Source organism: Gramella sp. MT6 (genome assembly GCF_019357415.1).
Lineage (GTDB): Bacteria > Bacteroidota > Bacteroidia > Flavobacteriales > Flavobacteriaceae > Christiangramia.
This window is the reverse complement of sequence record NZ_CP048410.1, coordinates 2,048,701-2,510,073: the sequence shown is the minus strand read 5'-3', so window position 1 is coordinate 2,510,073 and position 461,373 is coordinate 2,048,701. Positions and strand designations below refer to the sequence as shown.

Sequence of the window (461,373 nt, the reverse complement as noted above, 5' to 3'; positions counted from 1 at the left end):
CCCCCTTTTTATTAATGTTCTGTATGTGCATGTCTCTATTTTCACAAGAAAGTTCATCGCCTTATGAAACTGAATTTTGGAAGGATGGCTCATGGATTGCAGGATCCACAGCGTTAAATGTGCTTGGTGTAATCACCATTCAGAATAAAGATAATTTGACTGATAACGATTTGGAAAACCTTAATGGAAAAGACATTTGGGGAATTAATCGTGGAGCTGTCGGGAATTACTCTTTGGAGGCAGATGAGCTAAGCTACGTGCCTTTTTATGCTTCTTTTGCGAGCCCGTTATTATTCCTTTTAGGAGAAGATGAGCGAAAGAATTTCGGTCAGATTTCAGTGATGTTTGTGGAAACAATGGCTACAACCGGCGCAATTTTCACTATCACTGCCGGAACTGTACAAAAAAGCAGACCGCTAGTTTATAATGAAGATCTTTCGGCCGAAGAAAGAAAAGATTCTGATGCCCAAAGATCCTTTTTTGCAGGTCATACTGCGGCAACAGCTGCCGCTACTTTTTTCAGCGCAAAGGTATTTCAGGATTTCAATCCCAATTCCCCTGCTGTTCCGTATGTGTGGGCCGGTGCGGTTGCTGTACCCGCATATGTTGGATATTTGAGAACTAAAGCGGGTAAACACTTCTTAACAGATAACTTAATTGGTTTTGGTATTGGTGCTGCTTGTGGTATATTAGTTCCTGAAATTCACAAGATCGGGAATGAAAAACTGGATATATATCCAACCTCGCAAACCAATGTTATGGGAACCGGAATTGATACCAAGGGTATTGCTTTGAATTATACATTTTAAAGATTCTATTTACTTATGAGCCTAGGAGAAATTCTAATCCTGTTTTTTACCATTTTAATGTGTATCCCCACCATCGCATCCCTTACAAGGTTTGATATCTGGTGGGTTCGAGGTTTTGATTTTCCCCGAATACAAATTAGTTTTCTAATCATTTGCGTAATCGTATTCTCATTTTTTGTTTACGATTTCTCTGAAGCCTGGCATTATATAGCTATTGGAGTTCTTATATTTAGTCTTTTATATCAATTCAAGAAGATCTTTCCTTATACCTATCTTTCTAAGAAACAAGTACTGAAATTTAAAGGAAGTGATCCCAATGCAACTATTTCAATACTAGTGAGCAATGTTTTAACTCCTAACAAAAGGAGCGATAAACTTATTGCGCTAATTAATGACCGGAAACCAGATTTGGTGCTTACTTTGGAATCTGACAAACGATGGGAAGAAGAACTATCTGTAATAGAAGAAGACTATAAATACAACATCAAGATCCCAAAAGATAATTTATACGGAATGCACCTATATTCCAAACTGGAATTAGACGACATAAAAGTTAGAAATCTGGTACAGGAAGATATACCTTCCATCCACGGAAACGTGATTTTAAGGAACGGTAAAAAGATAAGGTTACATTGTCTTCACCCAATGCCACCGAGTCCTACAGAAAGTGAGACTTCAACAAACAGGGATGCAGAATTATTAATGGTAGGAAGAGATATTGATGCCGAGAAAGATTCAATTCTTGTTATAGGAGACCTTAATGATGTTGCCTGGTCCAGAACCACAAGGCTTTTTCAAAAATTAAGTGGTCTAATGGATCCAAGAAAAGGAAGAGGTTTTTTCAATACTTTTCATTCCAAGTATTTTCTCCTTAGATGGCCCCTGGACCACGTTTTCCATACAAAAGACTTTACTCTGATAGAAATTGCAAGAGAAAGAAATATTGGTTCAGATCACTTTCCCATGTACATCAATTTAAATTATGAACCAACAGCTGAAGCTATCAACGAGGATACAGATGCACCGGCTCAGGAAGAAGAAAATTGGGCAGAAGAAAAGATCCAGAATGCAGATCCTTTAATGAAAAAGATCGAATTTAGCTCTCCTCGAAGTATTTTTCGAGTTTAGAAATTCCCTTCAATTTTGCGCAATGCTTTGCCGACACGGGCTTTTCAATAAAGTCTACCACGTGTGGATCATTTGCCGCGTCCCGCTTATCTTTTCTATCGATTGAAGATGTGACCATAACAACATGAAAACGTTCATTTTTGGGCACGTTCTTTATTTCCTCCAAAAATTGCCAGCCATTCATTTTAGGCATATTAATGTCCAGCATGATAAGATAATCTTCTTCTGGATCTGATTCCTCTCCTAAAAAATCAAGTGCTTCTTCTGCATCCTTAAAAGATAATGGATTGGCATCCAATTCGCATTTGGAAACTATTTTCTTTTGCAGGAAGGTCACTATTTCATCATCATCTACTATTATTGTTCTTAACATCTTATAGGCTAATTTTGGGGTTCAATTACTAATCCTATTCGGTTTGGGTCGCTATTCGCCTGATAATACTATCAAGCTCATTTGCTGAAATTAAAATATTTTCCAGTATTTCATCAATGTTTTCTAAATCATTTTTATAATTAAGAAGTAAATCTACCAGTCCCATAACTTTTGCGAGGGGAGCTCTAACAGTATGGGATTGCGTCCAGGCAATTTCTTTCAAACGTTTATTATGATTCTCAATAGCAATTAAATGATGTTTTCTTTCAGTTATATCCTGCATTGAACCTATTATTCTTATAGGCTCGCCATTTTCATCCATCATGAGATAACTACGGTCCAGAATGTATTTATAGGATCCATCTGCACATTGGAACCTGTATTCTATCGTAAGATTCTTTAGTCCCTCCTCTTTCATCTTTTTGGCTGCCGCTTTCACCTCTGCCTGATCATCAGGATGGATCTTTTCATTCCACCATTCCCCTGAATAAATTCCATTTAATTTTTTATAACCAAAAAACTTGAAGGTGGCCTCACTTACCCTAATTTCATACCTTTCAATATCGTAATCTGTAATAATATCACTTGTAGCCTTAGCAACGATATTATATCGAGTTAAACTTTCCAGCAGCTCCTTCTCCTGTTCTACAAATTCGGTAATATCCCTGGAATTCATCACAATACCTCCAATTGCCGGCTCATCGGTAAGATCTGTCATAATAGTTTCCATCCAGCGCCAATTATTATCGGCGCCTTTCACTCTATAAGAAGGCAATTGAACCCTTTTTGTAGTTTGGAGTTTTGCCAAATGATCCTCTAATAATTCGATATCTTCTTTGTGGATATAATCTCTAAAATTGTTGCTCTTCAGCTGGTCAGTTTCACGTCCAAATACCGAAATAGCTGCAGGACTATTATATAAATAATTGAAGTTAGCATCCACTATAGAAATAAGATCAGAACCATCCTGAACAAGTGCCTTAAATCGCTGTTCACTCTGCAATAATTTTTCCTCTGCTTTGATCCTGTCTGTAACATTTTTTACTAATGAAACCCTAGCTTCAATACCATCGAACATTACCGGGTTACTATTTACATTTACATAAATCAGGTCACCATTCTTTTTATGGTGGCTCAGTTTAACCTGGAAAAATTCATTCTTATTTTCAGAAATTATGGGATTTATAATATTATCCTGGCCGGGCACCCAAAGGTCTTTAACGGTCATTTCTGAAAATTCTTCAGCGGTATAACCATAAAGATCTATTGCGGCATTATTTACCTTTAAAAATTTCAAGTTAACTCTATCTAAAACCCACATTGGTAATGGACTGGCATCAAAAAGACTTCTATACTTTCTTTCCGATTCCTCCAATTTCGCCTGAATAAGATCCCTTTCAGCAATATTTTCTGATAATTCCCGGTGAACCTTTTTTAAGGGAGTAATATCTGTTCCGTATATAAAAACTATATTCTCCTTTTCAAAAAATTGCGAAAACCGCCATGAGATCCAAAGGTATTCTCCGTCTTTCCTTCGGCACCTAATCACAAACTCTGGACTTTCAATAGAAACCTTTTCAATGGCTTCAAATGTTTTAGAAAGATCCTCCGGATGAATAAAATCTGTGAATGGTTTTGATAATATTTCACATTCCGGATATCCGAATTTTTCCTCAAAAGAAGGATTGATCTTTTTTACAAATCCATCCATACCTATCACCGCGATCAGGTTAGGAGAAAAACTAAAAAAGTCATTAAGCTGCTCCTGGGTTCGCTTTCTTTCTATCGCAGAGGCGATTTGTAAGGTTATATCCTCAAGGAAATCGGTTTCAATTTTTTTCTTATCCTCAATAGAACCTAGACAAAATATTGAAATTAATTTTTCCTGAAAGATTATTGGAAAGCCAACCGCAGACTTAATAACATCTCCATTCCTCAAAAGCATATCTTTTAAAAGTCCGCTTTTATCATCCTGTCTTAAAATTTTTACCCTGCCGGATTCCCAGACTTTCCCAGGTAATCTTTCGCCTTTTACATAGGTTGTAATGCTCTCTGAAAGATCTTTTTCTAATGGCCAGTAAGCTGTTCTAACCAATTTCTCATTGTTAATACTTACTTTAAAGGCTTCAGCGTAATCGTATCCCAAATCCTTACAAAAGATCTCTAACACTTTCACCATCGCTTCCTGAAGCGTAGGTTTATCACCAAAAGCTTTGATAACTTTAAAAATAAGTTCCTGCTTTTTATTATGAAGATAGGTTTCTGTTATATCCCGGGCTATTCCTACCAGCCCAATAATTTCTTCTTTTTGATTCTTTAAAGGCACTTTTGTTAGGAGTACCTTTTCCTCTTTCCCATTTATATTGAATACCGTATCTGGCCGGTTAATCACAGCCTGACCCGAGTTCATTACCCATTCATTATCAGCAATTATATATTCTCCTTTTTTTTCATCAAAATAGTCCATAGGCGTGTATCCAAGACTACTTTCGTCACTGGTTTTACCTAGAATTTGTTCGTAAAATTTTCTATTGGCAAGAAGGCTCTTATGCTCACGGTCTTTTACGAATATATAATCGGGAATATTATCAATGATCGCACGCAACATTCGTCGATCTTCCAGAACTCTCTTCTCTTCAAGCTTTTGAGAAGTTATATCCTTAGCAATACCATAAACACCAATAATTTGGTTTTTATCATGGATTGGAAAAAGGTTAATTTCTAGATATTTAAAGGTGCCATTTAAACTTTTGAATGTTGTTTGATAATTCTGATTGAAGCCTTCCCGGGCTTTCTCAAAATGATATAGAGCTTTTGAATGGTCATCCTCTGGAATAAAAGGAAGAAAATGCATTTTTAAGATCTGCTCTATGTTGGTTTCTGCCAGTTTTACCGAACTATTATTGGCATTTACAAAATTACCTTCCAAGTCAAAGGAGAAAACTGCGTCAGGGTTATTAAAAAACAAGTTAGAATAAACCTGTTCATGATAATCATCTTCAGACAATATGCTCTTATCTTTTTTGTCTTCACAGATAGATTTAATATAATTTTCCTTTTTAGAAATTACTATCGAAACCCTTTCTATAATACCCTTCTCCTCAAGAATGGGAGAAAAATAAAGGTTTAGCTTTTTAGATTTAATTTCAAGGGTTAGAGACTGAAAACTACCTTTTTTGCATGATTCGAGACAATTTTCAATTTCAAGATGATGATTATATTCAAAAAGATTTGAGAACTGTTTTCCTGTTTCTAATTCTTCATTAAGAAACTTAGATAAAAAATTAACCTTAGGTTTACTGAAAGAAAGTATCCCATTGGTATAACTATAAGTTATAATGGCTTCCGAAAGATTTAGGGAAGAATCAGGTTTCAAGTTAGTCTAAAAGATTTAAGGCGCTTGGAAAGTACAAAAAATTAATTAGACAAAATCTAAAAAATTGTTTTCGAGAAATTTATTCCTACTCCAAAATTAGCATCCTCGTAGGAACTGATATCGGCTCCAAATTGTGCTTTGAGATTATAACTATCATTCACCAGGTCCAATTCGACCAGCGTTGATAGAACCTCTCTCTTTTCAGAGAAAAAAGAATCTTTTACTCCATAGTTCTTTCTGTAACTTAAAAGAAAACGATAAGGGTACTTCTCAAAAGCTTTACCCTTTAGACCAAAATGATGAACTGTAGTAATATTGGTGCCAATTCTAAACCGATTATCATTTAACAAAATAAAGGGCATTCCCAGAACTTGATTATTATAGGTCCATCCAGATCGATATAAATTATTATTGAAGTAATTATCTGCTCCATCTTCCTCCGAACTTTTCCTGGTTCTACTCTGGTTTTTAGTATAATAAAATTCATACATAAAAGCCTTTAGCCATGAAGTCCCCCAAAAGGTATCACGGTTGTCATCAAAATATACAGCATATCGCCCATCAGGGAAATTCCCACCTTTCATTCCTGAAGCATCTTCATAAATATGATTATATATGAATTGAAAATCTACATCCCGGATTTTGGTTTTTATTTTAATTTCATAACTCCCTATCTGATTTCCAAGGGCGTTTACTTCCTGACCATTTCCAACATCATTTTCACTCGCCATACCGGTAAAAATTCTAAAATAATCCTCCCAGGAATTGGGAAGTTGACCAAACTCTTCTGAATAACCTGCCCATTGCACAAAATGCTGCACCCCCATATCGATCTGAAAATTATTTTCACTTCTATAAACCAAATGCAGACTCTTATGATGAACACGCGTATCTTCAATGTAGCGGTCATCATCCATTAAGTACTCCTCCAGGCTTGCCATAACCCCTAATCCATGGTTTTCTTTAAAGATGAAAAGTGGATCTCTGGTGAAAAACCTGATTCCAGGCATTGGAGCGGCATTAAGTGACCATAGAATATTTTCATTAGTTGCACTAAGGCCTTGAAATAGATCATCTCTTTGTTTCTTACCTATTACCACACCAAATTTTGGAGAAACATAATTGAAATACAGCTCGTCAAGTTTAACGCCATCGTTATATCCATCTTTATAGAATGCGCCGATACCAAATTCGGCATAACTATCAGTAGTAAGGTCCATGGTTAAATTCGAAGAAAACAAACCGAATAAATGGGATTTTTCATCAAGTCTACCTCTATAATTGGTATGCATCCAGAATGGAGATTCTTCACCTGTGAATAATTGTCCCTGACCGTCAAATTTAACCTGGTAATGAATTTGGCTATAAGAAGTGAAGCCGAAAGAAAGTAAAAAAGTAATTAAAATAGTTAATCTCATAGTTTAGATCCAGGAACTCTGCAAATATTAATAATAAGAATTTAAATTATGTAATTTTGAAGTATAAAATAGACCTCATGTTTTCAATATTTAAAAAGAAAATCTATTTAATAGATCAAATTGGAGGAATAACAGATTTTCATAATCATATATTACCTGGAATTGATGATGGTGCAAAAACTATTGAAGAATCTCATGAATTAATCGAAGCATTCAAAAATTTTGGAATCAAAAATTTTGTCGCTACCCCCCATGTGATTGGAGAATATTATCCTAATACTCCGGAAACGATTTCCCAAGCTTACAATAAAGTAAAAGGCAATTTAGATGCGAAAGTGGAATTGAACTATGCCGCAGAGTATATGATGGATCAAAATTTTATAGATATAATTGAGACAAAAGATATCCTAAGCATAGTTGAAAATAAAGTTTTGATAGAAATGTCCTATTTTCAACCTCCTTTAAATTTGAACGAAATTTTATTTAAGCTACAAAACAATTCATACTCTCCAATTTTGGCTCATCCTGAGAGGTATGCTTTCTACCATTCGAAAGACCTGAAAAAATATAAAGAACTCAAATCACGTGGATGTGATTTTCAACTCAATATGCTTTCGCTTTCGGGACATTACGGATTAGGTATTCAAAAAACGGCATTTCAACTTATAGAAAACAATTTGATCGATTTCATTTGCAGTGATGCACATAAAATTGAGCATATTGAAAAGATTAAGGAAATTAAAATTTCAAAGAAGCATTTGCCGTATATTGAAAAAATAATTGATAGAAATAAGAAGTTATTTACTTAGTCTCAAAACTTAAGTAGATAATCTTCTTTTTAGTCGTTTCCATCTACTTTCTTTATCCACACCGTAACCATATCCATATCCGTAGGAGTATCCATACTGAGCACCATAGGAAAACTTAGAGTAATCCACATCATTAAGAATAACCGCAAGTCCTTTAAGCTTTCCTTGCTTTTTAAGATCCTTCGGAAATTCTAGAAGATTCTTCTCAGTGAAATCTGCTCTGGTTACATATAGAGTATAATCGGCAAGCTGACTAATAAGAAGGGTGTCGGTAACAATCATTGCGGGAGCTGTATCTACAATTATATAATCATATTTAGTCCTTGCCTCCTGAATTAGGTCCTCCATCCTGTCATTCATTAATAATTCAGCAGGGTTAGGAGGTATTGGTCCTGAAAGTATAATATCTACTGAAATATTATCGTCATTTGTTTTAGATATAATATCATCAGGATTCACATCAAAATCATAAAGAAAATCTGATAAGCCTTTCTCTTTTGATCCGGCAGTGGATTCAGTATAACGGTGAAGTTTTGGATTTCTTATGTCCGCACCTACAAGTAAAACAGATTTTCCGGTACTAGCTAAAGTCCTTGAGAGGTTATAGGAGATAAAAGTTTTTCCCTCTCCTTTAACAGTAGAGGTTACAAAAATTACATCACCACGATCTTTATCCTTATTTTGAATTAGATAGGCAAGATTAGTCCGCAATATTCTGAATGATTCTGCAAGTGGGGATCTATCATTTAAATGTATCACATCGTTTTGATCTGCTCCTATTCTAGGTACTTCCCCAATAAATGGTACTGATTTAATTAAAGGTTGTAAATCACCTTTGTGGTGAACCTTTGTATCTAATAAATTTTTAATGAATATAATTGCTATTGGTACGATTAGACCAATAAGGAAACCTCCGACTAAGATCAACCAGGGAGCTGGATCTACAGGATTATCCAAAGTAAAGGCAGAGTCCACAACTCTTGCAACGGAGGCCGTTGCAGCATAGGAAATAGCTGCTTCCTCTCTTCTTTGTAATAAGAATAAATAAAGCTGCTCCTTAATTTGTTGTTGCCTTTCAATATTTCGCATACCCTTTTCCAATCCAGGAAAGGTGCTAAATCGTCCTTGAGCATTATTTTCTCTGGAACTCAATTCATTCAATCGAACTTTAATGGACTGCCTAGTACTTTCGATATTCTCATATAAATTTGACCTTAACCCATCTAATTGATCTGATAAGGCTACTACGACGGGATTACTAACTGTTGATCCTTTTAAATACATATTACGCTCCATAACCAATGCATTATAAGTGTTAATTAATCCAGAAATACCACCTTCGCTAATTCCGACTTCGGGAAGAAAATCATACTGCCCTTGTTTTTTTAAAAGATTTTCTATTGATTGTAATAATTCTAACTGAGTTTCTAGGTCAAAAATCTGTTGTTCGGCAGCTGAAAATTTGGATTGAAATTCTGCCGCTCCAGATTCTACGCTCATTATCCTATTTTCACGTTTGAATTCTGCAATACCAATTTCCACAGAGTCCAATTCATTTGTTATCATTTCTAGCCTTTCCTGAATAAAAGCTGTAGTATTCTCTGCCACCTCCTGCTTATTCGCTACTCCCTCCTCATTAAATCTCTCCATCAAGTTATTAAGAAAATCCTCTGATTTAGAGCTTGATTCATTTACAATAGAAAGTTCCAGAATATCTTTTGCCTGACCTTTAGGTGTAATCCACAAATTTTGAATATACCTGTTGGCAGTCTCCCTTACTGGTTCTAAAATAAAATTTACAGTTTTTGAATTTTTAAAAGAATCTTGAGAATTCCCAGATTTAGGAAGAACAGTAAAATCCAAATTGCTCAAATTAATGATGTCTCCAATTTTATGGATTCTACTATAGTCAGAATTACTTGATTGCAAGGTAAATTCTGTTTCAGAAGTTGGAGTAATGAAAATATTCAAATTTGAATTATTCACAATAGAATCGGGAGAAATGAATTCCAACTCTAATGGGCTCGATTTATAGGCTTCTACAGCAATAACGTTCCCTTCTATGTAATAGGATTTGTTCAGATCCAATTCATCAATAACCCTTGAGACTAATTGCTTGGATTTAAGTTTTTCTACTTGGCTCTGTAAACCATCATCCTGAAGTGATAAAATTGTACCTCCTCCAGAAGGCAAGGCATTCATTGCGTTCTTTTCCTGATCATCAACCATTATCATTGTAGCCCAGGTTCTATATTTAGGAATCGTGTATCTATTGTATAAATAAGCCAGCAACCCCCCCAATAAAAACCCAAAAAGAATCCACTTCCAATAAATCAAATATTTATAGATCTCTGCCTTTAGATCAAAATTTGATTCATTATTATCCTCTGAAAATTCAGTAAGTTCTTCCATTCTTAATTGAAGCTATTTATTAGCACGTAAATTCCAATAATTGTTGTTCCTAATGAAATGATTCCTTGATAACTTGTAAAAAACCCAGCTGATTTTACAGCACGATAACTAGGTTCTACATATACAATATCATTCTGTTTTAAATAAAAATAAGGACTAGAAAAAAGATCAGTCTGGGTCATATCAATCGTCCCTATCTTTTTGACGCCATCTATTTCTCGTATAATGGTAATATTTTCTCGTCTTCCATCGTATGTAATATCCCCTGCCATAGCTATTAATTCTGGCATAGAAACTCTACCATCCTGAATCTCAACTCTACCCGGATTACTTACCTCACCTAAAACAGTTACGCTAAAATTTACTATACGTACGTCAACAATTGGATCTTTAACATACACTTCGATTTTCTCTTCTAATTTTTTTTGGATTTCTGTTCTGGTTAATCCTTCTACTTGAATTTGTCCTAAAACTGGAAAATTAATCATTCCATCTGGGCTAACCAGATAGCCGGTCAATGCCAGACTTTGGTTACCCCCACCACCCGATTGCTGCCCACCTGTCTTCATTTGAAAAGGTTGTACGATTTCCTCATTTATTGAAGAGGAGGACACATTAATCCTAAGAACATCATTCTTCTCAATTTTAGGTTCATAATTTAAAAGGTTTTGCTGCCCTTCCAAAGTATCTTTTCCTTCATAGAAATAGACAACTTCCTTTTTTGTTGCACAGCTATTTAGAAGTAAGGTCAAAATTATTAACCTGAATATATTATTCATAAATTCTCTTAATCTTTTTTAAGTTCTGCAATATTATCGAGTCTTTCATAGGATGAATTATTACTCTTAAATTCCGGAATTAGATCTTTTAATTTTGCAACAACCTTATCATTTTTTAACTTATTGGCAGATTTAATGATCTTAATAATCTTCTGATTGATCATCTCGTAATTTCGTACCACTTCCTGCCCAATCATTATTTTTTTATGATGCGTCGGTAAAGTCTTGCATTCATCGTTTAGCAACTCTTCATACAGCTTTTCACCTGGTCTTAAACCGGTTATTCTAACTTTTATATTCTTATTGGGTTGATATCCGGCAAGTTTAATCATTTTTATCGCCAAATCCATAATCTTCACAGGCTCTCCCATATCGAAAACGAAAATTTCTCCACCTTTCCCCATAGCACCTGCTTCTAAAACTAGCTGACATGCCTCAGGAATTGTCATGAAATATCTAATAATATCAGGATGTGTAATGGTCACCGGTCCACCCTGCTCTATCTGTTTCTTGAACAAAGGCACTACAGAACCATTGGACCCTAATACATTCCCAAATCTTGTGGTAATAAATTTTGTTCTATGACCGGAATGGTTTAGTTGCTCGTGATATAAGGATTGAACATACATTTCTGCAGCTCGCTTCGAGGCCCCCATTACATTACTCGGATTCACAGCCTTATCCGTAGAAACCATAACAAAATGGCCTACTTTATATTTAACTGCTAGATCGGCCAAATTTTTAGTTCCGTGAATATTAACAAAAACAGCTTCATGAGGATTACTTTCCATCAAAGGAACATGTTTATAAGCTGCTGCGTGATATACTACGTCAATTTCTTGATTCTGGAACATCAATTCTAGCCTCTTCTGATTCCCAACATCGCAAATAATAACCTGAAAATTAAGATCTGGAAACATTGATTCAATTTCCAATTGCAAATTATGAAGCGGCGTTTCAGCTTGGTCCAGAATAATCAATTTTTTTGGATTATACTCTGAAACCTGCCTTACGATCTCACTCCCAATGGAACCAGCTGCACCGGTCACTAAAATAGTTTTGCCGGTTAATTGATCGATCTTATTTTGTACCTCAAGTTGAATAGGTTCACGTTCCAAAAGATCTTCAATTTGTAAGGTTTTGATGTTCTTAGCAATAGGCTGATTATCATCCCAGGAAGAAACTAAAGGCGCATTATAGACTGCTATGTCATGTTCTAGACATTCTTCTACTAACTGAAATTTTTCTTCCGCTGTAAAGGAGTTTTCGGAAAAAATTATTGCATCAGCGCCTAAAAAATGAACCTCTTCATGTATTTTTTGTGAATGGTGAAGTACTGGTTTATCCAAAATCCGAAGGCTTTTCCTTCCCGTGCCATTTCTTTCAGATAGAAAACCGACTATTTTAAATCTTTTTGGATGTTCTATGTCTAATGCACCTGCAATAGATATCGCGTTTTCATCCACACCTAGAATTACGGCTTTAATTAAAGCTTCATTCTTTTGAACAACTTTGAAATACTCGTAAGCTTGTTTAACACTTAATCTAAAAAGAAAAAGTAAGGAAAAAGAAATCCATAAGTTTATAAGTAGGCCACCGACTAGGAAAATCTTCTCCCCAATTAAAAAATAAGTAGCATAATTTATTAATAAAAGACTCAAAAATACACCAACTGTGGCCAATAAAAGCTTTAAGGCATCGACGTTGGAAGAATATCGTATAATCCCCGCGTAAGTTTTGAAAATATAGAAAAAGAAAATATTTACACCGACAACAAGCAAAGTTTTTTCGAAAAAACTAAGTAATGTGTATTGGAATGGTGATAGATCAATTAAAATAAAAATCGTTAAAACGGTTGAAATTGTAACCAGACCTATATCAATCATCAAAACAGCCCAACGAGGAAGATATTTCAGATTTCTAATATCTAAAGCATTATCGGGACCAGAAAGAATGTTTTTGAGGGCTTTATCGAATCTACCCATAATTTAACTCTATTTTTTCAAACAATTTAAAATTGCCATTTTCAATCTATCTCTATCATTATCAGTTAGATTAGATCCACTCGGCAAACATAAACCATTTTTAAATAAATTTTCGGCAACTCCTGTTCCATAAAATGGATATTGTTGGAAAACTGGTTGCATATGCATTGGTTTCCATAGTGGCCGACTTTCAATATTTTCCTCTTCCAGGCATTTTCTCAGGTCTTCTCTACTAATCCCATTTGTTTCGTCCTCGTCAACTTCAATCACGGTTAGCCAATGATTACTAAAAAAATCATCAGAAGGTTCTTTGTGTACCTTCACCCCTGTTTCAGAAAGGAATAAATTTACGTAAAATTGAAACATATCCCGCCTGGCTTCCACCCTTTTATCCAAAACCTCCATTTGCCCTCGTCCTATACCGGCTGAAATATTGCTTAATCTATAATTATATCCTATTTCACTATGCTGGTAATGTGGAGCATCATCTCTGGCCTGAGTTGCCAGAAAAACTGTCCTTTGTTTTTCTTCGATCGACCTAGTGACTAAGGCTCCACCTCCAGAAGTAGTTATGATTTTATTTCCATTGAAGGAAAGAATAGAAAAATCACCTAAGGTTCCACAATTTCTATTCTTATATTTCGAACCTAAAGCTTCAGCGCTATCTTCAATAATAGGAATCTCATACTTTTCAGAAATACTTTGAATTTCATCTACCTTATATGGCATTCCATATAAATGAACTGCAATAATAGCCTTAGGCTTTTTCCCTTTTGAAATTCTATCTTTAATAGCAATTTCCAGTTGCTCCGAACAGATATTTAATGTATCTCTTTCACTATCTACAAAAATCGGTTTGGCTCCCAGGTACATTATGGGGTTCGCAGAAGCTGCAAAAGTCATACTTTGACAAATTACTTCATCTTCGGGCCCAACGCCTAATTGGATTAGAGATAAATGAAGGGCAGCAGTTCCTGAACTCAAAGCAGCCACTTCAAGTCCTTCTGAATCAGCAGGGTCGAGATAACTTTTGATATCATTTTCAAAACCATTTACATTGGGTCCAAGAGGGGCTATCCAATTCTGATCAAATGCATTATGAATGTATTTTAGCTCATTGCCCCCCATATGCGGCGAAGAAAGCCAGATCTTTTCTTTACTCATTGTCTAATTTATTGAATTTTATTATCCTCCCTGGGTTTCCAACTACTACCGCAAAATCTGGGATATCATTAATTATTACAGCACCCGCACCAATTGTTACCCAGCGCCCAACGCTAACACCTGGAATAATGGTCGCTCCAGCGCCCACTTGAGTTCCTTCACCTATCTTCACGTTACCAGTAATTGTAGAACCTGGAGAAATATGAACGAAATCTTCAATTTGGGTATCATGTTCTATTATAGCACCTGAATTTATTATACAATGCTTACCAATTACGACAGATGAATTAATGGTCGCATTAGCCATAACTACTGAACCTTCATTAATCACAACATTTTCAGAAACCACGGCTGATTTATGCTTCAAAGCTTCAGAAAACGGGTTGGAGATTTTACAAGCTATTTTCTTTCTTGTCATGTTATTACCTACAGCAATAACCAGATCTTGTGATACCATTGATTCATCAAAATCATGTTTTACCTCAAAACCCTGAATTTTATTTATGGACCTGTCATCATCTAAAACGAAATCAATAGACTTTTTGCCTATAGATTTTACTATATCAATAATCACTTTAGCATGTCCGCTGGCACCAAATATTATCATTAATTGTTTCCGTTAAATGGTTCTGTTGTAGCCATATTTTCAGTATTAATACCTTCAGAAACTAATACTTTTTTTATAGTCTTAAATAAAATTTTGAAATCTAAACTAAAAGATAAATTCTCTACATACCAAACATCATATTCGAACTTTTGTGTCCAGCTAATAGCATTTCTACCGTTAACCTGAGCCCAGCCAGTAATACCCGGTTTTACATCATGCCTCTTTTTCTGCCTTTCAGAATAAAGTTTTAAATATTCCGGTAATAACGGTCTTGGCCCTACAATACTCATGTCTCCTTTCACCACATTTATCAACTGAGGAATTTCATCCATGGAAGTCTTTCGTACCAATTGACCTACAGATGTCAATCTAGACGCATCTGGCAATAAATTTCCAGAAGCGTCTTTTTCATCTGTCATTGTACGAAATTTGACAATCTGAAAATTCTTTCCATGTTTTCCAGGCCGTTTTTGAAAAAAAAATGGTTTTCCATTATTTACTATAAAAAGCAATACGGCAAAGGTTATAAACAAAGGGCTTAATAGAATAAGACCAATCAACGCAACAATGAAATCTAGAAAAGGTTTTATAAATTGCTTATACATTGCTTATAACAGATATTTATTGTGATCTTAACGCAGCGGCGAATTTAATCATGTTTATAGAGGACCTCTAATTCTTTGTATTCTTTTAACAGAATTTGCCAGAATTTCTCCCTTTCATACTTTGTCTGAATAGTACCCCTTGCCTTTTCTGAAAGATTTTTCATCAGTGTTGTGTCCTTTAAAAGTCTTTCCATTGCAGCTTCGAGTTTTTCCTGGTTTTTCACCTCTACAATGAGACCATTTTCTTCATTCGTAACAATTTCATTGCATCCATTAATATCACTCACAATTACAGGCAATTCCATCGCATTAGCTTGCATAACCACATTTGGAAAACCTTCCCTGTAACTTGGAAAAGCTAAAGCATCAGAAATAGCAAAATACGGCCTGACATCAACTTGATATCCTGTTGTGAAAATTTTTGGGTGTGAATGAATTAAATCAAAAACATCATGGTCCAAAGGATCAAGATCTTGTTCAAACGGCCCTACCAGTAAAAGAGAAATATTTTTTACCTTTTTATGAAGATTAACAAAAGATCTGACCAATTCGTTTATTCCCTTCTCCTTGACTAACCTTCCAACGAAAATATAAATGAAATCATTTTCTGAAATTCCTAGGTTATTCTTTAATTCCTGATTAAGTATAGAGTTATATCTAGAAGGATCAAAATAGGAAGTGTCTATACCATTCGAACTACCCTGACCCAATACTTTTAACTTGGATTCTTTGGCGTATCTCAGATCCAAAATAATTTCTTTTAGTTTGAAAGAATTCGGATAAACTTTAGTAGCCAAATGGTAAGTCAGTTTTTCAACGGTATCAAGCACTTTTCTTTTATTTCCGGTTGTTTCAAGCAGAGGTAAACCCGCTACAGTGTGTAACCTTATAGGTACTCCGGCCATTTTCGCTGCTAACATACCGATAATTCCCGCTTTGGGAGTATGGGTATGAACAATAAGTGGTTTCTCCTTTTTTAAAAATCTATATAATTGAAACAAACTCTTTAAATCCTGAATTGGCGTAATCGCCCTAGTCATTTCAACAGGAAATATTTGCACTCCATTATCCTTTCCATATTGTTCTAGTCTATTTCTTTCGGCAGATACAGCTGTTACTTCATAAAATCTACTCATAAAGCTAAGCTGGCCTTCTAATAGTTTTTCTAGGGATAGTGGGATGGTGGTAATTCTGATTAATTTGTGCACGAAAAAGATTTCTGATTATTTTTCAAATTTATATCTTTTTGATCGACATCAACAATACAAATTCATATTGGCATTTTTAAAATTTTAATAGCGGTGTGTTCCGCGATGAAGCGATTAAATTGAACTTCTCTAATCTTAATTTAACCTCATTAGACTTCTCATACGCCAAAAAATAATAGATAACGAAAAACATAAAATACATTATCATAGTTTTTTGCCTGATCATGATTCCAAGATTAGACATTACGAAAGTCATTGCAAATGAAGTTAAAATAAAAACCATCAAACTTGATTTTACATGCGAGGGAGCATTTTTCCAAAATTTGAAAAAATTAAGTCTGAAAATCTTGGCAAATAGTAATAAATAAACAAAATTCTCAATAGAAACTAGAATACCTAAGAAACCGGGTGCATCTAAAAATAATGGTCTAAACCAAAAAGTAAAAATCTTTTCAGGAAGGCTATATCCAGCCATATTAACTCCTGACGTGGCCGTGCTAAGATCTTCAGATCTTTGACTTGTAAATGCGATAAAATCTGCTATTAGGTTATTTGAATTATTCAGATTAACTACCCCTAAAATTTTATCTTGTAATAATATTAAACTAGCCAAAATAGCTATACCTCCAAATACTTTATATCTCTTAGATATCATATTTTTACCAAAATAGAGGCCATATAAACTTCCTATGCATAATAATAAAAACATATGGGGTCTTACCGCAAAAATCAGAATAGAAGAAACAATTAAACCAATTATTCTCTGAGTGGGCTTAGTAATTGAAAAAGCAAATAACATTAAACCAAAAAATATTAATGCTCCTTTTCCAAGACTAGCCGACCAAAAATGCATATTAGGAAAAAATAATATCAAGGTTAGGAGATCTACTTTTTTAAAAACTTTTACTTTTTCTTTAATGTTCTCTTTAAAAAACAAAAATCCGAAAACAAAGCCCCAGTATCCTATCCAGGTAAAAAGTAACATCATCATTTCGTAACTAAAGCCCATGAAATGAATAAAGGGATAAGAAATAAAATCAATAAAAGTTGTTTCCGTTCCAAATAATTGCCCCCAGTTACCTTCAAAATTATCTGAACGTCTGAAGTATGCTTTACTGTCTGAAGGATTTGAAAAAGCGTACAAATAGTAAATAAGCCCAAATAACAGATGATAATAGAAGAGAATATTCAATTTAAATTTTGAATTTATAGTATGTCTCTTTTTTAATTTTAACAGCAATATCTGATTAAGTTCATATAAAAACGGAATCAAAAAAATTACCTCTATAATATTGAAAAAGTTCTCGATGTTAAGCTCCATAATGTCTTCTATTCAAAACAATATTAAGCAAAGGGCCTGCCATCATTATTTTCGAATTGATATATGGACTTACAGGGGGAATAAACCCCAATATTAGGTTCTTATGAATAGAATTTTGTATAATTTTTCCTCATAATTGTAGAACTAAATAAGGCTTCAAATAAAAAAGACCGCTAAAATTAACGGCCTTTTTAAATTTATGCATTGAAATCCTAATCAGGAACTACTCTTATTGTTAAAACTACAGAATCACTACATTCTCCCTCGGTAATAGTGTATGTTGTAGTGTAATCACCAATAATACCATCACCCCCTTTATAGGATCCAAAAGCTTTGATAATATCCCAGATCCCAGGATCAAAAGTACCATCCCAAGGAACACCTGGTTCAAGCAAACTTAGATAAATTGCTTTGACCTTATCAGCATTCGGAACGGCCTTAGCTTCAGTTAAGGTCATTACCTTAATAGCATCTTCTCCAGCATTCAATTCACAACCAATTGGATCAGTAAAATCAGGTATAATCCTTAAAGTTAAAATAACTGAATCTGTACAATCACCATCTGAAACCGTATAAGTGGTAGAGTAATCTCCGGGTATACCACCTGAACCTTCAGAATCAAAAGCCCTTATAATATTCCAAATAGAAGGATCAAAAGTACCATCCAATGGAACCCCAGGTTCCAATAAACTTAAATACAACCTGGTCACTTTATCTTTATTAGGAATGGCTTTAGCCTCTGAAACAGTCATTATTTTAAAATTGTCTTCTCCCGCATCCAGATCACAACTCGGAATGTCCGTTTGATCTGGAACTACTCGGATAGTTAACTCAACTGAATCTGAGCATTCATCATTTAAGACCGTATAAATGGTAGTATAATCTCCGATATTTCCACCGCCAGATGAATTAAAAGCTCTAATGATATTCCAAACAGAAGGATCAAAAGTACCATTGGTTGCAACTCCTGGTTCCAATAAGCTCAAATATAAATTTTTAACCCGATTTATATTTGGTATAGCTATAGCCTCACTTAAGGTTAAGGTTATATTATTATCAGGTCCGGCACAAGAATATTCCTCATCGGAGGTATGGGAATTGGCTGTATTGATTTTTTGTTCAATAATCTCATCCTCAATTGGATCTACTGAGCATCCAAGAAGAAGCAAACCTAATAAATAGGTTAATAGTAATTTTGCTTTCATCGCAGTTAATATTTAGAATGGTGTACTTAAATTTACACCATCTATCGCTGCTAATTCAATAATTTCGATTATTGGATGAAATACTAGTTGGACGCTAATATTAATCGGATTTTAATTTTTAATTTGAAAGGTTTAACTTAACTTTTGTAAGTTTAATTAACTAAATATCAAATACCTATAAAGTATGAACGTATAATTAAAATCAAAAAAATAAAATAGATTCGGACTATTTCAAAAGAGTTTAGCATTTCAAATCTAACGGTAAGTTTAAAAATAGAATTCATTTTTAGAAAGACAGAGTATTTTTGCTAGGCTGATTATTCATCATCTGGAATAACATAAAGAGTTAAAAATACACTATCCATGCACTCCCCCTCTTCTATTGTATATTTAGTTTTAAATTCCCCAATAGGATTGTTAGCAAAATTTGAAATAATTTCATCTATAGTTGGTTCAAATATACCGTTGGTAGGAACTCCGTCATCTAATAAATCTAGATAAAATAGTTTAACTCTATCCTTATTAGGTATAGCTCTTGCTTCAGACTCATTTAAGGTCGTAGAGTTATCATTACCCGCGCTTATTAAAGCACACGGATAACAGTTTTTCAATTCATAATTAAAATATTTCCAATTTCCGAAATTTACCCTCATATCTCCAACCCACTTTCTTAATTTATGAGGACCGTCAAAAAACACCAATGAAGATAAAGTCAATTCATTATAGTTCTCACTTATTGGAATTTGATAGTCAAACTGAGTAGAATTAGGATCAAGGTTTATCTTAACTTTCATGTTGCCTGGTGGCAAGTTACCCTTTCCAACGAGAGGAAAACTTTTCAGATCATTATCATAATGGAGGTAAAACTTGTCAAGTAAATATGGGTTAAATGAACTAATCGTTATATAAATAAAGGATTCATCACTTTCTATCTTAAACTCTCCGAAATCATCTAAATTATAAATAGTGGGTTGGCAGTTTAATTTACCCAAGGAGTAATTAACTTCGTTAATTTCAAATTCATTTACCTCTATAGGTTCTTTGCTGCAAGCAATTATTACAACAAAAACAAAGATACTTAGACCTATTTTTCTCATAAACAAGTAATTAATGTTTTTGGAAAATAGGTAAACTATGATCTTATTAATAAGAATTATTTAATTTTTCGACCAATTGTCTTATAAATCAGATAAAATAAATTTTATTTAATTAAAAGTTTATTGGTTATCCCAACTTTAGAAGATTTAGAAGATTATATTTTAATTGAACTATTATTTATATTATAAATATAAATTTGATCTATCATAAAAATTAAATGAAAAATAAAAAATTAATAATTTACGGAATAGGGTCATTTGCTGAATATGTTCAATATTTATTTGATAAGGATAGTCAGTACGAAGTAGTTGGATTTTGCGTTGAAAGAACAATTTTTGACCAAACATCAATAAGTCTTTATAATAAACCACTTATTCCATTCGAAGACATTATGAAGGTTTTCCCTCCGGAATCTTATTATCTCTTTATAGCTGTTGGCAATAATATTATAAGGAAGAGAATTTTTAATCTGGCTAAAGAATTAGGTTATAAATTAGCTAAATTTATTTCTACGAAAACTATTTGTTGGGAAGATTTAAGCTACGGTGAAAATACATTTATTGATGAAGGGTGTAAGATACATCCATATGTTGAAATTGGTGACAATTCTATAATAATGTTTTCTAGTATAGGTCATCATACAAAAATAGGAAGCCACAATTTAATTAGCGTCAGCACTTTAGGCGGAAGAGTTACAGTGAAAAATGAATCTTTCATAGGCATGAATTCAGTTATTAAGCAAAACGTAACCATTGCTAGTAAAAATATAATAGGTATGGGCTGCGTAATTGAAGGAGATACCCAGGAAAATTCTGTTTACAGTAATAAAGGCACAACAAAAAGAAATACTACTTATGATAAAGTAGCCAATAGATTTTTGAAATAATCTCAAAATGGATTTTAATACTTTCAGAAAATTATTTGAAGTTGAGCCGGTTATAGAGAAGAAAAATAGTACCCCAAAAAAACCTATGGTATCAGTATGCATTCAGACTTACAATCAAGAAAACTATATATCACAGTGTATTGAAAGTATTTTATCCCAGGAAACCACATTCCAGTTCGAAATCCTATTGGCAGACGACGGTTCTGACGACGAAACTCCAAAAATATGCCTGTACTATGCTAATAAATACCCAAATAAAATAAGATATATAATCCATTCTAGAATTAATAATATAAAGGTCTTAGGTCAGAGCTCTGCTAATTTTATTTCAATTTTTAATTTTTTCTCTGCAAGGGGAAAATATATTGCAATTTGCGAGGGAGATGATTTCTGGGGAGATTCTCAAAAGCTGCAAAAACAGTATGAATTCATGGAGGAAAATCCAGGCTACTCATTGTGTTATCATTCTTTTATACCGGTAAACGATAAAGGCATTTACATAGACACCCAATTAGTCTCTCCTATAAAAAAAAGTATAAAAAGTAAAGATTTAATATTCCCCTGGGTACATCCCTCAACCTTAACTATTTTTTTTAGAAACATTCTCGATAAAATACCTATTGAAGCAACAAAAGTTTTAACCCTTGATGTTTTTTTATATTCTATATTGGGGAATTTTGGGCCAGGCAAATACTTAAAAGAAATATCCCCATCCTACTATAGATTGCAGGATAATGGACTTTGGGGGAAACGTGATTTAAGTTATAAGTTGTTAAATAAAATAAACACTTATAAAAATATTGGAGATTATTATAAGCGCATTGATAGTCTTGAATTCTCCAAAGTTTTTAGAAGTAGAATTTTAAAATTAAGATTATATCTTTTTTACTACAATCTTAAAAAATTTAGGTTCAAAAAAGCTTTTCAAAATTTGTTATAACTGCAAGTTTCATTTTTCAACTCCTTCATCGTCATAGAAGAAAAATTATATTTTGATCTAAGTTTTTTGTATACCTGAAGAAGATATGTTAGATCTCTAAGATTGCTATCTGGGTTATTTCCAAAGTTATGCGGATGCCACCATAAATGATATATTTGACCATTTATAGCGGCGTATTCCATCTCATTCGCAATTCGCTTCAATCTCAGATAATTGAAAGCTCGGTTATGAGAAAAAGGTCTTAGTAGCCGACTAGCCGATTGAATACTAATATTTTGAATACGACTTATTTCAGATAAAAGATAGGATTTATTGTTTTTACCGATGTAGGCATCACCTGTTCGGAAAATTTTTTGAGCAAGAGTATCTTTCTGGGTATCCTCCCAATACCATTTATTTGGATTGGAGCGTACACTTGTAATTCCCAAATCACTACAAGTCTCAAGATATCCTTTATTTAATTGATTACGTGGGAAAACTAAAGAATGTAAATCCTGACCTACTTTCTCTGCTAATGAAACTGACATTTTCAAATCTTCTCGGAAGCTTTTTAAATCTTGTCCCTTTTCCCTACAATAAAAATGAGAATAGGTATGTGTAGCTAATTCCTGATTTTTGGTGCTAATTATTTTCTTAATCAAATCTGGAGCAAAACATGCAAACTCTGTGCTTTTAGACTGTATAGATTTACCAAAATTATACGCAGATAAATTTCTATTTTGATAATTTGGTATGTTTGAAGGAATATTAGAATTCCATTCTTCCCAATTATGATTAAATAGCATTCCTACTGTAGCCCAAGTAGCATGAATCTCAAATTTTTCAAAAATTTGTAAAATCTGGGGAATGGCATTTCTTGTTTTGATAAAATATAATTGATTCTCTTCAAAACTCAATTTGTCAAAAACTCCCCATAGTAATTCAAAATCTAATGAAATCACTAAAGAACCTGACCGATCTAACATATTAATTGTATATAAATAATTATTAAAAAATATCAAGATAATCTTTAACTAGATCAAATAGTGGATGGAATTTTCATCTGTTTTCTCTGCCTCCGAATTGCAATTATTTTATCATATTTTTCTTGAGCAAGGAAATAATAAATAGTAAAAAAAAGGAAATACATCACCATTGATTTTTGTCTCATAATAATTCCAAGATTGGACATAACGAAGGTCATAGCAAAGGAGGTTAAAAAAAAGACAGTAAGACTCATTTTAACCGAAACAGGAGCTTTTTTTAAAAATTTAAAAAATCTCTTATTCAAAATTTTAAAAAATAAAAGCAAATAAACTAAGTTTTCAGCAGAAACTATCAAGCCTAATACTCCAGGTGCATCAAAAAATAGAGGTCTAAACCAAAAAGTAAATAATTTTATTGGCAAAGGATAGGAAGACATACTTACAGCAGAATCTGCAAATTCACTTAAATCAGCAGACCGTTTATTTGAAAAGTCTTGAAAATCTCCGATAACATCTGTGGAATTATCTAAACCAGCCACTCCAAGAATATCATCCTGAACTAAATATAATCCACCTATCATTCCTGTATAAATTAAAACTTTCTTCCAAAAGCTAATTTTCTCCTTACCACTCATGAAACCTAAAACAGTACCTGCAGCTACAAATAAAAACACATGTGGCCTTATGAAGTAAATAAAAATGATTCCTATAATAAGTGTTAAAATTCTTGATTGCGGCTGCTTAATTGAATAAGCAAACATCATTAATCCCATAAAAATTGGAGCACCTTTTCCCAAGGAAGAGGTCCAAAAATGCATGTTTGGTAAGAATAAAGTTAATATTAACAAGTCAATTTGTTTAAACACTTTTACCTTGACTGGAATATTCTCTCTAAAAAACAAATAGGAAAAAAGAAATCCTAAGTATCCCATCCAAGAGTATAGGACCATCATCATTTCATAATTGAAATTTAGATATTTGACAAAAGGAAAAGATAAGAAATCAATGAAAGTTGTTCCTGGCATAAAAAAATCAAACCATAAATTATTACTTTCTAAAGGACTATTATAATAACTCCAAGAATCAGAAGGGTTATTTAATGCGTAGACATAGTAAACAACAAAAAAAACTAGATGATAGAAATACAAAGAGTTCATTAGCTTTTTGGAAAACCAATTGTGCCTTTTTGAATACAAACCAAAAAGAGTCTGATTTATTAGAAAAAGACATATGATTAATAATAAAGCTCCTATCATTCTATACTTTTAAAATAATTCAAGATCCCCTAAACTATAACGCCAATTGTCTAAATTTTTAAGTTGTATGAAGTCGAACGTTATTTTTTTGCTTTCCTGGATACATCTCAGAGTAAATGATGGTCCATAATTACCAGTTAGTTTTGTCAGTAATTTAATATCGGTAGGGTATGAGAAACTTATAAAATGAACATTATGTTCTCTTGCCCAATTTAGAATAATACTTTTAATTAACTTTTTATTAACTTTCCCAATTATTAATTCCGATATTCTTAATTCTTTAAAGTTTGAGTGGTGCTTTACATAACCAGCTATAAAATATTCATCACAAGCATCAATTCTGTATTTTTGCAAAGGACATTTTAGATATCTCCATTCTAAATATGTTTTAGATTTTGGAGTGAATAATTTATTACTAATCCCTAAATCTGAATTGTATTTATGGAATAACTTTGCGCTTCCCGCTTCAGTCCAGCTTATTTTCTGAGTATACTTATGTGAATTTGATTTAAAAATAGAGGAAAAAACAGGTAATAAGCTTACCTTGAGTCTACCTACTTCTACCCAACCCATTCTTAGATATCCTGGTTTACTTTGAGAGTTAGGTGTATTAAAAATAAAATCCCCCCCTTCATTTTCTGCATATTTTAAAGCTGTTAAAGTTAATCGCTTAAATACTCCTTTGCCTTGAAATTCTGGATGAGTCGCAGTATCTACCGCTCTATAAGCCTTAAATGTTTCATTATTCTTTTTCCATTCCCATCTCATAAATGCTCTTACACCTACTATTTTTCCTTCAAATTCTGCAATAAGAACTAACGACTTTCCAAAAGGATTTTCTAAATGTTTATAGCTCCAAACCTCTATAGTTTTATTTGATGATTGTTCACCTAAACTAGCCTTTAGAACATTTAAAATTCCAGAAATATCATTTTTATTCGCTTCTCTAATTGTCATTCAAACTATTATTATACTGAAAAAGTTTCATAATTCCTTTCTAATTCCTCTACCATCTTGACCATACTAAATTCCTTTTTTACCCGTTCCCTAGCATTAATGCTTAAATTTTTAAGTAATTCTGGATCATTGATCAATTTATTACTCAAATGTTCTAAATCCTTCCATTGATCTACATCACAAAGCAATCCATCCTTACCATTTCGAATAACTTCTTTAATTCCACCAGCATTTGTAGAAACAATTGCACATTCCATACTCATTGCTTCTAATAGAGCTATGGGCAAACCTTCAAATGAAGAGCTCATCATAAAAACATCCATTGCTTCAAGATATGGTTTAACATTAGTTTGTAAACCAGGAAAATATACAGAATTACCTAGATTAAGTTTTTCTACCTCAGCTTGTATTTCAGATTCTAAAGGTCCTGCACCTACTATAATCCCATATACTTTATGGCTATTTGATTCTTTTATATTTTTAAATATGCGCAACCATTGAACTAGTCGCTTCTGAAAACGAAAAACCGCTACATTCCCAAAAACTAATGCGTCTCGTGGAATATCAAATTGTTTTCTTATTGAGTCATTTTCACTCCGGATAAAACTCTCTGTATTTACGCCATTTAATATTGTTTTAACGGGAATTTTAGGATTAATATTGGATTTTATAGAATTTGAGACATCTTCCGAAACTCCTATTGCAAGTGACTGACTATTAAAAGAAAATTTATTAATTGCTTTCGTAATGAAGTGATACCTCTCCTGCATATTATGTTCTGAATATAAAACTGGAATACCTGTTTTTCTATAAATAAGCCTACCTAAAAATCCAGCCCACGGCAAATGGCAATGGATTAAATCAATCTTCTCATTTTTACAGTATTCAATTACTTCAGGATATTTACCTATTAACTCTATATTATTCTTTGCAGAAATGCAGCTTACTTTACCACCAATCTTTTGAATATACTCTACCATCTGATCTTTCCAGGGTAAAAAGTAGATATAGTGAAAATCAAACTTATTATGGTCGTGTAATTTCAGGGTTTCGGGGAGTAACATTTCAGCACCTCCTCTACCTAAAGATTTAATTATGTGTAAAACTTTTATTTTTGGCATTTCATTTATCTTATGGAGTAAATTAGTTTGTAAAGAAGTTAAGTTCAGGCGATACGATTTAATATTTAATACAAATCATGAACCAACAATGCGACTTAAAAAAATTAGTCGGCTACTTTTTTATAAGCCTCCATGAATCGCCTAGCTATAATGGAATTCAAAAATCTTTGCATTACCATTTCTTTAGCTGCTTCTACCCTCTCATCAACATAAGGAGATTTCTTAATAATATCAGCAACTGCATTTACGAATTTATCTTCATCACCTACTGAAATTGGCCAACCTGTTTGTCCTTCTATAAGAACTTCACCAATGCCTCCTACATTATTTGCTACGACAGGGGTTTTACAATACATGGCTTCTAAAATTACTGCTGGTAAGCCCTCAATAAAACTAGGCATCAAATATGCAGTTGAATGAGCTAAAATATCGAAGACATCATTTCTATAGTTTAAGAAATGAATATTTGATTCTATGTTCAGATCATAAACTAAAGATTTTGATTCCTCTTGTAATTTTCCCTTGCCTATTAAAAGTAATTGAGAATCAGGGAAATTATTTACAATTCGTTTAAAAATCTTAACTAATCCTTTATGATTCTTTTCTGGAACAAAACTACCTATATGACAAAAAACGGGACCTTTCTTAAAAATTTTTTCTAAATCCGTGGGAATACCCGAAGGCAATACTTCCTCAACTCCAATTTCTATAGTTTGAATTTCATCATGTGGAAAAAAAAAGGTTTCCCTGAAATTATTTTCACATTCTTTGCTTACCGATATTACTGAATTAATTTTTTGGAGGTAAAAATTGTTTAATTTAAGTTTTAAAGAAGAATTAATAAAATCACCCATCTTATTAGCATTCCTAAAAATAATAGGAACAGACCATTTAAAAATTCGTTTAGAGCTAGATGCAAACTTTAGAGTGTCCGCAGCATTAGCCTGAATAATATCCGGCTTAAACTCCTTAATAATTTTATGAAACTCCTTCCATCCCTTAAAATCAAAAAATCTATATCCCTGTTTGAGGTTTAATTCTATAATTTTTCCAGAAAAAGGTAGTTTGCTATCTCCACGAAAAATGGTTACAACAATAACCTCATTTCCCAATTCTTCTAAATGAGAAGAAAGCTGGCACGCAAAGATTTCAGCTCCCCTTAATTGAGGTCTTTGTATTAACTGGATTATTTTCAATTTTTTATATTTAAATTTTTATAGAAATTTTCGTACTTAGAGCTAACATTCTGAATATCGAATTTTACTTTTGCATATTTATAAGCAATCTCTTGATTTAGATCATCATCAGGTTTTTCAAGAACTGACTTCATTAAATAAGCTAGTTTCTGAATATCACCAGGATTAAATTTTAATCCGGCCTCATTGGGCATGCATTCCCTATTTTCTGGAATATCCGAATAAATTATAGGCTTTTTAGCAAATATCGCTTCAATTAGTGCCCCTGGTAAACCTTCATAATAAGAAGGAAAAACAAAATAATCAGAAACTTTCAGTATCTTATTAATGTCATCTCTATAACCAAGAAGGAAAACCCTTCCTTTTAACCCTAATTTCTTAATTTCGGTTTCAAGAATAGATCTCTGAAGTCCCTCTCCAGCAATAAGTAATTTAGCGTAATCTACTTTAAGATTACTAAAGGCTTTAATTAAATCAAGGTGTCCTTTACCTTGCTGAAGTCTGCTAACATTGATAAAGACCTTATCCTTATTATTAATACCTAAACTATGCCTAATATTTTTAATATTCAATTCAGAATTAAATTCTATCATTGGAGACCGTCCTCTATAAATTACTTTAATTTTACTATCTGATATCCTGAGTGCCTTAGAATTAGTTTCTTTAATTGCATAGGAATTACAAATGAATTTATCCACATGATGTGAGGTAATAAAATCATAAAACTGAATAGATATTAATTTAGCCTTTGCAACAATACTAAGATTATTGAATCTTTGTTTACTATATGAATTACTTACAAAGCTGCCGATTAAAATAATTTCAGGTAATTTTTTTTTTAGTTTTCTAGCAATTATCTCTGATCTAAACAGAGTAGCATGAATAATGTCAGGTTTTTCTGCTTGATATATTTCTTCAATTTTTGGGAGAACTTTCGAAAAGGAATATTTACTCGAAAAATTTAGTGAGTAAACTTTAATGCCATTTGATTCCAAGTATGGTTTTAATGTGGCTCCTTTATAAATGTGAACAAATATTGGTGTAATATTTTTAAAATTACACGTTATATGAGCTAAACTCTTTTCAGCTCCATAACCTTCTAATGTATCAATTAAATAAAGGACTTTCATTATAAATTATTGCTGTGAAAATTTAATTTCTATTTTCAATTTTATCTAACATTACATTTATAATCCTTTGTGCATTATGTTTCCATCTATAATTAGCTTTAACCTTATTTTTGCAATTCTTCCCGATTTCTTCCCTCAACATCGGGTTATCCAAGAGATATAACATTTTGTTCGCTAAATCATTCTTTTCACCATTTGTAAAAACTAAGTCATTACCATCAAAAATCTCGCGAACGGCAGGAGTGTCAGGACCAATAACTGGCAACCCTGATGCCATATATTCAAATAATTTCAGAGGACTCATATATGGTTGAGCACTATGATGAATAGCAATATCAAATTTTTGAAGAAAAAACACAATTTCATCATGTTTCACCCAACCTTGAAATATTACATTATTTACTAGTTGTGTTTTGTTAACATAGGCTTTAAGGTCCATCATCATTGGCCCATCTCCTATAATCAACAATTTGGTATTTGTCTTTTCTGATTGAACTTGTTTAAAAGCATCAATTAAAACCTTCAAGTTTTTATGAAAGTCAAGAGTACCTATATAACCAAAAATTACCTCCTTATTCTTCTTTGGAGTCTTTTCTATATTAAAAAATTTATCATCGACTCCATTTGGTACGACATAATCTCTATTAAAATTAGGTTTACTGAGAATCTGTTTTCTTAAATAATTTGAGACAAAAAAATTTGCATCTGAAAAATTTAAACTACTCCTTTCTAATTTTTTGAAATATGATTTAAAAAGAATATTCTTAAAGTTTTCTTCGAAGGGTGATGCGTTCACTTCTGTAGTTATTAAAATATCAGGATATTTCTCTTTTATTTTCTCAATTATTAGGAAGTTAGAATCAAGCCTAATATGAATAATATTAATTTTATGTTTTTCAATTTCCTTCTCAATTTCCAAGTAACTTAATTTATTTCTTCTATAAAAAAAGAAAATTTGTAAGGCAGGTATTAGTTTTAAGGCTTTTCGAATTTTCGAATTTGAGCCTATATTTTTTTGGTTATTAGATTTTGGAAACCTAATCAATTTCTGAATCCGGTCATCCTTTTCAATTTCTTCACAGAAAGCCTCAGAATGTAATCGTCCACCATGAGAAGCTACCAATGCATTTGAATAATATAAAAGTTGAATATTATTTTCCATGTTATTAAGAATTTAAAATTTCATTCAACTTATTATCTATATTTAAAATTTTACAATTGTGATTTTGAATAGTGGATTTGAAAATTTGATACTCCAGATCAGCATCATGGATACCTTGACTTTTGAAGTGCATTTTATTTTTATCTAAATCTAATAAGTGATCTCTATATCCCTTAGCATACGGTGTTTTGAAAAAGGTGTAGCCTGTTATATATAATTCTTCACATTCTGATTTTAAGGCTGAATATAAAGCTACAAAACCTACAGTAGGTCTAAGTTTTTTTGGAAATTTATATAATAAATCTTTGTAAACTTTAGACTCCAAGTGATAAACTGAAATATTTTCCTGGTATTTTCTATAGAAATTAAAAGTTCTTCTATATGCTTTAAAAGATGAACGCGGATTGACCAAATATTCTATATTCATATTTTTTATAATATAAGGATCTAAAGGGCCCCCACCACTATCTCTATTTTCAAAAAAAGAGTGAAACCATATGTCAGTTTTACGACCAATATATTTTTCATTTTCCGGATTCCAACTTGAAGGTGTCTTGTTGATTCTAATTACATAATCAAAATCATCTATATAACTTCCGTATGCATTATCAAAAGCAGAATCTGCAGGACCAACTATGGCTACCCTCCTATTTTTAAATATTTTGTTGGGTTCAAATTTTTTAGAATTCCTTAGGGTGTAAACTAATCCTTTAATAGATTCATTAATCTTTTCCATCTGAAAAACTTTCTATATAACCGGCCTCGAGCCTCTTAAGATTTTTATTATTATAACCACGAAATTCAATTCCATTATATTCTGCTGCCTCATAATCATTTATTGAATCACCAATCAAAACAGTCTTGTCCTTTTGATAGTCATGCTTTCCCATCAGAATTGACACTAATTCCTTTTTTGGTGTTGGTGATCCGTTAATAGATAGAAAATAAGACTTTAGGTTTAATTTTTTACAAATAAAGCGAAGCTCTTTTTGGTCTGAACCCGAAACTATATGCATATTGAATTTTTCATGAAATCTCTTTACGAATTCAACAGTATCTGAAATTAATAGCTTTTCATTCAATAATTCATTTCTCATCACTTCAGAAAATTTCCCAGCGAAAAATTTAATTTGATTTTCAGATATATCTTCATTGCGGATATTTTCAAAAAAATATCTGAATTTAACAAATCTAGAAAGGCCTCCATTATTTAAATGAAAACGCATTAATTGTTCAACTTCTTTATTTGGGTAATTTTTTAATACAATTTCAAAACCTCTATTTCTTACAGGCATACTATCCATTAGTACGCCGTCAAAATCCCATAGTATGTTTTGATAATTACTTAAATCTTTCATATACGGCTTCAGCTATTTTGAAATCATCTTCCCAGTCAATATCCATTGAATTCAATTTATTCATTTCGTACAAAAATGGTTTTTTCCCTACTCTATCAAAATTATTTTCATAAATATATCTAGGTGTTATAAAAATTGCACTATTAATCTCGTAGAGCTTAGTAAGATCCTGAGTTCTGGGCCATCTCAAATCTCCTTCTCTATTGACCAAATCATTCTCCTTAGGGCTCCATAAAAAATTTTGAAAAGGAATTACAGACATTAAGGAATCATAGCCATTTTCCAAAGCCTGTTTGTATTCTTCAATACTTTCGGCATAAATTTCCTTCTCGACCATTGGAGAAGTTACATGTGTCCATAATATATGTTCGCAATTTGTAATTTTAGGTACATATTTAATTAGATCTATTAATTTAGTAGAACTTCCTGCTAAATGATCAGGCCTGGGCTTAATTACCAGATTTTTAAATTCAGATTCAAAAGATTTGGCTATAGTAATTGATTCCTCATCGTTTGTAGACAAAATAACTTCGTCAACATCCAAACCATTTAATTGTTTCAATTTTAACTCCAGTAAACCGCCTTTAAATTCAGCAAATTTTCTGGTATTTTTATTTTTAACACGCTCACTTCCTTTTCGTGTTGGTAGAAATACCGCTATAGACATATAGTTATATTAAGGAGAAGACTGATTTCGATTCTAAACTTTCGTATAAAGTTGGTGTTATTGAGCTTACAGAAAGGTTGGAGTTCTTTTTTAAACTTTCAATAATATATTCATTCTCATTGAACAATTCTAATTCCTGAGGCTTAATATCTTCATTATAACCATCATAACCTGCAAAATAGAAATTCTCTACTCCCAAATGTAATGCTGTTTCAATAGCTAATGATGTTACTGACTCGTAATATTTATCAGTAAAACTTATATCTTTTAATTGAAATGCAACAGGTTCCAAACTTTTAGGAATATAAGTACCCATAGTTCTGGGGTAGGGAGGTAATATAACCAATTTGTCTTTGATGTTTATATTTTCATAGCTTTCCTCTAATCTATGACCCTCATTTCCTGCCAGACAATGAATTTGCAGATTCTTTACATCCTTATACTCCTGGGCATTTTTTGAACTTACATGGATTACGCATAATTCTTCGTGATTCTTTATAAACTCTTTAATAGCCTTCGAATGCATTTTACCGGTAGGACCTCCCCCAATGATTAATGCTGATTTATATTTCTTGTTCTCATTAAGATTTTTTAAATCAATATTATCTTTTAATCCTTTGGATTGATTAGATAAAGCACGAATAATACTATTTAAGGAATAAAATCTTTTTGTAACCCATGACATCACTTCCTTCTGTGGCAGCGAATTTGCTCCAGATACCATATATGGTAAATTAGTACCCCATTCATAATCTTTTTGCATTTCGGCGAATGGACCAACAACTCTGCTCAAGGAATTAAAGTCTAGTTCTAAACCCTCTTTAGCATTTAATGCTGTTAATAAAAGTTCAGTTTGAAGATTTCCTGCCCCTCTGCCCATTCCAGTTACTGTTGCGTCCACAATATTAGCACCGCAATTAATTGCTGTCAGAGTATTTATCAAAGCTAATTGAAGGTTGTTATGACCATGAAAACCAATTTCAGTGTTAGTTTGATTTCTTACAATATCAAAAGTTCTCCTTACATCATCTGGGTAAACTCCTCCAAAAGAATCAACCATATAGAAATAATCTGCAATACCATCTACTTCTTTTATCTGACTCAAGAAATCTTTTTCTGATTCCCAAGCAGACATATACATAACATTAAATCCAACTTCAAATCCTAATTTTTTTACGGCTTCTGCTAGAGATAATGCTCTTTTAAAATTTTTTGGATCTATTGCAATTCTTACCAAGGTGATAAACCCAATGCAGGGACCTAATAAATCAGGAACATGTTCTGCTCTTACATCCTTTTCATTCAGTATTATTACTAACTTTTTATCACTTAAAGCTTTGGATTCTTCCAGTACATATTGAGGACAATAAAAATATTCACCTAAATAATTTTTCATAGGATTAGATCTGTAACCCAATTCTAAATAATCAACCGGAAGGTTGTTAAAAGCGCTAAAATAGGTTTTTACTAAATTCTTATCAAAATCCCAATTTGTATAATATCCTCCATCTCTTAATGTGCAATCTAATATTTTAAAAGTCTTATCCATTTGTATAATCTAAAAATTCATTATAAGCTTGTGCTAATGATTTATTGCTTTCGTAAAAGGTTCCATTGATCAAACTACGTTGCGATTGAGTCATATTAATTATCTTATACTTTTGAAACCAAAAACCATTGTTTAATATATATTCTTCAACTGTACTTTCTCTAGTCAAACCTGACTTAATAAATAACCTTACAGTAAATAAATTTAATTTTTTTAGTACTCTTGGCAGTTTATAGCCCAAGTTCGCTATCTTTTTATTAAAGCCAATTTCGCGTTTATTTTCCGCTTTAAAGTTTATTTCCGATGACAGTTCGCTAACTGTACTATCTGATGGTAAAAATCCCAATAGCCTTTCGTAAAACTGCAAAGGATCTTTTTTCATTTGTTCATATTTTAAGACTAACAATCTATCATTTTCGAAAAAAAACTTAATCTTATCTATTAATCGATCATATTGTAAATTTGACATTCCATAATCATAAAATTTTGAGTTCAGAATTGCTGAAAGATATTTTGAAAAAGTATTAATATCTGCAATATTCCTATAAACATTATATCGCTCACTATACACAGAATGAATTAAATCGGCCTGGTTTCTGAGAGTCAAAATTAATTTCAAATCAAAATCGCAAAATTCGACGAAAATTTTTAGCCTCCTAAACAATCTATCGATGGAGGCACTATATTTTCCATGCCATCGGACATTAAAAGGATCAATTGTTCTAAAAATAAGAGCCTCATCTGATAAAAGAATAGGTAGTTTCTCTGATTTAGAATAATTAAAATGTGCTTTATTAATATTTAACAAAACACCCTTCATTGACGATAATCTATCCAAAAATGCATCTTCGGGAATAAATAATAAAAAAGTCACAAAATCTTTTAATCCTTTAGCTTCTTGAGAATAGAAATTATCCCGCCTACCAATAAAATTAATGCCGGCCATTTTAGGAAATATATTTTTCTGCAGGTAGCTTGTACCTGTTTTAGGAAATCCCAAATGAATTATTAATTTTCTTCCCATAAAAATTAAACTTACAATGAAATTCAGAGTACTAACTTAAATTTCCAATACTAATTTCAAAATTATCTGATAATTAAACCATTTACTATCAATTTGCATTCCTCGACAACGGAAGAGTTATCGAATATCCTAAGCTATCTATTTATACAAATTATAATATTTCACCAATAAGATTTTCCCATTCATTTCCTATTGAGGAGATTTTAAATTTATTAACGCTTTCCTTAGCTATTAAAGACTTTTTTTGAATCGTTTTTTTATTTTTAGACAAAAAATCCAGTTTATTAACTAAAGAAGAAATATTGTCTACCTCCGTTAAATAACCATTTAAACCATCTTGTATTAACTCCCCAGGACCTGAGGGACAGTCAGTGGCCACTACCATTTTTCCTAAAGCTAATGCTTCAAGAATTACTACACAGAAACTTTCATAATTAGATGTATTTATAAAAAACTCAGACTGCTTGATATATGGATAAGGATTGCTTTTAAAACCAAGTAAAAATATTTTGTCTTCAAGACCCAATTTTTTTATGAGTTCCAATAACTCTGATTTTTGAGGTCCATCCCCAATAATGGCTAAATTGAAGTGCTCTTTAAGGTCACTTGTAGCGTAGCTCCTAATTAACAATGTGAAATTTTTTTGATTGCTTAATCTACCCATCGCAGAAATAAAAGGCTTTTTATACAAGTAAGATTCCTTTATTTCCGATTTAGAGAGTTCCTCTACTCTATTAAAATCAATTGAATTATAAATTGTAATAAATTTATTGTCAAACTGGGGACGGGCCTTCTTCAACTCATTAACGGTACCTATAGAGGGCCCTACTACTCTCTTAACATTAGACCAATTACAAACAAAGTCTGCAATTCGGTGTCTCTTTTTACCTAAAGAATAGGGATTAACATCAAAGGTCCCTATAATATTTTTACAAAAAGTAAAACAAGAAAGAAAACTACTAAAATACGTTAAACCAATTACAACATCGGGATCATAGCTTTTTGCTAATTTCTTAATTTGAATGATATTATTTAAATGATGATAATACTTGCTAGATTCCTTTTTCTTATTTAGAACGTGAATGCGTTTGTTTTCAATATTGTGTGGAATTTGAAAAATTGGCTTTTGAATAGCATAATGAACAAAGAATCCCCTTTTTGATAATTCTTCCCCTATTACAATTGCCATTTTTTCCGCTCCTCCAATTTTAAAAGAACCTACGACTACTAAAATTTTTATGTTTTTATTTTTATCCATACTGGCTTACCAAAATCGAACGTAAACTAAAACTTATCCCTTTTTTGAACATACTGAACTAACACATTATAAAGTTCTTCCTTATCATATTTGAGATCTTTCAAACTACTTTTATTTTTTATTTCCTGAAAATCCATATTGTCAACCTTGTTTATCTGAATAGTTTCATGTTTATTTATTCCCACACCACTATAATAATCTTCAAACTTAAAATTTCCACCTACAAGTTTATTCGAATAATTGAATCTCAAAGATGGTTTTCCATATGCATCTGCTAAAATTAAACCATGTAATGAACTAGATATAACTATTTCGCATTCCTTTAATTGATCGATAATATTATATACCTTGTCACCAGGGACCATTGGACTTATTACTTTTATATCTTTATTTTCTTTTAGCTTTGAATTCTTCTCAAAATCTTTTAATTCCGAATAATGTGGAATTATTCCAACTTTGTATTTTAATTCGCGATCAGGATTGTAAAAAGAAGGAAATAATAAGGCTGGATCTCCAAAAACATTATTGTGAGTCACTCCAAAATTCTCGAAAATTTTAGCAGAATTTTTTCCTCTTAGCGCTAGAATTTTTGAAGGTATTCCATGTATTTTTTTTGGAGGATAAATGAATCCCGAGCCCCAAATTATTGAATCTTGAAGACCTGGATGATGTAAAATACTCCCAACTCCATAAAGTTTTCTTCGGTTCTTTACATTATAAATACGTTTATAAGATACTGCCTGTTTACCAGTAATTTTCTCCACTAAAAAAGGATTAATATAATCCCCCCAGTTTTTACTAAAATCTGAATAATACAATAAAATGGGATCATTAAACAAATAATTCGTAAAATCTGAAGTAAACAAATTTTTTGTTTTGGTGATATGCTTATATAGCTCTGTTTTTATTTTGGATGTTTTCATCATGATCTTTTTCAAAGGTAATTATATACTAAAACTCTTGTAGATTAATCATATTCTGAAAATCAGGAGATTTTTCAAGAAGCTCTTGAAAAGTTCCAGATGCAGTAATATGACCATCTTTTAACAAAATTATTTGATCAGCATTTTTAATGGTACTTAACCTGTGAGCGATCATAACAATAGTGTATTTGCCATGCAAATCTTCGATGTTCTTTTGTATAACAGCTTCTGTTTCACCATCTAAAGCAGAAGTTGCTTCATCCATAAAGAGTAAATCAACTTCCTTATAGAGTTCACGTGCAATGGCTATCCTCTGCCTTTGCCCACCACTTAAATTTATTCCGTTGTTACCGATATATTCATTTTCTCTATTAGGTAATTCCATTATATAATCATATATAGATGCCTTCTTTACAGCAGATAGAAATTTTTCCATATTTTGAGGTGTAGGTTCATCCCAAAAGGTGATGTTATTAAAAATCGTGTCACTAAATGTTGGAGCTTCCTGGGAAATAAAACCAATTTTATCTCTTAACCCGTATAAATCTAAATCTTTATAATCTACACCATCAATACTTATTTCACCCTTTTGAGGTATTACTAAACCTGTAAGTATATTCATCAAAGTAGTTTTCCCTGAACCACTTTGACCTACTAAAGCAACAGTTTGATATTTAAAAATATCAGTATTTATGGAGTCGAGAATTTGTTTATCTCCATAAGTAAATGAAATATTTTTTAGAGAAATTTTATTCTTAAAACTATCAATCTTAATTTCTCCATTTTTCTCTTTACCACTTTTCAATTCTCTGACGAAATCATTCATATTCTCTAGCGAACCTGAAACAGATAAAAATCTGTTCCAATCTGCCTGCATTGCCATCAAAAAGGTTAGTGCTCTATATAATAGCAATAAACTTAAAATAACAGTACCAATATTAGCTCCCAAAAATTTAATTTGAATGATCATCGCTAGAACAACTACAAAAATAGTAAGAGGCTCTCTTGCTCCAAGAAGAATAGAACTTATATATCCAATTTTACGCTGAATTTTTTCTATCTTTTTTATACTATCTACTAATTTTTCTGAATATTTAATATTTAAGCCACTAGATTTTAAATATTTAAAGAAAGCGACATGTTGAATAAGTAAACCTTGAAAAACATGATTCTCAGTGGTGATTTCTCTAGAAAAAAGTTTTGATTTTTTATATAAATAGTTAAAAATAAAATTAGTAGTCCCCCCACCAATACTCACCATCAATGCAAAACTAAAATTGGATCCAAAAGCTAAAATCAAATATACAGACACCAAAATTACTTGTTGAAAAGACTTCATATAAGAAGAAAAGGCAATATTTAGTTTCTCTACCTCTCCGCTAAATGTATTTTGAATCCTTCCACTGTCTGAGGTTACGAAACTAGCGAAGGAATAAGTATTCAATAAATTAATATTTGCTACTCTCACTGTTCTCATGAAAAACTGCATGTAGATTACAGTAACATATGTTTGAAAATATTTAGCAACACCTTTAAAAGCAAAGAATATAAGAATTAAAATTAGTATGGTTATAATACTAAAGGATACCCCCCAATCTTGAAGAAGATCTGGTAAAAATTGTAACTTACCTAAGTCTTTTTCGGCCATACCCTTTTCATCAAACATTTGAAGTAAAGGGATAAACATAGCTAAGCCAAAACCATCCAACATCCCAACAGCAAGACTAAGAAAAAATACTATGAACATACGGTATCTTAGATATCCGAAGAAGTAAAAGAATGAGTTGAAGTTATTTCTAAAAATTTCCTTTACCTTCATCAATTCCATGTATTAAACTCAAATTTTTGAGTTTTCTATTGTTTTTACCTTCTCTCATTTTGAATTATCTCTTAATCAGTCTATATATTTTCTCAGCAAACCTTTCTATATTTTCATTTTTAAAAATCAAATAAAATTTTATAAAGTCTACATAAGTTATAGACCTATTATAAGTTAATTCCTTGAATAAATCATCTCTATATTCTTTAGAAGTTTTAAAAGATCTAAATGCCTTCATTTTTTCTTTTAAAATCAAAGAATTGATGAGGTTAGAATATTTAGGCCCCGTTATACTTTTAAAGTCTTCTAATTTCTTAATGTGATTATCTATCCAAGATTCATAATTTGCAGAGTTATTTTTAACATTTTTAATGACAGAAGTAGAAGAGTTTACCCTATAAACTGCCATATTTTGTTTTAGAAATATGGCTCCATTTAAAGACCCAATCACTTGCAATAAGTAATGACCCCCAGAATAATTACCTACATACTTTAAATAATGTTCCATTATAGTGGTCCTGAAAAATATACTTGCCATAGGAATTAAACCTCCACCACCGCTTATAACATCATGCAAACCAACTACCTCCATATTTTCGTATTTAGGGAACTGTTTTGTTTTTATTATTGGAGGCGTTTTTCCAGAATCCAGCAAATCACATTGATGAAATGAAAGATCGATACTAGGATTTTTTTCCATTACATCAAACTGTCTCTGAAGTTTATAATTATCCGTCCAGTAATCATCTCCTTCACAAACAGCTATGTAATTACCCTTGCAAGACATTAATGTTGAAATAAAATTTTTCATCACTCCTAAATTTTCGGCCCTTTTTAGAAGTCGAACGCGATTAGGATACTTTAAACTAAATTCTTTACAAATTTGTCCGGTTTTATCTGTTGAATTATCTTCGCCTATAACAATTTCAAACTTTCCATTAAAATTTTGGTTTATTGCTCCTTTTAAACATTCTTCTATATAATTTTCTTGATTGTAAGTAATTATACATATACTTACTAGCGGCTTAGAATCCATAATTAAGTTATTTTTTTAGCCGGTATACCAACATATGTTCCTTCATGTAAGATAGATTTTGTGACTACGGCTCCTGCCCCAATAGTTACATTATCACAAATTTCTATTTTTGGAAGAACTACCGAGTTTGCACCTAAGGAACAGAAAGCTCCTATTTTGCTCCTCCCTAAAACCCTACTCCCTGGTGAAACCTCTGTAAAATTGCCCACAATGCAATCATGATGAATGCTAGCAAAAGAATTAATTAGTGCTCCCTTACCAATTTTTGTACAATTATAAACAGCTGAAAAGGGCATCAGATTAACTCCTGAATCAATAACACTGGATTGTGCAACTAAAGCACGTTGAGAAATCACAGATTCCATGATTCCTCCTTGTTTAATTAACTTTTCAGCTAATAATGACCTTAATTGAGGTTTTCCAATTCCTAAACAAAAACTTTTATTTTCGGAAAAGATATTTTTTACCTCCAACAAATTCTTTAATATTCTACAATTAAATAAGGTTTTAGTATCATCTTTGTTTATATCATCGAAAAAATAAAGAGCTTCTGATAATTCACTTTCCTTAAATATTTCAAATATTTCTTTAGCGTGTCCCTTTGCTCCAATTATTATCATTATTAATAATTTTTTTTATTATCTCAAGTGATTCAACTTTTAAACCTGAATATAATGGTAGGCAAATTATGCGAGAGGCTATAGATTCAGAAATTTCTAAAGGATTATAATTAATATAAGATAAATTATTTAGTGAAGGATAGAAATAACGCCTTGGAAAAACATTTACTTCATTCATTGAAGTAATTAGACGTAATAAATTAGCCTCTGAATCAACTATTATCGGATAATAACTATAATTCCAATTCAACCCTGATCTTAATTTTATCTTTCTTATTTTACCAAAGTTCAAATTTTCATCATAAAAATCTACGATTGCTTTCCGCTCTTGGATTATATCATTCATGTATGGCAAAACGGTTAGTCCCATAGCTGCTTGCAACTCACTCATTTTAGCATTAATACCTAAACCGAAAAAATCTGTTGGTCCATTATGCCCGAAATTATGACTATAAAAAAGCTTGTGATTTAATTTACTATCATTTGTAAACATAGCTCCCCCTTCAGCTGTATGAAAAATTTTTGTTGCATGGAAACTACAGGTACTAACATCTCCGTATTGAAAAATACTTTTTCCATTATAATTTACACCAAAACAATGAGCTGCATCATAGATTACCTTTAAGTCATATTTATTTGCAATTCTTTCAATTTCTTCAATATTACAAGCGTTGCCAAAAACATGAGTTGCTAGAATGGCGGTTGTTTTTTCCGTAATTGCTTCTTCGATTTTTTCTTCATCTATCGTTAAATATTCAGGATCTATATCTACAAATATAGGTTTGCAGTTCTCCCAGACAATTGAAGATGTAGTGGCAACATAACTAAAAGGCGTAGTTATAACCTCACCCTTAAGGCCAAGAGCCTTTAGACTTATTTGTAGAGGTAATGTCCCATTGGTGGTTAAAATAATATTTTCAACACATAAATATTTAGTCAGCTTACTCTCAAGTTCACGTACTAACTCACCTCGGTTTGTCAACCATTCATTTTCCCATATTCTTGATAATTGATTTACATATTCATCCTGTGGAGGAAAAAATGTTTTTGTTACAGGGATTGTCTTATTCATCCGTTTTATTTTTCCAAGGAAAATTCACCTTGTCAGTTTGAACATTGAGAAATTTAGCTAATTTCTGGTATGAGTTTTTCTCCGATACATTTATAATTAAAAGCTTATCAGGCCGGTCGCTGAAATAGGAAATCACTTCTGCGTTATATGATATATACTGTTTTACCATCAATTCTTTATTGTAAATATCATTTTCTGAAGTATCGTAAGTTTCTCTATTTTCTTCCCACATCCAGCCTTTATAAACATACTCTGCATTCTGTAAATCAGTCTTAGTTGGAATATTTCCGCTACCAAATTTTTTAGTGTAGAACCTTATTGCAGAAGAGTACCACTGATCAGGATTATCCCTAATTGTTAAAATAAATTTAGCATCAGGAAATTCACTATCTAAAACTTTATATGTTTTTGGCAAACTAAAAGGAATATCTTGGAATGCCTGCGCAGTTTTACAATACTTTATGATTTCGTTAAAATCGTTATTTATATAAGACTTTAATAATTTTTCAGCATCTCTTTGGTATCCAACAACCAATCCAAACTCTAAGAAAGCCTGACGCAAAGAAGTAGTACCGGTTTTATTCTTGCCTATACAAAAAATTTTCTGTCGATTTTTTAGTAGATATTTATTTAAATATCTATGCCTGAAAATTTTAAAAAAAAAAGAAAGTTCATTCATATCAATTATTAAAAAATTTTGTTTTTAAATATTGTAAAGCTTCAAATTTGAAATAGGATGCGAAGAATGTATAAATGAATACATAAATTATTGGATACAAAGCTAGCAACAAATAATCATTAAGGTTATTTAACTTGTAATGATAGAAGGCAAAAAAGATAATTAATAATACCGTATTCAAAAATACTATTGGCTTTACATCTATAAATTGCTCATATAATGTATAACCTATGAATTTACCTGAATAATATGAATTAATGAATAAACTAAGAAATGCTATGACAATTTGGCTAACCAATAACCCATAAATCCCAAAATTAATACCAATAAAAATAAGCCCCAATTCAATTACTTTTTTAACCATAGACAACTTGAAATATATATCGGTTCTTCCCTTTACTTTTAAAATATTAAGATTATAGCCATTAATTGGATATAGTAAACCTACCAAAGTTAAAATTTGAAAATAAGGAACAGCAGGCAACCATTTTTCACCTAAAACGATTAAAAATAAAGGTTTTGCTAAGATTGCAGCTATTCCCAATATTGGCATTAGAATAAATATGATTTCCTGAATAATAAGTTTATAATAACCTTTAAGCTTGGAATTTTCATCTTGTATCTTTGCAAAGACAGGATATGTGACCTTTGTAAGAGCTGATGTAACATTATTTACTGGTAATTGTTTTAAAGAGTTTGCTCTGTCATAGAAGCCTAATATTGATGCTGAAAAAAATTTACCTATTATAATTGAATATATATTCTTGTAAACCACGTTCAATAAATTTGAAAAAGTCAAATTTACTCCAAAATTAAAGTGATGTTTCAAAATTCTCCAGTCCCAATCGAATGTCGGCATCCATCTTCTGTAAAACCAAAGTTGGAGAGAATTAATAGAGGTTTGTAAAATATTCATCCAAACTAAACTCCAGACTCCAAAATCATTTAAGGCAAGAATAATAGCCACAACCCCTCCAATAATTAACGATGGAACAGTAATTCTCAATTTAGTTTTGAATTTCATTTCCTTAGTAAGCAGAGTACTTTGTATACTACCGATAGTCCCGATAGGAATTACTAAGGCAAATAATCTTAAAACGGATATTAAAATATCTTTTTCATAAAATCGAGCAACTAGGGGTGCGGAAAAATAAATGATAATGTAGATAAAAATAGAGAGAGCTAAATTGGAAAAGTAAACTACATTTAAATCAATTTGATTATGATCCTTCGACCTAATTAAGGATGAGGTCATTCCAGAGTCTTTTAACTCCCTTCCTACAGCTATAAAAACTGCAATCATAGCAATAACTCCGAAATCTTCTGGAGAAAGAACCCTCGCTAAAACAATTGTAATAATGAAACTTAAGAGCTGTATACTAAAGGTGTTGGTAAACGCCCAAAATAAAGATGTTAAATTTTGGGAGCTTTGTAAATTTCGAATGAAATTTTTCAACATACATTTATTTACTTAATCCCATTGAAGCAATTTCCTTTAAGTACTGCCCGTATTTAGATTTCCCATATCTTTCCGAAGACTTTTTCAGATCTTCTAGTTCTATCATATTTCTTTGAAATGCTACCTCTTCAATATTCCCTATCATCGTACTCTGCCTATTCTGTAAAACCCTAATAAATTCACTTGCATCATCTAAAGATTCTACCGTGCCAGTATCAAACCAAGTCATTCCCCTCGTCATAACACCAACTTCTAATTCTCCCTTTTCCAGATAGATTTTATTTAATGAAGAAATTTCTTTTTCACCTCTGGCAGATGGCCTTACTTTCTTAGCATATTCGATTACCTTGTTATCATAGAAATATAATCCCGGAACCGCATATTGAGATTTAGGTCTATCAGGTTTTTCTTCAATACTTATGGCTTTCTTATTCTTATCAAATTCAACTACTCCATAGCGTTGAGGATCCTTCACTGGATATGCAAAAATCGAAGCGCCCTTGACATCTGTTTTACTTCTCAGAAGTTTTCCAAATTCATTTCCATAAAATATATTATCTCCCAAAACCAACGCTACCTTATCTTTACCGATAAATTTCTCCCCGATTATAAATGCTTCAGCTAATCCATTTGGTTCATCCTGAATCTCATACTCAAAATTACATCCAATATGAGATCCGTCACCTAAAAGTTTTTTAAATGATTCCTGGTCATGGGGGGTAGTAATAAAAAGTATATCCTTAATCCCTGCTAGCATTAAAACGGATAAAGGATAATAAATCATAGGCTTGTCATAAACCGGTAATAATTGCTTACTTACGGCTATTGTTATTGGAAATAAACGAGATCCAGTACCTCCTGCTAAAATAATTCCTTTCATTCTAAATATTGTTTTTTATAATATTCCTTATAATCACCCGATACTACGTGATCAAGCCATTTTTTATTATGTAGATACCAATCGATAGTTTTAGACAACCCCTCTTCAAACGTAACCGAAGGTTTCCAACCTAAAGTTCTGCTTAGTTTAGAAGCATCAATAGCATATCGCTTATCGTGTCCAGGCCGGTCTTTTACATAATTAATTAACTTAGCAGAACTCCCGATCTCCCTGTTCAACTTTTCATCCATTAATTTACAAAGTAATTCTATGAGGTCAATATTCTGCCATTCATTAAAGCCTCCTATGTTGTAAGTTTCCTTTTTAGAACCTTCATGAAGTATTAAATCAATAGAACGGGCATGGTCAATTACATAAAGCCAGTCCCTTGTATACTTTCCATCTCCATACACAGGAAGATCCTTTTTCTCAACAATATTGTGGATAAACAATGGGATTAGTTTTTCAGGAAACTGATTTGGACCATAATTATTTGAGCAATTAGAAATAATATAAGGTAATCCATAAGTTTCTCCATAGGCTCTTACAAAATGGTCACTACTAGCTTTGGAGGCTGAGTATGGAGAATTTGGATCATAAGCAGTATTTTCAGTAAACAAGCCTTTTTCACCTAATGTTCCATAAACCTCATCCGTGCTAATATGATAGAATAATTTATCTGAATAGTCGTCCTGCCAAATTCTTTTAGCCGAATTCAATAAGTTCATAGTTCCGATAACATTTGTCTTTACAAAAGATAAAGGATCCGATATTGAACGATCTACATGAGATTCAGCAGCCAAATGAATTATTGCATCAAATTGATAATCATCGAAAAGGCCATCAATTAATTCGGCATTTGTTATATCCGCCTTTAAAAAATTATAATTGATCTCATTCTCTATATCTTTCAGATTTTCCAGATTCCCGGCGTAAGTAAGGTTATCCAAATTATAAATGTTATAATCTGGATAATTTTTCACTAATAATCTCACAACATGTGAACCTATAAATCCAGCCCCCCCTGTAACTAAAATCCTTTTGAAATTTCTCGTCATACTTTTAAATTATCATTCCCGCAGCGACGGTTTCATTGGTATTCTCATCTATTAATATAATGCTACCTGTATTGCGGTTGTCTCTATATGAGTCTAGCATCAATCTATGTGTAGTTCTAATCCTAACCCGAGCAATATCGTTCATAGAAAGAGCTTTATCTTCTGTATTCCTGTTATAAGTATTTATATCTATCTTATAAATTATGTCTTTGATCATGGCTCTTTGTTCATTAGAAGCATGCATCACCGTATATTTAGCTCTTGGCTTTGCAGCATCGTTATTTAACCAACATAACATAACATCAAACTCCTGTTCCCCTTCTGGCTGATTGTTCCTTTTGACAATCATATCACCTCTACTAACATCAATATCGTCTTCAAGGGTTATTGCAATAGACATAGGAGCAAAAGCCTCATCAATTTCATTTTCACCTGCGTTGATAGATTTTATTCTAGAGGTGAATCCTGAAGGTAAAACAGCAATTTCATCTCCCTTTCTATATATCCCACTAGCAACTCTTCCCGCATATCCTCTATAATCTCTATGATCATTACTCTGTGGTCGTAGGACCGTTTGTACAGGAAATCTAGCATCAATTTTATTAATATCACTACTAATATGTAAAGTTTCCAAGATACTAAGAAGCGTTCCACCGCCGTACCAGCCCATGTTCTGTGAGCGGTTTACAACATTATCACCAAGGAGCGCACTCATTGGTACGAAACGGACATCCTTAACCAACAGTTTAGAAGAAAATTCCTCAAATTGTCCGATAATTTCATTATACCTTTCTTCTGAGAAGTCTACCAAATCCATCTTATTAATACATACTATTAGATGAGGAATATTTAATAAAGAAGCTATGAATGAATGTCGCTTAGTCTGCTCAATAACTCCATGTCGTGCATCGATCAATATTAGGGCCGCGTTGGCTGTCGATGCTCCAGTCACCATATTACGAGTATATTGAATATGTCCAGGAGTATCAGCAATAATAAATTTTCTCTTTGGAGTTGTGAAATACCTGTATGCTACATCTATAGTGATTCCCTGTTCTCTTTCATCTTTTAAACCATCAGTGAAAAGCGCTAAATCTACTCCGTCATGACCTTTTTTTGCACTGGTATTGGTCACCGATTCCAACTGATCTTCAAAAATTGATTTAGAATCAAACAGTAAACGACCAATTAGTGTACTTTTTCCATCGTCAACACTTCCTGCCGTTGTAAATCTTAGTAATTGATTATTATTAATCTCCATTATCTTTGCTAAAGTTTTTATTCTTAAATCAAGTTTATTTCTCCTAAAAATATCCCTGTTTTTTACGGTCTTCCATCGCTGTTTCTGAACGTTTATCATCACTACGATCTCCTCGCTCTGTCTTTCTCATAGTGGAAACTTCATCAGCAATTTTATCAAGCGTGTCGGCATCAGATTCAATTCCTCCGGTAATAGTTATATCTCCAAGAGTCCTAAATCTAATTTTCTTCTTTTCAATTTTTTCACCTTTTTCGAGTTTTAAATATTCAGAAACAGGTATCCATGAATTGTTCCTAAAAACTACCTCTCTTTCATGAGCAAAGTAAAGAGATGGAATACTGATATTTTCTCTTTTAATATAATTCCAAACATCCATTTCAGTCCAATTACTAATTGGAAAAGCCCTAAAGTGCTCACCTTCATAATGTTTACCATTCAACAGGTTCCATAATTCTGGACGCTGATTTTTAGGATCCCACTCTCCAAAATCGTTTCGGTGAGAAAAAAATCTTTCTTTAGCCCGTGCTTTTTCTTCATCTCTTCTTCCACCACCAATTGCACAGTCTACCTTATTAGCTTCAATAGCATCAAGGAGTGTGGTAATTTGAAGGGCATTTCTTGTAGCATTTTTTCCTTTTTCTTCAGCAACTCTACCATTATCGATAGACTCTTGAACAGAACCTACGATTAATTTTGCTCCAAGACTCTCAATCAAGTCATCCCGGAATTCGATAGTTTCAGGAAAATTATGTCCCGTATCTACATGCATTAAAGGAAATGGAATTTTACTTGGGTAAAAAGCTTTTTTTGCTAGATGAGTTACTAAAATAGAATCCTTCCCTCCTGAAAACAGGATGACTGGGTTCTCAAACTGAGCCCAAACTTCACGTAAAATAAAAATCGCTTCCGACTCCAGCTCATCAAGATAATTCAGATAATATTTACTCATTACTTTTTATTTCTAATTTATTCTTTAAATAATCGAATATCCTTTTTACGGAAGCATCAGCTTCCTCAAGGTTCGTTTTTACTTCTATATCTGGAAATTCAGGTTCTTCATAAGGAGCATCAATACCGGTAAAATTTTTAATCTCCCCTGCTCTAGCCTTCTTATACAGCCCCTTAACATCCCTGGATTCGCATATTTCAATTGGCGTATTCACATAAATTTCAACAAAATCATTTTCGCCAATTATCTTTTTTACAGAATCCCGATCAGACTTTAGAGGTGATATAAAAGATCCTATAACAAGACTTCCTGAATCAATAAATAATTTAGCTACTTCGGCTATCCTGCGAAGGTTCTCACTACGATCTTCACGGCTAAACCCAAGATTATTATTTAGACCACCGCGAACATTGTCACCGTCAAGAGTAAATGTATGGACCCCATTATCATACAATCGTTTCTCAACCATATTAGCAAGTGTTGATTTACCTGATCCTGATAAACCTGTAAACCAAACGACAAACGATTTATGACCTTTAAGTTTATTGCGGTCTTTTCGCTCTACCTGAAAGGTATGTGGAACAATATTATTCATCGGTATAACTTAATTCATTCTCTTTCTTTAATTCTCTGCTTCTCCTTTGTTGAAGGCCGTAATCGTATTTATACCATGCCCTTTCATGCAAGTAGTAAAGTATCATTTTAGTCACCAATTCAATTCCTCCAATTTTCAATCCGGTAAGTGGATCACCAGATATCCACCAGGCAAGCAACATCGTATCTATAGTTCCAATGCAACGCCAAGTTATTGTTTTGGCAATATGCCGCTTTCGGCTATCGCCATTTCTAGTAACTCCGGCCTTGATATTAAACCAAATCCTTTCATGAAGGTAATACAAGAACATCTTAGTAATCACTTCCGAAAAACCAATCTTTAAACCTGTATAGGGGTTACCTGTAACAATCCAGGAAAGGACTATAGTATCTATAGTACCAACAACCCTCCAGGTTATGGTTTTGGCGATATGTCTTTTATACGTCTTACTCAATTGCGGATACAGAAAAATGGTTATTTAACAGGTTTTCCCGGTTATATTTCATTTCCTGCCCAGTCTCTTTATCAATAACCTTAAGTCCTACTGCTTTACAAATTGCCTGTCCAGCGGCTGTATCCCACTCCATTGTTGGTGCAAAGCGAGGATAAACATCAGCGTTTCCCTCGGCGACCAAACAAAATTTTAAAGAACTTCCCTTTGAAACCACTTTAATTTTGTCGGTCGATTTTTCCTGTAAGTTAGCAATAAAGTCTTTAGTATCCTGATTCATATGAGATCTGCTTCCCACAACCCGAATTTCCCCTTCACTTTTTTCAGGAGAAATCATTATGGACTCTACCTGGTTAAATTTAGCCGGATCTGTATCATTTAAAATCTGTTTCCAGGAGGAACTACCTGCTGAAAAATAAACTGTTTTTTTAGCAGGCACGTAAATTACCCCGAATACAGGTAAATTATCCCTTATGTAAGCAATATTGACAGTGAATTCTCCATTACGTTTAATAAATTCCTTGGTTCCATCAAGTGGGTCTACAATCCAACAGTCTTTCCAGTCTTTACGTTCCTCGTACTCAAGTTGCTTGTTTTCCTCACTAATGATTGGAATTTTAGTTGGCTTTAAAAAGGAGTTAATTACGGCATTAGCTTTAAGATCGGCTTTTGTAAGTGGAGAATCGTCCTCTTTATTCCGGATTTGAAAATCCTCGCTATTATAAATCTCCATGATTACATTTCCAGCTTCAATTGCTGCCCTGATTGCTATATCTAAATTCTTATCCATTTCTAAGATCCGATTGCATAAAATTCAAAACCTATTTCTTCTTTCTTCTTTCTTTCTAATAGTCTTCTTCCGTCAAACAAAAAGGCTGGTTTCAACATATTATTATAAATAGCCTTCCAATCTAAATCTTCAAATTCATCCCACTCGGTTAAAATGGCGACAGCATGGGAATCCTTACAAACATCGTAGGGGTTATTGAGAACAGTAACCCGTTTTCTGTTTTCTTCTTCAGGTCGGGAACTTAAATAATCCAAATCAGCAAACACCTGCTCTTCGGTAACTTTTGGATCATAGATTACAATTTCTGCCTGTTCGTTTAACAAATAGTCAGCGACATAGATAGCAGCCGATTCCCTGGTATCATTTGTGTCCTTTTTAAAGGCCCAACCAAGGAAAGCGATTTTTTTTCCTGAAACCGTATTGAATAATGTTTTTACAATATTAACGGCAAAACGCTTCTTCTGATGATCGTTCATTATGATCACTTGCTCCCAGTAATCAGCAACCTCCTCTAATCCAAAAGATTTAGCGATATAAACAAGATTCAAGATATCTTTCTGAAAACACGAACCACCAAATCCAACAGATGATTTAAGGAATTTTGATCCTATTCTGCTATCCATTCCAACGGCTTTCGCTACTTCATTAACATCTGCTCCGGTTTTTTCGCAAAGCTCACTCATCGCGTTTATACTGGAAACTCTCTGAGCTAAAAAGGCATTAGCCGTTAACTTAGAAAGTTCGGAGGACCAAACATTCGTAGTTAAAATTCTTTCTGCTGGCACCCAATGAGAGTATATATCAACTAAAGCTTGCATAGCCTCTTTTCCTTCTTCGGTATCTATATCCCCTCCAATTAGAACCCGATCTGGATCCATTAAATCTTCAACCGCAGTTCCTTCAGCTAGAAATTCAGGATTTGAAAGAATTTGATAATTAACTCCATTCCCTGTGTTATCTAATATATTTTTCAAAGCCTGAGCTGTTCTAACAGGCAGGGTGGATTTTTCCACCACAATTTTATCATCTTTGGCTACCCTCGCTATTTGTCTGGCACAAAGTTCAATATACTTCAAATCTGCAGCCATACCTTTTCCAATACCGTAGGTTTTGGTAGGTGTATTTACAGAAATGAAAATCATATCTGCTTTATCTATAGCTGAGTCTATATCTGTGGAAAAGTACAAATTGCGATCTCTTGCCTCACCTACAATTTGAGAGAGACCAGGTTCATAAATTGGTATGTTTTTGACATTCTGATCATTCCAAGCCGCAATTCTTTTCTCATTAATATCTACAACTGTAACATTGATTTCAGGACATTTCTGAGCAATAACAGCCATAGTGGGACCACCCACATAGCCAGCGCCGATACAGCAAATATTTTTAATCCTCATTCTAAACTATAATTTTCGATCACATTTATTCCCTAAAACTCCTTTAACGTCATAAACTACTGCTCCGTTATTTTTAAAGGCATTTAAATCAAGATCCATAAATTGTTTATGGGCAACGGTTAAAACAATTGAATCGAATCTATTTTCAGGTGTCGTATTCACTGTCTCCAAACCATATTCGTGCATGACTTCAGCTGGATTGGCAAGCGGATCATAAACAGTGACTTCCACTCCATATTCTTTAAGGTTCTTTATAACATCTACTACTTTAGTGTTACGTACATCCGGACAATTTTCTTTAAAAGTAATTCCCAGAACCAATATTTTTGAACCTTTAACTTTAATGTCATTCTGCAACATCAATTTAACAACTTCTGAAGCGACATATTGCCCCATCGAATCATTCATTCTTCTTCCCGCTAAAATAATTTCAGGATGGTAACCAATTTCCTGAGCTTTTTGTGCTAGGTAGTAAGGATCTACACCAATGCAGTGCCCCCCAACCAATCCTGGTTTGAAGGGGAGGAAATTCCATTTTGTTCCTGCTGCCTCAAGAACATCCTGGGTATCGATTCCCATCATATTAAAAATCTTCGCTAGCTCGTTTACAAAAGCAATATTAATATCTCTTTGAGAATTCTCTATAACCTTTGCTGCTTCTGCTACCTTAATCGTTGGGGCTAAATGTGTACCAGCAGTTATTACTTCAGCATACAAATCATTTACTCTTTCACCAACCTCAGGGGTTGATCCTGCGGTTACTTTTAGAATCTTTTCCACAGTATGCTCCTTATCCCCGGGATTAATCCTTTCAGGAGAATATCCCACATAGAAATCTTCATTAAATTTCAAGCCACTTATCTTCTCTAGTACCGGAACACATTCATCTTCAGTAACACCTGGATAAACAGTAGATTCGTATATAACTATATCTCCTTTTTTAAGGACTTTACCTACAGTTTCGCTAGACTTGTATAGCGGAGTGAGATCTGGCCGATTATTTTTATCCACAGGTGTTGGAACCGTAATAACAAAATAATTACAACCTCGAATCTCCTCTAAACTAGTTGTACAGAATAAACCTAAATCGTCTGAATTATTTTCTTTTAAAACCGAACGTAAAAGATCATCTTCAACTTCTAAAGTGGAATCTTTACCGCTCATTAACTCATTTACTCTTGGTTGATTTATGTCAAATCCTACAACAGGAAACTTCGTAGCAAATAACCTAGCAAGTGGTAAACCCACATATCCAAGACCAATAACCCCTATTTTTTTATCAGACATTAATTGTTGTATATTTATTTAAGATTCTTCCAATACCAATCGACGGCTTCTTTCAAACCTTCTTTAATTTTATGACTTGGCTTATAACCCAGTAATTTTTCTGCTTTCTCAATCGAGGCAAGCGAGTGTGGGATATCCCCAGGGCGATTTGGTCCATGTTTAATTTCGATATTTGATATTTCAGCATCAAAATCAGAAAGATACTCCTTAAGCAATTGAGTCAACTCCAGCAAATTAGTCCTATCCCCTACTGCAGTATTATAAACCTCGTTAACCGCATTCGGATCATCACTGGTTAAAGCCAGTAAATTCATTTGCAAAACATTATCAATGTAGGTAAAATCCCTTGAATAAGTTCCATCACCATTTATAACGGGACTTTCATGAGCCATAAACTGCATCACAAATTTTGGAATTACCGCCGCGTAAGCTCCATTTGGATCCTGCTTCCTGCCGAAAACATTAAAATATCGAAGACCTATTGTATTTAGACCATATGATTTATTAAATATATCTGCATAAAGCTCATTGACATATTTAGTGATAGCATATGGAGATAAAGGCTTCCCAATTTTGTCTTCTTCTTTTGGTAATGATTCAGAATCGCCATAGGTAGAAGAACTGGCCGCATAAACGAATCGTTTAACTTTGTTTTCTTTTGAAGCAACAAGCATATTCAAAAACCCTGAAACATTTACTTCATTACTCGTTATAGGATCTTTTAAGGATCGAGGGACCGAACCAAGTGCCGCCTCATGTAGCACAAAGTCCATGTCATCACAAGCCTTTTGACAGGTTTCAAGGTTGCGTATATCTCCCTTTACAAATTGAAATCTCGGATTATCAATTATATTTTCTAGATTTTCTTCATGTCCGGTAGAAAGGTTATCCAAGCATTTCACTCTTGCTCCACATTCCAAAAGAGTTTCACATAAGTTTGAACCTATAAATCCAGCTCCTCCTGTAACCAGGATATTCGATTTTGAAATAATTTCCTTCTGATTCTCAGTAATCAAGATAATATTTTTAGTTTTTTAGAATTGGCAAATATAAAATTTCCCTCAGGAGTATTAATAATCATCTTCTTAAAGAATTCCCAAAAATAATATCCATCATATATTAAAACATACGTTGAGCAAGAACACAAAACCTGATAATTTGAAATGATTCATACCCTAATACTACCTCTAATATAAATTTTATCTTAAATAAGAGAATTTGCACAAATTAAGGTTGAAAATTATTAATCATTAAAATGTCTTTTATAAAAAAAATCATTGTAAAGATTAACACCATTTTGATTTAAATGAGAGGGATCATAAAAATGAAGCGAATCTGATAAAAAACCCATATTTTTATAATTGTAAAAAGATAAATTTAAAGAATCCAAATATGTTAGTAATCTTTCAGGTTTGGAATATCTAAAATGACTATTTCTAGGCGAATGCACTATTATCAGTTGGGCATCTGTTTGCTTAATTTTCTGTATAGTCCTCACAAAAGCCTCCCACTGTAATTCATTATATTTCCATTTCTGATGATTAATATCTGAATAATTTTGATTAGTCCTAATCTTGCGTTGAACAAAACCTCCATTAACATAAGTGTCCTCCTTTTGGGCTTTATTTTCGATATCATCTAGCGAATTACATATATATTCTTTATAAACTGCAAATATCCAAGTGTTCATAACTTTGATATTTCTCAATTGAAGTGCTAACTTAAAAGTTTCCAGATCATTATAATCATTTGAAATCAAATCGAAGGAAGATTCCACTCCGTCTGACGAAAACATTCCTGGATAAATATCTAAAACGACATAATCTGGATTTAAACGCTCAATATATCTATTAACCAATATTTCTGTTTGTAAGAAAGTTTGTGCACTTGAACCAAGATTAAAACTATTATAACCGTATTCCCCAAAGATCCTTGGATCATAGTGCCTGTAAGATCTCGATGAACCTAGAAACACTATATCAACTTCTGAGGTGTTTTTAACTTCCTTAAATCTGGTGTTGGAAAACCCATATGCAAATTTCTCAAAGAAAATATTTTGTTGAAAATAATCTGGAACTATTTCGCCATACCCAATTAAACCAATTAGATAAACTGCAATTGAAAAAATTGAAAATAAAATAAATCTTTTGATAAATTTTTTAATTGATTCCATATCAAAACTGGAAATAAATAAAGTTAGTTTCTGAAGAAAACATATAAAGACCAATTAGCAGTATCAAAAAACTATGGATAAGCCAATTAACTTTGTTATTATTAATATAAACTAAGTTTTCTATAGCAAATTTTTCCCTTCTACCTAACCATTCAATAATAAAAAAAAGAATAATTATTGGGGCCAATTTAACCGAAAAACCAATTCCTACATAGTAAGGAAATGTAAATAAAGACGGGTCAAAAACACCTTTCAAATAACTTACAGCATGACCTATATTTTCTGCTCTAAAAAACACCCAAGCAATTAATGTAAGGAAAAAAGTTAAACTCATTTGACCAAACTCCTTAAAATTAGGAAATAATGAGTTTTGAGCCACCACTTCCATATTTTGGCGATTTTTTTTGGCCAAAAGAAGAGGTAAAAAATATAAGGCATTTAAAGCTCCCCAAACAATAAATGTCCAGTTGGCTCCGTGCCAAAACCCACTAACAATAAAAATGATAAATGTATTTCTAACTTTCATCCATGTCCCTCCACGACTACCTCCCAGTGGTATATATAAATAGTCCCTAAACCAGGTAGACAAAGAAATATGCCAGCGACGCCAGAATTCTGCAATATCTCTGGAAAAGTATGGAAAAGCAAAATTTTGCATTAAGTTAAAGCCGAATAGGCGAGCAGTTCCAATAGCTATATCAGAATACCCCGAAAAATCCCCATAGATTTGAAAAGTGAAAAATATAGCTCCTAAGAGCAACGTACTTCCTGACATATCACCTGAATTCTCAAAAATATGATTGGCGAAAACAGCACAATTATCTGCAATAACTACTTTTTTAAATAATCCCCATAAAATCTGCCGCATCCCATCAACAGCTTTGGAGTACTCAAATTTTCGGCTTTTATAAAATTGAGGTAATAAATTAGTTGCTCTTTCAATAGGACCAGCTACAAGCTGAGGAAAAAAACTAACGAAAGCCGTAAAAGAAATGAAATCCTTAGCCGGTTCAAGACGCTTCTTATATACATCTATTGTATAACTTAGAGTTTGAAATGTATAGAAACTAATTCCTACCGGTAAGATAATATCTAATGAGTTTGCATTTAAATCGTAACCTGCAACGCTAAAGGCCGATATAAAATTATCAAGAAAAAAATTGTAGTATTTAAAGAATCCTAGAAATCCAAGATTTACAATAATGCTAATCCATAATAAAATTTGGCGGTGTAATTTATTTGTGACAATACCTAGGTTTTTACCTACGAAGTAGTCAACAAGAGTACTGAAAAATATAAGTGATAAAAAACGCCAATCCCACCAGCCATAAAAGAGGTAACTTGCAGCAGCAACCAGAAGATTCTGCCATTTAAGATTCCGGTTAAAGACAAACCAGTATAAAACAAAAACAATCGGCAGGAAAATTGCGAAATCTAATGAATTAAATAACATTTATTTTATTCGTATTGATAATTTCGGCAAATATAATATTTAATTTCAGGTGAGATGGAATTCAAAATTAAAACCCCGTAGACTCCAAATGAACCATAGTGGTTGCAATTATCTTTTCTTCGAACTTTCCAGACAAGTATTTCCCATTAAGCCTGTTATTTAAAATTTCCACCGCCTTGGATCCTAATTCCTGTGGATGTTGTTCGATATAGCTTAATGAAGGCGTTAGATACTCCGCCACCTCTTTACTCATATAACCTATCAATTTAAGATCATCGGGCACTTTAATGTTTTCCTCGTAAGCGACTCGTGTCGCCATAATCGCACTCTCAAAATCGGTACATAATAAAGCCTCAATTTTTTCAGTAGTTATAAGTTCCCTGATCTTTCTTTTCAGCTCAGTTGGCTTTGTACTGGTAGCCATGTACAAATTGTCCAATTCCTTCATCGCCTTTTCGTAGCCTTTTATTCTCAACTGTCCTATTCCAACATGATGAATTGCTGAAGCAAGACCTATTTTTTCCAATCCCTTTGCCTTAAAGAACTTTGTTGCATCATAGAAGCTCTTCTCATCGTCTACCCCAATTTTGTCTGAAGGAAGTCCTAGATTAATTCTGTCATAAATCACTACTGGTATATCATAATCCAACAGGGCGTATAAATGATCGTATTCCTGTTTTTTCTGAGTTTCCTCTGAAACTGCTATCAATACACCATCAACCATTCCCGAAGTGAGCATATCACAGATCTGCATTTCCCGATCCAGTGATTCATTAGAAATATAAGTGATCACCTGCTGTTCATGTTTCTGAGCTTCGGCTTCCATTCCGGAAAGAACCCTGGCAAAAAAACTATTTGAAATATTTGGAATTACCACTCCAATTGTACCTGTCTTACTTTTTTTAAGATTAACTGCAACAGGATTGGGCCTGTAATTATGAAGTTTCGCTAGTTCCTTTACTCTTTCAGCAGTTTTAGGACTTATCTCGGGACTGTCATGTAAAGCTTTTGAAACTGTTGAAATACTGACATTCAAGAGTTTGGCTAATTCTTTGAGAGTAATTTTACTTTTCATAGTTCACAGGAAAATAAGTTATAAAGGTTAAAAAAATTACTGAATTTGCACAATATTAGATTTAGTTTTGATTTAGAACTATTTTTTTAGTCCTTTACTATGAAAAGAGAACTCTAGTGTTTGGAAGAATAGATCATACAAATTATCCCCCTAAGCAGAATGTATTGATCTGGGATGGAAAATGTGGATTTTGCAAATTCTGGAAAACGAGATGGGAAGAAAAGACCAAAGGAAAGATAAGATTTAAAACCTATCAGGAATTCGCTCAGAACTTTCCCGATATCCCTCTGAAGGAATTCAAAAAGGCCAGTCGTTTAATTGAACCAGACGGAAAAGTCTACAGTGGCCCAGACTCTGCTTACAGAAGTCTCTGGCACTCTGGCACTACTTTCCATCATGAACTTTACCAGAGCAATAATTTTTTCCGTAAGTTCAGTGATCACGCCTATAATCATATAGCTAAAAACAGACATTTTTACTTCAGACTGACAAAATTCCTTTTCGGGAATAACCCTTTGAATTTAAAGCATTACTGGATCTTCTATCTGGTTTTGATCATTTTAATTTTATTCCTGCTATGAAAATTCCCAATTCATACTGGTTTTATATTATCGCGGCAATTATAACTATTATCGGCCTGGTCACTGGCTGGTATTTCTTTCTGGTGATTCTACTACCCTTAAGTTTTTTTCGTTCAAAGAATCGGGATGAATAGCGGGAAAACACCGCTATTATTGGAGTTAAACTTATCCTAAACCCCTCTAAGTTTTTGCTCAAATGCGGCTTTCAGTGTAATTTGAATTAGAAATAAAATTCAAATAAAATGAAAGATTACGGTACATTATCTCAAGCGATAAATAAATTAAAATTAGAGGAAGGTTATGAAGAAGATTTTAACCTTTTGGATGAAGAGATCGAATTAAAATCCAAAAAACAAACTTTCGGGGTTGAAGAGTTTGAAGTTGATAAGGTATTACGATTTGAAGGAATGAGTAATCCTGATGATAATGCGATTCTTTATGCAATTACCACCTCAAATAATCATAAGGGAGTTCTAGTTGATGGATATGGAGTATCCAGTGGACAGGTTTCTAAAAAAATGATGGAAAAATTAGATTTAAAAGACCATAGATCCCTTGGATAACCTAAGTTAAACTTCTATTAAAGTGAGGATGGAAATTTGCAAAACAAAGCTTCCATTGTAAATTTGTATTGAATTTTAAAAAACGATAAATAAAAACTATGAATTACTTAGGTTTAGATTCAGATAAGACAAAGAAAACAGTTGAGGAACTAAATATCCTATTAGCTGATTATCACATATATTACCAAAAGCTTCGTAACTTTCACTGGAATGTAATTGGCAAAAACTTTTTCGATCTCCATGAAAAGTTCGAGGAATTGTATGATGATGCAAAATTGAAGGTTGATGAAATTGCTGAGCGTATTCTTACTCTAAGATACCAGCCAACCAGTAACCTTAGTGAATATCTTAAAGATTCAAATTTGAAGGAATCTCCATCAGATATCACAGATAAGAAAATGATCGAAATTCTCCTTGATGACCATGGGGCGATTTTAAAACAAATGAGAAAGGTCATAGATACCGCTGATGCCGCAGATGATGAAGGAACTATAGATCTCATTGGCGCTTATATCCGTGAGCTTGAAAAAACAAGTTGGATGTTGGATGCCTGGAAAATGAAAACTAGTGATCAACATAAACCGGTAAAAAAATAACCAAAACTAAAATATGGAGGATTTCAACATTCAGGATTCTTTAAGCGGCATAACTGAAAAATTAAGTGGATGGCTAGACTCATTGATTCTAGGCCTTCCAAATTTTCTTCTGGCCGTAATCGTTTTCATTGTCTTTACTTTTATTGCGAAATATATAGGACAATTATTTGAACGCGTCACCAGAAATCAAATCAAACAGGATTCTATAAGGTTAATGACGGTCAAGGTTATTAAGGCCATTGTAATACTTATAGGATTTTTTATTGCCCTCGGGCTCCTGAATCTTGATAAAGTCCTTACTTCAGTACTAGCTGGTGCTGGTGTGGTTGGTTTAGCTATTGGTTTAGCACTCCAGGGAACTCTTAATAACACCTTTTCTGGTTTGATCTTAAGTTTTCTTCCAGAGCTCCAAATTGGAGATTGGGTAGAAACTAATGGCTATGCGGGGACGGTTACAGAAATTAACCTGAGAAATATTGTGATCAAACAATCTGATAACAATTATGTAGTGATCCCGAATTCCAAGATAATTGAAGAACCATTTAAGAATTTTACCAGAACTGCAAGATCAAGAGTTTTTGTTAATTGTGGGGTTGGATATGAATCAGATCTGGAAATGGTCAGAGATCTTACGTTGCAAGTTATAAAAGATCTATTTCCACAAAGAGGTAATGAGGAAGTTGAATTCATGTATAACGAATTTGGTGATAGTTCAATAAATTTTACGGTTCGATTCTGGACAGATGTAACTAAGAACAGAGATATTCTGGTAGCTCAGAACGAAGCTATTATTGCGATTAAGAAAGCCTATGACGGTAAAGGAGTCAACATTCCATTCCCTATTCGCACAATTAATTTCAGCAATAAACTGGCATTAAATAAATCTGAAGAGTAAAGTTGCTTTTTAGAACTAAAAAAAGCCCCCGCAAGTAGCGGGGGCTTTTTATTTTATATCAACTAAGTTATATCATTAAAACTTGAACCCGATCCCAAATTGAAACCTGGCTCCTTCTTCACCAGCAAAGATACTGAAATTCCCCTGTATAGCATCAGCACTATTAATCCAGATACCTCCTCCGTAACTGTCATGCCATTTATCACTATCCTGAGTATCCATCCATACTCTTCCCAAATCATAACCTGCATAAATACCTGGTTGGAAAGGTAAAAAGCTCGTCTTTATGGTATTGAATGAATATCTAAGATCTGCTCCCGTACCAAAAGAGCTTTTTCCGGAATATCTTTCTAATCTGTATCCCCTAAGGCCACTATCGGCGCCCAATTGTGCAGATTGGTAGAATTCATATTCCTTACCAATATTTATATGAGCTTCAGCTCTGGTCTTTATTACTAATTTACGGTTTCTGGTAAGGGCATTATAGAATCCCATATATGGTTTGAAATAACCATACTGCCTGCCTGGATCTGCTGTATTAATTTTCGCTCCAAGGTTCAGTTCAAAAAGCATTCCCCTGGTTGGATTCAGCACATCATCATAACTTTCATATCTATACATAGCATCCAGACCAGCAAAGTATTTTCTATCGAAAAAATCTGGATCTTCACTTACGAAGTCTTCAGTAATAAATCTTCCATCTTCCTGCTGAACTTCTATACCTTCAAAACTGGCGGTAAAACCAAAATAGCTACCAAAAGGAGTTTTATTCACAAGTGCGGCTCTTACACCATATTCACTTAATCCTACCCTATTGTAACTTAGACCGAGCTCATCTTCGAAATTTTCAGTTTCATTACCAAAACCGAAAAAGTTCTCTGAAAAATTCGGACTAGCGAAATTGGCTCCAACCTGCAAATTATAACTACCCACAATTGTTGCAAATTCAGCTTCATAATCTAGTGCGAATCCATTCGTTGCTGAATGTACCTCACCGGAAAAAGTATGTTGAGAAGTAAATGGATTTCTTTTGAACTTATTGATCGACTTTACAAATTCCAAACCAAATGAAAATCCAGAGTCTGGATTATAGCCAATTCCAGGGGTTATAGACCCAGAAGAAAAAGTCTTTTTATCCTTATCATAGGTATTGATCTCGTAATTATCTGTAAGCCTTAATTTAGCTCCATCAATTTTTTCAATGGTATTAGGTAGTGATTTGTGATCATAAACTTTTAAATTTTTACCATAATCAACTGTGTAGATATCGTTATTCTGACCACCAATTACCCTTAAGAATATCTTGGCAGGGCCATCTCCCTTAACGTTGATCTTATCATCATCATCTAATCCATAGACCCAGATCTCTTTTGTCTCTTCATATTTATAGATCTTGTCGCTTAGTTTTTCAGCTCTTTCACCATCCTTATTTCGGGTAATAGTCACCCTGGTTTCATTATCTGAAAGCCTTACAATATCTATGAAATCATCTTTATCTGTTCCGGTTACTATCGCGAGGTTAGCAAAATGGTCATAATATCGTTCAGCAATATCAACGATATTATCTCTTCTACCTTTTACATTTTCAATTAATTCCTGGGTAGCTTTTCCTTTGGTTTCTTCAGGTAATTTTGAAAAGGCCTCCTCTATAGTTTCATCTGTCACATTCTCTTGGATGAATTTTGCCTGTTCCAGCCAGGTAGACTTCCCTACGTTCTGGATTAGCGATCTATCCAGACCTAAAGCAGCTATGTTGAACCACTCTACATCCTTAATATTATCTCCATATACCGCAAATTGATTGGCAAACCCCGTAATAGCTCTTAGTGTTCCGAAAAATGCGCCATCAAAATTAGAAAATACCTGGTCCCTATCCCTGGGCACAGGTTTAAAATGATGTTCTCCCTCATTGTTTTCGATCTCAGACCAGCGCCACTGGTCCTGGTGCCTGTCCCAATCTCCAATTAGCATGTCGAAGATCCTGGCTCGCACATAAGAAGCTTCATCAAGGATATACTTTTCATCCCTTCTTAATCTCTCGATCATATCTGCAGTACTCACAATATCATGATCTGGGCTTCCAAAAGATTCATATCCCGTCCAACCTTCTTCAGGTCTTTCCACGATCATATAAATATCATCTCCATGTACTGAATTATATTTTCCAAGAGCTTTCTGCTTCGGAAGATAAAAAACCTCTGGATTTGTATGATATACTCCAGCCGCTTCACTTAAAGTTGGAATGGTAAGAAAACCATATGGATGTGCAGCAGTATAAAAATCTGTCAGAAGATTATCTGCCACTGTATTTTCAAGCTTATCTTCAACTGGTTGATTTTTAAAAGCTACATTCTGCAAAAATCTTAGAGCATCCTTTCTAACTCTCCTAATATTGTATTCACGTCCCAGGCTATCTTTAACACGCAGGGAAACGGTCTGATGTCCTCCGCCTTCACGAACCACCTCTAATCCGCCATAGAGAGTGTCCAGATCTGCAACCTTCAGGGTCACATCTGTACCATATAATTCGCGATATCGCTCACCCCAAACAGTCTTGTGAACTGTACCTTTTTCAGTTTCAGACTCCTTGTAAATGGATGTAGTTATTGTTTGAGGGAAACTTTCTGGATATTCCTTGAATTCAAATGGAATAGGAGTCTCCATCACCTGCTTCTGAAAAAGCAATTTTGGTTTATTGTCTTCATTTCCGTAGAAACTAGCCCACACTGAACCATCTTTAAAAATATCAAGTACAGCGAAACCCTGTCCATTATAAGCAAACAGTCCATCGTTACTTAGTGTCGCATAGGAAGCTTTTGAACCCGATCCCGAAACTATCTGTTTCACACTATCGTGTTCAATGTACTGAAGGGAATGTTCATGACCGGAAACAAAGATCAATCTTTCATTTCCCCTGGCAATGGTAGAGAGCCTTGTAGCCAGAGATTTATACCTGTTATTTTGAGCATCCTGAATGGAAACTCCACCGGTAGTTCTAATAAGAGTGGCCAGAGATCCTAATATTGGAAGGGGAATTTTCTTTTGAGACGGATAAATATGCCTATCAATAGTATATTGACCTCCATGCACCCCATTGGTGTAAATAGGATGGTGAAGCGCTATTAGAATAGTTTTGTTTTGGTTCTTTTTGATCTCAGATTCAACCTCAAGGAACATTGCTTCCCTGGTCTTTATTTGCTCGCAGTCGTCATTGATCTTAGGATTCTTATCCCAATCCTCCAGATACCACTGAGAGTCGATCACGATCAATTGAATATTTTCTGAAATTTCGATAGACTCTAGTCCGCAGCCAATTTCAGGGCTCCAAACCAGGATTTCCTCAAATTTACTTTTCAGATAATCTTTCTGCCTTTCAAGACCTTCAAGTTTTTCATTATACCAGTCGTGGTTTCCGGGAATAAAAACAACCTTCCCCTTATAGTTTTCTATAGCATCTAATTGCGCGTCCAGTCGATATTCTGCCTCTTCCCTTTCTGGGGAATCTTTTGGGGGCATCCCATCAGGATAAATATTATCTCCAAGGAAAATAGTATAGTTCTCTGTTTTATTAACCGAATCCAGGTATCTTTTAAAAGCAATAAGGCCTAAAGAAGTGCCACCGGGTGGAGAGTAACCGGCATCGCCAATTAGATAAAATGACTTTTCAATTTCCTTATTTTTCGGGTAACCAAAATCGGACTCTTTTTGCTCCTCAGCATATTTTGGTGCCACGGTAACACAAGAAAAAACAAGGAACAGAATAAAAAATGGGGCTAAAAGTTTAACTTTTTTCATAGAAAATATTGGTCAATTTTTTTTGTAATTTGGGCGTTACAATTAAGAACTTCATGTATGAATAATCTCATAGAGAAAGCTGATAAATTTGTTGAAGAATTATTTAAAGAAAAACTGCCGAACACCTTTATATATCATAACTACCAGCATACACAGCGTGTGGTTAAAAGTACTAAAGAATTAATCGATAATTCTGAAATTAATGTTAAAGAGGAAGAGGCGCTAATGCTAGCGGCATGGCTGCATGACACAGGATACATTCATACCTATAAAGGCCACGAACAGAAAAGTGCCGAAATAGCTGAAGCTTTCTTAAAAGACAATAATGCCACCCAAGAACTAATAGACAAGGTCAAGAAATACATTCTTGCCACCAATTTTTCAAAGATTCCCGAATGTTTAGGCGAAAAGATCATTCGTGATGCAGACTCCTCTCATTTTGGCAAAAAATATTTCGAGGAAACCAGTGAACTTCTTAGGCAGGAGTTGGAACTCCATAACGTGAAGCATTTCACAAATGCAGAATGGCTGGAAGAGAATATTCTTGTATTTACTGAAAAGCACCAGTACTATACAGATTATGCTATAAAAGAATGGGAACCAAAGAAGGAGGAAAATCTCCTTGAACTTATTGAAAGCAAGAACAAACAGCAGAAAAAGCTTAAAAAAGAGGAGCATAAAGCTCGCATGAAGGCTAAATATAAAAATGAAAATCCTGAAAGAAGTATTCAAACTCTTTACAGAACTACTTTAAGGAATCATATAAAACTTAGCGATATTGCAGATACCAAAGCGAATATCCTTCTTTCAGTTAATGCTATTATCATTTCCCTTGCAATTGCAGATATGATCCCAAAGTTGGAAGCAGCATCTAACAAACATCTTCTGGTTCCTACTCTAATCCTTATACTATTTAGTGTAGCATCGATCATTCTTTCAATTATGTCTACGCGCCCAAATATTACCAGCGGTGAATTTACAAGGGAACAGGTAAAGAAAAGAGAAGTAAACCTTCTGTTCTTCGGGAATTACCATAAAATGCCTTTCGACCAGTTTAAATGGGCAATGGGAGAACTAATCAAAGACAAGGATTATGTCTACGAAATGCTGACCCTGGATTTACACCTCCTGGGTAAAGTTCTACATAGAAAATATTATTTGCTAAGGCTTACTTATACAGTTTTTATGTCGGGAATTATAATTTCTGTCCTGGCTTACATCTTATCATTTTATCTAATGTAATTCTTCCATTAGATCTTCATAATTTATAACTTTTTCAGGATGATTGCTATCTGGGGTATATAGTATATTTACCCGGATAGCTTTCAATCCAACCACACCCTGAACATCTTCAAGCTCTAATAATTCCACTTCATCACCAAAATAACTTTTTGCCTGAAGATACTTTATGTATTGTAAATACTCTCTCTCGTCACTACCCTGGGAATAAACAATGGTCATTTTCCCTTTTTGAGTGACCCGCTCCTCAGTTCCTTTTACAAAAGCTTTATCGATACGTTTTTTAATGATCTCGTACCTGGCATTATAGGTGCCATCAACATCAAATTTCTTTTCATCCATTCTATATCGAATAGACATCGTACTGTTATAAACAAGGATTAAAGAAGCTGCTTCGAGTTTTATAGGGGTATTTTCCTGTAACTGGTAGAAACGATTTTCCATTTCACACATGGTGCTTAATTGCCACAGCCTTAGATTGAATAAATAAACCTTATTAAATGGCCTCTTATTGGCCATGGAAGCGCCTATATACATATTATGGTCTACGCCATCTGTTTTATATCTTTCAAAATAATGTGGATATATTTCCTGAGCCTGAATCTGCTTTTTATCAATATATCTCGACATGGTACGATTTATCTGTTGCACAGTATCATCATACTTTTTTCGGTGATTATATACCAACCCGGTTTCAGGATTAAGCATTTTAGAATAATCGTCAACAAGATTTTTGATCTCATCAGATTGCTTTTTCAAGTGGCTCATAAGAGGATTCACCTCTTTCTGCAGCAAATTGAAAACCTTTTGTTCGCTACTGGCATTCAAGGTATCTAATAGCTCTTCCCTAAAATCTGAAATCCTGTATTTTACCTGATCATAAATGGGTAATTCTTCGATCTTATAGGCTTTTTCAATAATATCAAGAATGATATCTAATTGATCCAGAAGATCCCTTTTAATGGCTTCATTTCGCGCTTCAGAAGAGGCCACGATATCTATCTGACCATATAATGGAAATACATCCTTAAAGGTAATATCTTTAAATGATGCCAGACCATCTTTATCAAGATCCCGTATAAATTTTTTGGCTTCCTTTTCAAAGACCCAAAGCACGCTGGGGTGAATAGAAGTACATTCACTTTGAATAACAGCTTTAACCCGGTTCTCGAAATCATTACGATTTCTTTCAACCGTCGTAACTATATAAGGCAAAATATCATCCAACTTGATCGCATTAATACTATTTAGCTCATTCTTTCTCTGAGAAACCAGTTCTAGTACACCTAATAGCTTTCCATTTTTAGCAATTGGAGCTAGAAGGCAACTTTTTACATTATTCTTTTTAAGGTTTTTAGCCAGAAGATTATCATTATCCTTAATATAATCATCCACATTAGAGATAGTAAAATAGGCGTTTTCGTCAATCAGCTTCTGAAATCCACGTTCACATATTCCAGTATCACAATCATTAACAAGTTTTTGATCCAGAATAAAACTGGTAGCTTCCTCATTATCCATCCTTTCAAAAACCATATCTCTACGGTTAAAAACGGTAAATCCTACCCTGAGATCTGAGATCTTGTAGATAGACCTGAATATTTCCTGAAGTTTCTGCAGCTCTTCGGTCTCATTTACCTCCTCAAATAATAAGGTGGTTTTTAATTCAGAGATCGCATCATCAATAGTAACATCGGTTAGATTAACAATAGTAAATCCTTTAAAAATATAGCTATTAGGTGGTATCTTCTCTTTCCATAATTTGAGATCATCCACATTTTGAAGCAACTTGTCTACATCTTCCTGAGTGATCTCTGGCGCACTATCTTTTTTGATGATTTCCACGAAATCTGCATTCATCGCCACTCTGTAATGCCTTCGTATACCCTGTTCATCTGGAATATCATAATATAATGGCCTGGAAATATCCATAGTATAACCATAGCAATGCTTTAATATCTGAATACAGGCATAGATATAAATAAGTTCATCATCGGTATTTCGAAAAGTCAGTTGAAAATCATCTCCTGCTTTCTTCAAAATCTGCTTCAGCCTTTTAGATTTATTGAAAAGGATATCATGAAAAGGTACCGAAGCGGCCTTAATTTCATTGTTAGTAAGAATATTTGGGAAAAGGTCATCCAGCAGGATCTTAATAGGTTCCCTGTATTTTTTCAAAAGATCAAGATCCTGAAAACCTTCTGAAAGCTCGGGATAATCTGAAATATAATTAAGCATATCCTCCATGTAGTTTTTGGATATACTGCTTTCTATCTCTTTAACTTCCTTCTGATATTGCTCGATCACTTTATGAAAACTGATCTTTATCTCTAAAGGAAACTCTTTTAATTGCTGCGTCATAACCCGATAATTTAAGGTAAAATTAAAAGTTATGGAAGCCCAAGAAGTCCAACGACAAGAGAATTAACAATAATTTATAAAATATGAAGTACTAAGAGAAGGTAGTTCTTTATTTTTGTGAAAAATTTTATAACAAATGAGAAAAATAGCATTATTGATTTTTGGTTTCGCTTTAATTTTAACAGGATGCCAGGAAGATAAGGGCTACTACCTTAGCGGAACTATAGATGGAATTGAGGACGGTAAAAAGGTCTACATTTCAGAAAGAGATGAAACAACCAGCAGTCTTAAACCAGTTGACACCGCGGTCATTAAAGATGGAAAATTCGAAATTGATTTGGAAGATCCGGATCAACCAGGCTTGAGCTTCTTAAGATTTGAAGGAGTTAATGGGAATGTGGTATTTATTACTGAAAACCAGAAGATCAGTTTCGATATAGATAAAGACAGTATCAGAAACACGAAGATTAGTGGTGGTAAAGAAAATAAGGCCTTAGCTGAATATCTTGATCATTTAAAGGAGCTTAATCAAAGAATGGTAGATATGCAAAAAGAAATGCGCCAGGCTGCTATGGAAAAAGACACTGCTAAACTTAATAGTCTCAGAGAAGCACAGGCTGAAATAAGAGATAACGATAAGAATTACAAGGAAGAACTATTCAATCGTAATAAAGATTCCTATGTTTCTGTGATGTTGTTGATGGATATGCTAAATATGAGATCTCATTCTTCCCCTGAAGTTAGAGAGATGTATTCTGAAATTTCAGAAAGGTTGAAAGAAACTCCATTAGCTAAAACTTTAAAGGAAACACTGGATAATAATCTTGCTGCTGAAGTAGGAAGTAAAGCTCCTGCATTTACTGCTCCTACTCCAGATGGTGAACAGTTATCACTTGAAGATAATCTTGGTAAAGTGACTGTAGTAGATTTTTGGGCAGCGTGGTGCAAGCCTTGTAGAGTAGAAAATCCAAATCTTGTTAGAACTTACAACAAGTATAAGGATCAGGGATTGAATATAATTAGTGTTTCGCTAGACAGACCTGGTCAGAAAGATAAATGGCTGAAGGCAATTGAAGAAGACAACCTTGAGCAATGGAAGCACGTTTCAAATCTTAAGTTCTGGAATGAGCCTGTCGCGAAGCAATATAGAGTAAATGCTATACCCGCAACTTTTGTGCTTGACGAGAACGGGATCATTGTTGCAAAAAATCTTCGAGGTGATGCCCTTTCAAATAAAATTGGAGAATTACTTCAGTAATTTTCTTGAATATTTAATAAAAAAAGCGCCTAAGTGGCGCTTTTTTTTATTTCAACTCAAAACCAACACTTACTTTGATCTTGATCTCTAATTCCCCCGGAGCTATAGTTTGCTGGCTGCCTTTAGCAGCACTCATTTCTACAGCTTCATCCATCCGATACACTGGCTGAAAATTATTATAATCCATTTCACTAATAGTTATCGCTTTCCCTATTTCCTGACCTAGAGGTTCAGCAAGTTCTTTAGCCCGTGATTGAGCATCCAAAACCGCTAATTTCCTGGCTTCCTTTTCATATTTCTCCATTTCGGAAGATTTAAATTGAATTCCATCTATTCGATTCAATCCATTTTCCAAAAGCCCTTTCATTATTTTCTCATAATCTTTAATATCATGAAGAGTGATTGAAATTGCTTGATTTGCGACGAAACTATATGTTTTGTCATTATAATCGTAGCGTTTATTGAGGTTCACATAATCTGTTTGAATATCTTTTTCCTCCACGCCCTGAGATTTCAAGTAACTTATAACCTTGTCGACAACCGCGTCATTCTGTTTTTTCACCTCAGCAGCAGAGGAACCTTCATGTTCTATTCTTGATTTTATAAGAACTTCGTCTGGTTCAACTTTTACAACACCCTCTCCGGTTACGTTTACTACGGGCACTTCCTTGCTTTGCTGAGCTAAAACCGGTAAAACGGCGGTTAGAGCAATAAAGAATATCATTTTTTTCATATAAATAGTTTTTAGTTACGGTTGATTCTAACCAAGAAGAATACCAAACTAGATTCGGCCGGTTCTTTGTAGAAAAAATAATATCACAATAGGTATGGCAAGAAGAACCACCATTAAAAGATGTGTTTCAAAAACCCAGGGTGCAAAAAGCATAGTTATTAGATACCCACCGGTAGCACCACCAAAATGCGCATCGTGACCAATGTTGTCTGTTCTTCGCTTCATCCCGTAAATGGTATACAATAAATAACCAATACCAAATACATAGGCCGGCACGGGAATCACAAAAAATAGACCTAGGGTCATATCAGGTTGTAATAAGATCGCTGAGTATAGCACTCCCATTACAGCTCCACTAGCTCCAACGGCCGTATAATTATAGTCATCTTTGTGAAAAAAATAAGAAAGCAGATTCCCTAGTAATAAGCTACCAAGATAAATTACGATAAAGGCGATTGCACCTAAATTATAGATAAGGACATTGGCGAAAAAGTAAAGGGTTAACATATTTACGAATAGATGGCCAGTATCTACATGTAAAAATCCAGAAGTAAAGATCTGAAATTTAGACCCTTGCTTTATATCTGAAATATTGAATTTGTATTTATTGAAAAAAGATTGATCACTAAAACCTTTAAATGAAACCAGAACGTTCACGGCAATCACAACGAGCGTTGCAAGGCTTAATTCTCCCATATTTGCTTAAGTTTAGTTTCAAATATACCATATATTTGCCGAAAGTTTTTTTATGCAAGGATTAGTTTTCTGGTTGATCTACCCTATCCTATGGCTGGTTTCCATTCTGCCTTTCCGGTTATTTTATTTGTTCTCTGATGCGGTCTTTTTTCTTGTATATCACATTATTGGATATCGAAAAAAAACAGTTCGTGAAAACCTTGAGCTGGTTTTTCCTGAAAAATCTGAGAAGGAAATAAAAAGAATTCAAAAGGCATTCTATAGCCATATGTGTGATATGTTCCTCGAGATGATCAAAAGTATCTCGATCTCTGAAAAGGAAATCGAAAAGCGCTTCACCTTTACTAATGTGGAATACCTGCGAAAATTAGAAAGCCTGGATAAGAGTCTTGTAATAATGCTAGGCCATTATGCCAGTTATGAATGGATAAATGCCTTACAGCTATATGGTCTGAAATACAAGACCTATGGAATATATAAACCAATCAAGAATAAACGGTTTGATACTCTTGTGAAAAAAATCAGGGGAAGATTTGGGGGCACCTTAATATCAACTCGCCAAACAACAGATGTTATAAGGTATAACCAGGAAAACGGGATACTCGGCAATTATGCCATGATCGCCGACCAGTCACCTAAACTAAGCCGGGCAAAACATTGGCTTCACTTTATGGGAATAAGAGTTCCTGTATTCGAAGGTTCAGACAGACTTGCCCGAAAACTGGATATGGCCGTAGTTTATCTGCATGTTGAGAAAGTTGGGCGTGGATATTATGAAGCAACCCTTAAGCCTATCACAGAAAAAGCTCCGGCTGAACCTGAGAATGCGATCACAAAAAAATTCTTTGAATACCTTGAAGAGCAGATCTATAAAAAACCGGAATATTATCTATGGACCCATAAACGATGGAAACATCGCAATGAGCCCATTCCTAAAAATGCTGAAGTTATAGATTAAGAAATTATATCCTGGATCTCCTTGATCATTTTCTGAGCAAGATCATCTGCCTCCTGCTGCGATTTCGCTTCGGTATATATCCTGATAATAGGCTCGGTATTTGATTTTCTAAGATGAACCCAATTTTCCGGAAAATCGATCTTTACTCCGTCTACCGTAGTAATCTCCTCCTGGGCATGTCTTTCTTCAACCGATTTCAAAATACCATCTACGTCAAGACCTGGAGTTAATTCGATCTTATTTTTGCTCATGAAATAAGATGGGTATTCTTTTCTAATTTCAGAGACTTTTTTACCGTTTTCAGCCAAATAGGTAAGAAAAAGAGCTGAACCTACCAGGCTATCCCTACCATAATGAGCTTCAGGATAAATAATTCCTCCATTACCTTCTCCTCCTATAATGGCTTCATTATCTTTCATAAGCTGAACCACATTCACTTCTCCCACGGCACTGGCTTCATAACTTCCATTATGTTTTTGGGTAATATCGCGAAGCGCTCTGGAAGAAGATAAATTACTTACCGTATTTCCGGGCGTTTTAGACAGCACATAATCTGCGCACGCCACAAGAGTATACTCTTCACCAAACATTTCACCATTCTCATCTATAAAAGCCAGCCTGTCTACATCTGGATCTACTACAATTCCGAAATCTGCTTTTTCTTTTTTCACCAATTCACAGATATCTTTCAGATGCTCCTTCAAAGGTTCGGGATTGTGAGGAAAATGACCATTTGGTTCGCAATATAGTTCGATAACCTCTACTCCCATACGCTTTAACAAGGCAGGAATAGCGATTCCTCCTGTTGAATTCACTGCGTCTACGGCCACCTTTAAATTCGCTTTGGCTACTTTATCTGCATCTACAAGTTTAAGCTTTAAAACTTCATCAATATGCCTATCAATATAGTCATCAATTACAGAAATTTCACCAAGTTCATCAACTTCAGAAAAATTAAAACCTTCCTTCTCTGCAATCTCAAGAATATTAGCTCCTGCTTCACCATCCAAAAATTCACCCTTACTATTCAAAAGTTTCAGGGCATTCCATTGTTTAGGATTATGACTTGCGGTTAGAATTATTCCACCATCTGCTTTTTCCAGAGGAACTGCCACTTCCACCGTTGGTGTAGTAGACAATCCCAGATCGATAACATCTATCCCCAGCCCAGTTAAAGTATTCATGGTAAGCTCCTGTATCATTTTACCGGAAATCCTGGCATCCCTACCAACAACCACCTTAAGTTTTTTCTTATCTGAATGTTCTTTCAGCCAGGTGCCATATGCTGCAGCAAATTTTACAGTATCTACAGGAGTTAAATTCTCTCCTGTTCTTCCTCCAATTGTTCCTCTAATTCCGGAAATAGATTTTATTAATGTCATTCGTCTGTTTAATATTTATTCAATGATTTATCTAAAAAACGTAGGGATTTCAATATTTCACAAATATACATGGCTACCCTCCTACTCTCCAAAACTTAACAAAAATTAACCCTCCCAAAGTTTAATTTGTATCTTCCCGAAATGAATTTTCTGGCACATATTTATCTATCGGGTGATAATGATCAAATAAGGATCGGAAATTTTATGGCAGACTCTATAAAGGGAAAGAAATATTTAAAGTACCCTAAAGAGTTGCAAAAAGGAATTGTACTTCACAGAGCGATCGATTATTATACAGATACGCATCCGGTTTTCAGGCAAAGCACGCAGCGCCTGTTTTCCAGTTATAGTCATTATAGTGGCATTATAGTAGATATTTTTTATGATCACTTTTTAGCCGCAAACTGGAGAAATTATTCTGAAGTGCCGTTAGAAAAATACACCCTGGATTTTTATAAACTATTAAATGAAAATTTTGAAGTACTTCCTGGGCGAGTCAAAAATTTTCTCCCTTACATGATAAAGGACAATTGGCTCTTAAGTTATGCTAGTATTGAGGGCATTGAAAAAGTTCTTTCAGGAATGAATCGCAGGACTGGAAGAAAATCTAATATGAATGAAGCTACCAGAGAGCTCAAAGAATATTACCCAGAATTTAAAGCTGAATTTGAGAAATTCTTTGAAGACATAATTCAATTTTCAGATGAAAAACTTGATGAACTGAATAAGAAATAAAAAGACCGGCACTTGCCGGTCTTTCTCTTTGAAAAATTAAATATTTTATTTCACCAGTCTCCATCTACCATCAATCAACTCTACTTCTTTGAGGTTTTTTCCTTTTTCTACCCACCAGGTATCATCTTTTCTTAGCACCATCACGCCTTCAATCACATAATACTCTCCATTAATATATTCTGGTTCTGGATTAGTCGGCTCTGGCTCTGTTGGCTCTGGCTCTGTTGGCTCCGGCTCAGTTACAGCTTCCGGATACAACACACTAATTCCTTCAATATCACCAGAAGATAGACCTGCTCTTTGCGCAGAATAAAGAGAACCATCTTTTTTAGTAATCGTAGGTTGACCGTTTGCTGAAAAGGAATAAGGACTATACATCATTATAGATCCAAGATCCAGTCCCGCAGTATATTCTGCTCCATCCCATCCTGCTTCTTCATAAGTATAGAAATTATGCTCACGTCCAGAAATAATATTATCGAAGTGAACTGAAATAGTTTGGTCACGATCTGCTCTACTCTGCTCATGCCATAAGCCTACTGCATGCCCAATCTCATGTATTGTATTTCCAGTTGAACAACCATCTGCCAAAGTTATAGGCTGCCTTCCCCCAATCATTCCAACATAAGAAGAGCATCCACCACCAGGAGTAAAATAGACATAGTTAGATTCTGAAGTTCGTTTCACGAATTTAACAGCAGTATTCGATTCCCAATGATTAATAGCATCTGCAACACGTTGCTGATTAGGTAAAGCTGGGTCTATCTCATAAAAAACGGTATTCTCTGGCCAGAAGAACTTTGTGCGACCTACACTTTTATTAATTGCATTAATATCTTCATCAGCATCCAAAACCAATTTCACCGGACTTTTGGATATATTATTTTCCGGAAGAAAAATATCGCCTTGATAAATATATTTACCATTGATCTCTTCTACTGCAAGTTTTTTACCGGCGAAGAAAATATCTGAAACCACTCCTTCCTTACCTGGAAATGCGATTTCAGTTAGATCGTCGATGAAATACGATTGAATTTCATTCTCTGAATTGATAGATTCAGAAACTTCATCTTCGCTGCAGGCAATTAAAATAAGAAATGGAATTACTAAAAGGTACTTTAGATTTTTCATAAGTAAGTTGTTAAGTTAAAAAATGGCAGATTTAAATAGATTGGGGCTATTCTGAACTGCTGGAAAAATTACGGTTATTAATCGATTAATTTTGTCTTTCGTCGGAAATCCTAAAATTCGGTATTTAAGACTGTTAAAAATTTAACTGTGTAAATAATCCCCATTGAGTGTGGCATTAACATTTTATTTACACAAAAAAGACTCGGTATAAATACCGAGTCTTTTTAATAAATATTATTCAAAAACATAATACCAAGTTCCATCTCTCAATTCGACTTCTCGCCAACCTCTAGAGGAATAATAGTACCATCTATCCCAGTTTCTTAGAACTCTAAGACCCTCGATTGTGTAATATTCACCGTTAACATATTCACCACCAGATCCACCACCATCAGCAGAATACATGGAATTTGCTCCCTTGATATCTCCACTAGATAAAGAACTTCTTTGAGCACTGTATAATGAACCATCTTTTTTAGTTATGGTAGGTTCTCCATTACTTGAAAAAGAATAAGGACTGTACATCATTATAGATCCAAAGTCAAGGCTTGTAGTGAATTCTTTACCATCATAACCTGCTTCCACGTAAGTTTCAAAATTGTAATCTCTTCCACTCTGAATATTATTCCAGTGAATTGTTACGTGGTTATCTCTGTCTGCACGACTTTGTTCGTGCCATAAACCAACAGCATGTCCAATTTCATGTATTGTATTACCAGTTGAACAAGCTGAAGCAAGGGTGATATTTTGCTTACCACCTATCATTCCCACGTAAGAGGAACAACCAGAACCTGGAGTGAAATAAATATAATTTGACTGCCCAGAACGTTTTACAAATTCCAGGTTTGTATTCGCTTCCCAGTGACTAATTGCGTCATAAACACGGTCTTTGTCTGGTAAACTTCCGTCAATTTCGTAGTATACAGTGTTGTCTGTCCAATATGCAGAAGTACGTCCTACACTTTTGTTTTCAGGTGCTTTTTCACCCTTCTCATATACCAGCTTTACGGGACTTTTAGAGGCTTTCCCTCTTGGAATAATGATATCACCCTGGTAAATATACTTCCCGTCAATATTTTCTACAGGCATTTTCACACCAGTATAATAAATATCAGTAACAGCACCTTTTGAATCTGGGTATGCTATCTCTACTAGAGGATCTTTTGAATTTGAGGTTTCGATTTGGTTTTCATTTTCTACTTGAACTTCTTCTGATACGGGGTCATCGCTACATGCCATTATAGATAGAACAGGTAGCCAGAAGAATAATTTCAATTTTCTCATAAGTAGGTCTTTTGTTTTGCGTTTAAAAATTGTTTTAGTTTTTCTAATTCGGTCAGTGAATTACAAAGTCTATTCCAAAAAAATTAACTAAATATTCTGCTAAAATTTTAACAATCAAATTCTTACACAATTCTAAAAATTAAGTTCAACTCAAGATTTGGGTAATTGAGAATCGACTTATTTTAAAATTAAAAGAACGACTGAAACCATTAGATTTCACAATACTTAGATTAAAAAAACATGGTTTAAAATGAACTTAAATTATTCACTGACAGATTTAAACATATAACTTTTTAGAAATAATCAATCTTTTTATTGAAATAAAAAAGCTGTCCGGAAAGATCCGGACAGCTCCACACATTCCACAAAGGAATGAGTATTTAACCCGCAAAATTAGTCACCCCCCGGTCAAATAATTCAGTCGGGTTAATTTCTTTAATTTAATTAGGCTCACAAATGTTAGCCGCAACTCTTACGTAGATAGGATAAGTGAATGATCCTTCCACAATATTATTGTCATCATCCTGGTCAGAGCATGCTATAGCGCCACCAGATGAATCTGTTACCTGAATATTATATTGAGGAACAGTAGCCGTACCAGTATCAAAATTATACTCTAGACCACTACCGGTCAAAGTAATTCCAAATGTTCCGGCAGCAACAATTTCACCTTCTTCAAATAGTGGAACACCGGTATCGAGAGTAATTTCAACAAATGAATCTCCTTCACCATTTAAAGTAGCTCTAAAGCAATTTGTTCCAGGATCTGTTATGGTCCACTCACAATCACTCCCAGCCTCATCCTCGCAACCATCTCCGTCTTCATCAACAACAGGAACTTCAAAATCACAATCATCCTCAGCATTAGGAACTCCATCGTTATCTATATCAGGATCACATGCGTCACCCATACCGTCTTCATCAAAGTCGGCCTGATCGCTATTTGAAATAGCCGGACAATTGTCTTCTCCATTAGGAATACCATCATTATCACAATCTGCTGCAGCATCTTCAGGATCACATCCAGGATCTATATCTTCACATCCATCTCCATCTTCATCTACATCTGGAACTTGCATGTCACAATCATCTTCATCATTTGGAACACCGTCATTATCAATATCCGGATCACATACATCTCCTAAACCGTCTTCATCAAAATCAGCCTGATCTTCGTTCGAAGTTTGTGGACAGTTGTCCTCTCCATTCGGAATTCCGTCATTATCACAATCTGCCTCAGGATCATTTATATCGCATACAGGACCATCATCTGACGCACAGTTAAAGAAAATGTGCCAGTATTCTGTAGTTTCATCGCTTCCATCCTCGTCAAACAACATCTGGATCATATCCCATGAAAGTGTTTCTGTAATTACGGACTCATCATCTTCCTCTGCGGTATAATATCCATCCCAATCTGATAAGGTTGCTTCAAATACCAGGTAAGGTTGATCTGAAGCTACATCGCCTGGTCCAGGAATTACCACACAAAGTGGATCTGCCCAATAAGTACCATCGTCATTTCCGGTTTCTGGAGATAATCCTTCGTAGATCATTTCACCTTTACCATCCTCTGCCTCGGCATCGTACTCGTAAATTGCGAAGGTATAATCTGCAGTGTAATGTCTACCAGCATCTGTACAATAGTTGGCAAATACGCAGAATTCATAAAGCGGAACAGGATTGATATCGAAGAATTGATATCCATATAGGTTCACATCACGGTCATCAAAACAAATCACATCTACATTGACATAATTCTTTGACCCAGCTCTTAAATTAAATGTATTAGAAAGTGGATCTGATACAAATTGAGCGTATTCACTACCCTCTTTTGGAGCTACCCAGATTGGCATACCTGGTGCACCATCAACATCATTCCACACTACAAAATCTGTTAAGGTTACAGAAACTGTAGTTTCTCCAGAAGGGATTGGAATTTCAAGTGCATCGTCATATGCAGTAAAAAGTCCCTGATCATCCTGTAATATTTCTACAACCACTTCTACGGGAGTATCGTCTTCCCCATAAGTTAATTTAATTTGGGCATAAGCCGGATCGTCGGTTGAACATTCCGGAATGTCTTGTTCCTGTTGTCTTGAAAATTGATTTCCAAGATCTGCTAGAACTGGCCCAAAATAAATACTTGCTGCATTATCTGCCACATCTCCATCAACGTTTACTGTTTCATCTTTAGAACAAGAAGAAAACAATAAAGCAATGAGGGCAAAAAATGCCATATAATTTTTTAATAATCTCATAATATTAGTTTTGGATTAATTGTGCAATACATTATTAAAGAATCTAACCCGGAGATATCACCGGGTTAGATTTAATAAATTTCTATAGTGGAACAGCTGCTGCATCACCACTAGGACCATCTTCTTCATCACAATTGAAGAAAATATGCCAGTAGTTAGTAGTTTCATCATCTCCATCTCTATTCAATAGAGATTCTACGGTATCCCAGGTAAGTTCCTGTGTAATCACCATTTCATCATCATCGTCTGCAGTATAATTCCAGTCTACAAGAGTAGCTTCAAATACTAAATAAGGTTCATCACTTGCTGCATCACCTGGTCCAGGAATAGCAACACATAATGGATCTGCCCAGAATGTACCATCAGACATTCCTGTATTAGGAGATAAGTCTGAATAGATCATCTCACCTTTTCCATCTTCTGCTTCTGCATCATATTCATATAAAGAGAAGGTATAATCTGCAGTATAGTGTCTACCTTCGTCTGTACAGTAGTTCGCGAAAATACAGAACTCATAAAGTGGGATTGGAGTTATATCAAAGAATTGGTATCCATATAGATTTACTTCACGATCATCGAAACAAATCACATCTACATTTACATAATTTTTAGATCCCGCTCTAAGTGAAAAAGTATTTTCAAGAGGGTCATCAACGAACATATCGAATTCACTATCATCTTTTGGTGCTACCCAGATCACTTCTCCAGGTGCTCCGCCATTATCACTCCAAACAACAAAATCTGTTAAAGTAACTGATACTGATGTTTCTCCGCTTGGAATTGGTATTTCCAGATCATCACTATATTCGGTAAATAGTCCCTGATCATCAGATAGAATGCTTACTATGGTAATTACCTCAGTGTCATCATCCCCATACACCAACCTAATTTGAGCAAAGGCAGGTGGAAGATCTGAACATTCAGGGGTATCATCTGGTGTAATCTGTTGTCTATTTAAATCCATGGATTGTAATACAGGTCCTAGACTCAGACTTGCTACATTTTCTGATATTGAGTCTTCAGGCCCAACCTCATCTTTACTACAAGAAGTAAGGAGCAAAGAGAACACGGCGACTATCGCCAAATAAAATTTAAATGTTTTCATTTTTTCAAGTTTTAGTTAATATTTAGAATGGTTATTATATATCTCTGTTTTTAAGATATAAGAGTTAAAACCGGCTGGAAAACTAGCCGGTTATTATTTATAATTAATCTTCTTCTATACCACAGGTAACAGCATGTACTATGATCCAGAAATCTCCATCTGTATTATTGAAATCAAATGTGTATTCTGTTACATCAGCACTTACTTCTCCATTTCTATTGTATTGTCCTGGAGCCTTAGCTGTATTTCCTGAAGGTTGATCCTCAGATAGATTAACATGTAGCTCATCAAATGAGTAGCCACTGAAAATATCTATATCCAGTTCTACGTCTCCATCACCATTTAAGGTTACCGTTGCATCTCCAACGTGAGTTCCTTTAGAAGTATCATTTTGTCCTGCACCTGCCCAAATCTTAAAGGTTTGAGAAGTACCATCGGCATCATCAAATAATTCTGCCCATCCCCATCTGTTTACATTATTAAAGGTGTTGATAGGAGTGTCTCCAAACATAAAGGCGGTTTCACATGCCCCTTCTCCGTCAGGATTTTCACAGTCATCAGGAATTCCGTCTCCATCTGTATCTACCGTGTCGTCTCCGTCTTCACAAACATCACAACCATCTGGCACTCCATCGGCATCTACGTCGGCATTATCATCAAAACCTGGACATACATCACAGCCATCAGGCACTCCATCTCCATCTTCATCTGCAGTATCATCGTAGTCTGGACACGTGTCACATGCATCTCCAACGCCATCTTCATCAGAATCAGCCTGGTCTGCATTAGCAACATCTGGACAGTTATCGCAAATACCTCTCACTCCATCTCCGTCAGGATCTGGTTGATCAATACATGGATCATTTGGACATCCAAAGAAGTCTGGCTCTCCAAATTCATCAACACATTCATCACAGGCATCACCTACTCCATCACCATCGCTATCTGCCTGGTCCTGGTTTGAAGCCTGAGGACAATTGTCACACGCATCTGCATAACCATCTTCGTCTGTATCTATATTATCATCTCCTTCTGCACATTCATCACAGCCGTCTGGCACACCATCTTCATCAGTATCTATGGTATCATCAAATCCCGGACAGATATCATCGCAATCTGGAACACCATCCTGGTCTGTGTCTATTTCACAGGTTGGATCTCCTCCACCTGGACAATTCAGGAAGAAATGCATATAATCTACAGTACTGTCATCTCCATCTTCATCTAATAAAGCTTGAACTTGATTCCATGATAAATAACCCGACTGAGTTACATCTGGTGCTTCTCCATAGTATCCATCCCAGTCTTCCAGAGTAATCTCATAATATAAATATGGAGCATCTGGATTCTCAGAATCACCTGCCGGAATAGGTAGACATAATGGATCTGCATAATATGTTTCTCCGTCTAAACCTGTTACAGGCATTTTATCCATGTAAATAGAAGTGTAAAGCGACTCATCGGTTACCGGATTATCTTCTGCTTCTTCTCCTGAATACGCATAAAGGTCGAAACTATAATTAGCTACATAATCTCTACCACCTTCAGATATACAGAAGTTTGCAAAAACACAGAATTCATAAAGAGGAATTGGATTAATATCAAAGAATAAATATCCATAAAGATTTACATCCCTATCATCATAACAAATCACATCAACATTTACATAATTCTTAGAACCTGCTCTTAAAGTAAATGTATTGGAAAGTGGATCTGATACAAATTGCGCATACTCACTTCCTTCTTTTGGTGCTACCCAAATTGGTACTCCGGGAGCTCCATCTACATCATTCCATACTACGAAATCTGTTAAGGTTACAGAAACAGTAGTTTCACCTGAAGGAATCGGAATTTCCAATGCATCATCGTATGCAGTAAAAAGTCCCTGATCATCCTGTAAAATATCTACTACAACCTCAACTGGAGTGTTAGATTCTCCATAAGTTAATCTGATCTGTGCATAAGCTGGATCATCGGTTGAGCATTCAGGAACATCTTGCTCCTGTTGGCGGCTTTGATTTGCCAAATTTTCTAAAACTGGCCCAAGATATAAGCTAGCTACATCATCGGAAACCTCTCCGTTTCCCGGAACTGTTTCATCCTTGGTACAGGAAGAAAACAGTAGAAGAAAAATGGCGAGGTATGCCATGTAATTTTTGATTGTTCTCATATTAAAATATTTACGAATGGTTAATTAATATTTAAAATCCCGAACCCTTGAAAAGGGCCGGGATTTGTGTTTTTTTCTTAGTATTCCTCGAATTCACCACAGGCTACTGGTTCGCCCGGTGCGTATTCTCCATTTACATCCTTACCATGAACTACAACGGTCCTATCTTCCAGATCCTGTAAGAAGAAACCAGGAATGGTTTCGGCATAATTAAGGAAAGATACTCCATTGAATAGCTGAGCTACAGGGAATCCTCCTTCGTTATAATCCAGAGCCACGGCTACCGGACCATAATCTCCACAAGAAGCGTTCTCATGAATGTGTTGCGGATGCATTTCACCTACTTTAAGCCCGAATAAAGAAGTTACGGCTTGCAATACAGTTCCATCTAATGACAGATATGCAAATCCTGCTACTTCATCTTCATCATCAAGATATTTGATACAAGCTTTATATCTCTTAGCATCTGGCTGACCAAATGGTGGTGGCACTCCATCATCACAACCATATTGGAAATGGTAGTAATCTAAAGTTCCATCTTCACCAAAGAACATTTTGATCTCAGTTACAGAAATTGGTCCTTCGGCAAATACTATATCATCTCCATCATATCCAGGAGTATCAGATAATAATGTGATCTCTACATAGTATTCTTCCTCATTATCATCTACATCAGGTCTGTCTGGTAAAAAGAAACATAACGGATCTGAATAAGCTTCGCTGCCTTCTCCTTCTACTATGTTCTGTAAACCGGTATAAATAGGATCTCCTTTTTCACCATCATTGCTTTCCCATACGTTCACGCTGTAAGAGGCTACAAAATGTCTTCCTTCTGGAGTACAGTAGTTTCCGAAAATACAGAACTTGATAAGTGGAATTGGTGTAATGGTAAAGAATTGATAACCATATAGATTCACATCACGGTCATCATAACATATAACGTCTACGTTTATATAATTTTTAGATCCAGCTCTTAGATCGAAAGTGAAATTTTCACCAACAGGCTGGTCTACAAAATCTGCAAATTCGCTACCTTCTATTGGGGCGACCCAAATAACCTCGCCTGGGCTTCCACCATCATTGGTCCACACCACAAATTCTGTGAGAGTAACCGAAACGGTAGTTTCACCTGAAGGGACTGGAAGTTCCAGATCTTCTGAGTAAGCTGTGAATAAGCCCTGATCATCCTCTAAAATAGGTACTATGATATTCTCTTTTGGAGTATCATCTGGTCCGTAAATAATGGATAACTGGGCAAAACCAGGAGCTTCATCAGAACATTCAGGAATGTCCTGTTCTTCTTGTTTAATCGCCGCCCTGGTTGCGGGGTTATTCAATAGAGGCCCTAATTGAAGTACAGCGGTTTCTGACGACGCCGGACCATCATTTGTTCCGGGTTCATCCTTACTACATCCAGCGAGTATCAGCACGAAGACCGCACAGAATGCCAGATAACTTTTAATGTTTTTCATAATGATAAAGTTTTGGTTAATAAAATTTAGAATGGTTAATAAACTATTTTCAACACCCGGTATCTGGCAGATCTGCCAAATAGGGTCTAGGGATCAACAATATCGATTCGGGGAAATTTTTAGATTTGGTTTTAAGTAATTTACGCTTTCATATTATTCAGTATTGGTTAATAATATTTAGAATGGTTAATAAATATATACATACAGACCTTCCCCATGGGAAGTAGTGTAACAGATCAGTAAATTGTAGTGATTTGGGGGGTAAGGATAACTTCAGACAAAAAGCTTTAAGGTTATTACCTTTTATCAGAATCACAGTAAATGTATGAAACTAACTTCGTGATAAGCATGGGGGAAAACCCGTATAATAATCAAATAACCCCCTATTTAACAGATAATTATACCTTGTCTAGGATTTCGGGAGATCCACTAAATTATGGTTAATTGCGTAGATTATACTCTCCAAAATAGTTTCTGAATTAGTTCTCTTAATAATATTAGATCTATGCTTTTCTATAGTTTTAGGTGAAATGAATAAAGCATCTGAAATCTCTTTCGTTTTATAACCTTTACATAATAAGGAGATGATCTCCTTCTCTCGTTTAGTAAAACTGAATTCTGCCAACTCACTATTCTCCTTAAAACATTTTTCCACCTGATCTGCGTGACTTCCTATACTCTCATCCATTGCGTGCTCATCTCCAGAAAAATCGATCATCATTATAAATTGGTCTGTGATATTGCGGCTAAGTTTGGAGAAACTGATCTTGGCATTTCTTAGCTTGTCATTATTAATAAGGAGAGATGTGGTAGTCACCGCCTTCATATGCTTGCCTCTGGCAAAATTTCTAAGGCTGGTTTTAACTTTTGCTTTATTTTCAACGTTCACGAAATCAGTGAGTCTTAGACCATCAGTATTTTCTAAACGAAAGGTTTTTTTAAAGGAATCGTTCATCGCGATAATATTATTCTGTTGTAATAGAACGATAGGCTGAGTCATAAGATTGAAAAGTCCCATAAAGCAATCATGCCAGTAATTAAAACTTTTCGACTTATTGTTCTTGAGAATGTTAGAAGCGATTAGCTCTACGCTCATCTTTTCGGGTATGTATTCATCTATGATAGATTTATACCTTTTAGTTAAGGCACCCTTCTCTTTATCTTTGAGACGAACCATCAGGAAACTTTTTGTCAGGAAATGGGTGGATTTAAAATTCTTTAGATTCCGAAAATCTGAAGCTTTATTGTAAGACACTTTATCAAAGAAAATAATATCGGGTAAAAGAGAAAGCGCGATATTATAGGCTACATGTATAGATTTCTCTGAAGTGACCTCATAGCTTACGCTTAGATGCTCAATTAACTTATTTACAAAATCCTGATTCCTGCTAACAATGAGTAGTTGTTTTTTTTCCATCATCAAACGGCATTAAAAACTAATTAATAATTTTTTCAATACAGGGCATGCATTACAGACATGAATTAATGTCCTAGGCATTCATAGGAAAAAGATCTGGGAAAGTGTTTGTGGGAGATTCAAATATAGGTGATTTCCCCCATTACAGTGAAAAAAAACAAGTAATATTATCCTGACATTCAATAAGTTAAATTAAAGTTTAATGGCTGATTTTAAGACTTAAAATCCTTGGCCAACTTTTGATTTCTTCAACTAATTTCCGCCGTTCTTTTAATAATATTAAAGCTTACGGCAAAAAATTACATCAACCTTAACATCAGTAGATTGACAATAGCTTTTTATATATAATTACAATAAGTAACTTTGCCACCTTGAAAAAATTTATGGCAAAAACTGAAGATAGAATTGAAGTATTAGGCGCCCGAGTCCATAACCTAAAAAATATTGATGTTAATATTCCACGGGAGAAGCTTGTGGTAATTACAGGCCTTTCCGGATCTGGAAAATCATCATTGGCATTTGACACTATTTATGCAGAAGGACAACGGCGTTATATAGAAACATTTTCGGCTTATGCGAGACAATTTCTGGGAAGCCTCGAACGGCCAGATGTGGATAAAATTGATGGCCTCTCCCCTGTGATTGCTATAGAACAAAAAACAACCAGTAAAAATCCCAGGAGTACGGTTGGTACAATTACAGAGATCTATGATTTTCTCCGTTTACTTTTTGCCAGGGCTGGTGAAGCATATAGCTATAATACAGGCGAAAAGATGGTTAGTTATACAGATTCCCAGATAAAGGAATTAATCCTTGAAGATTTTAAGGATAAAAAAGTAAGTATTCTTGCGCCCGTGGTAAGAAGCCGAAAGGGTCACTACAGGGAATTATTCGAGCAGATCGCAAAACAAGGCTTTATCAAGGTTCGAACAGATGAAGAGGTCGTGGATATCGAGAAGGGAATGAAACTGGACAGGTATAAAACCCACGATATCGAAATTGTTATTGACCGGCTAAAAATAGAAGAAAAACCAGATTCAGATAAGCGTTTAAACGAAAGCATTAAAACCGCCATGTATCATGGGGATGATACGCTTATGATCCTTGAACAGGATACCGGAAACATCAGGTATTTCAGTAGAAACCTAATGTGTCCTACCACAGGAATAAGTTATCCTAATCCTGAACCAAACAGTTTCTCTTTCAATTCACCCAAAGGGGCGTGCCCCAATTGTAATGGTATAGGAAGTCTTTACCAAGTGAATATCGATAAGATCATACCGGACAAATCTTTATCTATTAAGAATGGTGGACTTGCGCCTCACGGGCCTCAAAAAAAGAACTGGGTATTTTCTCAGTTGGAATTGATAGCTGAAAGATTTGAGTTTAAATTAACCGACCCAATCAAGAAAATTCCACAGGAAGCACTCGATATGATCTTGCATGGCGGGAAGGAAAAATTTTCGCGTGAATCTAAAGCTTTAGGTATAACACGCGATTATAAAATAGATTTTGAAGGAGTCGCGAACTTTATTGAAGCTACTTACCGTAATAATGATTCCTCTTCTTTAAGACGCTGGTCTAAAGAATATATGGACAAGGTAACCTGTCCAGAATGTGAAGGTTCAAGGCTTAAAAAAGAAGCTTTATACTTCAGGATCTACAACAAGAATATTTCAGAACTTTCTCATCTTGATATTACCGACCTATTTGAATGGTTTGAAGGCATTGAAAAGAACCTTTCTGAAAAACAATTACAAATCGCGGAAGAGGTAATAAAGGAGATCAGGACAAGACTACAGTTCCTATTGGATGTTGGTTTAACATACCTTAACCTTAACCGTAGTTCTAAATCACTTTCTGGTGGAGAAGCTCAAAGGATTAGACTTGCTACCCAGATTGGCTCCCAACTGGTTGGTGTCCTGTATATACTTGATGAGCCTAGTATTGGTTTGCACCAACGGGATAATGAGAAGCTCATTAATTCACTCGAATCCCTTCGAGATATAGGAAATACCGTAATCGTGGTAGAACACGATAAAGATATGATAGAGCGGGCAGATCATGTGATAGATATAGGTCCTAGAGCAGGAAAACATGGAGGTGAGATCATTAGTGAAGGAACTCCTGCTGAACTTATGGAGCATGATACTTTAACTGCTGATTATCTTAGTGGTAAGAAGGAGATCCCGGTTCCAAAAGAGCGCAGAAAAGGGAACGGTAAGAAAATAGAATTAAAAGGAGCAACGGGTAACAACCTTAAAAAGGTTAATATAAGTATTCCTCTGGGCAAGATGATCGCGGTTACAGGAGTTTCTGGTAGTGGAAAGTCCACTTTGATCAATGAAACCCTCTATCCTATCATGAACGCGCATTATTTTAATGGCGTTAAGAAACCTAAACCATATAAGAGCATTAAAGGTCTGGACCATATAGACAAGGTAATAGACATCAACCAGAGCCCTATTGGTAGAACGCCAAGGTCGAACCCGGCAACATACACCGGTGTTTTTTCAGAAATAAGGAACCTTTTCGCAAAAACTCCGGAAGCCCTTATTAGAGGATATAAACCGGGAAGATTTAGCTTCAATGTCAAAGGCGGAAGATGCGAGACCTGTAAAGGAGGTGGATTAAGAGTCATAGAGATGAATTTCCTACCCGATGTTTATGTAGAATGCGAAACCTGTCAGGGAAAAAGATTCAATCGGGAAACCCTTGAAATACGTTATAAAGGAAAGTCTATTGCAGATATTCTGGAAATGACCATCGATGAAGCGACTCCTTTTTTCGAGAATATCCCGAAAATTTTCAGGAAATTAAAAACAATTCAGGATGTAGGATTGGGCTATATCAGTCTGGGTCAGCAATCTACAACCCTATCTGGTGGTGAAGCCCAGAGGATAAAGCTGGCAACTGAACTTTCCAAGCGTGATACTGGAAATACTTTCTATATATTAGACGAGCCAACCACGGGACTTCATTTTGAAGATATCCGTGTATTGATGGAAGTTCTAAACACCCTGACCAATAAAGGGAATACCGTTCTAATTATTGAACATAATATGGATGTGATCAAAATGGCAGACTATATTATTGATATTGGTTATGAAGGCGGAAAAGGTGGCGGTGAAGTTGTGGCCACCGGAACTCCAGAAGAGATCATTAAAAACACAAAAAGTTATACTGCAAAATTCCTTAAAAAGGAATTACACTAATTAAAAAGAATGAAGACACAAAATAGGAACAAAGCCTGGAATGAGATAAAAACAAATGATTCCTGGGCGATCTTTAAGATCATGGGCGAATTCGTAAATGGATACGAAAAATTAAGTCAGATTGGCCCCTGCGTTTCAATTTTTGGTTCAGCCAGAACCAAGCCAGATATGAAATATTATAAACTGGCAGAAAAAGTAGCTAAGAAAATTGTTGACCATGGTTATGGCGTAATTACCGGTGGTGGTCCCGGAATCATGGAAGCAGGAAATAAAGGAGCTCACCTAGCCGGAGGAACTTCGGTTGGACTAAATATTGAACTTCCGTTTGAACAGCATGACAATCCCTATATAGACAATGATAAGAGTCTGGATTTCGATTACTTCTTCGTAAGAAAGGTAATGTTCGTAAAATACTCTCAGGGTTTTGTAGTGATGCCTGGAGGATTTGGAACTTTAGATGAGTTATTTGAAGCTATTACACTTATACAGACACATAAGATCGATAAATTCCCTATTATCCTCGTAGGTAGTGAGTTCTGGGGTGGACTCGTAGACTGGATCAAAAGCACTCTACTGGATAGCTTTCAGAATATTAGCGAAGCAGATATAGATCTGGTCCAGGTAGTGGATACAGAAGATGAAGTAATTGAAATACTTGATCAATTCTATGGCGAATATAATCTTAGTCCTAATTTCTAGTTAATTGGGCTATTGAAGGAATCAAAGTTTGATTATATTTAGCCCTGATTGCTTATCAGTTCTAAATCTATTACTAATTGAAACACCTTCAGTCTTTCCTGATATTTTTACTTTTTTCAGGATGTCTTTCTGCTCAGAATGCCATCGATGTGAGCGCACGCCTTATCGATAGCATTCATACGATTAGTATAGACCAAAATATCAAGTTTGTAAATACCGAAAACAGGGAATTGGTAACGATTTACCTGAATGACTGGAACAATGCTTTCAGTACCAAAACTTCAGCATTAGCAAAACGTTTCGCAGAGGATTATGCGAGACGTTTTCATTTTGCGAAAGATCATGAAAGAGGTCACACCACTATTAATTCGATCAGGGATTCCGAAGATCTGGACCTGGATTGGGATAGGCCGGGAAATGTCGTGGACCTACTTAGAATTAAACTTAAGCAACCCCTGAAACCGGGTGACTCCATAAGCTTAAATTTAAAGTATGACCTGAAAATTCCCGATGATAAATTCACCAGGTATGGCCGTGATGATGAAGGTAATTATAAGTTAAGATACTGGTACATGGTGCCTGCACCTTTAGATAATGGCTGGAAACTTTACAGCCATAAGGATCTGGGAATGCAATATGTAAAACCATATAGCATCAACGTAAAGATTGATGTTCCTACGGAATACTATGCAGCGTCTGGCCTTAACCTTACCCGTACCCAGACCAGGCAGGGCTTTAAAACCATTAATTTTGAAGGAAAAGACCGAGTAGACAGCGAATTTTACTTAACCAAATCTTTTATTTTCGAATCTATTAGCGCAAACGGAAATCAGGTGATCACTAACATTCGTGATGAAGATATCCAGTTTGATATTAAGAATACACTATTAGAACGAACTGTTGGCTTCCTTGAGCAAAGACTCGGTTCGTATCCCCATAAGAACATTTTTATTACCCAGGAGGATTATTTGAACAGTCCTATTTATGGCCTTAACCAATTACCAAGCTTTATTAGGCCATTCCCAGATGGTTTTCAATATGACATCAAACTGTTCAAAACCATTACATCCAATTTTTTGAAGAACACCATTTTTATTAACCCCAGACAGGAAAAGTGGGTTACAGATGCCATAATGGTTTCACTTATGATGGATTATGTAGACACTTATTATCCTAATATGAAACTCATTGGTAGCCTTAGCAAGATCATAGGGATTCGCTGGTTCCATTTAGCAGATCTGGAATTCAACGACCAATACCAGTTTCTTTATATGAATATGGCCAGGCTCAACCTGGATCAACCTCTAACTACGAGCCAGGATTCTTTGGTTAAATTCAATAAGAACATAGCAAATGCCTACAAGGCTGGCGTTGGATTAAAATACCTCGAAGAGTTCCTTGGCGACGAATCTGTAAATCAATCTATTTCTGAATTCTACAAAAAATATAAACTTAAAAGGGTTACCGATGAAGACTTTGCGGAAATTCTTCAGAAAAACGCCAAGAAGGATATTTCATGGTTTTTTGATGACTATGTAAATACAAACAAAAAGATCGACTTCAAGATCCAGAATGTCGAAAAACTTGAGGACTCCCTGAAAGTTACCATAGAAAACAGACGGAATAATTCTATGCCTGTTAGTTTGTACGGGCTTAAAAACGGCAAGGAAGTTTATAAGACCTGGGTAGAAAATGTGAGGGACACCATGAGTGTTACCATCCCGAAAAAAGACATAGAGCGACTGGCACTAAACTATAACCAGGAGATTCCTGAATTTAATCAGCGAAACAATTATGCCGGTGTTACCAAACTATTGAACAAACCTATCCAGTTTAGACTATTACAGGATGTGGAAGATCCAAGGTATCACCAGATATTCTTTATGCCAGAGTTCGATTATAACCTTTATGACGGTGTGTCGATTGGTCCCAAATTATATAATAAAACCATCCTTAACCGAACTTTTAATTTCGCGATTTCACCGAAATACGGCTTTAATAGTGAGACCCTTGTGGGATCAGCTTCCATATATAATGCCCATCAATTTGAGAATAAAGAGCTATATGGGATTTACTACGGAATTGGAGGAACACGTTTCTCCTACGGCTATGGCTTGTTTTATGAGAAGTTTACCCCATTCCTGAGCTTTGCATTTAGAAATTCATACTTGAGAAGTAACGAACGCCAAAGGTTGCTTCTTAGAAATGTAAATGTGCGCAGGGATCAAAATTCTGAAGCACCATTACTTCAACCAGACTACAATGTCTTTAATGTAAATTACAGCTATAGCAATCCTAATTTCCTGAAACATTTGACCGCTTCTTTTGATTATCAGCTTTCAGATAAATTCAGTAAAGTGGCTATTACGGCGGAATACAGGAAGCTATTTACCAATAATCGCCAGATAAATCTAAGGTTTTTCTCAGGAGCATTTCTTTACAATGACGCCAGGTCCAACGATTATTTCAGTTTTGCTCTGGACCGACCCACAGATTATATGTTCGATTATAATTATTATGGCCGTAGCCAGGGTAGCGGTTTATTCAGCCAGCAGATCATTGTTGCAGAAGGTGGATTTAAATCCCAATTGCAGCCAGAATTTGCCAATGAATGGCTAACAACTGTTAATGCCAGTACAAATATCTGGAATTGGATCTATGCATATGCAGATATGGGAGTTGTTAAAAATCGTGGAGAAAAAGGCGAATTTTTATACGATTCAGGAATCAGGGTGAGCCTGGTGCAGGACTATTTTGAACTGTTCTTTCCTGTTTATTCGAGTTTAGGCTGGGAAATAGGACAACCGGATTATGATCAAAGGGTTAGATTTATCGTAGCACTGGACCTGAATACCTTAATAAGGTTATTTACCAGGCGTTGGTATTAAGCCAGAAATCTAATTATTAAATTATCCCTATCTCAATTTCGGTATTATCAACAAATTCGGAATACTGAACTCTTTAATTCTAAAATAAATAACAAATAAAGGTTAAAATTACATTATTATCAATTTTAGCTCAAAAATTTGAATTGTATTTAATCATACTTTTCGTTACATTTGTTACCATCCAAAAATATGTTCATGCAAAGCGAAACACAAACTGAAAATTCAATTTCATTTGATGAATTCAAGTCTCAGGTGCTTAAAGATTACAGAACAGCTGTTACCAGCCGGGAATGTAGCCTTTTAGGCCGAAGAGAGGTGCTTACCGGGAAGGCGAAGTTCGGAATATTTGGTGACGGAAAGGAAGTACCGCAATTAGCCATGGCAAAAGCTTTTAAAAATGGAGATTTTAGATCTGGATATTACCGTGATCAAACCTTCATGATGGCAATCAATGAACTTACACCAGAACAATTTTTTGCCGGCCTTTACGCCGATACCAATATAGAAAATGAACCAATGTCTGCAGGACGCCAGATGGGCGGTCATTTTATGACCCATAGTCTGGACGAAAATGGAGAATGGAAAAATTTGATGGAACAGAAAAATTCCAGTTCAGATATTTCTCCTACTGCCGGCCAAATGCCTCGCCTGCTTGGTTTAGCCCAGGCTTCCAAGATCTACCGAAATGTGGATGGAATAGAGGCAGCTAAATTTTCTGAGAATGGAAATGAAGTGGCCTGGGGTACCATTGGTAATGCAAGCACCAGTGAAGGTCATTTCTGGGAAACCATTAACGCGGCGGGTGTATTACAGGTGCCAATGGTTATGAATGTCTGGGATGACGAATATGGAATCTCTGTACACGCAAGACATCAAACCACCAAGGAAAATATTTCCGAAATTCTGAAAGGATTTCAGAGAGATGAAGAAAATAAAGGATATGAGATCCTGGTTGTAGAAGGTTGGGATTACCCCAAACTTGTAGACACTTATGAAAAAGCTTCAGCATTTGCCAGAAAAGAGCATTGCCCTGTTCTTATTCATGTGATCGAATTAACTCAACCACAAGGACACTCCACCTCAGGATCCCACGAAAGATATAAATCTGAAGAAAGACTTAAGTGGGAGAAAGAACACGATTGCAATCTTAAGTTCAGAGAATGGATCATAGAAAATGATTTTGCTACCGCAGATAAACTGGACGAGCTTGAAAAAGAAATAAAAAAAGAAATAAGAACGGCCAAGCATAATGCCTGGACCGCATATTTAAACCCTACTCTTTCCAAACGAAAGGAATTGGTGAAACTTCTGGAAGATGTTGCTAAGGCAAGTGCTAATGGAAATTTTATCAAGTCTATCAAAAAAGAGGTTGCTGGAAATAAGGAACCTTTGAAAAAGGATCTGGTTTCGGCAGGAAGAAGATGTCTTAGATATTTGATCGGTGAAGAGTCTTCTGAAAAAGCTGCACTAATTAACTGGCTAAATGATTTTTCTGAACAGGCACATGATGATTATGCGACCTATTTATATAAAGAAGAAGATACCCAGGTAGAAATCCTGCCAGATTATGATGAGGAAGCTGAAGAAGTTGACGCGAGAATTATTTTAAGAGATAACTTCGATGCTATTTTTAGTAACAGACCAGAGACGTTGATCTTCGGAGAAGATTCAGGAGAGATCGGAGATGTTAACCAGGGACTGGAAGGACTTCAGAAAAAATTTGGAGAATTTAGAGTTTCTGATACAGGAATTAGAGAAGCCACTATTCTAGGACAGGGAATTGGAATGTCCATGCGTGGCCTTAGACCTATCGCTGAGATCCAGTATTTAGATTATGTAATGTATTGCCTGCAGGGAATGAGTGACGATCTGGCTACTGTACATTATAGAACAAAAGGAAAGCAAAAGGCACCGCTTATTGTTAGAACCCGTGGCCACAGGCTGGAAGGTATCTGGCACAGTGGTTCGCAAATGGGAGGACTTCTAAATCTTCTACGAGGAATGTTTGTACTTGTTCCCCGTAATATGACAAAAGCTGCAGGGTTTTATAATACACTTTTAGATCTCGATACTCCTGCCCTTGTTATTGAATGTCTTAACGGTTACCGCTTAAAAGAGAAATTACCAACTAATCTAGGTAAATTCAAAACGCCGATAGGTGTGACTGAAACTGTTAAGGAAGGAACTGATATCACTTTGGTTTCGTATGGATCTACCTTGAGAATTGTAGAGGATGTTGCCAGGGAACTACAGGAAGTAGATATCAATGCCGAACTTATCGACGTACAATCACTTCTACCATTCGATATTAATCATGATATTGTGAAGAGTGTAGAGAAAACCAATAGATTACTGGTTATAGATGAAGATGTGCCAGGAGGAGCTTCTGCATTTATATTGCAAAAAGTCCTTGATGAGCAGAATGCCTACAGGTTTTTAGATAGCAAACCACAAACTCTTACTGCTAAAGAACACAGACCGGCATACGGCACAGATGGGGATTATTTCTCAAAGCCCTCACCGGAGGATATCTTCGAAAAGATTTATTCAATTATGCATGAATCTGATCCAAATAAATATCCCAAGCTGAGATAATTTTTAAGTTAACCGAAAATAAAAAAGCCATGATGTAAAATTCATGGCTTTTTTTTAATAATGTATAATTCACTATTCAGTTACCTGCGTATAAAATAAACCAGGACCATCGCAAGTATCCCAGTCATTTTTTAGAACCCCCTCGTCCTGCTCGGTTATGAATAAATATTCTTTTCGGCTATAGCAACCCGATATAATATCTATATCTTCTGGTGTAGCTTCCCCCTCGTAATCTATATTGAAAGCGTAGGTTTCAAATTCAGTTCCAGTAACATTAAAAACACCTTCGATCTTTAGAGTATCATTATCCTTTATTCTAACCTTTAAGACGGTCATATCTTCACTAAAAATATAGGTGTCCTGGTAAAACATATCTTCTCCTGTTGTTTCACAGGTTTCAGAAGTTTGACAGGTCATTTTAAACAGCTTCCAGGTCTGAGGTAGATCAATCTCTACCTCTACATCTTCTGGGCTTTCATCTTCTACATTTGTATCCTCTACATCTTCTTGGCTTTCATCCTCTACATTTGTATCCTCGGTGAGTTCAAGTTCTTCAGAAGGTGCATTATCTATACTTAATTCTTCGTGGCTTTCCGTACAGGAAATACAAGCTATGACGGTAATCAGGCAAAATAGTTTTTTCATAAAAATTGATTTGACTAGTTGGTTACAATTATCTTTTATTATTCCCAGTTGAACTCTGTAATTTGAAATCCACGGAAACAATCATCAGCACAACTATTATCCCTATAACCGCAAATACTAATTACTCCTGAATTGAAAGTATCAAAATATATGGTATTCTCAGTTTCGTCAACTACAAGATATTCGGACAAACAAGTATCATAAAGTTCATTGATCGTCAAGGTTTCGGCACCATTCTCATGAGAGTTGAGGTCAGAAGAACTTTCCGAGTAACTTTCAATGATTTCAATATTCTGTTCACCATTCACATAGGTTACCCTTCTGGATTCATATTCCCGACTTACCACTTCGCCTTCTTCTACCTGAATAATGGTTTTATCTTCAAATCCATTCCAGAATTTAGTTTCAGTAGTATAATTGTATGAGTCACCCATTTTATTTTTCAACTCTTCCCAGGTATCTTTACTTGTATTATAGGTAATACCACTCTCTCCAGATATTTCTGTTTCCAGGTTAGCTGAAGATTCCTTTTCACATGAAAAATAGAAAAATCCCAGTAATAAGATGCTTAGCACTTTAACTTTAGAGGTAAGTTTGAACATTTGAAAATATTTTTTTAATTCTAACCGTTTCTTATTGATTAGATGTAAAAAATCACCAAAAGTTGCGTTCTTACCTTAAAAAGTTATGGTATCCATTTTTTCTCAAAGTTTGGCTTACGCTTTTCAAGGAATGCATCTCTACCCTCTTTGGCCTCGTCGGTCATGTAGGCCAGCCTGGTAACTTCACCGGCAAATACCTGTTGCCCTACCATTCCATCATCAGTAAGATTCATGGCGAATTTCAGCATTTTAATAGAGGTAGGTGATTTTGCCAGGATCTCCTGTGCCCATTCATAAGCGGTATCCTCTAGCTCATCATGAGGGATCACAGCATTTACCATTCCCATTTCGTAGGCTTCCTGTGCAGAGTAATTTCTACCAAGGAAGAAAATCTCACGGGCTTTCTTCTGTCCTACCATTTTAGCGAGGTAGGCAGATCCATAACCAGCATCAAAACTGGTAACGTCTGCATCTGTCTGTTTAAAGATAGCGTGTTCCTTACTTGCCAGAGTTAGATCGCAGACCACATGTAGACTATGACCTCCACCTACAGCCCAACCGGGAACCACACAAATTATAGCCTTAGGCATAAACCTAATTAATCTTTGAACTTCCAGAATGTTCAACCTGTGATAACCATCTTCTCCCACGTATCCCTGGTGTCCCCGGGCTTTTTGATCTCCCCCACTGCAGAAGGCCCATTTTCCGTCTTTTGAAGAAGGTCCTTCAGCAGATAAAAGTACAGCTCCAATAGATGTATCTTCATGTGCATCATGAAATGCATCCAGTAATTCTGAAGTTGTTTTAGGCCTGAAGGCATTGCGAACATCAGGACGATTGAAAGCGATTCTGGCTACGCCATTATATTTTTTATAGGTGATATCCTCGTATTCCTTTACTATTTTCCAGTCAATTTTGGACATGATTCTAATTTTGTAGTAAAAATAGAGTTTTCATTCCATTTCGGAAAAGCATCATTAAAAAAGCCTGCCGTAATTAAACAGGCAGGCTATAATTTTTATGGGTGATGATCTATTTTGTGTATTTGGCTATTAAAGGTTGTAATTCCATTCCCCAAGCCTGGCCTATTTCCATTCCTTTTTTAGTGAGTTCAGGAGTAACGGCAACCATTTTCTTGCCTACCGGAGTGTCGTAAAAAGCTAATATCTTATCCAGCTCTTCTTCCGTGAAACTTTCGGTATAAACCGTAGCCATTTTTTTGTACAGTTCTTCTGTGCTTTGCGCCAGGTCCTTTTTAAATGCTTCCCTGTTCTCTTCGGGTACCATTTTCACTAAAGGTTCTGTCATAATATCAAATTGCTGCCCGGAGGTTAATTCAATTAATTTAATTGCCTTGGTCTCAATAGAACTTGATTGCTGTGCAAAAGCAGTAAAACCAATACTTACTAGTGCAATCGTAAAAAGTAGTTTTTTCATTATTGTCTTTTAGGTAAAATCTTAAAAAGCTAAAGTAACCGTTTCCTCTAAAAAACCCTGAAGCAAAATTTTTTTTCCTTAATTTTATATTTCTATAATTATCTATTCAGGTTTGCACTGTTTTTGATAAATATTGAAAAAATCATAAAATGAAATTAAGCTTATCTATATTATTTCTACTTCTAAGTTTCGGCTTACAAGCCCAGGAATACTGGGATAAGAAAGATTTTGAAATAAGTAACCGAAGTATTGATAATACCTGGAGGGAGTTTAGTTTTACCTGGCAACAGCAATCCAGTTTCAATTTACCAGATGGATCTTTTCTTCATTTAAAAGATCAATTTCAGAGCGAAGAAATAGATATGCTGGCAGTTATTGATAAAACAAATAGAAATAGGGTTCAGAGAGAAATAGATCTGGGCTCTCCATTACCTCAAAGAAAGGAAAAGGAGAAAAAATTATTTGAGATCTCTGGAGATTTTCAAAGAAGGGATCCAAATGATAATTTTATGAATCCCTATTATTCAAACCCTTTCATGAACAATTACAATCAAAGAGGTTTTAATACCAGGATATATTCTCCTTATCGCTATGGTTATTGATCTTTAAGATGTATCCCGTCTTCCTTGATCTCGATTAACCGTTGTTTATAAAGATTTCCAGCAGCTTTTTTAAAGCTCTTTTTACTCATCTGAAGCCTATTCTTAATTTCTTCTGGAGCAGACTTATCTGAAATATCCATAAATCCACCAGCAGCTTTTAACCTGTCGAGGATCTTTTGCGCGTTTGGTTCGATACTGCGATAGCCAGGCCTTTGCAAAGTAATATCTATCTTATTGTCTTCTCTTATCTTTTTAATGTAGCCAGTAACAGAATCACCTATCTTAAGTGGTTTGAAAACTTCATCGTGGTAGATCAATCCTAAATGCAATTGATTCACAATTACATTATGCCCTAGATCTGTCTCGTTACTTACCAGTAACTCTACCTGTTCAAAGGGTTTTACAGTTAGTTCTGAATTATCAAGAAACGCATGAACTTTAGAGGAAGCCGCGAGTCTACCGGTTTCCAGATCCAGATAGCAAAACACTAGATATTCGCTACCCGTCTGCATCGGGATGACCTGCTCTTTAAATGGAACGAAGAGGTGTTTCTCTAATCCCCAATCCAGAAAGGCTCCAAATTTATTTACTTCCACACAGGTCAGTTTTCCAAACTGATCAAGCTTGATTTTTGGTTTCAGGGTAGTTGCTACCGGCCTTTCTTCATGGTCCAGATAAACAAAAACCTCGATCTTATCATAGACCATCCAGGTTTCAGGCACATACTTATTGGGTAGTAGAACCTCATCCCCTTCTTCATTCTCAAGGTAAATACCGTGATCAGATTCTCTGATTATTATCAAATTATGGAACTCTCCTAATTGGATCATATAATAAAAACTTTAGCTTACAAAGATAGTCTTAATCATAAATAAAAAAATCCGTTTAAGGGATTATCCCAAAAACGGATTAAATTGTAGAATTCAATATTATTTATAAAGGCTTTCCTTCCCGAAATGCTTGGTTAGCAAATAGTAAACTACTACTCTGTATTTATTTCTGTTTGATTTACCATATTTTTCCAGAACCTGATTTACAGCCTCGTTTACTTTAGACTCATCGTCTACCCCCAGCTTTTTCATCACAAAATTCTTTTTCACCGTTTCAACTTCAGATTCACTGGAAGACGAAACAGTCTCCGCGTCTGCATTATAAATGCTTGGCCCCATTGATTCTGCGATCTTTCGCACAAGGTCTACATCAGGATTAGATTCTCCAACCTTAGATCTAAGATCATCTAAATATTGTCCTACTTTTTCATCAAGTTTACTCATAATTCTTTTTTTTGATTAAACGATCAAAGATAAGGATTATGAATCTTAAGAAATGTTAGACGATGCTTAAGATTTCATAAAATTGAAATACTCGAGTAAAACCTCATCATTCAGTTTTCTAGGTGTAAAAATTTCCAGAAGTTTTGGCCGGTCTGATTTTTCAAAGAATCCTGTTAAGTTATTTTGTAAAGTTTCTTCTGAATCTGCTTCGGAATATTCAATATTGTACAATTCGCAAAGCGGCTTTGCTTTCATATCATGAACCGTCTCAAAATATCTGTCAAAATTTTCTGAATTCTTATTCCCGGGTAAGATCCTGAAAATACCACCCCCTTGATTGTTAAGTACTACAATTCGGAAATTGGAAGGTATATGGTTATTCCATAAAGCATTACTGTCATAGAAAAAACTCAGGTCTCCGGTGATCATTAGTACAGGATCCATGCTAATGGCCGCTGCTCCTACCGCCGTAGAAACACTACCATCTATACCACTAGTACCACGATTACAGAAGGTTTTAAGACTCGGGTGCCATTGGAAAAGTTGGGCGTACCTGATAGTTGAACTATTCCCAAAATGAACGATGGAATTTTGAGGAACCTCCGGAACTATTTGCTGCATGGCTTTAAGATCTGAATAAGGGATCTCTGCCATATACTCCTCATGTCTTTTCTGTCTTTTACTTTTAATCTCTTTCCAGAACTTACCATATTCACTTTCTCCAGTGGTGGTAAGTGGCAGGAATTCTGAAAGAAATGAGTTCACATCGGTTTCAAAATGCTTATTCAGGCAAAAGAAAGTATTGTAAGCTTTCTTTTGATCAACATGCCAATGGTGCTGCGGATTGTGATTCCTTAAAAAGGCTTTGATCTTCTTGGAGATGATCATGCCCCCAAAAGTCAGAAGAATATCAGGTTGCAGTTGTTTGAAGAGCTCTTTCCGGTTCTCATCTTTTTCTATCGGACCAATTAGCGTGTCTATCCTTGTGAAGAATTCCGATTGATGAAGATTGGAAGTCGTTTCAGTAAGCACAATTACGCTAGGATCTTTAGCCAGTTTATCCAGAAATTTCTGTTCTACTGCATTAGGTTGAGCTACCCCTACAATTACCATTTTCCTTTTTGCCCTATTCCATTCTTTAACGTAACTGCTTAATTGATTTTCAGAATAATGCCTTTCCTTTATTTCAGGGAAAATCTGCAATGGGCTTACTTCTATATTTTCAACGGTATCATATAATGGCTCATAGAAAGGTACATTTATATGAACTGGTCCTTTTTCTTCTATAGCCTTATTCAGGGCTAGATTTACCTCCCTTTCATTATGTTTCTGAGCTTCAAATTGCTTTTGTTGAAGCTTAGGATCTAAAGCTTCATTCTCTAAAACCAATTCAGAATATAGGTTGGCCGAATATAAAATGTGGTTCTCGAAGACATTCTTTTGCCTGATGGTTTGCCCATCCCCAATATCTATACGTTCTATTGGACGATCTGCTGAAATAACAACCAAAGGTATATCACTATAAAAAGCTTCAGCTATAGCAGGATAGTAATTAAGCAATGCCGAACCTGAAGTACAAACAAGTGCAACCGGCTTCTTCAACTGCTGGGCCATTCCCAATGCAAAGAAAGCCGCACAACGCTCATCTACAATGCTGTAAGCCTTAATATCATCATGATGGGTAAAACCTATTGTTAAGGGTGCATTCCTGGAACCTGGAGAGATTACCACGTGTTTTATATCTTTTGCTACGCAAAGAGCAACAACCGAGCGTGCAACGGGAATTTTAGAGTACTTCATAGAACTCCAAAATTACAATTTACAGGTAATTTCAGGGCTGGTTTTTGACCTTATTTAACAAGTACAGATTTCATGGTCTGTGATTTGTTCACGGTTTCCATCCATTCATCGGCAGCGTTGGAGTCTTTTGTAATACCTCCACCTACATAAATACGGGCATCACCATCCTTTAATTTCATACACCTAAGATTTACGAAAAGTTCAGTTTGCTTAGAAATAGATACAAATTGCTGGTTCTCCTGATTTCGTTGATTGGAATTTCTTTTATGTTCTGTCTTTAGGTTTAATTCTCCCAGGTAACCTGAATAGAACTCCCGGGAATGATCTTCATTTTTAAGAATAAAATCCAAAGCTTCCTGTCTTGGTAACCCGCAAACAGCTGGAGTTGGATGAATTGTCTCAATAAGATCTTTTAGATTTTCCGGATCCTTGAGATATCCAAAAATATCGGTGCATATATGGAGCAGGTTACCTGCCCTTGCTGAATAAGGCCTGGAAGTTTTAATATTTTCTACACCTGGAAGATCTTCTAATGATTCCAGAATATAATCGGTCACAAAAAGTTGTTCTTCAACCTCCTTGCTATCCCATTCTACATCTGTCTCTCCCTGGAAAAGCTGTGTCCCAGCAAGAGCCATTGTATTGAACCTATTCCTTTCTACATGCAGTAAGGTTTCAGGTGTAGCTCCAAGCCAGAATCCGGTCTCGGGATGAAACCAGAGATATACCATGGCACCTGGATATTTCTCCAGAAGATTTTTAAATATCCTTAATGGATCTGGATCAAGTACCTGAACTTTTTCAGACCTGGATAAAACCACTTTTTTAAAATGTCTCTGCCTGATCTCATCTATACCTTTTTGTACCAGATTCTCATGTCTCTTCTGGTCCTCCTCCATGTATTCAAAATCTACAGAATCAAGATTATCCTGATCAAAAGGCATACCCTCTACTTCTTCCACTAGAAAATCGTAATCTATTGTTTTAGATTTTCCAGCAGGAATTATATAGGAAACGTCTTCAGGATTAAATGGAGCAAAAACAAATCCGCTTTCAGAAAGATCACTCACCTGGTAATTTTCAGCATCAACCTGAAGCATAGCTTTTACATTATCTTCTCCCGGTTTCCTGTAAGCGACTATTGGCTTATGCTCTATATAATGAGCTTTAAGCTGGTTATAAAAATCTACAGAATCCATTTATTTCTTTTCTTTTGGCAGTGAGATAGTCGTAAGTTTTACGATTGAAATAAGGTTTGCAGCCTCATCGGTAATTCTTATTTCAAACAACTGGGTAGTTCTACCTTTATGAATAAAGGTCGCTTTGGCGAAAACCCAGCCTTCTTTAATACTTTTTAAATGATTGGCATTAATTTCAATCCCGCGAACAAAAAAATTCTCCCTATCCAGAAAAACATAGCTGGCCATGCTGCCCACACTTTCGGCAAGGGCCACACTGGCTCCCCCATGCAAAACTCCATCTGGCTGATGCACCCTGGAATTCACCGGCATTTTTGCTATTAAATAATCATCACCTATTTCTGTAAATTCGATTTCAAGAGTTTCCATCAGGGTGTTCTTGCATACCTTTTTGGATAACTCCAAAAGTTCTTCCTTCGTCATTATTTTTGGTTTGGTTATAGCGTAAAAGTACGAAACAGTTGTAACCTCTGGAAACAGCTAAAATTACAAACATGTTAAAATTTAATTTTATGAATTACCTTCTGGAAAATAAAAAAAGCCTCCTAGTGGAGACTTTTTTTATCTATATAATTAATATTAGTTACCTGTCAAGGTCGCTTTAATTCGACTATTTTCAATAATATCATATTGCGCAGATTTCTCTACTGGAACTGAACTTCTGATAGGCTCGGTATCTATTTTGGCAACACCTCCCAGTACATTAGTATTGGTAGTATCATAAAATAAAGCGAAGTCACCTTCACCCGGTTCTATAATAGATGCACAGGCAATAGATAAACCATCAATACCTTCCATGATCGGGTGATTCCTTATAGATTCAGACGGGATCACTTTTGGAGGTGCTCCATTAAAATCCAGACAGTCTACATATCCTCCGGTATTTCGCAGTACAGCACCCATATTGATTAGAAACTGATTTTCGATAGCAATACCTGCTCCGTAATAGAGTTCATGTTCTCCCATAAAAATTATCCTACCACCTTCTGCCGCGAAGGATTTTAATGTATTGATCTCCTCAATTGTATATTGATAAGTTGGCATCACCAGCATAATGATCTTAACATCTGTCGGAATATTTGTCAAAGACCCATTAGTAGAGGAAATATCTGAAATAGTAAAACCTTCATTAGTGATCACACTTCGCATAGTTGCCCATATATCCGGACATTGTGGACAAGAGGTATTTTTTCCGGTATCGAACATAAATGTTCTACCATCATTTCTACTACCTGTGGTTGTAAAATTGACCAGGTTTTGTACAAATCTCACATTATTTGGGTCCTGCATAGAATTCTGATCGAATATGTTAGCATCATTTAGCACGACTATATCCCTTCCAGGCACCTGAATACTCTCACATCCTACTTCGTCTACTTCTACACCTGGATCTGTATCTGGACATTCATCAATATCATTTGGCACACCATCGCCATCATCATCATTCCCTGGTTCACAAGCGTCGCCAACTCCGTTCATATCTGCATCAGCCTGATCTGGATTAGGAACATTTGGACAGTTATCTTCGATATCTGGAATTCCATCTTGATCTGAGTCTACCGGGCCGTTACCCTCATCACCACAATTAATGAAAGCGTGGAAATATTCAGAGGTTTCTCCATCTTCATTTAACAGCCCTTCGATATCATTCCAGCTCCAGGTTCCACTAATGGTTTGACCGTTTGCACTACCATAATTATCTTCCCAATCTAATAATGTAGCCTCATAATATAGGTAAGGAACATCATCTGCTTCATCATTTTGAGGTCCGGGGATCGCCAAACACAGAGGATCGGCATAAAATTCACCATCTTCTCCGATCATAGGAACTTCACCAGAATATAGCGGTGTTCCATTAGCCGAAATACCATAATAAATATCAAGACTATAATTAGCAGTATAATGTCTTCCAGCATCTGAACAATAATTCGCAAAGAAACATAGCTCATAAATAACTTCAGGAGTTATATCGAAGAATTGATATCCATATAAATTCACTACCCTATCGTCAAAGCAAAGAACATCTACATTGGTATAGGTTTTAGATCCTGCTCTCAAATCCCAGCTAAATGGGAGGGGATTATCTACAAAAGCTGCATAATCACTACCAGTTTTTGGTGCCGCCCAAATAACCTCTCCAGGAGCATCATCTACATTGGTCCAAACAAGAAAATCATTCAAGGTTACTGAAACTGTATTGGAACCACCTGGAATTGGTATTTCCAGTGCATCATCATAAGCTGTAAAAAGGCCATTCTCGTCTTCCAGAATTTCGACCACTACCTCAACCGGAGTATCATCATCTCCATAAGTAAGCGAGATCTGTGCAAAACCTGGAGCCTCTTCGCTACAATCAGGAATTCCGTCTAATGACTGCCTTGTCTGCTGATTGTTAAATTGATTAAGAATAGGTCCTAAATGAACTACGGCCACATCTTCACTGATCAAATCATCTGGAGATACCTTATCATCCTTGCTACAGGAAAATACCAGTACTGCCAGAAATGCAATTAGGAATTGTTGAAATTTGAAATTTTTCATAATTATAAATATTGAATGGTTAATAACAAAACACTAGATAATCATTCAATACCAATGGTATCGATTGATTTCGCAGGGGGAATTAGTAGGGTTTTGGAAAAGTATAGCTCCTCGTGAGGTATAGTAAATGGATTCAGGAGGGCATCTTGTACAAAAATATATGAAGATAGAAGACTATCTAATAGGTGATTTCCCTAGTTTTGATATTATTACCACACAATTTAATGGTCTATGATAAAAGAAAATTCAGTTTCCTATACTTCAACTAACACCTATCAAACTCTTAATGAATTAACTGAAAACACTAAAACTGTCTGGCTTGTATTTCATGGGATTGGATACCTGAGCAAATACTTTCTCAAGTATTTTAAACATTTGGACAAGCAGGAGAATTATATAATTATCCCGCAGGCACCTTCAAAATATTATTTAAATGGAGAATACAGGCATATTGGCGCTTCATGGCTTACCAGAGAAAATACCGAATTGGAGATCGAAAATGTATTGAATTACCTGGATGCAGTTTATAAAGCTGAAGGCATATCTAAAATTGAAAATCTTAATATTATGGGGTATTCGCAGGGAGTTTCAGTAGCTACAAGGTTTATCGCCAGAAGAAATATTAGATGTAAGAACCTTATCATGCATTCCGGAAAAGTTCCACAGGAATTAACAGCAGATGATTTTAAGTTTCTTGATAGGACAAACTTCAGTTTTATTTATGGAACCCAAGATGAATATCTTAAATCTGGAATAGTCAAGGTAGAAGAAGCCCGGCTCAAAGATCTATTTCCTAAAAACCTTGAGATACTTACCTTCGAAGGCGGACATGAAGTAAACACTCAATTGATCTCGAAATTTGCTTAATTTGACTCTCTAGTGATCCTGTCCCGATGTTTCGGGAGTTTCAGGAACTTTCTGGAAGCTGAATCAGGTTCAACTAGACTTATATATTCATTTTTTCAATGCAATTAAAAAGTAATACTAAAACCTCAATTTTTAAAACTCTAGGTCCCGGATTTCTACTGGCGGGCGCTGCCATTGGGGTATCACACCTGGTGCAGGCTACCCGTGCCGGAGCAGATTATGGCTTTTTGTTACTTTGGGTCCTCATCCTGGCTTGTATCACCAAATATCCGTTCCTGGAATTTGGTCCTCGTTACGCCGCAGGTACCGGTAACCATCTTATTTCCGGCTATAGGAAACTGGGAAAATTCCCTTATTGGACCTTTATAATAATTACTGTGGGCAGCATGTTTATCATTCAGGCTGCAGTGACCATTGTTACTGCCGGCCTTGCTGAAAGACTGTTTGGAATGGGTTGGTCCTCGTTCACCTGGAGCTTCATAATAATTGGAATTTGTATAGGTTTGTTACTTATTGGTAAATATCCGGCACTGGACAAAACCATGAAAGTTATAGTAAGTCTTTTGGGTTTAGCCACTTTAACGGCCGTGATTCTGGCATTTGGTGAAGGAAGACTTGATAACGCATTAAGTATCGAAGCTCCAGAAGTATGGAACAAAGCAGGCATTGCCTTTATAATTTCGTTTATGGGATGGATGCCTATCCCCCTGGATGCATCCGTCTGGCATTCCATCTGGACCAGAGAAAAAGCATTAGGGAATAAAAAGCGCACTAGTCTCAAAGAAGCATTTTTCGATTTTAATGTTGGGTACCTCGCTGCAGCGATCATCGGACTTCTTTTCTTCCTGATGGGTGTCCTGATCATGTTTGGAAGCGGAACCACCTTTTCCGGAAACGGAGTGGAATTTTCAGGTCAGCTTATAGATCTCTACGGAAAAACTTTAGGCGACTGGAGTAAGCCAATTGTAGCTGTTGCAGCATTTATCGCTATGTTCTCCACTACCCTGGCAGTAACCGATGCTTTTCCCCGCGTGCTTTCAGAGATTTTTGCTGAGCATCCTAAAAAGGGGAAGTCAGAAACAGAAAGGAAATGGAAAAATTATCGGATCAACGTTTTTTTGATCCCTGGTTTATCCCTGATTATACTATTCTTCTTTACCGCCTCATTTACAATCTTGATAGATTTCGCTACAGCCCTTTCTTTTCTCTCAGCTCCTTTTATTGCATGGTTCAATTATAAACTAGTAACCGGAGACCAAATGGCGCAAGAAGACCGACCTTCAAAAACATATAGAATTTTCAGTCTACTGAGCCTTTTGATACTTATACTTTTTAACCTTGTTTATATTTACACCTTGATTTCCTGAAATATTAAATAAAGGCAAAACTCTAATTTTCAGCCCTCAATATAGTTTTCATTTAGTAAATTCAATTATTCTGAATATAACTAGATGGCCTATAAATTCACTCTTCGCGGTAAAAGCTATGTTTTTAAAGACCTGAAGACGGTGATGGCGAAAGCTACACCTGAAAGGTCTGGCGATGCAATCGCTGGAATTGCTGCGGAAGATAACAAAGAGCGTATTGCAGCGCAGTATTGTCTTAGTGAAATTCCACTGAAAACATTCCTCGATGACCTGGTGATCCCCTATGAAAAGGATGAAGTTACCCGGTTGATAATCGATGATCATAACGCAGAAGCCTTTAAACCAATATCGAGTTTTACGATTGCTGAATTCAGAGATTACCTTCTTTCCTATGAAGTAGATGGTGCGACTTTAAAAGATCTCTCTTCTGGATTGACTCCTGAAATGGCCGCGGCTGTATCCAAGATCATGAGAAATCAAGATCTGATATCCGTAGCTCAAAAGATCGAAGTGGTCACCAAATTCAGAAATACAGTTGGTAAAAAAGGGCATTTTTCGGTGCGATTACAGCCGAATAATCCATCTGACGATCCCAAAGGAATTGCGGCGAGTATTATCGACGGACTCATGTATGGATGTGGTGATGCGGTGATAGGCATTAATCCTGCTTCAGATAACCCAAAGGAAGTCTCAAAATTATTAAAACAACTGGACGATTTCAGGCTACAATATGAGATCCCAACTCAGAATTGCATTCTCAGCCATTTGACCACCACACTGGAAATAATTGAAAAAGCCCCGGTAGATCTCATTTTTCAATCTATCGGCGGGACCGAAAAAACGAACTCCTCTTTTGGAATTGATCTGAAATTACTTCAAGAAGCTTATGAGGCCGGTAAGGAATTAGATCGTGGCACCATCGGAAACCAGATGATGTATTTTGAGACTGGACAGGGTTCCTCTCTTTCTGCCAATGCTCATCATGGAGTAGATCAGCAAACTCTTGAAGCTCGGGCTTACGCAGTGGCTCGAAAATTTGATCCTTTCCTGGTAAATACAGTAGTCGGTTTTATAGGTCCTGAATATTTATATGATGGGAAACAAATCATACGGGCTGCATTGGAAGATCATTTCTGCGGAAAATTACTCGGCTTACCTATGGGCTGCGATGTTTGTTATACCAATCACGCTGAAGCCGACCAGGATGATATGGATTCTCTGCTGACTCTCTTAGGTGTAGCCGGCTGCAATTATATCATGGGCGTACCCGGAGCAGATGACATCATGCTGAATTATCAGTCAACTTCCTTTCACGATGCCATGTATCTTCGAAAAGTTCTGAATAAACGTCCTGCCCCGGAGTTTAAGGAATGGCTGCTCAAAATGGGGATTTTTGACGAGCAGGGAAATCGAAAAGAGCTCAAGGAGCAAATGCTAAAACTGAATTCATGAGTAAGGAAATCTCAAATAAAAGCTATTTGCAAAAAGATCCCTGGGAAAACCTGAGATCACTTTCAAAAGCCCGGATCGCTTTGGGAAATTCCGGTGGCAGTTTGCCAACCAAAGAAGTTCTAAGTTTTCAGGAAGATCATGCCTTTACGAAAGACGCTATTTATTCAGATCTAAAAGAAAAAGAATTATTAGAACAGCTTCAGGAATTTGACCTTCCGGTTTATCAATTTCAAACCAAAGTTTCTGATAGAAAAGAATATTTAAAACGCCCGGACTTTGGAAAAAAGCTGGTAGAAGATACCAAGACTGAAAAGAGTAATTTTGATATCCTTTTTATTCTCACCGACGGACTTGCTGCAGATGCAATTAATGAAAGAGCGATTCCGCTTCTCAAAGAAATTATTCCCCAACTGAATAATTATAAAATAGGTTTATGTCTTGTAAAATATGGCCGTGTAGCCATTGGTGATGAGATCGCTGAAAAAGTCGGCGCGAAATTCACGGCAGTTTTAATTGGCGAAAGGCCCGGACTTTCTTCTCCTAAAAGTATGGGGATCTATACTACCTTCGATCCAAAATCGGGAATCACAGATGAACGCCGAAACTGCATTTCCAATATTCATGAAAATGGATTGAGTATTGAAAGAGCTTCAAAATTACTTCAATACTTTATCAAAGAATCTTTTCGAAGAAAGTTAAGCGGAGTAAAGTTAAAAGCTGATTTATCAGATCAGATAGACAGGAAGTAAAAATCCTCTATTCTGAACAGGTATAAATTTTTTCATCCTTATCGGCCTGGTCATTCAGGTATTCATTACTTTCTTCAGCAGTGAGATTTGCTACTACTTCACCATCGCAATTATAAAATTCAAGCATAGCCTGGAAATTCACCCGGGGATCTGTAATTAGTTGATAATAGACGGTTTCTCCATTATAATTCCCCTTAAAAATTGATACCTCGATCGAACAATCTTCATCAATTTCTGCTTTAAACTCATTGAACCAGGTTTTACTTTCAGCATTTGTACAACCTTGAAAATCGTCATCTGAACAGGAAAAAAATGAAAGACAGGTAATAAGGCACAAGATCTTTTTCATTATTGGATTTTTTATTTAGATACAATTAATCAAATAAGGTTGCGTATAAAAAATAAAAAAGCCCCGCATTTCTGCGAGGCTTTCTCAAATTTATTGTGATTCAAAGATTACTTCACTTCTTCGAAGTCTACATCCTCTACATCATCTCCACTCTTGGCGTCTCCACCTTCAGCTCCGGTTGCACCTTGTTGTGGTCCACCTGGCTGTCCGTTTGCTCCACCCTGAGCTTCTGCCTGTGCTTTATACATTTCTTCTGAAGCAGTTTTCCATGCCTCATTGATCTTGTCTAAAGCAGGCTGAATAGTTTCAACTTCTTTAGTTTCATAAGCTTTCTTAAGCTCTTCCAATGCTTCCTCGATTGGCTTCTTCTTCTCATCAGAAAGTTTATCACCAAATTCTTTCAGCTGCTTTTCAGTCTGGAAGATCATTGCATCAGCTTCGTTCAGCTTATCAACTTTCTCTTTTGCTTTCTTATCAGCATCAGCATTCGCTTCAGCCTCTTTCTTCATTTTTTCGATCTCTTCTTCTGTCAATCCTGAAGAAGCTTCGATACGAATATCCTGAGACTTACCTGTCGCTTTATCTGTCGCGCTTACTTTAATGATACCGTTAGCATCAATATCGAAAGTCACTTCAATTTGAGGAGTTCCTCTTGGCGCTGGTGGAATTCCGTCTAAGTGGAATCTACCAATTGTCTTATTATCTGCCGCCATTGGACGCTCTCCCTGAAGTACGTGGATCTCAACAGAAGGCTGATTATCTGCCGCTGTAGAGAAGGTCTGTGACTTCTTGGTTGGGATCGTAGTGTTCGCTTCGATAAGTTTAGTGTTTACTCCTCCCATAGTTTCAATACCTAGAGAAAGTGGAGTAACATCTAGAAGCAATACATCTTTTACATCTCCTGTAAGTACACCACCCTGGATAGCTGCACCAATTGCTACAACCTCATCGGGGTTTACACCTTTAGAAGGCTTCTTACCAAAGAATGCTTCTACTTCTTCCTGGATCTTAGGAATACGGGTTGATCCACCAACAAGAATTACCTCGTCGATATCACTTTTAGAAAGACCTGCATCGCTAAGAGCTTTTTTCACAGGCTCCATAGATCTTGTTACCAATTCTGAAGCTAATTGCTCAAACTTAGAACGAGTGATAGTCTCTACAAGGTGCTTTGGTCCGCTGGCAGTAGCAGTAACATATGGAAGGTTGATCTCTGTTTGAGAAGATGAAGATAATTCGATCTTCGCTTTCTCTGCAGCTTCTTTCAAACGTTGAAGCGCCATAGGATCTTTTCTAAGATCTATGTCTTCAGCTTTCTGGAAATTATCTGCAAGGTAATCGATCAATACTTCATCAAAGTCATCCCCACCAAGGTGAGTATCACCATTAGTAGAAAGTACTTCAAATACACCGTCACCTAGCTCAAGAATAGAAATATCGAAAGTACCACCACCAAGGTCATACACAGCGATCTTCTGATCCTGAGATTTTTTATCCAATCCGTAAGCAAGTGCTGCTGCGGTTGGCTCGTTAATAATTCTTCTTACTTTAAGACCTGCGATCTCACCAGCTTCTTTTGTTGCGTGACGCTGAGAGTCATTAAAATATGCAGGAACGGTAATAACCGCTTCGGTCACATCCTGTCCAAGATAATCCTCAGCAGTTTTCTTCATTTTTTGAAGTACCATTGCTGAAAGTTCCTGTGGAGTATAAAGACGACCGTCGATTTCTACACGTGGAGTATCATTATCACCTTTCTTTACGGTATAAGGTACTCTTCCCGCTTCTTTTGAAGATTCAGAATACTTATTCCCCATAAATCTCTTTATAGAAGAAATAGTTTTCTGTGGGTTGGTTACTGCCTGACGTTTTGCAGGATCACCAACTTTTATCTCGCCACCTTCTACAAATGCGATAACAGAAGGTGTAGTTCTTTTTCCTTCGGCATTAGGTATCACCGTTGGCTCGCTACCTTCCATTACGGCAACGCAGGAGTTGGTGGTACCCAAGTCAATTCCAATTACTTTACTCATAACTATATAACTTGTTTTTTACGTTAGTTTATCAATTTTACAGTCACTAGAAGTCAATCATTATGCCAGCGCAATTCTTCTGACAGACTGTCACTTTTTTGAAACACCTTGTCATCACACACATTTCACAAAAAAGGAGGCCCATATAATTTCCTCGATTTTTGATGGGCAGCATTAACAAATCCTTATTTTTGTCTTCAAATTTTTACTCTGAATGCGAAAAATTGAATGTATTAGCGTTTTTGACATGCTGAAGGTTGGCGTAGGCCCTTCCAGCTCACATACTCTTGGCCCTTGGAGAGCTGCCCAAAGATGGATTGGCGAACTTAAGAAAAAAGATAAATTTGATGATGTCGAGAAGATACATGTAGATCTTTATGGATCGCTGAGCCTTACTGGTAAAGGGCATGCTACAGATATCGCTACTCTATTAGGTCTTTTAGGGCACGATCCTGTGACCATGGATATTACCATTCTTGAGTCAGAAATTGAACGGATAAGAGAAACGGGGAAACTTTTACTGAACGGTGAAAGAGATATTGAATTTAGTATTGCTGAAGATATCAAATTCAACCGTAAGTTCTTAGAATTCCACCCTAACGGAATGACCTTTAGAGCATGCCTCTATAATGGTAAAAAATCTTCTTCTTCCTTTTACTCTATTGGTGGCGGTTTCGTGGTTAAAAAAGAACGAAAGAATGCCAGCAAGAAAATGAAGAATTTTCAGGCCTTCCCCTTCCCTGTTGAAAAAGCGACAGAGCTTCTGGAATATTGTAAAGCCGAGAACAAACCAATTTCAGAGATCGTTCTCGAAAATGAGCGTTCCCTTAGAACAGATGAAGAGATCGATGCCGGATTCAAAGAGATCTGGAAAGTTATGCTGGAGTCTATGTATATAGGTTGCCATACTGAAGGAACCTTACCCGGAGGCCTTAACGTGAAAAGAAGGGCCTTTGAAATGCATCAGCGTTTGATAGGGGAAACAAATTATAGCAGTGTAGATGACTGGATTCCTGCCATCAGGCAAACCGAGGTGAAATTCCGTCAGATATTAAAGTGGGTAAGCTGCTTCGCCTTAAGTGTAAATGAGGTAAATGCTTCCCTGGGTCGTGTGGTTACAGCTCCTACTAATGGTAGTGCAGGAACTGTACCGGCTGTGTTAATGTATTATATGGTTATTGAAAACCATGATGCAAGCTATGAGGATATTAAGAAATTTATGCTGGTAGCTGGCGAAATTGGAAGTCTTTTCAAAAAAGGAGCTACCATTTCAGCAGCCATGGGTGGTTGCCAGGCAGAGATAGGTGTATCGTCAGCAATGGCAGCAGGAGGACTTACAGAACTTATGGGAGGAACTCCAGAGCAGGTTCTTATGGCCAGTGAGATTGCCATGGAACATCATCTAGGACTTACCTGTGATCCTATTGGCGGCCTAGTACAGGTTCCATGTATAGAAAGAAATGCCATGGGCGCTATCAAAGCAATCAATGCTGCTGAAATCGCGATGGAAAGCGACGCCAGCAGGGCTAAAGTTCCACTTGATAAGGTTATTGAAACCATGTGGGAAACAGCTAAGGATATGAATAAGAAATATAAAGAAACTTCTGAAGGTGGACTCGCAGTTAAGGTTAGCCTGAGCGATTGCTAAACGGAATACAAATTTGAATTTATTAAGGCAGAATAATCTTGAATTAAAAGTAAAAAACCTTATCAGGAATTTTGCTTTAATGATCCTGTGTTATTTTCTCTTCTTTATAGGCCTTCAAGTTTTAGATGTTTTGATATTTGACCTGAATTTTCAGAAATATGAGCAAATAGAGATCTTGAAAATTCTGGAAGAAAGTCCATTACAATTCATTTTCCTGGCTGCTGTTGCCGCTCCAATTCTAGAGGAAAGTATATTCAGAAGTGTCTTAAAACCATCTGCCTCAAGCTTAAAACTTTTTATCTGTGCCATCCTGTATATCATTAGCACATTGTTCATTCCTGAAGACGCTCACTGGCTCCTTAAATATGCTCTTGTATTTGGTAGTTTGTTCTTGTGCTATTATGCGTTGGGAGAATTAATCCCGCCAAGGTTCTACAAATATGCCTGTTATTGGCTCCACAAGTATTATCTAATCATCTGGATCGCAGGTTCCATTATTTTCGGTTTTGTCCACATTTATAACTATGTAGACAGCTTTCAATTGGACCTTGTCCTTATTATGATGATCTTTCCCAGGATAATCGCAGGATTCTTCTTCGGCAAGATCAAACTGGAAAATAAAGAAATGATCTGGCCTATTTTAATGCATAGCATGAATAATTCTATGGTACTTATCATCCTACTCCCCTTTACATTATCTTAATTAACAAAGCCTTATAGCTTTTTACGCTCTTCATTTCGTAACTTCTGCTTCCAATAAAATAAATATGAAATGAGCCTTTTGAAAATTTATTTCTATCCAGAAACTTTTCAGGCGAATCGCATATGACCTTTAAAAAATCAAATATTAAAAACATATGAAAGCAGCAGTAATAGAAAAAGCAGGAGGAGATTTCATCATTAAAGATGTTGATAAACCAAGCCCTTCTGAAAATGAAGTTTTGATCAAAGTAGAAGCATGCGGAATTTGTCATAGTGATAATTTTGTAAAAGCCGGTGGATTTCCTGGACTTGAATATCCAAGGATTCCGGGACATGAGGTTGTTGGGATAGTGGAAGAAGTAGGTGAAAATGTTTCTAATTGGGAAAAAGGTCAGCGTGTGGGTGTAGGCTGGCATGGAGGACATTGTTTTGAATGTGAGCCCTGTAGACGCGGAGATTTTATTAACTGCCAGAATGGTAAAATAAACGGAATATCTTATGATGGTGGTTATGCTGAATATATGACCGCTCCCAAAGAAGCCGTTGCTGCAATTCCCGATGAATTATCATCTGCAGATGCCGCGCCATTACTATGCGCAGGTATTACCGTATATAACGCACTAAGAAATTCAGGAATAAGAGCCGGTGATGTGGTCGCAGTTCAGGGAATTGGAGGATTAGGACATCTTGCTATCCAATATGCCTCAAAAATGGGAATGAAAACTGTAGCCATTTCCCATAGCGATGATAAAAAAAGCCTTGCGGAAGATCTTGGAGCTCACCACTTCATTAATACCGGGGAAAAAGATGGTGCCGAAGAATTACAGAAACTAGGAGGTGCTAAATTGATTCTAGCCACCGCACCACATAGCGACGCTATTTCGGCAGTTGTAGACGGGCTGGGCATTGATGGTAAACTATTAATGGTTGCCGCAACCGGTGAACCCATCGAAGTTTCACCTATGCAGCTCTTAATGGGCAGAAAATCTGCTGCGGGTTGGCCAAGCGGAACCGCGATAGATTCTGAAGACACCTTAAATTTTAGTGCCATGACAGGCACTAAACCAATGATAGAAGAATATCCACTCGATAAGGCAAATGAAGCCTTTGAAAAGATGATGAATAATAAGGCAAGGTTCAGAGTGGTTTTAAAACCATAAATTTCGAATGCTAGCCTATTAAACCGGAAAGTCAGATTATTGATTTTCCGGTTTTTTTATCATTATATTTGAGGCTTAATTTTCAAATTACAAGCCTTGAAACTTAAGCTGATCACGCTAGTTTTTTCCAGTATTTTAATACTCGCTTCATGTGGTGACGACAAAAAATCGAAACCTATTCAGGTGATTGATCAAGTCCCCGAAAAGGATTTTGGTGACTACCATAAAAATTATCTTAGGGAGATCTCATTTATAGACACCAGGGCAGATTCCTCTTCCACATCTAATATGGTTAAGCTTTCTGGAGGTAGCTTTATGATGGGAGGAAATAGCAATCAGGCCCGCCAGGATGAATTTCCGCGACATAAAGAAAATATTAATCCTATCTGGGTAGATAAGACCGAAGTGACCAACGCTCAATTTCAGGAATTTGTAGACGAAACTGGTTATGTAACCACCGCTGAACGCTCTTTCAAAATTAAGGGGAAGAAATATGAAGCCGGTGCCTTGGTTTTTGATCCTTATAATCCTGAATGGTGGTGGAAATTCGTAAAAGGCGCGAATTGGCAACACCCAACAGGACCTGATAGTGATATTGAAGGAAAAGAAAATTACCCGGTAGTCCAGGTATCATGGTATGATGCAATGGCTTATGCTAAATGGGCCGGCAAAAGACTTCCTACCGAAGCTGAATATGAATATTTTAACCGGGCAGGTAACGACACGCTTATTTATCATTGGGGAAATGAATTTGAAAAAGCTCCTGAAATGGCCAATTTCTTCCAGGGGAATTTTCCCAGACAGAATTCGGTTGAAGATCATTTTGAAAAAGAAGCCCCGGTAATGTCTTATCCGGCCAATGACTTCGGATTATATGAAACCTCAGGGAATGTATGGGAATGGTGCTTTGATACTTATTACCCCGATGCTTATTCGAGGCTCGATAAAAGAACCGATGGATATTTTAAGGAATTCGTGAATATGGAACAGCAAAAGGTAATTCGAGGCGGATCTTTTCTCTGCAGCGAAACTTATTGCACAGGTTATAGAAATGCAGCCAGGATGAGTTCAGCGCCAGACACCGGATTGGAACATACCGGTTTCAGATGTGTAAAGGATATCTAATCACAGTTTTCCTTAGTCCTGGTATCTATCAAATAAGTGATCTTCCATACATCATTAAACTTTACCAGCTCAAAACTGTTCACTCCGCAGTGGCTTAAATTTCCATTATAATAAAAGGAATAAGGCGTGGTAACTGTAGCCAGAAGACCGTTCTCTTCAATTCTAAACTCATGCAATTTCTCTTGAAAGCTAGCTTCCGCAGGAATTGACGCGATGCTTTTTATAAATTTTGAATAATCATCTGTACTCAGTTTTGTATTCCCTTCGGCATCCATTGAAACTGATTGAAGTATGGTCCCTTCCACCGCAAAATTTTTAAGTTTCACAGTGTCCTGAGCATGAAATGCTTCAAAGAAATCAAGCACTAATTGTTTAGGGCTGTCTGAAGATTTTTCAGCCTGTGCAAAAACGGTCATATTGATAAGAAAAAAGGCAACTGATAAGATTCTTTTCATCATGAAAGTAGTTTTGAATGTGGCTCACGAATTTACTACTTTTACTCAAATTTAAAATCAACCCAATGTCAGTTGCCAAAAAGGAATACAAACGTATCACCACAAAGTCTCTTGTAGACATGAAATCTAACGGAGAAAAGATCAGTATGCTTACGGCATACGATTTTACCATGGCTCAAATTGTTGATGGTGCGGGGATAGATGTGATCCTTGTTGGTGACTCTGCCAGTAATGTTATGGCTGGCCATGAAACTACGCTTCCTATTACCCTGGACCAGATGATCTATCATGCTACCAGTGTAGTTAGAGCTATTAATCGTGCCCTGGTTGTTGTAGACCTGCCTTTCGGAAGTTATCAGAGTGACCCTAAAGAAGCTTTAAGGTCGGCCATCAGGATCATGAAAGAAAGTGGAGGTCATGCGGTTAAACTTGAAGGCGGAAAAGAAGTAAAGGAAAGCGTAAAGCGTATTCTCCATGCTGGGATCCCGGTTATGGGACATTTAGGGCTCACCCCGCAATCAATCTATAAGTTCGGAACCTATACGGTTAGAGCTAAGGAAGATCAGGAAGCAGAGAAATTGAAATCTGACGCTAAGATGCTCGAAAAAATGGGTTGTTTTGCATTGGTTCTTGAGAAAGTCCCAGCTAAACTGGCCCAAGAAGTTGCGGAAAGCCTTACTATTCCTGTTATTGGTATTGGTGCCGGTAATGGCGTTGATGGACAGGTTCTGGTTATTCATGATATGTTAGGAATGACCCACGAGTTCAATCCAAGGTTTTTAAGACGGTACGCCGATTTGCATGCTGAAATGACCAAAGCATTTGAAAATTACAGAGATGATGTGAAAAGCAAAGCTTTTCCATCAGATGACGAACAATACTAAGTTAGAAGTTAGCAAGCTGAAAGTTAATAATTACTAAGATTAGGTTTCAGTATAATTCGTCTATAAACTTATCATAATTGGATTCAGAAAAAACATTCTCCAACAAGAATAATTTAAAAGTACTCCACGAGGATAATCATATTATCATCGTGAATAAGCGCGCAGGAGATATTGTACAGGGAGATAAGACCGGTGATAAGCCTTTGAGTGAAGTTGTTAAGTCTTATTTAAAGGAGAAATATAACAAGCCAGGTAATGTTTACTTGGGCGTTGTTCACAGATTGGACCGTCCTACCAGCGGAATCGTAGTTTTCTCAAAGACCTCTAAAGCCTTACCTAGACTGAATAAATTATTTCAAGATAAGAAAGCAAAAAAGACCTATTGGGCTGTTGTAAAAAATCCGCCTCCAAATGAAAGCGGTGAACTGGTTCATTACATGAAGAGGAATTCTAAACAGAATAAATCTTACGCCCATAAAAATGAAGTTCCCGATAGTAAAAAAGCGATCCTGGATTACCGGTTACTTAAAAAACTGGACAATTACTATTTGCTGGAAATCGATCTTCATACCGGCAGACACCACCAGATAAGAAGTCAGTTATCGGCGATTGGCTGCCCAATAAAAGGTGATCTTAAATATGGATTTGACCGTAGTAACAAAGACGCCAGCATTCATTTACATTCACGGGAATTAAAATTCACACACCCGGTAAAAAAGGAGCTTATTCACATTGTTGCTCCTCCCCCATCAGATCCTATTTGGGATGCAATTATGAAATAATTAAAAGTTACCAAACTCTTAATTCATTATTTTTAAATAAAAGTTTAAAAAATGAAATGGCGCGGTAATAGACAGAGCGATAATATGGAAGATCGCAGGGGAAGTTCAGGAAAGGGTAAACTTATAGCTGGCGGTGGAATTATAGGATTGATATTTGTTATTGCCCAGTTCGTGCTTAGCGACGGAGATATTTCTGTCCTGGACCAATTAGATGAACCTTCCGGAAATTCTACTGAAGTTAGAGAACTTACCCCTGAAGAAAAAGAACTTGGAGATTTCACAGCTACGGTTCTTGCGTATACCGAAGACACCTGGAATTCCATATTTTCTGAAAACGGGATGCAATATAGAGAACCGGGAATGGTTCTTTTCACCGATGCGGTTCAAACCGCCTGTGGCGGCGCCTCTGCTGCCAGCGGTCCTTTTTACTGTCCAGGTGATCAAAAAGTTTATATGGACCTGAGTTTCTTTAATGAACTTCGTGATAGGTTTGGTGCCCAAGGAGGTGATTTTGCGATTGCTTACGTAATGGCACACGAAGTTGGCCACCATGTTCAGAATTTGTTGGGAACTGCCACGAAAGTAAGACAATTACAACAACAAACTAGCCGGGAAGAGGCGAATGAACTATCGGTCGCTTTAGAGCTTCAGGCCGATTTTTATGCCGGTGTGTGGGCTTATTACAACAAACAATATCTTCAGGAAGGTGATATTGAGGAAGCTTTAAGTGCCGCCAATGCCGTTGGAGATGATGCGATCCAGAGAAAAACCTCGGGCAGGGTAAATCCAGACTCCTTTACTCATGGAACTTCTGAACAGCGCATGAAATGGTTTATGAGAGGTTATAATTCCGGAGACATCAGGCAGGGCGATACTTTCAGCGAGATCCTTAATTGATATCAAAAAAATAATCTAAACTTACTTATTATTCTTAACAGAGATAATACTTTCAATAATGACAGCGCTTATTATTAAAGTTCCACCTATTAAAGTTTTTAGGGAAGGGATCTCACTTAAGAAAATCGCTCCCAGAATTATTCCATATACCGGCTGAATACTACTCATAATACTTGCAGTGGTAATAGTAAAATTCTTAAAGCTTTGCAGGAATAAAGTATGACCGATGCATGTTGTAAGAATTGCTAGCACCAGCAAGGGTTTCCATTGACTGGTTACTTCTGAAAATTCACTGAAGAAAATGGAAGGTATCAGCACTATCGAAACTACCAGGATCTGGTAGAACATCAACGCCGACCCATTATATCTTTCAACTTCCCGCTTCATCAAAAGATTCCGGAAGGCATAGAATATTGCAGAAGCGATCCCGAAAATTATGGCAATAAAGTAATTGTTTTCGAGATCGAATTTCGGACTAAGAAAATAAATACCTGTCAGAACTAATATTCCAAGAGCAATATGAACTTTATTGAATTTTGTTTTAAATAGGATTGGTTCCAGGAATGCCGTGATTACCGGGTAGGTAAATAACGACAATAAAGCAATGGCTACACTGGAAAATTTGAGAGAATAGAAATAGGTGATCCAATGCCCTCCCATTAGGAGTCCTCCAAGAATCAGCTTTAAGAGATCATTTTTGTTTTCAATTTTTAGATCGATCTTTTTCCAGCGACAATAGAGATAAAAAACAAAAACAGCGAGGATACACCTGTAGAATATTGTGGTAACCGGATCTAAAGTAATATATCGACCAAGAACTCCGGAAGTGCTGATGAGCAAAACCGCTAGATTCAACTGGAATATATTTATCAAATGTTTCCTATCTGCCAAATCCCTATAATTATCTTGAAAGCTCCTTGAATTTCTCAGTAATGATCTCTTTTACCGGCCTGTTCTCGATATTACTCTCAAGCCAGGAGAGAATGTCCAAATAAAGAAAAGCTCTGCGTTCATAAGGGTGGTCTTCAAATTTCTTTAGAGTATTATGTAATTTTCTAAATTCATCTTTGATATCCAATGGAGAAACATCAGGAAGATTTCTAAGGAATTTGATCATTTCCTTTTGTACCTCATGCATATCATCCATTTTGATCAGGAATTTATAGGTCGATTTCACCAGGCTATCAAGATGATAATCCAGACCTGCTTCATAATGCGCCACCAGATTTAGAATTCTGGAGAAGCACATCAAATCTTCCCTCATTTCGAGGGATTTGTTATTGATGATCTTTTTCAGGAATTCAATACATTTTTTATTATTCCCATCGCCAAAATATAAACAGGCGATCTTATAATAGAAAACCATAATATGATGTTCGTCGATACGACCCTTGAATTTCGCGATCTTCTGGGTGATCTTTTCTACCAGCTCATCTGAGTCTCCAAATTCACCCTTCATAAAACGAAGGTTAAGTTTATTGGAATAGACATATAGGAATGATAATGCCGAAATATTGTCGTTATGAGGGATCTTGGGATCGCGCAAGGAATCTTCAAGCTCTTTTAAAGTAACCTCAAAAAGATCTGTATGATTCAAATAGAACAGTGATTCCAGTAAATAATGGTTGCCTTTTAAGTAAGAAACCGGATGAATAGGGATTAAATGTTCATATTCAACAAAAAGATCCTTCCATTTCATAGAATAACGGTAACAACCTAGGAAATCCTGGATTAGGAAACTGTACCATAAATGTGCTTTGTACAGCCATAATCTCTCCTTAAATCCAAGTTCCTTAAAATCATATCTTGGTAATTTTTTTCTGAAGTAATCCTTGATATCCTGAGCTTCCTCCTCTGTTCTGCAATAACCCATTTTCAGAAAAATAGAATACAGTTCCAGAGACAGATTTGAAAGTTTACTGGAGATGAGATTAAGCCGGTTCAATTCTTCGGTTTGCTTGATCAAAGTTTCGGCACGGTTGTTCATACTCCGGGTGATATACTGCGATTCTATGATTTTTTCCAACTCGAGAATCTCATAAGCGACATTCTTTTCCTCGTAATTCAGGGCAAGACTTTTCACTTTATCAAGTAATTTCAAACTTTGTTGATAAAGCCCTTTATGATAAAGAATATAGGCAAAGTCAAGTTGCTCCCTTATCTGTACCGGGATGCTTTGATGGGCAGGATTCAGCCGGAGAGAAATTAAAAGTTGCTTATAAAGATGTGTTTTTACGTTAGAAAGCTGAAGCTTACTTATACTGGTACTTTTCAGAATTTCTGCTTCATCGTATTTTTTTTGACGGGACATCACCTTATATAAATTCAGAAATTTAGAATCTGAATTCACTCCAACCCTACCCACATATAGAGAAAACTGTCTCTTTTCAGAAGCAGAAAGGGATTTTATTAAAGAAAACAGGTTTTCGGTTAAGTCATTGGTCATTGTAAATCAATATTTTGCAAAACCCTACAAAACAAGGGTTTACGAGGCTAATTATCCTTCTTTAGTATCGTAACGCTTTTCATTGCCGGGTGGGCGAAGCATTCTTATTCCGATACTTTAGATAAAGATAAAGTAAAATAAATCTCATATGCGTACTGAAAAGGTAGAAATTTTTGACACTACATTGAGGGACGGAGAACAAGTCCCCGGCTGCAAACTGAATACTGAACAAAAATTAAAAATTGCTGCGCGACTGGATGAACTGGGCGTGGATGTGATAGAAGCCGGTTTTCCTGTTTCAAGTCCTGGTGATTTTCAATCGGTAAACGAGATTTCGAAACTCGTTAAGAATGCAACTGTATGTGGACTGACCCGTGCTGTTAAGAATGACATTAGAGTTGCTGCCGAAGCGCTTAAATTTGCCCGTAAACCAAGAATACATACAGGAATTGGAACTTCCGATTCTCATATTAAATATAAATTCAAATCTACCAGACCGGAGATCATTGAAAGAGCTGGTGAGGCCGTTGCCTTTGCCAAAACTTTCGTTGATGATGTTGAGTTTTATGCCGAAGATGCCGGAAGAACCGAGAACGAATTCCTTGCAAAAGTGTGTTCAGAAGCGGTGAGAAATGGCGCTACCGTATTGAATATTCCGGATACAACCGGATATTGTCTTCCTGAAGAATATGGGAAAAAGATCAAATATTTAAAGGAAAATGTGATCGGCATCGAAAATGTGATCATTTCCTGCCATTGCCATAATGACCTTGGATTGGCTACCGCTAATGCCATTGCGGGAATCACAAATGGCGCGAGACAGATCGAATGTACCATCAATGGTATTGGAGAACGTGCCGGGAATACAGCCTTAGAAGAGGTCGTCATGATCTTGAGACAACATCCATATTTACAATTGAATACGGATATCAATCCGCAATTGTTGTATGATACCAGTAAAATGGTCTCCAGAGAAATGGGAATGTACGTCCAGCCGAACAAGGCAATCGTCGGTGCGAATGCCTTTGCACATAGCTCAGGTATTCACCAGGATGGCGTCATCAAGAACAGAGAAACATACGAAATTATAAATCCAGCCGATGTCGGGGTCACCGAGTCGGCTATTGTTTTAACTGCCCGCAGCGGAAGAGCTGCTTTAGCCTACAAAGCGAAGAAAATGGGATACGATCTTACCAAACTTGAATTAGATCATGTGTATCATGAATTCCTGAATTTCGCCGATGCTAAGAAAGAAGTGGCAGATCATGATATTCATACTATCATGGACATTTTCAAAAAAAGTTCAAGAGCAATTGCTTAATTGATTATGAAGAAAACTTTATTTGACAAAATATGGGACTCCCATATTGTGGAAAGCATACCTAATGGGCCGGACATTTTATATATCGATAAACATCTGATACATGAAGTGACCAGCCCACAGGCTTTTAATGAATTAAAGGAAAGAGATATTCCGGTTTTTCGTCCGGACCAGATCGTTGCTACAGCCGATCATAATACACCTACAAAAGACCAGCACCTTCCGGTGAAGGATCTTTTGTCCAGAAAACAGTTGAAGGAACTTAGCCAGAATTGCGAGGAGAACAATATTACTCTTTACGGTTTAGGGCATCCTTATAATGGCATTGTTCACGTGATGGCTCCCGAGCTTGGTATTACTCAACCGGGTATGACCATAGTTTGCGGGGATAGCCACACTTCTACTCATGGAGCCTTTGGAACAATTGCATTCGGAATTGGAACCAGCCAGGTGACCCAGGTGTTTGCCAGCCAGTGTTTACTCGTGGAAAAGCCTAAGAAGCTTCGGGTGAACGTCAATGGAAAACTGAAAAACGGAGTTCTTCCAAAAGATGTCATCCTTTATATCATCAGCAAGCTTGGAACAAATTCAGGTACAGGATATTTCTGCGAGTATGCAGGAAATGTATTCGAGGAGATGTCTATGGAAGGGCGAATGACCGTTTGCAACATGAGCATTGAAATGGGTGCTCGCGGCGGATTGATTGCTCCAGACCAGACTACTATAGATTATGTGGAAGGACGGGAATTCGCTCCAAAAGGAGCTGAGTTTGAAAAAATGAAAGCTCATTGGGAAACATTGAAAACCGATGCTGATGCAGAATTCGATCAGGAGTATTCCTTTGAAGCCGAAGATATTGAACCTATGATCACCTACGGAACAAATCCGGGAATGGGGATCAAGCTTACAGGATCTATTCCGGTGGAAGGAAATAAAAGTGATGCAAAGGCTCTTGCTTATATGAATTTTAAGCCGGGCGAAACCTTATTGGAGAAGCCGATAAATTATATTTTCATTGGTAGTTGTACTAACTCCAGAATTGAGGATTTCAGGGTTGCTGCCTCTTATATCAAAGGAAAGAAGAAAGCTGAAAATGTGAACGCTTTGATCGTGCCGGGTAGCCGTCAGGTTGCAGAACAGATCAAAAAAGAAGGCCTCGATAAAGTTTTTGAAGATGCCGGTTTTACCTTGAGACAGCCGGGATGTTCAGCATGTTTAGCTATGAATGATGATAAAATACCTGAGGGAGAATATTGTGTCTCTACAAGTAATAGAAATTTTGAAGGCAGACAGGGGCCCGGTTCCAGAACAATTCTGGCCAGCCCGCTAACTGCTGCTGCAACCGCAATTTCAGGTAAAATTTCAGATTATACTCAAACATTGAACTAAATGGAAAAGTTTATAAAATTAACAGATACGGTCGTGCCGTTGGATGCTGAGAATGTAGATACTGACCAGATCATTCCGGCCCGTTTTCTAAAAGCAACAGATAAGGAAGGTTTCGGAGAGAATCTTTTCCGCGACTGGCGCTTTGATAAAACAGGAGAGCCAAATGAAGATTTTGTGCTGAATCAGGATAAATATTCTGGCTCCATTCTACTTGCTGGGAATAATTTTGGTTGTGGCTCCAGCCGTGAACATGCTGCCTGGGCTATAAAAGCATACGGTTTCAAAGCGGTGGTATCCAGCTATTTTGCAGATATATTTAAAGGAAATGCCTTAAATAATGGATTATTACCGGTACAGGTAAGCCCTGACTTTCTTCATAAATTATTCACCGCTGTAGAAAAAGAAGCCGAGGAAAAGGTGGTCATTGATTTAGAAGAACAAAAGATAAGTATTCAAAGCTCAGGAGAATCTGAACATTTTGATATAGACCCTTATAAAAAAACCTGTCTGATCAATGGTTATGACGATATCGACTTTTTAACGAGTAAACTGGAAGCCATTAAAAAATTTGAAAATAAACGAAGCGGACAGACAGAACCGCAACAAACCCTACAAACTGAAAAAATATGAAATTCAATATAGCTGTACTTCCCGGAGACGGGGTTGGTCCTGAAATAACACAGCAGTCAGTGAAAGTGCTGAAGGCTGTTGCAGATAGATTTGATCATGAGTTCATTTTTGAAGAAGCTGAAGTGGGTGCTGTTGCAATAGATTTATTGGGGGATCCGTTGCCAGAAACCACACTCGAACTATGTAAAAAATCTGACGCTGTGCTATTTGGGGCAATTGGTGATCCTAAGTATGATAATGATCCCTCGGCAAAAATAAGACCGGAACAGGGATTGCTTAAACTTAGAAAGGAACTTGGACTTTTCGCTAACATCAGGCCGGTTAGAGCCTATAAGAGCCTTATCCATAAATCTCCCTTAAAACCTGAAAATATTGAAGGTGCAGATATGGTCATCTTCCGGGAACTCACCGGTGGAATATATTTTGGAGAAAAGAGTACGTCTGAAGATGGCAGATGTGCTTCAGATCTTTGTACCTATTCCGTAGAAGAAATAGAACGAATTGCTCACCTGGCTTTTAAGGCTGCTGAAGATAGGCGGAAAAAATTAACACTAATCGATAAAGCAAATGTTCTTGAAACTTCTCGTTTATGGAGAAAAACGGTGACCGAGATCGCTAAAGATTATCCTGGAGTAAAGGTCGATTATTTATTCGTGGACAATGCCGCAATGCAAATGATCCTGAATCCAAAACAGTTTGATGTGATCCTTACCGAAAATATGTTCGGAGACATTATTTCAGATGAGGCGAGTGTTATTGGTGGAAGTATTGGATTGCTTGAATCTGCTTCTGTTGGTACTGAAAATGCTCTTTTTGAGCCAATTCACGGCTCGTATCCTCAGGCTGCAGGTAAGGGAATCGCCAATCCGGTTGCTTCGGTACTTTCCGCAGCGATGATGCTGGATCATTTAGGTCTTAAGAAAGAAGCTGAAACGGTAAGAATGGCCGTAGAATTAAGTATAAAGTTGAATGTTTGTACTATAGATATCAATAAAGACAATCATTATTCAACTGAAAGGGTTGGAGATTTTCTGGAAAGTGTGATCAGCGATACCGAAGGTCATATAGTTAACAATGAAAACCTCAACCTTGGTCAAATGACTATAATATAAAGATTAGTTCATGTTTGTTTAGAAAACTGCCTCCTGTTAGATTTTATCTTCAGGAGGCAATTCTATTTAAAGCTGCTGTAATTTGTTTTTGATCATATTCAGTGAAAGATTGTCTTTGCTTCCTGAATGTGTATGTTTCATTCCTTCTGAAGCCTCATAGGATCCGTTTTGAACCTGCTCCCCTATTATCTTATATGCGTCCCTGAATGATGTTCCATTGATCACCAGTTCGTTAATACTGTCTACTGTAAACAGGTATTTATATTTCTCATCCTTAAGATCTACTTTTTTCACCTTGATCTGGGCGATAGAATGCGTAAAAACATCTAGTATCTCCTTCATATTTTCAACTGCATAAATGCTATTCTCTTTAATAAGTTGAAAATCCCTGTGGTAACCACTTGGCAGATTGTTGGTGATAAGGATCATTTCATTGGCAATAGCCTGAAGTTTATTGCATTTCCCCCTCACAAGTTCAAAAACATCCGGATTCTTCTTATGCGGCATAATACTGGAACCTGTGGTAAGCTCATCCGGAAAGGTGATGAAATCAAAATTCTGACTCATATACAAACAGATATCCATAGCAAACCTGGAAAGTGTATTGGCCAGAGACGCGATATTAGAAGTTACCGTTCTCTCACATTTTCCCCTGCTCATCTGTGCCGCGACCACATTAAACTTCTGGGTTGAAAAGCCAAGTTCTTTTGTCGTGAATTCCCTGTCAATAGGAAATGATGAACCATAACCGGCTGCGGAACCTAAAGGATTCTGATCCACGATTTTCAAACCAGCTTCCAGTAAATAGAGATCATCAATAAGCAATTCAGCATAAGCTGAAAACCACAACCCGAAAGAAGATGGCATTGCTACTTGCAGATGGGTGTATCCGGGAAGAACCTCTTCCTTATGTTCATCGGCCAGGCACAAAAGTACATCAATAAGTTTTTTAGTTTTTAAAGTGATCTGCTGTAGATTATCTTTAAAATATAACTGCTGTGCTACCAGAACCTGATCATTCCTCGAACGGGCGGTGTGGATCTTTTTACCGGTATCTCCGAGTTTTTTGGTGAGTTCGAATTCTATCTTTGAATGAACATCTTCAAAATCCTCTTCGATCTCAAATTGTCCTTTTTCCAGCTGATCCTTCAGGATATCAAGTTCAGCAAGAAGTAATTCTACCTCCTGTTCAGTCAAAATATCAACCTTTCCCAGCATCTTAGCATGTGCCTTGGAAGCCTGAATATCATATTCGGCCAGATGCATATCCAGTTCACGGTCATTTCCAATAGTGAATTTTTCAATCTGTTTGTCTATTGAAATACCTTTATCCCAGAGTTTCATATTATCATATTTAATATTTCGTCATCCTGAACTCGTTTCAGGATCTCATGAGAAGCTGAAACAAGTTCAGCTTGACGCATTGTTCCTTTTAACGCTGTTGCACTGAGCCTGTCGCACTTCGACAGGCTCAGTGCATCAGGTTTAATTCAACTTTTACTTCAACGCCTTTTCAAGCAGCTTTATATACTTTTCAATTCCTTCTTCGATCTCCTTTACATAAATAAATTCATCTGCCGAATGAGATCTGGTGGAATCACCAGGTCCTAATTTCAAGGAAGCACAACTCAACATCGCCTGATCACTCAAGGTTGGCGAACCATAAGTTTCCATTCCCAGGTCTATCCCAGCTTTAACCAGTTCGTGATCCAACGAAATTGAAGATGAATTTAATCGTAAACTCCGGGCATTGATCTCGTCAACCGGAGCTTTATTTTTTAAGATCTGCTCGATCTCTTTATTGCTGTATTTATCATTTACCCTAACATCGATGACCAGATGCGTTTTTGCAGGAACTACATTATGCTGACTCCCGGCATTGATCTGGGTTACGGTCACCTTTACTTCTCCAAGGTTTTTAGAAACCTTTTCCAATTTAAAGTTTTCAAACCACTCCAGAACTTTGGCTGTTTTATAGATCGAATTATCATTATTGGGATGCGCAGCATGCGAAGGAGTTCCTTTCACTACGGCATCAAATACCACCAGGCCTTTTTCTGCAACCGCGAGGTTCATCAGTGTTGGTTCACCAACTATAGCCACATCGATTTTCGGGATTTCCGGAAGCAACGCGGCGATCCCATTTTTACCGTTGATCTCTTCTTCCGCCGTTCCCGCAAACAGAATGTTATGACTTAGATTTTCTTCTGAATACAAATAAGTGAATGTTGCTAAAAGCGAAACAAGGCATCCGCCTGCATCGTTACTACCTAATCCATATAATTTGCCATTTTCGATCTCTGCTTTGAAAGGATCTCTGGTATAGGCCGAATTCGGTTTTACCGTGTCGTGGTGAGAGTTTAGCAAAAGTGTAGGCTTGTCCTTGTTAAAATGTTCATTAACGGCCCAAACGTTATTTAAAAACCTCTTATGCGGAATTTCATGCTGTTTGAACCAATTCTCAAGAAGATCGGCTGTTTTATCCTCCTCGCCGGAAAATGACTGCGTCTGGATCAGGTTTTTGAGTAATTCTATTGCTTCTTGCTGAAGTTGATCTAACTGCATTATTTTACAATTTTGGTATGGATAGAATTCTTCTTCAATAATCCCGCATCTCCCAGAATTACTGCAGAAACTCCTTCATTAATAGCTTCAAAACAATTATGAAGTTTAGGCAACATTCCGTCTGTAATCACTTTTGAAGCAACCAGTTCCTTATAATTATCAGAATTCAGCTCCGGGATTACCGAGTCTTCATCTTCAATATCGGTCAAAACACCTTTTTTCTCGGAACAGTAATAAAGCTTTACTTCATAAGAATTACTCATCCCGACAGCAATTTCTGAAGCTACTGAATCACCGTTAGTATTTAAAAGAACTCCTTCTGCCGTACATGAAATTGCCGAAAATACCGGTACCATATCCAGAGCAAGAATTGAATTAATAAAATCTGAATTCACTTTTTCTACATCCCCAACAAAACCATAATCGATCTCCTTTACCTCTCTCCTTTTTGAGATCAGAACCTTTCCATCTGCTCCACATAGGCCGATCGCATTTTGTTTCCTGGCCTGGAGGTGAGCAACGATACTTTTATTTAATAGTCCGCCATAAACCATGGTTATTACTTCCATCGAATCCTTATCTGTGATCCTTCTACCATCAACCATTTTGGTCTCAAAACCAAGTTTTCCCGCAACCTCGGTGGCTTTATTACCACCACCATGAACCAGGATCTTTGGACCTTCCAGTTGCACAAAGTCCTCCAGAAAGGAATTCAGGAAAGCTTCATTTTCAATTAGCTTTCCTCCTATTTTTATGACTTTCAGGGTTTGTTTCATATTGACTTTATAGCTTTACATCATCCTGAACTTGTTTCAGGATCTATTGAGAAGCTGAAACAAGTTCAGCTTGACGATCTTATTTTGAACATTCTAAAATCCTCTTCAATACCGTCTGCGCAGCGAAGGTCCTGTTATTAGCCTGGTGTATCACTATAGAGTTTTCGCTATCCAGAACATCATCAGCAATGACTACATTTCTTCTCACCGGGAGGCAGTGCATTACCTTCGCATTATTGGTGGTTTTCAATTTAGACTGATCAACTGTCCAGTTCTTTTCCACTTTCAGTACCTCACCATAATTCTCATAACTGCTCCAGTTCTTCACATAGACAAAATCGGCATCCTGAAACGCCTTTTCCTGGTCATGCTCTACTTTCACATTATTCCTAACATGCGGAGCAAGATCATATCCTTCAGGATTGGTGATCACAAACTCAACATCCAGGCGCTGCATAATTTCGGCGAACGAATTTGGAACTGACTGAGGCAGAGCTTTTGGATGCGGCGCCCAGCTTAAAACAACTTTTGGCCTTTCCGCTTTATTAAATTCCTGAATGGTGATTGCGTCCGTCAAAGCTTGTAATGGGTGACCCGTTGCACTCTCCAGATTTACAATTGGAACAGAAGCATATTTTTTAAAACTATTCAGCACATGTTCAGATTCATCTTTTTCCTTATCCTTTAGTCCGGGAAAAGCTCTTACCGCTATAATATCGCAATATTGAGAAAGTACGGCAGCGGCTTCTTTAATATGCTCTGCTTTATCTGAATTCATGACCGCACCATCCTCAAATTCCAGCGCCCAGCCATCTTTATCAGCATTCATTACCATCACTTCCATTCCCAACAGTTTCGCAGCTTTTTCCGTACTTAAACGAGTACGCAGACTGTTATTGAAAAAAAGCATTCCCAGGGTTTTTCCAGTTCCAACTTTGGAATCGGGATTATGAGCTTTCAGGCTTCTGGCTTCTCTGATCATGGATTCGAGATCCTCTATGTCTGATAGTTTGATGTAGTTTTTCATTTATTGGTAATTCTAATATTCGTCAGGCTGAAATTGCTTCAGGATGACTTCATTGTTTTATGTTCCTGGTTTTTCAAGGCTAATTTTAGGGCACTGAAAAAACCTTTAAAATGTTCTTTTTTAATATTCAATGGCGGCAGAATACGCAACAACTTCTTGTTGGATGATGCACCGGTAAAGATCTCATGTTCAAATAAAAGTTCTTTCCTGAGAGCAGCTATCTCAAAATCGAATTCCAATCCAATCATCAAACCTCTTCCTTTTATTTTTTTGATTTCAGGAATTTTAGCCGCTTCTGACTTTACGAATTCAGAAACCCCAGCCGCATTTTGCATCAAATTCTCCTCCTTAATGATATCTAATACAGAAATTCCCGCGGCACAGGCAAGATGATTTCCGCCAAATGTGGTTCCCAGCATTCCATATTTCGGCTGAATATTATTATCGGTCAGGATACCACCAATCGGAAATCCGTTCCCCATTCCTTTTGCCATAGTGATAATATCCGGTCTGATACCATGTTTCTGAAATGCGAAAAAATCACCCGTTCTACCATAACCAGATTGCACCTCATCTGCAATGAGCATGACCTGATTTTCTTTACATAATTCAGCCGCCGATCTATAGAAATCAGATTCAGCTTCGTCCAATCCTCCAACTCCCTGAATCACTTCAAAAATAACCGCGGCCACATCACCTTTTTCGATCTCCCTTTTTAAAGAGTCAGTATCATTAAAAGCCAGCTTTGTCGCTTTATGGCCAAGATTGAAAGGCGCTTTAATAGATTCATTATCGGTAATGGCAACTACCCCTGAGGTCCTTCCGTGAAAAGCATTTTCAAAATAGATGATCCTGTCCTTCCCGGTTTGAAAAGAGGCAACTTTTAGTGCGTTCTCATTAGCTTCAGCTCCTGAACTGCACAAAAAGAGACTGTAATCCTTAACTCCTGAAACTTTTTCCAGTTTAACAGCAAGTTCCTGTTGTAATGGATTTTTGATCGAATTCGAATAGAAACCCAATTTTGCAGCCTGTTGCTGAATAGATTTCACATATTCTGGATGTGCATGCCCAACAGAGATCACTGCATGCCCTCCATACAGATCCAGGTATTTTTTCCCGGATTCGTCAAAAACGTAGCAGCCTTCACCTTTTACCGGCGTGATATCATAAAGTGGGTAAACATCAAATAATTGCATAATTACTGATCTGAAATATTATTAATTTTTTTGAATGAGGCCTGGATTCCTTTGATCAACGAGGAACTAAGTCCGTTGTGTTCCATTTCATTAAGACCTTCAATAGTGCAGCCTCTAGGCGTAGTCACTTTATCGATCTCCTCTTCAGGATGCTTCCCGGATTCGATCAACAGACTCGCAGCACCCAAACAGGTTTGCATAGAAAGCTCCTGAGCGTCTTTCGCATCGAAACCGAGTTGTACTGCTCCCTGAGTGGTTGCGCGTATCAAACGCATCCAGAAGGCGACTCCACTGGCACAGATCACCGTGGCAGCCTGCATTTTATTTTCAGGAATAATGATACTGCTACCAAGCCTGTTGAAAATAGCTTCGGCAATGGCGATCCTTTTCTGTCCTTTTTCATTACTGCAAAGACAGGTCATCGACTTACCAACAGCGATCGCGGTATTAGGCATCGATCTAATGATAAAATGCTCTTCCCCAATAATGCTTTCCATTCGCGGAATTTTAAACCCGGTGACGGTAGAGATCAAAACATGTTTATCGGTTAGTTCGTCTTTGATCTCGTATAGGATCTTTTCCAATTGAGTAGGCTGAACGGCGAAGATCAGGATATCTGAATTCCGCACTAATTCAAGATTGTCTGAAGTAACCGTAACTTTTGAATATTCAGAAAACTCCTGAATGTCATCAATTTTACGTTTGCTCAGATAAAGCGTGGTAAAGGCATTACTGAAAATGAGTCCTTTTGCAATGGACACTCCCAGATTTCCTGCACCAATAATTCCTATTTTCATATCAATATTCTTTTTAAATCGTCAAGCTGAACACATTTCAGCTTCTCTAAGATCCTGAAACGAGTTCAGGATGACGCCTATTAAAAATAACTCGCTTTTAAATTCAAGCCCATTTTTTCATCCAGGCCGAACATCAAATTCATATTCTGCACCGCCTGACCGGAAGCTCCTTTCAACAAATTATCGATTATACTGGTCACTAGCAATTTATCACCAAACTTCTGTAATCTTAACAGGCATTTATTTGTATTGACAATCTGTTTCAAATGCAGATCCTCATCGGTTACAAAAGTGAAGGCTGCGCCGGCATAAAAATCTTCATAAATCTTTTTTGCTTCTGCCAGGCTTCCTGAAAACTTGGTATATGCAGTTGCGTGAATTCCTCTGGAAAAATTTCCCCTGTTAGGAATAAAGTTCACTTCTGCTTTATGATCTGACTGCAGCTGCTTTAAGCTCTGACCGATCTCATTCAGATGTTGGTGCTCAAATGATTTATAAGCTGAAAAATTATTATCCCTCCAGGTAAAGTGAGTAGTTTCTGAAAGCGAAGTTCCCGCTCCGGTTGCTCCAGTAACTGCATTCACATGAATATCATCCTTTAAATGTCCATTTTTTGCCAGAGGAAGAATTGCCAGAGTGATCGCTGTTGCAAAACATCCAGGATTTGCTATAAATTCAGCCGACTTAATCTCATCTTTGTTCAATTCCGGAAGGCCATAAACAAATGAGTGATCATCAGATTTCTGTCTGAAATCGGTGCTCAGATCAACGATCTTTGTCTTTTCTGAAAATTGATTTTCAGCAAGAAACTTTTTAGAATTCCCATGGCCAAGACAAAGAAAAACTACATCTACTTCAGTATTTATCTTATTGGTAAATTGAATTTCAGTTTCGCCAATAAGATCCTGGTGGATGCTATGAATTGGTTTCCCAGGTTGGGAAGTACTGAAAATAAAGTTCAGGTTTACCTGAGGATGATTAAGTAAGATCCTGATCAATTCTCCTGCGGTATATCCTGCGCCACCTATAATTCCTGCCTCGATCATGAATCCTGATTTACATGTTGATAGATCTTCCCGGAGTTAGAAAGGATCTTAATGAATCCTTTGGCATCATCTGCGGTCCAGGCTTTATTCTCTTCACCATAGTTCCCGAAACTGCTGTTCATAAGGTCATTCGAAGATTTGATTCCATCCAAAGTAAATCTGTAAGGATGAAGAGTGACGAACACATCTCCGGTCACTTTAGCCTGAGAACTTTCAAGCTGTGCTTCAAAATCCCTCATTACCGGGTCCAGATATAATCCTTCATGCAGATGCATGCCATACCAGTTTGAGGTGTAATCCTTATGTTGAAGCTGCCATTTGCTCAAGGTATGTTTTTCTAACAAATGATGAGCTTTGATCGTGATCAAAGCAGCAGCAGCCTCAAAACCAACTCTTCCCTTAATCCCAATGATCGTATCTCCCACGTGTATATCCCTACCAATAGCATATTTCGCGGCAATTTCTTCAAGAATTTCTATGTTCTTTTCAGGTGAGTTTTCATTTCCATTAATGGCAGTTAGTTCTCCTTTAGTAAAACTAAGTTTTACCTGTTTTGGTTCTTTATCATTTAACTGAGATGGATAAGCTTCTTCCGGTAAGGCTTTTTCTGAAGTCAGTGTTTCTGCTCCTCCAACACTGGTTCCCCAGAGTCCTTTATTCACAGAATATTTGGCTTTCTCCCAGTTCATCTCCACGCCTTTACTCTTAAGATACTCGATCTCTTCCTGTCTGCTAAGCTGTTTGTCCCTGATTGGAGTGATGATCTGAATATCTGGCGCGATTATCTGGAAGATCATATCGAATCTCACCTGATCATTTCCTGCTCCGGTGCTTCCATGAGCGATATATTTTGCTCCTACTTTCTTGGCATAGTTCACGATCTCGATCGCCTGGATGATCCTTTCTGCACTTACCGATAATGGATAAGTATCATTTTTCAAAACATTTCCAAAAATGAGATACTTCACTACTTTTTGATAGAAGGAAGAAATGGCATCGATATTCTTATAACTGCTGGCACCGATCTTCTTTGCATTTTCGCCTATCTTCTTGATTTCTTCTTCTGAAAAACCACCGGTATTCACACTCACCGCATGTACTTCAAATCCTTCTTCTTCAGATAAATATTTCGCGCAATATGAGGTATCCAATCCTCCGCTGTATGCTATTACTACTTTTTTCATTTGATGATTTAAATTCTATCGTCATCCTGAACTTGTTTCAGGATCTAATGAGAAGCTGAAATAAATTCAGCTTGACGGATATTTTAATAATTACTCTTTCTCTGCCTTTTCCTTTTTATAGAAAAGAGTTTGTTTGATATGTTTTAATCTCTGAAAAGCTTTATCGTTGAATTTGCTAATGCTCTCCGGGGTTTTCTTTTTCTCCTTTTTCTTTTCCGGATCGTATAACATCCCTGTACAAAGACACATTTTTCTTTCGGTCCTTGTTAGAATATCATAATTCTTACAACCCTGGCAACCTTTCCAGAAGGTTTCATCATCGGTTAATTCAGAAAAAGTAACCGGTTGGTATCCCAGTTCGTAATTGATCTTCATTACCGCCAAACCTGTGGTGATTCCAAAGATCTTCGCCTGGGGATATTTGGTTCTGGAGTGTTTGAAGATCACTTTTTTGATCTCTTTGGCCAGCCCATGATTTCTGAAATCTGGATGTACAATAAGACCGGAATTTGCGACGTACTTATCGTGACTCCAGGTTTCTATATAGCAGAAACCGGCAAATTGGTCACCTTCAAGAGCTATAACGGCATTTCCTTTTTCCATCTTATTAATGATGTACTCAGGAGTCCTACGGGCAATACCGGTTCCACGGACCTTGGCCGACTCTTCGATAGTGTTACAAATGATCTCAGCGTAAGAAGCATGAGATTTATTAGCAATGATAATTTTCATCTGCTAAAGTTTTATGTTGAAAAAATTGTTTTGATCTGGGGGTTTCGAGAGCGGAACCGGACTCACCTAAGTTCCATAGATATATAGACGCACTTACGTGCGACGGGGAAAACGTCGGCGCATAGGAGATATATCAGTAAAAGTGCTGATATAAAGTTTGTATTCTATGCTGTTTAGGTAATTCAAGATGGAAAAAATCAAATAATATTAATGGAAAAGGGTTTCATGGGTCACTGCCTAGAAGCGGCGGGGCCTGAAATGAAAACGGGGTAATATTATTTGTTTGATCGAAATCATAGTGCAAATGTATACAAAAAATTAATTCACAAGCTGTTACTAGATTAAAAATTGAAATAAATTTGGGTTATCATTGAGATATTCCCCATAAAAATTCTTCTTTTTCATCCTCTCTACTAATGGATTAAAGTCATTAGGATCCTTTAATTCTATACCAACAACCGCTGGACCGTTAGACCTATTGTGTTTTTTGGAATATTCAAAATGGGTAATATCATCGTTAGGTCCAAGCACCTTGGCAACAAATTCTTTTAGGGCACCCGCTCTCTGAGGGAAGACAACAACGAAATAATGCTTCAATCCTGAATAAAGCAAGGCTCTTTCCTTAATTTCAGCCATCCTGATAATATCGTTATTACTTCCGCTAACGATACAAACCACATTCTTCCCTTTAATTTTTTCGGAATAAAGGTCTAATGCCGAAATAGCCATTGCACCCGCCGGCTCTACTACCATCGCATCCTGGTTATAAAGGTCAAGGATAGTCTGACAGATCTTCCCTTCCGGAACCGTGATCATCTCGTCCAGGTTTTCTTTACAAATGGCAAAATTCCTGGCACCTACCTTCTGAACAGAAGCTCCATCCACAAAACGCTCAATATTCTTTAATTCCACTACTTTACCTTCTCGTAATGAGGTTTTCATTGAGGGCGCACCTTGTGGCTCTATACCAATGATCTTGGTGTTAGGCGATAGTTCCTTGAACATAGAAGAGACTCCGGCTAGTAATCCGCCACCTCCAAGAGGGGCGAAAATATAATCTATAGGCTCATCAGCCTGTTCAAGAATTTCCAAAGCTATGGTCGCCTGGCCTTCTATTACTTTTTCATCATCGAATGGATGAATGAATACAAGGCCCTGCTCTTCCATATGTTTCATGGCACTTTTAAAAGAATCATCATAAGTATCTCCCTTAAGAACCACATCAACCCATTCTCCTCCAAACATCTGGGTTTGCTCAACCTTTTGTTTCGGAGTAGTTCCGGGCATATAAATTACTCCCTTAACCTTTAATTTGTTGCAGGCAAAAGCAACTCCCTGGGCGTGATTTCCAGCACTTGCACAGATCACTCCCTTTTCTAATTGCTCCTGCGGTAAGCTGGAAATCTTGTTATAAGCACCCCGAATTTTATAAGATCTAACCTGTTGCAGGTCTTCTCTTTTCAGCATGACATTGGCCTCAAAGCGTTTGCTATAAGTAAAGGATTCGGCTAAAGGAGTTTTTAAAACAACTTTGGAAATTCTTTCAGCAGCCTGTTTAACAGCCTCGAGGCTTGGTATATATGTTTTATCTTTTTCCAGCAAAGTATTCATTACGCGTATATTTTCTTCATTGCGGTCATCGCAGATCTTAATTTAGCTCCGACCTCCTCAACAGGATGATTTTTTATTTCCTTATTAACTTTTTCCAGTTTCTGCTCATCAACATTTCCACCTTCGAATTTCTTGCCGGCAACTTCAGGCTCAAGAGAATTCACATAATCCTTGATCAAAGGTTTTGCGGCATGGTCAAACAGGTAACAACCATATTCAGCTGTATCTGAAATGACTCTGTTCATTTCATATAATTTCTTCCTGGCGATAGTATTAGCAATTAGCGGAGTTTCATGAAGAGACTCATAATAAGCAGATTCTTCGATAATTCCTGCATCTACCATGGTTTCAAAAGCCAGCTCCACTCCAGACTTTACAAAAGCGACGAGCAATACTCCTTTATCGAAATATTCCTGTTCGCTAATCTCTTTAGAAGTCGCTTCGGTCTTTTCAAAGGCAGTATTTTCGGTTTCAGCTCTCCAAGTATGCAATTCCTTATCATCATTAGCCCAGTCTTTCATCATTCGGCTACTGAATTCCCCGGAAATGATATCATCCATATGTTTCTGAAAAAGCGGACGCATGGTTTTCTTAAGATCTTCGGAAATTTCATTAGCTCTCAATTTTGCGGGATCTGAAAGACGATCCATCATTTGAGTGATCCCGCCATGCTTTAAAGCTTCGGTAATGGTTTCCCATCCATACTGAATTAATTTCGCCGCGTAGTTTGGATCTACTCCTTCAGCAACCATCTTATCGAAGGTAAGGATCGAACCTGTTTGAAGAACGCCACAAAGAATGGTTTGTTCACCCATAAGATCTGACTTCACTTCAGCAACAAAAGAAGATTCAAGCACGCCTGCACGATGACCACCTGTAGCATAAGCATAAGCCTTTGCCCATTCCAGGCCAATGCCTTTAGGATCATTTTCAGGATGTACAGCGATAAGCGTAGGCACCCCAAAACCTCTTTTATATTCTTCACGAACCTCAGATCCCGGACATTTAGGCGCAACCATGATCACGGTCACATCCTCACGGATCTTCATTCCCTCTTCCACGATATTAAAACCATGGGAATAGGAAAGTACCGCTCCTTTTTTCAAATGAGGCTGAATACCTTTGATCACCGACGTATGTTGCTTGTCTGGTGTTAAATTTATCACCAGGTCTGCCTCGGGAACCAGTTCTTCATAAGTACCCACATTAAAATCATTTTCAGTAGCATTCTTCCACGATTGGCGCTTTTCTTTGATCGCTCCTTCTCTTAGAGCGTATGAAATATCGAGTCCGCTGTCGCGCATATTGAGTCCCTGGTTAAGACCTTGCGCGCCGCAGCCCACGATGACTATTTTCTTACCATACAGGGCTTCTGCTCCATTACTGAATTCGTCCAGTTCCATGAAACGACAGGTTCCTAATTGATCTTGTTTTTCAGCTGTAGAAAGGCTGTTAAAATAGTTGGTCATGATAATGAGTTTGTTGTATTAAATTTTTCTAGTATTCCTGAAATCGGCATTTCATTTTTAGTTACCGCGATAGTACCGGATCTTACGAATTGCATTAATCCGTATGGTTTTAAGGTTTCATAAAGAGCATCTACCTCTGTTCGTTTTCCGGTCTTTTCGATCACGAAAAATTCTTTGGTAACCGTCACAATGCGGGCATTGGTTTCCTTAATGAAGTCCTGAATATTATGATCGTCTAAAAAGTCCTGAGACCTGATCTTATAAAGAGCGGTTTCCTGATAGATGGTTTCAGCATCGGTATGATAAAATGCCTTGATCACTTCTATTTGTTTCTCGATCTGGCCCACGATCTTTTTGATCTGTTCCTCGGTCACATTCACAATAATGATAAAACGCATCACTTCAGTCACCTCACTAGGTGAAGCGGTAATACTCTCTATATTGATGTGCCTTTTTAAGAAAATGGCCGCTATCCTGCTCAATAAACCAAGGTTATTCTCGGTATATATTGATACTGTATAATTCTTTTTTTCCATTATTCTAATAATATGTCTGAAACTGCTGCTCCCGTTGGAATCATTGGGAACACATTTTCTTCCTGTTCAACTTTCACTTCAAGGAAATAAGCCTCCTCAGATTCCATCATTTCCTTTACAGCTTCCTCCAACTGAATCCTATCGGTCACCTGTTTTGCCTTGATATGATATCCCTTCGCGATAGTTATAAAATCTGGATTTACCATTGTGGTAGAAGCATAGCGTTTATCGAAAAACAATTGCTGCCACTGCCTCACCATTCCCAGGAATCCATTGTTCAAAAGCACAATTTTTACAGGAACTTTGGTTTGAAAAATAGTTCCCAATTCCTGAATGGTCATCTGGTAACCGCCATCACCAATCACGGCCACCACATCCCTCTCTGGCTTGGCCATTTTTGCTCCTATAGCTGCCGGAAGCGCAAAGCCCATAGTCCCGAGTCCGCCGGAAGTCACATTGCTTCGAGTGCCATTGAATCTGGCATATCTACAAGCGGCCATCTGGTGCTGACCAACGTCTGAAACGATGATAGCATCTCCTTTAGACTGCGTATTTATTTCCTGAATAACTTCAGCCATTCCAAGATCTTTTTTATTTACATCAAGGTTACCTTTTATTACCTTTTCATATTCGGTCTTGTACATTTCCTTGAACTCCTGATGCCACTCTACATGAGAATTCGGCTCTAAAAGTTCCAGTAAAGCTTTGAGACTTTCCTTCACGTCTCCAAGAACAGGATAATCTGCTTTTACGTTCTTATTTATTTCAGCCGGATCGATCTCAAAATGGATCACCTTTGCCTGTTTAGCATATTTTTCGAGATTCCCAGTTACCCGGTCATCGAACCTCATCCCAATAGCAATTAATACATCACATTCATTGGTAAGCATATTAGGCGCATAATTTCCATGCATACCAACCATTCCCACATTCAACGGGTGATCTGTTGGCAGTGCGGAAAGCCCTAGAATGGTCCATGCAGCCGGGATTCCAGCTTTTTCAACTACTTGTTTGAAAAGATCTTCTGCGCCACCAAGAATTACACCCTGACCCCAAACGATCATGGGTTTTTTAGCATTATTGATCACCTCGGCAGCTCTTTCAACTTCCAGTAGATTCAGCTCCGGGTAAGGTTTATAACTTCTGATTCCGGAGCATTTTTTATAACTGAATTCCAAAGAAGCAAACTGGGCATCTTTCGTAATATCTATAAGTACAGGTCCCGGCCTTCCTGATTTCGCGATATAAAAGGCTTTCGCCATCACTTCCGGAATTTCTTCCGCCTTAGTGATCTGGTAGTTCCATTTAGTAATTGGCGTGGAAATACCTACAATATCGGTTTCCTGGAACGCGTCACTTCCCAGTAAATGTGATCCCACCTGGCCAGTAATACATACCATTGGAGTGGAATCTATTTGAGCATCAGCAATTCCGGTGACCAGGTTAGTTGCTCCCGGTCCTGATGTAGCCACAGCAACACCTACTTTTCCCGAAACCCTGGCATAACCCTGGGCAGCGTGTGTCGCGCCCTGTTCATGCCTGGTGAGGACGTGGTGAATTTCCTTCTGATATTTGTACAGCTCATCATAGACGGGCATGATCGCCCCTCCGGGATAACCGTAAATAGTATCCACACCTTCTTCAAGTAAACATTTAATAACCGCTTCGGCTCCCGAAACAGTCAAGGTGTCTTTTGTGTTTACCTTTTCGAAACTTGCTGTTTTAACCTGCATAATTCACCGTATTAAAATTCATCTGTAACACAGCCCTGTGAAGCTGATGCTACCGTTTTTGCGTATTTATAGAGTACACCTCCACTAACCTTGAAAGCAGGCGCTTTCCAGGCTTTCTTTCTTTCACTAATTTCTTCATCGCTCAAATGAGCCTCGATCCTATTGGTTTCAGCATTGATGCTGATCTCGTCACCATCTTTAAGCAGACCTATGAGTCCACCTTCCTGAGCTTCAGGAGTAATATGCCCCACTACGAAACCATGAGTTCCCCCTGAAAATCTTCCGTCTGTAATAAGAGCGACTTCTTTTCCAAGTCCGGCACCCATTATCGCTGAAGTTGGTTTCAGCATTTCAGGCATTCCCGGTCCTCCTTTGGGGCCCTCATAGCGAATGACGACAACGTCTCCTTTTTGAACCTTACCGGAGGATATCCCCTCGTTAGCTTCAAATTCACCATTAAAAACTCTGGCCTTTCCTGTAAATTTTAAACCTTCCTTACCCGTTATTTTAGCAACGGAACCCTCAGAAGCCAGATTACCGTATAGTATTCTGATGTGTCCGGTGGCTTTGATGGGTTTTTCCACAGGATGAATTACATCCTGATCGAAAGGTAGAGGCTCAACATTTTCAAGGTTTTCGGCAATTGTTTTACCGGTAACGGTCATACATTCGCCATGAAGTAATCCTTTTTCCAACATATATTTCATCACAGCCGGGATTCCTCCAATCCTATGAATGTCTTCCATAAGATATTTCCCGCTGGGCTTGAGATCTGCCAGAAATGGCGTCTCCTCACATATTCTTTCAAAATCCTTTAATCCAAAACTGATATCAGCTGCTTTTGCGATCGCTAAAAAGTGCAGTACTGCGTTAGTAGAACCTCCTAGAACCGTTAGTAATCGAACAGCATTTTCAAATGATTTTGCCGTTACGATATCTTTTGGTTTCAGATCATTTTCCAGCAAATATTCCATTGCCTCTCCTGCTTTAATGCTTTCCTGAACTTTTTCAGGACCAGTAGCCGGATTGGAACTATTAAAAGGAAGGCTCATCCCCAATGCTTCAATTGCTGAAGCCATGGTATTTGCCGTATACATTCCTCCACAAGCTCCTGCACCGGGACAGGCTTTTTCTATAACCGCCTGATATTCTTCTTCCTGCATTTCGCCGGAAACCTTAGATCCCCATGCTTCAAAAGCCGAAACCACATCCAGTTTTTTACCATTATGGCATCCAGACGCGATGGTTCCTCCATAGACCAGAACCGAAGGGCGGTTTAATCTTAACATAGCCATTAATGCTCCGGGCATATTCTTATCACAACCAACTACAGTCACCAGCCCGTCATAAGACATTCCTGCTACCACAGTTTCCATAGAATCTGCTATAATATCCCTGGAAGGAAGGGAATAGCGCATTCCCGGCGTACCCATAGAAATACCATCACTTACTCCAATGGTGTTAAAAATAAGTCCGTTTAATCCTGCATTTTGAGTTCCTTTTTTTACTTCTTTCGCAAGATCATTCAGGTGCATATTACAGGGATTACCTTCATAACCAGTACTTCCTATACCTACGAAAGGTTTTTTAAGATCTTCTCTGTCTAGTCCTATGGCGTGAAGCATCGCCTGTGAAGCAGGCTGAGAATCACTTTGTGTTATTTTGCTACTGTATTTGGTATTCATTTAATTCGTTTCGGTTTCAATAAGATTTAAAAATACTTGGTTAACTATACTGTTTAAGACTCTTTACAAGTGCTGAATTAATTTCAATCATAATCTAAAAATCATAACTAACTGTTTTTCAATTGTTTATAACATTTAATATTACGATAGCTAATTGATTTGATTTAAGTAAAACTTGTGTTCTGGGAATAAAAAAAGCCATCTAAAAAGATGGCTTTAATTTATACTGGATAGAACGCACATCTTTCTAGGGTCGGTTTTCGATAATGAAAATGACCTCCAGGATAGATGAAATAATGTTCTGAATTACTGTAATCATGCTTCTAAAGTAAAAAATATATTATAGAAGTCTATTTTTCAGACTGTTAATTTTATTCTTAGTCTCCTCTTGATTTTTCTATAGAGAAGTAAAATGATCAGCAAAAAGCTATTTTTTCTTTTTCAGAGAATACAGATCCTTTCTTCTGTCTTTCATATTTCGCACACTTCCGAAGTTATGCAGCTCCTTTAAAAGATCTAGATCTACATCTACCAGTAAAGTACTTTCAGTATTTGGGGTAGCTTCAGCTTTGATCCCGTTTACCGGGAAAGCGAAATCTGATGGAGTTAGTACCGCACTTTGCGCATACTGAATATCCATATTATCAACCTTGGGAAGATTACCTACAGAACCGGCCATGGCCACATAACATTCATTTTCTACCGCACGTGCCTGTGCACAGATCTTCACCCTGGAATATCCATTCTGGGTATCGGTCATAAATGGAACAAAAAGTATATTCATCCCTTCTTCAGCCAGAATTCTGGAAACTTCAGGAAATTCCACATCATAACAGATCAATACTCCAACCTTTCCACAATCGGTGTCGAAAGTCTCCAGCTTGTTCCCGCCTTTCATTCCCCAGGCAGTCTCTTCGGCAGGAGTTATATGCAATTTTTCATAGCGCTCATAACTACCATCTCTCCTACATAGAAAACCTACATTATACATATGTTCACCAATGGCCTGGGGCATACTGCCGGTAATTATATTTATGTTGTAGTTTATCGCAAACTCCCTAAAAGTCTCTAATAAACGCTCTGTGTAGTCTGAAAGTCCGCGGATAGCTTCCGGTTCAGAAAGATGATTGAACTGCGCCATTAGAGGAGCGTTGAACAATTCCGGGAAAAGGATAAAATCACTCTGGTAATTACTCACCGCATCTACAAAGAATTCTATCTGAGAAACCAGGGCATCATAATCCTTGAACAGCCGCATTTGCCATTGTACCAAACCTAGTCTCACCACTGTCTTAGTAGTATTAACCAACTTCTGAGGTTTGGTATAGTAGATATTATTCCACTCCATTAGAGTGGCATATTCTTTACTTTCGTGATCACCGGGAAGATAGCCCTTGATCACTTTCTTTACGTGAAAATCATTGTTCAGCTGAAAAGAAAGCACAGGATCGTGAATCTCCTGAAGTTTTACTTTCTCAATATATTTCTTCGGGGTTAATTCTTCCGCGAATTTTGAATAATTAGGAATTCTACCACCAAAAATGATCGACTTGAGATTTAGATGCTCACAAAGTTCTTTTCTAGCCTCATAAAGTCGGCGTCCAAGTCGCATTCCACGGAATTCAGGATGAATAAATACATCTATTCCGTAGAGTACATTTCCATTTTTGGAATGGGTCGAAAAATTCTCCCCACCTATGATCTCTTCATAATTATGATTATCGTCGAACTTATCATAATCTACAATTATCGATAGCGCGCATCCTGCGATCCGATTATCAATAACAATGCATAGCTGACCTTCGGGAAATTTATTAACCAGTGTCTTTATCTCTCCTTTGCTCCAGTATTCATCAGGCATGGCCTGATAACTCTTGACCATGGAGATCTTTAATTCCTCATAATCCTTTACCTGTAAATTTCTAAGTTCAATTTTTGCTGAATCTATCACGGCAATTTAATTTTTTGAATAAACGAAGATACTGCAGAAAGAGCAGTTAACGAATTTGAAATAAAAAATTTGAATTAAAGTATTCTTAAACTTCACAAATTCCCTCTTTGATCGCGAAGATCACGAGGCCTACCCTACTTTTCACATGCAACTTATTAAATAGGCTCTCACGATAGTTCTCCACTGTCTTGGGACTAAGGTTCATCTCCCCGGCGATCGCCTTATAAGTAAGTTCACTACAGGCATGGTTTAAGAATTCGAGTTCTCTTGAAGTAAGTTCCTCGTATTTCTGCTTTCTTTCTTCCCGGCTCAGGGCTTCAGAGATCGTTTTATTAGAATAATATCCGCTATTGTAAATGGCGTTTAAAGCATGTTCAAATTCTTCGGGATCAATATCCTTAAGCAAATATCCACGGCATCCCAACCTAAGCATTTTGATAATGGTTTCATCTTCCTGGTCTACGGTAAGGGTTAAAACCTTTTGTTCTGGATGGTTTTCTTTAAGCCACTTCATAGTACTCATTCCATCCATCACAGGCATACGCATGTCCAGAAGAATTATATCTGGCAGTTCATTCCCGTCTTCGCTATATTTAACCAGTTCTTCACCGTTCTTAAATACTTCAAGTACTTCAAAACCCTCAAAAGAATTAACGAGGATCTGAAGCGATTGGGCAAAAAGTTTATGATCGTCAACGATTATTATCGTTTTATTCATTTTTAGTGTTCTTGGTTGGATATCGTAAAGATAGCGAAGTTCCTTTACCAATTGAAGAATTCAGATCAAATTCAGTATTAATGATCTCGGCACGGCTACGCATATTTATGAGCCCGGAGCCTGAACTTTCTGCTTCAGCATCAAAACCTCTTCCATCCTCTACTGCTCTAATTTCTAGAAATTCCTGCCCGTAAGTGAATTTAACCTCCAATCTTGAGGCCGAAGCATATTTAATGACATTTGTAAAATATTCCTGTAATATTCTGAAAAGAATGATACTGTCCTCCTGGTTTACCTGAAAAGGTGTTCCTTCAATTTCAAGTTCTGCATCAATAACTTCCAACCGATTAAAACGATCTATTTCATTTTTTACAGATGCTTCCAAACCTACGTAATCTATCACTTCGTTATTCAATGACCTGGACAACGCCCTGATCTCTGCCAAAGAACTTGCTACAAGACCCTTAACCTCCTGGAAACCCTTCTTGTTTTCTTCTGCGACTTTCTTATTAAGTAAATTTAATTGCATGCTCGCAACAGATAATAACTGGCCAATATTATCATGAAGTTCCCAGCTTACGTTTTTGAGTGTAGCTTCTTGTATCTCAAGCCTAACATTGGAAAGTTCAGCCTTGAAGTTCTGTTCGGCTTCATATTTCTCTTTTAATATCTTATTCTTTCTTCTCTGGTAGGTAATAAAGAATATCACCGTAAAGCCTGCCAGAAAAAGAATGACCAGGATAAAATAAATAATTAGTAAGATCTCTTCCTTACGAAGCATATTTTAAGCTTGGGTTATAGGCAATTATACATAAAATTAATAGAATTTTGGAAACACCTAAACTACTGCTTTTTTCGGTTTATGCGGATTATAACGGTAGTCTACATAAAAGCCGATCGCAAACACAGAATACAGAAACACGTTTGCATATAGGTGTACTATTCTATCCAGTTTTATATACAAAGGGTTTTCCAGGCTAAAAAAGCTACTATAAAGACCAAGGGGCACCATCCCTAACTGCCAGATCACTATACCAATAGATATATAAAACCGAATATCTTTAAAGAAATCAAGGATCTCATCTGATTTCAGAATTTGAAGGTAATATAAGCCTATACAAATGAGCAGGATAAACGTCTTAGAAATATCCACATACGGGTCATAAGCATGAAAAAACTCCCCAATGGTGAGAAAACTTAGAATACTAAAGACGGGAAAAATATATAGTATGGTGATTAGCCATTTTTTTGTTTGTTCATTTTGAATTTGTTTAATAAAAATCCAGGATATACAAAGCGTGGTTACAATTTTAAGACTATTAGCCCACCAAAGATTCCTACGAAAAACTGTATTTTCATAAAAAGAAAAGATCTCATAATCCTCTAGCCAGGCCCAGATTGGTAAATAACCATAGACTTCAAGAAAAACAATCAGAATTAGATAATACACAAAATATCTTATCTCAGGCTCGGTATAATCTGACTTTCTCAAATACCAGATCCCGAACAGAGCCGCTATAATTTCAAAGATTGTGCCTACAAAGAGTTTAGTTTCAAATAGAAACTCGATCAATTTCATTATTCAAAAAGATTAGCTTCCGAATAAAGATATCAGGTTTTTTGTAACTCCAAGGTACTATGATTTTGCTGATGTTTATAATTCATGTAAAATCCTAATGTGAACATCGTATATATAAATACGTTGGAATACCTAATAACCGTAAAAAAAACCTTATTAAATTCCACATTTTCAACCGTTATGAATTCATTGTAAATACTTATAGGAACCCGCACCAGAAAAGAAATCGAAATACCCACAGCGATATAAAACGTCAATCTCTTATAAAATGATAGGACCTCATCACTCATCATCATATCGAAAAAGTATAGGAAAACCGTGGATAATATTAAAAAGGCACCCACTATATAGTTTATGACCACATCATTTCCGAAAAAGTCATCAGCTAGATACATATTTATTATAGCAAATATGATATAAAGAATAATTGTGCGTTTTAAGATCTTCCTGAAAGGAGCCGATGATATTTTTCTCATGAGAAAAAAAGAATAAAAGCTTATGAAGTAAACCTCAGCGATATTAAAGTACCAATTATTTCGCACAAAGGGTGTTCCTTTTAAAAATTGAAAGTGCTCGTAATTATCGAAATAAGCCAGACCGGCATAGCCGCCAACGATGTCAATTAATAAAACAGACCATAAAAATCTAACAAATATGCGATGATCATTTTTTTTATCCTTAGATAAGTAAATGTAGATACTACCTGCCAAAGCGGCTAGTAATTCCATTAGATGAGTCACATAGATCTTTGATTCAAAGGTATAGAGAAGCCATTCCTTCATCCCAAATTTAAATTTTTAAGAATTTGGATCGTAGTCTAACGGAGGAACTCTACCCGTTCCAGAATTATATGGCTCTGTATCATAATCGTTTTCTACTTCAGTCATATCAATTCCTGTGCTATCTCCTCCTTTTGTTGGTGCAAGAAAAACGGTACAGGAATCATCTTTAAGCCCCACATCTTTACCGTAATTTCCAAAATAGATACGTATCCCTGGATTGTCTGATATGTTAGATTTGACATAATCTAAATATTTTTCCAGCTCTTCTACGCTAAACCAGGTTTCGAAAGTATCTTTAAATCCGGCACTTCTAATTGCCTTACCCGGACTTTTACCATTCCCAGGTTGATTTTTACCAGTCCAGTTATCACATAATTTTTTAGCATCGTCTTTAGGAATTCTTTGCCCCATGATTCTCAGATTAATATTAATAAATTGATTAGTTAAATGTTAAAAATATAATTTTTCTCAAGGTTTGTTCCTGAATTTCTAAGCGCAATTGGTAAATATCCCACTCCAAGCATTGCTTAGCCTCAAATTGCTCTTGCAGCATTTTGTCCTTTCGCCGTTGGCAAATCACAAAAAATACGATCACAAAAGCCGATAGTAGCAGGATAACTACCACAAAATAGATTGTGAGTAAAATTCCCTCCTTAGAAAGCATTATTTAAGTTCTTAGTAGTTGGTATTTTCTTATTGGCTAACCATAAAAAGGCAATACTGTAAGAACTATACATAAGAATATTCATTACAATCATAATAAAACTGCTGAGCTCCACAAATTCGGGACTTTTATCATTAAAAAATTCAAAATAAATGAAAATAGGAGAGGTAGTTAGAAAATATAGAAGCGCCGCAAAGGAAATATAAAAACTGATTTCCCTTTTTATATTCAAAATTTTATAACTTAATAAGATTTCAAAATAATAATAGAAAATTACCCCTAAAAGAAAAAAACTTCCCAATAAATAAGTAACAATTGAATTACTCTTAAAAAATACATCTGAAAATATCAAATTGGCAATACAGATTATAACATATAAGAGCAAAACTTTATCAATAAGTTGCGTTGTTTTATTATTAGAAATATTCCATTTAAAAAAAAGTATATAAACAACAAAACTGATAATCAAATAGGGATTATATAACCAATAAGTTCTGTACAAAAATGTTTTTTTTAGAAAATGTAATTCCTCATTCCAGTAGATTGCAGCTGGAAATAACCCTATACTTTCAACAAAGAAAGTAAGCAATAGAAAATACGAAAAAAACCCAACCGTTTTATCGTTTGGGTTTTTTTTGTAATAATATAAGCCGGCTATGGCCGCAATACCCTCAAGTAAAAAAACTAGGAATCTAAAATCTTGCATTAGTATTCCATTGGAGGCCAGCCAGAACCAATTGTATTAAACGGCTCAATTTCATAATTATTAGGATCAGAGTCTTCCTGTGCAGTTTCCGTTTCACCCTTAGCTTCTTTGGTGGGCGCCAGAAACATGGTAGTATAGCTTTTTTTATCCTTAGTTTTAGGATGGGCCCCTAAATAAAACCGAATTCCCGGTTTTTCTACCCCTTGCTCCTTAGATTTCTCCTTTACGTAATCCAGGTATTCCTGTAATTCGTCCAGGCTATACCAGAATTCGCGGGTATCTTCATAACCTTCGGCTTCCATAATATACTTTCCCCGGGTTCTCACCCATTCATCCTGTTCCTTGCGCGCTTCTTCAACGCTGATACATTTTTCAGGTTTTGCCATAGTATAAGATTTAATAGGTTAATATTGAGGAAGCTAATTTGAAATAAATATATAATCTTTTCAAGTAATCTTCGAAATAAGGGGAATTTTCCCCTTTCAGTGAATAGCCTTCTGCTCTATATTTGTATTAGTCATTTTAGTAAAACTAAAGTGTTTTGGGGCAAAAAAGTGCTCACCAAGGTTGTTATAGTTCTGAGTAGGGTCTTTTCTATAAAAATATACCGAGGTGGCACTTTTTTATTTGTATCAACCTCAACTAAATAACCCAATCTGCAAGAAGGACTATAATTTTGGATATTCTTTTTTCTGAAACCTGATATTTTCTCCTGGTCGTTTTTGCGCGATCGTCTCGATACCTTTTTCTGAAAATTGTAAAACCCTGGGATAACCCCCGGTAGTTTGACAATCTCTCATAAGAGCTATAAGTTTTCCTGAAGGTGTTAATTGCACGGTCCCAGGTACAACAGGCCCGGTAATGATGGATTCCAGTTCATTAGAAAATTCCTGTTCAAATTGAACCGCCATGCGATTACTGCTTTGATCTAAACTAAAATCTGTAGTAAATAATTCTTCTTGTTGGGCTGTAGTTAATTTTTCAAATTCAGGCCCGGGATATACTTCTATTATCTTTGAATCTAAATATTCCAGTTCGGTCTTGAGTGAAGAATGGGTATCGGGATCATTAAAATTTCGGTGATCATATTTTAGTAACATTCCTTTTTTCAACCGGAAATCATCTGTTATACCTTCATACCAACTTTTGCTGCCTAAAACTTCTTGAGTATCAAATCCACCGCGAACTCCAAGATAAGCCCGAAATCCCTTCTTAAGACCACCAAACTTTAAAACTTCTCCAGCCTTTATCTCAATAATTTCATCTTGTGGGATTTCTTTGGAATTTACTTTAGGAGAAATATCTGCACCGCAGATACAGATATGGGCCGAAGCTGAAAATTTTAATTCCGGTCCCTGCATGGTTATTTCCATAACTCCGGTTTCCTGAGAATTACCCAGGGTCATATTACAAATACGCATGGCGTATCTGTCCATAACCCCGCTATGAGGCACCCCGAATTTTTGAAATCCGAATCTTCCCAGATCCTGGATACTTGAAAACAATCCCGGTTGTAAAACTTCAATCTCAGCCATAATGATCTTCAAATTTGAGTTGGTAATTTCCTTCATTTACTTCCTGCTCGATGCGATCATAATCCTCTCTAGAAACCGCTTCAAATTTTATTTTATCACCGGCAGTAAAAGGACATGGTGGATCTTCATTTTTATCGAATAATTTAATCGGAGATCTGCCTAAAATTTGCCATCCTCCAGGGCTGTTTTTTGGATAGATCCCGGTTTGATTTCCACCTATACCAACAGATCCTTTTTCGACCATTCTTCTAGGGGTTTCTTTCCTCGGAATCTCAAGTCTTGAATCGAGTCCACCGAGGTATAAAAATCCAGGTAAAAATCCGATGAAATAAACCTGATAAATTGGAGTCGTATGCAACTCTAAAATTCTTTCTATTGAAAGTTTTTTAACCTCTGAAATGTGCTCCAGGTCAAGACCAAATTCCTTATCATAACACACAGGAATCTGGAAAATTTTGTAGTTCGGTTTTTTTGGTATATTAGCCTCGTTCAGAAGACCTTTTAGCCTTGAAAACTCACTATAGACATCTTCTATAGTGAACATGTAACTAATTAATAACGAGTTATATGTATTGACTACCTCAACCTTTTGTTTAAACTTTTCATTTTCAAGTTTTTGCTTGAAAAAAAGAACTTTTTCCAAGGTATCGGTACTAATATTTTCACCAAAATCGATCAAAATAGAGCGGTCTCCTAGAGGTGTTATTTTTGGATAATCTATCATTAGGTATTCTTTACTCCTATTCCTTTTTCAGCAAATTTCTTATGCAAAAAATTAATGATTTCAAGGGAAGAAGGGGTGTCACTATGTACACAAAAAGTATCAGCTTTACAGCTAATTTCTTCACCCGAAAATGTCTTTATTTTTTTGTCGTTATACATAGAAAAAACGTGTTCAAATACCTGCTGATTTTCGGTGATCAAAGCATGATTTTTTGAACGTGAAACGAGACTATAATCCGGCTCATAATTCCGGTCTGCAAAGGCCTCAAAAAACAGTTCGAATTTACCCATTGCCAATTCAGAAATCTTAGAATTAAGCGGTACAAAAAGTCGGAAATCTTCCTCCAGATCTTCAAGGCATTCTACGATAAGTCTGGCTATATTTTCATCTTTGGCAGCGTCGTTATAAAGTGCCCCGTGAAGTTTAACGTGGGTCATTTTTCCACCTTCAGATTCCGCGATCTGTTTTAAACTTAAAACCTGACCTTCGATAGAAAGTTTAAGATCCTTAGCAGACATCTCCAGATGATTTCTGCCAAAATTCTCCCGGTCTGGATAAGAAGGATGTGCTCCTATTTCAACATCATGCTCCATCGCCATTCTTACGGTTCTATGCATGCTTTCGAGATTCCCGGCATGACCGCCACAAGCAATATTGCATGCAGAGATCAATGGCATGATCTCCTCGTCATACTTTCCGCCTTCACCAAGATCACAGTTTATATGTATAGTCCTTTCCATCTAAAAATTTTGAATTACGTTTAAAATAGATTTTACTCCCAGGAAAACAGATAGTGCAATTACTACAAAGCCAATTATGTTTTGCCATATGTTGTTCCTATGCCTTCCAAGAACAGAACTTTGGTTCACTATCCAAAATAAGAAAATTGCAATGACTGGCAGTACTAAACCATTGGCGATTTGTGCAAACTGTATTATTTCTACTGGTTTAATCCCAAGAGATGAGAATATAACGCCAAGGATGATAACGATCATCCAGACCATTTTAAATCTTTTAGACTGCATTCCTCCCTTCCATCCGAGACAGCCTTGAACGACATATGCAGCTGCCAGGGGAGCTGTTATCGAAGATGTGATACCTGCAGCCAGTAGACCAATTGCTATGAAGATCGTAGCCGAATTTCCAAATAAAGGCTCCAGGCCCAAAGCAAGATCTGCAGCAGATTCGACCTTATCTATATTCGCGGCAGCTGCACAAATTACAATGGCCATGGACACCATGCCCCCGAGTATTAATGAGAATACCAGTTCTTTTCTAACTGCCCCCAGGTATTGTGGACCATTCCATTTTTCACTGACTAAGGAAGCGTGCAGGAAAAGATTGTAAGGAACAACGGTTGTTCCTACCAGGGCAATTATGGTTAACAAGCCGGCATCGAAGGACCCAGGAATAAATCCTTTCAGAATTCCTGAAATATCAGGTCGGGTGATAATGGCAGTGAGAATAAAAGCTATGCTCATTAGCAAAACCAGGCCAATGAAAACCTTTTCCAGTTTTTTATAGCTCCCAAGGTAAAGTAGAAAAAATGCTATCCCACCAATTAAGAGACTCCATAAATTAAAGTCAAAAGCGCCTATTTCAAAACTTTTAGATTGAAAAACAGCTTCAACGCCCAGAACCGCTCCGGTAATATTCCCGGCTTCATAGGCTGCATTACCAATAACTATCGCTAAAAAAATCAGAAAAAGAATCAAGAGCCTGATCACAGGATTCTTTAACTCATCTCGAATACAATCGCTTAGACCTTTTCCAGAGATAAGTCCTAACCTGGCAGACATCTCCTGGAGAATGATACAGGCAACAATTGAGATCAATAATGCCCACAGTAGTGAGTATCCAAAATTTACTCCGGCCACACTGCAAATGGTGACAGTTCCCGGTCCGATAAAAGCAGCAGAAACGAGTATTCCCGGCCCTAAGTTTTTGAAAAAACTTTTCACTCTTTCACTTTACCCTGAGATTTCTGTAAAGCATAAATCGCAAATGATCCTAACCAGTGTCCGCCTTCATATTCGTCTCCCACAACATTTGGAAAAGAATAGGCCACATGTTCATTGGCAAGACTCTTAAGATGACCAAATTGTTCAGGATATTCATTAGCAAGACCATAAAGCACCCAAGCTCTGCTGAAGTTCAGCCCATCTAGGTGAACCAATTTTCCATCGGTTCTGTCTGAAACTTCGCCGACTTCCATTTGAAAATCTTCCTTTTTTAATTGTGGCATAAAATCATCTATCCATAAGCTAAAAGCATTTTTTGGAAGCACACGTCTCATAATATCAATTTCAGAAAGACATGGCGAAAGAAAATCGTAACCACTGGGCTCCCACGTCACCGGGCAGTTATCATCTTTTAAATAAAAATCCTGAGCACGTTTTTTAATAAGGTCTAAGAACTTTTGATTATCGGTAGCTTTTGCATAATCATAAGCAAAGGAAAGTCCAAATGCAGTATTGGTATGCTCTCCAACCCTGATAGGATAATTAAGCTTTGGAAGAAAATCCAGGTAATTCTGAACGATAAGATCTGCCAGAGGCTGCAGGTTATTTGCAAGTTCCTGCCCGAGTGGATCTTCCCATGTTTTTAATTCTTCTGAAAGTTTTAGTAACCACGCCCAACCATAGGTTCTTTCAAAAGAAGCACTTTCATTTCTGTTAAAATATTCCAATTCTCCTTGAATATTTTCAGTGGATAACGATTTTTTCAGGATCTCCCTGATCTCCTCTTTTCTTTCGATCTTAGGATATTGTTTTAGCAAACTAACCAGTGACCAGTGGGCGTGCACAGAAGAATGCCAATCGAAACAGCCATAAAATGCCGGATGCAGGACATGCGGTTCTGCCAGGGCCTCTTTATTTTCAAGGGTTTGCCCTAATTTATTAGGATATTCGGTCTCAATGCAGGCCAAAGGCAACTCAACAAGTTTGTTTGCCTCTTCTATATCCAGGATTACCGGCTCAGAGGCCATAAGTCCGTCAGGTAAAAGACCTTCAACATCAATACTATCATTACTGGTTGTGTTTTTTTCAGCTTCTTTAGATTTATCTCCCTTACATGAGAAAATCCCAAGACAGAGAAAAATTAGAAAAATTCTTTTCATTAGTTTAGGTTGTTGTTTTCCGAAGAAATCAATTCGGAAATTGCAGATTGGTTTTAATGGTCTTTCCAAAAATATAAAAAAGCCAGTTAGGTTTAGTTAATTAAAACTCAAGATATTCAGGCTAGCCAACCTTCACGATCCAAACTTCTATATTGAATGGCTTCACTTATATGATCTCCTTTTATAGATTCACTGCCTTCCAGATCTGCAATACTTCTTGAAACCTTGAGGATCCTATCGTAAGCTCTAGCAGAAAGATTTAATCGCTCCATAGCCGTTTTAAGGAGCAGCTTCGAGGAATCTTCCAGTTTGCAGAATTCCCTGATCTGCTTTGGCCCCATCTGTGCATTGTAATGTATATGATCAACATCTGCAAAGCGTGTGTTCTGGATCTCACGGGCCTTAGTCACCCGTTCACGTATATTAACGCTGCTTTCTCCACGCCTTTCTTCACTTAATTTATCAAAGGGAACAGGAGTGACTTCTATATGGATATCTATTCTATCCAGTAGCGGTCCGCTTATCTTGCTCAGATATCTCTGCATTTCAAAAGGAGAAGAAGATACAGGTGCCCCGGGATCATTAAAATATCCACCGGGACTTGGGTTCATACTGGCTACGAGCATAAAACTGGAAGGATAGGTAACTGTAAATTTAGCCCTGGAAATGGTGACTTCCCGGTCTTCCAAAGGTTGACGCATAACCTCCAGTACTCCCCGCTTGAATTCGGGTAGCTCGTCAAGAAATAAAACTCCATTATGAGAAAGTGATATTTCACCGGGTTGCGGATAAGCCCCGCCTCCAACAAGCGCCACATCAGAAATCGTATGATGCGGACTCCTGAACGGTCTTTGAGACATTAAACCAATACTATCCTTTATTCTTCCAGCAACGCTGTGAATCTTGGTAGTTTCCAGAGCTTCCTGCAGGGTCATAGGCGGAAGAATAGTAGGTAGACGTTTTGCAAGCATGGTCTTTCCAGCTCCCGGAGGACCAATTAGAATAATATTATGTCCACCGGCAGCAGCTATCTCCATACAGCGTTTTATGGATTCCTGGCCTTTCACATCGGCAAAATCATATTCTAAATTATTCAGATCATTGTAGAAAGTTTCGCGGGTATTAATCACGGTTCTTTCCAGATCCAGGCCTTTATCAAAAAAATCGATAACCTGGGTAATATTCTTCACCCCATACACCTCCAACCCTGAAACGATAGCTGCTTCACGGGCATTCTGTTCTGGAAGAATAAAGCCTTTAAAACCTTCTTTTTTTGCCTGTATTGCTATAGGTAAGGCACCACGAATGGGTTGCAAACTGCCATCCAGGGAAAGCTCTCCCATTATTAGATAATCTGAAATATTATCAGCTTTGATCTGTTGCGATGCCGCCAAAATTCCAAGGGCAAAAGTAAGATCATAGGCTGAGCCCTCTTTCCGAAGATCTGCCGGGGCCATATTGATAATGATCTTCTTACCGGGTAATTTCAATTTATTATTCTGCAGAGCGGCCGCAATACGATAACTCGATTCCTTTACGGCATTATCGGGAAGCCCTACAAGGTGATACCCAATACCCGATGCCACATTTACCTCTACTGTGATAGTGGTGGCTTCAACTCCAAAAACAGCACTGCCATATACCTTTACGAGCATATCTTAAAGATTTTTTTATGCAGGGTCTTTGGAATTTAAATGAACGTGTTCACATTCAAATTTGAGTATTATTAATTGAGTTTAATTGGGTGAATAATTGAGTTCTGTTCGAACCTTTCCAGGTTGATTAAAATTTTTCTTCAGTATAATTGAAAATGTAGTTCCCTGTTCTTTGTTGCTTTCTAAAGTAACCTTACCTCCATGAGCCAAAGCTACACTTTTAACTAAAGTGAGGCCCATACCCCAGCCTGCCAGTTCAGAATTTTGTGATTTTGATCCCCTATTCAGGAATTCAAAAATCTCAGACTGGCTGCTTTTATTAATTGGCTTACCAATGTTATGAACCTTGATAACAACCTCGTCAACAGCATTTTCTATCATCATTGCTATCTTCGAATTTCTTGAACCATATTTGACAGCATTAGCAACTAGATTTTCTACCACCCGTCGTAATGCCGTGCCATCAAAAATTCCGATGATCTCTTTCTCCTTACATTCAAAATTGATTTCATTATTATAGATCTCTGACGCTTCCTTATAAACCCACCTTATTTCTCTTACCAGATCGATTTCAGAAAAGTTCAGGGTTATTCCCTCACCGGCCTTAACACTGATAGCATCCAGAAGACCTTCAACGAGATCCAGAGATTTTTTAAGACTTCGCAACCCCATGGTTTTAAGACTTTCTATCCTTTCCTTATCATCACTGGAATTGATCACATCTAAAGCGAAATAAGCAGCTGAGATAGGATTTCTAATATCGTGGGCAAGGGTACCAATAAGTTTTTCCCGCATTTCCTGCAAAGAATCACTAAATGAGGTAGCAGAGGTGAGCATAGCGGTCTCCAATGTATACTTCAGTGTATTGCCTACTTTCTTAGTATATACCTTGTTCTTTACAAGTGTTTCGGTAAGAACCTTATGAAAAATAACATATTCCTTGAGGATTTGCTGCAAGGTGTAATGCGAAGTTGTAGCCCTGTGCCGGCCATGATCATAGCTATTCTTTAGAATAGCCTCATACTTTTTATTCTTTTCTAATTCCGAAAATTCATCATAGAGATCAATAATATCGGCAATATCTTCCAGAACATTTGGTAATTGATTCCTTAATGCAAGATCGCTTGAAATATTAGACGCAGGGATTTCTTTTTTCACCAAAGACTCCCAATTCTCCATGATCTGAGAACTATTTCGTTTTAATATTTCTGAAGCGACTGTCATTTCATAAGCGTAGAGCCAATTAAATTAACTTATTTTTTCGATTTAAAAGCTTATAACCTATTAAATCTTAAATGATTACTAAATTTTCTTAAAACAATACCAAAAAAAAGGCCTGTTAAAAACAGGCCTCTAATACTAATATTTTATAGTGATTAGGAAACTTTAATCACATTTTGTCTATAATATTCAATGAGTGCATCTATTGGCCTTCTTACAATATTACCAAGTTTAATACCATAAGGTTGTAGAACAGCTCTTATAATATCTTCACTAAAGAAAGCTATAGTCCCTATAAAATGAACCGGTACAGATGTAACCTGTGGATAAGATAAAACTCTTGAATGCACAAAATCTGTTAAACCTTCATGTAAAAGTTTATAGAAATACCCATTGCGCTCATTGGTAAAAATGAATTCAGCAAAATGCGCGAGATATGTATTAGGATTTTCCTTTCTATAAAGGTTCATCTTAATAGTATCAGAATTAAGATCGAATTTATCCTCGAACTTTTCAGCTATTTCAGGAGGCATTCGCTTATAATAATAATCACGAATAAGTCGTTTCCCAAAGTAGTTTCCGCTAGCTTCATCCATTAGAATATAACCCAGGGAATCTACCGCCTGATGAATTTTTTCTCCATCATAATAGCAACTATTAGATCCTGTACCTAGAATACAAACGATTCCTGGTTCAGTAGTAGCAGCATATACTGCTGCCACCATATCTTCCATCACCAATACTTCATCTGCATTGGTAAAATAGTTAGCGATAATACTTTTCAATAATTCTCGAGGAGTTGGGGTACCGCAACCGGCACCATAGAAATGGACCTTTTCCACCTTATCTTTCACTTCTGCAAGCTCCGGATTTTCGGAAAGTCTTTCTTCCAGAACCGGTTCCTTAAAAACCGCAGGATTCAAACCTTTTGTTCTGGTTTTGAAAATCTGTTCTCCTTCATTATTTAGAAGTATCCAGTCGCATTTAGTGGAACCTCCATCAGCAATTAAGATCATTTGTTCTTATGATTTATTAAAATCAGAAATAAACACAATTCAGGGATTAAATTTACGATTTAATCTGTTGAAAACTGTGCTTATTTCAGATTTAAAATATTATAGAGTAGCTACGTGTGCAGCAAGATCAACAAGTTTAGCCGAGTATCCATACTCGTTATCGTACCATGCGATTAGCTTGAAGAAATTATCATTTAAAGCGATTCCCGCTCCGGCATCAAAATTACATGTATGAGCATCTGATACGAAATCCTGGCTTACCACCTCTTCTTCAGTATAAGAGATCACCCCTTTAAAGGCTCCTTCTGAAGCTTTTTTGAAGGCAGCTTTAATTTCATCGTAAGATGTGCTCTTTTCTGTACGAACAGTAAGATCTACCACAGAAACATCTGTAGTTGGAACTCTAAATGCCATACCTGTTAGTTTTCCTTTTAGCGAAGGAATTACCTTAGTTACCGCAACTGCCGCTCCGGTTGAACTTGGGATAATATTAGCCATAGCGCTTCTTCCCAGTCTAAAGTTCTTTTTAGAAGGAGAATCTACGGTGAACTGAGTAGAGGTAGAAGCATGAACAGTAGTCATAAGTCCTTCAACTAATCCAAACTCATCGTCGATCACTTTTGCAAGTGGTGCAAGACAGTTGGTAGTACACGATGCGTTAGATACAATATGATCATCTTTAGTCACGTCCTGGTGGTTTACTCCCATCACGAACATCGGTGCAGTTTTAGAAGGGGCAGAAATAACTACTTTTCTTGCTCCTGCATCTAAATGTGCTTTAGCATTATCTTTATCTGTAAAAATTCCTGTACAATCAAGAACCACTTCAGCATTAATATCTCCCCATTTAAGGTCTGCAGGATTTTTTTCAGAAGTTACTCTGATCTTTTTCCCGTCAACAAATAGGTTTCCATCTTTTACCTCAACAGTACCATTATATTTTCCGTGTACAGAATCATATTTTAGTAAATAAGCCAGGTGATCTACGTCCAGAAGATCATTAATAGCTACTACCTCAACATTGTCATTTTGAGCGGCAATACGAAAAGCAATTCTTCCTATTCGCCCAAATCCGTTTATTCCAATTTTTGTACTCATTTTTTTGGTTTTTAATTATACAGAAGTGATGTCTGCCACCCTTCTTAATTCTTTATCTATTTTCGCGTCACCTTTAATTGCGGTAACCAGGTCTACATGCACCACTTTTTGGTGATGTATCCCTATCATTATTTCAGTTTTATTTTCCATAAGAGCTTCTACAGCGCCTACACCCAGTTTACTGGCCAGGACACGGTCAAAACAACTTGGTGATCCACCACGCTGGATATGACCAAGAACTGAAACTCTAATTTCATATTCGTCCAGATTCTCCTCAATATAGCTGGCAAGCTCAAATATGTTCTTACCACTTTTTTCACCTTCGGCGACAACAATTATACTGGAAGTCTTTCCTGATTTTTTACTCTTTCGTAGAGACTCAATAAGTCTTTCTGCTCCCAGGTTTTCTTCCGGGATCAGAATCTCCTCTGCTCCTGCTCCAATACCGCTATTCAAGGCGATATCACCAGCATCTCTTCCCATAACTTCGATAAGGAAAAGCCTGTTATGTGAACTGGCAGTGTCGCGAATCTTATCGATCGCTTCTACCACCGTATTCAAAGCAGTATCATATCCTAGCGTATAATCGGTACCATTAATGTCGTTATCTATGGTTGCGGGAATTCCCACGATAGGGAAATTGAATTCCTGGCTAAAAATCTGCCCTCCGGTAAATGTACCATCACCCCCAATAACTACAAGCCCATCAACGCTGTTCGCCTTGAGGTTCTCATAAGCCTTTTTTCTTCCTTCTTTGGTTTTAAACTCCTCGGAACGTGTAGATTTTAAAAAAGTTCCTCCTTTATTGATGATATTTCTCACAGAGCGAGCATCAAGTGTTTCGAAATCAGCTTCAATAAGCCCCTGATAACCTCTGTAAACTCCGGTGCACTCAAGTTTATAGAACGAACATGCACGAACTACTGCTCTAATTGCAGCATTCATTCCAGGAGCATCTCCTCCTGATGTTAAAACCGCAATGTTTTTAATTTTTTCACCCATTAAGCTCAAAGCTAACTCCTTTCAAACCATTTACCTAATTTCGGAAAAAACTAAAACGTTTTCGGTTAATAACTAATAAAAAAAGCCACTATTAAGTGGCTTTTTGCAAATATTTATGAGTTTATTTAATTATTTATCAAAATTTTAAACTCCCAGGGTTTAAATTGCATTTCCTCTCCTTCAGAAATTGAGAACTCAGAGTTGCTCATATAATCATGAAAATCCCCTGAAATTTCCGCAGTAAACGAAACAGGTTTCGCCGTCATATTAGCTACATAATATAATACAGATCCATTTTTCTCTCTTTTGAAAGCTAATACCTTCTCTTCGGCCGAAGTTTCAACATTAGAATATGCCGCGGCTTCCTTTGCTCCATGTAGAGCTGCAGTACTATTTTTCAATTCTCCAAGTTTTTCTAAAATCGGATAAACTTTCCCTTTTGTTTTCGGGATCGTATCTTTTTCAAAAAACAATAATCTTTTATCCATGTCATATTCCTGTCCGCTATAGATCAAAGGCATACCCGGAAGTGTATAAGTTAAAGCAAGCATGGCCTCTGAAGCTTCTCCCATTCTTTCGTTAGCCGTTCCGGCCCAGGAGTTCTCGTCGTGGTTGGTGACAAAATTCATTAGATAATCATCATCCTGAAAAGTCGTGTCTATCTTCTTCATATAATCGTCCCAGTCTTTCGCAGTTTTTTCGCCTTTGGCAATACTATTCATCAAATGATGACCTTCCCAGTTATAACCCATATCAAAGGCATTATGAAAAAGATCTTTAGGATTATCAGCTTCAGCCAGCATAAATACAGGCTTCTCCTCTTTTATCTTCTTTGCCGCTGTTTCCCAGAAATCTGTAGGAACCGAATGTGCCGCATCTGCTCTAAATCCGTCGATGTCATGCTCTTTTACCCAAAATAACATGTCTTCTATCATCGCTTCACGCAATTCAGGGTTGTCAAAATTGAGGTCGGCAACATCTGTCCAACCCCAGGATTCTCCGGTCTCATCATTAATTGGATCCACAACTTCACCTTTTTCGTTTTGGGTATACCAATCCTTATGATCTGTAAGCCACTGGTGATCCCAACCGGTATGGTTCGCAACCCAGTCCAGGATAACATACATTCCGTTCTCGTGTGCAGTTTCTACCAATTCGTCAAAATCTTCCATGGTCCCATGTTCAGGATTCACAGCCGTATAATCTGAGATCGCATAATAACTTCCCAAATATTTTTTACGCTCTTCAGGATCTTCAATATCTTCTACATCCCGGCCACCGGTGGCTTTCCTGTTCTTCATTGAAATAGGATACATCGGCATTAACCAGATCACCTTCACTCCTAATTCTTTAAGTTGTGGAATATCCTTGCTAAATGCATCGAAAGTACCTTCAGGTGAATATTGACGGATATTTGCTTCGTAGATAACGGCAGATTCCAGAATCTCATTATCTATAGGTGCCAGTTTTAAAGTATCCTCACCTGTGGCCTCCACTGAATCTTTTTTAGGTTCATCCTTACAGGAAATAAGCAATGAGACCGTTAAAAAGGCTAATAAAAGTCTTCTCATAACGTGTGTTTTTTAATTTTAAATGTGGTTATATTAATTTAATGATCATAGAGGTTTGGCCTTCTACGGAAAGTTTGTCCTTTAATTCGATAGTTTTTTCTGAAATAACATCGGTCCCACTAACGTGTGCTTTTAAACCTTCAGCATACCTGGATAGATCAAGTTCCCGGCTTTCTAAGCTATTATTGATAACTACCATCACCCTATCGTTCTCATTATATCTGAAATAAACGTAGACATTGTTATCTGGAAGGAATTGCAGCATTTTACCAAAGTGCAATACTTCATTGTTCTTTCTAAAATTCAATACTTTTTTGGTAAAGGAATGAAATGCATCCTGAGTTTCGGTTCTACCTTCAGAGGTAAAGGCGTTATTTTTATCATTTTCCCAACCGCCAGGAAAATCCCTTCTTATGTCCCCATCACCTTTTCCTTTATCACCACGCATTCCTATCTCGCTACCATAATATAACTGCGGAATTCCCCGGGTAGTTAAGATAAGGCTCATAGCCATTTTATATTTGGCCAGATCACCATCATAGATCTCATTGAATCTATTGGTATCATGATTTTCAGCAAAAACAAGAAGATTATTAATATCAGGATATAAAAAATCATTCACGAAATTATCGTACGCTTTGATCATTCCGCGATCCCAGGAGGATTCGTTTTCATTGAACATAGAACTAATCGCATCATGCAATGTAAAATCCATCACCGATGGTAAATGAGAATTATAGCTCTGTATAGCTCCAATCTCGCTATCCTTTTGCCAGTAGGAGATCTGTGCCTGATCATGCATCCAAACCTCTCCAACAATGTTGAAATCAGGATATTCATCCATGATCGCCTTGGTCCATTTGGCGATACCTTCTTTATCATTGTAAGAGTAAGTATCTACCCTAAAACCATCCAGACCAGCATACTCTATCCACCAGATCGCATTTTGTATGAGGTAATTCTGAACCAGAGGATTTCCCTGATTAAGATCTGGCATCGTACTCGTAAACCATCCATCAACACAATATTTAAAATCACGCCCAGACCTATGCGGATCGTATTGCGTGGTCATACGATAATTGGAATTTTCATATCCAGGGAATTGATGTATCCAGTCATAGGTTGGCAGGTCTTTGATCATCCAGTGCTCTGCTCCCCAGTGATTGGTTACATAATCCATAATTAGTTTCATGTCCCGATTATGCATTTCATCTGCAAGCCTACGGTAATCCTCATTTGTACCATATCTGGGATCTATCTTATATACATCACTTTGAGCGTAGGTATGGTAGGAATAACCCGCATCGTCATCTGCAAGTAATGGTGTACTCCATAAGGCCGTGATGCCCAGGTCTTCAAGGTAATCAAGCTGATCTATCACTCCCTGAAGGTCACCCCCATGGCGGCCGCCCTGTTCTCCACGGTTTGCTTTTTCCTGCATTTCGGGATGAGAATCGTTATTGAGATCACCGTTGGCAAATCTATCGGGCATGATCAGGTACATGGCGTCTGAGGCATCAAATCCATTTCTTTCCGCCGAACCCATTTCTCTATTCTTTAATTCATATTCTTGTTCAAATGAACTTTCCCCCTTTTTATTAAAACTGAAGGTATAATCCCCGGCTTTAAGATCGGCCGAATTAATAGTGACAAAAAGGTAATTTGGATTTTCGGTTCTGCGCACATTATTAATGATAACCGGTTCATCGGCACTTACATTGAATTCAGCAATATCCTTTCCATAGAACATGATCTGTAGTTCCGGCAAATTCATATCGCTCCACCAGAAGGGTGGTTCGATTTTTTCGATTTGACCATTAGAACTAAAACTCATAATAAAAGCAAGTAGGTATAAAAGTCTTTTCATTTTAGATTTTTAAAAGAAAAGCCCGTTCCGGGAAGGAACAGGCTTTGATTCATTTTAGATACTAACTGGAGAGCTGGGTGAAACTTCCACCTTTTTCCCATTTACAAGAATTTCCAGTGACTCTTCTCCTTCCAGAGAAAATTTGGTTTCCTTAGCAGAAACGTGAACTTTCAGTATCCTGTCTCTGAAATTGATCTTAAAGGAATAAGCATCCCACTGCTCAGGAATTTGAGGCTTGAACGAAAGCTGGTCATTTTCAACTCGCATTCCGCCAAATCCTTCTACAATACTCATCCAGGTACCAGCCATGCTCGTAATATGGCAACCTTCCTCTACTTCTTTATTGTAATCGTCAAGATCAAGTCTCGAAGTTCTCACATAGAATTCATAAGCCTGCTCCATTCTTCCTAATAACGCTGCCTGAATACTATGTACACATGGAGAAAGTGAGGATTCATGAACGGTTAATGGTTCATAAAAGTCGAAATGTTTTTCAAGCTCTTCCTTGCTGAAATGATCAGCAAAGAAATAGAATCCCTGCAGCACATCTGCCTGTTTGATATAGCAAGATCTTAATATCCTGTCCCAACTCCACTTTTGGTTAATAGGACGTTGTTTTTTATCCAGCTTTGAGACCGGGATTATTTCTTTATCAAGGAATCCGTCCTGTTGCAAGAATACTCCATGTTCTTCAGAATATGGGAAATACATTCCTTCTGCAACCTCTCTCCAGTTGGCCATCTCACCTTCATTCAGGGAGGTAAGTCCCATTACCCTGGTGTAATCTTCCTGGTGCCCATCCTTTACCTTGTCTATCATCTCCAGACAATATTCTATACACCACTTGGCGATATAGTTGGTATACCAGTTATTATTTACGTTATTCTCATATTCGTTAGGCCCAGTTACTCCAAGTATCACGTATTTGTTTTTGGCTTTGCTGAAATTTGCACGCTGATGCCAGAACCTGGCGATCGCGATCATTACTTCCAGTCCTTTTTCAGGAATATAACTAAAATCTCCGGTGAATCTAACATAGTTATAAATAGCAAAGACCATGGCTCCATTACGGTGTATCTCTTCGAAAGTGATCTCCCACTCGTTGTGGCTTTCTTCCCCGTTCATGGTCACCATTGGGTAAAGCGCACCACCATTCGAGAATCCTAATTTCTGAGCATTCTCTTTTGCCTTTTCTAGGTGGTTATGCCTGTAAGCAAGCAGTTTTCTGGCAACTTTCTGATCTTTAGTAGCCATATAAAAAGGAATACAGTATGCTTCAGTATCCCAATAGGTACTACCACCGTATTTCTCACCGGTAAATCCTTTTGGACCAATATTAAGTCTTTCATCCTTCCCCAGATAGGTCTGGTTCAGTTGAAAAATATTGAAACGAATTCCCTGTTGCGCCTTAACATCACCTGAAATTGTGATATCTGCCATTTCCCAGATTGAAGCCCAGGCCTCTTTTTGCTCATTCTTAAGCTTATCGAATCCTTTTTCAACGGCTTTATCCAGCACAAGAGAAGCGCCCTGAATAAGATCTGCTCTCTTATGATTCATATCGGTCACATAACCGGCATATTTTACGATTCCGGCAGTTTCCCCTTTGGCAACGTCTACTGAATATGAAAAAGTCACGCTATCTTCAGAAGTGTTAACTTCAGGAGACAACTCAACTTTTTTTCCTGATTTCAGAATTTCAGACTGCATATAAGTGCCTACATGAAACTCGGTTTTCAGAGTTTTTGAAACTATATATCCACGATCTGAATTTGTTTTAACTTCCAGTGTTTTCCAGAAACGTTCTTCCCAGTTAGCATCGGTATTGGTGATACTTCCGTCAAGGTAAGGTTCAAAACGAACGCTTGTATCCGCATTTAAAGGAGTCACTTCATATTTTATGGCACCTAATTCATCATTTACTATAGATAGAAAACGAACCGCCTTCACTTCGATCTGTGCACCACCTGATAAAGTAGCTTCAAAAGATCTCGCCAGGAAACCTTCTTTCATATTCAGTTCCCTTCGGAAGTTCTTCACCTCTTTACAGGTATAAAGATCTAAAGTCTCATCATTGATAAAAACATTGATCCCTATCCAGTTTGGCGCGTTCAGTACTTTCGCGAAATATTCCGGATAACCGTTCTTCCACCAGCCTACTTTCGTTTTATCTGGATAGAAAACACCTCCAATATAACTTCCCTGGAAACTTGGTCCCGAATAATGCTCTTCGAAATTGGCACGCTGCCCCATGGCACCATTACCTATACTGAATAAACTTTCTGAAGATTTTACTCGGCCCGTATCAAACTCTTCTTCTATGATCGACCATGCATCAGGTTTAATATAATCTTGATTCATTAGTTCTATTTTCTCAATAAGTTTTCTATAAATTCTATTTTAATCTCGATAAAATCTTGGAATACATGATCTGCTTCGTTTAGCACTCCTTTATCACCAATTCCAACACTTGTCATTTTTCCAATATTGGCAGCCTGAACTCCGGCTACCGAATCCTCGAAGACCACACAATCCTGTGGATCTGTCTTTAATTTATCTGCCGCGATCAAGAACACCTCTGGATCGGGCTTTGCCTTCTTCACATCTGTACCATCAACTATAGCGTCGAATTTATCATACAGATCTATTTTCTTTAATATTGGCCTTGCATTTTTACTGGCTGAACCCAGGGCGAAGGGCACATTATTTTCGGTTAGGTAATCCAACACCTTACGAACTCCGGGAAGGATTTCGTTAGCGTCCATTTTATCTACATAAGATAAGTAATTTTCATTTTTCATGGCCATTTGCCTTTCAAACTCATCTTCAGCAAGCTCCATATTACCCCATTTCAGAATCCTTTTTAAAGATTCTACCCGGCTTACTCCTTTTAATTGCTCATTTTGCTCTTCAGTAAAATCGAATCCAAGATCATTCGCCAGTTTTCTCCAGGCCAGAAAATGAAATTTGGCCGTATCTACTATTACTCCATCCAGATCGAATATGAATGCTTTATGATTGCTCATCTATATTTATTCTTTTGTTTGTTTGAACTCTTAAGGTTAAAAGTCCTGATAAGATCATGGAACAACCACCTACGATCAGCGCGTAGATTGGTTCTCCATTAAAAAGTTCTTTCACTAAAAATCCTAATATGGTCGCCGCCACTATCTGTGGGATCACAATAAAGAAATTAAAAACTCCCATGTAATAACCCATTTTTGCAGAGGGCAACGCGCCAGAAAGCATGGCATATGGAATAGATAAAATACTAGCCCAGGCTACCCCTACTCCTACCATCGCCAGTAACAGGCCAACTTTATCTCCAAGGAAATAAACTGAAATTAACCCTAAACCACCCACGGTCAAAGCAAGTAAGTGAGTCACCTTGTTGCTTGTTCTCCTGGCCAGCACCGGCAATAAAAATGCTACTGCTGCCGCAACTCCATTATAAACAGTAAACATCACGGTAACCCAGTCTGCCGCATCGTTATATAATTCTGAAGTAGTATCGTTGGTTCCGAAAACATGACCGGTAACTGCCGGTGTAGTATAGATCCACATAGAAAACAAGGCGAACCAAGAAAAGAATTGCACCCAGGCCAGTTGTTTCATAGCCGGTGGCATATTTAGCATATCGGTGATAATAATGGTAAAACCATTACGAACCTGTTTTTTACGCAGGGTAGAAACTACTATGAAAAGAATACCTGCAATGATAAGACCTACAAAAAGTATATATAATTCTTTGGTAAGCCCATTTTTGTAAATTAAAAATGAAATTATTGCTCCAATCAAGGTCATTACCACCCCGGCAATGAATTGGTTCCTTATGTTTTTAGACTTATCTACTACCTCAACCCGGGCCGGTTTATCCTTCATTTTTTCCTTTTCGAAGGCTGCCAGTTCTTCCGGGGAATATTCTTTAGATTTTATAACCGTCCATAGAACGGCTAAAAGGAAAACAATCCCTCCAACATAAAAGGACCATTTTACCGAATCTGGAATAATCCCTTCTGGTGCAGTATTGCTTATCCCGAACCAATTAGTGAACATATATGGTAATAACGATCCTACTACTGCTCCCACTCCAATAAAGAAGCTTTGCATAGCGAAACCAAGCGTCCTTTGCCTGTCGGGCAAATTATCTCCCACAAATGCCCGGAAGGGTTCCATAGAGATATTTATAGAAGCATCCATGATCCATAATGTACCCGCGGCCACCCATAAGGTTGGCGAGTTAGGCATAATGAATAATGCAATGGAAGATAAAATTGCTCCTATAAGAAAATAAGGCCGCCGTCGTCCCAATTTGGTCCAGGTACGGTCACTAAAATATCCTATAATTGGTTGAACCACTAAACCGGTTACCGGCGCGGCAATCCATAAGATCGGGATCTCTTCAACACTAGCTCCAAGGGTTTCAAATATTCTTGAAGTATTGGCATTCTGTAAGGCGAATCCAAACTGAATTCCAAGAAACCCGAAACTCATGTTCCAGATCTCCCAGAAGCTTAAGGTACGTTTACGCATATCGTAAATTTTAATGATCACGATAAGCACTATGACTTATCAAAACTTAAACAAGGTAGGAAGTAAAAATATAAGTTCTGATAAATTTCAACTGAGGCAAATATATATAATTTTTAAAATGCCCCGCCTATTTCTTTGATTTTGTTGAATTTCTAACCACCAAACCTGTTTCTACTATGATCGTTTTATAATAATCCTCCTCTGAAGGGGTACGCTCAAGCTTCTCTATTAATAACCTTGCCGACTCTTCCCCGATTCTCATTCCATGCTGGCTTACGGTAGTTAGGCTTGGTATAAACCTTTTGGAAAGCTCCCCGTCTGTAAATCCAATTACCGAAACATCTTCAGGTACTTTTTTCCCCTGTTCCTGTATCGCTTTGATCGCTGAAATCGCAAAATGTTCATTCACCGCGAATACTCCATCCACATCTTTTTCCTTTAAAAATTCGGCTATTTCGGCTTCAGAATCCTCCATCTCTTCGATCTTTAGAACCAGATCTTCTTTATATGGAAGTCCGTTCTCTTCCAGCGACTCTTTATATCCCTTGGTACGTAATTTACCAACACTAACATAGTCTACAGTAGAGATCAATGCGATATTGCGGCATCCTATATCAACTAAATGCTGAACCGCCTTTTTACCACCGGTAACATCATCTATGATCACCTTGTCACAGGCAATATCCTCAACCACTCGATCAAATAATACCAAAGGCATCCCCTGGTTGATGGCTTCAACTAAATGGTGGTAGTCTCCTTTTTGCATGGTCTCCTTAGCGAGTGAAAGGATGAAACCATCTGTGCTTCCATTCGCCAGCATTTCCATGTTTAGTACTTCTTTATCGAAGGAGTTATCTGAAAGGCATACAAATACATTATATCCCATTTCATTAGCTACTTTCTCTACTCCACTTATTACGGTGGTAAAAAAGTGATGAACGATCTCGGGAATAATAATACCTATGGTCTTGGTCTTTCTATTCTTAAGACTAAGAGCGATATTATTAGGTTTATAATTATAATGTTTAGCAAAAGCTTTGATCTTTTCGCGCGTTTCTTCCCCTATTTCAGGACTATCTCTCAAAGCTTTTGAAACTGTAGATATAGAAACATCTAATTCTTTCGCAATTTTCTTTAGGGTAAGTTTTGGCTTCATTTAGTTCCGATATTCTTTATTTAGGGTAGGTCTGATTTTGAATCCTTCAAATTTACCATATTTATATTATTAATGCCTTAACATCAAAAAGTTTTCAACACGAAAACGTTTTCGTCGCAGTGCTGGCGCTAAATTCCCGATTATTGGTAATCATTTTACATACATTTAACCTCAGGAAGTAAAAATATAAGGTTAATTTTTAGTAAAAACCAATAGAAAATTTATGAGAACTTTATTTAAAAGCACATTGTTTTTGCTGTTGATGCTACCAATGAGCTTTTTTGCCCAAAACACCGTTAGCGGGACTGTGACCGAAAGTGGCACAGGAATGCCCATTCCTGGTGTAAACGTAATTGTTCAGGGTACCAGCAACGGTACTACAACAGATTTCGATGGTAACTATTCCATCGATAATATTTCTGAAGGTGATGTACTATCATTTTCTTTTTTAGGATTTTCTACTCAACAGATCCCTTATAACGGCCAGTCTAATATTAATGTACAGCTTGATGAAAATCAGGCTGCATTAGATGAAGTGGTTGTTATAGGTTATGGTTCTGTAAGTAAAAAAGACGCAACCGGAGCAGTAGCCCAGGTTGGAACCGAAGACTTTAACCCGGGACCCGTACAAACCGCAGGACAGCTTATCACAGGTAAAGTAGCCGGTGTTAATGTAACTTCCGGTGGTGGAGCGCCTGGGGAAGGTCAAACCATTAACATTAGAGGACAGGGATCACTTTCCCTTACCAGTTCACCACTTATTGTGGTAGATGGAATTCCTTTAGCAGATGAAGGCGTTAGCGGTTCAAGAAACGCTTTAGATTTCATTAACCCTAATGATATTGAAAGCATGACCATCCTTAAAGATGCGTCTTCTACCGCTATCTATGGGTCTCGTGCCGCAAACGGGGTTATTTTGATAACCACCAAAAAAGGAAAAGGTAACGACTTCAGATTTAATTTTTCTACCTCCTCTATCCTTTATACTCCTACAGATTATGTAGATGTATTAGATGGAGATCAATTCAGAGCTTTAGTAAATGAAGTAGGTAGTGATGCAGCTATCGCAAGATTAGGAACAGAGAATACAGACTGGCAGAAGCAGATCTATAACGAAGCTTTCGGGTCTGAACACAACTTTAGTACAACTGGAAGAATTGCAGATTTTATGCCGGTTCGTGCTTCTTTAGGTTATACAGACCAGGATGGTATTTTGAGAGGTGATAATTTCACTAGAACTACTGCTTCTGTGAACCTTAAACCTACTTTCCTTGATAGTCATCTTACGGTTGAATTGAACGCTAGAGGTATGTATACCGAAAATACTTTCGCTAACAGAGATGCTATTGGAAGTGCCGTAGGCTTTGATCCAACACACCCAATCTATGATGAAAACTCACCTTTTGGGGGATACTACACCTGGTTGAATGCAGATAATGTTCAGATCAACCTGGCTCCAACAAACCCGGTTGCTCAGATCAATTTAAAAGATGATACTTCAGAAGTAAGAAGATTCATTGGTAATGCTAAGGTAGATTATGACCTGCATTTCTTCCCTGACCTTACGGCTACCGTGAACGTTGGTTTAGATAAATCTAACAGTAACGGTAGGGTGATCACTTCAGATCAAATGCCATCGGCATCTTTAGACTGGAATGGTTCTTACACTACTTACAGCAATGAGTCTACCAACGAATTGTTCGATGCTTATTTAACTTATGATACCGATTTCGACCTTCATTCTGTAAATGCAGTGGCTGGTTACTCATATCAGAGTTTTGAAGACTACAGGTATAACTATGATAGTGAAGCTCAGGAAGATGGTCTTGATTTTGAATTCGTAGATAAATGGAGAAGCGTACTTCTTTCGTATTTTGGAAGACTAAACTATAACTATGATAACAGATACCTATTTACGGCTACTTTAAGAGCAGATTCTTCTTCAAAATTGAACCCTGATGACAGATGGGGTTATTTTCCATCTTTCGCACTTGCCTGGAATTTAAACAATGAAAATTTCCTTGCCGGATCAAATGCTATTAATCAACTTAAATTAAGACTTGGTTATGGAGAGATAGGTAACGTTAACGGGCTTGGAGATTATAATTTCCTTACAAAATATACCGGTAGCCGCTCTGATGCTAATTACCAGTTTGGAAACCAGTATTACCAGACCTACCGTCCGGAAGAATATAATGAAAACCTAAGATGGGAAGTTGGAAAGACCTATAACATTGGTCTTGACTACGGCTTATTCAACAACCGAATTTCCGGTTCTGTAAATGCCTATTTAAAGAAAACTGAAGATCTTATCAGTTTTGTAACTGTAGACCCATTTACCAATTTCTCTAATGGTATAGACAATAACATCGGAGATATGGAAAACCGAGGAGTTGAATTTGAAATTAATGTAGTTCCAGTACAAACGGAAGATTTCACATGGAGTATTGGTTACAACATTAGTTATAATGAAAATGAGATCACCAGACTTCCAGATGAAGTACAAACAGGTGATATTGATGGAGGTACCGGTAACACTATTCAGTTGCACAAAGAAGGACATTCTCCTTTTAGCTACTGGGTTTTCAAACAGGTATATGATGAGGCCGGAAGACCAATCGAAGGTGCTTATGTAGACAGGAACGGAGATAACCAGATAAATGATGACGATAAATATCTATATAAGGATCCTTATGCAGATATCATCATGGGTCTGAATACTAACCTTAATTATAAGAGCTGGGATCTTGCCATAGTATCCAGAGCGAATATTGGCAACTATGCATACAACAACATGGCATCCAGTAGATCTTATGAATTGCGTGCTACAGAGAACAGCGTACTAAGAAACCTGCATTCAGATTATTACAATACCGGTTTTGTTTCTTCGACTGAAACTAACCTGTTAAGCGATTACTATATTCAGGATGCATCATTTTTCAGGTTAGATAACATTACGCTGGGTTATACTTTACCAGAGATCTTTAGCGAATCTTCTTTAAGGATCTACGGTTCTGTTCAGAATGTATTGACTATTACCGATTATGAAGGTTTAGATCCTGAAATCAACCAGGGAATAGATAACAATTTCTATCCAAGACCAAGATCTTTCGCTATTGGTGCAAATCTTAATTTTTAAAAAAATAGTATGAAAATGAATTTTATAAAGAAATTAATCCTGATCGTACCGGCTTGTCTCCTTGTAGCCTGCCATGACGATTTAGATCAATATCCTATAGATCCTGATAGTTTTACTGAAACAAATGTATTTGTTGATGCTCAGGAAGCTAAAGGTGCATTGGCTAAGCTATACGCTAGTTTAGCGTTAACTGGACAACAAGGTCCGGCTGGTGACGCAGATATCACAGGTATCGATGAAGGTACCTCGCAATATTCGAGATTATTGTACAGTCTTAATGAACTTACTACAGATAATGCTGTAGTTGGATGGGGAGACCCTGGTCTTCCTAACCTTCATGCGATGGACTGGGGTGCTTCGAATGACTTTACCACCGGTATGTATTACAGGCTGGCACAGGAAGTATCATTCTGTAATTCGTTCATCTCTAATGCTGAAGCTTTAAATGAAGATCCAGAAGTGGCGGCTTATATTGCTGAAGCAAGATTCCTTAGAGCCTTTGCTTATTACAACCTAATGGATTTCTATGCAGATGTTCCTTTGGTACAGGAAGTTTCTACAGAGCTACCTGAGCAGAGCACAAGAAGAGAGATCTTTGACTTCGTAGAGGCTGAATTGCTTGCTATCCAGGATAATCTTAAAGATAGTGGAGCTAATGAATACGGTCGTGTAGATAAAGTAGCCTCTTGGGCACTTTTATCTAAGTTGTACCTGAATGCTGAATCCTGGATTGGTGAACCAATGTATACCGAAGCTGTTACCTTTTCTAAGCAGGCGATAAATTCAACATATTCTATCAACACCACAGATGCCAATGGTAATGGATCTGCTTATGACGAATTGTTCCTTGCAGACAACAACAGCAATGGTGCACAGAATGAGTTTATTTTCGCGTTGAATTTCGACGGAAATCAGTCTAAGACCTATGGTGGTACCACATTCCTTGTTCACGCTTCTATTGGAGGAAGTATGGATGCCAGTTTATTCGGTGTGAATGGTGGTTGGGCAGGAATAAGAACTACCAAAGCACTGGTTAATCAATTTGATTACGCGGTTACTGCAACAGATGATGATGGTAATCCAATTGAATGGGCAGATGAAAGAGCTATGTTCTATACAGATGGACAGAGCTTCGAGATCAATACCATTGCAAATACCTTTACAGATGGTTACGCCGTGACCAAATTCAAAAATGTAGATTCAGAAGGGAATGCCGGTAGCGATGAAGGAGGAGATTTCGTGGATACAGATCTACCTATTATTCGTCTTGCCGAAGTTTACTTGAATTATACTGAAGCTGTATTAAGAGGTGGCACTGGTGGAGACCTAGCAACCGCAACTGTTTATATCAATGAACTAAGACAAAGAGCTTTTGGTGATAATTCCGGAAATATTAGCAGTTCAGACCTATCCCTGGATTTTATTCTTAGCGAACGCGCTAGAGAATTATACTGGGAAGGACAAAGAAGAACAGATCTAATCCGTTTCAATTTATTCACATCAGGAAGTTACCTGTGGCCATTTAAGGGTGGTACACGAGGTGGAATGGCCGTTGCAGAATTCAGAAGGTTATTCCCGCTTCCAAGCAATCTTATTTCAGTAAATCCAAATCTAACTCAAAACCCAGGTTATTAAAATATTATTCAAAATGAAAAAAGTAAGTTTTTTATTATTCGCATTAATTGGGCTAATCAGTCTTAATTCGTGTACCGAAGATGATTCATTCACTTTTGTGGCAAAACCAGACCCGGTAGGTTTGGCATTTACAAATACTGCTGCAGATAACTATGATCTAAAAGCCGCTAATGGTGATAATTTAGCCGAAAGATTTGTTTGGAATCCGGTAGATTTTGATGTTCAGACACCAGTAACTTATCAATTGGCAGGGTCTGCAGATATGACCTTTGATTATACAGATCCAATTTCTGAAGGAGAATTGACTAATGCAGCCGTTACGGTAAGCCAGATGTTAAGCCTTGCTGCAGATGCTGGTCTGGATAACGATCCTGAAACTGAAGCTCCGAATACCGGAACCCTGAATTTCCAGGTTCGTGCATTCGTTGGAGACGGCGGCGCAAACGCGGTTGAGCAATTTTCAGATGTGATCACTGTGAATGTAACTCTTCCTGAAGCTGAAGAAGAGGCAGAAGCTGAACTTCCTAAAATATATGTTACCGGGAACTTTGGTGCAGCCAGTGGTTATACTTCAGACTGGAGTCCGGAAGCAGGTGTACCACTTGCTGCTTCAGCAGAAGGTGAGACAGATTACGAAGGTTTCGTTTATATGAACGTAGATGCTCCTGAATATAAATTCCTTCCGCAAAACACAGGATGGGACGGAGATTATGGTGATGCAGGTGCCGAAAATGGTGCTTATACAGAGACTTTACTACAGGATGGTGAAGTGAACGCAGGAACTCCCGACGGTACAGGTGGATATTTCTGGGTGAAAGCAGATACAGAGGCCCTTACTTATTCTTTAACCGAAACTAACTGGGGAATAATTGGTAATGCAACTCCAACCGGATGGGATTCTGATACAGATATGACCTACGATGCCGAAAATAAGGTTTGGACATTAACCCTGGACCTTACCGCTCAGGTTGCTCCAGATAATGGAATTAAATTCCGTGCTAACGATGCCTGGGATATCAACATTGGTGATACAGGTGCAGATGGTACTATGGAATTTGGCGGTGATAACATAGGGGTTCCAGAAGATGGAAACTATACCATCACTCTGGATCTAAGCAATCCTAGAATGTATACATATACATTGACCAAAAATTAAGATTAGTATTTATAAAGGGGCTATCTAATAATAGCCCCTTTTTTATTAAAAGAAATCAATATGAAAAATAAACTACTGGTTTTTTGGGTTTTCACACTCAGCCTTATTCAAATGGCAAATGCCCAGGTTCAGGAGGCAACTGTGGAAGTAAACCCCGATCCTTTCGGTGAAAATGACACCGTAACATTAACCTTTTCAGACATTGATCTTAGCCAATGGGGTGTAACCGATGCCTATTTATGGGCCTGGAGTTACAATAATGCAGATGTGCTACAAGATGCTCCAAATAATGGCAGTTGGGATAATTCTAATGAAGCGCATAAGCTAATTGAAGATAATGGAGACCTAAGTATCACTTTTAAAGTCTCTGATTTTTTTGGTCGTACCGGCATCACCAGAATTGGTTTTTTGGTAAAGGCCAAAGATGGTACCGGCGATAAAAAAACTCAGGATTTTACTAAAGATGTAGGTACTTTTGAGTTGAACATTAATTCTCCAACATCCAATTTTACTTTATTAGAAAACAGTAATTCCTTAGCTATTTCAGCTACATCAAGCATAGATGCACTTTTCGAACTTTCTGTTAATGGGAACCTGGTAAATTCCACCACTACCCTATCTAAGAATTATGACTATTCTCTTACGGTCACAGATTACAGCGAAATAACCCTGAAAGCTATTAATGGTGAAGATGTTCAGTCCTTAATATTTTACGCTGCACCAGCGGCCAATGTTCCTGAAGTGACTTTACCTACGGGTCTGAAAGACGGGATAAATTTTGATCCTTCAAATCCTACTAAAGCAACTTTTGTTCTGCATGCACCAAATAAGGAAGTGGTGCATTGGATAGGTTCTCTTAACGACTGGGAGATCTCTAATGATTACCTTATGAATTATGATCCTGCTAAAGAAAGATTCTGGATCGAAATCGACGGACTTACCGCAAACAGCGATGTCCTTTACCAGTACCTGGTAGATTATTCTATCGCCATAGCAGATCCTTATTCGCATTTGATCCTTGACCCATGGAACGATCAGGATATAGAACCTGAAACTTTTTCAGGGATACCTTCCTACCCTACCGGAAAAACCACTAATGCCGTTACCTGGTTTCAGACTGATACCGATACTTATAACTGGGGAGATTCCTCATTTGAAAAGCCGGCAAAAGAAGACCTTGTGATCTATGAGCTATTATTAAGAGATTTTGATGAAGATCACTCTTACCAGGCTCTGATCGATCGATTAGATTACCTGGAAAATCTTGGCGTGAACGCTATAGAATTAATGCCGGTGAACGAATTTGACGGCAACGAAAGCTGGGGATACAACCCTTCTTTTCATATGGCAACCGATAAGTATTATGGTTCCCCTGAAATGTTGAAGAAACTGATAGATGAAGCCCACCAGCGTGGAATCGCGGTGATCGCAGATATCGTTTTTAATCATGCCACTGGCCAAAATCCTTATTTCAGATTATACAATAGTACGAATGGAGATACAAGCGGAACACCTTCCAGCGACAATCCATTTTTCAACCAGTCACCGAGACATTCATATAATGTTTTCAACGATTTTAATCATCAATACGAAGGAACCCAGCAATATGTAAAACGTATCGTACAATATTGGATAGAGGAATTTAAGTTCGATGGATTCAGATGGGATCTTACTAAGGGTTTTACTCAGAATTGCACTGCAAACGATGAAGGATGTACCGGTTCTTACCAGGCAGATCGTGTCGCCCTTTTAAAGCAATACGCAGATTACCAGTGGGCAGTTGATGATAATTCATATGTGATCTTCGAACATCTTGGCGGAAATAACGAAGAAACTGAATGGGCCAATTACCGCCTTGACGAAGGTAAGGGAATAATGCTTTGGAGTAACCTTTCGGGATCTTATGGAGAAGCGATCATGGGTTACCATGATGGTGGAAAATCTGATTTTTCCTGGGCCTCTTATAAGAATCGCGGTTGGGAAGAACCTCGAAATATAGCCTATATGGAAAGTCATGATGAAGAAAGACTAATGTTTAAGGCCCTGGAATACGGGAATACTTCTGAAAATTATTCAGTAAAATCCCTTCCAACAGCTCTTGACCGCATGAGTATGAATGCTGCATTTTTCTTCACCATTCCAGGTCCAAAAATGATCTGGCAGTTTGGTGAACTCGGTTATGATTTTTCTATAGATTACAACGGAAGAATTGGGAATAAACCAATACGCTGGGACTATTTCCAGGATCCGGATCGTAAAGACCTGTATGAAGATTATTCCAAGCTAATCGCTTTAAGAAATGCTGAACCTATCTTCAATACCGAAGATTTTACAATAGACGCTAATAATAGTAATGGTATCAAGACCATACATTTAAATACCACGGCTGCCGGCAGCAATGAGATCTCAAAAATGCTAATCGTTGGTAATTTTGGAGTTAGCAACACTTCTGTTGAAGTTGAATTTCAGGAAACCGGTGTCTGGTATGATCTTTTTAATAACAACAAAAAGAAAACGATCAATTCCACCGTTACGACCCTGAACCTTGCACCTGGAGAATGGCATATCTATGCCGATCAGGTTTCGGAGCTTTTTCCAGACGATAATTTCCCTGATGCCGATGAAGACGGAGTTTCAGATGCTAACGATAAATGTCCTGACACTCCCACCGGTGACACCGTAAATTTTGAAGGTTGTACCGTGTTTAACCTGCCATCTAATGCTTTTAGCGTGGAAGCAGTTGGTGTGAGTTGCAATGGTGAGGAAAATGGAGCTATTAATGTAAGTTCCAGCATTCCAGATAATACCTATTCAGTTTCTATTGATGGGCAGGAATCTTTAACCCTGAACGGTGATAATGATTTTGCCGGGGTATTTGAAGGCCTGGCTACAGGAACTTATGATATTTGCTTTACTGTAAACGGTGAAAATGATTTTGAACAATGTTTTTCTGCAAGTATTACGGAACCGGAAAACCTTTCCACCAGTTCGGTAGTGAATCAGACTCGAAATCAGGTAACTCTACATCTAGATGGAGCAGGTAAATATTACATAAGTCTGAATGAAAAACTTATAGTAACAGATCAGGCTGAGATCACTCTGGACCTTCTAAGCGGTTCAAACCGTATCCACGTGAATACAGACCTGGACTGCCAGGGAACTTATTTTGAAGAAATCTTTGTGAGTGAAGAAGTTGCCTATTACCCAAATCCAACAAATGGTCCTCTTCAGGTATTTGTGGCAGGAGAAGATTCAGAAATAAGTGTGGAATTATTTGGCGGAATCGGTAACCTTTTAAGTAAGAGAGCGGTTAGCGTGCCGGCTAACAGGGTAATTGAACTGGATGTAAGCTCAAGAAGTTCAGGCCTTTACATTGTTCACCTAAAAGGAAAAACGGTAGATAAAACAATTAAAGTAATTAAAGAATAAGAGATGAAAAAGTTATTAGCTTTTTACGTTCTGGGAATTTTGCTCATCACTTCCTGTGATAGCGATCCCGCACCCAATCCAAATCCAGATCCCAATGTGGATGCACCAGGCAAAGCCGTTTTGAGTTTACCTGAAAATAATAAGGAATGTGAACAGGGAGAAGTATCAGGAAATTCAGCAATAGTGGATTTTAGCTGGGAAGCTTCAGCAGATACAGATCTTTATGATCTTAAAATTACCAACCTGGATAGCCAGTCGATTACCACTAAAACCGGACTTACTTCAACAGAAACTGAAGTAAGTCTGCAAAGAGGCCATCCTTATGCATGGGAAGTAACTTCCAGAAATAATGGTTCGGCAATTACAAAATCCAACCAGTGGAAGTTTTACCTTGCGGGTGACGGAGAATCAAATTTTGCACCCTTCCCTGCAGAGGCCATTTATCCTTCACCTGGCGCAACGGTTACTCCAGATAATGGTAAGATCACTATAGAATGGGAGAACACTCAGGATCCCGATGGAGACACGGTGAGCTACACATTGTATGCAGATAGCACAGATGGTATGCAGACTCCACCTGATTCCTGGAAGAATCTATCTGGAACCAGTATGGAAATTTCGGTTGAACCTGATACAGTATATTACTGGAGAGTAATTACCAGTGATGGTAACAACACTGCCACCAGTAACACCTTTACTTTTAAAACGAATAATTAAATTATTTTCAACCTGCTGGAACCTCACTATAGTTTAAAAAATTGTTTGTCTGCATTCGAAGTTCATGCAGGAAGCTATTGGAATGTTCACTTAATTTGAAACATGCAATTTATTTATGAAAAGTTTGGCAATTTGCAGGAAGCAACAAATAATTATCTATATTAGCTCCTTCTTCAGAGTAAAATAATTCTGGAGTTGAAATTTGAAAAAACGTTACCATAAGTAACTGAAAATATAACCCTACCTCCTCTTGAAAATGGAGCGGTTCTTTTAAAATATCCCTGTAGGATATCCCCTTAGAACCATCAAGGATAAAGATTTATTTTTGAATTTTCATAGGTGTTAATTCAAAGAAGGCTCCGCCCACAGCGGGGCCTCTTTTTTTCTACCATTTAAAAATTTTCTTCGGAAATTTTCGCGCTTTCTGTTTGCCAGGGCATAAATATTTCTGCATTGGAACTATCCAACACAATTTCAAATATGAAAATTATAATTTTCATTATTTGTCAACTTTCCATTGTTAGTAATTTTTTAGTTTGTTGATAATCAGTCTATTAACAGTTTTTTCTTGATAACTTTTTCTAAACGATTTGTTAATAGTCTCATTTCTTTGATTAGTTTTATACCGCAGTAAAACGAAATTCTAACCTAAAAATCTCATTTATATGCCTGTAGAAGAAAAACCAGTCGTTCCACAAACCTATACCCAGGAACAGGCTTATGAAGCATCTCTAAAATATTTCAAGGGCGATGACCTAGCCGCCAGAGTTTGGGTAAATAAATATGCCCTCAAAGACTCTCAGGGAAATATCTACGAACTTACTCCAAATGATATGCACAGACGTATCGCCAAGGAGATCGCAAGAGTTGAAAAGAAATATCCGAATCCTATGAGCGAGGATGAAGTTTTTGATCTTATCAAAGATTTCAAATACATCGTACCTCAGGGAAGCCCAATGGCTGGGATAGGAAATCCATACCAGGTGGGTTCTCTTTCTAATTGTTTCGTAATAGGCAATGATGGTAATTCAGATTCTTATGGTGGTATCATGAAGATAGACCAGGAGCAGGTACAATTAATGAAGCGTCGAGGTGGGGTTGGTCATGACCTTTCTCACATTCGCCCAAAAAGTTCTGCGGTAAAGAATTCGGCTTTAACTTCTACGGGAATTGTTCCTTTTATGGAGCGTTATTCAAATTCTACCAGGGAAGTTGCCCAGGATGGAAGACGTGGAGCTTTGATGCTTTCAGTTTCTATTAACCACCCAGATGCTGAAGATTTTATCGATGCAAAAATGGAACAGGGGAAAGTTACAGGCGCCAATGTTTCGGTTAGAATTGATGATGAATTCATGAAGGCTGTTAAAAATAACAGCAATTACACTCAAAAATACCCGGTATTTAGCGAGAAGCCTAAATTCCAGAAAGATATAGAAGCGAATAAGCTTTGGAAGAAAATCGTTCATAACGCATGGAAATCTGCTGAGCCAGGAATCCTTTTCTGGGATACGGTTATTAACGAGTCTGTACCAGATTGTTATGCAGATCTTGGGTATAAAACGGTTTCAACAAACCCTTGTGGTGAGATCCCGCTTTGTCCTTATGACTCCTGTCGTTTACTTGCCATCAACTTATTTTCTTATGTAGAGGAGGCATTTACAGATAAAGCGCATTTCAACTTTGATCTATTTAAGAAGCACGTTGCTGCGGCACAGAGAATAATGGATGATATCATTGATCTTGAACTTGAGAAGATCGATAACATCCTCGCCAAGATCGATTCAGACCCAGAGAGTGATGAGATCAAAGCAGTAGAAAAGAACTTATGGTTGAATATCCGTCAAAAGGCTTATGAAGGTCGTAGAACCGGAATAGGTATCACTGCTGAAGGTGATATGCTGGCAGGTCTTGGTATTAAATACGGTAGCAAGGAAGGAATAGACTTTTCTGTAGATATCCACAAGAATATTGCTTTAGCTGCTTACAGGGCTTCTGTAGATACTGCTAAAGAAAGAGGTGCATTTTCTATTTTCGATTCAGAAAGAGAAAAAGACAACCCATTTATCCTGAGACTTAAAGAAGCTGATGAAAAGCTTTATTATGATATGCTGGAATATGGTAGAAGAAATATTGCTCTTCTAACCATCGCTCCTACCGGAACTACAAGTTTAATGACCCAGACAACTTCTGGTATCGAGCCGGTTTTCCTTCCAGTTTATAAGAGAAGAAGAAAAGTGAATCCTAACGATAAAGATGCAAGAGTAGATTTTGTAGATGAAGTTGGAGATTCATGGGAAGAATATGTGGTTTTCCACCACCGTTTCAAGGAGTGGATGAAAGCAAATGGTCATGAGATCGATAAGAATTATACTCAGGAAGATCTTGATAGACTGGTTAAATTATCTCCTTACTACCAGGCGACTTCTAACGATGTGGATTGGTTGAGCAAGGTGAAAATGCAGGGAGCTGTTCAAAAATGGATAGATCACTCTATTAGTGTAACCATCAACCTTCCTAATGATGTTGATGAAGAGCTGGTAGGAAAATTATACCTGGAAGCATGGGAAGCTGGATGTAAAGGAGTAACCGTATATCGTGACGGTTCACGTTCTGGAGTTCTTATTTCTAACGAAGAGAAAAAAGAAGAAGAAACTGAAACTACAGCTGGTAATTTCCCATTAAAAAGACCAGAGGTCCTAACTGCAGATGTAGTACGTTTCCAGAACAATAAAGACAAATGGATCGCCTTTATTGGTCTTGTAGACGGAAGACCTTACGAGATCTTCACCGGTTTTGCCGATGATGAGGAAGGTATACTTATCCCAAGATGGGTAACCGAAGGTTATATCATCAAAGCTAGAAATGAAGACGGATCTTCCCGTTACGATTTCCAGTATGAGAACAAACGGGGATATAAAACGACTATTGAAGGTCTTTCCCATAAGTTCAATCCGGAATTCTGGAACTACGCGAAACTGATCTCCAGTACACTTCGTCACGGAATGTCTATAGACAATGTGGTTGACCTAATTAATAGCCTTCAACTTGATAGCGAATCTATCAATACCTGGAAGAATGGTGTGGTAAGAGCTCTTAAGCGTTATATCGCTGACGGTACTGTTGCCAAAAAGGAAAAGTGCAGCAATTGTAATTCCTCAAATCTGATATACCAGGAAGGATGCTTAACCTGCAAGGACTGCGGTTCTTCTAAGTGTGGTTAATTTTCTGTTATAACTGCAAAAAAAGGTCCCGTCATTTAGCGGGACCTTTTTTGTTTTGATAAACTCCTATTATTTTATTCAGCTCTAAATCAATCTTTGGACGATAAAGAGATTCCTCCTATCAACGGAATGACAAACTGATATCAATAAGAACGAAATGAAAAGAAGCGAAGAATCTTTTGCAAATTGATAATTGATAACTGTTTATTGATCATTGTATTATTGAATCCTCACACTCCTAATTCCAACTCCATGTGATTGCTGAAGTTGCTCCTGCTCTATCCCCGGACCAATGGAAAACTGCAAACTTTCTACCTCTTCCAACTTGAGATCTCCGGAATATGAATGATCAAAATAATAAGGTAGAAATCCTGGATATGGCCTTGGGAGAGTTACCGCCTTAACTGGTTCCAGATCTTTAAGATCGATCTCTATTTCCTGAATTTCATCAGTAAGCTCAATGGTCTTACCAAACGCTGCTCCGTTTTGCATGACCAAAGCTACCTGGATCTTCTCCCGAGCATCTACCAGGCTCCTCGCTTCAATGATCAGTTTATTCTTATCTGAAATTGATCTTGTTCCAAGTTTATCTGAAAAGTTATACCTGAATGAATAATCATAGATAGGTTCAGCATTCAGGTTTTCAATATCTTTTTCAAATAATTTATCAAGTTTCACCTGAAACTCAACTTCATTATCACCTACCGGCACTACATTATTGGCTTTATTCCATTGTCGTACTACTTTTTCTGAATCTGTTGCCGCATCAAAAAGATAGACCGGCGCGCCTTTTTCTAGAATAGCAGTTTCAAATTTCTGTTTGGAATGAAAGTCCCAATCGGCAGGACTGCCTTCCACCCCGCCGGGAAATGTATAATTCCCACCTGCAGTAGAAACGATGATTCTGTAATTAAGAAATCCGTGCTTCAGCAATTCTTCCGGCACTTCAGCAGAATATTCATAATTATTTTCAGCGTTTAATTCTATAGACTCATAATTATTCGCGTTTTCTAACCAGGCTTCCACCTTGTTGATCGAATCCTTAGCAACTATGGTAGCTTTTATTTTTACAGGTTCATTTGTAGTGCTATAAGCTAATGGTTCATGAACCAGATAGGTATTATCCACTGTACTTTTCTGCGCCTCAAAGGCTACCACTTCATAATTCTTATCATTTTCGAAACTGGAAATATCAAATTCTTTCCCCTCTGCTTTCAGCAAATAAGTACCTGGTGAGATTTCAAATGCTTTTCCTTCAGCTTGGAAGAATACATTATTTCCTTCATTTAAGCCTGAAACCTCGAAATTTTCAGCCAGATCTTCAAGATATAATTCCATCTTATTTTCTTTCCAGCTAATCACAGAAACGGTTTTATCCAGGCTATTACTGCCAAATGGATCTTTTATGAGAATTGGATCTGGCATAACTTCCAATCTCCAAACTCCCTTTTCAAGCTTATCCAGGAAATAAGCGCCTTTCCCATCATACTTTACAATTTGAGAATTCCCATGTCCAGCGATTTCCTTTAATTCAGAAATCTGCTTTGGTTTAATTTCGGTTGAATTGGTATAAATGAATTTTTCTCCGGAATTATAGGTGGCCACATCTCCTTTATAACTGATCTTAAAATCACCGAATTCAAGATTTTCAGGATAGGTTCCAAGATCCTCGTTCAAGGAAACCTCATGAAATATTTCTGAAGCGATCATCAACGCCAAGGCTTTGTGCGGGGTATAATTAAGGTTCATATAATGGGTATTATACTCGGTATTTGCATAAGCCAGGAAGGTTGGATCATAGGCGAAATGCGTAGCCAGCTGAACCCCTGCTTCCCTGAAACTCCTGGCCATCGCCGGGTACATATAAGATTTATTCACATCTGCCGCATCGAACTCATACACCAATTTGGCCTTATTATTTTCTTTTATAATGTTATCAAATGGAATATTATAATCATTCACATTAGGCAATAGATTACCTTCCAGTTCCTTTTGAAAACCCAGGCCGGTTGGGTACCACTGGAAGGTGCCCCCATCTATTTCTGAGGTAAAATAGGTTTCAGCCAGTTGAGTGCTATGGGTCACATTATAGAAAACAGGCTTTTTAGTGCCGGTACTTTTCATCGCTTTGACCATTTTATTGATGAACGATTTCACCTCTTCGGGAGTTCCGCGGTGATGCGGTTCGTTACTGACCTCAAAAGCTATTAGATTTGGTTCATTTTTATAGGCTACACCAGTATATGGGTTTACATGATTCAAAAACTGGGATAAATAGTTCTGCTGAGCTTTGATCGCTTCAGGATCTGTAAGACTATTTTCCTTACCATATTTGTTCGAAAAGCCCGGCGTGTCCTCATCGGGCTCTGGCCAGCCATTTCCCCAATACGCAATTGGTGTAATCACAAAATTGATGTCGCGTTTCTTTAATTCGTTCAGCAAATAATCGAAAGCATCTAAATGTTCATTTTCAATTAGGTTTCCGTTTTTATCACTTATCTCGGTATCCCAGACATGAAGCCGATACAGGTCAAAGTTCATTCGGGTGAAATGATAGATATCCTTATCCATTTCCGCTTTGATGTCTAAACCTTTTTTTTCAGCTGATCTAAAGGCATGTGCAAATGGCGCAGAGTAATTTACTCCGAATCCATGCACCTCTTCATCATTATGCCCCCATCTCATGATCCCGGAATCATCAACATATACATCTGTCTTTTTTTGATTTTGGGCAATTAATCCTGAAAAAGCCAGGAATAGGGCAAAAGCAGTTGTGCTAAAATTCAATTTTAGTTTCTTCATTTAAGGCAAGTTATCTATTAAATATCACAGATCTGTATACCCTCGCGTAGAGCTGCCAGCTTATCTTTATAAGTAGGGATAAATTCCTGGGCTACAAATCCATCAAAGCCGGTTGCATGGATGGCTTCCATAATAGCGGGATAATTCAATTCCTGAGAATCATTTATTTCATGTCTGCCGGGCACTCCCGCTGTATGATAATGATTTATGTACTGGTGATTTTCTCTAATTGTTCTAATTACATCACCTTCCATGATCTGCATATGATAAATATCGTAGAGCAGTTTAAAGTTAGGTTTGTTCAGCCTTTTAGCGAGTCTTACTCCCCAATCTGTATGATCACACATATAATCCTCATGGTCTACTTTACTGTTAAGCAATTCCATGACCAGATTCACGTTAAGTTCCTGAGCATAATCCAAAAGAGGAGTTAGGCCTTTAACGCAGTTTATGATTCCAGTTTCCTCATCCATCCCATTGCGGTTCCCTGAAAAACAGATCACATTCTTTATATTATGTTCCGAAGCTTTTTTAATAAGTCCGCTGTATTTTTCCTGAAGGTCGCCATGATTCTTTAGATCATTGAACCCCTCTATAATATTCGCGAAATCATCTGTAGCCATTGAACAAACAAGTCCTTCTTTTTCAACAATATCCCATTCAGAAGGTCTTAAAAGATCGATACCCGAAATACCCATTTTCACACAGGCTTTAGCAAAATCTTCTAATGGAATGTCCTGGTAACACCATCTGCAAACTGAATGCTTTATCTTTCCTGAAGAAAGGGTTTCAGGTGTTAGATCCAGTTCTGATGCAAATATTCCTGAGATATTACTAAAACTCAATACTCCTGCACCAAGGCCAAGATTCTTAAGCAACTTTCTTCTGTTCATCTTTTCACTCATGGAATATATTTTTCTAAAATTAATAATAAACGTAAATATTACAATTAATAATCAGAAAAATAATTGCAGTAAAGATCAGGCTATCTCGAAATTGTAACCGGACTTTAAAAGTTTCTGATAATTTTCGTAATTGAATTTATAAAGGAAGGCTCCTCTCTTACTAGTAGATTTATCCTTTTCATCTAATTTTTCCAACACATTAAGAGAGAGTACCTTTTTCCTGAAATTCCTGGCGTCCAATTCCCTTTGATAAATCGCTTCATATAAGCTCTGCAACTGCGGAATTGTGAACTTTTCAGGTAACAGTTCAAAACCTATTGGCTTATATCGAGCATTTTGTTTTAACTGGAGCAAAGCATCATGAACCATTTCGTTATGATCCAGTATCAATAAAGGTAAATACTCAATTTCGTACCAGTGAGCTCCGTGCTCTTCCACTAATTCCTCATCATAATCATCTATCCGGATTAATGCATACTGGGCAATTGATATACAACGGTAACCGGGATCACGATCCTTTTTCCCGTAACTCTTCAGCTGCTGCATGAATACATTTTCCAGACCCGTAGTTTCCTTAAGAACCCTCTGGCCAGCATAATCGAGATCTTCCTCAAGTCTAACAAAGCTTCCAATTAAAGACCACTCACCTTTTAAAGGTTCTACCCTTCGTTTAAAAACCAGCAATTTTAGTTTACCTTCATGGAAACCAAAAATGATACAATCTGTAGCCACATACATTTTCTCCTTAACCTGGTACAGATCCTTGGAATTATAAGTCATTATTGAATTAAATTTTGATAAAGATAGATAATTCATAAATTTATCGGAATAATAATAAACGTATAATTTACGTTTATTATCTTTGAATCAAATCAAAAAACAAAAAAGCTTGACCAATATCAGATCTTTTTCAGCAAAACCTGAAGATTTAAATAAAATTCAGTTTGAAATTACGGTAGCTTCTCCGGGAAGAATAAATCTTATTGGAGAGCATACAGATTATAATGACGGATTTGTATTCCCCACGGCTATTGATAAGAAGGTCATTCTTAAATTCAGGAAGAATCAAACTGATTATTTCTGCCGTATCTACAGTGAAACTTATCAAAAAGGATTTGAATTTCATCTGGATAAGCCAATCGAAAAAGGTCAAGGCTGGGAAAATTATATTTTGGGGGTAGTACAGGAAATTCTAAACCTTGGAGCAAAACCTGCAGGTTTTGATTGTTTAATTGAAAGCAAGTTACCTGTTGGTGCAGGAATAAGTTCTTCTGCTGCACTTGAATGTGGAATGGCTGGCGGAATTAACGCCCTTTTTGAACTCGGTCTCAGCAATCTTGAAATTGTAAAATTATCTCAGAAGGCTGAAAATAATTTCGTGGGATCCAACTGCGGAATTATGGACCAGTATGCCTCTGTAATGAGCAAAAAGGGACATATTATCAAACTGGACTGCCAGAACCTAGAGGCTAAATATATTCCTGCAGATCTTCAAAATTGTAAATTATTACTGCTTAACACCAATGTAACTCACAATCTGGCCGACAGTGATTACAACTCACGGAGGGAAGAGTGTGAAGCAGCCGTAAAGATCATTCAGAAAGAATATCCCGAAATCGGATCCTTAAGAGACCTGAGTTTCGAAAAACTGAAGAATTTTAGAAATAAACTTGCTGCTAAAATGTATGATCGCTGCCTGTACGTTCTTAAAGAGAATGAGCGAGTTTTAGCCGCCGCAGAGCAACTTAAGTCTGGCAACCTCAAAAGCTTTGGAGAACTAATGTATGCTTCTCACGAAGGACTTCAGAATAAATACGAAGTCAGTTGCCCGGAATTGGACTTTCTGGTTGACCATTCCAGGGACAAGGACTTTATTTATGGCTCGCGTATGATGGGAGGTGGTTTTGGAGGTTGCACTATAAACCTTATTGAAGAAGATGAGATAGAAACCTATATTAAGGAAGTTTCAGCCGCATATTTCGAAAAATATAATATCAAACTGGACGCTATAAGTGTGTCCCCTGACCAGGGCACTGAAATTTTCAAAAATTAAAAGAATGAATACTGAACTTAACAATACTCCTCACAGGAGATATAATATACTTACCGGTGAATGGATCCTGGTTTCTCCTCACAGAACCAAAAGGCCATGGCAAGGAAAAACTGAGGAAAGTAAATCCCTTAAAAAGGAAAATTATGATCCTTCCTGCTATTTATGTCCCGGAAATACCCGGGCTGGCGGAGAAACAAATCCGGTTTATAAAGAACCCTTTTCATTCCGAAATGATTTTTCATCCTTACTCCCAGATTCACCTGAAATCGATTTTGAAGAAGGTCTTCTGAAAGCCGAAAGTGAAAGAGGTATCTGCAAAGTTGTTTGCTTCTCTCCAGATCACTCGCTTACATTACCGCTAATGGAAGTCGAAGATATTACCAAGGTGGTACAGATCTGGAAAAAGGAATATGCCGAATTAGGCTCAGCAAAGGATATAAATTACGTACAGATCTTTGAAAATAAAGGAGCCATCATGGGTTGTAGCAACCCGCATCCTCACGGGCAGATCTGGTCACAATCATCTGTACCTACAGAAGTCTTGAAAAAATCTTTAAAATTCAAAGAATATTGGGAGCACCATGGAAGAAGTATTTTATCAGATTATATAGGACAGGAACTCAAAGCAGGTGAAAGGATCCTGGATGAGAACGAGCATTTTGTTAGCCTTATTCCCTATTGGGCAGTATGGCCTTTTGAGACGATGATCATCCCGAAAAGACATCTTCAGCATATTGGTCAGTTAAACGAAGCTGAAGAAAAAGCCTATGCCGATATCATTAAGAAACTGACCATAAAATATGATAACCTTTTCGAGACCTCTTTCCCATACTCTTCAGGAATTCATCAAATACCTACTGATGAAAAAGAGTATCCAGAGTGGCATTTTCATATGAGCTTCTATCCGCCTTTACTTAGATCTGCAACGGTAAAAAAATTCATGGTAGGCTATGAAATGTTTGCAGGACCTCAACGTGACATCACCGCAGAGCAGGCGGCAGCAAGATTAAATGATCTGCCGGAAGAACACTATTCAGGTAGACTTTAAAATTCAAAAATAAATTAATAGATATAAAAAATCCGCCCTTCAAAAGAGAGCGGATTTTTTTTATATGATCGATATGGTTTTTACTTATTGTGCGAAGTATATATAAACAAATATTACCAGAGCACAGATTCCCAGACCTACGGGAAGCACATACTTCCATGGGCTTATATCAACTTGCTTGGTATGCTCAAGAACATAATCTTCTTTTCTTGGTTTCACTCTTCCAATAATATACATGATAGCGATATTCATAACGAAAAGGATCGCCATTACGTGTAGGTAATGAGGTAAAGCATCCTCTCCTACCACGAAATATTTCAGTCCTAAATAAACAAGGTAAAGCCCAACACCACTAAAAAGTGCAACTTTTGCAGCGATCGCCGGAATCTTCTTTGAAAGGTATCCAACAACCACGATCGTTAGAATCGGGATACTATAACAACCATTAACTTCCTGCAGATATCCGAAAAGTCCTTGAGGTGCATTTGCAATAAGAGGTGCGATGAACATCGATGCGATGGCGATAAAGATACCAAAGGTCTTACCCTTTTTAACCACTTCCCTTTCAGAAGCATTTGGATTAAAATGATGTTTATAAATATCGATTCCGAAGAGAGTAACAGACGAGTTCAAAGCTGAGTTAAATGAACTTAAGATCGCCCCGAAAAGAACTGCGGCAAAGAATCCAACAAGCACCGGAGGCAATACCTCGTTCACTAAAGCCGGATAAGCCTGATCTGCATTATCAAGATCTCCCTGGAACATATGCCATGCAATAATACCCGGAAGCACAACGATAATTGGACCTAATATTTTAATAAAAGCGGCCAGCATCAAACCTTTCTGACCTTCTTTAAGGTTTTTAGCGGCCAGCGCTCTTTGAATGATCGCCTGGTTTGTTCCCCAATAGAACAACTGTACCAGCATCATACCTGTAAATATGGTAGAAAATGGTACTGAAGCATCAGGACCACCAATAGAATCAAATTTTTCTGGATTAGAATCTACAAGCGTAGTCAAACCAGCGAACATATCTCCATCCCCAATAGCAATTAAGCCAAAAACAGGGATCATTAGACCACCTATGAGAAGACCAATCGCATTAATAGTATCTGAAACTGCTACCGCTTTAAGACCTCCAAAGATCGCGTAAATAGAACCTATGATTCCTATACCCCATACACAGATCCAAAGTGCAGCAGTATCGCTTACACCAAGCATTCCCGGCACATCGAACATGGTGCTGATCGCTAAACTTCCTGAGTAAAGCACAATAGGAAGAAATATGACCATATAACCTGACAGGAAAAGACCTGAAACTATAGATTTTGTGGTCCTGTCGAATCTATTCTGAAGAAATTGAGGAACTGTGGTCAAACCACCTTTTAGATAACGCGGCAATAGAAATAATGCCGTAACAACGATGGCAAGTGCGGCTAAAGTCTCCCAGGCCATTACCAGAATTCCTTCACTGTATGCCTGCCCATTCAATCCTACGATCTGTTCTGTGGAAAGGTTTGTAAGCAATACCGATCCTGCGATCACTCCTGCGGTTAAACTTCTACCACCTAAAAAATAACCATCGCTGGTGGTTTCATCGGTGGATCTGGTTGCAAAATAGGCGATTATAGCTACCAGGGCTGTAAAACCCACGAAGGATAGAATTCCAATCATAATTATTTCTTAAAATTTCGGTTAAATATAGAATTATTATTTTACAGAAAAAGCAAAAGTGATGTTGTTTTCATATAACTCACCGGGCTTTAATAAACTTGAAGGAAAGTTTCTAAAATTAGGTGCATCGGGATAATTTTGTGCTTCCAGAGCGACAGCCGGATACTTACTATCAAGCTCACTATGATATAGCCAGGTATCTGGTAATTTCTCTGGTGAGTATACTACCAGAACCGATTGATTGCTGGTCAACCTCATCTTAATACCACTAAGAGGGGCAAAAAGCTGAGCCTGAATTTCATTTTCCATCACATCCAGCACAAATACATCGTCAAGCTCACGATTACCCAGTAATTTATTCTCACGATAATCCTTAGGACTATTCTTTAATTTCGTCAGATTACCGGTAGGTAGGTTCTTATCATCCAGTTCCAGAACCTTCGAAGCATGAACCCGCATAAAGTGATCACTAACACTGCCACTCCCATTTAAATTAAAATAAGAATGGTTGGTAAGATTAACTATAGTAGTTTTATCGGTCTTCGCCGAATAGGAAATTTTTATCTCATCATTTTCGGTTAGGGTATATTTTGCTTTTACCTGAAGTCTTCCTGGATATCCCTCTTCCAGATGTTCACTGGTATAAGATAAAGTTACCGAAGGGTTTTCTCCTTCACTTACCTTCTCTACATCCCATAATCTGTACTGAAAACCTAATTCCCCTCCATGCAAATGCACTCCCTCTTCATGCTCATGAAGCTCATACTCTTCATCCTCGATTTTGAACTTACCATTAGCTATACGCCCTGCAAACCTGCCGATAGTAGCGCCAAAACATTTACACGCTGTCCTGTATTCCTCAGAAATATAATCCTCTGCATTGGCGGGACCAACAACAAGATCTATTAGTTTATCATGTTTTTCGCGCATTTTAAAGCTAAAGATCGTAGCTCCGTAATTAAGGATCTGCAACTTGCTTCCATGAGAATTTACAAGGTCTGTGATCTTAAGATCAGATTTTTGGATCTCGTTCAAGCTTATCGGTTTTTTGAATTCACCCAGGAATCAACTCTTGATTCCAAAAGGGTAAGCGGCAGAGCTCCGTCTGTAAGCACTACATCGTGGAACTCTCTTATGTCAAATTTATCTCCTAATTTCTCCCTGGCTTTTTCTCGCAGATCAAGGATCTTGTTCATCCCTATCTTGTATGCAGTTGCCTGTCCCGGCATCACAATATGGCGCTCCACCATTTTTATACAGGCACTCTCAGCCGCAGGAGTATTCTGTTTATAGTAATCTATACCTTCCTGTCTGGTCCATTTCTTAGCATGAATCCCGGTGTCCACCACAAGTCGGCATGACCTCCAAAGTTCCATGGCCAGCCTTCCAAAGTCTGAATATGGGTCTTCATAAAACCCAATTTCTTTTGGAATATATTCACTGTACAATCCCCATCCTTCCACATAGGCTGTAAAGAAGCTGAATTTTCTAAATTTCGGAATGCTATCTAATTCCTGAGCAATAGCTATTTGCATATGATGCCCGGGAATTCCTTCATGATACGCAAGAGCTTCCATTTCGTATTTCGGCATTGCATCCATATCATAAAGATTGGCATAATAGGTACCAGGCCTTGAGCCGTCTATTGCCGGCTGCTGATAAAAAGCTTTCCCTGCGCTTTTCTCACGGAAAGGCTCTACTGCTTTTACTACAATATCAGCCTCGGGCATGGTATTAAACAATTCCGGAAGCTTAGTTTTCATGGTATTAATAATATCTTTTGCCTTCTTTAGATAAGCGGCTTTACCTTCTTCGGTATTATCATAATAGAATTGTTCATCTGTTTCCATAAAATCAAAGAATTCTTCAAGTGATCCTTCGAAACCAACCTCTTCCATGATCTTTTCCATTTCCCCATGTATCCTCGCTACTTCACTCAGACCTATTTCATGGATCTCCTCTGCCGTTAGATCTGTGGTTGTAACTCGTCGCAACGCATTGTCATAGAATTTTTCACCCTTCGGAAATTTCCAAACTCCTGCTTCGTCAGTTGCTCTTTTTTGCTGATTCTGGAGAAAATCTATAAGGCTTTCATAAGCTGGTTGGACATGGTCAACTAATGCCAATTCGGCTTCATTAAGAAGACCTGTCTTTTGATCTTCAGTAATATCAAGCTTTTCGACCTTGGCACTAAAATCTTCCATCAGTGTGCTGGCTTCAGAGGCTTTTGTAAAAGGCTTTCCTTTTATGATATTCCTGGATGCATCCAAAGTTCTGTCAAAGACAAACTTAGGCGGAACAATTCCATTCTGCTCCCTAAGTTTTAGCTGTTCAATAATATCATTCATCACCTTCTCAATCCCTACCAGCCTCGAAATATATGCCTTGGCATCTGCGATTGAATCTATCCGGTGCATATTGATAAGAAAAGCAGGCAATTCTGCGTGCCAGCCATGCATTTGCTCTACCGGATAATTATAAAAACGATATTTATAATCATCAATTTCATTGGTTACCTGTCTTTTATAGAGTTCGTAACTTAATCTGGTCTCCTCGTTCAAAGTTTCTACATCTATGCTTTTGAGATGATCAAGCCGGCTTTTTGCCTGTTCCAGATCCTCGGCATATTTATTACTTGAAAAATCGTCCCACTTCCCGTAGTCGGTTTTCATACCCATACGGGTTTGCATCATCGGGCTTTCTTCAAGCTCCTGTTGGAATTCTTTTTCAAAGAACTGGTTCAACTCGGCCGAAACTTTTTCCATATCACCGGAAGAGATTTCATCCTCTCTTTTTTCATCTCCACAGGAAACTATGGCGATTCCCAGCAATGCAGGTAGTATATAATTCTTAAATTTCATCTTTCTCTTCTTCTAAAATGCTAAACTTAATGGCAGAATCACCATAAACGGTATGGGTCTGTTTCTGAAAATCTTCTTCTTCCGCTTCAAAAATATTGTCTACGAAAGTCTGCGGGTTTCTATCGATCAAAGGAAACCAGGTACTTTGAACCTGCACCTGTAGTTTATGACCTTTTTTAAAAGTATGGTTTATTCCCTGTAATGTAATATTTACGTCTGTCTTGGTATTAGGTTCAAAAGGTTGCGGATCTTCAAATCCATTTCTAAATCTACCGCGCATCACCTCGCTTCTAACCATCATATGATAATTGCTCATCTTTAGGTGTGGCATAGTCTCTTCGTAGTTCTCAGCATCGGGTGGATATACATCGATAACTTTCACCACCCAATCTGCCGCAGTTCCCGTAGTTGCTACTTTTAGCATCGCTTCAATAGGTCCTGCGATCTTCATATCTTCTTCCAGAACTTCAGTCTCGAAAACCAGTACGTCTGGCCTTCCTGCAGCGAAACGTTGATCACCGGTCATATATTCCCGTGGCGTGAAAACCATTTTGATCTCGTTATTATAAGAAACCGGTTTTTCAGGATCACTTACAAATTCCTCCTTATTATCGGTGGGCTCTTCAGTTAATCCCTGACCATCTCCCAGATACAAGACCTTAGGAGTAGTATTCTTTGGTGGCCATTCTGTATAATTATTCCATTTTCTCAGACCAGTATCATAAATATGAGCTTCGGCAAGCTTTACCTGGTCTTTGGTTTTTTTCTTTAGAAAATGATTAAAGAATTCGGTTTCATAATCTCTTTGAAAATGAGTTGAAATACTATCGCCAAAATAGACATTTCCTACACCTTGTCTACCGTTCTCTCTAGCCCAGTCACCATGGCTCCATGGACCAAAAACGATGCTGTTGTAATTATCGCTGTTCTCTTCAATGCTTTTATAGATGGCAAAGGGACCGTAAAGATCTTCCGCATCAAACAATCCTCCAACGATCATTACCGCTGGCTTGATCTTAGTATTTTTAAAATGCTGAACGATACCACGCTTTTGCCAGAAATCATCATAATTTGGATGCTCCTTTAATTGCTGCCAGAACTCGTTGTCTTCCTTATAATATTTATCAAGATTACTTAATGGCCCCTGATCCAAAAAGAACTGGTATTGATCTTCGGTTCCAAGCTTTGGAAATTCATACCATGAAGAATCTGTTGGCTTTTCATGCTGATATCCAAAAACAGCCGTCGCTCTCCAGTAACTTAAAAGGTAGGCCCCATTATGATGAAAATCATCGAAAAAGAAATCACCAATACTAGCCTGAGGAGAGGCCGCTTTTAAGGCTGGATGCCCGCTAAGCAAGGAGTAAGTTGCGTAAAATCCTGGATAAGAAATTCCCCAGGTTCCAACATTTCCATTGTTATTTTCAACGTTATTCACCAGCCACTCAATAGTATCGTAAGTATCACTGGCTTCATCTACTTCTTTTCCTTTTTTATTCGGAATATAGGCGCGCATATTATCATAGTTACCCTCGCTCATCCATCTACCTCGAACATCCTGGTAAACAATAATATTACCTTCTTTCATCATGATCTCATTAGGACCTATCTTAGACCTGAACTGATCTTCCCCGTATGGTCTGGAGCTATAGGGCGTTCTTTGCATCAAAATTGGATATTCCCGCGAGGTATCTTTAGGAGAGTAAATTGTAGTGTGGAGTTTCACACCGTCCCTCATTGGGATATCAACTTCCATTTTATTATAGTGTTCTTTTACGACATAATCCGTTTCATTTTGGGCCAGAACCGGATTTAAAATAAATATGAAAAGTATTGTAAACAGGGGGTATTTAAAGATTTTCATCAACTATGATTTTTTAAAAGTTCCTAAAGATAGAAATTAGCACTTTAAACCTAAAAGAAAATTGGATTTTAAGCTTTATCACAAAAGGATTCGTAAGATTTTCAAATTCTATTATGCATCAGGTAATGCAGATCTTCAGGATCTTTGAGTCAGATTTCTCCACAGCAAAACGGTTATCGGCGCGATGATTAATGATCCAGACTATCTCCTCCCCGGAACACAGAATCCAGGTATGTTCTTTTTCCGGAAGGGAAAACTTCTGGTCCTTAAAGAAATCACTAAGTTTCTTTTTACCATTCATTCCGAAGGGATAGAAGAAATCTCCTTTTTTCCATTTCCTAATCACTAACGGAAATTTCAGTTTTCGCTCAGGAACATATATACAACTATGTGAGGTTTGCCCAACTTTATCCACTTCATGTATATGAAAAGTCCCCATTCCAGGGATCATAGCCAGGTCCTCTTCCCTGTCCAGGTGATATTCCTTATTTCCGATCTTTTTATTATGCTCAGTAAGTAATAGTTTCTTGCGATCCTTTATTAAACGATGGGTATCTGATAAGACCATCTTTCCCGATTGGGCATCTAAAAGATCGTAAACATCATTCCATTCAGTAAATCCAAATGATTTGAGAAGCTGATATAAGATCTGTTTTTGATTCGGAACTTTTTTCAGGAAATCTATATCCAGAGAATAACCATATTTATCCTTTTCCACCAGTTTTGGATATAAAAGGCTGATATAATCTTCAACCAGGTCCAGGCTTTCCTGAAGGTGCTGCTGAGTTTTAGCAAAACTGTCCAGCAACTGCGGATTGATCTCTTCCATCACCGGAATGATCTGATGCCTGATCTTATTCCTCATATACTTATCTGAAGCATTGCTGCTATCCTCTCTCCACTTATATTTTTTATTTCTGGCATAAGTTTCGATCTCAAACCTTGAAAAACCTAGAAGGGGTCTTACTATATTATCCCTTTCATTTTTTATCCCGGTAAGACCTTCAGGCCCTGTCCCGCGGATAAGATTGATAAGAAAAGTTTCGAGATTATCATTGGCATGATGTGCCGTTAGGGTATAATCGAATTTAAGGGAGCTGCTTAGTTCAGAAAACCATTCATACCTTAGTTCCCGGGCAGCCATTTGCACTGAAATTCCAAGCTTTTCGGCGTAATTAAGGGTATCAAAACTTTCGGTATAAACTTCAACGCCCAAAGAATCGGCAAGATCTACCACAAAACTTTCATCACCATCGCTTTCATCGCCACGAAGATTGAAATTGCAATGTGCCATGGAAAAATCCAGTTTGGCTGCCTTACACAAATGTGCAAGAATCACGCTGTCCACACCTCCACTAATTGCCAGTAACAATTTCCCTCCACATAAATATGGATAGTCTGCTTTTATAAGATTCTTGAAGATTTTTTCCATTGTTTCCCAAAGATACAAAGCTGCAATTAAATTGCTTTCGGTCAAACTGAACTAAATTCCTTACAAATTGGTAAGTACCTCGCGCATCGCTTTTGCCTTTAAGATACATTCTTCATATTCCTTTTCAGGATGAGATTTAGCGGTTATGGCACCCCCTACTGAGAATGACAAATATTTATTTTCTGAATTATAAAGAATACTGCGAATTACCACGTTAAAATCGAAGTCACCGGTTGGCGTAAAATATCCTACGGCTCCACTATAAAGACCGCGTTTGGATTCCTCCAGCTTTTCGATAATTTTCATAGCAGAGATCTTGGGAGCCCCGGTCATACTCCCCATAGGAAAACTAGTGCGTAATGCTTCTACCGGAGGAATGTCTTCAGCAATCTCAGCAGTTACACTGGAAATTAGCTGATGTACCTGTTTAAAAGTATATACTTTACAAAGTTCATCCACCTTTACACTTCCTTTTTTGGCGATGCGGGAAAGGTCATTTCTTACCAAATCTACGATCATCACATTTTCAGACTGCTCTTTTGGATCATTGGCTAGTTCTGCAGCGATCCTTAAGTCCTCTTCCACATCTTCAGCCCTGCGTGCGGTTCCTTTAATTGGCTGGGATAAAAGATGATCTCCTTTTTTCTTTAAGTATCGTTCTGGGGATGCTGAAATTAGGTTAAAGTTCTCCAGTTTTAGATAGGCTGCAAAAGGCGGCGTGGAAATCTCATTTAATGATCTGTAAATATTGAAAGGATCTATATCTACATTTTCAGAATAAAATTCCTGGCAGAAGTTGGCTTCATAAATATCACCGCGATGAATATGATTGAGCATCAACTTGATCTTTTCCAGATATTCGCTTTTCGAGATCCTGGCTTCTACTTTTACAGGGGTATGTTCAGAATTTGATTCAATGGTAATATTTTGAATTTCCTCAAGATCGTCATCAATCTCATCATCTATCATTCTTAGATAATGAAATTCAACCTGATCATCTTTTATGAAAATGATCTTTTGAGGCTGAAAAAAATAAAGATCGGGAAAATGCAGTCCTTCGAAATTCTTAGAACTTAAATTCTCAACATCATTCTTGAGATCATAACTTAAATAGCCAAATATCCAGTCGGCAGTGGTTTCCTGGTATTCCTTCAGTTTATCGAATGCCTGAACATAATCGGTTTTTATAGCCGTAAAAGCTTCCACGGCAAGAATTGCCTCATATTCCCCGCTCTTTGAATCATACTCATTGCTATCCAGCCAGGCAATTTCCTGAAACTGCCTGCTCCAGGACAATAATTTCTCTTTAAATTTCTTGGGTTCTTTTACTGAAAAAACTTTGGAAGTGCGCACTTAATCTTCAATTTGATGGGCAAAGGTAGTAAGCACATCCTCAATTCCCATATCCAGAACTTCGTTTGTTAGCTTCCCATCATGAAAATTATCTTTAAATGAAGGAAGACTGAAACTTTCGATAACTTCACCCCCAAACCTTCCGAAGATATTTTTGGCGTATTCCAGCGAACTGGCAGCTCCCCGTTTTCCAGGAGAAGTACTTATTAAAAGGATCTTTTTTCCTTCTAGGAAGTTTCTATTCACTCGAGAAAGCCAGTCAATAATATTTTTAAAAAATGCCGAAGGTCCAGCGTTATGCTCATTTACTGCAATGACCAATGCATCACTTTCGGCTATTAAATTCTTGATGATGGTTGCATGTATAGGAAAACCTTGATTCTTTTCTATATCATAACTATAAATAGGCAATGGATAATCGGTTAGCTTGATTTCCTTGATCTCGTGACCCTGGATGCGGCCTAAAACATGATTCAATAATTGTTGATTAATAGAAATGCTACTATTGGAGCCTGCAAAGGCCAGGATTTTCTTCATCGGGTCAATTTTTAGCTAAAAATACCTAAAATTTATAAGTCATAATAATATGCTTTTCTTACACTCTCCGGTTTTGTAACTTTAATCCAAAATCAGCCATTTTGAAAAAACATTCTATTGAGAACGAATTCCTGAAAATATCTGTACAGGAAACCGGTGCTGAACTTTGCAGTATTCAGAATAAAGAAAATGAAAAAGAATATATCTGGCAGGCAGAACCTAATATCTGGGAAAGCCACGCACCTAACCTTTTCCCTATTATCGGCGTCATCAAAGATGGAGCTTATAAGTACGAAGGAAAAGAATATAGTGTACCGAAACATGGTTTTATAAGGCATAACGAAAAGATAAGGCTCAAGGAAAGATCTGAACACCAGCTGGTTTTTGAATTACTATATTCTCAAGAAACCCTGGAAATGTATCCTTTCAAATTTGATTTCAGGATAGCTTTTACCCTAAATCGAAAATCTCTGGAAGTAGAGCATCATATTATAAACCTTGACGAAAAACCTATTTATTTCTCTTTAGGCGGACATCCGGCCTTTAATATTCTGCATTTTGAAAATGAGAAGATCGAAGACTATTCACTAGAATTCGATAGAAAAATGGACCTGGACACTTATCTTCTTAATGAAGATGGTTTGGTAAGTTCAAAAACTAAAAGTGTTCTGAGAAATGATCAAAAGATCCAGCTGACGGAACATATTTTTGATAATGATGCCCTGATATTTAAGAATATCAAGTCTAAACATGTTGATCTTATCAGTGCTAAAAATGGAAAGATACTTTCTGTTGCCTATAAAGATTTTAAAAATCTGGGAATCTGGGCAAAGCCAGGTGCTCCTTACGTTTGTATTGAACCCTGGCTGGGGATTGCAGATGTTGAAGGAACCGATCAGGATCTAAAGAATAAGGAAGGAATAGTGAGACTTGCAGCAGAAAATGAATTCAATGCAAACTACACTATAAACATTGCCTGAGTTTTACTTCAGAAAAGCAGGTAAAACTTTGGGCTTCATGACGTACCTTTGCACGAAATTAAACCACGCACTTTGAGTTTTCAGGATTTAAATTTAAATACACCGTTACGCAATGCTCTGGAAGATCTGAATTTCCAGACTCCAACTCCTATCCAGGAACAGGCATTTTCATCTATCATGTCTGGAAGAGATGTGGTTGGAATAGCGCAAACCGGTACCGGAAAGACATTCGCATACTTACTTCCTCTTTTAAGAATGCTTAAATATTCGGAACAAAAGAATCCGCGTATTTTAATCCTGGTTCCTACCAGGGAACTGGTAGTACAGGTGGTGGAAGAAATAGAAAAAGTTGCCAAGTATATCAATGTTCGGATTTCTGGAGTCTACGGTGGAGTAAATATCAATACCCAACACCAGGATCTAATGCAGGGACAGGACATTCTTGTGGCAACTCCCAGAAGACTTTATGACCTGGTTTTAAGAAGAGCTGTTCAACTGAAATCTATCCAGAAATTCGTGATAGATGAAGTAGATGTAATGCTGGACCTTGGATTTAAATTCCAGGTGAACAACATCCTGGAATTACTTCCTCCAAACAGACAAAGCATCATGTTTTCAGCGACCATGACCGAAACGGTGGAAGAAATGATCGATGCTAATTTCAAGGCTCCAGAAAAGATATCTGTTGCCGTTAGTGGCACACCACTGGAAAATATCGAACAACGTGCCTATAAGATCGAGAACTTCAATACCAAAGCTAATCTTATGATTGAGCTTTTCCAGGATGAAGATGAATATAGAAAGGTTCTAATTTTTACCAGTGATAAAAGGTTTGCAGATAAGCTTTTTGAAAAACTGGACGATATTTTCACCAGGGATATTAGTGTGGTACACACTGGCAAAAGCCAGAATAGCCGGCTGAATAGTGTTGCTGAATTTGCTGAGGGACGCACGCGTATAATGATCGCTACAGATGTAATGGCACGTGGTCTGGATATCGAAAATGTTTCGCACGTTATAAATCTGGACACCCCAAATTATCCGGAAAATTATATGCACCGGATTGGTAGAACCGGCCGTGCAGAGAAAAAAGGTGTTGCTATAATTTTTAAGTCCGAAAAAGACGAGGAGAATTTTGATAAGATCGAAAGGCTCATGGGGATGGAAATCCCTGAACATAAAATTCCAGAGAACGTAGTTATTTCGGATGAACTTATTGATGAAGAAAAACCAAGAGCAATAGAGATCAATAATCCTCATTCAGATTCTGTGGAAGCCGGACCTGCTTTTCATGAAAAAAAGGAAAAAAATAAAAAGGTAAATCTTGGAGGATCTTACCGAAGAGAAATAGCAAAAAAATATAAGAAACCTAAAACGCGTGGCGACAAGAACGCCAACCGAAGAAGGAAAAAGTAAAGAAATATAAAAAGGAGCGCTATAGCGCTCCTTTTGCTTTTACGTCAAACTGTCCCGAAGTTTCGGGAAATTCAGCTTCTCATGAGATCCCGAAACAAGTTCAGGATGACGCTTCCATTAAATTAAATGGATATTGAATTTACTAACTTCTATTTTTCTTCTTTGCTGCTTTCGCTGCACGCTTCTCTTTCAAGCTTAATACCGGCTCTTTTTTAGCGGAATTCTTCGAAGGTGATTTTTCTTTAGACATGATTTCTATTATTAGAATTAACAGTTAAATGTAGTGATTGTTCTAATGCAAAACGGATATTTTTTTCAATCTAAATGATTAAATTTATAGGTATAATTCTCTCCCCGGTTTTTACCTGACCAAAACTAAACATCATGAAAGCTAAATTTTTCCTCTCTCTGCTGTTCATTATTTTTTCCTGTAAAAATTCAGACAAGGAACCGGAAGTGATCAGTGTTAAAGAAACTGCACAAAGTAAATACGGCTGTGCCCCGGCCCTCAACGATAAAGAATGGTATAAAAGTGACAATAAAGCACCTCTTTTTGAAGGCCTTGATGCCGTAGATTATCCTATTGAAACTGAAAATCCCGAAGCTCAGAAGTATTTTAATCAGGGATTGGTTCTGGCTTATGGTTTCAACCATGGAGAAGCAGCCAGATCATTTTACTACGCAACGAAACTGGATCCTGAATGTGCCATGTGTTATTGGGGTTTCGCGTATGTGCTTGGCCCGAACTACAACGCAGGGATGGACGATGATAATTATGAAAGAGCTTATGATGCTATTCAAAAAGCGAAAGATTTAGGCTCAGATTCAGAAAAAGAAACAGACCTTATCAATGCCATGGCTAAGCGCTATGTTAAAGAGCCTGTTGAAGACAGAAGCGATCTGGATATAGCTTACAGTGAGGCCATGAAAAAACTTCATGATAAATATCCGAAGGATGAAAACATTGCAGCAATTTATGCAGAATCATTAATGGATCTACATCCGTGGGATCTTTTTGACAAACAGGGAAAACCAAAAGAATGGACCCCAGAAATTGTTGGTCTGTTAGAAAATATTTTAAAGGAAAACCCAGAGCATCCCGGGGCCAACCATTTCTATATTCATGCGGTAGAAGCCTCTAACACACCTGAAAGAGCTAATGCTTCTGCTAAAGTTCTCGACGACGGACTAGTTTCAGGAGCTGGACACCTGGTTCATATGCCATCTCATGTTTACATTAGAACGGGGGAATATCACAAGGGAACACTAGCAAATATTAAAGCAGTACAGGCAGACAGCACGTATGTTACCAAATGTCATGCTCAGGGCGCGTATCCTCTTACACTTTATCCTCATAACTATCATTTTCTTGCTGCAACTGCAACCCTGGAAGGAAACAGTGAATGGGCTATTATTGGTGCGAATAAGCTTTCTGAAAATGTGCATCCTGAAGTAATGACCGAACCAGGCTGGGGAACTTTACAACATTATTATTCCATTCCATTATATGTTCAGGTAAAACTAGGCCGTTGGGATGAGCTTATCAATTCTGAATTCAACACCTATGATCTTTCTTATTTAAAGGCTGTAAAACATTATGCCCAGGGCATGGCTTATATGGCAAATAATGATCTTAAATCTGCCAGGAAACAGCTTAAAGAACTTGAAAAACTGGCTGATGATAAAAGTCTTGAAGAAATTACCGTTTGGGATATCAATTCGGTTTCTACATTAATGCAAATTGCTGAAAAAGTATTGAAAGGAGAGATCCTGGCCAATGAAGGTAAATATGACGAAAGTATCGCCCTATTAAAAGAAGCTGTAGAGATCGAGGATTCCCTGAATTATGATGAACCGCCGGACTGGTTCTTTTCAGTAAGGCACCACTTAGGAGCAGTACAAATTGAAGCCGGGAATTTTAAGGATGCCATTGCTACCTATGAGCAGGACCTGAAAAAACTGCCAAAAAATGGCTGGGCCCAGCATGGAATGCGCCTCGCTTATGAAAATCTGAACGATGATGCCAATGTTCAAAAGATGGATCAGCAAATAAAGCAAAGCTGGAAAGGAGCAGATATCGAAATAAACTCATCCAGGATTAAATAAAAAGGCATTCGAAAAACAGATTAAACGTCATCCTGAACTTGTTTCAGGATCTCAGCAAATTCAGTTTAGAAGCCGAAACTCCATAATTTTCAGCTATCATCTTCTCCACTGATCAATTTTTGATCGATGAAACTTTATCTAATTCTGCATCTCTTATCCAGTTCAAAATAAAAGTGGCCATTCTGCCAATTAAAAAGGTAAACCCTCCAAATAAAGGGGCCAGCAATGTTACTTTTAAACCTCCGGCGAATAAAGTGGGGTTTATATCCCCTAGAGCTTCAAAAGCATCAAAGATTTGAATTAGCCCAATGAACTGTGCAAATAAGCCTATGACCAGAGCCAGCAATCCTAGCTGATTGATCAACAGAATTGATTTTTTAAAGATGTGAGTTGGCGCACTAAGTTTCATGGCTGCACGCACCGTCAAAAACAGAACCAGTAGAAAGGAAATTAGGATCAGGCTCATTGCCAGGGGACCGCCTTCATTGATCCTTGCAAATAACTGCTCGAAAAAACCTTGTTCCTGTAAAATCATAATGCTTATGGTGATCATACTGTATCATTTTTTAATTGATAGTTTCAAATTTAGAAGAAAAAGACATGAACTTTTTCCTTTTGAGATGAATTGCAGACTTAAGCTCCTTTTCTACAGGTTTCATGCTTTTTTGATCTGAAAACTTTTTAGTTATGTAATCCAGCCTTCTAAAGTGGTAATTTGTCGCAAAAATTTTCTCCTTTCACATTTAAGTCACATTTTTATCTATTAATGAAAATCGCAGGAGCATTTATTGAATTAGGAAAGAGAATATTATTACATAGTCTGTTCTGGCTTGTGGTTCTTTTATTTTTCACCTTTTTCTTCGGCTTTGAAGGTGCAAGTTTTAAAACCATCATTATATTTTCAGCTTTCTTCCTGCCGGTTACCATCGGGACTACCTATGTATTTATCTATAGATTGATACCTAATTATCTAATTTCAAAGAGATACCTGTCTTTTACATTATACACACTAGCAGCTTTCTTAATTTCGGCATCCTATATCACCATCTCAGCTTTCTACGGAATATTTTTGACTATAGGATATGGTTATCAGGAAAACTTTCCGCTAACCAAAAGCCTTATTTATATCTTGATCAGTGTCTATCTTGTAGTCGCGATCGCTTCTGCTTTTAGCCTTCTGAAATATAATTATTCCGCAGCCGCAAAAAATGAAGAACTAAAAAACCGCATTTTGGAAGCTCAGCTCAAACTGAAAGATCAGGAACTTCAGTATTTGAAAATGCAGATACATCCACATTTTCTTTTTAATACGCTAAACACTATTTACGGGCTTAGCCTTTCCAATCACATTCAAACTTCTGAAATGATACTACAGCTTTCAGAACTTCTGGATTATATACTCTACCAGACCAAAAAACCACTGGTTAAGCTTGAGGATGAGATCAATCATATTAAGAATTATATTGATCTTGAGAAGAAACGCTTTCGGGATACTTTAAAAATAGATTTTGAATGTGATCTTATTCCTCCAGATATGGAGATCGCTCCAATGCTGCTACTTCCATTTGTTGAAAACAGTTTTAAACATGGCAGAGATAGCCGGGGTGAACTTCAAATTCACATAAAACTTAAAATTCATGATGGCCACTTGGAATTTGAGATATCGAATTCAAAATCCTCGAATATGGGAGAAGGATCCGATGGCATTGGCTTGCAAAATATTAAAAGACGACTTGATATTTTATATCCCGAAAATCATGAACTTAAGATCGAGAATACTGAATACCGTTTTAAAGTTGATCTTAAGCTATGTAATTTAAAAGATCCTGTGAATGTCGCGTAAGATAAAATGTATCATAGTCGATGACGAGCCGGTGGCTTTGGATATCCTGGAAAATCACCTTTCAAAGATCGACCATATTGAAGTTATTGGACGTTGCAAAAATGCCACGGAGGCGTTTAATATGATCAATTCTAACACCATCGACCTGATTTTTCTGGATATTAATATGCCAGGAATTTCGGGGATCTCATTCGCTAAATCCATTAACAAGGAGATCAAAATTATTTTCACTACCGCATACCGGGAATACGCCATCGAAGGTTTTGATCTTCACGCAGTAGACTACCTTTTAAAACCTATTTCTTTTGAAAGAATTCTGGATGCAGTGAATAATTTTCAACAGGTGCATTCACCTTCTAAAAGTGAAGAGAGCCAGGAAAATAAAGCAGCAAACTTCATTTTTATAAAGATCGATCGAAAAATGCATAAACTGGACTTTGATAAGATCATGTGGATAGAAAGCCTTAGCGATTACCTTAAAATTGAAACTACTGAAGGCACAAAAGTAACCAGAGAAACAATCTCCAGTATAGAATCAAAATTACCCGGATCAAAATTCATGAGGATCCATCGCTCTTTTATTATCGCCATAGATAAAATTGAATCTTATTCTAATGAAGAGGTGATCATCCAAAATAAATCCATCCCAATTAGCCGAAGTTATAAGGACCAGGTTCTGAAAATACTGGAGAAATTTCAATAATTAGCTTATCCAAAGCATATGAGAAATAGAAATTTCGAACATACCATCAACTTTACGCATTATCACAATATTACCACTACCGTTTAGCGGACCTCCGTATTTAGAAACATAAAAGACCGCATAGGTATCACAGGTAAGACTAGAAACAAAAACATATGGCTTACTAAAACTATAAAGATACTTTTCGTCCAGATCACCCGAATAACCTGCTTTTGGGGTAAGCTCCAGATCTCCTAACAACCAGGATTTTTTTATCTCTTCTGAACTTGCCTGTTTAAAATGCCTAACCATGTTCCTTAAATCTTCTTCTTGAAAATGATCTTTTAACCTTATTTCTGATACACCAACTTCCTCCCATTTTTCAAATTTTTCCAGCCCATCATAATTTTCTAAATATATTTCGAAAGGAATATATTGCCCAAGAACGAAATCGTCTTTCCCAGTCAGATAACTATTTATAGCCTGATATTCTTCAGGCAGGATCACCAGCTCTCTCCTTAACTCCTTCCGATCATACCGCGGAACAAGAACCGTCCCAATGATCTCCCAATCACCTTTTACTTTTTTTTCTATTTTCAATCTACCAAATGACCTGGAAAACCCAACTTCCTCATAAATAAACGAGTACAAACTACCGTCTTTAGATTTCTGGATCACGGGGAAGGATTGTTTGTTATAACTGGAATCACGAACTTTATATACTTTCTTTAATCTATCCTTCTCTAAACTCAAACTTTCCAAATTCCTGAATTTTTTATCAAGGCTTTCCTTTTGATTCAAACTAAAAACAGAATCTAATTTTTTATATTCTCTTTTAAGTGAACGAAAGTTTTTGAAAATTGAATCTGTATTAATCCAAAAGCAAACATTTTCGATCTTGTGAGGATCCAGTGAATGGGAAGAAAGATTTTTATTCAATAATGTATGAACTTCTTTCGAATTATAATAATCATATCCCTGTTGAATCTCCTCCTTGGATAATTGTCCGGAAGTAAATTGACAAATGAAAAAAAGCAGGATAAATAGAGGTATAAATTTGGTCATTTTCGAATATAAAAAAACCCGGACGAATTAACGTCCGGGTATAAAAAAGTTTCTATTCCTATCTTAATTAGATATGCAGCGGTCTGTTCTCTGTTGCTGCAAGGGCAGCTTCTTTAACTGCTTCAGCATAAGTTGGGTGAGCATGGCTCATTCTTGAAATATCTTCGGCAGATGCTCTGAATTCCATCGCAGTCACCGCTTCAGCAATAAGATCTGCTGTTCTGGCTCCAATCATATGAACTCCAAGAACCTCATCGGTCTTTTCATCTGCAAGAATTTTGATCAATCCGTCAATGTCACCACTAGCTCTGGAACGGCCAAGTGCACGCATTGGGAATTTACCTTCCTTATATTTTACTCCTTCTTCCTTCAATTGCTCTTCAGTTTTCCCAACCGAAGCAACTTCGGGCCATGTATAAACCACATTAGGAATAAGATTATAATCGATATGAGGTTTTTGACCTGCGATCAATTCTGCCACCATGGTTCCTTCTTCTTCAGCTTTATGAGCAAGCATAGCTCCACGAACCACATCCCCGATCGCATAGATATTCTCTACGTTCGTTTGAAGATGGTCGTTCACTTTTACTCTTCCTTTATCATCAAGCTCGACTCCGGCAGCATCTGCATTCAATCCATCAGTGTAAGGACGACGACCTACTGAAACCAGGCAGTAATCACCTTTTAGTTCGATTTCTTTATCCTTCTTATCATCAGCTTTGATGATGATCTCATCTCCTTTTCTCTCAACTGACTTTACCTTAGTACTGGTATGGAATTTAACTCCCTGTTTTTTCAAAACTTTCTGAAGTTCTTTAGAAAGTGCGCTATCCATAGTTGGGATAATCCTGTCAAGGAATTCCACCACAGTAACTTCAGCACCAAGGCGACGATATACCTGACCAAGTTCAAGGCCAATAACTCCACCACCAATTACGATCATGTGTTTTGGAACTTCCTTCAGCGTTAAAGCCTCTGTAGAAGTGATCACTCGCTCCTTATCAAGTTCAATGAACGGAAGATTTGCAGGCTTGGAACCGGTTGCGATAATTGTTTTTTTCGCTTCGATCGTTTTTGTCTCACCATCTTTTTCAATATTGATGTGAGTCTTATCCTTGAAAGAACCGACACCTTCAATTACATCGATCTTGTTCTTATCCATAAGGAACTTCACCCCGTCGCAAGTCTGACTTACCACAGAAGATTTACGTTCCATCATTTTTTCAAGATTCAGTTTTACTTCACCAGGAATTTCAATTCCGTGCTCTTCAAAATGCGTGATCGCATCATGAAAATGATGAGAAGAATCTAAAAGTGCCTTACTTGGGATACATCCCACATTAAGACAGGTTCCACCAAGAGTGGAATATTTCTCTATGATTGCAGTTTTCAAACCTAGTTGGGCGCAACGAATGGCGGCTACATATCCACCGGGTCCTGATCCTATAACTGCAACATCATATGTACTCATAATTGTCTGTTTTACTGATTTTTTACAAATTGACGGTAAAAATACGACTATTCTCTACAATGACCAATATTAAGTTCTGAGTTCCCTTGGAGGTATTATTTCTGAAATAATAATTTAGTTTAACACTAAACTTCCAGCTTTTAAGCTTTGACATAAACTACCTTTCTATTCACAAATTCCATCATTCCATCTTTTGCCAGTTCACGTCCGTAACCAGATCGTTTTGTACCTCCAAATGGTAATCTGGGATCAGACTTCACCAATTCATTTACAAAAAAGGCTCCGTCAGAAACCCGGGAAGCATATTCCACAGCTTTTGCAGTGTCTTTTGTAAAAACACTAACCCCAAGTCCAAATTTTGACTTTTCAGATAATTCGAAAGCTTCGTCTACATCTTTAGCTTTAATTATCGCAGCTAAAGGCCCGAAGGTTTCTTCTTCAAAAGCGGTGATTCCAGGTTTTACATTTCCCAGGATCGTAGGTTCATGAAAACACTTATCCTGTTTTCCTCCCACAAGCAACTTTGCTCCTTGCGAAACAGACTCTTTTACCTGACGGTTAAGTTGATCTGCCAGATCCTTTCTTGCAAGAGGACCAACCTGGGTAGCGCCATCTTTTGTATCTCCTGTTTTCAGTTTCTTTACGGCATCGGTAAATTTAGATACGAACTCATCATATATAGATTCAACCATAATAAAACGTTTTGCCGCAATACAACTTTGTCCGCAATTAAGCATCCGTGCAGAAACCGCAGTCTTTACCGCAAGATCTATATCAGCATCTTCCAATACAATAAAGGAGTTGTTGCCTCCCAGTTCCAGCAAACTTTTTTTAATATATTTCCCGGCTATTTGAGCAACAGCAGATCCCGCCATCTCACTTCCCGTAAGCGTAACTGCCTTTACAGCATCATGTGCTATGATCTTTTCCGTTTGATCGTGGTGAACTATCAAATTCTGAAATACGCCTTCAGGAAATCCCGCTCTCGTAAAAACTTCTTCAATTTTCACCGCACAACCAAAAACGTTTGGTGCATGTTTCAATAATCCAGTATTCCCGGCGGTTAAAGTTGGTGCTGCAAACCTGAATACCTGCCAGAAGGGAAAATTCCATGGCATAATAGCAAAGATAGCCCCTATGGGATCATGTCTTACAAAACTCTGAGTAGCATCGGTTTTTATGATTTCGGGAGAAAGAAAAGTTTCTGCATTTTCTGCATAGTAATCGCAAACCCAGGCACATTTATTCACTTCAGCCCGTGATTCTGAAATTGGTTTTCCCATTTCAGAAGTGATTATTTGAGCATATTCCTCAAGATTATCACGAAGTACCTGTCCTGCTTTTTTGATCAAACCTGTACGATAAGATATAGGTTTATTATGCCAGGTTTTAAAGGCTTCAGATGTTCTGTTCAATGCTTCATCCAGCTCATCACTCGTAAGTGCAATATATTTACCTACCTGATCTCCATTATATGGGTTAACACTATTAAATTCCATTTGTTTATGTGGTATTTGAAGGCTTGCTATTGAACCTTATCTGAATTGAAAAATACTTCGCTCTATTTATCTTCTACATCGAATCCCCAAAACCTGGATTTGATCAATAAAGTATTACTGCAGTAAAAAATATATGCAGTTTAAATAAAATCTATGAGATCATTGAAACTCTAATTATACCATCTGCGGCCATAGTCTGTTCCAACCCTGGACCAGAAATCGGCCAGAACCTCCCAGGATACCTCTCCGCGATGAATTAATTCTCCCTGAAGATTTTTCAGCTCCTCTTTATCTAAATCTGGATTCGCCGTTGCCATAGCATTCGCAATTGCAGCAGTGACCGTTTCCTGCCAATTCACCTCATCCTGATTATTCAATAATGAGTCTGGAATGTACATAGGATTATCGGCTGAAACTTTCTCAGGTCTTATAGAAGGCTGATCAAATTCGATCAATTTGTACTGCTCCTGAAAATCCTGAAACGACTGACTGATCTTTATACCTGGCCAGCGCATTTCTACAACTCCTTCAAGAGGGCGGTAAACTGAAGTGAATAAGGTTCCGAAGCCTTCTTTGAATTGAGTGTTATACAAAGGCTTTTTAAGAAAGGCATCTGCAATTTTAGTTGCATTTATCCCTTTTTTCGCCAGGATCTTTTCTAAAAAAGCAGATCGTTCCAACGTTTTATTGAAAGCCGCATTCTCTGGCCAGTCCACAGCGCCCTGGTGATTAGTGGTAAAGGCGGCGTTAGTAACCACCGCATCTTTGTCTGGTGCAAGACGAACGGTCTTAAAAGCTCCCGTTTTATCTACGATGGTAACATTATAAGACATATGCGAAGGAATACGGATCAAGGCTGCAACCGCCTCCTCTACATTACTAGAAAATTCAAGCACATACCTCAAGATAAATGGAATTCCAAAACCTACCCCAACTTCTTTTCGACCTCCGAAAGTTAGTGAAATGGCGAGGCCATCTTCATTCATACCATCCACTACCCCAATAAGGCAGTCACTGGTCGCGATTACTTTTTTACCATTCCAGGCACTCAACAATTGTGTGCCTTCCATAAGATCTGGATGATAATCATAATTCCGCACCAGTTGTATCTCTTCACCGGAAAGTACTGCATTGGAGCAGGCACTTATATAAGCCGGTGGCTGAAAACCGGTTAAAAAGCGTGCCGCTACATCGTCTGCTTTTGCCAGTTTGCAAAGACGTTTATAGGTTGGCCACATTTCTGGCATATATTTTTTAAGTGCCGCCTGAGATGTTTTTAGATCTGGCTCGTAAGCTTTTCCTTTGGAAAGTAGCCAGGTCTTATAGGCTGACCAGTGTGTATTAAATAATTTTTGCCACTTCCTCCCCGGTAAACCGTCTTCAGAAACTGCATTGAAATGTAGTTGCATAAATTTTTATTATTAAACTGTGTAAGCCCGTTTTTACTCTTGTTTTTATCTAAAAACAAGTGGAGCAAAGTAATTCCTTTTATTTATGTTAGCTGTTAAATAAAAATCTTATTTAGTTAATGTTCCAGACAGGTTTGGTTTCTTTTTATCCTCTACCATTTCAGATGTATACTGTGAACGGATCGCTTTGATCCAGTGTTTAGCCCTGTTGTTAAGTTTAAAATCATCTGTCATCATACGCCCTCTGGTTACCAGAATTCCCATATCTGCACCTTCATACAGGTAATCTCCTTTTTTGGAAATCCTTAAAAAGAAGGCTTCATTTTCATTTTCTACGGCTCTACGGTGCGTATCCATTCTGTCATATTGGATATGACCGGTATCATACATTCTCCAGATTCCTGATCTTGGTGCTCCGGTCACATATTCTACAGTATCTTCAGTATGCTTAATAATCAACTGGCTCCAGCCATCAAGGTTTTCCTGATTGGACCAACGTTTGTTGATCGCAGCTATGTCCAGATCATATTCAATATCCATCCATTCCAGGATATGAAAAACGAATAGTGGCGCATCTGCAAGTGCAAATACCGCGTGGTTGGTAATGGAACTCGCTCCGGTCACCCTTGGGTTAAGTTCACCCAGGTAAATTTCACCGTTATCCTGATCTATTAGAAAATCAAGTTCAAAATATCCTTTGTAACCTTCCTTTCGTAACTGATCTCCAAATAACTGGGTATTCTCGATTGCTTTCTGTCTTAGTTCAGGAGTGAAAGCGTTTGGATAGATCTCATTACCACACCAACCACCTTCATAAGGGGTTAGTTCTTCAAAGCCCACCAATTCGGTCATTAATGGGGCTACGATAGTCCCATGACGAGTTACACAAGCTTCAATTGCAGAACCTCTACAACGAATGCGCTTCATGATCTTTACCTCATCTTCGGCCTCGATCTCCTCGGCATATTTTTGATATTCTTCCTCGTTGGAAATAAAGAAAGTAGTATGTCCAGAATCCCCAAAAGGAGTTTGTATGACCAGTTTATCACCTAATTCTTTGGAAACTTCCTGAAGATGTTCAAAATCATTCACTTTTGAAAGCACATAAGGAACGCAAGAAACTCCTGCCCTTTCGGCAATTCTATTGGTATTCACCTTGTTATCAAGGAAGGTTCTCATCTCGGCACTAGGGAACATGATATCCAAACCAAGTTTATCAGCAAGTCGCTCTGTTTCTTCATTGAACATAAGAAACATTGCTTTTCCAGGTCTTCCATCTACAGATCTTGTTTTGAGGTAATCCTGCACTTCAGGATGCTGAAGCAAATAGTTGTTGATATCTTCTATTCCTTCAAAATCGTCATGCGGAATTTCCTGTTTTGGAGAAAATACATTTGGATGCAAACCGTCAAAACATTCGATATATGTGATGAATTTGAAACCTTTGATCCATTCATCAGCTCCTAACAGATTGAAATTGGTGGCGCTGATAAAATACAGAGGTTCCTCGTTTTTATGAAAAGACCTTCTGATATCTGAAACTCCATTTAATTCAGATTTCTTCGAAACAGCTTTTTTTACAGCTGTTTTATTTCCTTTTGCCTTGGAAGCTGCGGGTTTTGCCTTGGCTGTATATTTTTTCGCAGCAGGTTGTGGTTTGGCTTTAGGAGCTTGCTTTTTAGAATTATCAGACTTTCCACGAATAGGAATTTTGGTCCTGTCTGAACCTGTTTTAATTGCAGGTTTGGTCTTTTTATCTTTAGTTGTTTTTGGTTTCTTATTATCCATAATGCTTTTTTATTTAATTAATTTCTTCTTTTTATTATTTCCCATCGCTCCCATGGAGGTCACCGTTTTTTGCCGGTTCAATACATTTTCCTTAAAAATTCTCAATCCCAGATCGGCACGATAACCGTGAATTTCTGAAACATCTAATGCCGTTAGAAACCTAATGATCTCTTTACTTACTACCTGGCCAGGAACAAGCACTGGAAATCCGGGTGGATAAGGAATAATAAAGGATGATGCTACTAAGGTTCTGTCATTTTCCATAGCTGGCAAACATTCTTCTAATGGCATATACTCATAATTTTCCTCATTGTAGGCCAGAAAAAAGGCCTCCCTGATATTTCCTCCAGGTACTCCCGGCACTGCCTGAAAGGAATTATGGAAATAACTAAAATCAGGTAATGGGGGGAAATCTTTGGTTAAAGAATAGATCTTCTCCTCACGAATTTTACTTTCTTTCGAACTTAGGGAAAGCAACTCCTTATCCAGTTCATCTGCGATCTTGAGCAGCGCATTGGTAAGGTAAGTAACACTTCCACGGGTGGTACCTATATTGGTCATAAACAGCACCGTATTCCTTGAGGTTTTATTGATCTGGATATTAAACTTATCCATCAAATATTTGTTCTTGAAGGTATCACCGTCAACCCCGGTACGTCCAATATGAAGCGTGATCTTAGTAGGATCCAGTACAAATTCATCCTTCTCCCAGGCAGTTTCCATTCTGTTCCAGCCCTCCTTCGAGGTATAGTATTCAGAAAGTCCTGATTTTCGGAGTTCCGCAGGAATAAAATCACTCACGGTTAACACATCAAAATATTTATTAAGCCTTGGATGGTCATTTATTTTTGCACGAAGCACCATGGCCATTTCTATACTTTTTTCCACAAGCTCATAGCCTTCAAACTGTACCTGTCTTCTGCCAACATCTAATGAAGCTAACATTTGATAATTAGGTGAGGTGGAAGTATGCGTCATATAAGCCTCCATAAAAGTGTTTTCACTCTTTCTCCTGAAATCTTCGTCCCAGATATGTATCATGGAACCCTGGCGGAAGCTACTAAGAGTCTTGTGTGTACTCTGGGTTGAATAAACCCTGATCCTTACTTTATCAGGTTCTGGCAGCCTTGGGATCTCATCTTTCTTAAGGTTCTTAATATGTTCTTCATACTCTTCCCTGTAAGCACTGCTATTGTATTTTTCATGTAGCTTTTTGGCAACGAACATTCCTGTTCGTTGCTTATAATTGTAGGTGAAGCCTGCAAAAGCGAACCATGCCTCATCCCATAAAAAGACCATATCTGGCTTAATCGCCAGAATTTCCTGCATCACTTTTTCTACGTTGTAAACAAGACCATCAAAGGTACAGTTGGTAAGCAATAACATTTTTACCAGGTCCAGTCTTCCTTCCTTTTTCAAACGAAGGAGTTTTTCTTTTATCTGTTCCAATGGCACCGCTCCATACATTGAATATTCTTCTATAGGATAGGAATCCAGATAAACAGGATATGCTCCGGAAAGGACCAGTCCATAGTGATGTGATTTATGGCAGTCCCTGTCGATCAGGATGACATCCCCAGGCTTTACCAGGGCCTGAACTACAATCTTGTTTGCTGTTGAAGTTCCATTGGTCACAAAAAAGGTATTCAACGAGCCATAGGCATCGCTGGCCATTTTCTGTGCTTTCTTTAAAGAGCCGGTTGGCTGTAGCAAGGAATCAAGGCCTCCCGTTGTGGAAGAAGTTTCGGCCAGGAACATATTTCTTCCATAGAAATTACCGAAATCATTGATCCATCTTGACTTAAAAACCGAATTACCTCTTGAGATAGGCATCGCATGAAATATACCGGTTGGTTTTTTACTGTACTCCTTTAATGCTGAAAAGAATGGGGTTTCATAACGCTCACTAATTCCGCGTAATATGGTAAGATGTAATTCCTGAAGATCTTCAGTCCTGTAAAAGATCCTCCTGAAAGTTTTTAAGGTAGTATCCTTAAGTTTTCCAAGCGCAGTATCTGTTACATAATAAGTATCGAGTTCTGGTCTGAATTTTTTCACAAGATCTCCCAGAACCGGTCCCAGTTCAGAGGAAGGTTTTGAAGCAAGATCCAGGTTTAAAACTTTTTGAATAAAAGGCTTTAAGGTTGGAGTTAACTTTTTGGAATGATAAGGCGGCGCATAGCGCACTACCACGGCCTGAATATTATAATTAAAGTGTAAAGCGATCAATGCATCTTCAAAAGAACGTTGCACCACAATCCCGTAATTGAACTGTTCGTTAGAACCTCTAAGATCTTTAAGGTCATTTCTAAGTTTACATTCCTCCTGAAGCGAAATATCCTCTACAAATAAAACTTCGAAATAGTTTTTTTTAACAGCATCGGGATGCTCTCCTCTATCAGAGATCTCTACACCCTGGTCTTCATCTTCCATCAAATCTGGATTGCTCCTGTACCTGTCGCTTACCAGATGTTTGGTAATTTCAGCTATTTTATTGGTAAGGGCAGTATGTTCCTGCCTTTCCAGCATTTCATTCAGTGCTCGCAAACGTAAGATGCCCGGAAATGCAAAATAGCTCTCAATGATCTCCATTTCGTTTAATAAACGACGAAGATTGTTCTGCAGCTTTTTTTCGTCTGAAGAGCCGCGGTTACATTTTTCCAGTTTTATGGATTCATTCTTTAAATTGTTCCAGGACTCCAGCCGAAGTTGGGCTACATTATAATGATATGAACTATCCGGTTTATTTTCTTCCATAAATTTTATTTGTTTGAATGTAGAGCCAGTTTGTTTCCTTCAGAATCAATGAAAATGGCGAAATGACCAGACTCTTTATTAATGAGGGTTTTCGTCATTACGATCCTTCCTCCAGCAGGTTCCACTCTTTCAAGGATAGTATTTAGATCTTTCCCTGCATTTAGATATAACAATGGCCCTGTGTCACTTGGCGTAGAGCCCGGACCTTTTACGATGGCACCTCCTATTCCGTTATCAACTGGAAAAAAAGCCATGGCATAATTATCATCAAAGTTCTTTTCCATCTCAATTCCGAAGATCTCATTGTAGAAATCAACCGATTGCTGAAAATTGATAGCCGGGATCTCAAACCAGCTTATAATGCCTTTATTGGTTTCTTTCTTTTTTCTCTTTGATGTTGTTCCGCCCATGGTTTTCTATATTATAGTTCGTTAAAGCCCTTATAACCCGTAGGATTCACAGGAGGTTCATATTCATTTTCCTGCATTTTTAATTTCGACAGTGTATCGAGTTTGGTTGGTTTTATAAGTGGCCCAAGTGAATTGAGGTAAGGTAATTGCGCACCATGCTGATAGATGCCAAACTGACCTATATGATCCCTGAAACTTTTTAGGGGCTGCCCCAGTCTAAGTATTCCAAGCTCCCTGCTTCTTCTTACTCTGTCTATATTCAATTCCAGTGGAAAGATCTCTTCATTTCCTTCTGCCTGGTAAATCACCCGGCCATCTGGCCCGCAAACTATAGATCTACCACTTCCACCCGATTCCAATCCGTTTACGTCAAAAAAGTAGCATTGATTAACCGCTGCCATGGCCCTGACTATAGATAATTCAATTTCTCTGTCTATGGTCCCCGTCATGGTTGGATGCAGAATTACCTCTGCTCCCATAACTGTTAGGGTACGCACGGTTTCAGGAAACCACATATCGTAGCAGATAGACAAACCAAATTTTGCAACTCCTGGCACGTCAAATACACAAAATTCTGATCCCGGAGTCACCCCTACTTCATAGGGATAAAAAGGAAACATTTTTCTGTAGCGCGTTACCACTTCCCCATCGGGATTTATTACCGTGGCTGTGTTGTAGATCTTACCTTCAGATTTTTCAAAAATAGAACCCGGAAGCAGCCAGACATTATGCTTTTTGGCCATTTTGCACATCTCTTGTTCAAATTCTCCAGGTATTTCCTGCGCGGTATGGGTTAGTGGACCATACCCGCATAGCTCACTAAATACCACCATATCTACCCATGGATAAAGGCTCATGGTAATATCAAGTTTCAGCTTCATCATCTCCACATTGGGAGCGACCGCTGAAACTTTCATTTGTATTCCTGCAATTGCGAATGGATTCATTACTTATAATTATTATTTTAAATGGTTAATGGGTTTAAACTGAATGAGCTTTCTGTACACAGAATTTTTCGTCAATCTTTTTCAGAACTGACTCATTCCAGTGTAACTATCCTATATTTTTTCTGATCTGATCTTCCAGAATATCGAGACCTTGATGCAGGTGCTCGTCTGAAATTACAAGGGGAGAAAGTATCCTAATTACATTTTTAAAGGTTCCGGCACTTAATAACACTAAACCTTCGGCGGCACAACCTTTCACTATTTTATCGCAAAGTTCGCCGTTAGGTTTTCCAGGGTCGTTATCCTTCACGAATTCAATTCCTATCATTGCTCCAACGCCTCTCACATCACCTATATCTGAGAACTCCTTCTGAAGTTTCTTCATTCTATCAGTGACTATTTTTCCAATTTGAATCGCTTTTTCGTTAAGATTCAGATCTTTCATATACTGAATCGTGGCAAGGGCTGCTGCGCAACAAACGGGACTTCCAATATAGGTTCCGCCAATAGTACCCGGGCCAGCCGCATCCATAATTTCTGCCTTACCAAGAACTGCTGCTATGGGTAAACCAGAACCAAGAGACTTAGCGTAGGTACTTATATCTGGCTGTACATTATAATGTTGCCAGCTGGCCCAATGCCCGGTTCGGCAAAAACCACTCTGGATCTCATCCATAATCAACAGCACGCCATGTTCATCACAAAAAGAACGCAAACCTTCCAGGTATTTCTGAGGTACAGGATTAAAACCTCCCTCTCCCTGAATAGGCTCAATGATAATTGCAGCCACACTATTTATGTCTACCATACTGTGTGCACTTTCCCTGAGTCGGTTTAGCTCTGTTTCCACAAAATCATCCATATCCTGTGTTCCACTGTATTTATAAAAATTAGGAAAAGGGATACGGTAAACTTCAGGCGCAAAAGGTCCCGAGGAAAATTTGTAATTCACTTTACTGGTAAGACTCATTGCCATTAAGGTTCGGCCATGATAAGCTTCTGTATAACACAGAACGGCCGGTCTTTTAGTCGCCTGCCTGGCAATCTTAATCGCATTTTCTACCGCTTCAGCCCCTGTACTGATAAGCATAGCTTTAGTTTTCTCACCATGCGGCAGTATCTCTGCCAGCTCCTCACAAAGTTTAATATAGGGTTCATAGGTCACCACGTTAAAACTGGTGTGCAAGTATTTCCCTGCCTGTTCACGAATGGCCTCAACCACCGGCTCAGGACAATGACCTGCATTTACTACTCCAATACCTCCGGCGAAATCTATAAGTTCCCGGCCATCTAAATCTGTGATTATTGCTCCTTTTGCTTCTTTTACTGTGGCTGTATTAAAAACTCCAACTCCGTTGGCTACTATATTCTTTCTTCTTTCCAGTAGTTCTTCTGACTGGCTTTTCTGTTCGATCATACGAAAAACAAATTATTAATGCTTTAAATGTTATTTTATGGAATTGGAAGGGAGGGGCGTCGCATACCATGAAATTATGCGTCCTTTAAAGGTAATTGTCATTACTTTCTTAATATACAGCTTTTTATCGTCTTATCCGTTGAATTTCCTATTAATCCCGGAATAAATAGTTTTACAGAGGTATGAGTCTGATTAAAAAGGAGAATATTTTTAATTTTTAAGATACTCTGATAACCGGTATAGGATCAATGGAAAGAGAATCAAATGCTATCTCTTAATCCAGAAATTAGATAAAAATTACGGTTAGGACTATATAGAAATTAAGTGAAGGTTTTGACCTGAGAAATTAGAAATGAAAATAGTTAGGTGATTTTCTTTACTTAATACAGAAATCTCCTAAACTCTTCTATGATTTTTAGTATTCTGAAATTTTGAAATAGTTTTCCAGCTTAATTCCTACAAACTAATCACTGTACTTTGCTTCACTTTATTGATGGTAAAAATACTTTTTGTACTTCCAATATGATCCAGACTGGTGAGCTTGGTAACCATAAATTCTCGGTAAGCATCCATGTCCTTAACTAGAACTTTAAGAATATAATCGTAATCGCCGCTTACGTGAAGGCATTCTATGACCTCAGGCAAGCTGGTAATTTCCTTTTCGAATTTAGTAAGGAAGTCCTTTTTATGCTGAATGAGTTTGATCTGGCATAGCACCATAAAACCTTTTTCCACTTTCTCGGGATCCAGTAATGCAACATATTTTGAAATTACCCCTTCCCTTTCCAATTTTCTGATTCTTTCATAAACAGCAGTTACTGAAAGGCTAAGATCATTGGCGATCTCCTTATTGGTTTTCTTGCTATCCTGTTGAAGATGCCGCAAGATCCTTTTATCTAACTCATCAATTTTCATATTCTTAAAAATATTCAGAATACCGATTAATTTTCATTTAAAAATAGATTTTAAAACTGAAATACAGGTCATATGCAGATTTATTTTCTAAATATGATGATAATCATTGTTTTTAGTACTCATTCTAATGAGTTTTGATAGTATAAAAATTACTCGTCATGAAATATAAACCGGCAGACCGCATTCAGGATCTACAATACTTTGGAGAATTTGGAGGAGTGAATCCTTCAATTTCCGATTCATCAACTTATACCTTCCTTTCAGCTAAAACCATGTTCGATACATTTGAAGGCAATGCTGAAGGTTGTTATTTATATTCAAGACACTCCTCCCCTTCCAATCTTTACCTGGGCGAAGCTCTTGCAGCGATGGAAGGAACTGAAGCTGCAAATGTCACAGCTTCCGGAATGGGCGCTATCACTGCAGTTTTAATGCAGCTATGCAATGCCGGAGATCATATTGTTTGTAGCAGAACCGTTTATGGGGGCACCTATGCTTTTCTTAAGAATTTCGCCCCTAAGTTCGGCATAGAAACAACTTTTGTAGACATCACCGAACCGCTTTTGGTTAATGATGCGGTACAAAAAAATACAAAACTCGTGTATTGTGAATCTGTAAGTAATCCTTTGTTAGAGATAGCAGATCTGGAAGCTTTATCAAACATCACTAAAGTGCACAAGCTTAAACTGGTGGTAGACAACACCTTTTCACCACTTTCCATAAGCCCGGCAAAATTAGGAGCAGATGTGGTAATTCATAGTCTTACCAAATTCATAAATGGCAGTAGCGATACGGTTGGAGGGGTTATTTGCGGAACAAAGGACTTCATAAATGACCTGCGTAACGTGAATGATGGCGCGGCAATGCTACTGGGCCCAACTATGGATAGCCTGAGAGCTGCTTCTATTCTAAAAAACCTTAGAACGCTGCATATCCGAATGAAACAGCATAGCCATAATGCGATGTTTCTGGCCAATAAATTCCAGGAAGACGGATTTGCAACAGTATACCCTGGTCTGGAATCTCACCCGGGACACGACACTTTTAAGAAAATGATGAATGAAAGCTATGGTTTTGGTGGAATGCTTACCATAGATGTTGGTTCATTAGATAAAGCCAATGAACTTATGGAATTGATGCAGGAAAAAAATCTAGGCTATTTGGCTGTAAGTCTAGGATTCTATAAAACCCTTTTCAGTGCTCCCGGAACTTCTACTTCTTCAGAAATTCCAATTGAAGAGCAAAAGCAAATGGGATTAAGTGATGGTTTGATCCGTTTTTCTATTGGTTTGGATAACGATATTGCAAGAACTTATGAAATGATGAAAGAATGTATGATTAAAGTTGGGGTCTTAGATACTGAAATGGTCTAAAATTTTGCAGGATTAAGCCGAAAGTCGTAAAATTACGATCAGAAAAAATGATCTATATTAACGACCGGTTTTAAAATTTTAAGCCTCACGATATATCTGATGATATTCAGGTATATCGTGAGGCTTTATTTTTGCCACATATAAACCACAGGAACTGAATGGAAAACTCTACCGAGAAGCCAGAAAATGAAGCAATAATTGAGAATAAAGAGTTGAATATCTGGGAAGCATTAATTCCAGTATTCGCACTTATTGCCATGCTCGCCTTTAACGTTTTTGTTTTTGGAGATGATGCCCTAAGTGGTTCCAATCAATTCATCCTGCTTCTTGGAGGTGGTGTTGCTGCTATCGTAGGATATTTCAACAAAGTTGAATTCGACTATATGATAGATGAGGTCGCTAAGAACATTCAGAGTACTGCCGGTGCTATTCTAATTTTATTAATGGTGGGAGCACTTGCCGGTACCTGGCTTATTAGTGGTATTATCCCAACTATGATCTATTATGGATTACAAATATTAAATCCAACGATCTTTCTCGCGGCCTGTGTTATCATTTGCTCTGTGATCTCATTGGCCACCGGAAGTAGCTGGACAACTTCAGCTACCGTTGGTATTGCACTTATCGGGATCGCCGATGCCTTAGGGATCTCCTTAGGTATGACAGCTGGAGCTATTCTTTCCGGAGCTTATTTTGGAGATAAAATGTCGCCGTTAAGTGATACAACTAATCTTGCTCCTGCAATGGCTGGAACAGACCTGTTCACTCACATTAGATATATGGCCCTAACCACGGTACCAACTATAACTATTACACTAATTGCCTTTATCATAATAGGTTTGAACCTTGATACAAGCGGTTCTACAGATACTACTTCTATATTGAACTCTATTGATGCAGCTTTCAATATTAGTCCATGGTTATTCCTGGTTCCCATTATAGTGATCGTACTTATAGTAAGGAAAACATCGCCACTTATTGCCCTTTTGATCGGAACTTTATTAGGTGCCGTAGCCGCTCTTATCGCCCAACCTGATGTGGTACTGGCAATTAGTGGAATGGAAAACCTGAATTTTATAAGTGGTTATAAAGGGATTATGAATGCCATAACTGTTGATACAGCGGTAGAAACAGATTCTGAGGCACTGAACGATCTTTTCGCATCCAGTGGAATGGCTGGAATGCTGGGCACGATATGGCTTATCATATGTGCAATGGTATTTGGAGGGATCATGGAGGCGATTGGCGCACTTGCCAAAATCAGCAAAGCATTACTTAATATGTTCCACACCACCTTCGGTTTATTTGCCAGTACGGTATTTAGCTGTTTAGCATTGAATGTAACTGCATCAGACCAGTATTTGGCAATTGTAGTACCCGGTAAAATGTTTGCCAAGGCATATAGAGATAAAGGCCTGGCACCAGAAAACCTTAGCCGTAGTCTTGAAGATTCAGGAACGGTAACTTCAGTGTTGGTTCCATGGAATACATGTGGCGCCTATCATAGCGGAGTTTTAGGAGTTCCGGTACTGTCCTATGCCGGTTATGCTTTTTTTAATTACCTGAGTCCGTTTATGACATTATTATTCGCGGCGATAGGAATAAAAATTAAAATGCTCTCCGAAAAATAATTCTTGTAATATCCGCTATTCTAAGGTTAATTTCCTGACAATTTGATAATTATAGAGGAAGGCTATTGCGATTATACAAACCCATAGACAAACCCTATCAAACAATAAAATTTAAAAATTTTTCAGACTTTTTATAACGCTCTTAGTTCCTAAATTTGCGTCGTAGAAAAAGAAGAAAGTTTAATTTAAAAACAATAAAATTATATGGCTTTAGTAGGAAAAAAATTTCCAAATCTTAGCGTAGATGCTATGAACGAAATGGGAGATACTTTCAAATTAAATGTTTTGGAAGAAGCTCAGAAGAACAATAAAAAAGTATTGCTTTTCTGGTACCCAAAAGATTTCACCTTTGTTTGCCCTACAGAACTACATGCTTTTCAAAATGCTATGGAAGAATTTGAAAAGAGAAATGTTATGGTGATTGGAGCATCTTGCGATACTCCAGAGGTACATTTCGCCTGGTTAAATACTCCGAAAGATAACGGTGGTATTGAAGGTGTTAAATACCCGATCCTTGCAGATTCTAACCGCAACCTAAGTTCTAGACTTGATATCCTTGATATCATGAGCGAAACCTACGATGAAGAAACAGGAGCGGTAACTCTGGAAGGTGATAACGTAACTTATAGAGCTACTTACCTTATCGATGAAGAAGGAACTGTATTCCATGAAGGTATTAACCATATGCCACTTGGAAGAAATGTAAATGAATTCTTGAGATTGATCGATGCTTACACGCACGTACAGGAAAAAGGAGAAGTTTGTCCTGCAAACTGGGAAGAAGGTAAAGAAGCAATGAACGCAGACCGCGAAGGAGTAGCTTCTTACCTTAGCTTGAACTAAGAAAAAGAAGAAGCTTAAATTAAGAATCTAAAAAAATTGCTATGATTAAGGAATTAGATCAGGATAACTTAAGCGAGTTAATTAGCAGCAATGACACTGTGGTGGTCCAGTATATGGCCGGATGGTGTGGTAACTGCCGATTAATGAAGCCTAAATTCAAGAAGTTGGCTTCAGAAAATGAAGATGCACAATTCGTATTTGTTGATGCCGAAAAGTTTCCGGAATCAAGAAAACTTGCGAAAGTTGACAATCTTCCAACCTTCGCTACCTTCAAGAATGGAAGTTTTAAAAATCAGGTTCAAACAAATAAGTTTGACCAGTTAAAGAACTTAGTCGATGAAGTTACCAGTAATTAGACATCTGCAGAAGAACAATGAGGTTGAAAAGCTAGAGAACACGATTGAAGTTCTTGAAAATTTCACCGAGCATCGTTCGGTTTCTGAAGAGGAAATGGATGTTATAGGTGAGTTACTTACCAATCTTTGCGGAGCTGTAGAAGTTCATAAAATGATAGAAGATGGTGTTCCTGAGAGGGATGCTGCAAATAACTTTGTGAAGAAAGTCCTTGGTTCTATAGACAAGTAGATTTTCTCACAAATCAATTCACAAGGGCTGTTTTCATTGGGAAACAGCCCTTGTTGTTTTATGATAATTTTAGTAATTCCCGAAAGACAATCTTATAAATTTATAATCATAATAAAAAAATAGCATGGCAAAGATTAAACTTGGAGAAGAACTTGTAACGACCTATGGCAACCTACCGGCGTTAGATGAAAAAGCACCTCACTTTGAACTGGTTAAAGCAGATTTAACTATAGGCACCCTTGAAGATTTTAAGGGTAAAAGGGTAATCATGAACATTTTTCCAAGTATAGACACTAATGTTTGCGCGACCTCTGTTCGTAATTTCAACCAGAAAGCTTCAGAATTGAAAAATACTGTAGTTTTATGTATCTCCCGGGATCTTCCTTTCGCTCAGCAGAGATTTGTAAGCGATGAAGGACTGGATAAGGTGGTTAACCTTTCAGATTTTCGGGATAGAAATTTTGGTAAGGACTACGGAGTTGAAATGATAGATGGTGCATTCGAAGGGCTACTTTCCAGGGCAGTTCTCGTTCTGGATGAAAATGGCCACGTGATCCATTCACAGCAAGTACCAAAAATCGAAGACGAACCAGATTATCTTGCCGCCCTGAAAACATTATTATAATGAAGAACAGTTTCCTCGGTAAAAGGATCAGAGGAGGAGGATACGCAATTAAAGGTGCCTGGCTCTTGCTTAAGCATGAACCAAGTATCCAGGTTCAATTTGTAATTTCTATTCTGGTATGTATAGCTGGACTCTATTTTGATATCACCAGGAATGAATGGATTTTTCAGTTCATTGCTATAGGTATGGTGATGTCCGCTGAAGGTCTTAATACAGCACTGGAAGCGATGGCAGATTTTGTACACCCAGATTTTCATAATAAGATTGGTCATATTAAGGATGTCGCCGCAGGGGCTGTTTTCATCGCCGCTCTTATAGCTGTGATCATCGCCTGTTTTATTTATTTCCCCTATATTTTTTAGGATCGGTTTATAATAAAATCTTTATTTAAAAGTTTCAGAGGGTACTGTCTAACCCGGAAAATACATAACTTTTAAAATTGAGGATTTTTTTCTTTAATTTGGCAAAGGCTAATTTGTATTTTTGCCGAAACCGTTCAACCTACATATGGCTAAAAAGAAAGCTAAGACCAAGAAAACCGCCAACAAAACCCGTAATTTTTCACTTAAGCTGAACAGACAGCAAAAAGTGGTTTTAGGTAGTTTCCTCATGCTTTTTGGCCTGGCACTCATCGTCGCATTTATTTCGTTTCTTTTTAACTGGCAGGCAGATCAAAGTGTTCTGAACGAATTTGCCAACCGCGAGATCGAGGCTAAGAACTGGCTTAGTAAGTTTGGCGCTACCATAAGTGATTTTTTTATATATAAGGGATTTGGACTCGCCTCGTTCTCTATCGCTTTTTTGATCCTGTTGAGCGGTATCTATCTTTTCTTCGGATTTAATAGTGCAAATCTTAGAAAGTTCTGGTTCTGGGGTGTTTTGGTCATGATCTGGGTTTCTGTGTTTTTCGGCTTTTTTGCTGAAAAGAATGCACTGCTAGGCGGACGAATAGGATTTGAAACTAATGATTTTATCCAGGATTATCTTGGCTTTTTCGGTACTGCACTCCTAATGTTATTTCTATTTATAGCTTACCTGGCGATACGCCTGAAAGTTACACCAGAAATGGTGGGAGGATATTTTAAGTCTGGTAAGAAGGAATTACAGGATGCTATGCAGGAACATAAATCCACAATTTCTGAAACAGATGAGGAAAAAGACTGGAAAGAAACTGTGGTAAAACCTAAACCGGAAGAAGAGAAAGCGCCTAGTCTGGATCTTCCTGAAGAAAAACCTGAGCCAAAGAAAACACCTGAACCTTCACCTAAGATGGAAGTAAGTACACCTCCCGAGGATGAAGTCGCCATGGAAGTGGAAGCTGCGCCTGAAGAGGAAGAAGAAGATAATCTAAGTAATAAACTGGTAAAGGATTTTGGAGAATTTGACCCAACACTGGAACTGAAGAATTACAAATTTCCCACTATAGAACTTCTTAAAGATTACGGAGGTTCTATTACTATAGACCAGCAGGAACTGGAAGAAAACAAGAACCGTATCGTTGATACTCTTAAGAATTATAAAATTGAGATCGCGCAGATCAAAGCGACGGTAGGACCTACGGTTACCTTATATGAAATTGTTCCAGAAGCCGGGATAAGGATATCCAAGATCAAAAACCTGGAAGACGATATCGCGCTTTCCCTATCGGCATTGGGCATTAGGATCATCGCCCCAATTCCGGGTAGAGGAACTATTGGTATCGAGGTTCCAAATAAAAATGCCAGTATTGTTTCCATGCGTTCTGTAATTGCTTCGGCTAAATTCCAGAATGCCGAAATGGAATTACCACTGGCCCTCGGAAAAACGATTTCTAACGAGACTTTCGTTGTTGACCTTGCTAAAATGCCGCACATGTTAATGGCAGGTGCTACAGGACAGGGTAAATCTGTAGGATTAAATGCGATCCTTACTTCCCTGCTCTACTCCAAACATCCGGCAGAAGTTAAATTTGTACTGGTAGACCCGAAAAAGGTTGAACTTACTTTATTCAATAAGATCGAACGCCATTACCTGGCGAAACTTCCCGATACAGAAGATGCGATCATAACCGATAATAATAAAGTGATCAACACGTTGAACTCGCTTTGTATTGAGATGGATGATCGTTATGAGTTGCTGAAAAATGCTATGTGCCGTAACATCAAGGAATATAATACCAAGTTCAAGGCAAGAAAACTTAATCCAAATGACGGACATAAGTTTCTGCCCTATATCGTTCTGGTAGTAGATGAGTTTGCAGACCTTATCATGACTGCAGGGAAAGAAGTTGAAACTCCTATAGCGCGCCTGGCCCAGCTGGCACGTGCGATTGGAATTCACCTCATCATTGCCACACAAAGACCTTCGGTAAACGTGATTACCGGTATCATTAAAGCAAACTTCCCGGCCAGGGTAGCATTCAGGGTAACTTCCAAGATCGATTCCAGAACTATTCTGGATAATCAGGGAGCAGATCAATTAATAGGTCGCGGGGATATGCTGTTTACCCAGGGTAATGAGCTTAAAAGATTGCAGTGTGCTTTTGTAGATACACCAGAAGTTGATAAAATAACAGAATTCATTGGTTCGCAGAAAGCTTATCCTGATGCTCACCAGCTACCAGCCTATGAAAGTGAGGAAAGTGGCACAGGAGTTGATATAGATGTGAGCGAGCGGGACAAGCTATTCCGCGAAGCTGCAGAAGTGATCGTTACAGCCCAGCAAGGCTCGGCTTCATTGCTTCAGAGAAAATTAAAATTAGGTTACAACCGTGCAGGAAGAATTATTGATCAACTGGAAGCCGCTGGCATCGTTGGTCCATTTGAAGGAAGCAAGGCAAGACAGGTTTTAATTACAGATCTCGCAGCATTAGATCAGCTATTAAATGAACCAGACAATTAAAAAATCAAAATGAAAAAATTAGTATTTATCCTGGCAGCAATTCTCACTTTTAATGCTCAGGCACAGAATTCTCCGAAAGCAGAAAAATTACTTAACGAAGTGTCTTCTAAAGTGAAGAACTATGACAATATGGTCATCGAATTTAAGTATGCTCTGGAGAACAAAGCAGAGAATGTAAGCCAGGAAACAAGAGGCGATGTAAGTATTAAAGGCGAAAAATATGTTTTGAACCTTATGGGAACTACCCAGATGTTCGACGGAAAAAAGATCTATACAATAATTCCTGAAGATGAAGAGATCAATATTTCAAATTATGTAGAAGAAGATAGTAACAGCATTACACCTTCAAAAATGTTCAGCTTTTATGAAGATGGATATAATTATAAAATGGATATCACTCAGAATGTAAAAGGCCGCGAGATCCAGTACGTAAAGCTTACTCCAAAAGACAGCAATGCAGAGATCAAGAATATCCTACTGGGAATAGATAGCCAGACGAAGCATATTTATAATTTGATCCAGACGCAGGAAAATGGTACAAAAGTTACCATTACGGTAAAAAGCTTCAAGACAGATCAGCCACTGGCGCAAAATCTGTTTACCTTTAACGAATCACGATACAGTGATTATTACATCAACAGATTAGACTAAATTGAAAATACTCGACCGGTACATACTAACCAGTTTTCTAAAAACTTTTTTTTCGGTCTTTATAATCCTCATGTTCATCTTTGTTCTCCAGACGATCTGGTTATACATAGGTGAACTTGCTGGTAAAGACCTGGATGCAGAAGTAATAATGAAATTTCTCCTGTATTTCTCCCCTAAACTGGTGCCATTAGTATTGCCGCTCACCATCCTGTTAACCTCCATAATGACCTTTGGCGCATTTGCCGAAAATTATGAGTTTGCAGCGATGAAATCTTCCGGGATATCCCTTGGGCGTGCCATGCGGAGTTTAACGGTTTTTATAGTGTTTATTAGCCTGGTGGCCTTCTTTTTCGCAAATAATGTGATACCAGCGGCTGAATTCAAATCTATAAACCTTCGGAAGAATATCGCCCAGCTTAAACCCGCCATGGCGATTTCAGAAGGTATTTTTAATGATATTGGAACTTTCAATATCAAGGTGGATGAGAAAAGCGGTGAGAATGACCAATACCTAACCGATGTTATCATACATCAAAAAAAGGCTACCGGTGGTAATAACACGGTGATCAAGGCTAAAGAAGGAGAACTGGTAGGTAGTACAGATTCAGATGTCCTTTCCCTTATTCTTAAGGAAGGTAATTACTATGATGAAGTTGAGCAAAGCGACTTTAAAAAGAGAAAGCGCAAACCATTTGCTAAAAGCTATTTCGACAGGTATGTGATCAATATCGACCTTTCCGACTTCAACAATGTAGACCTGGAAGATGAGACCTATAATTCTGCCCACGGAATGCTTAAGATCTCCGAACTCGATGAAAGTATAGATTCCTTTTCGGTTTCCTATAATGACAGGATGGCTGAGTTTAGAAGTTCCATGTACACCAGAAGTGGTGTGAAGAATCTTAACATGAATTACAAGCCAAAGGACACAGTCTTTAATAAAGAAGAAGGACTACTAAACTACTTTGATACGTATGATGGTGCCCAGATCGCTAATTTAGCCCTAGGATCTGTAAATTCTTCCCTGGCTCACCTTGGAATGAAAAAACAGGAATTCAAAGTAAGCATTAAGCAAATTAACAAATTTGAGATCGCCCTCCACGAAAAATATGCCCTTGCAATCGCCTGTATCGTTCTCTTCTTTGTAGGAGCACCTTTGGGAGCTATTATTAGAAAAGGTGGGATGGGCCTACCTATAGTCGTGGCGATTTTGATATTCTTAACCTATCATTTTATAGGTATTTTCGCCAAGAACTCTGCGGAGAATGGCACTATTGCCCCATTTATAGCGACCTGGTTGTCTACATGGATCATGTTGCCTCTGGGTATTTATTTAACCTATAGAGCTACCACAGATCAGGGCTTATTTGTTTTTGACAATTTTATCTCTCCTATCAAGAAACTCTTCAAAAAAGCTGGGCTTTTCAAGGACAAAAGTAAAACAGAATAAATATCTTTGCAGCCACAAAATTAGATGTTATGGCTCAGGTGGAGAACAATCAATATTCAGTAAAACTGGATAATATTCAGGAAGCTATTGATGATATTCGCAACGGAAAAGTGATCATCGTAGTAGATGATATTGATCGTGAAAATGAAGGAGATTTTCTTGCGGCAGCAGAAAAAGTTACCCCTGAAATGATCAACTTCATGGCAACTCACGGCCGTGGCCTTATCTGCGCTCCCATTACCGAGGCGAGATGTAACGAACTTAAGCTGGAAATGATGGTGGGTAATAATACCGACCCGATGGAAACTGCTTTCACAATTTCTGTAGACTTAAGAGGGAAAGGAGTAACAACAGGTATTTCCGCAGCAGACAGAGCCAAGACCATCCAATCTTTAATTGACCCCGAAACCAAACCACATGACCTTAACAGACCGGGACATATTTTTCCGCTGAAAGCGAAAGAAGGTGGTGTTTTAAGAAGAACAGGTCATACTGAGGCAGCTATAGATTTTGCTCGACTTGCTGGTTTTGAACCGGCTGGTGTGATCGTAGAGATCATGAATGAAGATGGAACCATGGCTCGTTTACCTCAACTTATTGAGGTAGCTAAAAAATTTGACCTTAAGATCGTTTCTATAGAAGATCTGGTTGCATACAGAATGCAACATGATTCTTTGATCGAGAAAAAAGAAGATTTTGAACTGGATACCAGGTTTGGAAGATTCAGACTACGTGCGTATAAGCAAACCACAAATTCGCAGATACATATTGCCCTTACCAAGGGAACCTGGAAGCCGAATGAAGAGATCATGGTTCGTGTAAATTCTACACGAGTGAACAATGATATTCTTGGAACACTTACCAACAATGTAGACAAAAAGCTTGATGGCATGTTTAAGGCCATCAATGATGAAGGTCGTGGTGCGATCGTATTTATTAATCCTGCGAACCAATCCCCTAACCTTCTTAACAGGCTAAGCGAATTAAAAGAAAGTCAGAAAAAAGGTGAGATCAAAGCTCCACCGGTGAAAATGGATAATAAGGATTTTGGAATTGGAGCCCAGATACTTCATGACCTTGAAATCCATAAGATCAGGTTACTGTCTAATTCTCAACAAACAAAACGTGTTGGAATGATAGGTTACGGTTTGGAGATCACGGAATATGTAGATTATTGATCGATCTCAATGATCACCTCGTCAAGAGGGCGTCTAACCTTTTTGAATTTAGAGAACATATCATCCTGAGATCTATATCCCACGGGTAAAACCAGTACAGATCTTAAATTTTTATCGTGAAGATTTAGGAATTCATCATATTTTTCGGGCTCAAAACCTTCCATTGGGCAGGCATCTATCTCTTCGGCCGCGCAAACCGTAAGCAAAGTTCCCAGAGCAAGATAGGCTTGATTAATAGCCCAGGCTTCAATTTCTTCAACCTCCTTGGTCTTGAAATCATTAATGAGGAATTCATGAAATGGTTTCAGGATCTCTTCAGGAGTTTCCCTCACATGTTTAACCCTTTTAAAGTAATTGGTAATAAATTCTTCATCCACCTTATTTTCAATACATAAAACGAGGACATGAGAAGCGGTGTTTATCTGCTCCTGGCCAAATGAGAAGTTTCGTAATTCTGATTGAAGCTCTTTATTAGAAATAATAAGCATCTTCAAAGGTTGAAGTCCATAAGAAGTAGCAGTTAGATTAAATGCCTGTTTCAGAACTTCTATCTTATCTTCAGAAAGGATCCTGGAATCATCGAATTTCTTGGTCGCATAGCGCCAGTTCAAAGCTTTTATATTACTCATAAACCTGTTTAAATAATATTATACAAATGTACACAATGTATAAAGTAACACTGGCGTTAGCGCATAGATTAATCTAATACATCCAAATATTATGGCTATCTTCGATATGTCAATCATCTTATAATGCGGCGGCTTAAAAAATTCATCCTGTTCTCAGTAATTGGTCTGGTATTGATCATTTTCACAATTCTTGGTCTTGAAGCCATCTTTAAGAGGCAAACTAATGAACTTATTTATAGAGATATGGCTGCGGTGCCTAATACAAAGACCGTGATCGTCCTGGGAGCCAGTGTTCATGCCGATGGTAAATTATCGCCCATTTTAAAAGACCGGGTTGACACCGCGATAAAATTATTCAGAAACGATAAGGTTGATAATTTTCTGGTTACAGGAGACCACCGTACCGAGGATTATAACGAGGTTGCGGCCATGGTTGGTTACCTGGAGGAAAATGGTATAGATAAAGATCTCATCATTTCAGATCATGCCGGCCTGGATACCTATGATAGCATGTATCGCGCCGGAAATGTATTTGGTATTGAAAATGCCATCGTTGTAACCCAGGAATTTCATTTACCCCGTGCCCTGTTCATAGCGTCTAATCTTGGATTCGATTACCTGGGATATCCAGCAGATCAAAGAGCTTATCAAACAGAATACCGGCTTAAGCAGCGAGAAAAACTAGCTAATTTTAAAGCCTTATGGGAAGTGCTACTCAAAAAGAAACCCAGAACCCTGGAGGAAAGACTGAGTCTTAGCGATCAATAACTTACGATCTTTTTCGCTATATTAGGATACTACTAACTTCTAAATCAAACAATATGATTCAGTGGATCATTCATATTCTAATAGATGCACTAGTGCTTCTTATAGCAGCAAACTTTCTTAGTAAAGTTCATTTAAAAGGATTTAAATCGGCAGTAATTGTCGCTCTTATTATTGGGGTACTGAGTTTTCTTTTAAGCTGGCTACTAACCGCTATTTTAAATATCGCGACCCTGGGAATTTTTTATTTCCTTGGAATTGGTTTCGTGACCAGGGTGATAGCTTATGCAATTATAATTGAGATAGCAGATAAACTGACCTCAGACTTCAAAACTGAAGGTTTCTGGCCATCTTTATGGTTGGCGATTCTTATTGCCATTGTTGGCGGAATCGTAGACGCGATACTTTTCTAAAAAATTAAAATTACCGGGTGAGATGTTTCATCCGGTTTTTTCTTCCCCACCAGACAACAAAACCAGTTACTGGTAATGAAGCGACAAACAAGCTCAGAATAAAGGCTATAATCTTCCCTGTCATTCCAAAATACTGGCCTGTATGAATCCCATAGCTCATTTCCTGCAATTTCATACCCGTACTTTTACTAGCATAAGGTTGTTCCTGGAGAAGTTCCGCTGTTTGTGGATGAAAATAATAATTAGACTGATGATCATAATCCAGTGACTCCGGATAGACACCGGTCACTATTGGATGATCATTCCCTTCTGTCCATACAAAGTACATATCATTACCCGGTTCCATTTTCATGGTTTCAGAAAAAGCTACATCTATGGGATTAGCAGAGATCTCGGGCATTTGATTTATATGGTCTACATGTTCATCTGTCTCTACCTTCTCTCCTAAATTCCCAGCATAGTAAATTCCGTCGCTAACCCATTCATAAGAAAAATTGAGCCCGGTAATAGCAATGATGATCGCCAGAATATGAATGTAAAAACCGCTAATATTATGAAGGTCATAATTAAGTCTTCGCCAGCGTGCACCCCATTTAACATTCAGACTTTTCTTTAAATTCTTCAATTTCTTAGGCCACCATAATATGACACCTGTTATCATCATCAAAATAAATATCAAAGTCGATATTCCCACGATCTGTCTACCTATATTTTCCGGTAATAATAGATACATATGAAGCGACTTTACAATTTCGAAAAAATCTTCCGTGAAATTTTGGGCATATAAGAACTCGCCAGTGTAAGGATCTATATAGAAGTAGTAAGGAGTTTGCTCGAATACTCCGTATACGGCCACTGGCCTGTCCATCCCGGAATAAAGAACGAAATCATCGGTGGTCCCGGGATAATTTTCCTGTACTATATTTTTTATTTCTGAAGGAGGAAGAAATCCTGTACTCTTTTCTTCAACAAAACGATAATCATAGAGCGCATCTTTTATTTCATCATGAAATACATAAATAGATCCGGTTACCGCTACAATGAAAACAATGATCCCTGTGATGAGACCAAGCCACAGGTGAATGCTGCCGGCCCACTTTTTTAAGTTATTTTTCTTCTTTTTAGTCTTCTTCATAGTAAAAATGAGACCGCCAATACAGCGGTCTCTTGGCTAATTCAATTCTAAAATCTATAAGTTAAAGCTGCGGCAAAATTTCTTGGGGCCTGCGGATTTATAGTAGACCATCCATTGAAATAATCTTCATTGGTGAGATTATTCAATTTCAGATTGATAGAAAATTTATCCACATCATAAAATACTGCTGCGTTTAAAACGGTGTAAGACGGTAAGGTGAAGGTTCCAGCGATATTTCTGTTGAAGATCATATTCTCGCTGGCATAATTTCCACCAAAACCGATTCCGAAGCCTTCAGCCAGACCATCCGTAAATCTATAGCTAGCCCAAAGATTGGCAAGGTTTTCTGGTCCTGCAGATTCAGGCCTTCTTCCAAGAAAGTCATCATTTTCAGCAGCCTCGGTGACTTCACTCTCGTTATGGCTAAAACCGGCAACCAGGTTAAGACCGTCAAAAGGACTCGCAGTTATTCTTGCCTCAAAACCACGGCTATATTGTGTACCATCCTGGGTTACTTCCAGACCGCTACCCAAAACTATATTTTCAACCTCAATATCATAATAGCTTAAGGTAGCAAAAAGTTTATCCCTGAAAAAGTTCAGTTTTGTTCCAAATTCAAATTGGGTTGCATGTTCCGGATCAAAAGTAATTCTTCGGGTTTCACCGGTATTCTGATCTATCAATTCTGAAGGCGCCACGTTGCTGAAACCGTCCATGTAATTAGCGAAAATGGAAACCTTATCGATTATTGGCTGATACACAACCCCAAATTTGGGAGAAAGCGCCGTTTGACTATTAGAATCATTTTCAAACTGGTCTATTCGTAAACTCGCCATTGCTGATAGAGCCGGAGTGATATTTAAAACATTTGAAACATAGGCACTATAGATATCCTCTTTGGTAGTATTGTTATTTCGCGGAGTATTTTCAAGTAAGCCGTCTACAGCCGCGGTAGATAATATACCGCTATCATTATTTGTAATATAATTAGCTTCCTCGGTGATGCCGAAAACACTTTCATTTACATTCTGTAAGTTAGCATTACCAATATAAACGCTTCCATTGCCAATATAACCCGTCCCGTTATCAATGGTTTCTCTTTGGAAGTAATCAAGTCCCGCAACCATTCTGTTTCTCATTCCGAAGAGCTCAAAATCACCGATGAAATTCTGCTGAAGATCTGTGGTCAAGGTGGTTGAATTCTGATTATTCATAAATCTGCTAAGTACAATTCCTTCATCAAGACCTTCATAAAACCGGGTTGATTCATATAAATAGGAATAATAACCTTTTGATTTAGCACTTCCGCGGGAAATTACCGTTTGCGAGGTCCAATTATCTGATAGTTCATAATTCATCTGCCCTTGCAGGCTGTACGTAAAATTATTAAGGGTAAGATCATTACTGGTGTAAGACCTGTTCGTATCATAGTTCAACTCCTCAATGTTAGTTACGGTTAGAGGCGCTCCACGGTCTACAAAAAGCATTGTAGGGTTTGTAGATTCGCCGTCATAAAATTCAGTATTGATAAGGAAAGTAAGCCTGTCGTTAACGGTATATTTAAGCGACGGCGCAACAAAAAAGGATTCTGAAAATCCCGCATCCTGAAATGAATTTTCGGTTTGATAAGCAGTATTTACTCTAAGGGCAACATCACCATCCTCATCCAGCGGGGTGTTCACATCTGCCGCTATTCGATTAAGACCAAAACTACCAAGTGTATATGAAATATTACCACCAAAATAATCATAAGGTCGTTTGGTAGTTATATTAATTAGCCCTCCATAAGAGATAAGACTGCTACCATAAAGAGTTCCCGACGGACCTTTAATGACCTCGATATTTTCAATGTTAGCAGGATCAGGGCTGCCATTCGTGATCGCAGGCAGTCCATTCACCAAAGTTGGTTGTACCGGGAATCCTCTTAGGGAGTAATAACCAGCGCCATCACCTCCTCTACCGGTAGATTCCCAGAGTTTTGTGATCCCAGAACTGTTCTTTAAGGCATCATCAAAACTGGTAACTACCTGTTCACTCAGTAGTTCTGAAGTAATATTATCATATACCTGGGGATTTTCAATATTCTTCAAAGGCAATTTTGAAACATAGAAACTTTTCTCCCTATTAAACTTATTCGCATTGCCATTCCCAGTTAATACTACCTCCTGCAACTTTTCCTCAGTAACCTGCAGCTTTATTTCCGGCAATCGTGTTTTTTCACCCGCTTTAATTGAGATAGCGATCTCAGCCGGTTTAAAGCCTACGTAAGAGACCCTTAACAGGTAATTTCCAACTGGAACATTATTTATCAGGAATGAACCGTCATCAACGGTTTCTGTTCCAATTCCTGTTCCTTCTATATCAACATTGGCTTCAGAAACTCCCTCACCCTTTTCATTGATGATCCTTCCTTCCAGACTCCCTGAATTCTGAGTAAATCCTGTGTAGGTAAAAAGAATTAATATCAGAAGTATTTTTTGATTCATTAGATGCAAATTTTATTTAGACTTATTATAAATAGAGAGGCAAATCTATGAGCTGTAAATGAAAATAAAAAGATTATTTAGAACTATTTTAAATAAAATTTTAGAAATAACTGTATTTCAAACATTTAAAAGCAGGCCTAATAAGGTTTTATTATAGTTGAAACGTAAAAATTAATGCGGATCTAATTCAATTAAACTCACTTTCCTTTACTTTTGAGCTTTTAAACAAAACCTATGATCAAATTAATTGTAACCGATGTTGACGGAACGTTGCTGAATGATAACCATGAGTTACATCCCGATTTCTGGAAAATTGAAGAACAACTCACTAGTAAAGGAATTTTATTCTCCATTGCCAGTGGGCGCCAGTTCTACAATTTGGAATCGAAATTTGAAAAGATCAAGGATCGCACTATGTTCTTTGCTGAGAATGGAACTTATGTTTCCCATAAAGGGAAGGAATTATATGTAAATCCGATAGAAAAAAATGCTGCTATTGAATTTATTGAACTTGGAAGAGAACTAACTGAAACCAACCTTGTTTTATGTGGAAAAGATTCAGCCTACATAGAAACAGATGATGAAGAATTTAAAACAGAGATCAGTAAATTTTATGAACGCCTGCAGGTTGTAGATGATCTTACTAAGGTTGAGGATACCTATTTAAAAGTCACCTTGTGCAATTTTAACGGAGTGGAAGATCATACTTTTCCTCATTTCGTAAATTACACAGACCGGTTTAAGGTAGCCATTGCAGCCAGAGTGTTTATAGATATTACCGCTTTGGATGCTAATAAGGGAAATGCCATCAAGGGAATTCAGAAAGAATTGAATATTAGCCCTGAGGAAACTTTAGTATTCGGAGATTATCTTAATGACCTTGAAATGATGCAGGTTGCAAAACATAGCTATGCCATGAAAAATGCTCATCCAGAGATCATTGAAGCTAGTAATTTTGTTACCAGTCATGATAACAACAATAACGGGGTTTTGAGAACTATCGAGTCCCTGGGTTTATTGAATGTTTAATTAATAATAATATTGGTCTTATCTACCCCCGTATTTCCTGTTTCAGGATCATAGGCATAGATCAAAATTTCGTACAGGCCTTTCTCCAGAGAGGTTTCGGCATGAAAAGTACTTGGCTTCTCAGCTGGCTCTAATTCAACTTCGGTCGAACTCCCGTCATTACTTGTGATTATTGCTTTGACTTCGTATTGTGAAGCGTCCCATATTCCATTTTCGGTAACGGGACAGCCGCACATCATGACCACATTTGCAGTTAGGTCGATTTCTTCTGAACCTTTTATTCTTTCATGTGTTTGCGGAGATAAAATATCTACAACAAAACCAGGAATTTCCAGAACTATTCCATCACCAGTGATATCTTTACCCGGGATCACCCATAATTGTGTACTGCTTAAGACACTTGACTGTTTTTTGTTATAGGGACCAAGGGCTTCTACGGTTACAAACGTTGGCTTTTCAATATCAATTTTTGCCAGAAATCCGGCAGTTTTTTCATCTGATAGGCTTTCGGACCGCTTCCAGTCCTTTTTCATGATCTTCTCTGTATCTCCGGTACTACCAATGGTCATTCCTTCATCCAGTATCGCACCTGTAACTGCATCCTTTACCAGTATCTTTGCTCCACCAATTGATGAACCAATAAATTTAGCATCTTTAGCTTTAGCCCTGATCATGATATTTGTTTCCTGGGCAAATCCCTGTATAGAAATGCTGCATAGAATTAGAACGAAAAAAAACCGGTAAAAATCAAAACCTTTCATAGTATCAATGTTTACCGGCTAATTTAATTAAAAACTAAATCAATTAAGCTTTGGCTAATTCTCCTTCTTTATTTTTCGAAGCGATATTGTGAAAATTCTTTGGGTCTGATTGATATTCCTGAACATAATTTTCTAAAGTATCAATTTCATCCTGGGTAAGATCATTAGCTTTCATATTCTGGGAAAGATTTATCCAAGGTTTATCTGATGAATAATCATATTCTCCGAAGACCATAAAAGGCGTACCATTTCTGGCAATTTTTGACCCTTCTACATCCCACATATCTGCCCAATCAAAAATATATTTTGCGTCGTCCATATAAAGTCTTACACATCCATGGCTGGCAGGATATCCGGGAAGGGCATATTGATGTACTCCTACTCCTTCAAAATTCATGAAATTGAAATAGTATGGCAGGATCCAGGAATCGTCTACAGTACTTATCTTACGTTTAGCCTTGTAATTTCCATAATTCAGACCATTTGGCGTCCTTGTAGAATTTTTCCCGGTACTCACCGGTCCCCATTTTACAAGCTCTCCATTTTCATATAGCCCAAAAGCCTGAACTCTTTGCGAGATCAAAACGGTTTTTGGAATACACTGTAAGAAATTGATATTCTCTGGAAAAGGACTATAACTGTTGAATTCCTCTGAAGCACATTCAGGAATCACAATTGGCCTGTCTGTTCTTAACCTGTTCTTCTCGATCCTATTCAGTGCTAAAATAGTATTTAGCTGTTCTTCTGAATAAGCTTTGAACAAACTATCAATCTGGTCCCTTGTTTTTAAGGAATCGATCGTATAACTGATCTCTTTTCGATAAATCTTAGGGTCTTTTTTCACTACCGGATTTCTCATACTTAAATCTTCAGGTTGCGAAACTGTTGGTTCTACCACCTGTGTGTTGGAATTACAGGCATAAAAAATGGCACTACATATAAATAATAAAGAAATCCTTCTTAAAGCATTTAAGCGTATCATCGTAACAGTAGTTTTGGTTAGATAGGTTGAAATTACATCCTTAACCTCTCGATGCCTGCTAATAAAGAGTTAAGGGTTTGTTGAGTTTTTGATAATTAACCCATTTTAAGATGATTGGATTTTTAATTAGCTTAAATTTTTCAGAAAAATTAACCTTTTGTTTAATTTCTGATTTTCAATATGTTATTTTTAAGTCGATCAAAATCATTTATTTATGGACAATAGAAGAACCTTCCTGAAGAAATCTGGCCTCCTATTAGGTGCCGCTTTACTACCATTTCCTGGCTGTATTGCCTCTTCACAAAAAAAACTTGGGGTAGCTCTCGTTGGTCTGGGATATTATAGTACAGACCTTCTTGCCCCTGCTCTTCAGCAAACAGATCATTGTGAACTGCGCGGAATTGTAACAGGTAGTCCTGAAAAAATCCCTGTATGGCAAAAACGCTACGGCATCAAGGATACCAATGTTTACAATTACGAAAACATGCATGAGATCGCCAATAATGATGATATAGATGTTGTTTACATAGTATTACCAACCGGGCTACATGCAGAATATGCAATAAAGGCTGCTGACGCCGGGAAACATGTTTGGTGTGAAAAGCCTATGGCCAGAACAGCTGAGGAATGTCAGCATATCATTGATGCCTGTAACAAAAACCGGGTTAAATTATCGATTGGTTACCGAATGCAACATGAAACCAATACTCAAAAGATCATGAACTGGGCTGAAACCAAGCCCTATGGAAATATTAAAAATGTGATTTCTGAAGCCGGATATAATGGCGGCACCATAACTCCCTGGAAACTTCAAAAGGAAATGGGTGGCGGCGCTATCTATGACATGGGTGTATATTCCATTAATGCGGCGCGATATTCTACCGGAATGGAACCAATTGCGGTTACCGCGGAACAAAGTACCCGTAGACCAGATATTTTTACCGAGGTGGATGAAACTACCAGTTTTAAAATGGAATTTCCAGGAGGGATTATAGTAGATGGTAAGACAAGTTTTGGGGAAACTATGAATAATCTGGAAGTGACAACCGAGGACGGCTGGTATTATTTGAGACCTATGCAATCATATTCGGGAGTCCAGGGCAAGACCAGCGATGGTTTGGTTCTGCCTCCAATGAAGAAAAATCAGCAAGCTGTACAAATGGATGATGATGCATTGGCTATTATTAACGACACTGAAGTATTAGTGCCAGGTATTGAAGGAATGAAAGATATTCATATAGTTCAAAAGATCAACGAAGCAGCTGAAACCAATCAAAGAATATTGATTTAGAAGAAATTTTCACTGAACCTTTTTGAAAATAAATCTATTCATCGTAATATTGCAATATATAATTACAAGACATGGGTGTTACCAAAACAGACCTTTTTACAAAAGAGCAAAATGAACTGGCCATTTTAGCCAAGGCATTTGCGCACCCTGCCCGTGTTGCTATTCTGCAATATTTACTGGAATCGAATAAATGCATTAATGGCGACCTGGTAAATGAATTAGGATTAGCACAGGCAACTATAAGCCAGCATTTAAGAGAATTAAAGAACATTGGTCTTATCCAGGGAAGCATTGAAGGTGTTTCCATGAGCTATTGTATAGATCCTGAAAAATGGCAAAGTGTTCAAAGCCTTTTTAATGGTATGTTCGACAAAATTCAGAATTGCGGTTCTGAAGATTGCTGCTAAAAAAATTTACTAACAAACATCGTAATAATACGATAAAACGATTCATCTTATGAGACTTTCAGAATTTAAAGATCATTTATCCGGGTTAAGGGAGATCGCTTTTGAACTTCCTAAAGGCCAGCTGGTACCAGAGCATTTTCATGTGACCGAAGTTGGAAAGATCAGCAAAAATTTCATTGATTGTGGCGGTACACTAAGAGAGGAAGAAAAGATCTCCTTTCAACTTTGGGAAGAGAACGATTATAACCACCGTCTGCATCCTGAAAAACTAGTAAAGATCATAGATCTGGCGAAGGACAAACTGGCTTTACCAGATGCAGAGATCGAGGTGGAATATCAGGGAGAAAGCATCAATAAATTTGAGCTTGATTTTGATGGGAAGAACTTCCTGCTTGTAAATACTCAAACAACGTGCCTGGCCAAAGAAAAATGCGGCATCCCTGAACAAAAGCCTAAGGTTAAATTGTCTGAACTTCAGAATTCCTGCTGTACTCCCGAATCTGGTTGCTGCTAATAATTTATCTATGTCGAAACCAAAACTTTTTCCGGTCTTACTAAGAAAACTGGAACATTTGAGAAATATTGAAATCCCGGAAACCCGGAAACAGATTCTCCAGCCTCTTATCGAATTTATTCAGCATCAAAAGGATTCAGGAGAACCTATTAAGCTGAATTTTATTTGTACTCACAATTCAAGACGCAGCCAGTTGGCCCAGGTTTGGGCACAGGCAATTTCTGCTCACTATGGAATTCCGGTAGAATGCTTTTCCGGTGGTACAGAAGAAACAGCATTTTTCAAAAACGCTGTTGAGGCGTTGAGAAGAGCGGGTTTCATTTTAAAATCAGGAGCAGGTGAAAATCCTCATTTCGAGGTTTATTATTCCGAAGAATTTGAACCTCTGGAGTGTTACTCAAAAGTTTACGATTCTTCAGTAAATCCAACAAAGAATTTTTCGGCCGTAATGACGTGTTCACATGCAGATGAGAACTGTCCCTTCATTCCTGGATCGAAAGCCAGGATCCCACTGGATTATAAAGACCCAAAACAATTTGATGATACTCCATTGGCAATGGAGAAATACGATGAAAGGAGTGACCAGATCGCTTCAGAAATGATCTACGTTTTCGAAAACATAAAATAGCATGGCAAAAAAACTTAATTACCTGGACAAAAATCTTACGTTATGGATCTTCCTGGCAATGGGTCTTGGTGTGGGATTAGGATATTTTATCCCGTCAATTCCTGAAAATATCAATTCCTATAGCTCGGGAAGTACCAATATTCCTATTGCGGTAGGTCTCATCCTGATGATGTACCCTCCATTGGCTAAGGTAAAATACAGGCTGTTGCCAAAAGTCTTTAAAAATGTAAAGATCCTGAGTATTTCTCTTGTTCTTAACTGGATCATAGGTCCATTTCTAATGTTTTTTCTTGCCATTATATTTCTTCAGGATCATCCTGAATATATGGTAGGTCTTATTTTAATTGGCCTTGCCCGTTGTATTGCCATGGTGCTGGTCTGGAACGACCTTGCCGAAGGAAGCAGCGAATATGGCGCTGGCCTGGTTGCATTGAACAGTATTTTCCAGGTCTTTGCCTATAGTTTCTACGCCTGGTTGTTCATCACCTGGCTTCCCCCGCTTTTTGGGTTTGATGGTGCTATAGTAGATATTTCTATTGCCACTATTGCTGAAAGTGTTGCGATCTACCTGGGAATCCCATTTGCGCTCGGAATCTTAAGCCGGGTAGTCCTGGTAAAATTAAAAGGAGAAAAATGGTACGAGAACAAATTCCTACCCGCTATCTCTCCCATGACACTTATTGCACTTCTTTTTACGATTATCCTGATGTTTTCCTTAAAGGGAGAATTGATCGTGCAAATACCAATGGATGTGGTAAGAATTGCCATTCCGCTATTGATCTATTTCAGCCTGATGTTCCTTATTGGTTTCTTTTTGAGCAAAGCCATGGGTGCATCTTATGATAAGAATGCTTCCATTTCGTTCACCGCAGCGGGAAATAACTTTGAACTGGCCATTGCTGTAGCTATAGCAGTATTTGGGCTTAACAGCGGGCAGGCCTTCGCTGGCGTTATTGGCCCACTGGTAGAAGTACCGGCATTGATATTACTGGTTAGAGTCTCTTTTTGGTTAAGAAAAAGGTTCTATGCAAACCAAAATCAATTGATATAATATCTCAACCCAAGCCAAATATTATCTATACTAAAATCAAGTCCAAATTGATCGCTTTTTTGTCTGTCTTCACCATCCCTGGAATCACTGAAATGAGAGTAATAAAGCCTTCCAAAATCGGCATTCAATGAAAACTTTTCACTCAACATGAAGAAGATCCCTGGTCTAATATTAACGCCATAATTTTCGGATCTTAACTGGCCAAATTGTTCATTATCAGAATACTCGTCATTTTGAGAAAAATTATAATAAGGAGAACCTGTTAGGGAAACTGAAAATTTTGAACTCAAACCGAAAAATTTCCTGAGATAAGGTGCTATGCTAAACGAATTTCTTTTTAATTCTGTTAAGACGGATTCTTCATATTTGTTTTTGGAATAACCATAGCCTAATTGAAGACCGGCCTGTAAATTAGGGCCAATAAAATATCCTACATCCGGTCTTATATTAATAGAAAAAGATTTGAAATCTCTGGGATAATCCACTCTTTCACTACTTGTATGGGCAGAACCTAAGGCGAAAGAACCTCCCAAACTCCAGGTTCCTTTTTCAATTAGAAATTTTTCTGAATCGGTTTGTGCATTGGCGACCATGCTAAAAAAAATAACCGCAATAGTCATTAAAATAGTTTTCATATCAGGTGTTTACGGGCACAATGATATAAAAAGAGAATGTATTTATCTATCGGTTAGGAATAAAAAATTAAATTAAATAATTATCACCCTTTATTTCAAATACTTAGATAGTTTAAATTTTTAAAAGATCCTCCAGGTCTAACCTTTTGGTATACATTTTAATACTGCCATCTGCTTTAGTTGGCCACTCCTCTCGTGGTTTGTCCCAGTATAGTTCTACTCCATTCCCATCTGGATCGTCAAGGTAGATAGCTTCTGAAACTCCGTGGTCTGCTGCACCGGTAAGAGGATAACCTTTTTCGAATAATCTTTTTGTGACGTTTGAAAGTTCTTTTCTGGTGGGATAAAGGATAGCGGCATGAAACAGCCCTACGCCTGATTTTGGAGCTTTATTCGCACCTTCACTATGCCAGGTGTTCAAACCTATATGATGGTGGTATCCCCCGGCAGAAAGAAAAACTGCCTGCTCCCCTATCCTTTCAGTGATCTCAAAACCAAGAATATCCCTGTAAAACTTAAGGGCTTTTTCCAGGTTGGAAACCTTTAAATGCACATGCCCAATTCGGGTTTCTGAAGGTACTTTATACTTTCCTGACATCTTATTTTTCTTTAAATTTAATAGATGATCTTTAAATTTCAAGGTTATGGAAGAAAGAAAAAAATTAGACTGGAGCAGCTTCACTGTAAATCTTCCACTCGATCTACCGACAGAGAAAATAACGAACGCCTGGTTAACCCAGGAAGCATTGGAAGATTGGTTTCTTAAACTAGCTGAATTTACCACACCCGGTGGTGAAAAACGTAAAAGACAGGAACAAATAAAGCCGGGAGACACCTATAGGTGGCAATGGTTTGGTTGGCCAGATACCGTGGAGGAGCATGGCAAGTTACTTAATCCGGAGCAGGGCGAGTTTCTTAGGTTTCAATTTGGAAAAGCTGGAGTGGTTGGAGTACGGATCGTGCAAGAACACGGTCATCCGATTTTAAGATTAATTCAGGAAAAAATACCGCAGGACGAGGAATCCAAAATGAACTTTTATGTAGGCTGTAAGACCGGCTGGACCTTTTATTTGTTGAACCTGAAATCTATATTGCAGGAGGGTCCAGATCTCCGGAATAAACGAAGTGAACTACAAATGGATTAAGGCTGCTATTTAGGTTTTGAGCAATATTCAGAATTATTTTTTTGAATATTATAACTTTTCATTTCCTTTAATAAGGTAGTAAAGTCATAGTTTTATTTTCCGAAAATCTATAAACAGATCTTAAATGAAAAAAATACTTGCCTTCGTCGCAATTCTTTTCATCGTATTTATCGCCCTGGTTTATTGGTCGGTTTCCAGCACCGATAAGGAATTTAAAACCTGTGAGATAAAGAATTACGAAGATCTGGAAAATGTGGATTTTAAAGATCATGATTCGGTTCTGGTTGCTCCCAGCAGTCTGTATGAAGGCAATATTCTCAAAGATTTCATGCAGGGTAAGAATTACCGCGAAGCATGGTCCACTCCGGTAAAGGTTCCTATCACTTTTTTAGATACTTTAAAAGGTGGAGTGAAGATCAAAAAAGAAGGAGGCGGAAAGCAAACCCACTCATTGAAATTAGAGAGTAAAGATGGAACTGTTTACACCTTAAGAAGTGTCACCAAAGACCCGAAAAAATTGATCCCCGAAGTGGCAGAAGATCTTGGCCTTGAGAATATCATTGTAGACGGAATTTCTGCTCAGCATCCTTTTGGTGCTATCTTGTCGGCCAGGCTTTCAGATATTGCCGGTGTTTTGCATACCCATCCAACCATGTATTTTATTCCGAAACAGGAAGTTTTAGGAGAGTATAACGAAAAATACGGCAACCGACTTTTCCTTCTGGAATTTGAGACCGAAAGTAAGAACAACTGGACCTCCCTTGAAAATGTCGATGAAATTGTAGAAACCAAAGATCTCCAAGAATTGAAAAAGGAAAAAGGAGATAAAATAAGCATTGACCGGGCTTCTCTTATCAAGACCCGGTTATTCGATCTTCTTATTGGGGACTGGGATCGGCATGCCGAACAATGGGGATGGGTTTTGCAAAAAGAAGGTAATAAAGTGAAAGCTGTTCCTCTGGCTGGAGATCGTGATAATGCATTTTTTAACCTCAGCGGGGTGATTCCCTCAATCATTACTAATGAAAATATTGAACCCCTGGTAAGACCCTTTAAAAAGGAAATCGATTATATGCCGGGACTGGTATATCCTTTCGACAGGTACTTTTTACTGTATACCCCCGAAGAGACCTATTTGGAACAGGCCAGCCAACTTCAGAAATCCCTTACCGATGAAGCCATCACGGAAGCTTTCAAGGTATGGCCAGAGGAGATCGCCAAATTAGATCAGGCTGAAATAAGTGAAAAAATTAAAAGCAGGAGAGATCATTTGCTCGAATATGCGAAAGCTTTTCACTCCATTATCCAGGAACAGGGAGGGCTGGAAGAACCATTGAAAGGTTCTGAAGATCTGGAACTGGAAGGATCTACTCTTTTGAGATGCTTCGAATGCAAATAAAAAAAGACCCGTAAAGGGTCCTTTTTATTTAATAGAGAACGGGTCTAATCGTCTTCTGAGTCATTTTCATCATCGTCATCGTCGTCGTCATCTTCCCCGTTACCGTCTTCGGCGCTAAGAAAATTTCCTTCGGAATCAAATTCCAGCTCTACACCATTATTCAGTGTAACTTCATATTCGCCATCATCCTCTAATTCTGCTTCAATAATTGAATTATCGGGATAATTTTCGCTTATATAATCCAGGATATTTTGAGGTAGGTCTGCCGGGTTTATATCTTCGTCGTCATCGTCGTCTTCATTTTCATCTTCTCCCCTGCCCAGGAAATTCCCGTCAGAATCAAAAATTAGTTCCACGTCATCTTCCAGCTCTATTTCATAATTTCCGTTATTCTCTATCTCGGCCTCATCGATTTCTGATCCAGGAAAATATTGATCTATAAAATCAAGAATGTTTTGAGGGATCTCTGAATTTGAAAGATGTTCGTCACCAAAATCATCATCGTTGTCATCATCTATCCCTAGAAAATTACCATCTTCATCGAATATAAGCTCCAGGCCATTACTAAGATAGACCTCGAAATTGTTATTATCCTCTATCTCAGCTTCCCTTATCGTAGCATCCGGATAATTGGTAGTTACGTAATCGAGGATATCCTGTGGGAGACTGGAAGTACTAACATGTACATCAGCATTAAAAAAACGTGCATCCAGGTCAACTTCATTTCCTGGGTCATTATCATCATCACTGCAGGCGCTCAAAAGACAAAGACCTCCCAGGATAAACCCAAATTTTCTCAAATTTTTCATAGTTCTGGTTTTTAAAACTTTCATAAGTTCAAACGAAATGAAGAGCCATATATTATTGGCCTTGGTTGTTAAAAAGCGGTAAAAATTATATTTATTGCTTTTTGTTTAAACTTAGCTTTATTTTGAAGTGATCAAAACCTCGAATTCTAATGAATCGATTTCTGTCTTTATGCCTCATTTTACTATTTAACCTGAATAGTATAGCTCAAAGTACCGCTTCAAAAAATGTAAGTTCTTTTGAAATAAGAGCTACAAAATTGGATACCCTGAAAAAGATCTGGGTCTATTTGCCTGAAAGTTATGATGCTTCAGAAAAGAAATACCCGGTAATTTATATGCATGATGGCCAGAATCTTTTTGACCGTGAAACCTCTTATGTTGGTGAGTGGAAAGTAGATGAAAGCCTGGACAGCATCGGGCAACCTGAAGCTATAATCATTGGAATTGAACATGGTGGCAATAAAAGGATCAATGAACTTACTCCATTTCCTCACGACAAATACGGTGGCGGGAGTGCAGATGCCTATCTTGATTTTATTGTTAATGAGTTGAAACCTTACGTAGACAGCAATTACAGAACTTTAGCTGAATATGAGCATACTGGAATTTTCGGGTCTTCGCTTGGCGGCCTGGTTTCTTTCTATGCTACTTTAAAGTTTTCCGATACCTTTGGAATGGCCGGAATTTACTCCCCCTCTTTTTGGTTCAGTGAAAAGATCTATGAATTTGGAAAGGAAGCTGATTTAAATCCCGATACCAAATATTATTTTCTGGTAGGTACTGAAGAATCTGAAGAAATGCTGCCAGATCTGAAAAAAATGATTTCTATCCTTACTGCTAAAGGCTTGAAAGCTGAAAATTTTAAAATCAATTTTGTCGAAGGAGGAAAGCATAATGAAAGCTTATGGAGCCAGAATTTCGCCGATTCCTATCTCTGGCTATTAAGCAATAAATCGATCAACTAATGAAAAAGGCACTTCTATCACTAATCTGTATATTTTCCCTGCAGTTATTATTTGCGCAGGTGAGTCATGATTCTAAACTTTACAAGGACCTGAAAGCTCGCGACAGTTTGTTATTCGACCTCGGATTCAATCAATGTAAGATCAATGCTTATGAGAATTTTATTAGCGAAGATCTTGAATTCTATCATGACCAGGGTGGCTTAACCACCAATAAGGAAGATTTTTTAAATGCGGTAAGAAATAATATCTGCGGTAATCAGGAAAAGAAACCTATCAGGAAACTTATCCCTGGAAGCCTTAAAGTATTTCCTTTATATGAAAACGGAGAATTGTATGGTGCAATCCAACAGGGAGTTCACGATTTTTATATAAATGAACCAAATAAGGAATTGTACAAAACGAGTTCTGCTAAATTTACCCATGTGTGGATATTATTGAATAATGAATGGATCTTGAAAAGAGTTTTAAGTTACGACCATAAAAATCCCGAATAGAAATGAATAAGGTAAACGTAAAGGAAAAGTTCGAAAAATTCTCAGATCATTGGAATCCGAGAATTGTGGGCGAATTGAATGGGCAGCAAGTAAAATTAGCCAAATTAAAAGGTGAATTCATCTGGCACTCCCACGAAGATGAAGACGAAATGTTTTGGATAGTTAAGGGAAAACTGAAAATTGAGTTCAGGGATCGCACCGTAGAGCTAACCGGAAATGAATTTTTTATAGTACCCCGTGGGGTTGAACATAAACCTATTGCTGAGGAAGAAGTTCATGTGATGCTTTTCGAGCCGGCCTCTACGCAACATACCGGGAAAGAAGAACATAAGCTTACCAATAACAACCAGGAACGCCTTTAAGAATAGACATTCCCTAAATTTCATTTATTCTGAAAAAATCATTTTTGTACCTTTAGTTGGTTTCGAATCATTCAAACTATTTACCTAACCAATAACCAACGAAAATGAAGAAATTGAATCTTTTAATTTTTTTGTTCGGAATTTCGCTATTCGCTCAGGACAAGGAGCCGAAAAAATATAGCATCGAACAATTCTATGAAAACACACGTATTTCTGGCGCAGACTTTTCTGCCGACGAATCAAAAATTCTAACCAGTAGTGATGAGTCCGGGATCTTCAATGTTTACGAGATCAATATTGCCGATGGCAGTAAGAAAGCCGTTACCGACTCCAAAGATGAGTCCCTTTTTGCAGTAGATTACGTTCCGGAAACTTCAGATATCGTTTATTCCGCAGATAAAGGTGGCAATGAGATAGACCATCTTTACCTGTTAAAGGAGGACGGAACAACCCAGGAGCTTACCACAGGTGAAAAGGAAAAAGCTAATTTTGCCGGATGGAGTGGAGACAAGGAGTACATGTATTATAGTTCCAATAAACGCAATCCTCAATTCTTTGATCTTTACCGAATGAAAATTGGCACCTGGGAAACTGAGTTGCTCTATGAAAATTCTGAAGGATATTCCCTTTCCGGAATATCAGATTCTGGGAAATATATTGCACTGGCCCAGCCTATAACCACCAGCGAAAATAAATTATTCCTTCTTGACCGGGAAACAGGAGAAAAAACAGAAATTTCCAAACCTGGGTTCAATTACAGCGCCAGTGGATTCAATCCTGAAGAAACCGAAATGTATTACACCACCAACCATGGAGGTGAATTCAGCAAATTAATGTCTTATGACGTGGAAACTGGAGAATCTGAAGTGCTCTACGAAACCAACTGGGATGTAATGTACAGTGGTCTTAGCGAAAATGGTTCTTACAGAGTGATCGGAATCAATGAGGATGGGGCCAACAAACTTGTACTGATAGATAACAAAACCGGCAAGGAATTAAATATCCCTGAGATCAAAGATGGCAACATTCTGGGAGCTTCCTTTTCTAAAAGCGAAGAAAAACTGGTACTATATGTAGGAACCTCTAAGACGCCTACAAATCTCTACGTTTATAATATGAAAAGTGGAGAGATGAAGAAACTCACCAATACGCTGAATCCGGAAATTGATCCTAATGATCTTGTTTCTGCAGAAGTAGTGAGATATAAATCTTTCGATGGGCTCGAGATTCCGGCGATCTACTATAAACCGCTGAATGCTTCAGCAGATAAAAAAGTTCCTGCGCTAGTGTGGGTTCATGGTGGTCCGGGTGGCCAATCCAGGGTTGGCTATTTTGCCCTGATCCAATATCTGGTAAACCATGGTTACGCTGTATTAGCAGTAAACAACCGGGGAAGCAGTGGTTATGGAGCCAGTTTTTATAAAATGGATGACCAGAACCACGGTGAAAAAGATCTTCAGGATGTGATCTATGGTAAAAAATGGTTAGCATCACAGGATTATATTAATGAAAACCAGATCGGGATCATAGGCGGAAGTTATGGTGGTTATATGACCATGGCAGCGATGACATTTGCACCAGACGAATTTGAGGTAGGTGTAAATATATTTGGTGTGACCAACTGGTTACGTACCTTAAGATCGATCCCACCTTATTGGGAATCTTTCAAAAAGGCGCTTTATGAAGAAATGGGAGATCCAAATACCCAGGATTCTATCCGGTTGAAGAAAATATCGCCATTATTTCATGCTGAAAATGTAAAAAATCCGGTAATGGTTCTTCAGGGAGCGAATGACCCAAGAGTTTTACAAGTAGAGTCTGATGAGATCGTGGAAGCGATTAGAAAAAATGAGGTGCCTGTAGAATACATGGTTTTCCCTGACGAAGGTCATGGTTTTATCAAGAAAGAAAATGAGATCAAGGGTTACAGGCAAATACGGCTATTCCTTGACAAATACCTGAAAGATGAAGATGTAAACCTCCCAGATCCAAATTTGAAGGATTAATTTTATTAATATTGCCTAATATGAAACAGGTAATATCCTATAAGTATATCTATAATTGAGAGAAACTTCAAGGATATTACCTGTTATCGTTATAGCACAATTCTGCTGTACTTCACTCTGGTTTGCCGGTAACGCAGTAATGCCTGATCTGGTAAACGAATTTCAATTAAAAACCGAAGCCCTGGGACATCTAACTTCAGCTGTCCAGTTCGGGTTTATACTTGGAACTTTAAGCTTCGCATTTTTAACCATTTCAGACAGGTTTTCTCCTTCAAAAGTATTCTTCTTTTCTGCCATTCTTGGAGCAATATTTAATGCCGGAATCCTATTAGACAACAACATTTTCATAAGTCTATTGGGCTTCAGGTTCCTCACAGGTGTTAGCCTGGCAGGAATTTATCCGGTAGGAATGAAGATAGCTTCAGATTATTTTGATAAGGGCCTGGGACGATCCCTTGGCTACCTGGTAGGTGCTTTGGTTCTCGGCACGGCTTTCCCGCATCTTTTAAAAGAAATTTCGGGTAGTATTGACCTGAATTGGAGATCGGTTATCTATTTTACTTCTGGCTTGGCAGTTTTTGGAGGGATACTGATATTGGCATTTGTACCTAACGGCCCTTTTAGAACCTGTCTTCAAAAACCTGATTTAAGCCTGATCTTCAAGATCTTTAAAAATACAGACTTTCGTTCCGCTGCTTTTGGTTATTTCGGTCATATGTGGGAGCTTTATGCCTTCTGGGCTTTCGTACCGGCAATACTAGGCTTTTATAAACAGTTTCATCCAGCAGCCGAATTCAGCATATCCCTAATCTCTTTTCTGATTATCGGGTTTGGCGGCTTGGCTTGTGTCCTGGGTGGTTATATTTCAGAAAAAATAGGCGTTAAAATAACAGCCGGAGCTGCACTATTTCTATCTGGCCTTTGTTGTTTAATTTCACCATTGATCTTCTTCATTGATTCCGAAATTATATTGATCAGCTTCCTCATTTTCTGGGGATTGGTAGTTGTTGCAGATTCTCCGTTATTCTCGACCCTGGTCGCACAAAATACCTCTGCCAATTCGCGGGGAACGGCTTTAACGATAGTTAACTGTATAGGGTTTAGCATTACTATTTTCAGTATTCAATTGCTAAATGCGTTGATAAATCAGTTTACCCCAACCCTTATCTTTACAGTTCTGGCACTTGGACCAGTCTTGGGATTGATCTACCTCTTCCGTAATAAGCCAGGCGGAAATAAGTAAGTTTGTGAGATATATCCGGCAGGTTATCATTGTGACCCCTTTCCCACTTCCGTTCATAAAATTGGCCTCGCCGAAAATTATATCGCTTTAAACCATCGGGTTTGGAAAACTTCGGGAGAAATTCAGGTTTATAGCTTAACCGACAGATCATCCTGTAGATGAAACTACCAGTGTGGTTGGAGTAAACAGTGGAATCAACAGTTATATAAAAGTTTGCTATGCTGGGACAGTAAAATAGAAACCGGTCAATGCTGCAGCGCAACTCCTGCAAAAGATACCAGGTAAAATATGGTGATTACTTCCCCAGCCATATGCCAGTTCTACGAACAAAATGACAGGCTGGCAAAAGAATGCAATCCTGGGGATAGTAAATAGGAAGATAATATTGATTCTGGTCTTATTATTCCTGTGAATTCTTAAACCTTAAGGCTTATCATGTTAAAACTTTATTAAGAATCGGGATTAGATTCTTAAAGGGAGAAGAATTTCAAGTCTAAGGCATAGTTTTCGCACTTTAAGGTTGTAATCATAAAATAAGAAGTAAGAATGAAGAAGTTTTTTAGTAGTCTGTTATTTGTATTTGCAGTAGGAACGGCCTCTGTTACGGCTCAATCTACAACAATTCCACAACAACAGCAGGAAAAAATAGAAGTGAGTGATGCTGAATTAGCTCAATTCGCAGAAGTTTTTCAGGAAATGAGAATGATGAACCAGCAGGTTCAAAAAGAAATGATGGCGGTAGTGACCAGTGAAGATTTTGAACTACAGAGGTTCAATGAAATTCACCAGGCGAAAATGGATCCAAATAAAGAGATCGAAACTACTAGCGAAGAAGATGAAAAATATAATGCAGTTGTAGCTGAAATTGAAGTGATTCAGCCAAAATTTCAGAAAAAAATGGAAGAAGTGATCACCGAAAGTGATCTAAGTATGGAAAGATATCAGCAACTTGCAATGGCCCTAAGGTCTGATGTTGAATTGCAACAGAGACTACAGGAGATTTTGAAAGGCTAGAATATATTTAATATCAGAAAAAAGCAGGCAAATTGCCTGCTTTTTTTATACCTCTCATTTAAAAGTTAAACATCATAATTTAAGTCTATTTTAAAACTTGAAAATATCCAAGGCATCAATTTTGTTGTAATTTGGAAAATAATATGAATTACATGACAAGCACATTAAAAAGAAACTTTATCCTAATATTTTTTTTCATATCATTACCTGCTTGTTATGCCCAGCAATCAACCATGCAACAAAAAGATAGTTTAGAATTTAGCAATAAGATTGTACCCGATACTATTTGGAGAGAAGTCTATATTGCACTGTCGCATTACCCGGAACTCAAGGATACTCCTATCGATTTCAGGTTCAAAAAGAACATAAAAAAATCTTTTATGCAAGCTCAGCCTAAAGTGAATAGTCTGTTTAAGAACAGGAAAAACAGGAGTTACATTGTTTTCATCAACCAGAAGTTTACCATAGAAGATGAAGTTTTTGATATTACCACGGTTCCTTCTGAAGTGCTTATTGGATGGATTGGCCACGAACTGGGCCATATTATGGATTACAGGGATAGATCTTCAGCAGATCTAATATGGTTTGGCGTGAAATATCTTACTTCAAAGAATTATATAAGAGAGGCTGAAAAGGCAGCAGACACCTATGCGGTAAACCACGGATTAGGTGAAGAAATAATTGCCACCAAGAACTTTATCATTAATCACTCAAAACTTTCTGACAGTTACAAAGATCGAATACAGGAGCTTTATTTATCTCCTGAAGAGATCATGGTCTTGATAGATAGCGGTCATGAAGATTAATTAGCAGGCTTCTGTTCGCTGATAAATTTTTCCCATTCAGCGAATTTTTCTTCGTTCATCACTTTTTCCATTTTAACCTGACCACCTTTTTTCTTGTTCTTCGCGTTCCATTCGTGGAACATATTTGGATCGATGGTCGTAACATTTACGCCTTTTAGAGCTTTCGATCTCGCGACCTTATAATTCTTATTAGCATTTTTCAAAGCTTCATCCAAGGCTTCGGCTAATTTTTCATCTTCTGCCTTGTCTTCAGTTCCCAAATACCAGAAGTGATAATATTCACCATCTTCTCCCCTTTTCGCTGCCACCACAAATTCCGGTATCCTGATCTCAAATTTATTCTCAAGTTCCTGTACGGCATCATTCATTTTGTTCACAGAAAGTTGAGACCCCACTACGTTCAGGAAAAATTTAGTTCTTCCGGTGATCCTGATCTCGTACTTCGATTTATCTGTAAACTTGATCGTATCCCCGATCAAATACCTCCATGCCCCGCTAACCGTTGAAATTAAAAGAACATAATCTTTTTCTTCTTCAACTTCATCCAGTGGAATAACAGGAGCATCTTCAGTAAGTGAGCCATCCTGATTAATATAATCTGGTTTGAACGGTACGAACTCAAAATAAATTCCATTATCTGTGATCAGTTTCATGGAATGGGTGTCGGGCCTGTCCTGTAAGGCAAGAAAACCTTCTGAAGCCAGGTAAGTATCGATAACCTGTACCGGTTTACCCAATAATGCATTGAAACTTTTCTCATAAGGTTCAAAAGCGACACCTCCTGAGGTATATACCTGTAGATTTGGCCATATTTCATGAATATGGTTAAGGTTGTGATGTTCAATGACCTTTTTTAGCATAAGCTCCATCCAGGATGGAATCCCGCTAAGTGCTCCAATATCCCATTTCTCAGCATTTTCAGCTATTTTCTGAACACGGTCATCCCATTCATCTATTTTTGAAATTTCTTCCCCCGGCTTATAATACCCACGGAACCAAAACGGAATTCTGCTAGCGCTTATTCCGCTAATTTCACCTTCCTGGTGATCACCTTCCTTTTGCAAGTCTGTTGAGCTTCCCAGCATCATGATCTCTTTTTCAAAGAAATCTGGCGGCAGGTCAAAATTGCTCAAAGCACTAACCTGTTTTATCCCTGCCTTTCTAATGGCCTCAACCATTTCTTCGGTTACGGGAATTCTCTTACTGCTTGTGCCTGTAGTCCCGGAACTAAGTGCAAAATAAGGTGGTTTTCCTGGCCAGGTCACGTTTTCTTCGCCATCGTGGTATTTGTGCCACCATTCCTTATCTATCTTATTATAATCGAAATAAGGCACTCTTTCCGCAAAAGTTTTTCGCACATCATCAGACTCCAAAATCTCTTCGAACTTATAATGCTTCCCAAAAGCGGTGTCTTTTGCTTTTTTTAATAGGCCAATAAGCACTTCTTCCTGGTCTTTTACAGCTTCTCCTTCCGGGGTAAGCGTTTCCTTTAGGTCGATAATACTTTTTATAATAGATCCGAAAATTGCCATAATGCGTAAGTGAATTTGAAAGGATAAATCTAGAAATACCTTTTAGAGCAACAGTGGGGATTATCAAATATTTAACTCCGATAAATTGTAATAAAAAGCCTACAAAATTACTTTTCTTCGTAAGAATTACTATATTATTCGTTAAAGTCTAATTATTCATATTAAAAACTGAATAATAACTGTAATATTTACACCCTGAAAAAACCTAAATCTAACCTGAATCCTACATATTAATATGAATCAATCTTTACCCCAAACCCAGTCAAGGTATAAAATGGTGTCTTACGACGATGCTACTGAAGAAGTTAAGGCCATATATGACGACACAAAAAAAACTCTACAGTTACCATTTGTTCTCAATTGGTTTAAATGCCAGGGAGATAATGCAATTTTGCTCAAAGGCAACTGGAGCAAATTAAAAAATACCCTGATGGAAGGTCAGGTACCTAATGTGCTGAAACAATTGATCATTTATAATGTTTCCAAGCAACGTGGTTGTAATTACTGTTCTCATGCCCACGGTATCTTTGCAGACAGTATGAGTTCAATGATCTCTGAAGAAAAAGGTTTTCGAGCTACCCAAAGTCTAAACTCGCCTTCAATGCCTGTTAGTTACAGGATCGCCGTGCAAATTGTGACCAAGGCTGCCCTGGAACATTCCGAAATAACCGATGAAGATTTTTCTGAACTCGAAAAGGCCGGATTTACAGCAAGAGAGATTCAAGAACTTATGGCCCAGGCAGACCTGGTAAATATGCTGAATACCATTGCTGATGTCTCTGGAATTAAGATCGACAACGAACTACTGGAAACTCCTGAATAGGACCGATCTTAATTTAAGATGCATAATCTTTCTCAAAATAGCCCTCAGCTATACCGAATCACTTATGAGGCATATTCAAAATTTGCCAATGAGGTAAACCGGTGTTCAAACCTTGAAGAGGTAGCAGAGGTCTGTAAGACCCATTTAAAGTATCTGCTTAATTTTCATATTATCAGGATGACCATATTCCAGAGTGGTAAATTATTCACTTTTGAATTATATGGGAACAAGATCTGGTTCGACCTGAAAGGTGAATCCAGGCTTTTTCCTTATGAAGATGAACTTTTTAAAAAAGGTATTCCTTTAATTACCAATGAGATCCCAGACAAACTGGTAAAAGATAAAGTAGACCTCAATGATCTTTACGACCCGGTACTTTGGGGTTGGTGTTTTGATAAGAGTGAACGGAAAGTATTAGTATCTTTGCTCGCCGATCAAAACAAAGCATTTTCTGTAGGTGATGTGGATATACTTAAATTAATGGTAGACTGTATCCAGGCAAAATTCAGCGAGATCTATCTGAAAAGGCAACTTGCCATCCAGAACCAGAACCTTTCTGAAGCCTATGATACTATTAAGGAGAAAAATGAGGAGATCCAGAGGATCGTTTTAAATCAAAAGGAAACGATCAAAGCCAGAACGAGCGAGATCGCGTTGAAAAATGAAAAACTCCTGCATATTTCGGTATTAAATGCTCACAATGTGCGAGAACCGCTTTCCAGGATACAAGGTATCATTGAACTTTTCGAATTTATGGACGATGAAACCTGCCGGACAGAGCTGGTACCGAAACTCATTTCCAGTGCCAGGGAAATGGATGTGGTATTAAAAGAAGTTGTAGAAATGGCATCCAGGGAGCTAATTGAACTAAAGGCCGCTGAACTATGAAGAAGATCTATTTGATAGACGACCAGCCTATCTCGAATTTTATCACCAAAAAATTACTTGAACTGGAAGGTTATACCGGGGAAATTATTGATTTTACAGATCCCGAAGAAGCTTTTCGCATACTTAAAAATGATGAAGGTGCCCTTATATTTTTGGATCTTAACATGCCATTAATGAACGGCTGGGATTTCTTGAATGCCATGCAAGCCAATAATATGAGGCATGAGGTTATCCTTTTAACTTCCAGCACCAGCAAAATAGATATAGATAAAGCACAGGAATTTCCAGCTGTCATTAAATACATGGTAAAACCCATGAATAAAAAGAAATTTCTCGAACTTTCAGAACTAATAAACTTACCTGAGATCAGTGCAGCCAGATCCAAATAAACTACTTGAACTTGCCTATGCTAAAATGCATTTTGGTAAGTATAAAGACTATTATCTTTCAGATATACCAGAGCCATATTATGTATGGTTCAGGCAAAAAGGTTTCCCGCCCGGGAAACTGGGCGACCAGATGCAGCAGGTTTTCGAATTGAAAATAAACAGCCTGGAAGGCCTGCTGAGACAGATCAGGAAAAGGTATCCACGCCCAAGATCCTAGCTTCTACTATCGTTAAAAAGCTCTTAATATTAGCTTTCTAAATTGTCTGCTTTTTCTATTCTTCTTTGTAATTTAGCGCCCTGAATAAACAACACAACAAACTAGAATTAAAATGGCCGATACCAAGTATATTTTTGTTACAGGAGGTGTATCATCTTCCCTGGGAAAAGGGATCATTGCTGCTTCTTTAGCAAAGTTATTGCAGGCAAGGGGCTTTAAAGCTACTATTCAGAAACTGGATCCCTATATAAATGTTGATCCCGGAACTCTAAACCCCTACGAGCACGGAGAATGTTATGTAACTGAAGATGGCGCTGAAACAGACCTGGATCTTGGTCATTACGAACGTTTTCTTAATGTAAATACTTCCCAGGCAAACAATGTAACTACGGGAAGGATTTACCAGAGCGTTATAGAAAAAGAAAGACGTGGAGAATTCCTTGGAAAAACCGTTCAGGTTGTTCCACATATCACGAACGAAATAAAAGAAAGAATCCAGATCCTTGGAAAAAATGGTGATTATGATATCGTGATCACTGAAATTGGAGGAACCGTGGGTGATATTGAGTCTTTACCTTACATCGAAGCCGTAAGACAATTGAAATGGGAACTGGGAGATGATAACGCTTTAGTTATTCACCTTACTCTTGTCCCTTATCTTTCTGCAGCAGGTGAATTGAAAACAAAACCAACCCAGCACAGTGTAAAGACTTTGATGGAAAGTGGTATAAAAGCCGATATCCTGGTATGCCGTACAGAGCACGAACTTTCTGATGATATTCGAAGAAAGCTGGCTATATTCTGTAACGTACGTCAGGAGGCGGTAATCCAGAGCATCGATGCCCCTACCATTTATGATGTACCTAACATGATGTTGGAAGAAGGCCTGGATAAGGTGGTATTGAAGAAACTGGCCTTACCAGATGACTCTACTCCTAACCTGGACAGATGGAACCAATTCCTGAAAAGACATAAAAATCCAAAAGCCGAAGTTCATATAGGACTTATCGGGAAATATGTAGAGCTTCAGGATTCTTATAAATCTATACTTGAATCCTTTATTCATGCCGGTGCCGAAAATGAAGTTTATGTGAATGTTGAATATATTCATTCAGAATTCATCAATGACAGCACCATTCATAACAAAATAAGCCATCTTGACGGGGTTCTTGTAGCTCCCGGATTTGGTGAACGTGGAATTGAAGGTAAGATCGACGCGGTAAGATATGCTCGTGAAAACGACCTTCCATTCCTTGGAATTTGCCTTGGTATGCAAATGGCTGTGATTGAATTTGCCCGAAATGTATTGCAATTAAAAGGAGCAAATTCTACTGAAATGGATGCAGATACCAAACATCCTGTGATTGACCTTATGGAAGCTCAAAAAGAAGTTACCCATAAAGGTGGAACCATGCGTTTAGGCTCATGGGATTGTGACCTTACTGAGGGCTCAATCATTCATGAAGTCTACGGAACCGATAAGATCAAGGAACGCCATCGTCACCGTTACGAATACAATAATAAATACAAGGAACAATTAGAGAACGCCGGAATGCTAAGTACCGGTATCAATCCCGAAACCGGTCTGGTGGAGATCATAGAATTAAAAGATCATCCATGGTTTGTTGGGGTGCAATATCACCCGGAATATAAAAGTACTGTGGCCAACCCACATCCTCTTTTTGTGTCATTTGTGAAAGCTGCACATGAACATTCTGTAAAACAAAAAAATGCCAAGATGGCACAGAAATAACAATTGGTCGTTTTTTTGACAAAGGAAGATTAAGTAAAATTAAATAATGGAAGAAAAGAAAATAGATATTCAATCTATAATTGGATTTATTCTAATTGGAGGTATCCTTTTATGGATGCTTTATAATAACACTCCTGATGAAACTGAAGCTGTAGACGAAACAACAACAGAACAGGTTCAACAAAACACACAGGAATCTCAAACCCCAGATAATCAACCGGAATCTAAAACGGCACAGAATGATTCTACTTCATTAGCAGACGCTCAGCGTAGATTAGGAGCATTTGGTTATTCTGAAACTCTTACTTCAGCACAGGGTGGTACCACAACTATTTCTAACGACGTTCTAGAACTAAAGATTTCCAATAAGGGTGGTTATATTGAGGAAGCCAGGCTTAAAAATTTCAAGACCTACGACTCACTCCCGGTACATCTTATTAAAGACGGGAATGCTTCTTTGAATATGACCTTCAGTACTACAGACGGTAGAACCCTGAATACTGAAAATCTCTATTTTGAACCTTCCCTTACAGAAAGCAACGGCAATCAAATCTTATCTATGAAACTTAAGGTTTCTGAAGATGAATACCTGGAATACCGCTATGCGATGCGCCCGGGCGAATATATGTTGGATTTCAGCATTCGATCACAAGGTTTAACTAGTGTTCTTAACTCGGCTGAAACTCCGGTTCTGGATTGGAAACTTAAAGGTTATCGCCATGCAAAAAGTATTTCTTATGAAAATAGGTATACAGACCTTATCTATGAATATGATGGAGATGATGATGGTAGTGTGAGCAGTGGAGATGAAGAAGAGGAGAATATTTCTTATATCGCTTACAGGCAGCATTTCTTTTCTTCTATTCTATTAACAGACAATCCATTTAAGACAAGTACTTTTGAAGTAGAAAATCTGGTTGAGGATGAAGAGGTAGATACTGTTTTTACCAAAACTTTTGCTTCTACTATTCCATTGGAGTTGAAAGCGGGAGAACTTAATTATAGTATGAACTGGTACTACGGTCCTTCAGACTATAAGATTCTGAACGATTATGATCGTAACCTTGACGAAATCATTCCTCTTGGATGGGGAATCTTTGGTTGGATCAATAAATATCTTTTCATACCATTCTTTGCGTTTTTAGCCGGAGTACTTCCAAGTTACGGCCTGGCGATCATCGCTATGACTATCGTGGTAAGAATCGTTTTATCCCCGGTAACATACAAATCCTATCTATCTCAAGCTAAGATGAAAATCCTTAGACCTGAGATCAATGAGCTAAACGAGAAGTATAAGGATAATGCTATGAAGAAGCAACAGGAAACTATGAAGCTTTATAGCAAGGCGGGAGCCAGCCCTATGAGTGGATGTTTACCTGCATTGATGCAGATCCCGGTATTCTATGCATTATTCCAGTTCTTCCCAAGTGCTTTTCAGCTAAGACAGAAAAGTTTCCTATGGGCAGATGACCTTTCAAGTTATGATACAATAGCTCAACTACCGTTCACTATTCCATTTTACGGTGATCACGTTAGTTTATTTCCTATCCTTGCTTCTATCGCCATATTCATTTATATGATGATGACCACAGGACAGAATATGCAGGCCAGCCAACAGCCTGGAATGCCTAACATGAAGTTCCTTATGTATCTTTCTCCACTTATTATGTTGATATTCTTCAATAATTACGCGAGTGGATTATCGCTTTATTACTTTACATCCAACCTTATTACAATAGGTATCATGCTGGTAATTAAATATGCGATCATCGATGAAGATAAGATCCATGCCAAGATCCAGGAGAACAAAAAGAAACCTAAAAAACAGAACAGGTTCACTAAAAAGTTCCAGGAGATGATGGAACAGGCAGAAGAACAACAAAAGAAACAGAAACGCTAACTACGTTTTCCAATAATAAAGAAAAGGCCCTGTTTTACAGAGGCCTTTTTTTTATGGCAAGGATCCAAACCTTCAATTATACTGAATAACTAGTTCAATGTATATATCAGAGTTTTGATCAAATAATACCAAAGATCTGTGTTAAGAAATAGATCTGGAACTTCAATAATGGTTAAAAAGAAAAAGCCTCTGATAATTCAGAGGCCTTTCTATTCAAACAAATAAACAAAACATTAATAAGCTATATTATTCTAATGTTGGCAATAATACCATATCGATTGCATGAATTACACCGTTAGTAGCCTGAACATCTGCAGCAACTACGGTTGAAACTCTTTCATTAACATCGGTAATGGTAACAGTTTCATCTTCCGCAACATTAATAGTAAAGTCTTCTTCAAGGAAAGTGGTTACCTCCATTCCATCTGACAATTCATCTGAAGTTACATTATCTCCGGTAACTACATGGTAAGAAAGTACGTCTGCTAACAGATCTGCATCAATATCTCCAAGTCCTTCTACTTCCAATTCTTCAAGTAAAGCAGCAAAAGCATCATCGGTTGGAGCAAATACTGTATATGGTCCTTCACCCTGAAGAGTTTCAATAAATGTATAAGAATCTTCTCTGGTCAAAGCTTCCACAAGGATCGAGAATGTTGGATCTGCAGTTGCAAACGTAGTTACATCTGGAAGTCCAATTACCGCGTCTACAGCATGAATTACTCCATTATCTACTTCAGTATCTGCAGTAGTAACAGTACTCATACCATTAAGCGTTACTCCATCATCTGTATTAACGTAAAGGCTAACGGCCTCACCATCAGGTCCAGCTTCAGCTAAACTAGTAATATACCCGGTTGAAAGATCTGTAGACATAACGCTTCCTGTTCGTACATGGTTCATTAGCACTAAGGTTAATACGTCTGTAGGTATATCACCTAATTCTGTCCAGTCGTCATTTGAATCAAGCAGTGCCTGGAATGCATCGTTGTCTGGAGCAAATAAGGTATATTCAGTATCTCCATCTAATGTTGCAGTAAGACCTGCTGCTTCGATAGCCGCAGCTAGTGAAGAATAATCGTCGTTCGCATTCAAATAATCAATGATCGTGTTAGATTCCACCGGAGTATCATCAGCAGGATCTGGTCCCGGATCTACCGTCACGTCATCATCAAATTGGAAATCGTCGTCTTCATCACAAGCTGTGAATCCGAAGCAAATAATAAGTGCAAGAATACTTAACTTCGCATTTTTTAAAATAAAATTCATAATTCTAAGTTTTAGTTATTGATTAGCTTTTGACTTTGTGTAAAAGTAGAACCAAAATACCTATAATTCTGTTTAATCTTTGTTAAAAATGAATAAACATCAATTTTTTTTAATCATATCACTCTATTTATCAGCTATTTGTATAGGGCAAGAAAACCAGTTTGACGCCGAAGGACGTCGTCATGGCACCTGGAAAGTAGATTTTGAAGGTACTTCTAACCCTAAATTTGAAGGGAAATTCGAGCATGGAAAAGAAACTGGAAAATTTAAATTCTACAAAAAAGGATATTATGATCATCCGGCTGCAATCATGAATTTTGTAGAAGGAAAAGACTCAGTTCAGGTAACTTATTACACCCAGAAGGGTGCTCCAATTAGTGAAGGAAAGATGCTGGACAAAAAACGTGAAGGGAAATGGGTTTACTTTCATCAGGAATCAGATAGTATCATGATGACCGAGGATTATAAGAACGACACACTAAATGGTTTTCAAAAAACTTACTTTAAAAACGGGAAGCTTGCAGAGAAAACCGAATATATAAAAGGAGAAAAGCACGGAGAAAGCATTATTTATGCAGATAACAGCCAGATCACTAAAAAACTGAAATATAAGGACGGCCAATTACATGGCCCGGCAGAATATTATACCGCAAAAGGTGAAAAGATCATGGAAGGTTCTTATTCCGAAGGCAGTAAATCTGGGCATTGGAAATATTATAAAGACGGAGAACTAGAAAGCGAGGAAGATTATTAAAATTGAATATATTTGAATAACTAAAATATCTACTTATGAAAAAGCTCTTAATCTTACTATTATCAATAAGTTTATTCACCGCCTGTAGCGACGATGATGATTCAGGTACAGAAGGAAATATTGTTGGAACCTGGAGACTTGCAGCCGCTACCAATGTACCTGGCTTCACTGTTGATGAGTGCACCGGGCAATCTACCATAACTTTTAATGCGGATAATACAGCTTCTTCTACCTTCTATTCAGAGGTTCAGGAACAATGCGTGGCAAATACTGACAGTGGTTCGTGGAGTAATTCTTCCGGCTCACAATACACAATTGAAATACCAGGTTTTGATGAACCAGTAGATGGGACGGTAACTTTTAGTAATGAAAACAGGTTTACATTTACTCCGAATGATCTGCCAACTTCAAGCCTTACCTTTGAAAGAAATTAAAAGGTTTTTAAATCGAATTTAAAGGTGGCTTTCGCCACCTTTTTTTATTTCGTAATTTTGTGCGCGCTAATCCGACTCTTACATCGGTCATAGCAAATGAATAAAAAATCCAGAATGAAAAAAGTTGTAGTCGGTTTGTCCGGAGGTGTAGATTCAAGTGTTTCAGCCTATCTTTTAAAAGAGCAGGGTTATGAAGTGATTGGGCTGTTCATGAAGAACTGGCACGACGATTCAGTAACCATCTCTGATGAATGTCCCTGGCTGGATGATAGTAACGACGCCATGATGGTTGCCGATAAATTAGGTATTCCTTTTCAAACAGTTGACCTTAGCGAGCAGTACAAGGAACGTATCGTAGATTATATGTTTAATGAGTATGAGAAAGGTCGGACTCCAAATCCCGATGTACTTTGTAATCGTGAGATCAAATTCGACGTTTTCATGAAGATCGCTTTATCGCTCGGGGCAGATTACGTGGCAACCGGTCATTATTGCCGAAAAGCAGAATTCAAAAAGGATAATGAAACGGTTTACCAGCTTTTATCTGGAAAAGACAATAATAAGGACCAATCCTATTTTCTTTGCCAGTTAACCCAGGAACAACTTTCTAAAACTCTCTTCCCTATTGGCGAATTACAAAAATCTGAAGTTAGAAAGATCGCTGCAGAACAGGACCTGGTAACGGCTGAAAAGAAAGATTCTCAGGGACTTTGCTTTATAGGTAAAGTACGATTACCCGACTTTCTTCAACAGAAATTAAAACCGAAGGAAGGTGTTATTGTTGAAGTTCCGGCAGATCATGATACGTATGCTGAGGATGATGCCAGTTTTAATAACCAGATCGCTCAGTTAAAATATCTTTCTAAAAAATTCAACTATCAGTTGGAAGACGGGAAAATAGTGGGTAAACACCAGGGTGCACATTATTTCACCAAGGGCCAGAGAAAGGGCCTCGCTGTTGGCGGAACCCCTGAACCTTTGTTCGTGATAGATACAGACGTTGATGAGAACGTGATCTATACCGGCCAGGGTAAGGATCATCCGGGAATTTATCGTCAAGGACTTTTTATTTCCCAGGATGAAGTTCATTGGGTGCGCAGGGATCTGGCCATTGAAAATGGCGAAGAACTTAAGGTTAAAGCAAGGATAAGGTATCGCCAGCCATTACAGGATGCAACTCTTTACCAGACAGAAAATGGGATGTATGTGATCTTTGAAGAACCTCAGGCGTCCATTACCGAAGGTCAGTTCGTGGCCTGGTATAAAAACGAAGAGCTGTTAGGATCTGGTGTAATTTCTTAACTAGATCTTCATAAATACCGAGAGGCTGAATCTTTACCAGCACCTCAATAAATTTTCAAAAAATCGAATTCTTATATAAATAGATCCTGCCGGCTTTTCCGGCGGGATTTATATTATTATGTTTGAATAAAATTATTCAGGAAACACTTATATCCTTTTAAATAATGGCTACCAACAATAAGATCACACAACTTTTTAATATAGAATATCCTTTGATCCAGGCAGGAATGATCTGGGCTAGTGGCTGGAAACTGGCGAGCGCGGTATCAAATGCCGGCGGACTGGGAATTATTGGCTCGGGATCTATGTATCCCGACGTTCTTAGAGAGCATATTCAGAAATGTAAAAAAGCAACAGATAAACCATTTGCGGTGAATGTTCCTATGCTCTATCCAGAGATCGATAAGATCATGGAGATCATTATTGAAGAAGGAGTAAAGATCGTATTCACTTCTGCCGGAAACCCGAAAACATGGACTAAACATCTACAGGATCATGGAACAAAGGTAGTACATGTAGTGAGCAGTGTGAAATTCGCAATGAAATCTGAAGAGGCTGGTGTAGATGCTGTAGTTGCCGAAGGTTTTGAAGCTGGTGGCCATAACGGGCGCGATGAGACCACTACCTTCACCCTAATCCCGATGGTAAAGGAAAAGATATCCATTCCTTTAATCGCTGCAGGTGGAATAGCAACCGGAAGAGGAATGCTGGCGGCAATGGTCCTTGGTGCAGATGCAGTACAGGTAGGCAGCCGATTTGTGGCCACTCCTGAAGCATCTTCGCATAAAAATTTCAAGGAAATGGTGGTGAAAGCAAAAGAAGGAGATACTGTTTTAACACTGAAAGAACTTGCTCCGGTTAGATTGCTGAAAAATAAATTTTATGAGGATGTGCAAAACCTATATTCCAAAGCCCCAAGCAAGGAAGAACTTATTGAATTATTAGGAAGAGCACGCGCAAAAAAAGGAATGTTTGAAGGTGATCTTGAAGAAGGGGAACTTGAAATAGGACAAATATCAGGACTCATTCATGAGATCAAACCGGCCGCTGAAATTGTAAATGAAATGATAACCGAATTTGAAGCAGCTAAAAAAGAAGTTGCTGAGCTTTAACTGGAATAATTTTCCAGCTTCTTTAGTTCTAAACTAACAAATTCACGCCACTTCATTTCAGCATCTCTATTTTCGCTGTGGGAAGTTTCCTTGTCGAATCTATTCTGCATTTCAACGCGTTCAGATTCTATACGATTATAAATACGTTTCAGATCCTGCCGAATATTTCTGCCAATTTCATATTCAGCTAAAGCTTTTCTAAGCTTACGAGCATGCAATTCAGAAATATCAAAATGCAATTGCTCATGACCTAGCAAATAATCCCTTTCATTTATATCTTCCTGCACCCATGAACGCCCTGGATAAAAATTGGTGAAAACCTCATGTTCCAGAATAGGAACTCCTGTTGCCGTGCTATAATTCCAGGTATAGCTTATCCCTGAATTCGTATTTGCGGAATATGATAAAGTAGTATCAGGTTCAGCTTTAAAATCCTGCCAGGTGAGTTGCCTTTCCTGCTGCCACTTGATCTTCTCTTGTTCCTGAGCCCATATTGCTCTAAAGAAAAAAAGATAGCAGATTAAAAGCCCGGTACTTTTCATGAATATTTAAAAGAGATATTCTTCTCGATATCTGGATGTAAACTTTCAAGCACTGGGCAGGTTCTTCCAGTGTTTTCAAGGATCTTTGTCTCCTTTTCGCCGTAAGTTTCAGGAAAAAGTATATTCACATCAATTCTGGAGATCCTTCGAGGATCTGCTGCCATGGTTTTAGTTACCTCGGCAGAAGCTCCGTCCATATTTACCCCTAGAGATTCAGCTTTGATCCCCATAACGGTTAGCATACAGGTGGCCAGAGCATTGGCGACCGTATCTGTTGGTGAAAAAGCCTGGCCCTTGCCATGATTATCCACCGGCGCATCTGTGATCATTTTAGAACCACTTTGCAGGTGCTCAGACTCTGTTCTTAAACCACCTAGGTATTTTACTTTAGAGGTCATTGGCTTCGCTTATAGTTAGGTCCTTATTAATTTTCAAAAGATAGATCGCATCATTGGTGAATCCTCCATTTGGATTAGGCATATAATGAAATTTACTTTCGTAATACTCGGTAAAACCAGGATATCTTTCAAAAGAATCGTAAAGATCATCTGCCGAAGCCAGTCTCAAAAGAACATCAAGTGTAAGATCATAACCTCTAAGAGCGTACCTATTTGGTTCAATATTGAATCTTTCCAGGTACTTCTCATTAAAATTCTCTGTGGCCGTATTATCGTATTCTTTATCTACAGAAGGATAGTGAAATTTTAGATTCCCAAGGTGATTATTAGATATGATATCATTTTCAAATGCACTGGTCTTATTAGTTGTAAGAAGAGTGATATCGTGATTTCGCGCCAACCTGTTCAAAGCTGAAGTTGCACTGCTCACTACATTGATATTGTCTGATTCCAGGATTACCAGGTTAGGTCCTGAGGTCATCATATTGGTAAGAGCTTCTTCAGAAACATAATTATCTGTAGGGCTTACCGTTCTCGCAGATGGTAGAATGCTATTTAGTTCACTCTTTATCTGGAAAGCCTTTCCATCAGCAATAATTATAATATTCTTACCAGCAGAATTTCTCGAAATAAAATCCAGCATTGCATTTTTCATGAATTCATCTGTAGGAACCGATTGAAAAAGGTTCTGATAACCTCTCATGCTTCGGTTGGAAAGCGGATTGATCACCGGAACATTCTTATTCTCCAGTCTGGCCGCCGCTGCCTCGGTAGGACCTTGTAGTAATGGACCAATCACGGCATCTACATTGCTAAAATCGTTCGTATTAATAACATTTGCAACATCAGATGCATTCTGCCTGGTGTCATAAACCTTCAAATTGGTAGAGATGCCCATCGATTTTGCTTTATCTATCGCCATAAGAACTCCACTATAAAAATCAAGGGAAATTCTAACCACCCTTTCATTCATAATAGAATTGCGATAGGTTTCTATAGAATCCTCCTCAATCTTATTAAGGTGGTAAGGCAGCATAAGAACGATCTCTTTGGTACTGCGGTTATTTATAGAACTACTAAGATCCATTTTGGTATTGGCATATTCGCCTGTACCGGTATAACTATCATCATCAATATTTTCACCATCTGGATTCTCCGGAACTTTTAATACCATCCCGAATTTAAGTCCGTCTTTTAAGGCAGGATTCAGTTGTTTCAGTGAATCTATACTAACACCAAATCTTCTGGTTAGACTGAATAGTGTTTCCTGTGGTTTCACCTCATAGAATCTGAAACGGTCATCTGTGATGATCACAGGCTCGTCTTCAAGAACATCTGTACCTACTCTTATCATCATTCCCGGCTGCAAAGTTTCTACCCGTGGATTAATAGACTCAAGTTCTTTCACGGTCATCCCGTATTTTCTCGCGATCCCGTATTTGGTCTCCTTAGGAAGAACGATGTGTTCACGTGTTTTTGCCTGGGATTCCTGAGGTTTTGAAACAGGTGCAGGTTTAGGAGTATTATCAGCAATTATCGAATTATTAGTAGCCGCCGGAGCTGCACCACCCTGAGGTATTCTAATGGTTTCGCCCATCTGCAACTCTTTTGAATAAAGCTGCTTATTATACCTCTTGATATCATCAACGGTTACATTGTATTCTTTAGACAGGCTATAAAGGGTTTCCTTTTTCTTAACCTTATGGTCTATAAACTGCACTGAACTTTCAGTCTTAGCTTCAGATTTAGTCGCATCTACAGGGATAACGAGTTTTTCGTTCACTCCTATCCCCTCTTTAGCTTCCGGATTGTATTTGTAAATATCTTCCTCATCTATACTATAGGTTTGAGAGATACTGAAAACGGTTTCCCCTTTTTTTACAGTATGATATTTATAGGACTGGGCATTTGCCGAAGTCGCATAAAATTGAAAAAGAAAGCATATTACAAATAGGTACTTCATTATGATCGATTTAGGTTGAAATGAAAATTATCTTATTCCCACTCAATTGTTGCAGGCGGTTTTGAACTGATATCATACACCACTCTATTAACGCCCTTTACCCTGTTAATTATTGTATTAGACGTTTTTTGTAAAAATTCATAAGGCAAATTCACCCAGTCTGCAGTCATCCCGTCTGTAGATTCTACCGCTCTAAGAGCTACCACCTGCTCATAGGTTCTTTCATCTCCCATAACTCCAACAGACTGAATTGGTAACAGGATCGCTCCTGCCTGCCAAACTTTATCATATAACATCCAGTCTCTTAAACCCTGGATGAAAACATGGTCTACTTCCTGCAGGATACGTACCTTTTCTGCGGTGATATCCCCAAGGATCCTAATCGCAAGACCAGGTCCAGGAAAAGGATGTCTACCGAGTAATTCCTTATCTATACCAAGTTCCTTACCAACTCTTCTAACCTCATCTTTGAATAACATTCTAAGAGGCTCCACAACTTTCAATTTCATAAAGTCTGGCAAACCACCTACGTTATGGTGAGATTTGATCGTCACCGAAGGTCCGTTTACTGAAACCGATTCAATAACATCTGGATAAATGGTTCCTTGTGCAAGGTAAACCACATCCTTTATCTCATGCGCTTCGTCGTCAAAAACTTCAATAAAAGTATTCCCGATGGCTTTACGCTTTTCCTCAGGATCGCTTAATCCTTTTAGAGCATCCAGAAATCGTGCCGAAGCATCAACTCCCTTAACGTTAAGCCCCATATGTTTATATTGATCCAGAACGCTTTCGAATTCGTTCTTTCTTAAAAGACCATTATTTACAAAAATGCAATAAAGGTTTTTTCCGATAGCTTTATGAAGAAGAACTGCCGCTACGGTAGAATCAACTCCACCACTAAGACCTAATACTACCTTATCATCTCCGATCTTTTCCTTAAGCTCTGAAACCGTAAGATCCACAAAAGCTCCCGGAGTCCAGGTTTGTTTGGTGCCGGCGATCTTTACTAGAAAATTCTCCAGCAATTGCTTTCCATCTGTAGAGTGATATACCTCTGGATGGAACTGTATAGCAAAAGTTTCTTCCCCTTCAATTCTGTAAGCCGCGTTCAGTACATCTGAGGTACTGGCCAGTCTCACTCCATTTTCAGGAAGGTCGATAATAGAATCACTATGGCTCATCCAAACCTGTGAATTCTCCTTAATATTTTCAAATAAAGGTTCAGCATCCTTGATCACAGAAAGATTGGCTCTACCATATTCCCTGGTATCTGAAGGTTCTACTTTTCCCCCTGAGAAATGCGCCAGGTATTGTGCGCCATAACAAACTGCCAAAACCGGTAGTTTGCCACGAATTTGTGAAAGATCTGGGTGCGGTGCATCTTCAGCTCTTACCGAAAATGGACTTCCGGAAAGGATGACTGCTTTAAAACCTGATAAATCTTCTGGTATTTTGTGATAAGGATAAATTTCGCAGTAAATATTCAGCTCTCTAACTCTTCGTGCTATAAGCTGGGTGTACTGCGAGCCAAAGTCTAGGATGAGTACGTTGTTTTGCATGCGCAAAAATAGGAAAACGAGAAAAAATGAAAGCAAAGGATTTGATAAAATTTCTATATTTAATTAAGCATAAACATCTACCCATGAAATACATTAGTGCGATCATCTTTTCTATCGCGATAGTCCTAGCAGCCTGGTTTCTGGGCGATTCTTACGTTTCAAGAGCAAATCCAGATGGTGTGATCTCGGTGACGGGATCTGGAAGTGAAAATTTCATTTCAGACCTTATAGTTTGGGAAGGTAGATTCAGCAGGATGAATCCTAACCTTGAGGAAGCCTATACCCAATTGAACCGGGATAAGGAAATCGTTAGAAAATATTTAGTTGACCAGGGCATTAAGGCCGAAAATATCGTTTTCAACTCTGTGCAGACGATTGAACAGATGGAAAATCAATATCAAAACGGAAATTTTACCGGTAGCATCTTTAAAGGATATGAACTCATCCAGCCAATAAAAATTGAATCAACAGAAGTTGAGCTTATAGAAAGTGTATCTCGTGAAATTACTGAATTACTGAACAAGGGAGTTCAGTTCAATTCCTCACCACCCAGATATTACTACACTAAGATCGCCGATCTGAAAATCCAGATGATCTCTAAAGCTACCGAAGATGCTCGGTTAAGAGCGGAAAAGATCGCTGCCAATAGTGGCGAATCCCTCGGAGATCTAAAGAGCGCAAACATGGGTGTATTTCAAATTACGGGACAAAATAGTGGAGAAGATTATAGCTGGAGCGGCGCTTATAATACTGCAGATAAAAATAAAACAGCCTCAATTACTATGAGGCTGGAGTATGAAATTGATTGATCTTATTTACTAGTGTTGGCCTGCGCCAGCCGATGTACTTACAAAGTCACGGTATATTTTCCACTCACCATCAATATTCTTCCATAAAGTGGAATATTGTCCATGATCAACCTTTTGTCCGTCTGCAGTATGGATTTCGTAGCTACCAATTTCATGAGCATAGTCGCCAAAATCAAGAACTTCATTCGTTTGGACAACTAACTTCAAATTTTGATCGGCCATGGGCTTATGCGCATTCGTTACGGCTTCTCTTCCGTTTAAAGCTTCCTCCCCAGACATTTTAAACATCACATCTTCGGCAAAGAAAGAACCGAATGCATCATAGTCTCCATTTTCCATGGCTTCCTGCATACTTTTAGAATTCTTTTCGATCACAGATTTAACATCAGAAGAACCCTGAGAATTCATAGTAAAACACATTGAAACAGCTGCACAGAACAGTACAATTACTTTTTTCATAATTAAAATTGGTTTAGTTGGTTAATTGTTTCCCTCAAAAGGGTATTCTAATATATGAAAAATAGCAGCTAAGTTTCAAATTAACAGAAACTTACAACTAACTCAGTGTCGCCAGAATTTCATCTATATCCTTTTCTGTAGTATCCGGATTTATAAAACAAAATCTTATTACGCTTTCCTCCTTCCAAAGTGAGGGAGTAACCAGTGCAAAACCAGAATTATGATTTTTGTAGGTCCAGTCCCGATAATCCTCTGCAACCCATCCTTTTCTCTTGAATAGAACTACCGATAAACTTGCCGGTCTTACCAACTCAAGTTCGTTATTCTTTTTGACCTTCTCGGCGGCAATTTTAGCCAGCTCTATCCCACGCTCAATCGCCTTTTTATATTTATTGGTACCATGCATCGCCAATGAGAACCACAATGGCATTCCGCGAAGTCGTCGGGTAAGCTGAATTTGATAATCTGCCGGGTTAAATCCCTGCGCCCCTTCATCCTTGAAGATCTCCAGGTAAGCACCTTTCTGAGAATGTGCTTTTTTAGCGAGCTCTAAATTCTTATAAATAACAGCCCCGCAATCGTAAGGAGAAAACAGCCATTTATGAGGATCTATAGTGATACTGTCTGCTTTCTCTATTCCGTTGAAAAGATGTCTTACCGAATTCGCCGCGAGTGCTCCTCCACCATATGCGCAGTCTACATGCAACCAGATATTTTCTTCCTCACATATATCTGCTATCCCCTGCAGATCATCTATGATTCCGGCATTCGTGGTACCACCGGTAGCAACGATTGCAAATAATCTGTTTCGATCATTTTCATCCATTTCATCCAGTGCCTTTCTCAACTCAGTTCCGGATAGATATTCTTCTTCAGAATCAATAAGCTGGATATCTGCATCCATCACTTTCGCCATAGATTTAATAGAACTATGAGCTCCGGTCGAGGCCAATAATAAGGCTCTGTCTCTGGCATGACCTGGCTTTTGTTCCCTCCATTCTTCTCTGGCGGTCACCAGCGCCGAAAGATTGGCGGCTGTACCACCACTGGTAAAAACACCAAAAGCACCTTCAGGTAATTTGGTAAGGGAAACCAGCCATTTCATAGCCTGGTTCTCACAAAAAATTCCACCAGCACCTTCCATCCAGTAAGCTCCATGAATACTTGAAGCCGAAGTCACAAGGTCAAACATGATCGCTGCCCTGGTAGGTGCGGCCGGTACAAATGCCAGGTGGCGCGGGTGATCTATAGGAACAGTTGCCTTTACCAGTACATCTCTGAATAACTGGAAGGCATTTTCTCCACCTATTCCTTCAGGAGTGATGGTCTCTCCTACAATTCTTAGTAAATCCTCTTCTTTTTTGGGTGACCCAAGTTCAGGTGTTACGTTGGAGATACGATCTATTGTATATTTCATGACATCGAGGGTCATTTCCACAAGATCCATATCTATGGTATGCATTCTATTCTTTTCCAAAAGTCAAAATTTTAAAGTTAGATTCCAGGGGATCTAAATTCTCTAAAAGGTTTTTGATAAGTTCTTCACCAAATTCTACGTAAAACTCAGAAAAATTGGTTTGTCTTTCCTGTAGGCTGCGATTCGGAAATAGATCGTTCTGAAGTTTAGCTATCCTCTCTACCTCATCTTTCAGCTTCCTTTTTTGCGCTTTCAAAAGTCTATTTTCGAGATTATCTAGTCCTTTCAACTGCTTCACCTCCTGAGCTTTTACAGCTCCCAGGAAGGTTTCATCTGTTTGTTCAGCCAGATCATACATATGTTGAAACTGCTTAACCAGATGTTCCTTTTGTGGTGAAAAGTCTATATCTATATTTGAAATCTTCCTTACTTTCCTGTTTATAAGTTCATGCTGTTTCAGAAAAAGTTCAGGTATGGAAATATTTAAACGTTCGCGTTTCCCATTTTGCTTAGCTGTCTGCAGCAAGGCCGAATTCCGAAGCAACAAAAATGGAAATGTTATCTTTTCCGCTTCAAAGTATGATTTCAACTCCAGCCAGTATGCCAGTTCACCTCCACCACCTATATAGCAAAGATTTGGCAATATCACTTCCTGATAAAGCGGCCGTAGCATCACATTAGGACTAAACCGCTCCGGATGTTCCTTTAACTCCATTAGAATCTCATCTTTATTCCAGGAGATCTCCGTTTCGTGAACAAAGTATTTTCCGTCTTTTTCAATGATCCTTTCACGAAGTTCATCTGTTAAATAGAAAAGGTTTATCTCTCGAGGATTCACCTGGATATTATATCCCAGAGAATTTATTTTTTCAACAGTTTCTGAGGTTTTGCTATGCGATATTTGTTTGGTAAGCTCATTTTCCACAAAAGGGACAAAGTGTTTTTTCAGTCTTTTATCGCCGGCTGCCATGATCACTAAACCATATTCTCCAAAAATTTCATTAGCAATGAATCGGGTGGCATCGGTTAGATTATCATGCTCCAGATATCCTTTCTCAAAAAGGGATTTAAGATATTCTGCATTTTCACCTCCGCCGATCTCAGCTGAAAACAGTTTAAAAACTTCCTCAAGTCCTTCCGTAGAAAGTTTTCCAACAGCAGTGTTTCCAGCCCTTTTATCTGCATTGTTCCATTTGAACTTCTTACCATTGAGATTGAAATAGTTTATTTCTTCAAAATCATGATCTTCTGTCGCCATCCAGTAGATGGGAATAAAGTTTTTTTCAGGATATTTATGTTTTAACTGCCTCGTAAGATTTATGGTAGAAATTATCTTATATAGAAAATAAAGCGGACCAGTAAAAAGGTTCAACTGATGCCCGGTCACCACGGTGAAAGTATTTTCAGAAGCCAAAGAATCAATATTTTCTCCTGTTCTTTCAGAAACTTCAAGGCCTGAATATTGATCATTTAAAACTTCGACCAGGTCTTTACGAATACTTTGATCATAACTCTTCTGTTTCTCCTCTATCTGAGGCCCAAAATTTTCAATTTTTGGATACCGGTTATAGAATTCTTTCAGGCTGTCTTTTTCAGCCAGATAATCAAGAATTAAAGGTGAAAAGTAATTGGTTTCGGGATAGAGAATTGTTTCTTCCGACATTGTATCGTATGATATTTGGTGTAAATATACGGTGTTTTGGATACTTTTTTAAAAGCCTGGTTTTTTAAGAAACTATTAACAATGCAGGAAAAATAGCCAAGTATTTAATTAATAACTTTCTAAGGCTAAATTTCAGAAATATGTACTCCAATATTCTTAAGATCGTATTAATATTTTCTGTAGCCCTCTTCTTTTCTTGTAGTTCGTCAGACGATTCTAATCCCCCGGCATCTGAAAGAACCTATGCTGATGTGGAGGCCGACTTCCAGGAAATAGATTTCCAAACTGGTATTAATGACGTTTCCCTGGTAAATACTATTGGGGTAGAATGGTTTTTCAGGGTGATTATCCCAGAAGGAGACCTTTCTTCAAACCCAAGACCTTTGGTTATGACCTTACATGGTGCCGCGGGAGGCAATCCCGATGCTCATAAGACCACTGCCTGTTATGCTGAGCCGGGTTTTGAAGCAATTGATCCAATAATTATCAGCCCGAATGGCGGAACCCAGGACTGGCTGCAGTTTGCCAACCAGGATCTAGTGCTAAGCCTTATAGATCTTGCGGTTAAATATTTACCGGTAGATGATTCTAAAATAGTAGTCAACGGTTATAGCAATGGAGGTAATGGAGCCTGGTTCTATGGGGAAACACAACCCAATCTGGTAAGCGCTGCCATCCCTATGGCAAGTTCTTATAGCACTTATAGTACCCAGGGAACTCCCAGGAGAATGGATATCCCTATGTATGTAATACATGGAGAGGATGATGAATTATTTTCTTTAGAAGAAACTCAGGAATGGGTGGAAGCTACCAACAGCGTAGGCAGCGATGTGACCCTGGAGGTTGCACCTGGACTAACGCACAACGAGCCGTGTAATTATGTGGAATATTTGAAGAATGCCGCGAATTGGTTACAAACTGATGTCTGGAATTAAATAAACCTGGTAGGGAAGAGAATTTTTCAGATTCCAATATAATTTTATTATAAACAGGCTTTATATTTACTGATATTATTCACAAACCCTAAATTGAATGAATTATCAGTACGCTATCTTGAGCTTTTTTCTTTGCATAGGACAATTTTTAACAGCTCAGGAATTACAATCTCCTTCAGATTTTCTTGGATACGAACTTGGCAGTCAGTTTTCACGTCATGCAGATGTGGTGAACTATTTTAAAAATATTGCGGAAACCTCCCCGATGGTTGAGTACCACACCTACGGAAAAACCAATGAAAGACGACCTCTTACTTACGCTGTGATTTCTTCTGAAGCGAATATCTCTAATCTTGAAAATATCAGGAAAGCGCATATAAATAGTACTGATGATGATTCCGAGAATAAAAATTCAGAAGTTGCCATTGTCTGGCTAAGTTATAATGTTCATGGTAATGAAGCCTCCAGTACAGAAGCGGCCATGAAAACGCTCTTCAACCTTATAACAGAAAAAAAAGACTGGCTTGAGAATACTGTGGTCATTATGGATCCCTGTGTAAATCCCGATGGAAGGGATCGCTACGCCAATTGGTATAATCAGGTAAAAACAGAACCTTACAATGTTTTTCAGGAAGCTTCTGAGCACCATGAACCATGGCCGGGTGGTAGACCAAACCATTATCTTTTTGACCTTAATCGTGACTGGGCCTGGGCAACGCAAATAGAAACCCAGGAAAGATTAAAAGTATACAATCAATGGTTGCCTCATATCCATGTAGATTTTCATGAACAGGGAATAAATGAGCCATATTATTTTGCTCCGGCAGCTGAACCTTTTCATGAAGTGATCACTCCGTTTCAGAGAGATTTCCAGACCAGGATTGGTAAGAACCACGCTAGATATTTTGATAAGGAAGGATGGTTATATTTTACCGGGGAGCGCTTTGATCTCCTCTACCCCAGTTACGGAGATACCTACCCTACATACATGGGTGCTATTGGGATGACCTATGAACAGGCGGGTCATGGACGAGCAGGATTGGGAATTAGAACCGATGAAGGATATATTTTAACCTTAAAAGATCGCCTCGAACATCATTACACCACCGGGCTTTCAACCGTAGAGGTTGCTTCTAAGAACGCTTTAGAATTGAACAAAGAGTTCCAGAATTATTTTAGCGATGAAGATTTTGATTATAAGAGCTATGCCCTTAAAGGAAGTTCTGATAAACTGGAATTACTTAAGGAATTACTGGACCGGCACGAAATTAAATATTCTTACGGAAATTCTGGAAAAATAAGCGGATACAGTTTTAACGGGAATGGCAAAGGTAGCTTAAGTAGTGATGAGAATACGCTCATTGTCTCTACAGATCAGCCAAAGGGAAAAATGGTAAAAGTTTTATTTGAACCTAAAACTAAACTACAGGACTCCCTTACCTATGATATCACAGCCTGGAGCCTTCCTTACGCTTATGGACTGGATGCTGTGGCGAGTACCAGAGAAATCTCAGGTTCAGATAAGGTAAGTACTACTAATTTTCAAAATACGGTAAATGAAAATGGAGCCGGCTATATCGCAAAATGGGACAGCATGCAAGATGCACAGTTCCTGGCAGACCTAATTAAAAAGGGAGTCAAAGTAAGGTTTAGTGAAGTTCCTTTCGAAAGCAACGGACAAAAGTTCGCTCCCGGAAGTCTTATTATTACTAAAAGTGATAACCGGAAACTTGAAAATTTCGATACCAAAGTTATTGAAACGGCTAATAATCATAAGCGACAGCTATTAACCGCCGAAACTAGTTTTGCCGGCAGCGGTCCCGATTTTGGATCTCCAGATATCAAGATCATCAATGAACAAAGAATAGGTTTACTAAAAGGAAATGAGGTTTCCTCGTTAAATTTTGGAGAGATCTGGTATTTCTTTGAGCAGGACCTTAATTATCCTGTAACACCTATAAATACTGAATATTTTGACAGAATTGATCTAAACGATCTGGATGTACTAATCATGCCTGAAGGCTGGTATAGTGACTTTATGGATGAAAAAACTTTAGAGAAGATCTCTTCATGGGTTAAAAATGGAGGAAAACTTATTGCAGTTGGGAACGCCGTTGGAACTTTCAATGAAAAAGAGGGCTTCGGAATTTCAGAAAATAAGCAGATTGAAAAAGATTCTACTACCACTGAGGCTAATCTAATTCCATACGCCAAAAGAGAACGCGAAAGCATTAAAGATCTCATTACCGGAAGCATCATTAAAACAAAAATTGATAATACGCATCCGCTGGCGTTTGGATACGACGATAATTATTTCAGCCTGAAATTAAGTAGTGACAGTTACTCATTATTAAGCGATGGTTATAATGTTTCTTATATTGAGGATCCTGAAGTGGTTTCAGGTTTTGCCGGTAGCGAAGCGGTTAAAAATTTAAAGAACTCACTGGTATTTGGAGAGGTTGAAATGGGCGAAGGAAGTATCATTTATATGGTAGACAATCCCTTATTCCGAGCTTTCTGGCAAAATGGAAAATTATTCTTTGCCAACGCCATATTTTTCACCAATAATACTGGTTTCGATTATTAATAATAAGTCACAACATGAAATTCATTAGATCATATATCATCATATTTATCCTGGGAAGTTTGGGTACTGCTGTTGCTCAGGAAAAGACAGAAAATTTCTCGGTAGATTTTGAAACTTTTAACCTTGAAAATGGATTAAAAGTGATCCTTCATCAGGACACCTCAGATCCAGTAGTAGCGGTAGCATTAACCGCTCATGTAGGATCAGCTCGGGAAAAAGAAGGAAGAACGGGTTTTGCACATTTATTCGAGCATCTTTTATTCCTTGAATCTGAAAATCTCGGAAAGGGCGGTCTTGATAAATTAAGCGCGCGCATTGGAGGTTCAGGGGCGAACGGTTCTACCAGTAGAGACAGGACCAATTATTTTCAAACCGTACCGAATGATGCCCTGGAAAAAATGATCTGGGCCGAAGCCGATAAACTTGGTTATTTCATTAATACCGTAACCGAGCCAGTGCTGGCGAAGGAAAAGCAAGTAGTTAAAAATGAAAAGCGCCAGGGAGTAGATAACCGTCCTTACGGGCATACTTTCTACGTGATAGACCGTAATCTTTACCCGGAAGATCATCCTTATAACTGGCAGGTAATTGGTAGCCTGGAAGACCTGCAGAACGCCACCTTACAGGATGTAAAAGATTTTTATAATAAATGGTATGTTCCGAATAATGTGATCCTTACCATTTCAGGAAATTTTGATAAAGAACAGGCGCGTGAATGGGTTCATAAATATTTTGATGAGATCCCTCGCGGCCCGGAAGTGCAGGAACTGGAAAAGCAATTAGTGAACCTTCAGGAATCTAAAAGCCTGTATCATGAAGATAACTTTGCCAAACTACCAGAGTTGACACTGGCCTGGCCTTCGGTCTATTCATACCACGAAGACTCCTTCGCCCTGGAAATTCTTTCGAATTATTTAGCTGATGGAAAAAATGCACCACTTTATAAAAAACTGGTTGAGCAAAAAAAACTTAGCAGTGATGTAAATATGTTCAATTATACCTCTGAGCTGGCCGGGCAATTGATGCTTCAGGTTAGAGCCTATGACGGTAAGGATCTGGATTCAGTTAAAATGGCTATCGAGGAAACTTTCTCTGAGTTTGAAAAAAACGGAATTCCGCAGAAAGATCTCAAAAGGATAAAGGCGGGACTAGAAACGAATTTCTATAATTCTATTTCGAGTGTATTAGGAAAAGGATTTCAATTAGCCCAATATGAGATCTTTGCAAAAGATCCTAACTTTATTAACAAAGAAGTAGACAAGATGCTGGCAGTTACTACAGATGATGTTATGCGAGTTTTCAAAAAATATATTAAAGACAAAAATTATGTTGCGACCAGCTTTGTGCCCAAAGGACAATTAGACCTGGCTCTTGAAAATTCTGAAAAAGCTGAAATCGTTGAGGAAAAGATCGTAGAAGGCGCAGAAGAAGATTTCGACCCTAATCAAAAAGTAAGTTACAAAAGAACTCCCTCGAGTTTTGACCGAAGCATGGAGCCGCCATATCATGGAAAACCAGAGTTGAATATTCCAGAGATCTGGGATGCAAGAATGCCTTCTGGAATGCAGGTGATGGGAATTACCAATAACGAAGTGCCGGTAGTAAGATTCAGCCTGGAAATGAAAGGCGGTCAGTTACTGGAAAGCCGCGATAAAGCAGGAGTTTCAAATATGCTCGCCAGTATGATGACCAAAGGAACAGCTAAAAGAACCCCGGCAGAACTGGAAGAAGCTATCGAATTGTTGGGTGCAGATATCTATGTAAATGCCGGCGAGGAAAAGATCACTATCTCTGGAAATACCCTGGCTAAAAACTATGCAGAGACAATGGATCTGGTTAAGGAGATCTTACTGGAACCAAGATGGGATGAAAAGGAATTTGAACTTCTTAAACAACAAACTTTAAGTGAGCTGCAGGAAGAAATGGGTGAGCCAAATGCCATCGCTCAAAATGAGTTTAAAAAACTTATTTATGGCGAGAACAGCATACTCTCTTATAATCAATTAGGAACTCCAGAAACTGTAAAAGGTCTAAGTATAGAAGATCTAAAAAATTATTATGAGGAGAATTTATCGCCACTCGCCTCGACTTTTCTTGCCGTGGGAGCGGTTGATAAATCTGAAGCGGTAAATTCGGTAAAGGCAATTTCAGCAAGTTGGGCACCAAAAAATGTGGATTTTCCTGAGATCCCGGAATTTGAACTTCCAAAGAAATCAAGAGTTTACTTTTATGATGTCCCGGGAGCAAAACAATCTGTCTTTGCTTTTGGAGCACCCTCACTATCTGCAAAAAATGAAGATTTCTACCCGGCAGAAGTAATGAACTATCGTTTAGGCGGTGGTAGTTTCGCTTCGAGACTCACCCAGGAATTAAGGGAAGGTAAAGGTTACACTTACGGAATAAGATCAAGATTTTCAGACAGGTCTTATATAGGGCCTTTTATGATCACCAGTGGTGTAAGAAGCAATATTACTTATGAAGCTGCAGAACTTGTAAGAGATATAGTGAAAGACTATGCTACGACCTTTGATCAGGAAGATCTTGAGGTCACAAAAAGTTATATGATCAAGAGCAACGCCAGGAAGTTCGAAACTCTTGGAGCTAAATTAAATATGCTTCGTGAAATAAGTGATTACGGCTATAATTACGATTATATCAAAGACCGTGAGCAAAAAGTTGAAGAACTCAGTGTTCTGGATATACAGGATCTTGCAAAAAAATATGTAGATCCAGACAGGATGTATTACCTGATCGTGGGGGATGCCGAAACTCAATTGGAGAAATTAAAGGATTTAGGTTATGGAGAACCTGTTCTATTGAATAAAGAATCTCAGGAGAATTAGAATTTTATAAAAGTTTAGTAATAAATAAGAAACTCTATAAAAACGGTAATTTCAGTTTTAAAGCCGCTTCGGAGTATTTAGATTAAATTTATCTATAAGGATGAATACGATACTAAAATATCTTCGAAACCTGGCCATTATTGTTTTATTGCCAGCTGCTATTTATTTGATATTTGTAATTATTGGCGCTTTAATTCCAGTGAACACAAATGCTCCTGAAAATCCTTCAATACAAATTTATCTCGTAAAGAATGGTGCTCATACAGATATTGTGGTGCCAATTTCCAACCATATCATTCACTGGGAAAATTATATTAAACCAGCTCATTTTCCACAGAGTTCTAAAGACTTTAAATATTATTCATTCGGTTGGGGAGATCGGGAATTCTATAGAACCACGCCTTATTGGAAAGATCTTCGTTTTAAGATCGCAGTGAAAGCGCTCTTTCTGAATACGCCTTCGGCAATGCATATTTACAGGCTTCAGGATATAGAATCTGAAAAAGTGATTCCTTTGAAGGTCACTAATGAGCAATATAAAAAGCTATCTGGATATTTTCTAAAACATCTTAGATTTTCGGAAGGATCATTGAACCCGCTGGAGTTCAGATATTCTGAAAACGATGTTTTTTACAACTCTGAATCTTTATTTCATGCCTTCAGGACCTGCAATACCTGGGCAAACAGCGCACTTAAAGTTTCTGGAATAAGAGCCTGCTTATGGACTCCTTTTGCAGAACCCTTATTATGGCAATTTTCGTAATTCTTTCTGATAATTAAACGAATAGATCCAGCTAATTAAACAGACTTAATTTTTAGTTCTTTCCGCTTAGGCTTTTCAGTAGTAACATTTAAAGGTTCGCCATACAGATCGAAATCGGCAGCATCGGTGATCTTTACCTCGTAGTAATCACCGGTCTTTAGATATACTGAAGTAGCATCGATCAAGACCTCATTATCCACATCTGGAGAATCAAATTCAGTACGTCCAACAAAGTAATTACCTTCTTTTCTATCAATAACTACTTTAAAGGTCTCCCCTATTTTCTGCTGATTCAGCTCCCAGGAGATCTGAGACTGAATTTCCATAATTTCATTAGCTCTTTCCTGCTTTACTTCCTGTGGTACATCGTCCACAAGATTATAGGCGTGGGTATTCTCTTCATGAGAATAGGTAAAACAACCAAGACGCTCAAAACGCATCTCTTTCACCCATTCTTTTAATTCCTGAAAATGCTCTTCAGTTTCACCAGGATACCCAACAATAAGAGTTGTTCTGATTACCATTTCCGGAACCGTTTTTCTGAATTCTTTCAGAAGTTTGGTAGTCTTCTCATGAGTGGTACCACGTCGCATTGATTTAAGAAGATCATCTGAAATATGCTGAAGTGGAATATCAAGATAATTACAAACCTTAGGCTCACGTTTCATCACGTCTAACACATCCATTGGGAAACCGGTAGGAAAAGCATAATGCAACCTGATCCATTCTATACCTTCAACCTTCACAAGATTCTCAAGTAATTCTGCCAGGTTACGTTTTTCATAAAGATCAAGACCGTAATAAGTAAGGTCCTGAGCGATCAAAATAAGTTCTTTCACTCCATTGGCAGCAAGCTTTTCAGCTTCCGTTACCAGATTCTCAATTGGAGTAGATTTATGACCTCCACGCATTAAAGGTATCGCGCAGAACGAGCAAGGACGATCACAGCCCTCAGCGATCTTTAGATAAGCGTAGTTCTTAGGAGTCGTAGTAATTCGCTCTCCAATAAGTTCGTGTTTATAGTCAGCTTCCAAAGCGCTAAGAAGTCCTGGAAGTTCTGTAGTTCCAAAATACTGGTCTACATCAGGAATTTCTTTCTGCAGGTCCGGTTTGTACCTTTCACTCAAACATCCGGTAACAAAAACCTTATCTACTTCTCCATGTTGTTTTTTTTCAACAAATTCAAGAATGGTGTTTACCGATTGCTCCTTAGCATTATCAATAAACCCGCAGGTATTTATCACTACTATATTCCCCTCTTCTTCATGTACAACATCCTTATCGTTCGCCTTCAGCTGCCCCATCAAAACCTCTGAGTCGTAAACATTCTTGCTACAACCAAGGGTTACCACATTGATCCTGTTCTTCTTTAGTGACTTCGTTCTCATAAACTTACTGCTCTATATTTGAACCTCGAATTACTTGTTGAAGTAATTCTAAGCGGGTGCAAAGATACAATCTAAAATTAGATTTCAAGGAGCTTAAGCCGTAAGTCTTAAAGACTTCAGAAAACTAAGATCTGGTTTTGTATCTTCAAATCTTAATAATCTACCGGTATGAAACATATTCCACTACTCTTATTCTGCTGCATTCTTATTAATTTTAATGCATTTTCCCAGGAGCGCGCAAGGAACCTTGGTATTAAAACAGGCGTTCTACCGGCAGGAGCTAAAAACTCGATCACAGATGTTGCAGGAGTAAAAGTAGGTCATACCACTCTTATAAAAGGAGATTCAGTTAGAACAGGCGTCACTGCGATATTACCACATACTGGTAATATTTTTCAGCAAAAAGTACCTGCGGCGGTTTTTGTTGGTAATGGTTTCGGAAAACTTGCCGGAAGTACTCAAATTGAAGAACTCGGGAATATTGAAACGCCAATAATCCTTACAAATACTTTGAATGTCGCAACAGGAATAAACGCAGTCATTAAATATACGCTGAATCTAGAGGGGAATAATGATGTGAGATCAGTGAATGCTGTGGTGGGTGAAACCAATGATGGTTATCTAAACGATATTCGAAGTCAGTTTGTTAGAGTAGAAGATGTGATTTCAGCTATAGAAAATGCCGCTTCTGAAGTAAAGGAAGGCAATGTAGGCGCTGGAACCGGAACCATTTGTTTCGGCTTTAAGGGAGGTATAGGCACAGCCTCAAGAAAACTTCCTGAAAGTCTCGGAGGTTATACTATAGGTGTTCTTGTACAGACTAATTTTGGCGGAAACTTGCAAATTGATGGAGCTCCTGTTGGAGAAGAATTACAGCAGTTCAGTTTCAGGGATAGGATACTGGATAGCGCAGACGGATCCTGTATGATCGTGGTAGCGACAGATGCGCCACTGGACAGCAGAAATCTAAAGAGACTGGCTAAAAGGGCCATGTTAGGGCTGGGAAAAACCGGTGGAATAGCCTCGAATGGCAGCGGAGACTATGTGATCGCATTTTCTACTGCTGAATCGAACAGAATTCCCTATAAAATTGAATCCAATCTTTTGCAAATGGAAGTTGTTCCGAACGACCTGATGTCTCCTCTTTTTATGGGAGCTATCGAGGCAACCGAAGAGGCGATCCTAAACTCTCTCTTCATGGCCGAAACCATGACTGGATATAAAGGCAGGAAAATAAAAGCTTTGCCGCAAAATCAGGTTTTGCCGATTTTAAAGAAATATGGAGTGATAAATAAATAACCTAACCTTAGGGATTCCTTGTTTTCTGAATGAATGCCTCCTGTAATTTTCGAGTTATCGGGCCAGATTCAACGGCCTGAAAAAGAATATTATCCTGGAATTGGATCTCACTTATTGCCATTATCTGGGTAGTTGTTCCGGTTAGAAAAACTTCATCTGCATTTTCGATCTCGGAAAAAGGAAATGCTTCTTCTCTTATTTCCAATCCCAAATTCTGACATAAGTCCAGAACTATCTTACGGGTAATGCCAGATAATATTTGGTGACCTTCCGGGTGCGTAAAAATGATTTTATCCTTAACAAAAAAAGCAGTTGAATGCGAACCTTCGGTAATCATTCCTTCCTTAACCAGGAGTGTTTCATTCAATCCTAATTTATAAGATTTATCATTCAACATGGTATTGGCCAGATAAGAAGTAGTTTTTATATCGCAGCGATGCCACCGGATATCCTCAGATATCAGGAGTTTCCAATGCTTATTTTCAAATCCGCTTAGGTTAACCGGAAACGAGTATAAAAGAAAGATGGGTTCAGATCTTTCAGGAAAGAAATGACTTCTTGGCGCTGCTCCCCTGCTCACCTGTAAATAAACTGCTGCATCCTTCCCCGCGTTATCACTTCTTCTAACCGAATCCTCGATATAAGGAATGAGCATTTCAACATCGAAATCCAGGGAAATCTCTTGGAGGCAATATTTCAGGCGGGAAAGATGCTCTTTAAGGGCAAAGACTTTACCGTCGTAAAACGGTATGACTTCATAGAGAGAATCCCCCAGCATAAATCCACGATCGAAAACCGAAATTTTAGCTTCCTCAGGCTTTTGCCAGATTCCGTTCAGACAAACTTCCTTTGGATAGGATTTCCCATTTAGCTGAGGTAACATTTATTGAAAGTAATTATGTAATTGAAGCATCCATTCCTGTTCGTAATATCTTACGATACTAATCAGTATAGCACCTGCAATTACGTAAGCCCAATGGTAAGAATTCCTTTTTACCATAAATCCACCAACCACAGCGAAAACGAGATACGGAAGAGATAGTATAAGATTTGGCATCACCCAGGCTCCCTGGAACATTGCCAGTATCTTCATGATCACGTAGAAGATACTATAAAAGAAAATGATCTTTGAAATTAGAACGAGGTATCTTTGGGAATTACTACTCATTATAATCTTCTGGTGTTTTTCTTCTTTTGGTTGTCTTTTCGAAAATATAAGCGGTTTGCAGCAATTTTTCTTCAGAAAAAGGTTTTCCAATAAATGTTAATCCTTTTGGCTGATTTTCTGAAGTATATCCCATTGGTACAGTAATAGCAGGGTATTTAGCTACCGCCGCATAACCAGCATGGTAATTATTGATAGATAGAACCGCATCAAGCTTATATTCTGTCATAGGTTTTTCAAAGAACCTGGTTCCGTTGGTTTTCAAAGTATCCTTGATAGCTGTAAAATCCTTTTCAGTAGCTGAATCCTTTACTATCCCTAAGAAAAGTGCCTGCCCGTAAGGAGCGCGATTCACGGAATCCTTTTCATTATAAGCTATAACGTCCTGAACATTCTTATAAGCAACATCTCCCCCATAATTCTTTAAATAAGCCGGGAGATCTTTTTTCATATCCAGGTTTAGCAATCTAAGAAAGTTTGGAAGATCTATTTCTTCAGCCTCGAATTCAATAATTTCGGCTCCGGAATTTTTAAGGTCATTGATTGCTCTAACATAAAGAGTATCCTCCATCAAAGACTTTATTGCACCAAAGCGTTTTCCTTTTAAAGTTCCCTTTTCAAGATTGGCGTAATAAACAGTCTTTTGCTCTCCTGAATTCGTAGAAGCGGGATCTGCCTTATCTACTCCTGCCATCGCATCCAGCAGGATAGCATTGTCAATAACAGATTTTGTAATGGGACCCGGAGTATCTAAAGTACTTGAGATTGGTACAATCCCACCCCTGCTTAGAACTCCGATAGTTGGTTTTAAACCTACGACAGAATTTGAACTTGAAGGAGAAAGTATAGAGCCTGAAGTTTCAGACCCAACAGCTACAGGTGCAAGATTTGCGGCAACCGCTACCCCACTTCCAGAGCTGGACCCACCGGTATCATGAATTTTTCTTCCGTAAGGATTTAAAGTCTGCCCTCCCATGGTTGAAAAACCATTAGGACATCCCTCACAAAAGAAATTAGCCCACTCGCTAAGGTTCGCTTTTCCCAGGATAAGAGCACCGTTCTCTTTTAATCGCTCAACAATAAAAGCATCTTGGGTCTCATTATCTTTTAGCGCTACAGAACCTGCTGTTGTAGGCACTCCAGAGGTATTTATATTATCCTTTAATAGTACCGGAATTCCGAAAATAGGATGTTGATTTTCAGTTTTTCCTTTTTGCTCATCTTTTTCACGAGCTTCTTTAATAAGGTCAGGATTTAATGAAATTACAGAATTTAACGATAGTTCATTTTCCCTGTCGTATTCCTTTATCCTGGTAAGATAGAAAAGAGCTAATTCCTCGTAAGTTAGTTTATCACTGGCTATGACCTCCTGAATTTCCGGAATCGATTTTTCAAAAACCAGGGCTTTTACTTCTTCATAAACCTCAGTAGAAAATTCTGAGAGATCTGCTTCAAATGGTTTCCAGAGACTATCGTTGTTGATCATCTTTGAGTCCACCTGTTTGAACTCTATCTCTTCTACGTTGGTTGTAGAATCTGACTGTACTTGTTCGGCTTCAGAAAGGTTCTCGTCCTTATCATTTTTGCAACTAACAATAACAACCGCACTAAGAAGAAATAATAGTTTTTTCATTCAGGAAAAATTTAGTTCAAAAAGGTCTCAGGCTAACTTTTATTTAAAGAAAGAGTCTACAAATTCATATTTATTGAATACCTGAAGATCTTCAATGCCTTCACCAACGCCAATATATTTTACAGGGATTTGGAATTGATCACTAATCCCAATCACAACTCCACCTTTGGCGGTACCATCTAGTTTGGTAACGGCAAGGGATGTAACTTCAGTAGCTGCAGTGAACTGCTTAGCCTGCTCAAAAGCATTCTGGCCGGTAGAACCATCCAAAACCAGCAGAACCTCGTGTGGGGCGTCTGGAATGGTTTTCTGCATTACCCTCTTCACTTTAGTAAGCTCCTTCATCAGGTTTACCTTATTATGAAGTCTTCCTGCGGTATCTATAAGAACCACATCTGCATTCATTTTAACCGCGCTTTGTACAGTATCGAAAGCCACAGAAGCAGGATCACTACCCATTTTTTGTTTTATGATCGGTACATCTGTCCTGTCTGCCCAGATCTGAAGCTGATCTATTGCAGCAGCTCTAAAAGTATCTGCAGCTCCAAGAACCACTTTTTTACCTTTACTTTTAAATTGATGTGCCAGTTTACCAATGGTAGTCGTCTTTCCTACTCCATTCACACCAACTACCATGATCACATATGGTTTTTTATCTTCCGGGATCTGAATATCAGAGCCTTCACCTACATTGGTTTCAGAAAGCAAGGCCGCGATCTCTTCGCGAAGTATCTTATTTAATTCATCTGTCCCGAGGTATTTATCACGGGCAACTCTTTCCTCTATCCTGTTAATGATCTTGATGGTGGTAGCCACACCTACATCACTACTTACAAGCACGTCTTCCAGGTCATCCAGTACCTCATCGTCTACCTTATTCTTACCGGCGACAGCCTTACTCATTTTATCAAAAAAACTGGCTTTAGACTTCTCCAGTCCTTTATCGAGGTTTTCCTTTTTCTCTTTAGAAAATATCTTTTTAAATAAACTCATTTTTTTCTGGCAGGTTTAAAACAAAAGAAGGTTAAAACCCTCTGTTATTGCGGCAATAAATATACATAAAAAGAAAAAGCCGTCCAGATTAAATCCAGGACGGCTTTTAAAGATTATTTAAAATCGTTTGTGAACGATCCTTACTTTTTCAAAAAGTCGTTTACGTCTTCCGGAGCCATGATTTGTTCTACAAATGTGTAGGCACCGGTTTTCTCAGATTTAACCATTTTTATCGCTTTGGTTAATCTTTTAGATCCTGTTTGAATAGATGCTACTGATTTCTTTGCCATGACTCAATTATTTTATTTCTTTATGAACCGTCATTTTCTTAAGAATAGGGTTGAATTTTTTCAACTCCATTCTATCCGGTGTATTCTTCTTATTTTTTGTAGTAATATATCTCGAAGTACCTGGTTGTCCAGTTGCTTTATGCTCTGTACATTCTAGAATTACCTGAACTCTGTTACCTTTCTTTGCCATTGTGAAATATTTTTAGGTGCTGCTTAGGATTATTTCTGAAGAAATCCTTTTGCTTTAGCTTCCTTAATTACGGCAGAAATGCCTTTTTTATTGATATCTTTTAATGCAGATGTACACACTTTAAGTGTTACCCATCTATCTTCTTCAGGAATAAAGAAACGTTTTTTAACTAGGTTGGCGTTAAATTTACGTTTAGTCTTATTCATGGCGTGAGAAACATTATTCCCAACCATAGCTCTTTTCCCGGTAAGTTCACAAACTCTTGACATTGCTCTATACTTTTCTCGTTATTTCAAAACAGGCTGCAAATTAACGATTTTTTTACCTAACAGGCAACTAATTCAAAAAAAATATTTTACGCTGAAAATAATTCTATTGAATAAACGTTAAGCTCTTGCCTTCGCGCCGTTCCGGGTGCAAAAATAATATTTTTAATACATACAAATCAAGGGAATGGACAGCGAATATTTCAGTTATTTTCAGCAAGGAGCTGAAGATCAATTATCATCTCTAAGTTTTATGACACTCTCCTGGAGCAATTCCAGAGCTTTATTCACAGATTTACCTACCACTTTTTCCCGATGATTGCCAAAATTGAACTGATGTGTATTTACGCCGTCTGGAGTGGCTATTCCAATGAATACGGTCCCTAGCTCGGCATCGCTATCTCCTTTGGTAGGACCGGCATTACCCGTTGTAGAAATCGAAAAATCTGTATGGAATTTTTCTTTAGCACCTAGAGCCATAGCCTTAGCCACTTCTGCGCTTACTACAGAATACTTTTCTATCAATTCTTTTGGAACGCCAAGCAGTTCAGTTTTGGATTCAGAAGAATAACAAACCACGCTTCCCTTAAATGAAGCTGAAGAACCTGGTGCTTTCGTGAATTTTGAGGCCAGCCTTCCACCGGTACAACTTTCAGCAGTGGAAAGTGTCCAGTTCTTTTCTACCAGCAATTTACTTATAACCAGCTCAACAGGATCATCCCCTTCATATCCATAGATAATATCTCCAATGATCTGGTGCAGCTTCATAATTTCCTTATCCACTGCATCTATCAGTTGCTCCTCATTATCTCCCCTGGCTGTTAACCTAAGTCTAACCCTACCCAGATTAGGTAAATATGCCAGTCTGATATTCTTAGGTAGATTATCCTCCCACGATTCGATCTTCTCTGCGATCGCACTTTCACCCAAACCATAAGTAATTACGGTTTTATGCAGGATGACCGGTCTGGAATAGTTCCTTATTAATCTGGGAATGATCTCGCGCTCCATTAGTCCGCGCATTTCATAAGGCACACCGGGCATGGAAACAAAAACCTTATTATTTTCTTCAAACCACATTCCCGGAGCAGTACCGTACTCATTGTGCAGCGCAGTCGCTTTTGAGGGTAATAGAGCCTGATCCCGGTTAAGATCTGAAATGGGTGTATCTATATACTTATCAAAAAGATCTTCGATATGCTTTAGAACTTTTTGGTTTCGTTCTAATTTATCATTGAAGAATTCGCAAAGGCATTTTTTAGTGATATCGTCTTTAGTAGGCCCTAGCCCACCGGTTATGATTACAATATCCACTCTTTCTGCAGCCTCCTTTAAGCTTTGCAGAATATGTTCACGCTCATCCTGGATAGAAGTGATCTGATGAACACTTACGCCTATCTTATTTAGTTCTTTGGAGATATATGCCGAATTTGTATCGATAATCTGACCGATGAGTATCTCATCCCCAATTGTGATTATCTCGGCTTTCATTCCAGGTCAAAATCTCGCTTCAAGGCTATTGCCGCAACATCAACCTTTCGGGTAATTGTTTCAGCTGCCTGAGGTACCTCATCCTTTTTCTGGCCTTTTTTAGACCAGGCCTCTATCGTTAGGATCTGGTCCATTAGATTCAGGCCAAAAAGTTGCAGATTTGGTTTCATCTTATGGGCATATTGATAAGCCAGGGAAGGATTATCATTGCTAATTGCCTCATTCATTGCAGCCACATCTGGCGGAATTTCTTCAAGAAAGGTTTGCACCACTACCAACATGAAATCTTCATCCCCGCCGGCCATCTCTTTAACTTCGTCTAGATTATAGCTACTCATTCAGTTAATTATTTTACTCTGATTGAAAACATTTTATTGCCTTCCAGAAAACCAGTTAAACGATCTTCAGGAGACACTTTTCCTACTCCAGAAGGAGTTCCTGTAAATATGATATCGCCTATTTTCAAGGTGAAATACGTCGAAATATAAGCAATTAATTCATCAATTTTCCACAGCATAAGTGAGGTACTGGCTTCCTGCACCACCTCATCATTTTTTTGAAGGCTGAACTTAAGATCGTTTACATCATTCAAGTCTTTCTTATCCAACCACTTATTACTTACTACCGCGGCTCCGTCAAAAGCTTTTGCTTTTTCCCAGGGCAATCCTTTTTCCTTTAATTTTTGTTGCAGGTCTCTTGCTGTAAAATCTATCCCCAGGCCTATTTCATCATAATACTTATGAGCAAATTTCTCCTGGATATGCTTCCCGATCTTTTTGATCTTAACCAACACTTCCACCTCATAATGCACGTCATTAGAAAAATCTGGAATAAAGAAAGGTTGTTTCTTTAGAAGGATAGAAGTATCGGGCTTTTGAAAAAGCACAGGATCTTCGGGTTTCTCATTTTCTAACTCTGCAATATGGTCTGTATAATTTCGGCCTACACAAATGATCTTCATCTGAAACTGGAATATAGAATTGAAAATTGAATTTAGGGAACCTGGTTCCGTCGGGAACCAAATATAAAAATTTCGAGGATTTAATAACCCAGGAAAATAAGCTGAAAAAGACTATTTTTTTTAATGCCTTAAAGAATTTCTCTAATCTGTAATCTTAACTTGAAAAGCCGGTAGCGGAATTTTAGAATTAAATGCCTCGTGGGTTAATTCAAGTTCCGAGATCTTTTCCCAACCTAAAGGACCATAAAACCAGGCATCTTCAGCTTCATCCATTAAAACCCCCTTAAAAACCGGTGCATATTTAGTGATTTCAAAATCCTGAGCAACCAGGCTATCATTGATATAATAATTCCTCGCCTCGCGAAATTGATTTTCCTTTATGAACAAATGCTCCACCCCTATAAAAAATCCATCTTCAGGTATACTGATCTTTTCCTGGAGTAGGTTCACATCTACACGGGACTCCCTGGAACCTCTTTCAACTATTAAGTTCTTTAAAAGGTCCTCTCCGGGCTTTCCGTTCTTATCAACATTATAGATATGTAATCTGAATTTTGAAGAACGGTTCCACTGTTCTGAAGTTTTAAAAAAATAAATACTGATCTCCTCCAAATAACAGGACTCATCAAATTTATCAGGCTTTGGATAGTAAACAGCGATCTGCGATGGGTAAAGGCCGGCATTTAAATTCCCAAAGCCTACAGAACCATTTCTCCATTCGGGACGATAAGTAAAACTTTTATTTTCCAGAATTTGTTTAAGCACAACCTCATCCAATCCTTCGTTTTTAGGGATAAGCTTAATATCCCTCCCAACGATATTTTCTATACTTACGATCTTTGAATTAAAGCCCACATAGCTAACTCTTATCTTTTCCTTACGCAGGCTATCGGGAATACTAAAGGCGAAATACCCTTCTTCATTAGAGGTAGTTCCCATAGCAAAATTCTGAAATAATAAATGCGCATATGGCAATGGCATGGAATTCTCATCTACAACCCTTCCCTGCACTTTGGTTTTTTGAGCCAGAGAATGGTTGAAACAAAAGAATAATATAATTAGCTTTAGTGAAAACCTCAATTAAGAAAGCTTATTATTGAGTTTGCGCAATTTTATAGCCGTAAGCACCTTCTTAGTGTACAATGGAAAATCGGCATTTTGAATCCAACCAAAATATCCCGGTTCATCTTCCAGGACCTGCTCTACGTGTTTACCTTTATACTTACCAAAAGCAAATACCTCTTTTCCTTTTTTATCATAACTGATAAAACCAGCAAAATCTGCGAATTTCTTACGTGAACTAAAATCTGCCAGCCACTTCATATCATTTTCCAGATCCTCATATTTATCCAACTGGGACTTTAAAACCTCATAAGTAGCTTCAGTATCTGCCTCGGCTCCATGAGCACCTTCAAGTTCCTTACCGCAATAGAACTGATATGCGGCAGATAAAGTACGCTGCTCTTTTTTATGGAAAATTGTCTGGACGTCTACAGCAACCACATTCTTCATCTCAAAGTCTATTCCCGCTCTTAACAATTCTTCCACCAATAAAGGAATATCAAAACGATTGGAATTATAACCGCCCAGGTCACAGCCTTTGATAAGATCATGGATCTTCGTGGCCAGTTCTTTAAATGTTGGTTCGTTCTCAACCTTCTCATTCGAAATACCGTGAATTGCTACTACCTCTGCAGGAATATCTCTTTCAGGATTTACCAGCCATGTATGACTCTCTTTATTTCCGTTTGGAAAAACTTTTAAAATGGCTATCTCTACGATTCTATCTTTAGAGATGTTTGTGCCGGTTGTTTCAAGGTCAAAAAAGCAAATAGGTTTGGTAAGCTTGAGGTCCATATTTTAAAATTTGGGTAAAGTTAGCATAAATTGATGGTTGGCTTAAAAATTAGATCTAGAAATAATTTAATTCAAAAATTTTCTAAAAATAAAAAAAGCCACGAATTACGTGGCTTTTCATGAAATTATTTAAGTGAAATTATATTTCCCTATCCTTATCGAATCCTTCAAGATACTGGGCCACTCTCTGAACAAATTGTCCTCCAAGTGCACCATTCACTACACGATGATCATAACTGTGAGAAAGTATCATTTTATAACGAATTCCAATAAAATCTCCATCTGGAGTTTCAATAACCGCTGGCATTTTTCTAATTGCACCTAGTGCTAGAATACCTACTTGCGGTTGATTAATGATTGGAGTTCCCATGATACTTCCAAAAGTCCCCACGTTAGTCACAGTATAGGTACCTCCCTGGATGTCATCTGGTTTAAGTTTATTTTGCCTTGCACGGTTGGCCAGATCATTTACAGCCTTGGCCATTCCTACAAGATTTAATCTATCTGCATTTTTAATTACTGGAACAATCAGGTTACCATCCGGTAAAGCCGCAGCCATTCCCAGGTTGATATTTTTCTTTTTGATCACTTTCGTGGCATCCTCATTCACAGATATATTGATCATTGGAAAATCACGTATGGCCTTTGCTACAGCCTCCATAAAGATTGGAGTAAATGTTAACTTTTCTCCTTCCTTCTTCTGAAATTCTGCTTTATGCTTATTTCTCCAGTTCCAGATATTGGTAACATCTACTTCTATAAAAGATTGTACATGAGCAGATTTCTGAACACTCTCTACCATATGATGAGCGATCATTTTACCCATTCGGGTCATTTCTACGATCTCATCTTCACCACTTACCACAGGTTCCGGCTGTTTAGAAACACCAGCATCCATACCTTTAGTATCTATAGATTTAGATGCAGAAGCTGAAGCCTCTTTTGGTTGCTTCCCGCGGTTCTCTACATAGCCTAGAATATCATTCTTGGTTACACGACCTTCTTTACCAGTTCCCTTTATCTTATCCAGCTCCTCTAAGGAGATGCCTTCTTCTTTTGCGATATTTCTTACTAATGGAGAATAGAATCTCGATGAGTCTGAATAATCTTCAGTTGACCCTCCTGTAGCGGTTGTTTTTGCAGCCTCTACTGTTTCGGTTACCTCTGCAGCTTCTTCCGGCTCATCTTCATCATCTTCGTCTACACCAGAATCTTCTACTTCACCATCGGTTTCAATAATTGCGATGGTCTGTCCTACTTTTACCACATCATCGGCTTCGAAAAGTTTCTCAACCAGCTTACCATCCACCTCACTTGGAACTTCACTATCAACCTTATCTGTAGCAATCTCCAGTACAGGCTCATCCATTTCTATGGTATCTCCAACCTCTTTAAGCCAGCTAGTTATCGTTGCTTCAGCAACACTTTCACCCATTTTGGGTAACTTTAATTCAAATTTTGCCATATCGTTAAATCAGATGCGATTTTAGTTGTTCGAGTTGCGAATTTAATCAAAATACCACTTATTAAATATTAAAAAATCAATAAAATTAGTTTTTACTGAATTTCTTCTAGTCGTATTAAGCCTAAAAATTCCTGCTAAAATTACGATTTCAGCTACGGAATTGAAAAAGTTTCGGGAGTTTTTAAAAAATTAATCCTGTTGAATACCTTCATTCAGATCAACCTTTCATGGAATTTTCAAACGGAATTCTATTGGTGATACTCCTACCTAAAGTCACCTCATCTGCATACTCCAGTTCATCACCAACCGAAATTCCGCGGGCGATGGTTGAAGTCTTCACTCCGGTTCCCTCTAGCTGCTTAAAAATATAGAAATTAGTAGTATCTCCTTCCAGAGTACTGCTCAAGGCAAATATGATCTCTTCGATCTTTCCTGAGGTCACCTTTTCGATGAGAGGTTTAATAGTTAGTTGAGAAGGACCAATTCCATCCATCGGGCTTATCTTGCCTCCAAGAACATGATAATGCCCCCGGTACTGACCCGTATTTTCTATAGCCATCACATCCCTGATATCTTCAACTACACAAACGATCTCTGAAACCCGGGACGGGTTTGCGCAGATCTCGCAAAGCTCGGTATCGCTTATATTAAAGCAATTCTTGCAAAGTTTTATATTCTGTCGAAGATTCTGAAGGGCTTTCGCCAATTGTTCAGTTTGTTCTTCTGGCTGTTTCAATAGATGTAAAACGAGCCTAAGGGCGGTTCGCTTTCCTATTCCCGGCAATTGCGACATTTCATCTACTGCCTGCTCCAGTAATTTTGAAGAAAAATCCATATGCGAATTTATGATTTTTTTGATGGATGAAATTACTTAAACCTTAATTTGTAAATTGCTCCGCAGAATTACTACTTATGCAACCATATCAGGTCCTCATTCTAGTCGCTGCTTATTTTGCAGTTCTTATTCTTATATCTTATTTCACAGGCCGCGGTGGCAGCAACGCCGAATTTTTCAAAGCTAATAAACAGGCCCCCTGGTACCTGGTTGCCTTTGGAATGATAGGTGCTTCGCTTAGTGGTATTACTTTTATCTCGATTCCGGGAACAGTAGAATCAGATTCTTTTAGTTATTTCCAGGTGGTACTTGGGTATACAGTGGGCTACGCAGTAATTGCCCAGGTCCTCCTCCCCCTATATTATAAGATGAACCTTACATCTATTTATACTTATCTTGAAAACAGGTTCGGAAATGCTTCTTATAAAACAGGCGCTTCTTTTTTCCTGTTATCAAGAGTAGTAGGCGCAAGTTTCAGGTTATTTTTAGTAGCGAATGTGCTGCAGCTTATTGTTTTCGATGCCATGGGGGTGCCATATTATGTAACGGTTTCCATCACAATTTTACTCATCTGGCTATATACTTTTAAAAGCGGGATCAAAACCATTATCTGGACAGATACATTACAGACATTTTTCATGCTTCTGGCTTTGGGGATCACCATTTATTTTATTTCTGAAGACCTTGGTTTTTCTTTAAACAATCTAATGGGTTATTTAGCCGAAAGCGAACATTCTAAAATGTTCTTTTTTGACGATTGGAAAAGCAAGGACCACTTTGTAAAACAATTCCTGTCAGGTGCATTTATCGCGATCGTTATGACGGGGCTTGATCAGGATATGATGCAGAAGAACCTCACCTGCCGTACTTTGAAGGATGCCCAGAAGAACATGTTCTGGTTTACCATTGTGCTCGTATTTGTAAATTTCCTATTCCTTGCCCTCGGAGTTTTACTTACAGATTACGCAGAAATAAATGGAATTACCGAGGTTAGAGATGACCTCTTTCCAGCTATAGCTACCAGTGGTGACCTGGGACTGGGTGTGGCCATTTTCTTTATCCTGGGATTAATTGCTGCTGCTTATTCCAGCGCAGACAGCGCGCTTACTTCTTTAACCACTTCCTTCAGCATAGATATTCTGGATATAGAAAAACGCTATGATGAAAAGAAACAGGTTAGAATTAGAAAACAAATTCACGTGGCCATTTCAGTATTATTGGTCCTGGTCATGCTGGCCTTTAAATACGCGATTGCAGATAAAAGCGTCATCAATAAATTGTTTCAGTTTGCAGGCTATACTTATGGTCCCCTTTTAGGACTGTATGCATTTGGATTATTTACAAAATGGAAAGTAAAAGATAAACTTGTACCAGTGATCGCCATTGCGGCACCCATCCTGTCTTATATAATAAGTATAAACAGCCTGGTGTGGTTTGGATTTGAATTCGGATTTTTTATTCTTATTCTAAACGGCCTCCTGACTTTTCTTGGATTAATATTGGTGAGAAGAAAGCATCACTAAAGTACAGGCATTCTCATAATCTATCCCGTTCTTATGAAGCAGATCATATAATTCTGGATTCTCGGTCCCGGGATTAAATATCACTCTCTCTGGCTGCAAGGAAATAATGTAATCGTAATATTCTTTTTGGCGCTTTGCATTTAGATATAAGGTAACCGTATCTATAGCTTCAAATGGGTATTTCTCTGTCTTTATCTCTACACCTTCAACATTACCTTCACGCAAACCAACAGCAACCGTTGGTTGATCGTGTTTCACCAATCTGTTAATCGCCAGATTAGAATAGCGGGCAGGATTTAGAGAAGCTCCTAAAACAAGGGTTTTTTTCTTCATATTTCAAAGTTAATCAAAAATTGGTGTAACAAACATTATCTGGAATAGTCTTTAGAATGAGGTCCGGGCCTTGCGAGATCATCCAATTAATTTTGATGGTTAGTGTTAAGAAAGATGATCTTGCCAAAACCTGCATTTCTTTATAGAGATGCAGGTTCTTTTTAAAAAACTTGTAACAAACCATTTTTTAAGTCGTCTTAATAGTACAAGGTCATCAAAATGCGAGGTATTGTGATCATCTATTATGCAATACCAAGTAACTTGTTAAACATAAATCATCAAAATCAATCAAAAAATGAGACAGTTATTTTTTAGCTTTTTATTATTTACCTCAGCCCTAACCATGGCTTTTACAGACCCAACGGGAAAAATTTCAGGATCTGTAATCGATGAAGAATTAAATGAACCCATCCCCTACGCCACTATTATTATAAATGATATGGAAGGTAATCTCGTTACTGGTATCACTTCCAGTGACGACGGAACTTTCCAGATAGATAATATCAAAACTGGAGATTATGTTTTCAAAGTTCAGTTCGTGGGCTACAAGACCTACCAAAAGGAAATACATATAGACAGAAATAATACTAAAATCGAAATTGGAACCATTAAGCTGGAGCCAGATATCGCCATGCTTGACGAAACGGTCGTGATCGCAGAAAGAACGACCATAGAGCAACGTGTGGACAGAAAGGTCATAAACGTTGGAAAAGATCTAATGACGACCGGAGCCAGCGCTTCAGAGATCATGGTGAATATCCCTTCAGTAAATATTGACCAGGATGGGAATATTGCTTTAAGAGGAAATTCGAATGTTCGAATCCTGGTAGACGGAAAACCTACCAACATGGATCCGGCTCAACTTCTAAAACAAATTCCTTCAACTTCCATAAAGAGTATAGAATTGATCACGAATCCTTCAGCAAAATATAATCCCGAAGGCATGAGTGGAATCATCAATATTGTACTTCATAAAAATGCAAACCAGGGATTTAACGGTAACCTTTCCACCGGGCTTACCGTGGGCGAGAACACCAGGTTCAACGGAACCGTAGATATGAATTACAGAACGGGAAAGTTCAATTTTTACACAAACCTGGGAACTAATTTTGGTCCGAGAGAAAATGGCGGAACGATCTTTCTGCCTGAACAAAATATTGAACAGACCTTTAAAGTGGATAACGAAAGAGAATCTTATTTATATAAAGTTGGTGTGGATTATTATTTAAATGACAAGAATACCCTGTCTTTCTATACCAATCAAAATCTATATGATGGTGGACCAGATGGATATATCGCCGTAAGAGATCTTAGTGATCCTTCGATGAATATCACCCAGCTTCTAAATATGAATATGGATAATAGAAACTCGGCATACAACTTTCTATTTGATCATGATTTTGGAAAAGATGGTCATGATATTCAATTTGAATTGGATTATAACGATTTTGAAGAAGAAGAAAATACAGAAATAGATTTCGCTGAATCAGGTTTAGACCTGGTTCCTTATACAGATTTCGTACAACAAAGCAGGGAAAATTTCACAGGAAATATCGATTATGTGAATCCGCTTAATGATGTTTCAAAATTGGAAATGGGTGCTGAAGTTAGGTTACTGGATACAGATAACGATTACCAGACCACCAATCCAGATTTTACTAACAGCGATTACCAGTATAAAAGAGACATTTATAGCTTTTACACGACTTTCGGGCAGAATTTTGAAAAATGGTCTTACCAGTTAGGAGCACGCCTTGAAAACTTTAATGTAGATGCAACCTACAATGGAGAACTGGTTTTTGAAGATGATTACTTTACGGTATATCCTTCTGGATTTTTAAGTTACACCCCTGGTGAAAAGAATTCTTACCAGTTAAGTTTCAGCCGAAGAGTTGATAGACCCGGATTTGGACAGGTAAACCCAATACGAGAAGTCGCATCTCCAAGGTTGACGGTAGCGGGGAATCCTGAATTGAAGCCACAATTCACTAATTCAATTGAATTTAATTACACTCGTAAACTAGGTAAGAAAGGAAGTATCACTAGTGGAGTTTTCTACAGAAGAACCATAGACGAGATCAATCAGGTGTTTGACACCATGGAAGATGAGCCGGGCTCATTGTTTCTAACTTTTGCAAATTTTGATTCCAACGATTCTTATGGAGCTGAATTCTCTGCAAACTATAAGTTCACCGATTGGTGGAGTACTAATACCGGACTTGAATTATACGGACAGACACTCAAAGGAGTTGCGGGTACTGAATTTATTGAAATAGACAATAAGGCTTTCACCTTTAGGACAAATCACAACTTCGAGGCGACTGAGTCCTTTACTTTCTCCTTATTCGGATTTTACAGAAGTAAAAGTCAGGACCTTCAATTGGATGTTAAGCCAATGTATTTCATGAATCTTGGAGCGAGATATTCATTCCTGGAAGACGATAAAGCCACTCTTAGTCTCAACTTCAACGATGTCTTCGACACCCAGGAATTTAGAGTTACAGATGGGCGACCAATCGAACAAACAGGAAGATTTAAAGGAGAAACACAAACAGTTTATCTTGGATTCTCCTACAGGTTTGGTGGCGGAAAGAACAAAGCACTTAAGCGTAAAAGTCGTGATAACGATGATGACGGAGGCGGTGGAGTATTCTAGTTATAATTTATTTTAGCCAAAAAAAAGCCCCAGCAGATTGCAGGGGCTTTTTTATTCTATATAATTTAAGAATTATGCTTCTACAGCATACATTTTCTCTCTTTGTTCTCGAATACTTTTATCGCTCATATACTCATCAAAGCTTAGGTAACGGTCAATTACCCCACCAGGAGTAAGTTCGATGACACGGTTTGCAACAGTTTGTGCAAATTCGTGGTCATGTGTGGTAAAAAGCACAGTACCCTTAAAGTTTTTCAATGAATTATTGAAAGCCGTAATTGACTCAAGATCCAGGTGGTTCGTAGGTTCATCCAGCATCAAAACATTCGCTCTGATCATCATCATTCTGCTCAACATACAACGAACTTTCTCTCCTCCGGATAGAACCCTACAGGTCTTTAATGCCTCTTCTCCACTGAATAGCATTTTTCCCAGGAATCCGCGAATATAAACCTCTTCTCTTTCCTCTTCAGTCGTTGCCCACTGGCGTAACCAGTCTACCAAAGTAAGGTCGTTATCAAAGAAATCTGAATTATCTGCAGGCAAATAAGATTGTGAAGTAGTTACACCCCACTGGTATTTACCATTAACCGGCTCATGCTTACCATTGATGATTTCGTAAAAAGCAGTGGTTGCTCTGGAATCTTTTGAAAAAACAACTACTTTATCACCTTTAGCAAGATTGATATCTACATTCTTAAAAAGTGTTTCACCCTCTATACTTGCCTCAAGTTTTTCAACATTAAGGATCTGGTCTCCGGCTTCGCGTTCTCTTTCGAATATGATCGCGGGATATCTTCTGCTGGAAGGCTTAATTTCGTTGATATTCAGCTTGTCTATCATTTTCTTTCTGGAAGTAGCCTGTTTACTTTTGGCCACGTTCGCGCTAAATCGCTGAATGAATTCCTGAAGTTCTTTCTTCTTTTCTTCTGCCTTCTTATTCTGCTGCGCTCTTTGTCTTGCCGCTAATTGAGACGATTCGTACCAGAAAGTATAGTTACCACTAAAGTGATTGATCTTCCCGAAGTCTATATCAGAAATATGTGTACAAACAGCATCAAGGAAGTGACGGTCGTGAGATACAACAATTACTGTGTTATCATAATTGGCCAGGAAATTCTCCAACCAGGTAATAGTCTCATAATCAAGATCGTTGGTTGGCTCATCCATGATCAAAACATCAGGATTACCAAATAAAGCCTGGGCCAAAAGTACACGTACTTTTTGCTGACCATCAAGATCTTTCATCTGGGAATAATGCAATTCAGTCTTTATCCCAAGATTTGAAAGCATAGAGGCGGCATTGCTTTCTGCATTCCAGCCATCCATTTCTTCAAAAGCGACCTGTAATTCACCAATCCTGTCTGCATTCTCATCTGAATAATCAGCATACAGTGCATCCATTTCAGTCTTAACCTTGAACAATGGTTTGTTCCCTCTCATTACCGTTTCCAGCACTGGGTAATCATCATACAGGTTGTGATCCTGCTCCAGAACAGACATACGCTTACCAGGCTCCAGGTGAACATGACCAGAAGTAGGTTCAGATTTCCCGGAAAGGATCTTTAAAAAGGTAGATTTCCCGGCACCGTTGGCACCGATAATTCCATAACAGTTTCCTTGAGTAAAGGTGGTATTCACCTCATCAAATAGAACACGTTTTCCAAACTGTACAGAAAGGTTTGATACTGAAAGCATAAACAGATAAAATTAATTTTTTGCAAAAGTAGTTATAATCGTGTTTACTAAGAAAGATTAACGTTTTAAATATGTGTTTTAACTCACACTTAACATTGGTGGTTAAAGCCTCCGTCTATATTTGTTAAAAAATGAGGCTGACCGAAAAGGCCTCAATCGCCCAATACCATTAATGAAGTATTCATTTTTAATCTTATTAAGCTGCGCCCTTCTCACAGCGGGATGTAACGATGACTCCTCTAACTCAGATTCTGTGTTTATTGGAGGTCAGATAAATAATCCCGAAACAGATTATATCATTATCTCCAAAGATAATAAGACCATCGATACTTTATACCTCGACGAAAAGAATCAATTCGGTAAGGATTATTCAGATCTGGAAAGCGGCATATACACCTTCAAGCATCCTCCTGAAAGCCAGATCATGTACATGGAGCCCGGCGATAGTATCGTTATCTGGCTGAACACCATGGCTTTTGACGAGTCTCTGAATTTTAGCGGAGAAGGCGCTGAAAAAAGCAATTTTCTTCTGGACATGTTCCTGAACAACCAGAGCAACAACGATCTTATTCTTACCTATTACAAGATCGAACCATCAGAATTTGCCAGGATCACAGATTCTATAAAAGATCAAAGACTTAAAAAACTGGAAGAGCTAAAGGCCAGAAATGAATTTTCAGATGAATTCCTTGAAACAGCCCGAGCCAGTATAGATTACGAATACTACGATCTTAGAGAGAGATACACCTTCCTCATTAGGAAATACTATAACAGTTTTGCTGAAAAGATCCCGGAAGATTTTAATGATTATCGCGAAGATATAGATTTCAACAATGAAGAACTTCAGGACTATTATGTGTATACAAACCTAATAGATGATTATCTGCGTTCAAAATCTATTGAAGAATGTGCACAGAAACATGAAGATCATAAAAAATGTTTCAATATTAATACATTCAAAAATATTGAAAGAAGGATCTTGTTGATAGATTCTATATCAAACATTAAATCTCTTAAGAACGAATTTATAGATAGACTTGCAGCCCAGGCAATTACCATGGCTGAAGGGGAAAACAGATTAGATTCTGTTCTAAACCTACTGGAATCTATAGATTTTAGCCATATGGAAGAAGCAAGGCAGCTTGCTCAAATCCAGGAAACTTATTTTGTAGGCAAATCCATTAATAACCTGCAGGCAGAAAATACAGAAGGAAAAGAAATTACTTATGGAGAGGTCATAGACAGACCCACTATAACCTATGCCTGGTCACTTTACTCTCCGGCCCACCATCGATGGCAGCATAGGATCATAGAAAATCTAAAGAAAAAATATCCGGAATTGTACTTTCTTGGAATTAATATAGACCTGGACGAAAGGGAAGAGTGGCTTAGAACTCTGGAAACATTCGGGTATGATAAGGAAAATGAGTTTCAGATCACTAAACGCACAACCAGTAAAGAAACCTATAGAAAATACCTGAACAAGATATTCTTTGTAGACTCTGATGGTACTATTGTTAAAGGGGACATTCAGTTTGGAAGCCCTGAATTTGAAAAAGAAATTCTGCAATTTCTTAACAAGTAAAAAGGCCATCTTCTCAGACAGCCTTTATTAATCCTTATATTTTATAAGTCCTTATTGATTACCTTTTTTATAATCTGCAAGGAATTTCTCTAAACCAATATCTGTCAAAGGATGATTTAATAATCCTTCAATAGAAGATAAAGGTCCGGTCATAACATCTGCGCCAAGCTTAGCACATTCAAGAACGTGCATAGTATGTCTTACCGATGCAGCCAGAATTTGAGTTTCAAAACCGTAGTTATCATAGATCAGTCTAATATCAGCAATTAGATTTAGACCATCCGTAGAAATATCATCAAGTCTACCAATGAAAGGAGAAACATAAGTTGCTCCAGCTTTTGCAGCTAAAAGAGCCTGACCCGCTGAAAAAACCAAAGTACAATTGGTTTTAATTCCTTTGTCACTAAAATACTTAAGAGCTTTCACTCCTTCCTTGATCATAGGCACTTTCACGATGATTTGGTCATGCAATTCTGCAAGCTCCTCACCTTCTCTAACGATGCCCTCAAAATCTGTTGCGATTACCTCTGCACTCACATCCCCATCTACAAGATCACATATCTTTTTGTAATGTTTAAATATATTGTCCTTCCCGGTAATACCTTCTTTAGCCATTAGCGAAGGATTGGTGGTTACTCCATCCAGCACCCCAAGATCCTGTGCTTCTTTGATCTGGTCCAGATTGGCAGTATCAATAAAAAATTTCATAGTTGTGTGTTATTTTGAATATTAATGAAATACGTATTTGTAATTGTAATAAAATTACAATTTATAATGCTTCATAAGCATTTTCTCGTATAGTTTATCGGGTAACAGACCTTTTAGTTTTACTGAAAACTTCTGAAGTCTTTTCCCGACTTTATAATGAACATTTGGCTCTTCTGTATTGATAATTTTTAATATTTCTTTAGCCATTAATTCAGGATCCTGACCCGCATCAACGTGCTCATTCATCAGGTCCAGAGTATTTCCATATACTACTTCGTAAGGAGAGCCAGGTGTTACCGGTGCATGATATCTGCCAGAGGCAATATTGGTAGCAAAATCACCCGGTGCAACATTTGTCATTTTGATACCGAATTGTTTTATTTCCATACGGTAAGCTTCCGCAGTGATCTCTAGGGCTCCTTTGGTCGCCGAATAAATTCCGCGGTAAGGCAAGCCCATATAACCAGCTATAGAAGTCACATTAATGATTAGACCAGATTTTTGATCTCTCATTATTGGTAGAACATGCTTGATCATATTCAACGGCCCAAAATAATTGGTTTCAAAAGCTTTTTTGATCTCGAGTTCCGGAGTTTCTTCAATAGGTCCCGTGATCCCTACTCCTGCATTATTTATAAGAATATCTATTCTACCTTCCTTTTCAAAAACATACTGGACAGCATCCCTGATAGTTTCCTCTTTAGTGACATCCAAAGTCACGAAATGCAAATCTTCATCTGAAGAATCAACTGGTTTCCTGCTGGTACCGTAAACAATAAAATCACGTTTGCTTAAGTAAGTCGCGACAGACTTTCCAATGCCTGAAGAGGCACCTGTTATGAACACTATTTTCCTGGAAGATTTCCCTTTTTTCATATCGCACAAATATGCAATAATTTTAGGACTTGGTAGAAACAAAAAATGGCAAGCGACCCACATCACACCGCTACGACCGCCTACCCTTGCTGCGTTCCCGCCCTGGGGGATTCAGCAGGAGCTGGTTGTGTGGGACTTGCCGGTGCAAATATACAATCTTTGTTAGTTTAGGCAAGCTTTTTTTAATGTGAATTGGTTAATTTAGCTCCGTTTTAAGCCTTTTTTATGATGAACAAATTTAACTTACTGTTACTCTTTATTTTAAACTTTTTAATTTTTTCCTGCGGAAGTAATAACGGAAATAAAAAATCTGATTTTTCTCTTCAGATCAAAGAAAACAAGTCTGATTTTAAGCTGAACGAAGAATTGCAGGCTTCAATTGTAAATTCAAAAAATAAGAATATTGATTCTGTTTCCTTCTATTTCAATGACCAATATTTGAATAGTTCTAAAGATGGTAATTTCAGTCTAAATCTGGACGAGGTACTTTTAGGCAATCAGGTTTTAAAAGCAATTGTTTATTCTGAAGAATCTGCCGATACACTCACCAAACCAATACAGATTCTCAATACTGAATCTCCGGTTCTTTATACCTATGAGGTGGTAAACTCCTATCCTCATGATATCACATCCTATACTCAGGGACTCGAATTTCATGGAGATACCTTATATGAAAGTATCGGGCAATACGGAAAATCAAAACTTCGCAAAGTAGACCTTGAATCTGGTGAGGTTCTTAAAGAAATAAAATTAGATGATCAGTATTTCGCAGAAGGGCTTACCATTCTTAATGATAAGCTTTATCAGTTAACCTGGCAGGAAGGAGAAGGCTTCATCTATGACCTGGATACGTTTGAAAGAACCGGGACTTTTGGCTATGGTCAAAGTGAAGAAGGATGGGGACTTTGCAATAACGGTGAGAAGGTCTTTAAAAGTGATGGAACCGAAAAGATCTGGATCCTGGATCCTCAAACCTTAGCCGAAAAAAGTTATATACAACCAACAACCCATAAATCTGTCTCCTCCAAATTCAATGAACTGGAATGGGTAAACGGGAAGATTTATGCAAATACCTATCAATATCCCAGCGTAGCAATTATTAATCCGGAGAATGGAGCTATAGAAGGAGTTATTAATTTTAAAGGTCTAAGCGAAAAAGTTACTCAGCACGATAAACTGGATGTTCTTAACGGGATCGCCTATAATCCTGAAAACGATAGGTTATACGTAACCGGGAAAAACTGGGATAAGATCTTTGAAGTTAAAATCATGGAAAAATAATGGAATTGAATCCCGATATCTACAAAAAGCAGTTGGTTGTAGAGGAAGAGCATCTTGACAAGCAACGGCACGTTAATAATGTACAATATGTACAATGGGTGCAGGATGTTGCAGAAGAACACTGGGAAGCAAGAGCATCTAAAGAACAAAAGGCCCAGGTGATCTGGGTGGTTGTAAAACACGAAATAAGCTATAAAAAAGAGGCTTTTCTGGGAGACAATATTTCCCTCCAAACCTATGTGGGTGAAGTTACACATGTCACATCCATAAGACATGTGATCATAAAAAATGCAGAAACCGATAAAGTTCTGGCTGAAGCAAAAACTACCTGGTGTCTTTTAGATGTAGATTCCAAAAAGCCAGTAAAAATTTCAGATCAGTTAAAAGCGGTTTTCCTTCAATAATTTGCATTAAAAAAGCCATTCCGAAGAATGGCTTTGTGTTTTAATATAGATTCTCAAAATTACATTTGAAAAAGTGGCAGACCATGCATCATGGAGTTCACTTCTTTTTTCACTGCTTCAATTTCAGAATCATTATCGATATTGATAATCACACGATCTATAAGATCTACGATCTTGGCCATATCACTTTCTTTTAATCCACGAGTAGTAACAGCAGGAGTTCCAATTCTAATTCCTGAAGTCACAAAAGGAGATTTATCATCGAACGGTACCATATTCTTATTTACCGTGATATCTGCTTTTCCAAGAGCTTCTTCAGCATCTTTTCCGCTTACATTCTTATTCCTAAGATCTATAAGCATCATATGATTATCGGTGCCACCGGAAATAACTCCGTATTTCTTATCAACAAATGCCTGAGCCAATACTTTAGCGTTCTTTTTAACCTGAACCATATAGTGAAGGAACTCATCTGTCAATGCTTCTCCAAAAGCAACCGCTTTAGCCGCGATGATATGCTCCAATGGCCCACCCTGGTTTCCAGGAAAAATTCCTGAATTGAGCATTGCTGACATTTTCTTAAGATTCCCATTCTTCAATTTCTCTCCAAAAGGATTATCGAAATCTTTCCCCATAATGATGATCCCTCCTCTTGGACCACGAAGGGTTTTATGGGTAGTAGAAGTCACAATATGACAATGAGGAACAGGATCACTTATCAATCCTTTAGCTATCAGCCCGGCAGGATGTGCAATATCTGCAAGCAAAATAGCTCCAACGCTATCTGCTATTTCCCTGAACCTTTTATAATCGATCTCTCTTGAGTATGCCGAAGCACCTGCAATGATCATTTTCGGCTTTTCCCTTTCCGCGATCTCGGCTACCGCATCATAATCTATTAGACCGGTTTCCTTATCTACACCGTAGAAAGAGGGATTATATAATTTTCCTGAAAAATTCACCGGAGAACCATGAGTTAGGTGACCTCCGTGAGAAAGATCGAAACCAAGGAATTTATCTCCCGGTTTCATACAGGTATGAAAAACTGCTGTATTCGCCTGTGAACCCGAGTGAGGCTGCACATTGGCATATTCAGCGTTGAATAATTCCCTTAGACGGTCTATCGCAAGTTGTTCCACCTGATCTACTACCTCACATCCGCCATAATATCGCTTCCCTGGGTAGCCTTCAGCATATTTATTTGTAAGAACAGATCCGGCAGCTTCTAGTACCGCATCACTTACAAAATTTTCACTTGCAATAAGTTCCAAACCATTTAACTGGCGCTCTTTTTCTTTAGCTATTAAATCAAATACTTGGGTGTCTCGTTGCATTACAATCTTTTACGTTAAATATTCGGTAAAAGTAACAAATACATTCGGTTAATTACAGGAAAATAATATATTTGAATCAACTAGATTTTAACAAAAAACCAACATTTTTATGCCAATTACCGCTAACGATCCAAAAAGAAAAACCTGGCTGGATATTCCTGGTGATACCGATTTCCCTATTCAGAATATTCCCTTTGGAGTATTTTTAACCCGTGATGATGTGATCACCATTGGTACAAGAATTGGCGATTATGCGATAGACCTTGGAGCCTTGCATCAATTGGGTTATTTTGAAGGAATTCCACTAACCGACGATATATTTTTACAAGATACTTTAAACGATTTTATATCTGACGGTAAGAAGACCTGGCGCCTGGTGAGAAACCGCATCGCCGATATCTTCGACGCTAATAATCCTAAATTAAAGGACAATAAAGATCATAGAAATACCGTGCTTTTTACGCTGGACGAGATAGAAATGCAAATGCCTGTTCAGGTAGGAGATTATACAGATTTCTATTCTTCGAAAGAACATGCGACCAATATCGGGACCATGTTCAGAGATCCAGATAATGCCCTGTTACCAAACTGGCTGCATATTCCCGTAGGTTATCATGGTAGAAGTTCTTCTATCATTCCTAGCGGAATCCCGGTTCATAGACCACAGGGACAAACTAAACCTGCAGATTCTGATGCTCCAGTATTCGGGCCATCTCAACGTGTAGATTTTGAGCTGGAAATGGCTTTTATCACTACTGATGCTAATCATCTTGGTGAGCCGATACCGGTGGACGAAGCTGAAGAGTATATTTTTGGAATGGTGCTTTTCAATGACTGGAGTGCACGCGATATTCAAAAATGGGAATATGTGCCACTAGGCCCATTCCTGGCAAAGAACTTCGCATCTTCTATTTCACCATGGATCGTAACCATGGATGCTTTAGAGCCATTTAGAACGGCAAGCCCAAAACCTGAAAAAGAATTACTTCCCTATTTAAAATATAGCGGAGACAAGAGTTTTGATATCAACCTGGAGGTTTTCCTTCAGCCAGAAGGAGGTGAAGAAAATTCACTTTCAAAATCAAACTTCAAATATCTTTACTGGAATATGAGTCAGCAACTGGCTCACCATACCGTAAATGGATGCCCGGTAAATTCAGGAGACATGATGGCTTCGGGAACGATTTCCGGATCTTCAGAGGATTCATTTGGATCTATGCTGGAGTTAACCTGGAGCGGAAGCAAACCTATTAAATTGAAAGATGGGTCTGAACGCAAATTCATTGAAGACAATGACACCGTGATCATGAGAGGATATTGCCAGAATGGTGAATCTCGAATTGGTTTCGGAGAAGTAAGCTCAAAATTACTTCCGGTATACCAGCCAAAGAAGAAATAAATTTTCAATAATAAATGAAGAAAGCCCTTGTTTAAACGCAAGGGCTTTTTTTATTCATTATGAGCAATACATTTAATTTCGATCATAAGCTCTGGCATCACAAGTGAATTCACCTCTACCACGGTATTAGCCACCTCAGGAAATTTACCGTAGTGTTTGTGTCTCACCTAAAAAAAAACCCATTGATATTTTCCATAGTATGTTTCACATCAGTAACGAACCAGGTTTCGTCTACGATATTATCCATGGAAAGTTGAAATTTTTTCAGAAGCTCAGCGATATTGTGATAGGCTCTATCTACCTGTGCCTTCATATCATTTTCTCCTATTAAGTTACCTTCTTCATCCAGACTAATCTGGCCTGAAATATATAAGGCATTACCTACTTTTACCCCTTCAGCAATATAATCCTGAAATGCGCCCGATCGCTCTATTTGCTTCTTCATATTTTAAAGTTTGAACTTTAAAAATAGATATACCAATTGACAATCAACCAGATAAAGCCCTTCTGAGAGCACTATTATCAAGAATTAAGTGAAAACACTTATAAATTGAATTTGAATGAAAAGGTTTTAGCCTACAAAACCGGCTAATTTATCTGCTGAAATTTCCTGGTGTGAAGAATGGTGCACCACTTCCCTGTTTTTAAGAACGATAAGTTGCGGACTTTCATGTCTTACACTAAAGCGTTCTGCGATCTCGTTAGAAATATCCCTGTGACTTATTAGATCCAGAAAATAAAGTTTCAGCGGTTTGCTGTCATCGAGATCATAATCTGCCTCAAACATTCTAAGTACCATTTTACTTACACCACATCTGGTAGAATGTTTTAAAATAGCCACAGTATGATCTTCTGAATTTTTCTCAATTTCATCTAACTGATCCATGGAATTAAGATCTATCCAGGGCGTTGACTTCTTTTCTACTTTCTCTTCCTTCTTTTCTGAATTGAACATTTTATCAAATAATCCCATAACATTCTTTTTCGCAAAAGTAAATCTAAGTAAATTTAATAGAGAAAAATAAAGGCTAAAATTTGAAGGTTTACCAATAAACTGCCGTTTTGTCTTTATTTTCTTCAAGAACATGCGTCATTTTGACATTTATTTTTAATGGTACACCTCTTGACATATGAATTTTAAAAAACAGAAATAATGAACTTTAATAATTTTACTATAAAATCACAAGAGGCTATCCAGCAGGCGCAGCAGCTTGCTCAGGAAATGGGCCATCAGCAAATTGAGAACGAACACATTTTTAAAGCCATTAGCATGGTAGACGAAAATGTAACTCCATTCTTGCTGAAAAAACTGAACATTAACGTAAACCTGTTTAACCAGATCCTGGATAAGAGTCTGGAAAGCTTCCCAAAAGTTAGTGGAGGAGACATCATGCTTTCCCGTGAAGCCAGTAAAACAGTGAACGAAGCTTCTTCCATCGCTAAGAAAATGGAAGATGAATATGTATCTATTGAGCATTTGATCCTGGCGATATTTAAATCTTCAAGCAAAGTAGCTCAGATCCTGAAAGACCAGGGAGCTACAGAAAAAGGGCTTAAAGCAGCGATTGCTGAATTACGTCAGGGAGACAGGGTAACCTCTCAAAGCGCAGAAGAAACTTATAATTCGCTGGATAAATACGCCCGTAACCTGAACCAGTTAGCAGAAGAAGGAAAATTAGATCCGGTAATTGGTAGAGATGAAGAGATTAGAAGAATTCTGCAGATCCTTTCACGTAGGACCAAGAACAACCCAATGCTGGTTGGGGAACCGGGTACCGGTAAGACTGCGATCGCAGAAGGATTGGCTCACCGTATAGTTGACGGAGATGTGCCTGAAAACCTAAAAGATAAAAGGATCTACTCCCTGGATATGGGAGCGCTTATCGCAGGTGCGAAGTACAAAGGGGAATTCGAGGAAAGGCTAAAAGCAGTGATCAAGGAAGTTACTTCCAGTGACGGTAATATTGTGCTTTTCATTGACGAGATCCACACCCTGGTTGGTGCCGGAGGTGGACAGGGCGCCATGGATGCTGCAAATATCCTGAAACCTGCACTTGCCCGAGGCGAATTAAGAGCCATAGGTGCAACCACTTTAGATGAGTACCAGAAATATTTTGAAAAAGATAAGGCCCTTGAGCGGCGTTTCCAGAAGGTGACCGTAGAGGAACCTGATACCGAAAGTGCGATCTCTATTTTACGAGGGATCAAGGAAAAATATGAAACACACCACAAAGTTAGGATCAAAGATGAGGCGATCATTGCCGCGGTAGAGTTATCTCAGCGATACATCACCAACCGTTTCCTTCCAGATAAGGCGATTGACCTTATGGACGAAGCCGCTTCAAAACTGCGCATGGAGATCAACTCCAAGCCAGAAGAACTCGATGTGTTGGACCGTAAGATCATGCAATTAGAGATCGAGATAGAAGCGATAAAAAGAGAAAAAGATGAAGCCAAACTAAAATCTTTAAGAGCAGACCTGGCCAATCTTAAGGAAGAAAGAAACGATCTGCATGCTCGTTGGATGAGCGAGAAAGAGATCGTAGATAATATTCAGAATCTAAAATCTGAAATTGAAGATTACAGGCTGGAAGCTGAAAGAGCTGAACGCGAGGGAGATTACGGGAAGGTAGCAGAGATACGCTACGGTAAGATCAAAGAAGCCCAGGAGAAACTGGAAAAACTTCAGGAAAAGGTTGCAGAAAACCAGAACGAGAAATCTTTGATCCAGGAAGAGGTGACTAATGAAGATATTGCGGAAGTCGTAGCAAAATGGACAGGAATACCTGTAACCAAAATGCTACAGAGCGACCGTGAAAAATTATTACGCCTGGAGCAGGATCTTCACAAACGAGTGGTTGGTCAGGATGAAGCAATCATCGCTGTAAGTGATGCGGTTAGAAGAAGCCGCGCCGGACTACAGGACCAGAAAAGACCAGTTGGATCCTTTTTATTCCTTGGTACTACCGGGGTTGGTAAAACCGAATTAGCTAAAGCACTGGCAGAATACCTTTTCGATGACGAGTCGGCGATGACCAGGATAGACATGAGTGAATACCAGGAGAGGCATGCGGTAAGCAGATTAGTTGGAGCACCTCCAGGATATGTTGGATATGATGAAGGTGGTCAGTTAACCGAAGCAGTAAGAAGAAAACCATATTCGGTTATCCTGCTTGATGAGATCGAAAAAGCGCATCCTGATACTTTTAATATCCTTTTACAGGTACTTGATGAAGGTAGACTGACAGATAACAAAGGTAGACTGGCTGACTTCAAAAACACCATAATTATTATGACCTCGAATATGGGAAGTCATATCATCCAGGAGAAATTTGAGAATATCAAAGATATTGATACAGCCATGGAAGCTGCAAAGACTGAAGTTCTCGGATTATTAAAGCAAAGCGTAAGACCTGAATTTATCAACAGGATAGACGACATTGTAATGTTTAGTCCGCTTACACAAAAGGACATCAAAGAGATCGTAGGTCTGCAGTTGAAAGGAGTTAAAAAGATGCTGGCAAAACAACATATTGTTCTGGATGCTACTGAAGAAGCTATTGAATATCTTGCGGCAAAAGGATTTGATCCACAGTTTGGTGCAAGACCGGTGAAAAGGGTGGTTCAAAGAGAAGTTTTAAATAAACTCTCCAAAGAGATACTTGCTGGAAATATTCACACAGACAGTATCATTTTGCTGGATGAGTTCAATGACGAACTGGTTTTCAGGAACCAGGAAGAACTCGCGAAAAATGATTAATTAAATATTAGTTTTTAAAATAAAAAAGGCGGTGAATTACTTCAACGCCTTTTTTTATTAATTATTCAGGATCACCATTTATCGATTTCATTTTTCAATTCTTCCTTAGATTTTCCTGTCTTTTCTTGCATTCTTCCAAGCATCTCATCAAATTTTCCTTCAGAATAAGTGGTATCATCGTCGGTTAATTTTCCATACTTCTGTTTAAATTCACCTTTAATTTGTTTCCACTTACCTTCTCTCTGATCTTCATTCATAATTTATTGGTTTTAGATGTTAATAAAATAAAGGTACCCAAACATCACGCTTAGGTGTCCCAAGAAACTCCTATTATTGTCTTAAACATTTGTTATTTTTGGATTCCAAATATTTCCCATGAAGAAAATATCGATCCTGTGCCTTCTTTCTATAGTGCTTAGCGGTTGTGCGGTAACCAGAAAGATCGAAAATGATAATGTTGAATTAAGATTTCTAGACGAATATGTCTTACCGGCAGAAACTGAGATTGATCAAACAGCTGTAGGGGGATTATCTGGTATAGATTATAAAAATGAAAAGTTATTTATGGTTAGCGATGATGCGGGCAATCCACGTATTTATCTCGCAGACCTAATAATTGAAGATAAAAAGATCAGGGAGATTGCAGTGGATCAACTTATAATTATTAAAAAAACTGAAGAGTTTCGAAATAAGGTTTTCGACCTGGAAGCTATCAGATACGATAAGGATCGAACCAAATTTATTGTCACTAGTGAAGGTGCCATCGATGACAGAAAAGATCCGGGTATTTATGAGATCTCGATCCTTGGCCATGCAAAAAAAGCCTATACAATTCCAGACTATTTTAACTCCAATTCAGCTCAGAAACCGAGAAACAATGGTGTCTTTGAGGGAATTACTGAGAGTATTGATAATAAGGGTTACTGGGTTGCTATGGAATTGCCCTTGGAAGAAGATGGTCCCAAACCTAAGATCTATCCTTCCAGGTCTCACGTTAGGATCACAAAATACGATAAGGAAACCGGGAAACCAGTGAAACAATTCGCCTATAAACTTGATGGCGTTTCAAAATTACCTATTAATTATTTTGCTGTGAATGGGGTTACAGAGATCCTGGAATATGACCAGGATAAATTTTTAATACTTGAAAGGTCCTATTCTGCGGGATATGGCTCACACGGTAATACTGTGAAAATTTTTGATGTAGATGCATCAAAAGCTACTAACATTCTTGACAAGAATGAGCTAAAGGGCGAAAAATACAACAAAGCCGAAAAGAAACTTATATTCAATTTTAAATCGGTAAAAGATCAGTTAACCCGAGAGATCGTAGACAATATTGAAGGAATGTGTTTTGGACCAACCCTTGAAAATGGTGAACGATCTTTATTACTTGTTTCAGACAATAATTTCAACAGTTTTGCTGAGCAGATAAACCAGTTTATTTTAATGCAAATAAAAATCAAGGACGGAGATTCTGTAACAGATTAGACCTCAAAACGTCAAATGTTCAAATAAATCAACACGATTATGGCTAATATTATCACTATTTTCTTTTCAGTAATTTTAGGGATCACCAATCCTTCAGGAGAAAGCAATATGAATAATCAGCAAAACGAGATCACCACGTATTATTTGATACGTCATGCTGAAAAAGACCGAAGTGACTCTTCAAATCAAAATCCAGATCTAACTAAGGAAGGTTCCGCCAGAGCGAAAAAATGGGCAGAAGTACTTAAGAATGTAAATCTTGACGCTGTTTATAGCACAAATTACAATCGCACCATGCAAACGGCTATGCCCCTGGTAAAAATGAATAAATTAGAGATCCTGAATTATGACACAAAGAATCTAAACAACGAGGAATTTCAGAAAGCCACCAAAGGGAAAACAGTTCTTGTAGTTGGACACAGCAACACTACACCACAATTAGCCAATGCTATCCTGGGTAAGAGGAAGCATGGAGATATTGATGATAAGGAGAACGGGGCACTGTTTATCGTGCAGATTCTGCCAAATGGAGAGACTACCAGCCAGGTGCTTTATATCAATTAATACCTAAGACCCTAGTTTAACCTTTACATCTTTGGTTTCGATAATTGAAAGCAAATCAAGCTCTCTTTTCTCGAAAAGATCATCTAGTTCTTTTAAAGGAGTAGAATGGTCATCGTATTTGTAATTTTCATAATCTACAAAGCGAATACCTTCAATGATTCGGTGATTAAAGGCTTTTCTAAAACGAACACCACCATCGTTGGTTTCAAAATTATACGCCAGATAATCTACTTCAAAATTCCTGGTGTCTATCCAGTACATGTATTCGTCTTCATGATCTGTTCCCCCACCATTTTCAGCAAAGGTCACTTTCACTTCATAATATTCACGACCAGAAATACTGTCCTTTCCTATTAATTCCTTTTTTGCAGCTTCGGCATTAAGACCATAAGGCAGCTGGACGAAATAATGCACAGAATTAACCGAATTTCCATAAGCCACCTTCATCGAATCTACTACTTCTACTACAGTATCATTTATCATTCTTTGAAACCCATCATTATCTAAAATATCACGGATCTCATTTCCGGTGGAATCGGTCATTTTTCTCTCGAGACTAAACTTCCCTCCTTCTCTTGTGCTTTTATATTCTTTGTTTCTGAAAACAAAATCAATTTCGGCATTCTTATATCTTTCTCCACCAGCGTTTTTAATTGCTTTATCCACGATCTCTTCTGCTGTAAGTTCCTGTTTCTCACCGGCACATGAAGCAAAAAAGAGGATGATCAATACGATAAATATATTTTTCATAAGAGGCAATTTGAGTGGCGCAAAAATAGCAATATTTGATTAGTATCCATATTCACTGAATTTTAAAATTGCTTTAGTATGAAATTAGCTTAAACCTTGTATTTTTGTGCTTGTATGAAGAATACTATCAACATCAAGAACCGTAAAGCTAAGTTCAATTATGAATTCCTGGATAAATATACCGCAGGTATCAAATTAGCAGGAACAGAGATCAAAGCTATACGGGAAGGAAAAGCGAATATTGCCGAAAGTTTTTGTGAATTCAATAATCACGAGCTTTTTGTTATCAATATGCATGTTGAAGAATATTCTCATGCCACTCACTTTAATCACAATCCCAAAAGTGAAAGAAAGTTATTACTGCAGCGCCGGGAATTGAGAAAACTGGAAAAGGAAGTAACCAATTCCGGGTTGACCATTATTCCCCTTAGATTGTTCATAAATGACCGCGGACTTGCAAAATTACAGATCGCTCTGGCCAAGGGTAAAAAACTTTATGATAAAAGAGAAACCATCAAAGATCGCGAAAGCAAGCGTCGATTAGACCGAATCAAGAAAGAATACAAATAAATTTCAGATCTTTCCGTTTTACTTAAAATCCAAAATCTAATCCATGCTTAAAAAGCTACTTGGGCTGATACTGTTTTTTGCAGTTTCCCAGATGTCTTCCCAAATTACCGGGGAAGTTAAAGACGAAAAAGGTAATCCTCTACCCTATGTAAATATTTATACCGAAACCGGCTCAAAAGGTACTACAACCAATGATGACGGCATCTATGAGCTGAAAATAAATGAGGCAGGGAATTACACCCTCGTATATCAGTTCCTGGGTTACAAAACGCTTAAAAAGGAAATTAAAGCTGAGTCTTTCCCTATTGAGATAGATGTTGTTTTGAAAGCCGAAAGCACAAGCCTGGAGGAAGTTACAGTGCAAAGTGGGGATAATCCCGCCAATAGGATCATTAGAAATGCTATTGATGTAAGAGAACTAAATGCCGAAAAGCTGGAATCATTTACTGCCGATTTTTATTCCCGCGGATTATGGAGGATCAAGAATGCACCTGAGAAAATTTTAGGCCAGGACGTGGGTGACCTCGGCGGAGGTTTGGACTCTACCCGAAGTGGAATTGTTTACCTAAGTGAGACCATTTCAGAGATCGCTTTTCAGAAACCAGATGACTTCAAGGAGAAGATCATCGCTTCTAAAGTTAGCGGTGATGATAATGGCTTCAGTTTAAATTCAGCGCAAGAGGCTTACTTTTCTTTCTATGAAAATACTTTAGAGATCAATAGTGAAATGGTCTCCCCTATTGCCGACTATGCTTTTAACTACTACAAATATCAACTCGAAGGAACTTTTTTTGATGATTGGGGCAATCTCATTAATAAGATCAAGGTAACTCCGAAGCGAGAAAACGACCGCGTTTTTTCAGGATATATCTATATCGTGGAAGACCTCTGGCAAATTTACGGTGTAGAACTCACCACCACCGGTAAGGCTGTGCAGGTTCCACCTATTGAAGAACTTGTTTTCAGGCAGAATTACAAATATTCCAAGGAGAATGGACTCTATATACAGATCTCGCAAAGCGTAGATTTCAGCTTTAAAATGTTTGGCTTTGGCGGGAATGGTAGATTCACGGCCGTTTACAGCAATTATGATTTTAGTCCGCAGTTCACTAAAAATAGCTTCGGAAGAGAGATCCTTAGTTTCCAGGAACAAGCCAATAAAAAAGATTCACTTTACTGGGAAGAACTAAGACCGGTCCCACTTACTTCTGAAGAAATTGAAGATTATGTTAGGAAAGATAGTATTCAAGAGGTAAAAAGCACCAAAAAATATAAGGATTCTGTAGATGCAGTCCGGAATAAATTTGGCCTAACCGATGTGCTTTTTGGATATTCATATACCAATTCCTGGAAACACAGAAGTTTTAATATCAGTGCTCCTGTGACTGGAATTGGTTTCAACACGGTGCAGGGTTGGAATACAGATGTGACCTTATCTTACAGGCAGAGAACCGGTGAAGATCAGGAGAATTACTGGCGAGTATTTTCAAATATCGACTATGGTTTAAGTGAAGATAGGTTCAGGATCAAAGGCGGATTCGCGAAAAAGTTCAATAATTTCAATAAGCCTGTGCTTAGAATATCTGGGGGAACCAGCGCGGAACAGATCAATGATAGAGAACCGATTGCCCCTCTTTTAAATAGTATCACCACTATTTTCTTCGAGCGAAATTATATGAAGCTTTACGAAAAAAGCTTTGCTCAGATCGGCTATGGTCAGGATGTTTTTCCGGGTATCAATTTGTCTGGGGAATTTGCCTGGGAGAACAGGCAGGCCCTTACCAATCATACAGATCACGTCATCATGGATTGGGAAGAGCGTAATTATACCTCGAATAATCCTCTGCAACCGGAAAATTTCGGAAGTCTTCCTTTTGAAGAACATTCAATTTTCAAAACAGATCTTACCGCAGATATTACTTTTGGCCAGAAATATATGAGTTATCCTAATGGTCGCTATGATGTATATGAATCCAAATACCCAAAATTAAAGCTAAGCTGGGAAAAAGGATTTGGCGGCAGCGAAAGCAAATACAATTTTGACCAGTTCAAAGCCGAAATACGGCAAAGTCTTAACCTCGGCAATAAAGGTGAATTCCAATATCTTTTAAATGGAGGGATCTTCTCGAATGCTGAAGAGATCAGCCTGGTAGATTACCAACATTTCAATGGAAACCAGACCAGAATAGGTTTTGGAAGTTATGTGGGTAAATTCAATTTAATGCCTTATTACAATTTCAGCACCAACAAGAATTATGCTGAGATACATGCGGAACATGATTTCCAGGGTTGGGCATTAGGAAAATTACCCCTGATCAATAAACTGAACTTCAACCTGGTGGTTGGAGCTCACAGATTAATTACTGAAGACAGAAATCCTTATTCAGAATACTCGGTAGGAATAGACAATCTTGGATTTGGAAAGTTCAGGTTTTTAAGACTGGATTATGTGGTATCGGACTTTGGAGGAAAAAGGGATGGTGCTTTTATCTTCGGTCTAAAGTTTTAAATATAAACACTGCTAAAAGCTTCACATCCCAAAAGAAGACCCTGAAATAAATTCAGGGTGACAATTCTATTAAAATTTGATTCCTTACGTCATTCTGAACTCGTTTCAGCATCTCAACAATAGAACCCTTAAACAAGTTGAGGGTGATGAGTTTTAAACATAAAAAAAGCTGAAATATTAAATTTCAGCTTTTAATTTTATGTGATAAGAATTCTGAATCCTATTCTTCTTCATCCTTGGTTTCTTCAGCTTTCTCCTCTTTAGAAAAATCTGTGAATCCGTTTTTTATCAATATGTTGTACCACTGGAAGATCTTCTTCATATCACTGGCGTACACCCTGTCTTCATCATAATCTGGAAGCACTTCAGAAAAATAATCTTCTAGCTCTTTCTTAGATGCTTTATGGCTGATAGCTTCCTCACCATTCTCTTTTTCCTTGATCTTCTGGAAAACTTCACCTAACGGAATCTCTTCAGTATAAGTATAAATAGCGATCTCGCTCAAAATACTCACATTGTGACGCATATTCACTGCGATCTTCTTACCGTCTAGTAAAGATTTTGCTACAAAGCCACCTCTGGTTTGAGCGGTAAGCTCATATAAACCGGGTTTTCCAGAAATAGCAAGAATTTTATCTAATCCCATAGTATTTTTTTATTTAGGTTGGCAAATATCAATTCCCAGGTTCAATTATCAAAGCCTTTATCGGGCTTTTTTTGCATTAGGGAAACGCATCTTATATTCTACATTGATCTTGCCCTTCGAAATATTCGTCAGTTTACTTTTTATCAGTCTCTTTTTCAGGCTGGAAAGCTTATCTGTAAACAAAATTCCTTCAATATGATCATATTCATGCTGAATTACTCTTGCTGCCAATCCTGAGTAAGTATCGGTATGTTTTTCCCAATTTTCGTCATAATACTCGATGGTAATATCCGGTTGTCTAAAGACATCTTCACGAACTTCAGGAATACTTAAACAGCCTTCACTAAAAGCCCATTCTTCACCGGTCTCTTCAATGATCTGAGGATTAATGAAAACCTTACGCATATCCTTTAGCGCTTCCTGTTCTGCTTCGTCTAATTCTTCATCTTCTGCAAAGGGAGCGGGATCTATCATAAAAATCCTGATTGGAAGTCCTACTTGTGGAGCGGCGAGACCAACTCCGTAGGCATTATACATGGTATCCCACATATTGTTGATCAATTCCTCAAGTTTCGGATAATCCTTATCGATCTCTTTGGCTTTCTTTTTTAAAACCGGATCTCCGTATGCTACAATTGGTAAAATCATTCTTTAAAGTTTTCAGCTTTCAGCCAAAAGCTACAAGCCTCTTTATTATTTAATATCTAATTATAATTCGAGCAGACTTTTATACCTGCAACTTTTTACCTTATTCGTAAAGCCAGGTTTGCAAGATGATAGTCGCACTAATCTCATCAACCAGGGCCTTATCGCGTCGTTTCTTTTTCTTCAATCCTCCATCGATCATGCTCTGCACGGCCATTTTACTGGTAAAGCGCTCGTCTACTCTTTCTAAAGGCATATCAGGAAATTTTTCAGTAAACTTCTTTAAGAATTCCTGAATATGAACCTCACTTTGAGAAGGCGTATCATCCATCCTCTTTGGTTCCCCGACCAAAACCCGTTCCACTTTCTCATTTTTGAAATAGTCTTCAAGGAATTTTATAAGTTCAGGAGTTTGAACAGTAGTAAGACCCGAAGCGATCATCTTCAATTCATCGGTAACGGCTATTCCAGTTCTCTTTGTTCCGTAATCCAGGGCTAAAATTCTGGGCATTTCAAAAATTTAGGCAAAGGTAAGGTTTATATTCGTTTGTCCATAAATATTGCCTTATAGCTATTATATTTGAAAAAAATTAGAAATATGGATCAATTGAAATCGAAAATAGAAGAGGCCTGGGAAAACAGAGACCTGCTTTCAGATAAGGAAACCATAGACGCGATTAGAAAAGTTGTTGAACTTTTAGACAAAGGAGAATTGCGTGTGGCTGAACCAACTGCTGATGGATGGCAGGTTAATGAATGGGTAAAGAAAGGTGTTGTACTTTACTTCCCTATTCAGAAAATGGAAACCCTGGAAGCCGGAATTTTCGAATATCACGATAAGATCCCTTTGAAAAAAGGATATAAGGAAAAAGGAATTCGTGTGGTACCTAATGCCGTAGCCAGACATGGGGCATATATCTCTTCAGGAGTTATTATGATGCCGAGTTATGTAAATATCGGAGCTTATGTGGATGAAGGTACGATGGTAGATACATGGGCAACTGTTGGAAGTTGTGCTCAAATTGGTAAGAACGTACACCTTAGCGGTGGAGTTGGAATTGGCGGTGTTCTTGAACCACTTCAGGCAGCTCCAGTGATCGTAGAAGACAATGCCTTTCTGGGATCAAGAAGTATAGTGGTGGAAGGGATCAGGATTGAAAAAGAAGCTGTTTTAGGCGCCAATGTAGTGCTAACCGCTTCCACCAAGATCATCGATGTGACCGGTGACGAACCAAAAGAATTCAAAGGTTATGTACCGGCAAGATCTGTAGTGATCCCGGGAAGCTATACCAAGAAATTTCCAGCGGGAGAATACCAGGTTCCATGTGCTCTCATCATCGGGAAAAGAAAGGAAAGCACTAATAAAAAAACATCCCTGAACGACGCCTTGCGCGAATATAACGTCGCAGTTTAGATCTTAAATTTGAAGATACTTGTAATACAGATAAAAATGATTGGGGATGTGCTTACATCCTCAATCCTCTTTGAGGCCCTTCGGAAGGAATTCCCGGAAGCCGAACTGCATTACATGATCTATGAGCATACGTACCCGGTTGTCCAGAACAACCCGAATATAGATAAGATCATTTTTACCGATAAGGATAACTCACTAAGAAGTCTTATCCAGATGACCAAAAAAGAAAAATATCATGCGGTCATCGATGTCTATTCCAATTTAAAAACTGCCCTCATTACAGGACTTTCAGGTGCAAAATACAGAATAGCCTACAATAAGAAATATACACGTCCGCTTTGTACGCATGTGTTCAGCAGGAATATCCAGGCACAAACTATTGCCGGTGCAGCTATTGAAAAAAGGATGCGAATGCTGAGTCCCTTATCTTCAAATTTTCCAATTGAGATCAAACCAAAGATATTTTTGACCGAAGAGGAAAAGAAAGAAGCAAAGCAGAAATTAGAAATTTCAAAAATAGACCTTTCTAAACCTCTATATATGATTGGTGCTTTAGGTAGTTCTGAAAAGAAAACCTATCCCCTTCCTTATTTAGCCGAAATGTTGGATGAGATCGTTAGAGAATCAGGTGCTAATCTTCTTTTTAACTATGTGCCTTCCCAAAAAACAGATATAGAAAATATTTACCAGCTTTGCCAACCGGAAACCCGGAAACATATTCACCTGAATATCTACGGTAAAAGCCTTCGAGAATTTCTGGTATTAACCTCGCATTGTGATGGCCTCATAGGTAACGAGGGCGGTGCTATAAACATGGCCAAAGCTTTAGATATTCCAACATTCGCAATTTTCTCACCACCACTGAATAAGGAAAACTGGAATATTTATGAAGACGGGAAAAAAAATGTATCGGTTCATTTAAAAGATTATCAGCCGGAATTATTTCAGAATAAGACCTTTAAAGAACTTTCAAAAGATAATACCGAGCTTTATAACAAATTAAAGCCATCACTTTTCACAGATAAATTGCAGCATTTTTTAAAGCATAATTCTAAATGAAATACCGGTTCCTAATATATATAAACCATACTTACGGACTACCCATAGGCCTCCCTATACAGGAGCAGGCTCAAAAAATGGGATTTTCCCTGAAATGGTTTTCGGGTATGGAAGAACCAAAGAAGTATTTCCCCGAAAATGGAATTTTAATTGAAACTATTGAAGAGGCGATCGACTATGACCCACATTTTGTTCTGGCCATTACAGACACGGTGCCAGATTTCTTTCCGGGATTAAAAGTTCAAATATTTCATGGCTTTCCGGCGAATAAAAGAAAAGGGACTGATCAGTTTATTATAAGAGGTTTTTTCGATCTCTATTGTACACAAGGACCTTCCAGTACCGGGCCGTTTAAAAAGCAACAGGAAAAATATAGGTCTTTCGAAGTGATAGAGACAGGCTGGTCAAAAATGGATCCACTTTTCCCATTGGAGCCTACCAATAATAAAAAACCGGTTATCCTGATATCTTCTACTTTTACCCGATATTATAGCCTGGCTTTAAGAGACGAAGTAGTAAAGGAAATAGAAAGATTATCGAAAACAGGGAAATATCAGTTTATCGCAACTTTACATCCCAAACTTGATCGTGAGACCGTAAAAAAATTCAAGGCTCTTGAAAATGAAAATTTCACTTTTCACGATACTACAGACCTCATCCCCTTGTTCAAAAAAGCAGATATCATGTTCTCTGATACCACTTCGGCCATTATTGAATTTTTAATTCAGAGAAAACCTGTGGTTACTTTTAAAAATAATATGCCGGGACCATATCTTATCAATATAGAAAAGGTTGAAGATATTGAAAGTTCTTTTGACCTTGCTCTTTCCAGACCGAAGGAACTCATCTCTGAAATTGAAAAATTCGCTATGTTTTCTCATCCATATTTAGATGGTAATTCCAGTGAAAGAGTGATCAATGCCTGTATAGATTTTCTACATTCAGATAAATCTCATCTTAAGAAAAAGCCGCTAAATCTTATTCGAAGATATAAGATAAGAAAGCAGCTAAACTATTTCACTTTCAAGTCGCACAGGAAAGCCCCTTTCATCCCAAAGCAGGATTAATTTTTCCAGAATTTGAGTTTTTTCTTTATGCGCTTTTTTCTTTGAAATTTCTCCTGAAACTGGTTGGTATAGAACCACATTTTCTCAAAAACCTCTGCTTTCGGTCTTTTGATCAATTTTGCATATTCATCGGCCATTACTTCCACCATTTCCTTTTTCGGCGTAAGCCTGGAGAAATTCAACATGCGCTCTTCAAAATTAAGCTCCTTAAAATTCATTCGATTGAGATCCACCAGAAAGAACTTATAATCCCCGGCTTTCTTCTGAATTAAAGTATTTCCCGGCGAATGATCCAGAAATTGGATCTGTTTTTCATGCAGTTCAAAAGTAAACCTGGTAAAGGCTCTTAAAATATTCTCGTGATCTGGAAAATCGTGATCTATCACCAGCTCCCGGTAGGTTAGGTCATAGTCCTGATGTAAACAGGCGTAATAGCTTTGGCTAAAAAATACTGTACTATCCTCTTCAGCATACGCCATAGGATATGGTGTACCTATGTTTGCTTCAAGTAATTTAATCGCATTAATAAACGACCTTTCAGCTTTGGATTTTCGGAAATATTTATAAACGAACTTATTAATTAGATTAGGCTTTTTAAAAGATTTGATATTTACCCTATACGTCTTAATATCAAAAATTTTCAGGCTGTTTCTTAATCCTGGCCCAAGAGCCCTGCCTTCAGACTCAAAATTTTCAATTGACTTAACCAGGTCTTTCCTTATCTCCTCGCCCTTGCCTGAAAAAATATATTTCATGTAGCTCTATTCTATGATTATTTGTTTAAAGAAGGCTTGCATAAGCTTCATAGGTGTTTTTACCAAGACTTTGCGTAGTGAAATTCTCAAAAAACATTTTATGACTTTTCTCCGAAAATTCATTTCTAAGTTCTGGTGATTCAGCTAATTTTTTTATCCCTTCAGCCAGGTCTTTATAATCACCTACCTCTACTGAAAATCCATTTTTACCATTTTCTATTGTTTCTTCTATTATACCTACCCTGGTAGATACGACAGGAGTTTTATAAAAAAATGATTCAATTACAGAAGATGGTCCTCCCTCTCTCTCTGAAGACATGGCGAAAACATCAAACTCGGGAATTAAAATAGAGGCATTTTCCAGAAATCCGGTGAAACTAAGATATTCCTCTATTCTTTCAGATTCCACTTCCTTTTTATACTCTGGAGTTCGTTTCGAGAATTCTCCGATTTGCACGAGCTTAAAATTTCTATAATTAAGTTCGTGTACCAAATAACTTACCGCCTTAATTAAAGTTTTGAGATCTTTTGCCTTGGTATGATTGGCGATATTTCCAATCAAGACCTTATCTTCAGAAATATTTAATTTCTTTCTCAAACTATATTCCTCTTCAATATCAGAATTTGATTGCTTAACCCCATCCCTTATTACAGTGAGTTTTTGCCTGGCTGTGTCATTTAGCACTTTACTAAAGTGGTCTTTAACGTAATCCGACACACAGATTATACTATCAATATTTCTATAGTTATATTTCAATTTACTCAGAAAGCTGGATTTATTCCTAACATGCTTTCTGGAATATACGGTAGCTACATTGAGGGAATAAATGAGATCACACAGAACAAACCCAGTAAGAGCATCACTCGTATGCAGGTGAATGATATCAACTTTATTATTCCTGACAATATTTGCAAGGAATCGCAAATATTCAGATTTATGAGGTTTTACTTTTTCTATTGCAAAAATTTCAGTTCTGGTTTTCTTTAAAGCTATATGAGTCGGTGTGTCAAGAAAGCAAAAAGCCATTTGCTGCACATCATATTTTTCTAACTCTTCGATAGTATTAAATAACTGCTGCTCGCTCCCGCCCCATGATGTATGCCCAGATATATGTAAAATTTTCATAAACTTTGCTGATTGTCTGCAAAAGTAGAATATTTATCTTGGTCCGGAATATTTAATGATCGCCAAGAGAATAAAAGTTCTTCATCTATCCGCTGCCTATAATTGTATTTCCTGAGTATTGAAATCTATCTATTAGACAAACATTCTCATCGCGATCCTTTTCAAATTGCCCTTCCAGAACTATTTTCATATGCCAAAACTACTTTTTCCGAAATCAAATTCATTGATGATTTATTTGCCGGAAAATCAAAGTAATATTTAGTTTTATATTTACATCATTTAAAGGCTTTAATGAGATCACAAATAATTAACGTATTACCTAAAAATTCAGTAAATGCTTATTATACAGCATTAAAAAAAGGAATATTAATTAATCATATCTCGTGAATTATGCTTTTGGAACATCACGAAATCTCTAAATAAAGAACATCCTGGAAAAATGGCAACCAATTATGGAATAATATGTTAGATGTAAGCTGCATTATTATAAACTATAACACTTCAGATTTTACAATTAACTGTGTAAAATCCATTATCCTGAATCATGAGCATAATTCTAATTTTGAAATTATTGTTATAGATAATGCTTCCACTCATCAAGATTTCAGCAAGCTCAAATCCAGCATTGAAAATCTGAAAAATAATTCCTTAAAGATCATTAGAAGTAAGACCAATTTAGGCTTTGGAGGTGGGAATATGTTGGGTGTGCAAAACTCTTCCGATTGCAAATATTATGCATTTATAAATAATGATACTCTAATAACTGAAAAGGACACTCTTGGTCAACTTTCTACTTTTTTGGATAACAATAGCCACATCGCAGTCTGTTCTCCACAAATGCTGGATGAAAACCAAAATTTCAGAGCTACGCTAGATCATTTTTCCTCATTGGGAAGAGAAATTTTAAAAAGGCATTTCTTAGAGAGATTCTTTCCTGCCAAATATCCAAATAGAAAAAAGTTTTATGACAAACCATTGAAAGTTGATTATGTTCAAGGTTCATTCATGTTCATAACAGCTAATGAATTTAAGGAAGTTGGTGGGTTTGACACCAATCTTTTTTTATATTATGAAGAGTCTGATCTTTGCCGCAGAATTTTGAAAAAAACCGGAAAAGAAACCTATTTATATCCCTTTATCAGTTATATTCATTTCAAAAGTGCCAGTATCCAGAAGAGTATTATTATAAAGAAAGAATTAAAAATTTCACTTTTATACTATACTCGAAAGCACTACGGCTATTTGGCCCATAAAGTACTTATAACCTATTTGATCATAAGATATCTGTTTACCAGTCTTATCAAACCAAAGTATTTTCCACTTTTAAAAATTCTTTTGACCGGTGCACATTTATCTGATTCTTTAAAACAAAAACAGAAAATCATCTAATGAATATCCTTCATCTTTCTGCCGCAAAAAACTGGGGCGGTGGTGAAAATCACATCGAACAACTTTGCCTGGAACTTAAGAAGATAGATAGAAATTCAGAAAATACCATTCTATGCGTAAGGAACGCTGCTTTCCATAACAAAATAAAGAACTCCAGTCTTCAGGTTGAATCAGCACCTCTTAAGATAAAAATGGATCTGCGATATGCAGTCAAGATTATTGAGGTTTGCAAAAAGAGAAAAATAGATCTCCTCCACATCCATGATACTACAGCCTTAACGCTGGCCGTAATGGCTACAAAATTAGGAGATTTACCTCCATTTGTTCTGAGCAAAAAAACATCTTTCCCAATCAAAGATCGCAGTCGCACTCTTTATAAATACAATCACGAAAACATAAAAAGGATATTTTGCGTTTCTAAGGAAACACAAAGAATCGCTTCTAAAAAGATCGAAGATCTTGCCAAACTAACCACTATTTACCATGGCACCAGTTTAGATAAAAAAAACAGCCAGTATAAAAATCTTCGCTTGGAATTTGAAATACCTGGGGATAAAATTATTGTGGGTACCATCGCCAACCATATAAGGGCGAAAAATCTAGATACATGGATTGATATGATAGACAGCCTGGTAAATCAAAAAAAGATCTATGATTTTCATTTTGTCCTTATTGGAAGCCATACAAACAGAACCCCTGATTATATAAACAAGCTCGAAAAATTAGGACTTCAAAAGCACGTAAATATCGCTGGTTTTATTGAAAATGCTTCAGCTCTTATTCCGCAGTTCGATATCTCACTTCTTACCTCACAAAGCGAAGGAGTCCCACAATTTATTTATGAGAGCTTTTATCATAAGGTTCCGGTAGTGAGCACAAATGTTGGGGGAATACCTGAAATTATTGAAGATGGTTTCAATGGCATGTTAAGCAATCCTTACGAACCTCAAAGTTTAGCAGATAAATTGATAGCTTTGTCCCAGGATAAAGTTTTAAGAAATAAATTTACCGAAAGGTCTTACAAGAAACTAATCGAAAACTTTACTACCAGAAAAATGGCTGAGCAAACCTTAGCTGAATATAAAAAAGTGCTTTATGGAACGAATGGAACAGGAAATTAGAAATTGCATAGATGTAATTAAAAAAGGCGGCATCATACTATACCCCACAGATACAGTTTGGGGGATTGGATGCGATGCTACCAATGCCGACGCAGTGGACAAAGTATATCAATTAAAGAAAAGGGAAGAATCTAAAGCGTTGATCTGCCTGGTATCTAATTTCAAAATGCTGGAGCAATATGTGGAAGAAGTTCCTGAAATGGCCTACGACATCCTTAAATACGCCAAAAAACCAACTACCATCATTTATGATAAACCCATCAGGATCGCTGAGAATCTGGTTGGAGAGGACGAATCCCTTGGAATAAGAGTAGTGAGAGATACTTTCTGTTCAGACCTAATTAAAAAACTGAAACGACCTTTGGTATCTACCTCAGCCAATGTTAGCGGCCAGCCGACCCCACAATCATTCGATCAAATCACTCCCCAAATTTTAAAAGGTGTAGACTATGTAGTAAATTTGCAGCGTTCAAAAAAATCACCTAGACCATCAGCGATTATCAAGTTGAGTAACGACGGCCAGGTGAGTGTGATACGCAAATAGACAGATGCCGAAATACCACAATTACAGCAAAGCCTTACATCATAAAATATTCAATGTTATTTCAGAAGCTGCAGATGAATTGTCTGTGGATGCCTACGTAATTGGAGGTTTTGTTCGTGATCATATCCTCGACCGCGGAGATCATAAAGATATAGACATCGTATCTATTGGCAGTGGTATAGAACTGGCCAAAAAGGTTGCTGAAAAGCTACCTAACAAGCCAAAGGTTCAGGTATTTAAAAACTTTGGTACCGCCATGCTTCGCGATGGTGATATGGAAATTGAATTTGTGGGGGCCCGAAAGGAAAGTTACCGTAAAGATAGCCGCAAACCTATCGTGGAAGACGGGACCCTGGAAGACGACCAGAACCGCAGGGATTTTACTATAAATGCCCTGGCGCTTAAATTGAACAAAGATGGATTCGGAGACCTGTTAGATCCATTTAACGGGTATGAAGATCTAAAGAACAGGATCATTAGAACTCCGCTGGATCCAGATATCACCTATTCAGACGATCCTTTAAGAATGTACCGCGCCATCAGGTTCGCCACCCAGCTTAATTTTATCATTGAAGCTGAATCCTTAAATGCGATAAAGCGCAACAAGGAACGAATTAAGATCATTTCCAAGGAAAGGATCCTTGATGAACTGAATAAGATCATGCTAAGCGATAAACCTTCTAAAGGTTTCGCTCTTTTATATAAAACCGGTCTTCTAAAAAAGATACTGCCGGAGCTTACGGCCCTGCAGGGAATTGATGAAGTAGAAGGTCAAACCCATAAAGACAACTTCTGGCACACTCTGGAAGTTGTAGACAATATTTCAAAAAATACCGATGATCTCTGGTTAAGGTGGGCAGCCTTACTACATGATATTGGAAAAGCTCCGACTAAAAAATTCCATAAAAAGATAGGTTGGACCTTTCATGGTCATGAGTTCGTAGGCGCAAAGATGGTCTTTAAACTATTTAAAAGATTAAGGTTACCTCTGAACGAGAAAATGAAATTCGTCCAAAAGATGGTATTGATGAGCTCCAGGCCTATCGTGATCGCCGATGATAGCGTAACCGATTCTGCCGTACGCAGGCTTATTTTTGATGCCGGGGATCATATAGAAGATCTTATGACCCTTTGTGAAGCCGACATCACCACCAAAAACCCTAAGAGATTTAAAAAATATCATAATAATTTCAAGCTGGTTCGCAAGAAGATCGAAGAAGTTGAAGAGCGAGACCATGTAAGGAATTTCCAGCCACCAGTTAGTGGTGAAGAGATCATGGAAACTTTCGGTATCAAACCAAGCCGGGAGGTTGGACAGATCAAAGATGCCATTAAAGAAGCGATCTTGGAAGGTGATATTCCTAATGAATATGAACCGGCCAGGGATTTTATGATCGAAAAAGGTGAAAAACTTGGATTAACGGTAGTTAATACTGAAAAATAAAAATGTATAGAAAATCGGTAAAAGTTTCGCTCGTTCTAGTTTACCTGGTTATTATAGCAGGAGCTGTGGTTAGAATGACCGGTTCCGGAATGGGATGCCCGGACTGGCCAAAATGTTTTGGATACTACATCCCTCCTACCGAGATCTCTGAACTGGAATTTCAGCCAAACAGAGATTATAAAAAGGGCCAGGTGATCATTGTAGATGAAAGCCTGAAAGTCGCGATTGAGGATTTCAAGACTACAGCAGAATATCAGCCTTCAAACTGGGAAGATTACGAGAAACACGATTATGCCATCTTTAATCCCACCCATACCTGGGTTGAGTACATCAATCGGCTTTTTGGTGCCCTGGCGGGCCTGGCGGTATTGATCATGGCTCTACTCTCCCTCAAAAAGATCAGGTTCAGAAAAAGGATTACAATTCTATCCTGGTTATGCGTTTTCCTAATGGGATTCCAGGCGTGGCTTGGAGCAACAGTGGTATATTCGGTTCTGGCTCCGGCAAAGATCACAGTGCATATGGTGATGGCGCTGGTTATCGTTGCAGTTTTACTTTATCTTTTAAAGATCTCTTCAGAAAAAGAACCGAACCAGTATAAAACAAAGACATTTCAAACCTTATTGGGTATTGCGGTAGTTTTAACCCTCATCCAGGTAGTTATGGGAACGCAGGTTAGACAGTTTGTAGATGAACAGATTCGCAGTTTAGGTTATGATGCAAAAGATAGCTGGCTTTCAGATCCCAACATTATGTTTTACGTGCACAGGTCATTTTCTATTATCGTATTACTAGTTAATTTGATCTTATGGTGGCAAAACAGAAAACTGAACCTCAACCTAAACAGGATCAATATAGTTATTGCTTTGATCCTACTAGAAGTAGCCACGGGAGTGGCCATGTATAATTTCGATTTTCCATTTCTTTCCCAACCACTTCATCTTGTGATCGCTTCCCTGCTTTTCGGATTTCAGTTTTACCTGTTAATGGAAAGCATTTATGCGACAGAGAAGATTAAAAAATTGTAACTTTGACCTCCAAATTTTTTAGATATGGTATATAGATTCCGAGTAATTCTCGATGCTGATGAAGATGTTTTCAGAGATATAGAAATACTACAGGAAAGCACCCTGGAAGACCTTCACAACACTATCGTCCAGTCTTTTGGCTTCGACGGTACAGAGATGGCTTCGTTTTATATTAGCGATGATGAATGGAACCAGGGCGAAGAGATCCACCAGTTCGATATGAGCGGTCATGATACTTCGATTAAATTAATGAATGAAACTTCTTTAGACAGTATACTTTCAGAAAAACAAACGAAACTTATTTACGTTTACGATTTTCTGAAAATGTGGACTTTTTTCGTGGAATTAGGTCAGATCGCCGAGATCGAAGAAGGAAGAGATTATCCAAACTTAATGTATGTTCATGGTCAGATCCCGGAAAATGCTCCCGAAAAGGAATTTACCGGTGAGGACGAAGGAATCCTGAACGGTGATTATGATGATGACTTCGATACGGATGGATATGACGATTTCGAATTTGACGAAAACTGGAATTAATCCATTGCGGTAATTAACCCGATCATATCTTCTGAAAAACTTCTTTCAGAATTCACTTTTTTCAACTTTATTTAGTCAAAACTTCAGATATAGATGATCAATCTTTTTAATGCCCAAATTGAATCACTTTCCATACATCGCGTTGGAAATAAGAACAGGGGCGAGAACATTTTCGTTTCCGCTTCTACTTTTCATTTAAATGATGAAATAAAGCCTTTGATCAAGGAATATTTTCTGAAACCATTCCGGGAAAAAGAAGAATCTTACTATCGTTTTAGTCATGAAACCGATATTGAGTTCAATGAGCTGTATAACCTGGCTAACCAGATCTTCGACGATCCTTATAACACCCACGAGTATTCTAAAAAGATAGCCACTATTCTTTATGAGCAGTCTACCCATCCGCATATAAAAAGCGGAGAGGTTTACGTGGTCTATTTTGAAGGACTTCAGCTGGATAACGAAAAAGTATCTGGAATCGGGATCTTCAAATCTGAATTAAAACATGATTTCCTTCAATTCGAACAGAAACAGAGCAATCTTGAAATGATCGTTCAGCAAGGAGTTAATCTTCAGAAACTGGATAAAGGCGCTATAATTTTCAACAAGAATCGTGAAGAGGGCTACAAGATCCTTTCGGTAGATTCTAACCGTTATGACACCAAGTACTGGTTGGAGAATTTTCTAGGCGTAGACGTATTGGCAGATGAGAACTATTTCACTAAGAATTACCTGAACTTTGCAAAAAACTTCGCAAAAGACGTGGTATTACCTGCTGAAGACAAAAAGCAGGAAGTGATGTTCATGAACAGAAGTATGGATTATTTCGCTAAGAATGATGATTTTGAAGAGTCGAATTATATCAATTCTGTGATCGATAATCCGGCCTTGATCCCTGAATTTCAGAATTATAAAACAGAAAAGGCTCCAAAATATAAGGTAGAAGACCTTACCAGTTTCCCTATCGCCAATAAAGCAGTTACAGACGCCCGTAAGAAGATCAAAAATGTGATCACTTTAGATACGAATATCCAGATAAAGATGGATTTTGTAAATGCCGAGTCCGCGGAGAAATTCGTGGAAAAAGGATGGGATGAAGAAAAACAGATGTATTACTACCTCGTTTACTTCAACAAAGAGGAGAAAAAATAGATTCATTTAATTGAAGCGAAGCAGTCTCTCAAGAGATTCCTTCGCTTCAATTTTAAAAAAATCTTCAATACATCGAGCTCTTGCTATTCCAGCAATCTTTTCATATTTACATTTTCATAATTACGTTTTACGAAATCCAGTGCCGTTCTTAGGATCTGTCCCATAGTACTGGCCCTTTTGAATTTCATATCCTTGGAAAAGGCGTAAAGATCGTTTCTTAACTCTTTCACATTGTCTTTGGTAGAGACATGATCGTTGATCATGCACCTGATGAGTTCCTTATACCTGCTTTGTGTATTAATCATCCTTTTGGCAAGCAAAGATCGCTCTTCCTTACGATATTGTTCAATGGAAGAATCTTCCAGTTTATCTGAAACCAGCTTCACCATTTGATAATTTTCCTTAAAGAATTGAGGTCGGTAAACCTTCAGATTTCCTTCAAAACACTGCTGATCAAAATCTATGGCTCGTATCTGGTATTCCACATGATCAAAATCGTGAGTTGGGATAACCACATAATTATAGGATCTCATATCCCCCAGTAATCTTACCGTGCACCTTTCATTGAACTTTACAAATTGCTTGGCGATCTGGGTTTTTGCCCTCAGATCACAATTTGGCAAATGATCTTCTATAAAAACATCTCCGGGAATACCGGCGATATGCTCTTCAATTAAAGTGTCTTTATAGACCAAAAAATTTATACGGTGAGGAGATAATAAATGCTCGAATTCCAACCCGTATAACCTGGAAGCATCGGCTTTTTTCACATAGAAATAAGTAAAACTATCATTAAGAATATTCCTGACCTTTATTCTGAAGGGCTTTGAATTTCCGAAAGTACAATAGTCGATAGCATCAACATTCAGGTAATCCAGTGAATCCTCGCTACCATCTGAATGCAAAATGGTATAGACCTTTTTAAGACTATTATCGATTTCTATCCTTTCATGATCTGGATAATAACACCGAACCCAGAATGTATCTTCATCATGCTGATCATATACCACGATAGATCCTGAGAACCTCAGCAGATCATCATAAAAAACGGGAATTTTAGTATTGCGGTTATATTTTGCAAGATATCTGTTGAAGCGTTCATTGATAGGAAATGCCGGCTTCTTTTTTGACATCAGTTTTTCATCCATAGTTCTCCTCGTTTTCCTCAAAATTAAGGTTATTATAGGGAAACCTGTAACAAAATCCTATTTTAGACGTCGTATTTTAAACACTTCACCAATCTTGGAAACAATTTTAAGTTTAAATAATCTAACAAAACGATTCGGCAAGATCACCGCTGTCGATAAGTTAAGTTTTAGCATCGAAAAAGGAAATGTCTACGGTATCTTAGGACCTAATGGTAGTGGTAAATCCACCACTCTGGGAATGGTTCTGAATGTGGTTAATAAAACCTCGGGCGATTTCAAGTGGTTCGACGGTAATATGTCTACCCACGAGGCTCTGAAAAAAGTAGGTGCGATCATAGAGCACCCGAATTTTTACCCTTATATGACGGCAGAGCAGAATCTTAAACTGGTTTGTAAAATTAAGGGAACTAATAAAAGTAAGGTTGCAGAAAAACTTGAGATCGTTGGACTTTTGGACAGGAAAGACAGCAAATTCAAGACTTTTTCCCTCGGGATGAAGCAGCGACTTGCTATTGCCTCTGCCCTGCTTAACGACCCGGAGATCCTGATTCTTGATGAACCTACCAATGGATTGGATCCTCAAGGTATACATCAAATCAGGGAGATCATTCGAAAGATCGCCGCGGGAGGAACCACAATTCTTCTGGCTTCACACCTCCTGGATGAAGTTGAAAAAGTTTGCTCTCATGTGGTAATTATCAGGAAAGGAGAAAAATTATACAGCGGGCCGGTAGACCAGATCATTAATAGTTACGGATTCTTCGAATTAAAGGCTTCTGATATGGCAAAACTTGAAGAATTGCTACAAATGCATCCAAAAATTGGAAATATCACCGAAAAAGAAGGCACTTTAACGGCCATTCTTGATGAACCGATGGAAGCCGAGGAGATCAACAGGTTTCTTTTTGAAAAAGGACTTTCCCTTTCTTATCTGAATAAACGCAAAGAAAGCCTGGAAGAACAATTCCTTCAATTAACCAACCAAACTGCTCAAAACTAATGCTACGTTTACTCGAAATAGAATATAACAAATTACGATATAGCCGTTCTGCAAGGATATTGATCATCACTTATTTTATCCTGATCACTTTTATAGCGCTTATCGCATCTATCGAATTCAAAATTGGAGAATTCGAATTCAGGGTGGCAGATCAGGGAATATTTAATTTTCCTTATATCTGGCATTTTAACAGCTATATAGCTGCTATACTCAAGTTATTCCTGGCCATCGTCATTGTCTCCATGATGTCTAATGAATACAGTAACCGGACGATAAAACAGAACCTCATTGACGGACTTAGCAAAAAGGAATTCGTACTTTCTAAATTCCTGACCGTCCTTGCATTTTCAGGGATCTCTACTTTATTTCTTTTTATAGTAACCATGGTTCTTGGTCTTTCATTTTCAGATTATAATGAACTATCTATCGTCTTTTCAGACCTGGAATATTTACTGGCTTACTTTATAAAACTCACGGGCTTTTTCGCATTTTGTATGTTTTTAGGGATACTCGTTAAAAGATCGGCATTTGCTTTAGGCTTCTTGGTGGTCTGGGTAATTATTGAGAATATAATCTACGGAATATTGAATTTCAGGATCTTCAAGGGCACCGATATAGCAGGGAAGATCATGCAGTTTTTCCCGTTAGAATCGATGAGCAATCTCATCGTAGAACCTTTTTCAAGACTGAATGCCGTGCAGGCAGCCGCAAACCAGATAGGTGGTGAGCTTAACAAGGATTATGGCATTCACTGGTATCAATTATTAATAGTTAGCATTTGGATTCTTATATTTGTTTACTTCTCCTTTATTCTTCTGAAGAAAAGGGATTTATAACAATTTGGGGAAACACTTGCACATGGGGATAAGATATCTTGTTTTTTTTATACTTTTCATCTTTATCTATACCGGCGCTTCAGCACAACAAGAAGCGGCCAACTGGTATTTTGGAGATGGAGCCGGGATATCTTTTAAATCTGGTGCACCTGTCCCCTTAAACAATGGAAGGTTACAAACTATAGAAGGATCTGCTTCCATTTCTGATAGAAATGGCAACCTGCTTTTTTATACCGATGGTTCTACCGTGTACGATCGCAATCATAATGTGATGCAAAATGGTACGGGACTTAAAGGAAATGTTTCCAGCACACAATCTGCTATTATAATCCCTAAACCAGGCAATCCTGGTTTCTATTTTATTTTCACCGTAGACAAACCAGATTACTTCAGGATCACCAATGACCCCATTGAAGGTGTTCATTTTTCTGAGGTAGATATGTCTCTTAACAATGGAAATGGAGGAATAATTGAAGGAAGTAAAAATATACACCTGGTCACTTATAATCCTTCAGATCCTACAGAAAACGAGTTTAAAAGTTCAGAAAAAATATCAGCGGTAATTAGCGGAGATTGTGTTTCATATTGGGTAGTCACCCAGTTCACTAATAAATTTTATTCCTTTAGAGTTAGTTCCTCTGGAGTAAATACCAACCCGGTGATCTCAACGATCAATAATAACTTCAGGCCTTTGATCAACGACCAGGATCTAAACGTTACCGCACCTGGATACCTGAAAATCTCACCCGATGGAAAAAAAATGGCCGCAGCTTATAGCGGTACTGGCCTGGGGAGTCCACGTACCGGCGGTGCAAAAAAGACTGGAAAGGTTTTTCTATATGATTTTGATGATATGACAGGTCAGGTATCAAATGAACAATTATTACTGGCGAATGCATATCCGTATGGAGTCGAATTTTCTGCAGAATCTAAAAAACTTTATGCTACTTCGAACACCTACAATAATGACGACCTCTTACTAAGTGGAGAGCTATATCAATTCGATCTGGAGGCTGCAAATATTGCCGGATCTATAGAAACGATACATAGTTCTAGAAATGTTGCAGGAGCTTTACAGTTAGGGATAGATGGAAAGATCTATCGTGCCGGTTATCCAACAGATGGTGGAGGATATGAGGGATGGGAGAAACTTTCTGTGATTCATAATCCTGAAGAAAATGCCTCTGCTGTAGATTACAGGCACAATTCTTTTAGCATCAACAGAGATGTGAAATTAGGATTACCACCATTCATCCAGTCGCTCTTCAATACTAATTTTGAATACGATAATATTTGCCTTGGAGATCAGACGACTTTCACCATATCTGGTGATCAGGAGTATGATTCTTTATTCTGGGATTTCGGTGATGGAAATACCTCCCAGGCAGAAAGCCCTACGCATACTTATGCGGAGGCCGGCACATATACGGTAAGCCTTACGAGAACTCTAAACGGGATTCCATTGAATCCGGTCTGTGAAGAAGTCACCATTTTTGGGATTCCCAGCGTGCCTTCAGATTATGTTTTGAAACAATGTGATGTTCAGGATGATAATAGCACCGATGGGATCGCAGAATTCAATTTACAACTGGCTAAAGATTTTCTAACGCAGGGAAACCCAGGTCTACAGCTTTATTTTTACGAAGATAGACAGACAGCCCTGAATGATACCGAAAATCAAAATTCACTGAACAACATATACAGGAACAAGACTCCAAATCAGGAAATATTCGTAAAAGTAAGCGGATTTGGAAGTACTTGTTCAGATATTTCACCAATGAGGCTGCAAACTACAGAAAGTGTGAACCTCTCCCCTTCGCCGGTAAACGGTTGTGATATTGGCGGTGGTGAAGCTCAGTATAATTTCGCAACTATCGAAGAGAATGCCATTTCTGAACTAGGTCTGGATGACAGCGTTAGCCTTACTTTTCATAAATCCGAAAATGATGCTATTCTAGGTGAAAATCCGTTGCCCGATAATTATATTTCTCAACCCGGAATCTTTTACATTCGAGCCGACAGTGATAGCTTTTGCTATGGCTTCGGAACTATTGAATTGAAAATCACCAGTCTCCCGCAAATTCAGCAGATCAATGAATTAAGCGGCTGCAACACCGACTTCCCTCTTGAATTGGGAATTGATATCAATGTTGAGAATCCTGAAGATTACGATTTCCAGTGGAGCACGGGCGAAAATAGCCGTACCATCGAGGTAAATGAAAGCGGATTATACACCCTGAACCTGATACTGAATGAATCTGGATGTGGCCAGGAAATTACCTATAACATAGAAAAATTTGAAGCGCCTGAAATAAACCAAATTGAAGTTCAGAATCATGGAGCTGATAATGAACTAAATGTGGTCACAAATTCTGAAGCTGATGAGAATACGGTATATGCACTTGATGACATTAACGGTCCCTATCAATCAAGTCCAGTATTCAGAGGCGTCCCCGGTGGATCACATACGGTATACGTTAAAAATGATCAGGCCTGCGAAGTAGGTCAATCCAATATTACTCTTTTTGGTTTTCCGCCATATTTCACTCCGAATAATGATGGGTACCATGATAAGTGGAGACCCTACGATATCCCAGATCCTGAGTTTAGATTGAAAGGAATTCAGATCTATGACCGTTACGGAAAACTACTGGTAGAACTCCCTTATGATACAAAGGGATGGGATGGCACTTTTAATGGCCGCCCTTTGCCTTCTAATGATTACTGGTTTAATGCTGTGATGGAGAATGGTAGCGTTTTTAAAGGTCATTTTACGCTAAAAAGGTAAATAGTGAAGAAGATCCTGTTTTTTATCCTTCTGTTTTTTTCTGCATTCTCATTTGCTCAAAGCGAAACCAGTGATTGTTCTGGTGCTATCAAGATCTGTGGTGATGGTTCTATCTCGAGTAATGCAAATGGAGTTGGCCAACAGGAACTCAACGGACGAAATAACTGTTCCAGCCGGGAACACAATAGCCTTTGGCTGGAAATAGAAATTACCAAAGCAGGTACCCTAGGTTTTATTTTAAAACCTACCAGCAGTAATCTGGAGATCGATTATGATTTTTTCATTTTTGGTCCCAATGCAAGCTGCGGTTCTCTGGGAAATGCGATTCGCTGTTCAACCACCAATCCCCTGGCTTCGAATTCAGTTTCTAACCATACCGGAATGAATGACCGGCAAACCGATACCAGTGAAGGTCCAGGTCAAAATGGGAACAATTTTGTACGTTCTCTGGATGTACTTCCTGGAGAAACCTATTTTATTGTTATTGACAGACCCATAGGCAATAGCCCTTTTGAACTTGAATGGACGGGAACTTCTACTGAAGACGAATTTCCATTTCCCGAAGGACCAGAGATAAACAAACCCAACAACCTTGAGAGTTGTAATTCTAATGGTATTTCAGACTTTGATCTAAGCATTACGGCCAATGAGATCGTTACACAAAATAACACCACCCTTTCATATCATGAAACCATCGCCGATGCTTCAGACAATATAAACCAGATTCAGGGTGCATATACGAGCAATTCACCCGTAAAAACGATTTATGCACGGGTAGAAAATGACCTAACCGGGTGTGCAGAGATCACCGATTTTGATCTCATCATCAATGACGGACCTATTTTAAAGGATAATAATATTATTGAACAATGTGACCTAGATCAAAATGGTTTGGAAGAATTTGTACTAACAGATCAGAGTTCGGTCATCCTTAACGGTTTGAATCCAAATAATTATCAGGTAGAATATTTTCAAAGTTCTACGGAAGCAACTAGCAGGCAGAATCCTATTTCTTCAGATTACAGTTCTTCAGGAGAGGAAATAATTTACGCAAGGGTTTCAGAAAATAACAATCCGGACTGCTTTAATATTGCCGAGGTAAATCTTATCGTTAATATTCCGCCACAAATTGAATCCTATACCGTAATACAACCCCAGGTGAATTCAAATAGCAATACCATAACCCTGGAAATAGATAATACATCACAGTATGAGTATTCTATTGGTAATATCGACGGTCCATATCAACTTAGCACCACGTTCACCAATGTGAATTCCGGTTTACAGACTGTTTATATAAGGGACCTTAAAGGTTGCGCTATCATCACCAGGGAAATCCTGATCCTGGGATATGATAATTTCTTCAGCCCCAATAACGATGGGGTAAACGACCATTGGCAATTAAAAGGAATAGATCCCGAATTGGCAAGCCATACAGAGATCTACATTTTCGATCGTTACGGAAAGTTATTGCAAAAACTTTCAGGAAACGATCGTGGCTGGGATGGAACCTATAATGGACGGGAACTACCAGAAGATGAATACTGGTTCAGAGCTGAACTCCTAAATACCGGAGAATTCAATGGACATTTCTCACTGATCAGATGATTATTAAAAAATTGATTAAGCCCTCATAATTGCTTAATTTACAGCCACTGGCATTTATCAGGATATTAATTCTTTTTCTTAACCAAAATTGATTTAAAACCTGAACTCCCTAATAACCGTAAGCATAAAATGCCGGTAAAATAAAAAAGAGGGTTGAAAACGATTTTAGCACTAATAATATTAACTCAGATTTATAGTTCTGCCATCAACCACGTAGCAGCGGCAGGTTTGTTTTTTCCTATATCATTCCATCTAAATAACCCCGAACAATTTAATTCTTCTGAATTTGTAGCTATAAATTTCAAAAGAAATGATGAATCATCCATGATGGATATTCAGGAAGTTTCTCTCGAGGCATGTGATTTTGAAAGAGGTTTTGGGTCATCTTCGGTTGACGGTATTACATCCTTTAATTTGTTTCAGGCTTACCCATCAGGTACTTCAAATATTTCTTTTTATGAGAACATGGCAGATCTTGATAATGATGTTGAAATAATTTCTCCTGATAATTTTCGGAATACCAGCCCATTCAGTCAAACTGTTTTTGGAAAAAGGGTAAATAATAACAATGAGATTATAACAGAAGTAATTTTAACCGTCATTCCAATTCCTGAAACAGCAATCCCTATTGGTGAATTTTATGCTTGCAACTCAAATACCGATGGAGGTTCGCCCACGGCAGTTTACGATTTCCAGGAAATAGGTCGGTCGGTATTTGGAGATGAAGAAGTTACCTTTCACGCCAACATAGAAGAAGCATTTGCAAATGATCAGAATTTTATATTCGGGGATGTTCTAGCCCAGGAATTGATCGTATTTGTAAGAAAGCAAAATACCTGTGAACCTATTTACAGCCTTTCCCTGAAAATTCTTGACAGACCACAAGTTCCCCTGGAAGAAGAATATAAGATCTGTGAAGATCAGGTTCCTTTGAATCTGAGTTTACCCTCAGAAAATTTTTCTTATGAATGGTATCGTGAAAACGATTCTAATGCGTTCAACGTAAGCTCAAATTCCGAAATTAGTGAAGGGGGATCCTATACGGTCATTGCGACACGAACTTATGATATTAATAATTCTCTGTATGAATGTTCAGTTGAAAGAACATTTGATGTTGTTGTCTTGAATAAACCTGAAATTGAAAACGTGGATATACAGCAAGGCACCAACAATCAGATCCTAGTACAAATGACCAAACCCGGTGATTATGAGTTTAGCACGTCCTATCTTAATAACATCTATCAGGATGGTAATTCATTTGAAAATGCTCCTCCCGGAAGGCATGAAATATTTGTTCGCGAATTGAATGGTTGTGGTTTCGAAGTTACCGAAGTATCGATCTTAGGTTTCCCCAAATTTTTCACTCCAAATAACGACGGTATTAATGATCTTTGGCAAATCGAGGGACTCCCGGGTTCCAACACTCCAGTCCTAATCTATAATCGCTATGGTAAGCTTTTAATGCAATTAAAAGCTACTGATAAAGGCTGGGATGGTAATTATAACGGAAAAAGTATGCCCGCAGATGAATACTGGTTCAGGGTGCAATTGGAAAATAACCAGGAATTCAAGGGGCACTTCTCACTTGTTAGATGAATCCTAAAAAATTGATTTAGGCAGGATAATTGCTTAATTTCGTGAGGCTATGAAATGAGTCAACAAAAAACCAATTATAATTTGAATATTGTTGACAGAACGCACCTGAACGCTGAAAGATAAATTTTACGGACAGATGAAAAAGAAACCCTGCTGAATGAAATTCAATTTAAAATCTGACTATAAACCTACCGGAGATCAACCGAATGCTATAAAGCAATTGGTTTCGGGGATAGATAAAAACGAACAATACCAGACTTTACTTGGAGTTACGGGCTCCGGTAAGACTTTCACGGTGGCAAATGTGATCGAAGATGTTCAGAAGCCAACCCTGGTCCTGGCGCATAATAAAACTCTTGCCGCACAGCTTTATTCGGAATTCAAGGAGTTTTTCCCTGAAAATGCCGTGGAATACTTCGTGAGCTATTATGATTATTATCAGCCTGAAGCCTTTATTCCAACATCGGGAACTTATATTGAAAAAGATCTCTCCATAAACGAAGAGATCGAAAAATTGAGATTAAGTACCACTTCCTCACTTTTAAGTGGAAGAAGAGATGTGATCGTGGTTGCTTCGGTTTCCTGTTTGTATGGTATTGGTAACCCGGTAGAATTCAGGAAAAATGTGGTTTCCATAGAAAGGGACATGGAAATCTCCCGAACGAAATTTCTGCACAGGCTGGTGCAAAGTCTTTATTCCAGGACTGAAGCGGAATTCTCGCATGGTAACTTCAGAATAAAAGGAGACACCGTGGATGTGTTTCCTAGTTATGCTGATAACGCCTTCAGAATTCATTTTTTTGGGGATGAGATCGAAGAGATCGAAGCTTTCGATCCCGGTACGAACGATATCATTGAAAAATATGACCGCCTGAATATTTATCCGGCGAATATGTTCGTGACCTCTCCAGACGTATTGCAGAATGCTATTCATGAAATCCAGGATGACCTCGTAAAACAAGTGAGTTATTTTCAGGATATAGGAAAAAATCTTGAAGCAAAAAGATTAGACGAAAGAACCAATTTCGACCTGGAGATGATCAGGGAACTCGGTTACTGCTCAGGTATTGAGAACTATTCCAGATACCTGGACGGCAGGAAACCAGGAACAAGACCCTTCTGTTTACTAGATTATTTTCCAGACGATTATTTAATGGTGGTGGATGAAAGTCACGTAACCATTCCGCAGGTTCATGCGATGTATGGAGGAGACCGATCTAGAAAAGAAACTCTTGTGGATTATGGTTTCAGGCTTCCGGCAGCTATGGATAACCGACCTTTGAAATTCGAGGAATTTGAAGCACTGCAAAACCAGGTGGTCTATGTGAGTGCAACCCCGGCAGATTATGAACTTCAAAAAACCGAAGGTGTATATGTAGAACAGGTGATCAGGCCTACAGGTTTATTAGATCCCGTGATCGAGGTTAGACCAAGTTTGAATCAGATCGACGACCTGATCGAAGAAATTCAGCTTCGAGTTGACAAAGATGAAAGGATCCTGGTAACCACTCTGACCAAACGAATGGCTGAGGAACTTACAAAATATCTGACCAGGATCGATGTGCGTTGTCGTTATATACATTCAGATGTAGATACCCTCGAAAGGGTGGAAATCATGCAGGACCTGCGAAAAGGTATCTTTGATGTTCTGGTTGGGGTAAACCTTCTTCGTGAAGGTCTGGATCTACCGGAAGTGTCCCTGGTGGCAATCATTGACGCCGATAAGGAAGGATTTTTAAGAAGTAACAGATCGCTGACTCAGACGATTGGACGTGCCGCGAGACACGTTGATGGTAAAGCGATACTGTATGCAGATAAGATCACTAACAGTATGCAGCAGACCATTGATCAAACTGAATATCGACGCAGCAAGCAGATAGAATACAACAAGGCTAATAATATTACACCTACGGCCCTGGTGAAGAAATATAATAATTCCCTTATCAAGGAAAAACTGGATATTTACGATCATGAGAAAAGACCAGATCTAAAGGCTGCGGAAGAAGAGGCTGAATATCTGACCAAGCCACAAATGGAAAAGAAAGTAAGAGAAAAGCGTAAGGCCATGGAAACAGCCGCAAAGGAACTTGATTTCATGCAGGCTGCCCGTTTGCGAGATGAGATAAAAATATTGCAGGAAAAAATAAGTGAAATGGCACAATAAGTAGCTGAAGATCAATATTTTATTATATATTTATCTGATCCTAAAACATTTAAACTTATTGAATGACAAACAAATCACGTTTGTCTATGAAGTCTTTCTATGTTTATTTTCTGCTGTTTTTAAGCTATTCGGTCACCGCTCAGGTAGGCATTGGCAATTCTGATCCTAAAGCTCAACTGGATATTTCCGCCACTAATAAGGATGATCCAGCCAGTATTGACGGCATTCTTATTCCCCGGATAGATAAATTTCCTGTTATAAATCCTGGTATCTCTCAACATGGGATGCTCGCTTTTTTAGCCAGGGACGTTATAGACTTTCCTTCGGGCTTTTTTTTTTGGAATTTTACCGAAACCAAATGGAAAGCTATAGCTCCCGTTGCCGGATCAAACTTCTTTAAACCCGGAACTTCACAAAGCCCGAATAATATTTCAGATCCGATATACCGTGATGCAAGCATGGGCATTGGAACAGACCTTATTAGCTCAAGGTTACAAATTGCTATTGCAACCGGAAAAGACCTTACTATAAAAAAAGCCTTAGAGGTAGATAACGCCAATTCGGCGACCGACAACCTGACTACTTACGGAATTGTTAATGATAACCGAAGCCAGACCAATGGTAATAAATATGGAATTAAAACAAATGTGGGCGGGGTTGGAACTGGAATTCATTATGGGATTTTTAATGAAACTTACCAGAATACAGGGACTAATGATATTTACGGAATATTTAATCGGGTTGGAAGGACCTTTGGCGCTAAAAGCAATAATTATGGTATTTATAATGAAATAGGATCTATTCAGGGAGTTGGAAATATCTACGGGATCTACAGCATTGCCATTGGAGATTCCAACAGTAATGTATTTGCCGGTTACTTTGCAGGCCGGGTAGGGATTGGGAACACTCCTGATACAGAATATGTTCTACCCATTTCCCGGGGCTCTGAAGGTCAAATAATGATGACCAATGCCACTGGACAGGTTTCATGGAGTAATGCCGGTTTTGAAAATTATTCTTCAACCACGAGTACTGCCGGTGATTTTGTTATAACCGAAGAGGTGGGTTCCCTAAGGATCAATAATCAGATCTCGGGATTGGTTATTCCCGCTTCGGCACCAAATAAAGGTAGAATAATCAGGCTCATCAACTGGCCCGGGAATTCTGAAAAAGCTTTGGTTTTTCTTGGCAGTGATGATCTTTTCGACGTTAGGACTAACGCCAAGGTATTAAGTATTAAACCTCAGCAGGTATTAACAATTCAAAGTGCCGGTAACAGGTGGATCCTTTTAAGCCAATAAAAAAAGCGCCTGCAAGAGGCGCTTTCTTATCTTAACTAATCAAACTAATTCAGGTTATGATATATCGATCAATCTTTTTGCCTGAACTTTCGCTTCTTCTTTTTTAGGAAGAGCGATTTCTAAAACTCCATTGTTGTATGAAGCTGATATTTTTGCGCTATCTACCGAATCTGGTAAGCTAAACGCACGTTTAAACGTACTGTAACTAAACTCTTTTCTAGTGAATCTTCCGTTCTTATCGGTAGTTTCATTTTCTTTCTTGTCTTCAGAAGAGATAGTCAATACATCATTATCCAATTCAATATTGAAATCTTCTTTGGTCATCCCGGGTGCAGCTACCTCAACATTAAAACTATCTTCAGTTTCCATAATGTTCACTGCAGGAATACTTGTTCCAATGCTATTTACATTAGTAGTTCCACCTAGCCAGTCAGTTCTGAACATATCATCAAATACTGATGGCAACCAACCTGTTTCATTTCTTTTAATTAGACTCATGGCTTTATGTTTTTAGTTATTATTTGTTTTAGATTCATCTAGTTTATAGCAATTCAGATACCAGATGGTTTTACATGCCTTTTTGTCGCTTTTTATTCAATTAAAGATGTCATTTTGTCGTATTTGATAAATAAATATTAAATTCAGTCGACTCTCACTAGATTGCTTAACTTTAAAATCTGAATTTCAGATAGAATGAAACAGCTCTACAACCGTACTATTTCCTTTTTTAATGTCATAGAAAGTAAAATCGCATTTTACCCGACACTACTTGCTTTCCTTGGTTTTAACTTTGCTTTTTTCATGCTGTACCTGGAAAACAGGGGGATTTCCAAATACCTTTTAGAGCACGTTCCTGTTCTGGTAATGGACAATGGAGATACGGCAATGACGATGCTAAGTGCGCTTATCTCGGGACTTATCTCGATGGTCGTATTTAGTTTTTCCATGGTAATGCTTTTACTGAGCCAAGCTTCCAGCAATTTTTCACCACGGTTACTTCCGGGCTTAATAAGTGACAAAAGACACCAGGTGATCCTGGGTATTTACCTCTTCACAATCCTGTATTGCATCTTTATTTTATTTTCAATTCAGCCTACGGTAGATAAAGAACAAATTCCGGGGTTTTCGGTCCTTCTAGGGATTATCCAGACGGTGATTAGCATATATGCCTTTATTTATTTTATCCATAATATTTCACAGAGTATACAGATAAGCAATATTCTACAGAACATCTTTGAAACAGCAAGGAAAAGACTTGACAAACTACTTAGCACAGAGGAAAACCAGATAGATGAATTCCCATCCTCAGACGACTGGAAAGAATACCACAGTGAAAAGAGTGGATATTTACAAAATATATCTTTTACTAACCTGATCGATATCTGTGAAGCAAATGATATATTATTACATATTTTACCGGTAAAGGGGATTTTTGTTCTAAGCGGAATACCTCTATTTAAAGCCAATAAGGACCTTGATGAAGATCTAATAAAAAAGGTATTATCTAATTTCAACTTTGCCCGAGAAGAACTTGTTGCCGACAATTATACTTTAGCCTTTAAACAGATCACTGAAATTATTGTCAAGGCCATGTCTCCCGGTATTAATGATCCCGGCACAGCCATTAATGGAATAGACTATCTTACAGAACTTTTATCCATGAGGATGAAAAAGAAGGACTCCAGTGTTATTATACGGGATGAAAAAGTATATATAAAACTTAACACTATAGACTTTGAAGATCTTCTCTACAACATTATGGCCGCAATCAGAACTTATTGCAAACATGATATTGTTATAGTACAGAAACTTCTATTGATGTTCTATTATCTGGAAAAACAGCAGAGCAGTGATTCCAGTTACTCTAAAATTCTGCGAAAGGAAGCAGATAGCTTATTAAAGGATGCCAGAGCATCAATTGATAACGAAGAAGATATTGAAAAAGCTACTCAACTGGCTTTAAATTTTAACCTACAAACTAAGAATTAAAAATGGCACTAACGAATAATGATATTTTCAAAAAATTACGCGTAGCTCACAAGTTAACTAATGAAGATATTGTAAAGATATGTGAGCTGGTAGATTTTAAAGTTTCAAAAAGTGAACTGGGAGCGATCTTTAGAAGAGAGGACCACGAAAAATATGTAGAATGCGGAGACCAGTTCCTCAGAAACTTTTTAGACGGCTTGATCATTCACCTGCGGGGACCTATGCCGAAGAAGAAATGAGAATTTACAATTTATTCAAAATAAAAAAAGGAGCGGAAAATAATTTTCGCTCCTTTTTTATTAATAAGAAAACTGATATTTAACGAACCAGTTTCTTGTATTTAATACGCTTCGGCATAATATCACCTCCAAGGCGTTTCTTTTTATTCTCTTCGTAATCTGAGAAACTACCTTCAAAGAAATACACCTGTGAATCACCTTCAAAAGCAAGGATATGTGTACAGATCCTATCCAGGAACCAACGGTCGTGAGAAATAACCACGGCACATCCCGCAAAGTTATCCAGACCTTCTTCCAGTGCTCGAAGGGTGTTGACATCAAGGTCGTTCGTAGGCTCATCCAGTAAAAGAACGTTTCCTTCTTCCTTCAGAGTCATTGCTAAATGTAGACGGTTTCTTTCACCACCAGACAGCATGCTCACCTTTTTATTCTGCTCGCTTCCGCTGAAATTGAATCGGCTTAGGTAAGCTCTGGAATTTACCTGACGGCCACCCATCATGATCAATTCCTGTTCATCGCTAAAGTTTTGCCAGATGGTTTTATCTGGGTCAATATTAGAATGGCTCTGATCTACATAAGCGATCTTAGCGGTCTCCCCTACTTTAAAACTACCTTTATCTGGCTCCTCTTCTCCCATGATCATTTTGAAAATAGTAGTTTTACCAGCACCGTTAGGTCCAATAACACCTACTATTCCAGCCTGTGGAAGCTTGAAATTAAGATCCTCATAAAGTAATTTATCTCCAAAAGCTTTGCTTACTCCATCGGCCTCGATCACATTAGTACCCAAACGAGGACCATTCGGAATATAGATCTCCAGCTTTTCATCAAGTTGCTTTTGATCCTGGCTTAATAGTTTATCATAATTCTTAAGCCTGGCTTTTTGCTTGGTCTGTCTTCCTTTCGGACTCATTCTAGACCATTCAAGTTCTCGCTCTAGTGTTTTTTGACGCTTACTAGCCTGCTTTTGTTCCTGGGCAAGTCTTTTGGATTTCTGATCTAACCATGAAGAATAGTTCCCTTTCCATGGAATACCTTCTCCCCTGTCCAGTTCAAGGATCCAACCCGCTACATTATCAAGGAAATAACGGTCGTGAGTTACCGCGATCACTGTTCCTTTATATTGTTGTAAATGATGCTCCAACCAGTGTACCGACTCGGCATCAAGGTGGTTGGTAGGCTCATCCAGTAATAGCACATCAGGTTCCTGAAGTAATAATCGGCAAAGAGCTACTCTCCTTCTTTCCCCTCCGGAAAGAACCGAAATTTTCTTATCTGGATCTGGAGTCCTAAGCGCATCCATAGCGATCTCCAGTTTTGTATCCAGTTCCCAGGCATTGCTGGCATCTATCTTATCCTGAAGTTCAGCCTGCTTATCCATAAGCTTCTGCATCTTATCTGCATCTTCATAAACTTCCGGAAGACCAAACATATCATTGATCTTATTATACTCATCAAGAATACCAACAGTTTCAGCAACACCTTCTTTTACAACTTCAAGTACCGTTTTATCTTCATCCAGTTCCGGCTCCTGTTCCAGCATTCCAACGCTGTAATTTGGTGAGAATACCACATCTCCCTGGAAATTCTGATCTTTCCCGGCAATGATATTCAACAAGGTAGATTTACCAGAACCATTCAGACCGAGGATCCCGATCTTGGCTCCATAAAAGAAACTTAAATAAATATTCTTCAATACTGGAGTATTTGCCTTCGGAAAGGTCTTGGTAACTCCAGACATCGAAAAAATAACTTTTTTATCGTCTGACATATATTTTGAAATTTGGTTTTTTAATTATTTAGGATTGCAAATATCCTGAATTTTTCACAGAAATCAATTATCATAAACTGCCAATAATCTTTGAATAATAAGTAACTGTCCTGTGTGATAGGCAGTATGTTCCACAACTAAGAAGATCTCTCTTAACAGGCTGTGCTCCTTAGAATTTACAACGGGCTTTGTGAGATCATTTTTTTCATCCAGTATAAAATCTTTCAGCAGTCTTCGGTCTTCAAAATAATCTGCTTTAAGGTCTTCCCATTCCTCTTCGCTACCAGGTTCGGGCACCCCAGGCCAGTAATCATCAGGCCAGTTTCTGGTCTCATAATCTCCTGAAATAGTGTATTCCAGAATATCCTTTTGAGCGAACGCAATATGAAAGAATATCTCATAAAATGAATAGGGTAAACCTGCAGGTCTAATCCCTATTTTCTCAAATGGGATCCCATCAAGAAAACTGTCTATAGAAGTATACGCAAGCCCACCTTCCAGATGTCTTACTAATTGATTTCTCGTTGTTTTTTCTGATATCATGTAAGCTAAATTTAAACTCTTCCCTTTAAGGCATTGAATACCCAGGAAATAAAAAAGAACCCGATCCCCGTTACCGAAAATCCAATCGCAAATTCCTTATACTTCAATACACCCAAAAGGACCAAAGCGGTTCCCACGATGAAGGTAAGAAAAGACGCCCATCCAAAAATGGTATTTTTATTCATTGCCATAAATGCTGTTTTTTTACAAATATCGGCTAATTTTTAATGCTTTATTTAAAGCCGAGAATTGTTGTGTTTTTGTATTTTAGCCAAAAGCCAATTCTGAAGGAAAATTCACAATATTTCTTCGGAAATCAGATTAATTTAAAATTAATCATATCAAAATAAACAAATTATTGTAAAAAGCTCAATATAATGGATATCAACTTCAACAAGAATGAAGATTATAACAAGCTACTGGTTTCCTCAATGAAGCAAAAGCTTGCCAAAATAAAATTAGGAGGGGGAGAAAAAAGAATAGAGAAGCATCATGCTAAAGGTAAAATGACGGCCAGGGAACGAATAGATTTTCTTTTAGATGACAAGGAACGATCTATCGAAATTGGTGCATTTGCGGGTGACGGAATGTATGAGGAGCACGGTGGTTGCCCAAGTGGTGGCGTAGTAGTTAAAATTGGATATGTTTCAGGAAAACAATGTATCGTTGTTGCAAACGATGCCACGGTAAAAGCTGGGGCCTGGTTTCCTATAACCGGTAAAAAGAACTTAAGAGCGCAGGAGATCGCGATTGAAAACAGACTTCCTATCATCTATCTTGTAGATAGCGCAGGTGTTTATCTGCCTATGCAGGATGAAATCTTCCCGGATAAAGAACATTTTGGAAGGATCTTTAGAAACAATGCTGTAATGAGTAGTATGGGAATTACCCAGATCGCTGCGGTAATGGGAAGTTGCGTTGCCGGTGGTGCGTATTTGCCTATCATGAGTGACGAAGCTATTATTGTTGAAAAGACCGGAAGTATTTTCCTAGCCGGTAGTTACCTCGTAAAAGCTGCCATAGGAGAATCTATAGATAATGAAACACTTGGCGGAGCGACCACCCACAGTGAGATTAGTGGGGTAACCGATTATAAGGCTAAAGATGATAAGGATGCCCTTACCAGGATCCAGAATATCATGGATAAGATCGGGGATTATGATAAGGCCGGTTTTAATCATTCCAAACCTGCGAAACCAAAGGAAAAACCTGAGGAGATCTACGGCATCTTACCTAAAAAGCGAAGTGATCAGTACGACATGCATGAGATCATTTACAGACTGGTAGATAACTCTGAATTCGAAGAATATAAAGAAGGATACGGCCAGACGATCATTACCGGATACGCCAGGATAGATGGCTGGGCGGTTGGTATCGTAGCTAACCAGCGTAAGATCGTAAGAACCAAAAAAGGTGAAATGCAATTTGGCGGGGTGATCTATTCAGATTCTGCAGATAAAGCGACCAGGTTTATTGCAAATTGCAATCAAAAGAAAATTCCATTGGTATTCCTTCAGGATGTAACCGGATTTATGGTGGGTAGCAAAAGCGAACATGGTGGTATCATTAAAGATGGTGCTAAGATGGTGAATGCGGTAAGTAATTCAGTAGTACCAAAATTCACGATCATCATTGGTAATTCCTATGGTGCCGGGAATTACGCGATGTGTGGTAAAGCATACGATCCAAGACTGATCGCTGCCTGGCCAAGTGCCGAGCTAGCAGTAATGGGAGGAACCCAGGCTGCCAAGGTGCTTGCTCAGATAGAAACAGCTTCTATGGAGAAAAAAGGAGAAAAGGTGGATGAAGAAAAGGAGAAAGAAGTTTTCGAAAAGCTGAAAGCTAAATACGATGCTCAAACCTCTGCTTACTACGCTGCCGCACGTATCTGGACAGATGCGATCATAGATCCTCTAGATACCAGGAAATGGATCTCTATGGGAATCGAAGCCGCTAACCACGCTCCTATCGAAAAAGATTTCAACATGGGCGTAATCCAAACCTAAAATTCAAGATGAAAAAAATATTATTTTCTTTCGCCGTTACATTGCTGACGCTAGCTGGTCACGCGCAAATAGTAGGAGAAAATCACTCTAATTATACCGAAGCTGATACTTTAAGAGGATCTCTAAGACCAGAGAGAACAAGCTTCGATGTACAGAAGTATCACCTAAAACTAAAAGTTGAACCCAAAGAACAATTTATTTCGGGTTCCAATGTGATCAGTTTTAAAGTAAAAAGTGATATGCCGGTCATGCAACTGGATCTTTTTAAAAATATGCAGATCGATTCTATCATGCATGGAAATGAAAAAGTTGATTATAAGCGTAGGTATAACGCGGTATTTATTCAGTTTGAGGAAGCTTTAAAGCAAGGCCGTACAGATTCTATTGAATTCTTTTATCATGGAAATCCTGTGGTGGCTGAAAATGCACCCTGGGATGGCGGATTTGTATGGACAGAAGATGAAGAAGGGAATCCCTGGGTTGGGGTCGCTGTACAAGGTACGGGTGCAAGTCTTTGGTACCCAAACAAGGATCATCAAAGCGATGAGCCCGAGGAAGCTCGATTAGATATCGCTGTTCCGAACGGATTGATGAATGTTTCCAATGGCCGATTAATAGGAGAAAAGGACCTTGGAAATGGATTTACAGAATGGAGCTGGAAAGTGGTAAACCCGATCAATAATTACAACATTATGATCAATATCGGGAACTATGAACATTTTTCAGACAATTATAAAGATCTGAGCCTGGATTATTATGTACTTCCCTACAACCTCAAAAAAGCAAAAGAACATTTTACCGAAGTAAAGGATATGATGGCTTGTTTTTATGAAAAGATGGGTCCATACCCGTTTGAGGAGGATGGATTTAAACTGGTTGAAACTCCATATTTAGGCATGGAACATCAAAGCGCCGTGGCCTATGGAAACAAATACTTAAAGGGGTATCTTGGTAATGATCTCTCGGGAACCGGGATTGGATTAAAATGGGATTTTATTATTATCCATGAATCTGGTCACGAATGGTATGGGAACAGTATTACCGCCAAAGATATTGCAGATATGTGGATACATGAAGGCTTTACCAGCTACACCGAATCTATTTACACTGAATGCCAGTATGGAAAGGAAGATGCCTTGAAATACATCAGAGGCATTCGTCAGAATATTGGTAATAACCGTAAGATCATTGGAGATTATGGAGTTAATGCTGAAGGATCAGGCGATATGTATTACAAAGGTGCAAATCTTCTGAATATGATAAGAAGTATTTACGATGACGATGAATTATGGTGGAATACATTAAGGGATTACACAAACACCTTCAAACATCAAACGATCACCACCGGGGATACCGAGGATTTTTTTGATAAGGCTACCAATGTTGACCTAAAACCTGTTTTCGATCAATATTTGAGACACGCATCGCTACCTGTACTCCAACTTAGACAGGCAGATGATCAGATCCTTTACCGATGGAATGCCGATGTGATCAATTTTAAGATGCCCGTAGATGTTATTATTGATGAGGAAGAAATAAGATTGAATGCTACTTCTGAATGGCAATCCTATGAAACCGGGGAAGAACTTGATGAGTTGAAAGTGAACGATCTGGAGTTCTATGTCGAAACTGAGGTGATAAAATAAACGCAGATTCAAAATAAATTTTTCTAAATTAGAGATTGATAGTCAACCATATAACATCTCTAATGAAAAGATTTTTTATTTGTCTAATGGTAATTATTGCACTAATCGCATGCAATAATGAAAAAAAAGAACCTGAAACAACTTCAGAAACCACCGATATTCAAAAGAAATGGTGGAAAGAGGCAGTTATCTACCAGATCTATCCGCGAAGCTTTAAAGATACAGATGGTGATGGCGTTGGAGATCTAAAAGGAATAATAGAGAAGCTGGACTATATTGAGAGTCTTGGGGTAAATATGGTTTGGTTGAATCCTATTTACAGCTCGCCAAATGCCGATAATGGTTACGATATTAGCAATTACCGGGAGATCATGGATGAATTTGGCACCATGGAAGATTTCGATCTTATGCTTAACGAAATGCATAAGAGAGACATCAAATTCGTTATGGATGTGGTGGTGAATCACAGCAGTGATGAACACAGATGGTTTCAGGAATCTAGGAAATCCCGCGATAATCCATACCGTGATTATTATCACTGGTGGCCTGCAGAAAAAGGCGAACCAAACTATCGGTATAGTCTCTTTGATCCTAAAGGAGAAGCCTGGAAATATGACTCCATAACAAATGCATATTATCTGCATTATTTCTCGCAAAAGCAACCGGACCTCAACTGGGAAAACCCGAAAGTTAGACAGGAAGTCTATGATATTATGAAGTTCTGGGCAGAAAAAGGCGTGGATGGTTTTCGCCTGGATGCCTTTCAATTTGTTTCTAAAGACACCAGCTTTCCTACTCTTCCTGAAGGTTATGAGAAAGACGTGATAAAATATTACGGTATGGGACCTAACCTTCACAAATATCTAAAAGAACTGAATAGAGAGGTATTGAGTAAATACGATGTATTTGCTGTTTCAGAAGGAGCAGGAAGTACCTTTGAAGATGCTCATTCGCTGGTGGATGCAGATAGAAATGAACTGCAAATGGCCTATCATTTTAAAGGAATGGATGTAGGAAACAGTCTTGAAGGTTACGAGCTATCAGAATTCAAGGAGGTTTATACGAAATGGGACAGCGCCTTTGCCAAAGAGGGCTGGTTATCTATTTTCCTTGCTAACCATGACGTCCCCAGGATGGTTTCAAAATTTGGAAATGACAGCCCCGAATTTCGTGCCGCCTCTTCTAAAATGCTGAATACTTTTATACTCACTATGAGAGGAACTCCCTATTGTTATTATGGCGATGAACTGGGAATGACCAATATAGGATTCGACAGTATTAGCCAGTATCAGGATATTGTTGCAAAAAACGGTTATGAAAAAACGATTAATGAAGGTGGGGATATTGAACAATATATGGCCGAACTTAAATTTCTTTCACGCGATAATGGCCGTACACCAATGCAATGGGATGATTCTGAACACGCTGGTTTCACTACAGGCACTCCGTGGCTACCCGTTAATGAGAATTATAAAAAGGTAAATGTAGAAGCTGAAAATAAGGACCCTAACAGCTGCCTTAATTATTTCCGTGATCTGGTAGAGCTAAGAATGGAAAATCCAGTTCTGGTATATGGAGATTATGAATTACTGTTTCCAGAAAATGAAACCGTATATGCCTACACCCGGGAATTGAACGAAAAGAAAATGTTGATACTGCTTAATTTTTCCACGGAAAACACTTCAATAGAAATACCCGAAAAGCTTAAGGACCTTAAATTAGTGAAAAATAATCTGTCTGATGTAGAATTGGAAGATTCAAAAGTTACTTTAAAACCATATCAAGCTCTTATCTTCAGCTATAAATAGCATGTGATAATCCAATACCCTTAATCTTTTAGATAGCATTCCTATTTCATATTAAGCTGATTTTTAGTAACTTAATATAAATTTCACAGCATTATGTTAAGTATAAAATCACTAAATAAGTGGGCCAATTCACATACTTATTACTGGCTGGATCTTTTTCGGGTAGCGCTGGGAGTCTTTTTCTTTATAAAAGGAATCCAGTTCATTTCTCAAACTGAAATGCTAGCCGAACTTATCAAACCATTACAGGGTTTTGGCGGTACGATGCTCATAGTACATTATGTAGCATCTGCACACCTGGTTGGAGGCATTTTAATCGCTTTCGGTTTATTAACCAGATGGGCGTTGGTTGTCCAGTTACCGATACTTATCGGGGCGATCCTCATCAATTTCGTGGGAACAATGAATGCTTCAGCGTTGATCCTTGCCCTTGTAATTACAGCAATTAGTATTTTCTTCATTTTCTACGGATCTGGAAAACATTCCGCAGATTATATGATGAAAATGGGATACTAGTTAAATGTCTTTGAATTGGCTTTTTTAATTTTCTGCTCTTTCCGAAGGAATTAGCATAAGATCTCTTTGTCTTTGATTCACATACCGGAAGCCATATTCACCCCAGAAACCAGCTTCTTCCAACATAATGCGAACACTTTTTTCCCATTCAGGAATTTCAACTTCTGTATTTAACTCAATAGCATAAACCGTGTTTTCGTATAAAGGATAATCTCCGGTGCCGGGCACACCCTCCTGCTGGTCCCACATACCAATCGTAGGGCCCGCAGAATGACCATATAAACCAAGAGGATGAGTATAAATAGAGGCTTTAAGACCTTCTTCTTGTGCCTGCTTTAAACTCTTGCTCAGGATCTCATTTCCTGAAGCTCCGGTTTTAAAATTTGAAGTCAGTATATCCTGCAAGCGGTTTCCTTTTTTAAAAGCTTCAGTAAGAAATTCAGGAGCAGAATTTTCTCCGGCTTTTAGGACATAAGCCATTTGCTGACAATCTGTATTCAAATTAAGATAGGTGATCCCGAAATCACAATGCAAAAGATCGCCGGGAAGTATGACCGCACTGCCATTCTCATCTGAAAAGGCAGTAATGTGATCTACAAGTTTTTCATTGCTCCTTTGGATATCTACAGTAGGATGAAACCAGGTTTCCATTCCCATTTCGGTTACCTTCTGTCTCATCCACCAAACGACATCATCTGTAGTAGTTACTCCCGGCTGGATCACGTTTGTACTAAAAGCTTCTGCAATAATATTATGGGTGATCTCTACAAAGTCACTATAAATGACCATTTCTCTAAAGGTACGGGTCTCTATCCAACCTACGGCGAGATCTTCTGCTGAAACGATTCGATCTTTATATTCCGTAGGCAGAATTTCCATGAACTCATCATAATCTGTCTTTACCAGGCCATCTGCGATTCCAAAATTTTCCGAAATGTTCAGGGCTATTTTTGAGGGATCTCGTTCTTCGATAATATCAAGTAGCGCTTTCCACTGATCTGGCTGCTTTTCTTTGTCCCAGGCAGACTGGATATTTTTGCCAATATTATACCTGGCGATAGCCAGTTTCTCGAGCGTATCATTTTCTTTGTTTCGGTTAAAAACCAGAATGGTTCTACGGCGTGCATTTAACCAGGTTGAAGGCAACATAGTTCTAAGCACCGGATCTTCATTATACTCCCTGGAAATAAGGATCCACATATCAATATTAGTTCGATCCATCAGTTGCGGCAGGATCTTATTGAATCTTTCTCCAAGCATCTCATCTTTGATCTGAGACCTTTCTCTTTCGGCAAGGATCTGGCTTTGTGCTATTGTGGTAAATAGCATCAGCATAATAACTAAAATTTTCTTCATGGAAATTGTAGGTTAACTTACTTTACTCTTCAGGGTATTTTCACGATGGATCTTTCCATTCGGAGTTTCTTCAAATTTTTCTATAAGATAGATCTTTTTCGGCTTTTCATATTTACCTAAAGATTTAAGGCTATCTATCTTATTTTGAAGATCCTTGATGGTTTCTTCAGAAAAATCATCTTCCACGAAAAGCACCAGTTTCTGGCCCAGAGAATCATCGGGCATCGAAGTTACAAAGAAACGATGGTCCAGAACCTCATTTAATTTTTGTTCTATTTGTTCTGGAAATAATTTTATCCCTCCGGAATTAATTACATTATCATACCTGCCTATCCAGAGAAATTTCTTGTAAGTGATGATTTCCACTACATCATTAGTTACAATTTCCTCGTCAAGAACATTTGGAGCTTTAATGATCAAGCATCCGCGGTCATCCTGGGCAATACTAACATTAGGCATTAGCTTGAAGGCTCTTTCTGATTTTTTCTTTTTCCTTGGATTCAATTTTTTGGCTGCAATATGACTGGAAGTTTCAGTCATTCCGTAGGTTTCATATATTTCTGAATCTACATCCTTGATCATTTTTCGCAAACGTGGAGATACAGCTCCTCCTCCAATAATAAGTTTCTTTACCAAATGTAACCTGGCAATAGAGTTGTCAAGTTGAAATGGGGTCATCGCTGAAAAATCATAAACTTTAAAAAGCTGATCTAAAGGATTTGAAGAAGGAGGTACGGTATCCAGATCCCATCCAAGAAACATAGCTCTAACCAACATCATTTTACCAGCAATATATTCTGCAGGCAGGCACATTAAGGCAGTAGTGTTCGCCGGAAGCTCAAAGAACCTAGCAGTTGCCAAAGCAGAATTTATCATATGCTGCTTCTTTAACCTTATCTTCTTTGGGGTACCTGTAGACCCCGAAGTATGCACCTCAATATAAGAGGTGGGCTTCAACCAGTCCAGGAGAAAACTTCCGATCTGCTGCTCATAAGGTTCACCTTCCTTGATAAAACTATAGGCTACCTGCCTAAGTTCAGAATTGGTAAAATGCCTTTTATTGAGTCTAAAATCCGGATGTGTTTCTGGTATTTTATAGGAATTTGGCATATTTAGACAAAGTTGGTTAATAACTTAATACTTAAAGTTAACAAATTGAAACGAAATTCTTAAATATCTTGAGAAACATTTATGAATTCCAAAACAATTCTGGCACTCATCTAAATAACTGTCAAATAGAAATTTACAGGAAAACCCTAAGACATTTCGATCTCAACAGGCTTTTCAACTTTACCAAATAATTTCTCTTTCCAGTTGCTCCATTTATACTTTTTAGCCATTATAAACAGAAAAATAGGATAGATCACACAAACAGGAATAAGTACATCCCAACCTGCCGAAGGTTCTGAGATATCCTTAAAGATAGAATGTGTTTGAAAGGCCGTCCAGTCTGCGGTAACAAGCAATGCAGTGATGAGATTATTAGCAGCATGGAAACCAAGGGCAAGTTCAAGACCTTCGTCCATAAGCGTCATGATACCCAGCATAAATCCGGTGCCTATATAATAGATCATTATAATATCCCCCAGCTTCGTTACTTCAGGGTTAAAATAATGTAAACCTCCAAAAATAACAGAAGTTAGCACCAGAGGAATCCATTTATTCCGGACCAGAATTCCTATTCCCTGCATCAAATAACCGCGGAAAAAGTATTCTTCAAAACTTGTCTGGATGGGAATGAGAAAAACAGAAATCAGCAATAAATAAAGAAAGGGCTCCAGTTGAAAATTCAAAGCATAATCCTGCGGATTTGAATAATAATCGATCAGTGTAATTACAATATTAAAACCAGCCACAAGTATAAAAGCGAACCAGAATCTGCTCCAGTCCACTTTCTTTCGAGTGGTTGTTAAGGCTTTAATCGGTTGATCATGGACATATTTGACCCATAAGAACAATCCTGCGAGAAAGATGACAAAAGCAACAAGGTTTTCCATTAATACGCGATTCGAACCTTTACGAGCGATCTCCTCCTGCATCACCTGGGTCACATCGAGCTCCATCACTTCTATAAAGACATAATTCAGTGCCATAAGCCCGAAGAATAATATAGGAATAACTAAATATCTCCAGAACGAGTGCGAGTACTTGAATGCCTGTGCTATAAACATATATTAATTAAAATTTAAAATTCCAGTTTTTGGATGTGTTGTATTTAATATTGCCATTCTCAACCTGCAACGGACTTTCGAAATTATTTGTGTAAAGGCCCCCTGTTCCTAATCCCTGAGGCAACTCAGGATTTAAGGTATAAGTCCACTGGGAAATAGCATTAAGTCCAATGTTGCTTTCCAGGGCACTGGTGATCCACCATTGCACTCCTTGTGATTCACAAATGTTTTTCCACTCCTCTGTACCTTTAAAACCACCGATAAGGCTTGGCTTAAAAATGGCGAATTGCGGTTTAATTGTTTGTATAAGATTTTGTTTTTCTGTTACATCTGTTATACCAATAAGTTCTTCATCTAAAGCGATGGGGAGAGGAGTATTTCGGCACAAATCTGCAATCTCCTCGATCTGTCCCTGTTTTATTGGTTGTTCGATACTATGTAATTTAAATTGTGAAAGTCGTTCCAATTTTTTCATGGCATCTTCCGGAGAAAATGCTCCATTGGCATCTACCCTCAGTTCAATTTCTTTTTCAGAAAAATTATTTCTTATAGATTTAAGAAGATCCAGCTCAGTTTCAAAATCTATGGCACCAATCTTTAGTTTTATACAATTGAAACCTGCTTCTATCTTTTCTGAGATCTGTTCTTTCATAAAGGCCTTATCACCCATCCAGATTAGACCATTTATTGGAATAGAACTTTTGCCAGAGGTAAATTCGGAAGGGAATAGAATAAAGGGATCACTGGAATTCAAGCTTTTGAATGCCATTTCTACCCCAAACTGAATACTTGGAAATTCGCGTAATTCCTCCCAGAGCATTTCTTCTCCAAGATTGATATTACGACATACCCATTTTAATTTCTCTTCATAATCTGGCCTGTCATCGTAGCTAAGGCTTCTAAGTATTCCGCATTCACCTATGCCTGCATTATTTTCGTCAGAAATTTTTAGCAGCCAGGTTTCCTTTTCAGTAAGAACGCCCCGGGAAGTTCCGCTGGGGCGTTTAAATTTTAGCATGTACTTTTTATAGTCTGCCGTCATATGGATTTTTAGCTTGTAAGATATTTGAATGTAAGATCGCTACTTATAATTCTATAGATTCGCCAATATCTAATAACATCAGGTCTTTCCCTTTCTCATAGAATTTCCTTTTCGCCTCTTCATGGTCAATTTCAATATATCCAAAAGTATCATAATGACAACCAAGGATCTTATCACATTTTATAAAATCACTGGCAATAATGGCATCATCAACTCCCATAGTGAAATTATCACCGATCGGTAATACGGCCAGATCAAGCTCTGTTTGCATAGGGATCAATTTCATATCCATGGTAAGGGCTGTATCACCCGCAATATAAATATTCTTGTGTTCTCCTTCTATTACGAAACCACCAGGTTGGCCGCCATAACTTCCATCGGGAAAAGAACTGGTATGAATAGCATTCACATATTTCACCTTTCCGAATTCAAAGTCCCAGCTACCACCATGATTCATTGGATGAACCTCAAAACCCTTTGCTTCGTAGTGATTAGCGATTTCATAATTACTAACGATGACAGCGCCGGTATTTTTTGCGATAGCTTCGGCATCCAGGGTGTGATCCTGATGAGCATGTGTAAGTAAAATATAATCGGCTTTTAGATCCATAATGTCGACCTTGCCTTTAGAAAGGTCATTTCCAGTGATAAATGGATCTACGAGCACATTAATTTCTCCTATTTTCAATGCCAGGGTATTCTGGCCATAAAAAGTAATTTTCATAATCTAAAATGTTGGTTTTTATAAAAATAAGGATTCAGTAAAAAACCATTAGTAGATAGGATTTATAATTTTGTTAAACTTGGCGTGAATACTACCAGATAAGCCCCAAACCAAACAAAATAGATATCCCGAAAGTTGAAAGTGCAACGATCTTCAATTCAGGATCAAGAGATTTTGGATCTTTATTATTGATCACTCTTTGCAAATGAAAAATAAGCGGTACAAATGCAAGGAGATAAATAAAATCGTTGAGCTCTGGAGTGGTAATCACAGAATACATTAGAAAAAAGAACAGTGCGCCTATGATCAAAATATAATGATAGGTTTTCGCTTTTCTTTCGCCCAGCTTGACCACCAGAGTAAGTTTATTGGCTCTTTCATCTGAAATTCTATCCCTGAGATTATTCAGGTTCAAAACAGCAACACTTAATAACCCTACAGAGATCGCTGGAAAAATGCTAATAATTTCATGATCGTGGCTGTATAAATAATAAGAGCCATATACAGCTACCAGTCCGAAGAATATAAACACGAAGATATCTCCCATTCCACGATATCCATAAGCTGAATTACCAACCGTATATTTTATAGCTGCCACGATAGCTGCAATTCCCAGAACAAAAAAGACCAGAGCTGAAAGTAATTCTTCAGATCCAAAGGAGGCGTAAATAAGTAGAACCGCTAAAAACAGAGTGCTAATGGCGGTGATTACCATCGCCAGCATCATCTCCTTCTGACTTATCAATCCGCTTTGAATGGCCCTGGCGGGACCAATTCTTTCCTCGTTATCTGTTCCTTTTACACCATCACCATAATCATTAGCGAAATTTGATAAGATCTGTAATCCCAGAGTTGTGCCCAGAGCTAGGCTAAAGATGGCAATATCAAAATGTCCTGCATGCGCGGCAATACTACTACCAACCAGGATTCCAGAGATAGAAAGAGGTAATGTTCTAAGCCTTGCGGCATTGATCCATGATGAAAATGCGCTCATTATTAATTCATTATTTTCACCAACAGTTCTTTAAGTAGATCTCCCTGGGAAACATTTGCTGCTCCAACTCCCTTACTTTTCACATCGGTCTCGTGCAGTATACTAATAGCGTGACTTACTTTTTTCATGGGATAATTTCTGGCCGCATTCACATAATCACTTACAAAATATGGATTCACCTTAAGCTGTTTAGCCACGGCTCCTTTTGACTTATCTTTTAAACCATGATATTGAAGGATCTGAGAAAAATATGAGAATAATAATGAAACGGTAACCACCATAGGATTATCCTTTGGATTCTGGGAGAAATAATTGATAATACGATGTGCTTTCAACGTATCTTTCTCTCCTATCGCCTTCCTCAGCTCGAAATTATTGAAGTCTTTACTAATACCTATATTCTGTTCAATGATCTCCGGGCTAATTGTAGTTCCTTCAGGACAGATAAGTTGTAATTTCTGCAATTCATTATCTATCTTTCCAAGATCGGTTCCCAGGAACTCTACCAGCATTTGTGCAGCTTTAGGAGAAATCCCAAAACCTCTTGCTTTAAGAGTTTTCATGATCCAATCCCCTACCTGGTTCTCATACATGCGTTTCCCTTCAAATATCACCCCTGTTTTTGCAATGGCTTTGTGAAGTTTCTTACGCTTATCGATCTTTTTATACTTATAACAAACTACTAGAACCGTTGTTGGTTGTGGATTTTCAGCATAATCTACCAGTTTTTCAATAGTCCTGGAAAGGTCCTGGGCTTCTTTTACTATCACCACCTGCCTTTCGGCCATCATAGGATAGCGCTTGGCATTGCTCACAATATCGTCGATATTCGAATCACGGCCGTAGATGGTCATTTGATTAAAACCTCGTTCTTCTTCAGAAAGTATATTTTCTGCAATAAAATCTGAGATCTTATCTACATAATACGGCTCCTCACCCATCAGGAAATAAATTGGTTTAATATTTCCTTTCTGAATATCGGTTACGATTTGTCTTGCTTCGTCCATAGGGAATTTGATGCAGATTTAGATTCAGGGAATTCAAAAAAACTAAATTGCACGGCTGTAATATTCTTTATTACTTTTGAAACATGCAAAAACTGAATTTCCCCCCATATTCGTTTCGGTTCAAAAATAATCAAAATAAAATAGCAGTTTTTGACGATCTGAGGAAAAAATTTGTAATTCTAACCCCGGAAGAATGGGTAAGACAACATTGTGTGAAATTTTTGCAGACAGAAAAAAATTATCCTCTGAGCCTGATCAATGTAGAAAAGCAACTTAAGATCGCAGGCCTAACTAAAAGATATGATATAGTGGTGTTCCAACCTGAAGGGAATATTCAGATCATAGTGGAATGTAAAGCTCCATCTGTTAAGATCACCCAGGATACTTTTGACCAGATTGCCCGCTATAATCTCACCTTAAAGGCAAATTATTTAATGGTCACTAATGGACTGGAACATTTCTATTGCCAGATGGATTATGAAAATGAAAATTATATCTTTTTAAAGGAACTCCCGGAATATATACGATAATGAAGGTAGCTGTAGTCATACTTAACTGGAACGGTAAAAAACTTTTAGAACAATTTCTTCTATCTGTGATTCAATATTCTGAAGATGCCCATATATATGTAGCCGATAATGCATCTACAGATGATTCTATCAGCTTTTTGGAAAATAATTTTCCGCAGGTTACAATTATCAAAAATGCCACAAATGCCGGTTATGCCGGTGGCTATAATCTCGCCCTGAAATCTGTCCCGGAAGACATCCATATTTTACTGAATAGCGATATTGAGGTAACTGAAAACTGGTTACAACCGATTATAAAAGTCTTTAAGGAGGAACCAAAAACAGCTGCGGTTCAGCCCAAGATCCTGGATTATAAGAAAAAAAGCCATTTTGAATATGCGGGTGCGGCCGGAGGATTCATAGATAAATTTGGTTATCCCTTTTGTCGCGGGCGCATATTCCAGGAACTCGAAGAAGACCATGGACAATATAATGACGACCAGTATATTTTCTGGGCCAGTGGCGCCTGTCTAGCCGTGCGAAAAGATGCATTTGCAGAGATTGGTGGCCTGGATGAAGATTTCTTCGCACACCAGGAGGAAATTGATCTTTGTTGGAGGCTCCAGAATGCAGGATACAGGATAAAATATGTAAGTGCTTCCAGGGTATTTCATGTTGGTGGAGCAACATTAGCTGAAATGAACCCTAAAAAGACTTTTTTTAATTTCAGGAACAGTCTTTTTTTAATAACGAAGAATGTAGAACCCTCTAAAGTTTACTTTATTCTTTTCAGTAGAATGGTCCTTGATGGATTTGCAGGAATAAAGTTCATTTTTGAAGGAAAATTCAATCATTTCTTTGCTATTCTGGAAGCGCACGCCAGCTTCTATAGACATTTGGGGAGGATTAGAAGAAAAAGGCCGAAAGTATTCATTTTCAGGAAATACTATATAATTAGATCTATAGTATTCGCCCATTATTTTCTGCGAAAAAACAAATTCAGCGAACTTTAGGAATATTTAAAAAAGGAATTGTTAAAATACCCTTCCGTCTTATTATTTTTTTGATATTTTTGGGCATTCTAACAATTTAAATTTATAAGAAACGAATTATGAAAAAAATCATGCTTTTGTCGGCAACAGCTGCCATTTTGCTATCTTCATGTGTTTCACAGAAAAAATACAACGAACTGGAAACCAAGCAAAGAGAAACTCAAGATCAATTGAACACCGCTACGGTTAAATTGAATTCATGTCTGGACGAAAAAGAAAGAATGACTACTGAGATTACTCGACTTAACAATACAAATGCTGCTCTTCTAAATAATGTAGGTGACCTGGCAACTCTTTCTAAGAAAGAAGCTGAGAACCTTGAGCGTTCTTTAGAAAGCATTAAAGAAAAGGATCTTGCGATTCGTTCTATGCAGGATGCTATAAATAAGAAAGATTCTGTTACTCTAGCTTTAGTTACAAGCCTTAAAGGTGCTCTTGGTAATATGAGTGATGAGGACATCGAGATCAACGTAGAAAAAGGTGTTGTTTATGTATCTATTTCAGATAAATTATTATTTGATAGCGGTCGTTACAATATTACTCCTCGTGCAAAAGAAGTACTTGGAAAAGTTGCTACAGTTGTAAAGAACAAGCCAAACATCGAGTTTATGGTTGAAGGTCACACAGATGACAAGCCAATTAGCACTTCAATGTTCGAAGATAACTGGGATCTTAGCGTAAAACGTGCAACTTCTGTAGTAAGAGTTCTTCAGGACGATTTTGGTGTTGAACCAGCTCGTATGACTGCTGCAGGTAGATCTTACTACATCCCTGTTGCCACTAATGAAACTGCTGAGGGTCGTGCTAAGAACAGAAGAACAAGAATTGTTGTTCTTCCTAAGCTTGATCAATTCTACAGTATGATTGAAGAAGGAATGGAAAAAGCGACTTCTAACCCGGAGTAAGCATCCAATAAAATATATTTGAAAAGCCCTGCAAATGCAGGGCTTTTTTTATTTTAAGAACTCAGAAGCTTAAAAATCAGTATTTTATATTATTTTAGTCATAACCAACCACACCTAAATTTTGATGCTATGAAGAAGACCGATGTTTACATCTGGTGTCTTGGTGCCTTTTTGTGTGCGTACACCTTTCAATCCTGTTCCGTAGATGATCCTATTTCTGCAGAATCCAAACTAACTGATACCGCTCCCCTAAGCGAGAACTATAATAAGAACAGTTTCGTTTATACCAAACCAGAACCCATAAGCTATGCCGTAAGTGAAATATTTTCTGATGAAATCTATGCGGCTGACTGCCAAATGACTGACTTTGGGGAGGTGCTTCAGGAGTATTTTGACACGCTTATTAGTGATCCCCTGTTCGATTTTGAGCTTATTAATTATTACGCCGATCTAAATCGCCGGTATGTCACTTATTATATTGGAGATAATTATTACGGGGCCAATGGTGAGTATGACAAGTTAGCAAAAAAACGAATCAGGGAATTAACAAAATTCTGGAGCCTGGACCGTGAGATCACCCTTAATGGTCTTCATACAGCTACTCTTAATGATAGAGAAACCCTAACCGATATGATCGAAAGCTTTGACCGGACGGTACGTAATAGAGATGAGGCATATGAAAAGGCAGATGCCTTGCTGGAGTTAAATGCACAAACAGGTAATATTCCTGAAAATCCTTATTTCGCACTGGATGCCTTTACCCGGTCTAACGGACTACTCGTAATTGGTGATGGTCTGCTGGAAAGTTTAATTGCTATAGGTATAGATGGAGATATTGCTTTTACCTCGATACTTTCTCATGAATGGTGGCACCAGGCTCAATTTGAAAATGATGAAGACTGGGATTATATGGATCAGTTAGACAGCGCAGCAGAAAGGTCAAGATTTTTTGAGCTTGAAGCAGATTTTGCAGCTGCTTACTACATGACTCACAAACGCGGTGCTACCTACAATTGGAAACGAATTGAAGATTATTTCAGACTATCGTATAACGTGGGAGATTGCCTGACCTTTAGCGATCATCATCATGGAACCCCGGAACAAAGACTGGCGGCTGCCAGGCTTGCATATGAGCTTGCAGAATCCTCTCAAAAGAAAGGTTTCATCTTAAGTCCGGAAGAAGTACATCAATATTTTATTGAATATTATGAAACCATGGTTTTGTAATCTTTCCAATAGGAAAAAGCCCTGCAGATGCAGGGCTTTAATTTTTTACGACTTCAGAAAATCCAGCAAGATCTTATTAAATTCAGCAGTATGAGTTAATACCAGGCCATGCGGTGCTTCTTCAATGACATGATATTCACTATTCGCAATTAGTTCCGCACTTTTCTTTCCAGAGATCTCAATTGGTACAATTTGATCTGCATCCCCATGCACCACCAAAGTAGGTATATCAAACTTTTCAAGATCCTCTCTAAAATCTGTAAGTCCGAAAGAATCTATACAATCTAAAGTAGCGTTAGGTGAAGCCTTGCAGGCAATAGACCAGTAATAATCGGCCATTTCCTGGCTTATTCTGTCTCCAACCTTATCAAAGTTCACGAATTGCTTTCCGAATCCCTGCAGAAAAGAGGGTCGGTCCTTTTTGATCTCCTTTTTAAAACCCTCAAAAACTTCTTTTTCCAGCCCCTCAGGATTATCCTCTGTCTTCAGCATAAATGGAGGAACGGCTGATATTAGCGCTGCTTTAGAAAGTTTGGAACTACCATAATTACCAATATAGTGGGCTACTTCACCACCTCCCATAGAAAAACCGATGATAGTAACTTCTGAAAGTTCTAGTTTAGTAATGATATCTTCAAGGTCTTTAGCAAGGGTATTATAGTCGTAATTTGTCCAGGGCTTATCGCTATCTCCAAATCCTCTCCTATCATATGCTATACATCTAAACCCTGCCTCAACGATTGAATTGATCTGGTATTCCCACATTCTGTGACTTAACGGCCAGCCATGAATTAGGATAACTGGTTTTCCTTCTCCATAATCCTCATAATAAAGATTGATGTGCTTTCCTTTTTCTTTACTTGTAGTCTCGATAAAACTCATAACATTCAATTTTTTATTTAAAGTATGAATGTTATAGGATACTAGCTAAAATAGAACCTACTTTAGAATGTAATTAACTAGCAACTAGAGAATTTTATGAAAATTTCACATGATCTCGATGCTTCCCTTTCCTTCTCGTATCACTTCTGGCTCTTCCGTTGTAAGATCTATTACTGTAGAAGGTATATTATCCCCATATCCACCATCGATAACGAGATCAACCAGGTGGTCCCATTTTTCTCTGATAAGTTCAGGGTCTGTGGAATATTCCAGCACCTCATCCTCATCCCTAATCGAGGTTGAAACAATAGGGTTTCCAAGTCCGCTCACAATTGCTCTACAGATGTTATTATCTGGTACCCGTATCCCAACCGTTTTTTTCTTTTTGAAGACATTTGGCAGATTGTTCCCCCCGGGAAGAATAAAGGTATAAGGACCGGGAAGACACCTCTTAAGGATCTTAAAAGTAGCTGAATCAATCTGTTTCACATAATCTGAAAGATTACTAAGGTCCTCACATATAAAAGAAAAATTAGCTTTCTCAAGCTTTACATTTTTGATCTGCGCGATCTTTTCCAGTGCAGATACATTGGTAATGTCACAGCCTAAACCGTAAATAGTATCTGTAGGGTAAATTATAAGTCCGCCCTTTCTAAGGGTTTCAACTACTTTATTAATATGTTTTGGAGCCGGGTTCTCGTCATAAATTCTTAGTAATTCAGCCATAATTTTTTTCTTTAAAACCTATTAATAATTATAAATTTTGAAGTTGGTTACAGAACTTGTTTTTAATCTGCTTTTTCAACTTCACTTTCTAATTTCAGCACTTTACTACCATCTTCCTGTTCAATATACAAAGCTTTTTCTCCTTCCTTCCCTTTTCGAGTAATCTTACTGCCATCGATTTCCTTAGTAACTTCTTCAGTATATGTAGAAATCACTTTCCCCGTGGCGGTCCCGTTACCCCATTTCCATTTTACTTCGCTTCCTTCTCTTATCATAATTTTTTCTTTTCAATTTAAAGAATATTCGTCGATCTCCTTCCCTAAGTGAGGCAGCTGAAACGTTTTTTACATCATTTTTAACAAAATGAACCTAACCTTATTAAATATTCAAGTGAAAGCAGGGATAGAAAAAGCAGATTAAATCAGGTTATTTCCTGGATTCAAATTTCAGGATATAAAAAAAGAGACCTAAAAGGTCTCTCCAAAAAGTTTTTTTGTTTGATTCTTAAAAATCAGATGATTGTAGGGAGCATCTAATTCTCTGTGCTAATATATGTATTTTATACGTTTTAAATGCAAATTCTTTTAAGATAGGACTTTCAACTTGGCAAATCGAAGTAGAAGCTTCTTTATTCCTCCTTGCTGAAAATCGATCTCTGCCTTTTTATCCTGGCCAACTCCTTCGATCTTAAGCACTTTACCTTTACCAAATCTCAAATGTTCCACTTCATTTCCTTCAGAAAGCTCAATGGTATTTCTGGCCTTTTCAGGTTCGGGCGAAGCTGGTTTCAGCTTGCGCAGTTTGCGCAATTGCTCCTGAGATGGCTTATGAGCCGGCGGCGGAGTTCCACTTTTTGGTTTGGTCTGCCTTAATTTACTCTTATCAACCTCATCCCCGAAAATGTCGGTATTTATCAAAGGCTTGTATTTATAGTCATCTTGAGGCACCATTAATTCCAAGTATTGATCATCTATCTCCTCGATGAACCTACTAGGCTCGGCATCTACCAGTTTTCCCCACCTGTAACGAGATAAAGTATAAGTCAAATACGCCTGTTTTTCGGCACGTGTTAAGGCCACATAAAACAACCTTCTCTCCTCTTCCAGTTCACTACGGGTATTCATACTCATAGCAGATGGGAAAAGATCTTCCTCCATCCCTACTATATAAACATAAGGGAATTCAAGCCCTTTTGCCAGGTGAATGGTCATCAATGCCACCCGGTCATCATCTCCGGTATCATTATCCAGATCTGTTGCCAAAGCTACATCTTCAAGAAATTCGGAAAGCGAACCGGTAGTATCGGCAAGTTCTCGTTGCCCTTCTACGAAATCGCGAATACCGTTCAGCAATTCCTCAATATTTTCAATTCTGGCAATACCTTCTGGCGTACCATCTTTCTTAAGTTCCTGAACCAAACCCGTCTTTTTGGTCACGGTTTCTGCCACCTGGAAAGCATCACTTGTTTCGTTCATGATGGCGAAACTCTTGATCATGTTCACAAAATTCTCAAGTTTGGTCTGAGTTCCGCGGTTGATATTCAGGTTAAGATTTTTGATATTCTCAATAACTTCAAAAATGGACCTGTTATGTTCTTTGGCCGCGATCGCCAGCCTGTCCATGGTGGTCATCCCGATACCTCGAGAAGGATAATTAATTACCCTCTTTAAGGCCTCCTCATCTTTTGGATTCAGAATTAAGCGTAAATAGGAAAGTACATCCTTGATCTCCTTTCTCTGGTAGAAAGAAAGTCCGCCATAAATTCTATATGGAATGTCCTTTTTCCGAAGAGCATCCTCCATCGCCCTACTCTGGGCATTGGTTCTGTAAAGGATCGCGAAATCACCGTTGTTTAATTGGTTTTGCATTTTGTTCTCAAAAATAGAACTTGCCACATACCTTCCTTCTTCACCATCGGTCAACAAACGGTTCACCACGATCTTAGGCCCATCATCATTTGCGGTCCATACAACCTTATCAAGTTTCGTCTGGTTCTTATCAATAATAGAGTTTGCCGCGCTTACAATATTCTTGGTAGAACGATAATTTTGCTCCAGCCTGTACATTTGCACATTATCGTAATCTTTCTGGAAATTCAGAATGTTATTGATATTTGCTCCCCGGAAGGCATAGATACTTTGAGCATCATCCCCCACCACACATATATTCTGAAATTTATCTGAAAGCGCACGAACAATAAGATATTGCGAATGGTTCGTATCCTGGTACTCATCCACCAGAATGTATTTGAACCTGCTTTGATATTTATGAAGTACTTCCGGAAAACGGTTTAAAAGTTCATTCGTCTTCAGCAGTAAATCATCAAAATCCATCGCGCCAGCCTTAAAACAACGATCTACATATTCTTTATAGATCTCACCTAAACGCGGCTTCTTGGACATGGCATCTGCTTCCTGAAGTTCCCCGTTCTGAAAATAGGCTTTCACCGTAATCAGGCTGTTCTTGTAAGATGATATTCGGTTATAGACTTGCTTATATTTATAAACGTCCTTATCCAGCCTCATATCCTTTATGATCGCCCTGATCACTGAATGTGAATCTTGCGTATCATAAATCGTAAAATTGGAAGGATAACCAAGCTTATCTGCCTCGAACCTCAGGATCTTGGCAAAAACCGAATGGAAAGTTCCCATCCAAAGGTTCTTTGCCTCACTACTTCCCACGATCTGGGAAATACGATGCTTCATTTCCCTTGCTGCTTTATTGGTAAAAGTAAGTGCAAGTATGTTAAAAGCATCCACACCTTGATTCATAAGGTAGGCGATCCTAAAAGTAAGTACCCTGGTTTTACCGGAACCCGCTCCGGCAATTACGATCATGGGCCCGTCTTTCTGCAGCACCGGAGCCCTCTGTGCGTCATTTAATCCAGCTAAATAAGCTTCCAAATTTTCTCCGTTTTTAAAAGCTGAAAGGTAACTAAAATGCTTAAAAAAGGAAACCTGAAGCCTGCCGTTTTTTAAACATTTGCTAATGCAGACCGGCAGTGCATTATATTTTAATATATTTAATTTCCTTAAATCATTTTTTCTATAAACATCGATGAAAAAAACATTTTTCCTGCTCTCAATATTATTTTCATTAAATACTTTTTCTCAGGAATTGAAACAAGGTGAGGTTATTCCTGAATATGGACAGACTTATTCTATTGCATCCCCAGGATTCAAAACTGACACTACCTCAATTCTAAAAGTTGTTTTTGACGTGAACAGAAGTTTTGATGAAGCTGAACCAAACAAGCTTATTGAAACAGCAGCGAGATACCTCAACATGCATGAACACGCTGGGGTTGATCCCGGTAATATGCAGGTTGCGATAGTTTTACATGGAAAAGCAGTTCAGGATGCCTTAAACGACGATTCATATAAAAAGAAATTTCCAGAGGTAACTTCGAATCCTAATCTACCGCTAATCAAAGCACTTTCAGAAAACGGGGTAGAAATTATAATTTGTGGTCAAAGCGCCACTCACTATAATGTAAATCGGGATAATACAAGCAAGGACATTGAATTTGCCTTATCGGCAATGACGGCACTTGTCCAGCTCCAAAATGATAATTACAGATTAATTAAATTTTAAACTGAATCCTATGAAATTGAAAATTCTAATAATGTTCCTTTTACTTGGTGGATTAAGTTATGCTCAAACTTCCATCGCAGAGGATGAATTCAAAAACATTGAAGATAAAGTGATCGAATGGCGCAGAGATTTTCATGAGCATCCTGAACTTTCCAACCGTGAATTTGAAACAGCCGAAAAGATTGCGGCTCACCTAAACTCGCTAGGAATAGAAACTAAAACCGGCATCGCCAAAACTGGTGTGGTAGGCATTTTAAAAGGTGATAATCCTGGTAAAACCGTAGCGCTTAGAGCAGACATTGATGCTTTGCCGGTGACCGAGAAAAACGACCTGCCATTCAAATCTGAAGTAAAAACTGAATTTCTTGGCTCTAAAACCGGAGTTATGCACGCTTGCGGGCATGATACCCATACCGCAATCCTAATGGGTGTTGCCAAGATACTTTCAGAAAATAAAGATAAAATAAACGGTACGGTTAAATTCATCTTTCAACCTGCAGAGGAAGGACCGCCACCGGGAGAAGAAGGTGGTGCCAAATTAATGATCAAAGAAGGGGTTCTTAAAAATCCTGACGTGGATGCTATTTTTGGACTGCACATCAACGCGGGGACTCCTGTTGGAACCATAAAATATAAACCAGAAGGAACTATGGCGGCAGTTGAAAGGTTTGTCATTAATGTAAAAGGAAAGCAGGCTCATGGTTCGGCTCCATGGAGTGGAGTTGATCCTATACTGATCTCTGCCAAGATCATTGACGGACTTCAAACCATCATTAGCCGGAATGCTGAACTTACCGAATCTGCATCGGTTATCACCGTTGGGAAGATCACCAGTGGAGTAAGATTCAATATCATACCGGAAACTGCCGAAATGATAGGAACGGTGCGTACGTTAGATCCTGCAAACAAAGAGTTGATCCTTAAAAGAATGAACGAAATGGTACCGGCGATCGCTGCGGCCTATGGTGGAGAAGCCACTATTGAGTTTCAAAATAATACTGCTATTACTTTCAATGATCCACAACTAACAAAGCAAATGCTTCCTACCCTTAAAAAAGTTGCCGGAGCTGAAAATATAAACCTTATGAAAGCGACTACGGGTGGAGAGGATTTTTCATTCTTCCAGGAGGAAATTCCCGGTTTCTATTTCTTTTTAGGCGGAATGCCATTAAATGCTGAACCGACCAGGCATCATACTCCGGATTTCTTTATTGATGAAAGCGGACTTCTACTCGGAGTGAAAACAATGACACAATTAACCCTTGATTATTTAAACCAGACCTGATGGAAGATTTCGCTGAATTTTTAAGCGCTATTCCATGGTGGGGCTGGCTTCTGGCTATTCTGTTAATCATTGCCATTGCAGATATTTTCTTCAATAAAAGGCATACCATAAAGCATAATTTCCCCATCGTTGGTCACCTAAGGTATTTCCTGGAAAGTATTGGCCCAGAACTTAGACAGTATATAGTCGCAAACAACAGGGAAGAATTGCCTTTTAACCGAAGGGAAAGAGGCTGGATCTATGCTTCTGCTAAGAACATGAACAATTATGAGGGTTTTGGAACAGACCAGGATATTTTTTCCACCCACTACATTTTCATTAATAATGCGCTTTTGCCTTATAAATTACCTGAAGGACATCCTAATATCAAAAATTCGGGATTAATACCCTGTGCCAAGGTCATGGGTGGATGGAACAACCGAAAACGCCCTTATAGACCCGCTTCTGTAATTAATGTATCGGCAATGAGTTATGGATCTCTTTCTGCAAAAGCAATTGAATCTCTTAACGAGGGCTGTAAACTTTCGGGTGCATATCACAATACCGGTGAAGGTGGTTTTTCTCCCTATCATAAAAAGGGGGCTGATGTGGTTTTTCAAATTGGTACGGGCTATTTTGGAGTTAGGGATGAAAACGGCAATTTCTCTATGGAAAAGCTCGTGGAAATGGTAGAGAAAAATCCAGAGATACGCGCTATAGAATTAAAATTATCCCAGGGAGCAAAACCGGGAAAAGGTGGTGTTCTGCCTGCAGCCAAGATCTCGAAGGAGATCTCTGAAATTCGCGGTGTCCCTATGGGAAAAGATATTGTTTCGCCTCCTTATCATTCAACTTTTGATGATGTGGAAGGTATGGTAGATTTTGTTGAATCTATCGCCAAAGCGACTGGGTTACCAACGGGAATCAAGTCTGCGGTTGGCCAGTTGAAAGATTGGGAAAAACTGGCCAGAATCATGCAGGAAAAGGATCATGGTCCAGACTTTATCTCTATAGATGGTGGTGAAGGCGGTACCGGAGCAGCTCCCCCAAGTTTTGCCGACCATGTTTCCCTTCCCTGGATCTATGCTTTTACCGATGTATATAAGATCTTTCAGAAATATAAGCTTACAGACAGAATTGTATTTGTAGCTGCCGGGAAACTTGGATTTCCAGCTAAGGCAGCTATGGCATTTTCTTTGGGGGCAGATGTGATCAACGTTGGCCGGGAAGCGATGATGAGTATTGGATGCATTCAGGCGCAAAGTTGTCATACCAATACCTGCCCAACCGGAGTGGCAACTCAGAATAAGTGGCTACAATCTGGTATTAATGTGAAGGATAAGTCCATGAGAACCAATTTCTATTTTGTGAAATTCCGCAAAGAATTGTTGCAAATAAGCCATGCCTGTGGCTACGAACATCCTTGCCAGTTCAACACAGATGACGTAGACATCAACCTCAGCGACAAGAATCTGGCAAAAACTCTGGCAACTACTTTTTCTTACCATAAAGATGAAGTAAATTTCGCATCTGTTAAAGAGCTTCTGGATTGTCCACATTTAGGTGGAAATCTCAATCTAAAGAGCCTGAGAAAAACAGAACAAGCAATAGATTAATTTTTTTTTATAATGAGCGAAACAGAGATCCTGAATTTTCTATATGCAATCCTGCCGGCAATAGTGGTTGGATTAATATCCTTTTACTTTTTCAACACATTTTCTAAAAATGAAGAGAACAGAAGACGGTTCTTAATTCTTCGGGAAAAACAAAAAACTTCTCTTCCTATCAGGTTGCAGGCATATGAAAGACTAACCCTTCTTTTGGAAAGGATTTCTCCAGGTAAGATCCTTTTCAGGGTTAAACCTACTTCTGAAGATGCCGAAATGTATGCTTCTCTTTTAATAGCCAATATCGAACAGGAGTTTGAGCATAATCTTGCACAGCAGATCTATGTGAGCAACGAATGCTGGGATTATGTAAAAACAGCGAAAAATGCCACCATTACGATGATTAGAAATGCCGCAGGAAAAGAGAATGTAAATAATACTGACGAACTCAGAGAAATAATCCTGAAGAGTTTAATGGATAAACAACCCCCAACAGATGCAGCCTTAAGTTACATTAAAAAGGAAGTTAGAAGCCTAGCTTAAACCACGATGATTTAGAAGCTTTCTTTTCCATTTCTTTTTTCTCGGCATATTCATAACCTTGTTGCCACCATTCGGTCATGGCCTTCTTATTGAAAACAAGAGAGTTTTCAGTTAGTTTGGTAGGTGTGTAATAGATGTTAAGCTTTACTTTTTTGTTCATTGCCGCAAGCTTCCCCTCTACAATATCATGATATTCTACCTGGTCTAAAAGAAAACCAAACAGGTTCACCATTAGGGAAAATGGGTTTTTCCCCAGGATCTTGTTATATTCCATATTTTCTGCCTCCAGAATGATCGCGTCTACCTCTGTCGCCCCTCGTTTGATCGCTTCCCTGATTGGAACCACACAGCCAAGTCCACCATCGGCATATTCGAACCCGTCTTTCTGGGCCAGACTCATAAAAGGAATATAATTACAGCTTATCCAGATCCAGTCACAAAAATCATCATATTCAAATTCGTGGATTGACTTATACTCTACCCTGTTTTTAGAGAGATTCGAAACGGTAACCACCACATCTTTCACTTTACCCTTAAGTTCAATAAAATCCTGACGTGAAAAATTTTTACGTATGCTTCTTTTCAGGGCTTTACTTTCTCCAAAGGTCCTTCGGGACCTAATAAACTGCCAAACGGTATTAAGATAATTGATGGTAACGTATTCCCGACCGTCCTTTTTCTTAACGACAAATGGGTTTACGCTGAATATCTTCCGCTGGGTAACATTAGTATATATATCATAGATCTTTTGAATATTCCCCGCAGCGAGATGGGGAATTAAAAGACTTCCGGTAGAAGTCCCTAAAAATAGATCGTAGCTTTTCTTCTTTTCCTGAATAAGGTATTGAGCGACGCCCCCGGCGAAAGCTCCTTTGCTCCCTCCTCCAGATATTACCAATGCGCGCATTAAGGTTCGATTTGGTTCAACTCTTTATTTCTATATTTTGCGAATTCATATCCGCTTTGCCACCATGCCGTCATCTGCTGTTCATCAAAAATAAGGGAATTCGTAGTAAGAACGCTAGGTGTATAATAAAAATTGAGAATAGCATCCTTGTTGTTCGCAGCAAATTTCCCAATTCTTATATTTTGCTTTTCGATACGGTCTAACATAAAAGCGAAAAGATTGGTGATCAATGAAAATACATTTTTTGAAGGCATCCTGTTAAAATAGGTAACTTCAGTTTGTAATATGATCGCATCTATTTCAGTTGCTCCGCGTTTTATCGCTTCTTCTATAGGCACCATAGATCCAAGCCCACCATCAGCATATTCACAACCATTTTTCTTGACAAGACTCATAAAAGGTGTGTAATTACAAGAGATCCAGATCCACTCTAAAAATTCCTCATATTCGTAATCCTTAATTGATTTGTATTCTACTTCATTCAGTGAAATATTCGAAACCGTGGTGACAATATCCTTTTTCCCTGCTTTCAGCTCTTCAAATTCTTCTTTGGTAAAAGTATTCTCCAGCAACTTTTTCAGATTATAACTGTCCCCAAAGGTCTTTTTACCTTTCAGGAAATTCTTTATAACATTAAAGTGATTGATAGAAATATTTTCGTGACCATGCTTTTTAGTAATAAGAAATGGCCTGCTACTGAAGATACTGGACTGGTTCACCGAGGTAAATACTTTCTTAACCTTTTCGGCCTTATGAAGCGCCATATGTGATATAAGTAGGCTACCTGTGGAAGTGCCTATAAAAAGGTCATAATCCTTTTTAAGCTCCTCGGTTAGATATTGCGCAACACCACCCGCAAAGGCGCCTTTACTACCTCCTCCCGAAATAACCAGTGCACGCATATTAGCCTGTGATTTTAGATCTCAAATAAGCTGTTTCTTCTTCTGCCATTTTTCCAGACAGCTCTATCAGTTCTTTACGATATTGTTCATTCTTCAAAAGTTCTGAAAGCAATTGCCTACAGTAATCCCTAAAACTGTAAGTATGATGTTGAGTGCCTTTTATAACACTTTGCAAACTAGATTCATTGAAAGCTCCCAGCTGGAATAAATAACTAAAGGCATTTTCCCTTACCTGAAATGGTCTCCAGACTTCAGAATAACCCGCCAGTTCTTCATAATATTCCTGATTGAGCTCTGTTTCATAATCTGGTGTGACCAGATTTAAAGTTAACCAAAGCATTCGAATATTCTTGTTATAAAAACCAGTCAAATCACGCGTCTGGTTCAAATATTCCGAGCGCCCTTCCGGGAAGCTTTGCCACAGCTTGTATAGGGCGGCTTCGATCGTTAAATAAGATTCATCTTCCAGCAGGGATTCAAATTCAGCTTTTAATTCCTGCGGAATATTTTCCATAGACAAGGCAATGGCCTGCCTAACAAATACATTATTAGATTCAAATGCCATTTTATAAAGTCTTACGGCCTGCTGTGATTGAAGCCCTGCCAGCTGAAGAACGGCCTCCTGCCCAATATAATCGTTTACCGGGAACTGCAAAGCCTTCTCCAGGTATTCGTATTTCTGATCTAAAGGGGTTTCCCTGAGTGCGGCGATATTAAGATAATTGGTAATAAATTCTGACTTCTTAAGGGATTCTAATGACTGTTCTGCTTTAAATGCCGATTGCTCAAGCCAGTCTGCTTTGAAATGGGAAAGATCCTGCCCTGAAGAAGCTTCCATTTCAGCCAGAAAATTATTGGTGGTTACATTCTTAAAACTGTAAAGTTCTAAATAGTTTCTAATCCCTTCGCGAAAGGCTTCCTCTCCTATTCTTTCTCTCAATATATGCAAGGCCCAGGCTCCCTTCTGATAAAAAGTAAGAGAACCCGCCTTTGGATTCAGCAGGGATTCTCCTTTTCCTGAATCACTCAATTCCTTGAGCTGCTCTGCAGTTTCATATAATTTCCAGTAATAATAATCCTCCCCGAATATCTCTTTTTCCGCCAGTAAAGCATAATAAGTGGCAAAACCTTCATGAAGCCAGTGATGCTTTCCCGAGGCTGCAGTCACCAGGTTCCCAAACCACTGATGTGCCAGTTCATGTGCATTTACATTTACATAGTTCCTATCCTTAAATCCTATAGAATCTGTCATGAAAGAACTTGAAAAAATAGTAGTCCCCGTATTTTCCATTCCTCCATAAAGAAAATCCTGCACCGGAATCTGATCATACTTTTGCCACGGGTAAGCCAAACCGATCTCCTCCTCTAAAAAGTTAAATATCTCGCTGGAATATCTGTAGGTAGGATCCACTTTTAGAGAATCTTCTGGTTTATAGTATAGTTTTATAGGGTCTCCCGTACCAGATTCAACCTTTTTGAAATCATATTTCCCGGCAGCAACTGCAACAAGATAGCTGCTGATTGGTTTTTCCATATCAAATTGCCAGAGGCTTATTGAATCATTAATTTTTTCAGTATTTTTTAATTTCCCGTTGGAAATAAGCTGAAAATCTGAAGGGAATTTAAAACTAAGATCAAACTCGGCCTTTTCCTCAATATCGTCAAAACTAGGTAACCAGTTAGAGGTGTATTTCCCCTGTCCCTGGGTCCATACCTGCTTATGTACATCATCAATATCCGGGAATTCCCAGTTGATGAAATACATACCCGATTTCGGCTCTGCGGAATAATTCAATTCTAGAAGGTTATTTTCTGAAGGCAGAAAATCTGAGAAAATATAAACTCCTTTATCGTTATTAGAAAATTTAACAGGATCACCATTCAGGTTCACATCGGTGAACTGCATTTTTCTGCCATCAATATACAAGGTATCCTGCTGTGCCAGCACTTCAAAAGTATAATTCACACGCCCTGAAACCATTCCATTTATAGGCTGTATCTCTATTAAAGCATTTACGGTTTTAAAATCGAAATATTCTGTTTGGGAAGGATCTTTTTCCTGGGCCATTAAAACAACTGAACAGAATAAAAAAAGAAGGATCAGGTTTTTTCGCATGTAATTATTGGGAATAACAAGTGCAAATTACAAATTTGAACGTTGTGAACATAAAATTTAAAGTTTAAACATCTTCTCATAAAAGCCTGTCGTAAAAAATCAAACGGTTTTAATATCTTCGTTTTTATGATCCAGAATCTGTTGCAAACCCCCATTGAGTATTTAAAAGGAGTTGGCCCAAACAGGGCTGATGTTCTGAAAAAGGAACTCAATATTAAGTCTTACCGGGATCTCATCAATTTCTTCCCAAATAGATATATCGATAAAACTGGATTTTACAAGATTAATCAGCTACAAAGAAATTCATCTGAAGTACAGATAGTTGGCAAGATCGTTCACATGAAAATGGTCGAACAAAAAAAAGGTAAAAGGCTGGTTGCAGATTTTGTGGACGATACCGGAAAAATGGAATTAATCTGGTTTAGAGGACATAAATGGATCAGAGAAAACCTTAAACTTAATGTTCCATACGTGATCTTTGGGAAAACGAATTGGTACAACGGAGTTTTTAGCATGCCGCATCCCGAAATGGAACTGGTCGCAGATTATAAGAAGAACCTTAGAACTGCCATGCAGCCGGTATATCCTTCAACCGAATTGTTACTAAAAAAAGGTATTACCAATCGGGTCATTATGAAACTAATGCAGGAAGTTCTTCAGCAAACGGGGCTGAAATTTTCTGAAAGTCTTTCACCAGACCTAATCGAGGAACTTAAACTAATATCAAAAGCTGAAGCTCTTTTTAATATTCATTTTCCGAAAAATCAGGAATTGCTGGCGAAGGCACAGTTCCGATTAAAATTTGAAGAATTGTTCTTTATTCAGTTGCAGCTGATCAGAAAAAATATGCTTCACAAGCAAAAGATCAAAGGCTTCAATTTTGAACAGATCGGCGAAAATTTTAATGATTTTTACCAGGACCATTTGCCGTTCGACCTTACAAATGCTCAGAAAAGAGTGATCAAAGAGATTAGGGGTGATATGGGAAGTGGCGCACAGATGAACAGGTTACTTCAGGGAGATGTTGGTTCTGGAAAAACCATTGTGGCACTCATGTCTATGCTTATTGCCCTGGATAATGGTTTTCAGGCCTGCCTGATGGCTCCAACTGAAATTCTTAGTATTCAGCATTATAACGGACTGAAAGAACTTTGTGAAGAAATTGATATTAGTATCTATCTCTTAACCGGTTCTACAAAAACTACCAAAAGAAGGGAGATCCATGAAAAGCTTGAAGCGGGGGAAATAGATATTTTAATCGGAACGCACGCATTGCTGGAAGACAAGGTTAAATTTCATAACCTGGGACTTGCTGTTATCGACGAACAACACCGCTTTGGGGTAGCACAACGAGCAAAACTATGGAAGAAAAACCATATTCCGCCACATGTGCTGGTAATGACCGCAACCCCAATTCCAAGAACCCTGGCCATGAGTCTTTATGGAGATCTTGATATTTCGGTCATTGATGAACTACCTCCTGGTAGAAAACCTGTTAAAACTGTACATAGATATGACAGTAACAGACTAAAGGTTTTTGCATTTATAAGAGATGAAATTAAAAAAGGCAGACAGGTCTATGTGGTCTACCCACTTATTCAGGAATCTGAAAAAATGGATTATAAAGATCTGATGGATGGCTACGAAAGTATTGCCAGGGAATTTCCAGATTTCCAGATATCAATTGTCCACGGACAAATGAAACCAGCAGATAAAGATTACGAGATGGACCGGTTTGTTAGAGCAGAAACACAGATCATGGTTGCCACTACGGTAATTGAAGTAGGCGTAAACGTTCCTAATGCCAGCGTTATGATCATTGAAAGCGCAGAAAGGTTTGGTCTTTCTCAATTACACCAATTACGGGGAAGAGTTGGCCGCGGTGCCGAACAAAGCTTCTGCATTCTAATGACCGGGCATAAATTATCTAATGACAGCAAAACAAGGTTAGAAACAATGACCTCTACTAATGATGGTTTTGAGATCGCCGAAGTAGATCTTAAATTACGAGGTCCTGGTGATCTTATGGGAACTCAGCAAAGTGGTGTTCTTAATCTTAAAATAGCTGATATTGTAAAGGATAACTCCATCCTACAATCTGCAAGATATTACGCTACTAGGGTTTTAAAAGAGGATCCCAACCTATCCAATGAGAAGAATCTGGTGATTAAAAATGCCTACGCCCGTCTGGTAAAAAATAAGACCATCTGGAATTACATAAGTTAGAAAACTCCCTAGTTTTCAGTAATCTAACTCCTACATCGATTAAATTAATTCTTACATCGAAAAGTTGGATTAATAAATTAGGGATATCCCCCATTTATGTAATTTCATCTTCCTAATTATTTAAATACTAACCAATTATGAAGAAATTTATTTACCTGGGATTACTAGCCTTAGTAATTTCAGCATGCAGCGTAGACCCTTTAGATTCGTATGACGAATTAATAACTGCCGATGCAAAACCTTCGGCTGAGGAAGAGGAACTTCCAACATTAAGTTATGGTCAGGTATGTGCGAATGAATCTGTAGAGTTCTGTGTTAATTTTCCGCAGGACTATAAAGGAAATGGTGATATCAAGGAAACCCTTGTAAAATTAGAGCTCAAAATTTATGGAGATGATCCAGAAACAGAGGAATTGGAAGACTTCTATTATGAAGAACTTTTGAATTCTCACGAGAATACCCAAGGATGTTTTTCCCATACTTTTACTACAGCTGCTACTTATGAAGTACGGTACAAGACTAAAGGATCGTGGATTGATGATGAGATAGTGGTTGAGAATTGCGGATGCGAAGAAAGTTTCTCTTATTCAGAAAATGGCGAAAGTGAATATACTTTCTTCTACACTCCTGCTGAAGATATGGATGATGCCCTGGTTGTATTTACCTTCGCTCAATCTGTAGAAGTATCAGGCTTGGAAGGCTGGAAAGGAAGTGGCCAAACGGAACAAACAATTATGGATCTTGACAAATGTGTTGAATATGTCTGGACAGTAACTTTAGACAAAAATTGTAGTGGTAATAGCCCTAATAGTAATGTTTGGACAGATTTCAAAGTAAATGATGTTTCAAAAAAGAATGAAAACACTCCAAACCTTACTCAAAGTTGTAATTAATTAAGGTTAAATATTTCTTGATGAAAGGGCTTCGGCCCTTTTTTTTTATACTCTGTATTTCAAGGTATTAGTAATTTTAATTATCTTTAGTAAATCCGAAAAATCTCAATACTTACCAGAACCTCAATTCCCCATTTAAATCTTCGAGGTTAAAGTTTTTATGCCCCAGTTTTAAAATTTAGAAAATGCCTTTTTGGCAACTTTTATAACTGTTTGATTTAATAACCATTTAAACTAAAGAAGATGAATTTAAATAACACGATTAAGGGAATGCTTTTCAGTATTTTGATGATTTTTTGTTTCTCGCTAAATGCTCAGAATGGAGAATCGAATACGGAAATGATTGACAAACTCCACCAGGAATATAAGTCAAATGGAGTTGAGGCCGCTCTGGCAATGTATAAAGAAATGCCTGAAGACAGTGAATATCATGGGCTCCAGGAACCACTAAATGTACTTGGATACAGATTGTTGAACACCGATAACGATGCCGACGCTGCTGCAGTAATTTTTAAAGCGCAGATCGAGGAACATCCTGATGAACCCAATCCTTATGACTCCTATGCAGATGCCCTGTTAGAAAAAGGAAATGATGACGAAGCTCAGGTTCAATTAGAAAAATCTGTAGCCTTACTAAAAGGCGCTGAAGACAACGATTTTAATAATAATCTGGAAATTGCTTCAAAATCCAAACTGGCAAAATTAAAGGGACTTAATAAAGTATTTAGTTTTCTTGAAGGTGACTGGGTTGTAGAGAACTATGGCTTTGATGACGAAGGGGAAAAGGAACTAAGATTTACAGACGACATGAGTTTTATTCCAAGCAAAATGAATTCTGCTATGATAATGCGCATAAGCAACGACGAAGAGGGCTGGGAAGGAACTCAATTGATCGCTTATGATGCAAAAGACAATACATATGATGTGGTAAGAGCTAACAACATGAGATTAAACGGGTTGCAAACTGCTGAATTGAAGATCGAGGAATTCAGCACCAATAAACTTGAAATGATCCAAACTATCGAGGAAAATGGTGAAATAAATAAATCCCGGCACGTGATAGAAAAAAATGGGAACAATGCAGACTGGATCATATACGATTTAACCGATGAGGGTGAAAAGAAAGTCACACACCGCGTAATGAAATTGAAAAATTAAATCTGTTTATACTAAGAAGGGAAAGGTCATACACCTCTCCCTTCTTAGTTTATTTTCAATAACTAAACCACTCTTTCAAATACTTTACATTAAGAAGGAAGGTCTTTAAAATAACCTTTTAGCCGCCACCATAATACCTCAACCTTAATCCTGCTTGTTTTTTGAGGCTCCATATTTTTCACCTACTTAAATAAGGAACAATATTCAAACTTTAATAAATGAAAATTATGGGTGCAATTATCAAACTTAGATGGAGTATTAGTTTAATACTATTATGTTTTACAACTTCCTTACTAGCTCAGGACAAAGGCCAGTTGATGGCAGATCAGCTTTATGAAACTTATAAGGACAAGGGCGCTAAAGAGGTGCTTAAGGTTTATAACGAAAATAACACCAATAAAGATTACGAAGGGATGGCTGAGCCTTTGAACGTTTTAGCGTATCGTTTAATGCAGGATGACAAGGACCTCAAAGCCGCAGAAATGCTCTTGCAGGCTCAAATAGAAGAATACCCAAATGAAGCAAATCCTTATGATTCCTATTCAGATGTGCTTATGGAAATGGGCAAAAAAGATGAAGCTAAAAAGTATATTGAAAAATCCTTGAAATTGGCCTCAGAAAAAGAAACTGAAGAGAACGAATTAGTTATTGCTGCCGGGAAGGCTAAAATGGCCATGCTGGAAAATAAGGATAAACAAATGAACTTTCTTATTGGCAACTGGGAGAATGAAACCAAGACCTATCGCAATGGTGAGGAAACAAATAGTACAGTAAGCTCAAACAATATTTCCTTTAGTGACGAAGGTTCTATAATGATCGTAGATCATAACGATACAGGGAACGAGCCCTGCTGTAAGCGAATCATGGTATATGATCCAAATGAAGATGAGTTTGATGTGGCATTTATGCGACGAAATCAACCAAACGGTATCTACAGTTCAAAAATGAAGATCAAAGAATTAGCCAAAGATCACCTGGAATTAATGGAAAGTTATACAAACAATGAAAATGAAGAGGTAACCATGAAACATGATATTATAAAAAAATCAAATAATGTTGAATGGACCACCTATGCTTCGACCGATGGAGAATGGGAAAAAGTGCGAACCATGAACCTGAAGAAAAAGAATTAAATAGAAAACATTAAAGGTAAATTAGAGAGGTGTAATCACCTCTCTTTTTATTATTAAGAGATGTCACAAAATTATTTTTCAGATTATGACAAAACCATTCGTAATACTATCTTTGCTGCCTGAAAAAGATTATTCATGAAGATTTCATATAACTGGCTGCAACAGTTCATTAAACTACCTGAAAACGCTGAAAAAACTGGCGAATTATTAACTGATCTCGGTCTTGAGGTGGAGGGCATTACAAGCTTTCAAAGCGTAAAAGGCGGACTGAAAGGTATAGTTGTTGGGCATGTTTTAAGTTGCGAAGCTCACCCTAATGCAGACAGGCTTCAGCTTACCAAAGTCAATATTGGGAACGGTGAAAAAGTTCAGATCGTTTGCGGAGCACCAAATATTGGTGCAGGCCAGAAAGTTCCTGTAGCTACCATCGGAACAGTACTTTATGATGAAAAAGGTGAAAGCTGGGAAATCAAGAAAGGGAAGATCCGTGGCGAGGTAAGTTATGGCATGATCTGTTCTGAAATGGAACTGGGATTAGGACAAAGCCATGAAGGAATCATGGTAATGGATAATGAACTTGTTCCGGGAACCGCTGTTGCTGAAATATTTGAAGTTGAAAATGATGAGGTTTTTGAAATTGGCCTTACTCCAAACCGTGCCGATGCGATGAGCCACTGGGGAGTTGCCAGGGATCTAAAGGCTGGCTATCAGCAGTTAGGAAAAAACCTTGAACTAATTACTCCTTCGGTAAGCAGTTTCCACGTTGATAATCGCAGTTTAAAGATCCAGATAAAAGTGGAAGATTCTAATCTGGCTCCAAGATATTGCGGGGTAACCTTATCTAAAGTGAAAGTTGGTGAATCTCCTAAATGGCTTCAGAATAGATTGAAAGCTATTGGCCTTACCCCTAAAAATAATGTAGTTGATGCCACTAATTTCGTTATGCATGAACTGGGACAACCACTTCACGCTTTTGATGCAGGAAAGATAGCCGGGAACGAGATCAATGTAAAAACTTTAAAAGCTGGAACAAAATTCACGACTTTAGACGAGGTTGAAAGAGAACTTCATGAAGAAGATCTAATGATCTGTGATGCCGAAAAGCCGCTTTGTATTGCTGGTGTTTTTGGAGGAATTGGAAGCGGAGTTACTGAGGCTACCACACAGGTATTTCTTGAAAGTGCCTATTTTAATTCGGTAAGTGTTCGTAAAACTGCTAAAAGACATGCGATAAACACCGACGCATCTTTCAGATTTGAAAGAGGAATCGATATTAATTCAGTTGAATATGCCTTAAAAAGGGCAGCGTTGTTGATCTCGGAAATCTCGGGAGGTGAGATCACCAGTGATATTGATGATCTGTATTTCAAAAAAATTGAAGATTTCCAGGTATTTCTAACTTTCGAAAAGGTAAACAAGCTAATTGGAGAGAACCTTGAAGAGGAAACCATAAAGTCCATTCTTGCATCTCTTGATATCAGAGTGAACAACGTGACCGAGACCGGGATGGGACTTACTATCCCTTCATATAGAGTAGATGTTCAAAGGGAATCTGATGTTATCGAAGAGATCCTGAGGGTTTACGGATATAACAATATTAAATTTGGTGATAAGCTTAGCCTTTCTGTTGCTAACTCATCCAAATTTGAGGATTATAAGATCCAGAATCTTATTGCTGGCCAATTGATTGGGCAGGGCTTTTATGAAACTATGGCCAATTCACTTACCTCAGCAAATTATAACAAATTAAGCGAGGAACTTAAAGATGAGTACCAGGTGGAGATGCTTAATCCTTTAAGCCAGGACCTTTCGGTTCTAAGGCAAACCATGCTTTTTTCAGGCCTGGAGGCTATCAGCTACAATATTAATAGAAAGCGCAGCAATATAAGAATATTCGAATTTGGTAAAACATACCATTCTTATGTTAGCGGTAGAGAAGAGAACAAACATTTAAGTTTGTTCATCACTGGTGAAAAGACGGCTGAAAGCTGGAATGTTGCCCCTGGGGAAGGTAACTTTTTCTATCTGAAGGGAGTGATCAATTCTATTTTTGAGAAACTTGGAATCAAAGATTTAAAGGTAAAATCTGCTAAAAGCGATCTATTATCTGAAGGATTACAATTGAGCAGTAAAAAGGCTAAACTGGTAGAATTTGGGGTGGTAAAGAAATCTATCCTTAAGAAAATGGATATAGACCAGGAAGTGATCTATGCAGATTTCAATTGGGATGAAGTGATCGAAATGGCCAAAGAGCAAAAGACGATCTTTACATCTATTCCGAAATATCCGAGCGTTAGGAGAGATTTTGCACTGTTATTGGATGAATCTGTTACTTATGATGAAATCGAGCAAATAGCGAGACAAACCGAAAAGAAAATGCTTATCAGTGTTAATCTGTTTGATGTTTACCAGGGTAAAAACCTTCCGGAAGGGAAGAAAAGTTATGCGGTAAGTTTCATATTTCAGGATGAGAACAAAACTCTCACAGATAAACAGGTGGATAAGATGATGAATAAACTTCAGCATAGATTTGAGAAAGAACTCAAAGCTGAATTAAGATAAATAAAAAACCGTGTGAACATTCACACGGTTTTTTTCTTTTATACCTAAAATGATTTAGAATACATCTTTAAAGATCTCATCTACATATTCTCGAATTTCTCTGTTCATTCTTCGGGTACTTATAGATTCCTCGGTAGTACCTCTCCAAAGGATCTCATTTGACCTCCGGTCTATAAAATCTATAACGATAGTTCTTTCACGATAAGGCACCTGTTCCACCCGTGGACCATTCAGACGTTGCACGGTAAAATAATTATCATACATATAATCCTGATAATACGGCCCAACATAATGACCAGGACGATAATAGGCGTAATTGGTATATACCGGGTTAGCATTCACTGCTATCTTCTCATCGAACATTGGATAAAAATGCACTAATACATCTGGAGTTCTTTTATCCAGCACAAAACCGTTATCACGCATATTGGCATTTATGGTCTCAATTATAGTGGTCTGAATTTCTTCATTGTCGAATTCACGATTAATAATAGTATCCTTATTAGGCAGATAAGCATACGAATCGTACGACTTTAATTTTTTCACATCATCCTTAACCGTTGGCCCGCTAGATCCACATGAGGCCATTAGGATACTAAGGAGTAAGACTAAAGAATTGAATTTTAAAAATCTCATAGCATTAAAATTTTTCATTTTTTTTAAAGTAACCTGAAAGAACCAGATTAAAAAGGCTGCCAGGCTATTTGACGTTTATTTAACTTGAAAAAGCGGCAATAATGCCGCTTTTCATAAATTCTATTTAAAATCTATCTGTTCTTATGGTAAGATCACAGTATCAATGACATGGATCACTCCATTCGATTGATCTACATCAGCGACAGTTACCGTAGCAACATTCCCAGAAGCATCCTGTAATTTTACTTTATCACCATCTAACATAGCAGAAACCTCTGCTCCATTAACCGTGGTAAAAGTGGCTTTTCCATTTCCCTTTTTTATCGCTGCAACAATATCTGCAGCTTCATAGTCACCGGCCAATACGTGGTATGTTAGAACCGATTGTAATTTATTCTGGTTCTCTTCCTTCAAAAGTGTTTCAACAGTTCCGTCTGGCAGGGCTTCAAAGGCTGAATTCGTTGGAGCGAATACTGTGAAGGGTCCCTCACTAGAAAGCACATCTACAAGACCAGCGGCTTTAACTGCTGCCACAAGGGTTGTATGGTCATTGGAATTCACGGCATTCTCAACAATATTTTTAGAAGGATACATTTCAGCTCCTCCAACCATTTTGGTTTCGATCTTGGCGGTTTGACCAATTGCAGTAGTCCCTAAAATAAGGAACATACTTAACAGGGTAAAAAGTTTTAGCTTTTTCATAATTCAAGTTTTATTTTATACTCTGAAAATTACGATGAAGCCTATTAGACGGTTTTTAAAATAGCCCCAATTAGTATACAATTAACATCTGTATAATGCAAAAATGCCTCCTGCAGCTCTCATTTTAAGAGTATTGCGATTGTTATTCTGAGCATAATTACCTAATTTAGTGATGCTAAAGAAAAAGAAAATGAAGCTGAGATTTCCCCGCACCAATATAGTACACCAACTCCTTAAAGTTCGAAATAAAAAATCTACAGAAAAGCACATCCTGGATCAGGTAAATCTTATTCTCGTTGAGGCTGAAAAAAAAGATGAACTTGTACTTAAGGAGATCAGGCAGGGAAAAGATATAGAGCACAATGACTTTGATCCCGATCATCTTGAAACTAACAGGATCTTTCATCTTACAGATATTTACCAGATTTGTGTGGATTATCGCCTGAGATTTCTGGATTCAAAATTCTTTAAATCTGAAATTCCATACGAGGCTTTAATGGAGATCAAGCGATTAGAAAAAACACACGAAACCACTTTAAAGGGATTTAAGATCGTAGCGCCATCCAAGTTATTCAAACTGGAAAATGCAGATGATCCCTTACTTTTCGCACCTATTGGTAATGACTATTATTACCTGGTTCATAAATGGGGAGATGATCTACATCCTTTCCGGAAAATGATCATGTGGCCATTCAAAACATTAGAGAATTTTGTGCTTCTTCTTCTCGCAATTAGCTTTTTTACCGCTTTGCTAGTACCAGATGGCATGTTTAGTCGGCAACAGTCAACCACAGAATTCTTTATGATCTTCTTCTTTATATTCAAGTGGTTTGCAGGCCTTTCCATTTTTTACGGCTTTAAAATGGGAAAAAATTTCAGTACAGAGATCTGGAATAGCAAGTTCTACAATGCTTAGAAAGTTAATTTCAGTCTAAATTATTAAAATGCCAACTTCCTAATTCGTAATTTAGGGTGATAAACTTTAAACGATGAGTGTAGAAGAGAGCTATAAAAGGGTCTATACCGGCCCTGAAACCAACGTACAATATTTACAGGAATTATTTGATAAAGAAGGAATACACTCCCGGGTGCGTAATGACTTTGATTCTGGACTAAGAGCCGGTTTTGGAGGAGGATTGCCTGGACAGGTCTTGCTTTTTGTCCTGGAGAGGGAATATGAGAAAGCTGTAAAGATCGCCAAAGAAACCTTCCCGAAAGATTTCAATAATGAATAACGAGGAAATAAATAATGGTGATCCCAAACCTCAGAGAAACAAATGGAGCCTTATCCTGGGAATTCTGTTCCTTGGATATGGTAGTTTCAGGCTTTACCAAAAACTGCAAACCTCTGAACCTGATACTTTCGGAATTTTACTTGCTATAGGTTTTATCGCTTTTGGTATATACGACTTGTGGAAATATTATAAAGGTGTTTAAAAAAATAGAAAACTCCCGGTAAAGCGGGAGTTTATAAATTATATTCTTAGAAATAGGTTTCCTACCATTTAATGATCGCACTTCCCCAGGTAAACCCACTACCAAAAGCAGCAAGCACCACCACATCTTCTTCTTTAATCTTTCCTTCTTCCCAGGCCTCAGTAAGAGCAATCGGGATAGAAGCAGCAGTTGTATTTCCGTATCGCTGAATGTTATTATAAACCTGGTCGTCATTCAATTTGAATTTCTGCTGAACGAACTGAGAGATTCTAAGATTTGCCTGGTGTGGAATAAGCATATCGATATCTGAAACTTCCAGACCATTAGCCTGTAATCCTTCATTAATAACTTCTGAAAAACGCTGAATGGCATTCTTAAATACAAACTGGCCGTTCATGTAAGGATAATATGGGATATCATCTCCCTGTGGATTTTCCGCGATAATCTCCGGCACCCAATGTTCTGTACTTGGTCCTTTCAAGGAAAGTTCTAAAGCGTGTTTCCCTTCAGAATGAAGGTGCGTAGATAAAATTCCCTGGCCATTGTGATCACTTCTTGTAAGAACGGCTGCCCCTGCTCCATCACCAAAGATCACAGAAACAGAGCGTCCCCTGGTTGTAAAATCCAGGCCTCCACTATGGTTCTCGCTACCTATCACCAAAACATTCTTATACATTCCTGTTTTAATGAACTGGTCTGCTACAGAAAGCCCATACACAAATCCACTACACTGGTTACGAACATCTAGTGCGGGACAAGTATCAATATCCAGCATTTCCTGAACCTGTACACCACATCCTGGAAAATAATAGTCGGGACTTAAGGTTGCAAAAACAATAAGATCTATATCGTCTTTTGATATTCCTGCACGTTCTATAGCAATTTTAGCTGCTTTAAAACCCATGACAGCTGTAGAATTGCCATCACCTTTTTTAATATGTCTTCGTTCTTTAATTCCTGTGCGCTCAGTGATCCATTCGTCATTAGTCTCCATCAATTTGGAAAGGTCATCATTCGTAACAACGTTTTCCGGAACATATTTTCCTAATCCTGCAATTTTTGTCTGATACATGGACGATAATTATGATATTAAAAATTATTCTGATTAAATTTAATCAAATTGTAAAAAAACGGGCCCGCAATATAACAAACATTAACATTGATTCTCTTCTTGATCTCAGTTAAATTTCGATAAAACTTACATTCTTCATTTGAGTTAGAAACTGAAATTCCTCATGAAGGATTCAGAAGCATCGGCTTTTGTAAAGATTAATATTAAAGCTTTCAGAAGGAGGCTCATAAATAACAGCCTAGAGAAAATTTGGACCTATTTCAGGTTATTCTATATCAAAAAAAAGGAAGCGCATCCGATTGGGATCGACTACGCTTCCTAACAACCTAACCAATAAATCAACCATTAGAGATACACTCTAAAATTTTGAATGTCTACTTTCGCTTTAAGATCATGTAATAGATTATAAAGGCCAAAAAAGGTCCTACTCATATAGAGAAAATGTCTACTTCCTCTATTTCCATTCATTCTTCGTAATTCAGGGTCTTTCGAATATTTTTCACTCAATTCTGTAAGATGTTTCCAGAACTTTTCATCTGTAAAATCAAATTTTTCAGACTGATATGGTGTCGAAAACATGGTAAACATCTCATGAAACATTTCTGAAAAGAACTCTTTCTCTTTTTCTGAATCTTTCTTATTCAGGATTTCAAGCTCATAAAGCCTTTCAAAAAAGAATTCCTTATTATTTAAATTTTCTCTATTTGTAAGGGAGAAATAAGGTTCATAAAAATCTTCAGGTATCTGCTTGATACATCCAAAATCTATCGCGATAAGATTTTCATCTTTATCTACCAGGAAATTACCAGGATGCGGATCTGCGTGCACTTGCTTTAATCCATGGATCTGGAACATATAAAAATCCCAAAGGGCCTGTCCTATTTTATTCGCCAGTTCCTGATCTTCATTCTTTTTAGCAAATTCGCTTAGGTGCATACCATCCATCCAATCCATCGTGATAATACGTTCACTGGAAAGGTCTTCATAGTATTTGGGGAATCTTAGATTTGGAATATGCGCTGAAGCTTGAGATATCTCCTTACTCTGTTTAACTTCAAGTATATAATCTGTTTCTTCAAGAAGTTTACCTTCAACTTCTTGAAAATATTTTTCTGAATCTTTAGCCTGAAGATTGAACATCTTTAAAGCTATTGGCTTTACCATAGCAAGATCTGAACTGATACTGTCTGCAACCCCCGGATATTGGATTTTCACAGCAAGTTTTTTCCCTTCTTTTGTGGCCTTATGCACCTGTCCGATGCTGGCCGCATTTACCGATTGGGCTGCAAACGTATCATATAAATCTTCCGGATATTCTCCGTGATATTTCTTAAATGTCTTTCTTACCAAAGGAGCAGAAAGTGGTGGAACACTAAACTGAGCCAGACTGAATTTTTCAACATAAGCTCCAGGTAAAAGGTTTTTCTCCATGGAGAGCATTTGTGCAACCTTAAGGGCACTACCCTTTAAACTTTTAAGACCATCATAAATATCTGAGGCGTTGTCCTCATCAAGTTCGTCCCTGGTTAATTCAGGATTAAAGGCTTTCTTCCCGTAATATTTGAGGTAATTTCCACCGATTTTTACTCCTGTGGAAACCAGCTTCCCGGTCCTGCCTATTTTTCCTGTTGGTATTTTATCTATGGTTTTCATCTATCTATCACTTTTGGCTCACGCCATTCTTTCATTCCACAGAAATTTTCCAAAATCTACCACTCTTTCTAAGGGAGTGTTATCAAATAGATCAAATACCGTGTTCACCGATTTTTCTATTGCTATATCTGTACTTTCAAATGCCGGAGAATTGTCATCCATCCAGAATTTCAATAAGAATAAGAACTGTACCCAAACTCCTTCAGAAAAGATCATTTCATTTTGCTGAAACAATTTCAATGACTTTTCTCTGTTGCCATCCTGAATAAGAGTCTTTGCGTAATTCTTGATTTTCTTTCTTAAAGTTTTCAACTGATCCAAACCTTTTAATGACTGTCCGTGTTCATTAAGTACGTAAAGAACGTAACTTCGGTTTGCCGTGAGTACTTCAAAAAATGTATAGAAAAAAGTAAGTAGCTTTTCACGATTATCGAAAGTCGTGTACTCCTTGGACTTTTCCATTACATTTATGCTGTTCTCGAAAAACTTATCCCAGATCGCTTTTCTTAAGCCTTCAAAACTTCCAAAATGCTTATAGAAATCTGCCTCGGTCATATCATTATCCTTGGCGAACTTATATACACTTTTTGGAGTTTTCTCATGCTCGAGTACGTAATCCATATATATAGCAATCAATTTATCTGCAGTTGGAGCTGTCTTCACTTTACTATTTCCTGATTTCTTTGCCATAACTTTTAATTCTGATATAAATTTACAACTTTGTTTAAGTAATTCACTTAAAGTTTAAACAATTTATTGTTAAAAATTTCATTGTCTCTTCATGTTCAGGTTTTTAGACGTTTTAGACAGTGGCTAATTACACATCGTGCCAGTTTGACAGCAAATCACTAATGGTATTTTTTTTGAAATCAGGAGAGTGAATCAAAATTTAAAACTATAAATATGGCAACCGGAAAAATAAATGTATCTGTTGAAAACATTTTTCCGCTCATCAAGAAGTTTTTATACAGTGATCATGAAATCTTTTTGAGGGAGCTTATATCAAATGCAACCGATGCGACTCTTAAACTTAAGCACCTTAGTAGCCTTGGCGAGGCCAATGTAGACTATGGTAACCCTGTGATCGAAGTGAAGATCAATAAAGAGAATAAAACGCTTCACATTACAGACCAGGGAATTGGGATGACCAAAGAAGAAGTAGAAAAGTACATCAACGAAGTTGCTTTTTCTGGGGCTGAAGAGTTCTTACATAAATATAAAGATTCCGCCAAGGACAGTGGAATTATCGGCCATTTTGGCCTGGGATTCTATTCGGCCTTTATGGTAGCGAATAAAGTTGAAATACTTACAAAATCTCATAAAGATGAGCCAGCCGCTCATTGGGTTTGTGAAGGTACTACAGAATTCACCCTTGAAGAAGGAGATAAAAAAGAGCACGGTACTGAGGTCATACTTCATATTAATGAAGATGACAAGGAATTTTTAGAAGAGAACCGTATTCAGGAATTATTGGTGAAGTATAACAAGTTTATGCCAATCCCGATCAAATTTGGAACCAAGGAAGAAACCCTTCCTCTTCCTGAAGATGCTAAGGAGGATGCAAAACCGGAAACTAAGACCGTTGATAATATCATCAACAATCCGGAACCAGCATGGACCAAGCAACCTACAGATCTTGAAGAAAAAGATTATAATGAGTTCTACAGAGAATTGTATCCTATGCAATTCGAGGAGCCATTATTCCATATACACTTAAATGTAGATTATCCTTTCAACCTTACGGGAATCCTTTATTTCCCTAGAATGGCCCAGGATATGAATATCCAGAAGGATAAAATTCAGCTTTACCAGAACCAGGTTTTTGTAACCGATAATGTTGAAGGTATCGTTCCTGAATTCCTAACTATGCTGAGAGGAGTGATAGATTCACCAGATATTCCACTTAACGTTTCCAGATCTTACCTGCAGGCAGATGGTGCCGTGAAAAAGATCTCTAGCTATATCACCAGGAAAGTGGCAGATAAGCTGAAGAGTCTTTTCAATAATAACAGGGAAGATTTTGAGAAGAAATGGAACGATATTAAGATCGTTATAGAATATGGTATGCTTACCGAGGATAAGTTCTTCGAAAAAGCAGACAAATTCGCTCTATATCCAACCACAGACGGCGAGTATTATACTTTCACTGAACTGGAAGAAAAGATCAAAGAAAACCAGACCGATAAAGACGGGAATGTGGTGGTGCTTTATGCTTCTAATGAAAATGAGCAGCACAGCTATATCGAAGCTGCGAAAGATAAAGGGTATAAAGTACTGTTACTGGATTCTCCAATCGTTTCCCACTTATTGCAAAAACTGGAAACTTCTAAAGAAAAGATCTCATTTGTACGTGTAGATTCAGATCACGTAGATAACCTTATCAAAAAAGATGAGGATAAGATCTCTAAACTTTCAGAAGAAGAAAAAGAGAAACTGAAAAGTGATTTTGAAAAGGTGATCCCATCAGAAAAATACACTATCCAGATGGAAGCTATGGACAGTAATGCTGCGCCACTTATCATCACCCAGCCCGAATTTATGCGTAGAATGAAAGAAATGCAGCAAACCGGTGGTGGTGGAATGTTTGGAATGGGTAATATGCCTGAAATGTATAACCTTGTGGTGAACACAAATCACGAACTCATCAATACAATCCTTAATACCAAAACAGAGAAAAAACAACAGCGTCTAATCAAGCAGTCCTTAGACCTGGCGAGACTTTCTCAGAATTTATTAAAGGGTGAAGAATTAACTAATTTCATCAAGAGAAGTTTTGAAATGGTAAAATAGGATCTATTTAGATTCCATTATGAACCGCTTTCCATTTGGGAAGCGGTTTTTTTATGTCAGTCCCTTTTCTTTCGTACTTTTAAACAAAACCTTTTCTAATGAAGAAAATAAGCCTCCTTTTCGCTTTCCTATTGATCATAAGCTGTAAACAGAATAATCCTGAAGAAAAAATTCCTGTAGAACCAGATAACGGAATTGGAGATGGAGCAACACCGCCTAAAGTATTCTCCTTTTCTGAGAATATTGAAGAAGCTCACAACAAAGCAGCTTTTATGACCAGGCAAGCCATTTCTTTCGATATCAATCTTGAATTTGGCGGAAGCACAAGGCTTGATGGAACGGTTAGCATGACCACTAATTCCTCTAAAGTAAGATTGGATAAATCAGACGGAACTTCCATCATTTATAACGGAGATGAAGTTTTTATAACTCCAGATTCAGCAAATGTAGAAGGTGCCAGATTTGATATTTTTACCTGGCAATATTTTTTCGCTATGCCTTTTAAATTAACAGACCCGGGAACAGTATGGGAAAAACAGGAATCTCGAGAATTGGATAGCCTTGAATATGAAACTGCTAAGCTGAGTTTTGAATCGAACATAGGCGATTCACCAGACGACTGGTATATCATTTATAAAGATCCAGAAACAAACCGGCTGAAAGCGGCAGCATATATTGTAACCTTTAGTAAAGAGCGAGAGAAGGCAGAAGAGGATCCGCACGCTATAATTTATTCAGATTACCAGAATTATGAAGATGTAGGTCTAGCAACGAAATGGAGCTTCCATAACTGGAGCGAACAGGATGGTTTTGGTGAAAAACTAGGAGAGGCTACTCTTTCGAATTTTAATTTTTTCAAACCAGAGGAAGGTTACTTTGAGGCACCCACTGCAGCTAAACCAGTGAAGAAATAAGTATTTAAACTTCTTCAGTTAATTTATTAATACTTAGATTTTTATAGACGATCTGGTAGAATTGCTGCACATCATAAGGTTTAATAATAATCCCACTCATGCCTGCCGCCTGGATCTCTTCCCTGATCTCCTCTACCTCAACGGCGGTAAGCGCAAGAATTGGAATATCCCGGTTAAATTTTCTGATCTCCAGAGATGCTTCCAGACCAGAAATTCCCGGCATATTGACATCCATTAAAACCAGGTCATACTTCCCGTTATTAACCATTTCAATTGCCTGATGTCCGTCTCCGGCAACCTCACATTCAAAATCTTTCTTTTCCAGGATCCTTTTGGTAACCACCTGGTTAATCCTGTTATCGTCCACTATTAAGATCTTCTTTTTCCCGGAATGATCAATAAAATCTGAAGGCTCGATCTCTGTGGGCTGTTCCTTTTTAGAGTTGTCCTTTTTAAAGGTTATGTAAAAACTAAAGGCAGAGCCCTCTCCTTCTTTACTTTCAAGGGTGATCCTGGAATTGAAAAGTTTCAGTAACCTTTTCACTATAGGAAGTCCGAGACCGGTGCCCTGGTAATTATAATTTGAATTGCTCAACTGAGAGAATTCTTCAAAGATCACCTTCTTTTTACTTTCCGGAATCCCGGGGCCGTCATCTTTGATCTCAAAAAATATTTTCGATCTATCTTCTGAAGAATCAGTTTGTTTTGCGGTTATATATATATTTCCTCTTTCGGTAAATTTCGTGGCATTCCCCACCAGGTTCATAAGAATCTGGGAAAGCCGTATGGAATCTCCAATTAAGAAAGTTGGTATGTCCTTGTCTACCTCCAAGTGGATAATGTTCTTGTTCTGAACTCTCGTAAACTCAAAGCTATTTACAATACTGTTCATAAGATCATTCAGGCTGAAAGAAACATTTTCCAGTTTCACCTCATTAGACTCCATCTTGTTCATTTGGAGTACATCATTGATAAGGGCCAGTAAATAATCTGCTGAGAATTTTAAAGACTTAAGGTCAGCCTTATGTTTATTCAGACTCTTATCTTCCAGTAAAAGGGAAGTTAAACCCACTACTCCATATAACGGAGTTCTTATTTCATGACTTACGGTACTGAAAAACCTGGTTTTTAATAATGAAAGTCTTTCGGCCTCGATCTTGGCATCCCTATACTGGATGTTCTTGAATTTCAGTTTCTCAATTAGGTTTTGCCGGTCCCGGTTAATTTTATACAGAAATACCAGGATAAAGATCATTCCTATGGAAGAAAAGACCATGACCACCACCTTCTCTTTAGATTTCTGAATGATGTCATGTTGATACTTCTGCTCCTTCTCTGCAATTAAAAGATCCTTCTTATACTGGTTAATATTATATTTAGCGTTAGCGACCTCTGTTTGCTTTAACTTCTCGCTTTCGAAGATCATAGATTTAAAATCTATAAACTTTTGCTGGGCGGAATAGGCAGCCTCATAATCTCCTTGTCTCGCCAGCATTTTTGAATACTCCTGATATGCCTCTGCAGCCTCAAATATCAAACTATCTTTTTCTGCTAACTCAATAGAGGTCTCAAAATAATACTTAGCGGTATCGAATTGTTTTTTATGAGAATAATACCTGCCGTGAAGCATATATATTGGTGAATAGAAATAATCAATTTCTTTAAGATATTCCGGTTTTTCCTGAACCAGAGAATCCATTAATTCCAGAGAACCATAGATATAAGGAAATGCTTTTTCGAACTGACCGTCATCCAGGTATGTCCATCCAATATTCGTCTTGGGAGCGATAAGTTCTGAAGTAGCACCAATTCTATTAGCGATATCTATTACTTTATTGTAATAAGCGATTCCCTTTTCCTGAGTTTCCGGGATCTCTGAATAAATATTTCCAAGATTATTATAAGAATGCATTAGAACAGTGTCATTCTTACTTAGTTTGGCATATTCCAGACCAAGTGTATAATTTTTACGAGCACGCGCACTATCCTCCTGATCGGTATAAGCATGGCCTAAATAATTGTAAGCCTTAGTAACGTAGTAAAAATTTTCCTTGTCTTTTGCCAGGCCCAAAAGGTTATGGGACTGCTCTATCGCCTGTTCATAATGGTACTTACCCATCTGATCTGCAATAGTTTCCGAAATAACCCTGAGTGAATCTTCAGAAATCTCATCAGATGTTTGTGCCCCGGAATTATTCCAGAGAAAAAAACACACTAAGAAGTAAAGAAAGTAATTCTTCTTCAAAAGTTGGTTAGGTTTACAGTTAGATTTCGGGCTTTGAAATTACTCTAATTAAAGTACTTACGCAACATTTATTTACTGTATAGATATTTTTATCTAATTTCTTCAAATGCTAAATTCTATTATCTTCAACAAAAATTAATTTCATGACCTATCCATGGCACCTTTACTTAATGGCAATAATGTATACCATTGCTGGTATATTTCATTTCATAAAACCAAATATGTACATGAGGATAATGCCGCGCTACCTCCCAGCACATAAGGCCCTGGTGCTTTTAAGCGGATTGGTTGAAATTATTCTTGGTATTGCATTAATGTTCCCAAAGACGAAAGATTATGCTATTTATGGTATCATCCTAATGCTGATTGTGTTCTTACTGGTGCACTTTTATATGTTATCATCAGAAAAGGCTGGTGCTGGATTTCCAAAATGGGCTCTAATTGCAAGAATTTTCCTACAATTCATAATCATCTGGTGGGCATGGTATTATTTAAGATATTAGAACTAAAACCCTATGAAGATTGATCTTTTAGATGCAGACCTGGAATATTATCCAGATTTTTTAGAAAAGAAAAAGGCTGATTTTTTTCTAGAACATCTTCAAAAACTGGAAAACTGGAGACATGATAAAATAAAGCTTTTTGGCCGTGAGATCTATCAACCAAGATTAACCGCTTTATTCGGTGAAGCTGGAAAAACCTATACCTATTCAGGTCTGGAAATGAAACCAGATCCTTTCACCAGCGAGCTTGATGAGATCAGGAAAGGCTGTGAGTTATATTGCCAAACTAATTTTAATGTTTGCCTGGCGAATTATTATCGGGATGGCTCAGACAGTATGGGGTGGCATTCTGATGACGAAAAGGAATTAGGAAAAAATCCTATCATTGCTTCGGTTAGTCTGGGTGCCGAAAGGATCTTCCATTTGAAACATAAAAAAGACACAACGGCTAAGCATAAAATAAGGCTGCAACATGGCAGCCTTTTAATTATGAAGGGCACTACTCAGGAATTCTGGAAACATCAGCTCCCAAAAACCAAGAAACAAGTGAACCCAAGGATAAACCTTACCTTCAGAAAGATCTTTTAAGAATCTTTCTCATTTCCAGAATAAATATCATTAAGGATCTTAGCTAAACGTATACCTCCTTTTTGCAATTGAGTAAGTACTGTAGGCATATGTACATACATATAAGCATAGCCCAATTTTTCACCATTTTCAACTCCAGCATAAAGATCTTCAGCCATCGCCCTGGATTCATAAACCCAGTCTAATAACTTTCCTTTCTGAATAGATTTTATTTCAGACTTCTTCAGATCCTTAGTATTCATAGCAAGTTCTGTATAGCTCATCTGGTAAAAATTGATCATTTCACTATCCCATACCCTGTGAATATTAGACCCATCGTTGAACCAACGTACCTGAATATCATTTCCTCCTTTATCTTCGGCGTGACCGGTATGAAAAGGCTGATGTAAATCCCCTACAAAATGAACTAACATCTTTAAATGGAATTCCTTTTTCTCTTCTGAAGCACTATCATCCTTTAAAACATCCACGCATTTTCTAATGGCCTGCACCAAATCTCCGTCCTCACTCGCCTCTTCAACTACGTATTTATCTGCATCGGGATCTATATTTACATAATGCCAAGGTCCATATTTCCTATAGTCTGGATCACTTTTAATATCATCGGCATAATTAGCGACAAACGCAAGGCCATAACCCCCCAAAAGATCGTTAATAGCTTTTTTTGCCTTTTCACTAAGGTGATTTTCAGCAATTTCTGCAGTGGCCCTATGCCCTGTTTTACCCCAATCATCCTCAGAAGCAAATCCAAAAGCTGAAGAAAATATCAAAAAAGCTGCAAAAAGTATGTTTTTCATATTCTTTATTATTTGCGGCAAATATAAACAAGCCTTTAAAAAATAACTGTTAAGAATACAAACAGTTTAAAATTTAATATCATATATTTATGATATCATTTTAATATCATAACATATTTCAATCATGACACAGGAAAAATCACTAAAGGCCTTTAACGGTTACGTAATGTTATTTCTCTTCCTAATCTTATTCTTAGGAAGCATCATCGCTGTTCTAACTACCGGCAATCCGCTATGGGGAATTGCTTTCATTATTTCTATCATTATTCTGCCGGGTCTTATCCTTGTAAACCCTAACGAATCCCGCGTACTTTTACTTTTTGGAGATTACAGGGGGACCGTAAAACAAAATGGATTATTCTGGGTAAATCCTTTTTATACTAAAAAGAAAATATCCCTGAGAGCAAGAAATTTTGACAGTGAACGTCTTAAAGTGAATGATAAATTGGGTAATCCTGTGATGATCAGCACTATCCTGGTATGGCGGGTTATGGACACATTTAAAGCATCTTTTGACGTTGATAACTTTGAAAATTTTGTGGTTGTTCAAACAGATGCCGCCGTTCGAAAACTTGCCAGTTTATATCCTTATGATAATTTTGCCGATGAAGGGCTTGATGAAGATATCACACTAAGATCTAGTGTGAATGAAGTAAGCGATGCCCTGGAAAAAGAACTTGAAGAAAGATTGCATATAGCCGGGATCGAAGTTCTGGAAGCAAGGATCGGGTATCTTGCTTATGCTAACGAGATTGCCAGCGCAATGTTGAAAAGGCAACAGGCTACAGCCATAGTTGCCGCGAGACATAAGATCGTAGAAGGTGCCGTAAGTATGGTTGAAATGGCTCTAGATGAATTAAGCAGAAAAGAGGTTGTAGATCTTGATGGTGAAAGAAGAGCTGCTATGGTTAGCAACCTTATGGTGGTCTTGTGTAGTGATAAAGACGCAACCCCTGTTGTAAATGCCGGCACCCTGAATCATTAAAAATGCGAATTTTCAAGGAAGAACAAGCCTTTAGACAATGGGGATTGATCGCGATTCTAGGAACAACCCTAATAGGAAGCACACTTTCTATTATATATAAGTATAGAAAAAGTGACCCAATAAATTATGAATTTCTAGGCTTTGGAATTATAGTTTTGGTCATTTTGATCATATGCGTATTAAGATTACACACCAGGATCGATGCCAACGGAATCAAAACCAGGTTTGAACCTGTTGGTTATTTCAGAAAAGAATTCAAATGGAGTGAGATTAACCAGTGTTATGTTAGGAAATACTCACCATGGTCGGAATATGGTGGCTGGGGAATTCGAGTATTTCGAAAGGCTAAGGCGTATAATGTGTCAGGAAATATGGGGATACAGATTATTACAAAAGACAAAAAGAAATTCCTGATAGGAACCAATAAACCTGAAGAAGCAAGGAAAGTTATCCGGCGATATCAGGAAAAACTAAATCGAACATGAAAAAATTCATTATTACATTCCTTTTATCAGCCATTTCCCTAACAGGATATGCACAGGCTGAAACCTATTCTGAAGCGGAATTAAATATTAATGAGCTTATCGAGGGCACTATTACAAGACCTATAGATCAAAAAGCTGAAAGTGTAGTTATTTTCATTCAGGGATCAGGCCCTACCGACAGGGATGGAAATCAATCCATGATGAAGAACGACGGGATCAAGAAAATGGCCCGGGAACTTACCAAAAATGGTATAGCTTCTTATCGTTTTGATAAAAGGATCTTTAAAATGACGGAACTTAAAATGAAAATAGAAGACCTAACTATTTCAGATATGGCTGGAGATGTGGTCGATATTCTTAATTATTTTAAAGCGAAGGATGAATTTGAAAATTTCATCATAGCCGGTCATAGCCAGGGATCGCTAATTGGGATATTGGCTTCGAAAGAAAATGCAGATGCGTTTATTTCTCTAGCTGGACCAGGACAACCAATAGATGATATAATAGTGGAACAGTTTTCAAAGATGGCCCCTGAACTGGGAGATAGTACCCGCAAGAAATTTGACGAGCTAAAGGAAAAAGGAAGTACAGAAAATGACAATCCCATGCTGGCTTCAATTTTCGCTCCGTACGTTCAACCATTCATTAAAACCTGGATACAATATGATCCTTCAGAAGAAATAAAAGATCTTGACATCCCGGTTTTGATCATTAATGGGACCATGGATATCCAAACGGAACCTAAAGAGGCTGAAATGCTGCATTCGGCTAATGAAAATTCCAAACTGGTATTGCTCGAGGATATGAATCATATCTTCAGAAAGGTAGAAAGCAAGGACAGACTGGTAAACACAAAATCCTATAACGAACCCAACAGGCCTTTACATCCTGAATTGATTCCGGTTATCACCAATTTTATCAAAGAACTTGAGTAAATTATGGGCAAGAAAAAAGCATTCGCCTTACGAGTAGATGAAGATATGCTTAAAGCTATCGAGAAATGGGCTTCAGATGAATTTCGAAGTACCAATGGGCAGATAGAATGGATGCTTAACAAGGCTTTAAAGGAAGCAAAAAGAAACCCCAAAAATAAAAAGCAGGAAGAATAATGTTCAAAATAATATTTTCAGACATTGATGGCACTTTGCTGAATGCCGAAAGAGACTTATCAGATTATACTGTAGAAACTATTAAAAAACTAAATGATTCTAAGATTCCGTTTATTTTAATTTCTTCAAGAATGCCCGCGGCTATGAGGCATCTTCAGAAAAAAATGGAAATTGAACACCTACCTTTGATTAGCTATAATGGCGGATTGATTCTGGTAGATGGACAATCGGTCAGCTCTACCGAAATACCTATTGAAATTCTTAGTGAACTATCCAGTTTCAATGAAAACCTCGATGTACACTTAAGTCTATTTCACAATGACGAATGGTATGTCCCGAAAGATGATTTCTGGACTAGACGGGAGATTAACAACACTAAGGTAAATCCTGAATTTGAAAGCAACAGCAATGTTATTTCTAAATGGAAAAGCGAGGAAAAGGGAGCTCACAAAATCATGGCAATGGGTGAAGAGGAAAATATAGACCGCATTCGGGATTTCCTACTAGAAAATTATCCGGAAGATCTGCACCTATACAGGTCTAAACCTTCCTATCTGGAAATAGCTCCAAAAGCGATCTCGAAATTAACCGCAGTAGAACACCTACTAGAAAATCATTTCAGGATTCCCCTTTCTCAAAGCATGGCCTTCGGAGACAATTACAACGATATTGAAATGCTAAAAGGTGTAGGAATGGGTATCGCTGTAGGAAATGCAAAGCCAGAGGTACTGGAAATAGCGCATATGGTAACTACTACAGGAAAAGAAGATGGCGTAGCAAAAAGCATTTCAGAATTGCTCAAAATTTAAGTTTGTCCCGCCTTTAATCCTAAATAATAAAAATTGTATTTTGCCGGCCATCTAGTCTAATTTTATGGAAGAAACTACTTATTTTACTAATGACGCAATAGTCTTTGGACTTTTAATGCTCGCACTGGGCTTCGTTTTTTATACTTCATCAAAGAAAGATGGCTTTTGGGGGAAATTTTACAAAATTGTTCCCGCTTTACTAATGTGTTACCTTATCCCGGCGGTCTTTAATTCTTTGGGATGGATCGATGATGAGACCTCTCAGTTATATTTTGTAGCAAGCCGGTTTTTACTACCAGCCGCTTTAGTGCTTATGACGCTTAGTATAGATCTAAAGGCGATATTCAACCTTGGACCTAAGGCTTTGATAATGTTCTTTGCCGGAACTATTGGAATCGTTCTGGGTGGACCACTGGCCATTCTAATAATGTCTGTAATTTCTCCAGAAACTTTAGGCGGAGTTGGCCCCGATGCGATATGGAGAGGACTTTCTACAATTGCTGGAAGTTGGATTGGTGGAGGTGCCAACCAGGCCGCTATGTTAGAGATCTATGAGTATAACCCCGAATTATACGGAGGTATGGTCTTAGTTGATATTGTGGTTGCAAACCTCTGGATGGCCATCATCCTTATGGGAATTGGTAAAAATGAAAGTATCGACAATTGGTTAAAGGCAGACAATTCTGCCATACACGAGCTTAAAGAAAAGGTGAGCAGTTATGCTGAAAGCGTAACCAGAATACCTACCCTGCCAGATTTTATGATTATGCTGGCTCTAGCCTTTGGTGCAGTGGGAATTGCACATTGGGGCGCTGATGGAATGTCTGAATATCTTCTGGCTAATTTTGAAATCTTTAGTGATTCAAAAAGCGCGCTTTCCTCATTTTCATCACAGTTCTTCTGGATGATCACTATAGCTACTGCCATCGGAATAATTCTTTCTTTCACTAAAATGAAAAAATATGAAGGAGCCGGAGCAAGTAAGATCGGAAGTATTTTTATCTATATCCTGGTCGCTACCATCGGGATGAAAATGGACCTTGGAAAGATCTTTGAAAATCCCGGACTATTAGGCATCGGTCTAATCTGGATTTTGATTCACGTAATAGTATTAATCACCACCGCGAAACTTATTAAAGCACCTTATTTCTTCCTCGCCGTAGGAAGCCAGGCAAATGTAGGTGGAGCGGCGTCTGCGCCGGTAGTGGCAGCAGCCTTCCACCCTTCTCTAGCTACTGTTGGAGTATTGCTTGCAGTCTTTGGATACGTGGTTGGAACTTACGGTGCGATCTTGTGTACAATTTTAATGCAAATAGCTGCTGGGAGTTAGTATTAAACAGAAAAATATAAGATATTTGCCCACCTTAAAAAATCTGAATTCAACACATGAAAAAATTAGCTCTTCTTTTAGTTTTTATAATAAGCATAACAGCTTGTTCAGAGAAAGAAAGCAACCTTACTGTTAGCGGAGAAGTTAAAGGCCTTAAAAAAGGAACCCTTTACCTTCAGAAAATAAAGGACACCGTTCTTGTAAATGTAGACTCTGTGGTAGTTGATGGTGACCCAACCTTTGCTATGGAAACTTATATAGAGAGTCCGCAGATCATGTATCTCTATTTAGAAAAAGTTGATAATAACAGATATGACGATCGTATAGATTTTTTCGCAGATAAAGGTGAGGTAACCATTAATACAAACCTTGAAAAATTTGAAACTAACGCGAAAATTGTGGGTTCTGTAAACCAGGAAAAATTAATAGAATACCGCAAGATGATTAGTAGGTTCAACGATCAAAATCTTGAACTTATCAAGGAAAGTTTCGAGGCTGAGAAAGCTCAGGATGAGGAAAAATTAATGGAGATCGATAAGAAATATGACAAACTTCTGAAAAGAAAGTACTTATACACAGTCAATTTCGCCATTAACAATAAGGAGCACGAGATCGCTCCATATCTTGCTCTTTCTGAGGTATTCGATGCAAATATCAAATATCTGGATACGATCTATTCATCTCTAGCGCCAAAGGTGAAGAAATCTAAATACGGTGAAGAATTAAAGGACTTTTTAAAGGAGCGCAGAAAACAGGAAAAACTTGAAGAAAAAGTCGAAGATCAGGCCATGTATCAAAACTCTTAGAACAAAATAATTTCATAAATACATTTTAAGGAGCCACTCGGCTCCTTTTTTATTTTATAACAAGTCCTTAATATTTTATTGGGTCTATTTAGCTTATGCATTAATTATCTTGGTAAAAATCTTTTTTTATGCATAATACCAATCGAGATTATGACCTCATTTGTGTTGGTGGTGGAATAATGAGCGCGACTCTTGCGCTAATGCTTAAACTTACAGACCCAAATCTGAAAATTATCATTTTTGAAAGATTGGGCAGTATTGCCGAGGAAAGCACAAAGGCCTGGAATAATGCCGGTACTGGCCATTCCGCTTTTTGTGAACTCAATTATACCCCGCAGGATGAAAATGGAGAGGTAGATATTTCAAAAGCTATAGACATCTTTCAGCAATTTGAGAGATCAAAGCAATTCTGGTCATATCTTGTTGAGCAGAAACTAATAAAGGATCCTCAAAGTTTTATTCATTCCATTCCTCACCACGCCTGGGTTCGTGGAGAAAAGGATGCAGAATTTCTTAAAAAAAGATACGAAGCCATGAGCTCTCATTTCATGTTTGAAAATATGAAATTTTCAGACAAGCATGATAAACTAAAAGAGTGGTTCCCTCTGATCATGGAAAACCGCGCTCCAGATGAAGTAATGGCTGCCACCAGGATGGAACTGGGAACAGGAGTGAATTTTAGATCACTTACCGAACAATATTTTAAGATCCTCGAAGAGCAGTTCCAAGTTCCGGTATTAAGAAACCGAGAGGTACTGGATATAGATCCCGATGGTCCTGAAGACTGGTCTGCAAAAATAAAGGACAGAAATTCTGGCGAAATTAGTTATTATGATGCTGAACACATTTTTATAGGTGCCGGTGGTGGTGCATTACCGCTTCTTCAAAAAGTTGAGATACCCGAAAAAGATGGTTATGGCGGGTTTCCAGTGAGCGGCCAGTGGTTATTCTGCAAAAACAGGGAAACCATAGAAAAGCATCATGCCAAAGTATATAGCAAAGCCGGAGTAGATGCACCGCCGATGTCTGTCCCTCATCTCGACGCCAGATATATTAATGGTAAAAAGGAATTACTATTTGGCCCATTTGCCGGATTCAGTACAAAATTCCTTAAAGAAGGTTCTATTCTTGATCTTCCTAAATCTATAAAGTTTGATAATCTCCCCTCTATGTGGGGTGTATTCTGGCATAATCTACCCCTTACCTCATATCTTATAGAACAGGTAAGAATGGACCATCAGGATCGGGTGAACGACCTCAAGGTCTTCATTAAGGATGCGAATCCTGATGACTGGGAGTTAAAAGTAGCAGGACAACGTGTACAAATCATTAAAAGGGATAAGGAACAAGGAGGTATCCTGGAGTTCGGGACAGATGTGGTACACAGTAAAGATGGAAAGATCACTGCCCTTTTAGGAGCTTCGCCGGGCGCTTCCACGGCAGTTCACATAATGCTTGAAGTTCTAAGGATCGCTTTTCCTGAAAAAATTGAATCTGAAGACTATAGGGAAAAACTAAATAAAATGATCCCTTTCTGGGATTCCGATATTCGTAATGATGAGGAATACTTTAAACAGGTACAGGAAAAATGTTCTAAAAACCTGAACCTGGAGGCGCTTCATTAATTCAAAAATAAACTGAGATCAATGCAAATAAAAAACCTCTCTAAAAAGAGAGGTTTTTGTTTAGAGCCGATGGAGGGACTCGAACCCACGACCTGCTGATTACAAATCAGCTGCTCTAGCCAGCTGAGCTACATCGGCAACTTATTAAAGCGCATTCAGCTTTTCGATCAAAGCATTTGCTTTAGTCTCAAGCTCTGACTGAACTTCTTTAAAGTGTTTCTGTTTATTTTCAACGTCACGACGGTTGATCTTAGTGATCAATGCATCGTATTCTTTAATAGCCTCGTCAACGATCGCCTCAGATTTCGCCGGGTCCTCTTTTGGGTTAGCCATTTGGTGAATATAGGCAGCATCTATGATGTCTCCCATTACATAATTCACATCTTTTTTAAGCAATCTTTTACTCGCCATTATCATTAAATTTCGGCTGCGAATTTAAACTATTTTTCGAAACCAAAATGATTTTTCAATAAAATTAATTCTGATTTTTTTTCAAGACGTATAGAGCTTCAGGCATATGTCTTTTAGCATTCATACTATTAAACCTATGCAACAGTTTTCCTTCCTTGTTAAAAATGAAGGTTTCACGGCCGGGAATCAAACCGAGCAGGTTAGATTTTACTCCAAAGGCATCCCTTGCTTTCTTATTCTGGTCTGAAAGAAAAATGTATGGAAGTTTATATTTGTCGGCAAATTTGGAATGAGATTCAGACGAATCTCCGCTTATTCCTATCACCTCAGCACCCAGTTCCTTGAAATCCTCGTAACTGTCTCTAAAACTACAGGCTTCTTTGGTGCAGCCCGGGGTAAAATCTTTTGGATAGAAATAAACTACAAAGGCCTTCTTCCCAATTAGATCAGAAAATCTAAATGCGTTTCCATTTTGATCCTTTAATTCCAGATCTGGTACTTTATCACCCTTGTTCATATTAATCTCCTTTATAGGTCACGAAGTTCCTTGGTGTTTCGTATAAGGTTACTTCCAGATCATGGTCTTTATTGATCTTGTTTCGTAATTTATTCCATATTACCACGGCTATATTTTCAGCAGTAGGATTCAACTCTTTAAATTCCGGAACTTCGATGTTCAAGTTTTTATGATCAAATGCTTCTTCCACCTCGTAGAAGATGAGATCCTTAAGAATCTTCAAGTCCATAACAAATCCCGTTTCAGGATTTGGTTCACCGGTTACTGAAACGACCAACTCATAATTATGCCCGTGATAATTGGGATTACTGCATTTACCGAATACTTCAAAGTTACGTTCATCATCCCAATCTTTCCTGAAAAGGCGATGTGCCGCATTGAAATGAGCTTTTCTGTGAACCGTTATTCTCATTGTTCTATATGTGAGGAATATTTATCAAATATGATCTTAAACCATTCGGTATATATATGAGGATTCTTTTTCATGTCCACCTTCAGATCATCCAGTGAAACCCATTTCCAGGCGGCAACTTCATCTGGATTAAGAGCCGGAACACCCTCAAAATTTCCCACAAGAATATGATCAAATTCATGCTCAGTTAAACCATTATCAAAGGGAGCTTTATATATAAACGAAATGGTATCCTTTAGTTCGGTAGAAAAACCCATCTCTTCCTGTAATCTTCGTTTTCCAGCTTCAACATTAGACTCCCCTTCTCTCTGATGGCTGCAACAGGTATTGGTCCATAAGCCCGGGGAATGATATTTTGAAAGTGCTCTTTGCTGGATCATCAGCTCATTCTTGTCATTAAATACAAATACCGAAAAAGCTCTGTGAAGAAGGGCTTTTTCATGAGCTTCTATTTTCTCCATGAGCCCTATTTGCTCGTCTTTTTCGTTAACTAATATTACTTTTTCTTCTGCCATTCTTTTATTTGAAGCTCAAATGTACAAAAACAGTGATTTGTATCATAAAGAAGCTGATTAAGCAATTCCTAAAGTTTTAGGTTTCCGGAATAAATATCGCAGTTTATGGAAAGTATGAATTCAGACCGACGATTCTTTTCATGTTCATTTTCAAAGCATCGAACACCATTTCTACAATGGTTGACCAACTCTGTCTCTCCATATCCCCGCCCAGAGATCCTCCCTTCATCTACCCCCATATTGATCAAATAATCCATGGTGACCGCCACGCGATCTTTCGACAATTTAATATTGTAGTTATCATCGGCCCTGCTGTCAGTATGTGACCGGATATCAATAAGCAATTCGGGATATTCTAACATATAAGCAGCGATTTCATCCAGTTGCTTTGCCGCTTCAGGTTTTATTTCAGCTTTATCCAGATCGAATAAAATGGGATCCAGGTTGAGCATTTTAACGAGATCATCCCCTACTCTGGCTGCAAAGATCTTATCCCCTTGGGCATTTTGAAATCTTATAATATTCTCTTTCCGCTTCACTTCTGCAGCGTAGTAACTCCAGTTGAAAAAAGCTCTTATAGCAGCAATATTTTCAGGATCATCACCAGAAAAATCGTGCGAAGCTTGATACATCACTAAGCCATTCTTGGGATCACCAAAGCCATTGCCATAAATTACCACGGCACCGGGACCATTCGAAAGCAAAGGAACATCGGGAGCCGAGGCATCTATGATAACCTGTTTCGTAGATTCCCGCCAAATGTTAGCCATTTTAGGGTAAAAAATACGTTCAGAGCCATTTATCAAAGCTTTATCACTTCGTCCCAGGTACTGAGAAACAGGGTCTGTTGGAAGCTGGTGCTTATAAGGCGGGGTGGCATAGCGGTGTTCATAAAATGGTATGAGTCCGGTGGTTCTTGCTCCGGCCGCACCCTCAGAAAGAAAATTCAACTGGATAATTTTAGAATCGTCGCCATCAGGAACCATTCCATGTAAATTCTCCATCTGACTCCCAGCATGACAACCAGCCCATATCGCACCTTTATATTCCCTGTTCCAGAAATAAAGGTTCTTATGGCTTTCAAATTTTGGTTCAGCATGTGGCATCACGAAGATATCATCACAAACTCCCAATTCATCGGGTGTTTTCCAGTTGCTTGAATTATAACCACCGTGAGCTTCACCAGGAATGCCCGCTGCTCTAAAATACGCCAGGGCGATACTCCCATTTTGTTTATCAAGAGTCCATTTTGGAGCAATCGAAAGATTGGTAAAAACCGGTAAGGCTTTGTCTTCTTTTAAATATGTGCCTACGATTCCCCTATCTTCCCAATTTTGAATCCTGGACCTCACCTCTTCCGTAATATAGGAAACCGGGATCACAAAGGAACCAGATCTAAAATCTTCTTCTTCCAGCCTGAAATCCACGCCGTCCTTCTTTTTCTCAGGATTTATAACCCATTTGATCTCCACCGGATATTCACTTAATAACTCGTAAATAAAACCATACGGCTTGAGGGCATTAGCAGTCGTCTGAGGAGTAATACCAAGATTTATGGCGTAAGAATCCTTGGCAATAGTTTCGGTTTGAATTTGAGAAAATGATGAAAAACTGAAAATAAGATTTACAGTAAAAAACAAAATTACAGATCTAAGATCTTGTAGGGTAAAATCCATCATTTCTCACAGGATTATATCAAATATCCATTATATGCCACATATACCCAATAAAGTTACTGTTTAATGGTTTAAAGGTGAAATTTCAACGATAAAAAGGCTATCGTATAAAAAAGGAAATTCGTGAAAATAATAGTATTTTTGCCGCTCCAATATCAGCAGGTATGAAGCATTATCAGAAAGAGATAAATAAAAGAAGGACATTTGGTATCATTTCTCACCCCGATGCCGGTAAAACGACACTTACCGAGAAACTTTTACTTTTTGGAGGTGCAATCCAGGAAGCCGGAGCGGTGAAATCTAACAAGATCAAGAAAGGTGCTACCAGTGACTTTATGGAAATTGAACGCCAAAGAGGGATCTCGGTTGCAACTTCTGTACTTGCTTTCGAATACCGTGATATCAAGATAAATATACTGGATACTCCGGGTCACAAGGATTTCGCTGAAGATACTTTTAGAACTCTTACTGCCGTTGATAGTGTGATCGTCGTGATCGATGTTGCCAAGGGTGTGGAGGAGCAAACTGAAAAGCTGGTTGAAGTTTGTAGAATGCGTAACATTCCAATGATCGTTTTCATCAACAAACTTGACCGTGAAGGTAAAGACGCTTTTGAACTCTTAGATGAAATTGAGCAAAAGCTGAATCTTACCGTAACCCCACTGAGTTTCCCAATAGGAATGGGGTATGATTTTAAAGGGATCTATAACATTTGGGAAAAGAATGTCAATCTCTTTACCGGGGACCCAAGAAAAGATATCGAAGAGACTGTAGAGATCAGCGATCTTAAATCGGAAGAACTTGATGAATTGATAGGAGGTTCTGCAGCTGAAACTCTTAGAGAGGAACTTGAACTTGCGCAAGGTGTTTATCCCGAATTTGATCGTGAAGCTTATCTTGAAGGTAGACTACAACCAGTATTCTTTGGTTCTGCCTTGAATAATTTTGGAGTTAGAGAGCTGTTGGATTGTTTTATCAAGATCGCTCCACCACCACGACCTAAAGAAAGTGATACCAGGATCGTAAAGCCAGATGAGAAAGATTTCACAGGTTTTGTATTCAAGATCCATGCGAATATGGATCCTAAACACCGTGACAGGCTGGCCTTTATAAAGATCGTTTCAGGAAAATTTGAAAGGAATAAGAATTACCTTCATGTGAGACATAACAAGAACATGAAGTTCTCTTCTCCCAACGCTTTCTTTGCTGAAAAGAAAGAGATCGTGGATGTTTCCTATCCTGGTGATATCGTTGGCCTTCATGATACAGGAAATTTTAAAATTGGAGATACACTTACTGAAGGTGAAAACCTGATGTACAGAGGAATTCCAAGCTTCTCTCCGGAACATTTCAGATACATCAACAACGCTGATCCTATGAAATCCAAACAACTGGAAAAAGGGATCGACCAGTTAATGGATGAAGGAGTTGCCCAGTTATTTACTTTAGATATGAACGGTAGGAAGATCATTGGAACCGTAGGAGCACTTCAGTTCGAGGTAATTCAATATCGTTTAGAACACGAATATGGTGCTAAATGTACCTATGAGAATTTGAACGTACATAAAGCTACCTGGATCGAAGCTGAAAATGAAAAGAGTGAAGAATTCAAGGAATTTAAAAGAGTAAAATCTAAATATCTAGCCAAGGATAAATCAGGACAAATGGTATTTCTAGCCGATTCCCAGTTCTCTTTACAAATGACACAGCAGAAATATCCATCAATCAAATTCCACTTTACTTCAGAGTTTTAAGATTTTGTCACTTTAGCTTGTTTCAGATTCTCTGCTTTAAAATGTTGAAATTCCCGAAGTATCGGGACAGCATGACGAATAAAAATAGAAAGTCACCCTGAACTAGTTTCAGGGTTTTTGATTTAAAATGGGAATTCTTAAATCGTCTGGCAGACATTACAGAATTTATTACCGAAATTTTAAAAGTCATTTTAATAGGATAGATACACCCACAAATTTTACTATTTTCGGGACAAAGTATACCTATGTCCCAAATCAACCAATTCATTGAAGATTTTGCCTCTTTTGTATGGGGTATTCCATTAGTCATCCTGCTTATTGGTGGCGGGATCTATCTTTTAATATACTCACGATTTTTACCTTTCAGATACCTAGGACATTCTGTTGAAGTACTTCGTGGCAAGTACAATAACCCTGATGATCCGGGAGATATTAACCATTTCCAGGCTTTATCTACGGCTTTGTCCTCTACGGTAGGGATGGGTAATATTGCCGGGGTAGCGGTTGCGATCGCCGTAGGAGGCCCAGGTGCGATCTTCTGGTTATGGATAAGTGCTGTTGTTGGGATGGCAACAAAGTTCTTTACGAACAGCCTGGCGGTAATGTACCGCGGCAAAGATACCGAGGGTAAGATACAAGGTGGAGTGATGTACTTTATCGTGGAAGGTCTTGGCAAGAAATGGAAACCACTCGCTGTATTCTTTGCAGTTGCCGGATTGGTAGGAGCATTACCTGTTTTCAATGTGAACCAGCTTACGCAGGCAATTAATTATATTCTATTAGAGCCTAACAATATTGAGACTGGATTTATGTCCAGCCTTATCATCGGAATCGCTTTAACTCTAATAACTACTGTAGTTATTATTGGTGGTTTAGATCGTATAAGTAAAACGGTTTCTAAACTGGTTCCTGCAATGGTGGCTTTATATTTTGTTTCGGTCCTGGCAATTTTATTAGTGAATTATGAAGTGGTTTTCCATTATTTCGGATTGATATTCACAGACGCATTCGCTGCTAATAATTATAAAGGAGAACCGCTTTTAGGAGGTTTATTAGGTGGATTGATCTTACTTGGAATAAGACGAGGAGCATTTTCAAATGAAGCCGGAATAGGTACTGCAACGATGGCCCATGGAGCCAGTAAAACCTCTGAACCTATCAGGGAAGGTCTTATTGCTATGTTAGGGCCGGCAATAGATACTTTGGTGGTTTGTACTTTAACCGCGATGGCGATTCTAGTAACCGATGTATGGCAGACAGAAGATGTTAATGGAGTAAGCCTTACTGCTGCGGCATTTGACCAGGCGATCCCATATGTTGGAAATTACTTACTACTTCTTTGTATACTCGCTTTCAGCATCTCATCGCTTTTCTCCTATTCCTACTACGGAACCAAATGTCTTTCATTCCTTATAGGTGCGGAAAACAAGAAATATTATAACTGGGTCTATATTCTGAGCATCATTATTGGAGCTACGACCTCATTAAGTTTTATCCTGAATCTTATCGATGGCTTTTTCGCTTTAATGGCAATTCCAACAATGATCGCCACATTAATTCTTTCACCAAGGGTTATGAAAGCGGCAAAGATCTATTTTGCCAAATACAATAATTAGAAAGACGTACTTCTTTAAAAATTGAAAATAAAAAAGAGATTTCCCAGTCGCTATGCTCCTTCGAAATGACAATTTTATCTTATCATTCAGGGCAACGAGAGAAATCTCTTTTTTAGTAAATCTATATTCTTAACTAAGCCTGTCCTGTAGGACCAAAATTAAGTGGCAATGGAGCTTTATCATAATCTCTTATCTCTCCATGGGCCTGCTCAAATTTATTGATGTTATCGCCTAAGGCCTTCAACAATCTTTTCGCATGCTGCGGAGTAAGGATGATCCTGGACTTAACTTTGCTTTTAGGCCTTCCCGGCATGATATTGACAAAATCCACCACAAATTCTGATACAGAATGGTTTATAATAGCCAGGTTAGAATAAGTTCCTTCTGCCACGGCTTCATCCAGCTCTATATTGATCTTTCCTTTTTGGTTTTTATGTTTTTTATCGTCTTCCATGATTTAAATTTTCTTCAATTTAATATTTATTTTTTACCTGCTATTTATCGCGCTTGTAAAAGACATAGTCTGAAACCACAGGATCTATACCTTCTTTTCTGAATTCGGTAGCGATCTGCCCCCGATGATAAGTAGAATGATTCACCATATGGAAAATAATATCTTTAACTGAATTCTGATATTCTTCACCTTTGGTGTTCTTATACTCTACTACTCTATCTAGATCCTCCTTTTCGATTACCGACATTGTAGCTTGGTAATTCTCATTTTCAGCATGCTCCATTTGGTCCTTTTCCAGGTTCTTCCAGAGTTCAACTTCCTCTTCACTTCCCGCTAGTCTGTAATTCCAGATCTTATGTGCGTTGAGAGTATGAGACAAAAGATTAATGGCCCTGTCTGGAACCATAAAATGCAGATCCCCATCATTGAATTTCTTAATGATCTCCAGGTTATAATAATGGGAATATTCCAGTAATTGTTTAAAGTACTCCTTCATATATCAAATATCGTTATAAATAAAAAAAGGCCCTACAGTTCGTAGAGCCTTTTTTCTGAAATATTATCAGGAATTAGTTATAATTAACTTCCTGTTTCTTCTCAAGCATCTGGTCGAATTCTTCTTTAGAACCAACGATAATGCTATCGTATTTTCTCATACCTGTACCTGCAGGAATTCTGTGTCCTACAATTACATTTTCCTTCAATCCTTCAAGTTGATCGATCTTACCGCTTACTGCAGCCTCGTTCAATACCTTAGTTGTTTCCTGGAAGGAAGCAGCCGAGATAAATGACTTGGTTTGAAGTGAAGCTCTAGTAATACCCTGAAGTACCGGATTTGCAGTTGCAGTGATCACATCTCTGGCGGTCGCAAGATTCTTATCTTCTCTTCTAAGAATAGAGTTTTCGTCTCTAAGATCTCTTGGAGTGATAATCTGTCCTGGTTTTAACCTTTCTGAATCACCTGCATCTTCAATAACCTTCATTCCGAATAACTTGTTGTTCTCATCGATGAAATCATCTTTATGAACAAGTTGGTTTTCAAGGAATATAGTATCTCCCGGATCAACGATTCTTACTTTACGCATCATCTGTCTTACAACAACCTCGAAGTGCTTATCGTTAATCTTCACACCCTGTAAACGGTATACTTCCTGAACTTCGTTCACAAGATACTGCTGTACAGCGTTTGGTCCTTTGATGTTCAAGATGTCTTCCGGAGTGATAGAACCATCAGAAAGTGGCATACCAGCTCTTACGTAGTCATTCTCCTGAACAAGGATCTGGTTAGATAACTTAACTAAGTATTTCTTAACTTCTCCTAGTTTAGACTCAACGATGATCTCACGGTTACCTCTTTTGATCTTACCAAAAGATACAACACCATCGATCTCTGATACAACCGCCGGGTTAGATGGGTTACGTGCTTCGAAAAGCTCGGTTACCCTTGGAAGACCACCTGTAATATCCCCTGCTTTAGAAGATTTACGTGGAATCTTAACCAGAATCTTACCAACTCCGATCTTCTCTTCGTTGTCTACCATAAGGTGAGCACCTACCGGAAGGTTATAAGAACGAATTACTTCGTCTTTCTTACCTAGGATATGTAAAGTTGGGATCAATTTCTTGTTACGAGATTCAGAAATTACTTTTTCCTGGAATCCTGTTTGCTCATCGATCTCAACCTGATAAGTAACACCTTGTTCAACGTTCTCATACTTGATCTTACCGGCGAATTCAGAAATGATCACACCGTTATATGGATCCCAAGTACAGATCACGTCTCCCTTGCTTACCGTAGCACCATCATTAATATTGATTTGTGCACCGTAAGGAATGTTGTTATTACTTAATACAACACCAGTTTTCTTATCCTTGATCTTAAGTTCAGCAGTACGAGAGATCACGATGTCTGCAGTTCCACCATCAGGGGCTTCACCTTTAACAACTTTAAGATCTTCGATCTCAGCAATACCATCAAACCTTGCTTCAAGTTTGTTATCTTCAGAAATGTTACCAGCAATACCCCCCACGTGGAACGTACGTAGTGTAAGCTGTGTACCAGGCTCTCCAATAGACTGTGCAGCAACAACACCAACAGCTTCACCTGTTTGTACGATCTTGTTAGTTGCAAGGTTTCTACCGTAACACTTGATACAGATACCTTTCTTCGCCTCACAGGTAAGTGGTGAACGTACTTCAACACTTTCGATTGGCGCAGCTTCGATCTTAGCAACGATCTCTTCAGTTATCTCTTCGTTTCCAGCAACAATCAATTCGTCTGTTGAAGGATTTACAACATCATTCAGAGAAATACGTCCAAGGATTCTCTCTCCTAATGATTCTACTATTTCTTCATTCTTCTTAAGTGGCTTAACTTCTACTCCTCTTAATGTTCCACAGTCATCTTCATTAACAATAACATCCTGAGAAACATCTACCAGACGACGGGTTAGGTAACCTGCATCGGCAGTTTTAAGTGCGGTATCGGCAAGACCTTTACGAGCACCGTGAGTAGAGATAAAGTATTCAAGAATCGAAAGACCTTCCTTAAAGTTAGAAAGAATCGGGTTTTCGATAATTTCACCTCCACCAGAGTTAGATTTTTTCGGCTTAGCCATAAGACCACGCATACCAGTAAGCTGACGAATCTGCTCTTTCGAACCACGCGCACCAGAATCAAGCATCATATATACCGAGTTGAATCCTTGCTTATCTTCGCGAATTCGCTTCATAGCTAATTCGGTAAGACCTGCGTTGGTTGAAGTCCAGATGTCAATTACCTGGTTATAACGTTCGTTATTGGTAATAAGACCCATGTTATAGTTACCAATGATACCTTCAACCTGCTCGTTAGCTTCATCGATCATAGCTTGTTTCTCTTCAGGGATGATAATATCACCTAAGCTGAAAGAAAGTCCACCACGGAATGCGAATCCATAACCAAGTTCCTTAATGTTATCAAGGAATTCTGAAGTTTCTGGTACACTTGTAATTTTAAGGATCTTACCAATGATCTCACGAAGTGATTTCTTAGTAAGTACTTCGTTAATGTAACCTGCCTTTTCTGGCACAGCCTCATTAAATAATACTCTACCAACTGTGGTATCCTTGATCATATAAACCAATTCACCTTCTTCGTTGAAATCTTTAGTTCTAATCTTGATACCTGCGTTAAGATCTACTCTCTTCTGGTTGTAAGCTATCACTAGCTCTTCAGCAGAATAGAAAGTAAGTCCTTCACCTACTACAGGCTCTTCAGGAGTAGATTTCTTGTGCTTGGTCATATAGTAAAGACCAAGTACCATATCCTGAGAAGGTACTGTAATTGGCGAACCGTTTGCAGGGTTCAATATATTGTGAGAAGCAAGCATTAATAACTGTGCTTCCAAAATAGCTTCTGGCCCAAGTGGTAAGTGAACCGCCATCTGGTCACCATCGAAATCGGCGTTGAATGCAGTACACGCAAGCGGGTGAAGCTGAATTGCTTTTCCTTCAATAAGTTTAGGCTGGAATGCCTGGATACCCAGACGGTGAAGCGTAGGAGCACGGTTCAATAGTACCGGATGCCCTTTAAGAACGTTCTCCAATATATCCCAAACTACAGGTTCTTTCTTATCGATAATCTTCTTAGCAGACTTCACTGTTTTTACGATACCTCTTTCTATCAGTTTTCTGATGATGAAAGGCTTGTAAAGCTCAGCTGCCATGTTCTTTGGAAGACCACACTCGAACATCTTCAATTCTGGTCCTACAACGATTACCGAACGTGCTGAATAATCCACACGTTTACCAAGCAGGTTCTGACGGAAACGACCTTGCTTACCTTTCAATGAATCTGAAAGTGATTTAAGCGGACGGTTAGAGTCAGTTTTTACTGCTGATGATTTTCTTGTATTATCGAATAATGAATCTACAGATTCCTGAAGCATACGTTTTTCGTTACGTAGAATTACTTCAGGAGCTTTGATCTCCATTAATCTTTTCAGACGGTTGTTACGAATAATTACACGACGGTAAAGATCGTTCAAATCTGAAGTCGCGAAACGACCACCATCAAGAGGAACAAGAGGTCTAAGTTCCGGTGGAATAACCGGTACTACCTTCATGATCATCCATTCTGGATTGTTCTCACGGTTCTTGTTCGCGTCACGAAGTGCTTCCACAACCTGAAGTCTCTTAAGAGCCTCAGTCTTACGTTGCTTGGAAGTTTCGTTGTTTGCCTTGTGTCTCAATTCATAAGAAAGATCATCAAGATCTATTCTCTTAAGAATTTCGATAAGACATTCAGCTCCCATTTTAGCGATAAACTTATTTGGGTCGCTGTCTTCTAAATATTGATTTTCCTGAGGAAGTTCATCCAAGATGTTCAGATACTCTTCTTCAGTTAAGAAATCCATTTTCTTTAATGGCTCCCCTTCTTCATTCTTCGCGTTACCTGGCTGGATCACTACATATCTTTCGTAGTAGATGATCATGTCAAGTTTCTTAGAAGGCAGACCTAGCAAATAACCAATTTTGTTAGGCAAAGAACGGAAATACCAGATATGAGCTACAGGTACTACAAGGTTAATGTGACCTACACGATCTCTACGAACCTTTTTCTCGGTAACTTCAACTCCACAACGGTCACAAACGATTCCTTTATAACGGATTCTTTTATACTTTCCGCAGGCACATTCATAATCCTTTACAGGACCAAAAATACGCTCACAGAACAATCCGTCACGCTCTGGTTTGTGCGTACGGTAATTGATCGTTTCAGGCTTAAGAACTTCACCACGAGACTCCGCAAGGATGGACTCTGGAGAAGCTAAACCAATAGAGATCTGGTTGAACCTCTGTACTGTATTTTTATCATTATTTCTAGCCATAATAAATGCTGCTAATTATTGTGAATATTCCGTTTAATTGGGACGCCGGTGGCGTCCCGATCAACAGAATGTTATTCTTCAAGTTTTATATCCAATCCAAGACCTTTCAATTCGTGCATAAGTACGTTGAAAGATTCCGGCAATCCTGGTTCTGGCATTGGCTCACCTTTAACAATAGCCTCATAGGTCTTAGCTCTACCGATCACGTCATCTGACTTCACAGTTAAGATTTCCCTTAGAGTACTAGATGCTCCGTAAGCTTCAAGAGCCCAAACCTCCATCTCTCCAAATCTCTGACCACCAAATTGTGCCTTACCACCAAGCGGCTGCTGAGTAATAAGTGAATATGGTCCAATAGAACGTGCGTGCATCTTATCGTCGATCATGTGACCTAGTTTAAGCATGTAAATCACACCAACAGTCGCACGCTGGTCAAATCTCATTCCGGTTCCACCATCATAAAGATAAGTGTGACCGTAACGTGGAATACCTGCTTTATCTGTAAGATCATTGATCTCATCGATAGTTGCACCGTCGAAAATTGGAGTCGCATATTTGGTTCCATTCTTCTGTCCAGCCCAACCAAGTACTGTTTCATAGATCTGACCGATGTTCATACGTGATGGTACCCCAAGTGGGTTCAACACGATATCAACCGGAGTTCCATCTTCAAGGAATGGCATATCTTCCTGACGAACGATTCTGGCAACAATACCTTTGTTACCGTGACGTCCTGCCATCTTATCACCAACTTTCAGCTTACGTTTCTTAGCGATGTAAACTTTAGCTAGTTTAAGAATTCCTGATGGAAGCTCATCTCCAACAGAAATGGTGAATTTCTCTCTTCTTAGGTTACCCTGAAGATCGTTTTCCTTGATTTTATAATTATGGATAAGATCTGCAACAAGCTCGTTAAGATGATCATCTGTAGTCCATGTACCACTAGTTAAGTGAGTATAATCGTCTACAGCGTTTAACATCTTAAGAGTGTACTTCTTACCTTTTGGCATTACTTCTTCACCAAGGTCGTTCATCACTCCCTGAGCAGTCTTACCGCCAATAATTGCGAATAATTTCTCAACAAGTTCAGCCTTAAGGTTGGCAAATTTAGCATCGTACTTTTTCTCTAATGCCGCAACATCCTCTTTATCCTGTGCTCTCTTACGCTTATCTTTGATAGCTCTTGCGAACAACTTCTTGTTGATCACAACCCCGCTTAATGATGGAGAAGCTTTTAAAGAAGCATCTTTTACATCACCTGCTTTGTCACCAAAGATTGCACGTAGAAGTTTTTCTTCTGGTGTTGGATCGCTTTCTCCTTTAGGAGTGATCTTACCAATAAGAATATCACCAGGCTTCACTTCAGCACCAACTCTAATCATACCATGCTCATCAAGGTCTTTTGTAGCCTCTTCTGAAACGTTTGGAATGTCATTGGTCAATTCTTCGTTACCTAGTTTTGTATCTCTAACTTCAAGAGAGTACTCATCTATATGAATAGAGGTGAAAATATCATCTCTAACCACTTTTTCTGAAATTACGATCGCATCCTCAAAGTTGTAACCTTTCCAAGGCATGAAGGCAACCTTCATGTTTCTACCTAAAGCAAGTTCCCCAGCTTCAGTAGCATAACCCTGGCAAAGTACCTGTCCTTTTGTTACCCTGTCACCTACACTTACGATCGGCTTAAGGTTGATACAGGTTCCCTGGTTAGTTTTACGGAATTTGATAAGGTTGTAAGATTTTGAATCATCATCAAAACTTACCATTCTTTCCTCATCTGTACGATCGTACTTAATTACGATCTTATTAGCGTCTACATATTCTACTTCTCCCTCTCCTTCTGCATTGATCAATACTCGAGAATCTGTAGCTACCTGTCTTTCAAGCCCAGTTCCAACGATAGGAGAATCTGTTCTTAATAGAGGTACTGCCTGACGCATCATGTTTGATCCCATCAGTGCACGGTTGGCATCATCATGTTCCAGGAATGGAATTAATGAAGCCGAAATAGATGAGATCTGGTTTGGAGCAACATCGGTATAATGAACCTCTTTAGGATCAACGACCGGGAAGTCACCTTCCATACGTGCAATTACACGATCTGTATCTATAGTTCCGTCGTCTTTCAATGGAATGTTAGCCTGAGCTATCTTCTTACCTTCTTCTTCTTCAGCACTTAAATAAATAGGCTCTTCAGAAATGTTGATCTTTCCATCGGTTACGCTACGATATGGAGTTTCAATGAATCCCATTCCGTTTACTTTAGCATATACAGAAAGTGAAGATATAAGTCCAATGTTTGGTCCTTCAGGAGTTTCAATCGGGCAAAGTCTTCCGTAGTGAGTATAGTGAACATCACGTACCTCGAAACCTGCTCTTTCTCTGGATAGACCACCTGGTCCTAATGCCGAAAGTCTACGCTTGTGCGTGATTTCTGCAAGAGGGTTGGTCTGGTCCATGAACTGAGATAACTGGTTTGTTCCGAAGAAAGAGTTGATCACAGAAGATAATGTCTTCGCGTTGATCAAATCGATCGGAGTAAACACCTCGTTATCACGAACGTTCATTCTCTCACGGATGGTTCTTGCCATACGGGCAAGACCAACACCAAACTGCTGAGACAATTGCTCACCTACAGTTCTAACACGACGGTTAGATAAGTGATCAATATCATCGATCTCAGCTTTAGAGTTGATAAGCTCAATAAGATATTTAACGATGGTAATGATATCGATCTTGGTAAGCACCTGCTTATCCATCTCAACATCAAGACCAAGTTTTTTGTTCATTCTATATCTACCTACTTCTCCAAGGCTGTAACGCTGATCTGAGAAGAAAAGCTTGTCGATAATTCCACGAGCAGTTTCCTCATCTGGCGGTTCAGCATTACGAAGCTGACGATAGATATGTTCTACCGCTTCTTTTTCAGAGTTGGTAGGATCCTTTTGCAATGTATTATGAATGATCGCATAGTCACCGGTCTGGTTATCCTCTTTGTGAAGAAGGATAGTCTTACTTCCGGTTTCAAGAATTTCTTCTATGTGATCTTTTTCAAGTTCTGTATCACGGTCTAGAACGATCTCGTTACGCTCGATAGAAACAACTTCACCAGTATCTTCATCTACGAAATCCTCATACCATGTATTAAGTACCCTGGCCGCAAGTTTACGTCCAAGATATTTTTTAAGTCCTGTCTTAGAAACTTTAACCTCTTCTGCAAGGTCAAAGATCTCAAGGATATCCTTATCACGCTCAAAACCGATAGCACGGAAAAGAGTAGTAACAGGTAATTTTTTCTTACGATCGATATACGCGTACATTACGCTGTTAATATCGGTAGCAAATTCAATCCATGATCCTTTAAAAGGAATTACACGGGCTGAATATAATTTAGTTCCATTTGCATGGAAAGACTGTCCAAAGAAAACCCCAGGTGAACGGTGTAGCTGAGATACTACTACTCGCTCGGCACCGTTGATGCAGAAAGTTCCGCTAGGTGTCATATATGGGATAGTTCCCAAGTATACGTCCTGTACGATGGTTTCAAAATCTTCGTGTTCAGGGTCGGTACAGTATAACTTAAGTCTAGCTTTAAGTGGTACACTGTAGGTCAATCCGCGCTCGATACATTCCTGGATGGAATATCTTGGCGGGTCCACAAAATAATCTAAGAATTCTAGTACAAATTGATTACGGGTGTCCGTAATGGGGAAGTTTTCTAGGAAGGTGTTGTAAAGACCTTCATTTCCCCGCTCTTCTGATTTTGTCTCTAATTGAAAGAAGTCCTGAAAAGACTTAATCTGCAGATCCAGAAAATCCGGATAAGCAGGCTTATTCTTAACAGAAGAGAAACTCAATCTTTCAGTTTGCTTTGCTAACATCAATGGACGGGATTATAATTTATATAAAAAAAACTGCGCTTTTTAAACGTTCGGTTCTATATACGCAAAATGGTTTAGACCTCCAGGAGTGAATCCTGAGGTCTAAACCTAAATAATATTGCTTGTGTTAAGCTTATTTAAGCTCAACCTCAGCTCCTGCTTCTTCTAATTGCTTTTTAAGAGCTTCTGCTTCGTCTTTAGCAACTCCTTCTTTTACTGGTTTTGGAGCACCATCTACTAATTCTTTAGCATCCTTAAGACCTAGTCCTGTAAGTTCTTTTACAAGTTTAACTACAGCTAATTTAGATCCACCTGGAGCAGTAAGAATTACGTCGAATTCAGTTTGCTCTTCAGCTTCTTCACCACCAGCAGCAGCGCCACCAGCAACAGCTACTGCAGCAGCAGCAGGCTCGATACCATATTCTTCTTTAAGTATATCAGCTAACTCGTTTACTTCTTTTACCGTAAGGTTAACTAATTGTTCTGCGAAATCTTTTAAATCTGCCATTTTCTATCGTTTTTAAAAAGTTCTTTAATTTATAATTGTTAAAAAGTGCGTACTATGTTATCCTTCCTTTTCTGAAAGGGTTTTAAGGATTCCTGCGATTTTTCCACCACCTGATTTAAGTGCTGAAACAACATTCTTAGCAGGAGATTGAAGTAATCCAACGATATCCCCGATAACTTCTTCTTTAGACTTGATATTAACAAGTGTTTCAAGATAGTCATCACCTACATAAATAGCTTCTTCTACAAAAGCTCCTTTAAGTAAAGGCTTATCAGATTTCTTTCTAAAATCCTTAATTACTTTCGCCGGAGCATTTCCGGTCTCAGAAAGCATGATTGAGGTATTGCCTTTCAAAACTGTTGGAAGGTCACCGAAATCTTTATCAGCTGCTTCCATAGCTTTCGCAAGCAATGTATTTTTAACTACCGATAACTTTACATCAGCTTTGAAACAAGCTCTACGTAAGTTAGAAGTGCTTCCAGCGTCAAGGCCAGAAATGTCAGCCAAATAGATAGTTTGGAATCCGGCTAACTGGGCAGTTAAATCTTCTATAACTTGTGATTTTTCTTCTCTTGTCATAATCTTAAATTATTGCTCAGTAAACCTTTTAGTATCTATTGCTACACTCGGGCTCATAGTAGTGGTCATATAAATACTTTTGATATAAACACCCTTAGCTGCCTGAGGCTTCAATTTTACCAGCGTAGTTAATAATTCTCTCGCGTTACCTGCAATTTTCTCAGCATCAAAAGATGCTTTTCCAACTGCTGCATGCACGATACCAGTTTTGTCAACCTTAAAGTCGATCTTACCAGCCTTAACATCAGAAACCGCTTTAGCGATATCCATAGTTACAGTACCGGTCTTTGGGTTAGGCATTAAACCTCTTGGTCCCAGAACACGTCCTAGTGGTCCAAGTTTACCCATTACGCTTGGCATAGTGATGATAACATCAACATCTGTCCAACCGCCTTTAATCTTCTCAAGGTACTCATCTAATCCAACGTAATCGGCACCAGCATCTTTAGCTTCTTGCTCCTTATCTGGAGTTACAAGAGCCAAAACCTTAACGTCCTTACCAGTTCCATGAGGAAGAGTTACAACCCCTCTAACCATCTGGTTAGCTTTACGTGGATCTACGTTCAAACGAACTGCAAGATCTACAGAAGCGTCAAAGTTTTCGTTGGAAACTTTTTTTATCAAAGCAGAAGCTTCGGCCACTGTATAAGTCTTGCCGTTCTCAATCTTAGACTGAGCTTCTTTTTGCTTTTTAGTTAATTTTGCCATTTCTTAATTTCTTTTTGGATTAAAACGGTGCATCACCTTTTACAGTTATTCCCATCGAACGAGCTGTTCCGGCAACCATTTTCATTGCAGACTCTACAGTAAATGCGTTAAGATCCTGCATCTTGTCTTCTGCAATCGCTTTAACCTGATCCCAAGAAACACTAGCTACTTTTTTTCTGTTCGGCTCACCAGAACCTTTTTTAGTTTTTGCCGCTTCCATCAATTGTACTGCCGCAGGTGGAGTCTTGATAACGAAATCAAAAGACTTATCTGTGTAAACAGTAATTGCAACTGGAAGTACCTTTCCTTGCTTATCCTGAGTTCTACCATTGAATTGCTTACAGAATTCCATGATGTTTACTCCGGCAGCACCTAAAGCAGGTCCAACTGGTGGTGATGGGTTAGCAGCACCTCCGCGAACTTGTAGTTTTACAACTTTACTTACTTCTTTTGCCATTTTTCAAATTTTTAAATGATCGTTTGTTGAGTGGAAGCTTAAAAAACAATCAAAAAATATGTAACAGTTATTATTATACTTTTTCTACCTGCATATAACTTAACTCTAATGGTGTTTTTCTTCCGAAAATCTTCACCATTACTTCAAGTTTACGCTTCTCTTCATTAATCTTTTCTACTGTACCATTAAAACCATTGAACGGTCCGTCAATTACTTTAATAGTCTCACCTATAGTAAACGGAATCGCAACATTATCGGCTTTCACAGAAAGCTCATCAACCTTACCTAACATTCTATTCACTTCAGATTTTCTAAGTGGCACAGGATCTCCTCCTTTTGTTTCACCTAGAAATCCAATAACTCCGTTGATTCCTTTAATAATATGAGGAATTTCCCCGGCTATATTAGCCTGGATCATTACATACCCAGGAAAGTAAACTCTTTCTTTGTTTACTTTCTTTCCATTACGAATCTGGATAACCTTTTCAGTAGGAACTAAAACCTGATCTATCGCATCTTGAAGACCTAAATATTCGATCTCTTTCTCGATATAATCCTTGACCTTATTCTCCTGTCCACTAACGGCACGAACCACATACCATTTTTTTTCCTTTGCTTCTGCCATCGCCATTTATTTTAAGATTTAACCCATTCGAAGTATTGCTCAATCGCTCCACTAAAAAGCGTGTCAACACCCCAAATAGCCAATGAAAAAATAATCGAGAACACAGCCACAAGCACTGTTAGCTTTTGAGCTTCAGTCCAACTTGTCCAGGTAACGTGGTTTCTTAACTCGTTATATGATTCTGATACGTAATTAACAATTCCTGCCATTTTCAAAAAAAATATTTGCACGGGTTGAGAGGCTCGAACTCCCGACACCTGGTTTTGGAGACCAGTGCTCTACCAACTGAGCTAAACCCGTAAATATAAGTGAAGGTATCCCGCTTTTAACGGGATACCTTTTTATATATAATAATTCTTAGTCTAGAATTTCAGTTACCTGACCAGCACCTACAGTTCTACCACCTTCACGGATAGCGAAACGTAGTCCAACGTTCATTGCGATTGGCTGGATAAGCTCTACTGTAATAGTAAGGTTATCACCAGGCATTACCATTTCTACTCCGTCAGGAAGGTTGATTGTTCCTGTTACGTCAGTTGTACGTACGTAGAACTGAGGACGGTAGTTGTTATGGAATGGAGTGTGACGTCCACCTTCTTCTTTCTTAAGGATATAAACCTCTGCTTTGAATTTAGCGTGAGGAGTTACAGATCCAGGCTTAGTAATTACCATACCTCTTGAGATCTGAGTTTTCTCGATACCTCTTAATAGGATACCAACGTTATCTCCAGCTTCACCTCTATCAAGGATCTTACGGAACATCTCAACTCCAGTAATAGTAGAAGTAAGTTTTCCAGCTCCCATACCAATGATCTCTACAGGATCTCCAGTGTTAGCAACACCAGTCTCGATACGACCAGTTGCAACAGTACCACGACCTGTAATAGAGAATACATCTTCGATAGGCATCAAGAAAGGCTTATCTACATCACGCTGCGGAAGTTCAATCCAGCTATCAACAGCTTCCATAAGATCAAGAACAGTCTTAGACCATTTCTCATCTCCTTCTAAAGCTCCAAGTGCAGAACCTGAAATTACAGGACCGTTATCACCATCATACTCGTAGAAAGAAAGAAGATCTCTTACTTCCATCTCAACTAGTTCAAGAAGCTCCTCATCATCAACAAGGTCAACTTTATTTAAGAATACAACGATTCTTGGAATACCTACCTGACGTCCAAGAAGGATGTGCTCACGAGTTTGAGGCATAGGACCATCAGTCGCAGCCACAACAAGGATTGCACCGTCCATCTGAGCAGCACCAGTTACCATGTTCTTTACGTAATCGGCGTGACCAGGACAGTCAACGTGTGCGTAGTGACGGTTTGCAGTTGAATACTCTACGTGAGAAGAGTTAATTGTAATACCTCTTTCTTTTTCTTCTGGAGCGTTATCGATTTGGTCGAACGCACTAGCTTCTGAATATCCAGCATCAGCCATTACTTTAGTAATAGCTGCAGTTAAAGTAGTTTTTCCGTGATCTACGTGTCCAATTGTACCAATATTTAGGTGCGGTTTGGAACGATCATAAGTTTCCTTTGCCATAATTAATACTTATTTAATCTTAGTTATATATTAGTGTTCAATTTTATACAAAACTAGAGCCAACGACGGGAATTGAACCCGTGACCTCTTCCTTACCAAGGAAACGCTCTACCCCTGAGCTACGTCGGCCAGACAATTGACTGTTTTAAACAGCGATATCCATAAACCTATCAAGGGTTTATGGAAAAGATCAGGACTGAGGTAATATAGCCGAAATAACCCATTATTAGTAACCTAATAAATAGTTCTAAAAACCAAAAGGAGTAAAAACCTTTAATCTTGAACTATTTCACGACCGGGGAATATCCTGATTCAATTTATTTAGAGCGGGAGACCGGGTTCGAACCGGCGACATTCAGCTTGGAAGGCTGACGCTCTACCAACTGAGCTACTCCCGCATTTCCATTTTAGATTTACACCTTTAGGATTATCTCACTAAGCTTGATGATCCTGTTCGGGTGGCCCCGAACACCGATTTAAAAAAAACTATTTACAAAAGCGAACTTTTAACAACAGCTTATTTTAAAATCTTTGTGGGGAGAGCAGGATTCGAACCTGCGAAGTCGAAAGACAACAGATTTACAGTCTGTCCTCGTTGGCCGCTTGAGTATCTCCCCAATTTTACACTATTTCATAGAACCGTAGCTGAAACAGCTAAGCTTCCGATGGTTTTTAAAACGGGTGCAAATTAAAGCAATTTTAAAGCACCATCCAAAGCATTTTTCAAAATTTCTGAAGATTATTTTTCAATCATTTAAACCTTAAGGTTTTAAACTTTAAAATATCTCCGAAACTTCGGTGTTTTCAGTATTTCAAGAGCCGATGGAGGGACTCGAACCCACGACCTGCTGATTACAAATCAGCTGCTCTAGCCAGCTGAGCTACATCGGCCTTTATGCTAACTTTTTCAGCATAAAAAAGTCCGCTATTTCTAACGGACTGCAAATGTATATAAATTATTCCTTTATCAAAAAATAATTTTAAAAAAAATCAGCTAAACATGAGCACTCATTTTTTCCTTTCGTTTAATTAACTGTCTCTGTAATGAATTAACGCATTCATCTACACAGGCTTCGAACTTACTACAGGTTTTTTTCACCATGAGATCACCTCCTGGTACACTTATTAATATCTCTGTAATTTTATTTTCTTTAGCGCTTGTGTTCTGCACCTTAAAGAATACATCGGCATGGATTATCTTATCAAAATAGTTTTCTAGTTTATCAAGTTTTTTTTGGGTGAAATCAATCAGTTTTTGATCAGCATTGAAGTTTACGGACTGCAGATTCATTTTCATATCCTGTAGAATTTAATTAAACAAAATGATTAGTTAATCCTTATTGTTCCGGGGATGAGCCTGTTTATGTATTTTGCTCAATTCGGCAATACTATTGTGAGTGTAGACTTGAGTCGCTGCCAGACTGGAATGACCCAATAATTCTTTTACCGCATTTAGATTAGCTCCCTGGTTCAATAAATGAGTAGCAAACGAATGTCGCAGTATATGCGGACTCTTTTTTAGTTTGCCAGACACCTCACTAAAATAATTATTTATAATTCTATAAACAAAACTTTCATAGATTTTATCTCCTTTAGAAGTTAAAAAAAGATGATCATCCTGTAAGGCCCCGTGATCGTTCGTTCTATAATCCAGATAAGCCCGTCCGGTTTTTACTACAGAATTGATCAGAGGAATATACCTTTCCTTATTTCTTTTACCTAGCACCTTAAGAACACCAGAGTCCAGATCCAGATCCTGCAATCGTATATTTATCAATTCTATCCTTCTTATACCGGTAGAGTAAAACAGTTCAACAATAAACCTGTCACGTATTCCGTCGTAACCTGAATCATCAATATTCTCCAGAACTTGAACTATCTCGGCTTCAGAAAAAGGGATCTGCACTTTTTTTGAAGTTTTTAATGCCCTGTGCTTGATTAGAGGAGAAGAATCTATTTGCCCAGTCTTTAACAGGAACCTATAATATGATTTAAGAGAAGAAAGTTTCCTGTTGATGGTTCTATTAGTAATCCCAAATTCAGACAGATCTACTATCCAGCTTCTTATCTGGGAATAATTCACATCTTCCAGAGATTCCTGCTCGTATGTTCTTGAAATGAAATTCTGAAAATCGCGTAAGTCTCGAGAATACGCCGTAATGGTATGAGAAGAATATTTTTTTTCGAGCTGAAGGTAATCCAGAAATTCAGAAAAGGGCATAAAAAAACTGTTGATAGACAAAGTTACTAAACTTTGGACTACCAACAGTTCTTAAATTTATTGTGCAATTTTACAATCGCCCATCTAGTTTAAATACTAGATATCCTCTGCGTCTCTCAGGTGCTGGATATATTCAGCTTTCTGAATCTGAGCTCTACGCTCCACAGATGGCTTAGTAAAATGCTGACGATCTCTTAGCTGGCGCATAGTTCCTGTCTTGTCGAACTTTCGCTTGAAACGCTTAAGAGCTCTATCTATATTTTCTCCGTCTTTAACTGGTATAATTAACATAGTGTCATAACCTCCTCTCTTTTGGAATCGGCTGCAAAGATAATTGATTTCTATAAAACCCCAATACTTTTACTATTTATTTCTACTAAAGTATTTTCCAGACAAGTAAAAATCAATTCTGTAAATTAGGGACTAAAATTTACAGAATATGAAAACTTCTATAAAAGTTATTTTCACCTTATTTATTATCTCCACCTCTTCCCTATTTGCCTTTCAGGACATGCAGGATGTGACCATCGAGATTATCCCGGTAAACGATAATGTTTATATGTTGAAGGGTGCCGGAGGAAATATTGGAGTCCTTACAGGTGACGATGGAGTTTTTATGATAGATGACCAGTTCGCTCAACTTACCGAAAAAATCAAGACTGCCATTGGCACCATTAGCGATCAACCAATAAGGTTTCTGGTAAATACCCATCATCATGGCGATCACACCGGTGGGAATGCTAATTTTAAGAAGGATGACGCGCTGATCATGGCTCATGAAAATGTGAGAAAAAGATTGAGCTTGAAAGACACAGATGTCAAAAACGACGGCTTACCCATAATTACCTTTAATGACAAAATGAATCTTCACATTAATAATAATGACATTGTAATAGCCCATGTTCATAATGCACATACCGATGGTGATGCACTGATCTATTTTCCCCAGAGCAATGTTTTAAATACCGGAGACACCTTTTTTAATGGTATGTTTCCCTATATCGACCTGGAAAGCGGCGGAAGCGTAGATGGTGATATCAAAGCAGCAGAAACAGGAATTTCCCTGATCAACGAGAATACGAAAATCATTCCCGGTCATGGCGCGATCGCTAATAGATCTGATTACAAAGCTTACCTGAATATGCTAAAGACTATTCGGGAGAACGTACAGAAAGCAATGGAAGAAGGCGCGACTGAAGACGAGATCGTAAATAATGAAAAACTTACCTCGGAATTCTTTACAGATAAGGAAGCCTCTGAATTCTATATCAATGGACCTAAAATACGTGGCACTTTCTATAATAGTCTGAAAAAATAAACCCCGGATAAGATCCAGGGTTTAATTAAAATTATATTCTTTTACGTAATAACTATTTCGCAGCAGGTTTATACTCTTTCTGGTCGATCACCATTTTGGCAAATGGAAAAACCATTTTCGCCAAAGTGATCTTTCAGTCTTACTTCGCTGCTGGCTTGTATTCCTTCTGATCGATCACCATTTTGGCGATAATTTCTTTCAAAATTTCAGAAGTTCCACCACCAATTGGTCCAAGTCTACTGTCTCTGAACATACGAGCCATTGGATAATCTTCCATATAACCATAGCCACCTAATAATTGCAGACATTTATACATTACCTCATCAGCAATTTTAGTTGCAAGAAGCTTAGACATACTTGCCTCCTTTACAACGTACTCACCATCATTCAATCTCTGGGCAGTGGCATAATTAAATTCCTTGATCACCTCTACTTCACTTACCATTTCAGCAACCGAATGTCTCAGGGCCTGGAATTTATCTAAAGTTTTACCAAATGCTTCACGCTCTTTCATATAACCCATCGCGTAATCCAAGGCGAATTCAGACCTGGCGTGTGCATTAATCCCCATAATAAGACGTTCCATGGCGAAATGCTGCATAATATAGCTAAAGCCTTTTCCTTCTTCTCCAAGCAAATAATCTGCTGGCACTTCAACAGTATCAAAAGCAAGTTCTGCTGTATCTGATGCTCTCCATCCCAGTTTATTAAGTTTAGTTGCAGAGATACCCTTGAACTTTTTATCTAAAAGGAAAATACTCATTCCTTTGTTTCCTTTTTCAGGATCTGTTTTTGCAGCGACTACATAAAAGTCGGCATATACACCATTTGTGATAAAGGTCTTTGATCCATTAATCACGTATTTGTCGCCTTTCTTAACCGCGGTAGTTTTCATACCTGCTACATCTGAACCTCCAAAAGGCTCTGAAACACAAAGGCATCCTATCTTTTCTCCATTGATCGCAGGAGTAAGATATTTTTCTTTCAGATCATGACTTGCCTCCACTTTGAGGTGGGTCATCGCAAGATATGCATGGGCCCACATAGCTGCAGCAAATCCACCAGAGTTGATCTTCTGAAGCTCTTCCAGAAAAATGACCGTGTAGAAAAGATCCAGCCCCATACCACCATATTCTTCAGGCTGGTTTAGGCCGAAATATCCCATTTCACCAAACTTCTCCCAGATGAATCTTTCGATCGTTCCGGTTTCCTCCCATTTATCGATATGTGGTACCACTTCCTTCTGTAAAAATTCCTGAAAACTTTTCCTGAACAGGTCGTGCTCCTCGCTAAAATATCTACTCATAATTATTTCTTATATTTTAAAAAGTTCCAGAATCCGGAACCTGATTTTGTAATTATATTATTAGGAATTTAGGACAGATTTTTTCCTAAATTTTACTCTATGGCCAAATATAATTTAATTCTATCGATTTTATCTGAAGGAAACCCCTTGATTTTTAATAATTCATCAAAAGAGGAAATGCCCTCATGAAGATTACGATAACTAATAATTTCCCTGGCAAGAACAGCGTTAAAATAAGGAATTTCAGCAAGCTCTGAACTGCTTATTGAATTGATATTCTTTATGGTTATATCAGGCCGGGTAAGTATTTGAAACTTCTGCCCTACTCTTTCTATCACCTCCGGGGAAAGTCCGTAAACATCATTAAGCTGATCAAGACTTAAAAACCCACCTATCGAAGTACGGTATTTCACGATCCTTTCAGATAAAACTTCGCCTATACCATTTATGGTTTTAAGATCCTGAGCCGATGCTGAATTTAGATCGGTAATTATAACTTCAGCCGGGACATTCTTTTGCTTTTGTAGCACACGAGTTTCATTTCTTGTCCATTCAGGGAATCTAAATGATGGAGCGATCTTTTCCAGTAAAATATCTGAAACACCAGTCACCTCTTGAAATTTTTCGACAGAATTCACCCAGTTACCCTTAGAGCGATACTCCAGTAACCTATCTATTTCCTCGACATTCATCCCAAGTTGATAGCCTTTATAATCGGAAAGATAATTCGGATTGAACGGGTAAATTGTATCTGAATGATTTTTGGCAGAATTTCGATTTAGAGAATCCAATTGCTTTTGAAAAGCTTCGATTTGTGACTGCCGAATCCTTTCAGCCTGAGGTTCCTCCTTGAATGGAAAAAGATCAAAGATGAGCACGAACTGCATTACAATGATCAATAGTACTAAAATAAAAATCCCATTTTGCTGACTTCTGGAGAGCGCAAAATGGGATTTAAGAAATTTCATTTTATAAAAACCTAAGAGGCTGCTTTAGCCTTTTTAGGTTCTGTTTTTTTGAATAATTCACCAGCCTTTAGCCTGTGAGTATATTCTTTTAGATCATTACTTACTTCACCTATCATGAAGTATAATCCTATAATATTAGGGAATGACATCGCCAGGATCATCATATCTGAGAAGTCTAATACTGCACCTAAACTTACAGATGCTCCAACCACTACAAATACAAGGAATAAAACCTTATAAGCGATCTCATTTCTTTTACTCTTTCCAAAAAGGTAAGTCCAGGCTCTCATCCCGTAGTACGACCATGAGATCATAGTAGAGAATGCGAAAAGGAATACAGCCGTTGCAAGTACGTAAGGGAACCAAGAGATCACACTACCAAAAGCAGTTGACGTTAACTCTACTCCTCCTACTCCTTCAACCTCATGCATCCCGGTAAATATCAATACCAGAGCTGTAAGAGTACAAACTACCACTGTATCTATAAATGGCTCTAAAAGTGCCACAAAACCTTCAGATGGCGGATGATTTGTTTTTGCTGCAGAGTGAGCAATGGCAGCAGAACCGACACCAGCCTCATTCGAGAAGGCAGCACGCTGGAATCCGACGATCAATACCCCTATAACTCCACCTTTTAATGCACTTGGACTGAATGCCCCGTCCCAGATCGCGCTAAAAGCAGGACCAATATTTCCAAAGTTAACTCCAATAACCACTAAAGCTCCAATTACATAAACTGCAGCCATGATAGGAACAATCTTACCGGTAACTTTAGCAATACTGCTAATCCCTCCAATAATTACAATTCCAACAAGAACTGCTACTACGATACCAAACCAGAATCCATTTCCTACAAGCATAGGGAATTCTCCTGCAAGAATAGAAAAGGACTGGTTTGCCTGGAACATATTACCTCCTCCAAAGGAAGCTCCAATAGCAAGAATTGCGAAGAAAGCGGCAAGGAATTTTCCAAGACCTCTTTTATTTCTCTTCTCAAGACCATATCTCAGGTAGTTCATTGGTCCACCAAAAACACGCCCTTCAGAATTAATAAATCTATATTTTACACCTAGTGTACATTCCACGAATTTTGAAGACATCCCCAGTAAACCTGCAAGGATCATCCACATTGTTGCTCCTGCACCTCCAAGAGATACAGCAACTGCAACACCTGCGATATTACCTAAACCTACAGTTCCTGAAACCGCAGTCGCTAACGCCTGGAAATGAGTAACCTGTCCAGGTGCGTTAGGATCATCAAACTTACCTTTAGCGAGTTGTAATGCATGTTTAAACCCTCTAATATTGATAAAGCCTAAACGAAGTGTGAAGAACAATGCCCCAAAAACGAGCCACACCACGATAAAAGGAATATTCTTCTGCTGTGGATCACCATTTGGATGTAGTAATGCAATAGGCTCATCATACGTAATGCTAGCAAAATATTGCGCACCCTGCTCGATCACATGTTGCTTATTCTCTGAATTATAGATAACTTCTCCTTCTTCCAGAAAATGTGATAAAGATCCGCTAGCATTTGCATAAGCCACTATATCCTGTCCATTTTTGGAAACTGTAGCAATAGGATCTCCTTCATTAACATGTTGTCCCTCGGCTACTTTCCATTCTTTAAGAATAAACTTAGAGGTTTCCTGTGGATCCCACTCTGGAGCCTCAACTCTTTTTAGATCGGCATATACAACTGGATCATAAACCCCGATCGCTGAAAATGGATCCCAGAAAAGTACGCTTCCCATGCTCGCAACGATAGGAGCAAAAGTTCCATTGAAATGTTCAGTAATAGCTTCTGCATCTACCGTGTAGGACTTTTCAACCGAATTTCCTTCACTATCAGTAACTACTACGCTGTAGGCAATACCTTCAGTTAGTCCTTCAGTTCTATTGGATTCTAGGCTTGTACTCTGGTTAGACCATTTATACTGATATGGAGGAGTTCCCCCGGTCACATCCAACTCAATAAACCCGTTATTAATAACGTTAGAAGGATTACCAACCTTGGCTTTAACGTCCAGTTCTTGTGCAGACAATCCAAAAATTGAAAATAAAAAGAACATTGAAAGCAAATACTTTCTCATATAGATTTTCGTTTATTAAATAAAGTTAAAATTTCAGCCGGTGAATATGCTAAAAAAATAGGCTAAATCAAACTTTTGGGAGTTAAATTGTGAAATTACTGTTAAATGTAAGTTTATTCCGTAAACAGCTTATAGCCTAACTTCAGACATCAAACAGAATAAAATTTCTTAAGGCTTTCTATCTGTTCTGGCCTTCCTATCATGATCAGTTTTGACTCCTTTTCCAGCTTCATAGATGGCTCCGGATTTACTACGTAAGTACCTGACGGTGACTTATAGCCAATTATTGAACAGCCGGTTTTCTTCCTTATATCGGTCTCGGCAATGGTTTTCTCAATTCCATCTGAGCATACTTTTGAAAAAGGAATCTGCTCAACATTAATACTATCATGTCTACCTGAAACCGAAAGGTTATCCAAGAATTCTACAAGGTCTGGTACCACTACCAGGGAAGCCATGTGACTGCCACCTATTCTATCTGGCATTATCACATTATCTGCCCCTGCCAACTTTAATTTCTTATAGCTATTCTCTTCTGTAGCCCTGCTAATGATCTTTAGATTCTTCTGTAACTGCCTTGCCGAAAGAACAATGAAAAGATTATCTGCGTCTCTCGGTAGCGCACAAATAAGTGTGGAAGCCCTTTCTATACCAGCGAGCATAAGAACTTCGTCCTCGGTAGCGTTTCCAACGATGTAATTCAGGGTTACATCTTCAAACCCATGGAACACATCCTCATTCTCATCGATGATCACAAAGTCTTTACGGTAATCCATGAGTTTCTGCACTGCTTCCTTTCCATTCTTTCCATAACCGCAAACAATCACATGATCCTTAAAAGAATCGATTCGTTTTTTCATTTTATTCCGTTTTAGATTACCAATATTATTCTTGTTCAGGATATGCTCGGTAATGGTGGAAATACCAAAACCAAAAATAAAAAGTCCCGAAATAATAAAAACTGAAGTGAAGATCTTTCCATAAGGGCCCATTGGTTGCACCTCACCATAGCCTACAGTACTTACGGTAATAATTGTCATATAGAGGGCATCTACCCAGGAGTAGTCATATAAAAAATGAAAACCCACCACCCCGGAGATAAACACCAGGATGATCAATATTACGGCAAGCTTTACCTTTGAATCTAAAAGTTCTCTCATAGATCGAATACAGAGGTTCTCTTAGTGTAAATTAGATCTTTTAATTTCAGCCAGAAAGCGAGAATAAGGTATACTATAAAGCCTACTCCCATGGTGAAGAATGAGGCATAAATAAAGAACAGCCTCACGTTTTTGGCACGCATCCCTAGTTTGTCTGCAAGGCGCGTGGAAACATAAAACCCATGTTTTTCCAGGTAATGCCTAATATTAGAAACAAAAGTTGTCATGTAGCAAATTTAGATGTATTTGGGAGACTTCCTTAATAAAGAAGCACCCAATTCACATTGAAGACACCTGTTCAAATTACAATACTCATTTTTTAACTGCAACAAGGCCTGCGAATCCATCGCATTTTTAGCGGTTTTTGGCCTTAATTCATTAAATATACTGATTACTGAATTTTTTTCCACTTTAATTCCAGAAATAAGATCCTGAATGGCCTGTTCGTTCTCCTCACCAATATAATTTGCATACGCATGTTTGAGAGGGACCACGCAATTGATCAGTATCAGATCTATAAAACTTATGGCAAGTTTCTTTTTTCTTTCTTTATGAGATTTTCCAAAGTTAAAATGTGTGTTCCAGTATTCAGAAACTTGGATATCAAAAAGCATATAAAATTCATCCAGGCTTTTCTCCTGAATGATACTTTGAAATAGATTTCTGTTTTGAGCATAGATAGCTGCCAGCTGGACAAGTCTTATCGTAGGGAAATTATCTGGCCTTAACCTGAAGAACTGTGGGCTTTTTAAAAACTCATTTGCAAGGGAGAATTTATGTTTTAAATAATCATATTCCTTTTTCAGATCCAGGCTGTACCTATCTGTTCCATTAATAAGCTTAGCCTGTCCCAGTAAAAGTGCCTCCAAAGAAAACTGGCTGAACCCTAATTTCTGAATGATCTTAAAATCAAAACTTTGAGCCAGACTCTGAAAAGCATCTCCATTCACCTTTGATCCAAAACTCCTGCACAGCAAAATAAAAAGAACTGCTTCCCAGTTATTTCCGGTTTCTGCTAATAGCTGAGCAATCAATTTAGATTTAGATTCCAGTCTTTCAAAATATAAGCGCTCCAGCCAATGCCGAATCTGAAATTCTGAAAAGTCTTTAAAGTCATTTTCACAATTCAACGCTAAATGCGGTTTCTCCAGCAGAAGTTGATAAGCCTCGAGAATACTTTCTTCTACTTTATCCTTTAAAATGAGGGTTGGAATTATGGAATTATCTTTCCTATAAATTTCGGTGTCATGCTCCCAAACAACGTGAAGTATAACGTTGTCATAATTAAGATCTTTTTCGTGGCTATGAAAATACCAATCTGAGGATTTTAAATGCATTTCTACATTTCCAGCCCAAAGCTGCTCCCCTATCTGAATTTTAGAATTGAAAAAATCCGGTCCTGATAGAGCGTTTTGAAAACCAGGTTGAATGATATTAATAATATCTCCATCAGAAGTCTTAATACTTTGATTATTAAACTTCTGAAATTTCCAGACATGATATAGAAAATCCTCCCTCACCCTTCAAATGTATCAAATTAACCAATTGAAAATGAGAGGTGTAAAAAATTATTCCGGAAGTTTCTCAGCAACCTGATTCACGAAATGATCTACCCAGTATTTATACATCAAACCGCTGGGATGTAAGCCATCGCTGGCAACAAGATCAGGATTTTCACCTGCCTCCCTGGAAATTGGCGTGATATTATAAAAGTCCACATTAAAATCTGCCGCCACCTTTCTAAACACTTCATTATATCTATCGATCTCAGCACTGATCTCTTCCTGGCCAGCTTCACCGAATGGAGTATATCCATAATCTGGAATGCTCACTGCAAATACCCCTTTCTCTTTAGTTTTAGAATGATTTATAGCCTTTCTAAAAATGGTTCGTAATTCTTCTTCATATTCTGTGATCAGCTTACCCTGGTATTGATTATTTACACCAATGAGGATAGATACAAGATCAAAATCACGATGAATACTTAAGTTATTATCAATGCCCCTTAAGAGATCCTCGGTAGTCCAGCCGGTCTTTGCAATGACCATAGGAGGCGCCACTTTGTATCCACGAGCCCTAAGTTGTTCTGCAAGCTGAACAGGCCAGCGCTCAGTCTCCATAACGCTTTCGCCAATAGTATAAGAATCTCCCAGTGCTAGATAGGTATAGTTAGGATTATCGGGTTCAGGATTGTTTGCAACATCTAAAGTAGAGCTGCAGGAAAAGAATATAACACTAATAAGTAACAAGTAAATCTTCTTCATAATATATTTTTATGTCCTGAAAATAGAATATTTGAAACTATTCTGAAATATTTATCAGGGTTTTAGTTTTTTCTTGACAAAAAAAAGCTCCACCATGATGGTGAAGCTTTTAAAATTATCTACCGAGATTTTTTTTAGCTCGCCTTCCTGAACTTTGGATTAATGAATAGTTCGCCATTCTTTAATTTATGCCAGTAGGTCTTCATATCTCCTCTTACTTCAGAAGACATTATATAAAGTCCAATAATGTTAGGAAAAGACATGGCGAGAATCATCATATCTGAAAAACTCAGCACTGCACCAAGGCTTACCGACGCGCCTACTACCACAAATAGCAGGAAAAGAACCTTATAAATGATTTCAGATTTTTTGCTTTGTCCAAAAAGATAAGTCCAGGACCTCATCCCGTAATAAGACCATGAAACCATAGTGGAAAAAGCAAAAAGGAATACTGCTAATGCTAATACGGCAGGGAACCAGGAAATCACACTTCCAAAGGCATCTGCTGTTAATTCTACACCTTGCATGCCTCCATCAACCTCGTGCATTCCAGTAAAGATGAGTACCAAAGCTGTCATTGTACAAACTACCATGGTATCTATAAATGGTTCAACCAGAGAAGTAAAACCATCTGCAATTGGATTTTCAGTTTTTGTAGCACTGTGAGCGATAGCCGCTGAACCAACCCCAGCCTCACTGGAAAAGGCAGCCCTTTGCAGTCCAATAATTAATACGCCTATAAAACCACCCTTCATGGCACTGGCTGACCATGCTCCATTAAAAATTGCAGAAAATGCACCGCTTATATTTTCGATATTAACTCCAATAACCACAGCGCAACCCAGGACATAAATAATTGCCATTACCGGAACCACCTTACTGGTCACACGGGCAATACTGTTGATCCCTCCAAGGATTACTGCCCCAACAAGTAGAGCAAATGCGATCCCGAACCAAAATCCATATCCCTGTAAAAATGGGAGTTGTTCTGAAACGATCTTAAAAGCCTGGTTAGACTGGATCATATTACCACCACCAAAGGAAGCCCCAATACCTAAAACTGCAAAAAGGCCTGCAAGAAATTTCCCCAGTCCTTTCATATTCCTTTTCTCGAGACCGTAACGGAGATAATTCATAGGACCTCCGAAAATCCTTCCATCTTCATGTATCTTTCTATACTTCACCCCAAGGGTACATTCAGTAAATTTTAAGGACATCGCAAAAAAACCTGCCGTGAACATCCAGAATGTGGCACCTGCTCCTCCAAGAGAAATTGCAACCGCTACACCGGCAATATTACCTTACCCAACGGTAGCCGATACCGCGGTAGCCATAGCCTGAAAGTGAGTAATTGTACCCGGAGCATCTGGGTTATCATATTTTCCCTTAGCGAGCTGTATGGAATGTTTAAACCCGCGAATATTTACAAATCCAAGTCTCAGGGTAAAAAATATACTTCCCAGGATTAACCAGATCACAATAAAAGGAATAGCATTCTTCCTAACGTCACCATTTGGATGATGTAAAGGTTGAGGATCATCATATTCTATCTGGGCAATCATATGAGCATTCTGCTCTATAACGTCTCCCTTATCATTAGGGTTAAAGATCTCTCCCCCTTCTGGAACCAGATAATTAATCTTCCCGGAAGCATCAGTAAAAACATCGATTTTCTCTCCAGAATCTGTTTGTACAATGGCTATTTTATCACCTTCAGCTACCGAGACTCCTTCTTTCACCAGCCATGTCATGAGGGAATATGTATTGCTGGTTGTTGCGTCCCAGCTTGGGATTGGTATTTCTGCTTGTTCTGTATAAACAACCGGATCATATATTCCCACCGCAGCAAAAGGATCCCAAAAAAGAATACTTCCTAAAAAGTCTACAGCAGGTTGAACTTTACTATTAAATATTTCGGTAATTGATTCTGCCTTTATATTGAAGTCCTTTTTGACAGTTTCTCCCGTAGCATCTGTAATTTTAACGGAATAATCCAGACCTTCAATAAACCCAGTGGCTTCCTTCGAGTCCAGAGAAATGTTCTGCTTACTCCATTTATATTGATAAGGCCCTTCGCCTCCTTGAACCTCTACCTGAACTTTACCGTCATTGATCTCACGGGTTGGATTTATAAGTTTTAGGGATACTTCTAAATCTGAAACTTTTTCCTGATCCTGCGCATTTATAAAAAGTGACATTAAGAAGAATAAACTGGAAATAAACCAATAATTCTTTAACATATAAATTAAGTTTAATTATACCTTTTTTGAGATCTTATCTTAAATCCTACTCAATATACCCCATTTTTCTCATCCATTCATCATTGTACATTTTCCCAACATACCTGCTTCCGTGGTCATGAAAAAGTACTACTACCACATCATCCTTTTTGAAATGTTCCTTTAACTGAAGTAATCCTTTTGCAGCTGCACCTGCACTGTTTCCAAGAAAAAAACCTTCTTCCTTAGAAAGCTTCTGGGTGTAAACTGCAGCATCTTTATCTGTCACCTTGGTAAAACCATCAATAACACTGAAGTCTACATTTTTAGGAAGTATATCCTCCCCTATTCCTTCAGTAACATATGGATAGATCTCTTTTTCGTCAAAAATTCCGGTTTCATGATATTTTTTAAAAACCGAACCATACGTATCGATTCCCCAAACTTTGATATCTGGATTTTGTTCTTTTAGGTATTTTCCTACACCAGAGATAGTTCCGCCGGTACCTACTCCAACCACAAAGTGGGTAACTTTACCATCTGTTTGTTTCCAGATCTCAGGCCCGGTTGTTTCATAATGTGCCTGGCGGTTGGCAAGGTTATCATATTGATTTACGTACCAAGAATTAGGAGTTTCCTCTGCCAGTCTTCTGGAAGTTGAATAATAAGAACGTGGATCATCTGGCTCCACATCTGTAGGACAAACGATCACTTCACTACCAACAGCCTTAAGGATATCCATCTTTTCCTTGCTCTGCTTGTCGCTCATTACGCAGATCATCTTATAACCTTTAACGATAGCAACCAAAGCCAGCCCCATACCTGTATTTCCGGAGGTTCCTTCAATGATAGTTCCTCCAGGCTTAAGAAGGCCTTTTTTCTCAGCCTCTTCTACCATCTTCACGGCCATACGGTCCTTTACAGAATTTCCAGGATTAAAAGTTTCGTATTTAGCAAGTACCAGCGCATCGATATCCTCAACGATCTTGTTCATTTTCACAAGAGGAGTATTCCCGATGGTACCTAATATATTTTCAACGTATTCCATTTTCAATTTTTAAGAGTGCAAATGTAAAAAATCCTGAAGCCTTAAACCAAGGATTACAGGCGCTTATATTTTGGTCGGTAATTTTACTCGAACTTAATAGCCTTCACCGGAGAAATTTTGGTGATAATAAGAGAAGGAACCAACAGCATAATCATGCATAAAAGCAAGGTTCCCAGGTTAACAACAAGAATATAATCCCAGTTAAGATAAATAGGAACTTCGGTCACGTAATATGTTCGTGGATCCAATGGTACCAATTTAAGATACTTCTGGAGAGCCAGAATTCCTATCCCAATAAGGTTACCCCAGAAAAGTCCCAGGACAATGAGATAACCAGCATTATACAGAAAGATCTTTCTAATACTCCAATCTCCTGCACCCAAAGCCTTCAGCACACCTATCATTTGAGTTCTTTCAAGAATTAGTACCAGAAGGGCTGTGATCATATTTATTCCTGCAACCAGGATCATAATTCCTATGATCAATGCGATATTGAAATCAAAAAGCGAGAGCCATTCAAAAATCGAATAATATTTCTGACTAATTGTTTGAGTATCCAGGAAAGAACCTGTGTTTTCATATACTTCATTCCCCTTTTGATCCAGCTCGTTGAAATCATCTACAAAAACCTCAAAATTCCCTACCTCATCATCTTCCCAATTATTAATTCGCTGAATATGCCTTATATCTGCGATCAGGTAAAGCTCATCAAATTCCTGAAATCCCGACTCATAAATCCCGGTTATCTCAAAACCCCTGGCTAGCGGGCGTTCGCTATCATCTCTTAAAAAATAGGTAGGTACTTTATCACCAACCTTTAATTGTAATCTATTGGCCAGGTATTGCGAGATAAGCACCTCATCATTTAAATTTTCAGAAAAATCTGGTAGTGCTCCGGCAATCAGGAATTCTTCAAAATACTCCCAGTTATAATCATCCCCAACTCCTTTAACAATGATACCTTCAAAATCATTTTCGGTCCTGATAACCGCAAATTTGGTGGCAACCGCCTGTACATGCTTAATACCTTCAACTGAAGTGAATTCAGGATAAAAATCCTGGTTTTTCGATACAGGGATCAAAGAAACTTTGGAACTGTTATTGTCGTAACTGGAAATATTGATATGCCCGTTAAAAGCAGCGATCTTATCTCTTATCTTTTCCTGCAAACCCAGGCCGGTCGCAAAGGAAACAAGCATCATAATCACCCCGATAGCGATCGCCGTGATCGCTATTTTTATTATAGGTGCAGATATGCTACTTTTATACTTTTTAGCGCTGATTAAACGCTTTACAACGAAATACTCGAAATTCAATATCCTATGATTAAGAGATTGCTCAAAAGTACATTTTTATTCTTTCTTATCGGAATTCTTTCCTGCGGAAACACTAATAGTCAATCTGAAGAAACTTCAGAAAATACATCAGATAAAGAGAAATCAGATTCTAAAGCCTCTGAAATAATCGTAGGAGCAAATCGTACCGAAGAATATTTAGCCCTGTTGAAAGGTAAAAAGATCGGCGTGGTTGGTAATCAAACTTCGATCATTAAAACTGAAACTGGGGAATATACTCACCTCGTAGATTCGTTACTAAGTTTGAATATCAAGATCGAAAAAGTATTCGCCCCAGAACATGGTTTTCGTGGAACGGCAGACGCCGGAGAGGTAATTAAAGACGGACTGGATACAAAAACCGGACTTCCGGTGGTTTCCCTATACGGAAAAAATAAAAAGCCTTCTCCTGAAGTATTGAAGGATATAGATCTGATGATCTTCGATATTCAGGATGTGGGAGCCAGGTTCTACACCTATATTTCAACTCTTCATTACCTTATGGAAGCCTGCGCAGAAAATAATATCCCGCTTTTAATCATGGACAGGCCAAACCCTAATGGGCATTATATTGATGGTCCAATCCTGGAACCGGAATATCAAAGTTTTGTTGGGATGCATCCCATTCCTGTGGTGCACGGTCTTACCATAGGGGAATATGCACAAATGATAAATGGTGAAAAATGGTTAAACGATGGTATTCAATGCGATATCAGGGTTATTGAAATGGAAAATTATGATCATGAGAAAAAATATTCTCTACCAGTAAAACCTTCTCCAAACCTTCCAAATGATAAATCTATTAACTTATACCCAAGCCTGTGCTTCTTTGAAGGAACTAATGTAAATGCAGGTCGAGGTACAGATAAGCAATTCCAGGTTTTTGGATCGCCTTATTTATACAAAACCTATTTCAAATATTTATACAAGCCAGAACCAATGCCGGGCGCGACTAACCCAAAACATTCAGGCTTGCAATGTTTCGGTAAAGACCTCACCGATTCAGAATATTTGAATTCACTTAATCTTGAATGGCTAATCGAAGCTTATAATAATACTGCTAAAAAAGAGGAGTTCTTCAACCAGTTTTTCACAAAACTTGCCGGAACTAAAAAACTTCAAGATCAAATAGAAAGCGGAAAGTCTTTTCAGGAAATAAAAGCTAGCTGGAAAGAAGGTTTATCTAATTACGATCTAATGAGAAAAAAATATCTGCTTTACCAGTAATAATTAACTTATTCAATTTTACAAAAAGCCCTGGCATTTAGATGCCAGGGCTTTTTATTTTTTAAAACAATATCTTTTCTACTCTCTTGAAGCAATTAATTTAGAATACCTGGTCCAGTATAATTCCGGGTTTTTGAGCTTATTCATTTCGTTTTCCCATTTCTGAATATTTCTCTGATCACCTTCTTCTTTGTACATGCAATAATTCAAAAAGCAATAGACACCCCAATTATACTTTCTTAAATCCTCTTCATCGATCTTTTTCTCAAGGAATCTTCCTAGTTTACGATAATTCCCGTCGTATAAATCTACGTTTGCCTCCAGGAGTTCGATCTTTTGTTCCATCATAGTGTAATTAGCCTGTTCGGAGTCCAGCAGGTCTTCAGTTTCCGACAGATATTCCTTAGCGAGCGATAATACGTTTTTCCTCACCTCAGGATCTTCTACATAAAGGCTAAAATCGAGGTATTTCTGAGCCAGTCTTAAGGCAGTGGAATAACTTGGCTGCCTGTTAAAATATGCGGTTTCCAGTTGCATAAAGGAGGTGTTAAGTCGATATTTTTCTAGAAAATGTAGCGTTTGAATTTTATCTGTATAACCTAGCTTATTGTAAAGAACTTTACCATTGGCATCCATAATGACCACGAATGGAATACCATGTACCCCATATTGATCCACTAATTGCCTTCGAGTATCAAAATCTATCTTTAGCGGAACATAATTATCAAGAACTGTCTTCACCTCTTCCTTACTCCAAACATCCCGGTCCATTTTCTTACAGGGGCCGCACCAGTTTGCCCAGAAATCTACAAGGATCAATTTATTACTAGCAATGGCAACTTTTTGCGCGGTTTCCAGATCAGTATACCAGTTAGTCGCACAAAGCTTAAAAGTTGATAAGAAAAGGAGGAAGAGTAGTTTCTTCATGGTTAAATATTTTGTTAAAGAAAGACAAAATATTTTAGACCTAAAAGTTAGTTTTTAATCTTTTTTTCATTTCCTCGACAATATTATAAGTAGCGGGACAAACAGCCGTATTTCTAATGGTGATATTAGAGATCTTATGAAAATCTTTTCTGTCGGTATGCGGATATTCCCGGCATGCTTTTGGTCTCTTATCGTAAATGGAACAATAGTTATCTGATCCTAAAAAGGGACATGGAACCTGTTGCAATACAAAATCATTTTCTTCGTCCAGCCTTAAATAAGTATCGATGAATTCGCCTGGCTTCATTCTGAAATGCTTGCTGATCCTTTCAATATCCTTTTGAGTAAATAAAGGTCCGGTTGTTTTACAGCAATTGGCACAGGTAAGACAATCGGTCCTGGAGAACTCATCTTCATGAAGTTCAATCATTAGCGCATCCAGATCTTTTGGCGGACGTTTCTTTAGCTTAGAAAAGAACTTTCTATTCTCCTTCTTCTTATCTTTGGCCTTATCAGGTAAACTCTTAAGAATCTCTTCCATTGGACAAAAATAAGGATATATTCGGCACCGCCATCAAAGCATTTTACGAAGAAAAAGACAAAACAGACATCATAGTTCATTCCCCAGATTTTGAGGATGATGTGATCCTTGTGGAGTATCTTTTCAGGAAATTTGAAGATATGCCCGAGGTCGAACAAAAAGCGTTGGAGCTATGCGAAGGAAAGGTGCTTGACGTTGGATGTGGTGCGGGCAGCCACGCTCTGTTTCTTCAGCAAAATAAGAAATTACAGGTCAAGGCAATAGACACTTCAGCAGGAGCGATAGAGATCGCTACAAAGAGAGGGGTTGAAAATGCCGTTTCAGAAGATTTCTTCAAATTAAAGGATGAGAAATTTGACACCATTTTAATGTTGATGAATGGTAGCGGGATCATAGGTAAACTCAAGAACCTGAAATCTTTTTTTGATCATTCCCGAACGCTATTAACTGAAAGGGGAAAAATTCTCATGGACTCCTCAGATCTTATTTACCTTTTCGAGGACGAATTTGAAGATCCTGAAAATTATTTTGGAGAATTCCAGTATAGTATAAGTTATAAAGAATGGCATTCTGAAGATTTCGACTGGCTCTTTATAAGTCCGGATCTATTAACCGAATATGCTGAGTCCAATGGTTTTAATTGTGAAATAATACATCAGGGAGATAATTATGATTTTCTGGCTGAACTATCAGTTCAGAAGAAATAAATTTTGATACCAGTTGATCCGGATTTTTGGTGATCTTATTAAAAAAACGATCTAACTCACTATTTTTCATATTTTTGAAGCATTGCTTAAATATTGACATGATAAGAATTAAAAAATTACTTCTACTTTTTATCTCTGCTGCATTTGTGTTCTCCTGTACTACAGAAGACGTTGACAAGAGGGATACGGGTAAATCTGCGAATCTAAAATTAACAGGTTCTTCTGGTGCAGACCTACTTAGCGATATGGTATTCACTTCTATGAATATTGAAATTGTATATGCTGACGGCAACAGACCTACTAGTGAAGCAATCGATATTTTTCAAAATTTCCTGGAATCCAGGGTTTATAAACCTGATGGTATTAAGATCAATCTTAGGTCTGTACAGCCGTCCGGATTATCACCCTTTACCGAAGATGATTTAAAAGCCGTAGAAGAAGAAACCAGGACCTTATATAATGTTGGGGATGAGATCGCAGTATGGATCTATTTCGCAGATGGTGAAAAAGAGGAAGAGTCTGATGATCTGGTAACTTTAGGTACAGCTTTCAGAAATACTTCAATTATTATCTATGAAAAAACGATTAAAGATTTCGCTTCCAGAAATGGCGCGCCGCCTAGAGCTATAATCGAGGCATCTACATTGAATCATGAATTTGGTCACCTTTTTGGGCTGGTAGACCTGGGAATCGATCCGGTCTCAGACCATGAGGATCCAGAAAAAGAAGGCCATTGTGATACAGACGGCTGCTTAATGAGAGCATCTATTGAATTTGGGAGTGGCGTGGTTAACGGTATAACCGGAGGAGGAGTTCCAGAATTGGATGATGCCTGTATACAGGACCTGCAATCTATAGGAGGAAAATAATATCATGAAAACTGAAACATAAAAAAACCCGGAGGATTCTCCGGGTTTTCTCGTTCTATTTAGGTTCCAAATATTATTTAAAAACATCCGGATCCAGATAATCTGGAGTTCCATCGTCATTAGAATCGGTAAAAATTATACTACCGTCCTCTTTGATTTCAATTTCATCTTTGGTAAGAGTACCGTCGCCATCATCATCTGCATCAGAAAAATTTGGTAAGCCATCTTCATCGGTATCATCATTAAATAGATCTCCATCGCCGTCCAGATCTTCCATAAATGACTCGATGCCGTCTCTGTCATGATCTGCATCATTAACCTTAAATAGATTCACCTTGAATATTAGTGGCGAATATGATGGTATTCCATTCTGAGCAGTATTGAAATAAGCCAGACCTGACGGCATGAAAATAGCACCTACACCGTAATCATTATTCCAGGTAATTGTATTATCAGGGTTCGTGATAAATCCAGTAGCGGCACGAAATTCTTCCATTCCTTCTGAAAAACCTTTAACAGGTCCCGGTCTTAAAGACGGTCCCTGAATACCAACCTCATAATAAGAGGTGAGGTTGAACCAAAGCGGTGATTTCAATCTGCTATCAAACACATTACCGCTTAGTAATTCTCCTTCATAAGCAACATATGCAGAATCTGCAAAGGTAGGTTGTTCGCCTGCCCCTTCTCTTTCTACCAAAACATATAGCTGCTGGTCTACTCCTTGAAAATTAACCGTTTTAGTGATTAATTTTTCTGATTCGATGATTGGAGTTTTATCAATATTTTCTCCGGCAATTGTATCGAACCTTACCACATAGTCAAACTCTTCTGAAGGTTCCTCGAACTCTTCATAGTTATAAAAATGCGTTGAAAGATAATCGATCAAAGCCTGGTCATCTTCAATAGCCTGCTCTCCCCTATCTCTTGGCGGAGTCACTTCAGGTCCATCATCATCGTCATTATCACATGAAAAAACAAGAAATGCCATAAGGCAGATCATCATTATTTTGTTTAATCTCATCAGAATATTATTTTGGAGCCGCAAGATACAATAATCTTGTATTTTTGCTTCAATATGAACGCTGATTTAGAGGTCAAATTATGAGAGTTGATAAGTTTTTGTGGTGTGTTAGATATTTCAAGACCCGAAATATAGCTACCAATGCCTGCAAACAAGGAAAAGTAAGACTGGAGGAAGAAATCCTGAAACCTTCAAAAGAAGTATTTCCGGGAGATAAATTGAGGGTAAGAAAGAACCAGATCAACTATGAAATAGAGATCCTGGATATACCTAAAAGCCGGGTTGGAGCTAAACTGGTAAATCTGTATGTTCATGATGTGACTCCCAAGGAGGCTTTTGAGAAACTTGACCTTCTCAAATATTCTAAGGATTACTATAGAAAGAAAGGCACGGGAAGACCTACCAAAAAAGACAGAAGAGATATTGATGACTGGTTCGAGAATGCAGAAGAAGAAATAAATAAGCCTGAAGACAAAAAGGATGAATGAGAATTTCTGGTCTCAACGTTACCGGGAAAATAATACCGGCTGGGATATTGGATCTGTTTCGACTCCCATTAAAGAATACATAGATCAGTTAACAAATAAAGATCTGAAAATATTAATTCCGGGTGCTGGAAATTCATATGAAGCTGAATACCTTTTCCATAATGGATTTAAACAGGTTTATATTTGCGATATCGCCAGGGAACCTATAAAAAATCTTAAGGAAAGAGTCCCTGAATTTCCTGAAAAACAAATTCTTAATTCTGACTTCTTCAAACTGGAAGGAAAATTTGATCTTATCCTGGAGCAAACTTTTTTCTGTGCAATCCCCGTGAAAAAAAGACTGGATTACGCTAAAAAATCTTCGGAATTATTAACTGAAACCGGACGTATTGCCGGCGTGTTATTTGATTTTGAACTTCAGGAGGACGGACCTCCTTTTGGAGGAAGTAAAGAAGAATATTTGACGTATTTTAGCCAGTACTTCAAAATTGATATTTTTGAAAGGTGTCACAATTCCATCGCTCCGAGAAAGGGTAAAGAGTTGTTTTTTAAATTCAGAAAAAAGTAAAAGATGAAGAAACATCATCCTATTTTAAACCAGGAGCAGATCAAGCATAAAATTCGCAGAATTGCTTACCAGATATACGAAAGTAATGTTGAAGAAAAAGAAATCATAATAGCAGGTATTGCGAAAAACGGTTTTATTCTTGCTCAAAAACTGGAAAATGAATTAAAAGGGATCTCGCCAATAAAAACCACTCTTTGCGAAGTGAAAATTGATAAGAAGAATCCCCTGGAAGAAATTAAAACTTCACTTACTCCAGATCAATACGAGAATAAAGCTATCATCCTCGTGGATGATGTCCTTAATTCTGGAACCACTCTTATCTATGGCGTTCGACATTTTTTAAAGGTTCCGTTAAAACATTTCAACACTGCCGTTCTGGTAGATCGAAATCATAAAAAATATCCTGTAAAGGTAGATTTCAAAGGTATTTCGCTATCAACTTCACTTAGCGAAACCGTAAAGGTTATCTTTGAAAAGAATAAAGAAAGGGTAGAATTATCCTAGCTTTTCATAGATCTGCTCTATAATTTCTTCAGCGGACCTGTCATCACAATTGATCACATGATCACTTTGATTGTAATAAAAACCTCTTTCAAAAAGGTGCTTTCTAATGAATTCTTCCAGTTTCTCTTTATCTTCCAGATGACTTATCATAGGACGACTGTCCTTTTCACTGAATAGCCTTTCTGTGAGGTTTTCGATGTTCAATTTCAAATAAAAGGAAGTTATATCTGAGGCATTTCTTATAAGATCCATATTATCTCCATAACACGGGGTTCCTCCGCCAAGAGAAATAACCGCGGCTTCTTCCCTTTGTATCAAGTTTTCTAAAGTTCTTCTTTCGAGTTTTCTAAAATAGACCTCGCCTCTACTTTGAAAGATTTCAGAAATAGTTTTTCCTTCATTTTCTTCTATTTGATGGTCCATATCTACAAAATCGATATTCATTTTTTCAGAAAGTTGCTTTCCGATAAAAGATTTTCCCGATCCCATGTAACCCAAAAGAAAAATTTTCATGTCTTAAATCGCTTAAAATGAGTGAAAGGCAAAACTATGATAAAATTATAGCAAATAAGGCTTGAAAAATAAATTAATGAATGTATATTTGCACCCGCATTCGCAAAAAGACGGATGCTTTTTAATGATCTGGTAGCTCAGTTGGTAGAGCATCTCCCTTTTAAGGAGAGGGTCCTGGGTTCGAGCCCCAGCCAGATCACTAAATACGTTCAAAATTTGATTTTGTTCTAGATCTGGTAGCTCAGTTGGTAGAGCATCTCCCTTTTAAGGAGAGGGTCCTGGGTTCGAGCCCCAGCCAGATCACTACTAAGTTCTACACCGGAAATTTTCCGGTTTTTTTTTACCAGCCAATGGAATTTTAATTCCATTTTATTTACCCGGGTGCTGGAATTGGTAGACAGGCATGGTTGAGGGCCATGTGTCCATTAGGGCGTGCGGGTTCAAGTCCCGCTCCGGGTACTACTTTACCTCCCTCTTTTATATCATTTAGAATTTTATATTTAAGTCGAAGCTTCCTGAATTCCTCGAATCTCAGGCAGGTATTTTTTTGCTTAAAATTTATTTTGTTTAATATTTATGTACTTAAATTAAACATTTTAACATTTTAATAATGAATTTAATTCTGATTATTGTTTAGATTTGTTTAACTCCTATAACAGATCATGGAACACATTAAACAAAATTTTAGTATCAAAGACCTGGAACATTTAAGCGGTATCAAGGCTCACACCATTAGAATATGGGAAAAGCGATATGATATCCTAAACCCGGAAAGAACCGATACCAACATTAGAACCTACAACGGGGAGAACCTGCAAAAACTTCTAAATATCTCTTTTCTTAATAGTCATGGGTACAAAATTTCCCGGATTTCCAAAATGGAAGAAAATGAGATCAACAATCTCGTGAAAAGAATTTCTGCCTCCTCTAGTGAAGAGAATCGCGCAAAAAATTCTTTCAAACTCGCCATGATGAACTTCGATGACCGACTTTTCCAGAGAACCTATAATAAGCTCAGGGAAAAGCGAACCTTCAGGGAGGTATTTCAGGATGTTTTCCTGCCTCTACTTGAGGAGATCGGATTGTTATGGCAAACAGATACCATAAAGCCGATCCACGAACATTATATAGTGGAACTTATTAAACAGAAAATTTATCTGAATATAGCCGATCTAAAAGCAGAAATTCCTGAGGAAGATGATGAAATTTTATATGTGCTTTTTCTTCCTGAGAATGAAATTCATGATGTAGGAATACTTTACCTGAATTATGAATTATTGAACGCTGGAAAAAATGCGATATACCTTGGCCCTAGCCTTCCGCTCAACAACCTTGATTATTTGATGAAAATCCATAAGAACCTGATTTTCGTAAGTTACCTTACAATAACCCCGGTTAACACAGATGTTGAGGAATTCATTAAGGATTTTCAGGAAAAGGTTTGTCAGGAAAAACAACATGAATTGTTGTTATTTGGACAGAGAACAAAAGAAATCGACAGGAACTTACTCCCAGACCACATAAAAGTCTACCCATCAGCTCTGGACTTCGCAAATCATCTTTAAAATCCCTACATGTCCCAAAAAATTAATATAATCGGTTCCGGTTTTTCTTCGCTTGCAGCATCATGTTACCTGGCAAAAGCAGGATATGAAGTGCAGGTCTTCGAAAAGAACAGTACCGTTGGCGGTCGCGCCAGACAATTCAAAAAGGATGGTTTTATCTTCGATATTGGACCGACCTGGTATTGGATGCCCGATGTTTTCGAAAGATTCTTTGCCGATTTCGATAAAAAAACTTCTGATTATTACCAACTTGAAAAACTTGATCCCGCCTATCAGGTATACTTTGATAAAGATGATTCGGTTTTGATACCGGGAAATCTTAATGAGATCTATGATAATTTCGAAAAGGAAGAGGTTGGTAGTGCTGATAAACTGGAAAAATTTATCACCAAGGCCAGAGATAATTATGATATTGCCATTAAAGACCTGGTTTACAGACCTGGTGTTTCACCTCTGGAACTTGTCACCCCAGAAACTGCCAAAAGGCTTGGCAGGTTTTTCACCAATATTAGCCAGGAAGTTAGAAAAGATTTCACCAATAAAAAGCTTAGAAAAATTCTGGAGTTTCCGGTGTTATTCCTGGGAGCTAAACCCAGCGACACTCCGGCATTCTACAGTTTTATGAATTATGCCGATTTTGGCCTGGGCACCTGGCACCCTAAAGGTGGAATGTATAAGGTAATTGAAGGCATTAAAGATCTAGCAGAATCGCATGGTGTTATTTTCCACCTTAATTCTCCAGTAGATAAGATCATTACCGAAAAAGGAAAAGCAAAAGGCCTTGTAGTAAATGGCAAGGAGCATTTTGCAGATATCGTGCTAAGCGGAGCAGATTATCATCATTCAGAACAATTACTGCCAGAAAAGTTAAGACAATACTCTACCGGTTTCTGGGAGAAAAAGACCTTTGCCCCTTCGTCCCTCTTGTTTTATGTAGCATTCAACAAGAAAATAAAAAATGTATCCCATCATACGCTTTTCTTCGACAGCAATTTTGAAGATCATGCTAAAGATATTTATGACGATCCTAAATGGCCGGACAATCCTTTATTTTATGCCAGCTTTCCCTCAATCACAGATGATTCCTGCGCACCAGAGGGTAAAGAAGCCGGGATATTCTTAATTCCTCTTGCTCCAGACCTAGAAGATACTTCGGAGATTAGAGAACATTATTTCAATATTATCATTGACCGATTTGAGAGAATTACCGGTCAAAAAATAAAAAGTAATATTATATTTAAAGAGTCCTTTTGTGTAAATGACTTCAAAGAAGCCTATAATTCCTACAAAGGAAACGCCTATGGAATGGCCAACACCTTATTCCAGACGGCATTTTTAAGGCCTAAACTTAGAAGTAAAAAAGTTGAGCATCTTTATTTTACTGGACAACTAACCGTGCCAGGACCAGGAGTTCCTCCTTCCCTGATATCAGGAAAACTAGCCGCAGGTCTAATTGAAAAAAATGAAAAAAAGTAATATGAAAGCTATTTTTGACAACGTATCCAGGTCCTGTAGCAGAACGGTCACAAACTCCTACAGTACCTCTTTTTCTTTGGCAACTAAGATGCTTGCTCCTTCAATTAGGCAGCATATATATAATATTTATGGCTTTGTTAGATTCGCAGATGAAATTGTAGATACTTTTCACGACTATAACAAGGAAACGCTATTTAATGATTTTGAAGAAGATCTTCATAAAGCTATTGAATCTAGGATATCATTAAATCCAATCTTGAATTCCTTCCAGGAAACCGTACATGAATTCGGCATTGATGCAGAACTTTATAATTCTTTTATGGACAGTATGAGACTGGACCTCCATAAATCTGAATACCTAAGTATAGAAGAATTTAAACAGTATATTTATGGAAGCGCAGATGTTGTTGGGCTAATGTGTTTAAAGGTTTTTGTGAATGGCGACAAGGCGAAATATGAAGAACTTAAGGAAAGCGCTATGAGCTTAGGTTCTGCCTTTCAAAAAGTCAATTTCCTAAGGGATCTTAAGGCAGATTATGAAGACCTAAGCCGAAGTTATTTTCCTAATATGGATCTTGCTCAATTGAATGAGGAAAATAAGCAACAGATCATAAATGAAATCGAAGAAGATTTTAAAAAAGGACTTCATGGTATTGCGCATTTACCAGTAGAAGCTAAATTTGGCGTATATACCGCGTACATATATTATCGGAAATTATTACAAAAATTAAAAAGGATTCCTTCTCTAGAAATAAGAAAACGAAGAGTAAGAGTGCCCAATTATCAAAAGGCAGGGTTACTGGCAAAATCTTATATTTCTTATAGATTGAACCTTATATAAATTATGATTGAAATGAATATTTTATTGTGGATCGCAGTATTTCTTGGCACTTTCATGATTATGGAAGGAATGGCCTGGTTTACCCATAAATATGTGATGCATGGTTTTTTATGGAAATTACATAAGGACCATCATAGGAAAGACCATAGTAGCTGGTGGGAACGTAACGACCTTTTCTTTGTCTTCTATGCCCTTGTAAGTATTGGATGTTTTCTATTATGGAAATATGAAGACATCTGGATAGGTTTACCAATTGGTTTAGGGATCCTGGCCTATGGAATTACTTATTTTACCGTACATGATATTTTTATACACCAGAGATTCAAGATCTTAAGAAATGCTAATAATAAATACGCGAAGGGAATTAGAAGAGCTCATAAAATGCACCATAAACACCTTGGAAAAGATGATGGTGAATGTTTCGGAATGCTTTTCGTACCTTTCAAATATTTCAAGAAATAACAACCCCTACTAGATGTTAACACCAGATTATTACTACGTCATTGTAGGCGGTGGTATGGCTGGTCTGCAGTTAGCTTCCAGAATACATGATGATGTTTTTTTCAGAGGAAAGAAGATCGCCATCATAGAACCCGATGACAAAACTAAAAATGATAAAACCTGGTGTTTCTGGGAGAAAGGTGAAGGTTCCTGGGATCATATTATCACTAAAACCTGGGAAAAAGGAAAATTTATCTCATCTGAAATAAATAAAGATCTGGACCTAGCACCTTATTCCTATAAAATGCTAAGGTCGATCGATTTCTACGAACATGTAAAATCAAACCTTGAAGCATCTGCAGATATTGTTTTTATTAAAGACGAGATCATTTCTATTGATGAAGTGACCCGTACAGCTAAAGGAAAAGAAAAAGATTATACTGCCACCCATTTCTTTGACAGCCGACCACCGGAAGATTATAAAAAGACTGAGAATTCCACTTTAATATATCAGCATTTTAAAGGTTGGTACATTAAAACAGAAGAAGATCTGTTCGATCCAGAAACTTTTACCATGATGGATTACCGGATCAACTATAAAGATTCGGCAAGTTTCACCTACGTTTTACCAATTTCAGCAAATGAGGCGCTTGTAGAATTCACCTTTTTCACTCCATTTCTAACAAACGACACTACTTACGACAAGTATCTCAATAGGTATCTCAGGGAAATTTTAAAAACCACTTCATATGAGATTATTGAAGAGGAGATCGGAATGATCCCCATGACAGATTACCCTTTTCACAAAAAAAGCACAGCTAAGGTCACTAAAATAGGCACAGCGGGAGGCTGGGTTAAAGCTTCTTCAGGATATTCATTCAAGAATACTGAAAGAAAGATCGATCTTCTTATTCAAAATATCAAGAGCAGCCGGATGCCCTCAAAAGATCTATTCAGTAAAAAATACCAGAAATATGACGCCATCTTCCTTGAAGTGCTTAAAAACAGAAACGACCTTGGAGAATCATTGTTTACAAAATTCTATACTAAGAATTCTATTCAGGATATTTTCAGGTTTCTAGACGAAGAAACCAGCTTTTCTGAAGATATCAAGATCATGTTTTCGCTATACCATCCTGAATTTTTGAAGGCCTTCTTCAAGAAATTATGATCTATTCTGCTATCAATTTATCCAGAGTTTGGCGAAAACTTTCACTATTCCAATCAGCAGAACCTACTTTATCTATTACAATACTACCATCTTTTGAAATGACATAGGTAGTAGGCAAAGTTCTCCCATCCATAGGTTCTGGAGCCTTAGTAAGCATTTTATATGCAGGTAGATCGAAACGTTTGCGCTTCATAAAATTCTCCACGGTTTGATGCTGTTCACCTGATACAAAAAGGAAAGAAACTTTACCCCCATAATCCTGATACAGTTCCTGGAAACTTGGCATTTCGGCAATACAAGGGGGGCACCAGGTAGCCCAGAAATTAACGATCACCACTTCATCCTGAAATTGAGAAAACTCAGTACGTTTGCCCCTATTACTCTCAAGAACCCAATTGTAGTTTGCAATCTTCACCCGATCTTCCTCGTCGTTAACCGACGGAGCGAATGAAATAAGCTTATTAACAAAGATCTGAATAGGCTTTCTGGTCTGGGGAATCACCAACGCCAGTATTAGAACGATAATGATAATATTAGACCACTGATTTTTGAAGATTTTCATTTCCTGTTTTATTCAGTGTAAAGAACGGAAAAAACCTTCTCTCCTCAAATTCTATCAATCATTTTTGGAACTAAGAATAGTCAGTTTTTTGTTCATACTGAATAGTTCCTTTTTTAATAGTTCGAGATCCTGTTCCAGGGCATTTATTTTCCCTTTCCCAGAGATCTCATGGTATTGAACAAGACCACTGCTAATCTTACCTCTGATAATCATCAATTCTCTCACTTCTTCAATCTTGATTCGAGAACCTGTCTCAGAAGTATACTCATTATCATTTTCAAGAAGCAAATAACCTTCTTCTGAGGACTTTTTGAACCGCTTCATGTAAATTTGATCTCCAGTGACCACGATAACGGCAGTCCCGTCCAATATTTCGTCAAATTTTTGATGATTCTGGCAAACCAGGATATCACCGGTCAAAATTGTAGGAGTTAAATTATTGGTGCTTACCTCGAAAAGTCTATGATCCTCAACCGGCATGAATCCGGGTACACGAAACCAGTCTTCAAGATCTGAAAAGGAATCATCACTCAGGTCCCTGATAAATTCAGATTGTCTATGAGCACGGATTAAAGGCACAAAACCATTCGCTCTCTCTACTTTGATATAATTGTTTTCACCTTTAAGGATAAAATCTGTAGAAATATCATAAAGCTGGCTGAGTTTTAAGATGTGATCTACTACAATGCCATTTTGAGAGTTTTCAATTAGAGAATAGGCTGCCTGGGATATAAATAGAATATTAGCTACATGCGTTTGAGAAAAATTATTCTTATTTCTCAATTTCTTTATTCTTTGACCTATTTCGGCTCTATGACTCATTTTAAAGCTACTTCTGGTTTATTAAAATTAGGCTAATTGCACCCAAATAACGGATATAGTTTTTAGTTTAAAATGAATTATAATTATAAATAATAATCACAATCCAAGTCATAATTTTTAATGTTACTGAAAGTTCAAAAATGTCTTTTTAAGGAGTTAAATTTGATTTGATCTTTAAATCTTCCAGATCAAATGAAGTTGTATAGGGAAGGTAATTTATCTCTAACTGGAAAAGAAATTAGCTATAGACGCTGGAGATTTCGATAAAAGTATTGATAAGGTACGAAATGATAACGGTCTTTCGGTTATTCCAGCTTCTTTTAATTTTTCACTGAAATTCCAAAAAAACCTACTTCCATACATTAAAATATTATAGCCCCTTTCATTAGCATCTTATATGACTATTAGCCAGATAAGAATGTGTTTAGAAAATCTAAAGCAAGAACTCAGGTCTGAATTTGTAGGGAGTTCAGAGATTTGATTAGTTGAATTTTATTCAATATAAGTCAATTTGAGTTTTTGCCTAGGGCTACTTATTAATTGGGGTTTAATAAATAGCGTAAAAAAACCTCCAGATTTTAAGATCTGGAGGTTTTTGATATTAATAACGTGGCTTGAATTTAAGCTGCGTTTTGCTTCTTGATAAGGTTAAGAGCAGATCCATGCTTATACCACTCGATCTGTGGAGCATTATAAGTATGGTTAGCCTTGATCGTATCTTTACTACCATCTGCATGAACGATCTCTATCGTTAATGGCTTGTCTGGAGCAAAATCCTCAAGATCTATAAAGTTGAAAGTGTCATCTTCCTGGATAAGATCGTAATCGTTCTCATTCGCGAAAGTAAGACCTAACATCCCCTGCTTCTTAAGGTTTGTTTCGTGAATACGAGCAAAAGACTTCACCAATACCACCTTAACACCTAAGTGTCTCGGTTCCATGGCCGCATGTTCTCTGGAAGAACCTTCCCCATAGTTATGATCTCCCACAACTACTGTTGGAACTCCTTCTTTTTTGTATTCTCTCTGTACTGCCGGCACACCATCGTACTCGCCAGTCATCTGGTTCTTTACAAAGTTTGTTTTCTTATTGAAAGCATTTACAGCCCCAATCAAACAGTTATTAGAAATATTATCCAGGTGACCTCTGTAACGCAACCATGGTCCTGCCATAGAAATATGGTCTGTAGTACATTTTCCCCATGCTTTGATAAGAAGCTTCGCACCGGTAAGGTTTTTACCATCCCAAGGCTCAAATGGAGTTAATAACTGAAGTCTTTCACTGTCCTTAGCTACTTTTACTTCAACGCTGCTTCCGTCTTCTTTTGGAGCAACATATCCGGCATCTTCAACAGCAAATCCTTTTGTTGGAAGTTCAATTCCTTGTGGCTCGTCTAACATCACTTCTTCACCATCCTCATTCATTAATTTATCACGAGTTGGATCAAAATCAAGACGACCTGAAATTGCTATTGCAGCAACCATTTCTGGAGAACCTACGAATGCGTGAGTATTTGGGTTACCATCAGCACGCTTAGAGAAGTTACGGTTGAAAGAGTGAACAATAGTGTTCTTCTCTTCGCCTTTTCTATCTGAACGATCCCATTGACCGATACATGGTCCACATGCGTTGGTAAAAATAGTAGCATCAAGATCTTCAAAGATCTGAAGTAGTCCGTCTCTCTCTGCAGTAAATCTAATTTGCTCAGATCCCGGGTTAATACCGAAATCAGATTTTGCTTTTACTTTTTTATCTACCGCCTGTTTTGCAATCGAAGCTGCCCTGGTCAAATCTTCATAAGAAGAGTTTGTACAGGAACCAATTAGACCCCAATCTACATTGATTGGCCAGTCATGCTCTTTCGCTTTTGCTCCCATTTCAGAAATAGGAGTTGCAAGATCTGGAGTAAATGGTCCGTTAAGGTGTGGTTTTAGTTCATCTAAATTGATCTCGATCAATTCATCAAAATACTGCTCTGGATTTGCATATACCTCATCATCACCGGTTAAATGCTCACGAACTTCGTTAGCAGCATCTGCTACATCAGCTCTGTTCGTTGCTCGTAGGTAACGCTCCATAGAGTCGTCATATCCAAAGGTTGAAGTGGTTGCACCAACTTCAGCACCCATGTTACAAATAGTACCTTTACCAGTACAGGAAAGGTTTCGAGCACCTTCACCAAAATATTCAATAATTGCTCCGGTACCACCTTTTACGGTAAGGATACCTGCAACTTTTAAAATCACATCTTTGGAAGAAGTCCAGCCTGAAAGTTTTCCGGTTAACTTCACTCCGATAAGTTTAGGGAATTTAAGCTCCCAAGGCATACCTGCCATCACATCTACAGCATCTGCTCCACCAACACCAATAGCTACCATTCCAAGTCCACCTGCATTTACAGTATGGGAATCTGTACCAATCATCATTCCTCCCGGGAACGCGTAGTTCTCAAGAACAACCTGGTGGATAATACCTGCACCTGGCTTCCAGAATCCAATTCCATACTTGTTAGATACTGATTCCAGAAAGTCAAAAACCTCACTACTACTCTTATTAGCAGCCTGCAGGTCTATCGCCGCTCCCATTTTCGCCTGAATCAAGTGATCACAATGAACAGTGGTAGGAACAGCAACCTGCTTTTTACCCGCCTGCATAAATTGCAAAAGTGCCATCTGCGCAGTCGCATCCTGACAAGCAATTCTATCTGGAGAGAATTCTACATAATCCTTCCCTCTGGTGAAAGCTTCTTTCGCTTTGCCATCCCATAAGTGAGAATAAAGGATCTTTTCTGAAAGTGTTAAAGGCTTACCAACAACTTCGCGGGCTGTATTAACACGCTCAGCCATTTGGCTATACACCTTTTTAATCATATCAATATCGTATGCCATATTCTGTTTAATTTATGTTCTAAAAAAGTCTTGCAAAAATAGGGATTTTAAAGGGATTTTGAAAATTAGAAGTGATACTCAGAATTTAGTATAAATAATTTCCGAAATTATAATTTTAACCACTAAAAATTCAGTAAAACTTAATATAAAGGTATAAAATTGAGAATTTGTCAAAAATTATTTAAATCTCTCCTTAGTTTTAAATTTATTATTCTCTAAATGCACCAGATTTTTTCTTCTGAAAAGATATACTATCGGAGTAAAAAAGGGAAGTAAAAACATAGATAAGATCCAGAAATTCTTATGCCTGAAGCTAACTCTTATCATATCAAAAAGGACGAATAGCCAGAAAAGGAATAGCACTATATTACAGGTCCATATTATGATCTCAGAGATCGTTTCATCCAGATCAAAAATATGGGTGAAAAATGAAGATCCCCATAAAAGATAAAATGCTATGCTAACTAGAAGCCTGCTCTTTACAAGAATTTACATAGATCCTAAAAGAGTTTCTTAATGATCTCTTCCTCGGTGATCCCCTCGGCCTCTGCTTTATAATTTTTAATAATTCGGTGTCGAAGAATACCAAAAGCTACCGCCTGCACATCTTCAATATCCGGAGAGAATTTACCATTCACCGCTGCGTGAGTTTTTGCAGCCATGATCAGGTTCTGGGAAGCTCTAGGTCCTGCACCCCAATCAACATAATTCTTAATAAGGTCTGGTGCTCCGTTAAGCGGCCTGGTTTTACCAACCAGTCTTACAGCATATTCTACCACATTATCTGGCACCGGAATTCTACGAATTACATGTTGAATATCTGAAATTTCCTGTGCATTAAAAAGTGGGTTTACCGTTTTAGGTTCATCGGTAGTAGTTGTTTTTACAACATCTACTTCTTCCTCAAAACTCGGGTAATCAAGTTTGATTGCAAACATGAACCTGTCCAACTGAGCTTCAGGTAAAGGGTAAGTCCCTTCCTGTTCTATTGGGTTCTGTGTTGCCAGTACAAAATAAGGTAAATCCAGTTTATAATGATGACCCGCGACAGTCACTGCCCTCTCTTGCATTGCTTCTAAAAGAGCTGCCTGAGTCTTTGGT

406 protein-coding genes, 9 tRNA genes, 1 other RNA gene and 1 pseudogene (2 of these 417 cut by a window edge) are annotated in these 461,373 nt (G+C 37.8%); 169 read left to right on the top strand and 248 right to left on the bottom strand.

Going from position 1 to position 461,373, the window contains the following annotated elements; all coding sequences use genetic code 11:
- Both G3I01_RS11255 and G3I01_RS11250 read left to right on the top strand, forming a co-directional pair.
- Positions 1-809, top strand: partial view of a phosphatase PAP2 family protein gene (locus G3I01_RS11255; RefSeq protein ID WP_219547912.1) — the 3' portion only. It extends 13 nt beyond the left edge of the window; 809 of the gene's 822 nt are visible here — the last part of the coding sequence; its start codon lies beyond the left edge, outside the window; it ends in the stop codon at positions 807-809.
- A gap of 15 nt (positions 810-824) precedes the next feature.
- Positions 825-1,937, top strand: a complete 1,113-nt coding sequence (locus tag G3I01_RS11250) for an endonuclease/exonuclease/phosphatase family protein (RefSeq protein ID WP_219547910.1) — start codon at positions 825-827, stop codon at positions 1,935-1,937.
- Here the strand turns inward: G3I01_RS11250 and G3I01_RS11245 are convergent.
- The 3 genes from G3I01_RS11245 to G3I01_RS11235 are packed head-to-tail and all read right to left on the bottom strand — an operon-like array spanning position 1,906 to position 7,104.
- Positions 1,906-2,310, bottom strand: a complete 405-nt coding sequence (locus G3I01_RS11245; protein WP_219547908.1) for a response regulator — start codon at positions 2,308-2,310, stop codon at positions 1,906-1,908. The two genes, G3I01_RS11250 and G3I01_RS11245, sit on opposite strands and share 32 nt — an antisense overlap.
- A 34-nt stretch (positions 2,311-2,344) precedes the next feature.
- The gene (locus G3I01_RS11240; RefSeq protein WP_219547906.1) at positions 2,345-5,686 is read right to left on the bottom strand and encodes a PAS domain S-box protein; all 3,342 of its coding nucleotides are present in this window, start codon (positions 5,684-5,686) and stop codon (positions 2,345-2,347) included.
- A 56-nt stretch (positions 5,687-5,742) separates the two neighbouring features.
- The gene (locus tag G3I01_RS11235) at positions 5,743-7,104 is read right to left on the bottom strand and encodes a capsule assembly Wzi family protein (protein WP_219547904.1); all 1,362 of its coding nucleotides are present in this window, start codon (positions 7,102-7,104) and stop codon (positions 5,743-5,745) included.
- 77 nt (positions 7,105-7,181) lie between these two features.
- Here G3I01_RS11235 and G3I01_RS11230 point away from each other — a divergent pair, with 77 nt between their 5' ends.
- On the top strand, positions 7,182-7,913 hold the full coding sequence (locus G3I01_RS11230) for a CpsB/CapC family capsule biosynthesis tyrosine phosphatase (RefSeq protein WP_219547902.1): 732 nt from the start codon (positions 7,182-7,184) through the stop codon (positions 7,911-7,913).
- A 9-nt stretch (positions 7,914-7,922) separates the two neighbouring features.
- Here the strand turns inward: G3I01_RS11230 and G3I01_RS11225 are convergent, their stop codons facing one another.
- The 10 genes from G3I01_RS11225 to G3I01_RS11180 all read right to left on the bottom strand — a co-directional run bounded on the left by G3I01_RS11225 (position 7,923) and on the right by G3I01_RS11180 (position 20,296).
- Positions 7,923-10,325 carry a tyrosine-protein kinase family protein gene (locus tag G3I01_RS11225; RefSeq protein WP_219547900.1) on the bottom strand — a complete coding sequence of 801 codons (2,403 nt, stop codon included), beginning with the start codon at positions 10,323-10,325 and terminating at the stop codon, positions 7,923-7,925.
- A gap of 2 nt (positions 10,326-10,327) precedes the next feature.
- Positions 10,328-11,104 (bottom strand): polysaccharide biosynthesis/export family protein, encoded by a 777-nt coding sequence (locus tag G3I01_RS11220; protein ID WP_219547898.1) that lies wholly within the window; start codon positions 11,102-11,104, stop codon positions 10,328-10,330.
- Between the two features lie 8 nt (positions 11,105-11,112).
- On the bottom strand, positions 11,113-13,089 hold the full coding sequence (locus G3I01_RS11215; RefSeq protein WP_219547896.1) for a nucleoside-diphosphate sugar epimerase/dehydratase: 1,977 nt from the start codon (positions 13,087-13,089) through the stop codon (positions 11,113-11,115).
- Between the two features lie 9 nt (positions 13,090-13,098).
- Complete coding sequence (locus G3I01_RS11210; RefSeq protein ID WP_219547894.1) at positions 13,099-14,253, bottom strand: DegT/DnrJ/EryC1/StrS family aminotransferase; 1,155 nt, start codon at positions 14,251-14,253, stop codon at positions 13,099-13,101.
- A complete protein-coding gene (locus tag G3I01_RS11205; protein ID WP_219547892.1) occupies positions 14,246-14,860 on the bottom strand; it encodes an acetyltransferase in 615 nt (204 codons plus the stop codon). Before G3I01_RS11205 ends, G3I01_RS11210 begins: the two co-directional genes overlap by 8 nt.
- Positions 14,860-15,465, bottom strand: a complete 606-nt coding sequence (locus G3I01_RS11200) for a sugar transferase (RefSeq protein WP_219547890.1) — start codon at positions 15,463-15,465, stop codon at positions 14,860-14,862. The genes G3I01_RS11205 and G3I01_RS11200 overlap by 1 nt, the downstream gene beginning before the upstream one ends.
- A 44-nt stretch (positions 15,466-15,509) precedes the next feature.
- Positions 15,510-16,673: a glycosyltransferase family 4 protein gene (locus tag G3I01_RS11195; RefSeq protein WP_257710566.1), complete on the bottom strand. Its 1,164-nt coding sequence runs from the start codon at positions 16,671-16,673 to the stop codon at positions 15,510-15,512.
- A gap of 76 nt (positions 16,674-16,749) precedes the next feature.
- Positions 16,750-17,994: a hypothetical protein gene (locus tag G3I01_RS11190; RefSeq protein ID WP_219547889.1), complete on the bottom strand. Its 1,245-nt coding sequence runs from the start codon at positions 17,992-17,994 to the stop codon at positions 16,750-16,752.
- Between the two features lie 212 nt (positions 17,995-18,206).
- Positions 18,207-19,199, bottom strand: coding sequence for a hypothetical protein (locus G3I01_RS11185; protein ID WP_219547887.1), 993 nt, complete (start codon positions 19,197-19,199; stop codon positions 18,207-18,209).
- Between the two features lie 317 nt (positions 19,200-19,516).
- Entirely contained in the window at positions 19,517-20,296 is a 780-nt protein-coding gene (locus tag G3I01_RS11180) for a hypothetical protein (RefSeq protein ID WP_219547885.1), read from the bottom strand.
- Positions 20,297-20,514: 218 nt separating this feature from the next.
- Between G3I01_RS11180 and G3I01_RS11175 the strand changes: the two genes are divergently transcribed.
- Positions 20,515-21,183, top strand: a complete 669-nt coding sequence (locus G3I01_RS11175; RefSeq protein WP_219547883.1) for a hypothetical protein — start codon at positions 20,515-20,517, stop codon at positions 21,181-21,183.
- 7 nt (positions 21,184-21,190) lie between these two features.
- Positions 21,191-22,123, top strand: a complete 933-nt coding sequence (locus G3I01_RS11170) for a glycosyltransferase (protein ID WP_219547881.1) — start codon at positions 21,191-21,193, stop codon at positions 22,121-22,123.
- Here the strand turns inward: G3I01_RS11170 and G3I01_RS11165 are convergent.
- The 33 genes from G3I01_RS11165 to G3I01_RS11005 all read right to left on the bottom strand — a co-directional run bounded on the left by G3I01_RS11165 (position 22,108) and on the right by G3I01_RS11005 (position 56,743).
- Positions 22,108-23,088, bottom strand: a complete 981-nt coding sequence (locus G3I01_RS11165) for a polysaccharide deacetylase family protein (RefSeq protein ID WP_219547879.1) — start codon at positions 23,086-23,088, stop codon at positions 22,108-22,110. The genes G3I01_RS11170 and G3I01_RS11165 overlap by 16 nt on opposite strands.
- Before the next feature lie 53 nt (positions 23,089-23,141).
- On the bottom strand, positions 23,142-24,344 hold the full coding sequence (locus G3I01_RS11160; protein WP_219547877.1) for a hypothetical protein: 1,203 nt from the start codon (positions 24,342-24,344) through the stop codon (positions 23,142-23,144).
- A 9-nt stretch (positions 24,345-24,353) separates the two neighbouring features.
- A complete protein-coding gene (locus G3I01_RS11155) occupies positions 24,354-25,301 on the bottom strand; it encodes a GNAT family N-acetyltransferase (RefSeq protein ID WP_219547875.1) in 948 nt (315 codons plus the stop codon).
- An 11-nt stretch (positions 25,302-25,312) separates the two neighbouring features.
- Positions 25,313-26,422: a glycosyltransferase gene (locus G3I01_RS11150; RefSeq protein WP_219547873.1), complete on the bottom strand. Its 1,110-nt coding sequence runs from the start codon at positions 26,420-26,422 to the stop codon at positions 25,313-25,315.
- A gap of 104 nt (positions 26,423-26,526) precedes the next feature.
- Entirely contained in the window at positions 26,527-27,618 is a 1,092-nt protein-coding gene (locus G3I01_RS11145; RefSeq protein WP_219547871.1) for a glycosyltransferase family 4 protein, read from the bottom strand.
- The gene (locus tag G3I01_RS11140; protein ID WP_219547869.1) at positions 27,615-28,748 is read right to left on the bottom strand and encodes a glycosyltransferase; all 1,134 of its coding nucleotides are present in this window, start codon (positions 28,746-28,748) and stop codon (positions 27,615-27,617) included. The genes G3I01_RS11145 and G3I01_RS11140 overlap by 4 nt, the downstream gene beginning before the upstream one ends.
- A gap of 22 nt (positions 28,749-28,770) precedes the next feature.
- Positions 28,771-29,910 carry a glycosyltransferase family 4 protein gene (locus G3I01_RS11135; RefSeq protein ID WP_219547867.1) on the bottom strand — a complete coding sequence of 380 codons (1,140 nt, stop codon included), beginning with the start codon at positions 29,908-29,910 and terminating at the stop codon, positions 28,771-28,773.
- 4 nt (positions 29,911-29,914) lie between these two features.
- The gene (locus tag G3I01_RS11130; RefSeq protein ID WP_219547865.1) at positions 29,915-30,646 is read right to left on the bottom strand and encodes a glycosyltransferase family 29 protein; all 732 of its coding nucleotides are present in this window, start codon (positions 30,644-30,646) and stop codon (positions 29,915-29,917) included.
- Positions 30,633-31,268 carry an HAD-IA family hydrolase gene (locus G3I01_RS11125; protein ID WP_219547863.1) on the bottom strand — a complete coding sequence of 212 codons (636 nt, stop codon included), beginning with the start codon at positions 31,266-31,268 and terminating at the stop codon, positions 30,633-30,635. The genes G3I01_RS11130 and G3I01_RS11125 overlap by 14 nt, the downstream gene beginning before the upstream one ends.
- On the bottom strand, positions 31,252-31,935 hold the full coding sequence (locus tag G3I01_RS11120) for a hypothetical protein (protein WP_219547861.1): 684 nt from the start codon (positions 31,933-31,935) through the stop codon (positions 31,252-31,254). Before G3I01_RS11120 ends, G3I01_RS11125 begins: the two co-directional genes overlap by 17 nt.
- 4 nt (positions 31,936-31,939) lie before the next feature.
- Positions 31,940-33,484, bottom strand: a complete 1,545-nt coding sequence (locus G3I01_RS11115; RefSeq protein ID WP_219547859.1) for an aldolase catalytic domain-containing protein — start codon at positions 33,482-33,484, stop codon at positions 31,940-31,942.
- Positions 33,477-34,508, bottom strand: a complete 1,032-nt coding sequence (locus G3I01_RS11110) for a sulfotransferase domain-containing protein (protein ID WP_219547857.1) — start codon at positions 34,506-34,508, stop codon at positions 33,477-33,479. Before G3I01_RS11110 ends, G3I01_RS11115 begins: the two co-directional genes overlap by 8 nt.
- Before the next feature lie 151 nt (positions 34,509-34,659).
- Positions 34,660-35,766: a glycosyltransferase gene (locus tag G3I01_RS11105; protein WP_219547855.1), complete on the bottom strand. Its 1,107-nt coding sequence runs from the start codon at positions 35,764-35,766 to the stop codon at positions 34,660-34,662.
- Between the two features lie 26 nt (positions 35,767-35,792).
- The gene (locus G3I01_RS11100; RefSeq protein WP_219547853.1) at positions 35,793-36,692 is read right to left on the bottom strand and encodes a polysaccharide pyruvyl transferase family protein; all 900 of its coding nucleotides are present in this window, start codon (positions 36,690-36,692) and stop codon (positions 35,793-35,795) included.
- 25 nt (positions 36,693-36,717) lie between these two features.
- On the bottom strand, positions 36,718-38,436 hold the full coding sequence (locus tag G3I01_RS11095; RefSeq protein WP_257710565.1) for an ABC transporter ATP-binding protein: 1,719 nt from the start codon (positions 38,434-38,436) through the stop codon (positions 36,718-36,720).
- Positions 38,437-38,572: 136 nt separating this feature from the next.
- Positions 38,573-39,544, bottom strand: coding sequence for a glycosyltransferase (locus G3I01_RS11090; RefSeq protein WP_219547851.1), 972 nt, complete (start codon positions 39,542-39,544; stop codon positions 38,573-38,575).
- A 2-nt stretch (positions 39,545-39,546) separates the two neighbouring features.
- Positions 39,547-40,164: an acetyltransferase gene (locus G3I01_RS11085; protein WP_219547849.1), complete on the bottom strand. Its 618-nt coding sequence runs from the start codon at positions 40,162-40,164 to the stop codon at positions 39,547-39,549.
- Positions 40,133-41,236, bottom strand: a complete 1,104-nt coding sequence (locus G3I01_RS11080; RefSeq protein WP_219547847.1) for a DegT/DnrJ/EryC1/StrS family aminotransferase — start codon at positions 41,234-41,236, stop codon at positions 40,133-40,135. The genes G3I01_RS11085 and G3I01_RS11080 overlap by 32 nt, the downstream gene beginning before the upstream one ends.
- Positions 41,229-41,915, bottom strand: coding sequence for a sulfotransferase (locus G3I01_RS11075; RefSeq protein WP_219547845.1), 687 nt, complete (start codon positions 41,913-41,915; stop codon positions 41,229-41,231). The genes G3I01_RS11080 and G3I01_RS11075 overlap by 8 nt, the downstream gene beginning before the upstream one ends.
- Before the next feature lies 1 nt (position 41,916).
- The gene (locus tag G3I01_RS11070; protein ID WP_219547844.1) at positions 41,917-43,374 is read right to left on the bottom strand and encodes a lipopolysaccharide biosynthesis protein; all 1,458 of its coding nucleotides are present in this window, start codon (positions 43,372-43,374) and stop codon (positions 41,917-41,919) included.
- Positions 43,375-43,378: 4 nt separating this feature from the next.
- Complete coding sequence (gene rfbA, locus G3I01_RS11065; RefSeq protein WP_219547843.1) at positions 43,379-44,254, bottom strand: glucose-1-phosphate thymidylyltransferase RfbA; 876 nt, start codon at positions 44,252-44,254, stop codon at positions 43,379-43,381.
- Entirely contained in the window at positions 44,251-45,312 is a 1,062-nt protein-coding gene (gene rfbB / locus G3I01_RS11060; RefSeq protein ID WP_219547842.1) for a dTDP-glucose 4,6-dehydratase, read from the bottom strand. The genes rfbA and rfbB overlap by 4 nt, the downstream gene beginning before the upstream one ends.
- Positions 45,313-45,316: 4 nt before the next feature.
- Positions 45,317-46,573: a GTP-binding protein gene (locus G3I01_RS11055; RefSeq protein WP_219547841.1), complete on the bottom strand. Its 1,257-nt coding sequence runs from the start codon at positions 46,571-46,573 to the stop codon at positions 45,317-45,319.
- 43 nt (positions 46,574-46,616) lie between these two features.
- Positions 46,617-47,522 (bottom strand): sulfate adenylyltransferase subunit CysD, encoded by a 906-nt coding sequence (cysD, locus tag G3I01_RS11050; RefSeq protein ID WP_219547840.1) that lies wholly within the window; start codon positions 47,520-47,522, stop codon positions 46,617-46,619.
- On the bottom strand, positions 47,515-48,117 hold the full coding sequence (gene cysC / locus G3I01_RS11045) for an adenylyl-sulfate kinase (RefSeq protein WP_219547839.1): 603 nt from the start codon (positions 48,115-48,117) through the stop codon (positions 47,515-47,517). The genes cysD and cysC overlap by 8 nt, the downstream gene beginning before the upstream one ends.
- Positions 48,110-48,571 (bottom strand): DUF2061 domain-containing protein, encoded by a 462-nt coding sequence (locus tag G3I01_RS11040; protein ID WP_219547837.1) that lies wholly within the window; start codon positions 48,569-48,571, stop codon positions 48,110-48,112. The genes cysC and G3I01_RS11040 overlap by 8 nt, the downstream gene beginning before the upstream one ends.
- Positions 48,564-49,358, bottom strand: coding sequence for a 3'(2'),5'-bisphosphate nucleotidase CysQ (cysQ, locus tag G3I01_RS11035; RefSeq protein WP_219547835.1), 795 nt, complete (start codon positions 49,356-49,358; stop codon positions 48,564-48,566). The genes G3I01_RS11040 and cysQ overlap by 8 nt, the downstream gene beginning before the upstream one ends.
- A 2-nt stretch (positions 49,359-49,360) precedes the next feature.
- Positions 49,361-50,755, bottom strand: coding sequence for a nucleotide sugar dehydrogenase (locus G3I01_RS11030; RefSeq protein WP_219547833.1), 1,395 nt, complete (start codon positions 50,753-50,755; stop codon positions 49,361-49,363).
- A gap of 6 nt (positions 50,756-50,761) precedes the next feature.
- Positions 50,762-52,042 carry a nucleotide sugar dehydrogenase gene (locus G3I01_RS11025; protein ID WP_219547828.1) on the bottom strand — a complete coding sequence of 427 codons (1,281 nt, stop codon included), beginning with the start codon at positions 52,040-52,042 and terminating at the stop codon, positions 50,762-50,764.
- A gap of 14 nt (positions 52,043-52,056) precedes the next feature.
- Positions 52,057-53,058, bottom strand: coding sequence for an SDR family oxidoreductase (locus G3I01_RS11020; protein WP_219547826.1), 1,002 nt, complete (start codon positions 53,056-53,058; stop codon positions 52,057-52,059).
- Positions 53,059-53,285: 227 nt separating this feature from the next.
- Positions 53,286-54,215 (bottom strand): hypothetical protein, encoded by a 930-nt coding sequence (locus G3I01_RS11015; protein WP_219547824.1) that lies wholly within the window; start codon positions 54,213-54,215, stop codon positions 53,286-53,288.
- Position 54,216: 1 nt separating this feature from the next.
- Positions 54,217-55,668, bottom strand: a complete 1,452-nt coding sequence (locus G3I01_RS11010; protein WP_219547822.1) for an MBOAT family O-acyltransferase — start codon at positions 55,666-55,668, stop codon at positions 54,217-54,219.
- 67 nt (positions 55,669-55,735) lie between these two features.
- Positions 55,736-56,743: a LacI family DNA-binding transcriptional regulator gene (locus tag G3I01_RS11005; RefSeq protein ID WP_219547820.1), complete on the bottom strand. Its 1,008-nt coding sequence runs from the start codon at positions 56,741-56,743 to the stop codon at positions 55,736-55,738.
- 116 nt (positions 56,744-56,859) lie between these two features.
- Here G3I01_RS11005 and G3I01_RS11000 point away from each other — a divergent pair, with 116 nt between their 5' ends.
- From G3I01_RS11000 to G3I01_RS10985, 4 genes are all read left to right on the top strand, one after another.
- Complete coding sequence (locus G3I01_RS11000) at positions 56,860-57,324, top strand: DCC1-like thiol-disulfide oxidoreductase family protein (RefSeq protein WP_219547818.1); 465 nt, start codon at positions 56,860-56,862, stop codon at positions 57,322-57,324.
- Between the two features lie 242 nt (positions 57,325-57,566).
- On the top strand, positions 57,567-57,887 hold the full coding sequence (locus tag G3I01_RS10995) for a phosphoribosylpyrophosphate synthetase (protein WP_219547816.1): 321 nt from the start codon (positions 57,567-57,569) through the stop codon (positions 57,885-57,887).
- 98 nt (positions 57,888-57,985) lie between these two features.
- On the top strand, positions 57,986-58,483 hold the full coding sequence (locus tag G3I01_RS10990) for a DNA starvation/stationary phase protection protein (protein WP_219547814.1): 498 nt from the start codon (positions 57,986-57,988) through the stop codon (positions 58,481-58,483).
- A 13-nt stretch (positions 58,484-58,496) separates the two neighbouring features.
- Complete coding sequence (locus tag G3I01_RS10985) at positions 58,497-59,378, top strand: mechanosensitive ion channel family protein (RefSeq protein ID WP_219547813.1); 882 nt, start codon at positions 58,497-58,499, stop codon at positions 59,376-59,378.
- 75 nt (positions 59,379-59,453) lie between these two features.
- Here the strand turns inward: G3I01_RS10985 and G3I01_RS10980 are convergent, their stop codons facing one another.
- Positions 59,454-63,173, bottom strand: a complete 3,720-nt coding sequence (locus tag G3I01_RS10980; protein ID WP_219547811.1) for a metallophosphoesterase — start codon at positions 63,171-63,173, stop codon at positions 59,454-59,456.
- A 57-nt stretch (positions 63,174-63,230) separates the two neighbouring features.
- Here G3I01_RS10980 and G3I01_RS10975 point away from each other — a divergent pair, with 57 nt between their 5' ends.
- Positions 63,231-64,415, top strand: a complete 1,185-nt coding sequence (locus tag G3I01_RS10975) for a Pycsar system effector family protein (RefSeq protein ID WP_219547809.1) — start codon at positions 63,231-63,233, stop codon at positions 64,413-64,415.
- On the opposite strand, the gene G3I01_RS10970 is transcribed toward G3I01_RS10975, so the two are convergent.
- Complete coding sequence (locus G3I01_RS10970) at positions 64,407-66,773, bottom strand: GAF domain-containing protein (RefSeq protein WP_219547807.1); 2,367 nt, start codon at positions 66,771-66,773, stop codon at positions 64,407-64,409. The genes G3I01_RS10975 and G3I01_RS10970 overlap by 9 nt on opposite strands.
- Before the next feature lie 136 nt (positions 66,774-66,909).
- Between G3I01_RS10970 and G3I01_RS10965 the strand changes: the two genes are divergently transcribed.
- Positions 66,910-68,031: a TlpA disulfide reductase family protein gene (locus G3I01_RS10965; protein ID WP_219547805.1), complete on the top strand. Its 1,122-nt coding sequence runs from the start codon at positions 66,910-66,912 to the stop codon at positions 68,029-68,031.
- A 46-nt stretch (positions 68,032-68,077) separates the two neighbouring features.
- Here G3I01_RS10965 and G3I01_RS10960 read toward each other — a convergent pair whose 3' ends face one another.
- Both G3I01_RS10960 and G3I01_RS10955 read right to left on the bottom strand, forming a co-directional pair.
- Complete coding sequence (locus G3I01_RS10960) at positions 68,078-68,764, bottom strand: SIMPL domain-containing protein (RefSeq protein ID WP_219547803.1); 687 nt, start codon at positions 68,762-68,764, stop codon at positions 68,078-68,080.
- Between the two features lie 48 nt (positions 68,765-68,812).
- Positions 68,813-69,460 carry a rhomboid family intramembrane serine protease gene (locus G3I01_RS10955; RefSeq protein ID WP_219547795.1) on the bottom strand — a complete coding sequence of 216 codons (648 nt, stop codon included), beginning with the start codon at positions 69,458-69,460 and terminating at the stop codon, positions 68,813-68,815.
- 52 nt (positions 69,461-69,512) lie between these two features.
- Between G3I01_RS10955 and G3I01_RS10950 the strand changes: the two genes are divergently transcribed.
- Positions 69,513-70,418 (top strand): lipid A biosynthesis acyltransferase, encoded by a 906-nt coding sequence (locus G3I01_RS10950; protein ID WP_219547793.1) that lies wholly within the window; start codon positions 69,513-69,515, stop codon positions 70,416-70,418.
- Here the strand turns inward: G3I01_RS10950 and glmM are convergent.
- Positions 70,415-71,800, bottom strand: coding sequence for a phosphoglucosamine mutase (gene glmM, locus G3I01_RS10945; RefSeq protein ID WP_219547791.1), 1,386 nt, complete (start codon positions 71,798-71,800; stop codon positions 70,415-70,417). The genes G3I01_RS10950 and glmM overlap by 4 nt on opposite strands.
- Positions 71,801-71,941: 141 nt before the next feature.
- On the opposite strand from glmM, the gene G3I01_RS10940 reads away from it, so the two are divergent.
- Positions 71,942-72,535: an acyl carrier protein phosphodiesterase gene (locus G3I01_RS10940; protein WP_219547789.1), complete on the top strand. Its 594-nt coding sequence runs from the start codon at positions 71,942-71,944 to the stop codon at positions 72,533-72,535.
- 45 nt (positions 72,536-72,580) lie between these two features.
- Here the strand turns inward: G3I01_RS10940 and G3I01_RS10935 are convergent, their stop codons facing one another.
- From G3I01_RS10935 to G3I01_RS10905, 7 genes are all read right to left on the bottom strand, one after another.
- On the bottom strand, positions 72,581-73,666 hold the full coding sequence (locus G3I01_RS10935) for a M12 family metallopeptidase (protein WP_219547788.1): 1,086 nt from the start codon (positions 73,664-73,666) through the stop codon (positions 72,581-72,583).
- Positions 73,667-73,900: 234 nt separating this feature from the next.
- Positions 73,901-74,950: a M12 family metallopeptidase gene (locus tag G3I01_RS10930; protein ID WP_219547787.1), complete on the bottom strand. Its 1,050-nt coding sequence runs from the start codon at positions 74,948-74,950 to the stop codon at positions 73,901-73,903.
- 440 nt (positions 74,951-75,390) lie between these two features.
- Positions 75,391-77,211, bottom strand: coding sequence for a thrombospondin type 3 repeat-containing protein (locus tag G3I01_RS10925; protein WP_219547785.1), 1,821 nt, complete (start codon positions 77,209-77,211; stop codon positions 75,391-75,393).
- An 82-nt stretch (positions 77,212-77,293) separates the two neighbouring features.
- Complete coding sequence (locus tag G3I01_RS10920) at positions 77,294-78,316, bottom strand: hypothetical protein (protein WP_219547783.1); 1,023 nt, start codon at positions 78,314-78,316, stop codon at positions 77,294-77,296.
- 103 nt (positions 78,317-78,419) lie between these two features.
- Positions 78,420-80,486 (bottom strand): thrombospondin type 3 repeat-containing protein, encoded by a 2,067-nt coding sequence (locus tag G3I01_RS10915; RefSeq protein WP_219547781.1) that lies wholly within the window; start codon positions 80,484-80,486, stop codon positions 78,420-78,422.
- 77 nt (positions 80,487-80,563) lie between these two features.
- On the bottom strand, positions 80,564-81,958 hold the full coding sequence (locus G3I01_RS10910; protein WP_219547779.1) for a hypothetical protein: 1,395 nt from the start codon (positions 81,956-81,958) through the stop codon (positions 80,564-80,566).
- Positions 81,959-82,367: 409 nt separating this feature from the next.
- Entirely contained in the window at positions 82,368-83,378 is a 1,011-nt protein-coding gene (locus G3I01_RS10905; RefSeq protein WP_219547777.1) for a LuxR C-terminal-related transcriptional regulator, read from the bottom strand.
- A gap of 380 nt (positions 83,379-83,758) precedes the next feature.
- On the opposite strand from G3I01_RS10905, the gene uvrA reads away from it, so the two are divergent.
- The 4 genes from uvrA (at position 83,759) to G3I01_RS10885 (ending at position 92,772) form a co-directional block, all read left to right on the top strand.
- Positions 83,759-86,590: an excinuclease ABC subunit UvrA gene (gene uvrA, locus G3I01_RS10900; protein ID WP_219547775.1), complete on the top strand. Its 2,832-nt coding sequence runs from the start codon at positions 83,759-83,761 to the stop codon at positions 86,588-86,590.
- Between the two features lie 9 nt (positions 86,591-86,599).
- A complete protein-coding gene (locus tag G3I01_RS10895) occupies positions 86,600-87,289 on the top strand; it encodes a TIGR00730 family Rossman fold protein (protein ID WP_219547767.1) in 690 nt (229 codons plus the stop codon).
- A gap of 77 nt (positions 87,290-87,366) precedes the next feature.
- The gene (locus G3I01_RS10890; RefSeq protein ID WP_257710564.1) at positions 87,367-90,177 is read left to right on the top strand and encodes a metalloprotease; all 2,811 of its coding nucleotides are present in this window, start codon (positions 87,367-87,369) and stop codon (positions 90,175-90,177) included.
- A gap of 195 nt (positions 90,178-90,372) precedes the next feature.
- Complete coding sequence (locus G3I01_RS10885) at positions 90,373-92,772, top strand: alpha-ketoacid dehydrogenase subunit alpha/beta (RefSeq protein ID WP_219547765.1); 2,400 nt, start codon at positions 90,373-90,375, stop codon at positions 92,770-92,772.
- Positions 92,773-92,844: 72 nt separating this feature from the next.
- On the opposite strand, the gene G3I01_RS10880 is transcribed toward G3I01_RS10885, so the two are convergent.
- The 4 genes from G3I01_RS10880 to G3I01_RS10865 form a co-directional block, all read right to left on the bottom strand.
- Positions 92,845-93,417, bottom strand: a complete 573-nt coding sequence (locus G3I01_RS10880) for a hypothetical protein (protein ID WP_219547763.1) — start codon at positions 93,415-93,417, stop codon at positions 92,845-92,847.
- Between the two features lie 38 nt (positions 93,418-93,455).
- Complete coding sequence (locus tag G3I01_RS10875; protein WP_219547761.1) at positions 93,456-94,019, bottom strand: hypothetical protein; 564 nt, start codon at positions 94,017-94,019, stop codon at positions 93,456-93,458.
- Between the two features lie 83 nt (positions 94,020-94,102).
- Positions 94,103-94,942, bottom strand: a complete 840-nt coding sequence (locus G3I01_RS10870; protein WP_219547759.1) for a 1,4-dihydroxy-2-naphthoyl-CoA synthase — start codon at positions 94,940-94,942, stop codon at positions 94,103-94,105.
- A gap of 109 nt (positions 94,943-95,051) precedes the next feature.
- Positions 95,052-95,456, bottom strand: a complete 405-nt coding sequence (locus G3I01_RS10865) for a DUF2059 domain-containing protein (protein WP_219547756.1) — start codon at positions 95,454-95,456, stop codon at positions 95,052-95,054.
- Positions 95,457-95,605: 149 nt separating this feature from the next.
- On the opposite strand from G3I01_RS10865, the gene G3I01_RS10860 reads away from it, so the two are divergent.
- Positions 95,606-96,058 (top strand): hypothetical protein, encoded by a 453-nt coding sequence (locus tag G3I01_RS10860; protein ID WP_219547754.1) that lies wholly within the window; start codon positions 95,606-95,608, stop codon positions 96,056-96,058.
- Here G3I01_RS10860 and G3I01_RS10855 read toward each other — a convergent pair.
- The 6 genes from G3I01_RS10855 to G3I01_RS10830 form a co-directional block, all read right to left on the bottom strand.
- Positions 96,052-96,888, bottom strand: coding sequence for a S1-like domain-containing RNA-binding protein (locus tag G3I01_RS10855; protein ID WP_219547752.1), 837 nt, complete (start codon positions 96,886-96,888; stop codon positions 96,052-96,054). The genes G3I01_RS10860 and G3I01_RS10855 overlap by 7 nt on opposite strands.
- A 99-nt stretch (positions 96,889-96,987) precedes the next feature.
- Positions 96,988-97,332 (bottom strand): DUF2853 family protein, encoded by a 345-nt coding sequence (locus tag G3I01_RS10850; RefSeq protein WP_219547750.1) that lies wholly within the window; start codon positions 97,330-97,332, stop codon positions 96,988-96,990.
- A 66-nt stretch (positions 97,333-97,398) separates the two neighbouring features.
- The gene (menD, locus tag G3I01_RS10845) at positions 97,399-99,132 is read right to left on the bottom strand and encodes a 2-succinyl-5-enolpyruvyl-6-hydroxy-3-cyclohexene-1-carboxylic-acid synthase (RefSeq protein ID WP_219547748.1); all 1,734 of its coding nucleotides are present in this window, start codon (positions 99,130-99,132) and stop codon (positions 97,399-97,401) included.
- A gap of 50 nt (positions 99,133-99,182) precedes the next feature.
- A complete protein-coding gene (locus tag G3I01_RS10840; protein WP_219547745.1) occupies positions 99,183-100,331 on the bottom strand; it encodes a chorismate-binding protein in 1,149 nt (382 codons plus the stop codon).
- Positions 100,332-100,754: a hotdog fold thioesterase gene (locus G3I01_RS10835; protein WP_219547743.1), complete on the bottom strand. Its 423-nt coding sequence runs from the start codon at positions 100,752-100,754 to the stop codon at positions 100,332-100,334.
- Between the two features lie 156 nt (positions 100,755-100,910).
- Positions 100,911-102,872, bottom strand: a complete 1,962-nt coding sequence (locus tag G3I01_RS10830; RefSeq protein WP_219547741.1) for a thrombospondin type 3 repeat-containing protein — start codon at positions 102,870-102,872, stop codon at positions 100,911-100,913.
- Between the two features lie 231 nt (positions 102,873-103,103).
- On the opposite strand from G3I01_RS10830, the gene G3I01_RS10825 reads away from it, so the two are divergent.
- The 4 genes from G3I01_RS10825 (at position 103,104) to eutC (ending at position 107,307) form a co-directional block, all read left to right on the top strand.
- Positions 103,104-103,739 (top strand): esterase, encoded by a 636-nt coding sequence (locus G3I01_RS10825; protein WP_219547739.1) that lies wholly within the window; start codon positions 103,104-103,106, stop codon positions 103,737-103,739.
- A 98-nt stretch (positions 103,740-103,837) separates the two neighbouring features.
- On the top strand, positions 103,838-105,106 hold the full coding sequence (locus G3I01_RS10820; RefSeq protein WP_219547737.1) for an Nramp family divalent metal transporter: 1,269 nt from the start codon (positions 103,838-103,840) through the stop codon (positions 105,104-105,106).
- Positions 105,107-105,190: 84 nt separating this feature from the next.
- Entirely contained in the window at positions 105,191-106,558 is a 1,368-nt protein-coding gene (locus G3I01_RS10815) for an ethanolamine ammonia-lyase subunit EutB (RefSeq protein ID WP_219547735.1), read from the top strand.
- Positions 106,555-107,307, top strand: coding sequence for an ethanolamine ammonia-lyase subunit EutC (eutC, locus tag G3I01_RS10810; protein WP_219547733.1), 753 nt, complete (start codon positions 106,555-106,557; stop codon positions 107,305-107,307). Before G3I01_RS10815 ends, eutC begins: the two co-directional genes overlap by 4 nt.
- A gap of 7 nt (positions 107,308-107,314) precedes the next feature.
- Here the strand turns inward: eutC and G3I01_RS10805 are convergent, their stop codons facing one another.
- Both G3I01_RS10805 and dnaK read right to left on the bottom strand, forming a co-directional pair.
- Entirely contained in the window at positions 107,315-107,656 is a 342-nt protein-coding gene (locus G3I01_RS10805; protein WP_219547731.1) for a hypothetical protein, read from the bottom strand.
- 107 nt (positions 107,657-107,763) lie between these two features.
- Positions 107,764-109,689: a molecular chaperone DnaK gene (gene dnaK / locus G3I01_RS10800; protein WP_108172836.1), complete on the bottom strand. Its 1,926-nt coding sequence runs from the start codon at positions 109,687-109,689 to the stop codon at positions 107,764-107,766.
- Positions 109,690-109,903: 214 nt separating this feature from the next.
- On the opposite strand from dnaK, the gene G3I01_RS10795 reads away from it, so the two are divergent.
- From G3I01_RS10795 to G3I01_RS10780, 4 genes are all read left to right on the top strand, one after another.
- Positions 109,904-111,337, top strand: coding sequence for an L-serine ammonia-lyase (locus tag G3I01_RS10795; protein WP_219547729.1), 1,434 nt, complete (start codon positions 109,904-109,906; stop codon positions 111,335-111,337).
- Positions 111,338-111,350: 13 nt separating this feature from the next.
- Positions 111,351-112,040: a CPBP family glutamic-type intramembrane protease gene (locus tag G3I01_RS10790; RefSeq protein WP_219547727.1), complete on the top strand. Its 690-nt coding sequence runs from the start codon at positions 111,351-111,353 to the stop codon at positions 112,038-112,040.
- 154 nt (positions 112,041-112,194) lie between these two features.
- Complete coding sequence (locus tag G3I01_RS10785; protein WP_219547724.1) at positions 112,195-113,199, top strand: alcohol dehydrogenase; 1,005 nt, start codon at positions 112,195-112,197, stop codon at positions 113,197-113,199.
- A 96-nt stretch (positions 113,200-113,295) separates the two neighbouring features.
- Complete coding sequence (locus G3I01_RS10780) at positions 113,296-114,324, top strand: formylglycine-generating enzyme family protein (protein WP_219547718.1); 1,029 nt, start codon at positions 113,296-113,298, stop codon at positions 114,322-114,324.
- Here the strand turns inward: G3I01_RS10780 and G3I01_RS10775 are convergent.
- Positions 114,321-114,782: a nuclear transport factor 2 family protein gene (locus G3I01_RS10775; RefSeq protein WP_219547716.1), complete on the bottom strand. Its 462-nt coding sequence runs from the start codon at positions 114,780-114,782 to the stop codon at positions 114,321-114,323. The two genes, G3I01_RS10780 and G3I01_RS10775, sit on opposite strands and share 4 nt — an antisense overlap.
- A 62-nt stretch (positions 114,783-114,844) precedes the next feature.
- On the opposite strand from G3I01_RS10775, the gene panB reads away from it, so the two are divergent.
- From panB to G3I01_RS10760, 3 genes are all read left to right on the top strand, one after another.
- Positions 114,845-115,663 carry a 3-methyl-2-oxobutanoate hydroxymethyltransferase gene (panB, locus tag G3I01_RS10770; protein WP_219547714.1) on the top strand — a complete coding sequence of 273 codons (819 nt, stop codon included), beginning with the start codon at positions 114,845-114,847 and terminating at the stop codon, positions 115,661-115,663.
- A gap of 77 nt (positions 115,664-115,740) precedes the next feature.
- Positions 115,741-116,445 (top strand): RNA pseudouridine synthase, encoded by a 705-nt coding sequence (locus tag G3I01_RS10765; RefSeq protein ID WP_219547713.1) that lies wholly within the window; start codon positions 115,741-115,743, stop codon positions 116,443-116,445.
- Between the two features lie 51 nt (positions 116,446-116,496).
- The gene (locus G3I01_RS10760) at positions 116,497-117,342 is read left to right on the top strand and encodes a neutral zinc metallopeptidase (RefSeq protein ID WP_219547712.1); all 846 of its coding nucleotides are present in this window, start codon (positions 116,497-116,499) and stop codon (positions 117,340-117,342) included.
- A 21-nt stretch (positions 117,343-117,363) separates the two neighbouring features.
- Here the strand turns inward: G3I01_RS10760 and G3I01_RS10755 are convergent, their stop codons facing one another.
- A complete protein-coding gene (locus G3I01_RS10755; protein WP_219547710.1) occupies positions 117,364-118,233 on the bottom strand; it encodes a DMT family transporter in 870 nt (289 codons plus the stop codon).
- Between the two features lie 10 nt (positions 118,234-118,243).
- Positions 118,244-119,788, bottom strand: coding sequence for a hypothetical protein (locus G3I01_RS10750; protein WP_219547708.1), 1,545 nt, complete (start codon positions 119,786-119,788; stop codon positions 118,244-118,246).
- Between the two features lie 148 nt (positions 119,789-119,936).
- On the opposite strand from G3I01_RS10750, the gene G3I01_RS10745 reads away from it, so the two are divergent.
- From G3I01_RS10745 to leuB, 4 genes are read left to right on the top strand one after another with little or no spacing between them, the layout of a single operon-like run.
- Positions 119,937-121,109, top strand: coding sequence for a 2-isopropylmalate synthase (locus G3I01_RS10745; protein WP_219547706.1), 1,173 nt, complete (start codon positions 119,937-119,939; stop codon positions 121,107-121,109).
- A 6-nt stretch (positions 121,110-121,115) separates the two neighbouring features.
- Positions 121,116-122,498, top strand: coding sequence for a 3-isopropylmalate dehydratase large subunit (leuC, locus tag G3I01_RS10740; RefSeq protein WP_219547705.1), 1,383 nt, complete (start codon positions 121,116-121,118; stop codon positions 122,496-122,498).
- Positions 122,499-123,128 carry a 3-isopropylmalate dehydratase small subunit gene (gene leuD, locus G3I01_RS10735; RefSeq protein WP_219547704.1) on the top strand — a complete coding sequence of 210 codons (630 nt, stop codon included), beginning with the start codon at positions 122,499-122,501 and terminating at the stop codon, positions 123,126-123,128. It begins immediately after the preceding gene.
- Positions 123,125-124,240, top strand: coding sequence for a 3-isopropylmalate dehydrogenase (gene leuB, locus G3I01_RS10730; RefSeq protein WP_219547703.1), 1,116 nt, complete (start codon positions 123,125-123,127; stop codon positions 124,238-124,240). The genes leuD and leuB overlap by 4 nt, the downstream gene beginning before the upstream one ends.
- Before the next feature lie 66 nt (positions 124,241-124,306).
- On the opposite strand, the gene argH is transcribed toward leuB, so the two are convergent.
- From argH to G3I01_RS10540, 38 genes are all read right to left on the bottom strand, one after another.
- Positions 124,307-125,584, bottom strand: coding sequence for an argininosuccinate lyase (argH, locus tag G3I01_RS10725; RefSeq protein ID WP_219547702.1), 1,278 nt, complete (start codon positions 125,582-125,584; stop codon positions 124,307-124,309).
- Positions 125,585-125,737: 153 nt separating this feature from the next.
- Positions 125,738-126,805 (bottom strand): M20 family metallo-hydrolase, encoded by a 1,068-nt coding sequence (locus G3I01_RS10720; protein ID WP_219547701.1) that lies wholly within the window; start codon positions 126,803-126,805, stop codon positions 125,738-125,740.
- Positions 126,805-127,581: an acetylglutamate kinase gene (gene argB, locus G3I01_RS10715; protein ID WP_219547699.1), complete on the bottom strand. Its 777-nt coding sequence runs from the start codon at positions 127,579-127,581 to the stop codon at positions 126,805-126,807. The genes G3I01_RS10720 and argB overlap by 1 nt, the downstream gene beginning before the upstream one ends.
- A 79-nt stretch (positions 127,582-127,660) precedes the next feature.
- Positions 127,661-128,608, bottom strand: coding sequence for an N-acetylornithine carbamoyltransferase (locus G3I01_RS10710; RefSeq protein WP_219547697.1), 948 nt, complete (start codon positions 128,606-128,608; stop codon positions 127,661-127,663).
- 38 nt (positions 128,609-128,646) lie between these two features.
- A complete protein-coding gene (locus G3I01_RS10705) occupies positions 128,647-129,804 on the bottom strand; it encodes an aminotransferase class III-fold pyridoxal phosphate-dependent enzyme (RefSeq protein ID WP_219547695.1) in 1,158 nt (385 codons plus the stop codon).
- 2 nt (positions 129,805-129,806) lie between these two features.
- On the bottom strand, positions 129,807-130,601 hold the full coding sequence (gene proC, locus G3I01_RS10700; protein ID WP_219547693.1) for a pyrroline-5-carboxylate reductase: 795 nt from the start codon (positions 130,599-130,601) through the stop codon (positions 129,807-129,809).
- An 80-nt stretch (positions 130,602-130,681) separates the two neighbouring features.
- Positions 130,682-131,647 (bottom strand): N-acetyl-gamma-glutamyl-phosphate reductase, encoded by a 966-nt coding sequence (gene argC, locus G3I01_RS10695; RefSeq protein ID WP_219547691.1) that lies wholly within the window; start codon positions 131,645-131,647, stop codon positions 130,682-130,684.
- Positions 131,644-132,831 (bottom strand): argininosuccinate synthase, encoded by a 1,188-nt coding sequence (gene argG / locus G3I01_RS10690; protein WP_219547689.1) that lies wholly within the window; start codon positions 132,829-132,831, stop codon positions 131,644-131,646. The genes argC and argG overlap by 4 nt, the downstream gene beginning before the upstream one ends.
- A 90-nt stretch (positions 132,832-132,921) precedes the next feature.
- Positions 132,922-133,563, bottom strand: a complete 642-nt coding sequence (locus tag G3I01_RS10685; protein WP_219547687.1) for a GNAT family N-acetyltransferase — start codon at positions 133,561-133,563, stop codon at positions 132,922-132,924.
- A 336-nt stretch (positions 133,564-133,899) separates the two neighbouring features.
- Positions 133,900-135,174 (bottom strand): threonine ammonia-lyase IlvA, encoded by a 1,275-nt coding sequence (ilvA, locus tag G3I01_RS10680; protein WP_219547685.1) that lies wholly within the window; start codon positions 135,172-135,174, stop codon positions 133,900-133,902.
- Positions 135,174-136,643, bottom strand: a complete 1,470-nt coding sequence (ilvC, locus tag G3I01_RS10675) for a ketol-acid reductoisomerase (protein ID WP_219547683.1) — start codon at positions 136,641-136,643, stop codon at positions 135,174-135,176. Before ilvC ends, ilvA begins: the two co-directional genes overlap by 1 nt.
- The gene (gene ilvN, locus G3I01_RS10670) at positions 136,640-137,179 is read right to left on the bottom strand and encodes an acetolactate synthase small subunit (protein ID WP_219547681.1); all 540 of its coding nucleotides are present in this window, start codon (positions 137,177-137,179) and stop codon (positions 136,640-136,642) included. Before ilvN ends, ilvC begins: the two co-directional genes overlap by 4 nt.
- On the bottom strand, positions 137,179-138,912 hold the full coding sequence (gene ilvB, locus G3I01_RS10665) for a biosynthetic-type acetolactate synthase large subunit (RefSeq protein WP_219547679.1): 1,734 nt from the start codon (positions 138,910-138,912) through the stop codon (positions 137,179-137,181). The genes ilvN and ilvB overlap by 1 nt, the downstream gene beginning before the upstream one ends.
- An 11-nt stretch (positions 138,913-138,923) precedes the next feature.
- The gene (ilvD, locus tag G3I01_RS10660; RefSeq protein ID WP_219547677.1) at positions 138,924-140,597 is read right to left on the bottom strand and encodes a dihydroxy-acid dehydratase; all 1,674 of its coding nucleotides are present in this window, start codon (positions 140,595-140,597) and stop codon (positions 138,924-138,926) included.
- A gap of 427 nt (positions 140,598-141,024) precedes the next feature.
- Positions 141,025-142,548, bottom strand: coding sequence for a bifunctional GNAT family N-acetyltransferase/carbon-nitrogen hydrolase family protein (locus G3I01_RS10655; RefSeq protein WP_219547675.1), 1,524 nt, complete (start codon positions 142,546-142,548; stop codon positions 141,025-141,027).
- 85 nt (positions 142,549-142,633) lie between these two features.
- Positions 142,634-143,266: a response regulator transcription factor gene (locus G3I01_RS10650; RefSeq protein WP_219547673.1), complete on the bottom strand. Its 633-nt coding sequence runs from the start codon at positions 143,264-143,266 to the stop codon at positions 142,634-142,636.
- Positions 143,259-144,047 carry a histidine kinase gene (locus tag G3I01_RS10645; protein ID WP_219547671.1) on the bottom strand — a complete coding sequence of 263 codons (789 nt, stop codon included), beginning with the start codon at positions 144,045-144,047 and terminating at the stop codon, positions 143,259-143,261. The genes G3I01_RS10650 and G3I01_RS10645 overlap by 8 nt, the downstream gene beginning before the upstream one ends.
- 57 nt (positions 144,048-144,104) lie before the next feature.
- Positions 144,105-144,845: a hypothetical protein gene (locus G3I01_RS10640; protein WP_219547669.1), complete on the bottom strand. Its 741-nt coding sequence runs from the start codon at positions 144,843-144,845 to the stop codon at positions 144,105-144,107.
- A gap of 32 nt (positions 144,846-144,877) precedes the next feature.
- Complete coding sequence (locus tag G3I01_RS10635) at positions 144,878-145,627, bottom strand: hypothetical protein (protein WP_219547667.1); 750 nt, start codon at positions 145,625-145,627, stop codon at positions 144,878-144,880.
- Between the two features lie 15 nt (positions 145,628-145,642).
- A complete protein-coding gene (locus G3I01_RS10630) occupies positions 145,643-146,038 on the bottom strand; it encodes a hypothetical protein (protein ID WP_219547665.1) in 396 nt (131 codons plus the stop codon).
- A gap of 242 nt (positions 146,039-146,280) precedes the next feature.
- Positions 146,281-146,997: a hypothetical protein gene (locus tag G3I01_RS10625; RefSeq protein ID WP_219547664.1), complete on the bottom strand. Its 717-nt coding sequence runs from the start codon at positions 146,995-146,997 to the stop codon at positions 146,281-146,283.
- A complete protein-coding gene (locus G3I01_RS10620; RefSeq protein ID WP_219547662.1) occupies positions 146,997-147,383 on the bottom strand; it encodes a hypothetical protein in 387 nt (128 codons plus the stop codon). Before G3I01_RS10620 ends, G3I01_RS10625 begins: the two co-directional genes overlap by 1 nt.
- Positions 147,384-147,665: 282 nt before the next feature.
- A complete protein-coding gene (locus G3I01_RS10615; protein ID WP_219547660.1) occupies positions 147,666-148,532 on the bottom strand; it encodes a biotin-dependent carboxyltransferase family protein in 867 nt (288 codons plus the stop codon).
- A complete protein-coding gene (gene pxpB / locus G3I01_RS10610; RefSeq protein WP_219547658.1) occupies positions 148,525-149,256 on the bottom strand; it encodes a 5-oxoprolinase subunit PxpB in 732 nt (243 codons plus the stop codon). The genes G3I01_RS10615 and pxpB overlap by 8 nt, the downstream gene beginning before the upstream one ends.
- A complete protein-coding gene (gene pxpA / locus G3I01_RS10605) occupies positions 149,256-149,996 on the bottom strand; it encodes a 5-oxoprolinase subunit PxpA (protein WP_219547656.1) in 741 nt (246 codons plus the stop codon). Before pxpA ends, pxpB begins: the two co-directional genes overlap by 1 nt.
- Positions 149,997-151,217, bottom strand: coding sequence for an Nramp family divalent metal transporter (locus tag G3I01_RS10600; protein WP_219547654.1), 1,221 nt, complete (start codon positions 151,215-151,217; stop codon positions 149,997-149,999).
- Entirely contained in the window at positions 151,214-152,377 is a 1,164-nt protein-coding gene (locus tag G3I01_RS10595; protein ID WP_219547652.1) for a DUF2891 domain-containing protein, read from the bottom strand. The genes G3I01_RS10600 and G3I01_RS10595 overlap by 4 nt, the downstream gene beginning before the upstream one ends.
- Positions 152,378-152,493: 116 nt before the next feature.
- Positions 152,494-154,032: a YifB family Mg chelatase-like AAA ATPase gene (locus tag G3I01_RS10590; RefSeq protein ID WP_219547650.1), complete on the bottom strand. Its 1,539-nt coding sequence runs from the start codon at positions 154,030-154,032 to the stop codon at positions 152,494-152,496.
- A gap of 81 nt (positions 154,033-154,113) precedes the next feature.
- Positions 154,114-155,256, bottom strand: coding sequence for a HAMP domain-containing sensor histidine kinase (locus tag G3I01_RS10585; RefSeq protein ID WP_219547648.1), 1,143 nt, complete (start codon positions 155,254-155,256; stop codon positions 154,114-154,116).
- 152 nt (positions 155,257-155,408) lie between these two features.
- Positions 155,409-156,269, bottom strand: coding sequence for a BadF/BadG/BcrA/BcrD ATPase family protein (locus G3I01_RS10580; protein WP_219547646.1), 861 nt, complete (start codon positions 156,267-156,269; stop codon positions 155,409-155,411).
- A 99-nt stretch (positions 156,270-156,368) separates the two neighbouring features.
- The gene (gene gap, locus G3I01_RS10575; protein WP_219547644.1) at positions 156,369-157,367 is read right to left on the bottom strand and encodes a type I glyceraldehyde-3-phosphate dehydrogenase; all 999 of its coding nucleotides are present in this window, start codon (positions 157,365-157,367) and stop codon (positions 156,369-156,371) included.
- A 15-nt stretch (positions 157,368-157,382) separates the two neighbouring features.
- Positions 157,383-158,369: a 6-phosphofructokinase gene (gene pfkA, locus G3I01_RS10570; RefSeq protein ID WP_219547642.1), complete on the bottom strand. Its 987-nt coding sequence runs from the start codon at positions 158,367-158,369 to the stop codon at positions 157,383-157,385.
- 125 nt (positions 158,370-158,494) lie between these two features.
- Positions 158,495-159,940, bottom strand: coding sequence for an alpha-amylase family glycosyl hydrolase (locus G3I01_RS10565; protein WP_219547640.1), 1,446 nt, complete (start codon positions 159,938-159,940; stop codon positions 158,495-158,497).
- 28 nt (positions 159,941-159,968) lie between these two features.
- Complete coding sequence (locus G3I01_RS10560) at positions 159,969-161,807, bottom strand: glycoside hydrolase family 13 protein (RefSeq protein ID WP_219547638.1); 1,839 nt, start codon at positions 161,805-161,807, stop codon at positions 159,969-159,971.
- A gap of 54 nt (positions 161,808-161,861) precedes the next feature.
- Entirely contained in the window at positions 161,862-164,168 is a 2,307-nt protein-coding gene (locus G3I01_RS10555; protein ID WP_219547636.1) for a glycoside hydrolase family 65 protein, read from the bottom strand.
- Positions 164,169-164,173: 5 nt separating this feature from the next.
- A complete protein-coding gene (gene pgmB, locus G3I01_RS10550; RefSeq protein WP_219547634.1) occupies positions 164,174-164,833 on the bottom strand; it encodes a beta-phosphoglucomutase in 660 nt (219 codons plus the stop codon).
- Complete coding sequence (locus G3I01_RS10545; RefSeq protein WP_219547632.1) at positions 164,820-166,340, bottom strand: MFS transporter; 1,521 nt, start codon at positions 166,338-166,340, stop codon at positions 164,820-164,822. Before G3I01_RS10545 ends, pgmB begins: the two co-directional genes overlap by 14 nt.
- Positions 166,341-166,467: 127 nt before the next feature.
- Positions 166,468-167,496: a LacI family DNA-binding transcriptional regulator gene (locus tag G3I01_RS10540; protein WP_219547630.1), complete on the bottom strand. Its 1,029-nt coding sequence runs from the start codon at positions 167,494-167,496 to the stop codon at positions 166,468-166,470.
- A gap of 223 nt (positions 167,497-167,719) precedes the next feature.
- On the opposite strand from G3I01_RS10540, the gene G3I01_RS10535 reads away from it, so the two are divergent.
- The 6 genes from G3I01_RS10535 to G3I01_RS10510 all read left to right on the top strand — a co-directional run bounded on the left by G3I01_RS10535 (position 167,720) and on the right by G3I01_RS10510 (position 180,793).
- Positions 167,720-170,635 carry a TonB-dependent receptor gene (locus G3I01_RS10535; RefSeq protein WP_257710563.1) on the top strand — a complete coding sequence of 972 codons (2,916 nt, stop codon included), beginning with the start codon at positions 167,720-167,722 and terminating at the stop codon, positions 170,633-170,635.
- Between the two features lie 9 nt (positions 170,636-170,644).
- The gene (locus G3I01_RS10530; RefSeq protein ID WP_219547628.1) at positions 170,645-172,270 is read left to right on the top strand and encodes a RagB/SusD family nutrient uptake outer membrane protein; all 1,626 of its coding nucleotides are present in this window, start codon (positions 170,645-170,647) and stop codon (positions 172,268-172,270) included.
- A gap of 13 nt (positions 172,271-172,283) precedes the next feature.
- The gene (locus G3I01_RS10525) at positions 172,284-173,426 is read left to right on the top strand and encodes a SusF/SusE family outer membrane protein (protein WP_219547626.1); all 1,143 of its coding nucleotides are present in this window, start codon (positions 172,284-172,286) and stop codon (positions 173,424-173,426) included.
- Positions 173,427-173,486: 60 nt separating this feature from the next.
- Positions 173,487-176,855: an alpha-amylase family glycosyl hydrolase gene (locus G3I01_RS10520; RefSeq protein ID WP_219547624.1), complete on the top strand. Its 3,369-nt coding sequence runs from the start codon at positions 173,487-173,489 to the stop codon at positions 176,853-176,855.
- Positions 176,856-176,858: 3 nt separating this feature from the next.
- Positions 176,859-177,572, top strand: coding sequence for a hypothetical protein (locus G3I01_RS10515; protein ID WP_219547622.1), 714 nt, complete (start codon positions 176,859-176,861; stop codon positions 177,570-177,572).
- A gap of 665 nt (positions 177,573-178,237) precedes the next feature.
- The gene (locus G3I01_RS10510; RefSeq protein ID WP_219547620.1) at positions 178,238-180,793 is read left to right on the top strand and encodes an adenosylcobalamin-dependent ribonucleoside-diphosphate reductase; all 2,556 of its coding nucleotides are present in this window, start codon (positions 178,238-178,240) and stop codon (positions 180,791-180,793) included.
- 219 nt (positions 180,794-181,012) lie between these two features.
- Here G3I01_RS10510 and G3I01_RS10505 read toward each other — a convergent pair whose 3' ends face one another.
- From G3I01_RS10505 to G3I01_RS10495, 3 genes are all read right to left on the bottom strand, one after another.
- Positions 181,013-183,595 (bottom strand): cellulase family glycosylhydrolase, encoded by a 2,583-nt coding sequence (locus G3I01_RS10505; protein ID WP_219547618.1) that lies wholly within the window; start codon positions 183,593-183,595, stop codon positions 181,013-181,015.
- 17 nt (positions 183,596-183,612) lie between these two features.
- Positions 183,613-184,500 carry a TIM barrel protein gene (locus G3I01_RS10500; protein ID WP_219547616.1) on the bottom strand — a complete coding sequence of 296 codons (888 nt, stop codon included), beginning with the start codon at positions 184,498-184,500 and terminating at the stop codon, positions 183,613-183,615.
- 75 nt (positions 184,501-184,575) lie between these two features.
- Entirely contained in the window at positions 184,576-185,280 is a 705-nt protein-coding gene (locus G3I01_RS10495; RefSeq protein WP_219547614.1) for an NUDIX domain-containing protein, read from the bottom strand.
- A 109-nt stretch (positions 185,281-185,389) separates the two neighbouring features.
- Here G3I01_RS10495 and galK point away from each other — a divergent pair, with 109 nt between their 5' ends.
- On the top strand, positions 185,390-186,553 hold the full coding sequence (gene galK, locus G3I01_RS10490) for a galactokinase (protein WP_257710562.1): 1,164 nt from the start codon (positions 185,390-185,392) through the stop codon (positions 186,551-186,553).
- 4 nt (positions 186,554-186,557) lie between these two features.
- A complete protein-coding gene (locus G3I01_RS10485) occupies positions 186,558-187,601 on the top strand; it encodes a UDP-glucose--hexose-1-phosphate uridylyltransferase (protein ID WP_219547608.1) in 1,044 nt (347 codons plus the stop codon).
- An 84-nt stretch (positions 187,602-187,685) separates the two neighbouring features.
- On the opposite strand, the gene G3I01_RS10480 is transcribed toward G3I01_RS10485, so the two are convergent.
- The 7 genes from G3I01_RS10480 to G3I01_RS10450 form a co-directional block, all read right to left on the bottom strand.
- Positions 187,686-189,275, bottom strand: coding sequence for a solute:sodium symporter family transporter (locus tag G3I01_RS10480; RefSeq protein WP_219547606.1), 1,590 nt, complete (start codon positions 189,273-189,275; stop codon positions 187,686-187,688).
- 36 nt (positions 189,276-189,311) lie between these two features.
- Positions 189,312-190,310 carry an aldose epimerase family protein gene (locus G3I01_RS10475; protein ID WP_219547604.1) on the bottom strand — a complete coding sequence of 333 codons (999 nt, stop codon included), beginning with the start codon at positions 190,308-190,310 and terminating at the stop codon, positions 189,312-189,314.
- A 2-nt stretch (positions 190,311-190,312) separates the two neighbouring features.
- The gene (locus tag G3I01_RS10470) at positions 190,313-192,136 is read right to left on the bottom strand and encodes a DUF885 domain-containing protein (RefSeq protein WP_219547603.1); all 1,824 of its coding nucleotides are present in this window, start codon (positions 192,134-192,136) and stop codon (positions 190,313-190,315) included.
- Positions 192,126-194,000 (bottom strand): CocE/NonD family hydrolase, encoded by a 1,875-nt coding sequence (locus G3I01_RS10465; protein WP_219547602.1) that lies wholly within the window; start codon positions 193,998-194,000, stop codon positions 192,126-192,128. Before G3I01_RS10465 ends, G3I01_RS10470 begins: the two co-directional genes overlap by 11 nt.
- Before the next feature lie 118 nt (positions 194,001-194,118).
- On the bottom strand, positions 194,119-195,432 hold the full coding sequence (gene tilS, locus G3I01_RS10460) for a tRNA lysidine(34) synthetase TilS (RefSeq protein ID WP_219547601.1): 1,314 nt from the start codon (positions 195,430-195,432) through the stop codon (positions 194,119-194,121).
- A 60-nt stretch (positions 195,433-195,492) separates the two neighbouring features.
- Positions 195,493-196,785 (bottom strand): aminodeoxychorismate synthase component I, encoded by a 1,293-nt coding sequence (gene pabB / locus G3I01_RS10455; protein ID WP_219547600.1) that lies wholly within the window; start codon positions 196,783-196,785, stop codon positions 195,493-195,495.
- Positions 196,786-197,322, bottom strand: coding sequence for an NAD(P)H-dependent oxidoreductase (locus G3I01_RS10450; protein ID WP_219547598.1), 537 nt, complete (start codon positions 197,320-197,322; stop codon positions 196,786-196,788). It lies immediately after the preceding gene.
- Positions 197,323-197,423: 101 nt separating this feature from the next.
- Here G3I01_RS10450 and G3I01_RS10445 point away from each other — a divergent pair, with 101 nt between their 5' ends.
- The 3 genes from G3I01_RS10445 to G3I01_RS10435 all read left to right on the top strand — a co-directional run bounded on the left by G3I01_RS10445 (position 197,424) and on the right by G3I01_RS10435 (position 201,824).
- The gene (locus tag G3I01_RS10445) at positions 197,424-198,302 is read left to right on the top strand and encodes an aldose 1-epimerase family protein (RefSeq protein ID WP_257710561.1); all 879 of its coding nucleotides are present in this window, start codon (positions 197,424-197,426) and stop codon (positions 198,300-198,302) included.
- A gap of 72 nt (positions 198,303-198,374) precedes the next feature.
- Positions 198,375-199,718 carry a DEAD/DEAH box helicase gene (locus G3I01_RS10440; protein WP_219547596.1) on the top strand — a complete coding sequence of 448 codons (1,344 nt, stop codon included), beginning with the start codon at positions 198,375-198,377 and terminating at the stop codon, positions 199,716-199,718.
- Positions 199,719-200,102: 384 nt separating this feature from the next.
- Complete coding sequence (locus G3I01_RS10435) at positions 200,103-201,824, top strand: hypothetical protein (protein WP_219547594.1); 1,722 nt, start codon at positions 200,103-200,105, stop codon at positions 201,822-201,824.
- A gap of 112 nt (positions 201,825-201,936) precedes the next feature.
- Here the strand turns inward: G3I01_RS10435 and G3I01_RS10430 are convergent, their stop codons facing one another.
- Complete coding sequence (locus G3I01_RS10430) at positions 201,937-202,377, bottom strand: hypothetical protein (protein ID WP_219547592.1); 441 nt, start codon at positions 202,375-202,377, stop codon at positions 201,937-201,939.
- Between the two features lie 213 nt (positions 202,378-202,590).
- Between G3I01_RS10430 and G3I01_RS10425 the strand changes: the two genes are divergently transcribed.
- Together G3I01_RS10425 and G3I01_RS10420 are read left to right on the top strand one after the other, a co-directional pair.
- Entirely contained in the window at positions 202,591-203,667 is a 1,077-nt protein-coding gene (locus G3I01_RS10425) for a histidine kinase (protein ID WP_219547590.1), read from the top strand.
- A complete protein-coding gene (locus G3I01_RS10420; protein ID WP_219547588.1) occupies positions 203,657-204,370 on the top strand; it encodes a LytTR family DNA-binding domain-containing protein in 714 nt (237 codons plus the stop codon). Before G3I01_RS10425 ends, G3I01_RS10420 begins: the two co-directional genes overlap by 11 nt.
- On the opposite strand, the gene G3I01_RS10415 is transcribed toward G3I01_RS10420, so the two are convergent.
- The 10 genes from G3I01_RS10415 to G3I01_RS10370 form a co-directional block, all read right to left on the bottom strand.
- Positions 204,371-205,414: a hypothetical protein gene (locus tag G3I01_RS10415; RefSeq protein ID WP_219547586.1), complete on the bottom strand. Its 1,044-nt coding sequence runs from the start codon at positions 205,412-205,414 to the stop codon at positions 204,371-204,373.
- Positions 205,415-205,481: 67 nt separating this feature from the next.
- On the bottom strand, positions 205,482-206,885 hold the full coding sequence (gene lpdA / locus G3I01_RS10410) for a dihydrolipoyl dehydrogenase (RefSeq protein WP_219547584.1): 1,404 nt from the start codon (positions 206,883-206,885) through the stop codon (positions 205,482-205,484).
- 140 nt (positions 206,886-207,025) lie between these two features.
- Complete coding sequence (locus G3I01_RS10405; RefSeq protein WP_219547582.1) at positions 207,026-208,384, bottom strand: NAD-dependent succinate-semialdehyde dehydrogenase; 1,359 nt, start codon at positions 208,382-208,384, stop codon at positions 207,026-207,028.
- Between the two features lie 170 nt (positions 208,385-208,554).
- The gene (locus G3I01_RS10400) at positions 208,555-209,793 is read right to left on the bottom strand and encodes a C45 family peptidase (RefSeq protein ID WP_219547580.1); all 1,239 of its coding nucleotides are present in this window, start codon (positions 209,791-209,793) and stop codon (positions 208,555-208,557) included.
- A 108-nt stretch (positions 209,794-209,901) separates the two neighbouring features.
- Complete coding sequence (locus tag G3I01_RS10395; RefSeq protein ID WP_219547578.1) at positions 209,902-211,581, bottom strand: biotin carboxylase; 1,680 nt, start codon at positions 211,579-211,581, stop codon at positions 209,902-209,904.
- Positions 211,582-211,590: 9 nt separating this feature from the next.
- Complete coding sequence (locus G3I01_RS10390; RefSeq protein ID WP_219547576.1) at positions 211,591-214,338, bottom strand: aminotransferase class I/II-fold pyridoxal phosphate-dependent enzyme; 2,748 nt, start codon at positions 214,336-214,338, stop codon at positions 211,591-211,593.
- Positions 214,339-214,343: 5 nt separating this feature from the next.
- On the bottom strand, positions 214,344-214,748 hold the full coding sequence (locus tag G3I01_RS10385) for a VOC family protein (protein WP_219547574.1): 405 nt from the start codon (positions 214,746-214,748) through the stop codon (positions 214,344-214,346).
- Between the two features lie 11 nt (positions 214,749-214,759).
- Positions 214,760-215,695: a carbon-nitrogen hydrolase family protein gene (locus G3I01_RS10380; protein WP_219547573.1), complete on the bottom strand. Its 936-nt coding sequence runs from the start codon at positions 215,693-215,695 to the stop codon at positions 214,760-214,762.
- A gap of 106 nt (positions 215,696-215,801) precedes the next feature.
- Entirely contained in the window at positions 215,802-217,112 is a 1,311-nt protein-coding gene (locus tag G3I01_RS10375; protein ID WP_219547572.1) for an aspartate aminotransferase family protein, read from the bottom strand.
- A 456-nt stretch (positions 217,113-217,568) separates the two neighbouring features.
- Entirely contained in the window at positions 217,569-218,027 is a 459-nt protein-coding gene (locus G3I01_RS10370; RefSeq protein ID WP_219547571.1) for an Lrp/AsnC family transcriptional regulator, read from the bottom strand.
- A gap of 158 nt (positions 218,028-218,185) precedes the next feature.
- Between G3I01_RS10370 and G3I01_RS10365 the strand changes: the two genes are divergently transcribed.
- From G3I01_RS10365 to ribB, 11 genes are all read left to right on the top strand, one after another.
- Positions 218,186-219,400, top strand: a complete 1,215-nt coding sequence (locus tag G3I01_RS10365; RefSeq protein ID WP_219547570.1) for an aminotransferase class I/II-fold pyridoxal phosphate-dependent enzyme — start codon at positions 218,186-218,188, stop codon at positions 219,398-219,400.
- Between the two features lie 158 nt (positions 219,401-219,558).
- Positions 219,559-221,031 carry a Na+/H+ antiporter NhaC gene (nhaC, locus tag G3I01_RS10360; RefSeq protein ID WP_219547569.1) on the top strand — a complete coding sequence of 491 codons (1,473 nt, stop codon included), beginning with the start codon at positions 219,559-219,561 and terminating at the stop codon, positions 221,029-221,031.
- A 204-nt stretch (positions 221,032-221,235) separates the two neighbouring features.
- Positions 221,236-221,874 carry a peroxiredoxin gene (locus G3I01_RS10355; RefSeq protein WP_219547568.1) on the top strand — a complete coding sequence of 213 codons (639 nt, stop codon included), beginning with the start codon at positions 221,236-221,238 and terminating at the stop codon, positions 221,872-221,874.
- A 41-nt stretch (positions 221,875-221,915) separates the two neighbouring features.
- Positions 221,916-222,230 carry a thioredoxin family protein gene (locus tag G3I01_RS10350; RefSeq protein WP_219547566.1) on the top strand — a complete coding sequence of 105 codons (315 nt, stop codon included), beginning with the start codon at positions 221,916-221,918 and terminating at the stop codon, positions 222,228-222,230.
- A complete protein-coding gene (locus G3I01_RS10345) occupies positions 222,211-222,459 on the top strand; it encodes a hypothetical protein (RefSeq protein WP_108172754.1) in 249 nt (82 codons plus the stop codon). Before G3I01_RS10350 ends, G3I01_RS10345 begins: the two co-directional genes overlap by 20 nt.
- A gap of 124 nt (positions 222,460-222,583) precedes the next feature.
- Complete coding sequence (tpx, locus tag G3I01_RS10340; RefSeq protein ID WP_219547564.1) at positions 222,584-223,084, top strand: thiol peroxidase; 501 nt, start codon at positions 222,584-222,586, stop codon at positions 223,082-223,084.
- The gene (locus tag G3I01_RS10335; RefSeq protein ID WP_219547562.1) at positions 223,084-223,446 is read left to right on the top strand and encodes a diacylglycerol kinase family protein; all 363 of its coding nucleotides are present in this window, start codon (positions 223,084-223,086) and stop codon (positions 223,444-223,446) included. Before tpx ends, G3I01_RS10335 begins: the two co-directional genes overlap by 1 nt.
- A gap of 145 nt (positions 223,447-223,591) precedes the next feature.
- Positions 223,592-225,964, top strand: a complete 2,373-nt coding sequence (locus tag G3I01_RS10330; protein WP_219547560.1) for a DNA translocase FtsK — start codon at positions 223,592-223,594, stop codon at positions 225,962-225,964.
- 9 nt (positions 225,965-225,973) lie between these two features.
- Positions 225,974-226,615 (top strand): outer membrane lipoprotein carrier protein LolA, encoded by a 642-nt coding sequence (locus G3I01_RS10325; protein WP_219547558.1) that lies wholly within the window; start codon positions 225,974-225,976, stop codon positions 226,613-226,615.
- Between the two features lies 1 nt (position 226,616).
- A complete protein-coding gene (locus G3I01_RS10320; protein WP_219547556.1) occupies positions 226,617-228,065 on the top strand; it encodes an LptF/LptG family permease in 1,449 nt (482 codons plus the stop codon).
- Between the two features lie 29 nt (positions 228,066-228,094).
- Positions 228,095-229,243 carry a 3,4-dihydroxy-2-butanone-4-phosphate synthase gene (gene ribB / locus G3I01_RS10315; protein WP_219547554.1) on the top strand — a complete coding sequence of 383 codons (1,149 nt, stop codon included), beginning with the start codon at positions 228,095-228,097 and terminating at the stop codon, positions 229,241-229,243.
- On the opposite strand, the gene G3I01_RS10310 is transcribed toward ribB, so the two are convergent.
- The gene (locus G3I01_RS10310; RefSeq protein WP_219547552.1) at positions 229,237-229,872 is read right to left on the bottom strand and encodes an NAD(P)H-dependent oxidoreductase; all 636 of its coding nucleotides are present in this window, start codon (positions 229,870-229,872) and stop codon (positions 229,237-229,239) included. The genes ribB and G3I01_RS10310 overlap by 7 nt on opposite strands.
- Positions 229,873-229,995: 123 nt before the next feature.
- Between G3I01_RS10310 and G3I01_RS10305 the strand changes: the two genes are divergently transcribed.
- Together G3I01_RS10305 and G3I01_RS10300 are read left to right on the top strand one after the other, a co-directional pair.
- Positions 229,996-230,640: an ElyC/SanA/YdcF family protein gene (locus G3I01_RS10305; protein ID WP_219547550.1), complete on the top strand. Its 645-nt coding sequence runs from the start codon at positions 229,996-229,998 to the stop codon at positions 230,638-230,640.
- A gap of 53 nt (positions 230,641-230,693) precedes the next feature.
- Positions 230,694-231,050: a phage holin family protein gene (locus G3I01_RS10300; protein ID WP_219547548.1), complete on the top strand. Its 357-nt coding sequence runs from the start codon at positions 230,694-230,696 to the stop codon at positions 231,048-231,050.
- Between the two features lie 10 nt (positions 231,051-231,060).
- On the opposite strand, the gene G3I01_RS10295 is transcribed toward G3I01_RS10300, so the two are convergent.
- Positions 231,061-232,185 (bottom strand): PepSY-associated TM helix domain-containing protein, encoded by a 1,125-nt coding sequence (locus tag G3I01_RS10295; protein WP_219547546.1) that lies wholly within the window; start codon positions 232,183-232,185, stop codon positions 231,061-231,063.
- Positions 232,186-232,232: 47 nt separating this feature from the next.
- Entirely contained in the window at positions 232,233-234,671 is a 2,439-nt protein-coding gene (locus tag G3I01_RS10290; RefSeq protein WP_219547544.1) for a TonB-dependent receptor, read from the bottom strand.
- Between the two features lie 234 nt (positions 234,672-234,905).
- Here G3I01_RS10290 and G3I01_RS10285 point away from each other — a divergent pair, with 234 nt between their 5' ends.
- Positions 234,906-235,700, top strand: coding sequence for an HAD family hydrolase (locus tag G3I01_RS10285; RefSeq protein WP_219547542.1), 795 nt, complete (start codon positions 234,906-234,908; stop codon positions 235,698-235,700).
- Here G3I01_RS10285 and G3I01_RS10280 read toward each other — a convergent pair.
- Both G3I01_RS10280 and G3I01_RS10275 read right to left on the bottom strand, forming a co-directional pair.
- A complete protein-coding gene (locus tag G3I01_RS10280; protein ID WP_219547540.1) occupies positions 235,697-236,461 on the bottom strand; it encodes a hypothetical protein in 765 nt (254 codons plus the stop codon). The genes G3I01_RS10285 and G3I01_RS10280 overlap by 4 nt on opposite strands.
- A 43-nt stretch (positions 236,462-236,504) precedes the next feature.
- Positions 236,505-237,443, bottom strand: a complete 939-nt coding sequence (locus G3I01_RS10275; protein WP_219547538.1) for a L,D-transpeptidase — start codon at positions 237,441-237,443, stop codon at positions 236,505-236,507.
- A 214-nt stretch (positions 237,444-237,657) separates the two neighbouring features.
- Here G3I01_RS10275 and G3I01_RS10270 point away from each other — a divergent pair, with 214 nt between their 5' ends.
- From G3I01_RS10270 to arsB, 5 genes are all read left to right on the top strand, one after another.
- Positions 237,658-238,734, top strand: a complete 1,077-nt coding sequence (locus G3I01_RS10270; RefSeq protein ID WP_219547536.1) for a Gfo/Idh/MocA family oxidoreductase — start codon at positions 237,658-237,660, stop codon at positions 238,732-238,734.
- Between the two features lie 71 nt (positions 238,735-238,805).
- A complete protein-coding gene (locus G3I01_RS10265) occupies positions 238,806-239,141 on the top strand; it encodes a metalloregulator ArsR/SmtB family transcription factor (RefSeq protein WP_219547534.1) in 336 nt (111 codons plus the stop codon).
- Between the two features lie 49 nt (positions 239,142-239,190).
- Entirely contained in the window at positions 239,191-239,655 is a 465-nt protein-coding gene (locus G3I01_RS10260) for a DUF6428 family protein (RefSeq protein WP_219547532.1), read from the top strand.
- A 10-nt stretch (positions 239,656-239,665) separates the two neighbouring features.
- Positions 239,666-240,283: a protein-tyrosine-phosphatase gene (locus G3I01_RS10255; protein ID WP_219547530.1), complete on the top strand. Its 618-nt coding sequence runs from the start codon at positions 239,666-239,668 to the stop codon at positions 240,281-240,283.
- Position 240,284: 1 nt separating this feature from the next.
- Positions 240,285-241,334 (top strand): ACR3 family arsenite efflux transporter, encoded by a 1,050-nt coding sequence (gene arsB, locus G3I01_RS10250; protein ID WP_219547528.1) that lies wholly within the window; start codon positions 240,285-240,287, stop codon positions 241,332-241,334.
- Here arsB and G3I01_RS10245 read toward each other — a convergent pair.
- Together G3I01_RS10245 and G3I01_RS10240 are read right to left on the bottom strand one after the other, a co-directional pair.
- Positions 241,322-241,969: an outer membrane beta-barrel protein gene (locus tag G3I01_RS10245; protein ID WP_219547526.1), complete on the bottom strand. Its 648-nt coding sequence runs from the start codon at positions 241,967-241,969 to the stop codon at positions 241,322-241,324. The genes arsB and G3I01_RS10245 overlap by 13 nt on opposite strands.
- A gap of 112 nt (positions 241,970-242,081) precedes the next feature.
- Positions 242,082-242,567 carry a VOC family protein gene (locus G3I01_RS10240; protein ID WP_219547524.1) on the bottom strand — a complete coding sequence of 162 codons (486 nt, stop codon included), beginning with the start codon at positions 242,565-242,567 and terminating at the stop codon, positions 242,082-242,084.
- Between the two features lie 46 nt (positions 242,568-242,613).
- Here G3I01_RS10240 and G3I01_RS10235 point away from each other — a divergent pair, with 46 nt between their 5' ends.
- A complete protein-coding gene (locus G3I01_RS10235) occupies positions 242,614-243,114 on the top strand; it encodes an SRPBCC domain-containing protein (RefSeq protein ID WP_219547523.1) in 501 nt (166 codons plus the stop codon).
- 124 nt (positions 243,115-243,238) lie between these two features.
- Positions 243,239-244,513, top strand: a complete 1,275-nt coding sequence (locus G3I01_RS10230; protein ID WP_219547521.1) for a hypothetical protein — start codon at positions 243,239-243,241, stop codon at positions 244,511-244,513.
- Between the two features lie 44 nt (positions 244,514-244,557).
- Here the strand turns inward: G3I01_RS10230 and G3I01_RS10225 are convergent, their stop codons facing one another.
- Entirely contained in the window at positions 244,558-245,322 is a 765-nt protein-coding gene (locus tag G3I01_RS10225) for a PepSY-like domain-containing protein (protein ID WP_219547519.1), read from the bottom strand.
- 149 nt (positions 245,323-245,471) lie between these two features.
- On the opposite strand from G3I01_RS10225, the gene G3I01_RS10220 reads away from it, so the two are divergent.
- From G3I01_RS10220 to G3I01_RS10190, 7 genes are all read left to right on the top strand, one after another.
- Positions 245,472-246,287 carry an alpha/beta hydrolase-fold protein gene (locus G3I01_RS10220; RefSeq protein WP_219547517.1) on the top strand — a complete coding sequence of 272 codons (816 nt, stop codon included), beginning with the start codon at positions 245,472-245,474 and terminating at the stop codon, positions 246,285-246,287.
- Positions 246,287-246,781, top strand: a complete 495-nt coding sequence (locus G3I01_RS10215) for a nuclear transport factor 2 family protein (RefSeq protein ID WP_219547515.1) — start codon at positions 246,287-246,289, stop codon at positions 246,779-246,781. Before G3I01_RS10220 ends, G3I01_RS10215 begins: the two co-directional genes overlap by 1 nt.
- 2 nt (positions 246,782-246,783) lie before the next feature.
- A complete protein-coding gene (locus G3I01_RS10210; RefSeq protein WP_219547513.1) occupies positions 246,784-247,143 on the top strand; it encodes a cupin domain-containing protein in 360 nt (119 codons plus the stop codon).
- Between the two features lie 104 nt (positions 247,144-247,247).
- On the top strand, positions 247,248-249,149 hold the full coding sequence (locus tag G3I01_RS10205) for a prolyl oligopeptidase family serine peptidase (protein WP_219547511.1): 1,902 nt from the start codon (positions 247,248-247,250) through the stop codon (positions 249,147-249,149).
- Between the two features lie 55 nt (positions 249,150-249,204).
- Positions 249,205-250,392: an MFS transporter gene (locus G3I01_RS10200; RefSeq protein ID WP_219547509.1), complete on the top strand. Its 1,188-nt coding sequence runs from the start codon at positions 249,205-249,207 to the stop codon at positions 250,390-250,392.
- A 546-nt stretch (positions 250,393-250,938) separates the two neighbouring features.
- Positions 250,939-251,406 (top strand): DUF4168 domain-containing protein, encoded by a 468-nt coding sequence (locus G3I01_RS10195; RefSeq protein ID WP_219547507.1) that lies wholly within the window; start codon positions 250,939-250,941, stop codon positions 251,404-251,406.
- A gap of 233 nt (positions 251,407-251,639) precedes the next feature.
- On the top strand, positions 251,640-252,212 hold the full coding sequence (locus tag G3I01_RS10190; RefSeq protein ID WP_219547505.1) for a hypothetical protein: 573 nt from the start codon (positions 251,640-251,642) through the stop codon (positions 252,210-252,212).
- Here the strand turns inward: G3I01_RS10190 and G3I01_RS10185 are convergent.
- A complete protein-coding gene (locus G3I01_RS10185) occupies positions 252,209-253,744 on the bottom strand; it encodes a GH3 auxin-responsive promoter family protein (protein ID WP_219547503.1) in 1,536 nt (511 codons plus the stop codon). The genes G3I01_RS10190 and G3I01_RS10185 overlap by 4 nt on opposite strands.
- A 235-nt stretch (positions 253,745-253,979) precedes the next feature.
- On the opposite strand from G3I01_RS10185, the gene G3I01_RS10180 reads away from it, so the two are divergent.
- The 6 genes from G3I01_RS10180 (at position 253,980) to yidC (ending at position 259,714) form a co-directional block, all read left to right on the top strand.
- A complete protein-coding gene (locus tag G3I01_RS10180) occupies positions 253,980-254,567 on the top strand; it encodes a carboxymuconolactone decarboxylase family protein (protein ID WP_219547501.1) in 588 nt (195 codons plus the stop codon).
- A gap of 18 nt (positions 254,568-254,585) precedes the next feature.
- Positions 254,586-255,455 (top strand): histidine kinase, encoded by an 870-nt coding sequence (locus G3I01_RS10175; RefSeq protein WP_219547499.1) that lies wholly within the window; start codon positions 254,586-254,588, stop codon positions 255,453-255,455.
- A complete protein-coding gene (locus G3I01_RS10170) occupies positions 255,452-255,844 on the top strand; it encodes a response regulator (RefSeq protein ID WP_219547497.1) in 393 nt (130 codons plus the stop codon). The genes G3I01_RS10175 and G3I01_RS10170 overlap by 4 nt, the downstream gene beginning before the upstream one ends.
- 25 nt (positions 255,845-255,869) lie before the next feature.
- The gene (locus tag G3I01_RS10165; protein ID WP_108172966.1) at positions 255,870-256,061 is read left to right on the top strand and encodes a DUF3820 family protein; all 192 of its coding nucleotides are present in this window, start codon (positions 255,870-255,872) and stop codon (positions 256,059-256,061) included.
- Positions 256,062-256,173: 112 nt separating this feature from the next.
- The gene (locus G3I01_RS10160; RefSeq protein WP_219547495.1) at positions 256,174-257,814 is read left to right on the top strand and encodes a CTP synthase; all 1,641 of its coding nucleotides are present in this window, start codon (positions 256,174-256,176) and stop codon (positions 257,812-257,814) included.
- A 46-nt stretch (positions 257,815-257,860) separates the two neighbouring features.
- The gene (gene yidC, locus G3I01_RS10155) at positions 257,861-259,714 is read left to right on the top strand and encodes a membrane protein insertase YidC (RefSeq protein ID WP_219547493.1); all 1,854 of its coding nucleotides are present in this window, start codon (positions 257,861-257,863) and stop codon (positions 259,712-259,714) included.
- Between the two features lie 246 nt (positions 259,715-259,960).
- Here yidC and G3I01_RS10150 read toward each other — a convergent pair whose 3' ends face one another.
- Complete coding sequence (locus G3I01_RS10150; protein ID WP_219547491.1) at positions 259,961-260,983, bottom strand: fasciclin domain-containing protein; 1,023 nt, start codon at positions 260,981-260,983, stop codon at positions 259,961-259,963.
- 88 nt (positions 260,984-261,071) lie between these two features.
- On the opposite strand from G3I01_RS10150, the gene G3I01_RS10145 reads away from it, so the two are divergent.
- From G3I01_RS10145 to G3I01_RS10130, 4 genes are all read left to right on the top strand, one after another.
- Entirely contained in the window at positions 261,072-261,737 is a 666-nt protein-coding gene (locus G3I01_RS10145) for an aspartic peptidase (RefSeq protein ID WP_219547489.1), read from the top strand.
- Positions 261,738-261,772: 35 nt separating this feature from the next.
- A complete protein-coding gene (locus G3I01_RS10140; protein WP_219547487.1) occupies positions 261,773-262,171 on the top strand; it encodes a lipocalin family protein in 399 nt (132 codons plus the stop codon).
- A 114-nt stretch (positions 262,172-262,285) separates the two neighbouring features.
- Positions 262,286-263,473, top strand: a complete 1,188-nt coding sequence (gene mnmA, locus G3I01_RS10135; protein WP_219547485.1) for a tRNA 2-thiouridine(34) synthase MnmA — start codon at positions 262,286-262,288, stop codon at positions 263,471-263,473.
- A 164-nt stretch (positions 263,474-263,637) separates the two neighbouring features.
- A complete protein-coding gene (locus G3I01_RS10130; RefSeq protein WP_219547483.1) occupies positions 263,638-264,585 on the top strand; it encodes a nitronate monooxygenase in 948 nt (315 codons plus the stop codon).
- Here G3I01_RS10130 and G3I01_RS10125 read toward each other — a convergent pair.
- The 4 genes from G3I01_RS10125 to guaA are packed head-to-tail and all read right to left on the bottom strand — an operon-like array spanning position 264,582 to position 269,050.
- Positions 264,582-265,127: a DUF922 domain-containing protein gene (locus G3I01_RS10125; RefSeq protein WP_219547481.1), complete on the bottom strand. Its 546-nt coding sequence runs from the start codon at positions 265,125-265,127 to the stop codon at positions 264,582-264,584. The two genes, G3I01_RS10130 and G3I01_RS10125, sit on opposite strands and share 4 nt — an antisense overlap.
- Positions 265,124-265,525: an OsmC family protein gene (locus tag G3I01_RS10120; RefSeq protein WP_219547479.1), complete on the bottom strand. Its 402-nt coding sequence runs from the start codon at positions 265,523-265,525 to the stop codon at positions 265,124-265,126. Before G3I01_RS10120 ends, G3I01_RS10125 begins: the two co-directional genes overlap by 4 nt.
- Positions 265,515-267,488 carry a LysM peptidoglycan-binding domain-containing protein gene (locus G3I01_RS10115; protein ID WP_219547477.1) on the bottom strand — a complete coding sequence of 658 codons (1,974 nt, stop codon included), beginning with the start codon at positions 267,486-267,488 and terminating at the stop codon, positions 265,515-265,517. The genes G3I01_RS10120 and G3I01_RS10115 overlap by 11 nt, the downstream gene beginning before the upstream one ends.
- A 32-nt stretch (positions 267,489-267,520) precedes the next feature.
- Positions 267,521-269,050: a glutamine-hydrolyzing GMP synthase gene (guaA, locus tag G3I01_RS10110; protein ID WP_219547475.1), complete on the bottom strand. Its 1,530-nt coding sequence runs from the start codon at positions 269,048-269,050 to the stop codon at positions 267,521-267,523.
- A gap of 83 nt (positions 269,051-269,133) precedes the next feature.
- Here guaA and G3I01_RS10105 point away from each other — a divergent pair, with 83 nt between their 5' ends.
- Positions 269,134-269,859 carry an SIMPL domain-containing protein gene (locus G3I01_RS10105; protein WP_219552805.1) on the top strand — a complete coding sequence of 242 codons (726 nt, stop codon included), beginning with the start codon at positions 269,134-269,136 and terminating at the stop codon, positions 269,857-269,859.
- 9 nt (positions 269,860-269,868) lie between these two features.
- Here the strand turns inward: G3I01_RS10105 and G3I01_RS10100 are convergent, their stop codons facing one another.
- From G3I01_RS10100 to bshC, 3 genes are all read right to left on the bottom strand, one after another.
- Positions 269,869-270,267, bottom strand: coding sequence for a nuclear transport factor 2 family protein (locus G3I01_RS10100; protein ID WP_219547473.1), 399 nt, complete (start codon positions 270,265-270,267; stop codon positions 269,869-269,871).
- A 148-nt stretch (positions 270,268-270,415) separates the two neighbouring features.
- Positions 270,416-271,780 carry an aminotransferase class V-fold PLP-dependent enzyme gene (locus tag G3I01_RS10095; RefSeq protein WP_219552804.1) on the bottom strand — a complete coding sequence of 455 codons (1,365 nt, stop codon included), beginning with the start codon at positions 271,778-271,780 and terminating at the stop codon, positions 270,416-270,418.
- A 1-nt stretch (position 271,781) separates the two neighbouring features.
- The gene (gene bshC / locus G3I01_RS10090) at positions 271,782-273,398 is read right to left on the bottom strand and encodes a bacillithiol biosynthesis cysteine-adding enzyme BshC (protein ID WP_219547471.1); all 1,617 of its coding nucleotides are present in this window, start codon (positions 273,396-273,398) and stop codon (positions 271,782-271,784) included.
- Between the two features lie 140 nt (positions 273,399-273,538).
- On the opposite strand from bshC, the gene G3I01_RS10085 reads away from it, so the two are divergent.
- The 4 genes from G3I01_RS10085 to G3I01_RS10070 all read left to right on the top strand — a co-directional run bounded on the left by G3I01_RS10085 (position 273,539) and on the right by G3I01_RS10070 (position 280,526).
- Entirely contained in the window at positions 273,539-274,333 is a 795-nt protein-coding gene (locus G3I01_RS10085; protein ID WP_219547469.1) for a dienelactone hydrolase family protein, read from the top strand.
- A 97-nt stretch (positions 274,334-274,430) separates the two neighbouring features.
- Entirely contained in the window at positions 274,431-276,920 is a 2,490-nt protein-coding gene (locus tag G3I01_RS10080) for a M14 family metallopeptidase (protein WP_219547466.1), read from the top strand.
- Between the two features lie 14 nt (positions 276,921-276,934).
- Positions 276,935-279,763, top strand: coding sequence for a pitrilysin family protein (locus G3I01_RS10075; protein WP_219547464.1), 2,829 nt, complete (start codon positions 276,935-276,937; stop codon positions 279,761-279,763).
- A gap of 100 nt (positions 279,764-279,863) precedes the next feature.
- Positions 279,864-280,526 (top strand): TIGR02117 family protein, encoded by a 663-nt coding sequence (locus tag G3I01_RS10070; RefSeq protein WP_219547462.1) that lies wholly within the window; start codon positions 279,864-279,866, stop codon positions 280,524-280,526.
- A 35-nt stretch (positions 280,527-280,561) separates the two neighbouring features.
- On the opposite strand, the gene rimO is transcribed toward G3I01_RS10070, so the two are convergent.
- On the bottom strand, positions 280,562-281,914 hold the full coding sequence (rimO, locus tag G3I01_RS10065) for a 30S ribosomal protein S12 methylthiotransferase RimO (RefSeq protein ID WP_219547460.1): 1,353 nt from the start codon (positions 281,912-281,914) through the stop codon (positions 280,562-280,564).
- 168 nt (positions 281,915-282,082) lie between these two features.
- On the opposite strand from rimO, the gene G3I01_RS10060 reads away from it, so the two are divergent.
- Positions 282,083-283,213: a P1 family peptidase gene (locus G3I01_RS10060; protein WP_219547458.1), complete on the top strand. Its 1,131-nt coding sequence runs from the start codon at positions 282,083-282,085 to the stop codon at positions 283,211-283,213.
- A gap of 7 nt (positions 283,214-283,220) precedes the next feature.
- On the opposite strand, the gene G3I01_RS10055 is transcribed toward G3I01_RS10060, so the two are convergent.
- From G3I01_RS10055 to recR, 14 genes are all read right to left on the bottom strand, one after another.
- On the bottom strand, positions 283,221-284,096 hold the full coding sequence (locus G3I01_RS10055) for an aminotransferase class IV (RefSeq protein WP_219547456.1): 876 nt from the start codon (positions 284,094-284,096) through the stop codon (positions 283,221-283,223).
- Positions 284,097-284,381 (bottom strand): hypothetical protein, encoded by a 285-nt coding sequence (locus G3I01_RS10050; protein ID WP_219547454.1) that lies wholly within the window; start codon positions 284,379-284,381, stop codon positions 284,097-284,099.
- Positions 284,374-286,011 (bottom strand): amidase family protein, encoded by a 1,638-nt coding sequence (locus tag G3I01_RS10045; RefSeq protein ID WP_219547452.1) that lies wholly within the window; start codon positions 286,009-286,011, stop codon positions 284,374-284,376. Before G3I01_RS10045 ends, G3I01_RS10050 begins: the two co-directional genes overlap by 8 nt.
- A 39-nt stretch (positions 286,012-286,050) precedes the next feature.
- Positions 286,051-287,004 (bottom strand): signal recognition particle-docking protein FtsY, encoded by a 954-nt coding sequence (gene ftsY, locus G3I01_RS10040; RefSeq protein ID WP_219547450.1) that lies wholly within the window; start codon positions 287,002-287,004, stop codon positions 286,051-286,053.
- A 140-nt stretch (positions 287,005-287,144) separates the two neighbouring features.
- Positions 287,145-287,294: a DUF4295 domain-containing protein gene (locus tag G3I01_RS10035; protein WP_084509775.1), complete on the bottom strand. Its 150-nt coding sequence runs from the start codon at positions 287,292-287,294 to the stop codon at positions 287,145-287,147.
- 7 nt (positions 287,295-287,301) lie between these two features.
- Complete coding sequence (gene rpmG / locus G3I01_RS10030) at positions 287,302-287,484, bottom strand: 50S ribosomal protein L33 (protein WP_057480125.1); 183 nt, start codon at positions 287,482-287,484, stop codon at positions 287,302-287,304.
- A 29-nt stretch (positions 287,485-287,513) separates the two neighbouring features.
- Positions 287,514-287,753 (bottom strand): 50S ribosomal protein L28, encoded by a 240-nt coding sequence (gene rpmB, locus G3I01_RS10025; protein ID WP_108172696.1) that lies wholly within the window; start codon positions 287,751-287,753, stop codon positions 287,514-287,516.
- A gap of 228 nt (positions 287,754-287,981) precedes the next feature.
- Complete coding sequence (locus G3I01_RS10020) at positions 287,982-289,241, bottom strand: competence/damage-inducible protein A (protein WP_219547448.1); 1,260 nt, start codon at positions 289,239-289,241, stop codon at positions 287,982-287,984.
- Positions 289,238-289,579 carry an Hpt domain-containing protein gene (locus tag G3I01_RS10015; RefSeq protein ID WP_219547446.1) on the bottom strand — a complete coding sequence of 114 codons (342 nt, stop codon included), beginning with the start codon at positions 289,577-289,579 and terminating at the stop codon, positions 289,238-289,240. Before G3I01_RS10015 ends, G3I01_RS10020 begins: the two co-directional genes overlap by 4 nt.
- Before the next feature lie 8 nt (positions 289,580-289,587).
- A complete protein-coding gene (locus G3I01_RS10010) occupies positions 289,588-290,202 on the bottom strand; it encodes a fumarylacetoacetate hydrolase family protein (protein WP_219547444.1) in 615 nt (204 codons plus the stop codon).
- Between the two features lie 141 nt (positions 290,203-290,343).
- Positions 290,344-291,213 carry a carboxypeptidase-like regulatory domain-containing protein gene (locus G3I01_RS10005; RefSeq protein ID WP_219547442.1) on the bottom strand — a complete coding sequence of 290 codons (870 nt, stop codon included), beginning with the start codon at positions 291,211-291,213 and terminating at the stop codon, positions 290,344-290,346.
- A 69-nt stretch (positions 291,214-291,282) separates the two neighbouring features.
- Entirely contained in the window at positions 291,283-292,059 is a 777-nt protein-coding gene (locus G3I01_RS10000; RefSeq protein ID WP_219547441.1) for a 3'-5' exonuclease, read from the bottom strand.
- Between the two features lie 139 nt (positions 292,060-292,198).
- On the bottom strand, positions 292,199-293,524 hold the full coding sequence (locus tag G3I01_RS09995) for a dihydrolipoamide acetyltransferase family protein (protein WP_219547440.1): 1,326 nt from the start codon (positions 293,522-293,524) through the stop codon (positions 292,199-292,201).
- Between the two features lie 217 nt (positions 293,525-293,741).
- The gene (gene recR, locus G3I01_RS09990) at positions 293,742-294,359 is read right to left on the bottom strand and encodes a recombination mediator RecR (RefSeq protein WP_219547439.1); all 618 of its coding nucleotides are present in this window, start codon (positions 294,357-294,359) and stop codon (positions 293,742-293,744) included.
- 77 nt (positions 294,360-294,436) lie between these two features.
- Between recR and G3I01_RS09985 the strand changes: the two genes are divergently transcribed.
- Positions 294,437-295,882, top strand: coding sequence for a sodium:solute symporter (locus tag G3I01_RS09985; RefSeq protein ID WP_219547438.1), 1,446 nt, complete (start codon positions 294,437-294,439; stop codon positions 295,880-295,882).
- On the opposite strand, the gene G3I01_RS09980 is transcribed toward G3I01_RS09985, so the two are convergent.
- A complete protein-coding gene (locus tag G3I01_RS09980; RefSeq protein WP_219547436.1) occupies positions 295,853-296,215 on the bottom strand; it encodes a CoA-binding protein in 363 nt (120 codons plus the stop codon). The two genes, G3I01_RS09985 and G3I01_RS09980, sit on opposite strands and share 30 nt — an antisense overlap.
- 295 nt (positions 296,216-296,510) lie before the next feature.
- Here G3I01_RS09980 and G3I01_RS09975 point away from each other — a divergent pair, with 295 nt between their 5' ends.
- A complete protein-coding gene (locus G3I01_RS09975; protein ID WP_219547434.1) occupies positions 296,511-298,871 on the top strand; it encodes an outer membrane beta-barrel protein in 2,361 nt (786 codons plus the stop codon).
- A 72-nt stretch (positions 298,872-298,943) separates the two neighbouring features.
- Here the strand turns inward: G3I01_RS09975 and G3I01_RS09970 are convergent, their stop codons facing one another.
- Positions 298,944-300,569, bottom strand: coding sequence for an ATP-binding cassette domain-containing protein (locus tag G3I01_RS09970; RefSeq protein WP_219547432.1), 1,626 nt, complete (start codon positions 300,567-300,569; stop codon positions 298,944-298,946).
- A gap of 172 nt (positions 300,570-300,741) precedes the next feature.
- On the opposite strand from G3I01_RS09970, the gene G3I01_RS09965 reads away from it, so the two are divergent.
- Positions 300,742-302,154: a hypothetical protein gene (locus tag G3I01_RS09965; RefSeq protein ID WP_219547431.1), complete on the top strand. Its 1,413-nt coding sequence runs from the start codon at positions 300,742-300,744 to the stop codon at positions 302,152-302,154.
- Between the two features lie 51 nt (positions 302,155-302,205).
- On the opposite strand, the gene fsa is transcribed toward G3I01_RS09965, so the two are convergent.
- The 3 genes from fsa to ffs form a co-directional block, all read right to left on the bottom strand.
- Positions 302,206-302,862, bottom strand: coding sequence for a fructose-6-phosphate aldolase (gene fsa / locus G3I01_RS09960; protein WP_219547429.1), 657 nt, complete (start codon positions 302,860-302,862; stop codon positions 302,206-302,208).
- A gap of 54 nt (positions 302,863-302,916) precedes the next feature.
- Positions 302,917-303,738 carry an SDR family oxidoreductase gene (locus tag G3I01_RS09955; RefSeq protein ID WP_219547427.1) on the bottom strand — a complete coding sequence of 274 codons (822 nt, stop codon included), beginning with the start codon at positions 303,736-303,738 and terminating at the stop codon, positions 302,917-302,919.
- 43 nt (positions 303,739-303,781) lie between these two features.
- An RNA gene (ffs, locus tag G3I01_RS09950) (signal recognition particle sRNA small type) lies at positions 303,782-303,880 on the bottom strand.
- 86 nt (positions 303,881-303,966) lie between these two features.
- Here ffs and G3I01_RS09945 point away from each other — a divergent pair.
- Both G3I01_RS09945 and G3I01_RS09940 read left to right on the top strand, forming a co-directional pair.
- Positions 303,967-305,019, top strand: a complete 1,053-nt coding sequence (locus G3I01_RS09945) for a glutaminyl-peptide cyclotransferase (RefSeq protein ID WP_219552803.1) — start codon at positions 303,967-303,969, stop codon at positions 305,017-305,019.
- Positions 305,019-305,423 (top strand): acyl-CoA thioesterase, encoded by a 405-nt coding sequence (locus G3I01_RS09940; RefSeq protein WP_219547425.1) that lies wholly within the window; start codon positions 305,019-305,021, stop codon positions 305,421-305,423. Before G3I01_RS09945 ends, G3I01_RS09940 begins: the two co-directional genes overlap by 1 nt.
- 59 nt (positions 305,424-305,482) lie before the next feature.
- On the opposite strand, the gene glyA is transcribed toward G3I01_RS09940, so the two are convergent.
- Positions 305,483-306,757: a serine hydroxymethyltransferase gene (gene glyA / locus G3I01_RS09935; protein WP_219547423.1), complete on the bottom strand. Its 1,275-nt coding sequence runs from the start codon at positions 306,755-306,757 to the stop codon at positions 305,483-305,485.
- Between the two features lie 109 nt (positions 306,758-306,866).
- On the opposite strand from glyA, the gene fahA reads away from it, so the two are divergent.
- A complete protein-coding gene (gene fahA, locus G3I01_RS09930; protein ID WP_219547421.1) occupies positions 306,867-308,156 on the top strand; it encodes a fumarylacetoacetase in 1,290 nt (429 codons plus the stop codon).
- A gap of 163 nt (positions 308,157-308,319) precedes the next feature.
- Here the strand turns inward: fahA and G3I01_RS09925 are convergent, their stop codons facing one another.
- Positions 308,320-308,601 carry a RidA family protein gene (locus G3I01_RS09925; RefSeq protein ID WP_219547419.1) on the bottom strand — a complete coding sequence of 94 codons (282 nt, stop codon included), beginning with the start codon at positions 308,599-308,601 and terminating at the stop codon, positions 308,320-308,322.
- Positions 308,602-308,727: 126 nt separating this feature from the next.
- Positions 308,728-309,129: a bacillithiol system redox-active protein YtxJ gene (gene ytxJ / locus G3I01_RS09920; protein WP_219547417.1), complete on the bottom strand. Its 402-nt coding sequence runs from the start codon at positions 309,127-309,129 to the stop codon at positions 308,728-308,730.
- A 180-nt stretch (positions 309,130-309,309) separates the two neighbouring features.
- On the opposite strand from ytxJ, the gene clpB reads away from it, so the two are divergent.
- On the top strand, positions 309,310-311,916 hold the full coding sequence (gene clpB / locus G3I01_RS09915) for an ATP-dependent chaperone ClpB (RefSeq protein ID WP_219547415.1): 2,607 nt from the start codon (positions 309,310-309,312) through the stop codon (positions 311,914-311,916).
- A gap of 71 nt (positions 311,917-311,987) precedes the next feature.
- On the opposite strand, the gene G3I01_RS09910 is transcribed toward clpB, so the two are convergent.
- Complete coding sequence (locus G3I01_RS09910; RefSeq protein WP_219547413.1) at positions 311,988-312,173, bottom strand: CsbD family protein; 186 nt, start codon at positions 312,171-312,173, stop codon at positions 311,988-311,990.
- Positions 312,174-312,291: 118 nt separating this feature from the next.
- Between G3I01_RS09910 and G3I01_RS09905 the strand changes: the two genes are divergently transcribed.
- Complete coding sequence (locus G3I01_RS09905; RefSeq protein WP_219547411.1) at positions 312,292-313,407, top strand: esterase-like activity of phytase family protein; 1,116 nt, start codon at positions 312,292-312,294, stop codon at positions 313,405-313,407.
- Positions 313,408-313,446: 39 nt separating this feature from the next.
- Complete coding sequence (locus tag G3I01_RS09900; protein ID WP_219547409.1) at positions 313,447-313,971, top strand: phosphoglycerate mutase family protein; 525 nt, start codon at positions 313,447-313,449, stop codon at positions 313,969-313,971.
- A 3-nt stretch (positions 313,972-313,974) separates the two neighbouring features.
- On the opposite strand, the gene G3I01_RS09895 is transcribed toward G3I01_RS09900, so the two are convergent.
- On the bottom strand, positions 313,975-314,721 hold the full coding sequence (locus tag G3I01_RS09895; protein WP_219547407.1) for a DUF6503 family protein: 747 nt from the start codon (positions 314,719-314,721) through the stop codon (positions 313,975-313,977).
- 114 nt (positions 314,722-314,835) lie between these two features.
- Here G3I01_RS09895 and smpB point away from each other — a divergent pair, with 114 nt between their 5' ends.
- Positions 314,836-315,291 (top strand): SsrA-binding protein SmpB, encoded by a 456-nt coding sequence (gene smpB / locus G3I01_RS09890; protein ID WP_219547405.1) that lies wholly within the window; start codon positions 314,836-314,838, stop codon positions 315,289-315,291.
- A 43-nt stretch (positions 315,292-315,334) separates the two neighbouring features.
- Entirely contained in the window at positions 315,335-317,800 is a 2,466-nt protein-coding gene (locus tag G3I01_RS09885; RefSeq protein ID WP_219547403.1) for a DUF5686 and carboxypeptidase regulatory-like domain-containing protein, read from the top strand.
- A 220-nt stretch (positions 317,801-318,020) separates the two neighbouring features.
- Here the strand turns inward: G3I01_RS09885 and G3I01_RS09880 are convergent, their stop codons facing one another.
- From G3I01_RS09880 to ruvX, 3 genes are all read right to left on the bottom strand, one after another.
- Entirely contained in the window at positions 318,021-318,446 is a 426-nt protein-coding gene (locus G3I01_RS09880; RefSeq protein WP_219547401.1) for a DUF5606 domain-containing protein, read from the bottom strand.
- A 57-nt stretch (positions 318,447-318,503) separates the two neighbouring features.
- Positions 318,504-319,094: a peptide deformylase gene (gene def / locus G3I01_RS09875; protein WP_219547399.1), complete on the bottom strand. Its 591-nt coding sequence runs from the start codon at positions 319,092-319,094 to the stop codon at positions 318,504-318,506.
- Positions 319,095-319,194: 100 nt separating this feature from the next.
- Positions 319,195-319,602 (bottom strand): Holliday junction resolvase RuvX, encoded by a 408-nt coding sequence (ruvX, locus tag G3I01_RS09870; protein WP_219547397.1) that lies wholly within the window; start codon positions 319,600-319,602, stop codon positions 319,195-319,197.
- 87 nt (positions 319,603-319,689) lie between these two features.
- Here ruvX and G3I01_RS09865 point away from each other — a divergent pair, with 87 nt between their 5' ends.
- The 3 genes from G3I01_RS09865 to G3I01_RS09855 are packed head-to-tail and all read left to right on the top strand — an operon-like array spanning position 319,690 to position 322,631.
- Entirely contained in the window at positions 319,690-320,505 is an 816-nt protein-coding gene (locus G3I01_RS09865) for a 2,3,4,5-tetrahydropyridine-2,6-dicarboxylate N-succinyltransferase (RefSeq protein WP_219547390.1), read from the top strand.
- A 9-nt stretch (positions 320,506-320,514) separates the two neighbouring features.
- Positions 320,515-321,564, top strand: a complete 1,050-nt coding sequence (locus tag G3I01_RS09860) for a glycosyltransferase family 9 protein (protein WP_219547388.1) — start codon at positions 320,515-320,517, stop codon at positions 321,562-321,564.
- Complete coding sequence (locus G3I01_RS09855) at positions 321,561-322,631, top strand: CDP-glycerol glycerophosphotransferase family protein (RefSeq protein ID WP_219547386.1); 1,071 nt, start codon at positions 321,561-321,563, stop codon at positions 322,629-322,631. Before G3I01_RS09860 ends, G3I01_RS09855 begins: the two co-directional genes overlap by 4 nt.
- On the opposite strand, the gene G3I01_RS09850 is transcribed toward G3I01_RS09855, so the two are convergent.
- A complete protein-coding gene (locus G3I01_RS09850; RefSeq protein WP_219547384.1) occupies positions 322,628-323,386 on the bottom strand; it encodes a Kdo domain containing protein in 759 nt (252 codons plus the stop codon). The genes G3I01_RS09855 and G3I01_RS09850 overlap by 4 nt on opposite strands.
- 25 nt (positions 323,387-323,411) lie before the next feature.
- A complete protein-coding gene (locus G3I01_RS09845) occupies positions 323,412-324,512 on the bottom strand; it encodes a glycosyltransferase family 4 protein (protein ID WP_219547375.1) in 1,101 nt (366 codons plus the stop codon).
- A 462-nt stretch (positions 324,513-324,974) separates the two neighbouring features.
- Here G3I01_RS09845 and G3I01_RS09840 point away from each other — a divergent pair, with 462 nt between their 5' ends.
- The 7 genes from G3I01_RS09840 to G3I01_RS09810 all read left to right on the top strand — a co-directional run bounded on the left by G3I01_RS09840 (position 324,975) and on the right by G3I01_RS09810 (position 331,727).
- Positions 324,975-325,901, top strand: coding sequence for a glycosyltransferase family 2 protein (locus G3I01_RS09840; protein ID WP_219547373.1), 927 nt, complete (start codon positions 324,975-324,977; stop codon positions 325,899-325,901).
- Positions 325,901-327,022 carry a glycosyltransferase family 4 protein gene (locus G3I01_RS09835; protein WP_219547371.1) on the top strand — a complete coding sequence of 374 codons (1,122 nt, stop codon included), beginning with the start codon at positions 325,901-325,903 and terminating at the stop codon, positions 327,020-327,022. Before G3I01_RS09840 ends, G3I01_RS09835 begins: the two co-directional genes overlap by 1 nt.
- Positions 326,997-327,566: an L-threonylcarbamoyladenylate synthase gene (locus G3I01_RS09830; protein ID WP_219547369.1), complete on the top strand. Its 570-nt coding sequence runs from the start codon at positions 326,997-326,999 to the stop codon at positions 327,564-327,566. The genes G3I01_RS09835 and G3I01_RS09830 overlap by 26 nt, the downstream gene beginning before the upstream one ends.
- A 4-nt stretch (positions 327,567-327,570) precedes the next feature.
- A complete protein-coding gene (locus G3I01_RS09825) occupies positions 327,571-329,010 on the top strand; it encodes an HD domain-containing protein (protein WP_219547367.1) in 1,440 nt (479 codons plus the stop codon).
- A 2-nt stretch (positions 329,011-329,012) separates the two neighbouring features.
- Positions 329,013-330,038 (top strand): COX15/CtaA family protein, encoded by a 1,026-nt coding sequence (locus G3I01_RS09820; protein ID WP_219547365.1) that lies wholly within the window; start codon positions 329,013-329,015, stop codon positions 330,036-330,038.
- A gap of 24 nt (positions 330,039-330,062) precedes the next feature.
- Positions 330,063-330,575 (top strand): hypothetical protein, encoded by a 513-nt coding sequence (locus tag G3I01_RS09815; protein WP_108172655.1) that lies wholly within the window; start codon positions 330,063-330,065, stop codon positions 330,573-330,575.
- A 93-nt stretch (positions 330,576-330,668) separates the two neighbouring features.
- Positions 330,669-331,727, top strand: a complete 1,059-nt coding sequence (locus tag G3I01_RS09810; protein ID WP_219547363.1) for a nucleoid-associated protein — start codon at positions 330,669-330,671, stop codon at positions 331,725-331,727.
- 83 nt (positions 331,728-331,810) lie between these two features.
- Here G3I01_RS09810 and G3I01_RS09805 read toward each other — a convergent pair whose 3' ends face one another.
- The gene (locus G3I01_RS09805; RefSeq protein WP_219547361.1) at positions 331,811-332,875 is read right to left on the bottom strand and encodes a hypothetical protein; all 1,065 of its coding nucleotides are present in this window, start codon (positions 332,873-332,875) and stop codon (positions 331,811-331,813) included.
- Positions 332,876-332,969: 94 nt separating this feature from the next.
- On the opposite strand from G3I01_RS09805, the gene G3I01_RS09800 reads away from it, so the two are divergent.
- The 7 genes from G3I01_RS09800 (at position 332,970) to G3I01_RS09770 (ending at position 344,168) form a co-directional block, all read left to right on the top strand.
- Entirely contained in the window at positions 332,970-333,875 is a 906-nt protein-coding gene (locus G3I01_RS09800) for an ABC transporter ATP-binding protein (protein ID WP_219547359.1), read from the top strand.
- Entirely contained in the window at positions 333,875-334,711 is an 837-nt protein-coding gene (locus G3I01_RS09795; RefSeq protein ID WP_219547357.1) for an ABC transporter permease, read from the top strand. The genes G3I01_RS09800 and G3I01_RS09795 overlap by 1 nt, the downstream gene beginning before the upstream one ends.
- A gap of 22 nt (positions 334,712-334,733) precedes the next feature.
- Entirely contained in the window at positions 334,734-337,499 is a 2,766-nt protein-coding gene (locus G3I01_RS09790; RefSeq protein WP_219547355.1) for a T9SS type B sorting domain-containing protein, read from the top strand.
- Positions 337,500-337,502: 3 nt separating this feature from the next.
- Complete coding sequence (locus tag G3I01_RS09785; protein WP_219547353.1) at positions 337,503-339,107, top strand: T9SS type B sorting domain-containing protein; 1,605 nt, start codon at positions 337,503-337,505, stop codon at positions 339,105-339,107.
- Positions 339,108-339,260: 153 nt separating this feature from the next.
- A complete protein-coding gene (locus tag G3I01_RS09780) occupies positions 339,261-340,703 on the top strand; it encodes a T9SS type B sorting domain-containing protein (RefSeq protein WP_219547351.1) in 1,443 nt (480 codons plus the stop codon).
- Positions 340,704-340,860: 157 nt separating this feature from the next.
- Positions 340,861-342,867: an excinuclease ABC subunit UvrB gene (gene uvrB, locus G3I01_RS09775; RefSeq protein ID WP_219547345.1), complete on the top strand. Its 2,007-nt coding sequence runs from the start codon at positions 340,861-340,863 to the stop codon at positions 342,865-342,867.
- Positions 342,868-342,929: 62 nt separating this feature from the next.
- Positions 342,930-344,168: a hypothetical protein gene (locus G3I01_RS09770; RefSeq protein ID WP_257710560.1), complete on the top strand. Its 1,239-nt coding sequence runs from the start codon at positions 342,930-342,932 to the stop codon at positions 344,166-344,168.
- Between the two features lie 54 nt (positions 344,169-344,222).
- Here G3I01_RS09770 and G3I01_RS09765 read toward each other — a convergent pair whose 3' ends face one another.
- Positions 344,223-344,666, bottom strand: a complete 444-nt coding sequence (locus G3I01_RS09765; RefSeq protein ID WP_219547343.1) for an Hsp20/alpha crystallin family protein — start codon at positions 344,664-344,666, stop codon at positions 344,223-344,225.
- Between the two features lie 195 nt (positions 344,667-344,861).
- Here G3I01_RS09765 and G3I01_RS09760 point away from each other — a divergent pair, with 195 nt between their 5' ends.
- Both G3I01_RS09760 and G3I01_RS09755 read left to right on the top strand, forming a co-directional pair.
- Positions 344,862-346,157 carry a DUF2254 domain-containing protein gene (locus G3I01_RS09760; RefSeq protein ID WP_219547341.1) on the top strand — a complete coding sequence of 432 codons (1,296 nt, stop codon included), beginning with the start codon at positions 344,862-344,864 and terminating at the stop codon, positions 346,155-346,157.
- Positions 346,158-346,159: 2 nt separating this feature from the next.
- Positions 346,160-346,396: a DUF1456 family protein gene (locus G3I01_RS09755; RefSeq protein ID WP_108172643.1), complete on the top strand. Its 237-nt coding sequence runs from the start codon at positions 346,160-346,162 to the stop codon at positions 346,394-346,396.
- 79 nt (positions 346,397-346,475) lie between these two features.
- Here G3I01_RS09755 and ettA read toward each other — a convergent pair whose 3' ends face one another.
- From ettA to G3I01_RS09740, 3 genes are all read right to left on the bottom strand, one after another.
- Positions 346,476-348,167, bottom strand: a complete 1,692-nt coding sequence (gene ettA, locus G3I01_RS09750; protein WP_219547339.1) for an energy-dependent translational throttle protein EttA — start codon at positions 348,165-348,167, stop codon at positions 346,476-346,478.
- A 63-nt stretch (positions 348,168-348,230) separates the two neighbouring features.
- Complete coding sequence (locus tag G3I01_RS09745) at positions 348,231-348,710, bottom strand: DinB family protein (RefSeq protein WP_219547337.1); 480 nt, start codon at positions 348,708-348,710, stop codon at positions 348,231-348,233.
- 11 nt (positions 348,711-348,721) lie between these two features.
- The gene (locus G3I01_RS09740) at positions 348,722-348,901 is read right to left on the bottom strand and encodes a CAL67264 family membrane protein (RefSeq protein ID WP_219547335.1); all 180 of its coding nucleotides are present in this window, start codon (positions 348,899-348,901) and stop codon (positions 348,722-348,724) included.
- 186 nt (positions 348,902-349,087) lie between these two features.
- On the opposite strand from G3I01_RS09740, the gene G3I01_RS09735 reads away from it, so the two are divergent.
- The 4 genes from G3I01_RS09735 (at position 349,088) to G3I01_RS09720 (ending at position 354,686) form a co-directional block, all read left to right on the top strand.
- A complete protein-coding gene (locus G3I01_RS09735; RefSeq protein WP_219547333.1) occupies positions 349,088-350,716 on the top strand; it encodes a carboxyl transferase domain-containing protein in 1,629 nt (542 codons plus the stop codon).
- 8 nt (positions 350,717-350,724) lie between these two features.
- A complete protein-coding gene (locus G3I01_RS09730; RefSeq protein WP_219547331.1) occupies positions 350,725-352,362 on the top strand; it encodes a M1 family metallopeptidase in 1,638 nt (545 codons plus the stop codon).
- A 62-nt stretch (positions 352,363-352,424) separates the two neighbouring features.
- The gene (locus G3I01_RS09725; protein WP_279345130.1) at positions 352,425-354,170 is read left to right on the top strand and encodes an alpha-glucosidase; all 1,746 of its coding nucleotides are present in this window, start codon (positions 352,425-352,427) and stop codon (positions 354,168-354,170) included.
- A gap of 93 nt (positions 354,171-354,263) precedes the next feature.
- Entirely contained in the window at positions 354,264-354,686 is a 423-nt protein-coding gene (locus tag G3I01_RS09720; protein WP_108172635.1) for a DoxX family protein, read from the top strand.
- A gap of 24 nt (positions 354,687-354,710) precedes the next feature.
- On the opposite strand, the gene G3I01_RS09715 is transcribed toward G3I01_RS09720, so the two are convergent.
- The 7 genes from G3I01_RS09715 to holA form a co-directional block, all read right to left on the bottom strand.
- Entirely contained in the window at positions 354,711-356,042 is a 1,332-nt protein-coding gene (locus tag G3I01_RS09715; RefSeq protein ID WP_219547329.1) for a M24 family metallopeptidase, read from the bottom strand.
- A gap of 12 nt (positions 356,043-356,054) precedes the next feature.
- The gene (locus G3I01_RS09710) at positions 356,055-357,152 is read right to left on the bottom strand and encodes an AMP-binding protein (protein WP_219547327.1); all 1,098 of its coding nucleotides are present in this window, start codon (positions 357,150-357,152) and stop codon (positions 356,055-356,057) included.
- A 146-nt stretch (positions 357,153-357,298) separates the two neighbouring features.
- Positions 357,299-358,213 (bottom strand): CPBP family intramembrane glutamic endopeptidase, encoded by a 915-nt coding sequence (locus G3I01_RS09705; RefSeq protein ID WP_219547325.1) that lies wholly within the window; start codon positions 358,211-358,213, stop codon positions 357,299-357,301.
- 7 nt (positions 358,214-358,220) lie between these two features.
- Positions 358,221-359,255, bottom strand: coding sequence for an o-succinylbenzoate synthase (locus G3I01_RS09700; RefSeq protein ID WP_219547323.1), 1,035 nt, complete (start codon positions 359,253-359,255; stop codon positions 358,221-358,223).
- A gap of 43 nt (positions 359,256-359,298) precedes the next feature.
- Positions 359,299-359,979 (bottom strand): metal-dependent hydrolase, encoded by a 681-nt coding sequence (locus tag G3I01_RS09695; RefSeq protein WP_219547321.1) that lies wholly within the window; start codon positions 359,977-359,979, stop codon positions 359,299-359,301.
- A 91-nt stretch (positions 359,980-360,070) separates the two neighbouring features.
- Complete coding sequence (menA, locus tag G3I01_RS09690) at positions 360,071-360,973, bottom strand: 1,4-dihydroxy-2-naphthoate octaprenyltransferase (RefSeq protein WP_219547318.1); 903 nt, start codon at positions 360,971-360,973, stop codon at positions 360,071-360,073.
- Between the two features lie 2 nt (positions 360,974-360,975).
- Entirely contained in the window at positions 360,976-361,980 is a 1,005-nt protein-coding gene (gene holA, locus G3I01_RS09685; RefSeq protein WP_219547316.1) for a DNA polymerase III subunit delta, read from the bottom strand.
- Positions 361,981-362,063: 83 nt separating this feature from the next.
- Between holA and G3I01_RS09680 the strand changes: the two genes are divergently transcribed.
- The 4 genes from G3I01_RS09680 to G3I01_RS09665 all read left to right on the top strand — a co-directional run bounded on the left by G3I01_RS09680 (position 362,064) and on the right by G3I01_RS09665 (position 365,673).
- Positions 362,064-362,510 carry a type I restriction enzyme HsdR N-terminal domain-containing protein gene (locus G3I01_RS09680; RefSeq protein WP_219547314.1) on the top strand — a complete coding sequence of 149 codons (447 nt, stop codon included), beginning with the start codon at positions 362,064-362,066 and terminating at the stop codon, positions 362,508-362,510.
- On the top strand, positions 362,510-363,502 hold the full coding sequence (locus G3I01_RS09675) for a glycosyltransferase family 2 protein (RefSeq protein WP_219547312.1): 993 nt from the start codon (positions 362,510-362,512) through the stop codon (positions 363,500-363,502). Before G3I01_RS09680 ends, G3I01_RS09675 begins: the two co-directional genes overlap by 1 nt.
- Positions 363,503-363,600: 98 nt before the next feature.
- The gene (locus G3I01_RS09670) at positions 363,601-364,446 is read left to right on the top strand and encodes an OmpA family protein (RefSeq protein WP_219547310.1); all 846 of its coding nucleotides are present in this window, start codon (positions 363,601-363,603) and stop codon (positions 364,444-364,446) included.
- A 129-nt stretch (positions 364,447-364,575) separates the two neighbouring features.
- Entirely contained in the window at positions 364,576-365,673 is a 1,098-nt protein-coding gene (locus G3I01_RS09665) for a hypothetical protein (protein ID WP_219547308.1), read from the top strand.
- A gap of 45 nt (positions 365,674-365,718) precedes the next feature.
- Here the strand turns inward: G3I01_RS09665 and G3I01_RS09660 are convergent, their stop codons facing one another.
- From G3I01_RS09660 to G3I01_RS09645, 4 genes are all read right to left on the bottom strand, one after another.
- Positions 365,719-366,555, bottom strand: coding sequence for an alpha/beta hydrolase (locus G3I01_RS09660; protein WP_219547306.1), 837 nt, complete (start codon positions 366,553-366,555; stop codon positions 365,719-365,721).
- Between the two features lie 105 nt (positions 366,556-366,660).
- Positions 366,661-367,281, bottom strand: a complete 621-nt coding sequence (locus tag G3I01_RS09655) for an L-threonylcarbamoyladenylate synthase (RefSeq protein WP_219547305.1) — start codon at positions 367,279-367,281, stop codon at positions 366,661-366,663.
- Between the two features lie 62 nt (positions 367,282-367,343).
- Positions 367,344-367,556 carry a DUF2945 domain-containing protein gene (locus G3I01_RS09650; protein ID WP_219547304.1) on the bottom strand — a complete coding sequence of 71 codons (213 nt, stop codon included), beginning with the start codon at positions 367,554-367,556 and terminating at the stop codon, positions 367,344-367,346.
- A gap of 309 nt (positions 367,557-367,865) precedes the next feature.
- Positions 367,866-370,187, bottom strand: a complete 2,322-nt coding sequence (locus G3I01_RS09645) for a UvrD-helicase domain-containing protein (RefSeq protein WP_219547303.1) — start codon at positions 370,185-370,187, stop codon at positions 367,866-367,868.
- A 154-nt stretch (positions 370,188-370,341) separates the two neighbouring features.
- Here G3I01_RS09645 and G3I01_RS09640 point away from each other — a divergent pair, with 154 nt between their 5' ends.
- Genes G3I01_RS09640 through G3I01_RS09625 form a run of 4 tightly spaced genes read left to right on the top strand, consistent with a single transcriptional unit; the run spans position 370,342 to position 374,292 of the window.
- The gene (locus tag G3I01_RS09640; protein WP_219547302.1) at positions 370,342-370,878 is read left to right on the top strand and encodes a DsrE family protein; all 537 of its coding nucleotides are present in this window, start codon (positions 370,342-370,344) and stop codon (positions 370,876-370,878) included.
- Positions 370,879-370,888: 10 nt separating this feature from the next.
- On the top strand, positions 370,889-372,163 hold the full coding sequence (locus G3I01_RS09635; protein WP_219547301.1) for an amidohydrolase: 1,275 nt from the start codon (positions 370,889-370,891) through the stop codon (positions 372,161-372,163).
- Positions 372,163-373,758, top strand: a complete 1,596-nt coding sequence (locus G3I01_RS09630) for an FMN-binding glutamate synthase family protein (RefSeq protein WP_219547300.1) — start codon at positions 372,163-372,165, stop codon at positions 373,756-373,758. The genes G3I01_RS09635 and G3I01_RS09630 overlap by 1 nt, the downstream gene beginning before the upstream one ends.
- Positions 373,759-373,770: 12 nt before the next feature.
- Positions 373,771-374,292, top strand: coding sequence for a hypothetical protein (locus tag G3I01_RS09625; RefSeq protein ID WP_219547298.1), 522 nt, complete (start codon positions 373,771-373,773; stop codon positions 374,290-374,292).
- On the opposite strand, the gene G3I01_RS09620 is transcribed toward G3I01_RS09625, so the two are convergent.
- From G3I01_RS09620 to G3I01_RS09610, 3 genes are read right to left on the bottom strand one after another with little or no spacing between them, the layout of a single operon-like run.
- Entirely contained in the window at positions 374,276-375,199 is a 924-nt protein-coding gene (locus tag G3I01_RS09620; RefSeq protein WP_219547296.1) for a patatin-like phospholipase family protein, read from the bottom strand. The two genes, G3I01_RS09625 and G3I01_RS09620, sit on opposite strands and share 17 nt — an antisense overlap.
- The gene (locus G3I01_RS09615) at positions 375,199-376,101 is read right to left on the bottom strand and encodes a patatin-like phospholipase family protein (protein WP_219547294.1); all 903 of its coding nucleotides are present in this window, start codon (positions 376,099-376,101) and stop codon (positions 375,199-375,201) included. The genes G3I01_RS09620 and G3I01_RS09615 overlap by 1 nt, the downstream gene beginning before the upstream one ends.
- A gap of 1 nt (position 376,102) precedes the next feature.
- Positions 376,103-378,217 carry a M1 family metallopeptidase gene (locus G3I01_RS09610; RefSeq protein ID WP_219547292.1) on the bottom strand — a complete coding sequence of 705 codons (2,115 nt, stop codon included), beginning with the start codon at positions 378,215-378,217 and terminating at the stop codon, positions 376,103-376,105.
- A 126-nt stretch (positions 378,218-378,343) separates the two neighbouring features.
- On the opposite strand from G3I01_RS09610, the gene recG reads away from it, so the two are divergent.
- The 5 genes from recG (at position 378,344) to pheT (ending at position 386,189) form a co-directional block, all read left to right on the top strand.
- Complete coding sequence (gene recG / locus G3I01_RS09605) at positions 378,344-380,443, top strand: ATP-dependent DNA helicase RecG (protein ID WP_219547290.1); 2,100 nt, start codon at positions 378,344-378,346, stop codon at positions 380,441-380,443.
- 137 nt (positions 380,444-380,580) lie between these two features.
- Complete coding sequence (locus tag G3I01_RS09600) at positions 380,581-381,336, top strand: hypothetical protein (protein WP_219547288.1); 756 nt, start codon at positions 380,581-380,583, stop codon at positions 381,334-381,336.
- Positions 381,337-381,579: 243 nt separating this feature from the next.
- Positions 381,580-382,494, top strand: coding sequence for a tetratricopeptide repeat protein (locus tag G3I01_RS09595; RefSeq protein WP_219547286.1), 915 nt, complete (start codon positions 381,580-381,582; stop codon positions 382,492-382,494).
- A gap of 227 nt (positions 382,495-382,721) precedes the next feature.
- Positions 382,722-383,627 (top strand): hypothetical protein, encoded by a 906-nt coding sequence (locus tag G3I01_RS09590; RefSeq protein ID WP_219547284.1) that lies wholly within the window; start codon positions 382,722-382,724, stop codon positions 383,625-383,627.
- A 135-nt stretch (positions 383,628-383,762) separates the two neighbouring features.
- A complete protein-coding gene (gene pheT / locus G3I01_RS09585; protein ID WP_219547282.1) occupies positions 383,763-386,189 on the top strand; it encodes a phenylalanine--tRNA ligase subunit beta in 2,427 nt (808 codons plus the stop codon).
- Between the two features lie 54 nt (positions 386,190-386,243).
- On the opposite strand, the gene G3I01_RS09580 is transcribed toward pheT, so the two are convergent.
- Positions 386,244-386,825: a DUF4136 domain-containing protein gene (locus tag G3I01_RS09580; protein ID WP_219547280.1), complete on the bottom strand. Its 582-nt coding sequence runs from the start codon at positions 386,823-386,825 to the stop codon at positions 386,244-386,246.
- Between the two features lie 141 nt (positions 386,826-386,966).
- Entirely contained in the window at positions 386,967-387,527 is a 561-nt protein-coding gene (locus tag G3I01_RS09575; protein ID WP_219547279.1) for a fasciclin domain-containing protein, read from the bottom strand.
- Between the two features lie 190 nt (positions 387,528-387,717).
- Here G3I01_RS09575 and G3I01_RS09570 point away from each other — a divergent pair, with 190 nt between their 5' ends.
- The 3 genes from G3I01_RS09570 to G3I01_RS09560 all read left to right on the top strand — a co-directional run bounded on the left by G3I01_RS09570 (position 387,718) and on the right by G3I01_RS09560 (position 388,964).
- Positions 387,718-388,443, top strand: coding sequence for a hypothetical protein (locus tag G3I01_RS09570; RefSeq protein ID WP_219547278.1), 726 nt, complete (start codon positions 387,718-387,720; stop codon positions 388,441-388,443).
- Positions 388,444-388,516: 73 nt separating this feature from the next.
- On the top strand, positions 388,517-388,762 hold the full coding sequence (locus G3I01_RS09565) for a DUF2007 domain-containing protein (RefSeq protein WP_219547277.1): 246 nt from the start codon (positions 388,517-388,519) through the stop codon (positions 388,760-388,762).
- The gene (locus G3I01_RS09560) at positions 388,755-388,964 is read left to right on the top strand and encodes a hypothetical protein (RefSeq protein ID WP_219547276.1); all 210 of its coding nucleotides are present in this window, start codon (positions 388,755-388,757) and stop codon (positions 388,962-388,964) included. The genes G3I01_RS09565 and G3I01_RS09560 overlap by 8 nt, the downstream gene beginning before the upstream one ends.
- Positions 388,965-389,025: 61 nt before the next feature.
- On the opposite strand, the gene G3I01_RS09555 is transcribed toward G3I01_RS09560, so the two are convergent.
- The 3 genes from G3I01_RS09555 to G3I01_RS09545 form a co-directional block, all read right to left on the bottom strand.
- Complete coding sequence (locus tag G3I01_RS09555) at positions 389,026-390,036, bottom strand: beta-ketoacyl-ACP synthase III (protein WP_219547275.1); 1,011 nt, start codon at positions 390,034-390,036, stop codon at positions 389,026-389,028.
- 345 nt (positions 390,037-390,381) lie between these two features.
- On the bottom strand, positions 390,382-391,689 hold the full coding sequence (locus G3I01_RS09550) for an AarF/ABC1/UbiB kinase family protein (protein WP_219547273.1): 1,308 nt from the start codon (positions 391,687-391,689) through the stop codon (positions 390,382-390,384).
- Between the two features lie 18 nt (positions 391,690-391,707).
- Positions 391,708-392,379, bottom strand: a complete 672-nt coding sequence (locus G3I01_RS09545; protein ID WP_219547272.1) for a TetR family transcriptional regulator C-terminal domain-containing protein — start codon at positions 392,377-392,379, stop codon at positions 391,708-391,710.
- A gap of 213 nt (positions 392,380-392,592) precedes the next feature.
- Here G3I01_RS09545 and htpG point away from each other — a divergent pair, with 213 nt between their 5' ends.
- Positions 392,593-394,479 (top strand): molecular chaperone HtpG, encoded by a 1,887-nt coding sequence (htpG, locus tag G3I01_RS09540; RefSeq protein WP_219547271.1) that lies wholly within the window; start codon positions 392,593-392,595, stop codon positions 394,477-394,479.
- Positions 394,480-394,577: 98 nt separating this feature from the next.
- Positions 394,578-395,393 (top strand): DUF6503 family protein, encoded by an 816-nt coding sequence (locus G3I01_RS09535; protein WP_219547270.1) that lies wholly within the window; start codon positions 394,578-394,580, stop codon positions 395,391-395,393.
- Positions 395,394-395,397: 4 nt separating this feature from the next.
- On the opposite strand, the gene G3I01_RS09530 is transcribed toward G3I01_RS09535, so the two are convergent.
- Entirely contained in the window at positions 395,398-397,638 is a 2,241-nt protein-coding gene (locus G3I01_RS09530; protein ID WP_219547269.1) for a response regulator, read from the bottom strand.
- A 143-nt stretch (positions 397,639-397,781) separates the two neighbouring features.
- Between G3I01_RS09530 and G3I01_RS09525 the strand changes: the two genes are divergently transcribed.
- On the top strand, positions 397,782-398,141 hold the full coding sequence (locus G3I01_RS09525; RefSeq protein ID WP_219547268.1) for a hypothetical protein: 360 nt from the start codon (positions 397,782-397,784) through the stop codon (positions 398,139-398,141).
- 12 nt (positions 398,142-398,153) lie between these two features.
- The gene (locus G3I01_RS09520; protein ID WP_219547267.1) at positions 398,154-398,729 is read left to right on the top strand and encodes an alpha-ketoglutarate-dependent dioxygenase AlkB; all 576 of its coding nucleotides are present in this window, start codon (positions 398,154-398,156) and stop codon (positions 398,727-398,729) included.
- On the opposite strand, the gene G3I01_RS09515 is transcribed toward G3I01_RS09520, so the two are convergent.
- Positions 398,726-399,526, bottom strand: a complete 801-nt coding sequence (locus G3I01_RS09515) for a S1/P1 nuclease (RefSeq protein WP_219547266.1) — start codon at positions 399,524-399,526, stop codon at positions 398,726-398,728. The two genes, G3I01_RS09520 and G3I01_RS09515, sit on opposite strands and share 4 nt — an antisense overlap.
- A 124-nt stretch (positions 399,527-399,650) precedes the next feature.
- Between G3I01_RS09515 and G3I01_RS09510 the strand changes: the two genes are divergently transcribed.
- From G3I01_RS09510 to mqo, 8 genes are all read left to right on the top strand, one after another.
- Positions 399,651-400,511 (top strand): SPFH domain-containing protein, encoded by an 861-nt coding sequence (locus G3I01_RS09510; RefSeq protein ID WP_219547264.1) that lies wholly within the window; start codon positions 399,651-399,653, stop codon positions 400,509-400,511.
- A 2-nt stretch (positions 400,512-400,513) separates the two neighbouring features.
- On the top strand, positions 400,514-400,996 hold the full coding sequence (locus G3I01_RS09505) for a hypothetical protein (RefSeq protein ID WP_219547262.1): 483 nt from the start codon (positions 400,514-400,516) through the stop codon (positions 400,994-400,996).
- Positions 400,993-401,931 (top strand): alpha/beta hydrolase, encoded by a 939-nt coding sequence (locus G3I01_RS09500; protein WP_219547260.1) that lies wholly within the window; start codon positions 400,993-400,995, stop codon positions 401,929-401,931. Before G3I01_RS09505 ends, G3I01_RS09500 begins: the two co-directional genes overlap by 4 nt.
- A 3-nt stretch (positions 401,932-401,934) precedes the next feature.
- Entirely contained in the window at positions 401,935-402,105 is a 171-nt protein-coding gene (locus tag G3I01_RS09495; RefSeq protein WP_108172591.1) for an Arc family DNA binding domain-containing protein, read from the top strand.
- Positions 402,105-402,914: an HAD family hydrolase gene (locus G3I01_RS09490; RefSeq protein WP_219547258.1), complete on the top strand. Its 810-nt coding sequence runs from the start codon at positions 402,105-402,107 to the stop codon at positions 402,912-402,914. The genes G3I01_RS09495 and G3I01_RS09490 overlap by 1 nt, the downstream gene beginning before the upstream one ends.
- A gap of 64 nt (positions 402,915-402,978) precedes the next feature.
- Positions 402,979-404,244, top strand: coding sequence for a DUF819 family protein (locus G3I01_RS09485; RefSeq protein ID WP_219547256.1), 1,266 nt, complete (start codon positions 402,979-402,981; stop codon positions 404,242-404,244).
- A gap of 56 nt (positions 404,245-404,300) precedes the next feature.
- Positions 404,301-405,050: a DUF4369 domain-containing protein gene (locus G3I01_RS09480; RefSeq protein WP_219547254.1), complete on the top strand. Its 750-nt coding sequence runs from the start codon at positions 404,301-404,303 to the stop codon at positions 405,048-405,050.
- 128 nt (positions 405,051-405,178) lie between these two features.
- On the top strand, positions 405,179-406,675 hold the full coding sequence (mqo, locus tag G3I01_RS09475; protein WP_219547252.1) for a malate dehydrogenase (quinone): 1,497 nt from the start codon (positions 405,179-405,181) through the stop codon (positions 406,673-406,675).
- Between the two features lie 64 nt (positions 406,676-406,739).
- Here the strand turns inward: mqo and G3I01_RS09470 are convergent.
- The 6 genes from G3I01_RS09470 to G3I01_RS09445 all read right to left on the bottom strand — a co-directional run bounded on the left by G3I01_RS09470 (position 406,740) and on the right by G3I01_RS09445 (position 410,209).
- Positions 406,740-406,813: transfer RNA gene (locus G3I01_RS09470), tRNA-Thr, on the bottom strand.
- A 6-nt stretch (positions 406,814-406,819) separates the two neighbouring features.
- Positions 406,820-407,086 carry a hypothetical protein gene (locus G3I01_RS09465; RefSeq protein WP_108172586.1) on the bottom strand — a complete coding sequence of 89 codons (267 nt, stop codon included), beginning with the start codon at positions 407,084-407,086 and terminating at the stop codon, positions 406,820-406,822.
- Positions 407,087-407,150: 64 nt separating this feature from the next.
- Complete coding sequence (locus G3I01_RS09460) at positions 407,151-407,609, bottom strand: peroxiredoxin (protein ID WP_219552800.1); 459 nt, start codon at positions 407,607-407,609, stop codon at positions 407,151-407,153.
- On the bottom strand, positions 407,605-408,015 hold the full coding sequence (locus tag G3I01_RS09455) for a 6-carboxytetrahydropterin synthase (protein WP_219547250.1): 411 nt from the start codon (positions 408,013-408,015) through the stop codon (positions 407,605-407,607). The genes G3I01_RS09460 and G3I01_RS09455 overlap by 5 nt, the downstream gene beginning before the upstream one ends.
- On the bottom strand, positions 408,012-408,530 hold the full coding sequence (gene idi / locus G3I01_RS09450) for an isopentenyl-diphosphate Delta-isomerase (RefSeq protein WP_219547248.1): 519 nt from the start codon (positions 408,528-408,530) through the stop codon (positions 408,012-408,014). The genes G3I01_RS09455 and idi overlap by 4 nt, the downstream gene beginning before the upstream one ends.
- Before the next feature lie 68 nt (positions 408,531-408,598).
- Positions 408,599-410,209 carry an OmpA family protein gene (locus G3I01_RS09445; protein ID WP_219547246.1) on the bottom strand — a complete coding sequence of 537 codons (1,611 nt, stop codon included), beginning with the start codon at positions 410,207-410,209 and terminating at the stop codon, positions 408,599-408,601.
- A 161-nt stretch (positions 410,210-410,370) separates the two neighbouring features.
- On the opposite strand from G3I01_RS09445, the gene G3I01_RS09440 reads away from it, so the two are divergent.
- Together G3I01_RS09440 and G3I01_RS09435 are read left to right on the top strand one after the other, a co-directional pair.
- Positions 410,371-411,960, top strand: coding sequence for a peptide chain release factor 3 (locus tag G3I01_RS09440; protein ID WP_219547244.1), 1,590 nt, complete (start codon positions 410,371-410,373; stop codon positions 411,958-411,960).
- A 245-nt stretch (positions 411,961-412,205) separates the two neighbouring features.
- Positions 412,206-413,576, top strand: a complete 1,371-nt coding sequence (locus G3I01_RS09435; RefSeq protein ID WP_219547243.1) for an amino acid carrier protein — start codon at positions 412,206-412,208, stop codon at positions 413,574-413,576.
- Between the two features lie 133 nt (positions 413,577-413,709).
- On the opposite strand, the gene G3I01_RS09430 is transcribed toward G3I01_RS09435, so the two are convergent.
- The 19 genes from G3I01_RS09430 to rpsU all read right to left on the bottom strand — a co-directional run bounded on the left by G3I01_RS09430 (position 413,710) and on the right by rpsU (position 429,719).
- A complete protein-coding gene (locus tag G3I01_RS09430; RefSeq protein WP_108172579.1) occupies positions 413,710-414,030 on the bottom strand; it encodes a DUF3467 domain-containing protein in 321 nt (106 codons plus the stop codon).
- Positions 414,031-414,070: 40 nt separating this feature from the next.
- A complete protein-coding gene (locus tag G3I01_RS09425) occupies positions 414,071-414,526 on the bottom strand; it encodes a DinB family protein (RefSeq protein WP_219547241.1) in 456 nt (151 codons plus the stop codon).
- A 73-nt stretch (positions 414,527-414,599) separates the two neighbouring features.
- A complete protein-coding gene (gene rpoC / locus G3I01_RS09420) occupies positions 414,600-418,901 on the bottom strand; it encodes a DNA-directed RNA polymerase subunit beta' (RefSeq protein ID WP_219547239.1) in 4,302 nt (1,433 codons plus the stop codon).
- A gap of 71 nt (positions 418,902-418,972) precedes the next feature.
- A complete protein-coding gene (gene rpoB / locus G3I01_RS09415) occupies positions 418,973-422,785 on the bottom strand; it encodes a DNA-directed RNA polymerase subunit beta (protein WP_219547237.1) in 3,813 nt (1,270 codons plus the stop codon).
- A gap of 133 nt (positions 422,786-422,918) precedes the next feature.
- Entirely contained in the window at positions 422,919-423,293 is a 375-nt protein-coding gene (gene rplL / locus G3I01_RS09410; RefSeq protein ID WP_219547235.1) for a 50S ribosomal protein L7/L12, read from the bottom strand.
- Positions 423,294-423,350: 57 nt separating this feature from the next.
- Complete coding sequence (gene rplJ, locus G3I01_RS09405; RefSeq protein WP_219547233.1) at positions 423,351-423,872, bottom strand: 50S ribosomal protein L10; 522 nt, start codon at positions 423,870-423,872, stop codon at positions 423,351-423,353.
- 9 nt (positions 423,873-423,881) lie between these two features.
- Positions 423,882-424,580, bottom strand: a complete 699-nt coding sequence (rplA, locus tag G3I01_RS09400; protein WP_219547231.1) for a 50S ribosomal protein L1 — start codon at positions 424,578-424,580, stop codon at positions 423,882-423,884.
- 19 nt (positions 424,581-424,599) lie between these two features.
- The gene (rplK, locus tag G3I01_RS09395; RefSeq protein WP_108172572.1) at positions 424,600-425,037 is read right to left on the bottom strand and encodes a 50S ribosomal protein L11; all 438 of its coding nucleotides are present in this window, start codon (positions 425,035-425,037) and stop codon (positions 424,600-424,602) included.
- Positions 425,038-425,110: 73 nt separating this feature from the next.
- On the bottom strand, positions 425,111-425,662 hold the full coding sequence (nusG, locus tag G3I01_RS09390; RefSeq protein WP_026933825.1) for a transcription termination/antitermination protein NusG: 552 nt from the start codon (positions 425,660-425,662) through the stop codon (positions 425,111-425,113).
- An 11-nt stretch (positions 425,663-425,673) separates the two neighbouring features.
- Positions 425,674-425,871, bottom strand: coding sequence for a preprotein translocase subunit SecE (gene secE / locus G3I01_RS09385; RefSeq protein ID WP_108172571.1), 198 nt, complete (start codon positions 425,869-425,871; stop codon positions 425,674-425,676).
- An 18-nt stretch (positions 425,872-425,889) separates the two neighbouring features.
- Positions 425,890-425,962 (bottom strand) — tRNA-Trp (locus tag G3I01_RS09380).
- Positions 425,963-426,019: 57 nt separating this feature from the next.
- On the bottom strand, positions 426,020-427,207 hold the full coding sequence (tuf, locus tag G3I01_RS09375) for an elongation factor Tu (RefSeq protein WP_219547229.1): 1,188 nt from the start codon (positions 427,205-427,207) through the stop codon (positions 426,020-426,022).
- Between the two features lie 57 nt (positions 427,208-427,264).
- Positions 427,265-427,336 (bottom strand) — tRNA-Thr (locus G3I01_RS09370).
- 196 nt (positions 427,337-427,532) lie between these two features.
- Positions 427,533-427,605: transfer RNA gene (locus G3I01_RS09365), tRNA-Gly, on the bottom strand.
- Positions 427,606-427,741: 136 nt separating this feature from the next.
- Positions 427,742-427,824 (bottom strand) — tRNA-Tyr (locus tag G3I01_RS09360).
- A 200-nt stretch (positions 427,825-428,024) separates the two neighbouring features.
- A tRNA-Thr gene (locus G3I01_RS09355) sits at positions 428,025-428,098 on the bottom strand.
- A 103-nt stretch (positions 428,099-428,201) separates the two neighbouring features.
- On the bottom strand, positions 428,202-428,504 hold the full coding sequence (raiA, locus tag G3I01_RS09350) for a ribosome-associated translation inhibitor RaiA (protein ID WP_108172569.1): 303 nt from the start codon (positions 428,502-428,504) through the stop codon (positions 428,202-428,204).
- Positions 428,505-428,537: 33 nt separating this feature from the next.
- The gene (locus G3I01_RS09345) at positions 428,538-429,428 is read right to left on the bottom strand and encodes a tyrosine-type recombinase/integrase (protein WP_219547227.1); all 891 of its coding nucleotides are present in this window, start codon (positions 429,426-429,428) and stop codon (positions 428,538-428,540) included.
- 96 nt (positions 429,429-429,524) lie between these two features.
- Positions 429,525-429,719: a 30S ribosomal protein S21 gene (rpsU, locus tag G3I01_RS09340; protein WP_026933820.1), complete on the bottom strand. Its 195-nt coding sequence runs from the start codon at positions 429,717-429,719 to the stop codon at positions 429,525-429,527.
- Positions 429,720-429,867: 148 nt separating this feature from the next.
- On the opposite strand from rpsU, the gene G3I01_RS09335 reads away from it, so the two are divergent.
- Positions 429,868-430,746, top strand: a complete 879-nt coding sequence (locus G3I01_RS09335; RefSeq protein ID WP_219547225.1) for an MBL fold metallo-hydrolase — start codon at positions 429,868-429,870, stop codon at positions 430,744-430,746.
- A 139-nt stretch (positions 430,747-430,885) separates the two neighbouring features.
- Here the strand turns inward: G3I01_RS09335 and G3I01_RS09330 are convergent, their stop codons facing one another.
- From G3I01_RS09330 to G3I01_RS09285, 10 genes and pseudogenes are all read right to left on the bottom strand, one after another.
- Complete coding sequence (locus G3I01_RS09330) at positions 430,886-432,052, bottom strand: acyl-CoA dehydrogenase family protein (RefSeq protein ID WP_219547223.1); 1,167 nt, start codon at positions 432,050-432,052, stop codon at positions 430,886-430,888.
- A 92-nt stretch (positions 432,053-432,144) separates the two neighbouring features.
- Positions 432,145-433,020 carry a helix-hairpin-helix domain-containing protein gene (locus tag G3I01_RS09325; RefSeq protein ID WP_219547221.1) on the bottom strand — a complete coding sequence of 292 codons (876 nt, stop codon included), beginning with the start codon at positions 433,018-433,020 and terminating at the stop codon, positions 432,145-432,147.
- Between the two features lie 11 nt (positions 433,021-433,031).
- Positions 433,032-435,116, bottom strand: coding sequence for an amino acid carrier protein (locus G3I01_RS09320; RefSeq protein WP_219547219.1), 2,085 nt, complete (start codon positions 435,114-435,116; stop codon positions 433,032-433,034).
- Between the two features lie 149 nt (positions 435,117-435,265).
- On the bottom strand, positions 435,266-436,276 hold the full coding sequence (locus G3I01_RS09315) for a potassium channel protein (RefSeq protein WP_219547217.1): 1,011 nt from the start codon (positions 436,274-436,276) through the stop codon (positions 435,266-435,268).
- Positions 436,273-436,503 carry a PspC domain-containing protein gene (locus G3I01_RS09310; protein WP_219547215.1) on the bottom strand — a complete coding sequence of 77 codons (231 nt, stop codon included), beginning with the start codon at positions 436,501-436,503 and terminating at the stop codon, positions 436,273-436,275. Before G3I01_RS09310 ends, G3I01_RS09315 begins: the two co-directional genes overlap by 4 nt.
- A gap of 9 nt (positions 436,504-436,512) precedes the next feature.
- The gene (locus tag G3I01_RS09305) at positions 436,513-437,796 is read right to left on the bottom strand and encodes a DUF2851 family protein (RefSeq protein ID WP_219547213.1); all 1,284 of its coding nucleotides are present in this window, start codon (positions 437,794-437,796) and stop codon (positions 436,513-436,515) included.
- Positions 437,797-437,844: 48 nt separating this feature from the next.
- Complete coding sequence (locus tag G3I01_RS09300) at positions 437,845-438,540, bottom strand: SGNH/GDSL hydrolase family protein (protein ID WP_219547211.1); 696 nt, start codon at positions 438,538-438,540, stop codon at positions 437,845-437,847.
- Between the two features lie 134 nt (positions 438,541-438,674).
- Positions 438,675-440,780 (bottom strand): annotated as a pseudogene (locus G3I01_RS09295) (amino acid carrier protein).
- A 46-nt stretch (positions 440,781-440,826) separates the two neighbouring features.
- Complete coding sequence (locus G3I01_RS09290; protein WP_219547209.1) at positions 440,827-441,807, bottom strand: cysteine synthase family protein; 981 nt, start codon at positions 441,805-441,807, stop codon at positions 440,827-440,829.
- Between the two features lie 83 nt (positions 441,808-441,890).
- Positions 441,891-443,123, bottom strand: a complete 1,233-nt coding sequence (locus G3I01_RS09285; RefSeq protein ID WP_219547207.1) for an FtsX-like permease family protein — start codon at positions 443,121-443,123, stop codon at positions 441,891-441,893.
- A gap of 6 nt (positions 443,124-443,129) precedes the next feature.
- Between G3I01_RS09285 and G3I01_RS09280 the strand changes: the two genes are divergently transcribed.
- The gene (locus tag G3I01_RS09280) at positions 443,130-444,368 is read left to right on the top strand and encodes a DUF1343 domain-containing protein (RefSeq protein WP_219547205.1); all 1,239 of its coding nucleotides are present in this window, start codon (positions 443,130-443,132) and stop codon (positions 444,366-444,368) included.
- 78 nt (positions 444,369-444,446) lie between these two features.
- Here G3I01_RS09280 and G3I01_RS09275 read toward each other — a convergent pair whose 3' ends face one another.
- Both G3I01_RS09275 and G3I01_RS09270 read right to left on the bottom strand, forming a co-directional pair.
- Positions 444,447-445,295 (bottom strand): thioredoxin family protein, encoded by an 849-nt coding sequence (locus tag G3I01_RS09275; protein ID WP_219547203.1) that lies wholly within the window; start codon positions 445,293-445,295, stop codon positions 444,447-444,449.
- A gap of 40 nt (positions 445,296-445,335) precedes the next feature.
- The gene (locus G3I01_RS09270; protein WP_219547201.1) at positions 445,336-445,836 is read right to left on the bottom strand and encodes a YkgJ family cysteine cluster protein; all 501 of its coding nucleotides are present in this window, start codon (positions 445,834-445,836) and stop codon (positions 445,336-445,338) included.
- On the opposite strand from G3I01_RS09270, the gene G3I01_RS09265 reads away from it, so the two are divergent.
- A complete protein-coding gene (locus G3I01_RS09265) occupies positions 445,836-446,543 on the top strand; it encodes a class I SAM-dependent methyltransferase (RefSeq protein WP_219547199.1) in 708 nt (235 codons plus the stop codon). The genes G3I01_RS09270 and G3I01_RS09265 overlap by 1 nt on opposite strands.
- Positions 446,544-446,641: 98 nt before the next feature.
- Entirely contained in the window at positions 446,642-447,412 is a 771-nt protein-coding gene (locus G3I01_RS09260) for a hypothetical protein (RefSeq protein WP_219547197.1), read from the top strand.
- A gap of 73 nt (positions 447,413-447,485) precedes the next feature.
- Here the strand turns inward: G3I01_RS09260 and G3I01_RS09255 are convergent, their stop codons facing one another.
- Complete coding sequence (locus tag G3I01_RS09255; RefSeq protein ID WP_219547195.1) at positions 447,486-448,433, bottom strand: hypothetical protein; 948 nt, start codon at positions 448,431-448,433, stop codon at positions 447,486-447,488.
- A gap of 80 nt (positions 448,434-448,513) precedes the next feature.
- On the opposite strand from G3I01_RS09255, the gene G3I01_RS09250 reads away from it, so the two are divergent.
- The 3 genes from G3I01_RS09250 to G3I01_RS09240 are packed head-to-tail and all read left to right on the top strand — an operon-like array spanning position 448,514 to position 449,993.
- Positions 448,514-448,921 carry a S4 domain-containing protein gene (locus tag G3I01_RS09250; protein WP_219547193.1) on the top strand — a complete coding sequence of 136 codons (408 nt, stop codon included), beginning with the start codon at positions 448,514-448,516 and terminating at the stop codon, positions 448,919-448,921.
- Entirely contained in the window at positions 448,914-449,489 is a 576-nt protein-coding gene (locus G3I01_RS09245; protein WP_219547191.1) for a methyltransferase domain-containing protein, read from the top strand. The genes G3I01_RS09250 and G3I01_RS09245 overlap by 8 nt, the downstream gene beginning before the upstream one ends.
- A 3-nt stretch (positions 449,490-449,492) precedes the next feature.
- Complete coding sequence (locus G3I01_RS09240; RefSeq protein ID WP_219547189.1) at positions 449,493-449,993, top strand: phosphoribosyltransferase family protein; 501 nt, start codon at positions 449,493-449,495, stop codon at positions 449,991-449,993.
- Here the strand turns inward: G3I01_RS09240 and G3I01_RS09235 are convergent.
- On the bottom strand, positions 449,985-450,506 hold the full coding sequence (locus G3I01_RS09235) for a shikimate kinase (RefSeq protein ID WP_219547187.1): 522 nt from the start codon (positions 450,504-450,506) through the stop codon (positions 449,985-449,987). The genes G3I01_RS09240 and G3I01_RS09235 overlap by 9 nt on opposite strands.
- A 126-nt stretch (positions 450,507-450,632) precedes the next feature.
- On the opposite strand from G3I01_RS09235, the gene G3I01_RS09230 reads away from it, so the two are divergent.
- The 8 genes from G3I01_RS09230 (at position 450,633) to G3I01_RS09195 (ending at position 456,000) form a co-directional block, all read left to right on the top strand.
- A tRNA-Lys gene (locus tag G3I01_RS09230) sits at positions 450,633-450,705 on the top strand.
- 31 nt (positions 450,706-450,736) lie between these two features.
- A tRNA-Lys gene (locus G3I01_RS09225) sits at positions 450,737-450,809 on the top strand.
- Between the two features lie 72 nt (positions 450,810-450,881).
- A tRNA-Leu gene (locus G3I01_RS09220) sits at positions 450,882-450,965 on the top strand.
- Between the two features lie 203 nt (positions 450,966-451,168).
- Positions 451,169-452,071, top strand: a complete 903-nt coding sequence (locus G3I01_RS09215; protein ID WP_219547185.1) for a MerR family transcriptional regulator — start codon at positions 451,169-451,171, stop codon at positions 452,069-452,071.
- A gap of 9 nt (positions 452,072-452,080) precedes the next feature.
- Complete coding sequence (gene crtI / locus G3I01_RS09210) at positions 452,081-453,547, top strand: phytoene desaturase family protein (RefSeq protein ID WP_219547183.1); 1,467 nt, start codon at positions 452,081-452,083, stop codon at positions 453,545-453,547.
- A 1-nt stretch (position 453,548) separates the two neighbouring features.
- Positions 453,549-454,388 (top strand): phytoene/squalene synthase family protein, encoded by an 840-nt coding sequence (locus G3I01_RS09205; RefSeq protein ID WP_219552799.1) that lies wholly within the window; start codon positions 453,549-453,551, stop codon positions 454,386-454,388.
- Positions 454,389-454,400: 12 nt separating this feature from the next.
- Positions 454,401-454,850 carry a sterol desaturase family protein gene (locus G3I01_RS09200; RefSeq protein WP_219547181.1) on the top strand — a complete coding sequence of 150 codons (450 nt, stop codon included), beginning with the start codon at positions 454,401-454,403 and terminating at the stop codon, positions 454,848-454,850.
- Positions 454,851-454,863: 13 nt separating this feature from the next.
- The gene (locus tag G3I01_RS09195; protein WP_219547179.1) at positions 454,864-456,000 is read left to right on the top strand and encodes a lycopene cyclase family protein; all 1,137 of its coding nucleotides are present in this window, start codon (positions 454,864-454,866) and stop codon (positions 455,998-456,000) included.
- A gap of 1 nt (position 456,001) precedes the next feature.
- Here G3I01_RS09195 and G3I01_RS09190 read toward each other — a convergent pair whose 3' ends face one another.
- The 4 genes from G3I01_RS09190 to G3I01_RS09170 form a co-directional block, all read right to left on the bottom strand.
- A complete protein-coding gene (locus G3I01_RS09190; RefSeq protein WP_219547177.1) occupies positions 456,002-456,562 on the bottom strand; it encodes a TlpA disulfide reductase family protein in 561 nt (186 codons plus the stop codon).
- Positions 456,563-456,616: 54 nt separating this feature from the next.
- Positions 456,617-457,384 (bottom strand): XRE family transcriptional regulator, encoded by a 768-nt coding sequence (locus tag G3I01_RS09185; RefSeq protein ID WP_219547175.1) that lies wholly within the window; start codon positions 457,382-457,384, stop codon positions 456,617-456,619.
- Positions 457,385-458,004: 620 nt separating this feature from the next.
- Positions 458,005-460,272 carry an aconitate hydratase gene (locus G3I01_RS09180; protein WP_219547173.1) on the bottom strand — a complete coding sequence of 756 codons (2,268 nt, stop codon included), beginning with the start codon at positions 460,270-460,272 and terminating at the stop codon, positions 458,005-458,007.
- A gap of 500 nt (positions 460,273-460,772) precedes the next feature.
- A protein-coding gene (locus G3I01_RS09170) for a MoxR family ATPase (RefSeq protein ID WP_219547169.1) crosses the window boundary here: on the bottom strand, positions 460,773-461,373 show its 3' portion. Its footprint extends 350 nt past the window's final position; the window shows 601 of its 951 coding nt (coding positions 351-951); its start codon lies beyond the right edge, outside the window; it ends in the stop codon at positions 460,773-460,775.

Bases quoted from the DNA above. Each gene is read 5' to 3' on its own strand.
- G3I01_RS11250 (WP_219547910.1), top strand. From the start codon at position 825: ATGAGCCTAGGAGAAATTCTAATCCTGTTTTTTACCATTTTAATGTGT.
- G3I01_RS11245 (WP_219547908.1), bottom strand. From the start codon at position 2,310: ATGTTAAGAACAATAATAGTAGATGATGATGAAATAGTGACCTTCCTG.
- G3I01_RS11235 (WP_219547904.1), bottom strand. From the start codon at position 7,104: ATGAGATTAACTATTTTAATTACTTTTTTACTTTCTTTCGGCTTCACT.
- G3I01_RS11230 (WP_219547902.1), top strand. From the start codon at position 7,182: ATGTTTTCAATATTTAAAAAGAAAATCTATTTAATAGATCAAATTGGA.
- G3I01_RS11225 (WP_219547900.1), bottom strand. From the start codon at position 10,325: ATGGAAGAACTTACTGAATTTTCAGAGGATAATAATGAATCAAATTTT.
- G3I01_RS11220 (WP_219547898.1), bottom strand. From the start codon at position 11,104: ATGAATAATATATTCAGGTTAATAATTTTGACCTTACTTCTAAATAGC.
- G3I01_RS11215 (WP_219547896.1), bottom strand. From the start codon at position 13,089: ATGGGTAGATTCGATAAAGCCCTCAAAAACATTCTTTCTGGTCCCGAT.
- G3I01_RS11210 (WP_219547894.1), bottom strand. From the start codon at position 14,253: ATGAGTAAAGAAAAGATCTGGCTTTCTTCGCCGCATATGGGGGGCAAT.
- G3I01_RS11205 (WP_219547892.1), bottom strand. From the start codon at position 14,860: ATGATAATATTTGGTGCCAGCGGACATGCTAAAGTGATTATTGATATA.
- G3I01_RS11200 (WP_219547890.1), bottom strand. From the start codon at position 15,465: ATGTATAAGCAATTTATAAAACCTTTTCTAGATTTCATTGTTGCGTTG.
- G3I01_RS11190 (WP_219547889.1), bottom strand. From the start codon at position 17,994: ATGGAGCTTAACATCGAGAACTTTTTCAATATTATAGAGGTAATTTTT.
- G3I01_RS11185 (WP_219547887.1), bottom strand. From the start codon at position 19,199: ATGAAAGCAAAATTACTATTAACCTATTTATTAGGTTTGCTTCTTCTT.
- G3I01_RS11180 (WP_219547885.1), bottom strand. From the start codon at position 20,296: ATGAGAAAAATAGGTCTAAGTATCTTTGTTTTTGTTGTAATAATTGCT.
- G3I01_RS11175 (WP_219547883.1), top strand. From the start codon at position 20,515: ATGAAAAATAAAAAATTAATAATTTACGGAATAGGGTCATTTGCTGAA.
- G3I01_RS11170 (WP_219547881.1), top strand. From the start codon at position 21,191: ATGGATTTTAATACTTTCAGAAAATTATTTGAAGTTGAGCCGGTTATA.
- G3I01_RS11165 (WP_219547879.1), bottom strand. From the start codon at position 23,088: ATGTTAGATCGGTCAGGTTCTTTAGTGATTTCATTAGATTTTGAATTA.
- G3I01_RS11160 (WP_219547877.1), bottom strand. From the start codon at position 24,344: ATGATAGGAGCTTTATTATTAATCATATGTCTTTTTCTAATAAATCAG.
- G3I01_RS11155 (WP_219547875.1), bottom strand. From the start codon at position 25,301: ATGACAATTAGAGAAGCGAATAAAAATGATATTTCTGGAATTTTAAAT.
- G3I01_RS11150 (WP_219547873.1), bottom strand. From the start codon at position 26,422: ATGCCAAAAATAAAAGTTTTACACATAATTAAATCTTTAGGTAGAGGA.
- G3I01_RS11140 (WP_219547869.1), bottom strand. From the start codon at position 28,748: ATGAAAGTCCTTTATTTAATTGATACATTAGAAGGTTATGGAGCTGAA.
- G3I01_RS11135 (WP_219547867.1), bottom strand. From the start codon at position 29,910: ATGGAAAATAATATTCAACTTTTATATTATTCAAATGCATTGGTAGCT.
- G3I01_RS11130 (WP_219547865.1), bottom strand. From the start codon at position 30,646: ATGGAAAAGATTAATGAATCTATTAAAGGATTAGTTTACACCCTAAGG.
- G3I01_RS11125 (WP_219547863.1), bottom strand. From the start codon at position 31,268: ATGAAAGATTTAAGTAATTATCAAAACATACTATGGGATTTTGACGGC.
- G3I01_RS11120 (WP_219547861.1), bottom strand. From the start codon at position 31,935: ATGTCTATAGCGGTATTTCTACCAACACGAAAAGGAAGTGAGCGTGTT.
- G3I01_RS11115 (WP_219547859.1), bottom strand. From the start codon at position 33,484: ATGGATAAGACTTTTAAAATATTAGATTGCACATTAAGAGATGGAGGA.
- G3I01_RS11110 (WP_219547857.1), bottom strand. From the start codon at position 34,508: ATGGGAAGAAAATTAATAATTCATTTGGGATTTCCTAAAACAGGTACA.
- G3I01_RS11105 (WP_219547855.1), bottom strand. From the start codon at position 35,766: ATGGATAAAAATAAAAACATAAAAATTTTAGTAGTCGTAGGTTCTTTT.
- G3I01_RS11100 (WP_219547853.1), bottom strand. From the start codon at position 36,692: ATGATGAAAACATCCAAAATAAAAACAGAGCTATATAAGCATATCACC.
- G3I01_RS11095 (WP_257710565.1), bottom strand. From the start codon at position 38,436: ATGTTCATAGTATTTTTTCTTAGTCTTGCTGTTGGGATGTTGGATGGT.
- G3I01_RS11090 (WP_219547851.1), bottom strand. From the start codon at position 39,544: ATGGATTCTAAGCCGCTAGTAAGTATATGTATAATTACTTACAATCAA.
- G3I01_RS11085 (WP_219547849.1), bottom strand. From the start codon at position 40,164: ATGATAATAATTGGAGCAAAGGGACACGCTAAAGAAATATTTGAAATA.
- G3I01_RS11080 (WP_219547847.1), bottom strand. From the start codon at position 41,236: ATGAATAAGACAATCCCTGTAACAAAAACATTTTTTCCTCCACAGGAT.
- G3I01_RS11075 (WP_219547845.1), bottom strand. From the start codon at position 41,915: ATGAATGAACTTTCTTTTTTTTTTAAAATTTTCAGGCATAGATATTTA.
- G3I01_RS11070 (WP_219547844.1), bottom strand. From the start codon at position 43,374: ATGTTGAAAAATTTCATTCGAAATTTACAAAGCTCCCAAAATTTAACA.
- rfbA (WP_219547843.1), bottom strand. From the start codon at position 44,254: ATGAAAGGAATTATTTTAGCAGGAGGTACTGGATCTCGTTTATTTCCA.
- rfbB (WP_219547842.1), bottom strand. From the start codon at position 45,312: ATGACGAGAAATTTCAAAAGGATTTTAGTTACAGGGGGGGCTGGATTT.
- G3I01_RS11055 (WP_219547841.1), bottom strand. From the start codon at position 46,573: ATGGAGATTAATAATAATCAATTACTAAGATTTACAACGGCAGGAAGT.
- cysD (WP_219547840.1), bottom strand. From the start codon at position 47,522: ATGAGTAAATATTATCTGAATTATCTTGATGAGCTGGAGTCGGAAGCG.
- cysC (WP_219547839.1), bottom strand. From the start codon at position 48,117: ATGAATAATATTGTTCCACATACCTTTCAGGTAGAGCGAAAAGACCGC.
- cysQ (WP_219547835.1), bottom strand. From the start codon at position 49,358: ATGGATAAGAATTTAGATATAGCAATCAGGGCAGCAATTGAAGCTGGA.
- G3I01_RS11030 (WP_219547833.1), bottom strand. From the start codon at position 50,755: ATGAGGATTAAAAATATTTGCTGTATCGGCGCTGGCTATGTGGGTGGT.
- G3I01_RS11025 (WP_219547828.1), bottom strand. From the start codon at position 52,042: ATGTCTGATAAAAAAATAGGGGTTATTGGTCTTGGATATGTGGGTTTA.
- G3I01_RS11015 (WP_219547824.1), bottom strand. From the start codon at position 54,215: ATGGAATCAATTAAAAAATTTATCAAAAGATTTATTTTATTTTCAATT.
- G3I01_RS11010 (WP_219547822.1), bottom strand. From the start codon at position 55,668: ATGTTATTTAATTCATTAGATTTCGCAATTTTCCTGCCGATTGTTTTT.
- G3I01_RS11005 (WP_219547820.1), bottom strand. From the start codon at position 56,743: ATGAAAAGTAAAATTACTCTCAAAGAATTAGCCAAACTCTTGAATGTC.
- G3I01_RS10995 (WP_219547816.1), top strand. From the start codon at position 57,567: ATGAAAGATTACGGTACATTATCTCAAGCGATAAATAAATTAAAATTA.
- G3I01_RS10990 (WP_219547814.1), top strand. From the start codon at position 57,986: ATGAATTACTTAGGTTTAGATTCAGATAAGACAAAGAAAACAGTTGAG.
- G3I01_RS10985 (WP_219547813.1), top strand. From the start codon at position 58,497: ATGGAGGATTTCAACATTCAGGATTCTTTAAGCGGCATAACTGAAAAA.
- G3I01_RS10980 (WP_219547811.1), bottom strand. From the start codon at position 63,173: ATGAAAAAAGTTAAACTTTTAGCCCCATTTTTTATTCTGTTCCTTGTT.
- G3I01_RS10975 (WP_219547809.1), top strand. From the start codon at position 63,231: ATGAATAATCTCATAGAGAAAGCTGATAAATTTGTTGAAGAATTATTT.
- G3I01_RS10970 (WP_219547807.1), bottom strand. From the start codon at position 66,773: ATGACGCAGCAATTAAAAGAGTTTCCTTTAGAGATAAAGATCAGTTTT.
- G3I01_RS10965 (WP_219547805.1), top strand. From the start codon at position 66,910: ATGAGAAAAATAGCATTATTGATTTTTGGTTTCGCTTTAATTTTAACA.
- G3I01_RS10960 (WP_219547803.1), bottom strand. From the start codon at position 68,764: ATGAAAAAAATGATATTCTTTATTGCTCTAACCGCCGTTTTACCGGTT.
- G3I01_RS10955 (WP_219547795.1), bottom strand. From the start codon at position 69,460: ATGGGAGAATTAAGCCTTGCAACGCTCGTTGTGATTGCCGTGAACGTT.
- G3I01_RS10950 (WP_219547793.1), top strand. From the start codon at position 69,513: ATGCAAGGATTAGTTTTCTGGTTGATCTACCCTATCCTATGGCTGGTT.
- glmM (WP_219547791.1), bottom strand. From the start codon at position 71,800: ATGACATTAATAAAATCTATTTCCGGAATTAGAGGAACAATTGGAGGA.
- G3I01_RS10940 (WP_219547789.1), top strand. From the start codon at position 71,942: ATGAATTTTCTGGCACATATTTATCTATCGGGTGATAATGATCAAATA.
- G3I01_RS10935 (WP_219547788.1), bottom strand. From the start codon at position 73,666: ATGAAAAATCTAAAGTACCTTTTAGTAATTCCATTTCTTATTTTAATT.
- G3I01_RS10930 (WP_219547787.1), bottom strand. From the start codon at position 74,950: ATGAGAAAATTGAAATTATTCTTCTGGCTACCTGTTCTATCTATAATG.
- G3I01_RS10925 (WP_219547785.1), bottom strand. From the start codon at position 77,211: ATGAGATTATTAAAAAATTATATGGCATTTTTTGCCCTCATTGCTTTA.
- G3I01_RS10920 (WP_219547783.1), bottom strand. From the start codon at position 78,316: ATGAAAACATTTAAATTTTATTTGGCGATAGTCGCCGTGTTCTCTTTG.
- G3I01_RS10915 (WP_219547781.1), bottom strand. From the start codon at position 80,486: ATGAGAACAATCAAAAATTACATGGCATACCTCGCCATTTTTCTTCTA.
- G3I01_RS10910 (WP_219547779.1), bottom strand. From the start codon at position 81,958: ATGAAAAACATTAAAAGTTATCTGGCATTCTGTGCGGTCTTCGTGCTG.
- G3I01_RS10905 (WP_219547777.1), bottom strand. From the start codon at position 83,378: ATGATGGAAAAAAAACAACTACTCATTGTTAGCAGGAATCAGGATTTT.
- uvrA (WP_219547775.1), top strand. From the start codon at position 83,759: ATGGCAAAAACTGAAGATAGAATTGAAGTATTAGGCGCCCGAGTCCAT.
- G3I01_RS10895 (WP_219547767.1), top strand. From the start codon at position 86,600: ATGAAGACACAAAATAGGAACAAAGCCTGGAATGAGATAAAAACAAAT.
- G3I01_RS10885 (WP_219547765.1), top strand. From the start codon at position 90,373: ATGCAAAGCGAAACACAAACTGAAAATTCAATTTCATTTGATGAATTC.
- G3I01_RS10880 (WP_219547763.1), bottom strand. From the start codon at position 93,417: ATGAAAAAACTATTTTGCCTGATTACCGTCATAGCTTGTATTTCCTGT.
- G3I01_RS10875 (WP_219547761.1), bottom strand. From the start codon at position 94,019: ATGTTCAAACTTACCTCTAAAGTTAAAGTGCTAAGCATCTTATTACTG.
- G3I01_RS10870 (WP_219547759.1), bottom strand. From the start codon at position 94,942: ATGTCCAAAATTGACTGGAAAATAGTAAAGGAATACGAGGATATCACC.
- G3I01_RS10865 (WP_219547756.1), bottom strand. From the start codon at position 95,456: ATGAAAAAACTACTTTTTACGATTGCACTAGTAAGTATTGGTTTTACT.
- G3I01_RS10860 (WP_219547754.1), top strand. From the start codon at position 95,606: ATGAAATTAAGCTTATCTATATTATTTCTACTTCTAAGTTTCGGCTTA.
- G3I01_RS10855 (WP_219547752.1), bottom strand. From the start codon at position 96,888: ATGATCCAATTAGGAGAGTTCCATAATTTGATAATAATCAGAGAATCT.
- G3I01_RS10850 (WP_219547750.1), bottom strand. From the start codon at position 97,332: ATGAGTAAACTTGATGAAAAAGTAGGACAATATTTAGATGATCTTAGA.
- menD (WP_219547748.1), bottom strand. From the start codon at position 99,132: ATGAAGTACTCTAAAATTCCCGTTGCACGCTCGGTTGTTGCTCTTTGC.
- G3I01_RS10840 (WP_219547745.1), bottom strand. From the start codon at position 100,331: ATGGATTCTGTAGATTTTTATAACCAGCTTAAAGCTCATTATATAGAG.
- G3I01_RS10835 (WP_219547743.1), bottom strand. From the start codon at position 100,754: ATGACGAAGGAAGAACTTTTGGAGTTATCCAAAAAGGTATGCAAGAAC.
- G3I01_RS10830 (WP_219547741.1), bottom strand. From the start codon at position 102,872: ATGAAAAATTTCAAATTTCAACAATTCCTAATTGCATTTCTGGCAGTA.
- G3I01_RS10825 (WP_219547739.1), top strand. From the start codon at position 103,104: ATGATAAAAGAAAATTCAGTTTCCTATACTTCAACTAACACCTATCAA.
- G3I01_RS10820 (WP_219547737.1), top strand. From the start codon at position 103,838: ATGCAATTAAAAAGTAATACTAAAACCTCAATTTTTAAAACTCTAGGT.
- G3I01_RS10815 (WP_219547735.1), top strand. From the start codon at position 105,191: ATGGCCTATAAATTCACTCTTCGCGGTAAAAGCTATGTTTTTAAAGAC.
- eutC (WP_219547733.1), top strand. From the start codon at position 106,555: ATGAGTAAGGAAATCTCAAATAAAAGCTATTTGCAAAAAGATCCCTGG.
- G3I01_RS10805 (WP_219547731.1), bottom strand. From the start codon at position 107,656: ATGAAAAAGATCTTGTGCCTTATTACCTGTCTTTCATTTTTTTCCTGT.
- dnaK (WP_108172836.1), bottom strand. From the start codon at position 109,689: ATGAGTAAAGTAATTGGAATTGACTTGGGTACCACCAACTCCTGCGTT.
- G3I01_RS10795 (WP_219547729.1), top strand. From the start codon at position 109,904: ATGCGAAAAATTGAATGTATTAGCGTTTTTGACATGCTGAAGGTTGGC.
- G3I01_RS10785 (WP_219547724.1), top strand. From the start codon at position 112,195: ATGAAAGCAGCAGTAATAGAAAAAGCAGGAGGAGATTTCATCATTAAA.
- G3I01_RS10775 (WP_219547716.1), bottom strand. From the start codon at position 114,782: ATGATGAAAAGAATCTTATCAGTTGCCTTTTTTCTTATCAATATGACC.
- panB (WP_219547714.1), top strand. From the start codon at position 114,845: ATGTCAGTTGCCAAAAAGGAATACAAACGTATCACCACAAAGTCTCTT.
- G3I01_RS10760 (WP_219547712.1), top strand. From the start codon at position 116,497: ATGAAATGGCGCGGTAATAGACAGAGCGATAATATGGAAGATCGCAGG.
- G3I01_RS10750 (WP_219547708.1), bottom strand. From the start codon at position 119,788: ATGACCAATGACTTAACCGAAAACCTGTTTTCTTTAATAAAATCCCTT.
- G3I01_RS10745 (WP_219547706.1), top strand. From the start codon at position 119,937: ATGCGTACTGAAAAGGTAGAAATTTTTGACACTACATTGAGGGACGGA.
- leuC (WP_219547705.1), top strand. From the start codon at position 121,116: ATGAAGAAAACTTTATTTGACAAAATATGGGACTCCCATATTGTGGAA.
- leuD (WP_219547704.1), top strand. From the start codon at position 122,499: ATGGAAAAGTTTATAAAATTAACAGATACGGTCGTGCCGTTGGATGCT.
- leuB (WP_219547703.1), top strand. From the start codon at position 123,125: ATGAAATTCAATATAGCTGTACTTCCCGGAGACGGGGTTGGTCCTGAA.
- argH (WP_219547702.1), bottom strand. From the start codon at position 125,584: ATGAAACTCTGGGATAAAGGTATTTCAATAGACAAACAGATTGAAAAA.
- G3I01_RS10720 (WP_219547701.1), bottom strand. From the start codon at position 126,805: ATGCAGTTAGATCAACTTCAGCAAGAAGCAATAGAATTACTCAAAAAC.
- argB (WP_219547699.1), bottom strand. From the start codon at position 127,581: ATGAAACAAACCCTGAAAGTCATAAAAATAGGAGGAAAGCTAATTGAA.
- G3I01_RS10710 (WP_219547697.1), bottom strand. From the start codon at position 128,608: ATGAAAAACTACATCAAACTATCAGACATAGAGGATCTCGAATCCATG.
- G3I01_RS10705 (WP_219547695.1), bottom strand. From the start codon at position 129,804: ATGCAATTATTTGATGTTTACCCACTTTATGATATCACGCCGGTAAAA.
- proC (WP_219547693.1), bottom strand. From the start codon at position 130,601: ATGAAAATAGGAATTATTGGTGCAGGAAATCTGGGAGTGTCCATTGCA.
- argC (WP_219547691.1), bottom strand. From the start codon at position 131,647: ATGATCGAGGCAGGAATTATAGGTGGCGCAGGATATACCGCAGGAGAA.
- argG (WP_219547689.1), bottom strand. From the start codon at position 132,831: ATGAAAAAAGTAGTAATAGCATACAGCGGAGGATTGGATACCTCATAT.
- G3I01_RS10685 (WP_219547687.1), bottom strand. From the start codon at position 133,563: ATGAAAATTATCATTGCTAATAAATCTCATGCTTCTTACGCTGAGATC.
- ilvA (WP_219547685.1), bottom strand. From the start codon at position 135,174: ATGAATACTTTGCTGGAAAAAGATAAAACATATATACCAAGCCTCGAG.
- ilvC (WP_219547683.1), bottom strand. From the start codon at position 136,643: ATGACCAACTATTTTAACAGCCTTTCTACAGCTGAAAAACAAGATCAA.
- ilvN (WP_219547681.1), bottom strand. From the start codon at position 137,179: ATGGAAAAAAAGAATTATACAGTATCAATATATACCGAGAATAACCTT.
- ilvB (WP_219547679.1), bottom strand. From the start codon at position 138,912: ATGCAGGTTAAAACAGCAAGTTTCGAAAAGGTAAACACAAAAGACACC.
- ilvD (WP_219547677.1), bottom strand. From the start codon at position 140,597: ATGAATACCAAATACAGTAGCAAAATAACACAAAGTGATTCTCAGCCT.
- G3I01_RS10650 (WP_219547673.1), bottom strand. From the start codon at position 143,266: ATGAATAAAACGATAATAATCGTTGACGATCATAAACTTTTTGCCCAA.
- G3I01_RS10645 (WP_219547671.1), bottom strand. From the start codon at position 144,047: ATGCTTCGTAAGGAAGAGATCTTACTAATTATTTATTTTATCCTGGTC.
- G3I01_RS10640 (WP_219547669.1), bottom strand. From the start codon at position 144,845: ATGAAATTGATCGAGTTTCTATTTGAAACTAAACTCTTTGTAGGCACA.
- G3I01_RS10635 (WP_219547667.1), bottom strand. From the start codon at position 145,627: ATGAAGGAATGGCTTCTCTATACCTTTGAATCAAAGATCTATGTGACT.
- G3I01_RS10630 (WP_219547665.1), bottom strand. From the start codon at position 146,038: ATGGGGCAAAGAATTCCTAAAGACGATGCTAAAAAATTATGTGATAAC.
- G3I01_RS10625 (WP_219547664.1), bottom strand. From the start codon at position 146,997: ATGCAAGATTTTAGATTCCTAGTTTTTTTACTTGAGGGTATTGCGGCC.
- G3I01_RS10620 (WP_219547662.1), bottom strand. From the start codon at position 147,383: ATGGCAAAACCTGAAAAATGTATCAGCGTTGAAGAAGCGCGCAAGGAA.
- G3I01_RS10615 (WP_219547660.1), bottom strand. From the start codon at position 148,532: ATGGCTGAGATTGAAGTTTTACAACCGGGATTGTTTTCAAGTATCCAG.
- pxpB (WP_219547658.1), bottom strand. From the start codon at position 149,256: ATGATAGATTATCCAAAAATAACACCTCTAGGAGACCGCTCTATTTTG.
- pxpA (WP_219547656.1), bottom strand. From the start codon at position 149,996: ATGGAAAGGACTATACATATAAACTGTGATCTTGGTGAAGGCGGAAAG.
- G3I01_RS10595 (WP_219547652.1), bottom strand. From the start codon at position 152,377: ATGAAAAGAATTTTTCTAATTTTTCTCTGTCTTGGGATTTTCTCATGT.
- G3I01_RS10590 (WP_219547650.1), bottom strand. From the start codon at position 154,032: ATGCTCGTAAAGGTATATGGCAGTGCTGTTTTTGGAGTTGAAGCCACC.
- G3I01_RS10585 (WP_219547648.1), bottom strand. From the start codon at position 155,256: ATGACAGTCGCTTCAGAAATATTAAAACGAAATAGTTCTCAGATCATG.
- G3I01_RS10580 (WP_219547646.1), bottom strand. From the start codon at position 156,269: ATGATCTTAATTGCTGATGGAGGTTCCACTAAATGCGACTGGATACTT.
- gap (WP_219547644.1), bottom strand. From the start codon at position 157,367: ATGAGTACAAAAATTGGAATAAACGGATTTGGGCGAATAGGAAGAATT.
- pfkA (WP_219547642.1), bottom strand. From the start codon at position 158,369: ATGGGTGAAAAAATTAAAAACATTGCGGTTTTAACATCAGGAGGAGAT.
- G3I01_RS10565 (WP_219547640.1), bottom strand. From the start codon at position 159,940: ATGAGAAGACTTTTATTAGCCTTTTTAACGGTCTCATTGCTTATTTCC.
- G3I01_RS10560 (WP_219547638.1), bottom strand. From the start codon at position 161,807: ATGAAAAGACTTTTATACCTACTTGCTTTTATTATGAGTTTTAGTTCT.
- G3I01_RS10555 (WP_219547636.1), bottom strand. From the start codon at position 164,168: ATGAATCAAGATTATATTAAACCTGATGCATGGTCGATCATAGAAGAA.
- pgmB (WP_219547634.1), bottom strand. From the start codon at position 164,833: ATGAGCAATCATAAAGCATTCATATTCGATCTGGATGGAGTAATAGTA.
- G3I01_RS10545 (WP_219547632.1), bottom strand. From the start codon at position 166,340: ATGCGTAAACGTACCTTAAGCTTCTGGGAGATCTGGAACATGAGTTTC.
- G3I01_RS10540 (WP_219547630.1), bottom strand. From the start codon at position 167,496: ATGAAGCCAAAACTTACCCTAAAGAAAATTGCGAAAGAATTAGATGTT.
- G3I01_RS10535 (WP_257710563.1), top strand. From the start codon at position 167,720: ATGAGAACTTTATTTAAAAGCACATTGTTTTTGCTGTTGATGCTACCA.
- G3I01_RS10530 (WP_219547628.1), top strand. From the start codon at position 170,645: ATGAAAATGAATTTTATAAAGAAATTAATCCTGATCGTACCGGCTTGT.
- G3I01_RS10525 (WP_219547626.1), top strand. From the start codon at position 172,284: ATGAAAAAAGTAAGTTTTTTATTATTCGCATTAATTGGGCTAATCAGT.
- G3I01_RS10520 (WP_219547624.1), top strand. From the start codon at position 173,487: ATGAAAAATAAACTACTGGTTTTTTGGGTTTTCACACTCAGCCTTATT.
- G3I01_RS10515 (WP_219547622.1), top strand. From the start codon at position 176,859: ATGAAAAAGTTATTAGCTTTTTACGTTCTGGGAATTTTGCTCATCACT.
- G3I01_RS10510 (WP_219547620.1), top strand. From the start codon at position 178,238: ATGCCTGTAGAAGAAAAACCAGTCGTTCCACAAACCTATACCCAGGAA.
- G3I01_RS10505 (WP_219547618.1), bottom strand. From the start codon at position 183,595: ATGAAGAAACTAAAATTGAATTTTAGCACAACTGCTTTTGCCCTATTC.
- G3I01_RS10500 (WP_219547616.1), bottom strand. From the start codon at position 184,500: ATGAGTGAAAAGATGAACAGAAGAAAGTTGCTTAAGAATCTTGGCCTT.
- G3I01_RS10495 (WP_219547614.1), bottom strand. From the start codon at position 185,280: ATGACTTATAATTCCAAGGATCTGTACCAGGTTAAGGAGAAAATGTAT.
- G3I01_RS10485 (WP_219547608.1), top strand. From the start codon at position 186,558: ATGAATACTGAACTTAACAATACTCCTCACAGGAGATATAATATACTT.
- G3I01_RS10480 (WP_219547606.1), bottom strand. From the start codon at position 189,275: ATGATTGGAATTCTATCCTTCGTGGGTTTTACAGCCCTGGTAGCTATA.
- G3I01_RS10470 (WP_219547603.1), bottom strand. From the start codon at position 192,136: ATGAAATTTAAGAATTATATACTACCTGCATTGCTGGGAATCGCCATA.
- G3I01_RS10465 (WP_219547602.1), bottom strand. From the start codon at position 194,000: ATGAAAATCTTTAAATACCCCCTGTTTACAATACTTTTCATATTTATT.
- tilS (WP_219547601.1), bottom strand. From the start codon at position 195,432: ATGGAAAAAATCTTCAAGAATCTTATAAAAGCAGACTATCCATATTTA.
- G3I01_RS10450 (WP_219547598.1), bottom strand. From the start codon at position 197,322: ATGAAGAAAATCCTGGCCTTTGCAGGCTCCAATAGTAGCATTTCTATT.
- G3I01_RS10435 (WP_219547594.1), top strand. From the start codon at position 200,103: ATGAAAGCTAAATTTTTCCTCTCTCTGCTGTTCATTATTTTTTCCTGT.
- G3I01_RS10430 (WP_219547592.1), bottom strand. From the start codon at position 202,377: ATGATCACCATAAGCATTATGATTTTACAGGAACAAGGTTTTTTCGAG.
- G3I01_RS10425 (WP_219547590.1), top strand. From the start codon at position 202,591: ATGAAAATCGCAGGAGCATTTATTGAATTAGGAAAGAGAATATTATTA.
- G3I01_RS10420 (WP_219547588.1), top strand. From the start codon at position 203,657: ATGTCGCGTAAGATAAAATGTATCATAGTCGATGACGAGCCGGTGGCT.
- G3I01_RS10415 (WP_219547586.1), bottom strand. From the start codon at position 205,414: ATGACCAAATTTATACCTCTATTTATCCTGCTTTTTTTCATTTGTCAA.
- lpdA (WP_219547584.1), bottom strand. From the start codon at position 206,885: ATGAGTACATATGATGTTGCAGTTATAGGATCAGGACCCGGTGGATAT.
- G3I01_RS10405 (WP_219547582.1), bottom strand. From the start codon at position 208,384: ATGGAATTTAATAGTGTTAACCCATATAATGGAGATCAGGTAGGTAAA.
- G3I01_RS10400 (WP_219547580.1), bottom strand. From the start codon at position 209,793: ATGCAACTACATTTCAATGCAGTTTCTGAAGACGGTTTACCGGGGAGG.
- G3I01_RS10395 (WP_219547578.1), bottom strand. From the start codon at position 211,581: ATGGATAATAAGAAACCAAAAACAACTAAAGATAAAAAGACCAAACCT.
- G3I01_RS10390 (WP_219547576.1), bottom strand. From the start codon at position 214,338: ATGGAAGAAAATAAACCGGATAGTTCATATCATTATAATGTAGCCCAA.
- G3I01_RS10385 (WP_219547574.1), bottom strand. From the start codon at position 214,748: ATGGGCGGAACAACATCAAAGAGAAAAAAGAAAGAAACCAATAAAGGC.
- G3I01_RS10380 (WP_219547573.1), bottom strand. From the start codon at position 215,695: ATGAATCCATTCGCAATTGCAGGAATACAAATGAAAGTTTCAGCGGTC.
- G3I01_RS10375 (WP_219547572.1), bottom strand. From the start codon at position 217,112: ATGATCGAACAGAAAAGCCAGTCAGAAGAACTACTGGAAAGAAGAAAG.
- G3I01_RS10370 (WP_219547571.1), bottom strand. From the start codon at position 218,027: ATGAAAATTGATGAGTTAGATAAAAGGATCTTGCGGCATCTTCAACAG.
- G3I01_RS10365 (WP_219547570.1), top strand. From the start codon at position 218,186: ATGAAATATAAACCGGCAGACCGCATTCAGGATCTACAATACTTTGGA.
- nhaC (WP_219547569.1), top strand. From the start codon at position 219,559: ATGGAAAACTCTACCGAGAAGCCAGAAAATGAAGCAATAATTGAGAAT.
- G3I01_RS10355 (WP_219547568.1), top strand. From the start codon at position 221,236: ATGGCTTTAGTAGGAAAAAAATTTCCAAATCTTAGCGTAGATGCTATG.
- G3I01_RS10350 (WP_219547566.1), top strand. From the start codon at position 221,916: ATGATTAAGGAATTAGATCAGGATAACTTAAGCGAGTTAATTAGCAGC.
- G3I01_RS10345 (WP_108172754.1), top strand. From the start codon at position 222,211: ATGAAGTTACCAGTAATTAGACATCTGCAGAAGAACAATGAGGTTGAA.
- tpx (WP_219547564.1), top strand. From the start codon at position 222,584: ATGGCAAAGATTAAACTTGGAGAAGAACTTGTAACGACCTATGGCAAC.
- G3I01_RS10335 (WP_219547562.1), top strand. From the start codon at position 223,084: ATGAAGAACAGTTTCCTCGGTAAAAGGATCAGAGGAGGAGGATACGCA.
- G3I01_RS10330 (WP_219547560.1), top strand. From the start codon at position 223,592: ATGGCTAAAAAGAAAGCTAAGACCAAGAAAACCGCCAACAAAACCCGT.
- G3I01_RS10325 (WP_219547558.1), top strand. From the start codon at position 225,974: ATGAAAAAATTAGTATTTATCCTGGCAGCAATTCTCACTTTTAATGCT.
- ribB (WP_219547554.1), top strand. From the start codon at position 228,095: ATGGCTCAGGTGGAGAACAATCAATATTCAGTAAAACTGGATAATATT.
- G3I01_RS10310 (WP_219547552.1), bottom strand. From the start codon at position 229,872: ATGAGTAATATAAAAGCTTTGAACTGGCGCTATGCGACCAAGAAATTC.
- G3I01_RS10305 (WP_219547550.1), top strand. From the start codon at position 229,996: ATGCGGCGGCTTAAAAAATTCATCCTGTTCTCAGTAATTGGTCTGGTA.
- G3I01_RS10300 (WP_219547548.1), top strand. From the start codon at position 230,694: ATGATTCAGTGGATCATTCATATTCTAATAGATGCACTAGTGCTTCTT.
- G3I01_RS10295 (WP_219547546.1), bottom strand. From the start codon at position 232,185: ATGAAGAAGACTAAAAAGAAGAAAAATAACTTAAAAAAGTGGGCCGGC.
- G3I01_RS10290 (WP_219547544.1), bottom strand. From the start codon at position 234,671: ATGAATCAAAAAATACTTCTGATATTAATTCTTTTTACCTACACAGGA.
- G3I01_RS10285 (WP_219547542.1), top strand. From the start codon at position 234,906: ATGATCAAATTAATTGTAACCGATGTTGACGGAACGTTGCTGAATGAT.
- G3I01_RS10280 (WP_219547540.1), bottom strand. From the start codon at position 236,461: ATGAAAGGTTTTGATTTTTACCGGTTTTTTTTCGTTCTAATTCTATGC.
- G3I01_RS10275 (WP_219547538.1), bottom strand. From the start codon at position 237,443: ATGATACGCTTAAATGCTTTAAGAAGGATTTCTTTATTATTTATATGT.
- G3I01_RS10270 (WP_219547536.1), top strand. From the start codon at position 237,658: ATGGACAATAGAAGAACCTTCCTGAAGAAATCTGGCCTCCTATTAGGT.
- G3I01_RS10265 (WP_219547534.1), top strand. From the start codon at position 238,806: ATGGGTGTTACCAAAACAGACCTTTTTACAAAAGAGCAAAATGAACTG.
- G3I01_RS10260 (WP_219547532.1), top strand. From the start codon at position 239,191: ATGAGACTTTCAGAATTTAAAGATCATTTATCCGGGTTAAGGGAGATC.
- G3I01_RS10255 (WP_219547530.1), top strand. From the start codon at position 239,666: ATGTCGAAACCAAAACTTTTTCCGGTCTTACTAAGAAAACTGGAACAT.
- arsB (WP_219547528.1), top strand. From the start codon at position 240,285: ATGGCAAAAAAACTTAATTACCTGGACAAAAATCTTACGTTATGGATC.
- G3I01_RS10245 (WP_219547526.1), bottom strand. From the start codon at position 241,969: ATGAAAACTATTTTAATGACTATTGCGGTTATTTTTTTTAGCATGGTC.
- G3I01_RS10240 (WP_219547524.1), bottom strand. From the start codon at position 242,567: ATGTCAGGAAAGTATAAAGTACCTTCAGAAACCCGAATTGGGCATGTG.
- G3I01_RS10235 (WP_219547523.1), top strand. From the start codon at position 242,614: ATGGAAGAAAGAAAAAAATTAGACTGGAGCAGCTTCACTGTAAATCTT.
- G3I01_RS10230 (WP_219547521.1), top strand. From the start codon at position 243,239: ATGAAAAAAATACTTGCCTTCGTCGCAATTCTTTTCATCGTATTTATC.
- G3I01_RS10225 (WP_219547519.1), bottom strand. From the start codon at position 245,322: ATGAAAAATTTGAGAAAATTTGGGTTTATCCTGGGAGGTCTTTGTCTT.
- G3I01_RS10220 (WP_219547517.1), top strand. From the start codon at position 245,472: ATGAATCGATTTCTGTCTTTATGCCTCATTTTACTATTTAACCTGAAT.
- G3I01_RS10215 (WP_219547515.1), top strand. From the start codon at position 246,287: ATGAAAAAGGCACTTCTATCACTAATCTGTATATTTTCCCTGCAGTTA.
- G3I01_RS10210 (WP_219547513.1), top strand. From the start codon at position 246,784: ATGAATAAGGTAAACGTAAAGGAAAAGTTCGAAAAATTCTCAGATCAT.
- G3I01_RS10205 (WP_219547511.1), top strand. From the start codon at position 247,248: ATGAAGAAATTGAATCTTTTAATTTTTTTGTTCGGAATTTCGCTATTC.
- G3I01_RS10195 (WP_219547507.1), top strand. From the start codon at position 250,939: ATGAAGAAGTTTTTTAGTAGTCTGTTATTTGTATTTGCAGTAGGAACG.
- G3I01_RS10190 (WP_219547505.1), top strand. From the start codon at position 251,640: ATGCAACAAAAAGATAGTTTAGAATTTAGCAATAAGATTGTACCCGAT.
- G3I01_RS10185 (WP_219547503.1), bottom strand. From the start codon at position 253,744: ATGGCAATTTTCGGATCTATTATAAAAAGTATTATCGACCTAAAGGAA.
- G3I01_RS10180 (WP_219547501.1), top strand. From the start codon at position 253,980: ATGAATCAATCTTTACCCCAAACCCAGTCAAGGTATAAAATGGTGTCT.
- G3I01_RS10175 (WP_219547499.1), top strand. From the start codon at position 254,586: ATGCATAATCTTTCTCAAAATAGCCCTCAGCTATACCGAATCACTTAT.
- G3I01_RS10170 (WP_219547497.1), top strand. From the start codon at position 255,452: ATGAAGAAGATCTATTTGATAGACGACCAGCCTATCTCGAATTTTATC.
- G3I01_RS10165 (WP_108172966.1), top strand. From the start codon at position 255,870: ATGCATTTTGGTAAGTATAAAGACTATTATCTTTCAGATATACCAGAG.
- G3I01_RS10160 (WP_219547495.1), top strand. From the start codon at position 256,174: ATGGCCGATACCAAGTATATTTTTGTTACAGGAGGTGTATCATCTTCC.
- yidC (WP_219547493.1), top strand. From the start codon at position 257,861: ATGGAAGAAAAGAAAATAGATATTCAATCTATAATTGGATTTATTCTA.
- G3I01_RS10150 (WP_219547491.1), bottom strand. From the start codon at position 260,983: ATGAATTTTATTTTAAAAAATGCGAAGTTAAGTATTCTTGCACTTATT.
- G3I01_RS10145 (WP_219547489.1), top strand. From the start codon at position 261,072: ATGAATAAACATCAATTTTTTTTAATCATATCACTCTATTTATCAGCT.
- G3I01_RS10140 (WP_219547487.1), top strand. From the start codon at position 261,773: ATGAAAAAGCTCTTAATCTTACTATTATCAATAAGTTTATTCACCGCC.
- mnmA (WP_219547485.1), top strand. From the start codon at position 262,286: ATGAAAAAAGTTGTAGTCGGTTTGTCCGGAGGTGTAGATTCAAGTGTT.
- G3I01_RS10130 (WP_219547483.1), top strand. From the start codon at position 263,638: ATGGCTACCAACAATAAGATCACACAACTTTTTAATATAGAATATCCT.
- G3I01_RS10125 (WP_219547481.1), bottom strand. From the start codon at position 265,127: ATGAAAAGTACCGGGCTTTTAATCTGCTATCTTTTTTTCTTTAGAGCA.
- G3I01_RS10120 (WP_219547479.1), bottom strand. From the start codon at position 265,525: ATGACCTCTAAAGTAAAATACCTAGGTGGTTTAAGAACAGAGTCTGAG.
- G3I01_RS10115 (WP_219547477.1), bottom strand. From the start codon at position 267,488: ATGAAGTACCTATTTGTAATATGCTTTCTTTTTCAATTTTATGCGACT.
- guaA (WP_219547475.1), bottom strand. From the start codon at position 269,050: ATGCAAAACAACGTACTCATCCTAGACTTTGGCTCGCAGTACACCCAG.
- G3I01_RS10105 (WP_219552805.1), top strand. From the start codon at position 269,134: ATGAAATACATTAGTGCGATCATCTTTTCTATCGCGATAGTCCTAGCA.
- G3I01_RS10100 (WP_219547473.1), bottom strand. From the start codon at position 270,267: ATGAATTCTCAGGGTTCTTCTGATGTTAAATCTGTGATCGAAAAGAAT.
- G3I01_RS10095 (WP_219552804.1), bottom strand. From the start codon at position 271,780: ATGCATACCATAGATATGGATCTTGTGGAAATGACCCTCGATGTCATG.
- bshC (WP_219547471.1), bottom strand. From the start codon at position 273,398: ATGTCGGAAGAAACAATTCTCTATCCCGAAACCAATTACTTTTCACCT.
- G3I01_RS10085 (WP_219547469.1), top strand. From the start codon at position 273,539: ATGTACTCCAATATTCTTAAGATCGTATTAATATTTTCTGTAGCCCTC.
- G3I01_RS10080 (WP_219547466.1), top strand. From the start codon at position 274,431: ATGAATTATCAGTACGCTATCTTGAGCTTTTTTCTTTGCATAGGACAA.
- G3I01_RS10075 (WP_219547464.1), top strand. From the start codon at position 276,935: ATGAAATTCATTAGATCATATATCATCATATTTATCCTGGGAAGTTTG.
- G3I01_RS10070 (WP_219547462.1), top strand. From the start codon at position 279,864: ATGAATACGATACTAAAATATCTTCGAAACCTGGCCATTATTGTTTTA.
- rimO (WP_219547460.1), bottom strand. From the start codon at position 281,914: ATGAGAACGAAGTCACTAAAGAAGAACAGGATCAATGTGGTAACCCTT.
- G3I01_RS10060 (WP_219547458.1), top strand. From the start codon at position 282,083: ATGAAACATATTCCACTACTCTTATTCTGCTGCATTCTTATTAATTTT.
- G3I01_RS10055 (WP_219547456.1), bottom strand. From the start codon at position 284,096: ATGTTACCTCAGCTAAATGGGAAATCCTATCCAAAGGAAGTTTGTCTG.
- G3I01_RS10050 (WP_219547454.1), bottom strand. From the start codon at position 284,381: ATGAGTAGTAATTCCCAAAGATACCTCGTTCTAATTTCAAAGATCATT.
- G3I01_RS10045 (WP_219547452.1), bottom strand. From the start codon at position 286,011: ATGAAAAAACTATTATTTCTTCTTAGTGCGGTTGTTATTGTTAGTTGC.
- ftsY (WP_219547450.1), bottom strand. From the start codon at position 287,004: ATGAGTTTATTTAAAAAGATATTTTCTAAAGAGAAAAAGGAAAACCTC.
- G3I01_RS10035 (WP_084509775.1), bottom strand. From the start codon at position 287,294: ATGGCAAAGAAATCAGTAGCATCTATTCAAACAGGATCTAAAAGATTA.
- rpmG (WP_057480125.1), bottom strand. From the start codon at position 287,484: ATGGCAAAGAAAGGTAACAGAGTTCAGGTAATTCTAGAATGTACAGAG.
- rpmB (WP_108172696.1), bottom strand. From the start codon at position 287,753: ATGTCAAGAGTTTGTGAACTTACCGGGAAAAGAGCTATGGTTGGGAAT.
- G3I01_RS10020 (WP_219547448.1), bottom strand. From the start codon at position 289,241: ATGAAAGCCGAGATAATCACAATTGGGGATGAGATACTCATCGGTCAG.
- G3I01_RS10015 (WP_219547446.1), bottom strand. From the start codon at position 289,579: ATGAGTAGCTATAATCTAGACGAAGTTAAAGAGATGGCCGGCGGGGAT.
- G3I01_RS10010 (WP_219547444.1), bottom strand. From the start codon at position 290,202: ATGAAGATCATTTGTGTAGGCCGAAATTATACAGACCATATTGCAGAG.
- G3I01_RS10000 (WP_219547441.1), bottom strand. From the start codon at position 292,059: ATGGACCTCAAGCTTACCAAACCTATTTGCTTTTTTGACCTTGAAACA.
- G3I01_RS09995 (WP_219547440.1), bottom strand. From the start codon at position 293,524: ATGGCAAAATTTGAATTAAAGTTACCCAAAATGGGTGAAAGTGTTGCT.
- recR (WP_219547439.1), bottom strand. From the start codon at position 294,359: ATGGATTTTTCTTCAAAATTACTGGAGCAGGCAGTAGATGAAATGTCG.
- G3I01_RS09985 (WP_219547438.1), top strand. From the start codon at position 294,437: ATGCAACCATATCAGGTCCTCATTCTAGTCGCTGCTTATTTTGCAGTT.
- G3I01_RS09980 (WP_219547436.1), bottom strand. From the start codon at position 296,215: ATGAAGAAAAAAACCCTTGTTTTAGGAGCTTCTCTAAATCCTGCCCGC.
- G3I01_RS09975 (WP_219547434.1), top strand. From the start codon at position 296,511: ATGAGACAGTTATTTTTTAGCTTTTTATTATTTACCTCAGCCCTAACC.
- G3I01_RS09970 (WP_219547432.1), bottom strand. From the start codon at position 300,569: ATGCTTTCAGTATCAAACCTTTCTGTACAGTTTGGAAAACGTGTTCTA.
- G3I01_RS09965 (WP_219547431.1), top strand. From the start codon at position 300,742: ATGAAGTATTCATTTTTAATCTTATTAAGCTGCGCCCTTCTCACAGCG.
- fsa (WP_219547429.1), bottom strand. From the start codon at position 302,862: ATGAAATTTTTTATTGATACTGCCAATCTGGACCAGATCAAAGAAGCA.
- G3I01_RS09955 (WP_219547427.1), bottom strand. From the start codon at position 303,738: ATGAAAAAAGGGAAATCTTCCAGGAAAATAGTGTTCATAACAGGTGCC.
- G3I01_RS09945 (WP_219552803.1), top strand. From the start codon at position 303,967: ATGAACAAATTTAACTTACTGTTACTCTTTATTTTAAACTTTTTAATT.
- G3I01_RS09940 (WP_219547425.1), top strand. From the start codon at position 305,019: ATGGAATTGAATCCCGATATCTACAAAAAGCAGTTGGTTGTAGAGGAA.
- glyA (WP_219547423.1), bottom strand. From the start codon at position 306,757: ATGCAACGAGACACCCAAGTATTTGATTTAATAGCTAAAGAAAAAGAG.
- fahA (WP_219547421.1), top strand. From the start codon at position 306,867: ATGCCAATTACCGCTAACGATCCAAAAAGAAAAACCTGGCTGGATATT.
- G3I01_RS09925 (WP_219547419.1), bottom strand. From the start codon at position 308,601: ATGAAGAAGCAAATAGAGCGATCGGGCGCATTTCAGGATTATATTGCT.
- ytxJ (WP_219547417.1), bottom strand. From the start codon at position 309,129: ATGGGATTATTTGATAAAATGTTCAATTCAGAAAAGAAGGAAGAGAAA.
- clpB (WP_219547415.1), top strand. From the start codon at position 309,310: ATGAACTTTAATAATTTTACTATAAAATCACAAGAGGCTATCCAGCAG.
- G3I01_RS09910 (WP_219547413.1), bottom strand. From the start codon at position 312,173: ATGAATGAAGATCAGAGAGAAGGTAAGTGGAAACAAATTAAAGGTGAA.
- G3I01_RS09905 (WP_219547411.1), top strand. From the start codon at position 312,292: ATGAAGAAAATATCGATCCTGTGCCTTCTTTCTATAGTGCTTAGCGGT.
- G3I01_RS09900 (WP_219547409.1), top strand. From the start codon at position 313,447: ATGGCTAATATTATCACTATTTTCTTTTCAGTAATTTTAGGGATCACC.
- G3I01_RS09895 (WP_219547407.1), bottom strand. From the start codon at position 314,721: ATGAAAAATATATTTATCGTATTGATCATCCTCTTTTTTGCTTCATGT.
- smpB (WP_219547405.1), top strand. From the start codon at position 314,836: ATGAAGAATACTATCAACATCAAGAACCGTAAAGCTAAGTTCAATTAT.
- G3I01_RS09885 (WP_219547403.1), top strand. From the start codon at position 315,335: ATGCTTAAAAAGCTACTTGGGCTGATACTGTTTTTTGCAGTTTCCCAG.
- G3I01_RS09880 (WP_219547401.1), bottom strand. From the start codon at position 318,446: ATGGGATTAGATAAAATTCTTGCTATTTCTGGAAAACCCGGTTTATAT.
- def (WP_219547399.1), bottom strand. From the start codon at position 319,094: ATGATTTTACCAATTGTAGCATACGGAGATCCGGTTTTAAAAAAGAAA.
- ruvX (WP_219547397.1), bottom strand. From the start codon at position 319,602: ATGCCCAGAATTTTAGCCCTGGATTACGGAACAAAGAGAACTGGAATA.
- G3I01_RS09865 (WP_219547390.1), top strand. From the start codon at position 319,690: ATGGATCAATTGAAATCGAAAATAGAAGAGGCCTGGGAAAACAGAGAC.
- G3I01_RS09855 (WP_219547386.1), top strand. From the start codon at position 321,561: ATGAAATACCGGTTCCTAATATATATAAACCATACTTACGGACTACCC.
- G3I01_RS09850 (WP_219547384.1), bottom strand. From the start codon at position 323,386: ATGAAATATATTTTTTCAGGCAAGGGCGAGGAGATAAGGAAAGACCTG.
- G3I01_RS09845 (WP_219547375.1), bottom strand. From the start codon at position 324,512: ATGAAAATTTTACATATATCTGGGCATACATCATGGGGCGGGAGCGAG.
- G3I01_RS09840 (WP_219547373.1), top strand. From the start codon at position 324,975: ATGTTAGATGTAAGCTGCATTATTATAAACTATAACACTTCAGATTTT.
- G3I01_RS09835 (WP_219547371.1), top strand. From the start codon at position 325,901: ATGAATATCCTTCATCTTTCTGCCGCAAAAAACTGGGGCGGTGGTGAA.
- G3I01_RS09830 (WP_219547369.1), top strand. From the start codon at position 326,997: ATGGAACGAATGGAACAGGAAATTAGAAATTGCATAGATGTAATTAAA.
- G3I01_RS09825 (WP_219547367.1), top strand. From the start codon at position 327,571: ATGCCGAAATACCACAATTACAGCAAAGCCTTACATCATAAAATATTC.
- G3I01_RS09820 (WP_219547365.1), top strand. From the start codon at position 329,013: ATGTATAGAAAATCGGTAAAAGTTTCGCTCGTTCTAGTTTACCTGGTT.
- G3I01_RS09815 (WP_108172655.1), top strand. From the start codon at position 330,063: ATGGTATATAGATTCCGAGTAATTCTCGATGCTGATGAAGATGTTTTC.
- G3I01_RS09810 (WP_219547363.1), top strand. From the start codon at position 330,669: ATGATCAATCTTTTTAATGCCCAAATTGAATCACTTTCCATACATCGC.
- G3I01_RS09805 (WP_219547361.1), bottom strand. From the start codon at position 332,875: ATGGATGAAAAACTGATGTCAAAAAAGAAGCCGGCATTTCCTATCAAT.
- G3I01_RS09795 (WP_219547357.1), top strand. From the start codon at position 333,875: ATGCTACGTTTACTCGAAATAGAATATAACAAATTACGATATAGCCGT.
- G3I01_RS09790 (WP_219547355.1), top strand. From the start codon at position 334,734: ATGGGGATAAGATATCTTGTTTTTTTTATACTTTTCATCTTTATCTAT.
- uvrB (WP_219547345.1), top strand. From the start codon at position 340,861: ATGAAATTCAATTTAAAATCTGACTATAAACCTACCGGAGATCAACCG.
- G3I01_RS09770 (WP_257710560.1), top strand. From the start codon at position 342,930: ATGACAAACAAATCACGTTTGTCTATGAAGTCTTTCTATGTTTATTTT.
- G3I01_RS09765 (WP_219547343.1), bottom strand. From the start codon at position 344,666: ATGAGTCTAATTAAAAGAAATGAAACAGGTTGGTTGCCATCAGTATTT.
- G3I01_RS09760 (WP_219547341.1), top strand. From the start codon at position 344,862: ATGAAACAGCTCTACAACCGTACTATTTCCTTTTTTAATGTCATAGAA.
- G3I01_RS09755 (WP_108172643.1), top strand. From the start codon at position 346,160: ATGGCACTAACGAATAATGATATTTTCAAAAAATTACGCGTAGCTCAC.
- ettA (WP_219547339.1), bottom strand. From the start codon at position 348,167: ATGTCAGACGATAAAAAAGTTATTTTTTCGATGTCTGGAGTTACCAAG.
- G3I01_RS09745 (WP_219547337.1), bottom strand. From the start codon at position 348,710: ATGATATCAGAAAAAACAACGAGAAATCAATTAGTAAGACATCTGGAA.
- G3I01_RS09740 (WP_219547335.1), bottom strand. From the start codon at position 348,901: ATGGCAATGAATAAAAATACCATTTTTGGATGGGCGTCTTTTCTTACC.
- G3I01_RS09735 (WP_219547333.1), top strand. From the start codon at position 349,088: ATGGATATCAACTTCAACAAGAATGAAGATTATAACAAGCTACTGGTT.
- G3I01_RS09730 (WP_219547331.1), top strand. From the start codon at position 350,725: ATGAAAAAAATATTATTTTCTTTCGCCGTTACATTGCTGACGCTAGCT.
- G3I01_RS09725 (WP_279345130.1), top strand. From the start codon at position 352,425: ATGAAAAGATTTTTTATTTGTCTAATGGTAATTATTGCACTAATCGCA.
- G3I01_RS09720 (WP_108172635.1), top strand. From the start codon at position 354,264: ATGTTAAGTATAAAATCACTAAATAAGTGGGCCAATTCACATACTTAT.
- G3I01_RS09715 (WP_219547329.1), bottom strand. From the start codon at position 356,042: ATGAAGAAAATTTTAGTTATTATGCTGATGCTATTTACCACAATAGCA.
- G3I01_RS09710 (WP_219547327.1), bottom strand. From the start codon at position 357,152: ATGCCAAATTCCTATAAAATACCAGAAACACATCCGGATTTTAGACTC.
- G3I01_RS09705 (WP_219547325.1), bottom strand. From the start codon at position 358,213: ATGTTTATAGCACAGGCATTCAAGTACTCGCACTCGTTCTGGAGATAT.
- G3I01_RS09700 (WP_219547323.1), bottom strand. From the start codon at position 359,255: ATGACGGCAGACTATAAAAAGTACATGCTAAAATTTAAACGCCCCAGC.
- G3I01_RS09695 (WP_219547321.1), bottom strand. From the start codon at position 359,979: ATGAAAATTACTTTTTATGGCCAGAATACCCTGGCATTGAAAATAGGA.
- menA (WP_219547318.1), bottom strand. From the start codon at position 360,973: ATGAGCGCATTTTCATCATGGATCAATGCCGCAAGGCTTAGAACATTA.
- holA (WP_219547316.1), bottom strand. From the start codon at position 361,980: ATGGACGAAGCAAGACAAATCGTAACCGATATTCAGAAAGGAAATATT.
- G3I01_RS09680 (WP_219547314.1), top strand. From the start codon at position 362,064: ATGCAAAAACTGAATTTCCCCCCATATTCGTTTCGGTTCAAAAATAAT.
- G3I01_RS09675 (WP_219547312.1), top strand. From the start codon at position 362,510: ATGAAGGTAGCTGTAGTCATACTTAACTGGAACGGTAAAAAACTTTTA.
- G3I01_RS09670 (WP_219547310.1), top strand. From the start codon at position 363,601: ATGAAAAAAATCATGCTTTTGTCGGCAACAGCTGCCATTTTGCTATCT.
- G3I01_RS09665 (WP_219547308.1), top strand. From the start codon at position 364,576: ATGAAGAAGACCGATGTTTACATCTGGTGTCTTGGTGCCTTTTTGTGT.
- G3I01_RS09660 (WP_219547306.1), bottom strand. From the start codon at position 366,555: ATGAGTTTTATCGAGACTACAAGTAAAGAAAAAGGAAAGCACATCAAT.
- G3I01_RS09655 (WP_219547305.1), bottom strand. From the start codon at position 367,281: ATGGCTGAATTACTAAGAATTTATGACGAGAACCCGGCTCCAAAACAT.
- G3I01_RS09650 (WP_219547304.1), bottom strand. From the start codon at position 367,556: ATGATAAGAGAAGGAAGCGAAGTAAAATGGAAATGGGGTAACGGGACC.
- G3I01_RS09640 (WP_219547302.1), top strand. From the start codon at position 370,342: ATGAAAAAAACATTTTTCCTGCTCTCAATATTATTTTCATTAAATACT.
- G3I01_RS09635 (WP_219547301.1), top strand. From the start codon at position 370,889: ATGAAATTGAAAATTCTAATAATGTTCCTTTTACTTGGTGGATTAAGT.
- G3I01_RS09630 (WP_219547300.1), top strand. From the start codon at position 372,163: ATGGAAGATTTCGCTGAATTTTTAAGCGCTATTCCATGGTGGGGCTGG.
- G3I01_RS09625 (WP_219547298.1), top strand. From the start codon at position 373,771: ATGAGCGAAACAGAGATCCTGAATTTTCTATATGCAATCCTGCCGGCA.
- G3I01_RS09620 (WP_219547296.1), bottom strand. From the start codon at position 375,199: ATGCGCGCATTGGTAATATCTGGAGGAGGGAGCAAAGGAGCTTTCGCC.
- G3I01_RS09615 (WP_219547294.1), bottom strand. From the start codon at position 376,101: ATGCGTGCACTGGTTATTTCGGGAGGAGGTAGTAAAGGCGCCTTTGCG.
- G3I01_RS09610 (WP_219547292.1), bottom strand. From the start codon at position 378,217: ATGCGAAAAAACCTGATCCTTCTTTTTTTATTCTGTTCAGTTGTTTTA.
- recG (WP_219547290.1), top strand. From the start codon at position 378,344: ATGATCCAGAATCTGTTGCAAACCCCCATTGAGTATTTAAAAGGAGTT.
- G3I01_RS09600 (WP_219547288.1), top strand. From the start codon at position 380,581: ATGAAGAAATTTATTTACCTGGGATTACTAGCCTTAGTAATTTCAGCA.
- G3I01_RS09595 (WP_219547286.1), top strand. From the start codon at position 381,580: ATGAATTTAAATAACACGATTAAGGGAATGCTTTTCAGTATTTTGATG.
- G3I01_RS09590 (WP_219547284.1), top strand. From the start codon at position 382,722: ATGGGTGCAATTATCAAACTTAGATGGAGTATTAGTTTAATACTATTA.
- pheT (WP_219547282.1), top strand. From the start codon at position 383,763: ATGAAGATTTCATATAACTGGCTGCAACAGTTCATTAAACTACCTGAA.
- G3I01_RS09580 (WP_219547280.1), bottom strand. From the start codon at position 386,825: ATGAGATTTTTAAAATTCAATTCTTTAGTCTTACTCCTTAGTATCCTA.
- G3I01_RS09575 (WP_219547279.1), bottom strand. From the start codon at position 387,527: ATGAAAAAGCTAAAACTTTTTACCCTGTTAAGTATGTTCCTTATTTTA.
- G3I01_RS09570 (WP_219547278.1), top strand. From the start codon at position 387,718: ATGAAGCTGAGATTTCCCCGCACCAATATAGTACACCAACTCCTTAAA.
- G3I01_RS09565 (WP_219547277.1), top strand. From the start codon at position 388,517: ATGAGTGTAGAAGAGAGCTATAAAAGGGTCTATACCGGCCCTGAAACC.
- G3I01_RS09560 (WP_219547276.1), top strand. From the start codon at position 388,755: ATGAATAACGAGGAAATAAATAATGGTGATCCCAAACCTCAGAGAAAC.
- G3I01_RS09555 (WP_219547275.1), bottom strand. From the start codon at position 390,036: ATGTATCAGACAAAAATTGCAGGATTAGGAAAATATGTTCCGGAAAAC.
- G3I01_RS09550 (WP_219547273.1), bottom strand. From the start codon at position 391,689: ATGAAAACCATAGATAAAATACCAACAGGAAAAATAGGCAGGACCGGG.
- G3I01_RS09545 (WP_219547272.1), bottom strand. From the start codon at position 392,379: ATGGCAAAGAAATCAGGAAATAGTAAAGTGAAGACAGCTCCAACTGCA.
- htpG (WP_219547271.1), top strand. From the start codon at position 392,593: ATGGCAACCGGAAAAATAAATGTATCTGTTGAAAACATTTTTCCGCTC.
- G3I01_RS09535 (WP_219547270.1), top strand. From the start codon at position 394,578: ATGAAGAAAATAAGCCTCCTTTTCGCTTTCCTATTGATCATAAGCTGT.
- G3I01_RS09525 (WP_219547268.1), top strand. From the start codon at position 397,782: ATGACCTATCCATGGCACCTTTACTTAATGGCAATAATGTATACCATT.
- G3I01_RS09520 (WP_219547267.1), top strand. From the start codon at position 398,154: ATGAAGATTGATCTTTTAGATGCAGACCTGGAATATTATCCAGATTTT.
- G3I01_RS09515 (WP_219547266.1), bottom strand. From the start codon at position 399,526: ATGAAAAACATACTTTTTGCAGCTTTTTTGATATTTTCTTCAGCTTTT.
- G3I01_RS09510 (WP_219547264.1), top strand. From the start codon at position 399,651: ATGACACAGGAAAAATCACTAAAGGCCTTTAACGGTTACGTAATGTTA.
- G3I01_RS09505 (WP_219547262.1), top strand. From the start codon at position 400,514: ATGCGAATTTTCAAGGAAGAACAAGCCTTTAGACAATGGGGATTGATC.
- G3I01_RS09500 (WP_219547260.1), top strand. From the start codon at position 400,993: ATGAAAAAATTCATTATTACATTCCTTTTATCAGCCATTTCCCTAACA.
- G3I01_RS09495 (WP_108172591.1), top strand. From the start codon at position 401,935: ATGGGCAAGAAAAAAGCATTCGCCTTACGAGTAGATGAAGATATGCTT.
- G3I01_RS09490 (WP_219547258.1), top strand. From the start codon at position 402,105: ATGTTCAAAATAATATTTTCAGACATTGATGGCACTTTGCTGAATGCC.
- G3I01_RS09485 (WP_219547256.1), top strand. From the start codon at position 402,979: ATGGAAGAAACTACTTATTTTACTAATGACGCAATAGTCTTTGGACTT.
- G3I01_RS09480 (WP_219547254.1), top strand. From the start codon at position 404,301: ATGAAAAAATTAGCTCTTCTTTTAGTTTTTATAATAAGCATAACAGCT.
- mqo (WP_219547252.1), top strand. From the start codon at position 405,179: ATGCATAATACCAATCGAGATTATGACCTCATTTGTGTTGGTGGTGGA.
- G3I01_RS09465 (WP_108172586.1), bottom strand. From the start codon at position 407,086: ATGGCGAGTAAAAGATTGCTTAAAAAAGATGTGAATTATGTAATGGGA.
- G3I01_RS09455 (WP_219547250.1), bottom strand. From the start codon at position 408,015: ATGAGAATAACGGTTCACAGAAAAGCTCATTTCAATGCGGCACATCGC.
- idi (WP_219547248.1), bottom strand. From the start codon at position 408,530: ATGGCAGAAGAAAAAGTAATATTAGTTAACGAAAAAGACGAGCAAATA.
- G3I01_RS09445 (WP_219547246.1), bottom strand. From the start codon at position 410,209: ATGATGGATTTTACCCTACAAGATCTTAGATCTGTAATTTTGTTTTTT.
- G3I01_RS09440 (WP_219547244.1), top strand. From the start codon at position 410,371: ATGAAGCATTATCAGAAAGAGATAAATAAAAGAAGGACATTTGGTATC.
- G3I01_RS09435 (WP_219547243.1), top strand. From the start codon at position 412,206: ATGTCCCAAATCAACCAATTCATTGAAGATTTTGCCTCTTTTGTATGG.
- G3I01_RS09430 (WP_108172579.1), bottom strand. From the start codon at position 414,030: ATGGAAGACGATAAAAAACATAAAAACCAAAAAGGAAAGATCAATATA.
- G3I01_RS09425 (WP_219547241.1), bottom strand. From the start codon at position 414,526: ATGAAGGAGTACTTTAAACAATTACTGGAATATTCCCATTATTATAAC.
- rpoC (WP_219547239.1), bottom strand. From the start codon at position 418,901: ATGGCTAGAAATAATGATAAAAATACAGTACAGAGGTTCAACCAGATC.
- rpoB (WP_219547237.1), bottom strand. From the start codon at position 422,785: ATGTTAGCAAAGCAAACTGAAAGATTGAGTTTCTCTTCTGTTAAGAAT.
- rplL (WP_219547235.1), bottom strand. From the start codon at position 423,293: ATGGCAGATTTAAAAGATTTCGCAGAACAATTAGTTAACCTTACGGTA.
- rplJ (WP_219547233.1), bottom strand. From the start codon at position 423,872: ATGACAAGAGAAGAAAAATCACAAGTTATAGAAGATTTAACTGCCCAG.
- rplA (WP_219547231.1), bottom strand. From the start codon at position 424,580: ATGGCAAAATTAACTAAAAAGCAAAAAGAAGCTCAGTCTAAGATTGAG.
- rplK (WP_108172572.1), bottom strand. From the start codon at position 425,037: ATGGCAAAAGAAGTAAGTAAAGTTGTAAAACTACAAGTTCGCGGAGGT.
- nusG (WP_026933825.1), bottom strand. From the start codon at position 425,662: ATGGCAGAAGCAAAGGAAAAAAAATGGTATGTGGTTCGTGCCGTTAGT.
- secE (WP_108172571.1), bottom strand. From the start codon at position 425,871: ATGGCAGGAATTGTTAATTACGTATCAGAATCATATAACGAGTTAAGA.
- tuf (WP_219547229.1), bottom strand. From the start codon at position 427,207: ATGGCAAAGGAAACTTATGATCGTTCCAAACCGCACCTAAATATTGGT.
- raiA (WP_108172569.1), bottom strand. From the start codon at position 428,504: ATGAAAATGAATCTGCAGTCCGTAAACTTCAATGCTGATCAAAAACTG.
- G3I01_RS09345 (WP_219547227.1), bottom strand. From the start codon at position 429,428: ATGCCCTTTTCTGAATTTCTGGATTACCTTCAGCTCGAAAAAAAATAT.
- rpsU (WP_026933820.1), bottom strand. From the start codon at position 429,719: ATGTTAATTATACCAGTTAAAGACGGAGAAAATATAGATAGAGCTCTT.
- G3I01_RS09335 (WP_219547225.1), top strand. From the start codon at position 429,868: ATGAAAACTTCTATAAAAGTTATTTTCACCTTATTTATTATCTCCACC.
- G3I01_RS09330 (WP_219547223.1), bottom strand. From the start codon at position 432,052: ATGAGTAGATATTTTAGCGAGGAGCACGACCTGTTCAGGAAAAGTTTT.
- G3I01_RS09325 (WP_219547221.1), bottom strand. From the start codon at position 433,020: ATGAAATTTCTTAAATCCCATTTTGCGCTCTCCAGAAGTCAGCAAAAT.
- G3I01_RS09320 (WP_219547219.1), bottom strand. From the start codon at position 435,116: ATGAGAAAGTATTTGCTTTCAATGTTCTTTTTATTTTCAATTTTTGGA.
- G3I01_RS09315 (WP_219547217.1), bottom strand. From the start codon at position 436,276: ATGAGAGAACTTTTAGATTCAAAGGTAAAGCTTGCCGTAATATTGATC.
- G3I01_RS09310 (WP_219547215.1), bottom strand. From the start codon at position 436,503: ATGACAACTTTTGTTTCTAATATTAGGCATTACCTGGAAAAACATGGG.
- G3I01_RS09300 (WP_219547211.1), bottom strand. From the start codon at position 438,540: ATGAAGAAGATTTACTTGTTACTTATTAGTGTTATATTCTTTTCCTGC.
- G3I01_RS09290 (WP_219547209.1), bottom strand. From the start codon at position 441,807: ATGGAATACGTTGAAAATATATTAGGTACCATCGGGAATACTCCTCTT.
- G3I01_RS09280 (WP_219547205.1), top strand. From the start codon at position 443,130: ATGATTAAGAGATTGCTCAAAAGTACATTTTTATTCTTTCTTATCGGA.
- G3I01_RS09275 (WP_219547203.1), bottom strand. From the start codon at position 445,295: ATGAAGAAACTACTCTTCCTCCTTTTCTTATCAACTTTTAAGCTTTGT.
- G3I01_RS09270 (WP_219547201.1), bottom strand. From the start codon at position 445,836: ATGGAAGAGATTCTTAAGAGTTTACCTGATAAGGCCAAAGATAAGAAG.
- G3I01_RS09260 (WP_219547197.1), top strand. From the start codon at position 446,642: ATGATAAGAATTAAAAAATTACTTCTACTTTTTATCTCTGCTGCATTT.
- G3I01_RS09255 (WP_219547195.1), bottom strand. From the start codon at position 448,433: ATGAGATTAAACAAAATAATGATGATCTGCCTTATGGCATTTCTTGTT.
- G3I01_RS09250 (WP_219547193.1), top strand. From the start codon at position 448,514: ATGAGAGTTGATAAGTTTTTGTGGTGTGTTAGATATTTCAAGACCCGA.
- G3I01_RS09245 (WP_219547191.1), top strand. From the start codon at position 448,914: ATGAATGAGAATTTCTGGTCTCAACGTTACCGGGAAAATAATACCGGC.
- G3I01_RS09240 (WP_219547189.1), top strand. From the start codon at position 449,493: ATGAAGAAACATCATCCTATTTTAAACCAGGAGCAGATCAAGCATAAA.
- G3I01_RS09235 (WP_219547187.1), bottom strand. From the start codon at position 450,506: ATGAAAATTTTTCTTTTGGGTTACATGGGATCGGGAAAATCTTTTATC.
- G3I01_RS09215 (WP_219547185.1), top strand. From the start codon at position 451,169: ATGGAACACATTAAACAAAATTTTAGTATCAAAGACCTGGAACATTTA.
- crtI (WP_219547183.1), top strand. From the start codon at position 452,081: ATGTCCCAAAAAATTAATATAATCGGTTCCGGTTTTTCTTCGCTTGCA.
- G3I01_RS09205 (WP_219552799.1), top strand. From the start codon at position 453,549: ATGAAAGCTATTTTTGACAACGTATCCAGGTCCTGTAGCAGAACGGTC.
- G3I01_RS09200 (WP_219547181.1), top strand. From the start codon at position 454,401: ATGAATATTTTATTGTGGATCGCAGTATTTCTTGGCACTTTCATGATT.
- G3I01_RS09195 (WP_219547179.1), top strand. From the start codon at position 454,864: ATGTTAACACCAGATTATTACTACGTCATTGTAGGCGGTGGTATGGCT.
- G3I01_RS09190 (WP_219547177.1), bottom strand. From the start codon at position 456,562: ATGAAAATCTTCAAAAATCAGTGGTCTAATATTATCATTATCGTTCTA.
- G3I01_RS09185 (WP_219547175.1), bottom strand. From the start codon at position 457,384: ATGAGTCATAGAGCCGAAATAGGTCAAAGAATAAAGAAATTGAGAAAT.
- G3I01_RS09180 (WP_219547173.1), bottom strand. From the start codon at position 460,272: ATGGCATACGATATTGATATGATTAAAAAGGTGTATAGCCAAATGGCT.